The sequence below is a fragment of the Paenibacillus sp. Leaf72 genome (assembly GCF_001422685.1).
Classification (GTDB): Bacteria; Bacillota; Bacilli; order Paenibacillales; family Paenibacillaceae; genus Pristimantibacillus.
On the sequence record NZ_LMLV01000031.1, the window covers coordinates 1 to 455,654 of the forward strand.

Sequence of the window (455,654 nt, forward strand, 5' to 3'; positions counted from 1 at the left end):
GCTTGTATTGAAGCCTTTCACAGTATCCTAAAACGTGAATTGATTTACTGTAATCCCAAATTTAAGACCAAGCAAGAAGCCTATGAGCAGTTGTATCGGTATCTGGAATTCTTTTATAACCGCAAACGCTCAAACAGCACAATTGGTTATATGTCACCCTTGCGTTTCGAACAGCTTTATTACGAAAAAATAGCATAATGGGCGTGTCCACTCTATTGACAGAAGAGCANCAAACAGCACAATTGGTTATATGTCACCCTTGCGTTTCGAACAGCTTTATTACGAAAAAATAGCATAATGGGCGTGTCCACTCTATTGACAGAAGAGCAGGAAAGCCGCTATTGCCCTATAATCTAGTCAAAATGGCTTTTGGCAGCGCATTAGCGGCTCCTGAGTCCGTAGAATGTGCCAAACCCGTGATTTGGTAGGAATAGCGGCTGCTGTGTCCACCAAGTCTATCATTGTGCAGGGAGTAACCCCTGAAACTCGCTTGAAATGTCCAATTTTTGGGTGATTTAATGACGTATTTTTATGGTATTATGTGGATGGTGTTTGTGGTATATTGGGAATAGTTCCGTTTTTTCCACCGTAAGTGGGCATGCCCCTAGGCATATTCCGCCCCCTCTAGAGCGTCTTTTTGCCTTCACGCAGCTAAGCATATCACTCCAAGGTCCGATAGTATCTCTTGTAAAATGAAATGGGTTTCAAAATTTTTGCACGCTTATTAAGTGCGGAACGACTAGTATCAGCAATTTTTAGAGCGATTTCATTTAAACATCGGCATTTATTCGCCAAAATTAGAACGTGATGACAGCATCAGCGACAAATAAAAGTTACATGATTTGTAACTTAAATCTAAATATGTACATAAAAATAAATATTGTAAAAAAACATAGAATTATGGTATAACTTTATTAACGGCGCTATTGGTTGCATCGACGACCGCATCTTCGTTAAGCAGCATTCCTCAAGAGATATAGTCGTCCACTCCTTTAGCGACACATTCAACTATGAATGATCTTCTCTCAACCCACCCACACCTATTGTTTTCCTTTCTAACGCACATTCATCCAGATGAGTTTGTACTATTGAAGCCTGCTGTTTTAAGCTGCACTGCCTATGTCATTTCCATTTGAGGAGTGAGTGCCGAGCAATGTCTATCCCTAGACAATGAAAGCGCTTTATATTTTGACGGCTATTTATGCTGCCTCTGGAATGACATGCAATCTTTTATCCAATAAAGGAGCTGAAACAATGGAAAACGTACAGCTATCGATTGAAAATCAAATTAAAAACATGATTGTTACTAAGTTTGGACTGGATATCTCCCCGGAAGAAATCAACGATGATGATCCGCTTTTTGATGTTAATGAACAGGGAGAAGGGCTAGACCTGGATTCCGTTGATGCTTTGGAGCTTGCGGTTGGACTGAAGGAGCTTTTTGGCGTTAAGCCGCAAAGCAGCGATATGTCCGTTTTCAAAAGCGTTCGTTCCATAGCGAATATTATCCGCAGCACGATCGGGGATTAATCGATGAGCAGACCGCAAGCCGTAGTAACCGGAATTGGCATCATTGCGCCAGGCGGCTCTAACAGAGAAGCCTTCTTCCAGTCGATTGTGAATGGTGCCAGCGGGCTTCGGGCTCATGAAAAGCTGAAAAAGCTTGGCGTTAGTGGCGAGGTCGCTGGCAGCGTTGACGAGCTGTATCGAGAGATGGAAGAGGATGAGCGGGCCGTTCAAATGACGTATGCCGCACTTGATGAAGCTTTGGCAGACAGCGGGCTGACGAAGGAGGACATCAGCAAGCTGGAAACTAGAGCGGGCTTGTCCCTTTCAGAATCTGTGCCCGGCCATATTAAAACGATGAGATACATTCAAAATAACCGGGAGCAGAAGTGGAATGATCCCGATGGACTGATCGAAATTCCATCTTTGCTCTCACATATTGTTTCGTATATAGATATAAGGGGCCAAGCCTACACAACGATGTCGGCCTGCGCCGCTGGAACTGCGGGAGCAGGAATAGCTCTTGACGCCATTCGCAACGGAATAGCGGATTTAATGGTCGTTGTTGGGGCAGAGCCCTTATCGGACAACTATATTGCCGGGTTTCACAGTCTCCAGTCCATGAGCCTGGGTGGCTGTGTGCCGTTTGATAAGAACAGGGATGGCATGTCACTGGGAGAAGGAGCGGCGGTCTTTATTTTGGAAACGCTTGATGGAGCGAAGGCAAGAGGAGCCCATATTTACGGCGAGCTGCTGGGATACGGCTTAAGCAATGATGCCTATCATATTACAAGTCCCGATCCCGAAGGGGAAGGGGCTGTGCGGACGATGCTGATGGCTCTGGAGGATGCCGGTTTAGAGCCAGGTGACATTGATTATGTTAATGCCCATGGAACAGCGACGGAGCTGAATGACTTAATGGAAATGCGAGCGCTGTCCAAAGTTTTTGGAACCGAGGAGAAGCAGTCCCAGGTTATGATATCTTCAACGAAGGCGGTTACCGGACATTGTTTGGGAGCTGCGGGAAGCGTTGAGCTGGCGGCAACCTTGCTCGCTATAGATCGCGGCATTGTGCCTCCAACTGCATTTCTGAAGGAGCAGCCTGAACCTTTTCAGGAACTCCAGATTGTTAAAGGGAACTATGAGGAACGGTCGATCCAATATGCGATGTCCAACTCATACGCTTTCTTCGGCCATTCTGCAAGTATAGTTGTTGGAAAGGTCTAAGCATCTATCGGCTTGAATTTTCCTTATACACACCACATGCTGGGAGCTGTCATGGATGGAAACCATTGATATTGCAAAAGGCTTGCCTCATCGCTACCCGTTTGTGATGGTAGACCGAATTACCGAGGCCCTTTATATGAAGCGCTCCAAAGGCTACAAAAACATAAGCTATAACGAGCCTTGGACAGTTGGACATTTCCCGGATGAACCTATTTATCCAGGCGTTCTCATGATTGAGACGATGGCGCAGGTCGGCGGATTTATTTTTTACAACGGGGAGAGCGGGGCAGCCCACAAATTTTATTTAAGTGCAGTTAACCAAATCAAGTTTCTACAGCCAGTTGTGCCAGGCGATACATTTGCGGTAGAAGCAGAGTTAGTCGAGTCTTTCCATACCTTTCACCAGATCAAATGTACGGCTTCAGTCGGAGATAAAGTTGTCGCCTCCGGGATGCTGACCTTAAGCTATTCCGATTAAAACAAGCGGTGTTTAGCTGCTTGGAGCATAATTTCATAAATTTGGGAGAATCCATATGCATAAAATATTTGTTACGGCTGTAGGAGCGATAAGCTGTGCAGGGTCCGGTGCAGATGAATATTGGGAAGGCATAAACGCACAGGCGGGAATCAGGCCGGATGAGCTTAAGCTGCCCGTGGATATTCCACAAAATATTGAAAACCGGGTCGCTAGACGGATGGATCGGTTTTCCCGGTTGACCATGAGCGCTTCGAAACAAGTGCTGGATGAAGCTTTGATCGAGCAGGAGCAACTGGATCATAACCGAATTGGTACTGTTTTTACAACGGGATACGGTCCATTGGTATCTAACCTGGCCCTCAGCAATCAAATTTTGTCAGGTGGCGTCGATATGGTTAGTCCGACCGTATTCGCTAGTACGGTATACAACTCGGGAATCGGACATGTTTGCTTGAGTTTAAAGCTAAAGGGCGCGAGCACCGTGTTAACGGGCAGCAATGCGATTGCCTATGCCTCTGATCTGCTCAAAAGCGGCAAGGCGGATGCGATATTATGCGGCGGAGTAGAGGAATATTGCCAAGAGCTGCTTGACTCCTTTCAACAGCAGGATTATACAACTAAGGATGAAAACTATTTGTGCCAGCCTCTGGACGGGAATAGAAGCGGTACGAGAATGACCGAGGGTGCCGCTGCATTGCTGCTTGAGACCGAGAGCGTCTTGGTTCGCAGTCCAGAACGCATCGTGTGCGAGGTTATTGGATATGCAAGTTTAATCGGCAGCGGATACCTAGGTAAAGACCGTGCCGATGCAGATTTTAAGCAATTCGCTCGTGTGATGGATATGGCGCTCAAGCATGCCTCGATTTCTCCGAGCGTTATTGATGGCATTTTGCTGGCTGCCGGAGGCGGACGTTATACTGACAGGGCAGAAGCCAAAGCCATTCATGAAGTTTTTGGGCAGCGTGCCGCTTCCATACCGGTTTCTTCGATTAAGGGAGCAACGGGTGAAACGCTTGGCGCCTCGTTTATGCTGAATGTTGCAGCAGGGGCTCTTGCCATTGCCAAAGGGAGCATGCCTTTAACCGCAGGCTGCACCGAGCCGGATGCCGCTTTAGAGCTGGATATCGTCCATCATGAGCCACGTTTAGGCGATTACGAATATTTATTAGTAAATGGATATGATGTCAACGGATGCTTGCACAGCGTCATCCTTGGAACGGTCCGGAGGTGAGCCATTGAAATTTGCCGATAAAGTCGTCTTTATTACCGGAGGAGCAAGAGGAATCGGATACGCCATCGTACAAGCTTTTGCTAGCGAAGGGGCTACCGTTCTCTTTACCTATAAAAGCAGTGAGGACGAAGCTGCGGAGCTGGAAGCTTCCTTGCAGGAAAATGGGGGCAAGGCGAAGGCGTTTGAGCTAGACGTGTCCGATCATATGAATACGCTTGCTGTAATCGAGGAGGCTGTTCAGGAGTTTGGGAAAATTGATGTGCTGGTCAACAATGCCGGCGTAACGGAAGATGGTTTTCTGATGCTGATGGAGGAAGCCTCTTGGGATAAGGTCATTAATACAAATTTGAAGGGAGCCTACAATTGCTGCAAAGCAGTGCTGCCTTCGATGATCAGCAAGAGGCGCGGAGTCATCGTGAATATTTCCTCCGTTTCCGCATTGGCGGGTGCCTCAAGTCAGACGAATTATAGCGCGTCCAAGGCGGGCCTTATTGGCTTGACTCGATCACTATCAAGAGAAGTTTCTGGAAAAAACATCCGTGTGAACGCCATTGCACCAGGATACATCGTTACGGATATGCTCGGGAAAGTTCCCGATCGCGTGCGCCGTCATTTTGTCGATAAAATTGCCTGCGGCCGGTTAGGCGAGGCTGATGAAATTGCAAAGGTAGCCTTATTTCTAGCTTCTGACGATGCAAGCTACATATATGGACAGACGATTATTGTCGATGGAGGAATGATTTAAGGCAGCCTTGTAAGTGAAAATGAACGATTTTAGGGAGGTTAAATGATGAGTGGAGAAGTAAAAGTAGCGGATTTTAATGCGAGGTTTAATGAAATTTTGCAAAAAAATATTGAGCTGTTGACTATTGATGAGAGTGTATTGCAATCAGATTTAGAAACAGTGGGCCTAAACTCGATTTCCTTTGTTAAATTAATCGTCGCATTGGAAAATGAATTTGATGTCGAGTTTGAAAATGAAATTTTAATTATCGACCATTTTGCTACCTTGGGCCACTTTAAGGACGGCGTACAAAAGCTAGTAGAAGGGCAAGATCATTAATTTTCTCCGCTCGCGGGGCTCTGTGCGGCGATATTACCCTATAGTGGAGGGCAATTATGCAAATAGCAAGTCGTAACTCTGCTTTCGTCTCGATGCGCCGGTTGTTTGTTTTTCTTAAGCCCTATCGGTTTTGGATAGCGCTCAAGCTGATAAGCACGATCATCATAGCGGCAAATGATATTTTGCTCATCTACATTATTAACCTTTTATTTTCGTCCACCCAGACGGGTGATATGGATGGTGTGATGCAGGCTGTAAAATTAATCCTCCTTTTTATAGTGACAGGCATCATTGTGAATTTTTTCAGCGTTTATTCATCGGGACGCTACAGCGCCTTTGTAACCCGAGATTTGAAAAATAAAGTTAGCGAGCATATTAATAAACTCCCTATTTCGTATATGGAAGCTCGCCACTCGGGTGACTTTAGCTCCAGAATGACGAACAGCATCAATCAAATTGAAGGATATATTTACAATGATTTTGCCGCTCTTATTTTTCATATTGTCAGGGTCGTTGCCTGTATAGCGGCTATGTTTTATATGAATTGGCAGCTTACGCTGTTTTGCTTCGGCATGTTGCTGTTTATGACCTTTTTGAGTGAAAAAATCAGCCGCCCGTTAAATCAATATGCGGCAGATGTGCAGCAAAGCATGGCTCAGATGAGCACAGTTGTTCAAGATACAATTGGCGGGATCTATATGATCAAGTCTTACAATCTGGTACAGGTTGTGTATCAAAAGTGCCAGCTGCTGCTTGACAAGCTGCTTGAACATTTTTTGAAAATCGAGAAACGCGTTGCTGCTATTGGGGCACTCAGTGTATTTGTCCGAACGGCTCCGCTGGTTGTGTTCTTTCTGTTCGGTGGATATTTGGTTAGCCAAGGACAGCTTTTAATAGGCGCTTTAATCGCGTTTGTGCAGTTCATCAATTATCTCGTGTCCGGGATGGGAGAAATTCCAAATCAGATTAGCCGATTCAAAATAACAGCTGGCGTTGTCGATCATCTGTTTGAATTGCTCGATGCTGAAACAGAACGGATGGATGGCAAGCAGCCGGAAAACCTCTCGTCGTCAGCTCCTGCGCTTGAATTTGAACAGGTTACTTTTTCCTATGACGAACATTCGAAGGTGCTTGACGAGGTCAGCTTTACATTGCCGCAAGGTAAAACGGTCGCCCTAGTTGGGCCAAGCGGTTCAGGCAAATCGACCATCTTTAAACTTATCACCGGCTTTTATGATTATAAGGGTGGACAAATCAAGCTGTACAACGAGCCGCTCACTGATTGGAAGCTATCATCCGCAAGGGCGCTCATTTCACATGTTTCGCAGGATACATTCCTTTTTCCAGGCTCCATCGCTGAAAATATTGCGTGCACGGATGACGGCTACAGCATGGAAGACGTAGAAAGCGCAGCTAAGCTTGCTAATATCCATGAATTTATACGGGTACTTCCACAAGGGTACGATACGCTTGTCGGTGAACGGGGAGTAAAGCTATCAGGCGGACAAAAGCAGCGGATAGCGATTGCCAGGGCCATATTAAAGGATGCTCCCATTTTGCTGCTGGATGAGGCGACTTCGGCACTTGATTCCGAATCTGAACAGCTTGTTCAACAATCCATTAACCGGATTATGCGAAACAAAACGGTTTTGGTCGTCGCACATCGCTTGTCTACGGTCATGAATGCAGACCACATTTTTGTACTGAACGAGGGGCGAATTGAAGAAAGCGGCACACATGAAGAGCTGCTTGCCAAAAACGGCACTTATTATCGTCTATACAACAATCAGGCAAGCAATCGTGGAGACCAGCCGTACGGGCTTGGTCAAGAGGGGGCGTAGTTGCTTGGAAAAAAGCAATAAACAACAAATCGCGAGACTTGCCCGATTGCTTGGTCGGCGTAAACTATCTTTTATTCTCAGTTTTCTGGGTTTCGGTCTCATGAGCTCAAGCGTATCGATTATTACAGCCATGCTGGTCTCTACTTTTCTCGATGCGATAACGGAGAAGAATATGGATGCGGTTATGACGCTTAGCATCCAGTTCATGCTCATCGTCGTTGCTATGTGCATCCTAACGCCACTTTTCCAATATTGGTACGGTAAAACGGTCAAGACGATCATGAACAGCATGCGGCTTCGCGTCTTTCATCATATGGAGAAGCTTCCTGTTACTTATTACGAGAACAGCCATAGCGGTGACAGCCTGTCCAGAATTACAAATGATTTGCAGACAATGGAAAATGCCTTCTCTGGAGAAGCACTTACGCTTCTTTCCTTAATGGCTACCGGGACAATATCAGCCGTTATTATGTTTTATCTGGACTGGAGATTCGCTGTTGCCATGATTTTTTTAGGACTGCTGTCTACGTATGTGAATGCAAGATACGCAAAGCCGTTTAGAACGATCAGCACCGAAATTCAGGAGCAGTCCGGTGTTCAGCTTGAGCGGTTAACGAATCTCGTTGCTGGCACGCAGGTGAGCAGAACGTTTCAGATGGTCGATGGGATGAATCGCAAGTACAAGGAGACGACGACTCGGCTTGCCGACTTGTTTTTAATGCGAGCGAAAAAAAGCGCCTATTTAACAAGCACCAATTATTTTCTGCTTTGGATCAATAATGGCGGTGCCTTTATTATTGGAGCCTTTATGCTGATTAACGGCCAGCTGACAATCGGCAGCTTGCTGGGGGTTATTTTACTGCTGGAGAACGTAACGAATCTCTTCCGCAATTTAGGTGTTTTCTGGGCCAATTTGCAATCCTCGCTGGCGGGGGCTGACCGGGTATTTGACCTGCTGGATGTGGCAGAAGAACCTGGGCGATACGCAGCTGTCTCGAAGGAAGCTGCTGTCGCAAGCTCAAACGAAGACAATATGCTGAATTTCAAAAACGTATCGTTTGCCTACCACAAAGACGAAAATGTGCTAAACCGCTTGAATCTTCAGGTGGACAAAGGACAGCTTGTCGCGCTTGTAGGGCCCAGCGGGGGCGGCAAAAGCACCATAATGAAGCTGCTGCTCGGCTTTTATCCGTTCTCGGAAGGCGATATTCAAATTGCGGGCAAAAGCTTTGCAGATTATTCGCTTGAGGAGCTTAGGAATAAGATGGCCTACGTTTCCCAGGACCCGTATCTGTTCGAAGGAACGATTGAGCAAAATATCCGCTACGGAAAAATGGACGCCACGACTGACGAGGTTATAGAGGCAGCGCGTGCAGCATTTGCCCATGATTTTATTACGGAACAGGCAGATGGCTACAACACTGTGGTTGGTGAAAGAGGCGTGAGGCTGTCCGGTGGTCAAAAGCAGCGAATAGCCATTGCCCGAGCCATATTGAAAAATGCCCCTATTTTGCTGCTTGACGAGGCAACATCGGCACTGGACAGCGATTCAGAGCTAGCGGTCCAGCAAGGAATCGAGCGGCTGATGGAAGGGAAAACGACGATTGCCATCGCCCACCGGCTGTCCACCATTGAGCAAGCGGACACGATTGTAGTCGTTGACCGTGGAAGGATTATGGAGCAGGGCAAGCATGACGAGCTCCTGGCAGCTGGAGGCGCATACAGCCGCCTGCATCACACGCAGAAGCGAACCCAGGAGTGGATTCCACAGGAACTTCAGCAAGAAGCTTGAGTGCTAGGAGCTGGCGCCAACGTGGCCGCTCACAAAATGTTGAAGAAATAAGGAAGGTGAAATAATGAGGATACTTGGCATTAGCGGGGGGATCGATTTCCCTCATGAGGACGGGTTTATAACGACCATATTGAATTCAGAGGTTCATGATGCTTCAGCCGTATTAATTGAAAATGGGCAAGTTGTTGCCGCCTATGAGGAAGAGCGTCTGAATCGGATTAAGCACACAGGGAAGATGCCTATTTTATCAATTCGCCGTTGTCTGGAGCTGGGTGGAATACGTTTGGACGATGTGGACAAAATCGTCTATTTCTACTCGGAAACCCAGTTTAAATACGAGATGACAACCCACCGACATGAGTATCGGCAATTTCCTTACAGCGATCCGCAGGCGTGGGTGGTCGAGCGACTAAAGCAATTTTTTGATACGGATTTTAAAAAAGAGAATGTGGTGTTTGAAAATCACCACTACTGCCATGCTGCAAGCGCCTATTATATGTCTGGGTTTGAAGAAGCGCTCATCGTTACAATAGATGGTGCTTCATTGGAAGGAAATGCTGGAATTGTGCTTGATGCTGATGGAGATTCGCTCAAACCGCTCGGCCATATTTCCAACGATGACAGCTTAGGTTCTTTTTATACGCAGATTATCGAATTTCTCGGCTATAAGACTCATGATGAATATAAAGTAATGGGACTCGCTCCATATGGAGATCCTTCCAAATTCAGAAGGCTGTTCAAGAAAGCCTTCACTTTGCTTCCTGAAGGAAAATTCCAGCTTAATAGAAGCTTCTATTATGTGCTTATGGATTCAATGTCAAGCCCGCGGATGAAGGGGGAGTTGTTTACACAGGAGCACAAGGACATCGCGGCTGCTCTACAGGAAGCGCTCGAAAACGTCGTCATGCATATGCTTGTCCATTATCAGCAGGCGACTGGGCGCAAGAAGCTGTGCATGGCTGGCGGCGTAGCGCACAACTGTACGTTAAATGGGAAAATTTTGTACTCTGGCTTATTCGACGAGGTGTTTGTACAGCCTGCCGCCCATGATGCGGGCAATGCGCTGGGAGGAGCACTGTTGCAGTCCCGCAAGCTGGCTCCTAGCACACAGACAGAAACGCTGCGGCATCTCTACTGGGGAAGCGCCATTCAGAGCAATGACAGCGTTCTCGAAATTTTGCAGCAGTGGGAGCGATTCATTACATATCGCAAAGTGGATCGTGTTGTCGAAGTTGCGGCTAAGCTTATTGCGGAGGGAGCGGTTATCGGTTGGGTGCAGGGACGCTCGGAGTTTGGCCCCCGGGCGCTAGGCAACCGGAGCATCTTGGCTGATCCGCGTCCAGCGGAAAACAAAAGCATTATTAATGCAATGGTGAAAAAACGGGAGGGCTACCGGCCGTTTGCCCCTTCCATATTGGAAGAGTATGCAGACGATTATTATGTGCTGCCACAGACGAAAGCCCCCTACTCCTACATGAATTTCGTGCTCAAGACGAGGGAGGACAAGCAGGAGCTACTTGGCGCGGTTACTCACGTTGACGGCACGGCGCGCATCCAAACGGTATCTCGTGAAACGAACGAGAAGTACTGGCACTTAATTGATGAATTCCGCAAGCTGACGGGTGTGCCGGTGCTGCTGAATACATCGTTTAACAACAATGCGGAACCGATTGTCGATTCGGAAGAGGATGCGATTGTCAGCTTCCTGACAACCAACATTAACACATTGATTATCGGAGACTACGTCATCGATAAAAAAACGGTCGGCAAGGAAGAGTTTTTGAAGTTTGTGCCAAAGCGTCCATTCAGCTCAGAACTGAAGCAGTCGGTCGGCTATACAGCAGAAGGAAACAAGGAAACCGCTTACGAAATACGCCTCCACTTTGGGGATAAATATAAGACAGCTTTATCGGAAGAGATGTACGATCTGCTAGAGCAATCTGACGGGGAGAAGACGCTGGCAGAGCTGATTGAGCTTGCTGGATGCGGCGGGAAGTCGGAAGAGGATATCGTAGACGAAGTGATCGAATTATGGTCTTTGCGGCTGATTCATTTACGGCCATTTGAAACCGTTGCTCTGGCTACCGTTTAAAGGCTGCATTAAAAAGCGGGGAAGGCAAACCAAGTAAAGTGAATAGGTAGGAGGATGAATATGCTCGTATTAGGTCTTAATGGCGGCATAGAATTGCCGCATGAGGATTTGAAGGTGTTTGGAAACGGCGGAATTGCACACGACTCGGCTGCTGTTCTTATTAAAGACGGGGTGGTGATTGCCGCCTCAGAGGAAGAAAGGCTGAATCGAGTGAAGCATACCGGCAAGGCGCCGCTGCAGACGATCTATTTATGCTTGAAGCGGCTAGGCATTACGTTTGCGGATATTGACAAAGTAGTCATTACGACGAGAGAGCAGGAAACCGACCTGCTTGTGCGGGATGATTTTTTCTATCGTGATTCTCTGCATAAAAATACGAGAGAGCTGCTGGTAGATTTCTTTTACCAGATTGACGGAACGAAATACGATTCGAATAATATCGTTTTTGTTGACCACCACATCTGCCATGCAGCCAGCGCACATTTCATGTCAGGCTTTGATCGAAGTCTAACGGTTACGATTGATGGAGAATCGCAGGAGGGCTATGCCGGCTATATTATAAGCTCCGAAGGTACGAGCTTCAAAATCCTTGACCGCATCACCAATGCCAACAGCTTAGGCTCCTTCTATATTTCGGTTATCCGCATGCTGGGCTATCACCAGCACGATGAATATAAAGTAATGGGACTCGCGCCGTATGGCGATCCAAGCAAATTCAGACGGATGCTCAGAAAAGCGTATGTCCTGCTTCCCGAAGGCAAGTTCAAAATCAATTTGGCCTGGTCTACTGCGCTTTTCGATTTTATGACGCCAAGAAAGAAGGGAGGGCCAATCACTCAGGAGCATATGGATTTGGCCGCCTCCCTGCAGGAGGCGCTCGAAACGATTGTCATGCATATGCTGACGCATTATCAGCAGGCAACCGGACATACGAAGCTTGCCATGGCAGGCGGTGTAGCGCATAACTGTTCGATGAATGGAAAAGTATTATATGCTGGGCTTTTCGAAGAGGTTTTTGTACAGCCTGCTGCACATGATGCGGGCAATGCGCTGGGCGGCGCCTTGTTCGTATCCAATAAATTTGCGCCTGACAAGCCGCTGGAGAAGCTGAAGCATCTCTATTGGGGAAGCGAAATTCAAGGCAATGAGGGCTTGGAGCACATTTTAAAACGGTGGGAACGTTTCGTCAGCTTCCGCAAGGTGGACAATATCGCTGAAGAGACAGCCAAGCGAATAGCGGAAGGGGCCGTCTTCGGCTGGGTTCAAGGTCGTGCCGAATTTGGTCCGCGCGCGCTAGGAAACCGCAGCATTCTTGCTGATCCAAGGCCAGCGGAGAACAAGAGCATTATTAACGAGATGGTGAAAAAGCGTGAGGGATATCGGCCGTTTGCGCCATCTATTTTAGAAGAGCATGTGGGCGACTACTACGAGATGCCGCAGACGAAAGCGCCTTATTCATATATGAATTTCGTACTGATGACGAAAGAGGATAAGCAGCCGCTGCTTGGAGCGGTTACCCATGTGGATGGCACGGCACGCATTCAAACCGTTTCCAAGGAAACGAATGAACGGTATTGGGAGCTCATTAATGAATTCCGCAAGCTGACCGGGGTGCCGATTTTGCTGAACACGTCGTTCAATAACAATGTAGAGCCAATCGTAGACTCGGAGGAGGATGCCATCGCAAGCTTCCTGACGACGAATATCCACTACTTGGCTATCGGCGATTATATGGTAGACAAGAAGGAAGTAGATAAGGCCGATTATTTGCATATGGTACCGACGAGGCTGGTCAATTCCGAATTAAAAAAATCGATCGGCTATTCCGCTGACGGGACGAAACGCACGCTTCATGAAGTCCGACTTCATTTTGGCGATAAGTACAAAAAAGCGATACCGGAGGAAATATTCCTTATGCTCGAGCATTCAGACGGTCAAAAATCGCTGGACGAGCTTGCCGATGAGCTGGGCGGCACCACGCTGACGAAACCGGAAATAGCAGAGCATTTTATTGAGCTTTGGTCGCTCCGTCTCGTTCATCTTAGACCATCCGAGCGCGTAGCAGCCCTCTCGGCTAAGCTGTAAGGCAGCAGGATGAAGAAGCTGAAGCTGCTTGCCTTTCCTTTTGCCGGTGCCTCATCTATGTACTATTACAAGTGGAAAAAACATATTTCTGACCAAATCGATTTCGTGCCTGTGAAGCTTGCAGGCAGGGGCGCCCGGCCAAGAGATCCTTTGTACAACACCTTTGATGAGGCGATTGAAGACGTGTATAAGCAAATCGACAGCATTATTGACGATGGGCCTTATGCTTTTTTTGGCCACAGCATGGGAAGCATGCTGGCCTTTGAATTATCGCATAAGCTGAGGGAGCAGCAACGCCATGACCCTGCGATGATATTCGTATCAGGCAGATGGGCTCCTCATATTCAGAGACCGGATTTGGTCAATCCAAGCACGCCAGATGAGCAGCTGAAAGAGCGTCTGCTGGAGCTTGGAGGAACATCTCCGGAGCTGTTTGAAAACCCGCTGCTTGCGGATGCTTTTATTCCGATATTGCGAGCCGATTTTTATGCAATGGAGTCCTATGTTTATGACAGCAGCAGAGAGCCGTTGTCCACAGCTATTGATGCGATGACAGGCGTGAAAGACTGGGATGTCAATAAGCGGGATTTTGCTGAATGGGGCAAGCACACGACGGGTGAATTTTCAATTCATAAATTTATGGGCGGACATTTTTATATTAATGACAGCTTTGATACGGTCATTCAACATATTAATCGCACATTGCTTAGCAGTGTGCATGAAGCGAGAGCATAAAGCCTTGCGCTGAACCTATAAAACGAATGGGGGTGAGCCAGCGGTTATGGACAAGCACCGGCTCATGCATCATATTTTCGCAGCAAACCGTGAAATGGTTGACCGGGGAATCACATTTATCAACGAGGCAGACGAGGAGGAGTTTGTCTCCTACCGCCAGCTGTACGAGCGTTCATTATGTCTCCTTCATGATTTGCGTCATTACGGGGTACAAGCGGGACACGAGCTGTTATTGCAAATACAGGATAATCGGCTGTTTCTTGAAGTTTTCTGGGCTTGCATACTGGGGCGGATTATCGCCGTCCCGGTAACCGTAGCGACCAATGACGAAACGAAGCTGAAGGTTTGTAAGGTGTGGGGCAAATTAAGCAACCCGCATTTTATGGGCAGTGAAGCGACGATGAAGGGTATGACTTCATTCGCAGAGGAAAGCCAAAAATTTGCTCCTAGCGTGGACGCCATAAAAGGTAGATTTATAGACATAGCATCCTTAAAAGGAGAGAGCAGTGCAGATCTGATGGAGGCTGAGCCGGATGATATCGCCTTTATACAGTTCTCTTCTGGATCGACGGGAGACCCGAAGGGCGTTGTGCTGACCCATAGCAACGTAATGGCCAACGTCGCTGCCATGCAGAAAATATGGCATATAGATGCTGGAGAACGGGTTTTAAGCTGGATGCCGCTTACACATGACATGGGATTAATTGCGATGCATCTATTGCATGCCTATACACAATCCTCGCAGTTTATTATGCGGACGAAGCTGTTTATTCTTAACCCGCTGCTCTGGATAGAGAAGGCGAATAAGCACCGCGTTAATCGGCTGTACAGCCCTAATTTCGGCTATAAATATTTTTTGGCCTTTTATGATCAAGAGCATGACTACGGCTGGGATTTATCTGGCCTTTCCTGCCTCTGCAACGGCGCCGAGCCCATTTCAACGGAAATTAGCGAGCGTTTTATGGAGCAGCTGGCCAAATATAATCTCCCGCAGACGGCCATGAGGCCGGCATACGGGCTTGCAGAGGGAACGGTTGGCGTGTGCTTTACCCCGCAAAATGAGCCGTTCAAGTATGTGGCTGTAGACCGGAGATTTCTCCGGATTGGAGAGACCGTTCGTTTGCTTAAGCGAGGTGAACCGGGCAGCCTGCTTTATGTGGACGTAGGCGGTCCGATTGAAAGCTGTGAAATCATGATTGCTGATGAGCAGGGCAGCCCGCTTCCGATGTCCACAGTCGGTTACATTTTCATTAAAGGGCCGAGCGTCACCAGAGGGTATTACAACGAACCAGAAGCTGCTGAAAGGCAGGCAGACGAGTGGCTGAATACAGCGGATATTGGATTTATGCAGAATGGGCGGCTAATCGTTGTCGGAAGGGCAAAGGACATATTGTTCGTCAACGGGCAAAATGTTTTCTCCCACGACATTGAGAGAGTAGCAGAGGAAGTTGACGGGGTCGAGCTCTGGAATGTGGCAGCCTGTGGAACGGGTGGAACGACTAAGGATACGGAGGAAGCGTGCCTGTTCCTACTCTACAGAGGTAAAAATCTGGAGGCGTTCTGCGAGCTTGCGAGCCGAGTTAAGCAGCATATTCACCGGAAGATGGGCCTATTTATCGACCATGTTATCCCTGTGAAATCGATACCTAAAACAACGAGTGGAAAAATCCAGCGCTATAAGCTGGGCGAGCAATATGCAAGCGGGCAGTTCGATTTCATCATTCATGATATGGAGAGCATCAAGAGCAAGCAGGCTGCCTTCGAAAATACAGAGCAGATGCTGCTGAGGCTCTGCCAGGACTTGCTCGGGCGGGAGCTCGGTATTCACGACCATTTTAATGAGAGCGGAGGCAATTCGCTGATTCTCACCCAGCTTTCCGATGAGCTGGAAAAATGGCATGGCTGCAGCGTATCCGTTCCTGACCTGTACAAATATCCGACGATTGCTAAGCTGACCGCGTTCATCGACCGCGGCGGCAGTCTAAGCCTGCCATCCGTCAGTATGGATGAAGCCTACTTTAACAAAGAGGGCAGCCAGGTCGTTTCAGCCTTTGAGGCTGAACTGGATAACGAAACATGCAGGGTGCTTCAAGCCATAGCCGATGAGGCAAGGACGGACCTCAAGCATATCCTGTTGTCCGGTTTTCTCTATTTGCTAAAGCTGGCATCCGGTGAGGAAACTATTCATGTTCAAGTGGCGGCTGATGAAAATCAGTTCCGCTCGCTGACTATCGATTTTGCAGAGGTGGATTCCTTTGAGAGGCTGATTGAGCTCGCTGCAACGAAGCTGGAAGCCCGCAACGGCAATGGTGATGACAATGGGGACGGCGATGAATCCGTCTATGCCGCTAAGGATTTGGATCGCATTCAGCAAAGTGAGGAGCTTCGGATTTTGCCGCTCTTCGTTATTCATGCTGATGGCTCATCCACCCAAGGCCAATGGCTCGAAGTGTTTGATCTTGTGATCGAGCTTGCAGAATACGATGAGCAAGTTGAGGTGCTGTGCGGCTTTAACTCGCGAAAACTGAAGGAGCACAAAATAAAGGAGCTTTTTACCCAATACATGCTGTTGCTCGCTGACATCGTGGAAAATAGCGATAAGGTTTCGGTCTAGCGAACCGCTGAAGAACAGGGGGATGAAGTTGAAGACGAAATCGCCGGATTTGACGCAATTGCGTCTAAGAAGCCAGGACGAACTGCCAACGGCAGCTATAAAGGAAGTGAGCAACCATGACATTGCCATCATCGGCATTTATACGCGTTTTCCAAATGCTCGCAATACAGAGGCGTTCTGGCAAAATATTAAAAATGGGGTAAGCTGCGTAACGAAATTTCCGGAAAAGCGCCGGGAGGATGCTGATCGGTTTGTCCGATTTTCGGGTAAATCGGAAATACCCTACTCCAACGGCGCCTATCTCGAGGATATCGACGCATTTGACTATTCTTTCTTCAACATTCCGCCCAAAGAAGCGCTATTGATGAATCCTCGCCAGCGTGTGTTTCTGGAAGCAGCATGGAATGTGTTCGAAGATGCAGGATATGGGCCGCAGCAGCTGGCAGGCAGCAATATCGGGGTGTATGCCGGACATATCGGAGACGTTGAAAGCTATGTATACCGGGAGATGATTGAAGCCGTTGTTCCCTCTCTGATATCGGCAGCGATGCCGGGAAATTTGTCTTCCATCATTCCGAGCCGGATTTCCTATTTGCTTAACCTTAAAGGGCCAAGCATGACCGTGGACACAGCGTGCTCCTCCTCGCTTATTGCTGTCGATCTGGCTTGCCAGGCGCTTCGCAAGGGAGACTGTGAAATGGCGCTTGCTGGCGCAGTCCGCATTAACCTGCTTCCGCAAAACAAAAATCATGCGAAGCTGGGTATCGAGTCTACGGACGATGAAACCCGCGCCTTTGACGACGGAGCCGACGGATCGGGAATGGGGGAAGGCGCAGCCGTTGTTCTGCTTAAGCCCCTTAGCAAAGCTAAGCGGGACGGCGATTCCATCTATTGTGTCATTAAGGGCAGCGCGGTGAATCAGGATGGCGCTTCCATGGGAATTACGGCTCCAAATCCGTCCGCTCAAACAGCCGTTCTAAATAAGGCTTGGAAGGAAGCGGGCATTGATCCAGCAACGCTTGCCTATATCGAAACACACGGTACGGGGACAAAGCTGGGTGACCCGATTGAGATCGAAGGAATAAGCAAAGCATTCGCAAAATATACGGACAAAAAACAGTTTTGCGCCATCGGGTCCGTGAAGACGAATATCGGCCATCTGTATGATTGTGCAGGAATTGCGGGGCTCATTAAAGCCGCGCTGGCGCTAAAGCACCAGCTGCTTCCGCCAAGCATTCACTTTAAGACGCCGAATAAACAAATTCCGTTTATTGATTCGCCAGTATACATAAACACGTCGCAGAAGCCATGGGCTCAAGGAGAGGCGCCAAGGCGCTGCGGTGTCAGCTCATTCGGCTTGTCCGGTACCAATTGCCATGTCGTGCTGGAAGAATATATCGCTCAGCCCGCGAACGCTGATCAGGTGGCTGGCGCGCCAGAGCAGCCTTATATCATTCCGCTATCGGCAAAAAGCGGGGAAGCGCTGCATACGCTGCTTCTGCATATGGACGAATATTTTGATGGGGAACATCGGGCCAGCCTTAAGGATATTAGCTATACGCTGGCAGCAGGACGCGATCACCATCCGATTCGTTTAGCTATTGTCGCTTCAAATATTGCGGATCTGAAAGGGAAGCTAAAGCAGCTAATCGCACAGCAGCAGCATTTATCCGGATTGGATGCTTCCTGGTTCTCTTACGGCACAGCGAAGCCGGCAGGTGATCATACTCCTTTCGTACAGCTAGCCGAGCAGCTTGTCAAACAGTTGAAAACCGCTGCCGAACTTGAGCTTCCAGAGCTGCTTCATCAAATCGCTGAGCTGTATACGGCTGGGGCAGCCATTGGATGGTCCGCGATGTACAGGGGAAGCCGGGCGAAAAGGGCGCATATACCCGTTTACCCGTTTGAGCGGAAGCGCAGCTGGCTGCAAATCCCCGAACGTGCGCCTGCTGAACGCGCAAACGCACTCTATTACACGATGAAGTGGATGGAGGAGGCGGCGGATCAACTTACCCGCGCTATGCGGGGAGAAACGGTCATTATTTTGGGCGAATGGCAGCAGCTTACCCAGCAGCTAGAGGAGGAAGGCGTTCATTGCATACAGGTTAAACGGGGGACACACTATCAGGTGGTTAGCCCGCAATCCTACATGATCAGCGAGAACGAGGAAGATTACGACAAACTGACGGAAGCACTTAAACATGTGAAGTTTACGAAAATACTGCATCTGCTTTGCTGCAACGGACCAGATGGGATGATGTCGGCGGAGCAGCTAAGTGAAAGACAAAGCTTAGGTGTGTACAGCTTGTTCCACTTGACTAAAGCACTCCTGAATGCCGGCGTTGGGCATAATCATGAAATCATTATCGCAGCCGACTATGTAAACCGGGTTACCGGTGAGGAAACGTGCTTGAAGCCAGAAAACTCGCCACTATTCGGCTTGGGTAAAGTCATTGGCATTGAATACCCGCATATTACTTGCAAAGCGATAGATATGGATGCCTTGACAACTGCCCGCGATGTTATTTCGGAGCTGGGCCGCAACAAAACGACTTATCAAATCGCCTATCGGGATGGCAAGCGTTTTGCAGAAATAATGGAAGAGACCGATGTTGAGCAATTGCCTGATGATCCCGTTTCCATTAAGGAGGAAGGCGTTTACGTCATTACAGGCGGCGCCGGCAACCTCGGACTGCTTACGGCCAAGCATTTGGCGTCCAAAGGAAAAATAAATGTGGCGCTGTTAAACCGCTCCCCGCTGCCGAAGCAGGAGTACTGGCCCACGTATTTGGAGCAGGATGGCGGATCACGGCTGCATGACACCATTAAGAAGCTGCATGAAATAGCTGCCACTGGAGCACAGGTGGAGTGCATCTCGCTTAACGTCACCTCCTTGGATGAAATGAGCGCCACCATGGAGAGGCTGCGGCAAACCTATGGAAAAATAAACGGCGTCATTCATGCGGCGGGCGTAGCGGGCAGAGGCTTTCTCATCCGCAAGGACACAGCCGTATTCGAGGAAGTGCTGAACCCGAAAGTGATGGGCACCTGGGTTTTAGATAAAGTAACGGAGCAGGATGACCTCGACTTCTTTGTATTATTTTCGTCAGGCGTGGCGCTTGTTGGCGAAATGGGTCAAGGCGATTATACAGCTGCAAACTGCTATCTTGATGCTTTTGCTGATTATAGAAGAAAGCTCGGCAAGCCCGCTCTTTCCATCAACTGGGTCGTATGGGATGGGGCGCGAATGGGAGAAGGAACGAGTGAAACGATCGACAGCATTTTCAAAACGCTGCCCGCAACGTTAGCGCTCCAAGGCTTCGATAAAGTCATCAGCAAGGCTATCACCCGTGTATTAATTGGGGAAGTGAACACGTCTAACCCGAGCGGTTTGGAACTGTTCAGCAAAGATGTATTCCATTTGCCAGAAAAGCTGCGAGCTATCATGTTTAGTGACAGCAGCAGTGAGCAGGCTGTTCAAAGCAAGCCGCTGCCCATGCAGGAAGTGAAGGTGAAGCTGTTAGGCAGCAAAAACGGCTCCTACTCCGAAGTGGAGCAGACGCTGGCGGGCTTGTACCGCGAAGTACTCGGATACGAGGAGCTGAGCATCAACGATACTTTCTTTGAACTTGGTGGAGATTCCGTGCAGCTGCACCGGCTGCATAAGCTTGTAGATCAGCGGTACACGGGACAAACCTCAATAGCTGATTTGTTTGCATACGCTTCAATAGCCAAGCTGGCGTCATTTTTGACTAAGGAAGATAACAAAGCAGTGAACAAAGTAGTCAAGCGCAATACCTCTGCTGCAGATGTTCCTGCCGCGCATGATGATGATATCGCGATAATCGGAATGTCCGCGCTGTTTCCAGGAGCGGATACGGTTGACCAATATTGGACGAACATCAGCAATGCCGTAGATTGCACGGGGCCTATCCCGCAAGAGCGGCGCTCATACGCAGACGATTATCTGGCAGCTATAGGGCAAGCTCCAGATGGACATCCCGGCTATATGGACTGCGCTTATGTGGAAGGTATCGACGAGTTTGATTACCGATTTTTCCGAATATCGCCTAAGGAAGCTAATTTGACGGACCCGTGCCAGAGGGTGTTTATGCAGAAGGCCTGGCATGCCATTGAGGATGCGGGGTATGGGGGAGATAAGCTGCGTGGCAGCCGAACCGGCATTTATGTCGGATTTGCCAACATTATTCGCGATTCGTATCAGAAGATGCTCACCGATGTGGACCCCGTCATGATGTCGGAAGCCATTGTCGGCAACGTATCAGCGATGCTTCCAAGCCGCATTTCCCATTTGCTGGATTTGAAGGGGCCAACCATGGTCGTGGATACCGCCTGCTCCTCCTCCTTAGTTGCTGTTCATCTGGCGAGCAATGCGATCCGGGGCGGCGACTGCGACATGGCGATAGTTGGCGGTGTCAAGCTGTTTCTCATTCCGCTCGACCATGAGCATAACAAAATCGGCATTGAATCTACGGATGGAAAAACACGCGCCTTCGACGCCTACGCCGATGGCTCAGGCAGCGGCGAAGGGACAGCGGCCATTATTCTCAAGCCGCTCAGCAAAGCCAAGGCAGATGGTGACCATATCCATGCCGTTATTAAAGGGAGCGCCATCAATCAGGACGGCGCATCGATGGGCATAACCGCGCCAAATCCAGCTGCACAGACGGACGTTATTACGCGGGCGTGGGAGAAGGCGGGCATTCATCCGGAGTCGATTGCCTTTTTCGAAGCGCATGGCACAGGGACTGCGCTTGGCGATCCAATCGAATTCAGCGGGCTGAAGCAGGCAATCGAGACTTATACGGACAAAAAGCAGTTTTGTGCAATCGGTTCGGTTAAATCAAACATCGGCCATCTGAATGAAGGGGCTGGAATGGCATCCATTATAAAAGCTGTCATGGCGCTCAAGCATCGCGAAATACCGCCGACCCTGTACTTCCAAACGCCGAATCCTAAAATCGATCTGCAGGATTCACCTCTGTTCATCAACGCCCAATCAAGAAAATGGGAAAATGATGAGCAGCCGATGAGAGGCGCGATCAGCTCCTTTGGCCTAAGCGGCACGAACTGCCACATGATTATTGAGGAGTACAGACCGGAAGCCGCTGCACCGGAAGAGGCAGATGAGCCGAAAGCTTCGGTTCAATTATTGACCTTGTCCGCAGCTAGCAGAGGATCGCTTATAAGGTTGGCAGGGCAGTATGCCGGTCGCTTTGTGGATGGCAACGTCGGGTCACTTGCTGATATTTGCTATACGGCGAATACGGGAAGAGGACATTATTCCCACCGCCTCGCCCTGATCGTCGCTGATGCGGCTGACCTGTCTAGAAAGCTGAAGCTTTTGGCCGAGCAGGAAACCTTTAGCTCGCTTCCGAAGGAGGGTGTTTATTACGGCGAATACCGGGCGGTAAGCGACGAGCGCAGCATTCGGAACCCAGGCGACATTACAGAGGCGAGAAAAAGCGAGCTCAGTCGAGAAGGAGAACAAGCCGTCTTGGCATTGGAAAATGCGCCAGCACTGGACCATACCGAAGCGTTACAGCAGCTATGCGAGCTTTATGTACAGGGTGCAGATATCCCGTGGGAACAGCTCTATGCGGAACAGACCCACGCCAAAGTTCAACTGCCAGTTTATCCGTTTGAGAGGACGAAATGCTGGGCGGAATTTCCTAAGTTTGCGAAGCAAGCTGTGCTCAAGGCAGCTTCCGCTGACGCTTCTGCTGAAGATATGAAAAAACGGCCAGCCGCCTTTACGATGAGCTGGAAACAGCAGGCGCGGTTAGCCGTTTCTGCGGCAGAGCCTGCTGCTGGTGTGACGGTGATCGTCAAGGACAGCGAAGGCTTTGCTGACCGTTTGGCCAGCGCGTTAAGAGACCAGGGCAGGCAGGTGCTGTTAGCGGAGATTCCTGATTTGTCCGCTACAGAAGAGATGGGTGAGATTGAAGCAAAATGGCTGGACCGTTATAGTCAGCTATTGCAGGAGGAAGCGGAGCAAGGCATTGCTCAAATCATTCATTGCGGCAGCCTGGCGGGGAGCGTCATTTCCAGCATAGATGAGCTGAAAGCAAGCCAGCAAAGAGGCGCTATGAGCTTGTTCCTGCTGATGAAGGCATGGGCAGCCTGCGGCTTCGAGCACGATACGGAAGTCATTGTACTGACTGAAAATGCCTGCCGCATTACGGGGGAAGAACGTCAGCTCCGACCGGAAAATGCACCGCTGCTTGGGCTAGCCAAAGCCCTTTCCAAAGAGCATGCGAATATACGCTGCCGCAGTATCGACATGGACGGAGAGGTGCAGCTGGAGGAGATTTTATCTGAATTATCGATAAATTCAGACGCCAGACTTGTAGCTTTTCGAAACGGCATTCGCTATGTCGAGTTGTTTGAGCCATGCAGCAGCCTGAATGAGTCCAGCAGCGAAGAGCTAACCGTTCAAGCCGGAGGCGTCTATTTGATAACGGGCGGTACAGGCGGAATTGGCCTTGAAACGGCAAAATGGCTAAGCCGCAAAGGCCGCATAAAACTGGTGTTAATCAATCGTTCTGAACTGCCTGATCGGCCGACATGGGATAGCATATTGCTGAACAATGAGGATCGTAAGCTATGTGAGAAAATCGCGAGCATTCGGGAGATCGAAGCTGGCGGCTCAGAAGTGATTTTGTACCGATGTGATGTATCCCAATACGATGAAACCGCAGCCATGCTGGAACACATCCGGCTAACGCATGGGGAAATCAAAGGAATTGTACACGGCGCAGGAATTGCCCGCACCGAGTCCATAATGGAGAAAAGCTTGGATACATTTGAGCAAGTCATTCGTGCCAAAATCTACGGCACATGGCTGCTGGATCAGCTGACTTTGCAAGATCAACTTGATTTTTTCCTTATGTATTCCTCTATTGCAACGATGTTCGAGACTGGCTATCAAAGCGACTATCTTGCGGCAAACGCCTACCTCGATGCCTATAGTATGGCGCCATCAAGCGATGGAAGAAGAAGATTGACGATCAATTGGACGACATGGCAAGGCAAGGGGATGGCTTCCGATCACAATTTTCAGGCGGATACCATTTTCAAGACGATACAGGCTGCCCGTGCGATGGAGCTGCTGGATGCTGTATGGCAAACACGACAAAGCAACGTACTGATCGGGGAGCTGAATTTGGAGAGCAGAATGGCGTTATGGCTGCATAATTATGCAATTCAATTGTCAGATGACATTACGGCAAGCCTGGATGCGTTGAACGAACGTTTGGCGCAAACGCCGGAAAGATCATCCAAATCTGCCGGATACGCAGCGGTTAAGCTGATTGGAAGCGAGCATGATGCGTTCAGCGAGACCGAGCGGCAGGTCGCTCAAACTTGCAAAGGGGTGCTCGGATTTTCCGAGATCGACATCCACGAAAGCTTTTTCGAAATGGGTGCTGACTCGCTAATGATTCGGCAGATTTATCAGAAGCTTTCACAGCTTTACACCGAGGAGGTTGTCATTACTGATATGTTTGAGTATCCGACGGTTCATAAGCTGGCTAAGCATATCGAACGGCGACAAGCAGGGGTGGTCGCAGCAGCTGCTCCAGTAAGCAATCGGACGGCACTGCAGGATGACGAATTAAACCGGATGTTTGACGAGCTTGATAATGGGGATCTCGATCTTGAACAGGTGCTCTCCAAGCTTGGCTCCAAAGAGAGGTGAGAATATGGATAAGGCGTACAAATATTTGGTACAGGGTGTTCAGGACAAAAAGATAGACAGGCAGGTAGCCATTGATTTAATTAAGCTGCTGGAAACAGAAGCCGTAACGGATGCGGGTGATATCGCCATTATCGGCATGGCTGCCAAACTCCCGTCTGCGAGTACGATAGAGGAATTTTGGGACGTGGTCGAGAGCGGTGTTGATTGCATTACCGGCTTTCCAGATACGCGCAGCGGCGATATTAGCCGCTACCTTCGATTCAAGGGGGTGCCCGAGGAGGAAATCCGTTATAACAAAAGCGCTTATTTGCCAGAAATCGATAAATTTGATTATAAGTTTTTTAAGCTTTCCCCACGTGAAGCAAGCTTGATGGACCCGTGCCAGAGAATGTTTCTGGAAACAAGCTGGCAGGCCGTTGAGGATGCGGGCTACGGAGGAAGCAGGCTGGAGGGCTCGAAGACAGGCGTGTTTGTCGGATATGCCAGCAATTATAGGGACATGTACGCCAAAATGATTGAGGACATTGATCCGACTGCTCTTTCGATAGGTTTGGTTGGAAACTTGAACGCCGTCATCTCGGGCAGAATTTCTTATTTGCTCGATTTGAAGGGGACTAGCATGGTCATTGATACAGCTTGCTCCTCATCGCTTGTCGCAATAGATTCGGCCTGCCAGGCGCTGCGCAGCCGCACTTGCGAAATGGCCATTGCCGGCGGCATCAACATTAATACGGTGCCGCTCAGCAAAGATTATATGCAAACGGGCATAGAATCGACCGACGGGGTGTCAAGAACGTTCGACAACCATTCGAACGGTTCTGGGGTAGGGGAAGGCATTGGCGCAATCGTTCTCAAGCCGCTGAAAGATGCCTTAAGAGATAAGGATGTCATCTATGCGGTCATTAAAGGGAGCGCCACCAATCAGGATGGCAGGTCCGCAGGACTTACCGCGCCAAACCCGCAAGCGCAGACGGACGTTATTTTGCAGGCGTGGGAAAATGCTGGAATTGACCCTGAAACGATTGCTTACATTGAGACTCACGGCACGGGCACCAATTTGGGTGATCCGATTGAAATTCAAGGTATACATTCGGCTTTCCGCAAGCATACGAGCAAAAAGCAGTTTTGCGCGGTCAGCTCCGTGAAAACGAATATCGGTCATTTAAGCGAGGCTGCTGGCATCGTAAGCGTCATAAAAGCTGTGATGGCTTTGCGGACGAAGCAGCTGCCGCCTTCGATTCATTTTAATCATCCGAACCGGTCAATACCGTTTGAAGACTCGCCGGTGTATGTAAGCGCAAAGCTGCGTGCTTGGGAAACGGATGTAGCGCCGCGCAGATGCGGTGTAAGCGCCTTCGGCATTAGTGGAACGAATTGCCATGTCGTGTTGGAGGAGGCTCCAGCTCAAGCAGCTTCTGTACAGGAATCGGGGGCACCTCATCTGTTTACGTTATCTGCCAAGTCAGAACAGGTACTGCTTGAATTAATTCATCTTTACTCGGAATTTTTGGCGCATAATAGCCAGCTGAATTTAGAGGAAGTTTGCTATACCGCGAATTCGGGCAGAGGCCATTACTCGCATCGGTTAGCGCTGCTTCCGACAAGCGTAGCGGATTTGCGGGACAAGCTGGTCAGCGCTCGTCTTGATGAAGCCGAAGGCGCAGTATATTACGGGGTTCACCGGCTCATCGATTCCGCGAAGGAAGCGCTTGAAGCAAACGATCTGCCTGCAAAGGAGCAAGAACGGTTAAGCGCAGAAGCGGCGGTGTTGATAGCTGCATACTGGGCTGAGCCGGATGCGTCCAGCAGCTTAATCGAGCAAGTAGCACAGCTGTATGTCAAAGGCGCAGATGTGGATTGGGAAATGCTAGCTGGAGAAGTGAAGCCCTCCAAGACCTCGCTTCCTGCTTACCCTTTCGAGCGGAGCAGATGCTGGATGGATGCGCCGCTGCAGCAGCCAGTACAAGCCTTAGCGGAAGAAGCAGAGCGTGGTCTATTCTACGGGTTTAATTGGAGAGCAGAAGCGCTGTCAGAGGACGCGGACCACTCACCAATGGCCGATGTGCTCCTTATCGAGGACGAAGCCCGTTCCCCATTCGTGCAGTCGATGATCGACAAGCTGCGGGCACAAGGGCGGAATGTCATCGTTGCTTCCCTTGGGCATCGCTTCAAGCGGCATGACGATTGCCGCTATACGCTTGCGAGCCGTGAGGACGATTATGACAAGCTCATGGTTGACTTGGTTGGGCGTCCCGTTACCCATATTTTGCATATGAGCGGACTTTCCAAAAGTGCTGCTCCCGAAACGCTGGAAGAGCTGGAGCAAACCCAGCAGTACGGGATATACAGTCTGCTCTATTTAACAAGGTCCATCATGAGGCATGACCCGAGGTCCAAACGGCATATGCTGCTGTTTACGAAGCTGCTGCATGCCGCAACGGGGCGGGAAGCTGAATTAAGCCCAGAATGGGCAACGCTCGTTGGGTTAGGGAAGGTTATTCCACAGGAGTTTGCGCAAATCGTATGCAAAGCGATTGATGTTGATGATTCCACGCCAGTGGATGCCATATGGCTGGAATTGGAGCATTTTACGAAGCAATATCACGTGGCTTATCGAGAAGGCTGCCGGCATACGGAGGAGTACGGCCCGATTGATCCGCTCAAGCTTGAAGAAGCTGAAACAGCCATTCACGATACTGGCGTATACCTCATAACAGGTGGCACCGGAGGCATTGGGCTTGAAAACGCCAAGTATTTGGCTTCCAAGGCGAATGTAAATGTGGCCCTTGTGAACCGTTCCCAGCTTCCTCCGAAGGAGGAGTGGGCAGCCGTTGTTGCAGGCGGCGAGGACGAGGATACGATTCGTAAAATACAAAAGCTTCAAGAAATTGAAGCGATGGGCGGCCGTATTACGCTTCATAGTGCGGACATAGCGGACTATGCAGTAATGGCGGCGCTAATCGGCGGGCTGAGAGAGAAGTTTGGACGAATAAATGGCGTCATTCATGGCGCTGGCATAGCTGGTGCGGGTTATTTGTTCAAGAAGGATTTAAACATTTTCAAAAACGTGCTGGAGCCGAAAGTGGCGGGAACCTGGATATTGGACAGGCTTACCCGGCAAGACCAGCTCGACTTTTTCATTATGCACTCCTCTGGCGTTTCGATGGTTGGAGAGGCTGGACAAGGCGACTACGTGTCTGGAAACGCTTATTTGGACGCATTTGCTGCCTACAGGAGAAAGCAGGAGCGCCATGCGCTGGCGTTAAACTGGGTTTCCTGGAAGGAGGCGGGCATGTCCGTCCGCTTCGGCATCAACGTCGATTCCTTCTATAAGGCGCTGCCTACCGTGCAAGCGATTGAAAGCATGGATACGGCGCTGCAGCGGAATATGACGAGGGTGCTCATCGGAGAAATGAACGAAAGTCCGGAATATTTGTCCTTGCTTTTGGCGTTTCCATTTCACTTAACCGAAGAGCTGAATGATCGGGTCAGCGGGTTGTTGAACGGAAATACCGAGCAGGAAGGGCATAAAATCATCTCCAATGGAAATTATGATGCCGCCATGCTCGACCAAGGCAGACTCATTATTTTACCGAAAGGCAGCAGCCCTGTGAACAACAGCACAAAACCTTCGAAAGCCGCGCTTCGGGGCAAGCAGGGAGATGGCTATAATGCGGTCGAGCAGGAGGTAGCCAACATTTTCAGCACCATTCTTGGCTATCCGGAAATTGACATTCATGATACTTTGTTCGAGCTCGGCGGGGACTCGCTGCTGCTGATGAGAATTCATAAATTGATTGACACGGAGTATCCGGGCAAGGTGACGATTACCGACATGTTTGAGTTTCCTTCCGTCCAGCGGCTAGCGCAGCATATTAACAAAGAGGAGCAGGAGCAGCAGCTGGTTGCTGCAGCCAAGGACGTTCGCCAGGAAGCAAGAGACATATTCGGGAAGCTTGCAGAGGGCAATATGAGTCTGGAAGAAGCCATTCACGTGATTGAAGATCTGTAGGAAAAGGGGAAAATCGTGCAGAACAATATTTTTACATTTATCGTGAATCAGACGACAAGCGGCAACATCGACAAGGAAACGGCTGTCGAGATGATTGCCATGCTGAAGCAGGGTGGAGCGAAGGTAGAGGATGACATCGCCATTATCGGCATGTCTGCGAGACTTCCAGGAGCCCGTGATATCCATGAATACTGGAGCAATATTGAAAATGGGATCGACACCGTCAAGCAAATTCCGCAAAACCGGAGAAATGACACCGACGATTATATCAAATTTAAGCAGCTTGACAAAGATAAAATCATTTATCCCGAATATGGCTATTTGGAGGATATTGACGGCTTTGACTATGAGTTTTTCCGCATGTCGCCAAGGGAAGCGAGCTTGACCGACCCGCATCAGCGTATTTTTCTGGAGCAGGCGTGGAAGGCGATTGAGGATGCCGGCTACGGTGGCGATAAACTGACAGGCAGCAAAACCGGCGTTTATCTCGGCTATACGCAAAGCCCGAAGGATCTGTATTGCAAAATGATTATGGATATCGACCCGACGCTGATACCGATTGCAACGGTGGGCAATATGCAGGCGATGGCGGCAACCCGCATTTCCTATTTGTTAAATTTGAAAGGGCCTGCGCTTGTTGTAGATACAGCCTGCTCGTCTGCTTTAGTAGCCATAGAGCTTGCTTGCCAAGCGATTAAGCAAGGACAATGCGACCAGGCTATCGCTGGCGGAATTAAGCTGAATATTATTCCAGTCGATGACGAGAACATTCGCATTGGCATTGAGTCGGGCGATTGGAGAACCCGGGCGTTCGACGATACGGCCGACGGCTCCGGCGTCGGCGAAGGGGCAGGAGCGTTGCTGCTCAAGCCTTTGAAGAAGGCGCTTAAAGACGGCGATCATATTTATGCCGTCATTAAAGGCAATGCAGCCAATCATGACGGCCAGACCGCAGGCATTACTGTGCCGAATCCGGCATCGCAAACCTCGGTCATCCAGCAGGCGTGGGAGGAGGCGAACATCGACCCGGAGACGCTTGACTATATTGAAGCACATGGAACTGGCACGATTCTCGGTGATCCGATTGAAATTAGGGGCATTGAAGGCGCCTTTAAAAAATATACGAACAAGAAACAGTTTTGCGCAATCAGCTCTGTCAAGACGAATATCGGACATTTAAGCGAGGCGGCAGGCATCGCGAGCATTGTCAAAATGGCGCTGTCGCTGAAATATAAAAAGCTGCCGCCAACGATTTATTTTCAAAAGCCCCATTCTTCAATCGCTTTCACGGATTCTCCTTTGTATGTCAATACGAAGCTTCGTGATTGGGAAACGGACGGGCACCCAAGAAGGGGCGGAGTGAGCGGTTTTGGCATGAGCGGCACCAACTGCCATCTCGTGTTGGAGGAAGCGCCGGAGCAAGTGGCTACAGAGCTTGCATCTGCGGGGCCAGAGGTGTTTACGCTTTCGGCGAGAAGCAGTAAAGCGCTGCGGGAGATGCTGCAGCTTTACAATGAATATTTGCAGCAAAGTGGAGGGAACTCTTCGCTTTCCGATATATGCTACACGGCCAATACGGGCCGCAGTACGTATGCTTACCGCCTGGCGCTAATGGCTGCTGATTTGGACGATTTGCAGGTTAAAATCCGTGCTTGCCTGGAAGCCGATCTGGAGTCTTTCACGGCCCCTTGGGCCTGCTATGGAGTTCACCGGGTAGCACGTGCCAACGCAACGCCGAAACTAGGCGAAATCGATGAGCAGGAGAAGCGCCGACTTGGCAGCGAGGCAGACCAGCATTTAGAGAGCTGGATTGCGTCTGGAAAATCCGATGAGCATACGCTGCATTTGCTTTGCTCCGCTTATGCAAGCGGCGGCGATGTGAGCTGGAGCGGGCTCTATGAAGGAGAACGGAGGCAGCGCGTCAGCCTGCCGACCTATGCCCTGCAAAATTCGCGATGCTGGCTGGAGTTTCCCGAGCTGGAGACGTCAGCAGAAGCACAGGAGGATGGCTTCTACTTCGCGCCGGTATGGACGCCAGAGGAGCGTTCGTCCCAAACCGGAGCAGATTTGGCTGGCGCTGTCCTGCTCCTTGGCGGAAGAAGCGATAGCCATAAGCAAATCGCTGAAGGCTTGGAGGCAGCATGTGCGCGGGAGCAAAGGGCTATTATTAATGTCTCGCTAGGCGAGGAATACATCCAGCACCATTCCGGTTCTTATACAATTCGCAACACGCAGGACGATTATATTAGACTTTTTGAAAATATTGGTGCCGAAACGCTCACGCAAATCGTCCATATGCTCAGTTTGGATACTATCGCTCCAATCGACCGCGTAGAGCAGCTGGATGAGAGCCAAAAACACGGCTTATACAGTCTTTTCTATCTATATAAGGCTTGGCTTCATACGAACGGAAAGCAGCCGCTTGACGTTGTTCTTCTAACAGACAATGCCCAAGAGGTGAGCGGTGTTGAAACGCTCATTCGCCCGGAACACGCAACCGCGATTGGCTTCGGCAAGGTTGTGACGAAGGAGCATCCGCCGTTCAATGTCCGAAGCATTGATATGGATCAGGATACGGATGCGGTGCAGCTTAATGAGGAGATTATGTATGGCGCAGGATCATCGCCATATGGGGTCGCTTTCCGCGCAAATGGCCGTTACGTGGAGCAATTTGCCCAAATGGAGCTCGATCGCATCGCGGATGAGCCTGTAACGATTAAGGAGCAGGGCGTTTACATCATAACGGGAGGAACAGGAGGAATCGGTCTTGAGGTGGCAAAGTCGCTAGCTGCAAGTGCCTCTTCCATTAATCTGATCCTCGTGAACCGGTCGGCGATGCCTGAGCGGGAACGCTGGGATGCGATTGTCCAGACCGGGACGGATCTGCTTTTAATCAGCAAAATTAACGCCATTCGCGAGTTGGAAGCAGCTGGAGCACAGGTCAAGCTGTATCAGGCAAACATTTCTGATGAGCCGGAGCTTAGAGCAATGCTTTCGGATGTTCGCAGCGTGTATGGAAAAATTGACGGTATCGTTCACAGCGCGGGCGTGGCTATCGACCAGCTGCTGAAGGACAAGCAGGCAAACGTTATACGCGACGTACTGCTGCCTAAAGTAAACGGAACGTGGCTTCTGAACAAATGTACGGAGGATGATCAGCTTGATTTCTTCGCCATGTTCTCATCCGTCGCTACCATATATTACGGTTCGACCCAAAGCGATTATGTGGCAGCTAACGCTTATATGGACTCATTCACTCATTATCGGAGCAAGCAGGGCAAGAAGACGCTGACGATTAACTGGACGACGTGGAAGGAAACCGGCATGGCGAAAAATAGCGGAGTGGCGGTGAGCACCATCTTCCAGACGCTGCCAACGGCCAGCGGCATTGAAGGGTTTACCGCATTGCTGAACAAGCAAAGCCGCCGAGCGTTAATCGGCAGCTTCAACTATGACCGGCTGGGCATTTTATTGCTGGAAAAAGCTACGGTCAGGCTGTCAGAGCCGCTGCAGCGCAGACTCGACTATCATAAGCAGCAGCTTGCCAGCGCTGGCTCCACTTCCAATAAGGCTGCGAAGCCGAAGGGAGCGGCAAAGAGCGGTGAAGTACAACTGACTGGCCGTGACGGGGCAGCCTACAACGAAACCGAAAAAACGATTGCTGCGGTTTGCCAAAATGCGCTCGGCTATGCCGAGATCGACATTAACGACAATTTCTTTGAGCTTGGAGCCGACTCCATATTGCTGATGCGCATCCATGCGGAGCTGGATAAACGCTACACCGGCTTGTTATCGGTTGCGGACATGTTCGAGCATTCGACGATTTCCAAGCTGGCGGAATATATCGTAGAGCAGGATACGGAGAGCAGCATGCCTCAGCAGACGATCGCTGCGCGTGAAGCTTTGTCAACGGACAGCGATATTGCAGTAATCGGCATGTCATTCCAGTTCCCGAAGGCGAGCACGAACGAGGAATTTTGGGGAGCGCTGCAGGCTGGCGTTGATAACGGCAGCGGCTATCCGGATGTTAGAAGAAAGGATATGGAAAAATACGTTGCCTTCAAAGGTTGGCCGCTCAATGCGGTCGATTACGAGATGGGCAGTTATTTGGACGAAATCGACAAGTTCGACTATCGCTTTTTCCGAATGTCTCCGAAGGAAGCGAGCACGACCGATCCGAACCATCGCTTATTTTTGCAGACAGCATGGCATGCCATCGAAGATGCCGGCTACGGAGGCAAAAAGATTTATGGCACGAAAACGGGGGTTTACCTCGGATTTGCGTCCAATATGGTCTATTTCCACCGCATTATTAGCGAGGTCGAGCCGCAGTCGGAAGGCGCTTCGCTAGTTGGCAATACGGCTTCGGTAGCGACAGGCAGAGTTTCATATCTGTTCGATTTGAAGGGCCCGAGCGTCGTTGTTGATACGGCTTGTTCTTCCTCCTTGACCTCCGTGCATTTGGCTTGCAAATCAATACGCATGGGCGACTGCGAAATGGCGATTGCCGGCGGGGTACGGCTGAACATGATGCCTATTTTCCGCAAGGGCTCGCCAAGAGGCATCGGCATGGAGTCGACAGACGGCAAAACAAGGGCGTTTGATGAGCTCTCCGAAGGGACGGGAACAGGCGAAGGGGTTGGGGCGATACTGCTCAAGCCGCTGCAGAAGGCGATACAGGACAGGGATAATATTTACGCTGTCATCAAGGGAAGCGCATCGAACCAAGATGGAAGCTCCGCTGGCTTGACTGCGCCGAACCCGGCTGCTCAGGAGGAAGTTATTATTCAGGCATGGGAAGATGCCGCGATTGATCCTGAAACGGTTACGTACATTGAAACGCACGGAACGGGCACCCAGTTGGGAGACCCGATCGAAATTCAGGGTATCCAGCGCGCTTTTAAACGGTATACCCAGAAGAAACAATTTTGCGCGGTCGGATCTTCAAAAACGAATTTAACGCATTTATCAGAGGCTGCGGGCATCGCGGGCGTCATTAAAGCGGTTTTGACGCTGAAAAACAAAGAGCTGCCGCCAAATCTGTATTTTAACCGTCCGAACCGAAAAATCGACTTTATGAACTCGCCTGTGTATGTCAATGCAACCCGCAAATTGTGGGAGCCGGAAGGCCATCCGCGAAGATGCGGTGTAAGCGGCTTTGGCATGAGTGGAACGAACTGCCATGTCGTTATGGAAGAGTATTTGGGCGCTGAAACCTCGCATCTGCAAGGCGAAGAGGAGCTTAGTCAACGTCCGCAGCTGTTCACGCTCTCCGCACTGACGGATACCGCTCTTCGGCGCCTCGTCAGCCAATACAAATCGCAGCGTTTTGGCGACGGTTCAGCGGCTGCCTTCCGCAACGCCTGCTATACCGCAAACACGGGACGCGGCCACTACGCACACAGGCTGGTTCTTATCGTAAACGACGCGGAGGATTTCAACCGGAAGCTTGCGGAAGTGGACGAATACGGTTTCGAAAACGTACAACAGCCTTGGTTGTTCTACGGCTTCCATAAAATCGTCTCGGAAACGAAAGCGAAAAAATCCGACGGCGAAATTACAGAAAGCCAGCGAATAAGCATGACGAAGCAGTTCGGACAATTGGTTGACGGTTATGTAGATGGGGAACGCACTGATGCCAGCAGCCTGCCGAACATTTGCGAGCTTTACGTACAAGGGGTGGAAACCGATTGGGAACCTTTCTACTTCGGTGAAGAGCTGCATCGAATCAGCCTCCCAACCTATCCGTTCGAAAGAGAGCGCTGCTGGGTTGAGATTCCCGAATATGAGCAGGCCGTGACAGAAGTAACGGCTGGCGGCTTGTATTACGGGGGGCAGTGGGTAAGACAGGAGCAGCTGATGGCAGAGCAGACAAGCCAGGCCGGACCAGTTCTTATCTTTATGGATGAGAAGGGCTTGGGACAATCGCTTGCTGCTGAGTGGAACCGGAGAGGAACCAAGACCGTTCAAGTTTATTTGCGAAAGCAATATGCCAAGCTCGATGACGGCAGCTATCACGTAAGCGGTACAGTGGACGATTATGTGTTGCTGCTGAAAGATAACAAGGGCACAACGTGGAGCAAAATCATCCATCTGTTCAGCATCGTGCCGGAAGGCATGGCGGTTGACTGGAACAGCTTTAATGAAACGCAGTATAGAGGCGTCTACAGCCTGTTTTATTTGTCCAAAGCGGTAGCCCAAGTAGGATTAAGCGCTGTAACCGATACGGTTATCATTTCTGATTATGTCGATGTTGTAAGCGGACGTGAAACCCGGGTCAATCCGTGGAATGCACCGCTCCTGGCACTCGGAAAATCCGCAAGGCAAGAGCTGCCGAGCATGCTGTGCCGCGCTATTGATATCGATGAAGCAACGAGTTTGGATACGATTATACGCGAAATAGGGGCAGCACCGTCGTATTATATGGTCGCTTTTCGCGACAATGAGCGCTATGCCGAAATTTTCAAGGAATACCGCGTGCAAGAGGCAAATGAGCAGCCGATCGAGGTCAAGGAAGAAGGGATCTATCTCATTACAGGCGGGACAGGCGGCATGGGCATTGAGACAGCCAAATATTTGGCGGCGAGAAAGAAAGTCAATATTGCGCTCATTAACCGTACGCCTTTGCCAGACAAGGCAACATGGGATGATATGATCGACCGCAACAGCAGAACCGACCGCAAGGCTATCCAGAGAATAAAAGCGGTACGTGAGATTGAAGCAATGGGTGCACATGTCGAATGCTACAGTCTCGATATCGCTAATATGCAGCAAATGGAAGAGTTGGTCGGCGGGCTACGCGCACGTTATGGACGCATTAATGGCATTGTCCATGGCGCCGGTGTTGGCGGTGATGGCTTCCTTTATTTGAAGGAAGAGCAGGTGTTCAACGAGGTCGTCCATCCGAAGGTGTTCGGAACGTGGATTCTCGACAAGCTGACCGAGCAGGATCGGCCTGATTTCTTCCTCATGTTCTCCTCCATGAGCTCGCGTTTCGCAGTGCCGGGGCAAGGGGATTACTGTGCAGCTAATACGTTTTTGGATGCATTTGCAAAATACAAAACGTTGAACCAGCAAAAAGCGCTGTCCATCAACTGGGTTGCGTGGAAGGAAACCGGTATGGCGGTGGAGTTCGGCGTCAATGCAGACGGCGCCTTCAAGGCACTTCCTACAGCAGTGGCTATGCGCGGTTTGGACGAAGCTTTGAACCGGAGCGTATCGAACGTTTTAATTGGGGAGCTCAACTACGGCTCGGATCTGCTGTGGGAGCTTGGTCTCGTTCCGCAGCTGCTGGATTCGCCGATTGATGCTGCCATAACGGGGTCCCAGAAACGGTGGGAGGCAAGGCAGCTGGCTTCGCAAAGACGCTTCGAGGGCGAAATCAAGCTTACTGGAAAAGACGGCGATTACACCGATCTGGAAACGAAGCTGGCGGAAATCTATTGCCAGGTTCTTGGCTTTAATGAAATCGACATGGACGATAATTTCTTCGAGCTTGGCGGCGACTCGATTTTGCTTGGCAGAGTTCACGCTTCTCTGGAAAAGCATTATCCGGGCAAGGTCAGATTGCTGGATTTGTTTGAATACACTTCCGTCAGCAAGCTGCAGCAGTATATGCGGGAGGATGAAGAGGAGCAGGATGCAGCAGGCACAGAAGCTCTGGAACATCTTGCGTACGACCGCGAGATGTCGCAAGTATTGCAGCAGGTAAGTGCAGGAGCAAGCCTGGAGGAAGATACGAAGCGGCTAATGGAGGAACTGGGCAATGGCACACTATCCATTGAACAAGCGATTGACCAGCTGACGAAAACCGGCCAGAACAGCAGCGATACAAGGAAAAAGTAATTGGCGCAGCAACTTTGGACGCCCGGAGGGTAAAAGGCTATGGATAAGCTTTACCACTATATTCTCAAGAGAGCTACCGAAGGAAAAATCGAAAAAGAAGATGCCATCCGCATGGTCACGCTGCTTAGGCAGGCGCAGGCAGTGCAAGAGGAGAGCCGCAAGGAGGACATCGCCATTATCGGGATGGCCTCCCATATTGCGGGCACTGACTCCTCAGAGGAGTTCTGGCGGCAAATCGCCTCCGGCGTTGATTTAGTAGGAGCTTTTCCGAAAGAGAGAAGTGCTGACATTGACGGCTACCTGACCAATATGCTGGATGAAATGGGCTGGGAATTAAAATATTCGCCGGGCGCGTACATGCACGATATAGCTTCCTTCGACTACAGCTTTTTCCGCATTACGCCCAATGAGGCCGCTCTGATGGATCCTTCCCAGCGCATCTTTTTGCAAACGGCCTGGGAAGCGATTGAGGACGCTGGCTATGGCGGGAATAAGCTTGTTGGAAGCCATACAGGCGTATACGTCGGCTATTCCAGCAGCTCGAGCTATCATTCCATGATACTGGAAACCGAGCCGGAATCAGCAGCAACGGCATTAACAGGCAACATTGCCGCCATGCTTCCGACGAGAATTTCCTACATGCTTGATTTGAAGGGGCCGACGCTCATTTTGGATACAGCCTGCTCCTCCTCGTCGGTTGCGATTCATCTAGCCAGCAAAGCTATTCATAACGGCGATTGCAAAATGGCGATTGCAGGCGGCATCAGGCTTAATCTTCTGCCGATCGACAACTCAGGCCTGAAGCTGGGAGTTGAAGCGGTGGACGGACGAACGCGAACGTTTGACGCAGAGGCCGAGGGTGCTGGCTGGGGAGAGGGCAGTGCTGCTGTTTTGCTAAAACCGCTTAGCCAGGCCGTAAAGGATGGGGACCGGATATATGCTGTTATAAAAGGGAGTGCCATTAACCAGGACGGCACTTCCATCGGTATAACCGCTCCCAATTCGGCTGCCCAGGCTGAGGTGCTGCTTAAGGCGTGGCAGGACGCAGGCATTGATCCAGAGACGTTGTCTTACATTGAGGTGCATGGAACAGCAACAAGGCTTGGCGATCCGCTCGAAATAGAAGGGTTGTACAGGGCGTTCCGAAAGCATACGAACCGCAAGCAATTTTGCGCAGTCAGCACCGTTAAGACGAACGTGGGCCACTTGTACGAATGTGCCGGCATTGCCGGTGTTATCAAAGCCGCTATGTCGTTAAAGCATCGCAAAATACCGGCTACGGCCCATTTCAACCGCCCTAATGCAACGATTGGCTTTAGCGATTCGCCAGTCTATGTCAACACCCAATTGCGGGAGTGGGAGGCTGGGGAGCATCCACGCAGAGCGGGCATCAGCGCCTTCGGCCTGAGTGGGACCAATTGCCATATCGTTCTGGAGGAGTATGCTCCACCGCAGCAGTCGGAGCACGCAGACGATGTATACGCCGGGCTGCCTCATATCCTTGCGATATCGGCAAAAAGCATCGCGCCGCTGCTTGGAATCATATCTGGCTACGAGCAGTACTTAAACCGGGAAGCACAAATCCCGCTGCGGGATTTATGCTATACGGCTAACACCGGGAGGGGGCATTATGCGCACCGCATTGCCATCATTTTCGAGGATGCCGCCGACCTAATGCGCAAAGTCGCTCTGTTAGCAGACCATTCTCTTGATGAAACCATTCACGATGATATCCGCTTCGGCAGGCATAAGGTCGTCTCCGGCAATAAGCAGGTACTGGGTGAAAATGAAATTAAAAAGCCGGAGCATGCGGAGCTGACCCGCACCGCTTCCGAGAAGGTCCGGCAATTTATCGGCACCGGAAAAAAGGACAAGCAGCTGCTTCATGACATTGGCAGCCTGTATGTCCGCGGCGCGGATGTCAATTGGGAGGAGCTGTATCAAGGCGAAGGCCGCTGCAAAACGTATGCGCCAACCTACGCCTTTGAGAAGCAGCGCTGCTGGCTTGATCTTAATATGCCGCAGCGGGACGACAAGGATGGTGCTGAAGCTACGCTGCACTACGCCATGCAGTGGCGCAAGTGCAGCAGAAGCCCCGAACCATCCGGCATTGACGGAGCAGCCGTCGTATTTATGGATCGGGCGGGAGTCGGACAGACCATTGCTGCATCCTTGCGGGAAAGCGGCAGGCTCGTTATCGAGGTGAAGCTTGCAGAGGATGATGGGCCCTTTGGCTGCACAGCAAATTCTAACGAAGGCTACCAGATAGACGGTTCCAAGGCAAGCTATCTTCAGCTTATGCAAGCATTGAAGGATGTGCCGTTTGGCCAAATCATTCATCTATTGGCGCTGGACGCACATGACGTCAGCGATTCGCTGGAGACGCTTAAGCGGCGGCAGGCAAGCGGTGCCTACAGTCTGTTTTATTTGACAAAAGCGCTGGTGCAGGCGGAAATTCAGCAGCCGCTTGCGCTGCATATCCTCACTAGAAATGCTGTAGAAGCTACCGGCGCAGAGAAGCTGCTTATACCCGATCATGCTCCTGTTTACGGCATGGGCAAGGTTATGGCCAAGGAGCTCTCAAATGTGTCATGCAAATATATGGATATAGAGGAATCGGTTCCGCTCGGACAGATAATCGGAGAGCTTCAGGCCAATGACGTGTATGGTGTCGCGCTTCGAAACGGTGACAGATATACCGAAATATTTGCTGAGCTGCGAGACGTTCAGTTAGAAACCAGCCGCCGCTTGGAATTGCAGGAGCAAGGGATATACCTGATTACAGGCGGCTTAGGCGGCATTGGGCTGGAAGTGGCAAAGTGGTTTGCAGCTCAGAGCAAGGTCAATTTGGCTTTGATTAGCCGCACTCCGCTGCCGCCGAGCTCGGAATGGCAAGCTGTTTTAGAAGGCAGCGAGGCTTCAGACAAGCTTAGAAAGCGGCTTCGCATAGTGAAGGAGCTGGAGAGGCTTGGTGCGACGGTAGAATGCATCAGTGCCGATGCAGCCGACTATAGCGCTATGGAGAAGGTTATTGCTGATTTGAAAAGCAAGTATGGACAAATACGGGGCATCGTGCACGGTGCGGGCGTCTCGAATGACGGGCCGCTTGCTGACAGAGGCGATGATATGTTCAATGCCATCTACGCTCCGAAGGTGTATGGCACATGGGTGCTAGATGCGCTTACGAAAGACCAGAAACTTGATTTCTTTATTATGTTCTCGTCAGTCGCGACCATATTCAGTGCCTTCGGGCAAGGGGATTATGCGGCAGCCAACGCCTATTTGGATGCTTATGCTCCTTATCGGCAAAGAAGAGGCGGGCGTACGCTTACTGTGAACTGGACGACGTGGAAAGAGACTGGGATGGCCTTTGATGGCGGGCACGTATTCGATACGATTTTCAGGACGCTGCCGACTGAGCTAGCGCTTGAAGGCTTCGCTTCTTTGCTGCAAAGCGGTGCAAGTAGAGCGCTAATAGGACAAATCCACTACGATGGCGCAGGTGCTATGCTGCTTGAACGCTCCGGTGTATCTTGCTCCGATTCGATTCGGAAGCGGATTGCGGCGAAGAAAGACAGCAAGCGGAAGCAAAGCGACGGCAATGTGCAGAAGAAGGAACGCAGCGCGGAAGGCGTTGTCATGCTTGGCCGGGAGGCCGGCAGCTACTCTGAGCTGGAGCAGAAGCTTGCCTTATGCTGCAAGCTTGTCCTCGGCTATGAGGAGATCGACATCTATGACAATTTCTTTGAAATGGGTGCAGATTCACTCGTATTAATGAAGCTCCAGGGCGAGATTGAGACGCATACGTTCGAAATGGTGACGATCAGCGATCTATTCGAATATTCGACTGTCGTTCAATTGGCGGAGCATCTGCAAAAGCAATCCGCCAGTCGGGACCCCATCCGCTCGAGCCAGTATCCGCCTATGCAGAATGCAGCTATTAAGCCGTACTATCCAGCATCCCATGCCCAGAAACGCATGTTCCTTGGCTTTAAACGGGAGCCGCAGCTGACAAGCGCCAATCAGTTCAGAGTTTCGGTGCTGAACATCCGGGTGGAGCCCGAGCGGATGGAGCTGGCTGTGCGCCGCATGATTGATAGGCATGAGGTGCTGCGAACAGCTGTTACGAGCATGGATGGGGAAATTGTCCAAGTCATCAGGGAACAAGTCCCATTCGAGATGGGGTACTGGGAGGCAGATGAAGCTGAGGCGAAAGACATTATTAATCGGTTCAAGCAGCCGTTTAATTTGAATGAACCGCCGTTTTTCCGGCTTTGCCTCGTGAAGGTCGAGGAGGAAAAATATTATCTGCTTTACGATGCCCACCACATTATTACAGATGGCGTATCCATGGAAATTTTCATGCGGGAGCTTGTTCAGCTGTACAAAGGTGAATCTCCGCCGGCCCTGCCGTACCAATACAAGGATTATGTGGAATGGCAGTTCTCCTTCATGCAGACGGAGCAAATGAAGCGCCAGCAGCTTTTCTGGGAAGAGACGTTTACGGGCGAAATCCCTGTGCTGCGGCTGCCGACAGATCAGCCAAGGCCCGAGCATTTTGTTTTTGAGGGCGGTATCGTCATGAGCTTGGTTGACCGTGAGCTGACGGAAAAGCTGAAACAGCAGTCAAGCGTATCTGGAGCGACGATGTATATGCTGCTGCTTGCCGCTTATGCCGTGCTGCTGTCCAAGTATTCCGCGCAAGACGACCTGGTCATCGGATCACCGGTTACGGGACGGCCAAAGCGGGAAATGGACAAAATTCTCGGCATGTTCATCAATATGCTGGCGATGCGGCTTGCTCCCCGTAAGGAACTGACCTTCTTAAGCTGTTTGGAACATATAAAAGCAAGCGCAGTGCAGGCTTTCGACAATCAGGATTACCCGCTTGACGAGCTGATCCATCATTTGAATGTAAAGCGAAGCGCAAACCGCCACCCGCTGTTCGATACGGTGTTTATTTATCAAAATGTTCCTGTTGATGAAAGGGCGATTGGCCATTCTATCGATGAAGTTTATAATCTGACCGATTATGAACTGACGCTGGAGGCTATGGAGCAGGGCGGGATGCTTCGCCTGAGGCTGGAGTACAACATGCGGCTGTATGATCGACAGACAGCGGAGCGAATGCTGAAGGATTACTTGAGCATTCTTGAGGCTATCGCGAAGCAGCCCGATATCCTTCTGCAGAACATTGAACTGGCCAGCGGTAGAACCGAGGAGCCGTTATATGAGGATGATGAGGAAATCTCCTTTAATTTTTAGGCGGCCATCCCCATCAACCATGTAGAAAAGAAGGGAGGGAATGGATATGGATTCCTATTCGGAAAATATGCTGTTGACGAGCGGCAAATGGCAGGAGGAGAGAGAGTATTGGCTTAGCAAGCTTGATCCTTCCGCTGAGCCGAATGCTTTTGAGGGCGACCTCAAGGATGCTGGCTTGCGCCCGGGAGCGGTCGATTTGGTCAAAGGCCCGATTCCGCCTGAATTGACCGAACGGCTGCTGCCCTTATGCAGGTACTCCCAGCAAGGCTTGTATGCGTTTTTGCTTTCAGGTGTACTCTATTTGCTTCATCGATATACGGGGGAACGGATCGTGACCACTGGCATGCCATCCGGACAACAAACGGTAGAAAACACTGCCCCCAACCGGCTGATCGCCCTGCAGGTGCATGTCGATGAAGCATTGCCGTTCAAAGAATATATACAGCAAGTTAGCCAAACGGTGCAGGAGGCAAGGAAGTACAAGCACATTCCCTTCCAAGCTATTATCAGACTGCTTAAGCACAATCCCAAAGCAGCAGTCCCTGCCTTCAAAACGGTCGTTGCCCTGAATACGCTGCATGCTCCTTTATACATGCAGGACTCGAAAGCTGCGGTTACCTTTTATTTCATTATGGAGGGCGATCGCCTGCAGCTGGAGCTGCTCTATGAACGTTCCATGTATTCGCAGCGATATATGGAACGGATGTTTGATCATTTTGTCGGTTTTCTGGAAGAGGTGATTCAGCAAACGGATATTCCGCTGAACCAGATACGCTTGCTTTCACAGGGGGAAATAGAGTCGCTTGAGCGGTTAAATCCGGCGGCTATACGTTATCCAAAGGATAAAACGGTACATGAGCTGTTTGACAGCCAAGCGATGAATACTGCGGATTGGACCGCGCTGCGTTTTGGCAGGATGGAGCTTACTTACGGGGAGCTTAAGGATCGTTCGGACCGGCTCGCTTGCCTGCTTCGCAGCAAGGGCATTGGAAGGCACCGAGTTGCCGCTGTCATGACGAATCGGTCTTTGGAAATGATGATCGCGATTTTGGCGGTGTTGAAGGCTGGGGGCGCCTATTTGCCTATTGATCCGGCTTATCCGCCGGACCGGATTAGGCATATGCTGGCCGATAGCGGCGCAGGCGTCCTGCTTACACAGGATGGATTGATCAGCCATGTTGATTTTCAGGGGGAAACCGTCAATCTCGACGACAATCGGGTATATGGAGAGCTCGATCCTCTGCTTTCAAATGTGAATGACCCGGAGGATGCCGCTTATTTAATCTATACGTCCGGCTCTACTGGCCTGCCGAAAGGGGTGCTGGTTCCGCACAGGGCAGTCGTTAATTTTATAACGGGCATTACAGGCCGAATCCCTGCCTTCACAGAAGGAAAAACCATTGCTGCCGTTACGACGCTCTGCTTCGATATTTTCGTGCTGGAGACACTCCTGCCGCTGACGCAGGGACTAATTGTTGTTATTGCGGGCGAGGAGGAGCAGCATAATCCGGCCATGCTCCAGCGGTGGCTTGCGCACAATCGGATCGAGCTGCTGCAGGCGACGCCTTCCCGGATTCAACTGCTGCTGAACGATAATTCGGCAGAAGCAGGCTTGGAGCAGATAACGACGCTTATGGTAGGCGGGGAAGCCTTCCCCGATGAGCTGCTTCACCAGCTTCGGGAACGGTGCGGCGGGGCAAGCATTTACAATATGTACGGCCCAACAGAGACTACGGTTTGGTCCTCTGTCAAGGATGTGACGAATGCGAGCGGCATAACGCTTGGGGCACCTATCGCCAATACGCAAATGTATATTGTCGACCCGCTTCTGCGTCTGCTGCCGGAAGGCGTGGCTGGAGAGCTTTGTATCGCCGGAGACGGCGTCGCGATGGGCTACTGGAAGCGGGAGGAGCTGACGGCTGACAAATTCGTACCATGTCCTTATGGAAACGGTGGGAAGATGTACCGGACAGGCGATCTGGCACGAAGGCTGCCCGGCGGGGATATTGAATTTCTGGGGCGCATGGATCATCAAGTGAAAATTAGAGGGTTTAGAGTCGAGCTTGGCGAGATCGAATCTGCCCTATTAAGCCTAGAGCAGATTAAAGCGGCTGTGTGCATTGCACAGGAGGATGGTGAAGGAAGCCACATTCTTTGCGCCTACTATGTTTCCACGGCGGCTCTGTTGGCGGAAGGCATAAGAAGCGCAATAGCTTCCCGGCTGCCTGATTATATGCTGCCCTCATTCTATATTCCGCTGAGGGAGCTTCCGTATACACCAAACGGGAAAATAGACCGAAAGCAGCTGCCCAGCCCTTATGAAAGGGTCAGCGGACTATCCATCGGCGAGCCGCCAGCAGATGAGCAGGAGGAGAAGCTGCTCCGCATTTGGAAGGCTGTGCTGGAGGTAGAGACGATTGGCGTAACCGACGACTTCTTTAATGTCGGCGGCCATTCGCTAAAAGCGTTGAAGCTGGAGGTCGAGCTGGAGAAAGCGGGATTTTCCTTCGAAAGCGAGGAGATTTACCGCTACCCGACGATTAGGGGCTTTCTGCGGCGGATGAATGGCGAAGGAGCAGGAGCAGCAATCTTTTCGCCAAAAAGCCGAGCGGCATTTGAATCTGAATCATTTGCTAGTGCGGCATTGCTGACGCTCAAGCATGATGAACGGATCCAACCGTTTAACGATTTATTTTACAAGGAGTGCTTCTATCACTCGCTGTTTCCCATTCTGTCCTACTACCAGCAAAGCCTGCTGCCGATTCTCGCCAATGATACGGTTATCTATCGATATGATGAGGATACGGTTCACTTTCAGGTAGATTACGCAGCGGCAAGGCCAATAGAGCAGCTTTTGCTAGGATTAGGCATTCGGACGGAAACGAGAACGGTCGGACATTCCGTAATCGAGGAGCTCAAGCGAGCTGTCCTCAGCAATAAGCCGGTTATTGTACGAATTGACTGCTACTACGCCTCAAACCGGGCTGAAACGTACAAAAAGCAGCATTGGCCGCATTCATGGCTCGTATTCGGCTTTGATGACAGCAGGCAGATGTTCGGCGTCATAGAGCATGACCATATTGAAAGGCTGACCTATGAGAAAAGATGGGTGAGCTACGAGGATGCGCTGCAGGGGCATCTTGGCTTTATGGACCATTTTGGAAGCGAAATACCTGTTTATTATGAATTTTCAGCTATTCATTCCGATGATGTAGTGCCTCAAACAGATAGCTTAGTAGAAACGACTGCTTCCGCCGCGGCACATCGCCAGCAGCTTCTAGACAGCAGCATGCAGTCGCTGTACAGCTTTCTGGAGAAGGTTAAACAAGCGCTGCGGGATGGGCAACTGATCAAAGATTATGGCGAAAGCTTGCTTGATACGCTTAATCAAATTGTAAATGCCAAGCTCGTAGACCTATATCGCTATGAGAAATTAGCCGGTGGGTATATGGAGCTGCAAGGCGCGGTTGAAGAGAGCCTGGAAGCTTGGAAGCAAATTCGGGCTCTAGTGGCAAAAGCGGTGTTTACCGCCAAATTAAGCGCCAAATCTGCCGTTATGCTGAACCAGCAGCTGGATTCGGCACTCGCGCTGGAACGCGAATACGCGGCAAAGCTTGTGGGCATGCATCCCCAGACGTTTGAGCTGGAAGGTACCCAATCGACTTACTAGACAACATTTTGCTAGCCAGCAGGAAGGCTGTCTTGCTATCTTGCTGGCCGGCTAGCTGGCTAGGGAGCAGACCTATTAAAATCCAATGAAGAAAGAAGTGAAGATCGCTGTGAAAATCGGGGTAATCGGAGCAGGTGTAATGGGAAGAGGGGTTGCCCAAGCGCTCGCCCAATCAGGCTTATCGGTGGTACTTGTAGACATTGAGCAAGCGAAGCTTGAACAGGCCAGGGAGGAAATTGCCACCCAACTGCGATTCCGTGGGCTGTTCGGCTCCTCGGGAAACTTGGAGCCTTCAGAGCAAATTATGGACCGCATTGTGTTTACGACGGAGCATCATAATCTCAGCGACGTCAGCTTTGTCATCGAGAACGCTACGGAAAATTGGGACGTCAAGCGCAGCATTTACGAGCTTATTGATGGCATCTGCCAGCAAGATTGCATTTTTATGATTAACACGTCCTGCATCTCCATTACAAAGCTGGCCGCTGTGACCACACGTGCGCCGCAGGTCATCGGAACTCATTTTATGAATCCGGTGCCAACCAAAAAAACGGTCGAGGTCATTCGCGGTTTTCATACCTCTGAGGAATGTATCCGAGCGGTCGATGGGCTTATGGGCAGCATGGGCAAGGAAATGATCGTCGTTAACGACTATCCGGGCTTTGTATCCAATCGTATTTCCCATTTGTTTATGAATGAAGCTGCTTATGTCGTGCAGGATCAGGTGGCGTCCGCGGAGGAAGTCGATGAAATTTTTAAAAAATGCTACGGACATGCGATGGGGCCGCTCGAAACGGCTGACTTGATCGGTCTGGACACGGTCGTGCATTCCTTGAATGTCCTTTATGAAAGCTATCAGGACTCGAAGTTCCGCTGCTGTCCGCTGCTTAGGAAAATGGTCGACGCGGGGCTGCATGGCCGCAAGAGCGGTCAAGGGTTTTATACGTACTAATGCGTAATCATGCATGCTAATGCCTGTTAATGACTGCTAATGATTGGATTTCGTACTAGATTAACCCGAATCGGGATGAGGAGAGTGCCAATAATGGAAGAAATGAAAGTTAAAATCAAGAAGTTTTTATCGCGGTTTTTCCGCAAGCATGAGCTTGGGGACGATGAGGATATTTTCGCATTAGGATTTGTCAATTCCCTGTTCGCGATGCAGCTGGTTATGTTTCTGGAGAAGGAATTTGCGCTTACTATCGATAGCCGTGACATGGATTTGGACAACTTCCGCACCATTAACCGGATGGTCAGTCTGATTCAAGAGAAAGCAGCGGTTGATCAGCAGTCTTCGCAAGTATCGGGAGGTTAAGGATGAAAATTGAACTGACTCCAGAACAGGAAAATTGGCAAAATGAGTTCAGCGCGTTTGTTGATAGCGAGATGGCGCCGCTAGCTGATCTCAATGACAGCGAGGAGCGTATTCATCCAGATATGCTTAGGAAAATGGCAGAGGCTGGCTATCTGGGATCGATGCTGCCCAAAAAATACGGCGGTATGGAGCTGGACAACGTCACGCTAGGCATTCTTAACGAAGAGGCGGGTCGCGGCTGCTCGTCCGCAAGAAGCTTGTTGACCGTTCACGGAATGGTATCCCTTGCTATATTGCGCTGGGGAACAGAGCAGCAGCAGAGCAACTGGCTGCCGAAGCTTGCAACCGGCAGCACATTGGCAGCATTTGGCCTAACGGAGCCAAACGCCGGCAGCGATGCCAAGAGTATTGAGACAACGGCCGAGTTAGACGGGGACGAATACGTATTGAATGGCCGCAAAAAATGGATTACGATCGCGCAAATTGCCGATCTGTTTCTCATCTTCGCCAAAGTGGGCGGCCAGCCAGCGGCATTCCTCGTTGAGCGGGAGCGAATCGGAGTATCGGTATTGCCCATGTCCGGCCTGCTCGGTGCAAGGGGATCTATGATTGCCGAAGTCGTGCTTTCCGACTGCCGAATTCCGCAAGAAAATTTGCTTGGCAAGCTCGGCATGGGACTGACTCATATCGCGCTGCCTTGTCTCGATTACGGCAGGTACACTATAGCGTGCGGTTGTGTCGGTTTGGCGCAGGCCTGTCTGGAGGCTTCTCTAGAATACGGAAGCACTAGAGTCCAATTTGGACGGCCGCTCCGGGACAATCAATTGATTCAGAAGATGATTGCAGAAATGGCCGTACAGGTGAAGGCGGCTAGAATGCTTTGTTATAAAGTCGGATATTTACGCGATAGCGGCGATCCCGACAGCATTATGGAAACGTGGACGGCCAAATATTTTGCTTCGACTATGCTGGGCAAAATCACCAGCGATACGGTGCAAATTCATGGTGCTAACGGCTGCCATAGCGGCTATCCGGTTGAACGCTATTTCCGCGATGCCAAAATTAATGAAATCATCGAGGGAACGTCGCAGATGCATGAAATGCTGATTGCAGAGCAGCAGTTCGTGACCAGCCGCCGAGCAGGGCGGACAATGGCTCAAACAGCCAATTCATAAGGAGATGAATGCCTGTGGCGTACAATGTTGAGGAGAAGAAGGATACGGCCAAGCGTAAAATCAAATGTGTCGTGTGGGATTTGGATCATACGATTTGGAACGGTATTTTAATGGAGGATACAACCGTTGAGCTGCGAAGCGATATTGTCAACGTCATCAAAACGCTGGATGAGCGAGGCATCCTGCAGTCCATTGCCAGCCGCAATGAGCATGAAGTGGCGACGGAGAAATTGAGAGAGCTCGGGATTGATCATTATTTCATCTACCCTCAAATCAGCTGGAACCGCAAATCTTCTTCGATTAAGACGATCGTCGAATCGATTAATATCGGGATGGATACGATTGCGTTTATCGATGATCAGCCGTTTGAGCGGGAGGAGGTCAGCTTCAACCATCCAGACGTCCTGTGCATAGATGCTGCGGAGACAGAAGGGCTGCTTGAAAGGCCGGAATTTAATCCAACCTTTGTTACTGAGGACTCCCGGAACCGCAGAAGCCTTTACATGAGCGATATCGTACGCAATGAAGTTGAAGCCAGCTTCGATGGCTCACAGGAGGAGTTTCTCGCTTCGCTAAGTATGGTATTTACGGTTTCCTCGGTTGAGGGAGACGATTTGAAGCGGGCGGAGGAGCTGACGGTAAGAACTCATCAGCTGAATGCAACGGGCTACACGTATTCCTATGAGGAATTGGATGCATTCCGCCATTCACCGAACCATAAGCTGTTTATTTCCGAATTGGAGGATAAATACGGCACGTACGGCAAGATCGGCTTAACGCTGCTTGAATGCAAGGATAATATTTGGACGCTGAAGCTGCTGTTAATGTCATGCCGTGTCATGTCCAGAGGCGTAGGCAGCGTCATGCTTCAATACATCGCCAGGATGGCGCATGATGCGGGAGCGGTATTGCGCGCTGAGTTCGTGCCTACTGACCGTAATCGCATGATGCTGCTTACGTATAAATTTGCTGGATTTAAGGAAGTGGAGGAGAGGGACGGACTGCTCATTTTCGAGCATGATGCTGCCCATCTGCAAAGCGCTCCAGACTATCTCACCTTAATCAGCCGTGTTGAATGAATGGATGAATAAACAAAACAGGTTCACGATGAACATCGGCTAGAGGGTATAGCTGAAGCAGGATAGCAGGTTAAGTGGTCGTGCGTGCCTGTTTACGGAAAAAATACGGCTAATATGATATTGGAGGAAGTAATAATGGAAAAAATGGCGTTTCTGTTCCCGGGTCAAGGCTCTCATTTTGTCGGCATGTCGAAAGGTCTTTATGACCAATATACGATCGTGAAGCAAACGTTCGAGGAAGCTAACGATGTGCTTGGCTATGATTTGGCTAAGCTTTGCTTTGAAGGCTCGCTTGCAGAGCTGTCCAAAGCAAAAAATGCCCAGCCTGCCATTCTCGTATCAAGCGTAGCCAGCTTCCGCGTTTATATGCAGGAGATTGGTATTGTTCCGCAATTTCTTGCCGGGCACAGCCTTGGCGAATATGCGGCGTTTACTTGCGCGGGAGCGATTCGTTTTTCCGATGCGGTGAAGCTGCTGCACGAACGGGGAAAAATGACCGACGAGGTTGCGTCAAGCGATGTTGGAGCCATGTCCATTATTGATGGCGTTGAGCGAAAGCTGGTTGTGGATGAGTGCAAAGCGATGGAGCAGGAGGGCCGTCAGGTTTGGGTGTCCTGCTATAATACGCCGAATCAAACCGCGATTTCCGGGGAAAGCGATGCGGTTATGGAACTAGAGGATAGGCTCGCGAATCATGGCGGGCTGGCAACGCCGCTGCTTGCGAGTGCACCGTTCCACTGCAGCTTCATGCAGCCGATGGCTGACCAATTATTGGACAAATTGTCCGGGCTGGAGTACGGTTTTTTCAAATATCCGGTCATTACGAACCGCAATGCCGAGCCGATGGCACATTCGGAGAAAGTAGCGCAAAATCTTGCGCTGCATTTAACTAGCCCGGTACAATGGGAACGTACGATGCAATATTTTAAACATAAAGGCGTTACACTTACGGTTGAAATGGGACCTAAAAATGTATTAACCAATATGGTGAAGGCGAACGTGGATGGAATTGAAGCACTCTGCTATGGCACGAAGGAGGATCGCAAAAAAATCGAGCAAATTTTAGCCGCTTATCCGGGTCTAAGAAAGCATATCCCGACGATTATTACGCGAAGCCTGGCTGTCGCAGTAGCTACCCTTAACCAAAACTGGGATAATGAGGAGTACCAGGAGAAGGTTGTGAAGTCGTACCGCAAAATTCAGGAGATCCAGGATCGTCTTGAGGAGACAGGGGAGAAGCCAGCTTTGGAACAAATGAGAACAGCGCTCGATTTGCTGAAAATCATTTTGGATACGAAGAAGGTTTCGGTAGAAGAGCAGACACGCTGGTTCCATCAAATTATTGACGAGACGGGCATGTATTATGAATTAAACGACTATCTTGCTCCTTCACGTCTAGCAGAAAAAATTTCCCGATAGGAGTTTATCCATGATTGAGGTTTATATGCTGCGGCTGGATGAGAGGAAAGCTGCGGCGCTTTACCCCGTTATGCTGAAATACGTTTCAGAAAGCAAGCGGGAAGCTGTCCGCCGCTTTCGCCGGCCGATTGACGCTTATCGATCGCTGACGGGTGAGATTTTGGCCCGTCTTGCGATTTGCAAGCGGTGGCAGCTGTCGAATAATGAGCTTTCTTTCTGCAAAAATGAGTTTGGCAAGCCGCTGCTAGATAACGCTACCATTGACTGCGAGTTTAATGTGTCACATTCCGGAGACTGGGTAGTCTGCGCCTTCGGCGACTGCCCGGTCGGAATTGATGTTGAGCTCATGAAGCCGCAAGACTTGTCGATTGCAGAGCGGTTCTTCGCTCCGGTTGAATATGAGATGCTGATGAGTTTGGCTGGAAGCCGCCAGCTCACGTATTTTTACCAGCTGTGGACGTTAAAGGAAAGCTATATCAAGGCAGTAGGCAAAGGAATGTCGATTCCGCTTGACTCCTTCTCTTTCTTAATCAAGGAGGACGGTGAAGTGGCGGCAAGCCTTGAAGCAGGGGCGTCTGCCGCTTATTTTATGCAAACCTTTGCAGATGATGATCATGCGCTGGCACTATGCACCTTCCAGCAGACGGAGCCCATCTTTAAAGAACTGGATTATGAGGAGCTGGAAAGCCTGCTTTCCATGCTCCAATAATCATTAACAGCTAGCTGCATAAAGGAATATAACCTTGCTTGGAGGAGATAGAGCTGATGCTGATGAAAGACCGTACCATTGTCGTATCAGGCGTTGCTAATGAGAAAAGTTTAGCGTGGGGAGTTGCTAAATCGCTTCATCGAGAAGGAGCAAGGCTTGTGTTTACTTACCGAAAGGATAAGTCTTTGCGTAAACTGACGAAGCTGCTTCAGGAGCACGGAATAGAGGCGGCAGCTGTTGTTCCATGCGATATACTGAATGATGCGAGCATTGAAGAGGCATTCAGCACCATTGGAGAACAGGTCGGGACGATTCATGGTCTCGTGCATTCTATCGCCTATGCGGATCAACTTCAAGGAGAATATATCGACACGACGAGAGAAGGCTACCTGCTGGCGCAAAACGCCAGCAGCTTTTCATTAGTGGCAATGGCTAAGCAGGCCCGCGGCCTAATGAAAGAGGGAGGCGCCATTGTGACGCAAACCTACATAGGATCTGGTCGTGTCGTGAAAAATTATAATGTCATGGGCGTTGCGAAGGCCGCGCTCGAAGCGAGCGTGCGCTACTTGGCTGAGGATTTAGGCAAGCATGGCATTCGTGTAAATGCCGTCTCGGCTGGACCGGTGCTCACATCGGCAGCTTCAGCGATTGCTGATTTTCAAGATAAGCTGACGGCCATGGAGCAGCAGGCGCCGCTTCGGCGCAATATTGACCAGAATGAAATAGGAGATGCGGCGATGTTTTTGCTAAGCGTCCTATCAAGAGGGGTTACAGGTGAAGTTCTCCATGTCGATGCAGGCTGCCATATTTTTTAGGGCAGCAGTCTGAAAGGGCCATTACACAGCGGATGGAGGCAGGTCATGTCAAGAAAAGCGCTTTACCTTCAGGAACCGGAAGTTAGCACGTACACCCCATACGGAATCTTGTTTTCCATCATAAGCGAACCGTTATGGCGGTGGGTATTCAATAACTTTATTCAAATCAGATATGCTTATTTATGGGAAATGTTCGCTTTTGACAATCACCATATCCTGCTCAAAATCTGTCCTGGCCTATCCTATAATCAGCTTCCTCAGGAAATAGTCATTGCCAAATGGGGAAAATCATTAAAGGATGTCATTATCGAGTCGATAGATCTTGGCTATTATGTACATATTTTCGTAGACCGGTATTATATATCCTTGACAGATTCGTACAAAAATGGTCATCATATGCATGAGCTATTAATTTACGGATATGATTTGGACAAGGATATGGCGCTTGTCGCAGACAACTTTGTGGAGCAGTTTATAAAGGCGGAATGCCCTTTTTCGGAGTTGGAGGAGGGTTATTGGTGTGCGTCCGATAAATACGATTTCTATACAGAAATTCGCTTTTTGAAGCGCAACACGGACTTTGAATGCCATATTAATATGGAACAAATTGCTGCTGGCATGCAAAATTATTTATACTCCAAACCTACGTTTGATTTGGTGGTGGAGCAGCCGTTCGAATTCGGATTTCAAGCGCTGCAGCGGCTTCTTACAGATCCACAGAATATGGATACCTCATCAGCTGAATATAGAAGATTTGACCTGCGTGCGTATCACCTGCTGTATGAGCACAAACTTTTAATGGAAAAGCGCCTTGCCTATTTAATGGATCATGGGCATATGCTATACGACCAGCGATTGCTAGACACTAGCGTGGATTTAAAGCAGCGGTACTTGTCCATGCGAAATTTAGTGATTAAATACAGATTTAAAGAGGACGAGAAGCTGTCCTGCAGCATCTACGCTAAGCTGCAGGACAATCTGGGGCGGGAGGAAGCCTTTATTTTAAGCTGTTTGGAGAAGATGAAAGCTTAGGCTATACCCCTATCAAAAAATGCTCAAGGCATCGACCTTGGCGTTTCCCGCGTATTATTGGCGCTGATTTCTCTGGTATCATAACCGAATGCGGATCGCAGGTGAAGAACTTCAAAGTAGGAGACGAGGTGCGAGCAGGGGAGTGTCATACCTGTCATTGAGCATGTTTTTCCACTTGCTCAAATAGCTGATGCTCATATACTGATTGAAGCTCATAAGGTACGAGGAAAAATTGTAATTAATAATGGAGACTAGCAAACCTCGTAGATTCAGGTCATACTATTTTTGAGGAGCATAGTCTCAAACCGATTTTTATGAATAAGGAGACCTATACAATGAAATATGAATTACAACATACATTTTGGCTTAATGAACCGAAAAAGTATGCCGTCGAACCTTATAAGGTTACAATTACAACGGAGCCGGGAACCGATTTTTGGCAGCGAACCTATTACGGTTTTCAAAATGATTCCGCCCCCGCTTTATTGCTGAAAACAGTCGAGCCTTACTTTTCATTTGTTGTGAAGACGGAGTTTAACAGTAAACATCGTTATGACCAGTGCGGCGTTATCCTTTATCAGAACAGCGAAAACTGGTTTAAAGCGTCTATTGAATTTGAAAATGATGAATATCAACGGTTAGGAAGTGTCGTTACCAACCATGGGTTTTCGGATTGGGCGACAACGGACATCCCGGCAAATGTAAAGACGATGTACTACCGATTAAGCCGTCGTGAAAGTGATTATTGTATTGAAAATTCCTATGACGGAATCACTTATAAACAAATGCGTATCTTTCATATGTTCGAAGGCGGAGCAGAAATTCAATTTGGCGTATATGCCTGCAGTCCGGAGCAATCTTCTTTTGAGGCTGTTTTTAGCGAGCTTGAAATGACAGAATGCATGTGGAAGACGCATCAATAAAAGGGATAAAATTGCGGTACTTACTTGAAAAATGCCCCGAAATCCATAAGGATTCCGGGGCATTTTTGATGATTCGGACAAGCTTTTTTCAGTGCTCGTTTATATCAATTTGCGGGATAAGCTGGTTACCAACAAGACAACAGAAAGTCCAGCTGTTATAAGCCCAATGGTGTGCAGTCCGCTTGATGTAATCGCACCGCCGAAGGTAAGTCCCAGCAAGCTGGTGGATAAGATGCTCCCGATTGAACGAAATGTGACATATAAGCCGGAAGCAGCTCCGGTCTCTTGCGCTGGAGTTACAACGTATAAAGCAGTTTGCAGCCCCATATTGTTGAACCCATTAGGAATGCCAAGCATTGCATTAATCAGAACAATTATAAGGATAGAGCTGTTATCGCCCAAAAGCAGCAGAAGCAACGTACTGAGTACAAGAAGACCATTGCCAGCGATAATCGTTGTACGGTAGCCGAAACGCTTGTTGCACTTGACTGCCACGGAAGTCATGATTATACCTAGTCCAGCTAATGGCAGCATTAGCAAGCCGGTGGTTTTCGGATCAAAGCCTTTCACTTGACTGAGCCATAGCGGGATACAGAAGAATAGGGAATAGAATACAATATTCACTCCAATATACTGAAAATACACAGACCGCAATCGGCGGTTGGAAGTGAGCATCTGTAAGTTAAGAAACGGATTGGCTGCCCGCTTCTCCCATATCACAAGTGCAAGCATGGATATGATTGCGCAGCCAAGAAGCCACCATGACATTCCTTTTGACAAGGACAACAGAAACAACATTAGAGTAGTAAGCATGATCATAAAGAGAGTGATTCCCGGAATATCGATACGTGACCAAATGTTTGGTGTGGAGGCCGGGAAGGCATCTTCGCTGCTTGCTGCTTGCCGGTCTTGGTCTTTGGGCAGCCATAGTCGAGCAATAAATAATGTAGCCAATGCAATGGGAATGTTGATCCAGAAAATAGACGGCCAACCGACAGAACCGACAAGAATGCCTCCAAGTGTAGGGCCGAATGCAGCCATGACGTTAGCCATAATGGAGACAAGGGCTAACGCCGAGGAAATCCGGTCTGGATGATCCTGCTCATTGTGCTTTGCTGCGGTCGAGCGTAGCATGGACATGCCAGCAGGGAAAGCAACGGCACTGCCAAGTGCTTGCATCATTCTCAGCGCCAATAGCATGCCGAAATTTGATATCCATATTGCCAGCAGGCTGCTGATTACAACGAGTATAAGTCCACTCATGAAAATTTTTTTGGCTCCAAACAGATCGGATAGCTTGCCTGCAAGGGAGGGACCGACAGCTCCGGCTAAGTAAAAACCGGAAAGCAGCCAGGTGACCGTCGCCAAATTGACCTGAAACGCATTGCCAATCTGCAAAAGAGCAACGGCAATCATCGATGAATTAAGCGGATTGAGAAGTACGCCAAGCGCGACAACCCATGTAACCTTGCGGAGCATCTTATCTGGATTTTCAGTTGATCGTGAAGTGGGAAAAGCTAATTGCTGTGCCATGGGCGACCTCCAAAGTGCATTAGAATATTCCCAGTATAAATCAATATATTCATTATTAAAAATATATAAATTATTATATAATCATAATTAATTTTATATGAGTGAAAGGAGGGATGAGTGTGGATTTGATGCATCTCAAATATTTTCAAACCGTTGCCCGCACAGAACATATGACAAAAGCGGCTAATCATTTAAATATGGCCCAGCCGGCACTCAGTATGATCATATCACGATTGGAGGATGATTTAGGTGTTGCTTTATTTGATCGGGTAGGCAGGAAAATTCGCCTCAATGAACAGGGCACGGCCTATTTAAAGAGAGTCAACATCGCCTTGGCCAGCTTGGAAGAGGGAAGAAGAGAAGTTACGGCGTTAGCTCATCGGGAGCAAAATAGAATTTCCCTTGCTGTTACTACGCTAAATCGGTTATCTAACGTGCTTTCTCCTTATTTAGCTCAATATCCAGACGCTAATTTTAGAATTACCCAGGCATCAACAGAGCAGGATAAAATGCTGCTGCTGGAACGCAATGAGATTGATTTTTTTCTCACAACCGAATTAATTAGCCGTGATGATATTAAACATGTTCCGCTAATTACGGAGAAGATCATGATTGCGGTGCCGCAAACGCATCGATTGGCAGGTGCTGTACGGATTTCACTCCATGAAGTAGCCCAGGAAGATTTTATTTCCCTCAAACAGGGATATTCCTTTAGAGAATTAATGGATGCCTGTTGCAAGGAAGCGGGTTTCATTCCTCGCACGATATGTGAAGGCGATGAACCAGCAGCCATTGCCAGTCTCATTCGTTCAGGATTAGGGATTGCCTTCCAGCCGGCAGGCTCTCGTGAAGAGTATTCCGACCTAACCTACATTGAAATTGAAAAACCATCATGCCAATTAACCTTTTATTTGGCATGGATGAAGGATCGGTACTTATCGCTTGCAGCGATAAACTTTCGTGAATATATCATTCAACATTTTAAAACCATGGCTTCTCAATGAGAGATACGAAGCAAGCTGAAAATCATGAAGCATTGTAGGTGGCGGCATACCGCCATATAACGAGATACCAGTGATATCAATGGCTGTACAGGCAATCAAACCTGTGCAGCCATTTTTTTAATCGAAAAAATGATGCATAAAAGAAGATAAGTGATTGAAAATACTTAATATATGATGTAAAACGCCTTATATAGTTGTTTGCGAGTGAACGCTCATCAGCAGGAATTTAGGGGGGATTGGCATGTTTCAAGAGGAGCGGTTAAACGCTATTATTGAGCATTTAAATCAGCATCAGCGAATCGATATTAAAGATATTTGTCAGCAATTCAATGTGTCACGCGATACCGCTCGCAGAGATTTATTAAAGATGGAGGAGTCTGGTCTCATCATCCGTACACATGGTGGAGCTATGCTGCCAGCAAAAGAAAAAGCGATTTATGAATATAAAGAGCGTCTGGTCAGAGAATCGGATGAGAAACGTGAGATCGGACATTTTGCTGCTTGCTGCATTAAACGGTTTTGCTTTTGGAATGACTCAAACGGTTATAGGGACGTTTCTGTTGGAATCATCTAATAATGGGGCTGTGATGATGAGTCGGCTAGAGGTTGCGTTTGGATTCGGAGCTTTGCTTAAGCCCGTCATGTCGGGCTTATTAATAGCCAACGTTTCCTGGATATGGTCATTTGCTATCGTTATTGTGTTCGCCATAATAAACCTCATTCTTTGGAGCAAGAAGCCTGACAGCCCTAAATCACAGCAAACCCCAGCCCTACATGCTGAAGCACTCGATCAAACGGGCAAATAGCGATTTGCTATTTTAAAATATGCCTTTTTAATTTGCTTCGTATTTTTGTATGTCGGCATTGAAACCAGCTTAGTTAATTTTCTGCCGTCCATATTCGTTCAGCAATATCATTTGGATACTTCAGCAGCCACGCTTTCGGTTACCTTTTTTTGGATCGCCATGGTTGTTGGGCGAATTTTTTCCGGAGCAATTGCCGAGAAGTTCAACTATAACAGGTTTCTGGTCACTAGCACTTTAGGTGTCATTTTATTTCTTGTTGGTATGGCTCTAGTCAAAAATACGATCCTTGCGTTTATTATTGTTTTAATGCTTGGGCTATGTTTGTCTGGTATTTTTGCAGTCGTACTCGTCTTTGCCTTGCTGATGCTTGTTTTTTTACATCAAAATCGAAAAAGACATTCTTATTTGGAAATAAAAGAGTCCGATCTTGTCTGATGATAAGATTCGACTCTTTTTATTTTTCACCGATCAAATGTTGTGAAACCTCCATATTTCAGAGGCTGAAATAGCTATAAGTAGTCATTTTAAAAATTCGATGATTCGTTATGATAGCAGTTGAAACGGAATGAGGAGGAGGAGTGAAATGATTAGAAGGCTCAGATACGGTGCAGTGATAGGCGTCATTATAGGAGCTTTGATTGTGTCGGCATGTGGCCAATCAACCACTGGATTCAACACGAAGAACAACAATATTGAAGGAGAAAGGGTTCAAAATAGCGATGCAGAGACCCTCTACATGAAAAAATGCGTGACTTGTCATGGCACGGACTTGCAGGGCAGGGCGGGTCCGAACCTGCAAAGCGTTGGCAGCACATTAACGCAGGAAGAGATTGCTCGGATTGTCACGGACGGCCGAAAAGGTATGCCGAAGTTCGGAACAAAACTATCCGAAGCGGAAATTCAAAGCATTTCTAAATGGTTGTCGGAGCACAAATAATCAGCTCGGGTGAGTCCGGAAAAATTTCATTTAAAAGGCGGTCATTTTATTGAAGATCAATAAAAGAGCCAGATTTCACATAATGCAGCAGCAACGGTAGAAGAACAACCGTATGATGGGAGTAATTGGGGCTCCGTTTTCCAATGACTCGAATGAGCCTTTTGTAACTCTGTTTTCTTTCCCCACTTGGGTGATACAATCACTTTATACATCTGAATGCAAAAGAATCCAGGGGGAGCTTATGAATAAACGTAAAAAACGATTGTTGGATACAGCACTTGTGCTATTTGAGGAATATGGTGTAGCAAATACTTCGATTCAAATGATTTTGGACCAATCAGGCGTATCCAAAGGCACCTTTTACAAATTTTTCGGTTCCAAGGACGATTGTATCCTGGCGATTTTGGAACAACGTACACAGGAAGATATGATACTTCGAAAAGATCTGGAATCCTTGAGCTATGCCTCGGATTTCGACTTGCTCGTGGATCAACTTGTGGTTCCGATTACGATCCCGGAAAAGCAGCGTGTTCTTGAATTATTTTGGACAGGCTTATATTCAGGGGAGTTGGATTTGCAGCATCTGACTCGAATCCAGTTGGACTGGCTATCGGGACGGCTGACCCAAATATATGGAGAAGAATTAAAAGCCTATACCTTTGAAGGAGCCATTTTTTGTTTAGGCATGATCCATCAAATTTCCAATACATGGCGGAACTTCCGCCTCGAACAGCCGGATTGGAAAAATCTCGTACCCAAGTTGTTGAATTATGTCGAAATTTTGTTGAGAGCCATGCTAGAGAGGCATGAACATATGATTGATTCTGACAACCTTGCATTGATCAACCCCTTGTCCAAACCAATCGTGCTGGATAAAGCCAGCCTAGTGGCTGAGCTTCAAACGTTCAGTCATTCCATTCATCAAGTGGAAGCAACCACCAAAGCTCAAGAACTTACAAAAGGACTTCTGTCGTTGGTTATAGATGCTGAGCTCAATATATCGATGTTGGAAGTAGTATTAAAAGCCTTTCAAATCGAATTTGAGTCCAGCGTCTATCAGAATGAAGCTAGAAAGATTGCCAATGAATGCTGGTGGTATATAGAGCAAAACAGACCACATTCGAAATGAGCTAAACGGATTAAACACAAAATTGAACTAGTCGTATAAAATAGATGCCTAAATACAGAGAATTCCCAAATAGTTCTTACGAATTATTCCAATAAAATGAACGAGTGGTATAATTATTATGTGATGTATTGAAGTGCTAAACAAGGCGTCTGAAAAATGGAATAATGAGTATGCTCTAGTTTGTGAATTTATGTAATTAATCTGGAGGTGGCATCTTTATGTACAAAGAAGTGATTGCGGTTCATGAAATTTCGCGGTTTCAGTCAAGATCGGAAGAATTTTTTCCACTCGAATGGTATCGGAAAATGCTGTCCGAACACCCTGTATATTATCATGAAGGCACTGACACTTGGAATGTCTTCAGGTATGACGATGTCAAGATGGTACTGAGCAAGCATGAGTATTTCTCAAGCGAAGGGTCTAGAACTACGGTTTTAGTTGGAGCGAAGAACAAGGAGGGGACGCCTCCGGATAAACTGAATGTTTCAAGCATAGACCCTCCGCGCCATCTCAAGAGCCGCTCCTTGTTATCCGCAGCTTTTACACCCCGCAGCTTAAAAAACTGGGAGCCTCGCATTAACAACATCGCAAAGCGGCTGGTAGAGGACATTGAACCAAATACGACGATTGATATCGTTCAGGCACTGGCAACTCCGCTGCCCGCAATGGTTATGGCTGATTTGCTGGGCATTCCTCTTACGGACAGCACCCTTTTTAAAGGATGGGTAGACATTTTGTTCCAGCCGGCCGGCGAGGAGAACGCAGAAGAGATTGAATTGAAAAAACAGGCAGCCGCACAGGAATATTATCAATTTTTATACCCTATGGTCGTTCATAAGCGGACACATCCTGGCGATGATATTATTTCGGATCTATTGAATGTAGAGGTAGACGGGGAAAGATTCACCGAAGACGAAGTGGTACGGACATCGATGCTTTTGCTCGGAGCAGGGATAGAAACTACGAGCCATACGATTTCCAGCATGTTCTATTCTTTTTTGCATGAAGGAAAATCGTTGTATGAGCAATTAAGAAAAGATCCGAATCTGGCTCCTCAAGCTGTTGAGGAAATGCTGCGTTATCGATTCCACTGCTCCAAACGACATCGTACGGTTAAGCAGGATAACAATCTATTAGGGGTCGATTTGAAAAAAGGCGACGTTGTCATCTCGTGGATGAGCGCGGCGAATATGGACGAGCGCATGTTTGAAAATCCGTTTGAGCTCAATATTCATCGTGCCAATAACAAAAAGCATTTAACCTTTGGCAATGGCCCTCACTTTTGTCTAGGTGCGCCTTTGGCAAGGATGGAGCTGAACATTGCCTTGAAGGCATTTGTGGAGAAGGTTTCTGGTATTGAAGCTGTTGAATCCTTTGACCTGGAGCATCACCTTACAACTTCCGCTGTAGGACAGTCGTTAACCCATTTGCCGATGAAGATCCTCTAAAGATAAAAGAGACCCAGCCAGGAACATGGCTGAGTCTCTTTTGTCTTTTTTAAAAAAAGGCTGTCGAATGGTTTGTGATTTACACATTAGGCTCCCGTTCTGCAAACTCTTGTAACATCCCTTTTATTTGTGCGACCAATACAGCGGGCGCTTTCTTTGGTGAACCTGTGTCAAATGGAGGTTGAGGATCGTATTCTAAGATCAACTGTACGGCTTTGCCTGTATCCTCTCCCAATTCCCATGCTATTAATTGGAGCGCCATATCGATACCAGAGGAAACACCAGCTGCAGTAACCATTTTACCCTGACGAACGACTCTCTCATCTGTAGGTATGGCTCCAAGGGATTGGAGCAGATCGAAGGAGCCCCAATGAGTGGTGGCTACGATTCCATTTAGCAAGCCTGCTGCACTCAATATCAATGAGCCGTTGCAAACCGACGTAGTCCATTTCGTAGTTTCATGTATTTGGCGAATCCAATTTAACGTTTCTTCATCATTCATTGGCGTTTTATAATTTGGCGGACTACAGCCTGGAACAACAAGAATATCAGCTGAGGTAACTTCAGAAAAGCTGTAATCGGCATGCAAATACCCCATATTCGAGTCCAGTTTGATTAAACCTTTTCTCTTAGCGACAAACTTCACTTCACATTTCAGTGTAGCGGCGAACACATCGTAAGGACCAATTGCATCTAATGCTGTGATCCCATCAAAAAGCATAATTGCGATTTTCATGATGATCGATGATCTCTCCTTTAATCTGGTATTTTATTTTCACAAAATGATTTTAACATACCTATACGGGGTATAGGTATGTAGAAGTGTGTATATTGTGAGAACCTTTCTAAGGCTGTCATCGAATTGAAAGCAGCCATCCCCTAAGGAACGGCTGCCTTTTCCAAGCTTATGGGAAGGATCGCGCAAAGTTCTCAAGCCATCTAGCTGCTTTAAACGGCCCCACTTGCGGTATCTGCAAGAGCAGAAAACAAATATTGTTTACTTTCACCCGCGATTTTACGCACATGGTTTAAATCGACGTGAAGCAGCTGTCCGTGGCGTTTTACTGGACGTCCGGACACAAATACGGAATCAACGTTTGAGGGATTCGCAAATTGTACGACAGCTCCAACGGGATCGGAAGCGGGAAACATATTCAAATCTGTCATTCGAACCATAATGAGATCGGCTTCTTTTCCAGGCGTTAAGCTGCCGATTTTATGGTCTAATTTCAAAGCTTTAGCTCCAGCAATCGTTGCAAAATTTAATACTTGCTGTGCCTTTAAACTCAACTCGCCCGGCATGTTTTTGGATGCTAAAATATTCTGATTGGTTCTTGCCCGCTCCGCCTGCAGCATAAATTTCATTTGCGCAAACATGTCCCCGCTGGTTGAAGTCACGACATCTACACCGAGGGTAGGTGTTCCGCCATTCTCCATAAACACCCCAGTGGCTGGATACCCATGCCCCATCATCATTTCCACCTCAGGCGTAATCGATATCGACGCTCCTGAATCTGCAAGCATTTTGTACTCGTCATAACCCATTGTATTCGCATGCACCATATTCAAATCGGGACCAAGGAGGCCAGCCTTATATAGCTTTTCAATGGAGCGGTCATCTGGACCCCAGCTGCCAAAACCGACATGCATGGAACAGATCGCATCCAGTTCTCTTGCAAGCCTTATTTCCTGAACCGTTGCATCCCAGTGGCTGAATTCTGGTCCTCTAATCGCTAATCCCATCGTTAATAATTGATTGTCGGAAGAAAAATGCTGTTTTTTGATACGGTACACGTCATCTGAAACGATTTTTTGGCTAGCACGGTCCCAATATTCGGTTTCGCCGGATGCTCCATATGCGAATACGGCGCGGATTCCGGCATTTTGCAAACCTTGAACGAACCCGTCTGCATGCTCAGGGGAATAAATCATCGACCAATCCAAAAGGGTAGTTACACCGGCATTCAGCGCATCCAACGCTCCCAGCAAATTAGCCGCATAACTATCGACTGGCCGCAATTTGCTGCCAAGCCCTCCGTAATAAATATTTTGCAAATAGGTAGGCAGCGACCAATCCGTACCTATGGTTCGGACTAAAGATTCCCAAACATGACGATGGGTATCGACGAAGCCGGGCATGACGATCATATCCGTTGCATCGACAATTTCGCAATCTATTGCATCGAGCTCTTCTTTTATTGCTACAATGAGCGAATCTTCTATTAGAATATCCGCTTTCTTGAAATCTCCTAAAGACTTGTCCATCGTTAACACGAAGCCGTTTTTAATTAAGTAACGTTCACTCAACTTTGCCATCTCCTTTGATAAATGAATGGGCATTACAAAAGTGATGATAAAAACGAATGCTCAAGGGCGACTAATCAACAAAATAATGCAAGGTTCACAATATATACATTACATAATTTAGCACAATTTGTAAACCGAACACGGCGGAGTCCACTTATAAATCAGATTATGGAACCGCCGTGCTGCGCTATAATGGCCGTTTGCGTGCTTCCGACGGGGTTATACCCTTGTATTGCTTGTACAGCTTTGTAAAATAATTCGGATTGTCGCAGCCTACCGCTGCTGCAATTTCAGCAATGGTGGATGTCGTTTGCAGCAGCAGCCTCTGCGCCTCGTTGACGCGGCAAACGTTGACATACTCGACGAAGGTGCGTCCAGTCAGCTTTTTGAACTGTTTGCAGAAATGGAATGGATTCAGATTAACCTGCCGTGCCGCTGCTTCTACCGTTATTTTGGTTTGAAAATCGGATTCCAACCGTTTGATCAGCTGCTTGAAGCGGTCACGGTTAGCGAGGTGAGAGGCGGCTGGGCCTCTGCCATTGCTTGGCGGCTGGCTGTCGTAACGGCGGGCAAGCAGCGTTAGCGCGCTATACAGCTTTGCTTTGACGAGCAGTTGATAGCCTGACTGCTTACCGTCAAACTCTCCCACTAGTTCATCCAGAAGCTTTATGATAGTTTCGGCATGCTGCTCATGCTCCAGCGGTTTGACGGGAAATCTTAGCGTCCCCTCCAGGTAAGGGGCAACAAGCTGCGCATGCACGGGATCATGAACCCATTCATTGAACAATGAGGCATTAAAGACGATACAATCGTAACGAATATCGCCTTCACTCAGCGCATAGCCAACATGCAGGCCGCCTCCAGGAATAACGACTAGCTCTTCCGGCGATATCTCATAAGGTCTGCTGTCGATATGCAGCAGCGCATGGCCTTCTCTCATCAGAATAATCTCGAAATGCTCATGCCAGTGCAAATACAGCATGCTGTCACCAGGTTTAATTCCAAGCACCTGGTTATGAAATAATTGAATGGGATACCCCTTATGCTCTAGTCGCGTATTTTCCCACAGCTCTTTAGGATATGTCATAGTAAATTCACCACCACAAGATTAGACTACTTTTGCTCAAGATTGTGTAGAGTCATCTCGTAATTCTCTCGTTATAATGAAGGTGCTAAGCATACTATAAGCCAATATTGGAGTGATATTCAAGGATGAGTGAACAAATGCGAATAGGTACGTTGGTAGGCGGCGGGAATGCCGATAGGATTATACCGCAAATCGTGGGACATGGTTTTGAATCTTTTAATTTAACGTTCTGGCAAACGACGGGCCAAACCGATTTGCCGGAGTTGGCCAAACGTGTAAGCGCTCTATCCGATGAGCATGGGTTTGTGGTGTCGGCGCTTAGCGTATTTGGCAATCCGCTTACGGGAGCGGGCGACAATGCGGATACTTTAGCCAGTTGGGAGCGCTTAATCGACCATGCATCACTTTTTGGCGCTAATATTGTATCTGGATTTACTGGCCGATTGACGGATCAGCCGATTGATGAATCCATCCCGCGTTTTAAGGAAGTATTCGGGGAGCTAACGAGGCGTGCGGCGGACAAAGGCGTGCGGATCGCGTTCGAAAACTGCGATATGGGGGGCACGTGGAAGCAGGGAGACTGGAATATCGCGCATAACCCGGCAGCGTGGGAGCTTATGTTCAACGCGGTGCCAGAGGATAATATTGGCCTGGAGTGGGAGCCTTGCCACCAGATGGTTAGCCTGATTGATCCGATCCCGCAGCTCCGCAAATGGGCAAGAAAAGTATTCCATGTTCATGGCAAAGATGCAACAATCGCTTGGGATATTGTGAAGGAGCACGGTGTGCATGGTCCTCAGCCATTTGTGTGGCACCGGACGCCGGGGTTTGGTGACAGCAACTGGAGCGATATTATAACGATTTTGCGTCAAAATGGCTATAAAGGCACGATTGACATCGAGGGCTGGCATGATCCTGTGTACAAGGACGAGCTGGAAATGACGGGTCAGGTTCACGCATTAAATTATTTGAAGCGCTGCCGCGGTGGCGATTTTATTCCAAATCCAAGCGTATAAATACTAGCTGAAGAGAAGCGGGAGGAATAGCATAATGACAGCAAAATATCAGGTAGTCGTCGCGGGCTGTGGCGGAATGGCTAACAAATGGGTGGACTATGCACAAGGCAGGAAGGATACGGAAATCGTCGGACTGGTCGATATAAAACAGGAATTTGCCCAAGCGATGGCTGAGCGTAAAGGATTGAGCTGTCCGACCTTTACCAGCTTGCAGACTGCGCTTGCGGAGACGGGGGCGAACCTTGTTTTTGATATTACCATCCCGTCCAGCCACTATTCGATCGGCACTACAGCGCTGGAGCAGGGCTGTCACGTATTTGGCGAGAAGCCTTTGGCAGAAACGATGGAAGAATGCTTGTCTATTGTGAAGCTGGCACAGCGTACGGGCCGTACGCATGCCGTTATGCAAAATCGCCGTTACGATGGGCGCATTCGGGCTTTGCGCAAGCTGATGTCGGAGGGCCATATCGGGCGAACCGGCTTTATCGGTGCGGATTTTTTTATTGGCGCACACTTTGGCGGATTCCGTGATGCGATGAGCAGTCCGCTGCTGCTCGATATGGCGATTCATACGTTCGACCAGGCACGGTATTTATCGGGAGCGAATCCGGTATCGGTCTACTGCCACGAATTTAATCCTCCGGGCTCCTGGTATGAAGGGAATGCGGCAGCACTCTGTATTTTTGAAATGTCCGACGGCTCGGTTTTTAATTATCGCGGCTCATGGTGTGCGGAAGGGTCTATTACCTCATGGGAAGCCCAGTGGCGTATTACAGGAGAATATGGGACAGCCATTTGGGATGGAATCGGTGAACCTTATGCCGAGGTTGTTGCTCCAGGCGATCAATCGGACAAATTCATTCGCGATTATGTGCGTGTAGATGGCGGACTTGTGCAGATGAATAATGAGTTCCACGAAGGCTGTCTGGACGAAATGTTCGCAGCGCTTGATGAAGGGCGCAAGCCGGAAACCGACAGCAGCGACAATATTTACAGCATGGCCATGGTGCTTGCATCGCTGGAGAGTGCACGACTTGGGCAAAAGGTACTTATTGCTGATATGATGAAATAGTGCTTGCTAATATGTGAGCGAATGTTGACAGGATTAGTGTCTTCATTTTCAGGTCGATAACCGGTTTCCATCCTTTGGAGACCGGTTTTGTTCGTTGCAGGGATGAAGAGATTTAGCAAAATTGACCAGAAAAAACGCACATGGTACAATATATACTGAACGTTCAGTCAGTATAATGTCGAAATTTGTTTCAGCCATGTGTAACGAATTTAGGAGGTGAGTGCTCTTATGAATAGAAATCAAGAAATGACTATCATCGAATATGAACCCCGATATGCAGCCTCCATCGCCGCAATGTGGAATACAAGCAATGAGAGTTGGGGTGGAGACAACTCGCTCCAGACGGAGGAAAGCATTCTTAAAGAACATCATAACAGTACCTTTCTTCATGTATTTTTGGCGATAGCTGGTGGGGAGGTTGTGGGATATTGCAGCTTCTCCCATTACAAGGAAGATGCTGGTGCCCTGTACATCCCTTTACTAAATGTCCGGCCCGATTATCATGGACACAAAGTCGGCAAGCGACTTATTTTGCGCGCGATTGAGGAAACCTTGAAGCTTGGCTGGCCTAGACTCGACCTCTATACATGGCCAGGCAATACGAAAGCTGTCCCTGCCTATAAGAAGAGCGGGTTTTTCTGGGAGAAACGGGATGACACCACACATCTAATGAACTTGATTCCATCCGTATTGCAGACCGGTGCTGTACAGGCTTATTTTGAAGAAATCAACTGGTACACGGATAGCATACGCGAAATTGCGGTCAGTCCCGATGGACGTCAGGAACAAGGTTTTGATTATTTTACTTATGAGTGGAGAAAAGGCAATTTACATCTGAGGATGGAATATGAGCGGACAGGACGCGGATTAAGACTAATTGAAACGAATGACTACCTCATTAAGGCAACGATTCCTGATCACCATAAACTGCCTTTTGGTGCTAGCTATCCGATCGTATATGAAGCCGTCAATAAAAGCGGGAAGGCTCTAGCTTTGGAAATCAAGAGCGTCGGCAATGCTGCCATTAGCTTTGAGCTGCATGAATCCAGAGTGGTTGAGTCACAGGAACGGATAGAAGGCAGCTTTTTTGTCCATGCCACTCAAGAGGATCAGAACTTATTTCAGACCCATCCGGTTGTTGAAGCCGAGCTGCTTATTAATGGTTTGCCAGCTGCCTTCAAAATTGGCATTGAGCCAAAATTTCCAGCGAAGCTAAAGCTTCAAGCACCAGTTGGGCCCATTTATGCGGGTAAACCTATTGCGCTTGATTTGACGATGGAAAATGAGTACGAGACAGAGGCTGAGTTTGCTTTCGAGCTGGCCGATGATGCGGTTCTTTCCTTCAGCCAGCCCTCCGTCCGTATCAAGGTACCAGCTAAAGGCCGGAGGACCATTACCATTGACGCTCGATTGCTGACCTATGGCATTTGGCATCATCATCTGGCTATTCACAAGGTGGTCGGCACTGGCGAATTACTCGTATCGCAGCAGGAGGTCAGTCTTGTGTTTCCGGGAATACATGCTGCTTTCGGAGGCGAAACCGATCAGGATTGGGTAATCTTTAACGGACAATACTCCGCTCGCCTAAGCAAATCAAGCAACACACTTTCCATTTACGAGGGAACTCATAGCACCATAAATCTTTATTATCCTAAGTTTGGGTTGCCTTATAGCAGCGCATTTGAGAAAAATCGTGTATCTCAAGTAACTTGCCGTCATGACGAAGCTATGGTGCTTGAAGCCCATTATGATTTGACTTCCGCAAACCTGCTGCTAACGCTAGTCGTCAAATTGTACAGCAATGGTATAATTACCCGTCATCATGTTGTACAGAACAAGGCGGCAGCAGTTCGAGAGGAACCCCTATTTTTGAAAGAAGGTTTTACCTTCAACCTTGAAGACAGCGTTATTCCATATGAAGGCCGGTATGTGGATTTAAGCAAAGGGCCAGACGCCTCCAATTCCGATTATTGGGAGAAAAATCGGTTTACGGAAAACTGGATTTTTGCTCATAACGGGGCATCGTCACGGGGAATTACCTGGCCTGAACAATTGGAGATCGTATCAGAGGGCTGGTATTATGGCATTGAGCATGCTTTGGGCGTTATTCCCGCGGGAGGTATGGCACAGACTGAGCCTATCCGCATTGCTTTAGGAACGTGGAGAAATTGGCGTGATTTCCGTTCTTTTGCCCTGAACAGGGGAACTTCACAGGAGCTGGAGACTACCGAGCAGCTGGAGACGATTGTGAATCAGGGAAATCCTTTTTTGCAAGGATCGCTGGAGATCCGGATTGCGGAGCGGAAAAATGCCTTTTTGGAAGGTGAAATTGAGATCTCATCTGCACTAGACAGCATAGATACGGCAAAACACCTCATATCCAGCGAACAGAAGCTCACCGAACTCGTAACGCCGCTTGCTTGGAAATCCAGCCTTGAGGCGGATATTCTAACCATGCGTCTCGACATGGAATCCTATAGGACAGGAAGAAGTCGCCTTGTTTTTCCAGTATCGGATCACCTAATAACACAACAAACGGAACAGACGGAATATGGCGAGGTACTTACTGCGGGCAATGGGGTTATGCAAATTCAGGCAAGCAGCAGCTTTGCCCCGGCCCTATTTTCATTAAAGCATCACGGCGTGGAATGGCTCGATTCTTCCTTTCCTCATCCAGGGCCTAAGTCTTGGTGGAATCCTTGGATCGGCGGCATTGCAGCAGAAGTATCTGGCATGTCCGCAGCGAGCTTCATGGAAGAGCCGCGTGAGACAGCCTTTGCAGCGATTACAGATAATTTGGGAAACAGCTGGTCGGGTATCCGAATGAGTGTGACGATCAGCAACCATGCAAAATTCAGAGGACTTGTGCTCCATCACTATTTCTTAATGCTGCCAGGGGTACCTGTACTTGCAACTGTCATTCGGGTGGAGCAAAATACAGGTGCGCCTTTGCATCCGCTACCCCTTTCCAGTTCGACCTTCTATCGGGCCAGCAGCGATATTAAGGATAGCAGGGGGCATGTTAAAAATAGCAATGGTGAAAATATTACCTATAAGGCTGGCAGGGTTCAGTATAGCGCCAGCAGCCCAAACGGGATTTTCCAGTATAGTTCCCGTGAGCGGAAGCAGCGGCTGACCTTCATGGCCCACCCAGAGCTTGATTCAAGCGAGCTTCATATGAATACCCATGTAGCGGCATCCGTAGCAACAGAAAAACTATTTTTGCAAGACGGGAAGCAGCAGTTCGCCAAGCCCCAGTTCTATATCGTTTCTGATCTGTTTGCCCCAGAGGAAGCTTATCAGGATTTGCTCAACATTCGTTTTGACCAGTTGACTTAAGAAAGGATACTTTGATGAAAATTATAGATGCACATGTCCATTTTTCCAATATTGCAGCTTTTAAAGAGACCGCACAAACGTTGGCCGCTATTGATTACACAGCAAGCGGTTTGCTGGAGGAGTTCAGAAACGCTGGTGTTATCGCTGGTGTAGGGATGGGCGTTACGGAAACGGTTGAAGGGGCCTTCCCGGATTCGGCAGCCCTTAATCCCATGCTGCTTGATTTAAGCGGCCAGCTTCCTGACAATCTATTCACTTGTGTCGGTATTAATCCATTAACCCTGCATCTGGATGGTCAGCTCGAAGCGCTGGAACAATCGTTGCGCTCGAAACATGTCGTTGGTATTAAGCTGTATGCGGGATATTACCATTACAATGTCGGTGATGAAATTTATGACCCGGTGTACAGGCTCGCTTCCGCGTACCAGCTGCCCATCGTCATTCATGGAGGACTGACTTATTCGGATAAAGGCTTACTGAAATATTCGCATCCGCTGTCGATGGAAGAAACCTTTTTGAAGCACCGTGAGCTTACCTTTATGCTTTGTCATCTCGGTGATCCTTGGGTCATGGAAACAGCCGCATTGCTGGAAAAAAATCCGAATCTCTACGCAGATCTGTCGGGCTGGATAGTAGGCGATGCCGCAAAGGTGGAACGGTTGTTAATGGAGCAAACCTATACGGATCATTTCCGACGTGCCATTGTGTTTGCCGAAAAATACGATCGGCTTGTGTTCGGTACCGATTGGCCGCTTGTTCAGCTGGATGCTTATATCCGATTTGTGAAGCATCTGATTCCACAGGCTCACTGGGAGGATGTTTTTTATAACAATGCGCTGCGGGTATTTCCGAAGCTGAAGCAGCTGATTGGAGATAATTAAGATAGAGTAGAGTCGTTTGTGCAGAGAAAGTCGCCAATAGGGCGACTTTTTTTATTTTAATGAAAGACAAACAACTTTTCATCTTCTGCCAACCCTTTCACTGCTTGTTTTTCCATGAAATATGGAAGTCAAGGCATTCCGAAAAGCTCTTGACATGGAGTTAACTCCAAATGCGATAATATCGAATAGCAGAGGGGGAAGCAAGCAATCGAGTTTTAACCTAGCAGCTTTAGTATTGTAACCGCTTTCGAACTTAGAAGGATTGGATGGGGAAAATGGACGATTATCAATTGCGTATCGAGAAGGCAAAAGAGGCAATAGAAGGGGCGGAATATATTTTGTTAGGCGGCGGAGCGGGCGTCTCGGCTGCTGCTGGTATAACCTACAGCGGAAAAAGATTTACAGATAATTTCGGCCCATTTATTCGCAAATTCGATTTAACAGATATGTATTCTTCCGGTTTTTACCCGTTTCCTACACAGGAGGACAGATGGGGGTATTGGGCAAAACGTATTCGCCTTAATCGTTTTGAGACGGGGCCGACAAAGCTTTACCAGGACATATACCGCTTGGTTAAGGACAAACAATATTTCGTTCTCACCACTACGCTCGACAGCCAATTTGAGCTTGCAGGTTTTTCGCCCGACAAAGTATTTGAAACTCATGGCAATTACAGATACTTGCAATGTGCAGTCGGCTGCCATGACCGGCTCTACAATAATGAATTACTAATCAGAGATATGGTCGAGAACACAGTGGATTGCAAAATCCCTCATGAGCTTGTGCCTAAATGCCCTGTCTGCGGCGACGAAATGGCTCCAAACATCAGAATCAACAAATGTTTTGTGCAGGATGAGAAGTTTTATGAATTAGAAGCGTTATACAAAAACTTCGTGCTCGAATCCATCGGCAAGGAGCGGCTGTTTATAGGCTTGGGTGTAAAGGATGAACCTTTAGTTTTATTGAAAAAAGGCGATCCAGATCATTTTGAAAAAAAAGTAGGCACTATCATTTCATTTAACGAGGACATTCAAGAGATTGTGCCAGCCTTATCAAAGTGACAAAAGTTGAAAAATGAGAAACTACCGCTAACAAGCAGCCTGAATTCGAAAACCTCGAATCCAGGCTTTTTTTATGCCAATCCTAACGTATTAACATTTCTCAAACATTTCATAAGCAACTTATAAACAAATGTTCGATACGATAGGTACACCAAATGAAGGGCGATTATGCAAGGAGTGATAGAGATTTTGAGCGAGATCATTAAAAATGAAAATAACTTCGTAGGCTATGAATACAAGGATATAACGGTAAAGCGCGCCAAGGAATCCCTTTATGCAGATGGCTATGCCCATTTTGGCTGGATGCTGGAAGGAACCGCGACTCCAATCCAAAGCGTCGGTGCTGTAACGATGAAGTATAAGCGGGACCGCAACATTCGCAATAAAGCTGAACTGACCCGTTTGCAGCGACAATTTGAAGCCTGTGTAAAGGATATCGAGAGACTGGAACGTTCTATAACGAGGGCTGCTTCTACAACTGCTTATGTTGTCGGTGTAGCCGGAACGGGGTTCATGGCTGGCTCGGCGTTTGCCTATGTTGCAGGCATGCTGCCGCTCACGGTTATTTTGGCCCTCATCGGTATCACAGGGTGGATCATTCCGTATTATGGCTACAGCAGCATTCGCAAGAAAAAAACGGACAAAGTTGCTCCGTTCATTGATCAAAAATATGACGAAATTTATGAGGTGTGCCAGAAAGGAAATAACTTGCTGGCCAAGTAAAGGAATGACGATCCGAAGGGAGGCTATAAATTTAGGAGATGCTAGCTCATTATCTCAGAAATGCTCAGGATCGAACTGCCATCGTAAACACCGCATCACTTGTCCTTAATATTTTTATTGGCATTGGCAAGCTAGTCCTTGGCCTTTATCTCCTTTCCGGCTGGTTCATTACGAATGCCTTGTATTATTTGATCCTTTGCGCCGCCAAAGGACAGGCCCTTCACATGTATGCCGTGGCCAAAAAGATCGAATCTCCTGAGCAAAAGTATGACTTGGAATTCAGCGTGTATAAACGCAGCGGCTTTTTTCTCTGCCTGCTAGGTGTCTCCTATATGCTGGTCTGTTTGCGCATGTATCTGGCTAGAGACGTCTTTATCTTCGACGGTTTTATTGTTTATCTGGTAGCGACCATCGCCTTTACGAAGCTGGCAGTAGCCATCTATGGGAATATCGTTTACCGGCAACTCAAAAATCCCATTATTTCGACGCTGAAGATGTTTAATTTTATTGATGCAATGGTATCCATTGTTGTCACTCAAACGACTTTGCTTACGATGCAAGCTTCACCTTATGCCATAAGCGTCAGCGCTTTGTTTGGGATGGCATGCAGTGCTTTGTTTTTTCTCATAGGCATTTATATGCTGTACAAAAAGAAGAAGGAGTCTTTGACAGAGGAAGAGGGTGTGGACCCATCTATGTAATTGGTTTGATTGTGCTTAACATTTGTTTAATCATTATAAAAATTATCAGACACTATCAACCGGGGGAAGAAGACAAATGAAAAACAGCTTTTTGAGAAGCAACACTGAAAAGGTCAACCCAATTATCGCCTGCATTTTATGGCTTGCTTTGTTATCCTTCTGTTTCTTTCTTGCTAGCGGCCAAGTTAAAGTTGAAGTGGTTTTCTCGCTGTTTTTGGAGCTGGTCGTTGCGACGGTACTAATGTCTAGAAAAAAATACCCGATTCAAACGATGGTTACTTTGATGATTGCCATATTAACCTGCACAACCGCCTATATCGAATCGGCTGGTGCGGGCATGCTCATTATGGTTGTGCTTTGTGTCGTTTCGCTTTATTTGAATAGAGTGCTGCTATTCGGATTCGGAGGCTTGTACAATATATCCTATATTGTCATTTATTACTCCAAACACGAGCAATTCGATACAACCTTTTATATGACGATCGGTTTCATCGAACTGACGATTGTAGCGTTATATTTTGTCTGTAAACGCGGAAACGATCTCATTCATGTAAGCCGGCATAAAGAAGCTGAAGCCCGGGAGCTGTTGGACGAGCGGGATAATATGGTCGGTGTCGTTCACGAGAACACTTCCTCGTTAAATGCCGATATTGCCAACTGTAATCACGATATTGGCGTATTAAAGAAGATGAGCAATACGATAACGTCCAGCATACAGGAAGTGACGGCGGGAATTCGAGATCAGTCTGAAAGCATGGCTCATATAAGCGAAATGATGAACCATGCGGATGGGAAGATGTCGGAAATCAATCAGCTGTCCCACAATCTCGCCGACCTCTCAGGCAGCAACGGAAGGGCCGTTCGCCAAAGCTCGGCGCGAATCGTTCAAATGGGCAAACAAATGAATATCATCAACTCGGCCGTATCGGATTCATTAACTACCGTTCAGGAATTAAACAAAAGCGTGGATGAAGTGAACACTTTCCTGTTAGCCATTAAGCAAATTTCCGATCAGACCAGCATTCTCGCTTTAAATGCTAATATTGAAGCCGCCAGGGCGGGGGACGCGGGAGCGGGATTTGCGGTCGTGGCGAATGAAGTTCAGAAGCTGGCTCAGGAATGCTTAAATTCGGTTACACAAATCAACACGATTATTCATAATATTAAAAGCAAAACGCAGCTTGTGGTTGAAAAGGCTAGCAACGGCAGCGTGGCAGCTAAAGAAGGGGAGGCGCTCACCGAGCAAGTGCTTGAAAGCTTTGACAGCATCAGGTCTACTTTTCAACAGATGGATCAATACATAGCCCAGGAATTGGACATGACGGATCAAATGAGTGTAATCTTTTCTCAAGTGCGGACGCAGGTTGATCATATCTCGGGTATTTCTCAAAAGCATGCAGCAGCAACCGAAGGGGTACTGACCACGACACAAGAGCAGGAGAAAAATATCGATGTCATCTACAATTTTATCGGCAATATTAACAACTCCAGCATTCGGCTGCAGGACCTGATTGAGAAAAGCTCTAAATAAAATTTTAAATAATAGAATGGAGTGTTTAACAATGGATGGACAGCAAATGGATCATAAGCAACAACTGGAAATGGTGCGAAGATTTCGCGAAAATGTGGTGGGTACGGGAGCTGCGCTCCAGCCAAGCGCAAGCTTTGCTGTACAAAGGCAAGAGGGCATCATCCCTACCAGAGCTGGGGATACCCGTGTCCTAGTGTATACACCGGAATCTGCTTTGTCTGATTCTCTACCTGTATACATCAATATGCACGGGGGCGGCTTTATTTTGGGAAAGGCAGAAATGGATGATCCTTGGTGTCGATTGATTGCCCATCGGGCTGGCTGTGTCGTCATTAATGTCGATTATCGGCTCGCTCCTGAACATAGGTTCCCGACTGCCGTTCATGAATGTTATGACGTTGCGAAGTGGGTTCACGAGCATCCAGAGTCATTTTCAATCAACTCAGCGCTCATGGCGATCGGAGGACACAGTGCAGGTGGCAATCTGGCTGCCGCTGTATGCTTGTTAAATCAACAGAGTGGGAGCGAGCTTCCGATTGTATTGCAAATTATTGATTATGCGCCATTGGATTTGGCAATGGATCCTGCTTTAAAACCAAGCTTTGAGGAAGCGATCCCAGCGGAAATGGCAAAAATGTTTAACTCCATGTATTTGGCTTCCGCAGACGATGCCCATAGTCCGCTAGCTTCGCCTGTTTATGCGGAAGCCCTTCAAGGACTGCCCGAAGCATTGGTTATTACCGCTGGGAAAGATTCGTTGGCTGAAGAAGGCAGCGCCTATGCTGAAAAGTTGAAACAAAAGGGTGTGAAGGTGCTGCATAAACAATATGAGGGAGCAGCGCACGGATTTACCCATTATGGTGATCTAGCCGTCGCAGAAGATGCCTGGCACCTGATGAGTGACAAACTGAAAGAAGCTTTCTCAAAAGGAGAACAAGGATAGGAAAGTATGAATAGTTCATCGTTTAATTTTCATTCATAGCAATAATCCCCCAGCCTTTGTCTGGGGGATTATTGCGTTTAAGATAGGCATTACGGGTGTCTGCCTGCGGCAAATCGAACTATGAAAGATTCATATCCAGCAGCTTTTCTACTTGCTCTTCCATGACACGTGGGGGATAGGGCATTCCATTTAGAAACCACCATTCCACAATTCCTACGTAAGCTGGTGCAAAAAATTGTACCGTTACATCTTCATTGATTTCACGATTTTTCCCCTCCGTCATTTCCCAGCTGCGCTTAATATCCTCTATGACAAATTCTAGGAAGCGGCTGCGAAAGAAGGGAGCTCCTTTGCTTGCCAACATGGCTGAAAAAACAAATAATGACATTCAAAATATTCGAACCAGCTCATGCCCCATCTTTGGAAGCTGATTCAACCTCCGCTTCGCACAGTATTCTTCCCTAGCCGTTTCAATCGCAGGTCCCACAATGCCATTATTATTTTCCGGTATAAATCGCAAGAAAGTCATGCTGCTGGTCCTCGGGATTTTTGTTGTTTGTAATATAGTATCCCTATTTGCGCCAACCTTCACCGTTGCACTAATCGCCCGTATTATTCCAGGCTTTTTCCATCCCATTTATTGTTCCTTGTCTTTGACAGCAGCTGCTAGCTCCGTAAGCAAGGAAGAGGCTCCAAAAGCTATTTCTAAAGTGATGCTTGGCGTGACCGCAGGAATGGTACTTGGTGTGCCCATCACAAATTTTATAGCTAATGAAACTTCCATAGAAATGGCGATGGTCTTTTTTGCTGTCGTAAATGCTGTGGCCTTCATCGCAACATGGCTATTTATACCATCTATGCATGTTACGGAAAAACTTTCATACGGAGCCCAGTTAAGAGTATTAAAAAAACCGATTATTTGGCTAGCTATTGCTGCTGTTGTACTTTTAGGCTCAGCAGGGGCTAGTGTTAGCAGTTACATTGCAGAGTACCTTGAAACCATTACTCATATTTCGGGGAAAATGTTAAGCTTGACGTTATTTTTATATGGCTTGGCCAGTTTGCTGGGCAACTTAATCGGAGGGAGGCTGCTCTCTAAAAATCCAATGAGAACAGTCGTGACTTACCCCATCGTATTAGGATTGTTTTTATCAGGGATGGGTACACGATACATCGTGTTAGGAGGAATTATATTTTTGGTATTTAGTTTGTTAGCTATTTTACTGAGAATGTACATGTATCGTCCGACCAAACAGCACTCTAGATAAGAAGTGCAGGCATGCAGCTAACGCGAGGACTTTTGTTGAAGCTGCGCCTGCCTGTAAAAAGGGATGCCTCCGGCCCTCAGCATAATGGGGGCCTTTTCTTACACATTTCGCTCAAGCAACGTCCCCAGTTGCTCTGCCAAGACATGATGGGGGACAGGCTTGTCATTCGTAAACCACCATTCCACAACCCCTACGTAAGCAGAGGCAATAAACCTGACTAGAAGATCTTCATTTAACTTCTCATTCTTCCCTTTGGTTACCTCAACCTCATTCGTTAATTCTTCGATAAACAAGTCGAGAAACCGGCCGCGAAAGTAGGGGGCGCCTTTACTCGCCAGCATCATGGAAAAAAAGGAATAATGAAGCTCAAAGTATTCCGTCCACATCAAAGTGGCTTCGGTAAATTCCAATTCGGCTGCGGATTTACACATTTCTCTTAAGACGTTGATGTGTTCTTCGATAAGCTTGTCCAGCAGATCAAATTTATCCAAATAATGAAGATAGATCGTTCCGCGGCTCACATTCGCCCTATCGGAAAGATCCTGGATCGTAATATCATCAAAATTTTTCTCCGACATCAAATCAATAACCGCTTTTTTTAACGCTTCCTGGGTTTTGAGTATTCTCCGATCCACTTTAGCCAACTGGGAATCACCAATCTTTCTTTAATAATTGACAATGATGATGCAACTGTTCATTACTTAACAAATCCAGCTCATTTAGCAATTGCAGATGTTCGGTGTCTGTTTATAATTATAGACGTGAGTACATTAATGAATCAAGGAATAGTAGAAATTCAATGTTTTTGATGTCCGAAAAACGCATCGGGGATTATACGTAAAAAACGGGGGGAAAGAACAATGGAACGTCTATGGACGAAATCGTTTACGCTCATGACGATAGGAAACCTATTTTTGTTTAATGCCTTTTATATGCTGTATCCGACGATGCCGCTATTCATCACACAGATGGGAGGCAGCGAATCGCAGGTCGGGCTGGCGATGGGCGCGTTTATGCTGTCCGCCGTTATTTTTCGCCCCATCGTCGGCGGGATGCTGGACCGATTCGGCAGGCGCCCGTTTCTCATTTGGGGGCTTATTCTGTTCATCCTGGCAATGTATATGTATAACTGGGTTGGAGGAATTGTTGTGCTGATGGGGCTCAGAATTTTGCATGGTATGAGCTGGGCCGTTTCTACAACCGCCTCAATGACAGCGATTACAGACATGATTCCAGCGGGCCGCCGCGGCGAAGGAATGGGATGGTTCAGCACATCCATGACCTTGGCTATGGCAGTCGGTCCGATGTTCGGGCTCTGGGTGACAGAGAACCAGTCGTACAGCGCTTTGTTTTTAATCGCCGTCGTCCTCTCTGCGATAGCGCTGCTCCTGACGTTAGGAGCAAAAATGCCCTTCCAGCCCAAAACGGGCGTAAGAAAAATAGAATTGTTCGAAAAATCGGTTTTGCCGATTGCGGCATCCGTCTTTTTTCTGTTTATCGCGTATGGGGGCATTACAACATTTGTTCCGCTGTTCGCTAAGTCGATTCAGGTCAATTCCGGCGCATTCTTTCTGGCCTTTGCTGCATCACTGGCACTCAGTCGTCCCATTTCGGGAAAACTTTCGGATCGATACGGAGAGATTTCTGTTATCGTACCAGCCCTTGTCATTACGATTGGCGCCTTGATTGTGCTCAGCATGTCGACCGGCTTAGTCGGTGTGCTTGTTGCGGCGATTTTATATGGCATCGGGTTTGGCTCCGCGCAGCCGGCCCTTCAAGCGGCAACGATACGTCTGGCCCATCCAGAGCGAATCGGAGTTGCCAACGCCTCGATATCGACCGCTAATGATCTTGGCATCGGGCTCGGTGCGATCGTGCTAGGCTGGGTTTCCCAGTACATGAGCTATCAGGCGTTATTCACGGTCAGCGCTTTGTCCGTTGCAATTTCCTTGCTGCTGTTCACTTTATTTGTAAAACGTTTGTTGAAAAATAATGAATAAATGGAGGAACAATCAAATGGAATATGTGAAACTCGAAAATACGGGCTTGGAAGTATCCCGAATTTGTCTGGGCTGTATGGGCTTCGGAGTAGCCGTGCAAGGAGGGCATCAATGGATTATTAATGAAGCAGACAGTCGTCCCGTTATTAAAAAAGCACTAGAGCTTGGTATCAATTTTTTTGATACAGCTAATGTATATTCAGCCGGATCAAGTGAGGCGGTTATTGGACCTGCTTTAAAGGAATATGCAAATCGGGATGAAATCGTGCCGGCTACTAAGTTGAATGGGCGCACGCAGGTCCAAACGGTGCCGGACTTTCTCGAAAGGCCATTATGAGCGAGATTGATAAAAGCCTGAAACTCTTCAGAAAGAACCTGTAACCTCACCTATTGTTGGTGCTACAAAAATATCGCATATTGAGGATGCTGCAGCTGCTCTTTCCATAAAGCTGACACCTGAAGAAATAGCCCAGAAAGATGATCTTGAAAAGAATAAGCGGATCAATGGCTGGACGCCCATTATCTTGTGAATACATATGCCGAACCTTTTAGACAATAAAGGAAAAATCGATACCACAGAAACGCGGTGATGCGTTAAACTGAATGCTTATAAAGATGGCTGTCGAGACCTTCTCGACAGCCTGATGCCGCCTAAATGGCGGCTTTTTTGTTTTAAAATTTTCATAGCGTTACGTATCAAGGAAGATAAATCTGCGCAGGATTATTTCGTTCTAGTCTATCCAAGTTTCGTCTCCTCCCATAGACTTTCATTCTCTTCATATTAATAGGACCCCTCTCCCAAAAACTTTTTGTCGAATGAAAATATAAAAAAATGTAAAAAACGTAACTATTTGATGAACGGATTGTTTATAGATTAGGAATGGAATAAAACAAACATAAAATGGATAAAGGCATACCTATGGAAACATAGGGACGCAAAGCCATGGCCTAAAGCATCAGACGATGCTACGGTTGACAGGTTGCTGGAAAATGGGAGCAGACTGTCCAAAATCCGGGCAGTTTTTTATTTATCAAAACAAGTTATTGGGGGTAATTTGATGAAACGTTTTTATTATCCATTAACACATGCGCAAAAACGAATTTGGTATACCGAGCAGTTTTACCTCGGAACGAGTATTGCCAATTTGAGCGGTTTTCTCAAGCTTAGATCGCATGAGGGAATGGATTGCAGCAGGAAGGGAACAAAACCGTTGTCCAGCAAAATGGCAAACCAGCCGATTCAGTAGTCAAGCTGGAGGTGATTATGCCGGTAGCTGTAGCTATTAACGTATCACGAACGGTAGGCTGGTTTACCTCCCAATATCCGGTTGTGCTCGACATGAGCTATACGGACGATTTAGCCTATCAAATAAAACGGGTGAAAGAAGATTTGCGCCATATTCCCAATAAGGGAATCGGTTATGGCCTGCTGCGATATTTGGCAGCTGATGAGCATAAAGCAGGGCTCACCTTCTCATTCAAACCGGAAATCAGCTTCAACTATTTGGGGCAATTCGACAGCGAGGTGCAAACAGACTTGCTTTCACCATCCGTATACGATATGGGCGCGCAAACAAGCCCGGAATCTGAAGCGCTGTATGCGCTCAGCTTAAGCGGTATGGTAAGAGGCGAACGCCTCGTTGTGTCTTGCGCCTACAATAAAAAGCAATATTTGCGAGCTACGATAGATCAGCTGATGGATCGCTTCCACCATCATTTGCTTGTATTAATTCAGCATTGTACAGCCAAGACAGACAGAGATTTCACACCTAGCGACTTTACGGCGAGCGAATTGCAGCTCGAAGAGGTCGGAGATATTTTTGACATGCTGGCAGAGAAGTTTGGCTAAGAGAATGAATTAGCGCGCAGTTTAACTTGCTGCGGAATGGATAGAAGGAGGCCAAGCACAGGTGAACGGGATTACTTTTCAGAAGGAGCAAGTACAAGATATATATTTTTTATCGCCTATGCAGGAGGGCATGCTGTTTCACACGCTTCTGCACCCCGGACAGAGCTATTATATGGAACAGCTGGCCATTTCGGTGAAAGGCTCTTTTCGCAAAGAGTTGCTGGAACAAAGCATGAACGTGTTGATGGATCGGTACGATATTTTTCGTACCGTATTCCTGCACGAGAAAATCAACCGGCCGGTTCAAGTTGTATTCAAGCAGCGAGCGTTCCGCGTTCAGGAAATTGATCTATGTGATCAGCCGCGTGAGGAGCAGCAGCGACAGCTTGCTGCCTTCAAGCAGCAGGATAAAATGCTGGTATTTGATCTGTCCAAAGATATTTTAATGCGGACGACCGTTTTTAAGACAGCTGAGGACACGTATGAATGGATATGGAGCTATCACCACATCATGCTGGACGGCTGGTGCTTTGGTATTATTGTAAAGGAGCTGTTTCAGATATACAGCGCCTTGCTGAATCATAAGCCATACGAGCTGCCCGTCTCGAAACCATATAAGGAATATATCAACTGGCTTGGCAAGCAGGATAAGGAGGCTTCGCTTGTCTTTTGGTCGAGCTATTTAGCTGAATTTGAAGGGCAGGAGTCTTTCGCCGAGCAGCGCAGCAGACGCCATAAGGAAGGCTATTCGTCAGGCGAGCTTCATTTTAAGCTTGGAGAGGAAGACAGTGAGGCTTTCTCTAGATTGGCAAGAGAGCAGCAGGTTACGTTAAGCACGGCGATTCAAGCCGTTTGGGCTATACTGCTTAGCCGTTATCAGCGCAGCAGCGATGTGTTGTTTGGAGCAGTTGTATCGGGTCGTCCCGCTGAGATTAGCGGTGTGGAGAGTATGGTGGGCCTGTTTATCAACGTAATCCCAACCCGTGTCCAGATCGTACCGGATATGACCTTCAAGCAATTAGTATCGGAAATGCAGAGACTTTCAGTGCAAACCGAAGCGCATCAATACGTGCCGCTCTATGATATCCAGAGCCGAATAGGCCAGCAGACGTTAATTGATCATATTGTTGTGTTCGAGAATTATCCGCTTCAAGAGGCCGGCAAACAAAGTGACGAGCAGAGTCTGGGATTTACGATGGGTGACATTCATATTTTCGAAAAAAGCAATTATGATCTTAATCTTCTCGCTGGGCCTGGCAAAGAGATGGTGATGAAGCTAGCATACAATGCCAATGTGTATGAAAGCTCCTTCATTAAACGCTTGAAGGCGCAGCTCATCTACATGATCCGCCAGCTCGTGAGGGAGTTCAATAAGCCGCTTGGTGAGCTTGAAATTGTGCCGGAGGAAGAAGCGCATCGCTTATTCGCTTTTAACCGTCTGGATGGCCGGGACGGGGAAATGGCAGCAGCAAGCAATATGACGCTTGCTCAGCGATTCGAATGGCAGGTGGAGAATACGCCGGAACATCTTGCCCTTTCTGCTCCAGATGGATTATTTACTTATGCTGAGCTGAACGCTCGTGCAAATAAGCTCGCTTACGTGCTTCGCGGCAGAGGAGTTAACGACGGGACTATCGTTGGTCTGCTCGTTCACCGCTCATCAGATATGATTGCAGCTATTTTAGCCGTTCTTAAGGCTGGGGCGGCGTATGTCCCAATCGATCCTGCGTACCCAGAGCAGCGAATCAGCTACATGCTGGAGGATAGCGGAGCGAAGCTGCTGCTCACGCAGTATTCGTTGACAAGCGTTATCGAGAAAGTAGAGTATCAAGGAACCCTTCTGTACCTCGATGATCCAGAGCTGTATAAGGAAGCTGCCGCCAGCAATTTAGACACTGGGGAAGCGCCAATAGACACATTAGCGACGACTCCCGGAGGCTTGGACAGGCTTGCTTATGTGATGTACACTTCTGGTACGACTGGCCAGCCTAAGGGGGCGCTGATCACACATGCCAATATTTCGCGGATTGCGATTAATACGAACTATATTGAAATAACTAAGAATGACAACGTGCTGTCGTTGTCCAATTATGCTTTTGACGGCTTCACCTTTGACTTATTCGGCGCATTGTTAATTGGGGCTGCACTGGTGCTTGCTCCAAGCAATACGATTATGCATGCTGGCAAGCTTGTACAGTTCATTAAAGAAGAGAAAATTACGGTCATGTTCGTCACGACGGCGCTGTTCAATCTGCTCGTAGATGAGGAGGATTCGTGGATGAAGAGCATCCGCAAGGTGCTGTTCGGCGGAGAACGCTCATCGGTGAATCATGTACGCAAAGCGCTGCATAGCATGGGACCGGATAAAATCATTCATGTATATGGCCCAACGGAAAGTACGGTGTTTGCGACCTTCTATCCGGTTCATGCGCTTTCGGAGGATATGGCTTCCATCCCCATTGGCAAGCCGCTTAATCAGACTTCAGCTTATATTGTAAATGAGACGGATCAGCTTCAGCCGATTGAAGCGGTCGGGGAGCTTATCCTGGGCGGTGAGGGGCTGGCGCTAGGGTATTTGAATCGGACAGCTTTAACCGCAGAGAAATTTGCTCCAAATCCGTTTGTACAAGGAGAGCGTATTTACCGCAGTGGTGATTTGGCAAGGTGGCTGCCCGATGGGAATATCGAGTTTATAGGACGCGTCGACGATCAAGTGAAAATTCGCGGCCATCGTATTGAGCTAGGTGAGATCGAGAAACAGATTGTAAAACTTGAGCAGGTTAAAGAAGCGCTCCTGTCTGTTGCATGTCGTGCTTCGGGCGAGGCATCGCTTTGCGCTTATGTTGTATTGAAGCCTCAAATGGAGTTAAGCAAGAATCAGCTTCGCAATTATTTGCTAAGCATGTTGCCAAACTATATGGTTCCGCCAGCCTTTGTTTTTCTTGATCGACTGCCGTTGACCGCCAATGGAAAAGTGGATCGGCGAAGCTTGCCTGCAATGACGGAGTTCATGAATGAATCCGAACACTACGCACCTCCTCGCAATGATACCGAGGCCAGGCTCGCTGTAGTATGGTGTCAGGTACTCGGGGTAGCACGAGTCGGTATTCATGATGATTTTTTTGCTCTAGGGGGTCATTCGCTGAAAGCGATGACGCTTTGTTCTATCATGCTAAAGGAATTTCAGATCGACATCCCCATAAAATTATTGTTTGAGACGCCGACAATTGCTGAAATTGCAGCTTATTTGCAGGAATGGGTCGAAAGTGGGCAAACGGTGTCTAGGGCTTCAGCGCATCTGACGCTGCTTAACCCTAAGGGTGGCCCCCATTTATTTGCTTTCCCTCCGGTGCTTGGGTATGGCATAGTGTTCAAGGAGCTTGCGGACCAGCTGCCTAATTATCGCGTTCACGCTTTTGATTTTATTGAAGAGGAGGATCGCATCACTCATTATGCCAGCCAAATGCAGAGCATTCAGCCGCATGGCTCCTTCATCTTAATCGGTTATTCTGCTGGATGCGCTCTAGCATTCGAAGTTGCCAAACAATTGGAACGGGGCGGCAGGCAGGTAGAAGTTCTAATCATGATTGATTCTTATTGGAAAAATAACGTGAGTGATTTGAAGGGCCGTACAGTGGAAGGTGACGTTGCAGAGCTTATGGAAGCCAATAAGCAAAATATTGCGCTGCAAATAGACGCAGTTCGTGAAGGAATCGTTCGCAAAACAGCGGCCTATTATAAATATTACGTAGAGTGGATTGCGGAGGGGCAAGTTCATACTTCTATTCATCTGATTCAATCCGAAACCGCATTTACACTTTCGTCCGAGCTCTCTTCCTGGAAAAGGGCTGCGGGAACGGGAGAATATGTGGAGCATCAAGGCTTTGGAAAGCATGGGGAAATGCTGCAAGGGGGCTTCGCCAGACTGAATGCTCAAACCATCCGCTTTCTATTAAAAAGGAGGCCTGTGAAAAAATGAATCCATTGCTCAAAACGTTTTGCACGGGAACTGGAAAAATTCCACTTATCTGTTTTCCATTCGCGGGAGGATATTCTGCTGCATTCTGGCCGTTGCACCATTTTGTTCAAAATGATTGCCAGCTGCTCGCGGTTGAACCTCCTGGACATGGAACGAACAGCATGACCTTGATTCCAAATTTGGAGGGATTGGTGGAGCTGTATGCGAGGGAGCTTGCTGCGTATTTTCAACAGCCATTCGTCCTGTTTGGACACAGCATGGGTGGAATGGTTGTATACCGTTTGGCACAGAAGCTGGAGCAGCAAGGAATAGTCGCTAAAGCGGTCATTATTTCAGCTATTCAGCCGCCACAAAGCAAGCGTGAGCGAACAGCGCATCTTGATGATGACGCCTTTCTCGATCACGTCATTCCCATAGGCGGCATACCCGAGGAGCTAATAAAGCAGCGGGAAATGCTCGACTTTTTCCTGCCCTCTTTCCGGGCGGACTTTCAGGCACTCGAAACCTTTGAACATAGCGATCACACGCTGCTTCAGGCGCCTATGCACGTGTTTTACGGTGCTGAAGACTATAAATGCGCGGAGGAAGCTGACGGATGGAGGAAATGGGCCTATAATGTCCGGCTGCATCGCTTTGAAGGAGGACATATGTTTCTGCTGTCAGAGCCGGAGAAGGTGGCCGCGAGCATCCGAAGCATTATTGAAGCAGCCAATAAAGAAGAAACTCACTATATCTAGAAAAAGAAAGGTGATTTAAATTGCTATTATTCAAAAATAGATTGTCAAAAGCTGCTATGGGAATAATGATTATTGCCAGTTTATTATTTTCGACTACCACCTATGCGGCACCGACCATAAGCAAAGGCATTGCGCTTACGGCACCACCACCTTCAACATTATCATTGAAGGGTTTTATGAATCCAAGTCATATTTACTTGCTTGATGGAACAAACCGCATTACTAAGGTGAATAATCAAGCTGTGACGCTCTCAGGTTATACATATGGCTATTATCACCTTGATAGCCTCGGAATTACATTCTATTTGGAGAGATGGACGGGGAATGAATGGGTGACCCACGGAACAGGCGTGAACAGAAGCGATTTGAATAAAGATACTTTTAGCAGTTCTGTGACGATGAGCGCAGATAGCGGTTACTACTATCGTGTACGTACCATCCATTGGGTCATTGAAAACGGCAACTATGAGCAGGGCCAAGTTATAAGCGAACATATTCTTGTGTCATAAAAAAAATAAAACAGGGGCCGGCTGTGCGGAGCCCCTGTTTTATTTTTGGTTCATCGATTCAGCAAATGCGATTAAATCAGCTTTGGAGAGATTGCCAACGATATGAATATAGAGATTAGCTAACATGAATTCCAGCTTTTTTGTTTCATTCGGCATGCTGGTTAAATAACCTTTACCGCGCAGAAGTGGAATGATCTCTACGGTGGAGCTAGCTGCACTTGCAAGCGAGCCGACTACGGAGCCCGACTCCAATTGCTGCAAATTTACTCTAAGCAGCTTTGCTTCTTCATTTTTAAATACATAAAGCACTTCATTGGACTTAGCATCGTTTGGCTGTACGGAAATATCTATCCGGCTTAATTGATAGCCCTCTGGCAGTTGAGGAAAGGAGGGCGGTGTAAAGGTAAGCTTATTATTGACCTCATCCTCCATGACCGATATCGTATGAGACTCTTGCCCTGAAAGGGGATGAATAGATGATTCATTGTTGCTTTTGTCATGCGAGGTATCCCGTTCTTCAGGAGGGATAGTCTTCGCTCCTTTATCGCTTTTATCCTGATTTCCGAAGAAGAACGAAATCATTTGGCCAGGCAGCTCGACGATCGATTGATATATAGGGCTAAAGGCCTTGGTCTTTGCTGAAGTCCCGAACAGGAAGGATCCAATCATAATGGATGCCGTTATTAGGGCGACATAGGATAGAGCTCGATTTCGACGCTTTCTGCGGTTAAGTGCTTTTAATTTTTTTTGCGTTATTTGCCATGAGTTGTGATGGGTAGAATGAAAGGCTGGCGGCATTTGCTGGATAGCCTTCTCGAAGGCCTTCTCAAATAACGGATCATTTTCTTCGTCCTCCATTAGCAGCACCTCGTTTCTTATCCCATTTGTCTTTCAGTGCTTTACGAGCCCGGTACAGCTTCTGGCGGATAATATCCTCTGTCGAGTTTAAATGTTCAGCTATTTCCCGGTAAGAGAACTGTCGCTTCCACTTAAGCTCAATTAAGAGACGGTATTCCGGTTTCATTTCCAGCATGCACGTTATTAATTCCTCTTCCAGCAGCTTCGCCTCGACCTCGCACTCCACCGTCGCAGAATAAGGGGACTGCATAGCACCCGTCTCAATAAAAACACTTTCCAGCTCTACTTCGTTACGAATTTTTTTGTGTTTTCGCAAATAATTTAGCGTTTTATTTTTCACTAAAACTCTGATCCATGCTATTAACTGCCTTTCATCCTGAACTTGTGGCGTATGGGAGATGGATTTATAAAAGACCTCCTGAATAATATCCTCCGCCGCGCTGTGATCCTTGACCATATACATGATTGGCCCGTAAGTTAAATGATAAAAATCTTTGAAAACCTCTTCTTGGATCGTTGACCCTAGTTTACTAAAATCGGGAGAAAGCAGCAATAATAGCTTGCTTGTCAAGTAAACACCTCATTTTTATGCGTAGGAAAAGCCTTAGATTGACGAAAACCAATAGACGATATTCCTGTAATATGTATTACATACAAATCATTTTCAATTATGAATCGGAAATTTCGTTCCGTTATATTCCAATTTTGTTTTTTCGTATTCGATATAGAACCGCTATCAAGGACGAACTTTTTTTATTTAGTATAATTCTTTTATTTGGATATAGCACCGCAAACAGTTCCCGTATTTTCCGCAAATCTGTTGCGTGATATAACTTAAAAAAATGTTGCATTCAAATGAATGGGCTTGATTGGGTAGGTGAATATAGCTTTTTAAGAAATACTTATTGAAAAATTCAATCGATGGAGTAATTGACGCTTAGGATCGTTCATGATAATTTATATAAAACACTCTAAAACCAATAAATCCAATGAGATAAAGGGGTTTTTGATATGCCGTCTATTGTGGTTGCTGCTGCTGAAGATGTACGAAGCAAGGATTCCGAGCAATTAATTAAGGAGCTAAGCGAAGAACTAGGATTGTTATATGGCGGTGATGGGACAGCAGGATTCCAGCTATCCGACGTGGAGGCACCGCGATCAGCCTTTATTGTTGCCCGTCTGGATGGGTATCCTGTAGGCTGCGGGGCAATCAGGCCCCTTAATGAAACATCAGTGGAGGTCAAGCGCGTATACACACGTTCAGATTTCCGCCGGAAGGGCGTTGCTCAGGCAATTATGGCTGAAGCGGAGCGTCTTGCGCTAGAATTTGCCTATAGCAATCTGAAGCTGCAGACAGGTCCCAAGCAGCCTGAAGCGGCGGCGCTTTATGAAAGAGTAGGGTACTACCGGATACCCGTTTTTCATGGGGATTGGGATGAGGTGCTCGCGTTTCAAAAAGATCTCGTGCTTAAGCCGGTTAATCTCATATAGCCCCTATATTCGGTTAAATTATGTTGATGCATGGAACGCCTGTCTCCACCTAAAGGAATTGAACCGATATTTCCTTTGTTCACTCAAGCATTTTGGGGAATCATTTGATTCCAATTTTGCAAATGAGCGTGTCAGGAGATTCGGTTCAATGATTGGCAGATGATTAAATAGAAATTTAGGAACTAGGGCATTTTGATAAGTTTACTCTTTTAAAACCGAAGTATTCACAGCGCTTTCCATCTGGTCGTTATAGGCACGGAATAAACCTAGACGCCAGAAGGCCGCTCCTTTCAAATCATAACGCTTGGCAAGACCTAGCTTATCTTTGATGGAAGAGGGCGTTTCACTGCTTAGGCTGATGCCAAGCAGGAGCTTTTGCTTAGGCGCACCAGCATCCAGTGCCAGTTGAATCGCCTCATCTACAAGACTATTAGGTTCGGGTACCTGTGATTTGGTCCCAATCGGATTAAACTGATAAGCCATAATGATAAGATCATCTGCAATGGAAGCGAGAGTCTTATAATCGTAGCCTTTATAGGCGCTATTCAATGGTGGCACTGCTAAAGATAAGGAGATATCCTTAGGCAAGGAATTTTTCAACTGCTTAACGTAATCGTTTAGCAGCTTCTGCTGTTGCAAAGCATCCAGCTTATATCCCAACCCCTCAAAATCAAGAACAATCCCGCCAAAACCGTTCTCCGCAACGGAATCCGTTATGCCCTGTATAGACTTCTGGCGCAAGCTGCTGTCACTCAAAACCTTGGTTAGTTCACCGTTCCCGTCTAAAGCATAAACCATAAGGTACGGTTTGATGTCCTGATTCGCTGCATCCGCCAAAATGGATTGAGGCGTAACGTCACCTGCCGCAGCAGGCAGTCGGTACTCGTCACCTTGCAGGGTAAACTGGCCTTCGCGATCGATGCGGCTCCACCCAAAAGCTACAGAATTCATGGATGAAACCAGATCTCTTTCCTGAAAAGATTGCAGGGCATAGAAGGCTCTCAAATGCATTTCGCGTTGTGGTGATAGAAGGGAAACCGTGCGTGTTGTTTGATTCCAGGCCACAGCGACACCGAATTGGCTGCTGAACGAACTGAGCGGGATAAGCACACGGCCTTCTAGCTGAATCGGCGCTGCAGCCAGCTTCACTTTTTTTCCGTTGACGGTAGCCGTAGTGCTCCCCACTTGAAGAAGTACCTCCGTTATTTCCCCTTTAAGACTGCCTGCCGCTTTGACCGTTTGCGTCTTGCTGTTCCAAGTGATTTGGATTCCAAGAGCCTCTCCAACCGTCCGGAAGGGGACATAAGTAACCCCTTTGTCTATCCGCGGTGCTGCATCAAATGGCAGTAGAACATTATCCAGCGTGACCGATATTGCAGGTGCTGCGTAGACATCACCGATATTTGGAGCAGTACCGATCAAGGATAAGGCAAGAAGGGTGGCGGCAACTGTTTTTCCTGCTTTTTTTATTAACATAACTTGTTTTCCTCCTTCTCATTGGATACTAGTAAAAGTAGAAAAAGTAGAATTTCAATTCATAGAGCATAAATCTAGCATCTGTTAGTATAGCAAAATTTTTATATAGTTCCAATTAAAAGAAGTCATATACATAAAGTAGAGAAGGGTGATATTGAGGGGGATTTCCGAGAACCGCTAAGAAAAAGAGGGTTTAATGCAATTAAGCTGCAGCAACTACACTATTTATCCGATATATTCCAAGAGTGGGTCATGTCAGGTGCGATATACCTGCGAGGCTGCACGCTGCGCGTTAAGGTTATTTCTGGATAATAGAAAGGGAGGATTGGATGAAATGGATAGGAACGTGCCTGTTGCTGGTGGCTGTGCTTATCTCGAGCACCGGGGCTACTGCTGCTGGCAAGCCCGCAACGTCCTTGAGTTATTACCACACGTCAGGCAATCAAATCGTCGATGCCAAGGGCAAACCGGCTAGTTTCAACGGGGTGAACTGGTTTGGATTCGAGACGGGCAATTTTTCACCCCATGGCTTGTGGACGCGATCATTGGACAGCATGCTGGACCAGCTTGCAAAAGAAGGCTACAATTTGCTGCGTATTCCTTATACGAACGAAATGCTGCTTCCTGGTAAAAAACCAAGCGGGATCGACTATGTGAAAAATCCCGACCTAAAGGGTCTGACGCCGCTCCAGCTGCTGGATAAGCTTGTTCAGAAGGCGGAAAAGCGCGGTATGAAAATCATTCTTGACCGTCACCGCCCACAGGCCTCGGAGCAAGCGGAGCGATGGTATACACAAGCGGTACCGGAAAAAACATGGATAAAAGATTGGACGATGCTGGCAAAGCGTTACCTGGCCAACGACACGGTAATCGGCGCCGATTTGCATAATGAGCCGCACGGTTCCGTATGCTGGGGCTGCGGCGATTCAGACAGCGATTGGCGGTTGGCTGCGGAGCGGGCGGGCAATGCGATTCTCGCTGTCAATCCGGACTGGCTGATCATTGTGGAAGGGGTAGACGCGAATGTAAAAGGTCAGAGCGGCTCCTATTGGTGGGGCGGAAATCTGTTGGGGGTTCGCAAATATCCAGTCCGGCTGAAAGTGCCTAACCAGCTCGTTTACTCACCGCACGATTATGGCCCAGGCGTTTCGTCGCAGCCGTGGTTCGCAGATCGGACATTTCCCGCGAATCTGTCTGGCGTATGGGATGCTAATTGGGGCTATATTCATAAGGAAAAAATCGCACCTATACTGCTCGGGGAGTTCGGCGGCCGCAATGTCGATTCAACATCGAAGGAGGGCAAGTGGCAAAATGCTCTTGTCGACTACATCGGGCAGAATGATCTGTATTGGACCTACTGGTGCCTCAATCCGAACAGTGGAGATACCGGCGGACTGCTGTTAGACGATTGGCAGACATGGAACAAGCCTAAGCAGAAAATGCTTGCCAGAATCATGAAGCCTGTGAACGGCGGCAACAAGTCGGCCACTCCGAAACATACAGCAGGCCCGGCGTCCGAATGGCTGCAAGTGGAAGCCTAGCAGATGAAGAGATAAGAATAGCGGTTAATAGGATGGACAGAGGAAGTCACCTGAAGGGTGGCTTTTTTTATTTCAATGATATAAATATTTCCCTAATCTGAGAATAAATTTTGCATCTATTTCATTCCTTTCACGTCATATTAACTATATTTATCCCGATTCTGATGTTAAAAAAATGAGACTAACGATTCATTTATATTCCATTTGGTATAGAGCCAAGTTCGAAGGCTTCTGCGGCCACAGCACGCACGCCTGTCGTATTCGTGCACGGATTGGGAGGTTCGGATAGCAATTTCACTTACATTGAGAGTTATTTGCGCAGTCAGGGCTGGTCCAGTAATGAGTTATTTGCGATTGATCTGTAGTCCCAAATCCACTCCTGCCCCGACATGGCTCACCGGATGCATAACAATCTGATCTGAGCCTAGAGCTTCTGTCCGTTCTAATTCGTCACACATAAATGATACGCTGTGTTCAAATACTTTACTGTTAATCGTATTAGCCAAATTGACCAGGAAAGGGGCATGAACAACGATATGGCTAATGCCTTGTTCCTTCATATGTGCATGGCCCGCTGAAATGTTGTAGGCTGCTATGGGCTTTCTTTTACTATTTTGAGGAGCTCCTGTATATATCAAAAATGTATTAGCACCATAGGATGCAGCCTCTTCACTTGCTCTTAGCAGCATCGTTTTGCCACCCATAGATACATGACTGCCGATTAGCATGCAGAAGGCCTCCGTTTAATAATCTTGCAGAGCAAGTTAAAAGAAGTCTGCCCTTGACTATTTAGCATTATTCGAGGGACTGGATTATCCTGACATTCAACATAAATGGAGTTAAAAAATGTTGTTGACACGACACCAAATGGTGACCTATTATCCAAGTGACACTAAATGGTGTCGAATTAACAATTCTCGCCTCGTGGGCGCTACATCCGAAGAGCCGTATCATTTAAGAAGGTTGTGAAATTATCGGTTGTCCCTTGGTAATAATTTTTAGGAGAGGGTGTTGTGAGCGAGAACAACCCGATGCGGGATGTGTTTGACGCGATTGCAGATCCAACTAGACGCCGACTGATTCAGCTGTTAGCAGAAACAGACGAGGTACCGCTTCATGAGTTAACGGCAAAGTTTCAAATGGGGCGAACAGCCGTATCCAAGCATTTGACAATCCTTAAAGAGGCTGGGCTAGTGCTTGATCGAAAAGTCGGCAGAGAAACACGATTTAGGCTAAACGCCTCTCCACTCAGAGAAATTCAAGATTGGGTAGGTTTCTACAGCAAGTTTTGGAGTACGAATATGTTGCGCTTGAACGAACTATTTGATGAGGAAGAAGAATGAGTTTTACATTAAATTATGGACCCACCCCATTAACACGATCGGAAGGATGTAAAGCATGAGCGAATCTAATCAGGAGTATATCGTAATCTCGGGAGCGAGAGAAAACAATCTCAAGAACGTTTCCTTGCGCATTCCCAAGCGGAAGATCACGATTTTCACCGGGGTATCCGGATCTGGCAAATCATCGATCGTCTTCGATACAATCGCCGCAGAATCCACCCGGTTGCTGAATGAGAACTTCAGCATGTTCGTGCGCAATTTTCTGCCCCGTGTTCCACAGCCGGATACGGACGGAATCGAGAATCTGAGCATGGCTGTAATTGTGGATCAGAAGCGGCTTGGCGGCGGTTCCCATTCCACAATGGGCACGATTACCGATATATCTCCCATTCTTCGTCTACTTTTCTCCCGAGTGGGTCAGCCTTATATTGGACAAGCCAATATGTTCTCATTTAACGATCCGCAAGGCATGTGTCCGGAGTGCAATGGGCTCGGTCGCAGGCTGGGCGTCGACATGAGCAAGGCGGTGGATATGTCAAAGTCGTTGAATGAAGGGGCAATTTTGCTGCCGGGCTATTCGGTGAACGGCTGGGATTGGAACTTGATCATGCAGACGGGGTTCTTCGATGCCGACAAGAAGCTGAGCGATTATTCGGATGAGGAACTGGAGCAGCTGCTGTACGCCAAGGCGGGAAAAGTAGAAATGCAGTTCGCCGGCAAGGCAATGAACATTACACTGGAAGGCATCATTGAGAAGTTCACCAACAAGTACATTAAGCAGGATGTGAAGACGAAGTCCGAGCGTACACAACAGACTGTTGCGCCGTACATCTCCGAGGGCCCCTGCTCCAGCTGCCGCGGCGCGAGGCTTAGTCAGGCTGCACTCAATTGCAGGATCAATGGACTCAATATTGCAGAACTGTCCTCGATGGAGGTCGGACAGCTCATCCGCGTCATACGGGAGATTGACGAACCTGTTGCCGCGCCGGTCATTAAGTCGCTGACAGAGCGGCTGCAGCATCTGGTGGATATCGGACTTGACTACTTGACATTGGACCGTGAGACGGATACTTTGTCCGGTGGCGAGTCGCAGCGCGTAAAGATGGTTAAGCATCTGAGCGGCAGTCTGGTGGACGTCACTTACATTTTTGATGAGCCGAGTGTTGGCTTGCACCCCCGCGATGTGCACCAGTTAAATGAGCTATTGCAAAAGCTCCGCGACAAGGGCAATAGCGTCATCGTCGTCGAGCATGATCCCGATGTAATTAAGCTCGCAGATCATATTGTCGACGTTGGGCCACACGCCGGCAGCCGCGGCGGTAACATCGTATATGAAGGAAGCTTCCAAGGTCTGCTGGAGGCAGGTACATTGACAGGTACCCATATGAAGCGGCCGCTCCAGCTGAAGCATGATTGCAGGCAGCCATCTGGCAAGCTGTCTATCAAGAATGCCATACTGCACAACTTGCGAAACGTGAGTGTAGATATTCCAACCGGCGTACTGACGGTAGTTACAGGTGTCGCCGGTTCGGGCAAAAGCACGCTGATTAATGAAGTGTTCCTCAGCCAGCATCTGGATGCGATCGTCATCGATCAATCGGCGGTAGGCGTGTCAACGCGCTCGAATCCCGCGACCTACACGGGTATTATGGATGATGTGCGCAAGGCGTTTGCTTCCGCTAACAAGGTAAGCCCAGGTTTGTTCAGCTTCAACTCCAAGGGGGCCTGCGAGAACTGCCAAGGGCTCGGTGTTGTATATACAGACCTTGCATTTCTCGACAGCGTAAAGCTGCCGTGCGAAGTATGTGGAGGCAGACGGTTCAAGGAAGAGGTGCTCGCGTACAAGCTGAACGGCAAGTCCATTGCAGAAGTGCTGGAAATGACTGTGGAGCAGGCATTGGATTTTTTCGAGCTAAAAGTCGTTGTACGCAAGCTGCAGGCGATGAGCGATGTGGGGCTGAACTATATAACACTTGGCCAACCGCTCAGCACGCTCTCGGGCGGGGAATGCCAGCGCATCAAGCTGGCAAGCGAGCTGCATAAGCAGGGCAGCATCTACGTACTGGACGAGCCGACGACAGGTCTGCATATGTCAGATATCGGTCTTCTTCTGGAGATTATGAACCGCCTCGTGGATGCCGGCAATACGGTAATCGTCATTGAACACAACCTCGATGTGATCAGCCAAGCGGATTGGATCATCGATATGGGACCGGACGGAGGCAGCAAGGGCGGCCAGGTGGTGTTCGAGGGCACACCTCCGCAGATCATCAATGCGGAGCAGTCGATTACGGGAAAATACTTGATGTAAGGCATGAAATCCACTTTCGTAATGTGTGGAATTCATAATTTCTTAGCGTGACAAGGAAAATATACTAAAGGTTAAATTTTCATATGCTCAACCAGGGCTGCCAGCAAAATCGGCAGCCTTTAGCTTTAGTAACTGATGGTTGATTGGCTTCACTTTTAACGGCATCTACTGCCAGTCTCTAAATTTGAACGGTTGATAATTTGGTCATAAAGTATCTCAATCGGTTATTTGACAAGATTTGTTCAATTACTCCTTAGAGACAAACGTTAATTGTTAGCATTTCTGATGAAAAAACATTGTAAAAATCAATTCTTTACCGATCGTTCTAGATATGTTATACTAATGATGCAAGCAAGGGAAATACAACGGCAAGAAGTGAATAGTAGAAAGAGCACGCAGTTGCATCCCTGTTTGGAATAGCTATTTGAACCTTTTTTAGAATTATCGTTCTTGAATTTTTAAAGGAATATAAACAAGGAGGAGGTTAGTAGTTGAAAACAATTGCGATAATTGGTGCTGGACCTGGTCTTGGTTTCTCATTGGCTAAGACTTTTGGAAGACGCGGATTCCGTATAGCTATGGTTTCCAGAACGCAGGAGAAGTTGGATCATTATGCTGCGGAGCTAAATAGAATGGGGATTGAAGCGCAAGGTTTTGCTGCTGATGTTACAAACAAAATGCAGCTTACCAGGGCTTTTCAACAAATCAAGAATACATTCGGTACCATTGATGTTGTGGAGTTTAGTCCGCATAGCGGAAATGTTCCTGTGACACCTGTTCTTGATACCACTGATGAGAGCGTTCTTCACATTTTTAACAACGTGGTCATCGGAGCCATTAATACGGCAAGACAAATCATTCCAGATATGATTGAACGAGGAGAGGGGACACTTTTATTTACAAGCGATCTCTCCGCTATGAGTCCAAGCCCCATGTTCGGCAGTTCAGGTATCGCCATGTCAGGCTTGCGAAACTATATCCTTAATTTACACGAACGCTTGCTTCCTCTCGGAGTATTTGTTGGTCATTTATCCATTAGTCCTTTGATTAAGAAAGGTACAGGCTTTGATCCAGATCAAGTAGCGGAAGCCTGGTACAACTTGTATGAGCAAAGAAACGCGGTGGAAGAAACTTTTCCTAAGGGTATCATGCACGTTTTATAAATTATTGCACGTATAGAAGGGAATGAGTGAATATGGAATATCGCGTATTAGGCAGTACAGGTCTTAAAGTAAGCAGTTTTGTATTAGGTACAGGCACATTTGGTTTTTGGGGAAACAACACAAAGAAAGAATGTGAACCTATTCTGGATGAAGCTCTGGCTGCAGGAGTCAATCTGATCGATACAGCAGATGTCTACTCAAGTGGTCAAGCAGAAGAAATATTAGGTGAACTCCTAAAAGGCCGCAGGGAGGATATCCTTCTGGCCACTAAAGGTGGTTTTCCCATGGGCAGTGGGCCCAATCAATCAGGAAGTTCAAAATATTGGATCAAACGAGCTGTAGAAGATAGTTTGCGAAGACTTCAAACCGATTATATCGATTTATATCAACTACACGTGCCTGATGTTAACACTGATATTGATGAAACTCTTGATGCGCTTACGGATCTGGTCAGAGAAGGGAAGATACGCTACGTTGGCACGTCCAACTTTCAAGCATGGCAAGTAACAGAAGCTCAGTGGACTAGCGAGCGTAAAAATGTAGCACGATTTGTTTCTGAGCAATCGCCGTACTCTATTTTAAACCGAAGTATTGAATTCGATTTGCTTGCTGCCACAGCAAAATATGGAATAGGTGTTTTGGTTTGGAGCCCGCTTTCAGGTGGTCTATTAACTGGAAAATATAAATTTGGGGAAGCGTCCTCCTCCGATTCAAGAGCGGCCACCTTTGCGGGAAGCCTAAAATCTGTTGTCGACCCTAATCGGGAAGAAAATCGGACGAAATTTGAAGCCATAGCAAAGCTTCAAATACTTGCAGAAGAAGCAGGGTTAACTTTACCGCATCTTGCCATGGCCTTTACACAATCTCATCCTTCCATAACTGCTTCCATCATAGGGGCTAGAACGATCGAACAGCTCCGGGAAACTTTAAAGGGCAGTGACGTTCGATTGAGCAATGATGTACTTGATGCGATAGATGCGATTGTTCCACCAGGAGTGACTCTGGATGCGATGGAAAAAGGCTGGGTTCCTGATTGGTTAGGAGCAGACAAGCGTAGAATCAATGGGGAAAAAAAATAAGATAGCAATTTTTAAAACATAAAATCAAGCTGCTAAATGGGTTCACTTGATCTACAGCTTCATATCTGATGATGTACTACTGATGAGGATTAAACTGTATGTAATGTGTTCATTCTTTACTGATCGTTCTCGATATGTTAAATTATTAACAGGAGGGAATTGACATGTCAAGAAACAAGGAGTTTGATGAGATCGAGGTATTGGATAAGGCGATGCAGCTTTTTTGGAAACAGGGCTACGAGAAAACATCCATGTCCGATTTGGTTGAGCATATGGGAATCCACCGCAGAAGCTTGTATGACACATTTGGCGATAAGCATACGCTCTTTCTAAAGGCGATGGAGCGTTATGAAAGTAAAATAAACTCCTCTCTTGCAGGAGGAGTTAAAAGCTCCAAGACCGCAACGGAAGCACTCCAATTTGCTGTTGACATCTTGATCTATGGGGAAGAGAACGGGCCTTCCGGCTGCTTAATGGTGAATTCGGCGGTTGAGTTGGCAGCGCGTGATGCCGATGTTAATAAAAAGTCTACTGAGGCGTTTACAACAGCAGAGCAAATGCTCAAGGAAATCATTTTTTGGGGGCAGCGAGACGGTGAATTCAGCTCTGAATATGATGCAGGGGCATTGTCAGAATATCTGCATAATGTTGGAGTTGGATTAAGAAGTATGGCAAGAACCTCGATTCCCAGAGAGAAACTTCAACGTATAGCCAGCATATCAATGCAGCTTTTAGAGGAATGATGAAATGAATGTTTGTTGCCACTACTAGAATGATCGTTCTCGTACGTGCAGTCTCTCCATAAAAGGTCTTTTATATGGAGAAGCAACATTCAAATTAATAATCTTATTAAATGCTGAAGAATGGTTAATACTAAAAAAGAGGTGAACTTATAAGATGGGGAAAACTGTACTTATCACGGGAGTATCAGGTGGAATTGGTAAAGAGTTGGCGGATCGTTTCGCCAAGGGTGGATATGATTTGGTGCTGGTGGCGCGTAGTGAAAGTAAGCTTGTGGAACTTAGTAAAGAATACAAAAAAAAATATGACACCTATGCGACGGTCATCGCTAAAGATGTCACGTTACCCGGCGTACCGGAGGGGATTTTCGCGGAGCTGAAGGAGAAGGGGATCGTCGTTGACTATCTTGTCAATAATGCCGGCTTCGGTTTGTACGGGACGTTTTTGGAAACGAACTTGGAACAAGAAATGAATATGATTGATATCAATATAAAGGCTCTGACGATTATGACAAAGCTGTTCTTGCCAGATATGGTCAATCGGGGCCAAGGGGGCGTGATGAACGTGGCTTCATTGGTGTCTTTTTTCCCCGGACCTATGATGTCGATTTATTACGCGACGAAGGCATATGTGCTATCGTTCACCGAGGCTCTTGAAAACGAACTAAGTGGCACGGGCGTGACTGTAACGGCGCTATGTCCGGGACTTACATCTACCGGCTTCGTAGCTCGTTCGGGTATGGGGGAGTCGAAAATGTTCCAGAGCGGCGCTATTATGGAGGCTGGTCAAGTAGCCGAGGAAGGTTATCGAGGCTTCATACGCGGCGATACCATCATCATACCAGGGGCGCGAAACCGATTAATGGCATTCATTCCGCGGTTGCTGCCACGCAAATGGGTGACTCGTATGGTTAGATCCACACAAAACAGAACGGGACACTGATCTGATTTTTTATAAACATGCAAAGCAATGCTAAATCGTCTGCTGACAGCAGGTTTAACAAGCAGGAGATGCGTGCCGCTTAATAAAAAAATACTTTACTGATCGTTCTAAAAATGATATGCTTAGTCCAAGTTAGATCTAACCGTTCTTTTATTACCAAATTAGAATGATCATTCTTCAATATTAAAAATAATGATTCATAAAAGGGAGAGAATCGTATGAAGTACACAGTTATTACAGGAGCAAGTTCAGGAATAGGTTATGAGACAGCATTGGCGTTTGCGGCTAAGGGAAAAAACTTGATTATTGTAGCTAGAAGACTTGACAAATTAGAAGAACTTAAATCAAAAGTTAAGGAAATAAGTTCTGATTTAGACGTTGTTATTGTTACAAGCGACCTGTCGGTCACTGATCAGGCCTATACTCTGTATAACGATTTAAAGGAATATCAAATCGAGACATGGATTAATAATGCAGGGCTTGGTGAAGGCTCCTTTGTTGCTGAACAGAATCTTGAAAAAGTGGAGTCTATGCTGCGTGTTAACATCGAATCCTTGACCATCCTTACAACGCTATATGTGAGAGATTACGCTGATGTAGAAGGTACTCAATTAATTAACGTATCCTCAGCACTTGGCTATGTTATTGCTGTAGGCAGTGTTGCTTATTCTGCATCGAAATATTATGTTAGTTCCTTCACTGAAGGGCTTGCCAAAGAACTGGAACTGAAAGGTGCAAAGTTAAAGGCGAAGGTTTTAGCACCAGCCATCACGGAAACAGAATTTGTGAAAAAATCAATAGATGCTGAAGATTTTGACTACAAAGCCAACATGCCTAAGTATCATACTGCCAAGCAAATGGCGGGCTTCATGGTGGATCTTTATGAGAGCAACGAAGTGGTAGGAATTGTAGATCAGAACTATGATTTCAATTTGAGAGGGCAAATCTATCCGGTCATTTCAGAATTTTAAATCCAGTTGTACATCCGTGCAACTCATTTGAATAGGAGGAATAAAAGTGGAGAAATTATGGAGCAAAACGAAAATCGGTAACATGGAATTGCCCCATCGACTAGCGATGGCACCAATGACACGTAGTCGAGCGCAAGAAGATGGTACACCTGGAGAGTTGGCTGCACTTTATTATGCTCAACGTGCATCCCTGGGACTTCTTATTACGGAAGGTGCACAACCTTCAGATGATGGTCAAGGTTACTTAATGACACCTGGGATCTATACGGAAAAGCATATTGCAGGCTGGAAAAAGGTTACCGATGCCGTGCATGAAGCAGGAGGGTATATTTATATCCAATTAATGCATGCCGGTCGTGTGTCGCATCCTGACAATACACCACATCATCGGCAGCCCGTTGCACCATCTGCAATTGCACCAGGAGTAGAAACGTTTACGGCTACAGGCATGCAGGATATCCCTGTACCACGCGAGTTGAGTAAGGAAGAGATTCAAACGACCATTGCAGATTATCGTAAAGCTGCGGCTGCAGCTATTGCAGCAGGTGCTGACGGTGTTGAAATTCATGGAGCAAATGGTTATCTGATTAACCAATTTATCGGAGAAAATTCGAATATGCGGACGGATGAATATGGCGGCTCTATCGAAAATCGTGCTCGTTTCGCCATTGAAGTAGCAAAAGCGATCGTTGACGAGATTGGGGCCGAGAAAACAGGCTTCCGTATTTCGCCAGGGACCCCTCTTGGCGGGATTCAAGATGGTGAACAGGGACCAGATCTTTATCGTTACCTGACGAAAGAATTAGCAAAATTGAATTTAGCCTACCTTCATATTATGCACCTCGGAAATGATGAATTGCTTCAAAACATTCGTTCCTTATGGACAAATCCGTTGTTAGTGAATCGTGCTGGACGGACACTAGAAAATATCAGCGTTGATATCGATAGTGATCTTGCTGATCTGGCACCTGTTGGGGTATGGTCATTAGCTAATCCGGATTTTGTGGAACGGCTTAAAGCAGGTACTCCATTAAATGAAGCAGATCCTGCAACATTTTATGGTGGTGGAAGCAAGGGGTATACGGATTATCCTACGATGAAAGAATTAGAATCTCAGAAGGGGTAAATATAGTATAGCTTATATGCTAAATATCAAGGTTTCACAAACAGTTTGAAGCTGGAAGTGACTCTCTATTTTTATAACGAAAAAGAGGCAATAACAAAATAGATTTAAACGTAAACGACAATATGGACAGTAGTTTAAACATGGCGTACAACTAAAAAATTGTACGCCATAAATGTATCCGAGAGTCATCCATGTTGTGAGAAAAATGCTTTAGGTCAATGAATATTATATTTGTATAGTTTCTTGGATCAACCTAAAAATCAGTGCTTGATGCATGGATTGCGTTGTACTGCTAGGCTTTTACTGCATTCGGACGTTATAGGCCGATGTAAAACTTGTGGGAACACCAGCTACAGCGGTCAAGTCCAGATGATTCTGGAGTCGTGGGTAGGTCTTACAACAATAGAAATAGGTGGATTTTCGTAATCATATCTTTTGTCAAGCACTGGTTTTTGTGTTTTGATCCATCTGCACCTGAAGCTAGCGATAGCATTCATGAAACGATATTTAGATTAAGGTATTTAGAAAGTGAAAATTATAAGGTGACGAAACACAATGATGGTAACTAAACGGAAGGATGCTGATTAATATGAACACACTCATGAAGGCAGCGCAGATCACCAAGTATTCAAAAAAAATCCATGCCCAAGTCAATGACATTCCAATTCCAAAAATTTCTGACAACGAGGTTTTGGTAAAGGTCAAAGCTGCAGCGGTCAATCCGCTTGAAATGTTGGTTATCACAGGTAGCGTGAAACTGATTCAAGATTATGATTTCCCGTTAACGCTTGGTAATGAATTGGCAGGCGTTATAGAAAGAGTGGGTAAAAATGTAACTAACTTTTACGTAGGGGACGATATCTATACACGTCTCCCACTCAAAAAAATTGGTGCTTTTGCGGAATATGCCGCAATTGATGCTGCCGCAATTTCCCCTATGCCAAAGAACTTATCTTACGTGGAAGCAGCTGCTGCTGCACTGACTGGACTTACAGCGTATCAAGGTCTACATGAAGAACTTGAGGCACAATCTGGTCAATCTGTTTTCATTCCTGGTGGATCGGGCAGCTTTGGTCAAATGGCTGTCCCAATTGCAAAGGCAATGGGTTTAAATGTCATTGTCAGCGGTAACGCGCACGCGCGCGAACGCACTTTGGAAATTGGTGCAGACCAATATTTGGATTACACAAAAGAAAACTATGTAGACTTGTTGTCGAATGTCGATTACGTGATTGATACCTTGGGACCCGAACAATTTGACAATGAATTAAAAATCATTAAACCGGGCGGAAGATTGCTCTCTCTCCGTACAGGACCCAATAAACGTTTCGCACAAGACAATAACTTGCCATGGTGGAAACAAAAGCTATTTTCTCTTGCTGGTGCAAAGTATGACAATAAAGCCAAAAAACACGATGTGGAATACCGTTTTATCTTCGTTCGTTCTGACGGCGCACAGCTAAAAGAGATTACCGAAATCATTGAAAAAAACAATATTGTTCCACCGATTCATCCAACACTATTTACAATAGGCAACGTTAATGAAGCGCTGGAACTAGTCGCAAATGGGCGTCCAAAAGGGAAGGTGATTATTCATTTTTAAGGAAAAGATGATGAAAGCAGTCCAAATATACGGCTACACAAAAAAGCTAGAAGCACACATCAACGATGTGCCCATTCCAAAAATAAACAAACATCAAGTGTTAATCAAAACAAAGGTGGCAGGCGTTGACCCGCATCTTATATTAGCGATCACTGGAAAGGTGCGCGTTTTTGATAAATATGATTTTCCTTTGACACTCGGAAATGAACTTTCAGGTGAAATTGAATCGGTTGGCGAAGCGGTGACAGCATTTAAAAAGGGCGATAGAGTATATGCGCTGATGCCATTAGGTACAATGGGTGCGTTTGCACAATATGTTGTGGCTGATGCAAGTATTGTCGCGAAAATGCCCAAACATCTTACTTTTGAAGAGGGTGCTGCCGTTCCACTAGCGGCTCTGACCGTTGTTCAGGCACTTAATGTACTGAACGTAAAACCGGGGGCAAAACTGTTCATTTCTGGTGGAACAGGCGGATTCGGACAGATCGCCATTCCATTTGCGAGATCAAAAAAGCTTTTTGTAGCTGTCAGTGGTAGTGAATCATCTCGGCATTTAGCGCTATCCATTGGTGCTGACCAATTCATCGACTATCAGAAGCAAAATTATGTTGAGGTGCTGGAAGATTTCGACTACGTGATTGATACCCGTGGTGTAAGTGAGTTCAGGAAAGAATTACGTATTTTAAAACCTGGCGGAAAATTATTATCATTGAATGCTGTGCCAAATACACGTTTTGCAATTCAACATGGCGGATTTTCAACGATGCAGAGAGTCCTTTTTGGTGCAAACGGAATGCCGTTTGATATGGCGGCACATATTCAACGAAAAACTTATGATTTCTTATATGTTCAGCCAAATGGCAATCAACTAAAAAACATCGCCCAGTGGATTGATGAAGCGGGCATAAAACCAACCATTGATTCGATATTTGCGTTTTCGCAAGTGAACGAAGCTATTGCCAAAATCGCAAAAGGGACAGCTCAAGGAAAGATTCTTATGACTATACAAGAGGGAGAAACAACAACATAAAATTGATAAATCTAAATTGATTTTATTCAAGTTTTACCCTTAATTTTGCTGATCATTCACTTAAATGTATAATGAATGCATGAGGTGATGAAAATGGCAAGACATAAAGAATTTGAAGTCAATGAAGTATTAGATAAAGCTATACAACTCTTTTGGATGCAAGGGTACGAGAAAACTTCGATGCAAGAATTAGTCGATTTTATGGGAATTCACAGAAGAAGCATTTATGATACTTTTGGAGATAAGCATGCTTTATTTATAAAGGCACTCCAACGATACGAAGCTATTCAAAACAAAAAATTGAGATTATTGGTTGAAAAGCAAGAACCGGTTAAGGAATTAATTCGACAATTTTTGGAGTCCTCTATAGAGAAAGAAGGAGAACCCCAAGGGTGTTTCATCGTTAATTCGGGTGTGGAACTGGGCTTGTTAGATCCAGAAGTTTCTTCCCTTGTTGAAGATAGCTATTCAAAAACAGAGAAGTTGTTATATAATCTCATTTTTATTAGTCAACAAACAGGTGAAATTGAAGCTCATCTTGACCCGGAAGCCCTTTCTCATTTCTTCATGAATGTTTGGTTAGGATTACGTACGATGGTAAAAACAGCAACTGATAAAGGGAAATTATCGGGTATTATTCATACTTCGCTGAGCATTTTAGGTTGAAAGGGTAAAAATATGATTTTAAAAGTCACTGATCTGACTTAAGTTAAAAAAATTGAAAAATTCTTTACCAATCGTTCTATATATGATGTATTTATAATACAGGGAGATGGAATTTCGAGCAATTATTGGATAAATCGATGAGACTCTTTTTATTCTATGGGGTAGCAGAACGGTGAATTCACCTCTGATTACGAGGGTAATGTATTTTTTTCATTTTATTAGAACGTTTGTTTCTGAATTCTTGAGTCTCCCCCTGGTCCACAGCTATTCAACTAACGGATACGAATAGTTGATGAATGAGCGTTCAACATCCAATTATACGCTTAATATGAGGTGATGAGTATAGCAAATTCAACTTCATGTAAGAGGGATTTTTGCGGAAAATATAGAATGAACGTTCTAGTTTTTATTTATAGTAGCTAACTTGATTATTAAATGGAATTATTCATTATGGAGTATGAGAAATGGTCGTAGATGATGTTTACCAAGATATTGACACTCTAGTCATTGGCGCAGGCCCCGGCGGTTATGTAGCAGCTATTCGTGCTGCCCAGCTTGGACAAAATGTACTTGTTGTAGATAAAGAATACGTAGGTGGCGTTTGCTTGAACGTAGGCTGTATCCCGTCGAAGGCGCTTATTTCCGCGTCACATCAATATGAATCGCACAGCTACGCTTCTGCTTTTGGAATCGAAGTAGGCGAATCCAAGGTTGATTTTAGCAAGGTACAAGAATTTAAGAACAGTGTCGTTAAGAAATTGACAGGCGGCGTTGCTTCTCTATTTAAAGCAAACAAAGTCCAATATTTACAAGGCGAAGTAACGTTCATTAGCGAAAATGAAGCGCGCGTATTTAATGATCAGGAATCGCTGCGTTACCGTTTCAGTAACTGCATCATTGCTACAGGTTCCCGCCCAATCGAGCTGAAGGCTTTCCCTTTCGGCGGCCGTATCGTGTCGTCGAAAGGCGCTTTGTCCTTGCCTGAAATACCGAAGAGCCTCGTCGTTATAGGCGGCGGTTATATAGGTATCGAGCTTGGACAGATGTATTCGAAATTCGGTACAAAAATAACGGTAATCGAAGGCTCCGACGCTATTTTACCGGGTTTTGACAAGGATATGTCATCCATCGTCGCTAAGAAACTGAAAAGCACGAACGTTGATATCATTACAGGCGCACAAGCAAAAGGTGCTGAACAAACTGATAAAGACGTAACTGTAACCTATACAGTTGACGACAAAGAAGAGAAAGTAACGGCTGACTACTTGCTCGTAACGGTTGGACGTCGTCCAAATACCGATAACAAGCTTGGTCTTGACCTTATAAACGTTAAAATGACCGATCGTGGCCTTGTTGAAGTTGATGAGCAATGCCGTACAAACATTCCTCATATTTATGCGATTGGCGATATCATTGCTGGACCTGCGCTTGCGCACAAAGCCATGTACGAAGGACGTGTCGTAGCTGAAGCAATTTCCGGTCAACCAAGCGTTATTGACTACAAATGTGTGCCAGCAGTCTGCTTCTCCGATCCTGAATGCGCGAGCGTAGGCTTGAGTGAGAAGGAAGCCATGGACAAAGGTCTTAACGTTAAGGTCGGCAAATTTCCATTCGCTATTAACGCACGGGCAATGTCGCTTAATGCTAATGAAGGCTTCGTCAAAATCGTATCAGATGCGGATTCCGGTCTTGTATTGGGTGCGCACATCGTCGGTCTTGAAGCTTCTAATATGATTGCTGAGCTTGCTCTTGCTATCGAAATGGGTGCAACTCTTGAAGATATCGCGCTAACGATCCATGCGCATCCTACACTTGGCGAGATCGTGCTTGAAGCAGAGGAAGTAGCACTCGGTTACCCGATCCACACAGCATAAGCCGGAACGGATAGTTGTTTTGAATACAGAAGCTCTGGCGTTATTCTAACAACTCGGTAGGACAGCTGTTTGACTGCAGCTTGACTGATTTAAGCAACAGCACGGTGCTTGACAAAAGTTTTATATAAAACTAAAATGAAGCTCATGAATGAAACATACATTTTATCTTTAGTTGGCCGCATCCATCGTCAGGGTAATCGGTTTATAGAAAGTGAGCTAAGAGAAAGAAATATTAAGGATATTGCGCCATCACATGGTGATATCTTGTTTAGACTGTATCAGCAAGAAAGCCTTACTATGCATGAGCTATCCAAGCTAATTGACCGAGACAAGTCAACGGTAACCGTTTTGGTTGATAAGATGGTGAAGAAAGGATACATCCGCAAAGAGAAGGATCTCAAGGATACTCGTATATATCGGCTTACTCTTACAGAGAAAGGATACGATCTTAGAAAAGTTTTTGAAGAAATATCTGAATCCCTAATAGACAAAATATATAGCAAGTTCGCTATTGAGGAAAAAAATCAAATCATAGAACTTCTTCGAAAGATCGAGTTCTAATTTTTTTTGATGATTTAGTTTTATATAAAACTAAATGCTTGAGTGAATAGGTTTATGAGCACTTTTATGTTAAATATGGGCGCTTAGCATCCCCGTAAAACGTCGCAGCTATTATACGATGACTTTTCGAGGATAGAGGGGGAGTCACATTGGGCGTCAATTTATGGATGCAACTATCTGATTATTTTTTCAATCACTCTAAGGACTATTGGTTCTCTGTAAAATCGCATTTGGAGCTTAGTTTTTGGGCACTACTGCTGTCTGCATTAATTGGGATAACTTGCGGACACCTTTGTGTGAAGCATAAGCAATACGAAAGATGGATGGTAGCTCTGTTTCAAGCTTTGCGAATTGTTCCGAGTTTGGCCGTTCTCCTGCTATTAATCCCGATTATGGGGACAGGGACGGGGCCCGCAATGGTCGCATTAGTTTTATTAGCGACTCCTCCCATTCTTATGAACACAGTTGCAGGACTAGAGAAAGTTCCTCCATTTTTATTGGAAGCAGCTTATGGAGCAGGTATGTCAGATCGGCAAGTATTATGGAAAGTCAAATTCCCTCTAGCCGCACCCATCATTCTTGCCGGAATGAAGACGGCAACGATCGAAATCATTGCAAGTGCCACATTGGCTGTCAAAATCGGCGCGGGCGGACTTGGAGGAATTATTTTCACAGGCTTAGGCCTTAATCGAATGGATTTGCTGTTGGTTGGCGGCACTTCGGTTGCCATGCTGGCGGTTGCAGCTGGATTGTCCCTTGATCTCACGGACAGGTTTTTGTTCAAATATAAATTTGTTAGAAAGTAGGGAATGAGAATGAGGAAGAAAATGAAGCCATTCACTGTTATCCTAACCTTTTTGGTATTGGCACTCATGATAGCGGCGTGCGGAGGCAATAGCGCAAACCCAAGCAACAGCGCAACGATTCGCATTGGAACAAAGGATTTCACGGAAAATTTAATTGTTGGAGAACTGTACGCCTTAGCTTTGGAAGATGCCGGGTTTCAAGTGGAAAGAGTCCCTAGCATTGCAGGTTCTGTGATTCATACCTCGCTCGTGAATCATGAAATTGATATGTATCCTGAATATACGGGCACCGGTTTATTGGCTGTACTAAAGATGGATCTCATTACCGATCCTGATGAAGTTTATAAGACGGTGAAGGAAGAATATAACAAACAATTTCAAATCACCTGGCTCAATTACTCCCAAGCGAGCGACGGGGCGGGACTTGTTATTCGTACAGATGTGTCCAAAAAGCTTGGTATAACCACCATTTCAGATTTGCAAAAGCATGCAGCCGAGCTTCGATTTGCCTCACAAGGAGAAGTGGACCAACGAGAGGATGGCATCCCGGCATTAGAAAGAGTATATGGAAAAATGGATTGGAAATCATCGAAAGTGTATGACAATAGCTTGAAATATACAGTGCTCCGGAATAATGAAGCGGATGTTGCGCCAGCTTATATAACGGAAGGCCAATTAGTGAATAAGGATGAATTTACCTTATTAGAAGACGATAAGCGTGTATGGCCGCCTTATAATTTAGCTCCCGTTATTCAGAACACGGTATTGACCGCTAATCCTAACCTTGCAGAAATAATCAATAAGGTAAGTGCGGCATTAGATACAAATACCATTACAGCGCTCAACGCCAAAGTCGATGTGGATAAAGAGGAATATGAAGACGTTGCCAAAGCCTTTTACGAATCGATTAAATAAGCGGTTTCATGGAGGAGAACATGTCTCTTACAGCAATTGAGTTCAATAAGGTGAGTAAAAAATATTCGCATTCCGGAGATTACGTGGTCGATCATGTGAGTTTGTCGATCCAAGAGGGGGAGTTTGTCACGATTTTAGGCTCTTCAGGATCTGGCAAAACAACCTTATTAAAAATGATAAATCGTCTTTATGAACCGAATGAGGGGACGATAAAGCTATTTGGCGAAGATATTGCAACAGTTGATCCTGTAGTGGCTAGACGTCGTATTGGTTATATCATTCAACAGGTGGGGTTATTTCCACACATGACCATAGCTCAGAATATCGCGGTAGTGCCAAAGCTTTTGAAATGGAATAAAGCTCAAATTCATACTAGAGTAGATGAGTTGTTATCGCTTGTTGGGTTAGAGCCGCAGGAATTTAGAAATCGCTATCCGTCCGAGTTGTCAGGTGGCCAGCAGCAAAGAATCGGATTGGCTCGAGCTTTGGCGACGGATCCCAAGATTATGCTGCTGGATGAGCCCTTTGGCGCAATCGATGCGATCAACCGGTTGAATTTGCAGGATGAGCTTTTGAGAATACATGGTGGGTTAAATAAAACCTTTCTCTTGGTCACGCATGATATCAACGAAGCATTTAAACTCGGAACCAGAGTCATGATCATGAACAAAGGTCGAATATGTCAATTTGATACCCCAAGCAATATTGTAAAAAATCCTGCAGATGATTTCGTATCGTCACTCCTTTATTCTTCGAGAGAGCAAGAACGTTTCTGGGAGGGATTGGCTTGATTGAATATGCCATACGCCATCCTGATAAATGGGTTAAGGCACTGCTGGAACATTTGGAAATGGTAGTAGCTGCTACGATTATTTCAGTTCTACTAGCTGCGATTTTAACGATAGCAGCCATGTCTTCGAAAATCATTTCAAAAATGCTGCTTCATGGATTTTCCGTCATTTACTCCATCCCTAGTCTGGCGCTTTTCGCGATTATGATTCCGGTAACTGGATTGGGAACAGGGACAGCCATTATCGTTCTAATCATATACAACCAATATTTATTATTGCGCAATTTTATTGCGGGTTTAACTGAAATCGATCCGTCTATTATTGAAGCAGCTGCTGGCATCGGAATGAACCCTATACAAGTTCTGTTTCAGGTCAGGCTGCCGTTATCCATAAAAACACTTTTTGCCGGAATCAGACTTGCAGTCGTGTCTACGATCGGCATGGCAACAATCGCGGCATTCATCAACGCAGGCGGATTAGGCAGCATTTTGTTCGATGGACTTCGTACAATGAATGTTAACAAAATGTTGTGGGGCAGCTTATTATCCGCTGGGTTGGCGATCGGTGCTAATGCTTTATTGATTCAAATCGAGAAGAAAATATATAAATTTTAGAGTGAGTATGGAAGGAGCGTTTTATCGATGAAAGCGATCGTTCTAGAAAAAGCGTGTGCACCTCAGGATTTGGTTGTGTGTGAAATTCCCATGCCCGAAGTGCTGCCAGGCTGGGTACGTGTCAAAATAAAAGCATTTGGCATTAACCGTTCGGAGATGTATACAAGGCAAGGCCATTCTCCATCCGTTAAACTGCCACGAGTGATTGGAATTGAATGTGCGGGGGAAATAGATGATCCTTCGGATAGTTCTTATAAAAAAGGGCAGCGTGTTGTGTCTTTGATGGGAGGACTGGGACGTGAATTTGACGGCAGCTATGCTGAATATGCGCTTATCCCGTGTGCTCAAGTTTACCCTATTCAAAATGAGCTGGACTGGGTAGAGCTTGCCGCAAGCCCGGAAATGTATTATACAGCTTATGCTTCGCTATTTGAATGTCTAAGGCTGAGAGAGGGGGAAACATTGCTGATACGTGGAGGAACCAGTTCTGTAGGCTTGGCCGCCTTGCAGCTCGCCAAGTCCACCGGCGCAACTGTTATATCGACCACCCGAGATAAAAATAAAGCAGATTTTTTAAAGCAGTTTGGCGCAGATTATGTACTGCTCGATGATGAATCATTAACCGAAACGCTGTTTGCCATTGCGCCAAAAGGTGCAAATAAAATTTTGGAGCTAGTAGGAACGGCAACATTGAAACATTCGCTGTCGCTCGTGTCAGAGTATGGCATCTTATGCATGTCAGGGATATTAGGGAATGAGTGGGAGATGGAACGTTTTGAACCGTTGGTTCATATACCGACAAGCGTTTATTTTACAGCTTTTACAAGCGAGCTCATTAAAGAAAATTTGCTTGCAGATTTGTTTGCTTTTATCGAGAAGCATAAGATCAAAGCGCCGATTGCCAAAATATTTACGCTCGACCAAATCCATGAGGCACATCTGTTGATGGAAAGTAATCAGGCAAGCGGAAAGATTGTTGTGATCAATCCGTGATTTTCTAAAGAGCAATCCATATCTGGAAGGAACCGAGGAGAGATCGAAATGATGGACAGTTATCGTGCGCGTTTGGACAAAGCGGATACCATTTTATTAGGCGGAGGGGCAGGTTTATCGGCAGCTGCGGGCATCGCATATAGCGGGAAACCATTTACCGACCATTTTGGCCCCTTTATTGAAAAGTATGGCTTCACTGACCTTTACACGTCCAGCTTTTATCCGTTTGCAACAGAGGAAGAGAAATGGGCTTACTGGGCCAAGCACATTAGTTTAAGCCGCTATGAAGCGGGTGCGACCAAGCTTTACCAGGATTTATTTCGATTGGTTCAAAACAAGCCGTATTTTGTCATCACGACCAACGTCGAAAGCCAGTTTGAAAAGGGAGGCTTTCCGCCAGATCGCGTATTTGAGATACAAGGCAATTACAGCTATCTACAGTGTGCTAAAGGCTGCCATAACAAACTTTATTATAATGAACAAATCGTTAAGGATATGATTCAGCAGACCGTTAATTGTCAAATTCCAGCAGAACTCGTATCTAAATGTCCGATCTGCGGCGGAAAGATGGATCCTAATTTAAGAATGAACCGGTATTTTGTGCAGGATGAAAAGTGGCACGATCGGGATACGTCATACAAAAATTTTTTGTTGAATGCTGAAGAAAAGAAGATCGTCTTTTTGGAATTGGGAGTTGGGTTTAATACACCTGGCATCATTCGTTATCCATTTGAAACAATGACTTATCATAATGAGAAGGCTATTTTAATTCGGCTAAACAAAGACCACCCAGAGGGTATGCAGGAAATAAATGCTAAAACAGTCTCATTTACCGAAGATATGCAAGAGGTTGTATTAGCGGTTACGAAATAAAGCACATGTTGAGGGAGATGTAAAAGGGTGCAACTAACATTAATGGAGTATGCTTCTCTCATCCAATTGAACGACCGTTATATACCAGTGCAAAATGATTTCTGTCGTAAAGAGCAAATGGTAAACGATTTATTAGAAACGCTGCTGGAAGAACAACAGCAGGTGCGGAAAACGATGATTCCCTCTAATTATATGGAAAAACGCAATTTACTAAAGGGGCTTCTCACGGTCAGGGAACCGACACCATTAGCAGTGGACTTTTTAAGCAAGCTAGACGCTCTTTTGCAAACCGAATTAAAAGAAAAAGGGACTGTTGATGTGGATCATTTAGATTGCGTTTCAACTTTGGTACCCCGGTGCAGCTTTAGTCAAGCTGATAGATTCAGCTTATGGCAGGGCGACATTACACGGCTAGGTGCAGATGCAATCGTCAATGCAGCGAATCAATATATGTTGGGCTGTTTTCAACCATACCATGCTTGTATCGATAATGCTATTCACACCGCGGCAGGTCCGCAGTTAAGGGAAGACTGCAAAATAATTATGACTTATCAAGGCGAGTCAGAAGCTACAGGTGGAGCAAAAATCACAAAAGGTTATAATTTGCCTGCAAGGTTTGTTTTGCACACAGTAGGTCCAATTGTAACCAAAGGAACGGAATTGATAGAGCAGCAAAAGGCAGATTTAGCTGCTTGTTACCGAGCTTGTTTGGAGCTGGCCAGTGAAATAGAAGATATAAAAACGGTCGCTTTTTGCTCAATCTCGACAGGGGTATTTGGGTTTCCTAAGCCAGAAGCGTCCAGAATAGCTGTCCAGACCGTCAATGAGTGGTTGAATACGCATGCCCACCATTTTGAGAAAATCATCTTTAATGTCTTCAGCGACGACGATTACACGGAATACCTCCATGTTTTTCAATCCTGATCTTATAGAGAGGGATGTAAATTTAAATGCCAATTGAAATGAAAGATATAATTTCCAAGAAAATTTTAAATGAAGCCAAAGGTTATTTAGATATTGGATATACCCATTCCTTGAACCCGTATAGCGGCTGCGCATTTTCATGCAGGTATTGTTACGTAAGAGAAATGCCGATTCAAAAGTTTAAAGATACGCCTTGGGGAGAATGGGTGGAGATCAAAACAAATGCGGCTGAAAATTACCAGAATGAAGTGATCAAGCTGCGTCAAAAAAACAAACCGATTAAGATCTTTATGTCCTCGGCTACTGATCCTTATCAACCAATTGAACGGAAGGCAGCCCTTACAAGGCGGATTTTAGAAGCGATGCTCGAAACGCCACCTGATCTGCTTCAAATCCAGACACGAAGCCCACTCATTACAAGGGATCTTGATTTGATACTTAAATTAAAGAAGACTTGTGATGTCCTGGTATCCATGACGATTGAAACAGATCGAGAGGATATTAAGCAAATTTTTTCGCCGTATGCGCCTGGGATCAAATTGCGCCTAAGAGCTTTAAGAGAAATATATGAATCCGGAATAGCTGCGCAGGCATCCATTTCACCTGTATTGCCGTTTACCCCTGATTTTCCTAAATTGCTGAACGGCATAGTGGATCGTATTTGGATTGATACGCTGAATATAGGGGACGGTTCGATGGGAAAGCGTTCAATGCGGCTAGGAATGCCTGAATTATTTGCAGCATATGGGCTGTCGGATTGGTACCGTGGGGATATCCACGCCAGAGTTGAAAAGTACTTCAAGAAAAGTTTCCCTCATGCGATGATAAATGTTTCGAAAAACGAAGCTTTCCCCAAGCCTTAAAAACAATGGAAGTCTAGAAAGGAGTTTCACCATGTTATTTGAAACTAACAAACATCAGATGCACAGATTTACGGAGTTTATTAATACAGCTAGCGAGAAGCTAGCTGATGAGCTTATTGCACCGGGTGCTATCTTCTTTGTCCCCGGACAGGCCGAGCCGATGCGGGGGCCAGCTGGCTATCTCGCGATCATCGGAATGATGCGAAGTGGCTTCCCTGATATAAAGTGGACGTTGGAGGAGATGGTTGCCGAAGGGGATAAGGTGGCTGTACGTTTCATCATGCGAGGTAAGATGCTGCCGATAAGATGGTAGTGTGAGAGATCGGGCCCTTTCAATAGATGAGGTTTTTGAATTGACTTTAATCGAACGAACGTTTATTATAGGCGCATGAGACATAAAGATGAAAATAAAAGTGAGAGCATTTTTAATGCAGCGATCCACCTGATAAATGAACATGGTTTGTCTGAAACTTCGATGTCCAAGATCGCGAAAAAAGCTGGCGTATCTGCTTCAACGATTTACGTTTATTTTGAAAATAAGGAGGACATGCTGAATAAATTGTATTTGAGTATTAAGAAGAAGATGAGTCTAGAAGTGTTTTATAATTATGATGACTCAATATCTTTACAAGCAGCTTTCGAACATGCGTTGAAAAAGTTTATAAACTTTATTTTAACCAATAAAGAAGAATTTTTATTTATTGAACAATTTTCAAACTCACCTCTTCTTCATAAGTTATCTTTAAAAGAAGGAATAGAGATGTTCGAGCCGATTTTTAGCTTGCTTGAAAAAGGAAAGAGTCAACATGTTTTCAAACAAGTGGATACAGGCCTGCTTCATATGTTTATGTTTAGCCCGTCCATGCAATATGTTAAAGAACATTTTGGTGGTCGAATAGAGTTGAAGCAAGATAGCTTGAATGAATTAATTCAAATGACTTGGGATGCTTTAAAAGCATAATTTAAAACCTTCAGAGGGAGAAACATTCCAGTAGAATGGCTGCCCTCTGATAAAAAGCATTGATTTTAATCGAATGATCGTTTATTATATAGGCAGTCGACTGATAAGAAATGGGAGTATTATTAATCAGCTAAAAATAAACGAATGTTCGATTTATTAATGACACATGGACTTAAAGAAAGGTCGGAATAATTAAATATAATTAGTTCTCAATAAATCAAATGAGAAGAGGAAATGAAATGAATTCAAAATACAATCAATTGTTCGAACCTTTTACATTCAAAAATGGCATTACGATCAAAAACCGCGTCGTTATGGCACCTATGACCACTTGGGCCAGTAATGACGATTACACGATTTCAGATGATGAAGTGAAATATTACAAGAAAAGAGTGAATGGCGTAGGTTTAGTTATCACAGGATGTACACATGTCCAATCGAACGGTATTGGTTTTACGAATGAATTCGCCGCTTATGATGATACTTTTATTCCAAGTTTACGTAAATTGGCGGATGCAGCGAAAAGTGGGGGAGCTCCTGCTATACTTCAAATTTTTCACGCAGGTAATAAAGCACTACCGGTTTTGACTCCAAATGGTGAGGTGGTTAGTTCCAGCGATGTAGAGACTGAAGCCACAGCATTTGCGCCTTCCGTTAAGCCTAGAGCACTTACACACGATGAAATATTGGAAGTGATTCACGCGTTTGGAGAAACAACAAGACGAGCCATTGAAGCAGGGTTTGATGGCGTTGAAATTCATGGTGCGCATGGATTTTTACTTCAGAACTTCTTTTCTCCTTTCTTCAATAGGCGTGAGGATCAATGGGGAGGCTCACTGGAAAATCGCTTGCGTTTCCCCTTAGCAGTCGTTCAAGAAATGAACAAGATGATTAAAAAACATGCAACAAAACCGTTTATTCTCGGCTACAGAATTTCTCCTGACGAATCAGAAGAAGGCGGTCTAAGAATGAAGGATACCTATGCTTTGATTGAGCACCTCATTGAAGAGGGCGTTGATTATGTGCATGCGTCATTGGTTAATGCCATTTCATCAAAGCCAGTTGATAGTCAAGATGAAAAAAACTATCTTGAATTAATGGTTGAACATGTAAACGGCAGAATACCTGTAATGGCTGCTGGCACTATGGTAACTCCGGATAATGTTATAGCAGCATTAGATAAGGGATTATCCTTGGCTGCGATTGGCCACGCGTTAATCATGAATCCAGACTGGGTTGAAAAGCTTCAACAGGGACAAGAGTCTGAGATCCAAACAGCGATAAGAGCGTCGCAGGTGAGTGAGCTTGAGCTTCCGGAAAAACTTTGGAACGTGATTCAAGCTTCAGGCCCATGGTTTAAAATCGCAAAATAAAACTTGCAATATTTATGGACTAATAACCTTACATGGATTGAATCTCGACCGATTGGTAAGAAATAGGTGCCTATCGATTTTCATCGATGCTGATCATTTATTTACTCTTTAAATGGTCACACTCTCTAAGATGAAAACCTCCTCAACTCTCTGGTAGAATAGATACAGTGATTTAATGAGGAGGCGCTTGCAATGGACTTTCAAACCGTTATTTCTGATGAGTATGCGAGACTGAAAGGAAATTCCATCCTATCGTTTTTATTAGATTGCCTTCGCGGCGGTCGTCGCAAACAAATTGAGAGAGAGCTGAGTACCCCCGAATTTCAAACCTATACAAAGCTGATTTTTAGCAATCAATTATCTTTTACTTATATGGTTGTTCAATTTTTATGGCCTCAAATTGTGCGTTCTGCCGTAGACGGAGGAATGTCGGATATGGAGGCTTCAGGTATTTACCGTAATTATATCCTGAAGGCGCAACAGGCCAAATCTGTACAAGCTTTATTAGATTTGCATCAACAAGTTTTCCTTGAGTATGCCGGCAATGTCGCGCTTGCCCAAGAGGATAAAAGCTATTCACCGTTAGTTCGGAAGTGTCATCATTATATTAAAGAACATCTGTACGATTCTCTGACTGTCAGCGAAATCGCGGAGGCGTTGCACTTTAGCCGAAGCCATCTTTCCCATGCATATAAACGAGAGACGGGAGAAACGCTTTCTGATCGCATCCGTAAGGAGAGGATTTCCGCGGCTATGCAGCTTCTCGAACATACTTCGTTGACATTGAATGATATTGGACAAAAGCTCGGCTTCAGCTCACAAAGCCATTTTACCGATATATTCCGGAGAGAAATGAGAATCACACCTCATCAGTACCGTCTCAAGCCTAAATCTCAAACATGATCAAGGCTGAAGCACGTAATAACCAAAAATAAACGTGTAAGTTCAGAAAAGAAATAGACCATCTCCTTGGCGAAGTATGGTCTATTTCTTATTTACACCAATTTGGACCATCTAAAAGTTCACGTACAAATCTGATATAAAAAAGCATCAAGCTTGTAATGTTGCCGCTTCGAAGTTTGTTACAGTAAAGGTGTCATTTTATATGGACACAGGATCTGTTTTTCATAACATTCGGAGGTGTAGCAAGTGAAATTTAAAGATAAAGTTGTTGTGATTACTGGAGCAGCTGCAGGACTTGGAAAACAAAATGCGATCCGCTTTGCCAAAGAAGGGGCAAAACTAGCCATTTGTGATATTCAAGAAGAGAAATTAAAGGAAACGGCAAAGCTGTGTGAGGCAGAAGGCACAGATGTATTAGCAATAGTAACAAACTTAAAAGAACAAGAGCAGATGAAGGAATTTGTGCAGAACATTCAAGAGAAATTTGGCCATGTAGATGTATTAATTAATGGGGCCACTTCTTCGAACTATATGGTGCCTTTTTTAGAGCAAACGATTGAGGATTTAGATCATTCATTAAAAACACAACTATATGCAACATGGACGATGATGCAGCTTTGTTTCCCTTTGATGAAAGAAAATGGTGGATCGATTATCAATTTTATAAGCAGAGCCGTTCAAGGTTTAGATCGATATGCATCTTATACTGCAGCTAAAGGCGCTGTTGGGGCTTTAACTCGTACTATCGCTATTGAATGGGGAAAATATAATATTCGAGTGAACAATGTAAGTCCTATAGCGATAACGGATACGGTAATAAATGACTCTCCGAAAGAACTTTATGATGTCATTATGACGGAAGTGGCGAAATCTAGTCCTTTCAACAGAATTGGAATACCAGAAGACGATGTGGTCCCCGTTATTTTATTTTTAGCCTCAGAAGATAGCAGATGGATTACAGGGCAAGATATCCATGTTGAAGGCGGCGTAGATATTCACTGGTAAATCAATGATCATACATTAATAGTCATAGAAGAATAAAATGAAAGAATTTTGATACAACTAATCATATTAGGAAATCAAAAAAGGACCTGATTAGTTAGATCAGGTTCTTTAATATTGCATATAAACAGACACGATGATACAATCTGAATACGACTCTCAAAAGTTGAATTGACATAGATAACACATCTTATAATTTAATTGTACTATGTCGATGAACTCGTGTCAAATGATTTTTTCTCAATTTAATGGTTAGGAGAGATGTTGAATGAGTTCTTTGGTTCTCGGTTTTCAGGAAATGGATAAAACGCAGCTATTGCTCGTTGGCGGAAAAGGGTTGAATTTAGGGCAATTATCCAAAATAGAAGGAATACAAGTACCGGAAGGATTTTGTGTTACAACAGTGGGATATCAAAAAGTCATCGAACAAAACGAAACGTACCATGCTTTGCTCAATCGACTAACGTTGCTAAAAGTAGAGGATCGAAATCAAATTGGTGAAATCAGCCGAATGATTCGACAGATCATTATGGAAGCAGAAATTCCTGCCAATGTTGTAAAAGCAGTTACTCACTATCTCTCCCAGTTTGGGGATGAACATGCTTATGCAGTGCGTTCTAGTGCGACGGCTGAAGATTTACCACATGCCTCTTTTGCTGGCCAACAAGATACCTATTTAAATATTATCGGCAAAGAAGCAGTCTTGCAGCATATTAGCAAATGTTGGGCTTCCCTCTTTACGGATCGCGCGGTGATCTACCGTATGCAAAATGGATTTGACCACAGCCAAGTTTATTTATCCGTTATTGTTCAAAGGATGGTTTTCCCACAGGCTTCAGGGATTTTATTTACTGCTGATCCGATTACTTCTAACCGAAAGCTGTTATCCATCGATGCCAGTTTTGGACTTGGAGAAGCATTGGTATCTGGCTTGGTATCTCCCGATAGTTATAAAGTACAGGAAGAGGAAATCGTCGATAAGAAGATTGCAACCAAAAAATGGGCTATCTATGGACTAAAAGAAGGCGGAACAGAGACACAGCAGATCGATCCTGATCAGCAAAAGGCGCAAACCCTTACTGAACAACAAATTTTACAACTAGCACGCATAGGAAGAAAGATTGAAGAACATTTCGGCTGCCCACAAGATATCGAATGGTGCTTGGCTCATGATACCTTTTATATTGTTCAGAGCCGGCCAATCACTACTTTATACCCGATCCCTGAAGCGGATGATCAAGAAAATCACGTCTATGTATCTGTCGGCCACCAACAAATGATGACCGACCCTATAAAACCATTGGGACTGTCTTTTTACCTGTTAACGACACGTGCACCTATGCGTAAAGCTGGTGGAAGACTATTTGTTGATATCACACAAACTTTGGCTTCGTCTGACAGAAGAAAGATGATCATAGATGCTCTCGGAAAATCCGAGCCACTCATCAAAGACGCACTTTTGACCATCGTTGCGCGAGAAGGTTTTATAAAAACGTCACCAGATGATGTTGAAAAAATACCTAGTCCCATTAAAAGTAATGAAGGTATAGCGTCTTCGGATTTTCAAGCACAAATCGAAAACGATCCGGCAATCGTATCTGAATTGATTAAGCGTAATCAAACATCGATAGAAGAGTTAAAACAAAACATCCAAACGAAAACAGGATCAGCTTTATTTGATTTTATTCTAGAAGATATCCAGCAATTAAAGAAATTTTTATTTGATCCACAAAGTTCGGCTGTGTTTATGACTGCTATGGATGCTTCTGCATGGATTAATGAAAAAATGAAAGAGTGGTTAGGTGAAAAAAACGTGGCAGATACGCTTTCGCAATCTGTTCCAAACAATATTACTTCGGAAATGGGTCTGGCGCTATTGGATGTCGCAGATGTGATTCGCCCCTTTCCAGAAGTCATTGATTATTTACAGCATGTAAAAGACGATAACTTTTTGTATGAGCTCGTTACGTTTAAAGGTGGACAGGAAACCCTAGACGCTATCTCTGCTTATCTCCATAAATACGGAATGCGCTGTGCCGGAGAAATCGATATGACGAAACCTCGTTGGAGTGAAAAACCAATGACACTTGTCCCGATGATTCTAGGTCACATCAAAAACTTTGAGCCTAATGCGGGCAAACGGAAATTTGAGCAAGGACGACAGGAAGCTTTAGAAAAAGAACGAGAGTTATTAGATCGATTGAAAACATTACCGGATGGCAAGCGAAAAGCCGAAGAGACAAAACGAGTGATTAGTCTAATCCAGAATTTCATCGGGTATCGTGAATATCCAAAATACGGCATGATTAGTCGCTACTTCGTATATAAGCAAGCTTTACTGAAAGAAGCCGAGCAGCTCGTACTAGCAGGCGTTATTCATGAGAAAGAAGATGTATATTATCTCACTTTTGACGAATTTAGCGATGTCGTACGCACAAGTAAACTGGATCACCAGATCATCAGCAAACGAAAGGACGAGTACAACATATATGAAAAACTAACTCCACCACGAGTTATTACGTCTGATGGTGAAATGATTTCGGGTAAATACGAACGAGAAAATCTCCCAGCCGAAGCTTTGGCAGGCTTGCCTGTTTCTTCCGGAGTGATTGAGGGGCGAGCACGTGTCATCTTAAGGATGGAAGATGCGGTTCTAGAAGATGGAGATATATTAGTCACGTCCTTTACTGACCCTGGCTGGACACCTTTGTTTGTATCTATTAAAGGACTAGTCACCGAAGTTGGCGGACTAATGACCCATGGATCCGTTATCGCGCGTGAATATGGCTTGCCAGCAGTTGTTGGGGTAGAAAAGGCTACCAAACTAATAAAAGATGGGCAACGCATTCGCGTGCATGGAACAGAAGGGTATATCGAAATATTGTAATGTTCTGAATCAATGGCACGATGCGACGTTGGCACGGCTTTCAAGGCAATAACGCCAGAAAAGACCGGGTCGCCGAAGACAGAGGGACTCCTCTAAGCGTTGCAATACCGATTTGCCGTTCGGGCAACGGCGGATCCAATGGTATTTCAAAGAGCTTGCCGGACTGCAGCTCCTCTTGGATATAATTCCGAACGACAAAAGCAAGGCCGAATCCGCTGCGAGCGAATTGAACGAGAAGATCCACGCTTCCCAGTTCGAATTCAGGCTCCAGCTTTACTCCATGTAAAGCGGCATAGTCATCCAGGTACCGTCTTGTGCTGCCCCCCGATTCAAGAATCAGGAGAGGATATTGCTTGAGGGCTTCAATGGAAAGCGGGACGTCAGCCGCCAAATCCCGAAATTTGATCCCCCCGACAAGACTGTCCTGGATCGGCGTGCTCTTACGGAACTCAACTTGTTTGTCAGAAGCGGGCAGGCTGACGATGCCAAAGTCGATTTTGCCTTCCTTTAGCAGCGCTAGCGTCTCCGGAGTCGTCCGATTCGTGACTCGAATCCGTACTCCGGGGTGCTGGGCATGGAACTGCTCCAGATGAGGCAATAAGTAGTGTTTGCACAACGTGTCGCTTGCCCCAATCGCGATTTCTCCGCTGTTTAAGTTGTTCATCTCTGCAATGGCCTTCTCTCCGATGTCAACGAAATTGAAAGCCTGCTCCAGGTAGTGAAAAAGCACCTCTCCTTCCTTGGTCAAGGTAGCACCCTTCGGAGTGCGGAAAAACAGCTGCCCACCAAGGGTGCTCTCCAGCTGTTTAATGGTATGACTGACGGCCGGTTGAGTGATATGAAGCTGATCTGCGGCCCGCGATAAGCTCCCTGTTCTAGCAATCCAATAAAAGACACGGTACCACTCCAGATTCACTTGCATATCCATTACCTCTCTTTATACCTAATATAACTAATATCTATTATTCTAATACACTTTACTTCCATTATCATTAGCTCTGTAAGCAAATTAGGATCGGAGGGCAAGGATATGACGATAACAGCAATTGTAGGTGCAAATTGGGGAGACGAGGGCAAGGGAAAAATGACAGATGTGATGGCGGCCGATTCTTCCTATGTGGTGAGATACCAAGGCGGGAGCAATGCGGGGCATACGATTATCAACCCTTTCGGCAAATTTGCGCTGCGGATGCTTCCTTCAGGGGTTTTCTATCCGGATGTCGTAAACGTTATCGGCCCGGGAGTAGCGGTAGATATCGATGTGCTGCTGCAAGAATTGGAATCCTTAACGGTAAGAGGGGTTCCGCGTCCTCAATTACGTATTTCGGAGCGGGCTCAAATTGTATTGCCAGTGCACCGGATGCTCGATGAGCTTGAAGAAAAGCGATTGGGAGCACGCAGCTTCGGTTCGACCAAACGCGGTATTGCTCCTTTCTATGCCGATAAATACGCGAAGCTCGGAATTCAGGTTTCCGAGTTGTTCGTCCAGGCTCATCTTCGTGAACGGTTGGAGCATTTATTAGAGAGCAAGAACATTCTGCTTGAGCATCTTTACGGACAGTCTTCCATTAAGGTGGAGGACTGGTTATCCAAGCTAAGCGAGCAGGCGGAAGCTATAGCACCTTACCTGTGCGACACCACATCGTTGTTGCATAAGGCATATCGAAATGGAGAAGGGATTTTGCTTGAGGGACAGCTTGGGGCGCTGCGGGATCCGGATCACGGCATTTATCCATTCACCACTTCCTCATCTACGCTTGCCGGATATGCTTCGGTCGGTGCAGGGCTTCCGCCGTATTCGATAGAGAAGATAGTTGCGGTTACTAAGGCTTACTCCAGCTGTGTCGGTGCCGGTCCTTTCGTAGCAGAGCTGGAGGGCGAGGAGGCCGAGGAGCTTCGAAGCTGCGGGGGAGATGCCGGCGAATATGGAGTGGTGACAGGCCGGCCGCGAAGGGTCGGATGGTTCGATGCGGTCGCGACGCGTTATGGCTGCAGGATCCAAGGCGCAACCTCCGTCGCCCTTACGAACTTGGATGTTCTAGGTTACTTGGATGAAATTCCGATATGCGTAGGATATGAGACGGAGGGGGAGGTCGCGAACGAGTTCCTCTTCCCACAGAATTTGTCCTCGGCCAAACCTATTTATAAGCGGCTTCCGGGCTGGAAGTGCGATATCTCGCAGGTGGCTAAAATGGAAGATTTACCGGAGGCGGCAAGGGGTTATGTCGAATTCATCGAGTCGGAGATCGGAGTCGCAATCACAACGGTATCTGTTGGTCCTAGTCGGGAGCAGATTATTCTTCGGTGAGCGACGGCAACTAGGGGCTTAAGATTAGGCAAGTGTACTTAATGATAATATTTTAACCTGCTATTAGCTCACACTAAGCAAAAGAAAGGGCATAGTCCGTAATGGACTTGCCCTTCCAACTTCACTGAACCAACTGCCATTGCTGGTTCAGATCGCCGCGGTATAAATTTTGTTGGATTTTCGCTCCATCTGCGGTGGAGGATCCCAGCACTTCGACTGCTTTGTTGCTGTTCACGTTAAGAATGCTCCAGTATCCGTTACTCAGCTTGATCAAGCGAAACTGTTGTGCTGTATTGGAGAGAGCCTGCATAAGCTGAATCGCTTCCCCGTTGTTTTTTGTTCCGTTACGAACATCCATGACTTTATTATCAGATGAGCTCACGCTCCGCAACTCATAATAGTTGTTGTAGGTACCCTGATCCGTAACGACCCAGCGCTGCGCCGTCGTGTTATTGTCCGTCGACTGTTGAAGCTGCAGGGCGTTCTTATTTTGCCCGCCCGGAACCTCGAGCATTTTGCCCGATGCACGGTTCACAAGCTTGTACGTCGCACCATTCGTCACTCCATTCCAGACACCATTCCAAGGATTTAACTGAGCGCGTTCATAATACCATTCAAAAATAAAGCGGGCCATGCCATCGCGGGCTGTATTACCATCATACAGCAAGCCGGCTGTCGGGTCTGCGAACGAGCTTCTCGTGCCGGAATTCAGCAAAAATCCGTTCATATGGACAGCAATGCTCACATTACCTGCCGCTGTGAAGATCGCTTTAGTGTTTTTGCCGAATCCCTCGTTTGACCCGTTAAACAGCTCCCAATAGGAGGAGTCTCCGGGTTGTGTTTTAAACCAGGTTGTTTCTGTAATATTGATTGGATAATTATCAGCGCAAGGCTTAATATTGGTATCCCACTGCTGCTGTAAAAGCGTGTAATTGTCATTAGCACCATAGCCTGGATACCAATGGACCGAATAACCAACATTGTTCAGTGGATCCGTAAGTGGATATGCTGCGCACAATTGATAGTATTGATCCCAGCCGAGCCCCGCTGCCCAGACAACGTTATCTGCTCCTTTACTGCGGATCGTGGAGATCATTGCGTTTTGGAAATTTTTGAGCGAGTTCCAGTGCGCAACGAAATTGGACTGGGAAGGATGTCCGCCCCAAACACCATTAACATCGGATAGTACAGGCTCGTTGATTAGCTCGAACATGACGTTATCCGCGCTCTTAATGCCCGGCTGGTCAGCTAGGTAGCCCCAGATCTGATTGAATTTAGCAAGATTGTCGGGCGTTGTCGCTTGGTTGTTATTCAACGTGTAATCGAGGCCGAGTGTAACATATAAACCTTTGGTCTTGGCATAGTTGATGTAAGGAATGATTACGTTCTGGGTGACGGCCTGCAAACCAGCAAAGTTATAGGTGCCCGCTGCAACGTCTCCCATGTCTTCCCGGTCAATGAATAGACGGACCTGATTCATATACCATCCATGGTTGTTGCCGTATTTGGCGGAAGTGCTCGTAAAGGTATCGGTAATATCCTTCAAATATGCCAGAATAGCTGCATGCCGATTCCCGCCGTTCTGATTCAGATAGTAGTTGCTGTTCTGGTATGTCCAGTAAGCACCGGAAGGCTGATGCCACCCGCTGAGCAATACGGGCTGACCGTTGGTGTTCACCAGCTGATTACCACTAACATGGAGCTTGGACATTGGCATGCCAACCCACGCTTCTACCGGCTTTCCGCTTAGCAACATCGGCGACATCACTAATGCGAGAAGCAGCATAATCTTGACTCCTAAACTAAATTTCTTCTTACTCATTCATTACATCTCCTTTATTTTGTTTGATTTATGCAAATCATGATAGTAATTAGGCAGGGTGGAGAGGGCAATACTTCTTTCTTCGGGGACGTGGTTTAAAATGGAACTAAATGTATGCGTTTACAAAATGAGCTTACTACTAGACAATGGTCGACGGCAACCTGTCGGATTATGGGAGTATGCCCCGCCAATTTCTACTTTGGGGTATGAGAAAGAAGTATGAATTAACAGGTTGTTAGCGCTGAATGGAAGTAATACACTGTTGGCAGTGAAGCACTTTCATTCAGGAAAGGAAGATTATGAACATGGCTAAATATAATTTAATATTGAATACCGCACCGTCAGGATATGACCAATATGGGGATAACATAGCCCGTGGGATAATAGACACGGTTGAATATTTCTCTATGACGGTAGGCACCTCACGCAAAATGATGATTTACACCCCACCGGGATATTCAGATAATCAACGGTATAACGTACTCTATCTATTGCACGGTATTGGCGGGGATGAAACGGAATGGTACCATCACGGCAATCCGCAAGTTATTCTTGATAATTTGTACGCAGCACGCAAGCTTGCGCCTATGATCGTGGTCATGCCAAACGGTCGGGCAATGCCGAATGATCGAGCGGAGGGAAACCTATTCGATCCCGACAAGCTGCAAGCTTTCGAGGACTTTGAATCCGATTTGTTGCATGAGATCATTCCATTTATAGAATCAAACTATTGGGTTCAGATTGAAAGAGAAAATCGTGCTCTTGCCGGTTTATCTATGGGAGGAGGGCAATCACTCAATATTGGGTTAGGGAATCTCGACCATTTTGCATGGATTGGCGGTTTCTCTTCCGCTCCTAATACGAAGGCACCTGAGCGGCTAGTACCGAATCCTGAGGAAACAACCGCAAAACTCAAGCTGCTTTGGCTTTCATGCGGAGTTTTGGATAATCTAAAACATGTCAGCGACCAGACACATGCGTATTTGACCCAGCAGAATGTACCTCACATTTGGTACGAGGAGAGCGGAGGCCATGATTGGCCGGTATGGAAAAATGATTTATATCATTTTTCTCAGCTCATTTTTCAACCATTTCAATGTTGAACTGACAGTCGTCATAAACGAACGATGAGCTGTTTCATAAAATAAAATGTAAGCGCAATTGCATAATCAGGATTACAGTCCGAGCCTTTTGGCGATTCAGCGTATAAAAGAATTTAAAATATAAACAGACATGATGACACCATCATGTCTGTTTATATTCATATGGGCATCATTATAAAACTTAAAATTTATTTTGATAGAGAAAACTTATTTCTTCCTCAACAATAGGGGCAGAATGCGAAGCAACGCTTAGTAACTGTGGACGTAACAATTTCAGCTTCTTACTCGAGCCAATGTAATGACCATTTCGATTCATGTATCGAGATGGTCTTTTTTCATTTTCATATCACCAGAAAACTTCATTGTCCCCATCCCATCGTTAAGTAAAAGTGAAAAATGAAAGAAGAGACTCATCCTCCTCCTACGAGGATTGCATAAAAGTGGAGATTAAGTTAATCGGCAGATTAATTCAATAGTGGACCTATGACCTGCGCTTGTCATAGGTTATAATTGGAAGATTAAGACTCCGGTTTACTTGATAGAGGAGGCAGATATCGGACATACAGGCCATTGTATTGGATTTAGGCGGAACCTTAATAAATGAGGAAGTGTTATTATCTTACAAACGAAAAGAGGCAGAGTGATGGAAAAAGACCCTTTCGCACAACTTAATATTTGGCATCAAGAAGATGAACATGAAAAAATAGTAGATAAAATTATGGAAATTCCCCAATCAGACAGAGATTATAATACGATCAGTTTATTGGCAAGAGCTATGAATAATCTGAAACGTTACGATGAAGCACTTCAACAGCTTTTGACTATTGCAAAACTAGGTGAGGATGACCCTCTTTGGCATTTTCGTGTGGGCTACTCCTACTATTATCTTGAACAATATGAGGAAGCATTAAGAGAATTTGAAATTACAGATAAGCTAGATCCAGGAGATAGATCGACTTTAACATTATTAGATTGGAGCCGAGGTAAAGTCGAACGAAAGTCAGACAAAATGAAACCATCGGAGCTAAGAGTGCAAGACAAAAGTAGTGCATCAATTGAATATTTAAAAGATATGTATATTGATGCATATTTCCCTGATTTTCTTGTGGATAAAGTCAAAGCTGAACTAGTTAAAGTTGTTGAATTTTTGGAACAAGGAAATCAAGATATCGAAGAAATTCAAGCAAAGCTTGATTTCGCAATCCAAGCAATCAATGTTATTGCAGAAGAGTTTGACGAAAATGACAGCGAAATTGAAACCGTTGCGAGAGAATCAATTGCACAAACTGTTGAAGATATTTTAGCCTTTTTTAGTATCGAAATAGATACAGAAGTAGCCATTCAAGAACGTGATTGGTAGGTTAGACGAGGGATTCGAGGGTGGCGGTTAATTTCCAACTTGAATAACACCCTATTCATTTATATTTTGGATAAGGAGGAAAATAGTATATCCATCTATTTTAATATTTCAATGCCTGTTATGGATTTTCTTACTGAGAGCCATCAAGTAATGCTGAGACATGGAGTTAAACTGTATGCTGAAATATTTGTTAACGCACAGGGTGAACGTCAATATTCATCTTTTGAAAGTAAAAAAAACGAATTGTTCTCCAGTTATTTTAATGATTCTGCATATAACTCTTTCTTCTTTTCCTGCTACCCTATACAAGATATAACCCAAATAAACGAATTTGGATATTTTTACGATGAACCAAGCTCCTATTCTATTGAAGTTAAAGGCGGCAGAGAAACCTATAAAAGTCGAGAACTTATACAAATGCGCATGATATCAAAGAATCCTAACAAACAGATCCAATCTTTTTATCGAGCATTTCAAAGAGACTTAAAGAAAATTTCAGGATTGCAAAAGCATACCCAAAAGAATTATTTTTACTTGCCAACGGAAAAAATTATCATTCCTGCTAATCCACAATCACAGAACACAAGAGATAATTGGGAAGACTTTTATCTTTCAAAAATTGAGAGTTTTTAAATAATTGGGGATACAATATGAATACTTTTATTGCGGAACATTGGAATCTTGAAGAACATGAACTGCCCGGCATTAATTGCATCATCTTTCCAAATGGCACTGTAACTATTTTAAATTGTTATAGCACATATAACCCCAACACAAAAGAAAGTGAATTTTTTTGCTCTCCCTTATGTGACACAACCATTGAAAGCATAGCAAAGTATAATGATGATTATTGGACGATCGTTGATGAATGGGTCAGTATTGATTATCAAGATGGGAAAATATATGGCGGTGATGGTCAAATGGGCAATGAAGGATTTATTGCTTGTACGGATGCTGAAGATCATTTGGTATGGGGAATATTTTTTGAAAATTCAAATCCTATAAAGAACTTAGAAATTAAAGATAAAACCCTAATCGCTATTAATGAGCATACTGAATTACAAATTGAAATCAACTTAGAAAACCTCACCCAAATTAAAATGACTTGCTTAAAATCCAATTAATTAAAGTTAGAGGAGAGAATACAAAGATGGATAAGGATCTATTAAAGCAGCTCACTCTTTGGCATAACAAGGACCAGTATGAGAAAATTATTAATAAAATTATGGAAATACCCGAAGCAGACAGGGACTACGACTTAGTTTGCCATTTGGCAAGAGCATTGAATAATCAAGATAATTATCATGAAGCGATCAAATATTTTTTATCTGTGCAAAAGCAAGGCGAGAACGACCCTCTTTGGCATTACCGAATAGGCTATGCTTATTATTACCTTGAACAGTATAAGGAAGCGATAGTTGCTTTTGAACAAGCTGTAGCACTAGACCCTGAAGATGCACATGGCAGGAGGTTTTTAGAAATGAGCCGCAACGCCGCTAGTAGAGCAGGAAATGAAACGATCCATATCGTTAAAGTTGAACAGGATGAGGGTTTGTTAGAAGTTAATGAAAAAATAAACCCATTTGGGCTAGTAGCTCATAATAATGGAAGCATATCCATGATTTTAAGTGTTGGCAAATATAAGCATGAAATTTTTCAAACACGAGCCGATGAAGGATTTGAGGGCAATGGCTATGATTGGGGTTCATTAGCAGCCGTGTTTCTTGAAGAAAAAATGCCTCATTTAGTTGATATTGTGCGATTTGACCCTGAAGCCGATATGTTCGCTGCTTATTCAGACAATAGAGAAGCCATACTTAGTTTTGCAATCGCCTTTAAGGAAGCATGTGAAGATGACTCATTAATAAAAGACCTATTTTCACGAGCTGAATTAGACTGATTGGAAATATCAAGATACAACAGTATCCTCTGTTGCATTGAAATGACATTAGCCGATCTAACTTTCTAGAGGTGATGAGCGTATGGGAACATGGAGTGCTGAGGTTTTTGGTAATGACACCTCGTGTGAGATCAAGGAATATTTCTATGAGCAGTATAATCGGGGTTGTGAAGTTACTCAGATTGTCAGCGAGCTACAAGAGAAATTTACTGATAGCTTAAATAATGCAGATGATAGAAACAATGTATTATTTGCGTTGTCCTACTGCCTTTGGGAAACGAAATCCTTAGAGGATTCGCTGTTAGAGCAAGTCGCTCAGATCATTGAGAGTGGGAGTGACTTAACTGTCTGTGAACAGCTTGGAGCAAATGTACCATTTATTAACCAGCGAAAAAAGTACTTACATACATTCATCGCCAAAATTAGTGTACCCAAAAGTATAGCAAAAAAGAGGGTCAAGCCGCCTACGAAATTTGAAAGTGATTATCACAATGGCAGCTGCCTTACTTTTCAATATCCTAATGGCTTATACGGCGGCATTATCATTATCGACTGCGCCTTTTATCGTAACCGAGGTTCAATGCGCATAGCATTCACCGATATGGAGCAGCACTCTGAACCCGATTATAACGATTTTCTAGCCTCTCGCCTGACCAACTTTAGCTGGGAGGGAGTATGGGGAGAGGCCAACAAGTATGCCGCCTTTGAGGGTAAGACTGCCCGAATTTCTACCTATCCGTTGAGCTATGATCATGCTAAAGAGCGTGTTTCTTATTTTGAGTATAACGATATGTTCTTCACAATTGTGGGCGAGCTCCCTAAATACACACAATGCCTAATATCTACAGTTGGAATTGGGGTCCATTACAACCTTGCTTATCCTGAGTTCGCCATCTCTATGAAAAAGACATCGCTATATTGGAAGCAAAATGAAGACCTATACGGTAAAAAAGTTTCTAAAGAAACGATTACTCAATTAAATAACTTATTAGTCCTCAACAAGTAGCTGTTTACGTATTTTCATATATAAATAAATCACTGAGTCCGGTTTTTGATATCCCTTTTTATTTGGAAAATTAGAATGCCTAAAAAGAAAGCGGAGATGAACATATGTACATAAGCAAATGGTGGGGAGATTTAATTGGCGGTTCCGATGATTCGCTGGCATTAATAGACTATTTGGAACAATTGGACTTAACGGATGTGACGCTCAATCAGATCTTAAAGGACTTGGGTTTCGATATTCTGCTTTCTGAGGGAGACTTGAAAAACGGCGGAAATGTTGGATATGATATGAAACGTGCTAACAGCATCTTTCGGGTAGAGCTTGATATTGCCTGCGGTGCTCTAATCGACCTTTCAGCCATTGTGTTAGAGAGTCTTAAATCAGGCTATGTCGATTTGCATGATTTGGATGAGGCTAGGCAGCCGCGCAAACTTTATATTGATGCCTCCGAAGAAAAAAGAAACCTGCTTCGGGATGAATTGAACAAGTTTTCCCGTAATCCGCTGTCCTACGATTTAGCAGAGCTTGTTCCGCCTGATGATATGAGGGAGCTTGCGGAAAAGGCAAAAATGATTGCAGATGAGCTGTAATAAGTTGGTCTTAGCTTTTGAATATGGGAAGGTTTAGTATTTTCAGACGTTAAGATTACTCAAGGCGTGACCAGCGGTAAAAATAGTATCATCGGAGCACCACGTCTTAAGGGGTACAATGTACCTACTAAGACGTGGTTTTTTGTTTCCATTCAATGAATCAAAAATGAATGTTCCTGTACTGGCTCGGTGTAATTTGTTCCAGCTTTTTGAAGACAGAGCAGAAGTAGTTGGCATCTTCAAAGCCGCTTAGATAAGCAATTTCCTTCACATGCATTTGAGAATGCTGCAGGAGAAGCTCCTTGCTTTTTTTAATCCTTACGGAATGAATATATTGAAAAATACGTATACCGGTTGTTTTTTTGAAAACGGTGCATAAATGCTGCGGCGTAACGTCGATAACCTCGGCCAAGATTTCCAGCGTGAGCGGCTGGCTGAAGTTCTGCTCAATGTAATCGAATAACGGCTTAAGCTTGAAATTGAGGCTGGTGGCGCTATGGTTGGGGAGGACCGATGCATATTGCACAATATCTGTAAGCAGGGAGTACATCACTCCAGAGCATTGGATACCCTTCAATCCGGCGTTCGACTGCCCAATATCAAGGACATTCCTTATTCTGGCCAATAGCGCTTCAGGTCTGGATACATAATATACGCCGGATGCTGAGATGCCAGCAATGCGGTTCAGGAACGATTGCACTTGATGGCCGTCGAAGACGATCCAGTCGACGATCCAGGAGGAGCTTACTGCATAATACTCATGGGGAACTCCCTGAAATAGAAGCATAGCCATTCCTTCCTTCACCCGATAAACCTTGCCTTCGACCATTAATTCCCCTTCTCCTTCAACGCATTGAATCCACTGATATAAATAGCCTTGGGGGCGTATGACATTCTCCTGCAGCCAATGCTGTCCGGCCTGCACAACATAATAAGGCAATTCTCTGTCTAATTCAGTCAGGACTGGAATATATCTTTTCGTCATCAGATCACCTTAATATTTTAATGTTATTCGTAAAATCATTAGATTGTTTCCTTATTATCGGGCTATTACACTAAATAATATAACAGAGTATCACTTGTTACAACGCTGCCAAACGAAATAGCGAAAGGATGACAATAGAATGTACAGAGCCGAAACACTATTGATGAATGGTTGGGAATTTACAAAAAACGAGCCAGCAGACGATAACTTTGAGCCCGTTCATTTGCCCCACGACTGGGCGATAACCGCTCCGATCGATAGACATATGAAGCAGGGCGAACCACAGGGGTTCAGGGATAGATGGGGGATCGGCTGGTACAGAAAAACTTTAGTTTTAGAGGAGAAGAAGGAAGGTCACGTCTATCAGCTGCAATTTGACGGCGTATACGAGAACAGTACGGTATGGGTGAATGGCATTTCTGTAGGAGGCAGGAAATATGGTTATTCCAGATTCACCCTTGATATTACGGATGCCGTCCATGCGGGCGATAATCTGATTCAGGTCAAAGTGGATAATACATCTATGCCAGCGGACAGATGGTATTCGGGAGCAGGTATATACCGGACGGTCAAGCTGTTGACCTTGCAAGAAAAACATTTGAATCCGGAGCATATACAGGTAGTCTCGAAGGTTGAAGGCGACAACGCAGTGGTAAAGATTCATACCGGGGTCGCTGGCTTTGTGAGTGCAAATATGACAAACGGAAGACTATCTTATACGGGAGAGTCTGACAACGGCAGCATTACGATTGATATTCCGTCTCCGAAGCTGTGGAGTCCCGAGCAGCCGCATCTCTACAATGTGGAATTGACTCTGCACGAAGATAAACAGATTTCAGACATTTACAAGCTGCGAATCGGCATTCGGACAATTGAAATGGTTGCAGGCAAAGGGATGTATTTGAACGGTCAAGTGACAAAAATCAAAGGCTTCTGCGTACATCAAGATGCCGGATCTCTCGGTATAGCTGTCACGCCAGAAATTTGGAGAGAGCGATTCCTTAAGTTCAAGGAAATGGGATGCAACGCTGTACGCGTCTCTCATCACATCCCGGCATCGGAGCTGCTGGATCTTTGCGATGAGCTGGGGCTGCTGGTCTATGAGGAGCCATTCGACAAGTGGACGGGCGGGTCTTATCGGAGATACTTTGAGACGGAGTGGCAGCGCGATTTGGAATGTATGGTGCGAAGAGACAGGAATCATCCCTGTATTTTCATGTGGGGCGTCGGCAACGAAGTGGAGAACCAAGGACAGGCTTCCATGCTGAGCATCTTGAGAATGCTTAAGGATCATCTTCTAACGCTTGACGACACAAGGCCTGTCTCCTACGCGATGAATCCGCACTTCAAATACGAGGACAACGTCGATCTCTCCAAAGTGGAGGATATTCAGCAGTTCGTGGACACGGAGAGCGATACGGAAATTTATGATCAGGACGAGAGGATTGAACGAATCCGGCGGATCGCCGAAATTGTCGATGTCATCAGCTGCAACTATCAGGAGCAATGGTATCCCGGCATCCATAAAGTTGCTCCTGACAAGCTGATTCTGGGCACGGAGACGTATCAATTTTTCAGGGGACATCCCGAGCAAATGCAAAATTTCAGTGACGAGGTGCCATGGATGGACGTGGAGAAGCACGATTACGTCATCGGCGGGATGCTCTGGACGGGCATCGACTATTTGGGTGAATCCATGGGATATCCTGCGAAAGGCTGGGCCGGTTCATTATTTTGGACGAACAATGAACGCAAGCCGTTGTCCTATCTATACGAAAGCTACTGGTCGGAAAAGCCAATGGTATATTTTGCTTTACAGGATTACTCCTTGCAGGACGAGGGCGTCAAGCAGCATTGGGATGCTCCGCGATACGCAAGCCATTGGAATTTCCAGCAATTCAACAAAACGGTCATTCCGTATATGATCGCGTCTAACTGCGAGGAAGTGGTGCTAGAGCTTAATGGCAAGCAGTACCATGTAAAGCAACCTTCCTCTTACCCTAGCCGCATGATTACGGGTTACCTTCCTTATTTGCCAGGCACCGTGAAAGTTAGAGGGTTCAATGGCGGACAAGAGGCCTGTAGCTATACGCTGCAAACAGCCGGCCCTACGGTGAGACTGAGCTTCGATGAAGAAACAGTCAAATTGCCAGCCAAGGATGGTTACCATCGTTTGTTAACTGTCCGGGCAATCGACCAAGAGGGGACGCCCGTATTCCGTGAAAGTGCCAAGGTCACCTTCCAAGTTATCGGACCTGCTGAGATTGTGCGAGTGGATAACGGAGACCTGTGCTCCAGCGAGCCCTATGACCGAAATTGGATGCATATGTACCGAGGCTGCGTCAGCACAATTATTCGATTATCGGGAGAAAAGGGCCGTATTGTATTAACGGCTTACGCAGACGGGTTGTATTCTGCCGAGGTTGTCGTTCTAGTCATTTAAGTTCCAACATTCCTTAATGAATAATGCCGCATGATTTTCGTCCGAAATAGATAAGAGAAACAACCCGCTGGGCAGTAAAATCTGCTCCAGCGGGTTTATCGGTGTCTATGGTGGATTTAACTGCTAACTTCAATCGTCTTAAGCGGCCTTTCTGCCGGACCTTCAAGTACTGTGCCTGTTATCGAGAAGCGGGATCCATGGCAAGGACAGTCCCATGTTCGCTCCCCGTCATTCCACTCCACTTCGCAGCCCATATGCGTGCAAGTCGTATCTACGACATGCAGTTTTCCTTCCGTATCGCGGTAAGCGCCTGCTCGGCGGCCATGCACGCTGACTACGGCACCTTCGTCCGAATTCAGCTCATGAGGCTTTCGATGCACCATTTCTACTTTACCGCTGACTAGATGTTTGGCCACGTCCAAATTGTCCACGACGAGATTCTTCAGCGTGCTGAGAGACAGGGAACGGGATGGCGCGAAAAGCTGGGTATACGGATTGTCGTGCTCCTGAACAAGGTCTCGTATGAGAAGAGCAGCTGCGGTGCCTGTTGTCATTCCCCATTTTTTGAAGCCGGAAGCGATGAAGATATTCGGATTGTTCTCCGTAATACGGCCTACATAAGGCAATTTGTCTCCAGTCACTAAATCTTGCGCAGACCAGCGATAAGAAATGCTTTCCGTTCCGAAATTCTCTGCTGCAAACCGCTGCAGCGTTTCATAATGGTTGATCGTACAAATACCTTGTCCCGTTTTATGGTTCTGACCGCCAATAATCAAGAGCGGGGAGCCGTCCAGGTCCGTAGCACTGCGGATGGAACGTTTTGGCTCCTCCGCGCTAAGATACATGCCGCCTGGATAGTTAACCTTACTTTTTACGGCAAGGGCATAGGAACGCTCCGCATGCATTCTGGCGAAAAAAAAGCCATATCCGTCAAAGAAGGGAAAGTGGGAGCAGATGACGACGCGATCGCAAGTGATTTGGTAGCCATTAGCTGTTGAGACAACGGGGTGTTGATCCTGTTGAATATCTGTTGCCGTCGAATGTTCGTAGATCCGGCCACCAGCCTCGACGAACTTGCCGGCAAGCGCGCTCAAATATTGCAAAGGATGGAATTGTGCCTGCTTCTTCATGACGACGGCTGCTATTGCCGGAATGTTCGTCAAAGGAATATGGTCAACATAGTATCCGGTTATACCGAGCCTTTCATAAGCAGCCATTTCGTCTTGAAGCTTCGACAGGTAAGAATCTGTATTTGTATACACGTAGGCATCCTGCTCGGTGAAGCCGCATTCAATCCCATGTTCATTGACCGTATCTCGAATAAATTGAAGCGCGTCTGCATTGGCTTTGTAATAGAGTTCTGCTTTCTCATAACCCTGTTGTTTAATCAGCGCATCGTAGATAATGTCATGCTGAGCGGTTATTTTAGCAGTTGTATGACCGGTTGTCCCACTGAAGAGAGTGCTGGCCTCCAATAGAACGACTCGCAACCCTGCTTTCGCGAGCAAGTATCCTGTCGTTATTCCTGAAATGCCCCCTCCAACCACGACAACATCGGTTTCGATATTCTCCTCCAGCTTAGGGTAGGAAGGAAGACTCTCAGCCGATTTCATCCAAAACGGCTCTGGGTATGTAGGTAGTGCTGGGATATTTGCCATCGTATGTTCCCTCCAAAAATAAAATCCTTTCTTCTTCTTATTCCCTATAGAAGGAAAACTATTCTATTCACATCGCTAGCGTATAATTGGAAAATGTACCGCAATTTTTTATTATTTGGTTATTCGTTGATTCTCAAGGGGATGGTTAACAAGGGAAGGAGCGGAATTCAGGTATATTCGTACGTATATCGAATGGAGAGCAAATTATAATGGATAAGAAAAAATTGGATTTAGCAGCCCTTGCCAGCATCCAGAATATTCGGAGGGGTTTTTGCTTGCCATTCCGTTATTCGCGATATGCTCGACATCGTTCGCGGAAGAACATCGGCAAGAAAAAACAGTCATGAAATGGTTCACGGTCATCGGAATGGCGCTTCCGAGTATGAAACAGGAACGGTGGCTCTACTTCTTATTCGCTATCAAGCCTAAGAAGAACGAATATTATTAAAAGGCTGGTATACGGAAATCGTTTCACAGTCTTTTTTAAGTCTATCGTATTTTGCCTATCAACCTATCATGTGGTACGCTATTCCTAAAATGGATAAAGGTGATTCAGTGACATTTAACTTTTAGAGAATCCGCAGCTCTATTACCAATAGGCTTGAATCAGGGCTTATGAAGTTAATCGATCTCGAATTACTTGTTTAAAGTGAGGAGATTTTATGTACTATTCACTAAAAGAATTGCAAGTTGCTTATGAGTCTGGAGCGAAGTTAAAGTTTCTATTTTTCTGGGGCCATACATCAATGAAAGATGGCACCATAAGTGCCAGCTGTTTAAGCCAGTGGTGGGAAAGCTCATTTAGAGTGGAAGGGGAGCTATACAGCTGCGCCGAGCAGTATATGATGGCTGAAAAGGCACGGCTTTTTTATGACAACGAAATGCTTGAGGCAATAATGATGGCAAAGCACCCGAAAGAAATGAAGAGTTACGGTCGTGCAGTTAAAGGTTTTGATGCAGACATTTGGGAAAGTCGTTGTTATGATATCGTACTTCAAGGAAACCTAGCCAAATTCGGACAAAACCCCGAACTTTTGAATTTTATAAAGGCAAGTAAAAACCGGATTTTTGTAGAAGCTAGTCCAGTGGATCGGATTTGGGGAATTGGACTTTCAAAAGACCATCCTCACGTAAATAATCCTTTGTTTTGGCAAGGTAAGAATTTGCTGGGCTTCGCATTAACCGAGGTTCGTGATCGTTTGAATAACGAAGATTTACAAGGTAGAGTTACGTCTTAGAATCTTGCCTGCGACGGCTATTTATTCGATGTGAAAAATTGAATTTTAAAAAAACGTTAATCTTCTTATTAAGGTTAACGTTTTTTTGTTAGGAAAGAAAGGCTCGAGGAGGGGGAGGCTACCACATCAGGTTGTTCTTGAAACAATTTTAAATTAAATCTAAAATATAGCCAAATAAATACCGAATTCGGGAGAAGGCTGTTACACCACATTTTTGATGCAGGAGGAACGCTGCTCATAACAAAAGGAGCTCAGGCATCCGGAACGAAAGATTTTAACGATTTGCTTTGGGATACAGGCAAGATAGAGTCTGACCAGTCCCAAGCCATCTTGTATGCGGGTCCGTCGTTGAAAACGCTGCAACGCGTTTATTGGAGGGTTAAGGTTTGGGGCAATCACGATGAAGTGTCATTATTTAGTGAATACGCTTTCTTCGAAATGGGGCTGCTGCATACCAGTGACTGGCATGCCCTCTGGATAGAACCGGAAAAGGAAGTGCAAATTGATGTATATAAACCTGCCCCTTATATTCGCAAGGAATTCACTGTAAGGAAGGGCCTTGCCCAGGCCAGAGCTAGTTTTACGGCCAAAGGAATATATCACTTTTATTTGAACGGAATGGAAGGAACGGACCATCTGTTTACTCCTGATCGATGGTGCTTATTGTGTAGAACTGGAACCGGACATGCTCACGCTAAAAAGCTCACCCATTGTGGCCGTTCCTGGTGCATGTACGGCCAAAGCGACCAGTTTCGAAGAGCACGCATTTTACGAAGCTAGTAGCCCACGTAAAATAGGAAATAAATATTATATAATATATTCCTCTGAAAAAAGTCATGAGCTATGTTATGCCGTCAGCGATAGGCCTGATAGCGGATATGCATTTGGAGGTACCATTGTGAGCAATGGCGATGTGGGTAAACATTCTGCGGGGAAAGCGTTAAACTATACCGGAAATACACATGGTGGTATTGTACAAATCAATGGAGAATGGTACGTATTTTATCATAGACAAACGAATGGACACCATTTTTCACGGCAGGGTTGTGCTGAAAGGATTGAGATACTGACGGACGGTAGCATACCACAGGTGGAAATGACCAGTTGCGGCCTTAATGAAGGGCCGTTGACTGGGACAGGGGAATATGAGGCGCGCATAGCATGCAATCTATCTGGACCTGAAGGAACCTATGAATACGGTAAAGAAAAAGACACTACCGGCAACCATCCTTACTTTACTCAAAGCGGAACGGATAGAGAAGAGGAGAGCAATCAGTATATTGCCAACATACGAGATGGTGCATGGGCAGGATACAAATATTTTGTATTCCGGAGTGAAAAAGCAATTACTGTGCGGGTACGTGGAACAGCAAGTGGGATTTTTAAAGTATCTACGATGGTTGGAGGAGAGCAGGTTGCACATATTGAAATTCAACCCGCTGAAAATTGGAGAGAGTATTCGGCACCGCTGCACATTCTACCAGGGGAACATGCGCTGTATTTTCGTTATGAAGGCGACGGTTCGTTCGACTTTGTATCCTTTAGGATAGAATAAAAACAAAAAGAACTTACTAGAGGCGCTTGTTTAAGAGTGCCTCTTCTTCATATAGAAAATTACTTTCTTTTCAATATCCTAGTTCCTTGGTTTTTGAAGGTGGAAATACTAATGCCGTAAATTTTCTTAAAGTGGCTGTAAAATCTGAATGTTGAATAATAGGGAGATACGGGCCAATTTTAACAAGTGGAGAACGGATCGAACAATCTTTAAGGAACAATGTTCTTGTCCTCAGACAAAGTTATACAAACAGTTGTGGGACAAGGGATTCGGTCGATTTGTATACATATGTATAAAATACTATATATAGACACCAGTAAACATTAGTACGCCGTACGTGTCTGATGAAATAAAGTTCTATACTGGCACGGTGGCGTTAAGCTCTAACGGAAAACGATAGCTCCATATACACCTACGAAGAAGCTGCTGGCATTATCGGCAGCTTTATCACGTTAATGGGAACGCAACAATTTCCAAATATTTACGTCTAAATGGTGAAAGAAATTATGCTGATAAGGAAGGCGATCGTGTATGAACTACTCTAATCAAATGCTAGGTGCTATGGTAATACTCATGACAATTACTATGTTGATGTTGTTAGCTGGCTGCAATAACAATAATGTACCTACTGAAGCTATGCCCTCCAATACTGATTCGAGTTCAACACCGACTTCAACGTCACTTGAAACACCTTCTAATTCACCAAGTCCTACACCAAGTCCGACACAAAACGGAGAAACTAAAACTTTTAACCATGGCGGACTTAAACTTGAGGTAGCAAATGTCTACAAAGTTCGAACCGAAAGCATGAACGATGACGGAGGTAATCCAAGGGAATACAGTGTTTTTGTCTGTTATCCCGGTGCAAGTGTTACGGTATTAACCGCCGATATGAGTGATAGTCATTTCTCTGCGGATGGAAAGTCTCATGCAAATTGGGGTGTTCTCTTGGCGTCTGGTGGACGGAATGATATCGTGGATGACATGAATTCATTTGAGGTTACGCCTGATATACTCGGCATTTATAACCTCGAATCGAGCATGTATGTATTGAAATTAGAGATGTACGAAAATGACTGAAAGACCTAACGAATGGCATTGTTTTTAGGTCCATGGAGAAAGGGCCTACAACCGAGAGAAAGTGGGACCAATTTGTTTATGGTGTTCATCCGCTTCCGCGACAATACGCAAGATCATATGAGAAGCCTAATGTTAGGAAGAAGGCAAGGAATAAACTGATGCAAACATGGATTGAAATTTTTACATGAAGATTGCTTTTCCCAAAAAATCTCGAATGGTATTCGTTCATAATGGGTTATCCCTCCAACGTTTTCCAACGGTCATTCAAACACAGTAAAGCAAGTTTCATTGCTTCACTTAAATCCATCATAAAAAACAAATCCTGAAGAACGGGGTAAGTAATTTCTAAAGAATTTCTTAAGACTAGAAAAAAATTAAGGTTGACATTAAATCATTCAGTTCTATAATTTTCATATATCGCAATATACCGATGTGGAAAGATGAGATAATCTTAAACAAGCTTGAAGTGTCGCATGGAAACATTATACTTGATCTTCATGTTCCCCCGACAGCCCTGCTTGGCTCAGGTGGAGAGCAGTTCGCCATTGAAGCGCTAAAACATACATTTTTTCAATTTGGTGAGGTGAGCTCTATTGAACTATTGGTTGATGGAGAACATAAAGAAAGCTTAATGGGACACATCGATTTGGAACGTCCAATGATCAGAAATGAGGATAGAGAACATTGATTTTTAGAATATTCAAACCATTAATCACAGTAATCGTCGTTTGTATACTGGCAATATATGTGTTACCGCTCTCAGTTTCAGCCACGAACCAAGGAACACTTAACTCATCGGGGATGTCTGACATACCGACTGTGGAATCATTGCATCTTAATGTTAAATCCGCCATTCTCATTGAACAAACTACAGGAGATGTTCTATTGTCCATCAATGCCGATCAGGGCTTTGCGCCGGCAAGTATGGTCAAAATGATGACAGAGTACATTGTTGCCAAAAAAGTTAGAACAGGAGAACTATCCTGGGATGACATCGTTACAGTCAGCGATCATGCATCTAAAAGCGTAGGTACCCGTGCATTTCTTGCAGAAGGAGATCAGCATACGGTAAAAGAACTGTACACCGCAATGGCGGTGGGATCCGCGAATGATGCTGCGATTGCTCTTTCTGAGCATGTATCGGGCACAGAACAGAACTTTGTAACACTTATGAATGAGGAAGCCAAACGCATGGAACTGACTAAAACCCATTTTATCAATGCTACCGGACTGAGCCGCGCCGACATGCCAGAAGGCTTTCGCCCTGATGAAATGGGAGAAACGCTGATGTCAGCAAAAGACGTGGCCACATTGGCGAAAAACCTTATTCAAGATGAACCAGATTATGCTGATGTCACATCCATTCCATTTTACAAGATGCGTAAGTCCGATAAAGATCCAATTGTCAATTCAAACCGGATGCTAGAGACTAACAAAGCTATTCCGAGTTATGCTTATGAGGGCTTGGATGGGCTCAAGACAGGATATACCAAAAGCGCAGGCTATTGCTTTACCGGAACTGCAGAGCGCAATGGTATGCGTTTAATCAGTGTTGTCATGGGGACTCCATCGATGGGGAGCCGCTTCGAAGAGACGGCAAAGGTATTAGACTATGGATTCAATCACTTTACAATGAATCAAGTAATTCCTGCTGGGAGTTTAGTCACTGGGATGGAAACATCTCCTGTCAAGGGCGGGAAAGAAAAAAATGTTCAGATAGTAACAAAAGATGATGTTTATTTTATTCTCCCGAAATCAGATGTATCTACACAACCTATTGCTACAGTCAATTTAGTTCCAGGTGGGCTCGCTGCCCCTGTAGTAGCTGGTACAAAAGCTGGAACGGCGACATTTACTTACGTAGTCAAAGGGCAAAGCGTCGTACAATTAAGAACTGTTGATTTAATCACTGAGCGAACAGTGGAGAAAGAAAACTGGTTTATGTTACTTCTTCGGTCAATTGGTGGTTTCTTTAGTGCGGATTAGCAGTGTCAAGATGCTTTGAAAGATTATGAATTGGAGAACGAATAAGATCTTTTAATTTGAACGGAATGATAAACAAAAAAGAAATATACAGCAGAACGATTTCGAGTGGAGACTGATCCCGATACTTGATCAGTTGAATATAAGAAGTCTTGCTAAGTCACTCCATGATTGAAACCATTTTCGAGCAGAAAATAAGCTGCCAAGTTTGAAGAGGGGTTTAAACTCGTCTTCTTTCATAAGTTGTCTCTTACAACCGATGGAATACAGGTAACCACTCCTGATTTTCCATCGGTTGTTCTATTTTTTGTGATGAAATTTTTTGCAGTAAAAAGTTTTTTTAGAATGAAGATTTTTTCTTCGAGTAAAAGGGATGTAAGTTTGACCGCTTTTTCTTGTCCTCCGACAGAACGTTACGGATGGACCGAACGTGGTAAGGCTTTGAGTCTACTTATGTACATATGTATAAAATACGGGTTTTGTGAACATGTCTATGAGTGGTAAAAGAGATTCGGGTTGCACTTTGCAATACGTTTCAAAAATCTCATTGCCTTTAGCGTGCTCCCCTTCATCGACTTGTACTTGGACTTCGTCCATCTGGCTATAGTGAGGTTTACATAAGTCAGGATTCTTTTGGCTGAGCCAGCAGCAAACTTCGAGAAATAGTTGAACCAACCACGTATTACAGGATTCACTAACTTAGCTAATTCCTCTATGGAAACCGATTTATTGCAAGTACGTATGTTACGTATGCGCTCTCGCAATACTTGTCCTGCACTTTTGCTGGCTGCCGGTGAAAAACCATTGAAAAATTCCCCTTGCTTGTTTCTCATATACCGTTTGCGAAACGTGTATCCTAGGAAGGTAAAATCTTCATACTCATGTCCTCCTTGATATCGATCACTTCTACAATATACGATTCTGGTTTTATCCGGGTGTATTTCCAATTTGCAGGTTTTCATTCGACTTTTCAACTCCTCAAGGAGTTGTTCAGCTTCTGCTTTCTTCCAACAGTGTATGACTCCATCGTCAGCATATCGAGCCCATGGATTTCTTGGTTTCTGCCTTTCCATCCACTGATCAAAGGCATAGTGCATATAAAGTTCCTCATCGTTACAGCCTTCAATAAATTCAACGGTCTGATTCGTGTCCTTTCTAAGCTGGTTCCATATTTCGGCTGAATCCTCAATGGCATGAGGGGATGAAAATGTAAATCGTTCTTTTCGATGAAGCATCCACTTAATTTTCTCTGCGTCTAAAAGAAATGGCTGGTCAAACAGTGTATCATCAAATAATCAGGGGTTCAATGAATTTATTGGCCTGAATGCTCCTAAATTTATCAAATTTTTCTCATCCATATCGTCTTCAGGTGTATACAAAATGAGGGTAACATCGTCGTATTCCCCTGCATAAAACGTGTTGGAACGAACATTAATTTCACCTGCAGAGGGATGCTGTATTTTAAAATGGTTATCATCCCGAAAACACTGGACGTCATGGAGTTCCCAAATCGTTTTGAAGTCTTCGTTCACTTCCAAAAGCTTCTTAATAATTTCAATGATGTAGGGATCTTCCGTCCGCCGAGCAAAAGTGTAACGAAAAGCTGCGAGTAGCTTTCGGGCCGAGTCTTCCCAGTCCGCATAACGGCCTCGTACAACGGGGTCGTTGAACATTAACCAGATCAGATTTCCCGAACAGTTTTTCATCTTGTTAGACTGCAATCCAAATACTTCAATGGCTGTCTGATTCCAAACTAACAGATTCCACTGACCGTCAATGGCGTAGGCTGGCAGATGTATATATTGATCAACGATGCGTTGAAGCACAGGGGTGGATATTTGCAGATATGACGCATCTGAAACCGATTCAAGAGGGATCTTGCGATCCGCTATGACATAGAGATGAGCTCTTTCATCACGACTTAACTTTAAAGTACGGGCCAAGCTTTCGATGACACTATCTGATATACGCACGTCTCTCCCTTGTTCAAGGGATGTGTACCAAGACACTGAGATTCCGGACAAAACCGCCACTTCCTCCCGGCGAAGGCCCTTAGTTCTTCTATGAGAATTAGAGTTGTTACTCAGTCCAACTTGTTCTGGTCTTGTCCTGTTGCGACGGTTTTTCAAAAATTCAGCAAGCTCCTTACGCCGCAGTTCGTCATTCAAGAGTCGCATCCCCTTTCCAATGATCTATGCTTAATAAATTGTACCAGAATCTTATAACGAATGCATTTGTTTTATCGGATTTCGTGTGAGTTAAGTTAAGGTAATAGTTTTTATAGTAGCATAAACACCGTACTAGTTGACCCTTAGTTCTCGCGGTATGATGTTCCTGCAATCGAATATAAATCCAACAAAAAAGGAGAATAGAAGCATGAATTTACATGAGCATGGAAATCGGATAAACGATTTCAACAAAATTGTTTTTGAACGTAGGGCGATTAAGAAATACGATACTTCTGTTAAGATTAGCCGCGATGAAATGAAGGATATATTAACCAAGGCGACCAAGGCTCCCTCGTCCTATAATTTGCAGTCATGGCGTTTCCTGGTCATTGAAAGCGAAGAGGCTAAATCCAAATTGCTGCCTTTGGCCATATTCAATGGGCAACAATACAATGAACAACAGATAGTAACTTCATCTGCTGTAATTGCAATTTTTGGTGACCTAGAGCATGTTGCGAGTGCGCCAGAAATTTTCAATGCAGAAGTAAAACAGGGGTCAATGACTGAATCTGTGAAAGAATATATCCTTGAGGCTATCAATATTCATTATAGCAATAGCCCGGATCATTTTCGTAAAGACGTGGCCTTAACCGATGGCGGACTGGTGGCTATGCAGTTAATGCTGGTTGCGCGTTCTTACGGTTATGACACTTGTGCCATGGGTGGGTATGATAAGGAGAACATTGCTGAAATATTTGGATTGGACAAGGAACGTTACGTTTCGGTTATGCTGGTATCCATCGGTAAGGCAGATTCTGATGGCCGCCCTTCAACACGAAAGCCGATTGCCGATGTTGCAGAGTGGAAATAAACGTTGAATGATGTTTTTTAAGCCTTCGTCCCGGGGCCTCTCATAACATGAGTATCCTAGTTTAGCGTGACCAAACGTGTGACCACGCCCTCAAATCATCATTATCCAGATATAGAAAAAGGCCTTCAAACACTCGGAAATCCTTGTGTTTAAACAACTTCATTAACTTAACCTTTTAACATCAATTATTCCGATGAGAGATAATCGTTTTCTAACGATTGTCTCTTTTTTCTCTTAGTATGCTTATAGTTCCTCATGAGATCGTAGCAGTCACTCGCCCAAGTTGGAAATAATGGTTCATGTTTGTTCAGATCAATAAATGGTTTGACGCCTTGATGCTGAAGCAGTTCATAGATAGCCGCTACATCATGAGCGGCATCGAGCATCATCTTGTCCAGCATGATCAAGGTGAAACGTTGCGAAAATTCAACCGAACTGACAACAAAGCTTACGGCGTCGTGGCGCGATGCGGGCTGAAGTCTTGGATAAAACGGCAAATCATGCTTACTGTTTGCAGCAGTAAGCATGTACAGGTCTCCGTTCCATGATCTGCTTCTGCATTTAGCATAGAATGACATTTTTTCATCACAATCTGCATATATCTAAAAAGATTTGGTCAAAAGGTGGAGATCACGATGAGAATCTGGATTGCTCATGAGGGAGAAACCTTAAGAACAATCGCGTACAAAAACGATGTGCAAACAGAAAATCTTATCTCCCTGAATTCGCACATTGCAAATCCCGATCAGAACATAACCGGTAAACCGGTCTACCTTCCTTACTCACCTGCAACGAAAACACCAAAGTACCACTCTCCCTCTTGCCCACCGCCATTGACTCCGCCAATATATTTAAATCATTGGCTTCCCCTTACCTCATTGGAACAAATGGCCGACATCGAATATGATGTCCTCATCGTCGGTACTGGCGCAGGAGGAGGGACTGTCATTTGGCGATTATGCGAACAGAGGCAAAAAAGCAATAAACGGATTGGCGTCATTGAAGCGGAGACCTTTTGCTGCCGACGAATGCGGCCAATATTCCCTCTATGAATAGCGAACGGGTGCAAAGATATTTCCAATATGTATCAAAACCTTTAATGGGTTCACTTCCGGAATTTTCAGGAGCAAGGCGAAATTTGACCCTTGGGGGAAAAACGTTATTCTGGAATGGAATTAGCCCCCGTATGGACCTACATCAATTAGAATATTGGCCTATTCCAATTCAGGAAATGGAAGCTTATTATTCCATCGCCGAACAGGTCATGAGCGTCACGAACAGATATACCGATGGTTCTTCGTTCACTGACATTTTGCGGAATCGACTGCATCAAAACGGGTTTCCCACAGCCACGACTACTCCGATCGCCGCCAACCTGCAGCCAACCGCATATGGGCAGGTTCCTTCCGATGTATTTTTCAGTTCTACCTCCTTTCTGGCTGAAGCGATGAACAACAGACCTTACGATTTGGCTGTCAAGGCCCGGGCGGGTCCAAGTGTTCGAAGAGAATGGGTATGTTACCGGTGTAAAAGCTATATCTCCGGACAAAAAAGCTTATGTTCTTAAAGCAAAGACGGTCGTATTATCGAAAAGCACATTCGAAACCCCACGTCTGTTGCTTCATTCGGGAATCCGGGGGCGAGCCATCGGTCATTATTTAACGAATCACTCTTTTGTTTCAGCTGTTGGATCAATGAACCGCAAGGAGTTTCCTGATGTATTAGGCACGCTGGGTATTTTGATCCCATCATCGCCAGAGAGACCTTATCAAGTACAACTGCACGGTCCGGATGCATATTTTTGGTATCAGCCTTATCAAGAAAAACCGTTGTCGGAGGAATTGGAAATAAATTTTCTATGCAACGGATCAGTTGAACCCCGTTTTGAAAATAAGATCACACTGGACTAAAAAAGACCGCATTGTTCCATTTCCTCATAATTTCAAAGAGTTGCTGGCCATGCACGCTGATACTATGAAAAATAAGCAAGCGGCCTATTTGTTTGAGTCCTCATGGAAGAAAAAGTACACAAACAGGGGAATCCGCAAGATTTTGGGAAAATATTCAAAGGAGGCCAATTTATCTCAAAACCTTTCTCCTCATTACGTCACATTCTATTAACCTCGCGAAAAAAGCAGGGCATAGATGACGCACTTATTCAACCTTATTCCGGGACATGAAAGTAGAAAATCTTTAGAGTATACTCAAAACTGGCAATTACCGATGCTCAAAATGAGTATATTGATTGCGGTTCCAGTTTTTCAAATCGCCATAGTTACGCTATCCTGACCGTCAGCTAAATGAATTAGCTGGCGAAAATCGATTAGACATATGCCTAATCGGTAATCGGACTATAATCTTTTCCATTACGGCAATCGGTACAAGTTCTTGTCCTTGGCTCGGGACACGAACTTGCGATAAAACAAAAAAAGCCGCTAAATTAGTGACTTTCAATGGGAATATGTTCTTGTCCCCCGACATCTACAATACCACATGGCGTGCCATTACAGTGGCACGCCATGTGGTATTTATGTTCTTACTGCTGTGTTACTGCCTTTGAGCTTTCACTTCATCCATCGTAGGATAATCTGTATAACCCTTACTTCCGGTACCAGCATATAAAGTATTACGATCAACTTCATTTAAAGGGAACCCTACTTTGAGACGTTCCACAAAATCTGGATTAGCCAAAGACCATACACCAACGGGTACCAGATCAGCTGTGCCACTATCAATATCTACACTAATATCATCAATAGCACGCCCTGCTCTGTTGACCAATAATGCGTTTGTCCAGTTTGTGCGAATGTCTTGGAGAAGCTTCTCATTTCCAAGATGCATGACATGAAGGTAAGCTAAATCCAATTGAGCTAATTCCTTTACGAGGTGGAGATAAAGTTCAGGACCTTGTTCCCCATCTTGTATTCCTCCAAGAGGTGTTCCTGGCGAAATACGGAAGCCGGTTCTTTCTGCTCCAATTTCTTCGATAATAGCTTTCGCTACTTCGATCGCGAAGCGACTACGATTTTCTATAGAGCCTCCATATTCGTCTGTCCGTGTATTTGAATTCTCTCCAAGAAACTGATTAATCAGATAACCATTCGCTCCATGAATTTCGACGCCATCTGCTCCTGCTTTTATAGCCGCTGCTGCTGCTTTTCGGAAATCAGCAATGGTTGTTTGAATATCCTCTTTACTTAACTCCCGCGGAACCGGGATATCCTGCATTCCTTTAGCGGTGAACATCTCCACACCTGGCGCGATTGCAGATGGAGCAACAGGTTGACGATGATGGGGTGTATTATCTGGATGCGACATGCGGCCCACATGCATTAATTGGATAAATATATAACCATCAGCTTTATGCACTGCATTCGTAATCTTATTCCAACCTTCTATATGCTTTTCAGTATAGATACCAGGTGAATTCAAGTAACCTTGCCCATCATCAGAAGGTTGTGTGCCTTCACTAATGATTAACCCCATAGATGCTCTTTGAGCATAGTAAAGGGAGCTTAGTTCACCTGGTGTACCGTCCTCTTCTGCTCTGCTACGTGTCATTGGTGCCATAGCTAAACGATGAGGCAATTCCATTTTTCCGATTTTTGTTTTAGTCCACAATTTACTCATTTCAAACAACTCCTCTGTAGTTTAAATTAGTTTTTTATTTAGAAAGTTGTGGGTATAACGCTGATACCCCACCTGCAAGTGCACCTTGTAGCTTACGACTAATTTCATCTGCGATAATTTCAAAGCTGCCAGATTCTATACCGTCAATAGCTATTTTCGCGATATCTGCAGGATTGGATTTAGGCATGTCTACGTTGGCAGTCATGTCTGTCTCCATAAAGCCAACATGTAGACCAGCTACTCTTACATTGCGTGGATATAAATTTAATCGTAAATCATTCGTTAATGCCCACTCTGCAGCCTTTGCAGCCGTATACGCGCCTAAAGTTCCCGAACTAAACCATGATAATCCGGAAAGAATATTCAAAATTGATCCTCCCCCGTTTTTCTCTATGATCGGTGCAAATTCCCGAACCATGGACAGTGTACCGAAAAAGTGTGTATTAAATTCCAAACCTATTTTTTCAGAATCACCGTCTAGTAAAGACGCCCCTGTTGATGAGCCTGCATTGTTAATTAGCACGGTAACATCCTGAGCGATCATAGCAGCAGCTGCAACTTCTTGAGGGTTGGTAATATCCAACTTAACTGGTGTAACACCTGGAATATCAATAGTCTCCGGGTTTCTTGCACCTGCATACACTTTCGCCCCTCTTGATAGAAGTTCAAGGGCAAGATGGCGGCCAAATCCCCGGTTTGCTCCAGTAACAAATGCGACTTGTTCAGAAATTATCATTTTTATTGTCTCCTTTGTTCTGTTTTTAAGTGAAATTCCTTATTATTACTGCCCCTTATTTTAGGAAAGTTGGGGGTATAGTGCAGCTACACCACCGGCAAGTCCACCTTGTACTTGACGACTAGCATCATCCGCAATAATTTCAAAATTGTCAGATTCTATACCATCAATCGCTGCTTTTGCAACGTCCAAGGGGTTAACTTTGGGAACTTCTAAGCCCGATGTCATGTCTGTCTCCATATAGCCCACATGTAACCCCGCTACTCGAATATTTTGAGAGTGGAGATTTAAACGTAGGTCGTTCGTCAATGCCCATTCTGCAGCTTTTGCAGCCGTATAAGCGCCCACAGTACCCGAACTGTACCAAGACAATAAGGAAAGAATATTCAGAATCGAACCACCGCCATTTTTAGTTATAAGTGGTGCAAAAGAACGAACCATAGAAAGAGTACCAAAGAAATGCGTGTTAAATTCTAAGTGTATTTGATCTAGATCTCCTTCAAGTAAAGAAGCACCTGTTGACGACCCCGCATTGTTTATTAGAAGTGTTACATCCTGAGCGATCTTAGCAGCTTCAATCACCTCTTGAGGATTAGTAATATCCAGTTTCACGGGGATTACACCTGGGATATCAATAGATTCTGGATTTCTTGCTGCTGCATAAACTTTTGCTCCTCTGGACAGAAGTTCTAGCGTTAGATATCGACCAAGACCTCGGTTGGCACCAGTGACAAATGCGACTTGTTCAGAAATTTTCATTTTTATTACTCCTTTTTATTTTGTAGTATAGTATTCCAATTCCAAAACAACATTTTCTGGATTCTTCTCATTACGAAGATACAATTTCTTATTAGATGGAGGGATATGTTTTATAATACAAGAATGATCATTCTATATTTGGTAAAAAGAAGGGTCTCTTCAAGAAGAAAACTTTGTTGGTTCAATATATTAAAACGATCATTCTAAAAATTATAAACTCTAAAAATTATAAACATTGATACATAAAGGACAATTAACCTATAACTATTTAGTTAAAAGTTTTATAGAGATGTTGGCTGTACGTTGCAGGTTCTCTTTAGGAATGGAAGTTCTCGCCATTGCCCTCAACCCAATACCCACCACATTCAGATGTTCTGCCAGTACTGAGGCATCATAATCTAGGTTTAATTCTCCATTCTCCTGTCCCCACAAAATAATATCCTTGAACAGTTGCTCTGCTAGTGTAAATGATTCAGTGGCCTTTGAATCCACATCTACATCGCGCATAGCTAATTCCACGGCAGAATTCACCATTAAACAACCAGAAGGTGAATCTTCATTCCCATATATCATGTAACTAATAATCAATTGAAGAGCCTCAACAGCCGTCTCAGAGCCTTTAACTACTCCTGCAAGCTCGCTATTTACTTTAGTTCGAAATCGATCCATTGCTTTCAGAAACAACGTATGTTTGTCGCCAAAGGTGTCATACAAACTTCTCCGATGGATACCCATATGCTCAACTAGATCCGTCATTGATGTCTTTTCATAGCCTTGTTCCCAAAAGAGCTTCATTGCCTTATCTAGTACTACATTTTCTTCAAATTCTTTGTAACGTGCCATTCTGGTTCCCTCCTCCCGTATTCAATATAACATATTGAGAACGATCGGTAAAGAATAAAAATGTTATTGCTAATCCATTCAATATCACAAGCAATGAAAACGAACTATAGTCCGTAAAAAATGTATAAGATTAGTTTTTCTTATTACTTTGCTTAAGAATCATTTGACCCCAAGTATGCGTGATAAAATCCGGGGCGAACTTCATTGAAAAGCGCATAACTTTGGTAAAACCTACGTTCACGCGTAGTTTATTTCTCAACATGCCTTTAATACCAACATTAACAAGCTTTGTTAAGGGGAAAGAGATCAATTTATTCATCAATCCTTCATCATAAGTGTCCGTGAGATTGGTTTCAGAAATAACTGGTGGACAAAGCTCCACCACATGAATATTTTTTCCTTTGTAACGGATTTGCTCACGTAATGCATCACTGAACATGTGTATGCCAGCCTTCGTTGCAGAATAAGTCGGTGCGTTGGCTACTGTAATATTAGCAAGTAGTGAAGTAACGTTAACAATCATTGCCTCTCTTTGTTTGGCTAATAGTGGCAACAAAGCCTTGGTCACATATATTGTACCATTCAAGTTTGTGTTGATTTCTGAAATAAGATACTCGTAGGTAATACTTTCATCGAATAAGTCAAACTCGTTTATGATACCAGCATTATTGAAAACAATATCCAGTTTGGAATAATGTTTAGCTAATTCTTTGGCAAGTTGCTCAACGCTTTTAGCATCACTAACATCAGCTACCATCCCAATGATTCCAGGATTGTTCTTTACTGCTTGATCAATGCGTTTTTGTGAGCGCCCTGTGATGATCACTGTGTTTCCCATCTCATGAAAACGTTTTGCAAAAGCAGAGCCAATTCCAGACGTGCCGCCTGTCACCAGTATCGTTCTATTATTCAATTTCATTCTTCATCATCTACTTTCAATATGACTTTCCCTTGACTATGGCCTGTCGCAATTTTAGTAATTGCGGCATTCACTTGATCAAAGGGGTACTCAGAATCAATTACCGGCTTAGATTTTGCTTTTTCAAGATACTGTGTGAAAGCTGCTAATTGCTTGCCACTTGGTTGAACGTATATGAAATCATAACTTTTATTATGCCATTTCGCTAGCCCATCAAAAGGCAACCCCAGTAAACTGAAAAGAATCTTCTTCGCCGTTGACAAGTCTGCGCTTCGTTTAGCGAAACGGGCATTGGGACCAGCATTTAACGACAATAATTTACCACCGGGCTTTAATATTTTAATTTGTTTACTAATTTCACTGGCGCCCCGGGTATCAATAACATAATCATAGCCTCTCAGTATGTGAGTATAATCCTGCGTTTCATAGTCGATAAACTCATCTGCACCGAGTCGATTGGCCAAATCACGCGCTGATCCACTACCACTGACGGTCACAAACAGTCCTTGTGACTTCGCGTAAGGTATGGCAATCTGTCCAAAGCCCCCCGTACCTCCAGAGACAAATAATTTACTGCCTTGTTGAGCATCTAAAATATCTAGTGCTTGGATGATCGTCAAAGCAGACAATGGTACGGCTGCTGCTTCTGTAAAGGAATAATTAGCTGGTATTTTAGCCACAATAGATGCATCTACTGCGACATATTCAGCGAACGCTCCCATTGTATCTAGCGGTGGCATAGTGTACACGAAATCACCTGTTTTGAAATTTTGGACACCGGTACCGACTTCAACCACAACTCCAGCCAACTCGTTGCCTAGAGTCAATGGAAAGTTGTAATGATCGAACAACTTAACTTTTCCTGTAATCGCCAAGACAAGGTGTGGATCAACACCGGCTGCCTTAGTCTTGATCAGAACCTGAGTTGATGTGATTGATGGAACATCGACTGAGTTGATTTCCACTTCAAGTGTTTTGGAATATCTAGAAATTTGTGCAGCTTTCATTAGGTGCTCCCCTTAAAATCGGATAATGACTTTTCCTTTAGGATGACCAGTCGCAACAAGCTTCAGAGCCTCATTAATATCTTCAATGTGGAATTCAGTCGGGTCCACCGCTGGTACAATCCCGTTATCTTCAATAATCTTCGTAATTTTCTTTAATTGTTCGCCATCACTGCGAACAAAAATGAAATGATATTGAATCTTCTTTTTCTTCGCTTTGTGATCATACTTAGCCCCGGCAATGGTGAAGAGCTTTTGTTTCCAACCTGGCAAGCCCATATGCTCGGCGAAACGTTTGTTAGGTCCGGTCCGCAGAGAAAGAAGGCGACCTCCTGCTTTAATAATGGAAAGTTCATGATCAAATTCGCTTGGTCCCAACGTATCCATCACATAATCTACATTACTAAGCTGCTCCCAATAATTCTCAGTCGTGTAATCAATATATTGGTCTGCTCCAGTCGCCATTGTCCGTTCACGCGCTTGCGGATTTCCACTAACGATGACCCTCAGCCCCATGCTTTTGGCGATAGGAATGGCCATTTGGCCAAATGAACCAGAACCCCCGGGAATAAACACGCTTTCGCCAGCTTTGGCAGCCAATTCTTCATGCAAACCTTGATAAGCAGTCAATCCTGTTAATGGCGCAGCAGCACCGGTCACAAAATCGAGATTAGCGGGCAAGTGCCCGATGGCATCCGCATGAATCGCCGCGTATTCCGCAAAGGCACCGATTTTTTGTAGTGGCAGGCGTGAGTAAATTGCATCGCCAACTTTAAATCCCTGGACGTTCTTACCAACCTTTTCTATAACACCTGTCAGCTCGTTACCCAGTACCAACGGGAACTCATAATCCTGGATCAGCTTCACGCTCCCGGTACCAATGAGCAATTCCAAATGATTAACCGCCGCTGCTTTCACCTTGACCAAGACTTCGTTATCACTTATTTCCGGGACTGGAATATCATTGACTTCTACTATGAATTTTTTTGAATATTTGGTAATCTGTGCTGCTTTCATAATTAATAGCCTCCTATGCGCTGAATAATAAGTAACATTTATTTGTTTTTGTAACTTATGTGATAAGCATAATGCCAGAGGTTACAAAAGTCAACAATTGTTACTCATTGTTTTATATGATAAAATACAGGCAGGTGTATAAACGATTATTGGGGATTTATTGAAGAAAGAAGGGTTGGCAGCACAGTGGCTAAAATCACACAAGAGCTCATTATTGAAACAGCGGAGACATTAATTGAACGCACGGAAAAATCCGAAGTGACCCTCTCACAAATTGCGGATGAATTAAGTATCACCCACGCAGCGCTTTATAAACACTTTAAAAATAAGCAAGAGCTCTGGGCAGCCGTGTCGAAGAGCTGGTTCAACCGGATGATTTCAGAACAAATCAAAATAGACATGACTAATATGGCTAATCCACAGGAATTGCTCCACGATTGGCTTTGGGCATTTGCTAACGCAAAAAAACGTGCCTATAAAGAGAATGCCAAAATGTTCGCCTTGAATACGCAATATGTTGACAGCAATCCACTGGTATTACGTGACGTTCTCTGGGATTCCTACCAAATTATTGACGGCTTAATGGACTATCACGATCCCCACTTGGAACGGGCAGAAGCGATTCTCTCCGCGTTTGCGGTGTTTAGCCTCCCGTCCTTCAAAGAATCCTGGAATTTACCAGACTACCAGGACAGGTTTGAACGCATCTGGAGTTTAATCAAACAGGGTCTCTGAATCCAAACCTCTAGTTGGATTCAAAAAAACCGCAAAAGAACTCTCTCTAAAACCAAGAATGTCCAAACCCTTTTTGGAGCTTCGTCGAATTCCAACTTCATCGTGAATCCCTTTTTTTCGTAGAGATATAGCAGTTGGATATACTAATCCGCATTCATCAGGGGTTCACCTAAAAAACAAAAGCAACTTATCCGCAGACAAGTCGTTTTTTAACGTTTTTATTTTAAAATATTACTTTGTAATTATCATTTCATTTCTTACCGCTTCACCTTATAAAACTCATGATACAGCTTCATCAGTGCTCTTTTCTCAATCCGCGACACATAACTCCGCGAGATCCCCAGCTCCTTCGCAATCTCCCGCTGCGTCCGCTCTTCCCCGCCGGTGTCCAAGCCAAACCGCCCACTACAACTTCCTTCTCCCGGTCATCCAGAATGTCGAGATTGCGGTAAATCTTGCTCTTCTCGATCTTCAGATCGACTTCCTTAACAATATCATCTGCATCGGAACCAAGAATATCGATTAGGGTGATCTCGTTACCTTCCTTGTCCGTCCCTATAGGGTCATGCAGGGATACGTCCTTTTTGGTCTTTTTAAGCGATCTCAAATGCATCAAGATTTCATTCTCTATACAACGGCAGCAAAAGTAGCCAGCTTCGTCCCCTTGTTCGGGCGGTAGCTTTCGATGGCCTTGATCAGCCCGATGGTACCAATGGAGATGAGATCCTCCATGTCTTCACCGGTGTTGTCGAATTTCTTGAGGTTATGGACACGGGTGCGATGTCAAACACAATTATATTCACACTCAGCATTTTACAGATCGAACGTATGAAAGAGGGATAGAATCTGTACAGTGTTAAAGGCTGGCTTTCACCTGAAGGAGAGCTTTGGTGTACTCTGCGAGCTGATGCTATATCTTGCCATTGGCGGTCAGGGCCGAATCTTCGTGCTAGAATTTAATCCTAACCAGTCTCGCACAGCCACAAAGGGGGAAAAGAAAAGAAAAAAACAAACAACCGCCTCTCCACACATTAGTGTACAAGAGACGGTTGTTTTGTTCTAAATAGCGTGAAGGCTTACTTACATACTGTAGCTTTGTTATTATTCACCCCAGCCATTATAAACGTTTACTCTACATCATCAGAAGAATTCCGAATTTTATTTCATTCAAATCATAAAAAGGGAATCCAATTGATAGAGAAAACTATCAAATGTCAACATCTTCCATTTCATCTTTATAGAAAAGAAAGTCTACAAGACTCAAAGGATTTTAATAAACTATCTATCCTAGTTGTTAAAACTTCGTATAGTAGACTTACTTTTGAGGAAGTACAGTCATTCATTAGTAAAATGCCTATATATTTTAGTGACCATATAGAAGGGAAAGTAACCATAAAATGGAAACGATTTTCTTCACCGTGCAATCCGTAATGTACACATAAACCCCATTGCTGCGGGCTGCAGCTCAATTCAAAACAATACTTTACCTATCGTTCTCAATATGATAATATGAATTTGCAGACAGGAGGTGGGGCAGCAAAAGGGCGTGAGAATGATCATGGCGAGAAGCAAAGAGTTTGAAATCAACGTGGTATTAGACAAGGCAATGGACTTATTCTGGCGTCAAGGCTACGAAAAAACCTCCATACAGGGGCTTGTCCAGGGCATGGGTATTCACAGAAGAAGCTTTTATGATACGTTCGTAGACAAGCATCAGTTATTTATGGATGTCTTGAACCGATATACTTTGACTTTGAATTCAAATATTACGAATCGCATTCATCGCTCAAATTCTGCCAAAGAGGCTATCCAGCAGTTGTTTGAAATGATAGTCAGTTGTGAAGAGAATCAACCCAAGGGCTGTTTAACGGTAAATTCAGCCGTTGAACTGTCACTGCTCGATCCAGAAGTGGCAGTTTAAATTCATGAGCAGTTTTTTTGCTTCAGAGCAATTGTTGTATGATTTGCAGGTGAGCGTTCAGTTCAGAAAACGGGAGAAATTCCCGAACATTATGATGCTGTGAGCCTTTCCCTCTATCTGCATAATGCTTAGGTGGGATTGCGTGTAATGATTAAAACGACAGAAGACAAAGAAAAGCTGGAAAGCATTATTAATACAACTTTAGCAGTCCTGGGATAAATTTTTTAACATAATTAGAACGATCGTTCTCGATTTAAATCTAAAGCGGCATTAATTTTAGGTATGATGCCAATCCTAAAATCATCAAGGCTAAGTCAAAGGACTGTATAAAATAAATCTTAAAGGAGAATTTAAAAATGACTATAAACATGGACGGCAAAGTTGCTTTTATAACTGGAGGAAATCGTGGCATTGGATTGGAAACGGCACGTCAATTAGGTAAGCTTGGAGCCACTGTCGTTATTGGGTCACGCGATTTGGAGAAAGGGAAGGTTGCTGTGGATACACTTCGTTCGGAGGGAATCCAAGCGGAGAATATCAAATTGGACGTCAATCTAGCCGAAGACCTTCAAGTTGCCTACAATTTTTTTGAACAGCGGTACGGTAAGCTTGATATGTTGATTAATAATGCTGGGATACAGATAGAGATTGAAGATCTTGCACCCATTAATGAAACAAGTACCGTTTCGCCGGTCGTTATGCGTGAAACCTTCGATGCCAATTTCTTCAGCATGGTTGAATTAACTCAGCTACTGCTGCCGTTGATTCGCAAAGCGCCAGCCGGAAGAATTGTTAATGTATCCAGTGCGCTTGGATCGAATACACTCCATTCCGATCCCGCTGCTCAAATTTATGATGTCAAGCTTCTTGCTTACGATGCCTCGAAGGCGGCAATGAATACCTTTACGACCCATCTTGCACATGAGCTGAAGGATACACCAATTAAAGTGAATTCTGCTTACCCTGGTTGGGTGAAGACTCCACTGGGCGGAAAATACGCTGATATGGATCTTGAAGATGGCGGTAAGACAAGCGTAATGCTTGCCACGTTACCTTCGGACGGACCGACAGGCAAGTTCTTTCATATGGACACAGAGCTGCCTTGGTAATACGGTAGTTAATAGAAAAACGTGTTAATACTAAGTTCTTGTCCTTGGCTCGGGACAAGAACTTATACCGATAAAACAAAAAAAACGCTAAAATAGCGACTTTCAATGAGACAATGTTCTTGTCCCTCGACAGATCGATCGACCTCAAAAAATTTGTCTGCGGATTTTGAGCTGGCCATTGTAACCGCATAGAATCGTGTTCAGTGCTGACACTCTTCAGCCTTAAGGTGTAGAGGCTGTTGAGCTATAGTTCTTACTTGCTAAATTGCCTAGACTGGTTAATGAGTCGTTGAAAGCTATTGCGGTCTCCGACTCGTTTCAATCTGGCATCTAAAAGTCCTTTTTTCTATTCGATATATGATAAGGATAATAGATATATTAACCAGGTTAACGGATTGAAAAACCTTTTCTATATCAGTGCTTTTTTTGAGTCGCCGCTAGCGCACACGCTGTCCAACAAGGTGAGGTCAAGTTCCAAACCATGCCGATCCATGTGCCACTATCCGGCAGAGTAGAACTTTCCATCGTCTTCTCTATTTCTCATTTTTTATTTCACTATTGCATTTTTCTTAATAGAATCCAGTTCTTCTTTGCTGTGATAAGCACCTGCGCGTATAACAGCGTCTATCTTATGAAGGTTCTGAACACTCTCTAAGGGATTTTCGTCCAGAAGCACTACATCGCCATTCTTACCTAAGTGCTAAAAAGTAAAGATAGAGGGTATCCTTGGAACGAAAAGAATATTGATGGATATATAGCCACGATAAAAAAGAAAGAAACAGACAGTTTCCAAAAAGGCCTGGAATCTATCTGTCTTTTTAGCAGTTCTAAGGTACTTTACTATTTACAACACTATACTTGTTATAGAAGCTTCACTTGGCTATTTAGTACGAAAAGGTTTTTTGATCTCCGTCTCATAAACAGGGATCAGTTCAGTTCTAAGCAAGCCTACTTATTCTTTCGGGGAATAGAAATTATAGCTGCCAGAGCTGATTTTAATTACCCCATAAGGCTGGCCATTCTCCCATTCAGGATCGAACTCCCTTTCCTGCCCAGCCTCTAATACCTTGGCATTCGCTGAAGCAAGTGGAATCTTAACTTGACCTATGGTGTTAGGAGGCAGACTTACCTGTAATCTCACTCCATCTTGCCCATGCGAGAAATCGACTTGGATGATACCTCTAACGGAATGATAGCTTCCTCGCACAAAACGCACCTTATCAAAATAAATCGGCGCGATCCCAATTTCTTGATAAGCGTCTTTTATCGATGAGATACCAAGCATATGCTTATATAGCCACTCTAAGATGTGGCCCATCATATCATGATTGCGTGACCTAGAATCGTCCGTCCAAAATTCAGGCAAAGCCGTCTCGCCCTGCTCCACAAACCGGATATAACTCGGATGCTCCGGCTGCATCATCATATCGAATACGATATCGTTTCGATTTATTTTGGCTAATGCGCCAAATAAATAACGAAGCCCAATCTCTCCCGAGCGCAGCTGATGGCTGGCTGTCGCCTGAAGCAATGCGACTTCAATATCAGCAAGCTTCTCCTCCGGAACCAAGCTAAAATAAAGCGGCATCGCCTGCATGACCTGGTTCTCTGGATCATATTCGCCGTTCAGCTTGCAATAGGCGTAGCGGTTTTGACCTGGAACTGGTTTAAGCAGACGCTCATTATAAAGCTGTTTAGTTCGCTCCGCCTCGGCAGCATAATACGTATGCTCCTCGTTATATCCCAGCATTAAAGCATATTTTGCCATCAAACGGAAGGCTTCGTAATAGAAGGCGGTTTCCACGTTTTCAACATAATCACCGCCTGTCTGCGGTGCAATGCCCCAATCGCCTAATCCATGTCCAATGAATCCGCCATGAATCTCTCTGGTATGCAAGTAAGCCATATAAGCTTTCATAGCCGGATATGCCTCTTCTATAGCGGTCTTATTCCCGTATGTCTGCAACAGCAGCTCTGGCACGAGGATGATCGCGCTTCCCCATGCGATGGAATCACGGAACCCCTCTTCAAACCTGGAATACTCAGGAGCGATATCAGGAATGAGCCCTTCCTCTGTCTGAGCCTCCATCATGTCGCGCATTATTTTCAGCCAGAGCTCTTCCACCTGCTTAACATACATAATGGAGGGTCCCATCAGACTGGCCGTCTCTACCCAGCCCAGCTTCTCAATCGTCGGACAATCCGAATGTACGCTCTGTAAATTACTCTCGATTGCTTTAATGATAATTTTGGCAAGCTGTGTGATGCGCGGATCATCCGCCTCCAACTCGCCCACATTTTTCGCGGCAGAAGTGACAAAGTAACCTTTGACATCGTGTATGACAGGCTTGGCAGGGTCTCCACCATCACGCGTACAGCCTTCGATTTGCACCCATCTGGCCCCGTAGCAGGAAAAGTCAGGCTTCCATACCTCGATCTCACCCGTGCCGGCAAGGATGTATTCAGAAAAAGTAACAATATCCCAAGGCGTTGCAACCGTATTATCTTTATTTCGCAACTCACCCGGCTTGATCGTCACTTTGCTGCCTGCCGGTCCGCTCACATGGATCTCAAACATGCCGGACATGTTTTGTCCAAGATCGTAGACATATACCTGTTCAAGCGGCTCCTCAATTCCAATGGTGTCATATATTTTTCGCACGGTTATTGGTGGCTGATTTTGGCGAACCAATCTGCCTGATGGAGCTGCCAACACCACTGCCTGCTCCCATTCTGCAGCATCAAACGGAGCCTCATACCAGCCGACCGGGTAACGTCTTGCATCAAAATTTTCAGATCCGTACACATTCGCAAGCATCGTTGCGCTATCTCTAACCTTCCAGCGGTCTGCTTCCGTAAGGATTAGCGCTTTGGAGCCATCCTCGTACTCAATATGCCATTCTCCAATGGCAATCAGGTTCTCTCCGAATGCTTCATACCCTTTTCCTATCGTGTAGAAATGTCTTCCGCCGGCATCTCCCGCATAAAAGCCATTGCCGACCGATAAGCCAATGACATTGGTTCCCATGCAGATATGATCCTTTACATCAAAGCACACATATTGCACGGACTGGTGATAATTCGTCCAGCCAGGGTCCATTTCATGGTTGCCTACTTTGCTGCCATTCATAAACAACTTAAAATGACCCAACCCTGAAACGACAGCATAAGCCCGTTTTACTTTATTTAATATTTGAAATTCATGACGGGCATAGAAAGGCTGCTTTCTTCCGCTGCCGATCCACTTTGCCTTCCATTCCGTTACATGCAAATAGCCTGTCAACAGTAGCTGCTGCTCGCTCCATGCCTGCTTGCCCGCCTGATTCCAAACGGCTACTTTCCAATAGTAAACAGTAAGGCTCTGGAGCGGCTGCCCCGCATAATGTATATTCAACTGCTCGGAGGAGCTCACTTTGCCGCTATCCCAGCATAATTCTGTTTCCGCTAACAAGGCCTCCTCCGATTCAGCAACCACTATACGATAATATGCTTGCTGTTCTCCGTGATCTTTGCTTTCCAGCTGCCAAGCAAATATCGGACAATCCGTATCGATCGCAAGAGGGGAGTCATAGTTTTTAATTTGCAAATGAATAGGCCGAATGATATTCACTCTCCTGATATTTACTTAAGACCATACTTTAATTTTGGCGGTTCCATAAGTCCATAAGGCTTGCCCTGGTACTCGGGCGTATATTCGCCCTCCTCCGGATGAAATGACCACCAATCCATCCAGCTAGGCCGAGGATCAGCAAGGTGGAGCGGCCCAAACAAATTGCGAGGACTGCCCACGACTTTAATGGCTATAGCATTTAAGCCTGGCTTCAGTATGGTATCCAGCTCTATGAACGCTTCGCTTCGCCAAGGAACCGTTTTGCTTGCGGATTCATTCACCTTTACTTCCAGCAAAACAGCCTGGTACTGGCCAATCTCGAGCCTGCATCCTGTGCTATGCTCCGGCGGATGTTCCATCTCGAAGAGGTAATTCATGCTTCCGCAATAATAAGGATAGCCTTGGCTGCGCCAATCTCCATACGTTAGTTTTAATGGTTCATTTATCAGCTCTCGATGCTCATTAACAGCAAAGTCGCCGATGAGGTATCCATTCTCAAGCTCCATATCATTTTGATACGAAATTTGAATGTCTATTGTGTTAATTCCAACAGTCAGTGCAGGCAGCTTAAGCTTCTTCATGCTGACGTCCAAATAATAACCCTCGGCTTTCGCAGGCACTTCCTTTCCGTTAAGAGTAAAGCTGAAGCGTTCCGCATCCTCAAACACAAAAAACACATCGCTGCTCGGCAAATCGTTTACGTTAAAGGTAAACCGTAGCGAAATAGGAGTTCCATTCCCCGAATGCGGCTCATGAATCCAGAAATAGCGCTGTAAATTACCGGAATGAAACACCTGCCGCATCCCCAGACGTTCCCGAATTAGGCGCTGAGCCTTCCAAACCTCCATCGTCTCTGTCCATACCTCTTCTCCAAAACGATACTGGCATTGATCCAATATCAAAGCATTGGGCGCTGTGCGCTGGAAGCCTATAGGCTCCAAATGAAGGTCTGTCTTTCCTGCTGGAAATATCTTTATCTGCCCGGCTTCATCTTCCGGCTTATTCGAAAATAATACAAACAGCTTCGAGTCAGCAGGACCAAATGAAGCTCGAAAGCTGACCCCATGCTCTGTCGCTTCGGTTTCAATCGTTTTAATCTCACCTGTCCAAGCATCCCACTCCTGCAAGTAGCTGCCGCCTTCTAGTATAATTTGAACCTCAGAGCCTCTTTCACGATCATTATTGACGATGAACGCAATCGATTGCCCCTCAAGTGAACGATGCATATGAATAAAGAATGGGGCTTCCGATCCAGGATGCTCTTGAATACGGAGAGAACGCTTTGTCTCATTATCGAGCAGCCTCTCCAGTTCTTTCAAATCGGCTGCTTGCGTAAATCTTTCGTGCAGCAGCAGCGCAGCCAGCTTGTCTGATGTCTTGCCATCAATTAGCGAAGGCTGCTCACCGTAGGAAGCTACTTTACCACCATGACTCATAAACTCAAGCAGCAACTCCAAGGTAGAGGATAATAAATTCGTTAGTGAAGGCAGCACAACATAGCTGTACATGGCCTCTCCCACAACGATGTGGTCCCCCTTCACCTTGCCGAATTCCTTCATGATTAGTTCATCGCCTAGATCATAATCATGGTGAAGCTGGACAAGCCGATTCACGAATAGGTTGAAATCACGGTCATATTTTTGAAGCTCCTGCTCGTTGCCGGCACTGTTTTTCCAATCGGTTATCTTCACGTCATACCCTAGCCTCGTCCACACCGATGTAGAGGGATGAATAACCAATAGATCACGAGTTAGCTTGCCTTCACTCAGCACGGCGCTTAATCTGGCATAATAATCCTCCATGCCGCGGTTGTGCTCCCACCAGTTCGTATGATAATTAAAGGATGGCGGATAATCGCGCTTCCGGCAGCCGCGCAGCGAATACCAGGAAAGATGATGCGTCAGTACATTGACACCCAGCGCAAATTGCCAATCGCCAATCCATCTACGTGTCTCAAAGGTGAGATCCCAACCCGTTACGCCATACGTTTCGGTTATGACTCTCTTTTTCCCAAGTTGATTTGCAACGCTGGATGCCTGTTTCATCGTAAGATGCTCATCCGTTTGCTCGCATAAGGTATCGACACCGGGAATGTCCAAATACCTATAATGCGGCATTACTGCACCACTGTTCAAAGTGGAACCGATTAGACTGCTCTCCGAATGGAAATGTCCAGTGAATTGGATTCCCTGCTCTCTGCACCAAGCGCCAATTTGCTTCGTATACGATTCGCTGAACGTTTCCGTTATCGTGAGCCAGTAATCATGTCTGATCTGCTCCGAGCCCTCTCCCTGAAAAAAAAGATAGGGAAGCAGGCTTCCGATTGGATATCCTCTTCGATGTTCAAACGATTGCTCTATCACTTCACTCCAAGTCATCCAGGTCAGCTCCAAGTCATTTAAACGTTCTGAAAAACCTTTAACCGTGGGCTCATCTGTAAAAATACCAGGAATCGTCTTGCCGAACTCTTTTCCAACAGCTTGGCGATAAGGCTCATAATTGGCCTCAATAAACAATCGGGTCGTTTCGGGATTCATCAAATCTGTATACGTATCGCCATGGCACCAGTCATTTTTGGCAGCAATCCGTTGTTCGAATACAAGATAAACCTCGTTAGCAGCTTCAAGATACTCGCTTGGTTCATCTATGGATAGTTGTACCAGCGAGTAAAGATGATTTCCCTTGATGACGGCTCGGTAAACAAAACGGAGGTTAGCGCCTGGACGATAATCCCGGCATATATGAAGTGTCAGTGCCTTAGCCCGCACTGCGTCACCGCCAAGCCGTGGAACCATCCCTCCTCCCATACCAGAGGAATATCGATCCTCATCATAAAGCCATGCTTTAAGACCGATCTCCTTCGCTTTGGCGACGCACTCTTTTACACGATCCATAAACATTTCACTGAGATAAGGCGTCTCGAGTCCCTCTCGGACGTGCATCATAAATCCGCCCATCCCCTGCGCATGAAACCCCTCAATTTGACGGTCCAATTCCTCCTGCTTCAGCTCATCGTTCCAAGCCCAGAAAGGTACCGATCGGTAATCGATACCCGGATTCTGGAATGATGCTTTCAATTCATCCCGTTTCATCTCGCACCTCTATCGTTACAAAATTGGCTAACCTTTCACGCTTCCCAGAACAAGACCTTTAACAAAATATTTTTGCAGGAAAGGATAAATGCAAAGGACTGGCAGCATGGAAACAAATAGCTGTGCTGCAAGCACCGTCCGATTTGAAATATTGGCGATTAACGAGAGATCGCTTGCATTCATATTCGTTAAATCTCTAGCGACGATGACCGTTCTTAAATACGTTTGCAACGGGTAATTAGAAGGTGAATTCATATAAATCATGCCATCAAACCAAGAATTCCAATGAAAAATGATTGTAAACAATGCGATCGTAGCCAAGGAAGGCTTCGAGATCGGCAAATAGATGCTCCAAAGCGTCCGCCATACACCAGCTCCGTCCATTTGAGCAGATTCTTCCAGCTCAATCGGCTGCGTACGGAAGAAATTGAGCATGAGCACGATATTGAATACATTTACTGCTGAAGGAATAACAAGTGCCCAAATGGAATCCATAAGACCTGTCTCTTTGACAACCATAAAGGTCGGGATTAATCCGCCATTGAAGATCATCGTGATAACAAAATACCAGGAATAAATCGTTCTCGAACGGAATTTCAAGTTTGACTTAGATAATGGATAAGCAGCCAGTACGGTAAGAATGAGGCTAATCGATACGCCTAGAAACAAACGCTCAAAAGAGACAATCACCGTCTGTAGAAAGATATGATTACCAAATATATATTTGTATGAATCGAGGTTAAAGCCAACTGGCCAAATCGTCACCCAACCAGCCGTGACTGCTGAGTTGCTGCTCAGCGACATCGCCGCCATATGAAGGATAGGGAAGAGGCAAGTTAGTGAAAATAGCGTCAAAAAAGCATAATTCGCGTACAAAAATAAAACTCTAGAAGGCGTGCGCCGTTCGATCATCGTGAGAGTACCTCCCTTTCTTTAAAAGATGCGATAGTTGGCAATTCTGTAGGCCAGCAAATAAGAAACACATATAAAGATGAGCGACACGACCGATTTAAATAATCCAACAGCGGTCGCTACGCCATATTGCATTTGCTCCATCCCGATCCGAAACACGTAAGTATCCAGAATGTCCCCGCTGGAATACACTTGCGGACTATATAAATTAAATACCTGATCGAAGCCGGCATTCAAAACATTTCCGAGACTAAGCACGCTTAGCAGCACGATAATTGGCCTCATGCCAGGCAGTGTAATATGCCAGGCTTGCTTCATATGACCTGCCCCGTCAAGGGCTGCTGCTTCATACAACGACTTGTCGATGCTCAATATAGCAGCAAGATAAACAATCGTATCAAAACCTAATTCCTTCCATATATGAGAGGCTACAATAATGAAACGGAACCAGCCCCCTTCACCGAGAAAATAGATAGGCTCCATACCCAGAAATTGAAGGAAGTTATTTATAATGCCACCTGACGGCGAAAGAATATCAATGAGGATGCCTGATAAAATAATCCAAGATAGAAAATAAGGCATATAGACAATCGTTTGAACCGATCTTTTGAATAAGACATTTTTCACTTCATTTAACAATATGGCAAGCGTCAGCGGAAAAATAATGCCTACGATAATTTTCATAAACGAAATCAGTAAAGTATTACCGATTACCTTCATCGTGTCAGGCATCCCAAACACATATTTGAAATTTTTGAGTCCAATCCACTCTGAACCAAACCAGCCGCGAGAAGGAACAAAATCCTGAAACGCGATGGCAATACCCATGATTGGTCCATAGCTGTAAATAAGCACAAGGATGACCGCTGGCAAAAGCATCATATGATAAGCACCAGTGGAAAACCGGCGTTTGCGGATTCCTTTCATTTCCATAATTGCATACACTCCATCCATCTGAATAAAAATAAGGAGGGACTAGAGTTGCCCCTCCGCCTTCATTTATTTCTTAGCTGCGTCCCAATCGTTAACTTCCTTCGTCACATCTTCCAACCCCAGCTTATTTAGCTGCTCAACAAATTTTTCGAAATTGTCTACCGAATCCGAGCCCATAATCACTTTCGTATAGTACTCTACTACTGCTTGTTCAATGGTTTTCAATCGGTTTTTCATCGCATCTGTAGAAGCGCCGTAAAATTCATCCATTTTAAATAAGTTGTTTTCTACGTACTCATTCATCGATTTGAAGGAGCCTGTCTCGCCAAACACCTTTTCAAATTGAGCATTCGCATTGTCACCCGCTTTAAACTTCTCGATATTATCATAGTAGCCTTTTTCTTCTGCATTCAGCTTAGAGGCATCGCCTGTTTTGAACGCTTCAACAATTTTAAGATGCGCCTGCAAGTTCTTCTGCGCTTTCCATGCTTTTGCAACCGCATAGTGGTGGCCGGGAGCAGGCTCAGGTCCCATAAATTTATCGAACTCCGCTTGTGTCGTATCGCCGTAATTCAAGTCCGTCCAGAAATTCAACAGCTTCATAATAGCTTCCGGATGCTCATACCCTTTGCGTACAACAAAATAGTTTTCCACGTTCAGCTTAATTTGCGGATTAGCAGGTTGGTCATCCTTGGAAACAATCGGATGTGCAAGCCAGTTGGCACTCGGAAAATTATCGATTGTTTGCTGCAGTGGGAACATCCCATTCCACATCGCCCCAATATTAATGCCAACACGGCCAGAAGCGGCAAGTTCAGCAGCTTTGCTTGAATCCTTCGCTCCAAAATCCTTTTCAATCAATCCTTCCTTATACAGCTTGTTCAAATAAACGAGTGCGTCCTTCACTTCCGGCTGTGCGCTTCCGTATACAAGCTTGCCATCAGCTCCGCGAACCCAAGCTTTCGGATAAGCATCAAATGCGTTGAAGATACCAAGTGCTTCAGCTACGCCTGGCATCAAGAAATCTCTGTTCAGCATCATGCCCACTGTGTCCTTCTTGCCATTGCCGTCCGGGTCCTGCTCAACAAACGCTTTCATTACTTTATAAAGCTCATCTGTCGTTTTCGGAACCTGCAAGCCTAGCTTATCCAACCAGTCTTGACGGGCCCACAAGAAGGAAGCGCCGTCGATGGCCGAGTTTGTTCCGGGAATTGCAATCAACTTGCCGCCAAAGGTTGCGGATTCCAATGCGGAATTGCCTTCCTCCGTAATAATCTCCTTAGTAAGCGGTGTAGCATATTGATCATAAATATTCGTTAAATCCTCATACATATCGGTCTTGGAAAGCGTTGCCAGCTGCTCTTGGCTTACGGCCAGCAAATCCGGAATATCGCCAGAAGCAATCGCTACGCTTATTTTCTGTTTACCGGCATCAGCACCTTTGGTATACCATAGCGGCTTGATCTCTATGCCAAGCTCATCGCGATAGGCTTTGATCCACTCGCTGTTTTCCCATTTCTCCTCTGTAAAACCGTCGGCAATTGGATCACCAATCATCACGCCAACCGTAAGTTCAACAGGAGGATCGAACTTTGCTGTCGGATCTACGGGCGTATTGTCTACTGCAGCCCCATTACTGCCCCCGTTTGTTGCCTGTCCGTTATTAGCCGTATTGCTGCCATTACCCGTGCACCCTGCTAGAAGAGATACACTTAAAAGTACGACTGCTGCTGTAGAATACACATTCCTATTTTTCTTCATCATGCTTGCTCCCCCTCTGTTTATCGCGAAATGCTTACAAGTTCATCTTACACTTCGCACAAAAAGAAAACGATTTCAAAATTCCGAGATTTCTTGCACTCTACCGACTTCCTAATCGCTGTGAACGCAAAAAAAAGAAGCTGAGCCTCTTATCTCGAGAACGCTTCCAGCTTCTTCCTTACTCACATGTTATAGCTTACCAGATTTCCACTTATTCACTTCTCTTGTTGCGTCATCCAAACCAATTTTGTTCAGCTTGGCGATGAAGGCTTGAAACCCATCGAGGGACTCTACTCCCATTATTGCCTTTGTGTAATATTCTTCTACCAACTGATCCACCGTTAGAAGTCGGGTATTCATGGCATCTGTTGAAGCTCCATAAAATTCATCCATCTTAAATAGATTTCGCTGCTTGTAATCATTCATGACCGCGTAAGAGCCTGTGCTGCCAAATACTTTCTCATATTGGGCTTTGGAATTATCCCCTGCCTGGTACTTGAGAATATTATCGTAATAACCTTTTTCTTCAGCGTTCAAAATGGTATGATTTCCTGTCTGGAATGCCTCCATAATTTTCAAATGGGCTTGGAGGTTTTTCTCTACTTTCCATACCTTTGCCACCGCATAATGATGCCCTGGAGCAGGTAAAGGTCCAAGGAAATGGTCAAATCTTTCTTGGGTTGTATCACCGTAATTAAGCTCCGTCCAGAAATTGATCAATTTCAATAGCGCTTCCGGATGAGCATAGCCGCTGCGTACGACATAATAGTTCTCTACATTGAGCTTGACCTGCGGATTGGCAGGCTGCTCATCCAATGAAACGATCGGATATGCCCGCCAGTCGGAATCCGCATCATTGTCTTTAGTCAACTGCATCGGATACATCCCGTTCCACATGGAGCCAAACATAACGCCAACTTTCCCGCTGGCTACAAGCTCGCCTGCTCTTCCGGAATCCTTTGCGGCAAAATCCGTCTCCATCAGCCCTTCTTCGAACAGCTTGTTTAGAAAGGCAAGCGCAGGCTTTACTTCCGCCTGTACACTCCCATAAACAAGTTTCCCCTTCTCCCCTTCAACCCATATTTTAGGATACGCATCAAACGCATTAAATAGGCCAATCGCCTCAGCCAAACCCGTATTTAAAAAAGAGTTGCTGAGCGCTAGACCCACCGTGTCCTGCTTGCCATTGCCATCCGGGTCCCGCAGTGTAAAAGCACGAATCACATCATAGAGCTCCTCTGTCGTACTAGGCACCTGCAACCCGAGCCGGTCCAGCCAATCTTTGCGAATCCATAGGAAAGAAGCACCGTCAATGGCTGAGTTTAGCCCAGGAATCGCAATAAGCTTTCCATCAAAGGTCGCTGACTCCAAGCCCCGTAGATCATCTGCGCTTATAATCGATTTCGTTAGCGGCGATGCGTATTGCTCGAATATATCCGTTAAATCCGTAAACAAGCTTGTTTTGGATAAGGCAGACAGCTGTTCTTGATTAACGGCAATCACATCGGGTATTTTGCCCGAAGCTATCGCGACGCTGACTTTTTGTCTGGCGGCTTCCATACCTTTGGTATACCATGCCGCTTTCACATTAATTCCCAGCTCCTGTCGGTACGCTTGCAACCAAACACTATTCTCCCACTTCGATTCCGAAAACTCCGACGCAATCACATCGCTTATTCCGACGCCAGTTGTCAGAGTTATGAGAGGAGCAGCTTCATGACCATTCTCGCTTGGGTCCTCACTTTTGTCTATGGTCACTGAGATTCCGCTACAAGCCGATAAACCAATCAACATGATGAGTAGAGTTAGAACCGCACGGGCTAATCTTTTATTCAAATAAACCAATTCCCTTCACCTTTCGTCTGCGCCGTTTGATGTCTGTTTTACCCGCTTGTCCGAAACTCCTGCGGCGTTTGACCTGTTTCCTTCTTGAAGAAGCGGCTGAAATAGCCAGCTGACGTAAAGCCCAGCGACTTGGCTATATCCTGTATAAGCAATTGCGGCTCGGAAAGCAGCTCTTTGGCTCTTTGAATTTTCAGAACGGCAATGTATTCACTAATCGTTATGCCTTTGGCTTGCTTAAATAAACGAGATAAATAATCCGGATTCAAATAAACCAATTCCGCCAAGTGCGTCATGGACAGATCGCCATCCAAATGCATCTCAATGTACGTATGAACCACTCCGAGCACATCGCCGCGCAAGCGGGAGGATTGTGCATTATGATGGCTCTCAAAAACATTAATCATATGTTCAAGCAAAATAATGCCGTCACTTCGCTCAGGAAGTGCTGCTGAATGAAGCAACTTAGAGACATGCGGCCCTGCTAGCGGGTCGCGATCCAGGCCGTATTTGTTTGCAGCCGACAAAAAACGCAGCGCGACTGCAGAATACAGCTCTATATATCTGATTTCATCGATGGCAGGCCAGCTTGAATACATGCTCAGCTCAGCAACGATTGCCTGTACTTCCTCTCGCTTGCCTGTTTCCAAATAGAGATCAAGCGCATTTGCTTTTTTGTGAAAAACATCGATGAAGCCGCGTACTTCCTCATCATTCGATTGAGCATCATACGGCAGATTTTTGTCCGTAACGATAATCTGCTTTTCCGCGTAATATTGGGAGAGCAGCGCTTTCAGAGTAGTGAATTGCCTTGCCACTCCTTCCCAATCGACTGCGTTATCTGTGTACGCAAAAGAAAAGGTACGCCCGGTTGATTTTTCCACCGTTTTTTGAATGGTCTCCAGCGAGCCTTGCAAAAATGTCCTCAATCCCTCGGGATGAGGGGGCGTATTTTCTTGCGCCTGCAGGAACAATACATAATATTCCCGATTATAAACGACATCCATCATATTTACATAGCCTGATAAATACCGAACGCAGACCGAATGAAGCGCGGTCAACATCAGCTCTTTCTCAGAAAACCGCAAGGCACTCGACGCCAGATCCAGCCGCGCAGCCACCATAATAAGCGGCTTATTCGCCATTAGCCTGATTCCGAACAGATCAATCGTTGTTTGAGATAGCTCTTCTAAAGGCTGAAGTCCATCAAGCACATCAGAAAGCATCAAGGAGCGATGATGAACGGCCTGCTGTCGCTGCGTTTCCACAGCCTGCTTGAGCAGGGTTTCAACAGCCATTTGCTCATCAAGCTCCGCCACCGTATTGCGAACTGCCTCAACGATCGCTTCGTCTCCCTCGGATTTCAATATATAATTTTGGGCTCCATTGTTTATGGCGTGGTGCACATAGTCAAATTCGTCAAAGCCCGTTAGGAAAATCAGCTTGCATTCCGGCCAACTTTGCTTTACTCGGTCCCCCAGCTCCAAACCAGTCATTTTCGGCATTTTGATGTCCGACATCAAAATATCGATTCTTTGCTGCGACATCACAGTCAATGCATCAATGGCGCTAGAGGCTTTATAAAGCTCAAGGCGATGCCCTTCAGACTCCAAAAACAATTCATACAAGCCATCGAGCAGCAGCTTTTCATCATCTACGATCAGCATTCGGTACATACGCCATCTCTCCGTCCCACTCAATGATCATTTTAACCTTTAGGCCGCCAAGCTCACTTCTTTCTACCTGCAAACCACTTCCGAGCCCAAAGCTATATCTCAATCTTCTATGCACATTTAATGTTCCCGTAACCTCCGCAGCCTCCTGCTCCTCTGATAGTAATGCCTGCAGCTTCTCCAGCCCTTCCTCGCTAGCTTCCCCGTTGTCTTCAACCACAATGATCGCTTTACCAGCCTGCTCAACAAAAGAAACCCGCAGAAGACCGCCCTCTGTCACATTTTCAAGTCCGTGTACAAATGCATTTTCGACAAGCGGCTGTATGATCAGGCGCGGTACGGATATGGGCTTCAGCCTCTCCGGAATGTCTCCAAAATCGATGGTCACCCGGTCAGAGAAACGTGCTAGCTGTAACATGACATAGTTTCGAGCATGTGCAGCTTCATTCTCTAAAGGGACAGTATCCCTTGTATTACGTGTAATAAACTGAAAATATTTCGCGAGCTGATTTGTAAACTGCACGGCCTCATCCTCTTTTTGCATCTTGATCAACCGAATAATACTGAACAGGCAATTATAGAGAAAATGAGGATTGATTTGCGATTGCAGCTGCTTTAACTCCGCATTCTGCCGATGGATTTGCTGGTTGTACACTTCATCAATCGATATTTGGAGATTAACAAGCATTTCATTAAAGCGTTCGTACAAAAAACCAAACTCATCATCCTTGTGATGCCTAATATTCAGATCAAGGTTCCCTTCCTCTACTCGTTTGAACGCGCGCACGATTTTAACCAATGGTTTGTTTATGACCCGGTTAATATAGAAGAGATAGAGCCCTACCATAATAATGGTGGCAGCAAAAAACAACCAAAACCATTGAATATACGGAATGACAGATCGAAACATGGTTGGCTTGTACAGAAAATGATCCAAAAAAATGCCGCTTTCCTTGTCAACTGAGCGCACATAAATATAATCTTCAGCCTTGTCGGAAAATGAACCCTCCGTCAGTTTCTCCGCATCCACGTTAGAAGCATAACTCTGTTCCATTAATCGAGAAAGCTCTGATTTTTTGACAGATATGATCCTGTCTGAACTGCTGCTGAGGCCAAGCACCATTGCTCCCGTAAAGTCGCGTTCTGCTGCAGCCTTTAGACTCCGCTTCAACTCAGTAGCCCGCAATTCGATTTCCACGACAAGCTCCGGTGTCCCGCTGAGTGAGCTATCAAGCGGAAAAGCGACGATAAGCAGCTTGTTTTTGTACGAGATCACATTATAAGGATTTTTCAGTTTTTCTGCCGGAACCGCGTTTTTCTTGAGCTCACCATACCCGTCTACCGCCGATATTTCCACATGTATCGATGATAAATACAACCGGACGTCAAAGATCAAGTCACTGCTGTTCCGAATGGAGACAAGCTTTGCGCGGAGAAAGTTAATCAATTCAATTTTTCGATACGATTCTAAAATATCATACGCATTAACGAGCTGAACCAAATACATGTCGTTCATCATATCGTATTGCAGGGAATTAAACCGCTTAAACGTGCCATTTAGCTCCCTAATGTAGTTTTCGGACTGCGTTTCAGCCGAATTTACGATATCCTGTCTAAGCATGCCCGTCGCCCAGCTATACAAGATGCCTGCCAAAATATAAATTGGAATGGTGGCAATGATAAAGGCTATGATTAACCGCTTATAAATGGAAAACTGCCATTGTCGATGAGACGGTCTCATAATTAGCCCCCTTGCGCTTATTTTAATTTTTGATTATAGCTTACTCCAACCTATGAAAACAATGCTAAAATTCCGACTTGACTAGCATGATTCCGACTTTATGTATATTACAGAATCCCGAAAGAACGTAGCCCAGTAATCAGCTAATGAGTTTCTCCTCGCTTGTCTTCAAATGCTTCGTGACCGCCTTCACTACATTTCCTCATCCAAATCTTAATTTGACCTTTATCTTGTACGCCTAAATGTTCTACGGTTTTCGATAGCACCAGAATGGCATTCTGTTTCAGTAACTTAGGAAAATGTTTAACTTCTGTCCTTTTTTTGCTTACATAAAAGTGCACCCCTTAGAATTTAATCGGATAAACCAAGGGTTTATTCCAAGGTCTATTCTAAGGAGTGCACTTCACTCAAGGATTTCTTAAAAATCCAAAGCGAGTAGGAGGTATTTTTCCCAGTTCAAGATTTCTTGCAGCTAAAACTGTACAGTCCATACCTTGGAATGAAGTTAAGGCAATCGCAGAGCTTGGATCAGGCACTGGTGCCATAACAACGCACATTAATACACATCTAACTGATTCCGCAAAGTTGTTTTTGTTTGAAAGAGACAAAAAAATGAGGGAGAACCTAAAAGTAAAATACCCGGGCTCCATGTTCCATTCTAATGCATCCTATTTAATAAAAAAAATGAATCAAGAAAGCGTTCATCAGCTTGACTGTATTATTTCTGGATTACCATTTTCTAATTTTTCAAATGGAATCAAGGAAAATATACTACATCAGATTATTAAAGCACTCAGGCCAGGCGGATATTTAGTTGCCTATCATTGCTCTCGTCGAATGAAAAAGAAATTTGCCGAGCAACTGATCCTCGAAAAAAGTGAGTTTGTTCGCTGGAATTTCCCTCCATCATTTGTTTATATTTTTCGAAAGAAATAAGAAGTCAGCTAAACGCAAATTCAACATACTTTCCCTAACAAAAAAAGCCGCTAGTTGGCGGCTTGTAAAATGAAACTACCTAATATTGACTTTCCTAATAATAAAAATAGCGGTAAGCCTTGGATTCCCTCATGAACGAAGCCTAGATGCTCATGTAATGCTGCAGAACCATCATTAAACGCATATACGTGAGCATTGACCTTTACATACGTAATTCCTCAAAGTATTACCCCAGTAAAGATTCCATGGCATCAGATGAATTGATGCGATGTTTATTCAGAAAACGTTAAACAGCCCCACTTTACTCGAAAGTGAGGTTTACCTGTTATTGACTCCTAGATTTAGGCTATTTTGAACAATGAGTCTTACGGGACATAGAACATTATCATTCTAGTCGGGAGGTAATTATTCAGAAATCTTATTGTTCATTATCGGAATAATTATTTATAGGCAGTCCTAAGATAAACTTGAAGTTGCCATCTTTATGATTGAGTTTTAAGGTTCCCCCATGCAATTCAATAATGTTTCTGGCAATGGAAAGACCTAATCCAGCTCCAGTCTGAATACCTTCTGTACTACGAGCTTCGTCAACTTTATAAAAACGTTCAAACAAATTGTTTTCTTGTTCTGGTGTAAGTGGATTCCCTTTATTTTCTATCGCGATAAAAGCGTTTGAAGCGTCTGATTCTATGTTAATGCTAACAGTTCCAGGTTTTAAAGAGTATTTAAGGGCATTCATAAGCAAATTATCAATGGCTCTGGCGATTTTCTCACTATCAAGAAGAGTGAAAATAGGAGGATTCCCGATTTTTTTTGCAACCGTTATTCCATTTTCTTGAGCGATCGGTTCAAACTCAAAAAGCAATTGTTCCAGAAGTTTACACACATTAATTCTTTTAAGATCCAAACGCGTTTCACTCGAAGTAAGCCTAGTGTATTCAAACAAATCGTCGAGCATGCTCTTTAAATGAATGGCTTTATTAAACGTATTTTGAATAAATCGCCGATATTCATCTTTTGATTGAAATAAATCGTTTCGTAACAATTCAATATAGCCAATAATACTAGTAAGAGGCGTTCGCAAATCATGAGAAATGCCGGAGATTAATTCCATTTTAGATCTTTCAACCTCCCTCTCTTTAGCGATCTGCTGTTGTAAACGTTCAGCCATTAAATTGATATTTAGCGCAACCCTTCCGAGCTCGTCTTTTCGAACGACAGGTACCCGGTAATCTAAATCTCCTTCCGAAATAATTTGAAGCCCTTTCTCCAATGTAATAAGATCTGAGACAATTCGCCGTGTCAAAATAAAAAAAGTAGAAACGAAAATTCCTGTAAACATTGGAACAGTAAGGTATGCTAATATTTCGCTTACAGCTACACTAGCAAGATAAGCACAGTACTGCAGAACCGATGTTAGGATAATGGAAATAAAAAAACTAAAAACGGAATTCAATAAAATATTGATCTGAATTTTACTTTTTCTTTTATGTACTTTATTTGTCAATTTTATAGCCAACTCCCCATACCGTCTTAATATATTGAGGTGCTCTTGGAACTATTTCTATTTTCTCCCGCAAGTTGCGAATATGGACCATCACAGTATTATCTGAATAACCATACGGTTCTTTCCACACACTTTCGTAAATTTTTTCCGAGCTGAATACTTGTCCAGGGTAACTTGCGAGCAATTCTAGAATGCCAAACTCCAACGGAGTTAACGAAAGTTCTTTTCCTCTTAACAATACGGAATGTTTGACTTTATCAATGACGAGATCCTTGAGGTGAGTGACAGCTTGGATTTCTTCTTTATTTTTCATTGAACTTCGCCGAAATTGCGCCTTGACCCTTGCAAGTAATTCCAAGGGGTTAAAAGGCTTAATCATATAATCGTCTGCCCCTGTTGTAAGCCCTGTAATCTTATCAATATCTTCCTGCTTAGCCGAAAGCATAATGATGGGAACGTCATAAGACTCCCTTATTTTGAGACAAGTGTGAATGCCATCTAGTTTAGGCATCATAACATCCAAAATGACCAACTGGACTAAGTTTGTTTGGATGACATGTAGCGCTTCTAAGCCGTTTTCCGCTTCAAGAACAAAATACCCTTCATTGCGGAGATAAACATGTATGATATCTCGAATTTCTGAATCATCATCTACAATAAGGACCGTGTTCATTATATATTGCTCCCTTTCTCATGGTTATCTTTTTGCTCTTTACGAAAAGTATAAACGAAAGCAGGCGGGAAATTAAGGGGGACAAAATCGATACTGCCTAAACTGAACTTCTCGGATAAACGATTTTTCAACTGACTCAAATTTATAATAATGGGATGATGAAAAATCTTCCGATAACAAAAAACGTCGCTGTCCACAATAAAGCACTCGAATAGGAAATGAGAATGAATGTTCTGAATTTGACATTACCTAACCCAACAAGCATAGGCATAATATACCTGACCACAGGAAGGAAAAAACCAATGACCATTGCCCAATTTCCGTGTCGCTGCAAGATGGTTTGAGCTTTTTGAAAGTAACGGTTTTTTTCTATTTTTTCTTTAAAATGTTTCCCAAAGACTTTTCCCATGAAATAAGACACGGTTACAGCTATTAACAGTCCAAGCAATATAACTAAATAGGTTACCCAAGGATTTAAGGTACCATTACTACTCAGAAAAGCGCCAGTTAATATTGATATTTCGTTTGGTATTGGGATTCCGAAAGGCCCTAGAGAAAAGGCAACTAAGAAAATAAAATACCCATATTGATCAATTAAATGCATGAATGTCTCGCTGATCATGTTGACCCTCCTCATCTCAAATTCCATAGATGAAGAATACCAGTCAAAACTAAGGAACCTATAAGAATTTTTCTAAAGAAATTCTGAAGAAAGGCTGCTACTAATCAAAAAGCACTTCTAAACAGGTCATTAAACCTGGCTTAGAAGTGCTTTGTCATATGTCACACCGAAGTTTCCATCAATCTGGAACGGAGGATGCGCATCAAATAAATTGGCATAACCCTGCAGGAGCTTGCTTATCTCGTTCAAGTTTTCAGAGAAACCAACGAACGTCTTGTCTTGAATGACAATGGTCGGTAACCAAACTCTTGTCCCGCGACACGAATCAAACGAATCAAACGATATGCCGCGCTAAGACTCCAGCTTCCACATTACAAGCAGGAGTACACGACATTTCGCAAGCGTCGCTGAACGTAAGGCTCCTGATTGTTCAGAAGGTGCTGCGCATACATAACGGTAAGCTTGGAATCCGGGTCAATGATAGCCATGCACCCGGCGGCGCCGCTCCATCCGAATTCGCCGAGCGGGCTCAGTGAGCCGCTTAATGACTGGGATACATGAGTACGGACACCAAGGCCATACCCGTATCCACTCATGTGATCCCATGAATAATCGCCGCGGGTCTGCTCGTTCAGATGGTCCTTGCGCATCAGTTCCACCGAGGCTTGTGACAGAATCCGCACGCCTTCGGGACTCGTGCCGTACCCAGTCAGTGCGTTCAGGAACAGTGAATAATCACTAACTGTGGACAACAATCCGGCGCCACCACTCTCAAATTCGCTACCAACCCGGTACCCGTTTCCATCCATACGTACGGCTTTTTCAAGCTCGTCATTGTACATATACTGCGGAATTAGTCGGGTCCGCTGTTCATCGTTCAGATCGAACGCTGTATCGTTCATGCCAAGTGGTCCGGTGATTTCTTCTCGCAGATACGTACCGAAGCGTCTTCCGCTGACAACCTCCACCAATGCCCCGAGCACATCGTGGCACATGCTGTAGTTCCAATGCGTGCCTGGCTCAAACAAAAGGGGTTCCTTGGCAAGCGCTTTCGCGAAAGCACGTGTTGGTAGTGTTCCGTTGGTGTTATGCACAGCTTCCTTAAAAGATGGAGAACCTATATCATAGGAGAACCCCGCAGTCATCGTAAACAAATCGCGTACCGTAATGAGACGGGTTGCTTTTTCAAGCCTAATTTCCCCGTTCGGCAAAGTTTTCCTTACCGTCATCTCGGCATACTCCGGCAGATAGTCGGAAACCGGATCACTTAGCAGCATATCGCCTCTCTCCACCAGTTGAAGCGCCGCCACGCAGGTCATTATTTTCGTCAAGGAGTAGAGATTGAAGATCGCTCTATCACCGATTGGCGTCTGTTCCTCCAAGTTAGCATAGCCGCTACGGTAACGGAAAACGGTATCATTTTGATACATCACCAGTACCTCTGCCCATGGAACTCGCCAGGAAGTGATACGGTCAACAAATGAAACAAGCGGTTGAAAATCCATTTTTTTCCCCTTCCTTCTATGTAGAATCGTTTATCATTGCGTAATGTGGTCCATGTTCTCTCTCATAATCCACATACTAATAATATACGACCATTCGCATGTAATGACCACCATCAATCGTACATCTCATAGGTAACCTAGGAGATGGTTCTCTATCATTTATCTGATTAGCATCCCTTTGTTAACATAATAATTGTTATTGAATCATAGTTACCCAAATCCATAGTCGACAATTGCATTAAAAAGGGTTAACCATTCGAAATGGCTAACCCTAACCTTTTTGCCCATCCCAATCAAATAGAACATCCGAACGTGCTCATTAACAGGCTCGCTGTACAATGCATGATGCTCCCTGTTTACGAACAACGCCCGGCAAAGCTGTGTAATTGGGAACCCTTCGCTCTACTACTTCAATAGCAGGCGTGCAATACGCTCAAGCTCTTCTTGGACCGAACGCCGATCCATGCGCAACGCACAGATGGCTGGAACAACTTCATGCTTGACGCAGGCTTAAGGGCGTCAGGTCGCTCCATACTTCCTTCACATAAGCTAGGCATTCTTCCTTCGTCCCACTCTTGCCGGCATTGCTCCAGCCTTCTGGATTGCTCAGATGCAATGGCCATATCGCATATTGCTCTTCGCCATTGACGACTACTTTGTAGCTGAATTCTAGTATTTCGTTCTCCATCAAAAGTAACCTCCCCTATTCCACAATTAAATTCTGACGCCCATCTGGCGGTCTGCTATTTGCTGCAACTGATCCTTATCTCGTATAATAACGGCATCCGGCACGGCATCCGGCAAGATTGTCTCCATATGACGCAGCTGCCGATAACGCATGCCAAGCAATCCCCAGATGAACAAGATGGCGCCAATCGAAGTGATCAACAGCCCGATACCCATTCCGCCTCCCGATCCAAACAGCCCGGCAGCTTCTGTACCAGCTGGCAGCGCCGATGCAAGCGGAACGAAAACAGATGCAACAAGCGGTCCTGCAAGGAGGAAGCTAAGCGGACGCATGCTGAAGGCCATAACTTGGTTCGTTGCCAATACGCGGCCTTGCAGCTCAAGCCCTACCTTCGTCTGTATGAGTGCCAGCCAGTGCGTATTGATAAGCGCCAGCGCAAAGCCAAAGCCGAACAAGCCGATGGCTGCCGTTACAAGCGAAGGATAGATCCCGGCAACCGCTATCGATAAACCGGTCAGCATAACGAAACCGACCATTCCGTCCGCCCGGCGGTCGAACCCGCCCCATATCGTCATAAGGATCGAGCCGATAAATAGTCCTGCACCCTCAAACGCGATAACGATGCCTACTTTGTCAGCAGTCATGAACTGCAGCAGAAACGGCGTTGTCAGCACGTTATATAAGCTCATGAAAAAATTGACAACGATAAAAAACACGACCATGGCGACCATGCTCTTCCTTTGAATAATGTACTTCCACCCTCCGACGATTTCCCTGCTCATCGGTTCCTCACGTTTCTTGAACATCAGGTTAGGGAATCGGATCAGTGAAAGGATGACTATAGATAAACTCAGCAGCACTAGATCGATAACAACAATGGTTTGCAGACCGATCAATACAACCAAAGCTCCTCCTAGCGCTGGTGCCATAATCCCGTTCAAGGACATGACAAGCTGTCCTAATCCGTTTGCATGTCCTAAGTACCTTTTCGGCACGAGTTGCGCTGTTGCTGCCTGATAAGCTGGCATCGTGAAAGCGCCTGAAATTGATCCGATACCTGCAGCCACATAGATCGCCCATAGTGACAACGCATCCAGATAGAGCATAGTCGCGAGGAAAATTACCGAGCCTAACGCTAACATTTGTCCCGCCAGCATTACCTTTCGTCTATCATAGCGGTCCACAACCGCACCGGCCACCGGAAGCAGCAGCAGCGTGGGCAAAATCGCATAAAGCGAGATCGTCGCATAATCCGAAATCGACCCGGTATGCTGAAATACCCAGATGCCAAGCGCAAATCCGGTCAGTGACGTGCCAATTGTAGCGATGATTAAGCACAGCGTCACCGTGAGAAAAGATTTCACGCTCGGCTGAATATCCTTCTTCTTTTGCTTGTGCTCCATCGCAAGTTTTGGTACTTGCTGAGGAGCAGAAGCAGTCTGAGAAATAGGGCTCATTGTCGTTCGGCTTTCCCCGTTTTCACGCTCTTCCTCCCATGCACGAATCTGCTGCGACATGATTTTCGCGGCATGGTCCGATTGATGCTTGTGAAAATAATGCCCGGCATGCTCAACAACATGCAATCGCACATCCTCGCTGAAATCATACCACTCCATATAACGCTCCTCGTAGAACTCGGTCATTCGATCAGCGCCACCCACGATGCAAGCTACAGGTGCCTTCAGCTTCGGCTTATTCGGCAATGCGTAGAGCGCCGTGTAATAATCCTCCGCCTCCCGTGCATCATGCCGCAGGTTGCGCAGAACGAACTTCTGCTCTTCCGGAGAGATCTCGTCATCGAAGCCGCCAAAGGCGCGGAGCATGTCGCGTGCGAACTTATCAGACGTCCACTTCTCCCGCGGAAACAAGCGATGCCACCATTCCGTCAGCTTGAATGGCAATCTTGCTCCCGGGAAGGTGCCCGCCATAAAAATCCCGCTTACCTCTACATTTGCTTCCTGCAACAGCAACCCGGTGCGGAGCACCATTGCCCCACCTAAGCAATGGCCGTAGAGATAAACCTCACCCTTGACCTTGCTTTTGATTTCTTGAGCAATCCGAGCCGCCGTTTCCTCATGCGAGGCCAGCAACTGGCTAGTTCGACTGTAATCATGCCCGGGCAGTTCGACCGCATACAGGGCATAGTTGGGAGGCAATCCCTTCGCCATTGGCTGGAACGTAATTGCGCTGCCGCCGCCGTACGGCACGCAGACTAGCGTAATCGCTTTGCCCCCGATATTCGATGCCTTTTTGAATTCGATCAGAAGATCGTCGCTCCGTGTAGCGCCGGATGCGAGATGCTCGGCCAGCTCACGCACCGTCGGATACTGGAAGAGGTCCATTACGCTAAAGGAATTGCCCATCTTGCGTACGACCTTAATCGCCTTGAATGAATCACCGCCAAGGTCGAAAAATTCATCGTTGATGCCGATCTGTTCGAGCCCCAATACTTCCTGCCAAACAGCGGCGATTTCATGCTCTTCCTTGGTCTCCGGCGCAGCAAAGCCATTGTCTCCCGCTCGATTTGCAGCGCTTGGCGCAGGCAGCATTGCACGGTCCAGCTTGCCGTTCGCGTTAAGCGGCAGCCGCTCGATCTCGACAAAGGCCGAAGGCAGCATATAGTCGGGCAAAATGCTTTTTATGTGTTTTCGAATCGCGCTTACATCAAGCTGCGCTCCACGTACAGCCTGCTCCTGAGCGTCTGGTAACAAGCGCTGCTCCGGTACCAAATAGGCAACCAGCCGTTTGTCTCCCGGTTCATCTTCGCGAATAGTCACGACCGCATCGCGTAATCCTCCCATTTGCAGCAGAACATGCTCGATCTCGCCAGTCTCGATCCGATAGCCGCGGATTTTGACCTGTTGGTCCATTCGTCCAATAAACTGAATCATGCCGTTAGGCAAATGGCGAACCAGGTCGCCCGTGCGATACATCCGTTCTCCCGGTCGATCTGTGAACGGATTCGGCACGAATCGCTCGGCCGTCAGATCTGGCCTGCCGTAGTAGCCGCGCGTCACGGCGCTACCGCCGATGTACAACTCGCCGATGACGCCAGCTGGAACCGGCTGCAAATTAGCGTTAAGCACATAGACCGGCGCGTTCGGTATCGGACGTCCAAGCGGAAGCACTGCAAGATGATCTTGCTCGCTTCCACCTACTGGCACCTCATAGGTGAGTACGGAAACGGTTGTCTCCGTAGGACCATAATGATTTTGAATCCGACAGCCCGGACGAAGGCGCCGAATGTCTGCAATTGACCCCCAATGCGAGGCTTCGCCAGCAAGAATCAAGCATTCGCGCGGTATGATGACGCTGGGATTTGCTACGCCGAGCAGCACCTCCATATGGCTTGGAACGATCTTCATAACATCGATCGGATGCGCTTCGCAATAAGCGGCGAAAGCATCGGGATCAGCAGCACGCTCATACGGTATGACATGCAGGGTGCCTCCTGTTCCGAATGCCCCCCAGATCATCGGCGTTCCAAGATCGGCAGCAAGCGTGCTGACGATGGCGAAATGGAGGCCTTCCCGCAGCGCCAAACGCTGCATAATGCCTTCCAAATAGTTGGCATAACTTCGGTGCTCCACCGCCACGCCCTTCGGTTTCCCCGTTGATCCGGACGTGAACAGCACATACATAAGATCGTCCAGCTTTGAGATTACTTCGGGATTATTCGCATCTTCTTGCGCTATCTTATCCCAATCCCGGTCGAGCGAAACCATGCGTATGGGCGCCGACGCTGCCTCCTCGTTTTGCGGCAGCAGATCGGCGAAGGCTTCCTCGGTCACGATGACCGATACCTCAGCCTCCTGCGCAATCATTCGCAAGCGCTCCACCGGCAGCTTAGGATCAAGCGGCACATAGGCACCACCTGCCTTCAAGATGCCGACCAAGCCGACGATGATATCGACAGTGCGCTCCATGTAAAGGCCGACGGTTGTATTAGGTCCGACCTGCATACCACGCAGATGGTGCGCCAAGCGGTTAGCCCGTTCATTCAGCTCAAGATAGGTAAGTGTACGCCCCTCTGAGCATACAGCTGCGGCCATAGGTGTAAGAGCCGATTGACGCTCCACGAGAAGATGCGGCAATTGGAGCTCTGTACCGGTAGACTCGCCAGCATTCCAGTCGACCAGAACCTTCTGCAGCTGTTCGCCCGAGAGAGCTGCAACTGCATATATCGGCAGCGCGGAATTGTCTATTACGCGTTCCAAAATCATGCAGTAATGCTCCGCCATTTGCTGGATTGTCGACTCGCGGAATAGATCTAGGCGATACGTCAATGTAACTTCCATGCCTAACTTTTGATTTTCGAATACCGTCATCGTCAGATCCAGCATCCCGCCTCGCGTACGATCACCCACGAACGGTACAATCTCAAGGTCAGGCAGTTCTCTCAGCGCCTGCCCATGCCGTTCGAACAGAAACATGGTATCAAAAAATAGCGCATGGCCTATAACACGATCTGGATTCATCTCTTCGACGATTCTGTCAAATGGCAAATCCTGATGATCATTCGCCTCCAGCACCGTCTCGCGGACTGCCGAGATAAAGTCGCTGAAGCTGCTGCCCATATCAATCGCGGAGCGAAGCGCGACCGTATTCGCGAAGAAGCCAGCAAGCTTCTCGATTTCCTGCTTGCCTCGATTCGCCATGGGCGTGCCGACAACGATTTCTTGCTTGCCGTTGTAGCTTGCGAGTAGTACCTTGTAAGCGGCTAGCAGCAGGACAAAAGACGTGCAGCCGAGCTGCTTGCTCGCTTCGCGGATACGCTGCGAGAATGATGGATCGAGCGTCAGGCTGAAGAAACCGACTTTGCGCTCAACTTGAATCGAGGGGCGCGGGTAATCCGTCGGCAGATCCAGCGTCGCCGGTGCTGGCATCAGTTTATTTTTCCAGTAGCGCAGCTGTTCTTCGTATTCCGATCCTGTCATCCACTGCCTCTGCCAGACGGCAAAGTCCGGGTATTGAATCGGCAGCTCCGGAAGGGAAAGCGGCTCTTCCAGGGCAAAGGAACGATAAATCGCGGCGAGCTCTTCGTCGAACACGTCGGCTGACCAGCCATCATAGATTAAGTGATGCGTCATCCAGACGAGAACATGCTTTTCGGGATCCAAGCGGAAGAGCATTGCCTTCACAAGCGGCCCGTTCAGGAAATCATACGGTGCCGTCGCTTCCTTCTCCATAAGCTCATAGACCTTGTTTTCATCGGCCAACTCGATAATTGGGAGGTCAATCGTCAGCTCGGGGCGAATGATCTGCACGTAATCGTCGTTCTCATAAGCAACAACAGCGCGCATGATTTCATGACGCTTGATCATTTCGTTCAGCGTGCGATGCAGGGCAGAGACATTCAGCTTGCCGATGAGCTTGTAGCCGTTGGCAAAATTGTACCGCTCCGTCCCCGGCATATATTCTTCGAAAAACATAATTCGCTGTTGCGGAAATGATAGAGGAAACTTGTTAGCCCCTGCTTGCCTAGGCTGCTTTGGGATTACCGACGAAGCTGCGGCAGCCTTTGCCTTATTCTGTTTGGCTTTCAGGGCAAGGAGCGCCCGTCGTTCGGGCGAAAGCTGCTCGATGCGATCAATCGTTTTACTCATAGTGCGCCTCCTTCAAAGGCAGGGGATGACTTCCGAGCTGGCGCTGCACCAGCCACTGCGATAACAGTGAACGCTTGCCTGCTGATAGTGACTGATTGATCTCATCCAGGCGATGATCAGGCGCGGTCACTGCGCTTCGCAAGGACTGCTGGCGCTGCGCTGCAACGTAATCAGCAATAAGCTGATCCGAGGCAATGGCGCAGTCGGGCTTGCCGATTACCGATTCCATGGCCGTGCAGGCCGCTGCCATCGTATCATGCTCCGCAATAACCCTTGCCAACTGGCGGCAGCGCTCTTTCACTGTGCTTGTCTGAATGCCTTTTATGGCATTTGCGATCAGCGCGGGCTCCCACTGAAGCGGCGGCAAATAATCACCTATGCCCAGATGCTTGATCCGCATTCCGTTATCTGGACGATCCGTATCGGCTGCGAGCGCCAGCTGCGGCACAGCGGCGGTCATGGCTCCCGTAATCGTACCGATTCCGCCGTGATGGATGACGCTGCTGATTAGCGGATATACACTGGCGAGCGGCAAAATCTTGTACCAGCGAATATGATCCGGCAGCTCGCCTTGAATGAATTCTTCATGCCTCGTAACAAGTATGGTTCGCTGCCCCAGCAGCTTGACGCCCTCGATTGCCGCTTGGTAGAAATTCGGCTTAATCATTTTCCCTGTCCCGCCCGTAATCAAGAGAGGCGGTTCGCCGGCGCGGATAAAATCTAGCAGGTCGTTTGGCAAAGGCTCATATTCGATCGCATCGGCCAGCGGAAATCCGACGGTATCCACCTTCAGCGCCCATTCTGGTGCTTCCACAGCAGCATCAAAGCTCTCATGCCAGAAACCGATGTTTTTTTTCACGGCGCCCATCCATGATGTCCAGCTTGAGACTGGCGTAAGTCCAAGATCGCTGCGAAAAGTGTTAATAAGTGATATCGCAAAGTCCAGTCCAAGCTCTTCCCAAATATGCAGCTGCGTCACATAGCTGGGCGCGAGTACGCCCGTGACGATTGGCACATGCATCATCTCAGATACGATCATGGCAACGAAGCCGTCACGCTCCTTGCAGATCAGCACGGAGTCCTCCGCTTGGCACAGCTCCGTCAGGATGTCATACTCCTGCTGGAATTTCTCTTTCGAATAATACTTGCGTTGGTAAGCTTCATAGAGGTCGGGCTTGTTCAGCGGATCCTCCATCATGTATAGATCCTTCATGATTTCGGTGTATTCCTCTGGTTTATCGATGCCGCGAAAAGCGATGCCGGACTTCTCGGCCAGCGGCGCAAATACGCCGTGAGTCACCAGGGTTGCCTGGTGTCCACGCCGGCGAAGTGCAGACGCTAACCGCAGAAACGGCAGTACATCTCCGTTCGTCATATGCGTGCTAAGAACGAAATTTGCCACGAATCGTCTCCTCCTGATCATCTACTGACTGTTACTTCAGCAGCGCCTCAATTTCCTCTTCCGACAGGTGCTCCATCTCGCTCAACAGCGCTTCGATCTCGGCATCGTCAGTCTCCGCAAGCAGATTGGCTTCAATAATTGACGCGAGGGCGCGAATCGTCGTTCCTTGTGTGAGCATATCCTTCAGCGATACCTTCACGCCGAAAACATGTCCACACCGGACAAGAATTTGAGTTGCGACGAGCGAATGGCCGCCCAAGTCGATGAAATCGTCGTCAAGCCCGAGCTGATCGAAACTGAAAAAACCTGACCAAATCACGGCAAGCTCCTTCTGGATATAGGTTTCCGGCGGAACATACGCCTGGCCAATCATCAGGCGTGACAGCGTCGGACTCGGCAGGAGCTTGCGGTCCGTCTTGCCGCTAGGGGTAAGTGGGAAGGCCTCCATCTCAACGAAATAAGAAGGGACCATATAGTCTGGCAAATGCTGCTGTAGATGGCTCCTCAGCTCGCTGATCGAGGGAGCGAACTCAGCATTTGGAATGAAATAGGCGGTAATGCGCTGGTCTCCGGGCTGATCCTCGCAGACAACCGTCACAGCTTGATTGACTCCTGGATGCTGTTCAAGCACCGTGCTAATTTCGCCCAGCTCGATACGGAAGCCCCGTACCTTCACCTGATCGTCGTTGCGGCCCAGACATTCCAGGTTTCCGTCCGTAAGCCAGCGCCCGAGATCTCCGGTATGGTACATCCGTGCCCCCGGTTCCTTGCTGTATGGATCGGGCACGAATCGCTCGGCCGTCAGGTCCGGTCTGCCGTAATAACCGCGCGCGAGCCCGATGCCACTGATGAAGAGCTCGCCAATCTCACCAGGTGCGACCGGTTCATAGCGGTCGTTTAATACGTACATAGCATTCTCAGGGATAGCCTTGCCAATTGGAATGACCGAACGGTTCAAGCTGCGATCGCTGGTCCAATTGGTAATGAATACCGCTGCCTCGGTCGGACCATACAAGTTGTGAAGCTGCGCGGACATCGTACGGCAGAACCGTTCGTTCAGCGCGGCAGACAACGGCTCCCCGCATAAGAAAACATGTTTCAGAAAGGGGAGGTCCTGAGCCTGCTCCGCACTCAAGAACGTCTGGAGCATCGTCGGAACGAATTGCACGAACGTAATACATTCGCGCTTGATGACCTCCCACATATATTCGTTGTCAAGGTGGCCTTTGGGCTTGGCCATGACAAGGCATGCTCCGCATATATGCGGCCAGAAAAATTCCCATACCGATACGTCGAAGCTGTATGGAGATTTCTGAAGAAGCTTATCATTTTCCTCCATTTCGAAAGTGTGCTGCAGCCAAAGAACCCGATTGCGAATGGCAGCGTGCGTATTCATTGCCCCCTTCGGCCTTCCCGTCGATCCGGAGGTATAGAACATGTAAGCCAGATGGCTCTCATGCAAGGCAATATTCGGGTTTCCCTCCTCATCTCCATATCCATCCAATGGCTCTGACTCGTCTAAAATCAATACATCACCGTCGAACCCAGCGAACTGTTCCGCAAATTGACGCTGCGTAATGATTCGTCTTACCTTGCTGTCCTGAATCATGTAGGCTAGCCGATCCTTCGGATAATCCGGATCCAGCGGCACGTAAGCGCCCCCTGCCTTTAGGACGCCGTACAGCGCGACGACCAGTTCAATCGAACGCTCCATGCAGATGCCTGCCAGCACGTCAGGACCGATACCGATCGCACGCAAGCGATACGCTAGCCGATTCGCGCGGCGGTTCAACTCGGCGTACGTTACTGACTTCTCCTCAAATCTAACAGCTTCACGACTAGGCGTACGTTCCGACTGCTGCTCGAATAACTGGTGAACCAAGCTTTTTGCTTGCATTCAATCACTCCTCATATGTAGTGACCATCACGATAATGCTAAAACATGTGCATAGAATATCCTACTTGAATATGGTAGAAAGCGCTAATGCTGGGATGACTTCTTTAACACTACTTTAACGCTAAAATGACCCTTTCCGGCAATCTCTCAAACATTAGCAAATTGCAGCGACACAACAAGAAGCCTCCGTGGATGGGAAGGCTTTAGAGGGTTTGTTTTATTTGTAAATATTGCATCTATTTTACAGTTCAGTCATTCCACATCCTCACAAAAACAGATGAACTCCAGATTCAAGAGGTCATCCGTCGGCTTGTTGTGTTCTTATTCTTATTGCTTTAAGTTAAAGAAGAAAAAAGTTTCATATCAAGCAGCCGTTTTATATCTATTAGGTGTCCCTTCACTTTATTCTTATTTTCTTTTTATTTTTTTCGATCTTATTTGTACAAATAAATATTTACTCCACCTTGCATTAGATGTTGACTCATAGAAAAAATACTGCTACTGTTTCAATGCAGACTTCCTCAGTCAGCACATTCCTCTCTTTTTTACTAGGATTAAGCGGATAATTCTCCACTTGTAATAGGGGCTCAGATGAAGGATGGGAAGTGATAAACAGTGAATGAAACAAATGCAATCTACCGTTCAGAGCGCCGTGATGCCGCCGAGAACCGCCAGCGTATTCTGGATGCGGCTAACAAGTTATTTCAGCTCCACGGCGTCGAGCAGGTCAGCATGAACCAGATCGCCGTCGAAGCGCAAATCGGAGCGGGAACCCTGTACCGGCGTTACCGCAACAAAAGTGATCTGTGCATGCATTTAATCAAAGACAACGTGACGGTGTTGTTTGAGGATATTGAGGAATACTTGCAGGAGAATGCCTACCGCCCGCCTTATGACCGATTGCGTGGGCTGCTTGCTGTGTTTATTCAGTTCAGAGAGAAAAATGCGCAGCTGCTTGCCGGTGTCGAGAATTCAGCTAATAATGTGCCGGACCCCAGAACGAAAAGTCCCATCTATGACAAATTTCATAAGCTGCTTCTTGGGCTGATTGAAGAATGGATAGCAGAAACCAACCAACCACAGCCCCTCAGCTTATTCAAAACAGATATGCTTATGAACGCCCTCAGCAGCGATTCGTATCTGTTTCAAAAAAATGTGCGCGGCAACTCGCCCGACCGGATTTTGGAGCAGCTATGCCAGACATTTCTTTAATACATCACATTCATGAGAACAAGCCTAATTCATCGACGGCAATCTGCCGTTTGAATTAGGCTTGTTTTGAATGAAGCATGTTTTGTAGTCTTTTCCCTAAAAAACGACTGGCAGGGCAGCTAAACTCTGTGAGCTCAGCGCGAAATGCCAGGAGATGTCTTCCCGAGGAATGCTGAGCCGCAGGTTGGGCATCCGTCTCAGCAGCGTTTGAAATGCAATGTCTCCCTCTACACGAGCTAGTGGCGCGCCCAAGCAGGAATGGATGCCATGACCGAAAGCAAGATGGCGATTAATCGTACGAGTTATATCCAGTTCTTCTGCTTGTGCGAACGGGCATTCATCCCGGTTTGCAGATTTCAATAAAGGGATCAGCATATCTCCCTTTTTAATCTGCTGACCAGCAAGTACAATATCTTGCGTTGCAAAGCGAGGTCCCGACATGGTAGCTGGTCCATTGAAACGAAGCAGCTCTTCGAAGGCGGACGGAGCCAGACTAAGATCAGCTTTGAGCTTCTCCAGCTGCTCCGGATGATCTAACAGCATCAATGTTCCTGTGGCAATGAGATTTGAGGTCGTCTCATGGCCGGCAAAGATCAATAGGGTAATCATGGAGATCAACTCTGGCTGACTCAGCTTGTCCCCCTCTTCTTCGATGGCGATTAACTGGCTGATCAAGTCATCAGCTGGATGCTTGCGTTTGTCAGCAACAAGCTCCGCCGTGTATTCACCGAAAGCACGCAAATGTTCCTCTACTCCCGGTGCGCGCACACCAAGACCCAAACCATGTGAAATCGCTTTAGACCAGTCATGGATCTGCGAGCGGTCTGCTTCAGGTACCCCAAGCATATCGGATATTACGTGAATGGGTAAAGGATAGGCATAATCTTTGACAAGGTCCATCTCACCGCGAGCTTGCACCTTATCCAGCAATTCATCCGCAATCTTCTGCACACGCGGTCGAAGGCTTTCCATGTATTTGGGCGTGAAGGCTTTGGAGACCAGCCTGCGTAACCGCCGATGATCAGGATCATCGACAGATAGCATGGATTTTCCGGTGAAAAAGGTATCTGGAGCGGATGCATCTGCGTTTTCCATAAAGGCTTTTTTAAATTCGTTGCTGCCACCGATCGTTTCTGGGTCTACAGTGAAGTGGGCATGATCCTTAAGTACCTGAGACACTTCTTCCATTCGCGTGACCAACCATTGCTGGCGATCTGTGCCACCCATAGGCACAGTAATAGGAATAACAGCTCCCGTTTCACGCAGCTGCGCGAAAATCGGAAATGGGTTTTCAGGACTGTCACTACTAAACAGGCTAAGCGCTGCTTTTTCACATACACTATTATCGGAATAATTCATCTTAAACCATCCTTTCGCTACTGCCTTTTATTTTAATGAAAATGGGTTATATAAATGGAGACTTACGTTATCCTGCTCCCCTCCTTTTATTGAGATTAAGTGGATAGTTTTCCACATAATCTCTTCTTAAGATTAAACGGAGAACTCTCCTCTTGTCAACTTTAACCAAATACAAGCGTTTTCCCCCTACCCCTTGCTGCTCCCATACGGCTAAACAAAATAAGCAGCCTGAATTCGATTGTTCGAATCCAGGCTGCCCTGCTGCGCACTGATTACTTTTCAACTTTTAATTGGACTGTAAAGGTTGTGCCCTCTCCAGGTTCGCTCTTAACCGAAATGACACCGCCTATCAATTCAATTACGCGGAGCGAAAGAGCAAGACCGAGGCCATTCCCCTCCGCATGATGGGAAGGATCGCCTTGATAAAATTTATCAAAAATATGCTTCATCGTTTCCTCGTCCATCCCACAGCCTGTGTCTGATACCATGACCGTGATCGCATGTTCATCCGAAATTTGCTTTAGGGTGATCGTTCCCCCGGGAGATGTGAATTTTAAAGCATTGGAGAAAAGATTATGCCACACGATCTCCAACATACTTTCTTCAGCGCGAATGATGGCACGATCCTCTATATCGACCATAAATGCGATCTTTTTTTCTTCCCATGCATTTTCAAAGTATAGCGCGCAATCGCATAGCTGCCTGCACAGATCGTAGGGCTCGGCAACAGGCACAATCTCCTGATTTTCCAATTTGTTCAGCTTAAGGATGTTGACGACGAGTGTTGCTAGCTTATTGGTAGAAGAAATAATGGTAGCGGTATAATCCTTTCGCAGCTCCGGCAGCAAATCATCCTGCTGTAGTGCCGTAGCGTAACCGTGAATGACGGACAACGGTGTCTTGATTTCATGGGATACATTGGAAATAAAGTCGTTTTTCAGCGTTTCAATGCTGTTCAGTTCCTCCACCATCTTGTTGAAATCCTCGAACATCACATCCACATAGTTCTTCTTATCCGCTCTGTGTATAGGCTCGAGATAGACCGAAAAGTCTCCTTCTGATACCTGCTTGGCCGCCTCGCTGAGTTTTCGCATGGGCTTGTCAAAGGATTTGTACTTCTGCCTTGCGGTAACCAGGCAAAAAATAAGACTAACGATAATCCAATAGCCCGAGATTCCGAAAATGTATGGCCACGGCACGTGTTCTATTGGCCGATAAGCATCATAGATTAGCGCTTGTCCCGCAGTCAGCGTAGACAACACTAAATAAGTGACCACAAATTCTTTCCATGAAAAAAGCGGTGACTTCATTCTCGCATCTGGTTTCTGTTTCTTATTCATTGCAGCACTGCCTTGTAGCCTAGCCCATGCACGGTCATAATTTTGAAACCTTCACAGCAGGAAAACTTGTCCCGAAGCTTGACAATATATACGTCCACAGCGCGCAGGCTGGTTTGACTTTCAATGCCCCAGAACTCGTCCATAAGCTGGGCACGCGAAAAGGTATGTTTGGGATAGGAAAGCATTTTGTACAGGATGTTGAATTCTCGAACCGTCACGGGTACTTCCTTGCCATCTACTGTAGCGGTCATATCGTCTGCGTCCATCAGCAGGCTTCCTACCCTCAGTTTTTTTTCATGGGCAATATTCGCTCTTCGAAGCAGGGCACCCACCCGCAGAACCAGTTCATCCAAATCAATCGGTTTAACCATGTAATCGTCAATGCCGGCAAAAAAACCTTTTTGTTTGGAGGATATATCATCACGGGCAGTAACAAAAAGAATGGGAATGGTCTTATTGATCCCCCTTATTGTCTCTGCAAATTCAAAACCGTCGATCTCCGGCATCATAACATCGGAAATGAGAAGATCATAGATATGGTTATACATTAAATCATAAGCTTCACGTGGGTTCAGACAACCTTTAGCGTTGTAACCATTTTTGGACAAATAGGCGCAAAAAATTTGGTTAAGCTTTGTATCGTCCTCCACTACAAGTATATTGATCATAAAAACATCCTTTCTGACGCATTAGTATCATCATAATAGATAGTTGTTAAAAAATTGTTTAAGCTAAGCCGCGATATCAAGTAACATGAGGCCTGAATCGTTCTTATTTTCACGATTAATATCTCATAAACATTATTTTAACAACTTTGAAACATTATTATTGCATGATTAGGACATCCAATCGATCATTGGAATCTGTTGTAAGTATTTAGTCTATCCGATTACGACTTAACAGATGCGAAAAAGCGGTTGAGCGATTAACATTCATGAGGAGTGAAGTTACATGATGAAGGCAGCGATCTATTCTGGCAAAAATGACATTCGAGTTGAAGAAAAAGCGATTCCTGTTGTAGGCCCAAAGGATGTTCTCGTAAGAAATCTGCGTGGCGGCATATGCGGTACAGATATTAATATTGTCAAAGTCGGTGCAGGCAATATGGGGATTACTCTTGGTTCGGAATTTGGACATGAAATGGTCGGCGATGTTGTGGAAATAGGGTCCGAAGTTTCTTCCCAGATTGAAATGGGAATGCGTGTAGGCATTAATCCGATTACAGCCAAAAAAGTCGGGAGGCGCAAATCGCTGGAGTGTTCCGGATTTTCACAGTATGTCTTAATAGAAGAAGCTGAACTTAACTATAACTTATATGAAATAGATAAAAGTGTTCCAGTGGAGGTAGCTTCACTGATCGAGCCGATGAGCGTCGGACGACATGGTGCTTTCAGCGCAAACCCGCAGCCTGAAGATCGGATTGTCGTTATGGGTGGAGGTCCTATCGGTCTTCTCGCAGCTGCCAGCTTGATTGCTGAAGGTATGAAGCACGTGTGTGTGGCCGACATTGACGAATGGCGATTGTCCAAAGCCGCTGGATTAGGGGCATTGACCGTCAATACGGCTGAAACGACACTTGAGGAGGGATTGGCTGGACATTTTGGCACCGTGAACGTATATGGTGTTGAAGTACCCAACGTAGACGTATTTATAGATGCGGCGGGTGCTCCCGTTTTGTTTGAAGCCATCATGAAAATCGTGAAGCCTAAAGCCAGAATTTCAATTATTGCAGTTTATAAAACCGATGTGCCGATTAGCTTGCAGCAGGTCATGTCCAAAGAAGTACAGCTTAAAGGCTCCAGCGGGTATACACATGAGGATTTTTCCAAGGTGGTCCAGCATCTTTCAAGCTTTAAAAATGAGCTGTCCACCCTTATTACGCAGGTTTATAAGCTTGATGATATTCAGGAAGCCTTTACTAAAGCCATTGAAGCTAAAGGTACGGTTAAAGTGGTTGTCGATTTAACATAAAATCTATCATGTAATCACTGAAGCTTTTCCTTTGAGAAGCCAGTGTAAATACAAGACAAGCTCTTGTCCTTTATTGGGACAAGAGCTTGTCTTATTCAAGGAACGTATCTCACCCCCTGCTCCAGTTAGGAAAGTTCCAATCCTGCCATTTGAAACTGTGAGAACGATCGGATTTAAAAAAACGTTCGAATATACGCTTCTGATCCTGTAGAGAAATGCCAATGCACACGTCGGATATGCGAGCGATTACATTTTTGACATCTTGTTTGATTCTGACTTTACTAAAGCGCCATCCATCTCGAATACTCGACCTTTGTTCTACAGTTTTTTTACAAAAAGCAAAGTCGGCATTATAGATTCATTGACTGGATATGCTCTTTTGTCTCTGCCGTTCCTAGATGCCCTATTGTATTGTATATTTCTTTGAGATAGTAATCATATCCGTCATTCTCGAGATCGTGATGATATGGAATTCCTGGAATGGAGTTTCTTAACAAACTTTCGTTATCGAAATTTTCCATTTCTTCAAACAAATACAACAACTGTTGCAATTCCTCCGACGTTGCTTCGATTTCGAATTCGTATGAGGCATCTCCTTGCCTAGTCATTATAGTTTTGGATTGAACTGAAACATAATATTTTTGCTTCTCCATGCGCGTGCCCTCCTCTTATGACTCCTTCAGGAATATCCATATCATTGCAAGCACGATCGTTATCACAGGGGCGATTACATATATCATGAAGATTGGATTCGCGATGATCGGATGCTTGACCGTTGTTAAACTTACATCCTTGTCTAGGGTCGTATTTTTCACTTGCAGCTTTCGGGAAACCATGATTGATCCGAACACCCCGTAAACACAAGCCACTATTCCTAAAATCGCTAACAAAATATACAATTTGCTAGTCCCCTTTCCTAAAATCTTTGCCACCTTATTTTGTTTCCTTAGATATTTTTTATTCATTTTATGTTAGACAACAAAATTTTGATTTTTTGTCGGCTAAATCGAGTTATTGATACCGATGCTTTCCAAATGAGAGTCCTGCTTTTAAAAAAAGCCCTTGCCCCAGCTAGGGACAAGAGCTTAAGACATTGAGTGAATTCTCCTGCAACTGCGGCTTGGACAATCCGAATTATGTGTAGTGCGACGATGACCCCTCGGATTTACTTAAATCACTTCTCCGCTGAGCACTTTATTTACTTGTTCCATCGTTACAGTGGCAGGATTGTGCCCATTTAACATTCCGTAAGACTGGAATTAGTCTGCTTCATCATAAATTTGAAGATGGTAAGACTTGAGCTGATCATTCATAAACCTCAAGCCGGTAGCCAAGTCCGCGCACCGTCTCGATGCGAAATTCCGGTGTAGTCCCGAACCGTTCGCGCAGACGCTTAATATGTACGTCTATTGTTCGATCATCCCCAGCGTAATTGATCCCCCAAATTTGATCGATCAACTGCTCGCGCGTATACACTTGCCCGGGAGTTCCAGCAAGCTTATACAGCAATTCGAACTCCTTGAGCGGCAAAGTGAGCGACTCGCTCCCTCTCATCACCTTATAGGACTGCCGATCAAGAATGACGTTGCCGAACTGGATCGTCTGCGTAGAGCCAATCCGGTATCGTTTCAGCAATGCCCTAACCCGTGCCGTCAACTCCAACGGATCGAATGGTTTCGTCAAATAATCGTCCGTCCCTAGCTCGAACCCCTTCACTTTCTCCCATGTTTCGCCTCGTGCGGTCAGCATAAGCAGCGGCAGATCAGGATTGGCTCTTCTGAGCTCCTTGCATAACGTCCAGCCATCCATAATCGGCATCATAATATCGAGTACAACAAGATCGACATGCGTCGAAGCGTAGACGTCCAGAGCTTCCTTGCCGTCCGCAGCTTCAACTGTTGCGAATCCGTCGTTGCGTAGAAATAAACAGACAAGTTCGCGAATGTTCGCATCGTCGTCAGCAACCAGTATTGTAAGCATTCGGTCCCTCTTTTCCTATTTTCCATCTCTTATTGAAGTAACCATTATACTACAACTAAATGGGGATTGTCCTATTCTTCCTGCATCATGATGCTAGGAAATTGACGATATTTTTGAGGCATAGCTTGAGTAACAAGAAGGCTCGCGATACAGTACAAATGCCAAAAAGAAGATGGCCCGAACCAGGGCGATCTCCTTTATTTGTCTAGCGCTTAGCCAAAGCCAATATTTCTTCTGCAACAAGCTCCGGCTGGTATTGATGAATGTAGTGCTCGGTGTCTTTAACAACGATTTGCTTCGGCTGCAAGGACCAGGATGTAAACGCTGCTTGGGTTTTGGTCCACAGCTCTTCGCTCGCCCCTAAATAATCAGCCGTCAATATTGTAAGCGGAAAAGGAAACGGCTGTTTCGCATCCAATACGACCTTTGCATTAGCCTGTGAACGCAGCAGCTCGTCCTCTATATTGGCATTTTCAAGCTTAAGCAACGATGCTGTATGATCAATCTTCTTTAAGTCATCGGACACAAACTTCAATCCGTTGCGAGCAGCAAGCGAGCTTTCGATAACGCTGTCGGATTGAAATAGTAATCGAATCACACCCGTTTTGATCAGGAGCTTACTGAGGGTGCTACTTACTGGCTTTTCAGAATCGTTGTAATAATATTCCGGACTTCCGCCATCCAGCATCACAATTCCTTGAACTTCGTCTGGGTATTTCTGTGCATATCGAATGGTTTCCAGCGATCCCAACGAATGTGCCACAAGCAGATAAGGCGGCTTTTGACCAGATGTCTCCAGCAATTCGTGAATTTCATCCGTTATCGTATCGATATCACGCTTCTTATCTGTTGTATCACTATAGCCATAGCCAAATCTGTCGTAAACGGCGAATTTCACATGAGGTGCGAGCCTCTCATATAGTGGAGAAAAATCTACATAGGGATTGGCGGTGCCCCAGCCGGAGGCAAACACAACGGTTACATCCCCTTGGCCGCCCGTATATACATGCATATTTTCCCCATGCACCTTGTAAAGCTTACCGCTAGGTGTGTAAGATTTCAAATCATTTCGGATGCTTGCTTGTTCATATACGGCTCCTGCTCCCAATAGCACAACGATAGCAAGCAAACCAAAAGCTACTGTCTTCCCTAACCGTCTAACCCATTTTCTCATCTGTCCCACTCCCCTTATCGTAGTCACATTATAGCGGTTCAATCTTATGTAAGAGAAAACTCTATCTTAATTCCAGCTTAATTGTTTATTCTGCTAACCTGCCATACGATCCAACTAGCTATTCTTCTTCAAAAAATAAGCTGTGGCCGCCGCAGAATCATGCTCTGCAGCGGCCACAGCCTGGTTACCTACATTTATTTTTTAGTGATACACCGTTGTTTCCCCATGTCGCTGACTGTCATCTGGCTGCAGCGACATAGCAGCAGCATTTTCTTTGTCTCTAAACTTATGTTTATACTGTTCAAAATCCCATTGTTCTAAAAACTTCTCCGCCGCCACTTGACCTGACAATAATAACGATTGCCTATCGTTTTGCGTTAAATCAAACTTTGTCGTCGTTACCGTTCCGGTTGGTATAAAAATCGATCGCTCTTCCGAATGTTCATCCACATGCCGCTGATCATGAGCCTGCAGCATCGTTTTAAATATAGCTTTGAGCATCGACACTGGACCATTAATGTTCTGGGATTGCGCATAAGTGCGTTTTTCCGATAAACGAAAACCAAAAGTTGGCCACCGCGGAATTCCTTGCACATCAAACAGCCAAATTGGATAGTTACTGAGCATGCCGCCATCAAGCATGTAATAGGGCTTCTTATTAATTGCGGTTTGCCACAAGTACGGCTGAAAAAAGAAAGGAAGCGTAGTACTCATTCTTACAGCCGCCGCTATCGGAAAAGCAGCAGCTGATAAACCATAGTGGGGCAAATCATTAGGAAACACAACGATTTTTCCATTGCTTATGTTTGATGCAAGGATGGACAGCTTCCCTTCGGGAAGATCTCCGAACGTTTCAATTCCCTTTCTCTTTAACCACTCCGTCATAATCTGCTCCAAAATATGGTTGCTATAAATACCGGATTTCACCATCAAAGGAATCGTCTTGTTCAAAATGGGCAAGTTGTTCATTCCTGTACGCCCGAGTAATTTTACGTAATCTAGAGACTGCATCAGTTGTTTAATTTCGGAACTCGTGTAATCACAGGCTAATAAAGCCGCGACTATCGCTCCAGCTGAAGTTCCCGCCAGCTTGTTCCACGTATAGCCCTTAGCCTCCATAGCTTCAATTGCGCCTACAAAAGCGATGCCCTTCACGCCACCGCCTTCAAAAACAGCATCGGCCTTCATTTTCAGCAATCTCCTCCTGTGCATATTTCTGCTTATAGGAGTATTTTGCTTCTTCGCATTTTGTTTTATGCCTGAAATTATGAATCCTTATGATGGTCCAAAATAAGCTGGCCAACCCGGTTCAGCAGCTCCAGTCGGCCTATGGCCGTATAGGAATAGTTATAGTTATCGACATTCGAAATTTTATAGATGTTGCCTTTTTGGACCGCTGTTATATTGTTCCATACGTTGCTGTCCTCCATTTTATTTTCATCATTTTCCATTAAAAGCATATGATCTGGATTGATCGCGGACAAGCCCTTCAAGCTGATTTGCTTGCCGCCCCAATCCTCGGGATCAGGTATGCCCTTCGTACGTTTCAAGCCTAGATCTTTGTAGATAAGCTCCGCCGATCCCGTAGTAGAGTAAACAACGATGTTGTTCGGATACGTTTCAACCATCCCGAAGGATTCATCCTTGATGACCGGCGCTAGCTTTTCTTTCCATTCCGTTGCTGCTGCATCATAACCGGCTATCCATTGCTTCATTTTTTCCTCTTCATTAAATAGCTCGGCCAAGAAGCTGAACCGCTCTCTCCATTCATAATAGGCATGCGGAATAATAATGGTAGGAGCAATCTGGCTAAGCTGCTCATACATTTCCGTATTAAACGTGGCTCCCAAAATAATCAAATCCGGATCTGCGGCTGTGACCAGCTCAATATTGATAGGCTCTGCATACCAGTCCAGATTAATCGTATCCTTGCTCATCCGGTCTTTAATGGTCGGCGACAGCTCGCTTTGATTGCCGTAATCTGCATTTGCAGTAGCAATAGGTTCTATGCCAAGCAGCAGCAGCTCCTCGGTTGCTCCAGAAAGATCAGCAATGCGCTGAGGCTTGAGCGGAATAACAACCTCTTCTCCATTCGGGTTTTTCACCGTTTTCGTTGTTTTTGCCGCTTCGTTGCTTGCCGTCGTTTCAGGCTGGCTAGTCGCCCCCGTCCCATTCGCTGGCTAGCTGCCACAGCCCGCCAATATGATCATACAACTTAACACCAACATCACAACTGCCTTTTTCATCGTTGTTTCTCCTCTCAAAATGTATAAGCTAGATTTTTAGCCAGCTGTCTTAGCTCAGGTTTTAACCTGCCAGCCCTCGACCTGCTGCTGCAAATGCCATAAACGGGAGTAAATACCTTGTCCGCCCAGCAGCTGGTCATGTGTTCCTTCCTCGACCAAACGCCCTTGATCGAGCACGATAATGTTATCTGCGTTTTGAATCGTCTTTAAGCGATGGGCGATCAATATCACCGTTTTATCCGCTACCAGCGCATTAATTGCTAGCTGGACAGCCGCTTCATTTTCAGGATCAAGAGAAGCGGTAGCCTCATCGAGTAAAATAATAGAAGCGTTCTTCAGTAGCGCGCGTGCAATCGATATCCGCTGTTTTTCACCGCCTGACAGCGTTGATCCGCCTTCCCCAACTGGCGTGTTGTAGCCTTGCGGCAGTCTGGAAATAAAATCATGACAGCATGCACGCTTTGCTGCTGCTTCAATCTCCGCTTGACTGGCATTCATTTTTCCAATCCGAATATTGTTTCCGATCGTATCTTGAAACAAATAAACATCCTGAAAGACGATAGAAATGTGCTGCAGCAGTTTTTCAGGAGCAATCGAGCGGATTGATTGCTCGCCGATGCGAATCGTCCCCGCCTGAATGTCCCAAAATCTCGCGATTAGACGAGTAATGGTGCTTTTCCCGCTCCCCGATGCCCCAACAAGCGCCGTAATCGTCTTTGGCTTAATCGTAAAGGATACGCCGCTGAGCACAGGCGTCTTCGCCTCATACCCGAAGGTCACCTGGTCAAAAATAATGCTGGGATGAGCCTCCGCAATATTTGCGCTCCCCTCCAGCGTCTGCTCCTGCTGCACATCCATAATGCGCTGGGCACTGTAGGCGGAATAACGCATTTCTCCGTAATTCATCAGCACAATCGTCAAAGGCTCAAAGATTTTCGTTCCGACGAGCAGAAACAGCAGAAAGACAGGCAAAGACAAGCTGCCGCCGACAAGCAAATAACTGCCGGTCCAAATCATTAGCGTCATTCCCGATCGGGCAAGCAGCATCGCCCCCATAATCATCGGTCCCATAATCGCTTCCAGCCGGATTGATGCTTGTTTTAGTCGGTCAAACGAAAGGCGCAGCCGCTCAAAGCGTTCGCCGCCCAAATGATGAGCTTTAATTTCACGAATGCCCGTCAAATATTCCTGAAGACGGCTGGCCGCCTCATTTTTAGCTTGCACGTGGTTTTCGCTCAGCCGTGCTTGAAGCCTATCCGTCAGCCACAATAACAGCGCGCCAAGCGGAACGGCGATAAACATCGCCAGCGCCATTCGATAGTCCAGCCATATAAGACTGGTTAGCGCCATAATGGGCAGCACGACAGCGCTGATGAGCTGCGGCACATTGTGAGAAATCGTATGCTCCACCTGTCCATAATCACTCAAAATAAGATTCGTCAAGTCCCCAGGATCACGTTTGCCAAAAAAAACGAGCGATAGATGGCGAATATGCTCTGCCAGCTTTAATCGCCCTGATGCAGCGAGGCTGTAGGCCGCCCGGTACGTTTTATCGTAAAGGGAAGCGTAAGCTGCATATTCCACAAGCAGCCAAGCGAACAGTACTATGCACACGACCCACATGCGGTTCGTATTCAGGCCAAGCTCTGGCTGCGCAAACGACATGTAAATCGTATTAAAAAGATCTACAAGCAGCGCGGCAGGAATGATTTTCGCGATGCCATCCAAAATAGCAGCAATAGCAGACGGCCATAAGCTTTTAGGCGAACCGCCGGAAATGTTATAAAAGTAGTTTCTCACAGCTGAGGCTCCCCTCCTCTAACGCCCAGTTTCCATGAAGCCGCGCTTTGATGGGCCAGCCACATTTGCTCATACAGCCCCTGTTTCTTGAGCAGCTGTTCATGGGTGCCTTGTTCGACAATTTTGCCTTGCTGGACGACTAGAATCTGCTGAGCCGAACGGATGGTGGAGAGGCGATGGGCGATAATGATGACCGTTTTGCCTTTCACCAGTTGGGCGATGCCCTGCTGGATGTTGTATTCATTTTCAGCATCGGCATAGGCTGTTGCTTCATCGAGTACGAGTATCGGGGCGCGCTTAAGCAAGGCTCGGGCAATCGCAATGCGCTGAGCCTCACCGCCGGATAAATACGTACCGCCTTGTCCAATTTTGGTAGCGTAGCCTTGATCCAGCTTCTCGATAAATTCATGGCAGCAGGCCGTTTTTGCAGCTGCTTGCACTTCATCCCTGGTGGCCGCCTTGTTGCCCATCCGAATATTTTCCTCAATCGTATCGTAAAAGAGGTGTACATCCTGAAAAACGAAGGATACGAGCTCCATCAGCTTGTCTGTTCCAATATCGCGAATGGGAATACCGCCAATCGAAATGGTGCCCTCCTGCACCTCCCAAAATCGCAGCAGCAAGCTCGCAATGGTTGATTTCCCTCCGCCTGATGGACCCACTAGGGCAGTGAGCTCGCCAGCATGCGCTACAAAATTTACATTTTGCAGGACTGGCTTAAAATCTTTGCTTTCCGTCTGCTCATAAGCGAAGGACACGTCTTGAAAGGCAATATCGTAATGATGAGGCATTTGGGGCGACGCCGGCTCTAGAGCGAGCTTCTCGGCAAATACAGCCTCAATCCGCTTATGTCCCTCGACAATTTCACGCAGCCCGCTTCCTAGATGCATTAGCTTCAGCAGCGGTGCCGATAGGCTTGGCGTAACGATGAGGAACAAAATAAACGTAATGGCGAAGGACTGGCTGCCTGCTTGACCGCTGAACAGCAATAGGCCGATCGGCACGACGAATGTAAACAGCGAAATAATGATGACAAAAAAGAGGCTGTACGACGTCTTGCAGATATCTGTAATTTTCAAAGAAACATCGCGGTATTTCATAAAGGCTTGCTTGAACGTCAGAAATGAATTTGCGGTGATGCCGAACACTTTGACTGCGGGCATTCCCCGCACATATTCAATCCCCGTTGCATTCATCTCTTCAATCGCATACTGAAATTCACGGTACGCCTCTTTGCCAGCCTCACTGCCGAACAATCTGGTTTGCAGCCACACGCCTGCGGCAATTGGGAGCAGTAATACGAGTGCCATTCGGTAATCCAGCCAAAACAAATAACCGATTAACACGATTGGAATGACGATTGCGCTAATGAGATCGGGCAGCTGATGGGCAATAAACTTTTCAATCTTTTCCACGCTAACCTCAATAATCTTCTTGAGCTCTCCCGTTGCCGTTTTCGTATGGTATCCCATCGGCACTTTCGCCACATGCTCTGCAAGCCGCACCCGAAGCTCATAAAGAATGTTGAAAGCGGCAATATGTGAGCACAATCCCCCTACATACATTGCTGCAAGCATGGCAAGCAAGGAGACAAAAGCGACGATTCCCCAATGGATGAGCAGCTCTTTGTTCATATTGGCCGGCTGCTGCGCATGAATGAGCAGCTCCTGGACGATTTTATATACCGCAATAAACGGTACAATTTGCAGTAGGCTCGAAAGGGTCGAGAATATGCTGGCTGTTACTAACAGCCCTTTCCGCTCGCCGGCAATTTGAACTAAACCGGATATTTCAGATTTCGTCTTCATTTCACTCCGTCCCAACATAATTGATATTAAAAATCATTCTCATACATAAAGCGCGATGTATAAGCTAATATCGCATATATTGGGTTTGGGCTGATACCCAAATCGGGAGTAAAAGGTTCCATAAGCGGATTTTTAGCGGCGGTTTCCTTTTAGCGGATAGAATTTGAAATATTCAGAGGGGTTGATCCCGTATTTTCGTTTGAATTGTTCTGAAAAATGACTTGCTTTGCTAAAGCCGACGGCTGCCGCCGCCGCGGTAATATTCAGCTTCCCTTCCTCAAGCAAGCGATAGGCTTCGTCTAATCTTCGATTAATAATATAAGCATGGACAGGCAGGCCGAACAGCAGCTTGAAGCCTTTTTTGAGCTTAAATTCATTCAAGCAAACGAGCTTGCTCAATGCTTCCAAGCTAGGAGGCGTTACTAATTGCGCATCGACGATTTGTTTGGCACGGTGCAGGCTGTCAACATCGGTGCGGGATAGTCCTGACAAGCTTGGCTGTGGTTGCTTCTGCAAAATCGCTTTATTGAAATAAACGGCAAGCAGCTCAAGCACCTTCCCGCTTAAATAAAGCTGTTTAATCGCTCCCTGATAATTGCAGTGGAAAATATGTTGCGTAATTCGCTTCATCTCCGGCGTCATCGAGGAATGATGAAAAGGCTCGCGATTTTCTGTCAATATGGATGAAATTTTATGCAGCGGCAGCTGCTGTAAAGCGCCAATCTCCGTTAGGCGATCCAGCTTGAGAGTTACCCCACGAATATGCTGATTGACGTTAAACTGGCAGCTGCTGCTTGTGGGAAGATGTCCGAAGGCTGAAACCTCCCCGTGCTCCAGCTGATATTCTTTTCCAAGCTCTTCTACATTCCATTGAAGCCTTTCCCCAAGACAAAAGCTTAGTTTTAAGCTGTTGTTCCGCTCCAGGCTTTGCAAGGAAGTAGCCTTATGGAATGAGGCGTCACATATGACAAGCTCCATGGACGAATGAATCTGATTGAGCTGCCAGTAACCGCGTCCAAGCTGTTCCGGCATATGTATCCTCTGTTCTGAGGAGCTGGAACGATACAGCTGGTTCAAATTATCCGCTAAAGTGCAGTTTCGATTAACCGTATTGGCAATTTCATACCATCTTTCTGCTGCTGATTCCATTCATCGGGCCCCTCTCCCACGGCTGGTGTCGAAATTCTATAGATGTTCTTTAATCTAAGGCAGGAATATGATCGATCCAATGCACAAATTTTTGCAAATAAGCCTGCAAATATTCCTTCGTCTTCTCATCCGTTAGGCGATGCTGCTCCGCATCTACTTTCGTGTGAACTTGTGAAATAAGCAGCTTCTGAAAAGGAAGCACCTGCGCCTGGACGGACTCTAGGATATGTCGGGTTTGTAGCTGGGCATGAACGGTACCCATGCCGCCCGGCGTTGCGCCAATGAGGCCAAATGGTTTTCTGCGCAGCACGGAGCCGCGAGATGGCCTGGACGCCCAGTCAATTGCATTTTTGAGCACGCCCGGAATGCCGGAATTGTACTCTGGCGATACAATTATAACGCCATCCACTGCTTGAATAGCCGCCTTAAACGCCTGTACCGCCTCTGGTCCGTCTCCCGCCTCCAAATCTTCATTAAACAAAGGAAGCTCCTTAAGCTCAATCCACTTAAATACGATAGAAGCATCCAACTCGCTCAGCGTTTGCGCCACCATTCGATTATATGAATTTTTTCGCAAGCTTCCTACGATCAGTCCAATTGTTTTTGCCATTTTAATAAGCCCCTTTCATCGTTACGCTTGATTCCATTATTAGCTTAAGTACCATTTTACTTGCTTTCCATAAAATTGCCTAGCTATTGCTTTCAAATTACGCCCTGCTTTGATCGAATAATATAGCCAATTTTAGCCACAATAACTATGTGATCCGTACGAAAATGACAAGCTTTAGCAAAAGGAGCTGCAGAAAAATGCTCAAGAGCAAGGTAAACACGACGCGCGACCTTTATAATGAGCTAGTGACCGAGCTTGGCAACAGCTCAGATTTATCAACGAGAAACTGCTTAATCGGCGAGGAGCGTATTTCTGCCTCCGTCATTTGGATTGATGGACTCGTTAGCAAGCAAAATTTAAATGCCGATGTCATTTCGCCACTTATTTCAGGAACCCAGCAGCTTAAGCTTCTTCATCAAAGCGAGCCTCCTCATGAGCTCCTTTGCAGCTATATACTGACAGCGAATCATGTGAAAATGGTCAATACCTCTGATGAATGCGTGCCTTTGCTTGTTAGCGGCTGGACGATTATTTTAGTAGAGGACAGCGAAGGAGCCATTGCTGTCAATACGCAAGGTCTTGAAACCCGCAGCATTGATGAACCAGCTTCGTCCAGTGTCATCCGCGGGCCGCGAGATGGCTTCGTAGAATCTTTAAGCGTTAACATTTCGCTCATTCGCAGGCGTATTCGCGACAAGGCTTTTCGTGTGGAGACGCTGACGGTTGGCAATCTGTCGCATACCAAAATAGCGATGGTCTATATCCATGACCGGGCAGACAAGGAAACCGTTGACGAAATACGCAAACGGCTGCAGTCGATCGATATCGATGCGGTATTGGAGTCCCACTATATTGAAGAAATTATTAAAGACAGCCCGACCTCCTTTTTCCCGACGGTATACAGTACCGAGCGGCCTGATGATGTGGCTGGCATTATATTGGATGGGCGTGTAGCTATTGTGGTCGACGGCACTCCATTTGTGCTCGCCCTGCCTTGTACGCTGTTTCATTTGCTCAAGACGACCGAGGATTTATATTTGGCTTACCCTGTGGCTACTTTCATTCGGTGGATTCGTTATGCCGGTTTTTTCATTACGCTGCTGCTGCCCTCTACCTATGTCGGCATTTTGACTTACCACCCGGAAATGGTTCCCCCACAGCTGCTAAGCAGCATATTGTCTGCACGAGATGGTGTTCCTTTCCCCGTCTTGATGGAGGCGCTGATTATGGAAGTCATTTTTGAGGGGCTGCGCGAGGCCAGCATTCGAATGCCGCGGTCTATCGGATCTGCCATCAGTATTGTTGGAGCGCTCGTTATTGGCGAATCCGCAGTACAAGCAGGTATAATCTCTTCCCCATCGGTCATGATTGTTGCCGGCACAGCGATTGCCTCGTTCACGATACCTTCGATTTCTCTGTCGGGAACGATTCGCATGCTGCGGTTTTTCATGCTGCTGCTCGCTTCGCTATTAGGGCTTTACGGCATTATTATTGGGCTATTTATGCTGGGAGTTCAGCTTGCCTCCATTCAATCGGTGGGTTTGCCCTATTTATCGCCATTCGCTCCGTTTAAGAAAAAAGAAGCCGAGAAAGCTATATTTCGTGTTCCTTGGTTTACACTTCGCAATAAACGTTAAAATTGAAGTCCAAGCTGAAACGGCTGCCCTCCGTCCTTTGGCGGCGCCGCGCGTTTCAATCCGAGAAATAGAGAGAAAGGATGGAAAAATCATATCCTTTCCTATATTTTAAAAAAGGGGGACTACTATGTGTTTCTCCACCTTAGTAAATATGCCTGTTTCCTTAGTATGCTGCTGCTGCTTAGCGGCTGCTGGAGCCAAATCAATTTTGATCAATTGACCGTTGTTTCAGCCATTGGTTTGGATGTAAATAAACAGGGGCAGCTCCAGGTTACCGTCCAGCTCGTGAATCCGACACTTCCCGTTGCCGCTGGTGGAGGCGGACAGCAGCGCAGAGCGATTGCCACATATTCGGCAAGCGGGTTAACAGTTGAAGATGCACTTGAGACGATTCGCAAGCAGGCGAAGAAAAGCCTCTTTTTCTCCCAGACGAAGGTTCTTCTCATTGGAGAACGTTTAGCCAGACAAGGCTTGGATCATAAGATGGATTTCTTCTGGCGGGAGCCGAATCAGAATTTCAACTGCTGGGTGATGGTTTCACGGCGTCCTGTCAAGGAAGTGCTGACTGATTCCAAAGAGCTGCAAGCTGTAGCCGCCGACGAATGGAAAGCTTATTTTAAAAATAAAACCTACAAGCCGACAAGCGGCGGCATCCAGCTTTATCAATTTTTGCCTAGACTGGAGCAGTCAAGCTTTCAAGTAGCAGTGCCTGGATTGCTTCAGGTTGACAATTCAGGCTCTAAGGATATCGTGATGGAAATTACGGACCTTGCTGTCTTTCGCAATAATCTGATGGTAGGCTGGCTGAACAGCGAGGAAACGCAGGTTGTAAGCTGGTTGACCCAGCTATCCGCGCAGGGCTTGTTCCAAATGACTACCGAGGATAAGAAATCAATCATGTTTGATTTGAAGAACATCCATATTGCTATGAAGCCAACATTTGAAAACGGACAGTTGCAAATGAACGTACGTATGAAGTCCAAAGCTTCCATTAAGACGTCCACCGATACGCTGGATTTGACGGATAAGAAGACGACAGACTTAATCAAATCAGAGCTGAGCAACGCGATTACGGCATCCATAGAGAAAACCCTGTATAAGCTCTTTCGCTCCTACAAGAGCGACGCTGTCGGTTTTGGAGAAACGATCCATCGCAAAGCCCCAAAAAGCTGGGAAACGCTGAAAGATGGCTGGAACGAGGAGCTTGCTAATATTAAGGTGCAGAGCAGCATTTCGATTGAGATTGTAAAATCCGGCTTGCTAATTGACAGCAATATAAAAAAGGATGATGCACAGTGAAAAAGAGTCTAATTTCATCGGGTGAATTCTTTTTCATCATTTTTGTATCGATTACCTCGCTCACGTTTTTCTCGGTTCCGAGCCTGCTGATCGCTAAGGTTAAGCAGGATTTGTGGCTGTCGATGGCTTTGGGCGCTTTAATCGATATTTATGTTGCTATTCTGCTTTATCGGCTGGGCAGATTGTACGCTGGCCAATCGTTAATTCAATATACACGCTCCATTTTAGGAAAAGCGGGCAAGGTTGTCGGCCTCATTTTCCTGCTGTTTTTTCTCGGAGTGATGGTTACGGCGATGTGGATTTATTGTGATTTTTTGTCTCGGACGCTTATGCCTGAGACGCCTCGCCTGGTCTTCTCGATCTCGATGACGATATGTGCCGGGCTGGCTGCCATAAAAGGTGTGGAGGCGATTGCAAGACTGAGCCAAATTATTGGCGTCATTATTTTGTTAACCTCCATTGTTTTATTTACCAGCTCCATTCCTTATATCCAGCTGCACTATCTGCTCCCGCCCTTTGAGTACGGCATTTTTCCCGCCATAAAAGGTGCCATCTATCCCGGCAGCTGGTTTGGCATTTGCATAATGATGGGGATGCTGATGCCGCATATCAAACAACAAAAGAGCATTTTAAAAATGAAGGTTTACGCCGTTGTGCTTGGCACTTCGATCATGACAATTTATTTATTGTACAGCATAGTGGTGATGGGACCCGTGATGGCAGCGCATTTTGAAAATCCAATCTATATCCTGTCGAGAATTACTCAGTTTATTATTTTCGAGAGGATCGAGGTGCTGCTGCTGCTCATCTTCATTTCCGGATCGTTCATTACCATCTCAACCTTGTATTACGCGATTACGGAAGGAACTGCGCAGTGGCTTGGGTTGAAGTCACATAAACCATGGGTATATGTATTCGGTGCCGTACTTGTGTTGAGCCCTATGTTTCCGTACAGCAATGAAGGCAGCATGGTTGATCGTTATTTAAGCTATTGGTTTCCGCTCGTATCGCTCATTATTGAAGGAGGCTTAATGACGTTCATTTTTATTTGGGCTATGATTAAAAATAGGGCGAGCCGCTCCTCTTCTTGAGCGATTCACCCTTAAGTCAAACATGATCCAATGTTATACATGAATGGAGCTTGTAGAGTGCCTAATGATCAGCTCGGGCTCCAAAACAATGCGCTCTGCTTTTGCGGCAGCTGATTTGTCCTGCAACGTTTCTACCAGCAAATCAACAACCTTTTTCCCCATCGCTTCAATAGGCTGGGCAATCGTCGTTAGCGGCGGGTCACTGACCGAGGCTAAAATCGTATTATCAAAGCCGATAACCGATACATCACGTGGAATACGAAGCTTAAGCTCCTTCGCTGCTTGCAGCGCGCCGATGGCGAGCAGCTCATTACAACAGAACAATGCGGTTGGCCGCTCCGTGAGCTTCAGCAGTTCCAGCGCTTTGCGCTTGCCGTCCTCCAGCGTATAGTCGCAAAACTTGACGGAAGCATCGGACCAGGGCAGCCCCGCTGCTTCGACGACACTTCTAAATCCGCTAACCCGCTCGCGGCTGCTGCTGACCTTCATATGTTCGGCAAGCACCGCGACCCGGTGATGCCCTTCCTCAAGCAAATGCCGAGCGCCAAGCGCTCCTCCTTTAAAATCCTCCACGATGACCGTATGCACGGCCAGGGCAGGCATGTCCCGCGCAATGAGCGCTACAGCGATGGACTGTGTCAGCAGCGGCTTAATAATATCTTCGTTATCGATTCCGGTACCGATAATGATGCCGTCCACGCTTTTTTGCCGCAGCAGCGACAAATAACGCTCTACCCGCTCGTCTTTATTGTCCGTGCTGCATATGACGAGGCTGTAGCCTAATCGGCGGCTCTGATCCTCAACGGCGCGGGCAATTTCGGCGAAAAAGGGGTTGGATATGTCTGGAACGAGCAGGCCAAGTGTATACGTCCGCTTCCCGGTAAGCGCGGAAGCGATTACACTAGGCTGGTAGTTAAGCCGCTCCATAATGCGCATCACTTCATTTCGCCGCTCTTCGCTGATTTTCCCTTTGCCGTTAATGACTTGGGAGACCGTCGCAATGGAGACGCCCGCTTCTCTGGCGATATCATAAATAGTAGCTTTCATAAACGACCTCCGTTACTTTTGAACTGGTAGACTTATTATGTATCACAGCATGTTATCTTGCAATGAAATTGGTGTAATTGGCTTAAAATGATAGAAACCAGCCTCCGCAAAACGAAAGCTGGTTTCTACTATTAGTTGTTGCCCTTGTAAAACGGCGCTGCTTTCTAGGCTTTAGCCGTATCTTCAGCAGGCTTCGTCATAATCCAGGCATGGTCCGGATCATTATGAAATTTCCAAATGCGGGTAGGTCCAGCCATCACGTTTAAATAATACACCTCATAGCCAGGAGGCGCACTTACAGGGTGGTAGCCGCGCGGCACGAGAACCGCTTCCCCATTGCGAATGACAAGCGTCTCGTCAAGCGAACGGTCATCCGTATACACACGTTGAATGGCGAAGCCCTGCTCAGGCTCTACGCGAAAATAATACGTTTCCTCCAGCAGCGATTCGTCCGGCAGCGCATCCCGGTCATGCTTATGCGGCGGGTAGCTGGACCAGTGTCCGCTTGGCGTAAACACTTCAACGACAAGCAGGCTGTCCGCCGGCGCTGTTTCTGGCAAAATATTATGGATTTGCCGCTCCAAATTGCCATATCCGCGCTGCTCTACACCTACAGCATCCGGGGCAATCAGTCTCGCTTGATGCTGGCCTTGGCCAGGAGCAGAGCAAATGGCGATATCCAGCGCAGTTACGGCTTCAATTTGATAAAAATCATCATTGGGCACGTAAACCGAATATGGCGGAATTTTCTCAAATACGCTCATCCGCTGGCCGATATTGCTCCACTCTTCTTTCTGAGTGCGCACATCCGCGCGTCCGCTCAGCAGCACGAGGCATACTTCATTTTCAGCCGTATTCTGCTTAAGCTGCTCGCCCGGCTCCAGATGGACGATGCGAAAACCAACATACTCCCATCCTGCGCTTTGCGGCGTTATGTTCATGAGCTCGCCCTGCTCGCCCGGAGCAGCGCTTGGTTTTACGATTAAATCAGACACTTGCGCACACAACCTTTCTTGTATCCGTCTACTTACGTAAGCTCGTGCAGCTCGCTTAGCTTCACTGGCCGTCTAAGCTTTACTGACAGCTTCGCCGCTCTTGCAATCCGCTCGGCTTGCAGCGCATCGTGACCATCGACCTTTACCTTCTTATCCAGCAGCAGCGCTTCGATAAACAACTGGGTTTCCTCTACATAAGCAGCATTGTAACGTTCAAGGAAGAAGTGCAGCGGCTTATCCCGCACAATGCCCTCGGCTGTGCTAATTTCCGCTGTATTCGGGTGATCATTCGTTGCGGCGGCACTGCCCTTGGAGCCGAATACCTCGACACGCTGATCGTAGCCATATACGGCTTGACGGCTGTTGTCGATTACGCCAAGCGCCCCGTTTTGAAAGCGCAGCGTCACAATCGCAGTATCGAGATCATCGCATTCCGCGAATACAGGATCAATGAGAACATTGCCTTGCGCGAAAACTTCCTCAACCTCGCTGCCTGCCAAAAATCTGGCCATATCAAAATCATGAATCATCATATCCATGAAAATACCGCCGGACACCTTGATGTAATCTTTATGAGGCGGGTTCGGATCGCGCGACGTAATTTTTATAATATGCGTCTCGCCAATCGTTCCCTGTTCCACATGCTCGCGAATCCGTTTAAAGTTGTGGTCAAAGCGGCGGTTAAAGCCGATTTGCAGCTTTACGCCCGCTTTCTGTACCGCTTCGACTGCTTCCTCTGTTTGTGAAAGCGTCATGCTGACCGGTTTCTCGCAAAAAATATGCTTGCCTGCTTCCGCAGCTTGTTTAATAAGCGGCACATGTGTATCTGTTGAAGAGCAAATGAAAATGGCGTCAATTGCTGGGTCTGCGATAAGCGCAGCGCTGTCTTTCGTAACGGTAGCGATGCCGCGTTCAGCAGCCCATGCTTCCAGCTCCGCGTTTGCGAACAAATCGCTGATTGCGGCAATTTCCACCTGCGGGAGCCGCAGCAAGTTGTCGGCATGGATTTTTCCGATGCGGCCTGCGCCGATAATGCCGATTTTAATTTTTTGTACCATTTTGATTGGTCTCCTTTATGCGATTATCCGTTTTTCAATAAGCTACCTATCAGGCTACCAACGAGCGGTCACCATTTTTTTGCGCGTATAAAATTCGACGCCATCTGTGCCGTTGGCATGCAGATCGCCGTAGAATGATTTTTTCCAGCCAGAGAAAGGGAAGAACGCCATTGGCGCTGGTACGCCAAGGTTGACGCCGAGCATGCCCGCTTCAATCGTTTCGCGGAATGTACGGACGTTGCTGCCATCCTTCGTGAACAGGCAGGCGCCATTTGCAAAATCCGACGCATTAGCAAGCTCAATCGCTTCTTCCAGCGTCGCAACCCGTGCAATCGCCAGTACCGGAGCGAAAATCTCATCTTTCCAGATCGTCATTTCCTTCTGTACGCCGTCAAACAAGGTCGGGCCGACAAAATAGCCCTTCGCATCTGCCGCAGCCGCAGCATCTTTGCGTCCGTCGCGCAGCAGCTTTGCGCCTTCCTGCTCGCCGATTTCAATATAGCGAAGCGTCCGCTCTTTATGTGGTCCACGAATGACCGGACCGAGGAAAATACCTTCCCCCAAACCGTTGCCAATCGTTAGCGAATCCGCTGTTTGCAGAAGCTTGGCTACGAGTTTGTCAGCCACGTCACCGACAGCGACGACAACCGCACAAGCCATGCAGCGCTCGCCTGCCGAGCCGAAGGCAGCGTTCGTAATTTCTTTAACCGTCAGATCAAGGTCGGCATCCGGCATAACGATGGAATGGTTTTTCGCGCCAGCGAGCGCTTGAACGCGTTTGCCTTCCGCCGTTCCTGTGCGATAGACATACTCCGCTACCGGCTGCGAGCCAACGAAGGAAATGCCTTTTACATCGGGATGCTTCAGCAAGCCGTTAACGACATCATGCGCACCATGAACGATGTTCAGCACGCCAGCCGGAAGACCCGCTTCCTGGAAAAGCTCAGCAAGACGATTCGCAAGCAGCGGCGTCCGCTCCGATGGCTTGAGCACGAACGTATTGCCGCAGGCGATCGCAAGCGGGAACATCCAGCATGGCACCATCATAGGGAAGTTAAACGGTGTAATACCGCCGATTACGCCAATCGGATAGCGGTACATGCCAGATTCTAGTCCAGTCGCAATGTCAGGAAGCTGCTTGCCCATCATCAAATTAGGCGCACCCGCCGCAAATTCGACGCATTCAATGCCGCGCAGCACTTCGCCATAAGCTTCGGCGTAGCTTTTGCCGTTTTCTTTCGTTACAAGCTGTGCCAGCTCTTCCCAGTGATCAACGAGCAGCTGCTGGTATTTGAACAATACGCGTGCCCGTTTCGGTACAGGTGTGCGGCTCCATGAAGTGAATGCTTCCTTCGAATTGGCTACAGCCTGCTCCACATCTTCCTTCGAAGATAGCGGCACATAAGCCAGCACCTCTTCCGTTGCCGGATTGTAAACGGCTTCTGTCTGCTGTGATACGGAGGCTACCCATTTTCCACCAATCCAATTGCTTAATGTTGCTGTCATATCCACTCAATCCTCTCTGTTTTAAAATTAAATGATGATTTCGCCGCGGTTGCAGCGGTCAATATAGTCTTGAACCTGCTCGGCGGACGGCATAGCGTCAGAGCAGCTGTGGCTGGAAATGACGATACATGCAGCGGCGCTGCCGAACTCCATGCTTTTCTCAATCGACCAGCCCTGCATGCTGCCGTACAAAAAGCCTGCCGCATACGAATCGCCTGCTCCGAACGTTTTAATGACTTTGGCAGGGAAGCTTTTGGCCCGGTGCGAAGCGCCATCCTTCGTGTAAGCAATGGAGCCGTCCTTGCCATGCTTGATTATGACAATTTGTGCGGCATAATTAAACCATTTCGCTGCGGTCACATGGTCATCACGCTCCGGATTAGGCTCGAATGTTTCCATATTGTCAAATTCTTCTCTAGTACCCATAATAATATCGCATTTTTCAGCAGCCAGGTTGTAATAGATCGCCGTTTCCTCCGGCGAGTTCCACGTATATGGACGGTAGTCAAGATCAAAGGCAATAACGACGCCATGCTTGCGGGCATAATCGATGGCCAGGAACACCGCTTCGCGTGAAGGGTTTTGCGCCAGCGCCGTACCCGAGATAAGGAGCATTTTAGACTGGGCAATCAGCTCTTCGCTAACCTCCTGCGGCTTAAGCAACAGGTCAGCGACGTTGTCGCGGTACATTAAGATGCTGCATTCCGACGGACTTTTAATTTCGGTAAAAGCAAGCCCTGTCACTGCACCGCTGTCATCCGTAACGACGCCCGAGGTGGCAATTTGATTATTTTCCAAATACGTCGTAATAAAACGGCCCATTTGGTCATCGGCAACCTTGCCGATAAACGATGTTTTCATCCCGAGACGGGACATGCCAATCGCAATATTCGCCGGAGAGCCTCCAACGTATTTGGTAAACGTCATGGTCTCTTCCATCGGGCGATTAACTTCATTCGCGTTCAGATCGATGCACAAGCGGCCAATGGCCGTAAAATCCAGCGGCTTCGCTGCGTCATAAGTGATATAAGCCATTCGAGGGCCCACCTCCTAAAGTTATTTAATGTTATGAAATACTTAATTAGATTTATTTAAAATATAAGCATGTATAAGTTTCACACGTATCATCTGCTTATATTTCACCTTCGAAACGGTAGCTTAGCCGCCAAAGGACGGTGACAGCCGTTTCACCTTAACGAAGTTAAGTAACCAATCGCTTTCTTCGCATATTCATAGGGATTATGAGTCGCAGGGTCCTGTTCGCCTTCAAGCATCGCCCAGCCGTTATAGCCGCGAGCCGTGAGCTCCTGAATAACTGGCGCAAAATCAAGGCAGCCGTCACCCGGCACCGTAAATACGCCTTTGCGAATACAAGTGACGAAATCGGCCTGCTCTGAGCGGGCTTCATCGAGTACTGACTGGCGAATATCTTTCAAATGAATATATGCGATGCGGTCATAATGTTTATTCAGCACATCCAGCGGCTTCGCTCCGCCATAATAAGCATGACCTGTATCAAACAACAGGTGCACATAGGCCGGGTCCGTCAGCTCCATCAGCTTGTCGATTTCCTCCGGCTGCTCAACTACGGTTCCGCCATGATGATGGTAAGCCAGCTTTAAGCCGTATTCAGCCGCTATTTTTCCGGCAGCGTTAAGGCCTGTCGCCAGCGACTGCCAGCCCGCTTCATCCAGCCGCAGCACTTCCGTCTCATTCGGCGTACGCCGCGGATCAAAATGCAGCGAGCCGCCAACCTCAGCCGTGCTAATGACCTTGCTCCCCATGCTTTGCAAAAACTCGGCATGCTTTCGGTAGCCCTCAAGCTCAGCCTCGCGGTAAGCGGGATCAGAGAACAGCACCGATTTCCACTGGGACACGAGCTGAATGCCTCGCTTGCCCAATTCCTCGCGCAATACGGCAGTGTCGGCCGGATATTTGCGCCCCATTTCCGTTCCGGTCAGCCCCAGCCGCTGAATATCATCCAAAATCTGCTCATAGGTCGTATCCGCCCCATGCTCCCGTACATCCTCGCCAACCCAGTTAATCGGGTGAATGCCGAGTGAAAATGTAAATGGCTTCATCGCTTACCCCAGCTCCTTATTCAAAAATAGGATCAACCTGTTACAGCTGCTTTGCCTTGCTGAGCTTTGCCTGCATCGCTTCATGCGCCTTGAGAACTTTGTCGCTCTCTGATACAGCAGGAACGCCAACATGCCACCAGGATTCATAGCCGCCGGAGTTCGTGCCCGGTAATACGCTAATTTCGATCAGCGTCGTGCGCTCTTCCTGTTTCGCCTGAAGCAAAGCCTCACGCAGCTCCTCCGCATTGGTTGCTTTGTATGCACTGGCCCCAAGACTGCGGGCATGGGCAGCAAAATCAATCGGCAGCGGCTGTCCGGTATATCTGCCTGTGCTCGCTTCGCGGTAGCGGAACTCATTGCCGAAGCCATCACTGCCATGCTCGCGCTGCAAGTTATGAATACACTGGAACCCATGATTGTCAAAAAGCAATATCGTAAACTTGCGCTGTTCCTGCAAGCTCGTCACCAGCTCGGAATGCAGCATCAAGTAGCTGCCATCGCCAACCATCGCATACACCTCGCGCTGCGGCTCGGCGAGTGCTGCTCCGAAAGCGCCGCTAACTTCGTAGCCCATGCAGGAAAAACCATATTCCATATGATATGTTTTCGGCTCGGTCGAACGCCATAAGCGGTGCAAATCGCCGGGCAGGCTTCCGGCAGCGCCAACGACGACGGAAGACGAATCAATCGTTTCATTAATAACGCCGAGCGCGCGGGTTTGGGAGAAGCCGCCTTCATGCTCTTCCTTATAAAGACGATCAACCTCTGCATCCCAAGCCGCTTTGCGCTGCGCCACTTCCGCATCGGTGTAGCTGCTCTTGTAATTCGCTGCTTGCAGCGCACTTTGCAGCGCTTGCAAACCAGTGCGGGCATCGGCAATTACCGCTTCACCGCCCAGCTTCGCTGCGTCAGCGCCATTTAAGTTAATGTTGATAAACTGCACATCCGGGTTCGCGTATGCGGACTTGGAGGCGGTTGTAAAATCCGAGTAGCGCGTGCCGACGCCAATAACCAGATCAGCCTGTTTGGCCCATTCATTCGCTGCCAGCGCGCCGGTGACGCCAATGGCTCCTGCATACAGCGGATGGCGCCAATCGAATGCGCTTTTTCCGGCCTGCGTTTCCGTAACCGGAATGCCGAAAGCTTCGGCGAAGGCTTGCAGCTCGGAGGTCGCAGACGCATACAAGACGCCGCCTCCTGCTACGATAAGCGGATGCTTGCTCGCTGCAATGCGCTCTGCTGCACGGGCTACCGCATCTTTCGTCGGTTCGCGGCGGTCAACATAATGCACGCGTTTTGCAAAGAAGCTTTCTGGATAGTCATAAGCCTCCGCCTGCACATCCTGCGGCAGCGCGAGCGTAACCGCTCCAGTCTCTGCCGGATCTGTGAGCACGCGCATCGCTTGCAGCGCTGCGGTAATCAGCTGCTCTGGACGAACGATGCGGTCCCAGTAACGGCTGACGGCCTTGAAGGAATCCGTAGCCGAAAGGGTATAGTCGCTGCTTACCTCAAGCTGTTGCAGCACCGGGTCCGGCTGGCGCGAAGCGAAGTTATCGCCGGGCAGCAGCAGCACCGGAATGCGATTAACGGTCGCTGTTGCCGCAGCCGTTACCATGTTCAGGGCACCTGGGCCTATCGAGGTCGTGCAGGCATAAATCTGCTTGCGGTTACGCTGCTTGGCGAAGGCTGCTGCTGTATGCACCATGCCCTGCTCGTTTTTGCCTTGAATAAAGGTCAGGCTGCCTGCGCTTCTTTCCAGCGCCTCTCCCATGCCGGTCACATTGCCATGACCGAAGATGCCGAATACCCCTTCAACGAACTTCGTTTCCTCGCCATCTACCGAAATGTATTGCTGATCCAGAAACCGCAGCAGCGCTTGCGCCATCGTCAGTCGAATCGTCGTCATGCCCATTTCCTCCTATCGCAAATGTATGATTTTATCCTTTTCACCACAGTTATAATAAGTTTGCTTCTGCTCGTTCTATGCTTTGGATTAAGCGCTTAACTCACCAGAGGAATGGCGCCTAATGTTTTAGATTAAGCGCTTCTCCCATAGGCTACTACAACATAGAGCCGCTGACAAGTTTTTTCTTTTGGCCTTGCTTTTACCACATCTTATTTTGCGTTATCGTCGTTTGTTTGCGTTTGCAAATGCCGCTTCAGCTTGGCAACTTCTGTGCCGGCAAGCATCATAATGCCAATGCCGTGATTGTCGTTGACAACCGTCCGCAAATCCTGATCATAATAATCCGCTGTGAAAGCGTAGCGCGAGCCGCTGCATACGCCATGCACATTGCCCTGCCGGTCAATGGCGTAACGCGTCAAGCCATCCCATGCACGGAACGCAGCATTCGTGATAGCGGCTGGCTGCTTCACCCAGCCGAAGCGAACGCCCCGAGCGAAGCCATAAGCAAACATTGCCGTGCAGGACGCCTCCAAATAAGTATCTGGACGATTGACTACCTGATGCCATAAGCCGCGATCTGATTGACGAGCGGCATAGCCTTCGCATAGCTCATTAAAGAAGTCCAGCAGTTCATCGCGCAGCTCATGAGCCGCAGGCAAAGCTTCCAGCACTTCTGTCAGTGAAAAAATCGTCCAGCCATTGCCCCGCCCCCAAGGGATGCCTGTCGCCCTGTCATATTTAAAATCATACACATGGGACATTAGCTTCTCACCGGGCATAAACAAATAGTTTTTGAAGCGCAAAAATTGCTTCGCCGCTTCATCCAGCGCCTCCCGATTGCCCGTTAAGCGAGCATAGCGGCACAGAAATGGCGTACTCATGTACAAATCATCGGCCCACATCGTATTGGCAGCATACTCGCCCTCGCAGGTGCGATAAAATGCGCCATCGGGCTTGCGCTCCAGCTTATTTAGCATAAAATCAGCGATGCGCTCGGCAATTGGCTCTACGCTTGCAGTAGCGAGCCCTTGTCTAGACTCCAGCATAGCCGAGCCGAATGAGCCGCAATTATCGAGCATTTTCATCATGACGAGCTGCTGATTAATGGCTGGGAACCCATATTGCTCACGATCCCAGAAGGAATAGTCGTACATTTCCGTACATGCCTCAACATGCTGAGTCGCATAGCTGACGATATCTGGACGATCCAGAAAACGACCGGTTTGCAGCAAGCCGTATATCGTGACGCCAAGCGGATAATCCCACCGCGCATAATTGGATACCGTACCGACTGTCCATTTATTGCTTAGCATGGCATTTTCGTAATAAGGACGTACCCAAGTGTTCGGTTGGTCGAGCTGCCAGTAGGTGTGCAACATCTGTCCCTGCTGAACAGGCTGCGATGCCTTGTTTAGAGCATATAGGCAATCCGTGCGAACAAGCTGCTCCCATGTAGGGTTAGCCGCCCCAGCTTCAAACGGCCCGACATATAGCCATTGTCCTGCTCCCGAACCATGCACTTGCTGCGGCAGGCTCATTGTGACAGCGCTGCCATCATTGGCGTTAGCCGCCGTCAGCTCAAAGCCCCAAGACTGCTGGCCGCACACGCTGCGAGCTACGAAATGATGCTTGCCAGCTTCCAGCAAAAGCTCAATGCGAAACGATCCTGCCGCTGTGCTTTCACCTACCTGTTTTCCTTCAAGCCACAAGGTAAGCTCGCCAGAGGACTCGCCTTCAAGCACGACTGCTTGTTTCCCAGGCAGCGGCTGATACAATGTCGTCCACGCATAGGCAGCTTTGCCATGCTGCTCTCCGAAAATCCGCTCCAGCTGGCCAAGGCTGCGCTCCTCCTCTGTCCAATCGATAACCGGCAGCCAGTCCAGACCCGGCTCCTGCTGCTGTGATCCCATTAAATCCGGCTGCGCCACTTCTACCCGCTTGCCGGCCTCAAGGGCTGAATCAACCGGCTGCGAGAAAATCCATCCCGACTGCCCATAACGCTCCTCGAATGGTGCACGAACATTCATGATCCTTACTTTGGCCTCGTCGGAGCCGATTTGACAGCCGAAGCCCGCTGGCGTGCAAGTCATCGACAGCCATAAGCTGTTCCAGCCCTTTGCAAATACTAGACTCAGCTTAACCGTTGCATCCGGGCTAATTTCCTCTATTACATTCGAACGAAAAACTAGCTCGCCATTGAAATACAGTCTCACAGGACCAAGGCAGCGTACATTAATATCCAAGCTGCGCTCCTCATCGCTCCATACGAGCCCTGCTCCATAGCTCAGCTGCCCAGGTTTTGCCTCAGGAAACCGTGAAGCAAGATCCAGCTCATACAGTCCCTCTGCATTTTGCAAAACGCCATTTTTGTTGAAAGCGCGGAAAATAAATCCTGCCTGCGGATTCGCACCCACATAACGGTCGGCCAGCAGCTTCAAAATAGCGGTATCTTTGTCGCCAAAACGATGCTGTGCACTTTCCTCTGCTTGAAAATAAATCGACATCGAATGATCACAAATCCTTTCCATGGCGTAGCTTGCTATCCGTTAATCTATTTTATGAAAAAGCGATTAGGTATAGCGCTTAACTTGGTGAAAATGAACCGCGCTTGCAATCGCCAATGAACGGGCAATTTACATGACGCGGTATTGAAATTTAAACCTTATGCAGCCATTATAGCTGAAAGCGCTTCATTCTGTCATCTCTTTTTTTAAAAAAAACGCCGCTATTTTTTGCTCAGGCTATTTATTCATTCGCTTGAACAATAAAATCGACCATTGAACGGGCCGTCACGCGGCTATCCTGCTCTGTTCCGCCCGTGCTTGCACCTGCGTTGAAATCTCCCAGTTCATGCGGTATAAACGTGACCGTTTTCACCGTGCCTGGCAGCAAATCAAAGAAATTATCACTGAAGCGGCCTTCACGCTCACATGTCAGCCAGACGCCTTTGGCCAGCGTATTCGTCTCCAGCGTCCACTGTGCAACGCCGTTGTGCTCGGACTCTGTTATTTTGAGCTCGGCCTGTGCCAGCGTAATGTCCTTCATTGCCTCAAAATAATGCAGCTCGCTTGCCAGAGTGTGGCCATCTGCTTCATCCAGCAGCTCTGCCAGCAATACGCTTGCCGCGGTGTCGGCAGCTCCAAGCAGCTCGGAGCGCTGAAGCGTCAGCACATTAGCCGCAGTATTTGCTGTTACGCGGACAGGAGTACTTTGCTCGCCCAGCAGCTCACCGCTAAAGCTGTACAGGCGCAGGCGCAGCTGGCCTCGTACGGGAACAAGCTGATCGGATACGATGTGGAAGCTGATTTCCCCTGTTTCCTTGCGATCGTCTACCGACAGCAGGCAGTCTGCGAAGCTTCGTGCTGCATAATATTGCAGCGCCTTCCAGCGACCGTAATAATCCATGCCCGCCCAGGAGGCTACAGGCCAGCAATCATTCATCTGCCAATACAAGGAGCCCATGCAATACGGCTTGCGGCGGCGATGTGCTTCAATAGCCGTTTTCATCGCCTCTGCCTGCAATATTTGGCTCATATACAAAAACGAAGGGAAATCCTTCGGCTCGGACATATACATCTCCATATATTGCTTAATGAGTCGGTTGCCGGCGCCATTTTTCTGATGGGCGAGCATGACTGTGGATTCCAGCTCCATATCCGCCTCTTCCGCATAGCTGCGCACCGATTTGTATTCCGGGAACGACTGGAAGCCATATTCGCTCATGAAGCGCCCGACGTAGCGATTATAGTTTTCGAATGGCTCTACATTATGCCAGACGCCCCAATAATGAATATCTCCGCTAATCGAGGAAGAATCCGAGTGCTGCGTAAGGTCGCCGGTCAAATCAACCATTGGCGAGGAAGGCCAATAATCGATTCCTACCGTCAAGGACGCTACAGCTTCTGGCAAAATGCGATGGAAAATCGCCTCATAGTCTGCCCATAGTTTCGTTTGCTGCTCCTGCGTGTACGATTTTTTCCAGCCCCAGCCGCCATCTGGAATATAATGCGACCATGCGGTATCGATTTCATTATTGCCGCACCATAGGGCGATCGACGGATGATTGCGCAGACGCCTAATGTTATCTTCAGCTTCCAGCTGCACGCTGCGCAGAAACGCTTCGTCACCCGGATACATGCTGCATGCAAACATGAAATCCTGCCACACGAGGAGGCCATATTGATCACACAACTCATAGAAGGCTTTTTCCTCGTAAAAGCCCCCGCCCCAGACACGAAGCATGTTCATATTTGATTGTACGGCGCTTACGATTTCATGTTTATAACGGTCGTAGCCGACTCTCGTCGTAAAGCTGTCATTTGGAATATGATTCGCGCCTTTGGCGAAAACCTGAACCCCATTCAGCTCCATATAAAAGGAAGTGCCGACATCGCCCTGCTGCCTAACGAGCCGGATTGTGCGAAGTCCCGTCGTTACCTTTTGCGAATCATATCGAACTTCGTTATTGCTATGCCAGCATTCGATCTGGAACGTGTACAGTTCCGGCTCGCCCAGACCTCTGCACCACCATAGGCGCGGATTTTCAACTTCAAACGGAATTTCAATCGTCTGTTTGCCTGCAGCTAAAGAAGCAGAATGCCCGCTGAACATGCCATTATCGGATGCTGCCAGCTTCAGCAGGACATCGCATTCGCGCTCAGCCTCCAGTTCAATGACGGCTGTAAGCTTCGCTAGCTCTGCCCGCACCTCATCCTGACGGATGTATACATCGGTAATCCGGACATAGGACCAGCCCTCCAAATATACGGGACGCCAAATACCGCTCGTTACGAAACGCGGGCCCCAGTCCCAGCCGTAGTGGTAGGGGGCTTTACGGGCAAATACGCTAATCTTCTTATCGTCAAGTCCGCCTACTTCGGATTGATCATTTGGTGCCGGCAGCGCATAACCAAGCTGAGCCAGCTTCGGCAAATCTTCTTTAATCGGCGAGCGGAACAAAATACGCAGCTCATTGTCGCCAGCTGTCAACCTGTCCGTAACATCAACTCTCCACGTACGAAACATATTATCTGCCGCCAGTACATGTGAACCATTCAAATACACATCCGCATATGTATCGAGGCCCTCGAACACGAGCTCCTGCTTCGCCCCAGCAAGCTGCTCCGGTGAAGGCTGAAAGCTCGATACGTATTCCCAGTCTTTTTTGTCCACCCACTGCGCGTCCTTCTCATTCGTTCCGTAAAAAGGATTTGTCAGCCGGCCATTTTGAATTAAATCCGTATGTACATAGCCTGGCACGGCAGCAGGCAGCCATTCTCCCTGCTCTTGTTCCTTAAATCTCCAATTCCCAATCGTCCATTGCTCTTTCATCGTATCCTCCTGAAAATGAAAAAAGTCAGCTAAACACATGAAACCTTACTCCGGGGACTGAGCCGCCGAAGCAAGGTTGCCATGCATTTTACCGCTAATTTAACACTAATAAATATATTGTTTATGACTTGTGTTGCTCTATTAAGATAAATCAGCTAGTGGAAGCTGCTATACTTAGTAGCCCAAAGCTGTTTTAGCTTCTTTCCATTTCGCATTCAGCTTGTCGAAAGCTGCTTGCAGATCGTCAGCAACCAGATACTCTTGTACATAGTTGCCAGTACCGATGCCGATTTGCGCTTTATTGGCAATTTCATTGAATTTTGGATCTGTAGCTTCGCTTTCCAGCAGTGTTGGGTTAGTTGCTTGGAACTCAGCCAATTGAGCAATTGTCGACTGTGCCGACTTGTCGATTGGCATGAATCCGGATTGCTCTACATAACCGGACTCTTTCACGAAGAAGTTGACCCAAGCTGTCGCAAGCTCTTTGTTTTTGCTGTCTTTGCTTACGCCAACCAAATAATCCGAACCAAGCGGTGCATTGTATTTGCCGCTATTGTCGTATGGAAGCGGGAAGAAGCCAATGTCGTCTGACGATGCGCCAGCGCCTACGATTTGTGGAATGACCCAGTTGCCAAGGAAGTACATAGCCGCTTTACCCGATGCAACCTCGCCTTTCGACATTTCCCAGTTGTTTGTCGACAGATCTTTTTCAACCCAGCCTTTTTCAATGAAAGTACGGCCGATATTGGCAAGAATACCCCAAGCGTTGTCCACTTTGAATGGTGCTTCATCTGTTACGAGCTTGGATACAAACTGCGGATCGCCCGCAACGTACCATGCAGAGCCGTCACCCCAGTTGCCCATTGGCCATTGTGCGCCATAGTTCATATAAAGTGGAATGATGCCTGCAGCTTTCAGCTTTTCCGCATCCGCATACAGCTCATCAAGCGTAGCTGGAACTTTATCGATGCCTGCTGCTGCAAAAGCTTTTTTGTTATACACGATCCCTTGCGTATTTACGCCGGTCGACAATCCATAACGTTTGCCATCGAACAGCGACAGGTCAGCGAAAAAAGTATTGGTGAAAAAATCATCCGGCAGCGGTTCAAAATATTTCGGATATTCCGAAACGGCAAGTCCAGCCGGAAGCATCAATACGTCGCCTGCTTCGCCCGTTGTTAGGCGAACTTGGATGTCTGTCGCATAGTTCGTCAAGCCTTCAAACTCAATTTCAGCTTTCGGATATTTTTCTTTAAAAGCTGCTGCGTATTTATCTAGCGTCCCATCGTTGAGAAAATCGGTACGATGCGTCAAAACTTTAATTTTGCCGCTCAGCTCGCTAGCTGCGCTTGCTTCCGGGCTTGCCGCGGAATCACTAGGGCTTGCCGAAGCAGAGGCTGCTGGAGCGCTTTCTGCCGGCGTATTATTGCCGCCGCAGGCAGCGAGAATGGAAGTCATCAATAAAATTGCGGAAGATAAAGCCAAGCTTTTTTTCATTTTGTTTCCCCCTGAGTCATATTTGGTATCGCTTACATCGTAATCATATACGCTATGAAAGCAAAATAATATGACGCTGTTTTGTTTTTATTGTCATGAATTATGCTAACAGCGTCATCGTTTGTTAGTTTGCTTAGCTGCGGCGCAGAAAAGCGTATTCCGCCTGCTCCATCAATTGGAGATTGCGGCTGATCAGCTCCGTGCGCTGCTCGACGCTTGCCCGGGACCGCAGATGATCCGGCGGCGTTTGCTTCACATAATCGACAAGCTGGTCGATACTCGTTGCAGCCACATGTACTCTTGTATCGGAGGAAGCATAATAAATGTACACTTCGCCGCCCGGAAGCTGGACAGCGCCATTACAAAATACGACATTGGATACATCGCCTATCCGTTCAATTCCCTCCGGGGCAAGCAAATGACCACCTGGTGCGTACGTAACTTTGCTCGGATCATTCAAATCCGTCATGAACGCATACAGGACGTAACGAAGTCCTGCCGCTGTATTGCGCACACCGTGAGCAATATGGAGCCAACCTTCAGCCGTTTTTAGCGGCGCTGGACCCTGTCCATTTTTCACTTCTTTAATCGTGTGGTAAAGCTTGCTGTCGACGATTGTTTCTTCGGCGATGACAGCTGGGTTCATGCTCTCTGACAAGCCCCAGCCGATGCCCCCGCCTGCGCCTGTGTTAATAAAGCCGTCCTGAGGGCGCGTATAAAAAGCATATTTGCCGTCGACAAATTCAGGATGCAGCACGACATTTCGCTGCTGTGGCGACGGAGAAGCAAGATCCGGCAGACGCTCCCAGGTGCGCAAATCCTTCGTGCGGGCAATGCCGCCTTGCGCAACCGCGCTTGACGTATCGCCAGCTGGCGCTTCCGGATCTTTGCGCTCGGTGCAGAACAACCCGTAAATCCAGCCGTCCTCATGCTTCACAAGCCGCATATCATACACGTTTATATCCGGATCTTCCGTTTCCGGCAGCAGTACGGGATAATCCCAGAAGCGGAAGCCTTCTGCCGGAGAGTCGCTTTCAGCAACTGCGAAAAAGGATTTGCGATCAGCACCCTCTACCCGAACCATCAAATAAAACTTCCCACCCAGCTCAATGGCTCCCGGATTGAAAGCGGCATTTACACCAATCCGCTCCATTAAATATGGATTAGTCTCCGGGTCCAAATCATAACGCCAGTACAGAGGCGTGTGCTCATTCGTAATAACGGGATGCTCGAATCTTGCAAATACACCATTGGACTGCTGAACTTGTTTATTAGGCGCATGAAGCAGCTGCTCATGCCGATCCGATATTGCTTTAAGCTGTTCCAACCATTGATTCATAAGGGCCTCCTTATTATTCATGTCTTATTTATGTCTGCTTTATTTTTGCGCATTAATTATTAATGCCATTAATCTTAATTCGTTCCAAGCGTTCGATAGCTTCAAAGCAAGCCCGGCTGTTATGGTACGGACATTTCCATGGATCGATTTTTGGATAGCTTGTGTCTGCCACACCTTCACGGGATACTTGCCAGTGCCATTCGCCTGTTTCCTTATCGGATACGCAAGCTGCAATGAACTGCCAGCTGCCCCAAGCGGCATTCAAATACCGCTCCTCCTGCGTCAGCTCATAAGCATTCAGAAACCCAACCATCGCTTCCGCCTGCGGCCACCAATCCTTCGCTGCATCCAGATGTCCGTCTCCGTCGGCTTCATTATAAACGCCGCCATCCACATCTACGCCCTCGGCAAGCGTCACGTGCGCCATTTGAATAGCAGCTTCCCGCACGCGTTCCTCAAGCGCTTTATCGCCCAGCACTTCAGCCGCCTCCCACAGCAGCCAGCTTCCTTCAATATCGTGGCCATACGAGACATGGCGGGATTTGGAGTTCCATGCATCATCAAAAAACAGCTTAAAGTGATGACTTTGCGGATCAATGATGTAATCCAAATGCAGCTCTATGAGCGTCTTCAGCTTGTCGCGAAGCCCTTCCGACTTCCATACCCGATACAAATTCGTATAAGCTTCCAGAACGTGCAAATGCGTGTTCATCGATTTCCGCTCATTGAGATCCTTGCCGCTGAGGCTCAAATCATCCGTTTCCTGCCAGTTTTGCGCCAGCGCTTCAATATAGCCCAGATGAACCGGATCAAAGGCATGCTTCTCCAGCAATCTGTAAATTTCCTCTGCCCACGGCAGCACGTCCTGCTTGCCAGTAGCCCGTACATATTCCGCTAGCGCATAAATAACGAAGGCCTGCCCATATACTTGCTTTTTCGTCTGAACCGGCTGCCCGTCCTTATCGACCATCCAATACAAACCGCCATACTCCTGATCGTGAAAATGTTCCCGCAGCGCACCCAAAGCCCGCTCTGCCAATTCCAAATAAGGCGCTTCCTTATAAATGCGGTACGCTGACGAGAATGACCACAAAATCCGTGCATTGAGCACGAGGCCCTTATCTGCATTTTCCGAAATGGACCCGTCGCTTGCCATATGTCCAATAAATCCGCCGTTCTTCTCATCTACCGCATGCTTCATCCAGAAGCCAAGAATTTGCTCGCGCACTTCCTCCGTCAGCGATTTTTGCCACTCTACAAAATCCAGCATGTTTTGCGTTCCTGTTACGTTGCTCATTTTTCTTTCGCCTCCCTAGCTTACTGGCTGTCCTTGTCCCTTGGCATAGTAAGCGCGGATGACCGCTGCCGAACGTTTGCCATACATGCAATAATCATCGTTGCGGGCAGCATCTTTCGCATCGTAAAGCTGAGCTGGCCAATCCCACAGCATGTAGCCGAGCATCCAATCGCGCTGGGCACAAGCAGCAAACATCGCTTCATAATAACGCTCCTGCTCGATTTCAGACGGCGCGCCTGGCAGCGACCAGTCATTCGGCTTTGCAGCCGAGCCATCACGGCTCGGACAGCCCGCTTCCATGAAGAAAAACGGCTTATTCCACTTCGCAATGCCCGCCTCTATACGATCAAGCTGCTCCTCGAATTGATCAATCGGATAATAGCCGCTGGACGAAATAATATCGACGGCATCCCACCAGCCCACTCGCTCTTCCTGATATTTATCGCAGTTATAAGTAATAGGTCCGCTGTATAGCGTCCGTACCAAGGCAATTAAATCGCGCCATTCCTGCTCGCGTTTGTCCGTCTGGACCATTTCACAGCCGATGCAAAACATTTCGCAGCCCTCTTCCTCGGCTATCGCTGCATAATAGGCAATGAATTTTCCGTAGGAAGCGAACCATTCCCCCCATCTCGGCTCCCCTGGCGTATCCTGGTCGAAGAAGCCGATATGTGCCCGCCAAGTGCCATTTCCAACATTGACTACTGGCTTGAGGCATACTTTAATGCCGTGCCTTTTCGCCTCGCGAATCGCCCAGCGTATTTCCTCATCACTAACCGTCGGCTCGCTCCAATATGGAATTTCCGTCGATTGCGGCGTATCTTGAACTGCTGCGAACGCAATCGCCGTCCAGTTAACGTTCAGCTTGGCCATTTCAGCGATGGAAGCCGCCGCCGCAGGCCCCGCCCACGTACCACGAACTCCCGTCCAGCCCCATGTCATTCCAAAAACCTGCTCATTCCACTGCTGCAAGTGTGCTTCCCCCTTCAATTCGCTAACCTTGTATTGGATCGCCCTGTTATTTGACCGCACCGCTCGTTACCCCGGCGAAAATAAACTTTTGCATCGAGAGGAAAATCGCTACCGTCGGAATGAAAATTATTAAAATGCCCGCGGATATCACGTTCAGCTGAGCGGCATTCGGCCCGACAAAGGCATAAATAGCCGTCGATACAACCTTTAGCTTCTGGCTTGGCATATACAGATAAGGCGTGTAAAAGTCATTGTAAATCGAGATCGTCTTCAAAATAACGAGCGTCGCTGTTGCTGGCCCGAGCAGCGGGAAAATAATCGAGCGATAAATTTTAAACAGTGAAGCGCCTTCCATCATTGCGCTTTCGTCCAAATCTTTCGGAATACTGTTGACGAATTGCAAATAGATGACGATTTGCAGCACGTCGGCTCCCAAATAAAGAATGATTGGCGCACCCATCGTGTTGTAAAGCGAGAAATACTTAATGACGCTAAATGTAGCAACCTGCGTCGTAACCATAGGAATGACTTGGGCCACGAGGTACATGCCCATAATTCCCTTTTTCAGCTTAAAATCAAATCTTCCCAGCGCGTACGCCACCATCGTGCCGAACATAATGTTGCCCGCTACAGCGATGACCAAAATGATCGCAATATTGCGGAAGCCAAGCCCGAGCTTGCCGATGTCGAACACCTTTTGAAAATTATCAAAATTCAAGAAGTTTGCTGGCAAAGCAAGGCCGGATTGATAATACTCGACCTGTGTCTTAAACGCCCCGGTTACAATGGAGTACAGTGGGAATAAGACGACGAACAGCGCAAGAACCAGCGTCACATATTTGAAAATTGTAAATAACGGTGAACCTTCTCTACTCTGCCCCATCCTCTATTCCCCTCCTTTGAACAAAAATTTGCGCTGAATAACGATAAAGAGCAGAACCATCAATAGCAGCACAACCGCCATCGCCGAGGCAAGGCCGAAGTTTTGATATTTAAATGCCGTATCCACCGTCTTAATGACGAAGGTTGACGTATCGTTCGCACCTAGCAGCATGACATAAGGAATATCGAATGCTTCAAGCGCTCCTGTCAGCGTTAAAATAAGCATGAGCTCCAGCACTTTGCGAATGCTTGGCAGCGTGATGAACCTGAACTTCTGCCAGCCCGATGCGCCATCGATCGAACCTGCTTCATACAAATCGTCTGGAATCGACTGCAAGGCGCCGATGAAAATAACCATGTTCAGCCCCATATACTTCCACATGGAGATGAAGGCAAGCGAGAAGTTGACCAAATGCTTATCGCCCAGCCAGCTTTGCTGCCATGATTCAAGTCCAATGGCCCCAAGGAGCGTGTTTAGCGAGCCGTATTCCACATGGTAAACGTTTTTGAACATAATGACCGTTGCTACGCTGTGCAGCACATAGGGCAGAAACAAAATGACCCGAAACCCATTGCGTCCCCTCAGCTTGCCAGTCAATATGACGGCAAAATACAAGGAAAAGACAACTTGTATTAAACCACCGATGAAATAATAAGCATTGTTTTTAAGTGCTCCGAATACTTCGGGCTTGGTGAAAATCTCCTTGTAGTTGTCGAGGCCAATAAAATTCATATCCCAGCCAAGACCGCTCCAATCCGTCAAGCTGTAATACAGCAAAGATACGGCCGGGTAATACGAGAAGGTCAGCGACAGTAGGACGGGAATTGTCAAAAACCCGAACAAAATTAAATATCGCTGCGTTTTGTAAGAGAACTGATGCATAAGGCCACCCTCGCTTTCTTTTAATGAACACCATTGTTAGCGTTTTCATCATTATAGGAGATGCCGGGCCCGATTATAATGGTCTTTGTTATGTTTTATTGTCTTCAATTTGGATAACGGGAACCTAACTTTCTTCACCTAACTTTATCGCGATATTCCTTCGGTGTTAGGCCGGTCATTTTTTTGAACACTTTAGTGAAATAAGCCGGATCGGCATACCCTACCCGCTCACCGACCATATACGTTTTCAGCCCCTGCTCCTGCCGCAGTAGCTGCTTTGCTGCCTCAATCCGTACAGAAATCATGTAGTCGGTAATCGTCTCGCCCGTCTCCGTCTTGAACAGCTTGCTTAAATAGCTTGGCGTCAAATATACAATATCCGCAAGGCGCTGCAGCTCAAGCTCCTCGGTAAAATGCTGCTGGATATACGATTTAACTTTATCTATAGCTCTATTATCCGATCGCGCGCTGCCTAGCAAGGCGCTAATTTCCTCCATGCCCGTCCGCATACTTTGGGCGAAAGCTTCCCAATTTTCGCTAGCTTCCGGGTCGATCGGCATATTCACCTGCCCATATGCAAGCTGAACGCTGCGTTTTTTCAGCTCCTCGGCAATGAGTGCTCTAATGCCAAAGCATGCCTCCTGCAGCTCCTTCCAGCAAATGCGCTGGGCGGCAGCCTCCTGCAGCCAGCTGTCAAATGCAGTCTGCGCCAAGGCGAAATCATTCATTTGCAGTGCCGGCAGCAGCTCCTTGCCCACAATATGCGTCAAACGCAGCAAATGATCAACAGGTGCAACACGGCTAACAGCGCCGGAGCACCAGCGCGGCTCCGTATTATACCAAGCATGCTGATAGGCGGAAAAAGCTTCGCTATAAGCATTTGTCAGCCAGCTGCTGCCGCGAAAAATGCTGCTAAAGCCTACTTTTGCACGCGTAAAGGCTGGCATTCGCTGAAGCAGTATAACAGCGAGCTCCCTGACGGTCTCGGCATGGTCGGAATCGTGAATGGCGATGAGGATAATCCGTCTGCCGCCTTCACCAGTAATAATCATTCGCTCACGCAGCCAGTCAGCCATAAACCGCTCCAACCGAACTTCGTCCAGCTCAGGGGAAGTCGTTAATAGCAGCACCGCGTAGTGATGGAGAAACAAGGGCAGCTGATCAAGCGTTCCGCACACATCCTCCACGACATAGGAAGGGAGCTGCTTCTCATCCGCGTAAAGCAGCAGGCTGATTAAATCGCCCGACTCCAGGCGGCTGCGGCTGCGCTCCTGCTTCACCTTGCTGTTCACCTTGGCGAGCAGGCGAATGAGCTCATCCAGGTTTACTGGCTTCAACAAATAATCCTCTGCTCCCTGCCGCAGCGATTCTCTGGCAAATTCGAAATCATTAAATCCGCTCAGCACAGCAAATTTAATATTTTTACCTAGCTTCTTTACTTTGGCAATGAGCTGGAGCCCTGTCATCTGCGGCATTTTTATATCCGTCAGCACAAAATCGGGATTAAGATGATCCAGTTGGTCAAGCAGCTCCTGCCCGCTGCCAAATGCGCCAATAATTCGGTATTCCTCGCCTGCCTGCTCAATGAGCTTGCATAATCCCAGCCTAATTCGTTCCTCGTCGTCTACAACAACTATATTCATCGTTGCCACTCCTTCCTTTTCGCTGCGCTTTTCATTCCTGTTCCAGCGGCATCCGAATCGTTACCCGTGTTCCCTTCCCCTGCTCGCTGTCGATCGTTAAGCCATAGCTGACGCCAAAACGCAGCTTCAGGCGCTCATGCACATTGCGCAGTCCAATGCCTCTTCCGTTTGGCTCTAGCGGCTCGGCAGCAGACAAGGCATTGCGTACCCGAAGCAGCTGTGCTTCCTCCATCCCGCAGCCATCATCGGCAACGGTAAACCACTGCTCTCTGCCGACGATTCCCCAGTCAATGCGAATGAGCATCGTTTCCCGTGAATCCTCATACGCATGGTTGACGGCATTTTCCACAATGGGCTGGAACAGCAGCTTCATAACCCTTATGCCCCAGGCTGCTTCTCCCTCCGGAAGCTCCAGTTGAAACCGATCGCCGAAGCGGTCGTTAATCAGCCGCATATACATGCGCAAATGCTCAAATTCCTGGCTGGCCGTCACCGTTTCATCTCCTGCATGAATGCTGTACCTGAGCTGCTGTCCAAGAAGCTGGACCATCTCAGCTGCCTCAGGATCATCGTTCAGCACAGCGGTCATCCGAATCGACTCCAGCGTATTGTATATAAAATGAGGATTAATCTGGCGCTGCAAGCTCTCCAGCTCGATCTGGTTTTTACGCTGCTCCATGCGGTAAATGTTTTCAATCAGCAGCTGGATTCTCACCATCATGCGGTTAAAGGCATTGCCAAGCATGCCGACTTCATCGCGGCGGCGCACCGGAAAGGCGACATCGAGATTGCCCGCCTGTACCTGCTTCATCAGCTTCACCATTTCGCGCATCGGCTTCGTCAGCGCAAAAATCAGCACAATCGAAATGAGCAGAGCCAGCGTCATAATGGCGATTGCTGCCGCTGCCGTGTAATTACGCGTCTGAATCGCTTCGGCCTCCACCTGCTCCTTCGGAATGAGAATAAGAGTGAGCCAGCCGGATTCCTCGGATTTACGATAAATGACGAGCTGCTCCTTGCCATTTTTATCGACGATGTAGCTGCCGTTTTGTCCTTCTGCCTGCTGGAGCAGCGCATCGCCGGATAAATTTTCAGCAAGAAAGGCTTGCTCGCTGTCATAAATAACGGTACCCGCCTCATCCAATATGAGCGTTGTGCCTTTCGTCGTCTCATCCAGATCATTCACAACGTTCTCAATGACTTCAATGCTGGCATCGACCGCAATTATGCCGACGGAGTGGTAGGTGCTGTCAATAATATTGCGTACGATCGTGAATACATACCGCTTGCGATTCGTATCGCCGCTTACCTCCTGCGTGCTGATCAGCACAGGCTTGCCATTTGCAGCAGCAGCGGTTTCATGCCAGCGATTATAAAACTCAGGCAGATTGGCGCGGGCGCCCCCGCTCTTCATGACATAATAGGGATTGCCGTACGCATCAAATAAATAGACGCTGCTGGCGCCTTCCTTAATATTGTTCATAAAATAAATGCTGCTTTCGATTTTGCGCTGGATTTGCAGCTTCATTTGTATATTTTTTCCGTCATGCAGATTAGGGTTGCCTCCTGTTTCGGCTTCCACCTGCGAATAATAATGATTAGAGAGCTTAAGCCCCTCCTGAATTTCGCCGAGATAGGAAGGTATAATCGAAATTTTTTTCATATCCTTCGTATAGTCGTCGAGCTTGCTGACCATTTTGTCGGAAATTTCCGCTGCATAGGTAACTGTATTTTTCTCAATCGTATTCGTATAACGCAGCGAAGAAATATAAGTAAGCCCGCCAACCGGAATAATGATCAGCAGTACGAACACGATAAACAGCTTTGCTTCCATGCGGGTTGCCGGAAAGAAAGTCCAGCGCCGCAGCCCAAATTTCGAGTCTCCCATCGCATTCGCCCCTTAGCTTTGCGTCATGGAGCTGGAAGTCGATTCACGCATGACGAAATCGCCCGACAGCAAAATTTTCTCTTGCGGGCTGCTCGGGTGCTTCAGCCGGCGCAGCAGCATTTCCACAGCACGGCGGCCGAAAGCCTCCTTCTGCACATCGACGGTGCTGAGCGTAGGCTTTGACCAAGCCGCATCCTCAATATTGTCAAAGCCGACAACGGAGCATTCGCCAGGAACGGCAACATGTAGCTTAGCCAGCACCGTCATGATGCAGATGGCAATGGAATCATTGGCGCAAATGAAGGCGGTCGGCAGCGCTGCTTCCTGGACCATTTTTTTCACAATCAGCTCCAGTGCCTCTGTCATTTCTGATCGGTTATTTCCCTCGAACGTCAACAGCTCAGACTCCTGCTCTTGCACAAGCCCATGCTCCTCCAGCATGGAGCTATACCCGAGAAAACGGTCAAGAAAGCTGCGCGAATAGTGAGTGTTGCCGACAAATTGCAGCTTGCGGTGACCGCAGCCGATTAAATAATTGGTCACTCTGCGCATGCACTCCATATTGTTCATAAAGAGCGTATCCGACGGAATCAGCGGGTCTTCATGATCCACCAGCACGAAAGGAATGCCCAGACTTCTAATTTCAAGCAGCATTTGCGAGGTGATTTGGCCAACGCCAATAATGCCGCAAATGCTGCTCGGGTTAATGAACTGCGAGAAATGATTTTTGAACTGCTCCGTAATCATCATCGTGCCAATTTCCCGCTCCTCCAGCTCCATCGTAATGCCATCCAAAATTTTGCCCCAGAAAAAAGAGTCCCGCGTCTGGTATCTCACGTTAGGCACAAGCAAAATGACTGTATCGCGTGTTTGACGCTCGCTTGCTTTGTCGCCGCTTAAGCTGGCGGAAGGAGCTTTGAGCTTCTGTCCGGAAAAATAGCCGAGCTGCGTGGCAACGCTGACTATTTTCTCGCGCGTCTCCGCACTAACGCCCGGCTTTCCTGAAAGCGCTTTAGAAACAGCGAATTTTGAAACATTTAAATAGTCAGCAATTTGCTGCATCGTCACCTTGTTAGCCATAGCTGCACATCCTTTAGTTAAAATAGAGATATCGGTTAGTTTTGTTAGGTTTCGTTAATCATTTATAAGCTAACATTAGCATACGAACGACTTCCTGAAAAGCTTGTTTGCAAAATAAAAAAGACCCGCTTCAGCAGCGGATCTTTCAGCAGATCAAAATGATAAATTAGGCCTCTCTAACAGCACTCTATTATATATAGAAGAAACACGTCGCACACTGTTCAAATGGCAAGCCTAAATGCTAGCAGCATTTAACGCCGTCCATTCTGTGCTATCCCCATTTATTAAAACATCGCGCGGTTGCTGCTGTTCAGCTTTTGCTCAATCGACTGCTTGCTTTGTTGGGTAAACAGCAATCGCCCTTTTTTTACGACGAATAGCTTCTCTTCTTTCAGCATTTTCATAATTCGATTGACACTGCGCACCGCTACGCCAAGCTGCCGCGCCATTTCCTCACGAGTGGCAAAGAGCTCAAACACGGGCTTTTTCTGAAAATCAGCATGGCCCAATGCCTCGTAAAAATAGGCCAGCAGCTTATGCTCCATTGAATAAAAGCTGTTTTCAAGCGTCTTTCTCCCCTGCTGGAAAAGCTTATTCGCTAGCTGATCGTTCAATCGGTGCAGAAAAGCGGGACTGTTGATGACCCACTTTTTGAAGCGCTGCTTATCGAGGGCAAGCAGCGTAGACTCGCGTGTCGTCTCGACCTGATTAATAAACGGCATATCTAGGCTAATCTCAATATCGCCAATAACGTCACCTGGCATCAGCATGGCGAGCCGGAACATTTTTCCGTCAGATAGCTTTCGTTCTACGGCAAGCTCGCCGGAAATCAAAATATACACATAGACCATGTCGCTGGCTTGATCACATACTGTCTCGCCCGGATGAAAGCGGCGCACTTCCCAGCAGTTCTGCACCTGCTTCGGAAGCTCCTCAAACATCTCCTTCAGCCAGCCATGTCCCTGAATGATCCGTTCAATGGAATCTGTATCTGTACGCAATTCTGTACGCAATATGGCACCTTCTCTGCTGTCGCTCATCCTCAGTTTCTTAAATGTAAACCTATTTTACCCTTTTAAAAAGGACATATGTCCTTTTTGGCAAAGTTTTTTCAGCCGTCACTTGCTCTCATACTGAATGCTGAGGCCTGCATGGCAAAAAGACAGCAAAAAAGCCGCGAATCATCGCGGCAATCAAGGCTTTTCAAACTTTTAGACGGAGCTGGAAGCGTTCATGCTGGTGATCCTCGCAGATTTACAGTGATTAATACTAGTTCAGTGCGTTCAAAATGCGGTCGCATAAATCCATTGTGCCAATGTTGTCCCGACCACTCGAATTCGGCGTCAAATTTTGCTTGCAGCAGGCGATGAAATGGGCCATTTCACCGACAAAGCCGCGCGCGTATAGGTCGCCAAAGCAGCCGGACATCGTGGAAATCGACGGCGTCAGCACCGTTGTTTCCTCGGACAGCGTCTGGTACGACGAGGAGCCAGACATAAGCGACTTGTGAATCGACAGCTTTTTGGAATCTTCGGCTACGACATGGCCGTTGTCGAAGGTAACCAGCACGCTTTCACTTTCGCTCGACCAAGCGGTCATGCCTGCAAAATAAACGCTGCCGGAAATACCGTTGTCGAATTTCAAAGAAAACGACTGGGATATATTTTCGCCCAAATTGTTGTTAAACCCTGCAACTTGCGCCACTTCGCCAAACAAGCCGCGCATGAGATCAACGAGATGGATGGCAGCAAGCTTTAGGAATTGCTCCTCGTTTTTGCTAAAGCCTGTACTATCGCAGGCAAAACGAATTTGGAACGAGCGCGCTGCTCCGAGCTCGCCAGACTCAATCAGCTCTTGAAGCTTCAGATAGATCGGGGCATAACGTTTCATAAAGCCGACCATCAGCACGACGCCAGCCTTCTCAGCTGCTTCCGCAATGGCTGCCGCTTCTTCGGCAGTCCAGCCTAGCGGCTTGTCGACGAATACATGTTTACCCGCTCTAATGCAGTCCATAACGATTTCCGTTTGATCGCCAGGCTGGGCTACAACAATAACGCCATCGCACTCTTCATTTTGCAGCATTTGCTTGTAGTCATCATACGGTGTGCCGCTGCTGCCGAAGCGTGTAAGCGCGGCTTGCGAACGCTCCAGGCTTCGGGTGGATACTGCTGCAATTTCAGCTCCTGCTTCTACTGCGGATGGAAAAATATTCGTCGAGGCATGAAAGCCTGCACCGATAAAACAAAGTTTTGCTTGGCTCATCATTTATCTCTCCTGTTCATCATATCGACAACGACATTAGCACATTTCCATACTCTGATACAAGCAAGCGGAAAAAATAAATTATTTTCTGCACGATATTGACTTAAAAATGAGATTTCAGTATGATTGCTCCTTAGAACGAGTGTAATGGCGTATGTATACGAGGAAGGATGATTTATAAATGTTAGATTTAGGGTTATTAATAATCCGTTTAGTTATTGGACTCCTTATGATTGGCCATGGCTGCAAGAAGCTGTTCGGCTGGTTCGGCGGCGAAGGGATTCAAGGAGCAGCTGGTTTTTTTGAGGCGATTGGCCTCCGTCCTGGCGCAATGATGGTCGTATGCGCTGGACTTGCCGAGCTGATCGGCGGAGTATTATTTGCTTCCGGTCTATCGGTTGTGGCGGGTGCAGTGCTGCTGATTTTGACGATGATTGTTGCCATCGTCAAAGTACATGGCAGCAAAGGACTCTGGTCGGTTAACGGCGGGTTTGAGTACAATTTAGTGATGATGGCATCGCTGCTTGGTGTCGCCCTTGCTGGCGGAGGCGCCTATTCATTTATGTAAAGATGAAAATCGACATTAAAATTTAACATTGTCGTTTAATAAAGTGAATTAATAGGGATTTTGTCGTTAAAGATATAAAAGAGGGACAAGTGGACACATAAAAGTCACAGCCGCCTGTTACATTATTAACCTGCAAGTAAAAAAAGGATTTCATTCATCAAGGGGCTGATTGACATGAATAAAAACTGGCTGCCCTCCCTCTGTACATTATTGAATTTGGGAGCCGGGACATTGTCTTTACTTTTTACGATAAAAGCCGAGTATAAGCTTGCTTTCGCCATGGTTATGACGGCAGCTTTATGGGATGTACTTGATGGACTGCTTGCCAGATGGCTTCATTGTGCAAGCGACTTCGGCAAACAGCTGGATTCGCTGGCTGATCTGGTCTCCTTTGGAATCGCGCCTGTATTTCTGGTCCTGCTGTACAAGCTCGACGGTTCATTGTGGCTAGGGCCGATTGCCGCTGTATTATTTCTAGCTTGCGGCGCGCTGCGTCTGGCAAGATTCAATATAAAAGGCCAAGTGAAAGGTTTTGTTGGTTTGCCGATTACAGCCGCCGGGGTTATTTTGGCGCTTGCTCCTTTTTTAAATAGTCAAATGAAGCCTGCTGCTGCTCTCGCCTTAATGGGTCTGCTTTCTGTCTTAATGGTCAGCCGAATTCCATTTCCCGCCTTCAAAAAAGACTACGCAAGGAAGTGAGCCGGTTATGACTTTTGCCATAGAAATGATTTCTCAGTACGGGTATTACGCCGTCTTCGGGCTGCTTGCTCTCGGCATTATCGGGCTTCCGGTTCCAGACGAATTATTAATGTTATTTATCGGATATTTATGTTCGATTATGGTGTTAAATTATTCCATTTCCTTGCTGGTTAGTTTCACGGGAGCTATAACGGGCATGCTTTTAAGCTACACGCTGGGCAAAACATTTGGACAGCCTTTAATCGACAAGCATGGCAAGTGGGTCGGACTCACAACCAAACGTTTTGAAAAGGTAAAGGGCTGGTTTGCCCGCTTTGGCATATGGACGCTGTTTTTCGGCTATTTCATTCCGGGTGTTAGGAGCATGACCAGCTACATTTCCGGCATTACTTCAATGCCTTTCCGCAAGTATTTGCTCATTACGAGTCTCGGCTCACTTACATGGGTGCTTATTTTTGTTACGATCGGCTACTTTCTAGGCGCCAGCATTAAATTTTAAATCAAAACATAAATGTAAAATCAAAACGATTAAGCCCCATCAGAAGAACACTCTCTTCTGACGGGGCTTTTGGTTGTATTTCAGGCCAAGTAAATCTTCCCATTACCTCTTCATTATAGCGGATTCAGATGCTTTTTAAGTGTCCTTCTCCATCAGGGAAAAATAACGGTTGACCTTCACGCGCCGTCAACGTGTACGATAAATTTGTCAGGAGGTGAGCATATGGAATACACCATTCAGAAGCTAGGCTATTTGGCTGGCGTTAGTACGAGAACGCTGCGTTATTATGATGAAATCGGCCTATTGAAGCCGGCACGCATCAACTCTTCAGGGTATCGGATTTATGGACTGAGCGAGGTAGAGCTGCTCCAGCAAATTTTATTTTACAAGGAGCTTGGCGTCACCTTGGAGGAAATTAAAGCGATTATTACGTCGCCTAATTTCGACGTTCATGCGGCACTGCTGGAGCATCGCAGCAAGCTGCTTGAGCGCAGGCAGCAGCTCGATCAGCTCATTGCCAATCTCGACCAAACATTATTGCAGAAGGAAGGGAAACAAACGATGAACGATAAAGAAAAGTTCGCAGGCTTCAAGCAGCAGCTGCTGGATGACAATGAGGCCAAGTATGGCGAAGAAATCAGGGCCAAATATGGGGAAGCAGCCGTCAACCGCTCAAACGATGCTATTAAAAATATGACAGAAGCGCAGCACGCTGAAGTGGAAAAGCTCGGCGAGGATGTGCTGACGACGCTGGCGGCAGCCTTCCTGACAGGTGATCCTGCGGGCGAGCTGGCACAGAAAGCAGCTGACTTGCACAAGCAATGGCTGAGCTTCTACTGGGGCAGCTATTCGAAGGAAGCGCATGCTGGCGTTGCCCAAATGTACGTTGACGATGAGCGCTTCACTGCCTATTATGATGAGAAGCAGCCCGGTTCTGCTGCATTTTTACGCGATGCGGTGCTCGTTTACACAAGGCAGCCCTCTTAATCCAATGAAAAAGGACGGCACACCAAGCTTTATAGCCTGGATGCCGTCCTTTAGCTCTTTCCTGCTTTTTAGCTTATCGCCAGTAGAAAGTCCGGCAGCACAAGTCCGCTATACGCTCTCGTTAGCGTTCAGCTCTTTAGCTGCAACTTGCCGGGAAAGCAGCTCCACTAGCTGTGCGATGGACATCCCCTGCTGCTCATTCACGCCGCGCCTGCGAACCGAAACCGTCCCTTCGCTCGCCTCCTGGTCCCCGATTACGAGCGTATAAGGCACCTTCGCCAGCTGCGCCTCCCGAATTTTGTAGCCAAGCTTTTCGCTGCGAGCATCGACTTGCACACGAAGGCCTGCTTTCAGAAGCTGTTGTTTGACTTGCAGGGCATAATCCAAATGCACGCTTGAAACAGGAAGCAGCTTCACCTGTACGGGTGCGAGCCACAGCGGGAATGCGCCGCTGAAATGCTCTGTCAATATGCCCATAAACCGATCAATGGAGCCATATACGGCACGATGGATGACGACAGGTCGGTGCTTTCCTCCATCCTCGCCGATATAAGTCAAATCAAACTTTTCAGGCATTTGAAAATCAAGCTGGATTGTTCCACATTGCCAGCTGCGGCCAAGCGCATCGCGAATATGGAAGTCGATTTTCGGCCCATAAAAGGCGCCGTCTCCTGCATTGAGCATATAAGGGACATTTTGCTGGACCAGCACATTTTTGAGCGCTTCCTCCGCTTGATCCCATAATTGTGCCGAGCCCATGGAATCGGCTGGCCTAGTGGACAGCTCCACCCGATAAGTAAAGCCAAAGATCGAATAAATATCGTCAATGAGCGCCATTACTTTAGCGATTTCCTCCTCGATCTGATCGGGCCGGACGAATAAATGCGCATCATCCTGACAAAACGTCCGCACCCGCATCATGCCATTGAGCGCCCCGGAAAATTCATGGCGATGCACCTGTCCATACTCGGCAAGGCGGATCGGCAAATCTCGGTAAGAACGGAGCTCATTTTTGAATATGAGCATATGTCCCGGACAATTCATCGGTTTGAGGGCGAAAACCGCGTCATCAACATTTGTAAAATACATATTGTCTTTGTAATGCTCCCAATGACCGGACTGCTCCCATAACCGATTGTTCAGCATCAGCGGTGTACGAACCTCATCATAGGCCCGTTCGCGATGAATGCCGCGCTCCAGTTCCTCCAGCTCATTACGTATAATCATGCCATTCGGCAAATAAAACGGCATGCCAGGCGCTTCCTCCGAAAACATGAATAGCCCTAGCTCCTTGCCCAGCTTGCGGTGATCGCGCTTTTTCGCTTCTTCGAGCATATGGAGATGCTCCTCCAGCTGCTTGTTTTTCGGAAACGCTGTGCCATAAATGCGCTGCAGCACTTGGTTATTGGAATCACCACGCCAGTAGGCTCCCGCTGTGTGCAGCAGCTTGAACGCCTTAATCCAGCCAGTTGCTGGCAAATGCGGCCCGCGGCATAAATCGATAAATTCACCCTGTTCATAAAGGGAAATAACGGCATTTTCCGGCAAAGCTTGAATCAGCTCGACTTTTAGCGGCTCCTCTAGCTGCTCAAATAGCTGCAGCGCTTCCTCCCGGCTGACAACACGGCGAACGATCGGCAGATTTTGCTCTGCAATTCGGGCCATCTCCTGCTCAATGACGGCGAGCTGTTCATTCGGCAGCGGGCTTGCAATGGCAATATCATAATAAAAACCGTCGCTGATGACAGGCCCAATTCCGAGCTGAACCTCTTGCTTGCCATACAGCCGCTTCAACGCCTGCGCCAAAAGATGCGCTGTGCTGTGCCGATAAATTTCCAGCCCCTCCGGACTGTCCAAAATAATAATTTCCACGTCGCTGTCTGCCTCTATGGAATAGCTTAAATCAACAGCTTCCCCATTGATTTTCCCAGCGACGGCTTTTTTTCGCAGCCCCGGACTGATTGATTCAGCGAGCTGTTCCATTGTTGTCCCAACTGGGCACCTTCTAATTGCGCCATCCGGCAGCTTGATTTGTATGTGATTTTGATTTTCGCTTTGATTTTTCATCGCTTGAGCCTCCACTTCTGCCTATTTATGAACGCAAAAAAAACGCCTCTATCCCGGAAAGGGACGAGTGCGTTCGGCTCGTGGTTCCACCCTTATTCGACCTTATCGCCAGCTTGCCACAGCCCTTGCTGCAGCGCCCCGGATAAAAGGCCCTTATTGGTATCCGTTATCGCAGATAAAGCGGTGAAGCTTACTTTCGCACAAGGGAGCGGGTTCAGCAGCACGGCTGCAAAGGGGTAAAACCATATCCGGTATCCGAAGAAGCTTGCAGCAATCGCTTCTCTCTCTGGGCGGCCCGAAATTGGAATCATGTCTTTGGTCAATGCCAGTTATGAAGATGTAGGTATTATATTACGACTGCTGGTTTAAAAAAGTCAAGTAGAAAAATGTTTTTCGGAGGCTGGCTGGCCTGCAGCCGCTTTATTTTTCACGGAAAGCAGTGTAATTCCCATAATGAGCACAATCGCGGCAACCGCGATAAAAGGCAGATGTTTATCCACCTGATATAAGGTCGTGCTTAGTATCGGCGCGATCACAGCGGACACTCCTTGAACCGATGCAACCATGCCTGCGACGCCGCCTTGCTGCTCTGGTGAAACGGAAAGCGAAGCGCCCGCCATAAAGCCCGGCATCATCAATCCCGCACCAATTCCGAATATAAAGAAAGCCGTATAAAAACCAATTAAGCTCATAGCAAAAAGAAAAATAGCCATGCTGACGAGCAAAAGCAAAGCGCCAGCAAGAATGAGCGGCTTTGGCTGCCATTTTGTATTTTTCATTTGCAGCCCTTGGGTAATAATCATCGCGACTCCGCTAAATATGAGGCCAAGCGATACCACGCGTGCGGTTTCCTGCGTCGTCAAAGCGAGCTGATCCTGAAAATAAAAGCCGCCAATGACTTGCAAAGTGACGATGCTCAGCATCGTGGCAAGTCCAGCAAACAAATACAGACGAAGCCCTTTGGCGAACGGATTAACTTTGGGCGGCTTCTCTCGAATGACCGGTTTTTGAGCGGGAATTAACAAGAGGACGACAACAAAGGCAATAAGCGGCAGCGCAGCACCGATATATAACGGCCATAGCAGCCCAATCAGGACAAAAACACCCGCAATTGCCGGTCCGAGCACCAGTCCCAGCCCATTGGCAGCCCCGATTAAGGCCATGCCGGCCGAACGCCCCTTTTCATCGGTCACATCCGCCATATAAGCTTGTGCCGACGAAGGTACGGCTGGAATGAATAGTCCAACCATCGCACGCGCTGCGATCAGCAGCACAACCAGCAGCGTTCCATTTATCATTTTCGACAGCCCAGCATACATGATGACCGTGAACAAAATGTAGCTGACAAACATGCCTATAAAACCGATTAAAATGACCGGCTTCCGCCCTAACGAATCGCTTCTTCGCCCCCATACCGGAGCCATCACGGCCATGGCAATGGAACCTAAGGAAATAATTAAGCCCGAGTGTGTTTCGCTTAGTCCCAATTCGCGGATAAGCGGCGGCATGACAGGAGCTATAATCATCAATCCAACCATGGCAACAAAAACGCTAAAAAATATACTGAGTCTAATTCGTACCATTTTCACCACTTCTCCTTTCGCAGCTGTTGTTTTGGCGCTGCTCTGCTTAAAGCGTAACCCAATGCGAAAATAGCGGCTACCTTAAAACGGATTCTAAATACCGCTAAACGGATTATTATTTAATCGTGCAATCCATTTACATTATGATATATATGGAAATTAATTTATGAAAAGAAATAAAAAAAGACGTTTGCAGCGTTGGCAGTCTGAGCATAAACAATCTCAGTCCAACGGTTGCAATCGCCTTTTTGGGTGGAAATTATAGTTTATCAACCTGCAATAAAGAGATTTTTTTCGTTGTAAAGGTATCCTGCAGACTGGTTTCACTAATGACGTTTAGCTGCAGCAGGCTGGATACCTTTGCTGGGTCCACTTTGGAAACGAGGCGCCAGGCATCGGGCTCGGGAAGTGCTGCAAGCAGTTTCGCCTCATCGTATTCCCGCCTCTCCTGTGCGACAATTTTTACTTTATAGCGCCCTACAGTCAGCTCCCCTGCTTCCTGCTCTGCACAATAAGCTAAAATTTCCGTTCGCAGGCCAGCCAGCTCCTGCTCCAGTTCCTTTTGCTTCTGCTTAAGCTGGTAATATTTCTTCACCTTCTCGTTCAATTCATCACGCTCCTTCTACTCCCTATTTATATGCATTAGACACGCCGCTCCATGTCTTGCATAATCTGCTTTTAAACAGCTTTGCCTCATGATTCTGGAGCTAATTGGCAAAGATAGGTTTGACAGATGCTGTCATCGAGGCATATTATTTATATATGAGCACTTATTCATACATTGATAGGAAAGAGGGCTGAATCATGGTTGAGTATCGTGTTAAAGGTCTGACCTGCGGCCATTGCGCCCATACGATGGAGACGGAAATTCAAAAATTGACGTTTGGCGAAGATGCCAAGCTCAGCTATAATTCGGGCAAGCTGCTTGTCAATGCGCAAATTTCGATGCAGAAGGTTGAACAAATTTTGAAGTCGGAAGGCGCTTATTTAGAGAAGCTTTCTGCTCCCGCTGCCGTTAAAGGATCGGGATCGGCCCATAGCGCTGATTCTCATGCTCATTCGGCTCATGACCACGCTTGCCATGACGGTCATTGCCATGAGGAAGCTGCTCATTCGCATGGCGACAGCCATGCTCACGACGACCATGGACATGATCATAGCCATGGAGGCGGAAACTCCCATATGCTGAAGCTGCTGCTTGCTTCCGGCGTACTCTATGGCGGAGCGCTGCTGCTGGAGCAGGCGCTAAGCGCACCACTGTTAATCGCTTTATACTTGGCAGCCATTGCCATCAGCGGTTATACGACCTTTTGGCGCGGACTGCGCAATTTGTTCAAGTTAAAATTCAACATTGATACGCTAATGACCATTGCGCTTGTTGGCGCCATCGCCATCGGCGAGTGGAAGGAAGCGACGCTCGTCGCCGTATTGTTCGGCGTCAATGAATGGCTGGAAGGCTACGGCATGGAGAAGGCGCGGCGTTCAATGGAGACGCTGCTGCAGGTAGCGCCAAAGGAAGCGACCAAGCTGATAGATGGAAAGGAATTGGTTATTCCCATTACCTCGCTGAAGGCGCAAGACATCGTCCGCGTCAAGCCGGGCGAGAAAATCCCATCGGACGGTGCTGTTACGGAGGGGAAAAGCTCGGTCAACGAAGCTGCCCTTACTGGCGAGTCGCTTCCGGTCGACAAAGCAGCTGGGGATACCGTATTTGGCGGCAGCATTAACAATGAAGGCGTACTGATCATTCGAATTGATAAAGCCTATGAGGATTCCTCGCTAGCAAAGATTTTGCATTTGGTTGAGGAAGCCCAGGAAACAAAGACGCCAACCGAGCTGTTTATTAATAAATTCGCCAAATATTATACGCCGCTTATTATGGCCATTGCTTTGCTTGTGGCTCTGCTTCCTCCTCTGCTGCTGCAAGGGGATTGGACAAAATGGCTTTATCAAGGCCTTTCTGTGCTAATTGTTGGCTGCCCATGCGCCCTTATTCTCTCTTCGCCCATTGCCATCGTTTCGGGTATTACGCGCAATGCCCGAAACGGCATTTTAATTAAAGGCGGCGTATATTTGGAGCAGCTTGGTAAAATCGATACGATTGCCGTTGATAAAACAGGCACCTTAACCAAAGGTGAGCCGCATGTCGTACAGGTGGAAGTTTATGAGGATGCACTTTTCTATAAGGTTGCCGGCGCGATGGAGCGCTCCTCCTCCCATCCGCTCGCTAAAGCGGTTATGAAGACTGTGCAAGAGAGCGGAGTCAGCTTGCCAGAGCCAGAGGAAATGATCAATGTAGCCGGCCGTGGAATGGAAGCTGTCATTGATGGAGAGCGCTACTGGCTCGGCAATGAGAAAAGCATCGCGCATTTAAGTTTTCCTGATCAGGTGCGCCACACGATCGAGCAGATGAAAGCGTCTGGACTCACGCTCGTCATTGTTGCAAATGCCAATCGAGTGCTTGGCGTGTTCGGAATCGCTGACGAAATTCGCGAGGAAAGCCGTGCGGTCATTGCTGCGCTTCATCAGCAGGGCATTAAACGTACGGTCATGCTGACGGGCGATCACCAAAAAACGGCCGATAAGGTAGCTTCGGCTGTCGGGGTATCTACTTTCTACGCAGGGTTGCTCCCTGAGGATAAAGTAGCGCGCATTAAAGAGCTTGGGGAAAGCGGCAAAGTCGCTATGATCGGTGACGGCATCAATGATGCTCCCGCTCTTGCCTCTGCCCAGCTTGGCATTGCCATGGGCAAGGGCACAGACAGCGCTATTGAAACAGCGGACATTGTGCTCATGCAGGATCATTTGGGCAAGCTGCCCGAGGCTATATCCGTTGCCAAGCAGGTAAACCGGGTGATTCGCTTCAACATTGCGGTTTCACTCGGGCTTAAGGTGCTTGCGCTGCTGCTGACCATACCAGGCTGGCTCACGCTGTGGATTGCCATTTTATCCGATATGGGCGCCACTATTTTCGTCACCTTGGTCAGCTTGACTATTCTCATCCCGCTGCGCAAAGCTCATGCGGTAAAATTAAGCAGCAGCAAGCCGCTGAAATAGAGACAAATTTTCGTTGTTGATTGGCTGGCCATTTTTAAAAAGGCAGAGGAACGGGCGCGCAAGGCCCTCTCCTCTGCCTTTTCTCTTTTTTCTCTCCTATTTCGTTATGAATATAGAAAAACAACGAAATTATCCAACGCCAAACATAACTTATAGATAACATATTGAGTTAACTAATTGGTTATTCTCTTAAATAAATTTAATATTTCATAAAAACTCTTGTCAAAATCAACTTTTAAATGTTAGTATACATTACATTAACTGAATAACGGTTTTACAGTTTACTAGGGTTCCGCCAATTTGGGTCAGGTCCGAGAGTAAACCGCTGCCGCTACCTTAATGCGTCAGTGACACGGAGGGATAAAAACCCGGGAGATTATTTCATAAATAATCTCCCGGGTTTTTATTTTTATTAGGGAGGTGCCTGTGCTTCAGTCTTTTAGAACGATTGGATAAGCAAGCCGATAACGAACACTTGGAGGAATCACCCATGACAAAAAAGCATATGTTTACAACGCTGTCACTTCTCTTCTCCGTAATGCTCCTCATTGCTGGATGCGGAAGCAATAACACACCTAGCCAATCCCCCGCTCTTACAGCTTCCCCATCCGGCGCACAAACCGCGGGTAACAACAGCGAAGGCGGCTCCAAAACGATTCGTTTCGGCTATAGTCCCTGGATCGGCTCTGCAGGGGCGATCATCGCCCAAGCCAAAAACCTTTTTGCGGAGAAAGGCGTTAACGTCGAATTTGTAAAAATGGAAGGCAGCACAAAGGATGCCTTTATGTCAGGCAAACTGGATGTAGTCGTGCAGTCGCTCGATGCTGTCGTGCAGATGAAATCGAAGGAAAAGGCTGATGACCCGATCCAAATTATTGCGGTCGTCGACAAATCCAAAGGTGCAGACGGCATTATTGCCAGTCAGTCCGTTATTTCTTTGGCCGAGCTTAAAGGCAAAAGCGTAGCCGTATCCATTGGCTCTCTCGCCCACTTTCTGCTGCTCCACGCCTTGGATACGGTTGGATTGCAAGAATCGGATGTCAAAATTGTAAATATGGACAACAACCTTGCCGGCTCGACCTTCATGTCCGGACAAGTTGACGCAGCGGTAACATGGGAGCCCTACCTATCTCAGGCGGTAGAAAAAAATGGACATCTGCTCTACTCCACAGCTGATGCACCTGATCTCATTGTCGATACTCTCGTAACCAAGAAAAGCATCATTGACCAATATCCAAATGAGCTGAGAAAAATGGCGGAAGCCTTTGATGAAGGCCTTGCGTTGTTCAACAATGGAGACGAAGGCAAGCAGCTTGTTGGCGATGAGCTTGGCATGGACCTCGAGGCTGTTAAAGGTACAGCTGCAACACTCGATTTGGCTACACTTACGGATTCCCAAAAAATGCTCATGGAGGATCAGGCAGCTTGGGAGAAGCAAATGGCTGAATTTGTACAATTTTTTATCGAGCAAAAAATATTGACCGAGTCGTTTGACACAAGCAGCGCCATTAATCCTTTCCTGTTTAAATAAACAGCTAGCTATGTAAAATATCGATGCGAATGGACGCGGCTGGGCCACTTCTGCGTGCTATCCGTTCGCATAAACAGGAGGAACAACATTGATGGACACCTTATCCAACCTTTTTAAAATCCGTGGGGAGATGAGCCGTAAAGCTTATTTGGCTACTGTTGTCGGTACCTTCGCCGCCGTGTTTGTGGTGTGGAGTTTATTAAGCTACTCTCAGCTGGTCGATCCGACCTTTCTGCCAACGCCTGGCACAGTCGGCAAAACCTTTTGGAGCAGCGTCCAGAGCGCTGATTTCTGGAGCTACGTCGGCATTAGCTCCTACCGGGTGCTCATGGGGTATTTGTTCACCTGCCTTCTTGCTATTCCACTCGGCATTTTGGCAGGTACGTTTAAATTTGCTGAAGCTGTGCTTGTACCGCTTACCGAATTCATTCGTTATATGCCCGCCACTGCCTTTATTCCACTCATTATTGTTTGGATTGGGCTTGGGGAGCCCGCAAAAATTATGGTCATTTTCGTAGGCTGCTTCTTTCAAATGCTGCTGATGGTTGCCGACAATGCCCGCGCAGTATCCAATGATTTGCTGCAGGCCTCCTATACGCTTGGCGCCAATAAGCTGCAGGTGCTTCGCAAGGTGCTCCTCCCTGCACTGCTGCCGGAGCTTATGAATACGATGCGCCTTATAATGGGATGGGCATGGTCTTACCTCATCGCATCCGAACTATTTGCCGCCAGCTCCGGGCTAGGATTCATGATTATTAGAGCGCAGCGCTATTTGCAGACGGATATGATTTTCATGGGCATACTCGTTATCGGCATGCTCGGACTCATCATTGATCGTTTGTTTGCTTTACTCAACAAGAAGCTATTTCCATGGGCAGAAGGAGGTCGCTAAGATGAATATTTTCCCCTCGCAAACGGAGCCGCATACAGCCAGCGCAAGCCAAGCAGCCAGATCCAGCAAAATTATCATCGACAGCCTGTCCAAAACCTACACAACCAAATCCGGCAGCTTTACTGCGCTGGATCAAGTTTCAGCACATATTTTAGAAAATGAATTCGTGACGCTCGTTGGCCCGTCCGGCTGTGGCAAGTCAACGATGCTCCGGGTGCTTGCGGGCCTTGAGGAAGCAAGCTCCGGCAGCGCCTCCATAGCGGGCAGGCGAATAACCGGGCCTGGCGCAGACCGCGGCGTTGTTTTCCAATCCTATACGCTGTTTCCTTGGCTCACCGTACGCGACAATATTGAATTTGGCTTGGAGCTGAAAGGAACTCCCAAGCTGCAGCGGCGCGAAGTGTCGGATAAATATTTGGAGCTGGTCGGCTTGACGAAATTTGCTGATGCTTATCCGAAGCAGCTGTCGGGTGGAATGAAGCAGCGCGTCGCCATCGCCAGAGCATTAGCCAATTCTCCGGAAATGCTGCTGATGGATGAGCCTTTTGCCGCTCTGGACGCCCAGACACGCAGCGATATGCAGGAGCTGCTCATGAACATTCAAAAGCATGAGCACGCCACTATTTTGTTTATTACGCATGATATTGATGAGGCCATCTTTCTATCTGAGCGACTATATGTGATGAAAAGCCGCCCAGGGCGCATCGTCCGCGAAATTGAAATTCCGGCTGCTATGCGCCAAAATAAAGCGCTCCGAGATTCAGAGCCCTTCATTCAATTAAAACGGGAAATTGTAGATTTACTTCATGCCTGACCGTGAAAAAAAGGAGGATCTTTAATGACATCAATTAAACGCTTCTATGTCCTGCTAGTAGGATATGAAATGGTGCCCAAGTCGTTGTCGCTGCGAGGCGGCGATAGCCGCATTATGATTGCAGAGCCGATATGCTGTTATTTGGTTGATACCGATACAGGATGGATTTTAATGGATACAGGCTTAGATGAATCGAGGCTCCGCGATCCCGAGCTCGCGAAGCAATTTTATATGAGCCGCGGCTGGAGCGCCCTTCCTGTCGTCCGTCCCACCCACTCGCTTCTGGATCAGTTGAACGCCATTGGTGTTCAGCCAGCCGATGTTACCCGCGTGTTTCTTTCTCATATGGAAGCCGATCATACTGGTTATTTGAAGCTTTTCCGGCATGCCAAAGTGTACGTTCAACGCGCAGAGTATATTTTCGCCACGGAGACGCCGCCCTTCTTGGGCAATATTACGGAGGATTATGACTTTCCAGATATCGATTGGCAGCTTCTCGATGGCGACGCCGAGCTGGTGCCTGGCCTGCAAATCATTTCAACACCCGGACATACGCCGGGCCATCAATCTGCTGTCGCAACGCTGCCAAGCGGGACAAGGCTCGTGCTCACGTTCGATGCTGGCGATTTCCTCGAAAACTTTGAGCAGGAACAGCTGCCGGGCTCAGCAAGCGGTGGCGACGAGGCGGCGCTCGCCTCCATCCGCAGGCTGAATGAGCTGGCCAAACAGTCTGGGAGCATGCTTTTTCCCTTTCATGATCCCGTCTTTATTCAAGGTGTTAAGCTCGCCCCACTCTATTATGAATAGAGGAATATAGCTCATTCGTGTTAATAAAAATGATTAGCCCGCTTTACTTCCTCCACAATAGCCGTTATGCCCTCATCGATTTGCCCTTCACTGGCCCGGGAGATGCTGATTCGCAAAAACTTCTCCCGCTCCAGATACCCTAGCAAATAAAAGCCTTTCCCGTCGACAGTCCGAATATGCTTTGCTGATAGCCGTTCCATGAGTTGTTCCATATTGACGGTAATAGGCAGTTTATATTGGGTGTAGATGCCCGAACTCACTCCAGAAGCTTGAATAAGCCCTGCTCCATTATGCCGATCGAGCGCTTCGTTCAGCAACAGCATTCGCGAGGTGTACAGGCTGCTTATGGCGCGCTTATGGCGTTCATACATCCCATTTTTAATATAAATGTCCAATGCCGCTTGGGAGAGGAATGACGTATCGCCGTATTTTTTATGGCGGTAAAACGTTTCAATGAGCTGTTCCGGCAATACAGCAGCCCCAAGGCGCAAGCCGGGAAAAATGATTTTCGAGAAGCTTTTCAAATAAACGACATGCTCCGTCAAATCATAGCTATAAATCGGATCAAACCCCCGTTCCACCCCTAGATCTGCCATATAGTCGTCCTCGACAATGTACACATCGTATTTTTTCGCCAAGGCAGCAATTGCTTTCCGTTCCTCGGTTGTGTAGGAGGTCCCCAGCGGATTATGATAACGCGACATCGTGTAAAAAAATTTAATATCCTCGTCGCGAAATAACCGCTCCAGCTCCTGCAAGCTGATCCCAGACGTGGTGCGGGCAATGACCGCTGTCGGCAGCTGCTCGATTTCCAGAAATCGCAAATAAAGATTATAAGTCGGCTGTTCGACGAGAATGGTTTGCTTGCCGTTTGGGAAAGGCATTTTCGCCAATATTTCCAGCGCCTGCTGAGCGCCTGACGTCACGAAAATCCGCTCGGTTTTCGCAAACACCTGATCATTAGCCAAATGGCGAACGAGCGTTTCGCGAAGCTCGGCCATTCCTTGAGGATCGCCATACGTAAACAAATGATATTTGTACGTATCAATGGCTTTGTTCAAGCAATGCTGAAAATCCAAATACGGAAACACAAACAAATCCGGCGATGCCGATGAAAAATCGATGCCCTCTCTTTGAATGTCGAATTCATTTTTCCCGCTTCCGCCGCCATCCTTGTCCACCACATAATAGCCGCTCTGCGGGATAGAATAAATCGCATGGCGCTTCTCCAGCTCTGCATACGCACGGGTAATCGTATTTGTGCTGCATCCGTACTGCTCCGCAGCTTTGCGAACAGACAGCAGCTTGCTGCCTGGACGGTAATGCCCGTCGCGAATTTTCCCTTCCATGTCGGATAAAATCGCAAAATACTTTTTCATACTGCCCCTCCCTGCTCCTGTTACTGCTCTAGCTGTCTTCCTTCTCCCATGATTATACCGCATATCTCCCAACTGTATTGATACAGTTCGCGAAATCAGCTATCGTGCGGCACTGCCGAATGGTTTATCTTTAAATTAACAGATGAGCCGTTCGCGAACACGACCTCGCTTAACCTTAGGAAGGAAGTCATACCTATGAAAGATAAAAGTATTAAGCTCGCCTATATATTCGCTGTATTAAATGCCGTCATTATCGGATTCTCCTTTTTATTCGCCAAGCTGTCGCTCGGAAGCGCCCAGCCGCTAGACACGCTCACGTTCCGGTTTGCATTTTCGTTTCTCATCATGACAATCCCTGTAGCACTGGGCATGATTAAGCTGAATTATCGCGGCAAGCCCCTTTTTAAAGCGCTGCTGCTCGCAGCGATGTATCCGCTCGGCTTTTTCACCCTTCAGGCTTTTGGCCTGCTGCATGCAAGTTCCGCTGAAGGCGGCATTTTATATGCCTTTACGCCCGTTGTGACGATGATCATCGCCTCCATCTTTCTGAAAGAAAGGACGTCCTTGCTGCAAAAGCTATCGATTTTCCTCTCGGTATTTGGCGTTGTGTTCATTTTCATGATGAAGGGCAGCAGCATCGACTTATCCAATATGCTTGGCATTTCCCTGCTGTTTCTGACCTGCTTCGCGTTTGCCGGCTATAGCGTGCTTGCACGCTCGCTTTCCAAGCATTTTAGCCCAGCTGAACTTACGTATTTAATGCTTGGAATTGGTTTTGGCGTGTTTCTCTCTATATCATTGGTGCAGCACACGACTGCAGGGACGATGGACAGCTTCCTTACGCCGCTGCGCAGCGGATCATTCCTGCTATCCATCTTCTATTTGGGCGTTATTTCCTCGCTCATCACTTCTCTGACGTCCAATTACATTTTGGGACGGATCGAAGCTTCGAAAATGAGCGTGTTTACCAATTTATCGACGATCGTATCTATGGCGGGCGGTGCCCTTTTCCTCGGGGAAGAGCTGACGATGTATCATGTCATCGGTTCGCTGTTCATTATTGCGGGGGTTGTCGGCACTAATCTGCTGGGCAGCAAGCGTAAACGGCTGTCGCCGCCAGAGGGCGGCGAAGCGACCGTTTCGAGGGTGTAATATAAGGCGATTATAAGGGTGAAACTTATACATTCTTATATTAAAAAATCCGCCAGAGCGGCTGTGCTAGTGCCTCAAGCCTAAATAAGGCAAAAACAAGCTGCTTGGCGAATCTGTATAAATAATTCATGGCATTAACTAATTAGTTTATAACGTTAAATAATAATGCTTATACTCTGCATCTTGTGTATAGCCATTGCGTTCATACAGCCGCTGAGCCTGCACATTCATAACAGCGGTAGACAGCTCAATGCCTTTCGCTTGCAGCAGGCTGGCATAGCTTCTTGCCTGGTCCAGCAGCAATTGGGCTACGCCTTGCTTTCTGTGGGATTCCAAAACGTATAGATCGTTTAAAATATAGGAACGCTGCATTGATATCGAGGAGAATACAGGATACAACTGGGTAAAGCCGGCTGCCTCCCCACTCCCGGAATGCTTGGCCATAAAGATGACCGAATCCCGCTGCTCAAAGCGATTGAATAAAAAGCGGCGCGCTCCCTGCACATCCGGGGCTTGTCCATAAAACATACGGTACAAATCAAATAACATAGCCGCTTCATCCAACTGCTCTATCCCTGCTTGCTCAACAACATAAGTATTTTCCATTTTTCAGCCTCCTGTCTGAGTAGTATATCAAATCTCTATGCAGGAGAAAACAAGCGTAAACGGCTTTCGCCGACCTTTGGCGGCAAAGCTACCGTTTCGAGGGTGGAATATAGAGAAAGAATAGAAAAATTATATACTTTCCTATATTTTAAATGAAAAATAGCCGGCATGCCGCGAATTTCTCGCTGCACACCGGCTATTTTCTTAAAAACCGCTCAAGCCTTGGCTGCTTAGATTGTTTTTCACAAGCTGGGCGAGCTTCTGGGCACCTGCGTAGTTTGGATGCAGCGAATCGCCACTCATGTATAGGTTCAAAGTCGCTGCAGGGCCAATGGAGGTGAAATAGGCCGAGCTCAGCACATTGAGATCAACGAGCGTCACATTTTCCTCGGCAGCCAGCGCCATTGTCGCGGCTCTGTACCATCTTCCCGTTGAGCTGTGAACATTGCTCGCATTAAAATCAGTAGCGCGGCCTTGCGGCGTGGAAAGGACAACGGTCGCTCCCTTCGCCTTGACCTGAGTAACCATATCGCGCATAATTTCCTTGAACTGAGCTTCGGTCGTTTCATTTTTCGCATTCGTATCGTTTATGCCGAACTGGAGAATGAAATAATCGCCCGGTTTAATATATTTTAAAATCGCTTCCAGCTGTCCATCATCCCGGAACCCTCGCGCGAATTGCCCGCCTGTCGCCATATTCCGCACCTTGAACGTGCTGCCGTTTACATATTGCTCCAGCATTTGCCCCCAGCCGCCCTGTACGCTGCTTGCCAGTGGATAGTAATTCGCGACCGTGGAGTCGCCGCCAATATAAATCGTCCGGTTCGTTACCGGATTGTTCGAGATTTTCGTAATTTCCAGCGAGCTAAGCGTAAAAACAGTACCCGCCTTGCCTTCCGTTACCAAAATATTAAGCTGACCATCGGTAATTGGAATTTGAAAAGAGTCCGTCGCATTATTGCCTGTCATATTCATAATTTGATAAACGCCTTCTGCGGCCACACTCGCTCTCGACGTATTGCCGAGCATAACCTTCACTTCGTACAGGCCGTTCGACAAATCTACATTAAATGTATTTGTACTCTTCGTACCGAATGTCAGGAATCGTACTGCATCACTGCCTACACCCGTACCGGAAGCGCTTACATTTTGCATATTGGCTGGTGTGTTGAAGCCATAACCGGTCGAAGCCGAATAGCCGAGCGTAGCGGAGACGCCAATGTAGCCAGAGGCCACACCGCCATTGCCGAAATCAAATTTATAATTGTCCGCTGCGCTAGCCTGCTCCCCCTGCCCCAAGCTTATCCCCCCAAGCAGCAAAGTAAATGCCAAGCACATTAAAAAAGCTTTTGACCAGCGTTTCTTTGTCACTTCAATTCCTCCTTTTTAATAGGTTGTCCTATACAGATGCGACGATATGGAAGCGCATTCAAAAAGGACCTTATAGGAACTTTACCATAAATATCCTTCATTTTCTACATGGTTACAAAAAATAGAATATTTTCTTATCTCCATATGACAAATAGCCCCCGCTATTACGAGTCTAGTTTTTTCCCAGACCTAAGCCCTGTAAAATTGACATCTTGTAGAACTGGAATGGCAACTAACTTGGCAAGTTCTGCGTTTTGCTGGTGATCCTATATTTAAACACAAAATAAAATAGAGCATCCGGAAGAGCTTCCGAATGCTCCATCCAACCTAATAAATGGGTTGCGTGTTTATTAGCTTTTGGGCAAGTATTTACCCATTTTCTTGTTCTAATTCCTTAATCGCCGTATATACAGCCTGCTTAATCTCTTCGGGTTCATTGTACAAATCTTCTGGAAACTGCACAGAGGCAATGCTTCCTGGCTTAACGACAATGTCCTGAAGCTTCACTTCAAATTTAAAGCCATCAACGAAATCTATAGCGTCACGATCACGATAACAATACTTTCCGGAAACATCTTCTTCGTCAACGATCAGTACCGCATTTTCAGTCAGCTTCAATGCTTTTCCCCCATTCCATTCGCTTTACACATTAGTATAAAAGAATTTGGAGAACAATGACAACTCAGCAAGCCTCATTTCAGTAGGCCTTATGCCTTATGACTTTAGCGTCGTATCAATCGGTTTCAACCGTGCTTCGATTGCTTCGCGGCGCGGTTCCAGAAACGGAGGAAGCGCAAGCGATTCACCAAGCGTCTCGAAAGGCTCGTCGGTTACAAAGCCTGGACCGTCTGTAGCCAATTCGAACAAAATGCCATTCGGTTCGCGGAAATATAACGAACGGAAGTAGTAGCGCTCCACAAAGCCGGAGTTTTGCAAGCCCGCCTTATTCAGCACGTCGATCCACGCCATTAGTTCTTCCTTATCCTCTATGCGGAAGGCAACATGGTGAACACCGCCTTTGCCAAGGCCAGCAACGGATAAATCGCTGCGCGGCTCTACCTGTATTTCAGAGCCAGAGCCACCCTCATGAGCCTGCATAATAATAATATCGTCCTGTCCTTCGACGAGAGCAGGAACGCGGCCTGTTTCTTCAAAGCCCAGCAGCTTAAGTGCGTCAACAGTTGAATCAGGCTTGCGGACGGTCAGTTTTACAGGACCAAGACCGGTAATTCCGTATTCTACCGGCACAGGGCTTCGATCCCAAGGTGTTCCGGCTGCAACCCCGCTGTTCGTTTCATCCGAGACAAGAGCAAGCTGCTGCCCTTCTGGATCTTCAAAAAAGATGACGCTGCGACCGGCAAATGGCGTAATTTCCGAATGTTTAACCTCGTGCTGGTCAAAACGCTCAAGCCAATATTCCAGCGCCTTGTCGCTTGCTACACGCAGCGATGTACCGGAGATGCTGCTAACGCCTAGACGATTGCTGCCAATGCCGGGGAAATCAAAAAACGTCAATTCCGTACCCGGATTGCCTCTCTCATCGCCATAAAAGAGATGGTAAGCCGAGGTATCGTCCTGATTTACCGTCTTCTTAATCAGTCTCATGCCAAGCACTTGCGTGTAGAAGCTATAGTTTAAGGATACGCTGCCTGTCATGGCAGATAGATGGTGGATTCCTTTTACGTTCATTATAAACACCCTTTCGAGTTATATTGTAACTTTATAATTGTAAGTATATAACCTTTCGGTTAGAAAAGCAAGTCTTCCCCGCTGCCCATGCCCGCTTGCTAATAAACACGTCAAAAAGCCGGAGCAGCACGTTCGCATGCTCCGGCTTTCCGTCCTCCTTATGCATTTTGCATTCAGGACTTTCCCGATTTGTTCGCCAGCCCGATGATCATGATGACAAGCACGAGTAATTGAATGAGTAGCTCAGCGCTCATTTTCATACCTCCATTGCTGTTCAAAATGCTCCTTCGTTCCGGCTTCTCCTCTGCAAGTGACTTGAAACTTCGCTCCCACTTTATATGTATGCGGCAGCTGTGGTCAATATGACCCTGCTTTCAGAAAGTGGTTACCTTAAGTATTCCAATAATGGATCAAGCATCCTATTACACGGATTTTTCATTAGATTTTTAATGAAAATTTATTTTATTGCAAAATTAGTATTAATATTATTGCATGCTTTGACGATATAGTCCTTAAGTAACAAATTCACAAATTTACCAATTCAATAGAGGTGACTGAATGAAACTCAAAATGAAATTAATGTTAATGTTTGCGATAACAGTCCTTTTTGCTGCCACCCCATTAGTTGCGGTGGGGCTTTATCAAATTGAGAAGCAGGCTGCCCGCGGGGTAGATGCCAAGCTCGATGGAGCAATGGCTTCCGCTGCCAACCAACTTGACAGCTGGCTGAGCAGCAATGCAAAAGTAGTAGAAACGCTCGGTTTTGCAATTCAGGAAGGCATTCCCGAAGGCGAACTCACTGAAAATTATTTTTCAATTATGAATCTCGGTACGAACAAAGAAAACATGTCTGACTTTTACTTTGGCAGCGAATCGGACGGAACATTCATGAATGGCGCTGTTTGGTCGCCGAATACTGGCTACGACTCTCGCCAGCGTCCATGGTATATAGAGGCCAAACAAGCGAACAAGCTCATCTTTACTGATCCGTATCAGGATACGATGACCAAACAATTCGCCGTATCGATTGCTATGCCGGTAAGCGGCAAAAATGGCGGCATCCAAGGCATCGTTGCAGGCGACCTGCTGCTTTCGACTATTACGGAAACGGTAGAAAAAATTAATTTGGATGATCTTGGCTATGCTTTTCTGCTGGATAAGAAGGGCATGATTTTAGCACATCCTGATGAACAGCAGGTCAATACATCTGCTGCGGAAAATGCGGAGCTGAAGCCGTTTCTTGCAGGCATGCAAGCTAATGAAATGGGCCAGCAAACCTTCAGCTTTGAAGGTGAAACCTATTTGCTTTACTACAACCAAATACCTAGTACCGGCTGGATTGTAGGCTCCGTCATTTCAGAAAAGGTTGCTTTTGCCGATTATTACAAGCTTCGTAATCAATATATTGTCATTATTTTTGCTACATTGCTTATCGTCTTGGCGGCATCTTACTTTATAGCCACGCGCTTCGTCAAACCGCTGCAAAGGCTGCGGGCAACGTCCCAGCAAATGTCGGAAGGCGATTTTACCGGGAGGGTGACTTTAAAAGGCAAGGATGAATTTGCTGAGCTGGGCACAGCCTTTAATCACATGTCAGATAAATTAGGTGTCCTGCTCAAGCAGGTTGCCGAGTCTGCGAGCCAAGTTCACAGCGTCTCCATTGAAATGGACGAGCATACGAATAATACGCGCAGGATATCTGAGCAAATTGCCTTGGCAACGGAAGAGCTGGCGAAAGGCTCAAGCTCGCAGGCCGATTCCGTCTATGCAGGCTCCGAGCGGCTGTCTGAAATGAGCGAATCTGCCCGCGGCATCAGCCACAGTGTGGAACAATCCGTCGCGATGATAAATGAAGCAGGAAGCGCAATGAATGCAGGCCTGCAGGCCGTGGATCATCAGGTGAAGCTTGCAGCAGACAACCGCCAGTCGATTGATCGCGTTGGCAAGTCTATCGCCCTGCTTGTAGATAAATCGCAAAAAATTGAAGTTATTGTCGGTATTATTCGCGGCATCGCCTCCCAAACGAATTTACTTGCCTTAAATGCGGCTATTGAAGCAGCGCGGGCTGGCGAGAACGGACGAGGGTTTGCAGTCGTGGCAGACGAGGTCAGGAAGCTTGCTGAGCAGTCTACTGGCTCCGCTGGCGACATCATTGTGCTGCTGGATGAAATTCAGGCGGCTAGCCGTCAGAGTGTAAGCGAGGTGTCGCATGCGGAAGGTTTTGTGGAGCAACAAGTAGCAGCGGTAAATGAGACGCGGGATTCGTTCGAGCGAATTCAACAATCCATTGACGGTATTGGCAGCCAAATTCGAGCCGTCTCTGTCTCGACGATGGAGCTGGACGATAATGCCGGCAAAATTTCGGAGGTCATAGCCAGTGTAGCTGCCATGTCGCAGCAAAGCGCAGCTTCGACGGAAGAAGTTGCTTCCTCGACGCAGGAGCAGTTTGAATTTATTTCGAGCATTTCTGAGCGATCAAATGAGTTGACCCAGCATGCCAATGCACTCTTTGAAGAAGTGAAAAAGTTTAAAATTTAGCTAGGGCGTGTATGCAAACGTAAGCAAGCCAGATCGTGATCAAATTTAGCGTCAAACGTTTGGCCTCTGCTAGTGAATATACCCTGAACAAAGATAGATTTGGCGGACACAGCAGCCGCTATTTCAACAGAATCATGAGTTAAGGCACGGGCTGCGGACTCAGGAGCCACTATTGTGCTGTAAATGACCATTTTGATGGGATAATGAGGGGGATAACGGCATTCCTGTCCGCTTACAGCCTGAAACCGGGCCAAAATCCAGAATAGCGGAACCTCAGTCCGCCAAAAAAGGGGGAGCGGCCCCAAGTAGCTGTGTGGTCTAAGCAATCGTGTTTTCAGTAACAATCGCATGTTTTGGTTCTCAAGTCTAATTTTTGAGTCATCAGATGAGTTTGGCATCGGTTCTCCAGCAGCGAATAAGCTTAGAGCAAGGAGTTGCAGGCTGACTCCGGTTTGAATACACACCCTAGTCCACAATAAAAAACGCTAAGCCTCTATCTTTCGATGGCTTAGCATTTTTATTTTCAGATTGACCATTTCCTGTTTGAGCCTTAATACGTCGCGCCTTGCAAAAACTTCACTCGCTCGCCCATTGGCGGAATTTCATTGCCATCCACGATAATTTCTACGACGATAGGTCCACTTTTGCCTTCAGCAAACCACTGCTGCACGTGCTCGGCTTGAAGCTGCTCCGTGGATTCGACTTGCACATGGCGGATGCCAAGCGACTGTGCGACTGCTGCAATGCTGACGCGCTGCTGCGAGAAATCGCTGAGACAACGCTCGTATTGCAGCATATGACCATGGTATACCATGCCCAGTCGAGCATTGTTAATGACTACGAAAACGATTGGCAAACCGTATTCTTTCGCCGTCATTACTTCAAGGCCATGCATGAAAAAGCAGCCGTCCCCCGTTATGCAAAGCACGGGACGATCAGGCTCTGCAAGCTTCGCACCTAGCGAGCCCGCTATGCCTGAACCCATACCGCCAAAATTAATATTAATATCGAATTGCTGCTGCTCACGAATAAGCAAATTTTGAATCGAATAGGTCATGAATTCGCCGATATCGATGTAAAAGCGGGTTTGCTCCGGAGCGTTTGCCCCAAGCAGACGGATCGCTGTACGTGTATTCCACGTCTCCATCGCCGAAGCATCCGCCGCCGCCTCTAACCGTGCAAGATGCAGCTGCTCCAGCAGCATTTTTCTCTCTGCGGTCAAACCGCTTCCGGCGTGGGCAAGCCCTGCGCTCAGTTCGCGCAATACATCTGCAATTTCACCATGCAGCGCAATGTCCGCTTCATAGCAGCGTCCAAGCTCCCGCTCATCATAATCAACATGAATAAGCTGCTTGCCTGCGGCCAGCCGTGCTTCCCAATTGCAGGTTGCAAGCTCGCCGAGGCTTGACCCCAGCACCAGAAGAAGCTTATGGCCATCGCTGTTTAGAAATTCAACCGCTTTATCATTGCCGGCCAGTCCGTACACACCAAGCGATTGCGGATGGTTCTCAGGGAACGCTCCTTTGCCCCGCGGCGTCGTGGCGACCATCCAGCCTGCCCGCTCCGCAAATTGGAGCACTTCCGCCGGGGCGCTTTTCGCTCCATGTCCGAGCAAGATTGCTCCCCGCTCGCCAACTTGCAGCACGGCTTGCAAGGCCGCGTTGATGAGCACTTTATTTACCGGTTCCATCTGCTCTTGTATTAATGGCAGCTGAGGCAGTACCATTTCGCCTATATCAGCCATTTGCAGGTCGATAGGGATTGACAGGTGCACGGGTCCCGGAACCCCGCTAATCGCCGTCCAATACGCCTCGGCAATAGCCGCTGGCAGCTCCTCCGCATTCGTTACCATTCGGCTGAGCTTTGTGACAGGCGCAAAAATCGGATCAGCTCCGAGCTCCTGTGCGCCTCCTTTGCCCAGCTTCGTCGATGGTACCGAGCCAGTGAGGAAGATGACGGGCAGCTTCTCTTTCCATGCGCTCGCTGCTGGTGTCACCAAATTAGTCGCTCCCGGGCCGCTGGAGCCCACGCAAACTGCCGGGATGCCGGTGATTCGCGTATAAGCTGCCGCCATATAGCCCGAGCTTGTCTCATGCTTGGCGACTACCGCCTGCAGCTCTGGCAAATCATATAAACAATCGTAAAGGGCATTAATCGAACCCGCAGGAATGCCAAATATATATTTAACCCCCTGCTTGATCAAAAAGCGCAGACCCGCTTCGATAGCACGCATTATCTCCGCCCCCTTTTTGGCAGCATAAACGTAAATATGGAGCCTGCTCCTTCATTACTTTCAAACCAGATTTGACCGCCATGCAGTTCGATCAGCTGCTTGGAGATAGCAAGCCCCAGCCCCGTGCCATTAATTTGATTGTTAACCTGGTAAAATTTCGTGAAAATATTTTTTTGCTTCTCAAGCGGTATGCCGATGCCATTGTCGCATACTTCCAGCTTCAAATGTTCATCGTCAGAAGAAGCACGGATCGTAATTTGGCCTTGCTGCGGCGTAAATTTCACCGAATTGGACAACAAATTCAGCAATATTTGCAAAATGCGTTCCCGATCGGCCTGAATAATCATGTCGGCCGTCTCTTCGATTTCTATTTCCAGGTTGATTTTCTTCTTATTGACCAGCGACTGGACGATCCGTGCAGCCTCATGAATTAAATCATTGAAATCGGCAACCTTGTAGCTGAGCTCAAATTTCCCATTTTCCATCTTGGCAAAATCAAGCAGCTCGTTTACCTGATTTAATAAACGTTCAATGGATCTGCCCGCCGTATCAAGCAAATCATGCTGCGCATCGTTTAATTGACCAAGCAGCCCTTTGCCCAAAATATCGACGGTGCCCTTGATTGCAGTGATTGGCGTTCTCAATTCATGCGACAGCGTTGCAATGAAATCATTTTTTAGTTCGTTTAAGTATTCGAGTTCCTTGACAAGCCCCTCCAGCTTGAAGTTCGCCTGCTGCAGCTCCATCGAGCGCTCGCTCACCGCCTGATCCAAATGCTCGGTATGCAGAGCATTAGACAAAGCCGTTGCCGTTACATCAGCAATGGAATGGCAAAACTCTATTTTGCCTTCCTCATATGCTGTAGGTTTATGAATTGACGGAATAGCAATAATGCCGAATACGCTGCCCTTGGCAACAAGCGGAATCGCGAGCAAGCTTTTAATACCAAACATTTCACACGCTTTATGATTAGGACGCTCGTCCGCAAAAACATCCGGAATGAAAATCGCCTTCTTGTGCATAATTACTTCGTAAAACAGCTTGTCGCTGTCGATGTTCAGCTTGATTACATCACGATGCTTCCCGCGCCAGTCCTCCTCCTTCACATTCAGAGAAGAGAGATGGAAAGGCTCGACTGTCCGATCCTTCTCATTGAACAGATGAATGGCAACATCATCGGAGCCGCTGGCACGCTGCATATAATAAAAGCAGGTTTTCAAAACTTCGCGCACGGACAGCGATTTGGACAGCGACTTCGTTGCATCAAGCAGCAATTGCTGCTTCTCCAGCAGCTCCTGCGACTGCTCGAACATTTGCAAATTGCGGATCGCCACGCTGGCCATATTGACGAACGCTTCCGTTACATCCATTTGCTCCTGCGTTAAATTCATAGGCTTGCCAAAGTCATGAACGAACACAAGGCCGAATATTTTATCATCGACAATAACCGGAATCCCGAGAATCGACTTGATGCTCAGCAGATTTTTTTTCGTATCGTCAATGCGATTGTCTTTGCTCGTATCGGGAATGTAGCCAATCGTACGATTCTCCATAATATCGTGAACGAAAGCGTCCTTCAATGGATCAATGATTAGCTCTGTTATATCGACAGGCATTTTATTGCCTTTATAGCCCTTGTACGTTCCATCCGGCTGCTTGAGAAAAAAGCCAACAAGGTCGGCCTGGGTAATCTCGCTCGCTATTGCATCAACAAACACTTGTAAAATTTCGGACTGCTCATATTGCGAGTTAATAATCTTGGTCATATGAAAAAGCTTCTTGAAGCTCTTTAATTCCATCACTTCACATCATCCATTCATCGTAGATTACTTCACCGTTATTTGGTGCCTGCCGCCTCGTTTTGAGCCTAACAATGCAGAGTCCGCTTGCGATATCATCTGATGAAGGGTGCTAGAGTCTAAGCTGTATGACACTCCGATGCTAACGGAAACTTGAATCTGCTTTTGAGAAGGATGGCCGACCTGTATTTGATCAACAGCCGCAATAATGGCTTCCGCCGCCTCGAGCGCTGCCCCGCTATCCTGCAATATAACGAGAAACTCATCTCCCCCATAGCGGAAAGTCACATGCACATAAGGAGACATCACCTGGTACAGGATGTTTCCAATGTCGCGAAGCGTCTGGTCGCCGATCATATGGCCGAAGGTGTCGTTAATCGTTTTAAAATTATCCATGTCGATCATCAGAACGGACTCATAATGCTTATCTCCGTCTTTAATTTGCTGAGCGACCACTTCCAAATATGTACGATTGTAAAGCCCCGTTAGTGCGTCCACATAAGCCAGCTCTGCAAGCTGCTCATTATCCTTCTTCAAATTGAACAGCTTCATTTTTTGCTGCAAGGCAATCGACACCTTCATCTCCAGCAAATCGAGATCATAAGGCTTGGTTAAATAATCGAATGCGCCCAGCTGAAGGCCTTCCAGCATCGCCTTCTTCTGCACATTGGCAGACAGAAAAATGATCGGCACATCAAAATCATCTTTGTCCAGCCAGCGTTTATAAACCTCAAATCCCGACAAATCCGGCATCATAACATCCAGTAAAATCAAGTCCGGCGCAACAGCGTCAATCATTTCCACCGCCTGCCTGCCGTTCTCGGCTACATAAATGTCATAATTCAGCGATGTCAAGAAAACACGGAGTATATGGATGTTGTGAGGCTCATCGTCGACAATAAAAATCCTCTTGCGCATATATGTCCCCAACCTTCTTCACTATAAAATCACTCATCCCAAACCAATCTGTCCATAATCATATGATCATCAAGCATTTGCAGAAATGCCTGCACAAGCCGCCCGTCAAACTGCTTGCCTACGTTGATTTCCAGCTGCCTGCGAACCTCGAAGACAGGCAGGGAGTGCCTGTACACTCTCGTGGAAGTCATGGCGTCGAAGGCGTCTGCCAGACTGACAATCCGCACAAGCAAAGGAATATCATCCCCGCTGAGTCCGTCCGGATAGCCACTGCCATCAATACGCTCATGATGCCAGCGTACGACAGGCAATATTTTCTGAACATCAGGCAAATCCTTGAGCAGCTCGTAACCGATTGCAGGATGCTGTTTGATGACCGAAAATTCGTCATCCGTCAGTCGATCAGGCTTGAGCAGTATCGAATCCGGTATGGCAATTTTACCAATGTCATGCAGCAGTGCCGAGATTTTGAGCTGCTCCAGCTGCTCAGCATCAACCCCTACTTTGGCGCCCAACAAAGATGCGTAGAAGGCCACATTATAACAGTGATTAAGCGTAAAGCCATCCTTCATCCGCAATGTGTTGACCAAATTTTCGTAGGATTGCTGCTTCAACACCTGTTTGCGAAAATAAATTTTCTCGATTAACTGTTCCATTTGCATTGTAACCATCTGGCAGATGTGAAGCTGCTCGTCTGTCAACTGAACTGGGGAACGGAAGCACAATAAAATTGCGCCATAGACAGAACGGTTTAGGTGAAAGGTATATAGCGATTGGAAAGTTGTCATGGACAGGAGTTTAATCGCAGGTTTGGCGCTGCTCATCGTTATACAGAGGTGCATGCCCGAGGACATGTCTGAAAATAAATCGGTGTCTATCGCCATTTGCTGCAGCAGCTTCAGATCCGTTTGATTGATTTTGAAAGAATATGGTATAAGCTTATTTCGCCCATTATCGTGCGGCAGCAATAAACAAATATGCTGGCAACCGATCAATGTCTCCAGGTATTGCCCTAACAACCCAATAGAATCCAAGATCGAATCAGAGTTTATCACACTTTTGAAAAATACTGAATTTTGCATTCATTTACCTCGGATTCTTATTCGTCATGTCTCAAATACTGGTTAAGTAAGTTTCCACACGATTTGGAGAAATCCTCTTCTTTTGGATAGATTTCCAAAAAATACTTCTTCGTTCTCTATTGGGAGTTGGATGAATCATAGAAATAACATAGCATATCTCGGTTTAATCGTACTAGTGCTTAAGACACCGTTTTTCAAAAAATTTTACTAAAAGTGCACGGCATATAAGAAAAAGTCTGGCTCCCCGAGTGCGGGGCACCAGACTGCATGTACAAATGAGACATTTATCGCATTTACCTCTATTAACGCAGCTTGCGATCCAGTAGAAATGGGCCAAATGGTACAAAGGCAGCAGCAACTGCCAAAAAAGAATGAAAGAAGGATAATTGCTTGACGAAAAAAGCGTTGGCAATGCCGATTAGATAGATGACAAACAGCCAGCCATGCAGCATCCCTGTAATTGCAACCGCTTCGTCAATGCCTGCACCGTACTTTAGCGGCATGGCAATAAAGAGCAGCACCAAAAACGAAATCCCTTCCGTTATGCCGAACAGGCGCAGCCGTCCGATCGCTGTTTTCATCGTATGGGTTGACATCTGTGTTACCTCCTGGCGAAATGATCTTCAGACACATCCTAATCATACCAGCAAGGCGGGAGAAATACGCATTCATACTTTGAACAAGTTGTGAATCTACTCCCTGCGCTCCTCGCGAAGAGGCTTCGCATCAAGCGGAATCGGCTGCTTGCCGGTATCGATGAAATATGCCTGAAAGGAGCCCGTATAACGAAAAATCGTACCCAGCAGCGGATTGTCCACCTGCACCGAAATTCGAAATTTCTCCTGCTCATCATCATACCACTCCGTTACATTGGCTTCGCCAGTAAACAGGCGCGGAAAACGAAACTGCAGAAATCGCTCATAGAAGCGCTGCTCGCCTGAACGGATGCGAATGCCTCCTCCCGGTACGGCAGAAATATCGAGGTCTACAGCGAGATGCTGTTTCGTTCCTAAATAATCGACAATTTTATTGTTTTTTCGACTATAAATCATCGTAGCGTCGAATCTTCGTATTTTTTGCGGAAATTTGAAGGTTCTGTTCCATGTTACCGTTTCCCGGCCGAATCGGTCTGCATAGGCATAATTCCCAATCGTGAACGGAATCTGTCTGCCTCCCTGCGGAAACATAATATGGCGCGAGCTGCCAATATAAAGCGGGATGGCTACCCGCTTGCTGTACCAAATTTCCTCCATGACGCCTTCGCCAATCGAAGCAATGCCTTCCGTGCTGCTGAAGCCAAACCGCTCTTGAATGCGGGGATGCAGCTTTGCAAAGTCCGCTCCTAACACTTGCTCATAAATCGAAGCCATCGTAAATGTCCCCCTTCTATTATTTAGCTTTTGCCTTAGGTTTGCGTAAGCAGCGCGACGCATTGGGCAGATCCTTGCATGTCCTCCACGCTACAAAGCATAGGCCAATCATCGGAATCGTTATGGTTGCCGGATTATAGGAGGCTTGCAGCAGTTCTGGACTGTTCGCCAGAGCAACGGCCGGCAAGAGCAGAAGCAGGACCAGCTGCAAGCAATAAAGGATCGGAAAACGATGAAATACAACGAAAATAATGGCCAGCGCCGCTTCACCGAGCCCAAGAAGGACGAGCGCCTGCTGCTCCCAGCCTGAAAATAGCCCCGAGGCGTGTATTTGTGCAAGCTCTCCCGTCTCCGGGTAAAGCAGCTTGGGCACAATGCCCTGATAAAGCCATAGAACAGCGAGCAGCGCCAGGCTCACATAATGAATGAGTGCGCGCTGAATCGTTGCCGCAGGCGGAATGTGCTGCTCCAGCCATATTTTGAGCACATCGAAGCTCCAGGCGGTTGCCCAGCCGAATAACGGGCGAAATAGGAGGCGATCAAACATTTGACCGGCAGCTCCAAAGCGCGTTTGATAATCGTAGCGGGTGAGAAAAATGACGTCGTCTCCTTGCTCGGTATATTGCCAGTAGCCTCTTCCCTTGCTAATCAGCGACAGCTTCTGCTCCGAGCTGAAGGAAAGGGTAGACAGGCGGGATTGATTTTCTTCTTTTTCTATCCACCTTGCCCGAGTCGCTCCTGTGCCCGCTATCGCAAGTCCAAAGCCGATGCGTGTTTGATAATGAAATTTCTGCATTTCTTCTTCCGTATGGCGGGGCAAATATAAAATTTCTGTAAAGCGCATATCCCACTGTACATGATTGCTCGGAATTTGCGTGTAGTTCCAAAGCGTATCCAGATCGGTATGAATGGTCGTTTCGACATAGATCGACTTATCTCTTCGCTTATTTGACATAGGGAGCTGCCTCCTCTCTTTCTTCTATTAAAAGGAATCGCTGATCTGCATTTTGAAGCAAGCAATGCTCCACTTCTCCAAACCAACCATAGCGCTTAGCCGCAATCCAATCGTAAACAACGTTTCTCAGTAAAGCAGGAAGGATTATTAGGCCATATAACAGTGGCCAAAGTCCCTTTAATTGCCGCAAGACGCGCAGTGCTGCTTCCGATTTTGTGTAGCAGCAGCCATCCTCGATCATGATGAAGGTGTCCAAGTCGCTCGGAGGCAGCAAATACGCTTCCAGCACATATTGCCCTGCTGGCGATTGCAGCGCAGCGAAGCGAAAGTAGGCTTCCGGATCACGTGCAATAACGAATTGCGAGATTTTGCTGCACAGCTGGCATTGTCCGTCAACGAGCAGCAGCGCTCGTCCTGGTTGTTTTTTTCTAGGCGCCTGCATCATGCCCCCTCCGTTCTTACTTCATTGTAGTAGTAAAAGCGAAGTTTGCTCAGTGCTAACTTTTGTAGCGGGCATACGAAAAAGGGTACTACAAATCGTAGTACCCTCCCCTCGTTTATGCGGTTATTCTTTGTATTCCTCCATGCCGGCGGTCAGCCCTTTGCGCCGTACCTTCTCCACCGCTTCCTTGCGGCTGCGGACGCCAAGCTTCTTGAGCATTTTGTTCACTTGATTTTTCAGCGTGCTCTCCGCCTTATACAGCTTCTGCTCGATTTGCGTCTGCGTATAGCCCTGCTCAATCAGCTCGAATACTTCCCGTTCGGCAGACGTTAAATCCTTTAATTGCTCCTCACGCTTTAACCTGGCAAATTCCTTAAGCAGCGCCTCCATCGGTGCAGGATGATGATAAGCGCTGCGAATCGCTTCCGGCAGTTGGCGAAAATTTGTTTTTTCAATATAATTAATCGCTCCAGCCGTGAACGCCTGGGTCATCACTTCCTCCTCGCTCATTGAGGTTAGCATGATGATTTTGGCGGCGTGAATGCGATGCATTTCTACGGCCGTATAGATTCCATTTTGCTGATGGTCAGCTAATTGAATATCAAGCAATGCGACATCAAACGACAAGGTTCGAGCCAGGCTAAGCGCTTCTTCCGCCGTAGAAGCCGCCCCTACTATGAGCAAATCCGCCTCCTTGTTCAAGAAGAGCGTCATCGCCTTCACCCAATCGGGATCATCCTCTACAAGCAGCACCCGTATATGGCTCATCGAATTCCCTCCTTGATTTCCATCACTTTGCGGGCAGGAACATGCAGCAGCACTTCTGTTCCTTCATTAAGAATGCTGGACAGCTCGATCGTCCATCCGCTTTGGTGTACGACATTATACACATAAGCGAGCCCCAGTCCAAAGTTGCGGCTGCGGTTTTTCGTACTATAAAAAGGCTCCAGCGCTTGCTTCAGCTGTTCCTCATTCATTCCAGTGCCTGTGTCGCTCACGAGGAGTCGCACCGCCTTTTTGTGCGAGCTCAGCGTCACGGTTATTTCTCCAGCTATTCCTTCGGAAATCGCTTCAATCGCATTTTGCACCAGATTATTCATGGCTTCCAGCAGGTGAAGCGGATCGCACAGCACGGTTGGCCTACATAACGAATGCAGCTTGAGCCGAATGGGCCTTCCTTCCACCTGCTGCTGCTGCAAGCAGCGCTCGACCAGCTCATCCAAACGGACAGGCTGCTCGCGCAGCACAATGCTTCTAGTCTGGCTGTGAATGCTCGTCACCATCGCAAGCATATGGCTTGAAGCCGTTTCAATGATGCGCAGCTGCTCCGCTGCCTCAGGCGATTGGGCTGATAGCTCGCTTTTTAAATTTTCTGTGCTGATCGCGATTTTCCCGATTTCGTTCTTAATCGTATGGTTAAGTATCGTCGTCCCGGAACTGACCGCCTTGCGAGTGCTTTCCCACTGATCGCGTTCAAACCGCAGCTTGACGCCAAGCACGCCATAAGCAAATGTACATAACACAGCTACAGTAAGCGAATAAAAGATGAAGAGCGAAATGTAACGGAAATAATCAAATGCAGGCGAAATGACGTTCGCTACATTAATAAGAACAAGCACCGCCAGCAGCGTCGGCACCATAATAAGGGCAATTATAAAGCGATTGCGCTTCCGGCGGCTATTTTCCTCGCTCCATAGCGAGACGAGCAGCAAATAGCAGGAGGCTAAATAATAAGGCGCTGTCCAGGCTAGCAATATAGGGTAATCCAGCTCCAGCCTTGGAGTAATCGGCGTGAACAGCAGCATGCCGACTACAGGAAGCAGCAGCAGTCCTTTAAGCAGCAGGCGCATCTTCTCGTTCGCCACTTTATCGGAATAAACGATGCTGAATACCAGTACGCCGTAAGGCGTGAATGTGTGATTCATCATTTGAACGAGATGCGCTAACGTATTCATTTCTGCTGCGGCAAGCGTATCTGCCAGCCCGCCTATGGACGCAAATCCGAGAAAAAAAGCGGCCCAGCGATTCGACTCGCTCCTCGGATTTGTCAGCAGCAGCAGTAAAGCAGCGGCAAGCAGCGCTGCAAAATAATAAAGCATACGGTATCCTTCCCCAAAAAAGCGTGTGATCGCTTTATTTTACCATAATTCATCGATTAAGGTCCTATTTTCAAACCTGCGTTGACGCTTTTGAAACACTTGGCCTTGCCCTATTCCCGAGTTTTACCGTAAAGACGGCAATAACAAAGCTGAACGCGCTTATGCTGTAAACAAGGGGCAGCGTCAAGGCTGCCATTAATACGCCGGATAGCGACATTCCGATGACCATCATGCCGGTAAACATGGGCGTAATCGTTCCTCCTACCCGGCCGATGAAGGCTGCATCGGTATTTTGAAGAATAATGGTGTTAATGCCCACCTGAATAAGCGGAACACAGAAGCCGCCGACCATAAGAGAAGCGAGCGTTAGCGGAATGCTCTCCGACCATCCGGTGCCCAGCGTAGCCAGTGCACTTGCCGACAAGCCGAATAGGAGCAGCTTGCGCGGACTTGCCTTTTTCCCGATCGACATAACCACACCTCCGCCAACTAGCATCGCCGCCCCGCTAACCACTAATAAATACTGTAAAAACGACTTATCCTGTCCTAGATTATCGATAGCAATAAACAAAGCCAGCGGCTGGGTAAGTCCAGAAGCGAGGCCGGTTGCTGCAAACGTGAGTCCCAGAGAGCGCAGGGCATGCTGGCCCCATACATAATGAAGTCCCGCCGTAAGCTCTTGCCTGAAGCTCGCTGCCTGCTGTGTACCCTCTGATTGTGCATCGCGCGGCAGAAGCATCAATATGACTGCTGAGCCGCAAAACAGCGCCGCTGCAGCCGTAATCGCCACCTCAATGCCATAGTGCTGATATACAAATGTACCGAGCAGTGGTCCTATAACCATAAATACAGCCATTATGGTCTGATACATGCCCATCATAGCTTGCAGCTGATCTTGTGGTACATGCTGCTTGAACAGCTTCATGCCTGATGGCTGGGAAAATTGCGACAGCACGGCCGAAACTAGCGTCGTCAGCAGCAGTCCTTGCCATGAGCCGCTAAGCAATGCGATCCATACGCCGAGGACGGAAAAAGCGGACAAGAAATCGCAGCCGATCATCGTCCGTTTAGGCTTCCAGCGGTCTGCAAACGTGCCGCCAATGATGGCAAAGACAAAAATCGGCGCAAACTCTGCCACCGAAATAAGCGATACGGCTGAGGGATCGTTGTTCGTGACTTCCGTCACATACAGCAAGATCGCAAAGTTCCTAATCCAAATACCCAATTGGAGCAAAACTCTGGACAGGATGATCGTACGGAAAAATCGATTACTAAACATTTTTGCAACTCCTCTAGATTTTTATTAGACAAAATTAAGTTTTGTTTGTCTATTAATTAGACATGATATTATTTAGTTTGGTTTTAGTCAATAACTTTGTTTTAGCTGGTTATCGTCACCCCGTCAAATTTGCCCGCTAAATGCAAAAAAACTGCCGCTGTGACCTGTTCGGTCATAGCGGCAGTTTGCCGTTGTGTGGCTATATGATTGGCAAAAAGCAATAGCTTGCGTTAGTCCTCGATGGGGTCCCGCCAACATTTTAACGAAAATATACGCTAAGCCTTCGGATCTGACTGGCTTAGCGTTTTTTCTTACTCTAAGCCCAATAGTCCGGGCGGCATAACCCAAACCAACCGGTCATTCAACTTCCTGTTGTTTCAGCGGTCGTAATGAATTGAGAGACGTACTCTGCCTGAAATTGAATTTGTATTCGCCTAAGAAATTGATGTGCTCCCATCCGAGTGGAGAAATGTGGTTTAGTAGTTCTTCCTGAAGCTTTCCTTGCTTTTTGCGGTGTTCTGTTGCTTGCTGGAGATAGACGGTATTCCAAACGCTAATTGCATTGATGATAATGTTCAACGCACTTGCCCTTTGGAGTTGGTCTTGAAGCGCCCGTTCTCGTAGCTCTCCATGTTTGCCGAAAAAGATCGCTCTGGCAAGAGCGTTCATGGCTTCCCCTTTGTTCAACCCCCGGTGGATTCTTCGACGTAGTGCCTCACTTGAAAGGTGATCCAGGATGAATATTGTTTTTTCGATTCGGCCCATTTCGCGGAGCGTGGTAGCCAAACTATTTTGTCTTGCGTAGGAACCGATTTTCCCCATAATGAGTGATGCCGAAACGGTTCCTTCCTGGATGGAGTGAGCCAGCCGGAGAACAACGTCGTAGTTCTCCTGAATGATCCTTGTTTGGATCTGTCCGCGCAGCAATTTCTCCAATTTGGGGAAATCAGAAGGTTTACCGATAGAGTAGAGCTTGGAATCAGCCAAGTCACGTAAACGCGGCGCAAAGCGAAAACCAAGTAAATGCGTTAAACCAAAGACCTGGTCGGTGTAACCGCCTGTATCTGTATAATGCTCCTCGATGGCCAAATCCGTTTCATGGTGGAGCAAACCGTCGATGACATGTACGGCATCCCGCGCGTTCGTATTGATGACTTTCGTGTAAAACGTGGAAAATTGATCGCTTACGAATCGATAAATCGTAGCTCCTTTTCCGGTCCCATAGTGGGGGTTGGCGTCTGCATGAAGCGCCGAAACACCGATCTGGACACGCATTCCATCAGATGAAGAGGTAGTCCGTAGAGAGAAAGACTGAAATTCCGGGATTCATCGGGAGAATCTTTCTCCAATCGGTCGATGTGCAATTTCCCATTCTCCAAATTAACGCCATCCAGCTCGTCGATATGATCCGAAACCCAGTTTAATCTTTGAAGAAGTGATTCAGTCCGTTCTTCAAGATATTCCTTTGCGGACAAACTAACGGCAATCTTTGTAGCGTTAGGATTGATGCTATTCCAATCCGCTTTCGGTACAAGGTACTCCTCGAAGTCCTTATGCTAACGGCTTCCGACAATGGATACGTCCCCGGAACGAACGTAATTCCGCAGCTCTGTCAGGACAGCCATTTCGTAATAATGCCGGTTGATCGTTCCGTCATCGTCGTAAACGTGCTTTTGCCAGCGGTTGGATACGAAGTTCAGCGGTGCGCCTTCCGGAACCTTTCGCTTTCCGGTTTCATTCATATCCCGGTTGATATCGACCGCCTTCATTAGCGGCTCTTCCGACTTGGTTGACCTAAACGCCAACGATTTTAGCAGCGTTGGCGTGTATTTCCGGAGCGCATAGAATTTCTTTTCCAGCAAGTCCAAATAGTCGTAATCTACGGGCCGCGCCAGCCGTTTAGCTTCTTCTACAGATGCGACGATCTGCTCCCACGGCATAACGGCATCAAGCGCAACGAACGGATCAATACCATCACTTCGAGCCTTAATAAGAGCGGCTCCAAGATCGGCAAAATGAACAACCTTTTCGTTGATCGATTTACCGTTTTGTTTTTGAAGTTCCTCTTGGGCTTTTCTCCCTTTGGAAAGCAGTATCATGATTTGCCGGTCATGAATCTCGAAAGACAAGTCTGTCAAATCCTGAATCAATTCCAATAGGTACGCTACTAAAATTGCGTACTTTTTCGGATCATTAAAGCGGCGGAAGGAATGGGGTTCGTAACGCGTACCAATTTTAGAAAGCTGCCGCAGCCGGTTCGGATGGATGCCTTTCGTATCGACTTGCAGCTGCAAATCCCGTATGTATTCAAGCTTTTCAATAACCTTCAAAAAGGAATCCGGAGAGCTGGCACCTGGGATTTCCCTTAACCATGCCAAGTATGTTTTGCTGCTTTCCGGCATGGTGGTTAAGACGCGATCCAGCTTAACAATTTGTAATTCTGTCAATGAACTGCTGAGCATCCTGAATATTTTTTCTTCTGCCCGTTTGCGAGTTTGCCAAACTGCTCTTTCAATCGTGGCCATTGAGGGTAGAATGATTTTACGTTTACGTAAATCTTCGAGTGCGAGCTGAATCAGGTGTAGGGGATTACCGTTTGCCATGGTATGGCTAAAAAGATGCTTGCACAAAGAACGATACTCGCTCGATGACGTAAAGCACGTTCGGTTAATCGATCACCGGTTTTCTCCGATGGAAACAGATAATGACTGTCCGGAGTGAGTTCTGCAGATATTTTTCTAAAGCAGTTCTACACGTAGCGTTCAAAGAAACTTCTCGCTGTTTATTCCTTTTTCCGGAGCGGACCGTAAGCTGGCCGCTGCGTTTACCGATTTGAATATCTCCTGGAGCCAGGTCACACACTTCCATTGTCCGTAAGCCGGTGTGAAACATCACGATTAGAATCGTCTGATCCCGTAAAGAACCTCAGTATTCAGCCGCAGCGATCAGTGCAGCTTCTTCTTTGTCTGCTTTGTCTTCATCTGTCTAGGGCTTACCTTTTCCTCCGGGACCAATTTGACTGGCTTCGAAGGGTCGCGGCGAATTTTGGATTCCTGCGTGGCCCACTCGAAAAAACGTTTCAGGGTTATAAGCCGCCGGTTAATGGTCGTCGGTTTCAATTCCATTATTTTTTGTGCAGCTTCCCGGTATCGTGTTAATGTTGGAGTAGCCACATCTTCAATTTGAAATATGACCTCTTCCTCTTGGTGGTCGGCTGTCTCAAACTAGCCAATAAAATGCTTCAAGTCGCTTGCGTACTCTTTCAATGTTTTGGGATTCAAATCTTCGTGGGTGGTGAGAGCGTGAATAAAGTCCTGAATCGTCTGCTCGCCCTGTTCCGAAATCCCGGTCGCCTCTCTCATTAGCAAAGCCTCCAAATCTTGACTTACATTAGCGGACATCAACTATAGGCTCTGAAAACATCAAATGACCGCTAATCTTAATTAGCGGTCATTAATTAGTTTCTAAATTTTTTTCAACTTCATATGTTGCAACTAGTTTAAACTGAGAGATTAGGCATTATTTATGGCTCTTTTAAAAAGTCTGATTCCGGTACTACTTTCGTTTACGCCTGGTTCGTATCGTCGATCAGTTGGGTATGTTCTATTTTCATGAATTTATATAACGGCAATGATTTCAAAGCCGTTTTTAATTCGTCAACGCTGTCAGCAATACAAAGGGACCAATGCTCATCCCTTGTGTGGGAGAGATAAAACGTGTTGATCAGCCCCTGTTCCACTAATTCGGCAAATCGTGTTTGTTCCGCAGGTAACAGTTCAGCAATTTCTTCCTTTGATGCTGCTGGATCAATTTTGACATGAACGAGAAAACGCATGTTGTATCCCTCCTAAGCATTACTTTACTACTTGAAAATTCTATTGAAACAATTGCGGGTATAGGGAAGGTACTCCTCCGGCAAGGCCTTGTTGTAAATTCCGGCTCGTATCATCAGCAATAATCTCGTATAGATCAGCTTCGATTCCATCAATCGCGATCTTGGCGATTTCCTTTGGACTAGCCTTAGGTGCTTCGATACCAGCTGTCAGATCCGTGTCCATGAACGCTACGTGCAATCCGGCAACCTTAATGTTTTTAGGGGCTAACTCCAAGCGTAATGCATTTGTTGCTCCCCATTGAGCAGATTTTGCTGCTGAATACGCGCCTGAATCACCGGTATTGAACCAAGATAATGCAGATAGGATATTCAGGATCGAGCCTCCTCCATTTTTTTCAATAACGGGTGCAAAAGCACGAACCATTGAAATTGTGCCGAAAACATTGGTGTTGAATTCAACATGAATATCTTCCAGTTCACCTGCGAAAAGGGAAGCACCCGTTGCGGTACCAGCATTGTTGATCAGAAGGGTTGCATCCCCAGCTACCTCGGCCGCTGCCATGACGGATTTCGGATCAGTAATATCGAGCTGCAGCGGAATAGCACCTGGCAGATCGACTGATGCTGGGTTTCTTGCTCCAGCGTATACTTTGGCTCCTCTTGCTAGAAGCTCAAGAGCCAATTGTTTACCTAAACCACGATTTGAACCACTGACAATAGCAACTTGTTTTGAAATATTCATTTTTTATTTCTCCTTTGTTTTTAGAATTATCGTTCTTAAATTTTTGTGCACGCCTTCATTGTATACATCTGCGTGCTTTACCATACAAGTAAATTACTGACCAGACAGCATATCGTTAACTTGGTTTACAAGAACGCTCTCGTTCGGGCCCGGATTGTTACGATACATTTTCGCTGACTCCACCAGAACTTCATTCGTATCTGTACCAAGTACCTTCATCGTTTCTTCAATGAATGCTGTAAGTGGCATCGCATTGGGATCGTAATTGATCATTTGTGTTTGAACCAATGGCGGCGCAATCTCCAGTACTTTCACCGATGTGTCTTTCAGAATGTAGCGCTGGGTGAGTGTATAGGAATGAAGCGCTGCTTTTGTCGCAGAATATACAGCCCCCTGCGTCACGGGTACGAATCCGAGTATTGAAGTCGTATTGATGATATAAGCTTCTTTTTTGGATTTCAAATGTTCCTGCAATGCAGCCGCCATACGGATTGGACCAAGCAGGTTGGTGGTGACTGTTTGAACCAGTATATCTTCGTCAACCAACCCCGACGGATCTTCAGGCGTATACATACCGGCGTTGTTAAACAATACATTAAGATCTGGGTATTCCTTCATTAAGTGCTGGGCAACTGAGTTTACGCTTGCGGGGTCTTGTATATTCAGCTCCACTGCAGACATGCCAGGGTTCGCTTGAATGGTCTCCTCTAGACGCTCTTTACTCCGTCCTGAGATAATAACTTTGTTTCCAAGTTTGTGAAATGCCTCTGCTAGCCCTCGTCCAATTCCTGAACCGCCGCCTGTGATAAAAATCGTGTTGCCTGTTAATTTCATTTTCTTATCCTCCTTAGTTTATAACTATAGTATCTATTGCTTTCTCGTTTAAATGAACCAGGGTTTTGCTTCTGCCCATCGTTTTGAGAACAATGATTCTAGTTATCCCAAAAAAATATTTATAAAGCCTATGGCCTACTCTCAGAAATCATATTCTCTGAACTTTGTTTTCCTCTCATTCTGAAATTACTATAGCATAATGAGAACGTTCGGTAAAGATTTTTTTCACTCCTCATATTATTCCCTGAACCTTAATTTCTTTTAGCTAACCAGTCGACTGCTCCTTCCATAGAATCAAAGTTTTTAGTTGCATAACTTCCCTTAAGCTCAGAATCAAGTCGTTTTAAAATGGATCTAGCTACTGCCTTTTCTGGCGTAATCAAAGCCATATATTTCAACCCAGCTTCTTCTGCTTTTGGAAACCAGACTTCAGAGAACCATTGCTGATCCGCTCCTGTAATTGCTGAGAATTTTAATGTATTTGCAATAGATTTAATAGATTTTTTAGCGACCAATAACTCTAAACTTTTGTTCTGATACACTAGATTTATAAATATATAAAATCCTATATCGTTATTCCCGTCGAATATGGTGAACAAAACAAATTAGATGTACCTTAACAGACCCTATTGATCCATTGTCTAGTGATCTAGATCAACATCTACATGTTCTGTACGTGCTCTTATTTGACCCGTCATTATTTTCCGAGGTAAAAACCGAGGTAGAGATGTAATGAACCGATGAATTGCACCTGGGATGATGAGTGTCTTGCCACGCAAGAAATCGCGATACGCCTCATCTGCCACCATTCCGACTTCCATCACACCGCTTTGGTACAATTTGGATGATCCTACATCTGAACGGTCTACGAAACCAGTTGCCGTTGGGCCGGGGCATAAAACCGTGACAGTCACACCCGTTCCAGTCAGTTCATTCTCAAGCGCTTCTGTGAATGAAAGAACATATGCCTTCGTAGCGAAGTATACTGCCATTAATGGCCCCGGGTAAAAAGCTGCTACCGAAGCCACATTCATTACGCCCCCTTGGCGCCGCTTAACCATGTCCGGTAAGAACAACTTCGTCATAATCGTTAAAGCTTTGATATTGACATCAATCATATTCATTTCTTGTTCCAAATCTGTTTCCAAGAATGACCCATACAAGCCAAAGCCCGCATTATTGACCAGATAGTCGACATTGATTCCTTCCTTTTTAAGATCGGCAGAAATTTCTTCGGCCACACCAGGCAACGATACATCCTTTGCAAATACCTTAACGTGAACACCGTATCTTTCCCTATATCCTTTTGCCAATTCTATTAGCTTAGCCTCGCTTCTTGCCACGAGAACCATGTTGTTACCATCTTTAGCAAAACGATCTGCTAACTCTTTTCCAATTCCACCTGAAGCGCCAGTAATAAGTACAGTTTTTTTTATCTTAAATCCACCTTTTATTGTAAGTGTGTGAATTGATCACAATTTAGTAAAATTTATTTCCACCGAAGGTCCTGGTTACGTCGAACCATTCCCTTTGTTTGCGGCGCTTGTTACAAGTGCTATTCATTTGCTCCTCATTGATGCCATTTTTAGAACTAACATTCTAAAGAGGAGAATGTACTGTGCTTCGATGGTTCAACAGGGAGGTTAACTTCTTTAAAGGGACAACCAAGCTACATGGGAATGAACATTCTAGTAAGTGTAAAAAAAGATTATCCTTGCAAAAGTTTCGTTGATACATTCACAATTCTCTTTAATTTTCTTTTATCAATCGATGTTCTTGCCATTGCTCTTATACCGACAGATATATTATGCAGGTATTCTGCCATTTCTTTGGCATCGTGATCAGAGGAGAACTCTCCATCCCGCTGTCCCCAAAGAATAATCTGCTCGAACATCTGCTCTCCCACTGTGAATGATTCAATAGACCTTGTATCCACGTCCGTATCACGTGCGGCCAGTTCTACCGCCGAATTCACGATTAAGCAACCAGATGGCATACCCTCTGATTCGCTGATCATAAAACCAAAAACTTTATGCAGAGCTTCCACTGCAGTCTTGGACGTTTTGACTTCTGCGAGCAATGTGGCGTTAACTTTGCCGCAGTAACGATCCATAGTCTGCAGAAACAGCGAATGTTTATCGTCAAATGTATCATATAAACTTCTGCGGTGAATGCCCATATGCTCAACAAGGTCACTCATCGATGTCTTCTCGTAACCTTGTTCCCAGAATATCTTCATTGCTTTATCCAATACTTCGTTCACTTCAAACTCTTTACTTCTAGCCATATAAATTCCCTCCCAAAATTATAGTAACATATCGGGAACGATCAGTAAACAATATATATTCGATAATCGTGTATGTAATCCATCGATGGATTTGGTGAAGTTGTATGACCACTCGCCGAGATCAGGCGGTATTTGCAAATATTGCAGCCTTTATTCCGGAGTTAGCAGTTCCCTTACTCTCGCGTACATCACCTCCTTGAATTGGTGGGGGCTATTTGACGCTTACTTTTTTAGCTTAGAGTAAGAAAAAACGCTAAGCCGGTCATATCCGAAGGCTTAGCGTATATTTTCGTTAAAATGTTGGCGGGACCCCTCGATTATTGTCCGCGCAGCGAGACACGGAAACGATAGTCTCGATTCGCTGGAAGCGTATATTCCTGATGAACCCGTGCTCCCCAGCTGTCGTCTCCACCCACGCCCATTTGACGGTAATTGACGCGAACGACGGTTTTATCGCTCACTGGCAGCTTGTAAGGATGATCATGCCCTTCCAGCTCATCGGCTGTATAAGGCAGCACATTCAACTCGAAGCGCGGCTCTCCTTGAAGCGAAATGCCGCTTCCGTTTGCATCGGTTACAGCTGCGAAGCGCACTTCGGTTTTGTTGCCGCACTCCTGCGGACGGATGTAAGGCATAAGCTGATCCTTCACCTTGCCGCCATAACGGCCAAGACGCGCGCTTGTTTGACGGTCCCAATACGATTCATGAGGGCCATTGCCATACCAGGCAATAGAATCAAACGTTTCATTCATTGTGAAAAGCAGGCCGATTTCTGGTATTTCAGGAAGTCCTTCACCTGGCTGCAGCAGCAGCTCAGCTTCAACCAGTCCATCGCCATATATCGTATATGCCAGCTCGCAGCGTGTTTCAGCTGCAGCGCTTAAACGGTATTGCGATCTTACTTTAACGCGGTCTCCAAGTGCTTCCCAGCTGAAGCGGATCAATTGACGCTCCTTCGAAGCAGCCTGCCAAGGCGCACAGCGCTCGACATGTCCATTTCCGCGGTCATTATCCGTGTACGCACGCCAGAAATTCGGGACAATCGGCGAAGACAGCAGCTCAGAGCCGCCGATTTGGTAGGACTCCAGCTCGCCGCTCGCCTGATTGAAGCGAATGTCAAAGCCTTCTCCCGTTAACACAAGAACGCCATTAGATACAGCTTCAACCGCTATTGCACCATACTGCGGCGATGCAATCTCTACAGCAACTGGCGATACAGGCAGTGCAGGCGCAATAAATTGACCGAAGGCCACCTCATGTCCTTGCTCCGCCCATGGCGTAGCTTCCTTAAGCACAGCTCTTACCGTAAGCGTAATTTCTTCATTCAGACCTGCTTCTGTTGGCATCTGGAACGGAATGGCCAGCTCGGCAGAGTCACCCGCTGCGATATCTACGGTCAGCACGCCTTTTTGCATAATAATGCCGTTGCTGTTCAGCTTCCAGTGCAGCTCATACGCATCCAGCGATACGAACAGATTTTTATTGTCGACACGCACCGTTCCAGATTCCCAGTTCGGGCTATGAATTTTGATGTTTTGGTAGCAGGCCTTCACTTCATGCAGCTTAGGGGAAACGGTACGATCAGCAAAAATCAAACCATTGCCGCAGAAGTTGCCATCGTTCGGGCTATCGCCATAATCGCCGCCGTAGGCCATGTACGTAATGCCATCCGGTGTTTGCGTGCGAATAGCCTGATCGATCCAATCCCAGATGAAAGCGCCTTGAAGGATCGGATATTTGTCGAACAGCTCCCAGTATTTATGCAAGCCGCCGCATGAATTGCCCATTGCATGGCTGTATTCGCAAATAATAAACGGCTTTTGCGGATTATTTTTGGCATAGGCTTCTACACCTTCTGGACTTGTGTACATATGGCTCTCAATATCCGAAGCCGCTTCGCTTTCGCGACAATGGAAAACGCCCTCGTAATGCACAATGCGGGACGGATCTGTCTTACGGAAATAGTCGGCCATTTTCAGGAAATTATCCCCGCCAAACGATTCATTGCCAAGCGACCAAATAACGATTGATGGATGGTTTTTATCGCGTTCGAGCATGGAGCGGCTGCGGTCCAGTACATTTGCCGTCCATTCCGGGAAGTTTCCAGGTACGGCGTCTCCAACCTCTTTTTGCCCATATGTCCATGAGCCATGCGTTTCAAGATTGACTTCGTCAATGACATAAAGCCCATATTCATCGCACAGATCATACCACAGCGGATGGTTCGGATAATGCGAAGTACGCACGGCATTGACATTATGCGATTTCATTAGCTTAATATCGGTAACCATATCCTCGTAGCTGAGCGCACGTCCAGTGTCGCAGGAAAACTCATGGCGATTGACACCTTTAAAAAGAATGCGCTGACCGTTAATTTGCATCAAGCCGTCTTTAATTTCAAACGTGCGGAAACCGACTTTGCAGCTTACGGCTTCTGTCAGCTTGCCCGCTGCATCTTTCAGCGACAGCACAAGCGTATATAAATGCGGCTCCTCAGCACTCCATTTGAGCGGCTGCGCAACCTTTGTGTTCAGCGCTAATGCTGCAACGGTTTCGCCCTTCTCCTGACGAATCGCCGCGCCGCTTAGCGGCTGCTGCCAAACCGGCTCGCCGGAGGCATCATACAGCATCGCTTCTACAGCTGTTTGCTGCTCAGAGGCTTCCTCCTCGAAACGTACCTTTACCTCTACCGTCAGCTCGCCATCTTCATAATTTGTATCCAGTGCTGCCTTAGCGAAGAAGTCATAAATATGGACCTGAGGCGCCGTATACAAATACACCTCACGGAAAATACCGCTCATCCGCCAAAAGTCTTGATCCTCCAACCAGCTTGCGTCACACCAGCGGTATACTTCCACCGCCAGCTTGTTTTCGCCTTCTTGCAAATAAGGCGTCAAATCAAAATCCGCCGGCGTAAATGTATCCTCGCTATAGCCGACAAGATCACCGTTTACCCAAACGTAGAAGGCAGATTCCACACCTTGGAAGCTGATAAACACAGGCTGACCATCCCAGCCTTCAGGAACGGTAAAAGTCGTCGCATAGGAGCCGACCGGATTATATTTAACTGGAGCGAAAGGCGGCTTAATATCCTCCTTGCCCACCCATGGGTAAGTCACATTCGTATATTGCGGGTAATCATACCCTTGAAGCTGCCAGTGGCTCGGCACAGGAATCGAAGCCCAACTGCTGCAGTCATAATCCAATTTATAAAAATCCGCGATGCGTGCTTCCGCATTTTCCGCAAAGGAAAACTTCCAATCGCCATTGAGCGAAACATAACGCTCGGAGCCTGTGCGCTCGCCTTGAAGCGCTTCCTCTACGCTTGTATAGGAAATACGGGTTGCATGTGCATCCAACCGATTAAGCTCAAAAATGGTAGGGTTGTTATTCCACTCTGGATATCCGTTAGCTGGAGCCTGATACGTAAATTTGCTCTTCGACACTTAAGGCACCTCTTTCAACTCAGTATAAGTTTAGTTATAATATTCACATTATAAAAGCTAGAAAAGTAAAGATCATTAAACTATTTTCGTATTTTACTTAAAGATTTGAATATTAGCAACTAAGAAGGGATGCTGCCCGTGAATGAAATTATTTATACGACGCTGACGACGACGGATTATCAGCTGCCCGTCTATGTAACCGGTGTGGGACATTGGGACCATCAGGAGGGTATTCGTCGCCCGGAGGGCTTTCCCGATTACCAATGGACGCAGGTCGTCTCAGGCGAAGGCGAGCTTATTATCGAGCAAGAGCGGTATCTCGTCAAGCAGGGAGACGGCTTCCTTCTCCCTCCAAGACTTACCCACAGCTATTATGCGGTCAAAGAGCCTTGGGAAGCCTATTGGTTTACGTATGACGGGCCGCTCGCCGAATCGCTGAACCAGCTGGCAGGCCTGACCCGCCCTGGCATTTATACGATTAACGACTCGCGCCCTGTATTAGAGATGATGAGCGATATGCTGCGCCTTATGCGGGAGAAGGAACCAGGCCTTGGCATGCTCGGCTCCAAGCAAATTTATAGCGTGCTGCTTGGGCTGCGCCAGCAGCTTGCCGAAGGCAGTCTTGCCACGCAGCAAATGAATGAGCGGCTTCATCCTGTGCTGCGTTATATCGAGGCGAACCTGCATCGCCCGATTACATTGCCCGAGCTGGCGGAGCTGCTTCATGTAACGCCGCAGCATCTATGCCTGCTTTTCAAAAAGACGTTCAAGCTTCGTCCAATAGAATATGTCAACAAAGAGCGTATCAATAAAGGCAAGGAACTGCTCATTCGCGGCGGCGGCATGAAGCTGTATGAAATCGCCCGCCTAGTAGGGTTTGAAAATCCGACGTATTTTAATACCTTGTTCAAAGCTTATGTAGGCTGTACGCCTGGAGAGTTTAAGCAAATGCATGGATTCAAATAAGGATAGAGTAAGTAAAGGAGCACAAACGATGCTTAAACCAATCATTTATTATGCGGCAGCCTTCCTCCTTGCGATGGCGCTCGGCTTTAGCTCGCGATATTTTGCCAGCCAGCTGCCGTCCTTCGTCGTCGCCCATTTTGGCGATATTTTATGGGCCAGCATGGTTTACTTCGGCTTCCGCATGCTGCAGGTCAGGCGTCCCCTACTCCTTTCGCTTGCTTGCAGCGCTGCCTTCAGCTACGGCATTGAATTCAGCCAGCTATATCAGGCCGACTGGATTAGAAATGTGCGCCATACGACGCTCGGAGGACTTGTGCTAGGACAAGGCTTCAGCGGTATTGATTTAGTCAGATACAGCATTGGCCTGCTGCTTTCCTATGCTATTGATTACTTTGCGTGTAAACGGGTCAAAGCCAAACAAAAAATCGGCTCTGCCCCATAAAAAAGGCTGCATAGCTCTTAATCAGAGCCATGCAGCACAGTATTCGCGTCCATATGTATGCGGGAATACGCCGCATTCGTCATTTTCAGCCAATGGGCGCTCCGCCCAGCGAGGTATTGGCTCTCGCTTCTTTTTCCAGCCATGCCCTCCAGCTCGTAAGCGGCAATTCGACCCCATAACTGTGTGCCGCATCCGGTTACATATGGCAGCTTCATAAAAAATCCATTATCTTCAAGCAGCGCTTGCAGCAGCTTCTTCCGCTCCAGCAGCGGCTTGCTGCGCAAGTCTACTCCGTCATAATAAAGCAAATCAAACACATAATAGCGAACAGGCCATTTTATCGCACCTTCGCGAATGCGTGCTTCCTTCGTCATCTTATATCGGTCAATGAGCGGAGCAAATTCTAGTCGCCGCGTGTCTGGGTTCATATAAGCAAGCTCTCCATCAAGCACGACGTCCACGGGCCGGGACAGCGGCAGCTTGAGCAACTCTGGATATTGCCGAGTAACCTCATACCCATGCTTTGTGAACAAACGCGCCTTCCTATTAATAAAAGAAAGCAGCAAGCGCTGCCCATCAATGAGCGGCTCAAATAAAAATTGCTCGTTATCAAAAGGCTGATTACATGCCGTCATCAGCATCGGTCGCTTAAACATGCCGATTCCCCCTTGCCGTCCTATCATTTTAGCATGGAACGGTTCAGCTGAACGGCGGTAAATTCAGGATAAATTAGTGAATAATCGGATACATTCCTCCACATAATAGCAATAAGCCAGCGCTTGGAAGCCATTTTTCTTTAAAATATAGGAAAGGATTCCTAACGTTATCCTTTCTCTATATTTCTCGGAATGAAACGCGCTGCRCCGCCAAAGGRCGGCGAAAGCCGTTTCACCTTGAAATATAGGAAAGCATATGATTTTCCCATCCTTTCTCTATATTTCTCGGAATGAAACGCGCTGCGCCGCCAAAGGAYGGCGAAAGCCGTTTCACCTTGTCCAAGGAAAGCTTGGTTTCTTATAAAAATGCTGCCGCTCATTACTTGAGGAGGTCACCCTTATGCCTAGAGGTTCGAATCAGCTGGTTGTACCACAGGCGCGTGCAGCGCTTGAGCAAATGAAGTTTGAGGTTGCGCAGGAGCTTGGCATTCAATTGCCGCAGGATGGTTATTATGGACATATGACCACGCGTGACATGGGCTCCATCGGAGGATCCATTACCCGCCGTCTTATTCAAATTGCGGAGCAGCAGCTCTCCGGACGCTGATTGCACAAAAGAGCCGGGCCAAGTGAACGATAAGCAAGCTTTTTACAAGCTTTTCGTTCTCTTGCTCGGCTCTTCTTCTTATTCTTTCAGCTATTTCAGCTTTTTCAGCTATCGGAGCTTCATAAACCGCTCCCAGCCTTCAGCTGCATTGCTTTCTGCCCACTCCAGATGCGTTTGGTCGCTATATTTTCGGAAAGCGCATTCAATTAATAAAATGAGATCCAAATATAAATCATATAAACTGCGTCTTATTTGCTCCTCAGCCGTCAGCGCTCCACGACCGTAGCCCTGTAAAAACGTCTCCGACAAGTTAAAATGGCTAAAATAATGCTCCATCAGCGGATCGCCCCACATCGCCCGTTCAAAGTCAATAATGCCGCAAATTTGCTTATCCTTAATAAAAATATTACCATCCCACAAATCCCAGTGCAGCAGCTTTGGTTTAGTTACCGCATCCAGATAAGGCAAGCGCTCCTTTACCTCCTGTTCAATGACCAAGCGCTCTGCCGGAAGTGTAACGCCCGCATCCGTTGCGTCATCAAGCACGCCATGCAGCATCGCCCAAAAAGCATCCGTCCAACTAGCAAAAGCCTCGTTAAGCGGATAATAACCGAACTTTTCCCCGCTGATTTCGTTAATATAGGCATTGTACTCGCCCAACTGAAGCTCAATTTGCTCGCGCTCTTCTTGGGTAAAGCTTTCCTTCACTTTGTTATAAGCCTCTCCTTCCAGCCACTGCATAATAAAATAATCAGTCGGTACAAGCGACCGTGATTGGTCATAAGCGTATACTTCGGGAACTGGAATGCGGTGATCCTGAGACACGAGCCTCATAACCTCTACCTCGGTTTTCATCATCTCTTGCTCATAGCGCATGAGCGCCCCAACCGCCGTAGGAGCTACCTTTACAACCGCCTGGAAGCCGTCCACAAGCGTCAGTTGATACGCCGTATTGGCCCAGCCATCGGTAAGCTCGCGCGAATGCGCAAGCTCCCTGCCGAAATGATGCTGGGCAATCTGTCCCAACTGCTGCGTGTCCAGCTTTAGCTTGATTTCGTTGTCCATGAATATCCCTCACTTATGTAGGATAATAACAATACTGCCGTGTTTATAATCGCATCTGCATGCGTCCGTTCCATGGCATGCGAAGCATGCACACCCGGCCCAATTAGCGCAGCCCGAATATTGCTGCCTCCTCTCAGCGCAGCCGATGCGTCCGAGCCATATTGCGGATAAATATCGACCGCATAGGAAATGCCTGAAGCCTTTGCCAGCTCGATCAGCTTCGAGGTCATCGCATAATCATATGGGCCAGAGGAATCTTTGGCACAAATGGATACATCCCGCTCGCTTGCGGATAAATCATCGCCTAAAGCGCCCATATCAATCGCGATCAGCTCTGTCACATCCGGCGGCATATAGGCGTTGCCATGTCCTACCTCTTCATACGTGGAAAATATCAGCTTAAGCGTGCGCTCCGGACGCTTCCCTTCCCGTCCAAACCACTCCAGCAGCCCGAACAAGGCAGCGACACTAGCTTTATCATCCAAATGCCGTGATTTTACCCAGCCATTGTCCATTATTTTTGTGCGCGGGTCCCATGAAATAATATCGCCGACCTCGATGCCAAGCCGTTTCGTCTCCTCTTTAGACGTCGTATCCGCATCCAGGCGTATTTCCATGTTTTCCTCGCTGCGCTTCCAGTCCCGTGCCTCTGGATACACATGGACAGACGTTTTCGTCGACAGCACGGTTCCTTCATACTGGCGGCCATCGCGCGTATGAACGAGGCAATATTCGCCTTCCACTGTATGCATGGCATAACCGCCAATGGGCGTAAAGCGCAGCATGCCACTTGGCTTAATCGCTCGCACCATCGCGCCAAGCGTATCCACATGGGCGGTTAACGCAAGCGTGCCCGCTGTACAATTTCCTGTTCCCGGAATCGTAATGATTCCATTGCCTTTCGGTGTCAGCTCCAGCTCAAAGCCATGCTTGCGAGCTTCCTCCTCCAGCAGCCTCATAATCGCCATGCAGTAGCCGCTAGGGCTTGGCGTTTGAAGCAAGCGATTCAAAAATTCCAGTATGTATTCCCGGTTCAATTGTATTTGCAATGGGCTCATCAATGCCATTCTCCTCTTCCTATCCATTTCTGTTTATAGCCACTAGTATAGGCATTAACGGCTACAGTTGAATAGTGAAATTTTTTATAAACTCTAGCTATGCCAGTTTCTCCATATTCATCATCTTAATCGACAAAGAGGTCAGCAATTGAATACAATACAGCTCGGCCGCTTATCTTCACGCGATCACCAGCAAGCTTGCAGTACAAGGTGCCTCCCCTTTTAGAAACCTGTCTTGCCGTCATTTCCTGCTTGCTCAGACGCTCAGCCCAATATGGGATAAAATTGCAATGGGCTGATCCACATACAGGATCTTCATCCACTTTTAATTTTGGAAAAAAGCACCGGGATACGAAATCGTACTGCTCACTTTTAGCAGTAACCAGCACACCGAGTCCTACTGGCAGCGCGGCGAGTTTAGTGAAATCCGGGTTCAGGCTTCTGACATCAGACTCCGATTCCAGCACAAACATTAAATCGCGATCAAGATACGTTTCTACGGGCATCATTCCGAGCGCTTCAACCATCTGCTGTGTGAGCGTATGGGGCTTGGGCATTTTGTTCGGGAAATCCAATTCGTACAGCTCTCCGTCCCTTACAACGATTAAGTCGCCGCTGAGTGTTGTGAAACGAATACGCATAAGAGCTGTATCATAAAAGTTCGCAAGCACATAAGCTGCTGCCAGCGTTGCATGGCCACACAAATCAATTTCCCCGCCTGGTGTGAACCACCTTAAATGGTAACCATCATCCGCAATCTTTACCGCAAACGCCGTTTCGGACAAATTGTTCTCGATAGCAATCTTCTGCATGAGCTCATCCGGCAGCCACGCATCCATAATGCAAACACCAGCTGGATTCCCTTCAAAAAGGTGATTGGCAAACGCATCAATGACATAATATTTCATATTCATCAACCTTCCTTCATTTATGCTCCATATATGAGCATTGTATCAAGAGCTCTTGTATGGCTTCAAATGAATAATTGTATGACGTACAATTATTTGATGTATGGTGAAGCTCTCCATTCATTGACTCATCCGAAAAAGGGATATAGACTTAAATATCAACTTATCATGTCAGGGGCATTATAATTCATGAAGCAGCAAATACGCATTCTCCTTATTTGGCTAGGCATTGCTGGCTCCACTGGGCTACTCACGGGAGCTGCTTCTGCGCTGCTGCTGGCGCTTTTGGATGCAGCAACGTATCAGCGGCTGGCGCATCCATGGCTGCTCTGGCTTCTTCCACTAGGTGGAGCTTTGGTCAGCTATCTGTATATGAAGCTAGGCGGAGATGCTGGCAAAGGGAATAACCTTGTGCTGGAGCAGCTGCATGCAGAAGATGGCGGAGTGCCGCTGCGCATGGCACCGCTCGTTCTTTTCGGTACGATGATCACCCATCTATTCGGTGGTTCAGCCGGACGTGAAGGGACAGCCGTGCAAATGGGCGGCAGTATGGCTAGCTATATCGGATGCCTTTGTCGGCTCGGTGGGCTAGAGCGAAAGATGCTGCTTATCTGCGGTATAAGCGGCGGCTTCGGTTCCGTCTTCGGCACCCCGCTTGCTGGCGCCATATTCAGCTTAGAGCTGCTCGCAATAGGCCTCGTCCCCTACTGGCTGCTGCTGCCCGCTTTGGCGGCCGGCTTTACTGGACACGCCGTCGCCCTTGGGTTAGGCACGCATCATAGCCATTATGCCATCGGCAGCCTGCCAGGCTTCAATATAAAGCTGCTGCTCGCTATTGTGCTCGCTTCGGTATTGTTCGGTTTAACGGCGCGGCTATTCGTCGTACTTACACATAAGCTCAAAGCGGTATTCAACCATTATATCCCGAATCCAGCTTTCAAAAGCTTCATCGGTGGTCTGCTTATCATTTTGCTCGTCTACGCCGTAGGGACGCGAGATTATGTTGGCCTTGGGCTCCCACTAATGGAACAAGCCTTTCAAGAAGCATTATCTCCATTCGCTTTTCTATTGAAAATCCTGTTCACCGCCGTTACGCTTGGCGCTGGATTTCAGGGCGGCGAAGTAACGCCGCTGTTCGTCATCGGTTCTGCACTAGGCAGTGCGCTTGGCGGCCTGCTGTCTGTATCTGTGCCCCTGCTTGCGGGCATTGGCTTCGTTGCTGTATTTGGCAGTTCCACCAATACCCCGCTCGCCGCTGCCATAATGGGCATGGAGCTATTTGGCATCAAGGCCTTTCCTTATTTGCTGCTGGGCTGCATCATCAGCTACCTTTTCTCCGGGCATACGGGCATATACTGGTCTCGTCGCACGCATAAGCTTAAGCTTCGGTTTTCATTTTTTAAATTCTCTTCATGACTGTTCTATTCCCATATTGCGCAAACTTCTATATGTTCCTTCGTTCTTTCATACCGATGTCTACACCGATGTATAAGTCGGAGTAGGCATCGGTATATTTTTGTTCATTATCCACAGAAGCCTCTCCACGACTTACTCCTTCAGCGAAAAATATTTCTTTTCAAACAAAGTATCTCACTTGAAATACTACCTTGACAGTCACAGTAGTGTGTCGTATTATAAAAATGCGGAGGTGATTACATGAGCGAGAGCAAAATTACATCCGACCTGCTGCGCGGACATACCGATACGATGATTTTACGGCTCCTATCCGAAGCTGACCGCTATGGGTACGAAATTGTCAAACTGATCGCAGAGCGCTCGGGCGGCGAGTATGAATTAAAGGAAGCCACGATGTACTCCAGCGTCCGGCGGCTTGAAACAGACGGCGATATCGAGTGGTATTGGGGCGATGAATCTCAGGGAGGACGGCGCAAGTATTTTCGGATTACCGACAAGGGCAAGGAGACTTACGCCCGCAACAAAAGCAATTGGGAGTATTCGAAGCGCGTGCTAGAAAATTTATTATAAAGGAGATTTGATGAGATGAATCAGAAATTGACGAACTATTTGAACGGTGTATTTACGCCCTACGATGGGGTAAAAAGCGTCAGCGAATTAAAGGCGGACCTGCACTCCGATTTGCAGGAGCGGTATTCCGAACTCAAAACCGAGGGCAAAGATGATGCAACCGCGTTTCATATGACCATTGAGAGCATCGGCGACATCGAACAAACTATACTGGAGGTCGCTAACCTCTCCCGCTCGCTGGAACGGCAAGTGGTGACGAATTTTAGTGCGAGTTATCTGCCCAAGAGCGATCTTGCGGGCGTTAACGCGCATAAAGGAAAATTTGCTGCGAGTGCGTTACGTGGTACCGACTTTACGGGTGCTGACTTGACGGGCAGCACATTTGCGAGCAGCGATGTGGGTGAAGCTATTTTTGACCATGCCAATCTCACTGACTGCAACCTCTCTGCCATTGACCTTAAGGATTCAAGCTTCCACAAGTCCATCCTTGTACGTACCAACATCAGCAAGTCGGGTCTGGACGGAGCAAAATTCATTGATGTGAAGCTAACTGACGTCCAGTTAACGATGACCGACCTTAGAAAAACAATCTTTGAAAGATGTACCTTTAACGGAGTGGACTTCAAATATTCGGATTTGCGAGGGGTGCGATTTGACGAGCAGACCTTCATAGGCGTCAAGTTTGACAAGTCGGCGCTGAATGAGGTTTCGTTTAAAGGAGCGATACTCAAAAATGTTTCGTTCCTTTCTGGCTTTTCTTTGTCCAAGAAATATTACCGTGCGATCAAAACCATCTGCTTTGAAGGCGCGACGATGGATAAGCTGACCTATGCTGCCCTTAAAGGCATGGATGCTGATTTGTCTAAAGTTACGGTTATATAAGGAGGGAAAAATATGCAGCACAAGTCGATTCAAGTGATTGGCCTGCAAAAGTCCTACAAGCAGCTGCAAGTCCTAAAGGGCGTAGATTTCGAGGTGGAAAAGGGCAGTATTTTCGCCCTGCTCGGCTCCAACGGGGCGGGCAAAACAACCGTTGTCAAAATTCTCACCACGCTGCTCAAAAAAGACAGCGGAACCGCCTACGTAAACGGATTCGATGTTGCTACAGAACCCGACCATGTGCGGCAGGCGATCAGTCTGACCGGGCAATTTGCCGCCGTGGACGAAATTTTAACCGGACGAGAAAATCTTATTATGATTGCCAAGCTGCGATACCTCAAAAATCCGCGCCAGGTTGCGGACGATTTGCTTAAACGCTTCGTCCTGACAGACGCCGCTGACCGAAAGGTGTCTACTTATTCGGGCGGTATGCGCCGCAGGCTCGACATCGCCCTCAGCCTTGTGGGAAAACCACAGATTATTTTCCTCGACGAGCCGACCACTGGACTTGATCCCGAGTCGCGTATCGAGGTTTGGAAGATTGTCAAGGAGCTTGCCGACGGTGGCACGACGGTACTCCTGACCACGCAGTATTTGGAAGAAGCTGAGCAGCTTGCCGACCGAATTGCCATTTTGCACGAGGGTAGAATTATTGCCAACGGCACGCTTTCGGAGCTGAAAACGCTGTTTCCATCGACAAAGGTGGAATATGTTGAAAAACAGCCGACATTAGAGGAGATATTCCTCGCAATCGTCGGCAACAAGGAGGGAAAATAAATGGAGACGGTAAAGAAGCACTTTGTCAGCGATCTGAGCGTTATGCTTGGACGTTCCATGCGCCATATTTTCCGCAGTATGGACACCATTATCTCGGTTACCATCATGCCGATCGCTTTGTTGTTGCTGTTCGTCTATGTCTTCGGCGGTGCAATTGAAACCGGAACGGATAACTATGTGAATTACTTGTTGCCTGGCATCCTACTCATTGCTATTGCTAGCGGTATATCCTACACGGCTTTCCGCCTTTTTACCGATGTGCAACGCGGCATATTCGAGCGGTTTCACTCTATGCCCATTTCACGTTCCACCTTATTGTGGGGACATGTGCTGACCTCGCTGGTATCCAACGCCCTATCGATTGTCGTCATCATACTTGTAGCGCTCGTTATGGGCTTTCGTTCGTCCGCGGGGCCACTGTCATGGCTTGCAGTAGTTGGCATACTTGCTCTGTTTACGTTGGCATTAACTTGGGTCGCGGCAATTGCAGGGCTATCAGCAAAGTCGGTGGACGGCGCAAGCGCCTTTTCCTACCCGATTATCTTCCTGCCGTTTATCAGCTCGGCATTTGTACCTACCGAGTCGATGCCTGCGGTCGTTCGTGCCTTTGCCGAAAAACAACCGGTGACCTCGATAGTGGAAGCCATCCGTGCACTACTGTCAGGGCAGCCGGTGGGCAATGATATATGGATCGCTCTTGCGTGGTGCGTCGGGATTTTGCTCATAGCCTATTTCTTTGCAATGAGGGTGTACAATAAGCGGGTATGAAAAAGGAGCGACTAAATTCATCCCTTCCCCTGAAAAACTCTTTCTGTTCATTCATACTTCTACAAATATTGGAAGGATTCTGCCTTTAGCTTAATAACAGCAGGAGCAGCTGCCGCTGTGGCAAACTGCTCCTGGATCGCTGAACTAACGTTCGCCTTTAGCATAACAAGGCTTCCTTTTAAATAGCATGGGTTAAAACGATTCTTCCCCATATTCATTCCAATAATGCTTTAAATGCTTTTGTAGCGCAGTATCATGCTCAGCATTATCATCGTTCACATCTTGTTCGGCAGACCCAATGGCCATGGCCAAAGGTCCGCTGAGTCCCCTTGAACCTCCACTCATGCCAAGCTCAGGTAGCCACTCCGCTTGGGAATACCAGCGTTCTGCATAATCCTTGGTGCCGCCTGCATTTTTAACGATATATAGTCTATGCAGGATGTCAGCATCGTCCCGATAGCCATAGTAAAAATAGCCTTTTTCCTCAAGAGCATCCGTAATATTGATTTTTTCCCCATTGACACTTGCAATGAGCTGTTCCGCGGACTCTTTGACTACCCAATCGCCGTCGTTTTCGCCACCCATGGAGTCTATATGATCTTCGGCAATTTCATAATGAAGGGATGTTCCATTAGCAAAGACAACAGTCTGTCCCCTACCTTTGAAAATCGTCTGATACTTATTTGCGGTAGCATTTGTATAGGCTTGGGCTTGTTCGCTTGTTAATGGTTCAGCTTCTTTTAAAACCGAACAAGCAGAAAGGGTGACTACTAATGTTGATAATGTCGTTATTTTAAATACTTTTTTTATCATGGCTCACATTCCCCTATCTAGTGATTAAAACTAACTTCTTATTATAATCGAATTGCATTATATTTCTTATGATTTTTTGAAATCCAGTCTAATGATTTTTTTTGCATCTACATCATGTGCAATTGAAAGTAATGGATCAAAGGCTGATATGTAATTGGATTGACTTACAAAGCTGTCAGCTTGATTTTTTTGAATCGTGCAAGAAACAACTTCTACTTGATTTCTGTTCTGATTGATTAGGGAAACAAATGAAGCATCTCCAACATACTCAATAATTAAATTTGCGATTAATAAATCTGTTTTTGGTAATGTAAATGTAGGATCACAAATATCACAATGCACTAGCTCAAGCGTATTCCCCATATAAGAATATCTTTTTTGACAAGCATTCAAGTAATCTTTGTTTATGTCAAAACCATATATTTTTTTAGTAGAATGTAAATCAATCACGTCTAGTCCATTTCCCCCAGCAACTCCAAGGATACCAACGATTTCGTGCCCATAACTTTCAAACTGCTCTTTTGTGATTTGATTTAAAGTTTGTAATTGAAATACAGCATCAGAACTTCATGTGGTTTTCATATATATCCAGTTTAATTTCTTGCCATGGATTGTTCAAAATTTCAGCTCCAAGTCGTTTTATTTTGGGGCTATGTCTAGCCTAAACGCCACCGTTCAATTCCTCAATAGTAATAATTATAACTAATAAATTCAATGCATGGATAGTCATTTTTGATTATAAGTATGTTGCTCATTCGTTTAATAATCCCCTAGTCTATGGATGAACGTGGAAAAAACCGGTCTCCTTCAATCAAGGATTCCGGTTTTTCTGTTTTACGTTTATCACGCTCACGTTCGCATGCGCCGTACAAGCTCCATCGTGCTGCATTCGACCCGTATCTTATGCCCCAGCTCCGAAGCGCTTGCGATAGCCGCATTTCCGGCATAGCTCCTCGACCGCTTCCCTGCGGGAGAAACCTTCGACCAGCTTAATCGCCCGATCATCCTCAATAATGTCCGAGAACGATTTATCATTAATGTTCCCTAGATCAATGACGCCTTCGCCGTCGAGGCAGCATGGAACGACCGTTCCATCGACCAAAATGCCTGCCTGATTGCGCAGCCCGTAGCAGAAGCCTTTGCCGTCATCCTCTTCCGCCTTCAAATCCGGCCATTCAAATTCATGATCCTGATTCAAGTAAATACGATCAGCAATTTTCAGTCCTTTACCGGGAGCAACCCGCTCCTCAATGAAGTAATCCAGCCCAAATTGCTGTTCAATCATCGCCAATACGTCGCGATTGCGCTGGCGCTCCGCATTCGTCGCATTGTCGGTATGCAAATTCCAAAGGCGCAGCGAAATGATCATATTTGTCCGCTCAACCGCCTCACGTGCAAAATCCAATACGCTTCGAACATAACCTTCCTTATTCGTCGAGCCAATGTGTCCGTCAAAGCTATGCAAAGAGAAATTCATTTGGCGCAGCGCAGGCTTTGTCAAAATTTTCTCTTTCACTTTATGAAGCAGCGTCCCGTTTGACGTCAAATTGACTTTGAAGCCGTGCTTTTGGCTCAGATCCAGCAGCTCGTCAATTTTCGGATGCAGCAGCGGCTCGCCTTTGAGATGAAAATAAATATAGTCCGTAAACGGTTTAATCTGCTCCAGCCGCTTCTCAAAATCCTCGACCTGGATAAAGCCTTTCGCCCGCTGTGTCTGGGGACAGAAGGTACAGGCCAGATTGCAGATGCTCGTAATTTCCACATAAAACTTTTTAAACCTCTTCATTGCGCGTTGCTCCATTCTGCTCCATAGTCCTTCCTGCTATTATAGCATGCTCTCCGCTTGCGCGACCATTATGCTATAAAAGCCGCTACTCTCAATGAAAGGACCGCCAAAAAGCGCCTTCTGTTGCAATAATGGTGCTTATTTGGGCATACGGAATGCGGAACGTCGGGAACCCGGCAGCAAACGGTGCAATATCATAAGGGTTAAAATAAAGATGCAGCGCATCCTCCGTCACATAAAAAGGCTGATCCGGCTTAATGCCCATATACGTGTCCGGGAACACATAGCTGTACTGAGGATCCGTCTTAATTTGCTCGCCAACGATATCACTAAGCACCTTTACATAGTTGCTGCCTGGCTGGAACAGATCCTTCAGCTCGTACATCGACCCGTCGATGACATTGATATGGCTGTAAATCATCGTCGGCATCCCATGAGCAGCACCGAACGGGAAATTGTAGCCGTTCAACTGCAAAACGAGCAGGTTTTTGTGGAACCAGGCGACGTCAAAATCGCCATCATACGAATACTCCAGCTGCACATTCGCCGGGACCCTCTTGACCTGCGACAGCTCCTCCAGCTTGCGGTTCACCTGCTGCTGTGCCGCTTGGTTGACCATACCCTCAACGCTTGGATAATACACCAAATAATCGACGTTCGGCTTATATTTATGTTCCTTGACACGCAGTGGAACCCGCAGCGGAATGATCGTGTTGCTTTGCCAAATAAGGCGACCGCTGCGCGTATAATAGGACTCCCGGTTATCGACTATCGCCTGCACAACGCCATCCATAATCGTTAATACGCCTCTTCCGGACAGGCGTGGATACCCCTGTGCAGGCTGCCCTTTTGTATTTATAAAATAGGTCTGTTTCCCGTCCGTAACGGAAGCCAGCCCATATTTATAATCCGCCACATCCGTGAAAAAATAGTCCGTCAGCAGTTTGCCGTCTTGATCGGCAATCGCATACAGCGAGCCGATATACGGCTGATCCGCATTTCTCGCCTTGCCCAGCGCCAGCCGCTGCTCGCCCAGCTGGCGAATATCATTATAGGCCGGCTGCACAACATAGCCGCCCCGCTTGTCAATGACGCCGTACAGCGCGCGAAAATCCTCCGCTGTATTCACAATCGCACGTCCATCCTGAAACGGCATGGCCGCTGTAAACGCCGGATAAATGACCGATTGGCCGCGCTCATTAATGTACCCGTATTTGCCGTTTTGCTCCGGCTGATAGGAAAGCAGCCCCTCTCCGAGCTGGCCTACATCATAAAACGGATATTCCGCAAGCTTGCGTCCACTTCGATCAATTAACGCAAAGGCCTGATCATGCAGCTTTACGACTGCTTTTCCTTTGGTAAAATCGCCAGCGCTTTCGAACTGTGCCGGAATAACCTCCGTCCCTTTACGGTCCAAATACCCATATTTGGAGCTGCTGTCTGCTTCATTCATGACGTAGAACATCGCCCGTTCATCTGCAAACGCAGAGATGTATGAATAGGCTTTAGTCGTCAGCACATTTCCCCGCTCATCGATGATTTTAAAGCCTGCGCTATCAATGATGACCGCACGTCCTTCCGTGAACGGGCCGATAAAATCATAAATCGGCCGTATACGGAAAGCGCCTGACATGTCAATTAGGCCGCTATTGTTGCCTAATTGAACAACTGCTAGCCCATTCGGCTGAAAAGCATCTGCACTGCTGAATTGCGGCGCTATGACGAAGCTGCCTTTTGCATCAATATAGCCCCATTTTGTCCCGCTCGTCGTCTTTACTGCTGCGGGAAGAAGTACCACTCTGCGCTCATTTTCCCTATCTTCCGCATCAAAGCCGTCAATATCGGCAGTTATACCTGCTGCTGGCCGTGCTGCCTCTATGCCCATCTCCCCTCGGCTGCTAGCCAATATGGCATGCTTTAATTGCTTCAGCACCTCAAGCGATGGATAAGGCTGGGGGAAGCTAAGCGCCTTGTGGACAGAGGCAAGCGCCGCCTGCAGCTGGCACGCTTTAAACTGCGCATCTGCCAGATGGAACCAATAAAAACCATAATCCGGATGCTCCGCTACCATTCGTTCGTAATAGTCGACAACTTTGCAAAAGTAATAGGGATACACATCTGGCGCTGGAACAAGCATCCCTTTCGACCAGCGCATGACGTGGACATCATAAGCTTCCCCCGTGTCATGTGCCCATAGCGCCAGCTCAGCTTGACCATCCCTTCCGTTCGGTCCTGGCATATCCTCCACATCCAAATAGCTGAAATTGATGCCATCCGGCAGCACGGGACAAAGCTTGAAATTGCTGTAGGCATACACAGACAGCGTGGACCATATCGCCCCAACCTGCCAGCCAATGATTAAATTACAGCATAAGCAGTTGGTTACAGGCGCGGCAGTCATCACTGTTACGCCGTACCCCATTCCTTTCACACAAGCGGCTACAACCCAGCCAAACTGACAATGCTGCAAAATCATAACAAAATATTCGTTATGCAAACGATACACCGCTGCTACTTCGGGGCAACCGTCCCCATTTAAATCTGCCACTACAACTGCGTAATGTGGCGACGGGCAACAAATTTCAGCAAGCTCCGCACCAATCGGCAAATGAGCGGCAGCCAATCGCACCCACTGCATGTCATCCGCGTTCATTTTCATCACACCCCACCCGTATACGACTGGAATTTATCCTTAACAAACTAAACATATGCAGGAAAAAAGAGAATATGATAGGAGGTTAAGAGAGGCTCCCTCGAAAAAGGTGACATATTATTTTTTATGTAAACAAAATACGCTTATTCGTTTTTCTTAAATTAAGTAAATGAACTCCTTACAAAAAAATAAAGCCGGTACATTCTCCTATCAGGAGCAACCGGCTTTATTTTTTTCTAAACTAGCCATTCGTTCGATTTAATGTAATAAGATAATTGTATTTGCTTGCATGTTTCATCTCGTCTAAAATAATGCCAAAAACCGTGTCTTTATATACACCCACGGGCAAGCCGAACCAAATGTTGCGGTATTTTTCAACCGCAGCGAGCTCTCCTAATAAAGCCTCCTCTATTCCAGCAAGGTAGGAGCTCACCGGCTGATGGGCTTCATTGCTGACTCCGGTAATTTCCTGGCCAGTAAGTTGTCTATAAATCCCGCGAAACATTTGGTTGTGCCCACGCTCATCATTGCGAATGGACATAATGATCCCTGCCTGCTCGGCATTTGGCGCAAGCCTAATTAGCTCATCATAAAACAACTCGTCATTTCGTTCTCCTTGTACAGCTTCTTTGATTAACGTTAGCGCATGCTGTGGGGTTGTTGCCCATACTGGCATAAAAACCGTGTTTCTCCATTGATGGTTAACCCAATTCATCTATTAGCCTCCACAAATAAGGATCATTATTTAGATCAGCATATGAGTGTGCAGCCCATTTGTTTACAGTGGACTAATTGTCAGCATAATCCTCCAGATTATCTGCATAAAGCTTTGCCATTGCCTTTACCTCTTGAAGCAGCTTCTGGCGCAGCTCTGGCGGCTCTAGAGCTTCAACAGCTGAGCCGAATTTAAGCAAAATTTCGCATGCGGATTCCAGGGTATTAAACAGCACATCCGCCTCTAGCTCACCCTGACAAACAGCACCTGCTTTCGTAAGCGTTACATACCATTGCTGGCGAAATCGAGATAGGTCTGCTTCCTTCATGCGGATTTTCGCCGGATAACGCGGCAGCGCAGACTTGAACTCCGCAATGGATTGCTGCCAGTAGGAGGCTAAGTCGAACCGTTCTGGCCGATCGAACGTCTCCCCTTGCACAGCAGCTTCTTGCAGCCGAGAAATGCGATACGTGCGCATTCCTCCTTCCGTGTCCGCTACAAGGTACCAAGCATTATTTTTTGCCACGAGCCCGAGTGGCTGAACTAGCCGCTCAGCCTGCTCCGCTCCGCGAGAATATACAATGAGCAGCTGACGCTCCAGCCAAATCGCTTCTTGAATAAGCGGGAGCAGCGGAACCTGCTCGCTTGCTTCCCGCCAGCCTGCGCCGTCAATATGAATGCGCTGCCGCACCTTTTCCGCTTCCTCCTGATACATCGACGGAAAGGCGGCAATCAGCTTCTGAAAAGCAGCTTCAAAGTTATCGCTGATTCCTAGAGCTCCGACAATGCCAGTCGGCTGAGACAGAAGCAGCGACTGGATTTCTTCCTTCTTCATCCCGGTCAAATTCGTCCGGTAGCCTTCGGCAAGCATCCAGCCGCCATTCGTCCCCCGCTCGGCCACGATAGGAATGCCTGCAGCGCTTAACGCCTCCATGTCGCGGTGGATCGTCCTCCCTGATACTTCAAGCTTGTCCGCAAGCTCCTGCGACGTCATTCTGCCGCGATTTTGCAGCAGCAGCAATATTGCAATCAATCGATCTGCCCGCAGTTGATTTCCCTCCTGATGTTTATGTCTTTTCGCTGTCGCCCGCTTCCGAGCTTGCATCCGTTCCAATAGTAGCCGCATAGTTTCCCCAATGCGGGCGGCTGCCATCTTCATCGTCAAACCTATATTGTTCCGAAAGCCCCCAAGTGCTCAGCGCTTTCCCTGTTTTGAGGTGTACTTCTGGATCAGCTGCGAGCGCAGCAACTGCTCCGCCAATGTAGGCAGGTGTTTCAGACATGAGAAAATGCGGCTCCTGCGCGGCTGCATCCCGCCAATTCTCCTTCGTCACGCCAAAATGGTCCAGCATCGCTTCCGAACGCAGAAAACCTGGCGTTAATGCTACAGCCGTTACTCCAAAAGGGCGCAAATCCTCCGCCATCGCTTTAGCCAAATGGATAACCGACGTTTTTGCCAAGCTATAATACAAATTGCCCCGATACTCGTTGTCTACTCCATCTGTAATTTCAATTATAAGCCCTTGTTTTCTTGCGGTCATAAGCGGCGCTCCATAATAACTTGTAATCATATGAGAAAAAACAGCACGCTGTTGCATAAGCAGGCCATCCTCCAGCGAATGCTCCCAAAACGGCTTGCCCCACTCAGTTAATGGATCACCGCCCCACACATCATTCACAAGCAGGTCTAGCTGTCCATTCTGCTCAGCTTTAACCCGCTCGAACAATGCCCGAACCTCCGACTCCACCGTATGGTCTACGCGCACAGCAATGCCTATACCCCCAGCTGCGGCAACGAGCTCCGCCGTTTCGTCAATGGTCTCCTGCCTGTTCATATTCGACAAGCCGCCTCGCACACTGCGCCCTGTACAATAGACGGTTGCCCCCGCTTTCCCCAAACCAATTGCAATTCCTCTGCCCGCTCCTCTTGTCGCTCCCGCTACAACAGCAACTTTTCCGGCTAATGGTTTCATTACCAGCCACGCTCCCTTTTCATTGCTTCTTCTAATCTCTCCCATTATATCGTTCGCTAGATGACAACTACTGTCATATATCTCAAACGATTTGGGCTGCAAGCTTAGAAATCAAAGGGCAAAACAAAATCGCTAATGAAGCCTGCGAGCCGCTTCCCCCCGCACCACCATTAGCGATTGCCTTACGTTATTTTACAGACGGCAAACACCCTTCGCACAGGTCGGTGCCGTCGGACATTCACAGTGATGACGAAGCTCATCCAGCTTGAGGATAATAATTTCGCCACGGACGACCTTGATTACCTCTTCATCCTTAAGCGCGGCAAGCATCCGATTGACACTTTCACGCGTCGCTCCAATCAGCTCAGCAAGCTCATTGTTAGTCAGCCGAATATCGAGATGCAGCCCTTCTGGACGCAGCACCCCATACATATTGCTTAGCCGGATCAGCGTCGAAGCGAGCGCCCCGAGTTTGCCGAACTGCGTCAAATCACGCAGCTTTGATTGGCTAATTTGCTGCATGATTCCTAGCCACTTGGCGAAACTGACCGCCATGCTCCCATTTGTATTTAGCAGCAGCTCCAATTCGTCTGAAGCGATAAGCCCAACAACCACTTCTTCTGTGGCCTCTGCGCTCATGCCATGCAAAAGCTCACCTTCACCGCCATATTCACCGAGAAAGTCGCCATGCCCGGCAAAAGACAGCGTCAAGCTTTTGCCATCCGCCATCATTCGGGTCAGCTTAATTCTTCCTGAAACAATCAAATAATGGTAGCTCGCTGCATCGCCTTCCCAAAATAAATGATTGCCCGACTCATAACGGTGCATGCTCATCCGCTCGGTTAAACGTTCCAAATCAGCTGGGGTGAAAAAGGCCGCAATGCCTTCTCCTTGTGCAATGGCAGGGCGAGCAAAGCTGCCTCGTTCGTTGGAGCTATTTGCGCTCATCTGGCTCATCCCCCTCCCGTTTTGTACATCATACCAATATATGACGTCTTTGTGCATACAAAAGAGGAATAAAATTGTTAAAATCCGTAATTATCACGCAAAAAAAGCTGCATCGCAGCCATCAGCGGTTCGTGGAGAACCTTGACTTGTACGATGCAGCCTTCATTTATTTAATTGTGCCCGGGCTCAGTGTCATCTTGCCGAGGGCTTCAACCCGGTGCTTTCGCCGTCATTTTTGTGATGAACAAGACGTTGATACCATTTGCGCAACAGTGGCAGCACGTAGTAGTCAAGACCATATTTGCCAGCATTTGCGCCACCTACGATGATGAAAACACCCAGCAGCACCATCCATGGGTTAACCGATATTGTTCCAGCGAACATGAACATAAAGTTCATCAGAAGTCCGAAAAATACTGCTGTAGTCGTAAGTGCACCAACGATGAGACCTAAACCTACTAAAAATTCGCCAAGCGGGATTAAAAAATTGAACAGCTTTGCATTAGGCAGTGCGAAATGCTCAATGAATGCGGTATACGTCGGGTAGACGGGGAGCCCTGTCGCCTTGTCAGCCACCGGGTTCTGAACAGCATTATTCAAAAATCCTGCCGTATCAAAGCCCCCGCCTGTCAGCTTGCCCCAGCCCGATTCCAGCCAGTGGTACCCGACATATAGTCTAAGCAGTAAAAGCACACCTGCTGCAATTCGATTTTCTCTCAGCCATTTGTATAACATGACCACTCACTCCTTATGTGTTTATGTGTTGTTTGTTTCTGTCTTTATCATAAGGGATCGTAGAACATTAATATGTGATTTTTTTCACAATAGACAAAAAGATTGGCTGATTTCGTCTATTTGTGTCGTATATTTGAACGCATGCACGCAGCTGTTCGACCATTGCGCTGCGCCACCTTTAATCTAGAGTCTGATATTGCTTATTATGTAAGTGGCGCAGAGCAACTGGCTGAAATAAAGAGATAACCTTCTAGCCAGCTGTCGGCTTAAATGGATTGTCTCCGCCGTTCCGGCTTTTGCCAGCGATACGTTGAAACCTCGTTTTCATGTAGGGCAGCAGGTAATAATCCAGCCCGAACTTGCCAGCATTAGCTCCTCCGATTAGAATAATGCCGCCCAGCAGCACCATCCAAGGATTCGTGGATATAGAGCCTGCTAATAAAAACATGAAATTCATGAGCAATCCGAACAAAACAGCCGTCGTGGTGAAAGCTCCTAAAATAAGGCCCAGCCCTACGAGAAATTCACCAATGGGAATGATGAGATTAAATAGATCAGCGTTGGGCAAAGCAAAATGCTCCAAAAAACCCGTGTATACCGGATAAACAAGCAAGCCCGTCGCTTTATCCGTGATCGGATTTTCGACGGCATTCGCCATAAAGCCCGCCGAGCTAAAACCTTCTCCAGTCAGCTTGCCCCAGCCAGCCGAAAGCCACTTCACCCCAATATACAAGCGAAGTAATACAAAAATAGCTGCCGCCATTCGGCTCTTCTTCATCCATGTTAGTACCATCATGATTAACCTCCTTTCGTCTAATTTTGTCGAACAATTTCATTATATAGGAAATTATGAATAATGTAAGTATTTTTATTAAATACTAAATAAGTTGAGCTTTATTTACTCTTAAGTAAATTTGAGGATATTATCTTAAGTTACCGTAATTTTAATTATGTAAACTTATTTAATGAAAAAAAGCAGGCTATGCGCTGCTCGCTTTCTAATGACATCCCTTTCATAAAAAAACGCTGCATCAGAGATGCAACGCTTCCTTTCCCCTGCTAGACTGAACGGCTAGGCTTTTCTGCTGCCAACCTTCATTTTGCCCGCAATATTATTCATCGCATTTTGCAGCTGTTTATTGTCTATATGCGTATAAATTTGCGTTGTCGCTATACTCGCATGGCCCATAAGCTCCTGCAGTGTACGAATGTCCGTACCGCTGCGAATTTGCAGCGTAGCAAAGGAATGCCGCAGCTTATGGCTGGAAATTTTTTTGCCCGCAAGCTCTGGCAGCCTTTCCTTCATCAGCCCAATCGTCTCATCCGCGACGGTCTGAATCATGCGGATGGACAGCCGCCTGCCGAATTGCGAGACGAACATGGCCTGCTCCTTCAATTGCCCCGGCGCCTTTCGCGTCTCCATCGCCCGGCGCAGCACCTCCTGAAGCGGTGCCGGCAGCGGAACGACCCGCCATTTCCGTCCTTTTCCGAGAATATGAAGCGAGCCGTCGGAATGAAAATGCTGCAAGTTCAGACGATGAACCTCGCCTACCCGCAGTCCCGCATAACACATGAGCAGCATAATCGCGAGATTTCGCTCGTAATATTTTCCACCAATCGCAGAAACAAGCTGCTCCAGCTCCTCCTCCTCCAGGTAGACAGGAATGCGTCCCTTCTCTTGCTTTGACTTGGCAATAAGCGCAGCCGGATTAACGCTGAGAGCCTCAAGCTCGATCAGCGCTTTATAAAAGGAACGCAAGGAGGATAGCTTGCGGTTGCGCGCTTCATCCCCTGCCCCTTTTTCACGGCAAGCCGACATAAATCGCACCATATCCAATTTCCCCACCTGATCCAGCGCCTTCGGATGTACCATATGTAAAAAATGCTGAGTGTCACTCAAATAGGCACGCTGGGTCGCCGCCGTCATCCCTTTGTTTTTCATCCAGATGGAGAACAGCTCCAGCTCCTGCGTATACGTATCGATAATTTCATGCTGCCACATGCTGCTTGCTACCTCCAGCTCCTCAAATTCTAACTTTTCCAGCTAAAATTTGATATATTCCTTATCATAGCTGAAAAATATAATGCGCGTAAAGGGAAACTGCGTGAAATATGTATTTCACGCAGTTTTTTCAGCTCTAAAATAGGCTCCAAATGCCGCTTAATCCGGCACTAACGCGTAATTTTAGCCCCATATTCGGTAATTTCCATGTCGATGCTGACTGTAATCGGAATATCAGGAAACAGCTCTTCCCATCGGTCTTTTATTTTCTCCCACTTGCGCGGATGCTGAATACTGAACTGCTTGCCGAAGCCAAGCACATCCGTTCCATATTGCTTCTGCAGCTTTTTCAGAGCCATATTGGTCAGTCTCCGTACTTCCTTCTGGCTGCCTACTTCCGCCTGTTTTTTAAATGCAGGATCAATCGGTTCATTATTGTTCAACCATTCTTCGATCAGCCGTCCCTTCGACTTAATGCTCACATGGAAGGAAATTTGATCACCTGCTACTTTGGCGTCAATTTTGCTTTTCATGCTTTTCACCTCATAGACAATCGGCTGATGGTTGTCCTCATGATAGCTTTTGACCAAGCCACCCACTCCTTTTCCAGTCAGCCATACGCAGCCAATCGTTTCTTCTTCATTTAGTAGCCCTTGCAATTTTTGCGTTTTGCCTTTAATAACGGCCCCGCCGGAAAATTTGACCTCTCCATCTGCGGCAATGACATTTTGCAGCAAATAGCTTTGCTCACCATATATTTTTCCCTCCAGCTTCGATAACGTCATCGGCTCTAAAATTTTTAAGGAGCGGTAACGGTTGTCCACTAGTCCCGAAAGCCGAAAGGACGGAATAATAGAGTTGTCTTTCGCAATCAATGTGCTGCGTGCGCTCCCTTTGCTAATCAGAACGAGACAACTCGGCCGAATTTCATTGTCACGCAGGAAAAAATCGAGCAGCTCATTCATGCTGTATTTCCGCGAAAGCTTCTCATTAATAACAATGACCTTCATATGTTGGCCAATGACTGGACGTTCCATTCGCGCCGAAAACTCGCGAATGAGCTGAAACATGGAATCCCCGGTTTCGGAAATATTAAAATATGGCTTCGCTGAGACTGGCGCCTGTCCGCCACTATGCTGGCTTTCAGATTGCACATTAATAATCTGCAGGGTATAACTTAGAAGCTTGCGCTTGCGATAGTCGTCTCCTTCCTTACGAAATGTTTTTTCCAGTTTCGTTTCACTCGCCGGATCCAGGCTCATGCCGACATAGATGCTTTGATCCTCGATCTCATCCTTGCTCCAGCAGCCCGTCTGCAAGGGCAGAACGACCGCACATAAAACGATAAAGAGCGAGCGCTTGGCTTTATGTCTAATTCGCATGCTTGCTCGCCCTCCATTTCGTCACAATCAATAAAACAATCGGAATAACCCCGAACAAATACAATGCCACTTTTCCAATCCAGTCCCCAAGCGTAAACACATCGTCTAATTTTTTCGGGACAGCAACGAAAATATAAACGAATGGGAGCAGACCATACAGACAGGTTTTTATTTTGCGCTTGTATAGCTGGGAAATGCCCAACGCTGAAAAATAAAAGGCGGTTGTGAAGCTGGAGAAAATTTGCATAATCCAAATAATCAACAGCAAAAATTCGAATCTTTCAAAAATCAAGCCCGACAATTCGAAGCTTCTGGCCATATCAAGTGTAGGCCAGTTTTTCGTTAAGGTGCCATCAACGGACAATGCCCCAATGACCATAAAGACGGTCACAATATAAATAACGAGCGGAATGGCTATCCCTGCGGTCACCGCTTTAATGTTTTTTTGGGGATTTTTCATATAGGCTGTCAAGAAGATAATGACCTCAAAGCCTGTAAAGGCGAGCGAGGTCGTCTGAATCCCTTTTAGAACGGGCCAGATGCCTTGCCCCAATAGCGGACGCAAATTATTTAAATCAAATATAGTAAACCCCATTAACGTTACCAGTAAGTAGATGAAAATCGTCAGTGGCAAAATCAGCTCAAACAGCCGGGCAATGGCACCGAGTCCGCCCAGCATCAAATACAGCCCCACCCACAAAAATACGGAAGTAATCGCCCATTGCGGTGTTCCCTCTAATAATATAAAGCTGGAAACCTCGGCTAAAGAACGCACTTGAAAAGCGGCAGTCGCGGCAAAATATAAGATCATCACTGGACCTAGCAAATGCCCCAGCCACGAACCTATAATTTTTCGACTGTATTCATAAAAGGTTTGACCGGGATAGGCTTGCGATAAAAGCGCCATAATGACCCCCACCACAATGGCTACAAGCCCGCCCAATAAGACCGATATCCAAGCGTCCGGCGTGCCAACCTTTTCCGCTGATACCCGGGGAAGCGATAATATGCCAGAGCCCAGCATGAAGTTAGAAATCATAACCGCGACCTGGATGGTCGTGAGTTTTTCCTGGGGAAGGCCGCCTATAGCCTGTTGGTTCCCGCTCATTGGCTCACCTTTTTCTAGTAGAATCCTGCGGATAAAGCAGCTTTGGCCTCCGCTTCATCATCCGCAGCGGCGCGCGCATAAGAAAATCCTTCCATTCCCCTAACCGGTATGGAGCTGCCGGGCTGGCATAAGGGACGCCAAAGCTTTGCAGCCTCGAAATATGGGCGCCCAACAGCAGGGCATACAAGATAACGCCATACATGCCGAAGGCGGCTGCACAAAACATCGCGGGAAAGCGCAGCATACGTATAGAAATGCCGGCACTATATTGCGGTATCGAAAACGAGCAGATCGCGGTCAATGCCACGACGATGACGAGAATCGGGCTGACAATTCCCGCCTGAACAGCCGCTTCCCCAATAATGAGACCGCCTACGATTCCCATCGCCGGACCAATCGGTTTCGGCAGACGAAGGCCCGCTTCCCGCAAAATTTCAATCGCAATTTCCATCATTAATGCTTCTACCAAAGAAGAAAAAGGTACACCTACTCTCGTAGCAATGATGGAAATGACCAGTTTAGTTGGAATTAAGCCAGGGTGAAAGGAGATGAAGGAAATATAAGTAGCCGGAACAAACAAGGCCATTATTGCGGCGAAAAAGCGCATAATCCTTAGCAGCGTGCCGGCAAGCCAGCGCTCATAATAATCCTCTGGCGACTGCAGCAGCATGCTGAAGGTTACAGGTGCGATTAGAGCAAATGGCGTACCATCAAGCAAAATGGCCACCTTCCCTTCCATTAGAGCTGCCGTCACTCTATCTGGCCTTTCCGTGTTTTGAATTTGCGGAAAGGGGCTTAAATAGTTATCCTCAATTAGCTGCTCAATATAGCCCGACTCCAGCACGTTGTCGATGCGGATTTTAGATACCCGCCGGCGCACCTCCTCCACTAGATCAGGATCCGCGATTCCTTTCATATAGCCGATATACAGATCCTTCTTCGCCCGCTCGCCAACCTGGAGCTTTAGCAAACACAAGTCCTTATTTTCACCCTGTTTGCGCAGCAAAGCGATATTGTCGGATAAATTTTCATTAAATCCCGCTCTTGGCCCGCGAACCAATGCTTCCGAAATAGGCTCTTCAATGCTGCGGCTTTTGCCCGCGAGCGCGTAGATTAATGTAATTTCTTTTATCCCATCAATTATTAAGGCCGTATAACCTGTAAGCACTTTGGAAAGCATCTCTTCCTGCGTTTCCACTTCCATAATTTCGCTTGTAGATAACAGGGTATTTTGAATAAGCTCCTTCGAAATCGGTCGATCATCAAACGAATAGGACATTAACGCTTGTAACACATGAAAATCAATTTGCTCCCTGTCCGTCAGCCCATCACAATACACAATTGCCGCTTTGATCTCTGTCTGCCCCAGTTCAAATTGCCGTATGCTGACATCTCCGTATTCCTTTATCTGTTCTCTTATAACCTCTAAACGGCTTTCAATGCTGTTTTCCCTATTCATGACTCAATTCCTTTCCGACTCAGCCCATTTGAATACGACCGAGAGTATGACCGGAACGATTAGCACGGCCAGTGCCTGAAGGAAGACGGGGTATTCCGGTATATAGGCTAGAAATGTCTTCACTTTGCACCGCCATCCCTTTGTTTTGCGCTTGATTGAATAAAGTGTATGTTTTCCTGATTTCCCTGTTTTTAACCACTAACTTTGAAAAACAAGGTGAAACGGCTGGCGCCGTCCTCTGTTATTTCAAAAAAAAGGCACCTGCAGTCTGCTCACTTTTTTCAAAGTGTCTCGACTATAGGTGCCTAATGAGTAAGGCTAGCTTTATTTTATTGTCGCTTGCTAATCTAGCTTCACTCGTACGTTTGCAACTCTAGCTTATTTTCCAGAAGCACGCTGCTTAGAGCGGACGAGGCCGAAATAAGCAACCATCCCGAGCATGCTGGCGGTAAAAATAATGACGCCCATCGGGACAGCTGTTTCCTCTCCGGCAATGCCAACGAGCGGAGCCGCTACAGCACCAAGCACAAAAGGCAGCAAGCCAAGCAAAGCCGAGGCACTGCCGGCAATATGGGCTTGGTTTTCCATAGCCAGCGAAAACGAAGCGGTAGCGGTAATACCGATTGAGCATACAAAGAAAAATAAAGGAACGACTAGCGACCACAGCGGCCCCTCCACAAGCACCGCAATCAGCAATGAAACGCTGGATGCCGCGGAGAGCAGCAGCCCGAGTAGCAAAAATTGCTGCTCCGTCCATTTATGGCTGAGGCGCCCGACGATCTGCGAGCCCAAAATAAGGCTGAGGCCGTTGGTGCCGAACAAAAAGGCAAATACTTGCGGCGAGGTGCCGTAAATATGCTGATAAATAAACGGTGTGCCTGAGACATAAGCGAAAATACCGCCGATCATCAGACCTTGCGTCAACGCATAACCGGTGAACTCGCGATCTTTAAGCAACTGCCCGAAATTACGCAGCAGCTCGCCGAAATTGCTCGAAATTCGCTTTTCGCGTGGCAGTGTTTCCTCCAGCTGCCACGTTGCAATAAGCGCCAGAGCAAGGCCTATCGCCCCGAGTACGATAAACACGCCGATCCAAGTGGTGAAGGATATAATTCCGCTTCCCGCAACAGGTGCCAGTAAAGGCATAACATTGTTAACCAGCATAATAAGTGCAAAATATTTGGTCAGCTCATGTCCGCTATATAGATCACGGACAATAGCCCTTGAAATAACGATGCCTGCTGAGGCCGCAAAGCCTTGTATAAAACGGGCAACGATAAACAAAGTAATATTCGGTGCCAGCGCACAGGCCAGCGAAGCAATTAAATAAACGACCAAGGACAGCAGCAGCGGCTTGCGCCGGCCATGAACGTCACTCATCGGTCCCATGACGAGCTGCCCGAGGCCAAGGCCGATTAAACAGGCGGTTAAGCTCAATTGCACAAGTGAAGCCTTCGTACCGAAATCCTCGGCTATTTGTGGAAACGAAGGCAAATACATATCAATCGTCAGCGGGCCCAGAGCCGAGAAAGAACCGAGCAGCAAGGCCAGCCTGAGCCGGTTACGATTCTGATTCATTTTCATTTGAAGCTTAATTCCTCTCTGGTGTCGTATGAAAATAAACTTGTTATGAATTTATACCATTATAGAGCCAGCAGCTTAACCCCTTTGGGCATTATGGCGCTAATACGCTCTTTAACAGCAGGCTGGCGCATTTCCTCGCCAAAAATGACTACCGTTCCTTCATCGCTGCTCGTGCGAATCAAACGTCCCATGCCTTGTCTTAACCTCAGCAGCATATAAGGCATATCCACTTCCTCGAAAGGCAGCTGGGCATCGGCGCGTCTTGCAGCAAACACCGGATCATTCGGCGGGAATGGCAGCGACCATACAATGACCTGCGATAAAGAAGGCCCCGGTATGTCCAGTCCCTCCCACAGCGTCACCGCGCACAGCACGCTGGACTCATCGGCTTGGAATGCCCCAATCAAATGGCTAATCTCCGACGTTCCTTCATAAAGGAAACGTCTTTGCTGTGCAAGCGGCTCATCATTCATCGCCTGCTTGAAGCGCGCAAGCTCCTCACGAGAAGGGAACAAAATGAGCGTGCCGCCCTTCGCTTCCCCAAGCAGCTTTACCGTTGCCTGCATTTGGTTCGCGAATTCATCCAAAGCTTCCGACTCGGATGCAAGCACCCGCATTTTATGCTCATAATCATAAGGCGAAGCAACGGAGAACGACTCAGCCTGCTTAATGCCCAGGCTGTCCATCGTATATTCGAAGGAGCCGTCTACCGACAGCGTAGCCGATGAGAAGACGATTGGCATTTTGCGAGAGAACACATGCTCCTCCAGCACTTCCTTCACCATCTTAGGCATAATGACAAGAGAAATGCCCGACTTGTCCTCCATCACCCAGCTAATCGGCTTTTCGGGTTTGCGGAACAGCGAAAGGGCATATTGAATCATCTCCAAATGCTCCTCGACGATTTTGAGCTGATATTCATCAAGCGTGAACAAGCCGCTTTCGAACACAAGCTCCTCCTCAATGAGATCAAGCAGCTGATGCAGCCGGTTTACTTCCTGTATAAGCGTGTTGTCCCACAGCAGCTCGCGGCGATCTGATGCTGCGACAGCACGGCTGCTTTGCTGGATACGCTCAAAAAGCTGCTCGCTTTGCACAATTGCATCCTCAATGGCCAGCGCCAGCGATTCGCGGATTTCCCCTTCCAGCAATCGCGTAATAATGCTCTCAAATACCGCATGGTTGAGCTTATACGTTAGCGCCTGCTGCGCCGCCGTTTCGAGCAAATGCCCTTCGTCGAATACAACTGAGCTATGCTCCGGCAGCAAGGGAAGTTGTCCCTCGCGTTTGCGTGCTTCATAGGTCCATACATGCTCCATATAAAAGTCATGCGAGCAAATAATTAAATCCGTTGATTTGCGGTAATGATCGCGTGACAGCGTTTGTCCGCAGCGATGTCTGCGGCTGCATACCATGCAGTCCTGAAAGACGTCCCAACCGACATGGTCCCAAACTTCATCGCTGAGCTCCGGATAATCCCGGCGGTTGCCATAAGGATAAAAGCTTTGCATCGTTTCTGGCTTATGAACAAAATCCGGCAAGCTGCGATAAATGTCGTCAAAATGCTCTGCGCCCTCTAATTGAGCGTCGCCCCTTGCATCATCCAGCTTGTTCAAGCAGACATACTGATCAGGCGATCTTCCCAATCTGCTGTCGATGGTCAGTCCTAAATGGCGGGACAGCTTGGCAATATCGCCTTCCGGCTTTACCAGCTGCTCGATGAGCGATTCATCAGCGCAGGCAATAATAGCCGGCTTGCGAGTATAACGCGCGTAGCTAATGGCATAAAGCAAATAAACGAAAGTTTTGCCTGTGCCGACGCCTGCCTCAGCGAAAATCGTCTGCTTGTCCGCATAAGCTCGTTCCAGCTGAAACGCCATATAAATTTGCTCATCTCGCAGCTCAAGCCCGGCTTCGGGAAGCTTCTCGTAAAAAACATCCGCGATCCAGTCGCTTGCCTGCTGCATATAAGGCTGCGACGGGTCAAAATCAAACGGATAATGGTGTTGTGTCATGCTTAGCAGCGCCTCCAAATAGACGCCCGAACGGCTGCGCTAAAATCACGCAGCCGTTCGGGCGGTTTTTTTTTCAAATTGAAATTAAAAGTCAGATTTCGGTTTTCTAGGCTGCGGCTTTGGCTTGTTCTGCACGGCTGGCAAATGCTTCATGCTTCGTAGCATCGGTCCTTTGCATATCGGGCAGGTTTGCTCTGCCGAGGCGAATTCATCTCTTACCCACGCTTTGCATTCGGGGTTTTTACATTTCAAAATTTTGGTAGGTAATAATTTCGGTTTCGTAATGTCTTCGCTCGTAGCCAATATATTTTACATCCCTTTCATTTACACGTTCAGGCAATCTGACATAATATATCACTTCTTGGCCGCATACGTCAAGGCTCCCAAACCCGCCAGCCCCCTCTAGCTGGCTAGGAAACGTTACAGCTTCCCTTTGTATTTTCCAGTATTGGTAATCGTTACTTTCACATCGATTTGGCCCAATGTTTTTTGGTTTAGTAGAAGCTGTTTGCTATTACGCAGCTGATGCCACAGCTTGGGTTCACTGCGATAGAGCTCGGCAAATAAATTTAATAGATCGGTTTGAGTGACAAGGCCTTTCTCATAGGTGGCCATCATTTCATCGCGAATCGCCTTCGCTGCAAGAACCTCCATCTCTTTCACCGAAACATCTTTAATCATTTCCTCCACATAGGCTCTCGCCTTAATTTCAATCTTAAACTGCAATGGCTTGCTGTTCTTAACATACCGTATCCGGTAATTCGGTTTAATAATGACGAGTGTAGCGGTCGGAGCTTCTCGATTGGCAATTAGCAGAACGGAGCGCTTATTTCCTTTTTGCACCCATCTTCTTCCGAGCAATTCTGTTTCAGAAAACCAGCTTAAATTCTCGTTTTGCCGAATGAAAAAGGCGCCCGTAATTTTAAACATCGGCATTTTCCGGGCATTCTCCCTCCATACCTCCTTCGTTATGCCAATCGTAGGAATGATGGCGGTATTGCCCGGCTCATTAAATTCGGCAATAAATTTGAAGCCATATTGGGGATCAATGTTGGAGCGCTGGGCATGGGTATCCTCGGGTGTATCCAGAATGGTATCCAAGACAGGCAAATTCAAAATCGATTTTTGCTTAAAATATCTACGATCGGCGTCTTTGTTGAATAGAGCAATATATTGTAACGAACTTCGCGGTAACGATTGATTGCTTCGTAGCTTTGCCGAACAATCGCTTGTGATTTTAGAAGCTCCTCATCTACCACAACCGCTTTGACATGTCCCCAGAACAATCTAATCTGCGAAGTTTCGGACAGCGAGGACAACGATTCCGTCACCGTCTTTCCTGTGCCGCGGCCGATCCATACCGGTATGTTTTTCCCTATTTCATTTTTATCGGATTTGGCTACATTTAAGAAGTTAAGCACCTGCGCGTAAGATATAAAAACCCCATCCTTATAATCCAGACCGATAGCTGTGACATAAGCCATGTTTTGAATCGGCTTTGAATCAAAGCAGCCTGGACTCAGCAGCAGCAAACTAGCGATCAGGCTCCATTTTATCCATACTTTCATGCTAATCTTCCCCTTGCTTGTCCGAATCAACCGTATGCAATGTTTCCGGCCTTTGTTTCTGCTTTACCCAGGGCAGCCGAAGCGCAGCCGTAAGAAGCTCCCTCATTATAGGAGGAGAAAACGGCGACAGGTACGGGACCCCGAAAGAGCTGAGCCGTCCCATATATCCGATAAGCACGACAATCCCTAATATGAATCCGTACATTCCCAATAGGGAAGCAGCTACAAACAACAGAAAACGGATGACGCTTACCGTCGTACTTAACGATTGATTGACAAGTGTCGCTCCAGCAACTGCCGTAATCGCCCCCACAACGACGACGCTTGGTGACACAAAGCCGGCCCGAATAGCAGAATCGCCAATAATTAATCCGCCAAGCCTTTACGCGGGACTTGATCCGGTGCTGGACAGCTAAAAGCATAATCATTTCTACAAATCCGCCACCGACATAGATCATGCCTTGAATCGCGGGCTGCCAGCCATTTTCTAGGACAGGCTGCAAAAGACGATAATCTTTCTCCGGCGTATTAGCTATGGCTACAAAGTAACCCAGCAAAATGACTACGGGAAGCATAATCCCTGCAGCAATCGCTATCATGCGAATGCCGGATATTGCAAAATAGCAGCATACTAGACAGAGGGTGATAATTAAAGCCGATCTTGGCGTGCTGGGCATATAATTGGTGGTCGCCTATCGGACCGTATCAATTAAGGTAAATCCCCCGATGAAAAGCAATTGCAGACCGAGCGGAATGATCATCAGCCAAGCGATGACCGGATTCGTTTTGGATGCCAGCCAAGGGTGCAGCTTCTGTTGACCCGATCTCTTCATAAATAGCACCAGCAATATGCACCATGGAAGAAACAATACGCCTGTTAATAAGACGGAAATCCATGCATCCCTGCCGGAAGCATCCAAAATTAAAGGATTCACAACGACATGATTCGTTAAGCCAACGGTCATCATGAGAATCATGCATATTTGCAGGAAGCTTACTTTATGAAGTACCTTAACCATTTCAAATCCCACCCAAAGCGTTTATTTAAACGATAATAGCGCTTATAGGTTTCCTTATTGATCCAATTTTATACAGAAAAAAAGGAATACCGCCTTCAAGGCGGTATTCCCATATAAATTTATTAACGTTTAACCGGAACCAAAATCTCGGTCTCCCCCGTATCGAAGCCAACAATCACTTGGGCTGCCATCGAAATAAACAAGCCATTTTCCACTACGCCAGGAATAGCATTCAGCTGTTCATGCAGCTCCGAAGGCGAGGCAATCGTTCCGAAACGGCAGTCAGCAATATAGTTGCCGTTATCCGTTACAAAGGTTCCGTCTGCCGATGCCCGCAGCTCGGCGGTGCAGCCAAGCTCTCTCAGCTTTTGCAGCGTCAAATTAGAGGCGAAGGGCACAACTTCCACCGGAAGCGGAAAATGTCCAAGCTGGCTTACTTTTTTGGACTCATCCACGATTACGACAAAGGTTTTGCTGTGAGCAGCAAGAATTTTTTCCCGCAATAGCGCACCGCCACCGCCTTTAATCAAATGAAGCTCGCCGTCTACTTCATCCGCACCGTCAATCGTTAAATCAATCGCCGTAATTTCAGCGAGCGGAACTAACGGAATGCCGTATTCAGCCGCTAAATCCTCCGACTGCTTGGAGCTGGCAACGGCTTTAATGTCCAGTCCTTCGAGCTTCATTCTTTGTGCCAGCTTCAAAATCGCCCAATACGCTGTCGTTCCTGTTCCAAGCCCAACAAGCATGCCATCTTGCACAAGCTGGACGGCTTTCTCTGCTGCCAATTGCTTGACGTTCAAACGTTTCCCTCCGCTCTCTGCGTACCGTTTTAAAGTTACAAGCCTAATATGTGATAGCCTGCATCGACATGCAGCACTTCGCCAGTTATTCCGCGTGACAGATGGCTAAGAAGGAATAGCGTCGCATCGCCGACTTCTTCCTGATCAATATTGCGCCGCAGCGGCGCACGTTCTTCGATCGTCTGCATAATGTCATTGAAGCCGGAAACGCCTTTTGCCGATAGGGTTTTAATCGGGCCAGCAGAAACCGCATTAACACGAATATTATATTTGCCAAGATCCTCCGCCAAATATCGTACGCTTGCTTCAAGCGCTGCCTTGGCAACGCCCATAACATTATAATTTTTCACGACGCGCTCTGCGCCAATATAGGATTGGGTAACGATGCTGCCGCCCTCGGACATGACACCCTTCGCCTGTTTGGCAATCGCCACAAGGGAAAAAGCGCTGGAATTTTGCGCGAGCAGATAGCCTTCACGCGACGTTTCCAGGTACTCGCCCTTAAGCTCGTCTTTATCCGAAAAAGCAAGGGAATGCACGATTCCATCAATGCTTCCCGCCTGCTCTTTAATATGGGCAAAAGCTGCGCTTATGCTTTCATCATCCAATACGTCGCAAGGTACCGTCAGCAGTGGCGTAATGCCTGTCTGCTCCAGCAAGCCCTTCAGCTTCTCGAAAGAGCGTTCCTTTCTGTATGTAAAAATAAGCTGAGCCCCTTCCCGATGCAGCGACTTGGCAATTCCCCAAGCAATGCTGCGCTCATTCGCGACGCCCATGACTACGATTTTTTTGTTGTTCATCATTCCAGACAAAATAATCCCTCCATTAACTAAATCCATAAACCTTTTGCCATTATAGCACAAAACAAGGTGAAACGGCTGTCGCCGTCCATAGGCGGCGTGGCGCGTTTCAGTCCGAGAAATATAGAGAAAGGATAACGTTTGGATATCCTTTCCTATATTTCAAGGTGAAACGGCTGGCGCCTTCCTTTGGCGGCGCAGCGCGTTTCAGTCCGAGAAATATAGAGAAAGGATGACGTTTGAATATCCTTTCCTATATTTCAAGGTGAAACGGCTATCGCCGTCCATAGGCGGCGCGGCGCGTTTCAGTCCGAGAAATGCTATAATAAACGTTAGCATCTTATTCATAGAAGGATGATTTATTGTAATGACAGAGCAGGAGCGCATGAATTGCATGAAATGCCGCCATTATTATGTAACTTGGGACCCCGGCGCGCCAAGAGGCTGCAGGGCGTTCGGCTTTAAATCGCAGGCGATGCCAAGCCAAGTTGTGCTAGCTTCCTCCGGGAAGCCTTGCCTGAACTTTGAAGCGAAGGGCAAAGGATAAGGCAGCAGACCGTCAAAGAACGGTTTGCTGCCTTATTTTTTTAGAATTTAGAATTTGGCTTCCTACCTTCTCTTCTTTAGCTAGACAAGAGACAGATTTACATAGAGGGCAGCCTGCTCCATGTGCTGCGCGTATAGCAAAGGCGCATGCCAGCGCGCTCCATATTCCGCTGGCTGCTAGAGCAATAGGCGGCTTGTCCTACTATGAGGCTGCAGCCCGCTTGGACAGCAGCACGCAAGCGCGCTGCAATTAAAGCCGCTTGAACACCTCGCATGCGATATTCTGGCAAAGTAGCGGCAAATGTAAGGGATGCGATATGTTCATGGATATGCACGACGCCGACCCCAACAGCGATATGATCGATCTCAGCAGCATAAAACTGCCAGCCTTCCCGGCTGAACAGCATGCGATTATTGTCGGCAATGTGATTTTTTCCTGATATCGGCAGCCCGCTGCCCAGCGCATGCAGCTCTGCGTAAAGCTCAACCTCATGCTCACTCAGCCTGCGTACGTCAATACCCGTCAGATGCTGCTCCAACTTCCCGTCGGTTTTTTCAGCAATGCTTCCTGCCATACTCGCATGAAAGCCCGTCTGATAAAACCCTTGCTTGGCCAGCGCCAGCAGCGTCTCCCCATCTGTACGCGAAGGCACAATTTCAAATTGTGGGCTCCCGCCCTGCTCTTTATACCACTTTAGCACTTCATCCAGCTGCGCTGCACCTGCACGGCCAAAGCCTTTAACCGTATTAAATTGCGGCCATGGCATTGCTCGGCTGGCAATAGCCACTGCTGGGCCGAAGCGTTGCAGTGCTATTCCCATCGGGTTATGCTCCCGTTCCTGAATGGCCTTCATTCGATCCAGCATATAGACAAGCTCGGAGTTCTCAACGTGCTCCACAAGCTCGGGGGTAGTCATCCATATATTCAACAAGTGAAGCCTCCTTATAATTGGGACAATGGAATATCCTTAATGGCTTTAACGATCCAATCGGCACGGGAAAGATCCTGATCGCCTGAATGAATATTAATATAGCCGATGCAGCGCATGCCCGCCTCTTTCGCTGCGATGACCCCGTTGCGGGAATCCTCCAAAACGACGCAATCCGCTGGCAATACGCCAAGCTGACGAGCTGCCTCCAAATATACATCGGGAGCTGGCTTGCCGCTCGGCACCTCTTCTCCGCTAACGATACTTGCAAAATAATCGGTAATATCGAACTTGCGCAGCACTTCTTCAATAAAAATCCACGGGGAGGAAGACGCTAAAGCGATTGGCAGGTTCCGTTGCTTGAGCTCGGCAAGAAGGGACAAAATACCCGCAATTGGCGCAAAATCACGAGCGCGAAGCTCCTATATTTTTCGCCGTAGCTGGTACGAAATGATCTCCTCCACTGTATGCTCCATGCCATATTCCACGCGAATAAGGCGCCACATGGCCGGATTGGTCATGCCTACGTATTTTTCCAGGTCGTCCTGCGACACCTTGAAGCCCAGATGCTCCATCGTCTCCATATCAACCTCAAAATGCAACGGTTCACTATCAATAATGACGCCATCCATGTCAAAAATAAATGCTTTCATCGCACTCTCCCCATTCCGACTTTATATTTGTTTACATAACTATATTTATGTAACTATTCAATTAAATTCAGACTATTCAGAAAATACGTCTCTAACATCCTAAGTTATGAAGCAAGTGAATTTGCGAAATGTGCGGAAACTCGATTCGTCCTATTGAAGCGACTACCACTTCTGCCGGATAAAATTGCGCCTGCCTGCCGCCTGAGAAATACCATTCCCGGGCTTGCTTCACCACAATAAACAGCCCATGCTCATCGCCGACAGGAGTTAGTCCCTCGCTATCCTCACGCCAATTGGGTATGCCTAAAGCGTTCAGCTCCCGAACGGCAGGGATGACCTCAGCGGTAATAATGCCGAGCTCACTAATTTCGATGCAATCCGAGAGGGCAAACGGATGCTCGGTACTATTTTTCAATTGATGCCTGGCAATAAATTCGATAATATTTCCAGCGGGATCGGTGAAATAAACGGCCCCTGCATCCCATGATGTGAAAAACACTTCGTCTCTGCCCTGCTCCTCAATGAGCGCCACTTTCCCCTTTAGCCAGCTTTTTGCCTCCGCAAGCTTGTTTTCCGGTATATTGATTGCAAAATGATAGAAGGGGTCGGTATGGTCCGTTGTCCCCCGGAAAGTGAGCTGTGTGCTGCCAATTGCTGCCGTGAAGGACTGCTCGTTTCGGTCCAGCACCGGGAAACCAAGCTGCTCCTTATAAAAGGAATACAGGGCCTCCAGCCTGCTTGTCCATAAAGTGATTTGTTCAAATTTCATCGTGCCTGTTCCTCCCCACAGCAAGGCAATACTGCCTGCACCCTCGCAAATATTTTGAAAGTCTATTTTACCATACTGACTAGCCTTTAGCTTCAGCGCTGCAAGGGAATGACGACCGTAATGGTCGTGCCTTCGCCGGGTTTAGAGCGCACACGGAGCTCAGCCTGCTCGCCATACAGCAACGCCAGACGCGAAATGACGTTGCTCATTCCGATTCCTGCACCTTCCTTGCTCCGTGCGTCCGCCGCCTGCTGCGGGCTCATGCCTTTGCCATTGTCGCTGACCTCGAACAACAATCGGTCCTCCACCATCCGGCCGCTAATGTTCACAAGACCGCCCTGCTCGCCCGGTTCACCGGATTCAAAGCCATGAATCATCGCATTTTCCACGAGCGGCTGGAGAAAAAGCTTCGGAACGAGGCTATCCTCTGGCACGCCCTCTAAATCATAGGCCACTTTAAAAATGCCATCAAAGCGATTTTCCATAATATGCGTGTAGCTTTGCAGCCAATTTAAATCGTCGCGCAGCCGTACCATTTCCTGCTTGTTTTTCACCGTGTATTGCAGCATGGACGACAAGCTGACGATCATTCGGCTAATGGCGGGCTCATCCCGATCAATCGCCATCCAGTTAATAATATTAAGCGTATTGTACAAAAAATGCGGGTTCAGCTGGAGATTAAGCGCCATAATTTCCGTTTCCTTCTCCCGCAGCCGGCTTTCGTAGTTTTCTTGAATCAGCTCGCGTATTTTATCATTCATCACATTAAATTTCTTCGTTAAAATGCGGAATTCCAGCTGCGGCTGGTCAGGAATTTTCGCTGTGAAATCGCCTGCTCCGGTCATTTGAATGGCAACCAGCATTTTTTTGATCGGCTGGGTCAGGCGCCCTGCGATAAAGGAGGCAATAACGATTGAAATAATGAGCAGTGCCACGCCTGATAATATATCCATATAGCGAATGGCTGGCAAATTGCCAAGCAGCTGCTTGTACGGCGTCACATTAACCGTCACCCAGCCTGTAACCTGAGAAGTATCGTAGCTGATCAGTACATCCTCCCCGTTTTCCTTAACGAGCGAAGTGCCGAATGGCTGCCGAAACTCTGTCTTGTACCATTGATTGTGGTCAGCTGTACCGAGCTTGCTTAGCTCGGGATGCGTTACGATCTTTCCATCCTTGGAGACGATATAAAAATAGGAGCCTTGAACCGCGGACAAGCTCTGCTGCACACTGCGCTGATAAAAGGATTCATTGAAATTAAGCAGCAGCACCGGTCGCTCGACATGCTCTGGCCAATTGTAAATGGCACCGTCAATAATCGGGGAGCTGTTGAGCAGGCGGGCGCAGGAAAACACCATCCGGAACTTGGCATCCATGTCATATAGCGCCTCCTGTTGGAAAGCGCGGGTTAAATCATAGGTGGGTACCCAAATTAGGCTGCCTCTGCTGGCCATCACTTCCTTATAAATGGCCGACTTGCGGAAGCCCTGCGGATCCGCCGAGACGAACGGGGAGGAGGACGTATACATGCCGCTGCCTGATCCAAAGCTGAAATAGCTCGTCACAAGCTGAGCGGTATACAAATCCTGATCATGTCCAAAATATTTATTCAAAATAACCGTTGCCTGCCGGTCCATCTGGACCAACTCGTAATCATTTTGCGGCTTAGGGCGGTTGAACAGCCGGTATAAGTCCGGGTCAGAGATGAGTGAAACGGTGCGCTCTTCAATGTTGCTGAACACAATATCGCCGATTTCATTGTTTTTTTTCACAATTTCCAGCATGCTGTCGCGCGCATTCGTGACAATAATGTCAGAGCTTGCACTGTAATGCAGGATGCCGTTTAGCACAGATGGAAGCGTAATCAACAGCACAAAAAACAAAATGAGCCTCGTTCTGAACTTCATATCCCGTACACGCTCGCGAATTTTCCGCAAAATGCTCCCTGCTTCCTCCGGCTTCTGACCTCGGGTCAGGAGCGCTTCATATGACGGGCTATCGACCGATATTCCTCTGGCGTCAGTCCAAATTCCTTTTTGAATACGCGATTAAAATATTTCACATCATGATAGCCAAGGCTTCCAGCTACCTGATAAATTTTATCGTTGCTTTCCTCTAGCAGCTGTCTCGCTTTCGTGAGCCGAACCTGCGTAACATATTGGCTGAAATTGATGTTTAGCTTGCTTTTGAAGTATTGGGAGAAATAGCTGGCATTAAAATGAAAAACGGCCGCAACCGACTCCAGTGACAAATCTTCCATGTAATGCTCGTCAATATATGCGATACACTTGTAAATCAACTGCTCCTTATGATCCCGCTTGGCTTCGGCATGAGCAGTTGCCAGCAAGCCAAGCTGTTCTGAAATGACGGTTTGGAGAGCGCTCAGGCTGGCAGCTTCGCCTAATGCCTGTTCCATACGTCCCCTCCACTCCTCCAGCGTCTGATGCTTTGGCATCGTTAAGTTTTCGGACAACCGTACAAGCAGCTTCTGGACGCAAAGCGTCAGCCGCTCTGGCTGCGGAAGCCCGCTGCCTGCTTCCCCAAGGAGCTTGTGCAGCAGCTCGCCTGCGATAAGCCTAAACTGCCCTTGCTCCTGTTCATGAACAACGGCCTCATGCAGCAAGGCCTCGTGCCGGGCATCCAGTTTAAGCGCAAGCTCAGCACTCACGTTCGTCTGCCGGGCATGGAATACGGTCTGTTCCTCCACATAGAAGCTTTCCGATAAAGCTAACCCTGCTTCTGCATACATCTGCGAAGCGGAAACTAGCATATCCTCCGCGTGACTGCTCACGCCAAGCGTAATTTGATAGGAGCTGGGAACCGCCTGCTGCATTTTCTGCTGCAGCGCTTGCAGCTGCTCCGCGCTGATTGAAGCATTCGTTACTGTAATCAGCCTGCCATGACTGCCCCCCTCCCCTTCATACAGCGGAATGCTGCTGGTTGAGCTACCCGATGCTTGCAGGCAAGCTTCCAATTGCTGCTGGACTCGGGGAAGAAGCATATCCTCCGGCTCCCACGCTGCCTTGCTGCGCAGCCGAATTTCGGTTAACAGCAAAATGCCGGGGCCGCCGAAGCCAAGCCATTCTTCCAGCTCTTTGCTCTCTGCTTTGGATAACGCTTGATTATGCAGCCATTCCTTCATTACACGGCTGCGATACAATGGCGCAATTGTGTTCAGCTTAACCTCAAGCCGGCTATTCGCCAGCTGTGCCTCCTGCTCGGTTCGAAGGCTTCGCTCGGCCTTCTCCAGCACAAGCGCGAATTTTTCCTGATCGACAGGCTTTAATAAATAATCAAAGGTGCCGAGCCCTATCGCTTTTTGGGCATAGTCGAAATAGTCATAGCCGCTCAAATAAATAAATTTCTGCGGCTGATTCGCCGGGGGAAGCTGCTCCAGAAATTCGAGACCGTTCATCAGAGGCATTTGGATATCGGAAATGATCAGCTGAAATGGCTGCTCTTGGCATTTTGATAGCGCTTCCTTTCCATTGCGCGCTATAGAAATCGCATATTGAGGGCGGAGCTTTTGCAGCATTTTGGATAGCCCCGCCAAATGGCCCGGTTCATCATCCACAAGCAAAATGTTGTACATGGACAGCGCTCCTGTTCGTTTCATTTTGGGCACAAGAATACCTTTATCGTACTTCTGTCTGATTTCCGATTGCAAGCGGAGATTTTGTAGAAAAATGTCTGTTTTTGCGGAGGAAAAGCAGCTCCATGCCCTTCATTGCAGAAGGTCACACCCTATCCTAACCTACACTTAACTAGACTTGGTGGACACCGGAACACTTTCCGCCGCAGTTTCGGAAATGACCCCGATTTACTCCCTGCACAAAACACGAAAATAAACTTGGCGGACACAGCAGCCGCTATTTCAACAAAATCAAGGGAATGGAGCAGGCTGCGGACTCAGGAGCAGCTAATGGGCTGTCAATCGCCATTTTGACGGGAAAATGAGGGCAATAGCGGATCTCCTGTCCGCATGCAGCCTAAAATAGGATAAAAAGCCAGAATAGCGGAACCTCAGTCCTGCAAAAAAAGTAGCGAGCATCCAAGCCGTATGGCCTCAGCCACAGTAGTCTTTGCAACATTGCTCTTAGCCGTAATCGCCTGCTGCGGTTCCTTAACTCTTGAATCGTCAGATGAGATTGGCCTCGAATAAGCGCTAAGCAAAGCGCAGCAGGCCGACTCTTGTTTGCATACACACCCTAAATAGACGCACTCTCAACGAGGCGTCTATTTGCCCATCTCATCTATCTAGCTCTTTGTTAGAGTTGCAGGCAGCTTTACGGCATGCAGCGTCCCGCCAGAGCGAACATAGATCATATCGCCTGACTTCAGCGTCGGATCAAATTCGCCCGAGCCGGTCTTCACGCTGAAAACGGGCTTTGTAGTTGCGAAATTATACGCATCCAGCGTTCCGTCTGCGCGAGCGACAAACAGGCCGTTGGCAAATAAGTCCGTCTGCACGGGACTAATACCGCTCGGGAAATGGATTTCTTGTCCGCTCGTCGTCTTTAGAGCGAGAATGGAATTATCGCGGAAGCTCTGATAGAGCAGTTTGCCGCCATAAATGCTATAGAGCGGTTGATATTCTTTCGGATTAGGCGCATTCCACTTCTGAACGGCTTTACCGTTAGGGGTATAGGAGGCGAAATTATATTTGGCAACCGCTTTTCCCTGATAAATATAAAGGTCATTGCCATTCAGAAATGCAGAGCCATTAGCACCGCCGAATTCAATTTGTCCAGGCACTTCAGGCTCTACCATCCAGTTGTAAACTCGCTCGCCTTTCTTCTTCCCAGTCAACAAGTCCAGAACTGCGATATGCAAGCTTCTATTGATGGAATCGTCATCTCCCCTCATGAACGTGTCCATGACCGAATAAACCAGCCCGTCCTTGACCAAAAGCGGGGAAAATTGGGCAAATGACGTCCAAAGCTTTTTGCCTGTTGCCTGATCGTAGGCATTAATCTGATTAGAAGTAAGAGCGCCTTGAACCAAATAACTGCGAAGCACAACACCTTTGCTTACGATAATATCATTTGATCCTGATGAGTATTGGTTCTCCTTCTCCGTTATTTTCCATTTCAACTTGCCCGTTGCCCGTTCTAATGCAAAAAGAGTTAAATTTTGCGTCACATAAATCGTATCTCCGACCGGAATGATCTGATCCGCTTTATCGGCACGAATTGCTGTCGTCCACTGCTTGCTGCCATTTTTGGCAACAGCAATAACTGCGCCATCTGTTGTAAGCCCATACAAGCTGCCTTGATTATAGGCTAGCACAGGCCTCAGTCCAGAACCATATTTCCACAGCTTTCGCCCACTTGTGCCGTCATAAGCAGCAAGCTGCCCCCCATCCACAAGGGCGAAAAGGCGTCCTTCCTCTGCAAGCGCCGCCGTTATAGCTCTACCATCCTGATCAAATTTCGCAAGCGGCAAGCTCCATACTGGTTTGACAGCTGGAGCAGAGGCTACTCCATACATAGGGGTGGTGCTGCTAATGACAGGCTTCTCAGCAAAAACAACCGTTCCTCCCTGCAAGCCGCAGGCGAGAATGGAGGAAGTGACACTAACCGCGATGATCCTTTTCATTTGTTGCGAAAGATTGATAAGCATCTAGCACCGTCCCATTCTTTCCATTTTTAAATAGGATAAACACTTTTTCAACATAAATGACCGGATTACCCCATAAACATGCAAGGGCAATCCGGCTATTGTTTAAACGCCATCACCAGCTATTCAACACTCTCTGCCAATTCGTTATCCTTAGCAAAATGGCATCATATCCATATTATAGGCCAATCAGGGTGGCGATTCTACTTATTTTTATGAAAGTCGCTTCTTTTTACCATATGAATCTAAGCTTCAGCACGATCTAATCGCAGTGGCAAAGAAACGGTAAATTCAGTCCCTTCTCCCAGCTTGCTCTGCACGGCTATTGAGCCGCGATGGAGCTCCATAATTTTATGGGCAATGGACAGCCCGAGGCCGCTGCCTCCTACGGCACGGACACGTGATTTATCCGCTTTATAAAAACGTTCGAAAATACGCGTGTAATCCTGCTCGTCAATTCCCGGCCCCGTATCTGCGATGCAGACGACCGCATGCTCCTCGGTACGCGAGAGGGAAATCGTTATTTTCCCGCTTTCAGGCGTAAACTTAATGCCATTATGAATAAGGTTCAGCCAAACTTGGCTCATCAGGTCCTCGTCCGCGCTGATCTCCAGCTCGTCTGCTTCCACGCTCATCTCGATCTTCTTCTCCTCCCACTGCGGCTCACAAGCGAGAATAAGCGATACAAGCTGCTTATCCAGCCGATAAGTGGTCGGATGGAACGGTTGCCTCTCCGAATCCAGAACGGCCAGCTTCAGCAGATTATCGCTAAGCTTCGATAAACGGAAGCACTCCGTTTCGATAATGGTCAAATACCGCTGCCGCTGCTCTACATCCAGCTTGTCATTCTTCAGCGCCTTGGCAAAACCGCTGATCGATGTAAGCGGCGAGCCGATTTCATGCGATACGTTCGAGATGAACTCCTGCCGAAGCTCCTCCATCTCCTTCAAATTTGCTGCCATGCTATTGATGCTGTCAACAAGCTGCACATAGGGATGCCGCTGCTGTTCATTGTTTCTGCCGAACTCCCACTCCAGATTGACGCGAAAGTCGCCTTGTGAAATACGTTTTAACGCTTCAAGCATATCGTCCAGAAAGTAATGCTCTCTCCGCCGAAAAAACTTGCCTACAATGGCGATGCCCACCCCAAAGATACAAAAACCGATCACCGCATTTATGAGCAAACTTAGCAAGTCATGCGGGGCCCATGCCACTGCCGAAAAAACGGACTTTGTTATATAAAAAGAAATGATCCAGCAGGCGAGCAATGCCGACAGGGCAATCGTAAAATTCATCGCCAGATGGAGGAGGCTCGGCTTCTGGTTCACGACTGCACCTCCAGCCGGTAGCCTAGTCCCCGGATCGTGCTGATGCGAAAGCCATGCTGCTCCTCTGGAAACCGCTCCCTCAGCCGTTTTATATGCACATCGACGGTTCTTTCATCGCCCTCATAATCGAAGCCCCAAATCTGCTCAATCAGTTGATCGCGCGTGAACGTCTTGCGGGGATAGCTGGCGAGCTTAAACAGCAGCTCGAACTCTTTAAGCGGCAAGGTCAAATCTTGTTCACCTACGCGGCACTCGAACGTATCGCGGCGCAGCGTCACATTGCCTATTATGACCGCTTGTGAGGATTGAATCCGGTAGCGCCTGAATAAAGACTTCACGCGGGCGACAAGCACGGATGGATCAAATGGCTTCACCAAATAGTCATCTGTTCCTAGCGTAAAGCCCTTTACGATCTGAGACGGTTCGCCTTTGGCCGTCAGCATCAGCAGCGGCAGGTCCGTCTGCTCCCGCAGCTTGCGGCACAGCTCCCATCCGTCCATGCCTGGCATCATAATATCAAGGATCACCATATCCGCCTTTACCTCGGCAAGCATCCGCAGCGCATCCAGGCCATCAACGGCATGAGCGACCTCAAAGCCTTCCTGCCGCAAAAAATGACCAATTAATTCTCGGATATGCGGATCATCATCAACGACTAATATTCGGGTCATCCCGTTCACCGCCTTTATCCTATTTTATCAACCTTTCACGAATTCCGTAAACCTGAACGCCTTAACCTCTATGTCCGGCGCATATAGGCACTTACCGTTAGTGGAGCAAAGATCGCGACAATGACGGCTGCGCCGACTAGCGAAAATACAAAATCTGCGCCAATTGCACCGTTGTTGGCAAGCTCCCGTACGGCACTAACCAAATGGGAAACCGGATTGAAGCTGGAAAACCACTGGAGCCAGCCTGGCATGGTGTCAACCGGCACAAAGGCGTTGGACACAAAGGTGAGCGGAAACAACACAATCATCGAGATCCCCTGAACGCTGGATGCTGTACGGGAAATGACGCCAAAAAAAGCAAAAATCCAGCTAATCGCCCAAGCACATACGATGACAAGAAGGGCCGCAATAACGACGTAGCCTAAGCCGCCTTCAGGTTGATACCCCAAAATATAGCCCATGGAAAAGGTTAATGCAGTCGCAATCGTATAGCGAACCGTATCCGCCAGCAGAGCTCCCGCAAGTGGAGCAATTCGGGCAATCGGAAGGGACTTGAAGCGGTCAAATACGCCTTTATCCATATCCTCCCGCAGCTGAACACCCGTGACAATCGACGTCGTAATTACGGTTTGCACCAAAATACCAGGAATGATAACCGGCAAATAATCAACGACATTTCCTGAGATGGCACCGCCAAAAATATAAGCAAACATCAATGTGAAAATAATGGGCTGAAGCGTCACGTCAAATAATTGCTCCGGTGTGCGCCGAATTTTTAATAATCCCCTGTAGGCCATCGTGAGCGAATTTCGAATCGACTGTCCCAAGCTTGTATGTTTCTTCAACTGGCGAGTATGACGTGTTTGGATCGACGCGCTTTTCATACGGCTGTCCCCTCTTTTTTATTTGATTGATCGGATAGCGATGAAAGGCTATCTTTCACGCCATGGCCTGTAATGGTTAAAAATACCTCGTCAAGTGTAGGCTTCTGTACGCTCATCTCCGCCAAATAAATGCCCGCCTCCCTAAGAGCTACAAGCAGGTCGGTAACTTTGTCGACATCCGCCAGCGGTGCCGTAATTTTTGCATTTTCCGCTGATACAACAGACTCGACCCTAAACACTTGTTCCACAATTTGGCGAGTGGCCGCGATGTCCTGCGGATTTTGGATTTTTAGCTGCAGCGAGGAGGTGCCGACTGATGTTTTCAGCTCATCGACCGTCCCTTCTGCTACGACCTGGCCGCGATCAATGACCGCAATTCGGTCAGCCAACTGGTCAGCCTCATCCAGGTATTGCGTTGTTAACAGCACTGTCGAACCGGTTTTCACCAGCCGGCGGATCGTATCCCACATTTGCGTACGTGTACGCGGATCAAGTCCTGTCGTCGGTTCATCGAGAAAAATAAGCGGCGGCTGTGCAATGAGACTGGCTGCCAAATCCAGCCGACGCCGCATGCCCCCGGAAAAATGCTTCAATGGACGTTTTGCTGCTTCCGTCAGCCCGAATTCCTCCAACAGCTCCTCCGTCCTATGGCGCGCCTCTGCCCGCCCAAGCCCTAGCAGCCGGGAAAAGATGACCAAATTTTCCGTAGCGCTGAGCGCTTCGTCGACGGATGCGTATTGACCTGTCACCCCGATCAATTGCCGCACGATTTGCGGGTCCTTCGCTGCATCGTACCCGAAAATGCGTGCCGAGCCAGCATCGGGGCGCAATAGTGTAGCCAGCATTCTGATGGTCGTTGTTTTGCCTGCTCCATTAGGGCCAAGCACACCATAAATGGTTCCGGCCCGCACGTTCAAATCTACGCTATCCACTGCGCGGTTATTGCCGAATGTCTTCACAAGCCCACGTGCTTCAACCGCCCACTCCCCGCTATTTTTCCATAGCTCTTCTTTGTATCGATCATTTACTGTCATTAGTAGTGCCTCCCTGTAACGGTTTATAGATGGATGTTAATCCTCGTTTATGAACTGAATGTGAACCAAATAACATGAAGGGCACGGAATGGCAAAAAAAAGCCGACCCGGCAACCGGATCGGCCTTTCCCTGTTATTTTTTTAGTGCAGTGTTCGTTTATTGGAGTTCATCCTTCGTCCTAAGCATTCGTTAACGGAAAAAGCATAATGGATAGCTTCATCGGCTGCGGCTTTATTAAATAAGCATCGAGCGTCGGCGCGTAGCCGCAGCTATGATTGCCGAGGCCGCTTTGCTTGGCGTCGATTTTGACGATTGTTTCTGGCAGCCTGGTTAGCTTATGCACGTGGCTGGTGCGCGACATATCCTCCGTGGAATAATGGTGGACGCTAATGTTAAACAGCTCGCTGCCCGTAATACCGATTCCAGCACCTTGCCCATCCCTAAGCTTCGCCCAGCGCACATCGCACTTATTGCCGTTTTCCTGGGGCTTCACATAGGGGACAAATTGCTCCGCTACCGTACCGCTGTAAATTCCAAGCTTGCCGCTTTCTTTGCGGTCAGCGTAACATTCATGAGGGCCTCTGCCATACCAGCTAAACTGGTCATAGCCGTCACGGAGGCGCAGCTCAAGGCCAAAACGCGGCAGCGGCGGCAGCTCGCTTCCAAGCGGTTCAAGCGTGGTCTCCACGCCTATGGAGCCGTCAGCATTCATTTGGTGGACCATCCTGCTGCGGAAAGCTGCTGGCTCGCCTTTTGCCCCAATAATTGCGTCAGCTGTTGCTATAACGCTGCCATTGTTGCCAGCAGTTATTGAAAATCGGCGCAGTTGCCACTGGAGCCGGTCATAACCAGCTTTCACCCATTCTTTCGCCAAATGGACATCGTTGTCAAGCGGGGCGCGCCATAGCTGCAGCTGTGGGCCTGCAAGCAGCAGCTCATCGCCATGATAAAGCCAATTGCTAATTGTGCCTGTCATTTGATCGATGTCTACTTGCAACCCGTTCCCGCTTATGCGGTATACAAGCTTGCCGTCTTCCCGCTGCAAATTTTGATACTGAGGATGCATGTGCATGGGAATCCCTTCGGAAGCATCGGCTGCCACTAGACGGACCGTACTAGAAAACTCAGCATTAGCGTTATACGCTGTAGCCTTTTCCTGCGGGGACCAACCCGCCTCCTCAAACAGCAAATCGGCCCAAGCTGTCTCATGGCCAGCGTCACACCACAAGCTGCTATTACGCTCTGTAAAGCAGATATGCAGCGCATATTCGCCCTTTTCCTTCAATTGCTCCGAAGGCAGAGGAATGATTAGCGTCTCTTCTCCGCCCGGCAGCGTATGCAAGCGTGCAAGCTCGCCTTGCGCAATCGCCGTACCGCTGCGCAGCAGCTGCCAATGCCCTTTCAAATGCTCCAGCGACAAAAAACTGTAGCGATTACTAAGGTGAACCCGGCCAAGCTGGACGGGATCCGGCTTTATTTTCACCGGCTGAATGATCTTCTTGTATTCCAGCAGGGACGCTTTAACGCTTCTGTCTGGAAACAGCAGCCCATCCATGCAAAATGGTCCGCTGTGCGGGGCATCGCCAAAGTCGCCGCCATAGGCGTAAAACGCTGGTTCGCCGTCGTTTTGCTGTAAAATGCCCATATCTGACCATTCCCAAATAAGGCCGCCCAGCAGTCGTGGATATTCGTACACCGCATCCCAATATTCCTGCAAATTGCCCGTGGAATTGCCCATGGCATGACCGAACTCGACCATGAGATAAGGGCGTTCATCCGGCTTCCTGCCTTCTTCTATGAGCATGTCGACCGAAGGGTACATGGAGCTGACGATGTCAACGACTGCGGCTTCATAAGCCCGCTCGTAGTGAATCGGCCTTGTCGGATCGACGCTGCGTATCCACTCCGCCATTGCATCATGATTTTCACCGTAGCCTGACTCATTGCCAAGCGACCATACGATGATAGAAGGATGATTTTTATCGCGTCCAACCATTTTCTGCGCACGATGTAAATACGCCTCCCGCCAGTCGGGATGTTTGCTTAAATAAGATTCATTGTCCATAAAATGAAACCCATGCGTCTCCAAATCCGCTTCGTTTATAACGTACAAGCCGAATTGGTCGCATAAATCGAGCCAGCGCGAATCGTTCGGATAATGGGACAGCCGGACCGTGTTAATGTTATGCTGCTTCATCAGCGTTATATCCTGCAGCATCGCTTCAGGCGTCGTTACATACCCTAATTGCGGGTGGAATTCGTTGCGGTTGACGCCTTGGATAACGATAGATTGTCCATTTATGAGCAGCTTGCCTTTTTCAATTCGAATATCCCTAAAGCCAACCGAAAGCCGCTTTACCTCCGCTACCTCTCCATCCGCCCCATATATCGTCAATAACAGCGCATACAAATAAGGCGTTTCTGCTGTCCATAGCTGGGGCCCCGAAATAGGAATCTCGGCGGAAATCGTTCTGAGCTCTTTAAGCGAATCGGACGTTGGATAGCTGCCTGTACCCCGTGCATCAGAATGGCAAGAAGGGTCTGGATTGCTCGCATTAAACGATTGCTCTGCAACGGTTTCTCCGTCCGCATCTAATAAGGCGACGCTTAAACGGAAGCCTTCTCCATCTGTATAATCGGTCAAGTTGGCGGATTCCGCCGCACTTCTCAAGAGACTGCTTTGAGCGAGCGTCATTTGCAAGCTCAAGCTCGCCTCCCGATAGGCAGTATCGGGGACAAAAACAGTTCGCACCAGAACATCTTCAATCGTGACAGCGGCCTGTGCCGTTAAATAAACATCGCGAAATATGCCGCTTAGCCGCCACTTGTCCTGCGACTCCAAATAGCTTCCCTCGCACCATTGGTAGACGCGAACCGCAAGCAAATTACAACCGGGACGGATGAGGCAGGAAATATCAAACTCTGACATATGGTGGCTTCCCTGACTGTATCCGACCAGCTCTCCATTCAGCCATACATGGAAGGCGGAATCAACTCCGCCAAATACGAGGCGAATTTGGCGCTTTTCCCAATGCTCTGGAACTGTAAAGCTGGTACGATAGCAGCCTGTAGCATTGAGCAGTGGAATATGTGGAGGGTCAAGCGGAAAAGGATAAGGACAGCTGCTGTAATGGGGCTGTCCGTACCCGTGCATTTGCCAATTGGAGGGAACGGGAATTTTATCCCAACCCGTATCATCGCATGCATCCAAATGGCTGCCCTCTGGACCATGCAGCGGCGATTCGAAGTAGCGGAAACGCCAATTCCCGCTAAGCAGCTTGTAATAGGGCGATTCTTCTCGGTCGCCACGCAGCGCCGCTGCCGGATTGTCAAATGGAATCAGCTCGCTGCGTGGAGGCAATGAACCGCGCTCCAGCACGTTTAAGTTGCAATAATCTGGCAGTTGCTCGTTTTCATTCGTCATATGCTGTCCTCCCTTGCTTCATCCGGGTGAAAAAATCCCGTTCGCCGATTTGTCCACCCTTCAGCACCAGCTCCAGCCCATCCAGCGCAGACTCCTCCGAGAAAGCGCGGCATAGTGGCGCTCCCGGCGTTAGTGCAGCCACGCATTCCAGTGCATAAATGCCCAAGCCGCGCGTTACATAACCAGACGTATCCCCGCCAGCGATGACGATGCGTGTAAGCTGCTCGTCGATGATCAGCTCACGTGCCAGCGCTCCAAGCAAAGCGCCTAATAGGCGGCTGCTTTGCTCAGGCCCATAGCCCTGCGCGGCAAGCGTTTCCCGGAAACGCGGAATGCCTGGATCGTCCACACCTTCTGCTGAATAAAGCAGCAGGCTGCGCCCATCTGCCAGCTTTTCCCGAGCTTCTTTCAGCAGCCGCTGCCTCGCAGCCGCGCCTTTCTTCCCGTCCAGCAGCTCCTCTGCCGGAACGCGAATGCCTGCAAAGCCTGCTGCCAGCGCTGCCTTGATTTGCTGCTCCGTAACTGGCGAGCAGCTTCCCGACACTACGAGCAGACGCTCAACTTCTGCTGCAGAAGCAGCGCTAATTTCTGGCTGCTCCTGCAGCAGACCAAGCTTGCGCCAGCAGGCCCCAAGCGCATACTCCACACCAGAAGAGCCAATGGCAAACAAGCCGTCACGCTGCTGGGCTTCCGCCCAAATCAGCTGTCCAGCCGCTGCCAGTCTAGCTTCGTCGAGCACATCAAACAGCACGAGATCAGGCTGCTCGCGCTCTACTAGTTTAGCGAGCCGTTCGCCCACTTCGAACATGTCTCCCTCCAGCGCCAAAATATCCATTAGCGCCGTCTTTAAATCCGTCTGCTGGGCCAAATGCTGGCGCAAATCCGCTTCCGCCATCGGCGTAATCGGATGGCGCGACATCGTCGGATGGCGGTCAAGCCGATACGTCTCGCCGCCTGCCGCTGCAAAATGGTTGCCGAACAACGTATAGCGGCCTAAATAAGGAACCCCCGCCAGTATCGGAATATAGCCAGAACCGAACACGGAGCGGCCAATTTCCGCTGCTTTGCCGATGCTGCCAACTTCAGCGGAGGAATCGAATGTCGAGCATATTTTGTAATGCGTAATGGCAGCCCCTATTTTTCGCAGCTGCTCTAGTACCGGACGCAGCTCACGCTCCGCCTCATCTGGCGTCAGCGAGCGTCCAATGCCCGCTACTCCAATGGCTTCTAAATCTGCAAATTTGCTAGCAAGCAGCTGCTCGCTTGGCGGCTCCAGAAATAACGCTGCCCGCAGACCTGCTCGGAACAGTGCTTCCAGCACATCGGTAGAACCGGTGAAATCGTCGCCATAGTAGCTGAGCAGGCGCTGCGATGCCGGGAGCCGATCACCGGAGCTACCCGAGCTTGCCTCCTTCTGGCGTTGCCCAGTGTCCCCCTTAGTGCCTATGCTGAGTGGCATCTTTCCGCCGCTGTCGCTGCCGCTAGTGTCACAATCGTTTGGCTTATGCGTTAATCCCGCTCTGTCCATCACCGCTCAGCCCTTTCCGTATTTTGCTATAGCCTGCTGCAGCTCCGGATGCCGACTTGCATACTCAGCGAGCGGAATGCCTTGAACGGCAGCTTCCCAGCCCTGCTTCATGCTTGCAAAGCCAGCCGCCGCCCCGCCCGGATGGGCCAAAATGCCGCCTCCGGCCAAATGCATCACATCTACCGTCCCTGTTGCTTCATAAGTAGCCGGAGCAGTCCCTGCCCATTGTGCCGAGGAAACGACTGGCATCGTCCCATAACCGCCATACATAGGCTTCAAACAAGCGCGGATGGAGCTGACAACCGAGCTGTTGCTTTCATAAAATTTGCTGTCTAAACCGTTCACATGCAGATGGTCGGCTCCTGCCAGACGGCACAGCTTCTGATAAGCTGGAAAAGCGAAGCCCAGCATCGGACAGCGTGTCATCATGCCCCACTGATTGCGATGGCCGTGAATCGGCACCTCGCTGTATTTGCTCAAGTGAGCAAGCCCCGCCAATCCGACGCTCATTATGCTGACCATGACACAGTTGCCGCCTGCCTTGACGACTAGCTCATGCCCACGCTCCATCTCATCGATATCACCGGTAATGTTGAAGGCGTACATGATTTTTTTGCCCGTTGCGTCAGCCGCCCGGTTGATGGCATCCATGACCGCACTGACCCGCTGTGCAAGAGGCGCGTAAGTTCCATTAGCATTCAGCTCATCATCCTTTATAAAATCAAGCCCAGCAGCCGAAACGTCCATAATCATCTGCTGGAGGTCAGCCATAGGAAGCCCGATGCTCGGCTTGACAATCGTCCCTATAATCGGACGGTCATACACGCCGGTTAGCTCCCGAGTACCCGTGATGCCAAATTTCGGGCCGGGGTACCTTGCTGCGAACGCTTCCGGCAGCTCCAAATCGACCAGCCTCAGTCCGGACAATTCCTGCAGCTCGAACAAATTGCCGGCAATTGCAGACATTAAATTCGGAATGGACGGCCCAAAATTGTGCAGCGGAAAGGAAATCGTTACCTCTCCGCGCCGATAAAGACCGTCATGACCCAGCGGCGTTTTGGAGCCCGGCAGCGTCGGAGCGGACACAGGCGGAAGCTCGACAATTTGTTCAATCCGCGCCCCGTGCCGCTCTTTCAGCTGATCCGTTTCGCCTGGAACCGCTGTAAAGGTGCCCGTCGATTGCTCGCCGGCAATCACCTCGGCAGCTCGCTCCAGCGCATAGGGTGTCTCTATTAAATAGACGGCCGTTACTCTCTCTTTTTCCACGCTATTTCCCTCCCGCTAAATCTGCCTTTGTCCCTTGCTGTAGCTGTTCATGCTAAAATCATTGCGGCTAAAGCAGTCCTCGCTCTGCCAGCATCTCCTTAATTTGCTGGGCAGCAAGCCGCGGGCTGGATAACACCGGCTTGCCTGTCGCCTCCCGTATGGCTCCCTCCATCCGAGCCATTGATCCTTGGGCCAGTACGATGACATCCGCTTGATCGCTGACCGCAAGCGCCGTCTCCAGCAAAATGCGGTCATGCTCCGCCGGGTTTCCTCCTACCAGCGCATCGAAGGCTCCGACAGCGAGCCCATTCAAGATGGTGACCTCTTTGCCAATGGCTTCCGCCTGCTTCGCCAAAAAGCGCATCGTCGGTTCCAGAGTTGAAGGCAGCGTGGCCAGCACCGCAATCGCGTCGTATTCGGCCGCCGCCTTGGCGGTCATCGCCTCATCAATTTTAACGAGCGGAATGCCAAGCTGTCCCCGCGCAGCATCAGCCACTTCGCCAACTGAGGAGCAGGTATTCAAAATAATATCCGCCCCCAGCTCCTCCCCATGCTGAAAATATTGCGTCAGCCGCTTACTCACTCCCGCCGGAATATGTCCCGCCTTGACGACATCGCCGATCAGGCTGTCATCAATAATGTTGACCAGCCGCACGCCCGGCAGCACCTCCTGAAACACAGCCTTCAGCGGATCAGCAAGCCCTTGTCCGGTGTAAACCGCAACTACCGTTGTCATACTCCCAGCCTCCCATTCGAACAATTATTGAACCTGTACTTTAACCTGCTCTATAGAATTGACAGACTAGCAAACTGGCTGAGCTACCAGACCAATTCGTTCTCCACTCGCCGTATGCTGGCTTCGCGCATCGGTGCTTTATCATATACCTCTCTGCCGCTGTAGAATGGATGATGCTCCCCTTCCGGCGAAATGCCAATGACATCATCGCCCTGCCACTGGGTTATGAACGTTTGTCCGATTGCAGTTTCAACCGTCTGGCGGCGCGAAAGCGGGAACGTAATCGTAATCATTTCTCCAGCGGATGCTGCGCCAAGCAGCAAGAAGCATTCATTCACCCAGCGGCTCGGCTCACTGCCTTTGCCCTGCTCCGTGCTGCCGCCCAGCTCGCGGGTAAAGGCTACCTTCGCGAAGCCTGCCCACTCGGGAATGCGCACCTGCAGGCGCGGAATGTCGCGGTGGATATGCAGCACCAGCTTGCCTTCATGCGGCAAATAGCTGTCGACATCGAGCCACGCCGAGCTGCGGTTAAGCAGGAAGTTTACGCTGACGGTACCTTTTTTCTCAGTAACGGTGTTGCTCCAGCCCATGAACAGCCCGCGCGTGCCCGAGCCGAGGCAGCAAATTTGCAAATCATTCGTATGTCCCCGCCCATGGTTGACGTTGCAGCAAAAATCATTCGGCGCCGAGTACCCGGCAAAAGCGCCCCGTGTCCGCTTTGCAATATTTTCATGCGTAATAAGTCCAGGAATGTTGCCGGATCGGTCTTCCGTTTCCTTCACCCAGTCCATATCGAGCAGCTGCGACTCGGTAAGGTGATTGCGAATATAACGCTCGGTCACGCCCCAGTAGCGGGTATAGCCGCTTTGCGCGAGCGTAATGCCCGTGGCGATTAGATCGACCAGCGAGCATGTTTCATGCTCGTAGGCCTGCTCCTTCATGTCGCCCGGCGTCCAGCCGAAAGCGGTACACTGTGTAACCGCCCAAGCGTAGCTTTTTTCCACAAAGCTGAGCAGCGCCGCATCCCCTGTGAATACGCCAAACCGCGCCAACGCATCGAGCGTGCCGAGCCTCGTATGGAAATGTCCGCTGCGGTAAGCGAGCGCATCGTTAAAGCTGCCGTCTGCGTTAAACACGCCGCTGCGCTGCACGATGAGCGCGGTGAAAAACTGGCATAGCTCAAACGCATCCGCATTGCCTGTGAGCTCATGGTATTTCAGCAGCGGCATAACGAGCCGTCCGCAGAAGGCAGCCGGATCTGGCGCAAGACGAAGCATGATACCATTGGACGAAGGCCAGCCGCCTTCCTTATACTCCGACGCCGGATAAAACCACACATCGCGCTCCTTAATCGCAATCCGTTTAAGCGCCGCAACATGGTTATCTGCCGCCTCCTTCACCAACGGATCACCCGTCTCCATAAACCAGCTCGTAAGCGATAAAATGACCGCACGCTGGTCGATCAGATTCGCATTCGGCTCCCAGTTGAAATTCGGGTTCGTCTGGCGATAGCTAAGACCATCTTCCTTGAAAAAAGAGAGCAGATTCGCACGGTATTTCTCCTCCGTCTCCTTGCCGAACGTCTCACCCGACATATGGCGGGCCAAAATCATCCCGTCCACCATTCGACCATGAGATGAGCCATAGTCCCAGTCCCCATGTGTCAGATTGGCTGGCTCCTTCATCAGGTTTGCAGCAAAAAAAGGAATATCGTTATAGTCGCGGTCTGCCATTCCAACTATCGCATTCATCGCATGTCCGGCTCTGTCCGCAAGGGTCAGCGTATCTGGTATTTGTCTCGTTTGCATCGCAAGTCTCTCCCCTATCATTTATTGCGGCGTTTTTCCAGCTGCGCCGCGGTATTCGCCAATCGTTTGCCCGGTTTTCTTTTTGAAAATTTGACTGAAATAACGGTAGTCGTCATAACCGACAAGCTCCGCTATTTCATAGTTTTTATATTGCGGATAACGCATCAGCTCGGTCGCCTTCGCAATCCGGTATTCAGTTAAATAATCGATAAAATTGCTGCCCGTCGTTTTTTTAAACAAACGGGCTACATAATCGGCATTCAAAAAGCGGCTTTCCGCGATTTGCGGCAGGCTAAGCGGCTGGTCATAATGTAGCTCAATCAGCTTTTGGATTTCACGGACCAGCTGCTCGCCATGCCGCCCTTGGCTGCTGCCGCGCCGGGCAGCAACAGCGGGCAATATTTGCTCCTCGAACAGCCGCTTAACCGATACATGGTCTTTGCGCAGCCGGATCAGCTCCATGTAGGCGAGCGCGCTTTTCCCGCTCAGCTGCTCCAGGCTTGTGTCGGCCGCTTGAAGCTGCCGCTCCAGTGCATGCACCAGCATGGAGGCGCTGCGCCGCAGCCCATCCACCGTCCGCGACGGGGCTGCAAGCGCTGTGAAAAAACGGTTGAATTCCGCCTTCATCTGCTCCACGTTGCCAAGCTGCAGCTGCACGAGAAACGCTTGCTCCAGCTCCGCCGGATAAAAATCGGCATTTGCAGCACCTATAGGCAAATGCTGCTGTTGCTGTTGTTTACTCGGCTTCTCCTCCGGCTCAAATGCACACTCCACGAATCCCATGATCGCTATTTCTCCCAGCTGCCTCCCATCCAGACGCTGCTGGAGCTTGCTGTAGACAGCTGGAAGCTGACTCGCAAGACAAGGCTTGCTCCCCGCGATCATGCTGTAGCTTGTGCCCGTCTCCTCATGCAGCATGCTTTGAAGCAAAATCGCAAGCCGCTGTATCTCCACAGGCTCGAAGCGGCTGCCGAACAAGCAAATGGCTATTTCGCCGAGGTTGACAGGGGAGGCGGCTGCAACAAACGACCAACCTCCTTCAAAATAAAAGGGCTGGCTTTGCTGCAGCGACCGTTCTATTTTCCCAGCTGCCTCTTGAATGCCGGCCTGCTCTGTATAATAGTCCGGCTGAGCGAGCAGCAGCAGCACTTTATTGCCTGAGCCCTCTCCTGGAAGCTCAGGCAAACACTCCGCCCTTACAGCTGTACTTGTCTGTGCAATCCCTGCCGCCTGGGACTGAGCATGCGCTTGGTTCTGACTCTGTGCAGCCTGTTCGCTGCGCAGCAAAACGTCCAGCAGCCAGTTTCTCCGGCTGTCCCGGTGCTGCTGCTCTTGCCGCCTATCTCGTTCATCCAGCACCGTCAGCGCCTTGCCGAGCACCGTAATCAGCTCCTCCCGCTTAAGCGGCTTGAGCAAATAATCAAACGCCTTATGGCGGATGGCCTCCTTCGTATATTCGAAATCCGAATAGCCGCTGACGACGATCGTCACAACGTCCGGCAGTGATTCGGCCAGCAGGCCAAGAAGCTCCTTGCCGTCGAAGCCGGGCATACGCATATCAAGAAACAGCAGGTCGGGCTTATGCAGCAGCGCCAGCTCGTAGCCCTCTTCGCCGTCAACCGCTTCACAGGCAAGCTCAAGGCCCAGCTCCTCCCATGGAATCATTTGAATAAGTCCCCGCCGTATCCAGCGTTCATCGTCCACAACCATGACCTTGCGCATAACCCTCGCCCCCTTGGCTGTCGCCCTCTTTTATTCACTTAGCCTTTCACAGAGCCTGCCGTCAGACCGTCAATAATGTAGCGCTGCAGGAACAAATAAATGATCAGCACCGGTGTAATGACAACGATCATAAAGGCAAATACAACGCCCCAGTTCGTGCTGTACAGCGTAACGAAATTGAATACTTGCAGCACAATCGTCCATTTGGTGCTGTCCGTGACCAAATAAAATGGTCCGAAAAAGTCATTCCATACCGATACAATGACGACGATCGAGACGGTAACCAGCACCGTGCTGATGAGCGGCAAAATGATTTTAAAATATAGCCGGAAGTAACCGCAGCCTTCCAAAATCGCCGCCTCATCCAGCTCGCGCGGCACCGATTTAATAAACCCAACGAGCAGAAAGACGGCAAACGGCAGCAGCACCGCTGTATAGTACATAATGATGCTTAAGTAGCTTCCTTTGATGTGCAGTATATCCATTAGCCGAATCGTCGGGATGATAGATACCGGGACAATCAGTCCCATAATGAAGGCAAGATAGACGCCTTGCAAAAACTTCCCGCCGCGCCGCTGGATGACGAATGCAGCCATCGAAGCGAAAAAATTGACACTGACGACGACGAGCGCCGACAGCAGGAAGCTATTTTTGAAACCACGCAGTAGATTATCCTGATTAAATACCTCTTTATAATTGCTGAACACCCAGTTGCTTGGCAGCGACAGCCCGAACAGCGCCGACTCCCGAATATCCTTAAACGAGTTAATGAATATCATAAAAAATGGAATGAGAATGAGCATAGCGAGGCAGATCGCAAGCAGCTCTAGCAGCAAAGGCGAATATTTTCGGCTTCTCACATCTCCACCTCCCTCTTCTTCATCGCCAGCAATACCGGAATGCCGACAAGCGTCACCAATACGAACAACAGCATGTTGATCGCCGTCGCATAGCCCATTTCACCTGAGCTGAACGTATTGCGGATGTATGTGTAAAATACTTCTGTCGTATAGCCCGGACCGCCTTCGGTCAGCACCATTACGATTTCGAACACCTTCATCGAGCCAATCATCGCCAGCAGCACGTTAACCGTGAACGCCGGAGCGAGCAGCGGAAAAACAACATGCTTGAACCGCGTCCAATAGTTCGCGCCATCAATGGATGCGCTCTCCGTCAAATCCTTCGGAATGAACTGCAAGCCCGCTAAATACACGACCATCGAAAAGCCAGCTACCCGCCAAATATCGGTCATAATGACGGTGAACAGTGCGAAGCGCGGATCATTCAGCCAATCCTGAACCATAAAATCCATGCCCAGCAGCCCGAAAAACTGGTTGACGATGCCATGCTCCGGATGATAAATCGCCCGGAAAATGTAACCGATGACGAGCGGAGCGATAACATACGGCATAAAAAAGATCATCCGAAGCAGATTGCGCAGCTTCAGCTTTTCATTCAACAATAGCGCCAAGGCGAGGCCAACTGCATTTTGCAGCAGCGTAACGGCGGCGGCGAAAATAAGGGTGTTAATAAAAGCCTGCTTCAGGCGCGGCTCGTTAAACAACTCCTTGTAATTTTCAAGTCCAATAAACTTAATCGCATCGGCGTTAATATTCCAGTCGGTAAAGCTGTAATAGATACCGATAATGGTTGGCGTAATGAAAAACAATAAAAATACGATGACTGCCGGAAATGAAAAATATAACGGATATTTGCTTCTCTCCATAGGGCCTGCCCTCCTGCTCCTGTCCTGTTTGGCCGGGATGGCGGGGCGAAGCCTCGATCGCCTTGATCGTCTTGATGGCCTCGCCCGCAGCACCTGTCCCGTCCGGTAATTAACAGCTTCGGCTTGCCCTGCTGCCGTCTCTGTCCTTTATTTTTTGCTCAGCTCATTTATTCAAAGCCTTCAAGACGCTTCGAGTTGCCGTCCTTCACATAGTTCGCATCCATCTCTTTAATCGCGGTGTCCACGTCGCCTGTGATGTGGAAGTTTTGCAGAATTTTGCCCAAGTCCAGAAACGATGCCGTCAGGCGGTTCTGAACATTGACCTTCGATTTGCCTTGATCAATATAGTCTTTAACCGTCTGCTGCATCGGATACAGCTCGCTCGTTGCATCCTTGAACACCGGAATGCCCGGCTGGCTTTGGTAGAAAATATTGACGCTTTCTTTCGAAATCATAAATTTAACCAATTCTTTGGCTGCCTCCAGATTTTTCGCTTTCGACGGCACCATCAGCTGGTTCGGAGGCGTAATCATAGCTGTACCCGTATCTGTTGCAGTCGGGAATGGGAAGAAGCCGATTTTATTCGTTACAAAATCTTTGCCAAACTTCTTCTCCAGCTGCGGCAAAATGCCGTCCAGCATAAAGGCCATCGCTACCTTGCCTTCGCCCAGCTCGTTTTGCAGCTCATCGAATGTGCCGGAAAGCGTATTTTTTTGGAACAAGCCGAGATCCTTAATTTCCTTCGATTTTACAAAAAGGTCCTTCAGCGCCGCGATGTCCGACAGCTTCAGCTGATTGACGTTCAGCTTCTGCACGCCTTCGTCGCCAATTTCCTGATCTACCTGGCTTACCCAGCCGGTCAAATAAAACACTTGCGTCGGCCAGCCATCTTTTACCCCTTCATAAAACGGCGTTACGCCATCGCCCTTCAGCTTTTTAGCGATTTCAATTAAATTCGCGTAATTTGTTGGAGCGGCAACGCCCGCTTTTTCAAATACATCCTTATTGTAAAAGACGCCCATCATGCCGGTTTTGCCGAATGGCACGCCATAGGCTTTGCCAGCCGTATCCTTTTGGAAGTCTACAATCGTATCGATGACATTGTCCCAAACGCCAGCCTCGCCGGACCATTCGTACAGCGTCTCATCCGCTCTGAGCTTTACATATTGCTTCGTGCCCGGCTGCATGAGGAATACGTCAGGGAAATCGCCCGTCGAGAAGCGGGTTTTCAGCATATTGTCATAGTCGCCGCCCGGCAGCGCCTGCACCTCGACTTTATTGCCTGTCTTCGCTTCAAACTCTTTGAAGATAAGATTGTAAGGCGTGACATCCTCCGTATTCGGAATCAGAAAGGTCAGCGTAACGGGCTTCGCAGACGGCTGCGTGGACGCTTCAGCTGAGCTGCCTGCTGTTGCTGTTCCCTCCGGGGTATTCGTGCTGCCGTTGCTGCTGCCGCAAGCCGTTAGTGAAAATGCTCCCAGCATCAGCGCCATTGTGAGGTAAACCGCTTTCATCTTTCTCATGATAAGACACCCTCTCCTTCATAATTACCTGCACCTTTATTATATTGAAAGCGCTTCCCTGTCTTCTGTACACGATTTTGACTTCTAATGTTGAAAATTCCGACTTTTATGAATGCGCTTCCACCTGTTCGGGAATAAGGAGCTTAATTTCCGTGCCTGCACCTTTACGGCTGTTCATATGAAATTCAAAGCGGTCGCCATAACGAATTCGATAACGGGAATAAACATTTTGCACCCCGATGCCGCTGCGCGTATCTGAGGACAATCCTTCGCTTTGTTGCAGCGGAGGCTTCAAGCTGCTTCTGATATCGGCCAAATGCTTGTCGGATATGCCTACGCCGTCGTCTTTTACGGTGAGCGTAATGCTGCCGCCCTCTCTGCTGACGATTATAGCAATTGTACCTTTGCCGCGCTTGCGCTCTATACCGTGAAATACGGCATTTTCAACGAGCGGCTGGAGCGTCATTTTGAGCATTGGAAAGCTGTATAGGTCGTCATCAATTTGCTGTTCAAAGGAAATTTTGTCTTCAAAGCGAATGCGCTGAATGTTCATATAGGCTTCAATTTGGACAAGCTCCTCCTGCAGCGTGACGATTTCATCTTTGTTTTTCGTATTGTAGCGAAAAATATCAGCGAGCGACTGCGCCATTTCACTAATTTCCTGCACTTGGTAATAGTCGGACATCGCCCGGATGCTGTCGAGCGTATTGTACAGAAAATGCGGATTGATCTGCGAATAAAGCATGGCGAGCTGCGCCTCCTGCAGCTTAATCTGATTCACATACCGCGTCTCAATCAAATTTTGCAGCTCATCCTGCATCGCATTAAAGTTCATCCCGATTCTGCCGATTTCATCATTGCGCCGCACCTCGACGCGCACCGAAAAATCGCCGCGTTTAATGCGGTTAACCGTCTTGTACAAGTCCAGAATCGGCTTCGTAATCCGCTGCCCGAACAGTATCGAAATAATCAGCGTAATCGCAAAGGCAATGAAAGCGGTAACAATAACAGTCGTCTTAATGATGTCTAATGCGCCAAAAATATCATGCTTCGGCACGATAAGCACGGCCTTCCAGTTTGAATAAGCGGAATTCGTATAAGACACTAGCCGCTCTTCTCCATCCAGGCTGAGCCAAAACTTGCCCTGGCTTCCACTAATGCGGCTTGTCAGTTCCTTGCCTCCGGCATAACGCTGCGCGTCGCCCGACGCATAAACAAGCCGATTTCCTTCATCAAGAATAACGATGCTGCTGTTTGGCGAAAGCCCGTCGTTGCGGCCAATGCTGTTGAACAGCTCGGCCCGATATTCAGCGCGCACTAAAATAAACTGCTCGGGATTGGAAAAATCGCGAATCATAATGGAGGAAAAATACGCCGTTTCTCCATCTACTGTCCGGTCTGCCGCGGGGATGAAGCCGCTGTAAAATACTTCGCCATCCTTCGCCACCGTCTGACGGAACCATTCCGATCCGCGCACCTTCGCCGGGTTATGCTGTCCGCTTTCGTCCGAGGAGCTAAGCAGCTCGCCGTTGCTATAATAAATTTGAAAACGCAAAAAATCACGGATTGGCGTTACATTAAAGCTTTTCAAATACAAATCGCCGATTTTTTGCCGGAACAAGAAACGTTCGCGATCGCTAAGCTCGGTGTAACGATTAACGCCGTCAATATAGCTTTGCTCATTGTAGGAGGCCAGCAGCAAATTGCGCTTGCTGTGAAAGTCATTGTCCATATTTTTTTCAATTTGCTGGACGAGCAGCAGGCTGGCAGCCTCCGCTTGGCTTGCCATCGTTTTGTAGGAAATATAGAAGGAGACCGAACCGACCAGCGTGATACACACCAAAATAATAATAAAGTAGCTCAGCAACAGCTCATTGCGCAGCCGAATAACAATTCCCCCTCTAGCCCATCATGTATTATTGTTATTATAACGAATCGGACGAGCCGAACCTATACCAAAAAGTGTCTAGCTTAAAAAGCCCAAAGCCGCTTCTCTGATGAGAGACGGCTTTGGGCGAATTCATTTGCTCCTTTTCATTAGCAGACTTCGCTAGACTTTGACCTGACTGACGAAGCAGTAGGAGCCAGAGCCGATTTCCAGCACCGTTTGGCTGCCAAAGGCTTCAATCAGCTTAACATGATGGCTGCCAGAAGAACTAGTTGGGAATTGCTCCGTTGAATGGTCCTCAAGCGTACCAACAGATGCTCCATCAATCGTATGGACCGTCCCAGGAATGTATACCGATGCCGTCGTATTAGCGGGAATGATTACGTTAAGTTGGAACTCGCCGGATTTATCGATTTGCCAGTCTACTTCGATTTTTCCATATAACGAAGCAAAATGGGATTTCACAAAAGAAAGGCCGCCGCCCGGCTGGGGACGGATAATCGCATGACGGAAGGCAGGTGCTCCCTTGTCTGCTTCAATGCCTGCCATATAGCGGAACATCCACTCGCCAACAGAGCCTAGCGAATAATGATTGAATGAATTCATCTGCGGCGTCTGGAAGCCATTTTCCTCCGTCCAGCCATCCCAGCGCTCCCAAATGGTCGTCGCTCCATGCTTGATGGAATACATCCACGATGGAAAAGCTTCCTGCGTCAGCAGTTGGTAGGCTACGTCAAGACGGCCGTTATCCGACAGCGCGGGCAGCAAATAACCAACGCCAAGGAAGCCCGTCGTCAAGCGGTTGCCGCGGCTGGCAATATCCGCTGTGAGATGGTCTACTGCCTTTAACCGCAGCTCCTCTGTCAGCAGGCCAAATTGCAGCGCAAGCACATATACCGTCTGCGTCTCCCCATGGATGCGGCCCTCCTCCGTTACAAAAGCACGGCGGAATGCTGCGGCAATGCCCTGAAACAACTGCTCCAGCCGGCTAACATCGTCCTCCTTGCCCAGTACGCCGGCAATTAAGCCAAGCACCTTCGTGCTGTAGGCAAAATAAGCGGTTGCCAGCACCTCGTTTGGCGTATCCGCATCAATGGACAGCCAGTCGCCATAGTTGGCATAGTTCGGCCTCACAAGCTCATCGGTCGTTGCGTGCAAGTAATCGACCCATCTGCTCATCGCCTCATAATGCGTTTCCAGAATGCGCACATCTCCATACATTAAATACAGCGTCCAGGGGATAATGACGCCCGCATCGCCCCAGCCCGCGTTATCTGGCGCATACCAGTTCAGGCGCGTGCTCCAGTTTTTATAGCGAATCCAGCCTGCATCCGGCGCCACATCGGTGAAAGCGCCCGATGGCTGCTGGCAATCAATCATATCCCACATAAATTTATTGAAAAACCTTGCCACGTCCATATTGTACGAGGCAGTACGCGCAAATATTTGCGCATCCCCCGTCCAGCCAAGCCGCTCATCCCGCTGCGGACAATCGGTCGGTACCGACAAAAAGTTGCCGCGCTGCCCCCATGCAATGTTGGAAAACAGCTGATTAACCATCGCATTCGACGTTTCCAAATGTCCAGTTTCCGGCGTTTCGGAGTAAACGACCTTGCCCACAATCGTATCCAGAGTGGCTTCGCCGGGAAAACCAATCAGCTCCACATAACGAAAGCCATGGAATGTAAAATGCGGCTCATAGCATTCCAGCCCTTCGCCTTTAAGCGTATAATGCTCCTGCTGAACAGCAACGCGCAAATTTTCCAAATACAGCGAGCCATCAGGACTGAGCATTTCCGCATGGCTGATCGTGACCGTTGTGCCGCTCTCTCCGCTAACGCGAAGCTCCGTCCAGCCGACCATATTTTGCCCCATATCAAAAATATAGCTGCCGCTTGCTGTTCGCTCCATCCGAATCGGCCTAATCGTCTTCATCACCTTAATCGGCGGTTCGTTAGACGCCACCAGCATCCCGTTATAGCCAGGACGGACATCCGGCTCCTCCCACAGGCTGTCATCAAAGCCCGCTTCCGACCAGCCCGCCATTTCAAGCCGTGCATCATAAGCTTCGCCCATAATAAAATCGGAATATAAAATAGGACCTTTGCTCACCTTCCACGTATGATCGGTTGCGATGCTTTGCTTCGTGCCGTCCTCATACTCCACATTAACCTGCATCACAAAAAACGGGCGTTCCCCATAAACCTTTTCACCTAGAAAACCGACCGTGCCTGCATACCAGCCCTCTCCAATAATGACGCCAAAGGCATTGTCGCCTTCTTGCAGCAGCGGCGTAATATCGTAAGCCTGCACCTGCGAGCGGACATTGTAATCGGTAAAGCCGGGGGCAAAATAATCCCCCACCCGCTGCCCGTTAACATACAGCTCGAACAAGCCGAGCGCGGTCGCATAAGCCGTAGCGCGGCGCACCTTTCCGCCTAAGGCGAATGGCTTGCGCAAATGTGGCGAAGGCTGTCTGCCTGCTGCCCCCTCATCATGCTTGCGGCCAATCCATTTCCCCCGGTACGCTGCCCGGTGCAGCAAGCCTGTCGTCCAGAAGGCTGGCTCGCTCCATGCCGATACGCGCCCGTAATTATCCCACACTCGCACCTTCCAGAAGCATTCGGCTTCCGCCTCAAGCGGGCTGCCGCCATATTCCACCTGAATCGACTCGCTCGATTCTGTTTTTCCACTATCCCAGCGATCGCCTTCATCTGCGGCCAGCCGTTCTTTGGAAGAAGCGACCAGCACTTGATACGCCGTTTGGCGGACGGAGCGCTCCTCCGAGCGCAGCTTCCAGAACAAGCGCGGCTTAGCCGCTTCAATACCGAGCGGATTCGTCATATACTCCGTTTTGCAATCTTCAATGGTTAATGCCATTAAATTTCAGCCTCCCGCAATTCGTTATGAACTAAACGATCATGCAAAAAATCAACGATATGCTGCACCCGCATTTGACCATCTCCATGCTTGGCCACGCCGAGCTTCATTTGGAGCAGGCAGCCTGGATTGCTCGTGAGCAAATAATGCGCCTTTGTCGCATTGGCATGCTCCATTTTGTGCGCCAGCAGCCCGCCTGCCATTTCCGGCTGAACAATATTGTAGGTGCCCGCCGAGCCGCAGCAGCGGTCAGCCTCGAACATTTCTACAAACTCAGCGCCGCTTACTTCTCGCAGCAGCCTCCGGGGAGCATCGGCAGAGCGCATCACATTGCGCAAATGGCAGGAATCCTGATACGTTATCCGAATCGGCTGCCCCTTCGCCTGGGCGGTAGCAAGCTTGCCGGAGCGGATAAGCAAATCGCTAATATCCACCACACGCTTCGCCAGCCACACCGCACCTTCCCTCCACTGCTCATCCTCATGCAGCAAATGATCGTATTCCGTTAAGATAGCGCCGCAGCCGCCCGCGTTGGATACGATATAATCCACACCAGCATCCTGAAAAGCAGCAATGTTCTTCCTCGCTAGTGACCGGGCGTCCTCCGTCTCCCCGCTATGTGCGTGAAGCGCTCCGCAGCAAGCCTGTGTATCCGGTATGATGACCTCAAAGCCAGCTTCCGTCAGCAGCTCCACCGTCTTGATGTTCGTTTCCGTGAACAGCATATCCATGAGGCAGCCGCGAAACATGCCTACTGTAGCTATTTTCATCCCTTTGGCCGGATGGTGGCTGCCGATTTTCTGGACGATGCCTTTGCTTGAGGCATCCGGCAGCACCTCCTCCATCTCGCTCAAATGCGCCGGCAGCAGCTTCATAACGCCAGAGCTTCTGGCCAGCTTGCGAAGCCCAGATTGCTGATACAGCTGCATAGCTCCGCCGAGCAGACGCACCCGCTTCTGATGCGGGAAAAGCTGCTTGAACACCACCTGCCGCAGCGGCTTCACCCACCACCGCTGGCCTTCCGTATGCTCTTCAATCGCCTCCCTTGTCTGCTCAATGAGCTGGCCATATTTCACATCTGCCGGACAAGCAGGCTCACAGGCACGACAGCCGAGACAATGGCTCATCTGCTCCTCAAAGGACTGATCGGGCATCATTAAACCATCGGTAACCGCTTTCATCAATGCGATGCGGCCGCGCGGCGATTCCGCTTCAATGCCCGTTTCACGAAACGTTGGGCAAGCAGGCAGACAGAAGCCGCAGCGCATGCAATTCGTCAATTGATCCTCATCGAGCCGCAGCTTGAGCTTTCCCGCAAGCTGAAGCTGCGGGGAGCGCGGCGTACTGCATGCTGGTTCCGTTTTAACCATGCTGAAGCACCACCCTCTTGCGCGACTGTTTGGCAAATATTTTGCCGGGATTGAGCAGCTGATGCGGGTCGAACGCCTGTTTAACGGCTTTCATCACTTCGATGCCTGCGGAGCCGACCTTCCATTCAAGATAAGGGGATTTCACAAGGCCGACGCCGTGCTCGCCCGTTATCGTTCCGCCGAGCCGTATAGCTGCCTCGAAAATTTCCTCAAACGCCGCCTCGACGCGGTGAATCTCTTCCTGATCCCGTGCATCAGTCGTTGCTGTAGGATGAAGATTGCCATCGCCGGCGTGGCCAAAGGTACAAATGGTCACCTGATGCTTTTGGGCAATCCGATTAATTTCCAGCACCATTTCGGCAATTTTGGAGCGCGGCACCGTCGCATCCTCAAGAATCGTCGTTGGCCTTAATCGTGCCAATGCGGTAAAAGCACTACGCCGTGCCGTCAGCAGCTTGAGTGCTTCCTCCGCACTTTCAGCGACGCTGACGCTATGCGCCTGCTCGCTGCGGCAAATTTCTTCAATCCGTGCGATATCCCGCTCTACCATTTCGGGTTCTCCGTCCTGCTCAATGAGCAGAATCGCCTCCATATCAAGCGGCAATCCGAGCTTGGCAAAGTCGTCGACTACCCGCACCGTCGCATTATCGAGAAATTCGAGCGTTGAAGGAATGATGCGATTTTCAATAATTTTGGAAACGGTTCGCGCCGCGCCATACAAATCCTTGTACATCGCCAGCATCGTCTTCTTGAACTTCGGCGGCGGCACAAGCTTCAGCGTCGCTTCGGTAATAATCGCCAGCGTTCCTTCCGAGCCAACGAGCAGCTTGGTCAAATCGTAACCGGCTACGTCCTTCATCAGCTTGCCGCCGGTACGAATAATTTCGCCGCTTGCCAGCACCGCCTCAAGGCCAAGGACGTAATCTTTGGTCGTGCCATATTTCAGCCCGCGCAGCCCGCCGGAGCATTCGGCGATATTGCCGCCAATCGTCGAAATCGCCATGCTGCTCGGATCGGGCGGATAAAACAAGCCGAGCGACTCCACATGGGCGATAAAAGCTTTCGTAATCATCCCCGGCTGCACGACGGCTACCAAATTTTCAAGATCGACCTCCAAAATGCGATTCATTCGGTGCATGACCATTACGATGCCACCCTCTACAGGGACCGTACCGCCGCATAAGTTCGTCCCCGAGCCACGGCCGATAACGGGAATGCGATGCGTATTGAGCACTTTCATAATTGCGCTCACCTGCTCCGTATTCCCGGGATAGATAACGCCGTCTGGCAGCGCTTGAAGCATCGGAGTCCCATCATAAGAATGGGTCACTAGCGACTGCGGATCATCTTTATAATAGTCGCTTCCCACTATAGCGAGCAGTTGTTGTCGGATCGTTTGCTGAAGCATATTGATGTCCCCTTCCCTAAAATAAAGCTGCCATCCCTTAATTAATTAATTAATTAATCAGGTCATCTGATGACTTTAAATTAAAAAAAGTATACAATAAAATAGATAAAAGCGAAAGCGCTATTTTTAAGCACGGCAGTTCGTTGTTTGAAGGGAGTTATTATGGACATTAGCCCAAACCGGCCGCTCAAAAGCTATGAGTGGGTCATGAACGATATTAAACGAAAAATGGACGACGGCTCGCTCGCCCCTGGCGACCGCCTCTCCTCTGTTGCCGACCTTGCCGCCTCCTATGGCGTTGGGCAATCTACAATCCGCGAGGCATTAAGCGCGCTGCGGGCCATGGGCAGGCTGAACATTCGCCAAGGCAGCGGCACGTTTGTCACAGCTCCTCCAGAGCCAGCTTCCCTATCGGCTCCAAGCTTTCTCTATGACGAAGCGTGGATGGACCGTGCGGAGACGCTGCGCCATATTTTGGAGGTGCGCAAGGTGCTGGAAACTGGCTGTGCTGCTCTGGCTGCCCGCAATCGGACCGAAGCCGATCTTGAAGCGCTGGCCTCCATTTTGCAGAGCATGCATGAACGCCTTGGCGATGAAGCCTTCAGCGAACAGGCCGATATCCGCTTCCATCAGGAGCTTGCGAAGGCGACCCATAACCCCGTGCTGCTGGAGATGATGGAATCCTTGTCCACCAAGCTGCACGAAAGCATGAAGGATACGCGGGCTTTGTGGTTTTATGCAGAGCGCTCAACAGCGGAGCGCTTGCAAGGCGAGCATCAGGCCATCTATGCCGCCATTGCTGCACAGCAGCCAACAGACGCATCCCTGCTTATGGAAGCGCATATTTCCAAGGTGGAGTCCGTGCTGCTCGGCAAGCTGGCCAGCAGCTAAATGCACCAAGCAAAAACGACTTCGTCGTCCTTCTGGGACGACCGAAGAGCTTTGTCGGAGAAATATAAGCCCATTTATACGTGTAAAACTTATAAATTCTTATATTTCAAGGTGAAACGGCTGTCGCCGTCCTTTGGCGGTGCGGCGCGTTTCAGTCCGAGAAATATAAGCGGAGTATAAGGGGGAAACTTATACTTTCTTATATTTGCAGCAAAGGGAAGGCGCCTGCTCGAACAAGCAGGCGCCTTCCCTTTTTATTTTTCATGGACCTCTTCGTTTTCCTACGTCCTTCTTCCCCTGCTACCCCTTTATTCCCGTCATGGCAATGCCTTCAATAAAATGCCGCTGCGCCACGAGAAAGACGATCAGCGAAGGAATAACAATAACGGACGTTGCCGCCATCATCAGATGCCACTGCGCCGAATAGGAGCCTTGGAACAGCGTTAGCCCCTGCATGAGCGTGTAATTGCTCTCTGAGGTAATGAAAGCCAGCGGTCCTAAATAATCGTTCCAGTTAGCCAAAAATGTAAGCAAACCAACCACAATCATCGCCTGCTTGCCAATCGGCAAAATGATTTGCAGATAGATGCGGAAATGCCCGGCTCCGTCCACCTTAGCGGCTTCATCCAGCTCCGTCGGAATACCTAAGAAAAACTGGCGCAGCAGAAAAATGTTGAATATGCCGCCTCCAAACCACGCAGGTGCAATGAGCGGTACGAACGTATCGGTCAAATGCAGCGCATTCCAGAACACATATTGCGGAATCATGACGACGAAAAACGGAATCATTAACCCCGTTAATATAAATCCAAACACTTTGTCGCGGCCCTTCCAGTGAATGCGCGAGAAGCTGTAAGCGCAGACCGAGCTGGAAAATAGCACGCCCAGCATCGCCGATGCCGTAATGATGGTACTATTGAGAAAAAATCGTCCGAACGGATAGGCGCCAAGCGCCTGCTCGAAATTTTCCCAGCTTAAATCGTCCGGCAGCAGCTTCGGCGGCATTTGATACAGATCGCCCATATTAATGAGCGAGGTGCGCAGCATCCAAAAGATCGGAAACAGGAAAAACAGGCTTCCGGCAATAAGCAGCGCGTAAATAACGATTCGATTGCCCAATGATTGCTTTTTCATCTGCGTTCCTCCTTGCCCTCATAGTAGACCAAAGACTTGGAGAAGTAGAAAATCGCTGCGGTGAACAGCATAATGACGAGAAACAGCAAGACAGATATCGCACTGGCGCTGCCCATTCGTGAAGATTTGAAGCCTTCGTTGAACAAATACAGCACATAGAGCAAGCTCGCATTGTTAGGCCCGCCCTGCGTCATAACGGCTGGCTGCACAAACGTCTGAAACCCATTAATGAACGCAATGACCGTATTGAAAAAAATAATCGACGAGCTCATCGGAATGGTAATATAAATCAGCTTATGCAGCCGATTGCCTCCGTCCAGCTCAATGGCCTCATACAGATGGGCAGGAATGCCCTGCAAGCCTGCAAGAAAAATGACAATCGTATTGCCCAGCGTCCAGAAGCTGAACAAAATAAGTGTCGGCACCACGGAGGTCGTATCGCCGAGCCATCTGGAGGCCCGCAAATGCAGCGCATCCAGCGCATAATTGACGATCCCAAAATCCGGCTGCAGCAGCCACATCCAAACCATCGAGGACGCTGCAAGCGGAATAATAACGGGCAAATAAAAGACGCCGCGAAAAAAGCTTTTGCCCGCAACCTGCTGATTCAGCAGTATCGCTAAAAAAAACGATAAAATAATGCCCAGCGGCACGCTCAGTCCAACATAATAAACCGTTGCTTTCACGGCCGGGTAGAAAAAGGGATCTGCCCCGCTGAACAAGCTGGCATAATTGTCAAAGCCGATCCATTTCGGCACAGTGCCGACGCTGTAGGAAGTAAAGCCCAAATAGAAGGTTGCCGCAATCGGCACAATGACGAAAATGACGTAGCCCAGCAGCACTGGAGAAGCGAAGAGCAGGCCGAAGCCCAGCTCTCCGAATTTCCGTTTTTGCCCAGCTCCGCGCTCCGCCTTTAATTCACGCTCATGAACGCTTGCCAGTGGTTTCATAACAGCTCTCTCCAAACTCGTATTATCGTTTATTCGCTCACATCATAGCGGCCCTGGATTTCCGGCTGCACCTTGGCTTCGACTTCCTTCATCGCTTCTGCCGCTGTTTTGCGGCCTAGCCATACTTCATCCATGCCGGAGAAGGTAATGGCATTCACCTTCGAGAAATTTTTAATATAATAAGAGCCGGTCGGAACGCCGTTATTCAACAGATTGTTCATCATCGCATCCTTGAAGCCCGCTGGATGCGCCGGGTTATTTTCTGCCCATTTCGCCACAAGCTCTGGATCGGTGTACCATTTCGTCATTGTTGGCATCCAAAGGCCGCCCTTGTAGAGGTCAATCGAGCCTTCCGGATTTTCCAGGAATTTCGTCAGCAGCCATGCTTCCTCCAAATGCTTCGTCGATTGGTAAATGACCGATGCCCCGCTAATGCCCATTGGCACGCTGCGCTTCATTTTTGGCAGGACGCCAATATCGTAGTTTACTCCAGCCGCCCCGAGATCGAGATTGATCCACTGTCCATGCATCGACATCGCAACCAGCTTCGATTGCAGCGCTACCGCCTGCGAAGGAATCGACTTCATTTGTACCGGAGATGGCGCAACATGGTGCACATTTATTAAGTCCGCTAGACGCTGAATCGCTTCCGTCGCCTCCGGCTGGCTAAAGCCGAATTTGCCATCCTTTGTAATCCATTCGCCTTCATTGTTAATCACCGTTGCATGTACAGGGCCATGCCAGGTTTCAAAGGAAACGCCGTATTGGCGGATGTTTTTCGGATCAAAATCCGCTTCTGAGGCATTTTTGCCGTTTTTGTCAATCGTCAGCTTTTTGGCAACGTCGACAAACTCATCCCAAGTCCAAGCTTCCTCCGGCTTCGATGGCGGATACGCGGCATTCGCCTGATCAAACAAATCCTTGTTGTAAAATAAACCGAACGTCTCGCCCGCTGTGCTAATGCCGTAAGCAAAATCCTCGGAAGATTTGAACCAAATATAGTCGAGGAAATCCTCGCGCTTTAGCTCCTCGTCATTATCCAGCAGCTCAAACAGATTGACGAATTTCCCTTCCTTCTGCCAAGGATCAGCAAGCTCCCCGTGCATATAACCGAGATCCGGGGAATCGTTGCCTGCAACCATCGCCGTAATTTTCGCATCATAGTCAGCTTCCGGAATATGAATGGCGTTGACTTTAATCCACGGGTATTTTTCCGTAAAGGTTTTGGTCGCCTGCTCCATCGCCGATTTCTCCTGCGGGCTTCCCCAAAACGTAAACTTGAGCGTTACAGGCTCTTTCTCCTCTGGCGTCGCTGTCGCCTCGCCTTTCGGCGATTCCGCGGGCTGCTGGCTGCTGGCTCCTTCACTTGCTGGCGTGTTTCCCCCGTTGCCTGCTCCGCTGCATCCTGCCACAACGAGTGTTAGCGATAATAGCAATGCTGTGAATGCTGATCTTCCTTTGAATCGTGCGATCATATAAAGCCTCCCTTTGCTATTGCAATCTCTTTGTACAGCTCTATCATATTGAATGCGGTTACATTTTAAAATTCGAATATATTTATAATGGTGGACTTTTTATAGCGCTTGCCAAAAACTTGCAAAATAATGGGGCTCACATTAAAATAATGACTGTGGTCATTTATTGACTGTAGTCATTACTAGTGAAAGTGGTGTTCGTATATGGTGTTGAGACAGCAAAGGAAACAGGAGCTTAAAGAACTTATTTTTAGGCATGCCGTGCAGTTATTTCGGGAAAAAGGCTTTGCAAACGTCACCATTGATGAGATTACGCAAAGCTGCGGCGTTGCTAAAGGAACGTTTTATAACTATTTTCCACGCAAGGAAGCCATCCTCCTTGACTTGGGCCAGATGCAGTTGGAAGTGACGGAAGAAAACCTTGAGCGATACGCATTAATTAATGGCATTAAAGAAAAGCTGCTAACGTTATTTCGCGACTTGTTTCAAAAATATGCCGTAAACGCTGGGCTCGCGAAGCTCACCATAACGGAAATACTGCGCTCTCCCCTGCTCATGCAAGAAGAATTTAATGTCATTAATAAATTTGAGAAGCTGCTGAATGGCCTTCTGAATGAGGCACAGCGGCAAAAACAATTGCCAAGCTATCTCGCTAGCGCAGACGTCGCAGCCGTGCTCGCAGGCTTGTATTTTCACGCCCTATTAGCCTGGGCAGCGTCAGTTGAGGAGGCATGGCAAATGCAGACAGGCTTTGAGCGCCGTTTCGAAGTGATTTGGGAAGGCTTGAAAATGAGAGGTGAATTCGCATGATGCTGTGGCTTTCCTTAAGCGGGTTCATTTTGCTGCTGCTGGGCGGTATTCATGTTTATTGGGCTTTTGGCGGCAAATGGGGCGCCAGCGCTGCATTGCCTACGAAGGCGGGATCGCAGCAAACTCTATTTGTGCCGGGAGCAGCAGGTACGATGATCGTAGCCTGCCTGCTGTTTTGCGCGGCGATGCTCTTGCTCATGCAAGGAAGGCTGCTCCCCGTTTTCTTAGGCGCGGCCTTCATCAAATGGAGCTGCTGGGCATGTGCAGCCGCCTTTATGCTGCGGACGATTGGCGATTTCAACTATGTCGGCCTTTTCCGCAAAGTCCGCACCACCCGCTTTGCCAAATTCGACCTGTATTTGTTTACGCCGCTTTGCCTGCTGCTGTCAGCCGCCTTTTTTGCCGCTGCATCCTTGGCACCTTAACAAAATTAATATAGTGAACCAGATTCAGATGAATTTAGCATCACACCTATTTACTCTGCTACCAGCAATGTCACCCCTCATGAATGTGAATTTACGTACCGAATGGCAGCTTCATGCGCTTCGTTTCAGCGCTGGCTTTCTGCACAAAGACAGACTTGTTGGACACAGCAGCCGCTATTTTAACAAAATCACGGGTTATGGCTAGTAAACCGGACTCAGGAGCCGCTATTGCGCCGTCCGTCGCCATTTTGACGGGAGAATCATGGCAATAACGGCTTTCCTGTCCGCGTACAGCCTGAAATCGGATCAAAAGCCAGAATAGCGAAACCTCAGTCCGCCAAAATCATGGAAGGAGCGGCCGAAAACTGCGTCAAAAAAGCTTCACGGCTTCCTTTAAACACATTGATATCGACGTACATGTCAATACCTGCCACATGTCCGCGGTTATGATATTGCCAGAACTGCCAGCCTCGCTCTCCAAGTTTCGGATGCTTGACAATATCGCGAATCCATATTTCATAGGGAGCAAATACGGTTACATCTTCTACATAAGTATGATAAGTATCATACGTCACATACAAAATAGGCTTTTTGCCATAATGCGCCTCCATGCCGTCCGCCAGCGCCTTCAGCTCCTTATGTACGCCCGCTTGGTCATGGTCCAGGCTGATTTCCAGATCGATGACGGGCGGCAGGCTGTCCTGCTCATTTGGAACAGTTTGTATAAAATGGGCCGCCTGCTCCTCCCCCGTACTTTTCGTTGTGAAAAAATGATACGCTCCCGTCAGAAAGCGCTGCTCCCTCGCTCCTTGCCAATTTGCCTGGAACCACTCATCGGTATAATCCCTGCCTTCCGTCGCTTTCACAAACATGAATTCATATTTCCCCGCCGCTTTTATTTGCTGCCAGTTTATTTCACCTTGATAATGCGAGACATCCAGCCCCTTCACCTCATAGGCATTCGCAAATATGGAATTATGCCAAATGATCCCTTTATACTCTAAAACGCCCAGCAGCACGAGCAAGGCTAGTCCGCCAATGACTATATTTCGCCATTTCTTATTACGTTCCATGGATATGCCCCTTTCGATCATTATGAATATTATACCAATTCAGCAAAGTGAAGCCTACAAAAAAACTCGCCCTGCCTCCCATGTTTGGGAAGCTGGCGAGTTTTTGCAGCAGTGTGCTGGATATGAAGCTATTAAATGGCAAAAATATGATTGCCAATCTGTAAGAGCTGTTCCCTCGTCCAAATCCAAGATGACGTTGCAGTCTTCGGGTTAAAATAATACAGTGCGCCATTCGACGGATCATTTCCGGCAATAGCCTCGACAGCAGCCTTGTAAGCTGTGGAATCTGGCTGCAGTCTATACTGTCCATCATCAACCGCTGTAAATGCGCCTGGCTGCTCGATGACGCCTTTAATCGTATCAGGGAACTGCGAGGAAGCCAACCGATTCATTACGACAGCACCTACAGCGACCTGCCCCTTGAACGGCTCGCCACGCGATTCGGCAAATATAATGCGAGCCAGCAAATTCAGCTCATGCTCGCTGACGGATACTTTTTTCAGCGTCTTCCAGGTTTGCTTGCCCGTAATGCCGTCGGCTTGGAGGCCGTAATCTTTTTGAAAGCGTTTCACGGCATCTTCCGTCATTTTACCGTAGAAGTCCGTTACCTCGGCATTCATAAAATACCCTAAAATCTTTAATCGATACTGAACGTCGGGAACATCTTCCCCTTTGCTGCCATAGCTAAGTGTAGCTGGAGCCGCGGCTCCAACGATTTGAAGCGGCAAGCTGACGACCAAAAAAATCGCAAATATATATGCTAAGCAATTGCGAAATATTCGATTATTTTTCATAATTCTAATATTCCTCCTCTGTAAAACAAGTACAAAAACTTATTTTTCAAAAATATTTTTTATTTTTTCAGCACTCGCATGAGTTTAACATAGTATTTAAACGAAAGTAACCTTAATTGCATAATTACATGAATTTACTAATGCTTGAACAAGCAGACAAGCATATGCTGTGGGCTAGCGCGCTATACGGGAGTTTTCTCCAGGGAACTGATATAATGAGGGTCAGATGATTGGCAGAGGTGAAATAGGATGAACATTATAAAAGTGAAGGATCGGCAGGAGCTGGACAAACGGGTTCCATCTATGCCTTGGTATATTGAGAAATTTATTAATTACAAGCTGCCCGACCTCTCTCCTTCGTCGCTGCTTGAGTATGTAAGGGATTATGAGCTTTTTTTGAATTGGCTCGTTACGGAAGGGCTTTCTGAGGCGGCGGTCATCAAGGACGTTCAGCTAAGCGAGCTGGAGCAGTTGCATATGGACAGCATTGACAGCTTCCGCATGTTTCTCGCCACCCATCCGAGCCATAATAATCGTAAAACGACGATTACTCGCAAGCTGTCCTCCCTGCGCTCGCTATTTCATTATTTGAGCCAAATCGCTGAGGATGAGCAGTTTTATCCGCTGTTGAAGCGTAATGTCATGGCGAAGGTCGCTATTAAGCGTACAAGCAAGCCTAAGGATACGGCGGCGAAGCTCGAAGGCAAGCTGCTGCAGGAGGAGGAGATTGGGGAGTTTCTTGCTTATATTGCCAGCGGCTACGAAAGCGATCTTGCCGGCAACAAGCAGGCGCTGTATTCCTATGAGCTGAACAAAATACGGGATACGTGCATTATCAGCTTTATTTTGCATTCCGGCCTGCGCGTATCCGAGCTCATTAATCTCAACGTCGACGACATTGATATGAAAAAAAAGCTCGCGCATGTTTACCGCAAGGGTAAAAACGACGATTCGTTTAAAACCCCGGTCTATTTTCGCCAAGAAGCGGTGGATGACCTTCAAGTATACCTGCAAATGCGCGACACGCATTATAAAGCGCCAAAGCGGGAAAAAGCGCTGTTCCTTGCCATTGCGAATGGTAAAAAAGAAGGCTCGCGCATGACGAAACGGGCCGTGCAGGCGATGGTGATGAAATATGCGAAGCGTTTCGGCAAGCCCTACTTATCCGTACATAAGCTGCGCCATTCGTTCGCAACCGACTATTATTTGCGCAATGACCTGTACAAAACGCAAGAGCAGCTTGGGCATGCATCGCCCGAGACGACGCAAATTTACGCCCATTTGACCGATAAGACGATGGCGGAAGCGATTGATCGAGAATAATTCCGGAGTTTTGGCGAAGCCAACTAGAAAAATCAACCAGCAAATGCAAGCCAAGTAAAGTCAAATAGCCTTCTTGGCTGCAGCTGAAGCTCAGCTCATGCAAGAAGGCTGTTCGCGTTGCTCTAATTTCTTGCTCAAAAATCTTTGGACAACTCCAAATCTGTAGCGGAAATGCCCTCTTCCACCGCAAACTCAAAATCCTCAATGTCGTAAATTTGCACAGGGATCTCAGCTTGAATCAGCTTATCCTGAAACTCAAACTGGTCGGACAGCAGCGGCAAATTAAATTTCAGTGCAGTCAGCAGCAGCTCCGTTTCGATCGGATCGAATGCTTCGCCGTATTGTGCGCTGTCCACAGCATGTACAATTGTAAACTGTATTCGCTCGTTCAGCAGCAGCGGCGAGCTTTCCCGCCACGGCACCTGCATCGTGCGTTCGATTTTTTTACGATTGAGCGGATCTTCGAAAAAAGCAATCAGCTCGCCGATTTTATTTTTGACATGAGCATCATCATCTGGATCCTCCATAACGGGATCTGATCCGTCTCTCATATCATATAGCTCCAAAATGGATGAATAAGGAACAACATAATCAATGGCGCTGCTTGGAACGAGAAGGTGACCATAAGTAGCCACCATTACTGCTTCTATTACAAACCGTCGCGGCATGTTTGACCTCCTTCTATAAAACAACGTTTCCACATTATTATACAATAATCCAACTGGTGTACAAGATAGCCATTCGCCAAATTTGCATTAATTCCACGCGTCGCAGTACAATGGTTGGGAAATCATTATCGGAGGTACATACATGATTAGAGAAGAAGCTATCATTATTGGCGCGGGTCCATGCGGCCTTGCCGCGGCAATTGAGCTGCAGCGCATCGGAATCCGCCCCCTTATTATAGAGAAAAGCCATCTGGTCCATTCGATTTCGCAGTATCCGACCTATATGCATTTTTTCAGCACGCCGGAGCTGCTTGAAATTGGCGGCATTCCTTTCACGACGCCGAATGACAAGCCTTCACGGCTTGAAGCGATGAATTATTATCGCACAGCGGCGCTGCGCCATGAGCTGCGGATTAATCCCTATGAGACGGTAACGCGCGTCGTTCGTGAAAATGGCCGTTTTACGCTCTCCAGCACGAATCGCTTTGGCGAACCTCTGACCTATTCCAGCCGCTATGTTATTATTGCCACAGGTTATTTTGACCATCCGAATTATTTGGGCATACCTGGAGAAGAGCTGGAGAAGGTGACGCATTTTTTCCGCGAGGCCCATCCGTATACCGGCATGGAGGTTGCAATTATTGGGGGCAGCAATTCCGCTATAGATGCAGCGCTTGAGCTCGAACGCATCGGGGCGAAGGTAACTGTCATTTATCGGGGTGAGCACTACTCTTCAAGTATTAAGCCTTGGGTGAAGCCCGGCTTTGAAAGCAAAGTCGCCAAGGGACAAATTGCCATGCGCTTCTGCTCTCGCGTTACGAGCATCGATGACCGCAGCGTCACGCTTGAAGATCCAGAGGGCAAGCATACGATTGCGAATGATTTTGTGCTTGCGCTGACAGGCTTTCATCCGGATCGGGATTTCCTGACGGATACGGGCGTCGTGATGGCGGAGGAAGGGTATCCATTTTTCGACGAAGCTACGATGGAGACGAATGTGCCGAACTTGTTTCTCGCTGGTGTTGTTGCTTCACGTCATGAAGCGAATGAAATATTTATTGAAACCGGACGCTTCCACGGTAGAAAAATTGCTTCGCATATCGCTCAAAGCACCACAGCCGAAGATTAAAACGGATTGTGATGGCAACTTTTAGAGGCTGCCCATGCCCGGAGAGCGCAATATGATGCGCTTGCACCCGGTCATGGGCAGCCTCTTTTTTAAATTCTGTCATTAAGTGGTTATCCCCGCTCGCTCCATGATTCGCCCAATAATTCGCTATTGATGCTTATAGCCGCCATTGATCCCATAGAAGCCGCCGTAACGACCTGATATTTTGGGGAGGCAGCATCTCCGGCACTATAAATGCCCGGCACAGCCGTCTTGCCAACATCATCGACAACAACAGCGCCAGCTTCCGTCATTTCACAGCCCAAAGCCTGCGGCAGGTCCGATCCGATCACTAGCTTCGGCACAAAGAAAATGCCTCCGCAAGCAATCATTGAACCGTCCTCCAGCACGACTTGGTGAACGTTGCCATTTTCTGCTTCAATCCGCTGAATTTTCGAGGCATATACGGGCACATCATGTCGCCTTAACTCCTCACGCTGCTCATTGGTCATTTCGTCAGGGCCATCGGTGCAAATCGTATATTGGCTTGTCCAGCCTGCTATCGTTTTGGCAAAGTGCAGCGCACTGTCTCCATTGGCTATTATGACAAGCTTTCTATCCCTCATCTCCCAGCCATCACAATATGGGCATACAAAAGCGCTTTTTCCATATACGTCGGTTAAGCCTTCAATAGCAAGCGGAATATCTTTCATCCCTACGGCAAAAAGCAGCTTTTTGGCCCCAAAGGTTAATCCTTTGGCAGTCGAAATTATAAATTCCCCATCGCTTCCCGTTACTGCTACTGCTGTGTCATTTTCAAATTGAACGGATGGGTAGACACTGATCTGCTCGCGCGCAATTTGACGCAGCTCGCTAGGCTTAATGCCGTCTCTCGTCAGGAAACCATGCGATTCCTGCGTCACCCGATTGCGCGGACGCTCTTCATCAATAACGATAACCTTTTTCCTCGCTCTGCCTAATACAAGTGCCGCACTCATTCCTGCTGGCCCTCCACCGATAATCGCAACATCCATCAATTGTTTCATATTAACCACCTTCCGAGAGTTTTAATATTTTTAATTGTGCAACAAAAATTCATTCTAAATACTCGTCGTTCTTATTGCGCCACGATTATTTAGAGTTTAGAGAAATATGACACTGTTTTGTTTAGAGTAGCCCTCTAAATAAATCTATTGTAGACACTTAATATCTACTATTGAGCGCAATATCATTATAGACACAGTGAATCTGTAATTCAAGCTTTATTTTTTGACGGCAGCTGTTCTTTCAAAAACCCGATTTTGGAAATAAAGTCTTTCGTATAAATGCTAATCTAAAAATTAGCCCCGCTATGATCATGTTCTTCTTTCTATTCTGAAGATACAAATTGAAGATACAAATAGGTGTCTTCGTCCATTCTACCCTGATCACTAGTATGATCCATCCATTGCTTATTAATTTGTCATCTTTTCTCATTCTCGGGGCATCGCAGAATCTTCATTTGACCTTTCGACCAGGAGCGCGAGGCATACGCCTAGTCATTGTTAAATATCGTCGATAGAAAATTATGGATATTTTTATTTTAAATTGATATAATGGCAAATAAAGTATGTGTGATTGTCTGATGATGTGGACTGGCTACCTTGTCTATCAAAGGAGGTGAACCTGTGAAAAGTTTAATTCTTAATTCCAGTTTCATACCAATTGGGGAGGGTTATTTTCTCCTTCACCACCCCTGACTGAATGCTGCACAGCAGCATGCACTAACGGTAACGGTTTGTTGTTCTATGCATTTAGCTTTAACCATTATAAAGATTATAGGAGTGTGTCAAATGAGCAAACAAATTTTCCCCAGATTTTTTCGTGTTTTTATGGCTTCCTTTTTGCTATTAGTATTTGCTCTACCAGCGACGGCTTCCGCCGGCTATCTTGGCGATAAGCTCACTATAGGTGGCAGCTTTGCAAAGGGCGACTATCTCACCTCCCAAGATGGTAGGTTTTCAGCCATTTGGCAAAATGACGGAAATTTTGTCATCTATCAGAATGGTGCTTCTATTTGGAGTAGTGGTACCAGTAAAAGTGGGGCCATTTCGTTCATATTTGAACCAATTGGGAAACCGGTAATGTACACATATGGCGGAAGTTTTCAACAGGTATACCAATATGGCTTTAATCGTTTTGGATTCAACCATGCTACAGGTAAATTCGAGTATTATACGGGTTGGGGGTTTGATACGGTTTGGGTGATTGATACTTCTAAACGTCAATCCGTTTGGTTTGCCGATACCGCCTCTTGGATTTCAGCCCATCACGGAAGCGGGCTGCCAGCTAACACAACTGGAGACACGCTGATCATGCAAAGTGATGGAAATTTAGTTCTCTATAACACAACCATGACCAATAGCCATTATCCTAATAGCTGGATTCCTGTCTGGGCTTCGAATACGGGTGGGCGATAAAATTAGATTGAGAGCCGCATAATGCGCGGCTCTTTTTATTTATCCAAGTAACCTAATCATTTATCTGCTTTATGAAAAAAGCTCAACCCGTAATAATCGGCGTATGAGCATTCCGATTTCTACCTTTGGAGAAAATTACATTTAAAGGCTTGCCGTTACTTGTGACAAATTATTCATCACCGTCTGTAACGGCAAGTTATGAAGAAAGACCATCAACTAAGGATGGTCTTTCTTTGAACGAAAATGTAAATACCAGTGGATTAATGTGTCTGTTAATATAATGATTTAGTCAATTATCGGATACAATCCTTCATCTAGGCTCAAATATAAGGTCTGAATCTGAGTCTGGGTCTGAATCTTGGCGTGTTACTCTGACGCTCCAACAATCATATGAATGCATACTTTTTAGCATGGTCTGCTTCTGCAGCGGTGAGAGCGACAAGTATGTAGGGCAGAATTTAAATGATCGGTATTTATTAAAGTATTGAATAACAGTATTAGTCTCTTCAGTTGTAATAATGCCTAGTTCTCGTCTTCTTTTAGCATCACGTTTCGCAAATAAAGAATCAACCCATGCTTGATATTTATCCTCATTATTAGGATTATCAAAATACTTATTGATTGCCCATAGTATAAGGAGAGCTGCACCGCATAAAACAAGCAGAGTCGAAATACTAGACATGAGTCAGGCACCAAAACCTTAGGCGAGAGAGAAGCCTAGAACAGGACATAACATAGATTAATAAAAGAATTATTATAATAAGCCATATCATAATATCTGCCTCCTACGGAAGTAAAATTGAAACGCAAAGTCAATCTTATTACATGTACAGGTTGATTGGCAATATACGAGTTAATACAACCTCTGTTTACCTTTTATCTAGCACTTTGCTAAGGATGAAATCCTTCCTTATCTAATGTTACTAGCAAAAAAAACTTGCCGGTACTTGTGTTACACCCCCATTCAAAACAGCCTGACCGGACCATTCTCCGACCAGGCTGTTTTGAACTATTTACCGCGTTTCTGCTGGCGCGCATACAAGGCGTTTACCGCTTCTTCATGCGGCTCCTCCTCCTTATAGCGCGCCTCCTCATAAAGCTTGATTAGCTGCTTTTGTTCTGCTTCGCTATAGCTATCCTCAGTCTTCGCAGCCACCTGCCATTTGACGAGCTCCTCTGACGTTTCCCTAGGTGTCAAATGAGGCTGATACACATAACCTTTGCTTATGCTGCGCTTTACCCAGCGGCTGTACAAATAGCGGATTCGCTCCCTCGTTCCCCCGAGTTCCTCCCATTTAACAGCCTGCTCGGCTTTATTGCGCTTTCTGCGCAGCCGCCAGCCATCCTGCCATTTGCTTAAGGTCATTAAACTTTCGACCTCATCGGTATAGCCCTGCTCGCCTCCCAGCCTTTCAGCGGAGCGCTCCGCCATTTTGGCAAGAAAGGCTTTGGAGAGCCGATACACAACTCGCATAAGCCAAAATAAAACTAGTCCAATCGCAGCAATAACGATGATGATAATGACGACTTTCAATAGGTTTTCTACCCAAACGAGCCAAGGGGCAGGATCTTTTTGCTCCACAGGCGGCAATACGGGCTCAGGCAATGCTTCCGGCTGCGGTTGAGCAGGCGTATCTGCTTCGCCGCCCGTTATTAATGACAGTATCAGCTGAACGAGAGAGCGCACAGCCCATTCAATCCCCTGCGTAATTTGCCTGATAAAGCCAATCGCAATGATAGGAAGCAGCAGCAGAGCAAGCATCCATCTATTTTGACGTTTGAAGGCTTCTACAGATGCTGATATTGGCTGCTGCTGCCCCCTCTGATCGGTCTCGCGCTGCATTAGCCGCTCATTTATCATGAAAAAATAAACGATCAGCGCTATGATCCCGCCTACGGTCATCCAAATCGTATATTGCTGCAGCGGCTTGAGCCAAAATTGAGCCAATTGCAGCGCCAAATAGCCGACAATGCCTATTATCATCGTACTTCCTGTAAATATGGATGACCAGCTGTGCAGCCGTTCATTCATTCCGCGATAAGCAGCGATACTGCCGAAAATAGCGAGCGCTGGCCACCAAGCTTCCCAGCTTGCTCCTGATGCTATTGCAATTGTGCCACATAAAGCAAGCCATCCATCAGAGAGCAAAATACCAATCAGCAAAGCAAGGAATAGACGAGTAGCCCGGTTGCTGTGAAGCAGCTTCGCTGAAATGGACAGCAGCAGCGAACCAGCGCCGTAGCACAATGGCAAGCTGAGCAGCCAAAATAAAAGGAGGCTGCCTGAAAGCGCATAAGCACCGAAAGGCAAAACGAAAGGCAGAAAAAACAGCAGCTCCAGCAAGCCTTTCCCTACAGCTATGCCTGCGATTTTTCCAATAGGCGATTTGTTCATGATGCTCCACCTGCCTGCTGCTGGTCGCTAGCTAGCCCTTCCAACAGCCAAATCGAAACGGAATTGCCGCCAAAACGCAGCTGCTGGGCAGCAAGCTCCAGCGTTTCATTCCAATACGCGGAAATAATGAGCACATCGCAGCCGCTTACACCGCGCTCGCTCTCCCTTTGCAGCAGATCGCTAAACAGCTCCGTCCGGGTTAGCGACAACTTGGCGAGCAGCTCCAATATCGCCAGCCACTGGTCATGTCCGCTGCGGGGCAGCAGCATGGCACTTTCAAGCTCGCCTTGCAGCGGCATATTGGCAGCGAAGCCGACTTCCATGCCGCTGGCCGTGACGGCCTCCGCTGCTCCTGCTGCCCATTCAATGCCCCGTTCGATTAATGCTTCATCCGTAATCGTACGCCACATGCCCTCATGATCTTCAACGTTCAAATAAATCATCAGCTTCCGGTCAGCTGTATAATCATATTGATGAACCTGCAGCTTGCCTGCCCGAGCAGTCGCTTTCCAATTGACCGCCTTGAAGGAATCGCTAGGACGATAATCTCTTGCGCCTACGACAACGAAAGGATCTTCCACAATCCAGCGCCGCACCGACGTCTCGCCCTGCCAGCTATGAGAGGGCAACTCGTCCACCTTCACCTGTGCGGGGAGCGGATATACAAGCAGCTCGCCTTCTATCATCATTTGCTTCATATCATGATGAATGCCAAGCAAATCGCCGCCGGTCAGAGCAACGGAGCGAAGCTTGTATACCCCGCGCCTGGCGCTGACGAACGAATGCGTGCGAGTAATTTTCGTATAAGGCATAAGGCTGAAGAAGCTTTTATGATTCTGGTAATGCTCCCCGCTGCTCACCGCAAGATTATCCTGCGAGCGAAAGATGAGCTGGGAAGACAATTGGGATTCGACGCGCAGCCAAGGAACAGGCAGCCATTTGCCATTTGACAATTGCTCTACTAGTTCCATACGATCCCCACTAAAGCAGGTTTTTTGACTAAAGCGCCTGGAATAGCTAATGTTCCGCAAGGCAAACCTACGAAATACATTAGCTTGTAGCATAACTATAATGATTGCAGCGATAATAAAAGAAACGACGAGCATCGTCTATTTACTAGCCTATTTAGCGAGAAGCCCTGCCTCGGCAGGAACCTCGGTTCGCCTAATAATATCTTCGATAATTTTCTCTGCGCTGCCTTGTGTACGCTGCAGTCCACGAAGCGCGAGACGATGGGCCAGCACGGGCTGCGCCATCGCTTTTACATCATCCGGCGTTACAAAATCTCTTCCCCGCAAAATCGCCTGCACCTGCGAGGCTCTCAGCAGCGCCTGGCTGCCGCGAGGGCTGACGCCCGTCTGCACCTCTTCCCTGCTCCGCGTCTGCTCTACTAGCTTCAGCATATAAAGCAGCACATCATCCGATACGCGTACGGAGGTGTATAGCTTCTGGGCTTCAGCAATTTCGTCTGCTCCAGCAATTGGTGCAAGCTGCTCCAGCGGGTCTCCCTCTTTAAAGCGCTTCAAAATTTGCAGCGCCTCATCCGTTGTGGGGTAGCCCATTTTAACCTTGAATAAAAAACGGTCCAGCTGCGCTTCCGGCAGCGGAAACGTTCCTTGATGCTCGACCGGATTTTGCGTCGCCATAACCATGAACGGCCGCGAAAGCGGCATCGTCTCGCCCTCGAGGCTTATTTGCCGCTCCTCCATACATTCGAGCAGGCTGGATTGGGTACGTGGCGTTGCACGGTTAATTTCGTCAGCCAGCAGCATATTCGTAAACAAAGGACCGGGCCTGAACTCAAAATCCCCCTGCTTCTGATTGTAAAAATGGATGCCCGTCAAATCTGACGGCATTAAATCCGGCGTAAATTGCACACGCCGGAAGGTCAGGCTGAGCGACTTCGCCAGCGATTTGGCAAGCAGCGTTTTTCCCGTCCCGGGTACATCCTCCAGCAGCACATGACCGCCGGTAATTAACGCGATAAACAATAGATCGGCTATATGCTCTTTCCCTACGATAACGCGGCCAATATTGCTTCTCAGCTGTTCAGATAATGCAGCAATGGATTGGTAAGACATGCTAGCAGCTCCTTTTTTCTCACTATAAATAGGATGTTTTATTGACTCCAGCCACAGCGCTCGCGCTGCACACGCTGCAGCTGCGACCAGCGAACGAGCCGGATGCCCTCGGCCTGCAGCGTCTGCACAATCTCGCGGTCGCGGAACAGCTGGAACTCGAGCCCGCGCTTCTCAGGCTGCCCATGGAAGGATAGCAGCTCATCGGTTACGAGCGAAGGATGAATAATAAGCTCTGTCAAACCCGGCGGCAAGCTGCGCAGCTGCTGTTTCATCGCCTCTTTGAACGACGCATACGTTTCCCCAGCTTGCAGCTGAAATGGCAAACTGACTAAGTAATCCAATATGATGACGCCTTTGGAATCCGCCAGCATTCCGAGCTGCTCCGCCTGCTCAGCAAGCTCTGGAGAGGCTGTTTGCGCGCGATCACCAAGCAAATGACGCGGAAGGCGAAAAGGCAAGCCATATTTGGCGCATACGTCGAATACAATAGGTAAAAAATGCTTGCCTGTCGCCAGCCCATACAAGCTGCCCATATGATTGTCGGCGTGGCTCGGCTTCATCCCTAATTGCAGGGCAAGCTCTATTTGGGCAACCATTTCTCGCTCTACCTGCTCGGAGTCGGCGTGCAGCTCGAATGTTCGGCTGTCTTTCGGGAAATATCCGCCCTCTACGAGCAAGGAAGGAACATCCTCCGGCTTGCTTATGGGGCCCCAGCGATAATTGTCCCACTCGCTTGTAAAAGTGAAATGAATGCCTACATCATGCTCCTGATGCAGAGCGCTCCACTTCGCCGCTTCCCGCGCTGCGCGGCACGGCATCATAATCGTTGCCGAGCTTACTGCGCGCTCTTCCAACAGCTGCTCCACCGCTTTATTGACTGAACCACATAAGCCATAATCATCTGCATTAACAATGAGCAGTCTTTCATCGCTGCTGTATCCTAATGCTGCTGCAACACTCATGAGCCCAACTCCTCCAAATTATAGTGGTTAATGACTACAATGGTTGTTCAACCCCAGCAAGATGCTTCAGAAATAGCGCTTTCAAACGCGGTTCATTGCTGCCTGTCCAGTTCACGATTTTTGCCGCTTGGATCACAATTTTCTGCAATACCGCCGCTTCGTCAAGCTGCTCCCGCCAGCGCGTCATAAAATGCAGCGTTACATCAAGCATCCGCAGCTTAAGCAGCAGCGTTATCGCATTTGCTTCCGCCTCCGTCAGCCGTAATTCCGACCCAAAGCCTTCACAAAACAAGGCGATTCGCTCCAGCCGCCCTTCATCAGCCCCATCAATCAAATCCACGATAACGACAGCGAGCTCCATCGCCCTTACATCGACTGTGCAAAATTCAAAATCCAGCAATCCGACTACAGCATCCCCACGTGCAACGGAATTGCTGAAATTCAAATCGCCATGAATCCATTGGCGGGGAAGCTCAGCTATGTTTTTCAACTCGTTTTGTAAACGCTCTCGCTCCTGCTGCAAGCAAGCTATCTGCTCCTCAAATTCCGGCAGCAGCCCAGCTTCATTAGCAATTTGTCGCATAGCTGGAATGCCTATGGCTTCATAAGATTGCTCCAGCTTGTAATACGGATCATAAATAGGCTCGCCATGAGGCTTAATGGCGCTTAATCCCTTGCATAAAGCAGCCGTAGCGATGCCAAGCCCCTTAATGTGGGAAATATTTTCGGCGGAAGGCCGCTTGCCTTCAATGAAATGGCATAGTGTGGCCAGCTTGCCGCCTGGCGCCTCCGTTACGGTCTGCCCTGCGCGATTCGCTACAGGCATCGGAACGTCAAAAAGGCGCGCGTCTTGCTCCAGCAGCCCAAATAACACCTCATGCTCCAGCAAAACCGTCGACTTATTTTGATGATTGTTGTAAATGCGCAGCACGTAGCGGTCATTTCCCGCCTGCACGATCCGCGTTGTATTGTTCATGCCGCTGTCTCCGGCTGCTATTTCCCATCGTTCGCCGAGCTCATATTGGTCTAAAAACGTTGAAAAATCATGCTGATTCAATAGTTATGTCCTCCCCTAAGCTACCAGTTGCTGCCTTTATTATACTTGCTGGGAGCAGAAGTTGGCAAAAAAGCGGAAATCAGCCGCGGGCATTCGCTATTTCCCCGTTACTGAACCGCCCTTTTACAGGCAAGCTTCGACACATTTTGTATCAGCCTAATGCGGACTTTTCGCGTTCTTGCGCCTTCATTTTGCCATATCTAGTTTCCCCTGATTTTGCTCCCTCCATCTGTTGTAGCTGGGAAGGATATCCTATGTTTTAAGCTTTATTAGGCAATCGTTAGCCTGCTGTCGAAATCATTTTAAACATGTTGGATTGTGCGCTTCCCCGGGAAATAGACGGCTCATTTCCACCTTTCTATTTCCCGCGATTCCCCCTCATTCCGTTAGCTTGAATTTTCGCTCAATTCTAATAATTTCCCCGTGAGGTTTATTCAGGCGGCTTTGCAGCGTCTCCAGATGACGTCTCCGGTATCGAAAATCCAGCACTGCGGATACAAGCAGCACCACACCCGCACCCAGAATACCTTCCTTGCCAAGCACGCTGGCCGCTAGTACAACACTGAGCAGCAGCCAGACCAGTGCTGACATATTCACCGTGCGGCTCCACCTTCCGAGATGCCAAGGCGCATCCATGAGCAGCTTGTGCTTCTTCCCTGAGCGCAGCGCTAACGCAATCGGGATTGCATACGCCGTGTAAAGGCAAATTAGTGTGAAGCTAGGGACAGCAGCTGTGAGCAGGCGCTCTGTAAGGAGCACACAAGAGGCTGCAAGGATAATGAAAAACAATGCGGCTGCTAGCCAGACGCATTTCCTGGGAGATTGAGTTGCAGGGTGAACGCCTGCCAGCTGCTTGCTGAAAGGCAGAGCCTTATCGCGCGTCAGGCTGTACAATAATCGGGAGCAAGCGATCAGCACGCTGCTGCTGCTTGAGTAGAGAAGCACGACTAGGAGCAGGGTCACCAGCGGTGAACGGCTGATAGCTTCCAGCAAACTGCCTGCAAACCACTCGCTCCCGCCAGTCGGTATGCCTCCATTTGAGAAGCCAGGCCACACAAGTGTCAGCACAGCCAGCAGCACAAAGCCGATAATAAACGTGTAAGCCGTCGACAAATAGATCGCCCATGGCACGCGAATGCGGGGATCGGACGTCTCCTCGGCACCTTGGGCAGCGCTGTCCATGCCGAGAAACAGCTTTTGCAGCAGCAGAAAGCCCGCAATCATCCCTAAGGCGGATTGGCCTTTCCCCTCCCCACTAAGGGCAGGAAGCGTAAATAACAGCTCAGGTGCAAAAGCACCCGGCCAATACAGCGCCATTAAAATGACGATTGCAGCGATTGCAGCGACAAGCTGCAGCCATAGTCCACTTCTCAGCAGAACAGCCAGCAGACGGACACCACGACTGTGCAAAGCAGCTTGCGTAACCACCATTGCCAAGGCAATGATTGCTTTCGTCCATATTGAAGGCATGTAACCGAGCCAGCCTGCAAGCATTCCATCCAGCAAGGAGGCGCACAGCAGATTGGTCAGCAGCAGAAGCCCCATATAGCCAGCCATGTGAAACCAGCCCGCATGCCAGCCCCATACACGTCCTCCTAATGCCGAGGACCAATGATAGACGCCCCCGGCGGTCGGAATAGCCGAGGACAATTCGGCCAGCGATGCACTTACCATTAAGGCAAACAACGCGGCAAGCGGAATGCCTATACCGACGACAATTGGCCCGCCCTGCTGCAGGGCAGGCGCCAGAAACAACAAAGCTGCTGCACACAGCCCCATCGTGTTGAAGGAAAGCCCAAATGAAGCTGCCGCTCCAAATTTGCGTCTGAGCTGCTGGGCAAGGCCAAACAAATTCAAATCATGCTTATCCTGCTGCATTTGAATATAGGTGGCATAAGCCGTCATGCTCTGATGGCTCGACGATTTGATACTTTGCTGCGCCTTGACAGCTCCGGCTAATGCAGCAGCACATACAGCGAAAAATAAAGCCAGCCCGATTACGAGCGCAATCATTCCACCACCCCCATCATTAAGCAGTATATGTGAGGGTGGAAGGGCTCATGCCAGCAAACAAACGAAATATATCACGACATTAATATTTTATGACATTAACTATAGGGCGGAAGCAGGCACACTAAACTAGCTAAACTAGCGCGAGTACCCGATTCAGCAATTGGTCGGTGTCAAACGGTTTTTCTATCCACTCGGTAATGCCCAGCTCAGCCGCTGCCTCTATTTTTTCAGGCTCCCCGTACGCGGTAATAAGCAATACTTTAACATTCGCATCGCTTTTGCGAATCGCGCAGAGCACGTCCAATCCGTCCATATCAGGCAGCATAAAATCCAGCAAAATGCAGTCCGCTCCATATCGCTCGAATTGCTCAAGCGCGTTCAGCCCATCTGCAGCTTCATAGACGGTAAATCCCGCCTTCTGAAACAGCTCTGCCAGCATGAGGCGAATGAGCGGCTGGTCGTCAACAATAAGCAGCTTTTTCCCCTCAGCTAGCTTTGCTGCATCCGCGCTGCCCGCCAAAGCTTGGTGCGCCTGTTTGCTGCGACCGTCCTCCAGCTTGCTGGGAACGTTTTTTTTCACTGGGCTGACCTGCAAGCTTGAAGACTGTCGCCGAATGGGGGGCGCCGAAAAGCGCGGCCCCTTGTCCTTTTTCACATACTGCAAATAAACAACGAAAGCGATCGTCGTGACAAATACAGCGCATAATAAAATGATATAAATCATGCTGTCTTCTCTCCTGCTGCAAAGTTGCACATATCAATAATTGACGACCATTGGTCCGAGCGGGCCATTTTCATTAATCATATCCTCAATGTCATAGACGGAGATGGGGAAATACGGAAAACCAAATGCATAAGGCGTCAGCTCATACAGGGCAAAATAAAGCACCAGCGTCCGGTCCGCCACATAATAGTCCTGATCCGGCCTTATCGCTTTGAACGGCGACAGCGTGCTAATATCTCGCGACCTGATTTGAGCGGTGACCAGCGCGGACAGCTTGACGATATAATTGCTGCCAGGCTTAAACAGCTCAGCAAGCGCGTAAGAACGTCCCGTAGTCAGCTTGAAGGTAAGCGACTGCTGCAGTGTCAGTCCATGCGCTCCACCCGTATAGGCGTAGTTGAACAAAGACAGGCTGAGCACATCCTTCTGGTTGTTTTTGAGCTCAAAATATCCTTGCATCTCCGCATGCGGGTCTTCAAGCGTGCCTTGCTCAGCTATGAGATGCTGCGCTGCTGAGTGAATGATCCCATTGATTTGACTATCTGCTGCCTCATTGGATCCCCCGCTAATATGAGGCAGCCACAGCTCGGCCTTTGGAAACGTACTGCGGACAGACTGAACGATTACAGGAGATTGAAACGCCATATCGGGCTACACCTGCCTATTCGCTAGAATGCTCCATTGTATGCAGATTACGCCTCATCTCATGCCACTCAATTCCTCCATGTGTGGAAGAAGCCTTGCCTACGTATGTAAATTTCGCCTGTTCATAAAAAGAAATCAAATGCGGCTCGCACATTAAAATAATCGCATTCAGCCTCTCATTTTCGCATGCTTGGATCAGCTTGTCCAGCAGTTTTGCAGCAATTCCCCTACGCCTGAAAGCCGGATCTACCGCAATAGTCAGTATGCAAAAGTTGTCTCCCGCGTATTCGCCTTGATGGCTTCCCTTCATCTCGTCACCGCAGCTTTCCTGCTCCGTCCGAATTCCATTGGCTATGCCAAGCAACTTGCCGTCATCCGACCAAGCGGACCAGAAATACGAGGGATATTCCTGAAAACGGTACTGGAATCCCGCTTCCGTCGCCGCGGCCTCAGGAGAGTAGCAGCGCTGCTCAAGCTCCAGCGCCTGTGAAAGCTCATGCTGCTGAATCAATCTCAGCTTCACTTCGTTCATAGCTGCATTTTCTCCCGTTCGGTTAAGCGCCTGCCTCTAATGTCTAGAACAAGCTTGCCATTATTGAGACCAATAATGCGGTCCGCAAACCGTTCAGCATAATCGCCTTGATGCAGCACGGCAATAACCGTAACTCGCTGCTCCGTGCAAAGCCGTTTTAAATCGGCGAGCACCTGATCGGCCGTATGCGGGTCAAGTCCGGATACCGGCTCGTCCGCCAAAATGATTTTTGCGCCGTGCACGAGCGCGCGGGCAACAGCGATACGCTGGCGCTCTCCCCCACTCATCTTCTCCGCCTTCAGATGTGCTTTATCGATAAGGCCCAACTTCTCTATCGTATCCATAGCGCCCATATAATCGTCGCTGCGCACCATGCCGGTCCATCGCCGCCAAGCGGGTGTTTGGGTCACCGATCCGATAATCACATTTTTGAGCCCCGTCTTGCTTGGATACAGTACAGGCTTCTCTTCTAAATAAGCTACCTCGCGGCGAACTTTAAATCTGCCGGTCAGCCCTTGCTTCAAAACATCCGTTCCATTCAGCTTGTAGCTTCCCCGCGTCCATTTTTCCTGCAGCGCCAAGCATTTAAGCAGCATCGACTTCCCGCTTCCGCTCGCTCCCTTAATGGCGATAAACTCGCCATCCTCCACATCCAAATGTATATCGTCGAGCACTTTCGGCCCGCCTGGAATAACCTTCGTCAAATTCGAAATTCTTATCATTTTTCGCGCCCCTTTGTTTCACGCATCATATTTTCAGCATTTTGTATAATTCGATTCGGGTCGCTTCTAGGTGCAATATTTAGAGCGATAAAACCGCTTCGTTCTAATATATTGTACATTGAAAGTCGCTCAGGGGATTTATGCAAAATGCTCTTTTATATAAATCTAGTTTACGGGAAACAAAAAACAGTTTCCACACGAACAAATGTTTGGTATAATGAAAACAGCAAGCGGAAACGGCTGAAGCCCTCCTCTGGTGGCAAAGCTACCGTTTCGCGATGAAATATAAGAGTTTATATGTGTACAACTTATAAATTCTTATATTTGAACAAAAGTTCTGATTGACTATTTATTAAACATCCAATAAGGGAGGCAGGATCACCATGATGAAGAGCACTTGTGAAAATTTTCGTTTCGTTGAGAAAAGTTGGCCACGTCGAGATTTGACATTTAAATTTTATTCAAACGGAGAATTGACGATTATTGATAACAGCTCTGAGGAGGTGATCTCTCCGAATGACCTGCGGGGCGACAGCCTGGATTTCTATATCCGCCGCCGCATTGCCTTTATCAAGACAACGCTGCTTGTGTCGCAGCTTAAATATGCATGATTTTTCTGAAAATGACCAGCTAATCTAATTTTCATCCTTATTTTTCCTAATTCAGTGTTGCCGAAACGGGTTTGCTGCGTTGACGTAAGGCTCCTGATACTGTAGATTGATTTCATACACAGTCTATTTTGCGCTAAAGGAGCCGTGCTTTCTATGAAGCAGCACATTATGTTTGACCTCGACGATACATTAATTCATTGTAATAAATATTTCTATTTGGTCATTAGTCAATTTGTTGATGCGATGACCACCTGGTTTGCCGGATATGAAGAAGTAACCGCGGACGCTGTACGAGATAAACAAACAGAGATCGACATTGCTGGAATTGCCGTGCTTGGTTTTAAGAGCGAGCATTTTCCTCAATCTTTCGTTGACAGCTATGTTTATTTCTCCGATGTAACCGGAAGGAAGCGCTCCGCTGTAGAACAAGATTTTCTATGGAAGCTTGGGCTCAGCGTGTATGAGCATGATACAGAGCCTTATCCGAATATGGAGGAGACGCTGTATTCTTTAGCTAATCAAGGTCATGAGCTGCATTTGTACACAGGGGGCGAGCAGCTCATTCAATCCCGCAAAATTAATCAATTAAATTTAAGCAAATATTTTAATAACCGAATCTATATTCGCCAACACAAAACGAATGAAGCGCTGGAGGACATTTTAGCTGAAACATCGCTGGATCGCGCACGCACATGGATGATTGGCAATTCTATTCGGACGGATGTTGTTCCCGCCTTGACTGCAGGCATCCATGCCATTCATATGCGCAAGGATACCGAATGGCAATATAATGTTGTCAATATTGAAGTTCAGCCTAAAGGTGCCTTTTTCACTTTGAATGATTTAGTGGAAGTGCCGGAAGCCATCTACGGTTATATCAACCGCTAGATGAACAAACACAATATTTAACTAGAATAAGCCGCCAAACCAGCATACTCGTTGGTTTGGCGGCTTATTTTGTTGCGATTTTCGTTAGCGCTTATTCACATCATTCACATCGAACAACCTCAAGCAGGTTATGGCGGCCTGCTAACTAGTCGGCAGGCCGAATCGTTAGCGTCCCTTTGTCACGGTCGGTCAATACAAGTCTGCCCTTCATGCTGCTTCCATCGGACTGCTTAAAGGCGAGCTGGCTCGTTGCCCCCTTCTCCAGCAGCGAATGGAGCATCGGCAGCGTAATCTTCTTCCCCTGCTGTTCCTTCCAAATCACAAAAGAACAGCCCTCGCGAAAGCTGCTGCAGCCGTAACCGCGCTTGCCTTCAATCACACTGCCGTTGCAGCCCTTCCTCGGACAGGTAGCGAGCGGCCCTCTTGGAGCCGCAGACGCTGCTGCTTGCTTGGGCGGCTTCACTGCTTCGCTACCCTCAGCTGACCGTGCGGAGCTTCTGCTCTTGCCAACTCCGGCAGGCGACTTCCCCCCTGCTTTCGCTTCTGACGAGCGTGAGCTGCTTGTACGGCTGCCGCTTTTCGTCGAGCCTGCTGCCTTCTTCCCTTTCGCAGATGTGTCCTCGAACGTTCCAGGTGCGGCAGGACGCTGCTGACGAACCTTATCGACGATGACGGCTGCGAATTGCTTAACTTGCGCAATAAAACGATCATCCGAAGCTTCGCCTTTAGAAATTTGGTGCAGACGCTGCTCCCAGCGTCCCGTCATTTCGGGCGAAGCGAGCAGCTCAACACCGGCGTTGCGGATGAGCTCAATCGCAGCGAGTCCTTTCGACGTAATATCCAGCTTCTTTCCTGCTAGCTGGATATAGCCGACATGCTTCAGCCGCTCGATCGTCGCTGCCCGTGTCGCCGGCGTGCCAAGACCGGTATCCTTCATCGCTTCCCGCAGCTCATCATCCTCCATCGACTTCCCTGCGCCTTCCATCGCTTTGAGCAGCGTTCCTTCTGTGAAGGACTTGGGCGGCTGCGTCATTTTTTCCATCGCCTCAACGCTGCTGCAATGAACCGGCCTATTCGGGTCGAGCTTAAAGGGCTGATCGGTTACCATTTCCTCGTCATCGGCTTCCTTATCATCCTTGTTTTTGCCGCGCTTAGCAGGCTTGGCTGCTGTGGAATCCTGCTGTGGCAGCACCACTTTCCAGCCGGGCTCAAGCTGTTCCTTCGCTTTCGTGCGGAAGGTTTCGCCTTCGACGACCGTTAGCACCGTGTGGTTTTTATATACGGCGGGCGGGTAATAGTGCGACAGAAAACGTCTGACAATCATATCATAGACGTTTTGCTCCTCCTGGCTGAGGCCAGAAGCACGCTTCGGTGTAGGCATAATGGCATGGTGATCCTCAACTTTGGACGGATTGCAAACCGCTTTGTTCCCTTTGTGAACACGAGAGCGGTCTGCTCCTTTCGCAAGCTCGCCATAGCCGCTAGTGCCTTGAAGCATCGTTAATACATTGCCCATGACCGGAATGTTCTCCTCCGTTACATAGTTGGAGTTCGTCCGCGGGTACGTAATTACCTTATGCTTCTCGTAGAGCGCTTGGGCAATATCCAGCGTCTTCTTAGCCGAATAGCCGTGCTTGCCATTCGCTTCGCGCTGCAATAGCGTCAGGTCATAAAGCCTGAACGGATACTCCTTGCTTTCCGCTACCTGGTAATCTTCTACCTTCGCAGGCTTATTTGCTGTTTTCGCTGCCAATGCCTCAGCCTTTGCTTTATCGGTTAGACGCTCCCCCTGCCAAATGCCAGAATACCCAAATCCAGACTGGTCAAATGCCGCTTTAACGACAAAATAAGTCTCCGACTGAAAAGCCGTAATTTCCTTATGACGATCATATAGCAGCGCCAAAACTGGCGTTTGCACACGACCGACAGAAAGCAAGGCTTTATGGCGAATCGTAAAAGCTCGCGAAGCATTCATCCCGATCAACCAATCGGCTTCACTGCGGGCACGAGCCGCTTTCGTCAGCGGTTCATATTCATCATCACTGCGCAGCGTATCAAAACCGCGGCGAATCGTCTCCGCCGTCAAGTCCGAAATCCATAACCGGTCCGTAGGCTGCGCCAGCTTTAAATATTGCCTGATGAGGTGAAAAATAAGCTGGCCTTCGCGCCCGGCATCGCATGCGTTAACAAGTCTGCCACAGCGCTTCGCAAGCTCGCCAATCGTCTTAAGCTGATCCTTCGTCCGCGGATTCGGCCATAGCTTGAACACCTGCGGAATGATCGGCAAGTCCTGATCATTCCACCGTTTGTAGCGTGCATCGTATTGGTCAGGCTCGGCGAGTGACACCAAATGCCCAATCGCCCATGTAATAATATAGCGGTCGCCTTCCAAATACGTCCGGCGATTAGCTGCCTTTGGTTCAAGCACGGCAGCAATCGTCCTGCCCATATCCGGTTTCTCCGCAATAATTAATGTCTTCAACAAATCGCCTCTTTACTTCTTGCTTGTTGTTTCCACATATTGCTTCATAGAAGCAAAAATCGACCGAACACCATTCGACCAGTTAGGGTCTTCCGCATATTTACGGTTAATCCATGTGAATGGGTCCATGCCTTCAGGTCGTCCCTTGCTTAAATTCACAATCGTTCGCGACGCAATTTCAGCGGAATCGCTAATCGTCGTATTATATTCTTTCCAGCTATGAAACACATTGAAGGGATTATTCGCAATTTCCTTCGCCTGTTTGTTCGTGGTTGGTACAAAAGCCTGCTCCTGCCCAGTTATAGCAAATAGCAAGAGCGGATGAATATCAAATGATTTCGCTTGGGCAATAATCGCATCTAAATAAGGCTGCCTGGCAAGTATCGACGATTTGCCTTTCAAATACTGAGTCAGCCTCTTCTTATCAATTTCTACATACCGCAGCTCTTGCGGCAAGCCATCCAGCTCGACGATCTTCACTGGTTCAATGGGAGCAAGAAGGACCGGCTCCGGCTGTGCCCCTCTTAACGCACGCGTCAGAGACTCTCCATACAGCAGCGAGACGCTCACAAGCAGCAAGCTGAGAAATCCGTACACGATAGCTTGATTGCGCCGTTTGCGAGGAACTGGCGCGTTCTGAGGCACTGCCAGCGGCAATGGCAGAGGTATGACATCCGCCAAGCCGGAGGCGCCAGCCGCCCCGGCTGCAAGCGGCTCTTTGGCCAGCTGCTCATCGCCGGCTGGCTGCAGCTCATTTTTCAACTGAAGCCAGCTCTCGTTCACCGACAAACTTGCATTTGGCAAAGAATCTGCGCTCGTGTCCATTCGCTCGGCAGAACTGCGCAGCTTGTCCATCGCCAGTCGATAGCGCTCGATCTCGACAAAGCTTTGCAGCTGCTTCTCTACCCATTGATGCATCGGCTGCTCAATATCCTGCTCGCGGTCATCCAGCAATAATAAGCAAGCTGCAAAAATATCATCTGCACGTACAGGGCGCTTCTGCTCCAGCACCGCAGTGCGAATAAGCTGCGCCGTCACCTGGCGCTTAATCGACTCGTCAAACGACGGAAGCTGCTTATGTATAATGCGGTTCACCGCATCGGCAATCATTTCGGTTTTCTTCTCCTGCGGCAGCGCTCCATATTTATGCTGGACATATTTTCGAATATTGCTGACATCTGCCGGGGATAACACATAAGCTTCTTCAGCATGCATGACGAATCGCTCCTTTACGTCATCTCACACTGATTTTACCACAACTTTCCTTATATTGGGGAGGGGAGCTGCCTAATTCTCAGCTGATTTTGCTCCTGCAAAATAAAAGCCGTAATTTGCTCCTTCTCAAATGCAGTAAATTGATATTCACAGTCACAGTCTTCGTCCTGCGGCACAATTTGGGCAATTCTGCCCTCTGGTGTACAAATGACCAGTCCACTAAAATCAATGAGATCATCAGGCGCGGGCGTTGCCTCCGACAGCTCAAACAACAGCTCAATATCTACCCATTGATCATTGCGCCGCTCCATGTTCGCCACGATTTTCTCAAATTTTAGTTCCGTTACTGTATCCAGTCCATATTTAATCATATATCGCTTCATTTCCCTCCTATCGACAAGAAAAGCGCCCTAGGGCGCTTCTCATAAGCTGCTATTCAATTCATCATACCATTAATTTAGGGAAGCAAGGAAGATCCCATCAGGAACTTATCCACTTCACGAGCCGCTTCGCGACCTTCGTTAATCGCCCATACAACCAAGCTTTGACCACGACGCATATCGCCAGCTGCGAATATTTTCTCAGCATTCGTCGTATATTTGCCATAAGGCGCCTTCACATTCGTACGACGGTCCTGCTCTAGGCCAAAAGCATCAATCAGCGTGTTTTCTGGGCCTTCAAAACCAACCGCGATAAACACGAGATCAGCCGGCCATACTTGCTCGGAGCCTTCGATTTCTGTATAAATTCGGCGTCCCGTTTCCGGATCAACTGTACGCTCGATTTGTACGGTGTGAAGCTCGGTAAGCTTGCCATTCTCGCCAACAAATTTTTTCGTCAGAACCGAGAAGGCACGCGGGTCTTCTCCGAACAGCGCTTTTGCCTCTTCATGCGCATAATCCAGCGTGTAGACGTTCGGGAACTGCGGCCAAGGGTTGTTTACGCTATCGCGTACTAATGGAGCCTTAGCGTGCGTACCGAATTGCGTAACCGATTTACAGCCATGACGAAGCGCTGTTGCCACGCAGTCCGTCCCCGTGTCGCCACCGCCGATAACAATGACATTTTTGTCTTTCGCAGAAATGTAGTTGCCATCCTCCAGATTGGAATCCAGATAGCTCTTAATCGTGCCGTTCAAATAATCCATCGCCATATGAACGCCTTCGAGCTCATGTCCTTCAATATCTACCGGGCGCGCTTTCGTAGCGCCGCCGCACAATACGATTGCATCGAACTGGCCTTGCAGCTCATCAGCCGATACATCTTTACCGATCTCTGTGTTAACAACGAAGTCTATGCCTTCCTCCGCCATCAAGTCTACACGACGCTGAACAACCTTCTTGTCAAGCTTGACTGTAGGAATACCATAAGTGAGAAGTCCGCCGATGCGGTCCGCGCGCTCGTACACCGTTACAAGATGTCCCGCTTTGTTAAGCTGCGCTGCGCAAGCAAGGCCCGCTGGGCCCGAACCGACAACCGCTACACGTTTGCCTGTGCGCATCTTCGGAGGCTGTGGAACAACCCAGCCTTCATCAAAGCCACGGTCAATAATCGCTTGCTCGATCGTCTTAATCGTAACCGCATCACCAATCAAGCCAACCGTACAGGAGCCCTCACATGGAGCTGGGCAAATCCGCCCTGTAAATTCTGGGAAATTATTCGTTTTGTGCAAACGATCCAGCGCCTCACGCCATAAACCGCGGTAAATCAAATTGTTCCATTCTGGAATGAGGTTGTTAATCGGACAACCTGACGTTGAGCCAGCAAGCTCCATCCCAGAATGACAGTAAGGTGTTCCACAGTCCATGCAGCGCGCACCTTGCGTACGAAGCTGTTCATCGGACAAATGCTTATGAAATTCTTCCCAATCTTTAATCCGCTCAATCGGATCGCGATCGGCTGGGAGTTCTCGTTGATATTCCATAAAACCAGTAGGTGTAGACATGATCGCTTTTCCTCCATCCGTTATTCCCGTCAACCGTTGTAAGGCTTCTCTAAACAAACTATATCGGGAACTCAGCAATTATTCAATAACAAACATTTTCAATTTTTCGCGAGGCATTTTACAAAATCCTAACACTCTTACCCTGCCATCGTTAATGGATTATCCGTACAATCATTTGCACTTTATAACATAATGTTCGTACGTTCTATGCAGAAGAGCACAAAAAAATGAGCTTAAGATGTCATATTTGTCCTTGTACCCCCGCGAAAAACCGATTCAACGGTTTATACGTTTAAAAGTTTGCCATGTAAAATCATGCAAATTGCGTTCATCCTTGCGATGAGGAATAGCTTCCACTAGCTCCCAATCGGCTTCATTGAACATAGGAAAAAAAGCGTCGCCACCCACTACTTCCACATCAACAGCTGTCAGGTAAAGCTTGTCTGCAATCGGCAGAAACTGCGTATAAATTTCCGTTCCGCCAATAACCATAAGCTCTTCCTCGCCGAAACGCGACAAAGCCTCCTCGATGGAATGAACGGCCTCACAGCCCTCTGAGGCAAAATCAGACTGCCTAGTTAAGACGACGTTATGGCGGTCCTTCAGCGGCTTAGGCAGCGATTCAAACGTCTTACGGCCCATTAAAACGGTTTTGCCAAGCGTGTGCTTCGTGAACAGCGCCATCTCCGCTGGAAGCCGCCACGGCAGCTTATTGCCGATCCCAATCGTTCTGTTGCGGTCCATCGCTGCTATTAATGTAATCGACATCGTTTGTCCATCCCTTCTATACAGCTACAGGCGCTTTGATTGCAGGATGAGGCTGGTAGTTTTCCAGTACAATATCATCCACTTCTACATCAAACAAGGAGCTCACATCTGGATTAATCCGTACTTGCGGAAGCGCGCGAGGTTCGCGGGCAAGCTGCGTCTTAATCTGCTCCATATGATTGGAATAAATATGCGCGTCCCCAAGCGTATGCACAAATTGTCCAGGCTGCAAGCCACATTCATGGGCAATAAGCAACGTAAGCAAGGCATAGCTGGCAATATTAAAAGGAATTCCGAGAAATATATCTCCACTGCGCTGGTACAGCTGGCAAGAAAGCTTGCCTTCTGATACGTAAAATTGAAACATCGTATGACAAGGCGGTAGAGCCATATTTCTAGGAACGTCCTCTGGATTCCATGCGGAGACAATCATTCTCCGGGAATCGGGATTCGTCTTAATCGTATGAATAACATCCTTCAATTGATCAATGGATTCGCCTTGCGAGGTTCTCCAGTCGCGCCATTGCTTTCCATATACATTGCCGAGCTCGCCGTACTTTTCTGCAAAAGCGTCATCCTGCAAAATTTGCTGCTTGAACAGCTCCATTTGCTCCAAATAAAGCACATTAAAAGCTTCATCGCTTTGCGAACGCAGGCCAAAGCCGGTCATGTCTGGACCTGTATAATCAGAGCTCTCTATCCACTTCTTAAAGGCCCATTCATTCCATATATTATTGTTGTGCTGGAGCAGGTACCGAATATTCGTATCGCCTTTAATAAACCATAACAGCTCGCTGACAACCAGCTTAAACGGTACACGCTTCGTCGTAATAAGCGGAAAGCCTTCGTTTAAGTCGAAACGCATCTGGTAGCCAAACGTGGAAATCGTGCCCGTTCCGGTACGATCCTCCTTGACCGTGCCGCGTTCCAGAACGCTGCGCAGCAGCTGCAAGTATTCGTTCTCACTAGTATGAACACTCATTCCCTTACAACTCCTATTTTGGACATATAGATTTGTATTATATCATTATAGTCAATCATTTAAAATAGTTGCCTCTGCTGATTCCGTATAAATTCTCATCAAAGCACATAATTATTAATTTTTTATAAAAAAAGGCCCGCAGGCTTCAGCAGCCGCGGGACCTCTTCAATAGCCGCCGCAAATGCGGCGACTGTATTTAGTGAATCATAACAATCAATTACTTAAGAACCGTGTGGATCGGGTGGCCAAGCGCTACTTCTGCAGCGTCAAGCACGATCTCACCCAGTGTTGGATGCGCATGGATCGTAAGGGCGATATCTTCAAGCGTAGCGCCCATTTCGATTGCAAGACCAAGCTCAGCAATCATATTGGAAGCTTCCATACCGACGATATGCGCGCCAAGTACAAGACCGCTGTCTGCATCCGCAACGAGCTTCACGAAGCCTTCATTCGCATTAAGCGACATCGCGCGTCCGTTGATAGCAAATGGGAATTTGCCCACTTTTACATTATGTCCTTTGTCTTTTGCATCCTTCTCCGTGTAGCCAACGCTTGCGCATTCTGGATCAGAGAAGCAGACAGCAGGAACACATTTATAATCAATCACGCTAGGCAGGCCGGAAATAACTTCTGCCGCAACGCGTCCTTCATACATTGCTTTGTGAGCAAGTGCAGGACCAGCAATAATATCGCCGATTGCATAAACGTTTTTGTTGCTAGTACGGCATTGATCATCAACCTCGATCAGACCGCGCTCGCCAACTTTAATGTTAGCCAGTTCAAGACCAAGATCGCCATCTGTGTTAGGGCGACGGCCAACTGTAACAAGCAAGTAGTCTGCTGTTACTTTTTCTTCTTTATCGCCGACTTTGTAAGTCAACGTTACATCGTTATCCGTTTGCTCAGCACTTTGTGCAAGCGCGCCCGTTACGATATCGACTTTTGTACCTTTAAGCTTCTTAACGACAAGAGAAGACATGTCTTTGTCGAAGCCAGGCAGAATGCTGTCTCCGCCCTCGATAACCGTTACTTTCGTACCGAATTTCGAGAACATTTGACCAAGCTCGATACCGATATAGCCGCCACCGATAACGATAACGCTTTTCGGCAGCTCAGGCAGCGACAAAGCTCCTGTAGAGGAGATAATACGCTTGCCATAAGGGAAAGCTTTCAGTTCGATTGGACGGGAGCCTGTAGCAATAATACAGTTTTTGAAACGGTAGCGCGGAGCTTCCTGATCGTTGAACACACGCGCTTCGTTTTCATTGATGAACATCACTTCACCATTGAAAAACTGTACTTTGTTCGCTTTAAGCAAAGAGCCAACACCGCCAGTCAATTTTTTGACAATGCCGCTTTTGAACTCCTGTACTTTGCTCCAGTCAACTTTTACATCGCTAGCTGTAATACCGAATACATCAGCGTGGCTGATGGACTCATATTGATGGGAAGCGGAAATCAGAGCTTTGGATGGGATACAACCCACGTTCAAACAAACGCCGCCTACATATTCCTTATCTACACAAAGCACGCTTTGTCCCAATTGCGCAGCGCGGATTGCCGCTACGTAACCACCAGGACCTGCACCAATGACTAAAGTATCGATATCTAATGAAGCATCTCCAACAACCATCGTTTATACCTCCATAATGAACAGTTCTGGGTTGCCCAGCAGCTGTTTAATGTAGTTCATAAAGTTTTGAGCGGTTGCGCCATCGATTAGACGGTGGTCGAAGCTCAGTGACAGAGCCATTACAGGAGCAGCTACGATCTCGCCGTTGCGTACGATTGCTTTTTCGGAAATACGTCCAGTACCGAGGATTGCAACTTCAGGGAAGTTGATAACCGGTGTAAAGAACATACCGCCTGCCGAACCAATATTGGAAATAGTAATCGTGCTGCCTTTCAGCTCGTTAGCCGAAAGCTTGCCATCGCGTCCACGAACAGCCAGATCACGAATCGAGTCAGCCACTTTCCAAATGTTTTTGCGATCCGCATCTTCAATAACAGGAACGATCAAGCCGTTGTCTGTATCTGTTGCGATACCGATGTTGTAATATTTGCGCAAAACGATTTCTTGATTAGCTTCGTCAAGCGTCGCATTCATAATTGGGAATTCACGGGCAGCAGCTACGAGCGCCTTCACGATGAATGGCAAGTACGTAAGCTTAGCACCTTTTTTCTCTGCATAAGGCTTGTATTTTGCACGAAGTGCCACAAGCTCAGTAACGTCCACTTCATCCATGATCGTTACATGCGGAGCTGTATAAACGGATTTGGACATAGCGCCCGCAATAATTTTGCGAATGCCTTTAAATGGCAAGCGCTCTTCCGGACGGTAAGCTGTACCAGCAGCAACTGGAGCTGCTTTCGCTTCGCCAGCACCTTTTGCAGTTGCGTTGTCTTGCTGCTCAGCCGGAGCCGCTGCTTGATCGGCTGCTGCAGAAGCAGAACCGTCAAAGCCAGTAACATCTTCACGCGTAATACGGCCGTTTTTGCCAGTGCCGCTTACTTGCGTCAAATCAACATTTTGCTCGCGAGCGAACTTGCGAACGCTTGGTGTAGCAAGCACAGAAGCATTTGTAGCTTTAGGAGCTTCTTTAGCTGTTTCTGCTGCTGGAGCATCTTTAGCCGCTTCTGGAGCTGGGGCCGGAGCCGCCTCTTCCTTCTTAGGCTCTTCAGCTGCCGGAGCTGCTTGCTCAGGCACTTCGCCTTCCGCATCAATCAAAGCGACTACTTCGCCTACGTGGCAAACTTGGCCGTCTTTAACTAAAACTTCAAGCACTGTTCCGTTAACCGGACATGGCACTTCAACAATTGCCTTGTCGTTTTGCACTTCCATAATAATGTCATCATCTGTTACTTTGTCGCCGGCTTTAATGTGCACTTTAATAATCTCGCCTTCGTGCAAGCCTTCGCCAAGCTCAGGGAAACGATATTCGAATTTAGCCACCGCGTGTATCCTCCTTTAGAAATCAAGTACTTTTTGGACAGCTGCAGAAATGCGGGCTACCGTTGGAAGCCATGCATCCTCAACTTGCGCAAACGGATAAACGGTATCCGGACCTGCAACCCGAAGCACTGGAGCTTCCAGGTGCAGAATTGCTTTTTCATTAATTTGAGCGATTACTTCAGCGGCAACGCCGGAAGTTTTTTGCGCTTCTTGAACGACAATTGCACGGTTCGTTTTTTGGATCGAAGCTACAATAGTATCGATATCGAGAGGCACAAGGGAACGAAGGTCGATAACCTCAGCCTTGATTCCTTTTTTCTCAAGCTCGTCAGCTGCTTTGACAGCCGTGTGAACCATCAAGCCGTAAGCAATGATTGTAACGTCGCTGCCTTCACGAACGACATTGGCTTTGCCGATTTCAACCGTATATTCGCCTTCTGGCACTTCTGTACGGAAAGCATGGTAAAGGTTCAAATGCTCCATGAAAAATACAGGGTCATTATCGCGAATAGCCGAAATAAGAAGACCTTTTGCATCGTAAGGATTGGATGGAATAACAACTTTGATACCTGGCGTCTGTACTGCAAGACCTTCCAGGGAATCCGTGTGCAGCTCAGCTGCTTTCACGCCGCCGCCGAAAGGCGTACGGAATACGATTGGCGAGTTGTAGCGTCCGCCGGAACGGTAACGCATACGAGCCGCTTGAATGAACATTTGGTCCATCGCTTCATAGATGAAACCTACGAATTGAATTTCGGCAATTGGGCGGAAGCCTTGAATCCCCATACCCACTGCCAAACCGCCGATAGCGGACTCGGCAAGCGGCGTATCAAATACGCGGTCTTCGCCAAATTCAGCTTGAAGGCCTTCAGTCGCACGGAACACGCCGCCGACTTTACCAACATCCTCGCCAAAAAGTAGTACATTCGGATCCCGTTTAAGTTCAACGCGCATTGCGTCACGGATCGCTTCTTTCATATTCATTTGAGCCATGATCTATAGTTCCTCCTTCGTTAAAGGCTATTATTTGAAATCAGCTTTTTGCTCTTCGAGGTGCTGCGGCGTTGTTTCAAACATCGAGTCAATCAAGCCTTCAACCGTCATTTTTTCAACAGCTTCTGCTTTCTTGATTTGCTCGTTAACAGTCGCTTTCGCTTCTTCCTTCACGCGAGTCGTATCCTCTTCTGACCAGAGACCTTTGCTTTCCAAATATTTGCCGAAACGAATGAGTGGATCTTTAGGAGCCCATTCCGCTTCCTCATCTTTGGTGCGATATTTTGTCGTATCATCCGCCATGGAATGCGCACGATAACGGTAAGTAAGAAGCTCGATCAGCGTAGCGCCTTCGCCGTTGCGGCCGCGCTCAGCAGCATCTCTAACTGCTTTAATTACAGCAAGCACGTCCATGCCATCAACCTGCACGCCTTTGATACCAGCAGCAAGCGCTTTGTGGGCAACAGAATGTGCAGCTGTTTGTTTAGCATAAGGTGTTGTAATCGCATAGCCATTGTTTTGTACAACATAAATAACCGGAAGCTTGAACGCGCCTGCGAAGTTCATGCCTTCGTAGAAATCACCTTCGGAAGAACCGCCGTCGCCTGTGTACGTAATTGCTACGCGTTTTTCATTCTTTTTCTTAAATGCCATCGCAACACCAGTAGCGTGCAAAATTTGCGCGCCGATGATGATTTGCGGCATTAGAACGTGAACATCTTCAGGGATTTGACCACCATGCTGATGTCCTCTGGAATATAGGAACGCTTGGTACATTGGAAGACCATGCCATACGAGCTGCGGAATATCGCGATAGCCCGGACAGATGAAGTCATCTTTATTCAAAGCGTATTCGCTACCAATCATGGCTGCTTCTTGACCGGATACTGGAGCGTAGAAGCCCAGACGGCCTTGACGGCCCAAATTCACGGCACGATCATCCCAAGTGCGGGTAAATACCATACGGTACATAATTTCTTTTAATTGGTCGTCCGTAAGCTCCGGCATTTCATCCGGGTTAACAACTTCACCATCAAGCGACAAGACGGACAATGGTGTAACTGGCTCCGTTTGAACTTCATATGGCAGTTTGCTAAGCACTTTGCTCATTGTGAACGCTCACCTCAATCATTAATATTTGAATATTACAGTACTCTGTTATAGAATTATTATAAACCTGTTTAACAAAAATGGTCAAAGCAAAAAGCAAAAAATCCGCTGTATTTTCAACGCTTATGCCCTTTTTGTTAAGAAATTGTATATGTAACAGCTGCCACAAAGTTATATAACAGCATAATACAATGTTGAAACAGTGGAGCTTGTACAGCCTTTCCGTCTGCTGCCGATCCCGCATCACTATGGCATCTCTCTATTGTTTACCCACAAGCTCCCATTCCATTCAACCAACGGAGGAAGAAATGATGACAGATGAACGTTATTTGAAACGCACCGTCCTCAGGGAAACGGTTGCAAGCAACTATTTGCAAGATGGGCAGCGCTCGCTTCGCGTCTATTTGCCGCCCGGCTACAATGAGCTGCTGAGCTACCCCGTCGTCTACTGCCAAGACGGAGAAGACTTTTTCAACTTCGGCCGGATCGCGACAACGGCGAACCGCATTATTTTGGATGAAGGCGTAGAGCCCTTCATTATTGTTGGCGTAGATGTGAATAAAACATTTCGCACAGCAGAATATGCTCCTGACGGAGACCGCCATGAGGCTTATGTCCGCTTTTTCGGCGAGGAGCTGCTTCCCTTTATAGAAGCAAAATATCCGGTCCGGCGTGAGGCCGAGCATCGCGTACTTGCCGGCGATTCGCTTGGCGGCACCATCTCCTTTCATCTTGCGCTGGCCTATCCGCAGTTGTTCAACCGTGTACTTTCCTTATCAGGCGCCTACTTCGAGCGCTCGCTAGAAATTATGGCTGCACAGAATGACCTTTCCTGGCTGGAGCTGTACATGATTGTCGGCCTGCAGGAAACGGCATATGAAACAACAGATAGAGGCGTGTATAATTTTGTTGAATTAAACCGTGAAGCCAAAAAGCTGCTCGAAGAAAGACAAGCTCCCTTTTATTATGCGGAAAAAGAAGGCCAACATCAATGGGGCTTTTGGCAGAAAGAGCTGCCGGAAGCATTAATGTATTTTATAGAGCGCCAATAAGCGCAGCAGCCTTGCCTAACAAATGAGACAAAGCCTTGATTTCCCCCGCCCAAGGAGGAAGCCAAGGCTTTGTTTGTTTATTTTGAGCCATCCTATCAAATACATGCTAGCTTAGCTTGGTTACTTAAGCTTCACATGGTCCAGCAGCCGCTCGCAGCCTGCATCCACCAATTCAAATACATAATCGAATTGTCCCGTATAATAAGGATCTGGCACATCCGCTACGCCGCGCTCGGGCAGCAGGCTCATAAAGGTCAGCACTTCCGCATTCCCCACACGCGTTCCGAGAATTTCACGCACATCGCGCTCGTTTTTCGTATCCATACAGACAATATAGTCAAAATCCGCATCATCCTGCTGCGTGAACTGACGTGCCTTCATCCCTGTATAGGATATGCCATTCGTGTCAAGCTCTTTGCGTGTGCCCTCATGCGGCGGATGGCCGATATGCCAATCTCCCGTACCCGCCGAATCTACAATAATTTGCTCTGACAGCCCCGCCTGCTCCACCTTGCTGCGAAAAACAGCCTCCGCCATCGGTGAACGGCAAATATTTCCAAGACAAACAAACAACACTTTTTGCTTCATTTAGGCCTCTCCTTTCTCCTGAACAATTTTCTCCCGCAGCGAGCGGCGCGGCAGCTTCCATTTGTAATATACCGACAGCATCCTGAACACGATAATAAGCACGAACAGGAACAACAAATCGAGTGTTGAATGAAACCAGCCCTTGCCAATAACCAAGCCGCCAATCATCGCCCAAACGGCATAAATTTCATCCCGCAGCACAAGCGGCTTGCGCCCTGCCAGTACATCGCGAATGATGCCTCCGCCGATGCCTGTCAGCATAGCCGCTACCATCACCGCGCTGATCGGGTGGTTCATTTGCGTCGCATACAACGCGCCCTGAATCGCAAAGGCTGATAAACCGATCGCATCGAAAAAAGCTTCGCTTTTGCGCCACGTATAAATCCATTTAACCGGCAGCAAAAAAGCAATCGTCATCGCGATGAGCGCGATTTTCAGCAAGCTCCCCTGGCTCCAAAGCGAGGTAACCGGAACGCCGATCAGCAAATTCCTTATTACCCCCCCGCCAAACGCCGTAACCAGGCCCAGCACAAAAACGCCAAGTATGTCGTATTCCTCCTCCATTGCCACAACCGCGCCGCTGACGGCAAAGGCAATGGTGCCGATGATGCTGAATACGCCAAAAATCTCCAAATCCAACGTGTACGCCCCCGCTTCCGTTCTCCCGTCCGATGTCATCTATCAGACGGTATGTCCTTTCCCATTTTAGCCTCGCCGCTTTCGTAAAGCAACGACATATTTCGCCAAATCTCTGCCGATTTTCTGTCTGCTGCTGGTGTTCCTGCTCAAAGTAGCTGTATACTAGCAAAAGCGACAAGCTACAAGGTGAAACGGCTGTCGCCGTCCTTTGGCGGCAAAGCTACAAAAGTGATAAAGAAAGAAGGAAGCGATTATGCCACAACGAATAGTCATTTGCTCAGGCGGCGAGCTTGGAACTTGGGCACTGCCTCATCTGAAGCAGGATGCCTTCCGCATTGGCGCAGACCGCGGCGCACTATTTTTGGTGGAGCAGGGATATTCCCCACAGCTCGCAATCGGCGATTTTGATTCGGTCACTGACGAGCAGCTGGAGCAAATACGTTCCGCCAGCACGGAGCTCATCACCTGTGATCCGATTTATAAAGACTATACGGATACAGAAATGGCTTTGCGTTATGCGCTGGAGCAAAATCCAGATGAAATTATTTTACTGGGTGCTTTAGGCACCCGCTTTGACCATTCGTTATCGAATGTACAGCTGCTGGTGCTCGCCGAACAGCGGGGTATCCCCGCCTGTATTATCGACCAACATAACTGTATTACTGTTACTTCCTCTAAACGAATAATACAGAAAGGGCTGTATGCGAATGTTTCCCTGCTGCCCTTGTCTTCTGCTGTTTCCGGCATTACGTTAACTGGCTTTCAGTATCCTCTGCATAAAGCAAACTTGCAAATTGGCCAATCCCTTGGCATTAGCAATATACTGACGGAGACGGAAGGCAGCATTACGATTGATACTGGGCTGCTGCTCATTATTCAAAGCCGCGATTAAACATTAAACATTAAACATTAAACATTAAACAATGAGGAACTAAAAGCACGAACATTATTCAAAAGCCTCTGGCTCCATCTCGATGACCAGCCCTTCCACATGCTTGCGGCTCAGCTGTTTGCGAAGCTTGCGATTCTCCTTGGAATCGAAGACGATGCTCATATCATAATCTTCCCCAGGATAAAGCTCCTCCCTGCTGATCGACAGCTTGAGCCGCTTTCGGTTAAAGGCCAGCTTGCGGCCCTGCACCTGAACAATGACTTCTCCACGGGCATCAGCCGGACGAAAAACGATACCCAGGCGCTTGAGCGGATAAATCCATACCGCATCGCCCGCTTGAAAGGGCTGCAAGGCGCTTTTACCGGCGCCCTCTTGTTTTTTGCTGCTATTTTTGACATCAATCTCCGTATGAGCTTCGCTACTATCTTCGGCATGCACGGTTGCAGCATCTGGGTTTAACATTGTTACCTGCTGGCGGTTAACTGCGAGCTGCTCCGCACGCTGCATAACCCGCTCCGGTAAACCGTAACGGCGGGCAATGGCGAAGGCTTGGCTTTCGCCTGCCTCCCCAATGATCAATTGATACAGCGGAAGCAGCGTCTGCGGATCAAAAGCCATCCGCGCGTTCATGCAGCCCCTCGTACGGGAAGCATATTGCTTAATCTCATTAAAATGTGTCGTTGCCGCTGTTAAAGCTCTCTTCTGGTGAAGCTCCTCCAGCACGGCAATAGATAGCGCTATGCCTTCTCCGGGATCGGTGCCTGCCGCCAGCTCATCCAGCAGCAGCAAGGAGCGCGGTTCGGCAGATTCCAGCATTTCTCTGAGCACCCGGATATGCGAGGAGAAGGTGCTCAAAGATTGCTCCAAGCTTTGCCCATCTCCTAAATCGGCAATAATCGTGCGGAAAATGCCGAATCGGCTCCCTTCCTTTGCTGGAACAAGCAGTCCTGACTGAGCGAGCAGTGCAAGCAGGCCGATTGTTTTTAGTGTTGCTGTTTTCCCGCCAGTATTGGGCCCTGTTATAATGAGCTGACTCCAGCTCGTACCAAGCTCCACATCAAGTGGAACTGCCGACGGGCCAAGCAATGGATGACGAGCCTGCGATAAAGAGATGAGAGGTTCATCGGTTAATTGAAACGATTTCCCATCGTAGGAACGCGAAAGCTTGCCGCGCGCCATAATGAAATCGAAGGAGGCCATCGCCTCTAAATTAAGTCTTAGCTCAGCTTCGTGCGCATCAGCCAGATCGGATAAACCCGATAAAATAACGGTGCGTTCGCGTTCCTCCTCCGCCTCCCACTGCCGCAGCTCGACCTGCAAATCGGCTACATCAACCGGTTCTACGAATAAGGTTTGCCCACTGGCCGATTCATCCCACACCGTACCCGGTACCTGCTTGCGCAGCTCGCGCTTTACTGCAATAACAAGCCGGCCGCTCCGCTTGCTCACTATCGGCTCCTGCAAGGCTGCTTTGTATTTAGAAAGCGAAGCTTCCATTTTACGACTGATTTTGTCCTCGACAGCGTAGCGATGCCTCCTAATTTCCGCGAGCGAAGCGCTTGCCTGATCGGTGAGGCTTCCGTAGCGAATACAGCGGCTCAGCTCTTCGCGCAGCTGCGGGCAATCATGCATGGAATCTGCATAGCTGGCAATGATCGGGGCAATTGCCCGTTTGCTCGCCATGTATCTGCGCATTTGCATGACAGAAGCGAGCCATGTCTGCAATTGCTCCAGCTCCTGCTCAACATAAATGCGTCCTTTGCCAAGCAGTGCCAGAAAAGGATCAATCCCCTCCATAGCGGATAAGGGAACGCTTGCCCCCGCTGCCAGCAAGGCGGAAGCTTCCTCTGTCTCCAACAGCCATGCTTGAATCTGTCTCATTTCTATACTGGGCAGATGGCGTTCCGCTAATATTTTCCCTGCTGGAGAAACCGTATAGCCGATCAATTGTTCCTTCAATTTGTCATATTCCAAACGCTTTAGCGTAGCTTCGTGCATCATTTTCAATCGCTCCTCATTAAATTCGGTTGTATTTCCCATTTCGTTGGCGTGAATGATTCGAAATCAACCGTTTGGCGCACCTATAAAAGCCTATTTACCAAAAAAAACAGGAACAGAACGCATGAGCGTCCCATTCCTGTTTTAAACGGCTGCTGTACCTAACCAAGCATTAATCATGCCTAATGTAACCGCCACACAAATACGGTTGTCATTAGCGCGAATAACGCAAAAAAACCGTGCTGCAAGAGCACGGTGGTCAGGCCGCTGCCGAATAGCATTCAGGCGGAGTCCACATGTTCTTAACTCTTGGTATCAGAGCGCTGATGAAGATACATTCATAGAAACCTGCCTCAACTGCACAAAGCAGCCGGCAAGCCTCCATTCGCCTTCAAGCGCGATCTGATCTATCCAATTTATGAGTTAAGAACACCTGTCAACATAAAATAAACCCCTTCCTGAACCATCCAGCCAACAAAATATATCTTCAACTTACTTCAAAAACAAGCTCCTTGTCAACCCTATCGGCGTTTGCAAGAAACTTCATGCTGCTTATGCTACATTGGTCTAGGCCTAGCTATACTGTCACTTCAAGTGCTGCCCTTGCAAATTGCACAGAGGTTGGAAGCCCATAATCGCTATTCAGATCAATGTCATGAGACATATGGGTAAATATCGTATGATTCGGCTGCCAAAGTTGAAGCAGCTCAAGCGCTTCCGTTACATCATAAACAGAGCGGGTTTCATAGGCGAAGGGCTCTTTATAAAAGCTTGTTCCGAGCACAAGCAGATTAAGACCATAAAGCGGCTGCTGCTGTTCGTCCGATAGTCCAATCGCGTCTGAGCAATAAGCCCAGGAGCGTTTCTCGACCGCATGATCAAAACGAAAAGCATACGCATAGCCATTTTTGCCATGATTGATACGCCAGCTCGTTATATCCCAATTGCCCATTCGCAGATTACCGCCGTCTATGGCATGAAAATCGATTTGCCGCTGCAGCCAAGGAAAACGCGCATTAATTTCGCCAATCACCTCAGCCGCTGCAAAAGCCTCGCCCTTGACGTTCAGCCAGCGGCAAGCGTCGGCCCATTCCACAAGACCGCCAATATGGTCAAAATGGGCATGTGTAATTAAAATCCGCCTGACGAACCTGAGTCCAGCCGCTTCCATTTGCCTTCCCCAATCAGGACCGCAGTCAATACAAACCGGATCATCAGCTCCACCTGCAGGCTCTGCACCCAATCCATCAAGCTGTACGAGTGAACGCAAACGGCGATTAATGCCCGTGCTTCTCGCCTCTTCACATACAGCGCAGCTGCAATAAACACGCGGAACGCCCATCGAATCGCCTGTTCCACGAAAGGTAATACGCATTATAGCGGCAGCAGCGCGACCTGCTCCTGCTGTCGCAACTGATTGATCATATCCAGCCAAGCTTGCGGCTTGTTAGGCAGCGCCTCATAATAGCCTTCAAGGAAAGTTACGATGAGCGAAGCCGGCAAAAATGCCATATTTTCATCCGCAGGCAGGAAGCTGAGCTGAAGTCCTGTTACCGCTTGACCCTCATGATCCCAAGAAGGATGCACATATGGGAAATCCAATCGGTTATACCCAATATGCGACAATACTTCGCGGCGCACAAATGGATTCATGGGCGTTACGCCGCCAAATGCATGCTGCTCCTTCGTTTCATAGGGGTTATAAATTTCCGCGAACATTCCGATTGATTCTGTACCGGATTGTTCAGCCAGACGCGCCAAATCCTTTTCTCTAGCACGCAGCAGGAAGCGGCCAATGCCCTTGCCCGCTTGTCCGATAATAGTGAAGTCAGTCATCGCTACGCGCAGCTCAGGATAATAACGATATTCGGTGGAGCCTACTACTTTGCCATCTTCTACCGCAACATAAACATGGATGCCAGCATCCTCAAGCGGTTCTCTCCACAGCTCATAAGCCAGCACTTCCTCCGGCGGAAAAATCGTTTGAAGCAGCTTATGCAGCTCAGCAAAATAAGGGTCATCAATGGAGGTAATTCGATGGTACAGCATAAAATATCCCCTCTCCTTATGTATCGGTTGTTATTTAATCGGCAGCAAAAAATGGATTGCGCCATTCCATCAGTGCGGCATAGCCACAGGACTGCTCATCTTCCAAATAATTTGCCGCTATGCCTGTCGGCGTACGGCCGCAGCGGAGCAGGAATGAAAGAACAGGGTCGCTGTATTTTCCAGCTACGACCCCGCTAACGTAACTTTCCGGTGTTATTTCTTCTGCATAGCGATAATAGCCGGGCATCCGCCCGCCGCCAAGCAGCCTTACAAGCTGCAGGTGCACGACCGTCTCATACATCGTCTGCATTAGCCATTTTCCAATGCCCGACTTTCGGTACTCTGGAATTACACAAATATCTACCACATAAAGCGTATCGCCGCTGCGGTTATGATTGCGAATAAAACCGTTATCCGTAATCGCTTCCCAGCTGTGCGAATGTCCGTAATCGTCCATATGAATGATAAGGCCTGTCATCGAGCCGATAAGCCTGCCACCAACTTCAGCGCAAAGCGCTCCTTCGGGAAACCGGGAAACGTGCTCGGCAAGCTGCTCCTTGCTCCACCATAATTCCGCAGGAAACGGTGGCGGGAAGCTTTCGCACTGCACATCGATTAGCCCTTCAAAATCCAACTCCGTGTATCGTCTTATTACTGCCTCTACCGGTACGCCCTCATGATATACATATAATTGCTTACGAATAATGCCACATCCCTTCTGCCAGGGAAAGCTTTAATACCAATCGGTATAAAGATCGGTGCGACGGTCCCGCCATGTCGTAACGGAGCCTGCGGTACGCACATCTTCCAGCAACTTCAAATCAAGATCAGCTACAACGAGCATATCATCATTAATGATTCCTTCTGCCAAAATGCCGCCCGGCGGAAAGGGGATATCGTTTGGCGACAAAATCGCCGCCTGCCCAAAGTTGGCCCGCATCAAATCGACCTTCCGCAGCGAGCCCACTGTACCAGTCGTGACCACATATACTTGATTTTCTATCGTCCGTGCATGAGCGCTATATCGAACGCGATAAAAGCCATGGCGATCATCCGTACAGGATGGGCAAAAAATGACGTCCGCCCCTTTTGCCCTCGCCATCCGCACGATTTCCGGAAATTCGATATCATAGCAGGTTAACATGGCAATCGTGCCATATGGGGTTTGGAACACTTCCAGCCCTTCTCCCGGCGACATCGCCCAATCGCTCACTTCCGTTGGCGTCAAATGGATTTTCGACTGACGGTCGATCTTACCATCCGGATGAAACAAATGCGCAACATTGCGAAGCTTGCCGCCTTCCACTTCTACGACATGGGTTCCTGCTACAATGTGCATATTGTATTCCGCCGCCAGCTTGGTGAACAGTTCTTCATAGGCAGCTGTAAAACTCGGGAGTTTGTCAAAAGCCAATGGCGTGCCGCTGCTGTCGCTGATGGACAACAACTGCGTTGTAAAAAACTCAGGAAATAACAGAAACTGTGTGCCGTATTCTGAGGCATTGCGCACATAATGCGCGACCTGCTCGGCGAATTGCTCAAATGAGCTGATGTCGGCCAATTTGTATTGAACGGCCGCTACTCTATATTTCAAAACCGACCCTCCTACCGTTACTTTCGTTGTTTAAATTGCAATGTAATCGTCGTGCCAATATCCTGCTGGCTGAATACATCTACCTTGCCATCATGCAAATCAACAATTCGTTTGGCAATGGAAAGACCTAGTCCAGCCCCGCCAGTCGCACGGCTTCTAGCACCGTCGACCCGATAAAAACGTTCAAACAAATGCGGCAGGTCACTCTCTGGAATGCCTACGCCTCTATCCTTTACCTCAATCTTGACGATTGTTTTCACTTGGCTAACCGAAACATCAATCGAATCCTTACTATACTTTATGGCATTGTCAAGCAAAATGACGAACAGTTGTTTAATTTTTTCTTTATCGCCATACATTCTGATGATTTTCGAGCTTGTTTTAATCCGAATCGGACGATGAAACGTCGTCTGCAGCATGCCTGCCAGCTCATCGATAGCCTGAACGACATCGAACTGCTCCTGCTTCAGCCAATCCTCTTGCTCAGCTTCAGCAAGCGTAAGCATGGACTTGGTCAAATTTTGCATCCGCTTCGCTTCTCGGTCAATCGCTTCAATCGCTTCATCTCGCACTGCGGCATCGTCGCGTCCCCAGCGCTTAAGCATATTGGCGTAGCTGGAAATGACCGTCAGCGGCGTTTTGAGCTCATGAGATGCGTCTGCCACGAACTGCTTCTGCTTCTCGAACGTACGATCGAGCCGCTCAATCATCTGATTGAAAGCTCGGATCAGCTGCTGCAGCTCCGCGGATTCCTCGTGGCTGGTCGTCTCAATAACCCGCAGCTTCCCGCTTCGGTCGATTTCTCGCATCGTCGTGACCATTTGCTGGATGGGCGCTGTCAGTCTGGACGTAAACCAATACGTACCAAATATCGCGAACAAAATCGCACCCGCACTTGTTACCGTGAGAGCGGCCACTAAAATTTGCAAATAATTGTCCAGCTCGTTAAGTACTCTGTTAATTTCCAGCATGCCGACGATTTCGGTCCCATCGTATAGGGGAACGCGCATATACAAAATACGTTCGCCGCCCTTCGAAATCATTCCGGTATCATGCTGGCTGTCGAAAGCTGCTGGAAGCCCCAGCAGCACAGGGTCCGAGCCTGTAATATTGACGACCTTGCTATCTGGCTGCACAATGCGAATCATTTCATTCACATTATAATATTCACTAAGCAAATCCGAATTGTTAAGCCCTTTGCCGCTTTGGATTTGCGGATTTTCCAGCATGAGATTGACTTTGTTCGCGATGACGCGCTCTTCGCTTTCTGTCGTAATTTTAATGACATAAAAATAAACGAAAATGTTAAACAAAATCAATATAAAAATGAGCCAGAAAATCGTGAAGAGCGTAAATCGTTTACGCAGCGTCATGCGTCAGGCTCCTTGACCATATAACCAACACCCCGAACGGTATGAATAAGCTTGTGGCGGTAGCCCTTGTCCAGCTTTTGCCGCAAGTAACGGATATACACATCGACCAGATTCGTCTCGCCGATAAAATCATATCCCCATACTTCGGAGAGAATATCCTCACGGGATTTCTCTTCATTTTTGTTCTCAACCAAATAAACGAGCAATTCAAATTCTCGCGGCGTCAGCTCGATTATAATATCTTTGCGGAAAACTTTGCGCGTACGCAATTCAATCGTCAAATCGCCTACCTTAATCATATCCGAGCCTTCGGATTCACGCGGATTTTGCTGGAATATGCGCAAAATATTGCGAACGCGCGCCAGCAGCTCCTCCATCGCAAACGGCTTCGTAATATAATCGTTAGCTCCATGCTCAAAGCCGCTTACTTTATCGGGAACGGTATCTCTAGCTGTGAGCAAAATGACTGGAACTGCATTGCCCGCCTGTCTCAGACGGCGCAGCACCTCAATACCGTTAAGCTCCGGCAGCATGACATCAAGCAGCACAAGCTCCCACTCCCCTGACGAAGCCATTTCATAGCCTGTCCGTCCGTCCAAAGCCGTGCCTACTGTATAACCTTCATGCTCAAGCTCAAGCTGTAAAATGCGGGATATGCCTGCTTCATCTTCTACTACCAGGACACGTTCTTTCATCTTAAGCGTTCACCTACCTTAGCAAATAGTCTGCATGGACCCGTTTTGTACTCATCATAAAGGAATATTCAATTGAAATGCAAGCAAGCCGGACTACTGCCGCTTGCAGTCCGGCTTGCTTGTTTTCTTCAAGCGTTATTACGATCAAGGTGAAACGGCCGAAAGCCGTCCTCTGGCGGCGCGGCACGCTTCAGTCCGAGAAATATAGAGAAAGTATGGCGAAATCATATCCTTTCCTATATTTCAGGCTGCAACCCGATTAATTTTGGGTTTGCATGGACCAGCTTTCGACATCCCAAGTTTTCGTAACCCAATCCTCGTAAAAATCAGGTTCGTGGGATACGAGAACGACGGTGCCTTTGAATACGCTAAGCGCGCGCTTCAACTCGGCTTTTGCAATGACATCCAAATGGTTCGTTGGCTCATCGAACAAAATCCAGTTGCTTTCGCGCAGCATTAGCTTGCAAAGGCGAACCTTCGCCTGCTCGCCACCGCTCAATTGGTTGAGCGCCCGCGTAATATGCTCATTTTTCAAGCCGCAACGGGCAAGAGCTCCACGAACTTCACTTTGCGTCATATGCGAAAATTCATTCCATACATCATCCAGCGGCGTCATCGTAGGCGCCTTGGCTTCCTGTTCGAAATAGGCCGGATGCAAATAATCCCCGCGATAAACTTTACCGTCTAGCGCCGGAACAACGCCAAGAATCGTTTTGAGCAGCGTTGATTTGCCCACACCATTGCAGCCTACGATGGCAATTTTGTCACCGCGCTCAATGAGCATGTTCATCTTAGGCAGCAGCGGCTTATTATAGCCAATGGACAAACCGTCCGCCTCGAATACCGTTTTACCGCTAGTACGGGCCTCTTTAAAACCAAAGGTCGGCTTAGCCGCTTCCTCCGGCTTGTCAATACGATCGATCCGGTCAAGCTGCTTCTCACGGCTCTTCGCCCGTCCAGAAGTCGAAGCACGCGCTTTATTTCGCGAAATAAAGTCTTCCTGCTTCTTGATAAAATCCTTCTGCTTCTCGTAGGCATCAATATGCTGGGCTTTGTTCATATCTGCCATCTCAAGGAATTTCTCATAGTTGGCAGAATAACGCGTCAGCTTGGCAAACTCCAGATGGTAAATGATATCTACCACTTGGTTCATAAAGCCCGTATCATGGGAAATCAGGACGAACGCATAAGGGTACGACTTCAGATAGTTCGTGAGCCAATTAATATGCTCTTCATCCAAATAGTTCGTAGGCTCATCGAGCAATAAGACGGTCGGCTTCTCTAGAAGCAGCTTGGCAAGCAAAACTTTCGTCCGCTGTCCGCCGCTCAAAGCCGTTACGTCGCGTTCAAGCCCAACCGCATTCAGTCCTAGCCCATTCGCCATCTCATCGACCTTGACATCGATTAAATAGAAATCGCCAATTTCCAGCTCTTCCTGAATTTCGCCCATCCGCTCGAGCAGCTGCTCCAGCGTATCCGGATCGGCATCGCCCATTTGCAGCGCAATATCATTCAGCTCCTGCTCCAGCAGCAGCATCGGTGAAAATGCATCCTTCAGCACATCGCGAATCGTCTTGCCTGGCGTTAATTTCGTGTGCTGATCTAGATAGCCATAGCGCACGCGTGGTGTCCATTCTACTTTGCCTTCATCCTTCAGCAGCTTTCCGGTCAAAATGTTCATCATTGTCGATTTTCCCGTTCCGTTAGCGCCTACAAGGCCAACATGCTCGCCAGCCAACAGGCGGAACGATACGTTTTTGAACAAAACGCGGTCGCCAAACGTATGGGATAGTTGCTCTACTGTTAATAAACTCATTTCTACTTAGCTCCATTCATGCACTTGTTTATCGCGAGGATTTGCTCCATTCCTGTGTTGGGTGTATGACAAACAAAGCCTCATCGTATGAAAACGCCCGCAACACCTAGCCTATTCGGTCTTCGTGTCGGTACGCAATACTTGTCGTTTTTAAGCTTATATATGTTTATGCCCGACCTATTGTACCACAAGAGCTGCGCTATTGTGTAAAAATCAATGCGGATTTTGTCTCTTGAAGGGTACTGTCTAGCATCTTCGGCATCCTCATTTCCCTTTCCCCTTATTCAGCATTCGGCTAATTAACACAAGCAGCGGATCAAATGACTGCTTTACAGGCATGCAAAGCCGTTTGTCCTCCGTCACCCATTTGCCGCTCCAAAGCACTTTAAGCCATTCAGCTGCTGGCAGCATAGGCAGCGCTGCTAGTGGCCGCTCCGGCAGTAATTGCAGCCATTGCTCCCGCTCCACGAAGCGGTTATCCTTATTCGCCAGCCATACGAGACGACCTTCCTGAGCATTCAGCTTCTGCTGAAGCGTTTGAAGGCGGCGCAGCTGTGGCTGCTGCCATTTTGCCGGAAAAGGATCGGCGACTATACAGACCAGCTGGCACCGAGTTAACCACTCGCCTGCTGCCGGCTCATTGAAGCTGGAAACATCGACAATTTTCACATCATAATGCCGCTGATGCAAATAAAGCTCCCATTTTTCCAAGTCGAACGTTTCTTGCTCTATTTGGGCAGGTTTTTGGGCAAGCCATTGAATAACGCCTTCCTGCCAAGTCCAATAATGATGGAAGACCTGCCTTCCACTCGCATATTGGGAGGGCAGGAGCGCATGCCATTCCGGCCGATTACTTGGAAATTCAGCTGCAAGACAGCTCAATCCCCCTTGACCAAGCAACTTGGCTAATGTAATAGCTGCAAAGGTTGCCCCCGCTCCGGGTGACAATGGCCATACGCCAATCGTTATTCCATTTGCCGCGCTAATGTGACCTTGCCTGCCTGGGAAGCCCGATGACAGACGGACATGATCGCCACTCAGTTGAACGATAGCCAGCAGTTCGCGCTCTACTTGCTCCATATTTGCGATGCGCTCCTCAAGCCGATAGGCGAGCATCCGGCTAAGCACATGAGCCAGCATGGCAGAGCCCTCTGTCTTCATTCGCCCCTTCCACTTGAAATGAGGCTCTAGGCGTGGAACAACGGGTACGGGCTCATAGTACTCGCCCCCGCTCGCCAAATAATAGAGCAGTGCGCCAAGCCCATATACATCGGTTCGGGGATCGCTTCGGCCGCTGCCCTGGTACTGTTCGGGAGCGGCAAAGCCCGGCGTTCCAAGCTTTGCGGTATCTTGTCCGCCATTTGCCTTAACCTGCCTTGCAATGCCAAAATCAATCAGGCGCAAATGTCCGCTCCCATCCTCTATCATGACATTAGACGGTTTTAAATCCCGGTGAACCATTTGCGGCGTTTGACGGTGCAGATAGTTAAGTGCCGAACACAACTGAAGTCCAAGCTGGGTCACCTCTAACAGTGTTATTTGGAGCTGTCGTTTTTGAAACTGTGCTGCAAGCGTTTCTCCATGAATGAAGTCCATCACAACTGCATAGACAGATTGTTTATGTATCGGAAACGCATCCACTATATGAGGGAGATTCGGATGATTTAACCGCACCAGCATGGCTGCCTCTGCGTTAAACGAATGAGTCCCGCCCGCCTCCTCCTCTATAGATATAGGCGTAATTTTAATGGCCCGCAGCTTGCCTTGCAGCTTTCGATCTTCCACCGCATATACGATGCCCATTCCACCCTTGCCGAGCACTGAGATAATTGCATAGCGATCCGCTATTATTGAACCCGTCTCCCAAAGCGGGAGTTCAACCTCCGCTCCGCTTCCTCCCATTCATCCCACCCTTTCCGTATGAATGCAAAAAATCCCGGCTGGACAGACGAATGGCGTTCGTCTTACAGCCGGGATGCTTTCCCTAAGTTTTAACGCCTATTATAACATGCAAACATAAAAAAATGAATGACTATTTGAGCATTATTCACTAAGCAAATATTACGATCTTCCTGCATATCCCGCATTAAGCTCCTGAATAATCTGATCGCCGCCAAGCAGCTTCCACCGCTGTACTTCCTTGTTGAAGCCTTGCTCGTCAAGCAAGCCAAGAATGAAGGAATTAGTCGCGTTTTGAATAATAATATTCAGTTCGCCGCCACGCTCGTTAGCAGTAGGAGAATCAAGCGAGGCTGCAGGGTTAATAACGAGAAAGCTGCGATTTTCCTCTGTCAAACGGTCGCTTTTTTCCCTAAGCGGATCACCCTGAGGCCGAATAGCAAGCGCCCTTACCCCCATCAGCGAAATAAGCGGCCGCACCTCCTGCTCCCATCGCTCGCTTTCATTGGAGAGCAGCTCAACCATATCCCCATTCTCCAGCTTGTAGTGAATGCCTTCAACGCCATAATTCAGCATATAAATAAGCTCTGGATCAGCAAGCCGATTAAAAAAGGCAAGAATACGCAGCAGCTCAGCCTCGCTTTTCACCTGCGATTTTGGGAATACGAATATGCCGTTATGCCCCGCCTGTGACCATACATGCGGCTTGCCGTCAGGCCCGTTGATCCGGTTCAGCAAATCAAGCTCAGCCTTCGGGTTGCGCTGAATGAGCGCCTTATATAAATTTCGGGCATCATCCATATTGCCGATATAAACGCCCGCACGCCCCTCCGTAAATTCCTCCCATTGCTGCTGTTTGCTAGTGACTGCGAACTGCTCATTCATCAATTTTTCCTCATACAGCTTCCGCATAAATTTCATCGTATCCTTGTATGCGCTGAACATAAATGCCGGCTGCAGACTTCCCTCCATCCAGCCCCACTCATTTGGCGCGCCAAAATACGAGGCCAGCGTTTGAAAAGCGCCAAACTTCAAATCGTTGCGATCCGTTAGGCCATAGGTATCATTTATGCCATTGCCATCAGGATCATTTTTCGTGAATGCCTCCATTACTTTATATAGGCTTTCCAGATCCGTCGGCGTCTCCAGATGCAGCTTGTCGAGCCAGTCCTTGCGGTAAATAATGCCTTGCCGGGACAAGTCTCGCTCACGATAAATGCCATATATTTTGTTATCGATTGATGTATTTTGCAAAATGGTTTTGTCCATCGCGTTCAGATTTGAAAATTGCGATAAATAGGGGCCGATTTCCCAAAAAGTCCCGGCACGAACCGCACTCAAAAAAGCAGAATTGCGAATGTCCTGAATCGTGACGATTTTTGTCAACGCATCTGAGGCTAGCGCAATATTCAGCTTGTCCTCCTTCATCGCATCAGGAACCCATATAATGGACAGCTTCGTGTTGGTCGCTTCCTCAATATGGCCCAGCACGACATCAGACGGGGGGCTCGTTGTGTACTGAACGGCCGTCCAAGTTAAAGCAAGCGGCGCTTCCATGGTCAGGGCGCTCCCGCTCTCATCGAGCAGTTGGCAGGATGCCATAAGCAAAGCTGCTCCGAATGCTAACGCCGTTAAAACCGATTTCGCGCAGCGATGAATCTGTCTCTTCACAAAATTCATAGGCAACATGACCCACTTTCTGGTATAATACCCTAGTAATTATAGTTTGCGAAGCCGTGCAGCGAGTGGCTCGCAATAGTTTTGGAGGAGATATGATGGCAGCCCCACCTAATCGGTATTTTTTGCGCATTTTGCTGTTCGGCTTTCTAATCAGTTCGTTGCCAGTCATTATTGTTGGACTATTCTCCTACATGAAATCCTCCGACACCATTCAACAGAATGTAAACGCATCCAAACTGTTACAGCTGGAGCAGATGCAAATGAATGTGGAACAGGTCATGCGCACCGTAGACCATTCCATGACATATTTCGTCAATTCATCTTTTTTGAAGTCAGCCATTTTGGAACCGCTTAATGTGGAACAATTTCAATTATTTAACCAAATCAAGCAAGAAGTCAACCATTTACAGACATTTGATACAGGAATTGAAAATATTATTTTGTTAAGCACTCTTGAAAATTGGTATATTGACAACTCCGGCTTATACCGGCTGAGTGATTTGGACAAAAAAGACAGGCTGCTTCAATATAAGGAGCTTCCTTTCGATTCGCAATGGATTACGGAGCCTGTCAGCAATACCGTGCTGCTAGGGCAATCTTCCAGTCGTTGTACATACGGCATCAGCCTCGTAAAGAAGCTGCCGCTGACGGCTTCAACCAAAAATGGGCTTGCGGTATCGACGATCCCTTCCTGTTATTTGAACGAGCTGCTTTCCTTTGACAAAAATAGCGAGGCCGTACTCGTATTTAATGATAGAGGCGAGCTGCTGTTTGGGCAAAATGAAGAGCTGCTGCCGTCTGATGGCTTATTTGCCGCGCTTTATCAGGATATTGCCGAATCGGACTTAGCCTTTGCCCAATTTGATACGCAGCTCGAAGGGACAGACTATACGGTATCTTACCGCAAGTCTGATTATAATGGCTGGACGTACGCTTCCATTACATCGCTCCATGCGTTGTCAAAGCAATCCCGTGCCATTGGCTGGTTTACTGTAATTATTTGCCTAACGCTGCTTGCCATAACGCTGCTAGTGACGTGGTTCGGCTCCCAACGCTTGTACAAGCCGATTGAACAGCTGTTTGTGAGCGTCTTCCAGCTGTTTCCGTCCAAGCATGATAAACCAAGCCGCGACGGCTTCGTCTATATTGCGGATCAAATCCGGCATGTTATTCGCGAGAAAAGCGAGCTGGAAAGCACGATGAACAATCAGATTGACAGCTTGCGCACGTTGTTTATGATGGAGCTCTACCAAGGAAAAAGCAACAGTCGGAGCATTGAAGAACGGCTTAAGACGCTGGCTTTCCCTACGTCATTTAAAGGATATGCTGTTATGACGCTGCGCATTGATTTTTTTGAAGGGACGAGCTATTCGAAGGGCGATACGGATTTGCTGCTGTTCGCCGTGAATAATATTGTGGAGGAATTGGTTGATGCGAGCGACAGGCTGGCGCCTATCGTCTACGAGCAGTCGCAAAATACACTGCTGCTGAACCGTGAGCATAATCAGGATGCCTTTTTTGCCCAATTGGTTCCACTTGCTGAGCAAATTGCGCACACCGTAAAAGAAGTGCTGAATCTGTCCGTCAGCTTCGGCTTTAGCGGTTACCATGACAAGCTGAAATCAGCGGGTACTGCCCTCGAGGAAAGTATGGAGGCTTATAAGCATTTAAAGCGGTTTGGCGACTCGTCGGCGATGTTTTATCGGGATCTGCCGCAGAAGCTGAGCTTCAACACCTCTTATCCGGTACGGCTGCAGACCGAACTGAATGATGCTATTAAGCTTGGAGATCGGGCCAAAAGCGACGAAGCGCTGGCGGAGCTGTTCGAAGCGGTGTTTAAGCAGCAACTGAGCGCCCATGATTTTGAGCTGACGACTGCCCGGCTGTTAATTGATTTGATTCATCTGTCCCAGTCGCTTGGCATTCACGAGATGGAGCTTGGCGACCATTCTTCCTTGTTTGAATATTTGTTCCAGCCGCACTCTCCGAAGGAAGTTCGCAACTGGTTTCTTCAAAACATTGTGGAACCGATTATCGTATCCGTTGAGGAGCGAACCAATTCACAGTATAAAAATATTTCCGAAGAGATCATTCATTTGATTCACCAGCAGTATGACCAGGAGCTTACACTGGAAGCCATCGCGGCCAGCATGCATTACAATGCGAACTATGTGAGCAGCGTATTCCGCAAGGAAACAGGTACTTCCTTCAGTGAATATTTGGCGGCTCACCGTCATCGCATTGCGCTTGGCCTCCTTCAGGATACAAACATATCGGTCAAGGAAATTTCTGAACGGCTGCAATATACGAATCCGCAAAATTTCATTCGCTCCTTCCGCAAGTTCGAAGGAACAACTCCCGGCAAATACCGGGAGCTGCATCAGCCGGGGTGACTACTTTCTGCTTCCCGGCCTAAGTGCCTATTCCTTTTGTGCTTGAGCAGACTGCAAACCGAGTATGCCATCCAATTCTACACAAGCGAGTACGAAAGCACCTACACCGTGCAAATCGTTCTCGCTTGTTGGCCGTGTCACATAGTTGTCATAATCTCCCGCCGATGTTCCGATGCAGATGCCAGTTACAATTAGCCCCGCCTCATCAGAACGCAGCGTGCGGAGCAGACCTTCATAGCCTTTTGCTGCAATCTCTGAGTAAGCCTTCGGAATGCAGCCATGCTTGATCGCTTTCGCTATCGTATATAGGAAGAGGCTTGTGCACGAGGTTTCCAGCCAATTGTCCTCACGCTCGCCTTTATTGACAATCTGATACCACAATCCGCTTTTTTCATCCTGGAACTCGGCGAGCGCTTCAACAAGCGCTGCAACCTCCAGCTCGATGACAGCTCTGCTTTGATGAGAAGCTGGTACTACATCGAGAAAGTCGACAAGCGCCATCCCATACCAGCCGAGTGACCGGCCCCAAAACTCGGGTGCGCATCCCGTCATCGGGTTAGCCCATGGCATGCTTCGCGTCTCATCCCACGCATGATACAGCAATCCTGTACGTGTATCCTTCATATGCCGATTCATTAATCGCTCCTGCTTGAGCGCCATATCCAGTAGCTCCGGCTTGTCATATTTCGCACCATAAATCATTGCAAATACGCCGCCCATATAGAGGCCATCCAGCCACATTTGATAAGGATATTTATCCTTATGCCAGAAGCCTCCCTCCGACGTCTGATTGAGCGTTCCGAACAGTCCGAGCAGGCGATCTGCCGCCAGCCGATACCGTGGATCATCAAACTGCTCGTCCAGCGTAAACAAAATCAGCCCTGCCATTATCGCATCCAGCTCGCCGCGTTCAAAAGCTAGATTCCCATATGGATCGATCAAGGCATCCGCGTAGCTTTTAATATAAAGCAAATATCGCTCGTCGCCATTTTGCTCCCATACCTTGAGCATCCCATACAAAAACACACCTTGATGGTAATGCCAGCGGTTTGCTGGAGGCAAGTCATGCGCTTGGGGAAATCTCGCCATTAAGGAATCGCAGGCGGCAACGCCCCATTCCAGCGCTAACGCATCGCGTACACGCATCGTTTCAGCTAAAGTGGATAGACTCATTTGACTTCAACCTCTCTTCATATAGGATACAAGGATGACAAACTGTGAACCCCCGAAGGGAAGTGTCTGCAGGCAGACTACCCCTTCACCGAGCCCAGTAAAGCGCCTTTATCAAAATACTTTTGCAAAAATGGATATACGAGCAGTACCGGAACGGTCGCTACCACGATGACGGCCATTTTGATCGTCTGATCTGGAGGCGTAACGAAATCACCCGAGAAGCCCGAAGAATCCGCCGTCAAGCCGCTTGCCAAAATAACAATTTGCCGCAGCAATACTTGAATCGGCCATTTTTCAGCACTATCAATGTACAAAATCGCCGGCAAATACGTATTCCAATACGTCACGGCATAAAAGAGGGAAATCGTTGCAATTGCCGGCATGGAGAGCGGAATGACAATGCGGAATAAAATGCCCCAATCTGTGCAGCCATCGATTTTTGCCGACTCCTCAAGACCATCCGGCAAATTTTGAAAGAAGCTGCGCAAAATAATCAGGTTAAACGCATTAATCGCCGTTGGCACAATTAGCGCTGCATAACTGTCGATCATGCCTAGCGACTTCACGACGATGAAGGTCGGAATCATCCCGCCGCTGAACAGCATCGTAAACACAATCATAAACATCAGCTGCTTGCGACCAACCAGATCACGTCTTGACAAGCCATAGGCCATCAATGATGTAAGTATCATGCTGAACAGCGTACCAAAACCAGTAACTCCAATCGAAACCAGCATACTGCGAAAAATGGTATTGGTTGAGAAAATATAGGTGTACGCATCCCAACTAATTTTCGTTGGAAACAGGACGAATCGCTTTTGCGCCAGCTCATCAACCGTCGTTAGCGATCCGGCAATAATATGCAGGAAAGGAAGAATCGTCACTAACGCAACTAAAAATAATATTACATAGACAGCGCCATCAAATAGGCGGCCGCCAATCGTTTTGTCATGCACCATAATAGCCTTTCCTCCTCAAGATGTTGCTTCGGCGGCAAACGTGGAGCTTAATAAACGCCCTCTTCGCCGAATTTTTTGGCCAGCCAGTTCGCAGACATTACCAATACCAAACCGACGAAGGATTTGAAGAAGCCTACCGCGGTGCTATAGCTGAACTGCCCCTGTTTAAGCCCTGCTGTATACACATACGTATCAAAGATTTCCGCCACATTCCGGTTCATTGCGTTAAGCAGCAAATACACATGCTCAAATCCTAGCTCCAGCACGTCGCCAATTTTCAAAATGAGCAGGATTACAATAACGCTGCGGATCGACGGCAATGTAATATGCCAAATTTGGCGGAAACGGTTGGCACCGTCCATCCGCGATGCCTCGTACAGCTGCGGATCGATGGCCGCGATGGCCGCCAGGTACACAATCGTTCCCCAGCCTGCTTCACGCCAGATGACCTGCACAATGTACATGGGCCGGAACCATTCATCGCTTAGCAGAAAGTTGATTTTCTGCATGCCCATCGCATCAAGGCCCTCATTGATCATCCCGCCATCCATCGTGACCATGACGAAGGAAATCGATACGATGATAACCCAGGACATAAAATGCGGAATGTACACAATCGTTTGTACAAAACGCTTGAAGGCTTGCAGCCTTACTTCATTTAACAAAATCGCGAGTATGATAGGGACGGGAAAAAAGAAAATTAAATTCATCAGAAACAAGATGATCGTATTGCGAAAAATCGTCCAAAACATCGGCTCGGTAAACAAGCGCTGATAATGCTTGAAGCCTACCCAATCACTTCCGAGAATACCGTCGTATGGACGGTATTCCTGGAAGGAGATCACAAGCCCCCACATGGGGAAATATTTGAATAAGACAAAATACAGCAGTCCCGGCAAAATCATGAGATAGATGGCTTTGTTTTTCATTATGCGCCGGCGAAGGTCATGCTTCTTCATGTCCGGCTTAACGGCTGCTACTGCCGAAGCTGAGTTGCTGCTCATGTGAAACATCCTTTCGGTTCCCTGTTTTTACAGGAGTTCTATTCCTACTGCCCTATTGCGATTTAGCCAAAGATTCATTGTATTCCGTGATGATGCTCTCGCCGCCGCCTTTTTTCCAACGCTCGATTTCACCATCAAATCCTGCCGCGTCCAGATTGCCCAAAATATAGCGGTATGTCGCATCGTTAATAATTTGCTGAAGCTCTACGCCCTTCAAGCCAAATGTTTTGGAATCAAGCGCTGCTGTTGGATCGTTAATCAGCATGCTGTTGTTTTCGATAATAAGTTCTTCAGCTTTTGCTTTAGCTGGAAGCTTATTGTAGGCACGCAGCATATCAATCGTGCTTTCGCCGCCCACTTGCAAAATTTCATATGGCTTTTGCTCGCGGTCTGTCATCTTCGTATCTTCGATTTTTTGGACTAAGCCGCCTTCAACAATAGTGTAATGCTTGTCTGGAACTCCCCATTTCACAAGGTTAGCCAGCTCTGGCTCCATCAGCTTGTCAAAGAAAGCCAGGATGCTTTTCAGCTCTTCTTCCGATTTAACGGACGATTTCGGGAACAATACTAGGTTTCCATAACCTGGAATCGACCAAATGCCCGCATTGCCGTCCGGTCCGCTAATGTGGTTCGCTACATCGTAAAGGGCATTTGGATTAATTTCGACGGTTTTTTGATGCAAGCTTTGCACATCCGCCATCGAGCCAATGTACATGCCCGCTTTTCCTGTGATGACCAGATTTTGCTGATCTTCCTTGCTCGTAACCGGGAAATCTTTATTGATTAGGCCTTCGTCATACAGCTTCTTGAAGAAATCCATCGTTTCTTTATACTGCGGGAACATAAATTCCGGCTGCAGCTTGCCATCTGCCAAGCCCCAGTTGTTCGGTGTGCCAAAATATGAGGCGACCGTCTTAAATGCGCCATACACCAAATCGCTGCGGTCGGTCAGACCCATCGTGTCGGCCTTGCCGTTGCCGTCCGGATCGCCTTCCTTAAACTGCTTCAGCATATTGTAAAGCTCATCTGTCGTTTTTGGTGCAGCGAGCCCTAGCTTATCCGCCCAGTCTTTGCGGAAAATAATGCCTTGGCGCGATAGCGGACGCTCTTGATAGATGGCATACGTTTTGCCGTCTACCGCTGTATTTTTCACAACCAGCTCATCGAGCTTGCTTAAATTCGGGTAGTCCTTAATGAATGGGCCAATTTCCCAAAATTGATTGTTGCGAATGGCGTCGCGGAATAAAATGTAGGTCGTCTGATTTTTCATGTATACGGCCTGAGGCAAGGAACCGGTTGCAAATGACGAGTTTAGTTTTTCTTCATAGCTGCCGTCTGGCACCCAGTTAATCGTCAAATCCGTGTTCGTTTTTTCCTCTAGCATTTTCTCAATGGCATCCGTAGGAACCTCCGGTGTATGCAAGTTTGTCATTATTGTCAGTTTAAAAGGAGCTTGTGTTTCGCTCGTAGGTGCGCCTCCTTGATTGGTGCCTGAAGTTGCGCTTCCCTCGTTCACGCCTGAGCCTGATGCACAGCCTGCCAAAATGCAGCCTGCTAATGTCGTTGTACATAAGACGCGAAATGTTGTTGCCGCTTGTTTCTTTCTCATGCTTTGACCTCCCGAATTTGGAATTCATTTAGGTGCGCTTGTTACCCTTTTATCGTAAACTCCGCTGGGGCGGTTTGCCTATAATCACCACGCCATATGTTGTGGCGCAATCCCTTGTGGCGCAAGGGTTACAGCCAAATGTGAGCTAAGGATTATAGCGGTTATACCCCCAATCCGGTCCTTTTCCCGCCAAAAAAAGCGCAGCAAAAAAGCATGCAGGGTGTTGCTCATTCGCTCTCTGCATGCTTTCTAAAAATATAAGAAAGTATATAATTTTTCTATCCTCACTCTATATTTCTCGAAATGAAACGCGCCGCGCCGCCAGAGGACGGCGACAGCCGTTTCACCTTGAATGGTTTTAGTTTCAAGTTGAGCTGGGGGCTGGAATCGGTGTTGGAATCACGCTCGATCCCGAATCTTCCACCGGCGCCCCCTCCACTATTGGAATTTCAGTTGCTGAAGGAGCAGTCGACGCCTGCTCTGCTGATGGCTCCGACGCAATCGGTGCCGCCAGGCTAGGTGAAGGCGGAGTCACAATAGGGGTTGTTGTTGGAGTCGGAACAGGCTTGCTCCACGGATTCGCCACGCTTTTAGCTATCCATCTGCTCCCTTGCCCGCTTATTTGGATCTCATACCAGCTTCCTTTTTCCCTCGTCACCTTATAGACACCTGATTTTACGCTGCTAGCTGTTTCTCGGTTCAGAACCGGATAACGATAAGATGTCGCTGGCGAGGTCAGCTCAATGGTGGCAGACGCTTTTTTTGCTTTTTCTGTCAGCATCGCTTGCTCGTAAGCCGTCGTCCCAATAAGCCACATCGTGTCCTTGTGCTGCTTCCAGATCCGATCCCAGTAGCTAAGCGGTACATTCGTCTCCCCTACAGCAGGAGCTATTTCTGGCGTAAGGGCCGGTTTGCCGAACTCGGTAATAAACCAATCGGTAAAACCGCCCCCCGAAGGATTAGCTTCTGGAGCTACCGCCCGATAGCCCGTCATGGCTGCGTAAGCTTGGACAAATGCCCGGTCTCTTGGCAAATTAGATGCTTTCGTCTTAAAATTCCAAAATATGATTTCACCGGACGAGTGATAGGATATTGCGATTTCCGGCTTTATTTGTTTGGTGAAATTGTACATAAGCTGGGCTTCTTTCGCTTCCAGCGGCTTTTTGCCTTTATAATTTTTATAGGAAGGCGCATATTCGGCTTGGCGTATCGTGTCCCAATCGGCGGGATACTGCCTGTTCAAATCGACACCTTTGCCATTAGCTTTCCAGCGCTTGAAATCCCGGCTATTTTTGTTCATTTTGATTAATTCGGCATGATTTTGCTGCGGAAAAGCAGCTAGCCCTTTTTGTTGGAGGGTTACGCCATCGGGATTAACCATAGGCACAATGTGAAACGTGATGTGATCGAATAAATCAGCCGTATTAAGCTGCTTCCACACTCCCTGCTTAGCTGCGCTTGCAGCCATCGTTTCCGCCATATTCATGACCGTAATGGTCGTCATCCATTCCCTTGCATGATGGGATGCATTCAGCAATACATTAACAGGCCCATTGCCAATTTCCATTACCCACAGCTCGCGCCCATATTCACTTTTTCCGAGGCTCCGATAACGGATCAGCTCAGGATAAGCTTCATCGAGCTTCTTTATATCACGCGTCATTATTTCATAGCTGTAGAGCTGTTTTGGATTTATAATCGCTTGCTTGGAGCCCCCTCCACTCGCTGCAACTAGAGTAGGCAGCACAATCGCCAAAATAAGCAGCCATAATAACGTCCTTTTTCTCAAAAACAAATGCATGTAAACAAGCCCCTTGTCTGTATTCGATAGATTTCAACAACATCCATGAAATTTCGACAAAAATACTATATTTACCTGCTAGAAATACAAAATAATATAGTAATGGATATACCGTTTAGATGCCAGAAGCTCCCATTTATCCGTCTTAAGGCGGAGTACACTTTCGTTCTAGGGAGCCTTTTTTCACATTGGAATGTCCTGTAAAATTTCCATTGAATACAACGCTGCTTAAAAAGTGAAAAAGGATAGGTGAAAAGGATGACAGCCAATCAACCTGCTTCAGCATTATCGCTGTTAAGCAATCGATTTGTACAAGCAATATTGATGTCCACTTTATTTTTGCAAATCGGCATCTGGGTACGAAATATCGCGGTTCTGCTTTATGTAAAAAAAATGACTAATGATGATGCATTCGCCGTATCGCTCATATCCGTTGCGGAGTTCGCGCCAATCTTCGTATTTTCGTTTATTGGCGGGACGTTCGCCGACCGCTGGAGGCCGAAGAAGACGATGGTGTGGTGCGACCTGTTAAGCGCCGTATCCATTTTGGCCGTATTATTCGCCATGGAAAATGGAACTTGGCATGCCGTCTTTTTTGCCACCTTAATTTCAGCTATTTTGTCGCAATTTTCTCAGCCTGCTGGCATGAAGCTGTTCAAGCTGCATGTACCCGAACATCTAGTCCAGACGGGTATGTCGCTTTATCAGACACTGTTCGCCGTCTTTATGATATTCGGCCCCGTCGTTGGTACGTTTGTTTACCAAAGCTATGGCATCGAGACGGCCATTGGCGTAATGGGCGCAGCCTTTCTGTTATCTGCTGTTTCGCTAGCTTTCCTGCCTCGTGATCGAGATGATGCTGGAGAGCAGCAGCAGCAATCCCGCGTGCTAGAAGACATTAAAGCGGGCTTTCGCTACGTATGGTCCAGTAAAATACTGCGTACACTTGGCGGCGGCTTCATTGCTGCTGGGCTTGGTCTTGGCTTAATTCAGCCAATGGGTATCTTCCTTATTACAGAGCGGCTTGGGAAACCGGAGGATTATTTGCAGTGGTTTCTATTAGTAAATGGGATAGCCATGATTATCGGCGGCGTGCTTGCGATGAGCTTCTCCAGTAAACTATCGCCGCAGAAGCTAATAGCGCTTGGCATGACAATCGATAGTATCGCGATGATCGGAATGGGATTTTCGAAGGATTATTGGTTCACGCTTAGCCTTCAATTTATAAGCGGTTTAGCTTTACCTTGCATCCAAATCGGAATTAACACTTTAATTTTGCAAAACACGAAGGAATCGTTTATCGGTCGCGTAAATGGCATCTTAACACCTATGTTCATGGGCTCGATGGTCGTCACGATGATGTTGTCGGGCTTGATGAAAAATGCGATTTCACTCGTGCCTATGTACATCATTGCAGGTTTATTTTTCCTACTAGGTGTAGCTATACTCCTTCCACTGTTTAAGTTGCAGAGCGGCATTGCTCCTGCAGCAGAGAAGGCTTTGACTGAGTAAATAAGCATGCAGTAAAAAACGCCTCCCCACCTTAAGTGGAGAAGCGTTTTTACTGCATTTTTTTGTCCAGCTATCGCACAGGCTGTCTCCTACGAAAACTCGCGTTTTTTCGATTGCAGCACCGCAGCCAGGAAAGCGAGTGTTAGCCCCTGGCCCCAGCCTTGAATCCGTTTGTAGGATACTCCTTTATAGCCTTCCGCATCATTCATAACAGCCGTTCCTGCCGAAACGCCTTGTACAGCGCCATCTTCGGTAATTTGCTCCAAAATGCCGTCGATCGACTTCTGGATATATTTATTGTACAGCGACCCGAAAGTGAACAAGCCTGCTGCGATGCCTGCCGAACCGGAAGTTTCCTCATAGGAAGTGGGATCGGTCACAATCGTATGCCAGAGTCCCTTCTCTGATTGCAGGCGCACCAGCGTAGCGGCCTGATCGCGCAGCGACCCTTCAATAATCATAAAGGATGGGTGCTGTACGGCAATGAGCGGGAGCGCTTTGGCCATCGTAAGCGCAGCCCAGCCATTGCCGCGTGCCCAGAAAATGCTCGACATATGGTTTTGCGCAATATTATCCCAGCCATGATAATACAAGTTGCTGACAGGGTCTTGCAATACACGCTCATGACCATGGTATTGCAGCAAGCCGTCCTCCAAATAGTCTTCCCGTCCCAGAAGCTCGCCCATGCGAATGAGGAAGTAACCCGCCATCATCATCGTATCGACCCAAGCCTGCTCAGGGAAATTGTACGTTTCAGAATTAACCGTATGCTGGAAAATTCCTTCGGCAAACCGTACCGCATCGTTTTGCAAATAATCTGCCATTTTGATCGCAATATCTAAATACTTGCGGTCATCGGTTGCCTTATATAACGTAATGAGAGCGTGACCAATCGATACGCCGTTAACCGACAGCTTAGGAAGATCATCCTCAAGCTTCTCGTCCACCCATTCTTTAAGCAGCGTTAAGTATTTTTCATTCCCCGTTGCCTCATAAGCTTCGCATACACCGAAAAATGCAACGCCGCCGGGCCAATCCCAGCCAAAATCCATGCGGAATGTACGGTCTACGACTTTATCGATTACTTCGCGTAAATGTTGTTCATCAAATTGCAGTTGTGGCATTTCACTCGTCTCCTCATTATTCATCGTCACTATTTCAACCCGCTTGTGCTTATTCCTTCAACAATATAGCGCTGGAATAAGAAGAATACGCCTAAAACCGGAATCAAGCTTACGATCGACATTGCGAACATGGCACCCCAGTTGGATACACTTTCGCTATCGAGGAACATTTTCAAACCGAGCGACACGGTATAAGAGCTTGGTTTATTCAGATAAAGCAACGGTCCCATCAAATCTTCCCAACGCCAGTAGAAGGAGAAAATCGAAGCTGTTGCCAGCGCCGGAATAATGAGCGGCAGGATAATGCGTAAAAACAATCCGAACTTCCCAACTCCGTCAATCGTAGCCGCTTCATCCATCTCTCTTGGAATGGTCCGAATAAATTGAACCATCAGGAAGATGAAGAACGGAACACCAAAGTATTGAGGTACAACAATCGGTGAAATCGTACCGATCCAGCCCAGCTTGGAAAACATAATGTATTGCGGAACGAGTACAACGTCATGCGGCAGCATCAGCGTAACCATCATCACCGCGAACCAGATCGCTCTGCCCTTAAACTGCAGACGAGCGAAACCGAAGGCGATAAAAGCGGATGATAATACGGCACCGATCGTCGAGAAAATAACGATTTTCAGCGAGTTTGTAATAAAACCCATAAATGATTGCCCAGAGGACCCAATCCAACCTGTAACGTAGTTGCTCCAAATCCATGGATCAGGAATGAGCGAGCTGGAAGTTGTGAAAATAAGATTACTAGGCTTAAAAGAGCTCATGAGCAGCCAAATAACGGGATACACCATAACGATCGCCAGCAGGCCAACGAAAATGTGATAAATCGGCCACTTAAATTTTTTCAATATCATGTTTAGCGGCCTCCTTCCGATTCATAGTGAACCCATAGCTTGGATGTTGCGAATACGACTGCTGTCAAAATACCAACGATGATGAGCATGACCCATGCCATTGCAGAAGCATAACCCATATCGAAGAATACGAAGGCTTGACGGAACAGATACAAGGAGTACAGCAGCGTGCCATCTAGCGGACCGCCCTCACCTTTGGAAATAATGTAGGCCGGAACGAAGGTCATGAATGCACTAATTAATTGCATAATCAGATTGAACAAAATAATCGGCGTCAGCATTGGCAAGGTGATGCGGAAAAACTTTGTAAAGAAGCCCGCACCGTCAACACCGGATGCTTCGTACAATTCATTCGGGATATTTTTCAGTCCCGCCAGGAAAATCAACATCGAGGAACCAAACTGCCATACCGATAACGTGACGAGCATGAACAATGCGGCATTTGGATCACCGAACCAGCGTACGCTGTCTACGCCTAACGAATTAAGCATCACATTGATAATCCCTTGATCGCCAAACAGGTTCCGCCACATAATCGATACTGCGACGCTTCCTCCAATAATGGAAGGCAAGTAATACACCGTTCTATATAACCCGACAGCTTTCGAGGTTGTATTCAAGATCATAGCGACGAATAAAGCGAAAATCAGCCGCAGTGGAACACCCAGAAACACGTAAAGCATCGTAACCTTAAGCGATTGCAAATAGCGGTCATCCGAAGTAAACATGGACGTATAATTTTCAAGCCCTATCCAGCTGGGCGATGACAGCAAATCATAATCCGTAAAGGAGAAATAAAGGGACGCGGCTGCAGGTATGAGGGTGAAAATTAGAAAGCCAATGACAAACGGTGATATAAACGTGTATCCAACGAGATTGTTACGGAAGGACAATGATTTCATCGTTACCAGCTCCTGCTCCTAGTGAAGTCTATTAAGTCGGTTTAAGGGAAGGGCGATGGGCCATCTTATAAGCGCCATCGCCCGCTTTTCCAACTTTTATTTATTTTTCTTCAATACGTTTTCTGCTTCACTTCTAAATTTCTTAGCAGCATCTTCTGCCGAAATTTGTCCGTAGTTCAGTTGCTCTGTCAAGCTTTTCAGCGATGCAAATACTTCGATAGCACCGATTGGATCAACTGGATCCATTGGGGAGCTGTTTTCTTCCGACCAAGCTACATAATCAAATACTTGAACTTGCTCTGGGGACAATAGCGGTTTAAGCTCTTCTTTAATAACGCTGGATACTGGAACGCCACGCTCGCCAAGAATCAGCTTGTTTGCTTCTGTATCGTTAACGAAGAAGTTGATAAATTTCGCTGCTTCTTCTTTCGCTTTCGAGTTTTTCGAAATTGAGAAGAACATGCTTGGCTTCAGGTACAGACCTTCTTTAGCGCCTGGGTTTAACGCTGGAGCAAATTTCATTGGACGGTTAACCGCTTGCTGAAGGGCAACAAACTGGTTGGACCACTGCCATACGCCGATTTGCGTGCCTTTCACCGTCATATCATCTTCAACACCCTTAATTTGAGCGAGTGTATCTGGAGTTGGCGCTGCGCCGGATTTCACAAGATCAGCCAGTTTGCCAAAGAAATCTACGAACAATTGGTCATCTTCATAGCCAAGTCCATTGCCTGCCTCATTGTAAAGCTTCTTGCCTACTGTACGGAGGTAGTAGCCGAAGAATACTTCTGCGCGCATGCCGCTGTCGATATAAATGCCGTTCTCTTTCGCTTTAGCCGCGATGGACAGATAATCATCCCACGACCAATTTTCCGGGATGCTGTCTACGCCAGCTTTAGCTAGCGTTGCTGGATCGTAATGGAAGCCGAGAGAGTTGACGCCAAGGTTCATCCCGAACACGCCATCGCCCAATTTACCACCGTTTAAAGCATTTTCAGAAATGTTGGTTACATCAATTTCTTTGCCGAAGTATGGAGTCAGGTCTGCCAGTTGGCCTTTGCCTGCATACTGTGCATAGTAGCCGGTATCAATTTGCATAATGTCCGGAAGCTCATTAGCTGCTGCTTGCGGAGCGATTTTTTTCCAATAGTCATCATAGTTTGCATATTCAACTTCAATCGTTACATTTGGATTTTTCGTTTTGTAAAGGTCAATGACTTTTTTCGTGTATTCGTGGCGCGTTTCAGAACCCCACCATGCCATGCGAAGCGTTATCGGCTTGTCGCCGCCACCGCTATTCGTTCCTGCATTAGTGCCTGTTTCCGAATTCGTTCCTGCGTTGCTGCCACAAGCGGTAGCCAGCATGAGTGCGGACGCCATGAGGGCGAGAACAACTTTTTTAGCTTGCTTCTTCATTTCGTATTCCCCCTTATTTCTTCTTAGTGATTATTTATGTTGCTTACAAATCAAAGTATAGCGTTTTGTATGCGTTTTCTTAATAAAGAAAACCGCTTTTTTTGTTAAAAAAACAGAGATCACTATACGTTTATAGTGATCTCTTGTAGTCGGATGGCGTATAGCCGGTATGTTTTTTAAAAACTTGGCTGAAATATTGCGGGTTGTCTCCGAAGCCAAAACGCTCCGCAAGCTCGAAAACTTTAACGTCCTCCGTCCGCATAATTTCCTCCATCGCCTTCTCTACACGCAGCTTCATGACGTAGGCTGAGAAGCGCTCACCCGTTTCTTTCTTGAACAGCTTGCCTAAATAATCCGCATTCATATATAAAATTTCATTCGCTACCCAGTTGAGCGACAATGCCGGATCAGCGAGATTGGATGCGATAACTTCGATCATTTTTTTTATAACCGTCGATTGCTTGCTGGCAAATGAATCAAAATTCGCCTCGCATATGTCTTTAGCTGCTTGTCTCACGAAAGCTTCAATAGCCTTCAGCGTCTCCAGCTCATCAAGCCGTGCCAGCATTTGCAAATAATCGTTTAACCGATCCGGTGCGCTTTGCCGGGAGATGGTAACAAAGAGCGGGATGACATATGATTTTGTCAGCACCGTATCCATGCGCTGATCGGCAAGCAATTGGAAAAAACGGGCCAGTTCCTCGCTCGCGGCTTCCCAGTTCCCCGCTTTCAGCTCCATGCCAAGCTGCTCCTCGTCATAATCGAAGCTCGAAGGCAGCACAGCTGCTGCGGTAGAAAGATCCTGAGGCGTAATAATCGCGCCCTCTCCTACATGAAAGCGGAAGTTCAGGCATTCAAGCGTCTCGCGGTACATTTTGCGTGCATCCGTAATTTCTCCAGCACCGCTGACGGCAATCGTCGTTTCAAGCTTATAAAAATCAGTGAAGGTGCACTTCATGCCTGACAGCCGGGAGAACAGCTGCTCCTCCTGCTCTGTTTCCTGAATAAGCAGCAGGACGTGCCGACCGATCGTTGTACTGAGCAGCACAATTTCCTCGCCAAGCTTTTCTTCGGCAATGTTTGTCAGGGCAAAAATATGCTCGTATTCAAACATCCCTTCCACCTGCATCAAGATGAGCCTGATTGGCAATGTGTCATGCGTAATATGAAACATCCGGCGATACGTATCCCAATCGCGCTTGCCATACGTTTTATTCGTAACGAGCTCTTTAAGAAATTGCGCTTTCGCATGGGGCAGCACCCTGGTCAGCTCGCTTTGAATCGTTTGAACGAATTGATGCTGCGTGCGCTGCGTCTGGAGATCTTCGATAACCTCGATGAGCGCCTCCGTAATCTTCGTCTCATTACAAGGCTTAAGCAAATAATGTTTGACTCCATAAGCCATCGCGGTGCGCGCGTAATCAAATTCACTAAACCCAGAAAGCAAAATGAATGCCATTTGCGGATACAGCTCTTTTACCCGCTCTACAAGCTGAAGTCCGTCCATGCCTGGCATCTTGATATCTGAAATAATAATGTCAGGCTGTTGTTCTTCAATAAAAGTCAACGCTTCCAAACCATTTCGGGCAGTGCCGATCAACTCTGCGCCAGAGCTTGTCCATGGAACAATTTGTGAAATGCCTTCCAAAATAATACGTTCGTCGTCTACCAACAGCACTTTGAACAAACTAATCCTTCCTTTCATAAGGCAGCTTCAGGCTGACCGCTGCCCCTTCATTCGGCTGGCTGCTCACATGAAGGCCATATTCCTCGCCATACAGCAGCTTAATGCGCTCATCAATATTTCGCAGCCCAAGCCCTGTTCCTTTCGTCTTCACCTCGCCGCTTAACAGCTTATCCGCATAAGCCTGCTCCATGCCGGGACCATTATCCCGCACAACGATATACAGGTACCCTTCCTCTATATAAGCCTGAATGCTAATGGTACAGCTGTCAATCATTTCTTCCAATCCATAATGGATGGCATTTTCAATCAGCGGCTGCAGCGCCAGCTTTGGCAAACCGCAGCTGAGCAGCTCCTCTGGAACATCAAGCTTGAAGTCGAGGCGCTCCTCAAAGCGGAACGTTTGAATCGTAATGTAATGATTGACGATTTCCAGTTCCTTGCGCAGCGGAATAATCGACTCCTTCAAGTTGATCGATGTGCGAAGCAAGGAGCCGAGCGCTTCCACCATTTGCGAAATTTGCAGCTGATTGCTCATTTTGGCGCTCCAGTTAATCGAATCAAGTGTATTGTACAAAAAATGCGGATTAATGTTCGCCTGGAGCGCCTTGAACTGCGTATCCTTAATCGCAAGCTGCTTGACATAGTTTTCATGAATCAGCTCATTGATACGCTCAACCATAATGCGGAAGTTTCGCTGCATTTGGCCTACCTCATCCATCGCAAGCGCCCGCTCCGCTGGGTCCTCAACATAATCGAAATACCCTAATTGAATGCGCTTCATATTGGCATTAAGCCGTTCAATCGGTTTAGTAATCCCATTAGCGACCCGCAGCGCAAATATGCCTGAAATAATAAACAGCAAGCCAAAAGCGGCAATAACGAAATTTTTGACCCAAACTAAATTGCGAAAAATATCATCAAACGAGATGATCGTATAATAATACCAATTCATGCGGCTGGAAGCGACGTAGGTGACAAAAAAAGAATTGCCTTCCCGCTCCATAATGCGGTATCCGCTTGACCCATCTGTCAAACTTAAGAGCTCTTCGACAGAAAAAATAGCCTTGTCTGGATAAATTAATTCTGCACCTCTGGCAATCATCATATTAGCTCCGCTGCTGTCAAGGCCAGCCGACAAGTCATGGAACAGCTTGACCGCATCTACGCGCACGACAATGGTGCCTAAATAATCCATATCCAAATTTTTATAGCTGCGAATTTCACGGGCTGCCGATAGCGAGCTGTCGCCTTCGCCAGGCGCTACCCACGTATTGCCCCCTTCATTTCGCTTCGTTTCCAGCTTGAGCCGCTCCAGTCTGGAACTGGATAAATTTATCGTGCGCACGCCGGTTGCATAAGCCTTATCATGCACATCATATAGCTGAACGGAATGAATATATTTATCCAAGCCGCCCAAATTAACGACGCGGTCCTGTATATTCATTTGAAGCACATAGTTATCGTATTCCGTTCCACCGCTCTTAATAGTCCGCAAATATTCCTGTACTTTGGTGTCTGTTGCAATCGTATAGGACAACTGCTCGATTTTTCGAAGCTCATTCTCAATGCTTACAGCAGAGAGACTTAACGCTTTGGCAGATTGCTCATAGATTTTCTGATCGTAGATGTCGAAGGCATATTGCTGAAGAACGCCGCCAAGTACCGCAACGGTTAATAGGACGGCGGAGAGGAGAAGGAACAGCTTATGTTTAATACGCAAATTCGCATAAAGCGCTCTCATATTACGCAAAGGAACTGCCCCCTTATCGACAATAAGCGCCCCGGTTGGAGCGCTCATCACGAATTGCTTCTATAACTAAGCCTTGCGATATTTTAAATATAATGTAATTTCATCGCGATTGTGGAACAACTGCTTGGCCCTCTCAATCGTAAAAGCGGAGCTGAGCCGCTCTGACACATCTCGAATCGTTTGCAGCGGCTTGCGGTGCATGAGCTTAATGGTAATAATCGCTGTAGCTTCACGCGCTAAGGACTGCTGCAGGTCAAGCACGAGCCTGCTCATTTGCATCGGGCTCCAGCTCATATCACAGACGAGCAAATCATAAGCTTCTGCGGGCAGCTTCACATCCGACGCATTACGCTTATGGTAGGTTAATGCAGGATGGCCATTTAACGAAGGATGCAGCTCGCCAGGATCGACGGCCGTCACTCGGAGACCTCGTTCCAGCAGCAGCGACGTCCAGCCTCCCGGTGCCGCACCAATGTCCAGCGCCTGCTGGAAAGTTTCATAGTGCAGACCAAACTCCCGTTCCGCCTCCAGCAGCTTAAACTTCGCCCGGGAAATTTGCCCTTCCTCCCGTTGAAAACGCACAGCGCCGCCCGGCCAATCGGATAACATCTCCACTGGTGTGCCGCAGCCGACATAAAGCTGGCTTGCAGCAGCATAAATCGCAATAATCATATCCGGCGATTGTCTCGCAGATTCGGCTCCGATTTCCTCAAGCACCGCATCCAGCACCGCTTTCGTATCTGCCGCAGAATACGGATAGACGGTAACCTTCGCCTTGCGCAAATGAATCGATACCTGCTTGTCCACAAAAGAAAGCTGTGCATTCCGCACCACTCTGGACAGCTCTTCCAAATCATCCGCATCGCCGCTTGCCTCAATGACGCGGTCAACCGGCTGCAAATGCCTTAAAAAAATCGGCAGCTGCCGCTGAACCGCTTCCAAGGTTTCTTCCCTTGAAAGCGGACTTTCAAACAAAAACACTTCTCCAGCTGCAAGCTGCGTCACTTTCAGCTGTCCTAATAAACGCCTCAGCTCTTCTACCGCATAGGCAGCATATCCTTGATTAGCCGTACCAATCCACCGGCTCATAACGCCACCTCCCTAACATCACACAAACCTTTACAATGAAGCAATTTCCTCCAGCAGCGAGAACGGCATCGGCCCATTATGCACTATCGTTTCCTTCGGTGCATTGGCGTACAGCATTTGATACATTTGTACCCGTCCTGCTGCGCTGGAAGTGTGCAGGAAAACCTGCTTTGGATAACGTCCGGTGCTCACCATATGGCGAACAACCTCCGCACCCGTATCCTGGTTCCAGCCTAAATCATAATCAAGCGATAAAATATCAATTTCTTCCGTATCAATCATTTGTTTGCATTGCTCAGCTGTCAAAGCCAGCACAAATCCCTTTGGGCAATGCCTGTAATCGTCTAAAAAAAGATGTATCATGAACGATTCCCCCGTTCGCGACTTTTAGCTTTCCACTTGCTCCGGCTGGCAGGAAGGACAGACAAATGCCTTGCGCGCAGCAGTGCCAACGACTTCAATCTGGGAGCCGCAAGTACCGCATGCTTCCCCTGCACGCTCGTAGACACGGCGCTGTGTATAGTAGCCGCCTGTCAGCTTGTCGTCCATCGTAAGGGGCTGCTCCATGCTGCCTCCCTTAGCCGCCGCATCCTTCAGCACCACATGCATCGCCTCATATAGACGCTGCCATGCGTCTTCTTGAATAAGCGGAATTTTGATATCCGGACGCACAGCGGCAGCAAATGCAATTTCATCGGCATAAAAGGAACCGATTCCGCTAATTACTTGCTGATCAGCCAATGCGGCCTTTAAAGCACCGCGTTTTTTACGGAACAGCTGAACAAACTTTTCAAGCGTCAGCCTTTTATCTAAAGGATCAGGCCCTAGCTCTGCCAGTACCTGCTGCGTTTCTTTAACCGATAAAAGATGAACGAAGCCCTGGCGCATTCCTGCAACATAAAGGCTGCCCTTTTCCAAATGAATGACGATTTGCGCCTCGCTCTGCGGGCGTTCCTCGCCTTGCCCATAAAACAGGGACGCTCCAGCATGAAGCTGCGCAAGCAAACGTTTGCCATTGTCTAGATGCAGAAGCAAATGCTTGCCACGACGCTCCACAAACCAGATCGTTCTATTCGTTAGCGCTTCGTCAAACTGCTCAGCGGAAACATTTAGAAACTTCTCTTGCAGCACTTGTGTGCCTGTAATTCGGTCTCCTGCGAGCCGTTCTGTTAATAATACGCGATAATTTTCGATTTCCGGCAATTCCGGCATTGCTGTTCGCTTCCTTCCTGTCTGTACGCTATCCCTATGTCAGCTGTTTGCAGTTTCCGTAATATAAGAGATCAGCTCATCTAAATTTCTACATATTTTATCCGGTTCGCAGCCTGCGCGTTCCGAATAGTGCTTATAATTTTGCTCCGTTGTAAGTCCTGTCAAAACGAGCAGCGTCCCACAGCCCGAAGCGCGGCCAGCTGCAATATCCGTAGCCAGATTGTCACCGATTACCCATGTGTCCGAAGCCGGAAGGCCGAGCTGCTTTAAGGAATAATCCATCAAAATCGATGAAGGCTTGCCAATGACAATCGGCTCCTTGCCCCCTGCTGCTTGCAGCATCGCTCCAATTGAACCAGCCCCCGGCATTAAACCGCCTTCCGATGGAAGCAGCAAATCAGGGTTCGTTAAAATAAACGGAGCTCCGCCATGAATATAGCGAACCGCAAGCGAAAGCCTCGAATAGCTAAGCTCACGGTCGATACCTTGAATAACAAAATCCGGCTGTTCTTCCGTTAGCCGCAAGCCGGCTTCTTCAATAGCTGCGCGCAAGCCAGCCTCTCCAATAACAAAAACAGAAGCCCCCGGCTTTACAGAAGCCACATATTCAGCAGCAGCCTGCGCTGATGTGCACACATCCTGCTCCTCCGCCGGAATATCCATCCTGTTCAATCGCTCCGCTACATCCCCCGGCGTAGCCGAAGAGTTGTTGGTAACAAACCGATAAGGAAGATTTAGCTCCTTAAGCTTGCGCAGCAAAGCATCTGCACCTTCAATTCTTCTCGTTCCATGATAAAGCGTGCCATCGAGATCGATGAGCAGGCCCCGCATTTCAGGCAAATTATGTCCCATGATTCCCCAGCTTCCTTCCTATCTTGCCCTGCAAGCGCAATGACCGCTTGCGAAGCTCTGCAAGCTCCGCCCGCTGCTTGGCAGTTTGACGCCCCCGAAGCGGATGGCTAAGCGCCATCTGCAGCGCTTCGTCCGCATATAATAAAGCCGAATCATAATCTTTCAGCTTATGTTCGTAATACATAGCGAGCTCGATAAAGGCGCTGTCATCGCTTGCCCCAAATTTGTGAGGCAACATTACAGCCTTCTGCCACAATAACACAGCTCGCCGCCAATTTCCAGCCTTCTTGTCACGTGCCGCGAGCAGCAGCAATGCATTAAGCGTCATACCCGGAAGCTGTTCTGCCACCGCAAATAATCGTTCCGCCTTCTCCGCCTGTCCCATCTTCTCCAGCCACAGCCCTGTTCGCACGATTTCCTCCGGCTCTTCCGGCATCGGCAGCGGGCCGCAGCCCGCTTCGCCATTTAACAAATGCCCAAATCGGATCGCTAAGCTCGCAAGAGAAAGCATGTCGATTTCATTATGGCGGAATACGCCTTCCAGCGGCTCCGGATTTTGATCAGCTAAATATTGAAAATACAGCTGCGGGGCAAGCGAGCCCGGGACATCATCCACACGCTCAATGCCAAGCCGCTCTTCCTCCACATGGCTTAGCCTGCATGAAGCAAGCGTATTGCGCCAAACGCTGCGTGCAGGATGCAGAAAATCCAGATGCAGCGGCGCCCAAACTTTGCTGCCGAAGCCATTCAATATAAATCGGTTCAGCATAACGGGCCAATCAAACGTTCGTCCATTATACGTTACCAGATACGCATAAGCCGTCAGCTTTTCCTTCAAATAAGCCAGCATCGCCCGTTCCTCTGCCGGATGGCGAATTAGCGCCTGCTCTACAATAAACTGCTGCCCTTGCCAATAGGCAATGCCCACCATAAACGGCACATTTCCTGTCCCGACTCCAAGACCGGTCGTCTCCAAATCCAGAATGAGCAAATGCTCTGCGCCAATTTGCTCCCCGTGAAAAGCGGATAGCCCTTTGCTGGCTTCCTCAAGCTCCGAGAGCCGGTGAATGCCATGCTGATGGGCCGCAGGATATTTCACTTCACGCAGCAAAAAAGTTCCTACCTCATTCTTTTGCAGCTTGACGCCCATGGCGAGCCAGCTATCTGGAAGCTGCTCCGCGCCCGCTTCTATTTCTAATTCTACTTCTGCTTCTGTCTCTGTGACTTCTTTATTACCTTCTAAAGAGGCTTCTAGAGAGACTTCTAAATCAGGCACTTTAGAAGTCTGCTGCCCTGCACTTTCTATCGCTTCGCCTGTGCTGCTTGCTGATCCAGCTGCGCTGCTGCGCAGACGATTCATTCGCTCTCGCAAACTGCTCATGTATTTCCCTCCGCTTCCTCCAGAAGCTTAAGCGCCTGCTCCTTGCCGAGCAGTCCGACCTCTTCAATCGGCCCCACACAGGCTGGGCATCCGCTCAAGCAAGTACAGCCGCGAATAAGCGACTTTGCCTGACGGATCAGTTCATCATGCACCTCAAACAGTCTTTCGCTCAGTCCAATGCCGCCCGGGTACCGGTCATAAAAATAAATCGTCGGCTTCTGTGTATGCACAGCCTTCACCTGCGGCACGACGCGAATATCATAGGGATCGCACATCAGATAGAGCGGTGCAATATGAACCAATACATTCGCAATGCCCAGCAGTGCGTATTGCATCTCATTTTTGCTTTTGCGCGCAGCAGCCTCTTCGCTGAACGAGAACCAATAGCCGCTCGTATGCAGCTCCTCCTCCGGCAAATGAATCGGGCCAGAGCCAATATTTTCATGGCTGCGCAGCCGAATTTTTTTGAAAATCGTCGCCTTGGCATTCAGCGCCAGCTCTCCATACTGCCTCGTCAGCTCGCCCGATTCGCGCTCCTTGTCTACATAAAGCACCTTCAGCTCCACTGCGAGATTCGCATCGGTGTAATAATCGACATCGACTTTGCGCACATAAGCTTTCTTCTCAGCATAATCCAGCTTCTCGACCTGATACTGCACGCCCTCGTGGATATATATCGCTTCTTCGTGAATAAGCGTTGGGGCACTGAAGCGATCAACTTCGCCGAGTACACGGCTGCCCTCCGTCATATCAATGATGACGAAGTTTTCCTGCGCTGCAGAACGCAGCGAAATGTTATGGGCGGGAAACGATTGCTCCATCCAATACCAGCGGCTGCCCGCACGGTGAAGCACCTTTTCCTCCGTTAAAAACTCCATCATATCCGCAAGCGATTCCTCGCCAAACTTCTCACCCTCTTCAAAAGGAAGCTCGTATGCCGCACATTTCACATGATCAATGAGCACGAGCAAATTATCAGGATGGATAAGCGCGCGCTCTGGCGGGCGATTGAAGAAAAAGTCAGGATTCTGAATCATATATTGATCCAAAGGATTGCTGCTTGCCACTAAAAAAGTAACCGCGCTGCCCTGCCGGCGCCCCGCACGACCCGATTGCTGCCAGGTGCTGGCTACTGTGCCCGGATAACCGTTCAGCACGCAAGCTTGAAGCTGGCCAATGTCAATGCCGAGCTCCAGCGCATTTGTGCTGACGACGCCGCGAATTTCGCCGCTGCGCAGGCCGCGCTCAATTTCCCGCCGCAGCTTGGGCAAATACCCGCCGCGGTAGCCGCGAATCGTCTTCGCATCGAGCTTGTCCTTAATGATATCCTGCAAATAGGTCAACAGCAGCTCCACGCGCACCCGGCTGCGGGCGAACACAATCGTCTGAACGCCTTGCCGCAGCAGCAAGCCTGCCAGCTTCCTCGTCTCCAGCACGCTGCTGCGGCGAATGCCGAGCTGCCTGTTCACAACAGGCGGATTATAAAAAATAAAATGCTTTTCGCCCGTTGGCGCGCCATTATTATCAACGAGCCGCACAGGCTCGCCTATTAGCTTTGCTGCATGCTCGGCAGGATTATCAATGGTCGCTGATGCACAAATAAATTGCGGATTAGACCCATAAAACCGGCAAATTCTTTTGAGCCTGCGGATAACATTGGCAACGTGACTACCGAACACGCCTCTGTAAGCGTGAAGCTCATCGATCACGATATATTTAATATTTTCAAACAGCTTAACCCATTTCGTATGATGCGGCAAAATCGCCGAATGCAGCATGTCCGGATTCGTTACGACGATATGTCCAGCGTTGCGGATCACTTGCCTCACAGTCGGAGGGGTATCCCCGTCGTATGTATTCGTCTTGAGGTCGACGTCCATCAGGTCGGCAAGCGTCTGAAGCTCAGCCACCTGATCCTGCGCCAGCGCCTTCGTCGGAAACAAATACAGCGCCCGGCCTTCCTCATCCTCTAATAAAGACTGGAGCACCGGCAGGTTGTAGCATAAGGTTTTGCCAGAGGCAGTCGGGGTGACCGCTACAACGCTATGGCCTTCTCGAACGAACCGATAGGCCGTTTCCTGATGCGTATATAGTTCATTAATTCCCTTTGAGCGCAGCGCTTCCGCAAGCTTAGGATGCAGATCCGCAGGCAAGGCTGCGGTACAGGCCTCGCGAGGCGGAATGGTCCGCCAGTGGGTAATATTGTCCGTTATGTCCTGATCGTGCTTCAGCAGCTCCAGCCACTCCTCGAGTCCCGAGGTCTTTCCCGTCCAGCGGTTCATGACTGTTTCTCTCCTTGTATCCTGACTTTTCTAGTACACTCGTTTCTTTCATTTTACAAGAATACATGTTCGGCCTGCAATTTTATTTTTTGGGTATCCGTTTATTGACAGCTTAAGGCGTAGCCATTACAATGTGATTATATTAGATTGTTAGATAATTATCTAAATATCGAAAGGAGGTCATCCCTCATTGTCGATTAACCAGGCGTTTAAAGCGTTATCCGATCCTACAAGACGCACCATACTTGATTTGTTAAGAGAACAGGACTTGACAGCGGGGGAAATTGCTGACCATTTTCACATGACCAAGCCGAGCATTTCCCATCATTTAAGCTTGCTGAAGCAGGCTGAGCTAGTATCGGACGAGCGCAAAGGGCAGCATATTTACTACTCGCTGAATACGACCGTCTTTCAGGATTTACTCAAATGGATTGCTTCGTTTCAATGAACATCAACCGATTTATGACCTGACTTGGAAAGGAACGATGAATGATGAAAAAGAATTTTTGGACTTGGCTCATTATCGCACTATCATTTATTGCCGGGTTAATCTTCTACTCTTCTCTGCCTGCCACTATGCCCGTACATTGGAATGCGTTTGGCGAGCCTGACCGTTATGCCGGCAAAATGTTTGCTTTATTTTTCATCCCGGCTTTGATGGTGCTGCTTACTCTGATGTTTAAATATTTACCGAAAATCGATCCCAAAATGGCTGCAAGCTCCAGCACGATTAAAAGCACCAATATTATCAATCAAGTGCTGATGCTTGGCCTAGCCACCATTCAAGGCTTTATCATCGCATATGGCTATGGCGTCGAGCTTGATATTCAGATGGTCGTCATCCCGTTTATCGGCATTTTGTTCATTACGATCGGGAACTATTTGCCACGTATGAAGCCCAATCGCTTCATCGGCATCAAAACACCGATAACGCTGAATAACGAGCATGTATGGCGCAAAACACATCAGCTTTCGGCCAAAATATTTTTCTGGGGCGGCTTTCTCATTATAGTGACGGTGTTCCTGCCAGGCATGGTGCAGCTGATCAGCTTTCTGACGTTGATTGTGCTCGTCTCCATCCTATCGGTCATCTCGACTGTATTTGTTGACAAAAAAATATAGCGCTCTTGGAGGAGCGCTATACGTGCTTTTTCTCAAAATATTTCACTAAACGTGGGGAGGCTCCCACGTTTTTTTATTCCAACCTAGTCGGTGATTCAGTACCTTCATATCCGCATCGAGCGTCACAGCTACCCCAAACGGCATTTGCTGCTTATTCCAAAAACGCACATCGCTCCAGGTCACTTCGTAACCATCGAGCTTTTCCTGCACATTCACATGAACCCGCTCGGAAAATGACAATAGAGCTTTCACGCCTTCCTCGTTCATCGCCGCACGCACAACTGGAACCAATTCCGCGTCATCCAGCTTGCTCACTGTCGTCTCTATCTTAACCAATCCTCCGGCAACCGTGCCCGCTGCATAATGGTCGCCGCAGTCTGCTGTAAACTGCCAGCTGTAGCCTAGCAGTGACGGTACGAGCGTTATGCCCGTACGGAGGCCGAAGCTTTCTCGCAGCAGCCGTTTCACCTTACGGCTTACTCGCAGCCTCCATCCGATATAGAGAGCCGTCATTGCGTAAATGATGGCAAACATCGGGCCTGGCTCGGCTAAGCCTGATGCCCAAAGGATACAGCCTGATGCATGCAAAACAAACAAATACGGATCAAATAAGCATAACGTATCTAAATGCAGCCATTTCTGCGTTACAGGTCTGGCGCATTGCACGCCAAAGGAATTGAACAAGTCCAGCAAAACATGAAAACAGACCGCAACGAACATCCAGCCTACGACCTGCCAGGCAAGCTCTGGCACACCATAAAGCCATGCAATCGGCAAGCCCAGCAGTGACCAAATGGCAGGCGCAGGCAGTGAATGCGTAATGCCGCGATGATGGCGCACATAGGCCGCTTGCCCTTTAAAGCGCATCACCGTATCAAAATCCGGCGCATGGCTGCCGAGCAGCGTTGCTGTCCATACGGCAAGCATCGCGGCTGGCTGCGCAGCGAGCGCAGGGTCGAGCATCGCGAGTCCCCCAAGTGTTGCGCCGAACAATAAATGGCTTGCTGTATCCATCACGTATCAGCCTCCCGATGTGTATACTGCTGTTCACAGCCATCATACGGGGGGAATGTCAACGCATTATTTTCAGCATATGTTGATTTCGTAAGGGGTACCTGATGACTAGCACTCGCTTCGCCTTGCTATTTTGGCATGGAACAGATCATAGGCCGCTTCGGATTGCGGAAAAATACGCTGGGCCTCTTCCTTCAGCATCGGCATATCCTCAAGTAGAAAACGCGAGCTGAAATGCGTCATAATCAGCTGCTGCACACCTGCATCCTTAGCGGCCTGCGCCGCTTCAATCGTCGTCGAATGGCCATATTCATGCGCTTTCTCTTCCTGTCCAGCAGCAAACGTCGCTTCGTGAACGAGCAAATCTGCATTTTCGGCTAGCCGGGCCATGTTGGCACATGGGCTTGTATCGCCAGCAATTGCAATGATTCTTCCTTTTAATGGAGCTCCAGCTACTTCAGCAGCACGCACCGTCGTGCCATCTGGCAGCTGCACATCCTCGCCCTGCTTGAGCTTGCCATATAGCGGCCCTGACGGAACACTCAGCGCTTTCAAACGCTCTGTATTAAGCTTGCCCGGACAATCTCGCTCCAGCAAGCGGTAGCCATAACAGGGCAGGCGATGATCCAATGACCACGCTTCCACAACGAATCGCTCATCCTCATGAATAACGCCATCCCCTTGGATCTCGGTTATGATCAGCTCATAGTCAATATGGGTTCCGCTCAGCCGCAGCGCGGTTCGCACCATCTCTTCAATGCCTACAGGACCAAACAAATGGAGCGGACCTTTGCCGCCGGAATAAGATCTTGTGCTAAGCAGACCTGGAATCCCAAAGGTATGATCACCATGCAGATGCGTAATGAATAGTGCATTCAGCTTGCCCATTTTCAGCGGGGATCGCATCATTTGATGCTGAGTGCCTTCGCCTGCATCGAACATCCATAGCCCGCCATCCGGCTCTGGCAGCCGCAGCGCAATCGACGTTACATTGCGTTCTTTCGACGGCCGTCCCGCACCTGTTCCAAGAAACCAAATTTCCATGCACCTACCGCCTCCTGTTCAAAAATAGGATAAAGCCTCCGCCAATCGTTAAAAACGATTTTGCGGAGGCTCTCCCTGCTATTCATGATGCTATTTATGCACCTAGCGTTCAACCTTCTCAACGTTAAAATATTGCGCTTCCGGATGGGAAAACACCATCGCAGATACCGATGCTTCCGGCTCCATCATGAAACCTTCCGTCAACTCAACGCCTATATCCTCCGGCTTCATCAGCTCGAACAATGGACCTTGATCTTCCAGATCCGGACAGGCTGGATAGCCGAACGATACGCGAATCCCTTGATAACGTGCGCCGTGGCGCTGCTTCATCGTCATCGTATGCGGATCCGGGTAGCCCCAAATATCCCGCATCATATGGTGGACGCGCTCAGCAAGTCCTTCCGCCACTTCAAGCGCCACCGATTGCAGCGCGTGCGAACGCAAGTAATCGCCTTGATCCTTCCATTGCCCCGCCAAATCGCGAATGCCTTCGCCAGCCGTTACAACGAGGAAGCCGACATAATCCATAATGCCGCTATCTACAGGCTTCAGGAAATCCGCCAAACAAAGGAATGGCTCTACCTGCTGGCGCGGGAAGGTGAAACGTTTGATTTCCTTCGTCTGATCGTTAGCGTCGTAAATAATAATATCGTTTCCTGAGGATTGCGCCGGGAAGAAGCGGTACATGCCGTTAGCCTTCAAAATCCCGTTCGTCGTTCCTTCATGCAAAATGCCGTCAACCGTTTCTTTGAGATGAACCGCCTTCTCGTTCTTTTCCTTCAGCAGGTTTTCCACGTTGCCCTTCAGTCCTAGATGATGACCGAGCAGCATCTGCATATTGATATAAGGAATAATATGCGGCAGCGGAACATCGCGCAAAATGTGGCGATCCAAATCAGGCGGAATGTACACTGGCGCGTCTACTGAAATTTTTGAACGCTCGATTCGGGTAAGCTTAGGCAGCTCTTTGCTTTGAACCTCTTCTTCGCCGCCCGATGCTTTGTATTCCGCCATCTCATCTTCCATCCGTTGACGGTGGTCTTTATCCATCAGCTTATTGGCAATATCAAGCCCGTCCATTGCATCCTTCGCATACAGCACCAAGCCGTCATACTCGGGACCAATCCGTGTCTTTGTAAATTTCCGGGTCAACGCCGCACCACCGACCAGAATTGGCGCGTCAATGCCTGCGCTGCGCATATCCTGCGCTGTAATGACCATCTGCTGCGCCGATTTGACAAGCAAGCCCGACAGGCCAATCGCATCCGCCTTCTCATTGCGGTAAGCTTCTATAAGCTTCTCAGGCGGTACTTTAATGCCGAGATTAATAATCTTGTAACCGTTGTTGGACAAAATAATTTCAACGAGGTTTTTGCCGATGTCATGCACATCGCCTTTTACCGTCGCCAATATAATTTTCCCTTTTACGGACGATTCATCCTTCTCCATAAACTGCTCCAAATGAGCAACCGAAGCTTTCATGACCTCTGCGCTTTGCAGTACCTCCGCCACAATGAGCTCATTATTATTAAACAGTCTGCCTACCTCTTCCATCCCCCGCATGAGCGGTCCATTGATGACCTCCAGCGCCGTATATTTGGCAAGCGCCAAATCCAGATCAGGAATTAGTCCTTCCTTCGTACCTTCTACGACATAAGAACCGAGTCTTTCCTCCAGCGTCAGGTTGGAGATTTTCTCTTTCTTGACCACTTTCTTCTCGCGGAAGGCGGCAACGAAAGCAGCCAGCGTCTCGTCTGTCGTATTAAAAATCAATTCCTCCGCCAGTCTGCGCTCCTCTTCAGGAATCGAAGCGTAACGCTCCAGCTTCTCGGTGTTCACAATCGCATAATCAAGTCCCGCTTTTGTACAATGGTACAAATAAACCGAGTTCAATACTTCGCGACCCGCATCCGGCAAGCCGAAGGAAATGTTGCTCAGGCCTAGAATCGTTTTGGCAAGCGGATATTTTTCTTTGATTAGTTTAATACCCTCAATCGTCTCCACTGCGGAGCCAATATATTGCGGGTCACCAGAGCCAACCGGGAACATATTCGGGTCAAAAATAATATCCTCCGGGTTCATGCCATACTTATCAACAAGCAAACGGTAGGAACGCTCTGCCACTTCGAGCTTCGCTTCACGGCTAACCGCCTGACCACGCTCATCAATTAGTATCATGACGACAGCTGCGCCATATTGATGGATAAGCGGAAGAATCTTTTCAAACTTGGCCTCGCCATCCTCCAGGTTAATGGAGTTAATGATCGCTTTTCCTTGCGAATATTTAAGGCCCAGCTCAATAATATGATCGTACGTCGAATCAAGCATGAGCGGCACTTTAATTTTCTTGACAACTTGCGGCAAAAAATGATGAACGGCGTACGCTTCATCAATATCCGTATCCTGCAAGTTAATGTCAATGACATGGGCTCCGCCTTTTACTTGCGCTCTGGCAATTTCCGAAGCTTCGTCAAACTTCTCTTCTTTGATCAGACGCTTGAACTTCCGCGAGCCGGAAATGTTCGTGCGCTCCCCTATCATAATTGGGCGGTTTTCCGGCTCAATATAGACGGTATCAATGCCGGATACTGCTGCAGGATGCTCGCCATATTTGGTACGCGGCGGATATTTCGCCATCGTCTCGACAAGAGCGCGGATATGGTCCGGCGTCGTACCGCAGCAGCCGCCAGCAATGTTAAGCCAGCCCTGCTCGGCAAAAGCAGACATTTTTTTCGCTAGCGATTCTGGCGACTCATGATAATTACCGTTCTCATCCGGTAAGCCCGCGTTCGGATAACAGCTTACTGCCGAATTGGCAATTTCACTAAGCGTACGAATATGGTCACGCATAAACTCAGGACCAGTCGCACAGTTTAGCCCCATGGATATTGGCTTCAAATGCTCCAGCGAAATATAAAACGATTCAATGCTTTGGCCCGCAAGCGTCGTTCCCATAGGCTCAATCGTTCCCGAAATCATGATCGGAAGCTCACGACCCATCGTCTCAAACGCATTGCGAATGCCGATGCTTCCCGCTTTTACATTAAGTGTATCCTGGGAGGTTTCAAGAAGCAGCGCATCTACATCTGCTTCCATGAGCGCAATGACCTGCTCGTAGTAGCTGTCCACAAGCTCTTCAAAAGTAACCCCGCCTGTTACAGAAAGCGTCTTCGTCGTCGGACCAAGCGCTCCTGCCACATAACGCGGATGCTCAGGCGTCGAATATTTATCCGCCGCTTCACGGGCAATTTTCGCCGCAGCCAGGTTGATTTCGCGCGCCTTTTCCGGTATATCGTATTCAGCCAGCACGACGCTAGTTGCTCCGAACGTATTCGTTTCCAAAATGTCCGTGCCTGCCTCTAAATATTGTTCATGTATAGTACGGATGACATCAGGACGCGTCAACACGAGTATTTCATTACAGCCGTCCATATCCTCACCGCCAAAATCATCCTCGGTAAGATCGGCTTGCTGAATCATCGTTCCCATTGCGCCGTCCAAAATCAATATCCGCTTTTGCATCATTTCTTGTATGGTTGGTTTCGACAATTATGTGCACCCTTCCTGTGAAAATCACTAAAGTTCAGTTTAACAGAATCGACGCAATGTGAAAAGCAATTGCAATCGACAATCGCTTGTTTTTGCATTATAATCATTATATATTTAATATAACATTTAATTTCAATAGGAAAAGAGGGAATTGTGATGGCTGAGATTAGAATTCGCAATACTGAGGAAAGAATATCTGGCGAGCAGAACGTTCGCGCGTTTTTAGAAAGCCAAGAAGTGCTTTATGAACACTGGGATGCTAGCAAGTTGCCAGGCCATCTGCAAGATAAATTTGTATTATCCGATGAAGAGAAAGCGGAAATTCTCGCTACTTACGATGTAGAAATTCGCGAGCTTGCCCAGCGTCGCGGTTACAAAACATGGGATATCGTTGCCCTTTCAGATGCTACCCCAGGTCTTGATGATATTTTAAAACGTTTTGAGCAAGTGCATACGCACACAGAAGATGAAGTGCGGGCGATTACAGCTGGACGCGGAATCTTTATTATTAAAGGCAGCGAAGAAGTCGGTTATTTCGACGTTGAGCTGGAAGCGGGAGACGTTATTTCGGTTCCAGAAACAATTCCTCACTTCTTCACATTGATGGATAACCGTCAAATCGTTGCTGTTCGCCTGTTTATTGAAACGGAGGGCTGGATTGCCCACCCGTTCGAAGACCCTGCTTTCACTAAAGCTTGATCGTTCCTTCATTGAATTGCGTCATTATACAGAGAAGCCCCTTGAGCCATGTCCAATGGACCAAGGGGCTTCTTCTTATGCTTTTGCAGCAGTAATGGCGCGAGTATGCGCGACTATCCTAGCAGCGGCAGCAATTCCTCTAAATGCTTAATTTCATATGTAGGCACAATTTCATCCGACCGAACAGCGTCATGGCGATTAATCCATACCGAATCCATACCAATGGTATTTGCACCTAAAATATCCGTAGTCAGTTTGTCCCCAACCATTATACCCTGTTCCGGTTCAATACCAAGGCGCTCCAGCGCATGGCGGAAAATCGAAGCGGCCGGCTTGCCTTCACCGAAAGCGCCCGAAATAATGATGTGGTCAAAATAAGGCGCAAGCTGTGGAACGCCTGTAAGCTTCTCCTGCTGCAAATCCGGTGAGCCGTTCGTTAGCAGCAGCAGCTTATACTTGCCTTTTAGCGCATCTAGCAATCGAAACGTTTCATCATATACAATCGGGCGCGCTCTGCGCTCTGCCGGAAACTGCTCGGCCAGTATGGCGCCAAGCTCTGGATTGTCTACGCCCAGCGCTTTTAGCCCTTTCGTCCATGCTTCACGACGATAAGCGGGTGCAAGCTGCTCCAGCTTTCTGAACTCCTCCTGCTCTCCCTCACGGAAGTTAGCCCATAGGCCTTCAAAAGGATTAATTCCGATCATTTTCGTGAAAGGGAACGTTTCATACGATTCATATAAGCTGCGAGCTTCCTTGCGAACAGCTTCCTCCAGCTCTACCGCATCTACGCCCGCTGCTTCCGCACCTGCTTGACAGGTCGCATCAAATGCTTCTTTTACACTACGGTCATCCCATAGCAGTGTGTCATCCAAATCAAATAATACCGCTAGCTTTGCCATTGTTCACTGACGCTCCTGGTCGTTTTATTTTTGTTCGTATGTTATGCCGTTATCTTTGGCAAATTGCTCTAATCTTGCGCTGATTTCATCCGTTGGATAACGATGAAATACTCGCGAAAAAGCCCACGTCGATCCTTTTTGCGGTTCAATCGTCACATAGCCAGGCTGTACGCGAATCGTCTTGATCGCTTCTGCACCTAGACGCTTGTCGCCAGTCATCTTGCGTGTTTGAACATAGTTTTTACCGATTGTAATATACGGGCGCCGCAGGAAAAATACAATTGCCAGAAATACATAGCAGCCAATTGTCACACCTAGCAAGGTATCGAATTTAAATTGCGGGTCCATTTGGGCAAGTATAACGTACATGGCAATAAACAGCAGGAGTAAAATCGGCGCAATATAGCTGCGGCCAACAAAACGATCTGATTGGGGTCCAGCTGGTTTAAAGCTTGGGCCGCCTTGTTTTTTGCGATTTTTGTTAATTTGGTTCGTATTTCGGCGCACCTTGCGCTCCCATGTACGTGACAAATTCGTTCCTCCTTATTATGGCTGCAGCACAAAATCACGCTTAATAAATCAAGTCAGACAAGTGATGCAGGCTGACACCGTATATCTCCAGGTTTCACAGTAATTCGTTAAAACGGACGTTTGAATTTTGCAATAAAACGATTCGGATAGTCTTCGGCAAGCGCGCTGACCTCATCCAGACGGTTCCATATTTCTTCAGGCATCGTCCAGCCGACAGCTCCCATATTATCCTCATATTGCGCAATCGTACTAGCACCAAAGATTGGGGACGTAATGCCTTCCCTTTGCAGCAGCCAATTCAGTGAAACTTGAGCAGGTGTTTTATCAAGTTCCTTGGCAGCTGCTAATACAGCATCCAAAACAGCAAAGTTTTGCTCATTTGCCCGGTTTGCCCAAGCACTTTCGCCTACTTTGCTTGTCAATCTGCCCTCTGTCGGCTCTGTGCGATCATACCTGCCGGTCAGAAAACCGCCACCAAGCGGAGCCCATGGAATAACGCCAACGTTTTCTTCTAGGCAAAGCGACATCATTTCGCGATCCATCTGGCGACTAACGAGGCTATATTGAGGCTGCAGCGAAACAAAGCGTACATACCTATTAGCATCGCTCCATGCCAAAGATTTCATAAGCTGCCATGCAAAAAAGTTAGAACAGCCGATGTAACGCACCTTGCCTGATGTGACAAGATCATCGAGCGTCCGCAGCGTCTCTTCAATCGGCGTAGCATGATCCCATACATGAACCTGATACAAGTCAATGTAATCGGTTTGCAGTCGCTTGAGGCTCGCTTCCACGCCGTCCATAATATGCTTGCGGGACAGCCCTACTCCATTAATATCAGGAGATGTTGTCATTCTAACCTTTGTAGCAACAACCATCTCAGAACGACGGCCTTTAATCGCTTTTCCGACGATCTCTTCAGAGCGTCCGCTTACATAAACGTTCGCCGTATCGAGAAAATTGCCGCCGCGCTCCACAAAACGATTGATCATCTCAAGCGAATCCTGCTCATTCGTTGTATTGCCAAATGTCATCGTTCCAAGACAAAGTTCAGAAACAGCTAGTCCACTACGTCCAAGCAGTTGGTATTTCATAAAATGATGACCGCCTCTCCCATTAAAATAATTAATGCTGTGGCTTCTCGTCTCCCGCTTCACTCTCTTCATCTTCTACGAATTTAATCGTATCAAGCTGTTGGCGAAAATTGCTTTTAAACTGCTCCATATATTTACTGCGCAGCTCAGCCCGTTCCGTCAGTTCCTCGGGCGTCAAACCGACTGTTTTATTTTTACGGGATAATTCATTAATTCTGGCAATAAGCTCTTCCATTGATTGCTCACCTCACTTGCTGTACTTTTCCCAAACTCTTTCTACTTTGACATTACCAATACGCTGTTGTCAAGGTGAAACGGCTGTCGCCGTCCTTTGGCGGCGCAGCGCGTTTCAGTCCGAGAAATATAGAGAATGGATGAGAAAATCATATCCTTTCCTATATTTCAAGAAAATGGGGCTATAATTAAATACAGAATAGATCGTACAACGATAATGCTATCATTGTTCCGATCTATTCTGTATTTAGGTCGAGTATTCACGCTTCAAAAGTTACGAAGAACAGCTACATGATTTCCGTCATGCAAACAGCTTGCGTATAGTATAGAGGCATGCTTCTTAATGAAGCTATGGAGAAGGAATGACCAGCTTCTGCCCAGGCCATATATCTGGCGACGACAGCTGGTTGCGTTCCCGTATTTGATAAACGGACCAGCGTATATCATCAGAACTGTCCGAGTATTTACGTGCAAGCTCCCATAATGTATCGCCTTGCGCAACCACTACCGTCTGTTCTCCAGCAGACGCTGGCGCAACATGATTCACTGAAGCTTCTGTGCGCACCAATAAAAAACCAGAAAACAATACGATAAACAGAGTCAGACACACCGCCAACTTCAAAGCATAGTTGCTAAATCCAGCCATGCTGATTTGCCATTTCATCTTTGCCGCCTTAACAGGCGCTTTCTCTGAGAAAATAGATTGATAGGATTCTGGATAAATGATCATTGCCCTCACTCCCAAACGTTTGTTCTGTTTCGATATTAACACGAACATTTGTTTGTGGTCAACAGACAATGCGAACTTTTGTTTTTAGGAACTTATGTTTGTACGAACGGCGGTTCCATGTTATAATTTGAGAAATAAATACTCATATTGCACTTCGAATGAAGTGCATGGATCAAAGTTTCAATCAAAATTCATGTCGCACTCATCATGGAGTGCGTGAACTGGAGTGATCGTGTTGTCCAAAGCTTCCAATCGCCAGCAGTCGATTCTGGAATTTATAAAGAACGAAGTTCGCGAGAAGGGTTATCCGCCTTCCGTACGTGAAATTGGAGAAGCAGTTGGACTTGCTTCAAGCTCGACTGTACACGGTCATCTGGACCGTCTGGAGAAGAAAGGGCTTATCCGCCGCGATCCAACTAAACCTCGCGCTATCGAGATTTTGGATCAGGAAGATGTCGACGGGATTATCCGTCCTGCTGTTACCCATGTACCGATCGTCGGTAAAGTTACTGCCGGTGTGCCGATTACCGCTACTGAGAATATTGAAGAATATTTCCCCATCTCTTCCCATTACGTAGGAGATGATGATGTATTCATTCTTAATGTCATTGGCGAGAGCATGATTGAAGCCGGCATACATAACGGCGACTACGTTATTGTACGCCAGCAGCAGACCGCTACTAACGGTGATATTGTGGTCGCCATGACTGAGCACGATGAAGCAACAGTCAAAACCTTTTACCGCGAGAAGGATCATATCCGTCTCCAACCGGAAAATGTAACCATGGAACCTATCCGCCTGAAGAACGTTACGATTTTAGGCAAAGTCATCGGCTTGTTCCGGGATTTTCATTAATCGTTGAAATTTCATACCCTTCATACTTGAATAAAGCTGCATCCTTGACCGCACTAGAAACGGGTTGGATGCAGCTTTTTAATTTAGGCAGAGGATTTTTTCAGCTCTCGGTCTTCCTACTCAGACTGCCTCGGTATGACGACATTTAGGAAAGCTTGAACAACCCAAAAACTCTCCACGCGCACTTTTACGACGAACTAATGGCTGGCCACATTTTGCACATGCTACTTCTGTCCTTATTTGCTTCGTAATCATTTTCTCAGTATTGTTTTGTTCTGTGTCGGTATGTGGTGTTGGAATTGATCTATTGGCATTGATCTTCAAAATCATTTCAATGAGCTCTGCTCGATCAATAAGCCGAACTGTATTTGATTTTGCTAGGGTGATTGCAGCTTCTGTATATCCACTGTTGGAAATGACCCATGCCTCATTTGCCGAATAATGTGCGATAGAAGCCTGTGCTTCTTGAACAGCCTTAATCCCGACATTTTTACTATAACGTTTAGCTTGAACGACCACCCTTTGCGCGCCTTTTGCTATAACAAGATCTGCCCCGAAATCTCCTGCTGCCTGCGTCACCGTTACCTTATAGCCATGAGCCTCTAAAAGATGTCCAAGATACTTCTCGAACTGTCGGCCCTCCATCTTATCTATTTCTGCGATACCGGAACGCTTAAGGCGTTCATTACGTTTGCGAGCAATTGATATCGCTACAATTGCATACAACATCATAACCGCACCAAATGCAACACCCGCAAAAATAAAAGAATTTGTAAGCTTATAGGCACCAAAACCAGCACCCAGCATAAGTAGCAGCACAAATGCTTGTACCGGGTCCAATTCCTCTTTCTTCCTTCTACGTTTTGCCATATTTAGATCCCCTTTGTTCAACATAATATACCTTATATCGGCATATATAATAGGAATTTGTACCTAATAATGAAAAATACATAAAAGTTATCAGTCTACTCACTTTACTTAACTTTGTTTCATCACAATCAGTAGTATCGATTTTCACAATAACTAACACCATATAAAAAGGCTAACACATAGCACTACTGATATCTTCATCAGTAATACTCGTGTCAGCCCTCTCCAAATTTACAGTCGGTTACCGGTATGTATGCTATTGTTTCATCATTCATTTGATGTCATGGATCTGATCGAACCCAGCGAGGAAGAGCTCAACATCCCGTAATCAACAGTATAGCGGAGTGAAACTAATTTCAATTCGCTGGACTGTGAGACGAAAATGAATGCGGCTTTATCTCCCCGCTGCCTGGAACTCGATCATTCCTGCTTTAATATCTTTCTGTCTCTATAATGATATTTGTTTCCCTCTGTTTTACATTTTTAATATAACACAGGATACTAATACGTTTTGTCGTTTTTTGTCGAAATATTTAATCGTTCGATACTAGTATCGATTTTTATTGACATAATAATGAAAATGTGTATTAAAAAAGAGCTAACCCATTTCTGGATTCAGCCCTTTTTTAGTAAGTGTTCCACTAAAGGTAGTTTTCCTTTAGCTACGTTTGCTGTATAACCACCTTCGAAATGCGCAGTTATTGCGTAAAATGTTTTAGTAACCTCTCGAATATGCTCTACGTTCACTAGGTTGTTAACATCCAGCGCAACAAATCCCAATGGCAAAAATATTTGTTTGCATGCTTCAAGTGTCGTTATGAATGTAAAAAGGCCCTTAGTGGTATGGAATCTCGGAATGTGATAGTTTTTTTTGGGTTGGAATATATCTACAAAAAAAACTTCACCTAATTTGAATGTATCAAACTGATCTCCATCGATTTCCCCATCATAAATTCGTTGTCCTAGAATCTCAGTCATTAGATCCATATGATATCCACTCTACTTACGAAGTTCTTTTGGGATAGGTTGAGCCCCAATGAACCCTTTTCGATTTCCACTTGCGACGGAACGCTCAGCGTCTTTTTGCAGTTTTTCTGCAATTTTACGCGCTAGTTTTTGCATCATATTCAGCACCTCCGTCCCTTTGATGAATGGATACCAATACCATCTGAGCGAAAAAAACTAAAGTAACTACATCTGATTGAAAAAATATATTTGACAAAATGAGCAACAAAGGTAAGTTCCTTTCACTGCCCCTACTCCAGCAAATCAATAACGTTAAACTCAACAATATCAATATTATCATGACTGTACCACTTAAGACAATATGTGGAATTATAGATAAAAGGCAAGTTGAGACAATCACACACGTTGTTAAGGACTTAAAATGAAAGCCTCCAGTAAACTTCCTCAGAGTCCAAAAAGCCACTAGACCAATTAAAGTCTGTATAAATGATTCAGTTGCAATCCCAATAATCAATGTAACAGCGATTATAGTTGCAGAACAAATCCGATTACCCAAAGAATAGGCCATCACTTCTACAGATACGCTGCCCTCAGGATCTAACCTTTTTATGAAAAGCGCCATTCTTTGTGATATAAACTCTATCATCCTCTGATTCTCTCCTTCTAGAGAGGAAATATAGGGTGCCAAGTATCAATAATACTAGGGGGTAAGCGTACAAGGCTGCGTCGTAATGAACGGTCAAAAATAAAGATGTCGTGATTATGGCTACAGCAGCTAATGTAGATATTGCAAGCATTCCGTTCGTTCCGGTAAATAGTTTTTCCTTGCGGCTTAAATCATGCGGAGGAATGACGATAAAAGTAAATCCGTAATTAAATACTGTAATCAGCCATCCGACCGCCAACGAAGCAGCGTCTGTGAAAAATTGAATCGCAATAACCCCGTTCCCTCCTGTATTCTGAGCAACAACATCGCTAACACCTAACGCTGTCACGGCAAAATAGATCGGAAACTGAATACATACATAGGCGGCATAACCTACCGCTACCATCAAACCAGAATAAACAAGTCTAATTTTAAGTGAATACCGAAAAAACGCTGCGAAGATTAAAAATTGCCCAAATATATCTATGTATGGTGATAACCCAACCACAACCCGGACTGCATATGACCAACCGGCCACCCCAATGCAAATAAAAAGGACATTCCATTTATATGCTGCAAGTGGCTGCCTATACGATTTAATCATCAATACAACCATCGCAATTGCATCCAATATGCTAAAAAGCAAATAACTCGCTGTCTCCATTTATAGCGCCACCATCTTTTATTTTAAATTTTGGTTTTCAAATTTATTACTTTCATCATTGCATGATCGCAACTCTGTTGGCAAGACAGAATTTTAATACCTGACGGAAATACACGATCATAAAGAACCTCCACATAAAAAACAATCCATATTATGATTTTTATAACCAACTGATTGTTACGAATATCTTTCCAAAAACAGTGCAACCTTAAATAAAAAAGGGAGCGTGAAATTATTATGCATACCGTCTGGAAAGGCGCTATTAGTTTCGGGTTGGTGCACGTGCCGATCAAAATGCACTCTGCAACGGAAGACAAGGATATATCATTTCGCAGTCTCCATAAAGAGTGCGGCATGCCGATTAATTACGCTAAGACATGCCGTCATTGCAATAAGGAGATTAGTCCGGAAGAGATCGTTAAGGGATTTGAGTATGAAAAAGGTAAGTATGTAATTGTCAAAGAAGAAGAGCTTGAAGCTATCAAGCCTGATTCCGCCAAAACTATTCAGATTCTTGATTTTGTAGACTTGGCCGAAATTGACCCGGTCTATTATCAAAAAGCCTATTACCTTTCCCCTGACATGGCAGGTGCTGGCGCATATAACTTGTTGCTTGAAGCCATAAAACAAACTGGAAAAATCGGCATAGCCAAAATATCTATTCGCAGTAAAAGCAGCCTAGCAGCTGTCAGAGTAGTGGGAAATTGCTTATGTTTGGAAACGATGTTTTTTCCAGACGAGATTAGGGCCATATCCCAGGTTCCTAACATACCTGTGCAAACAACGATTAATGATAAAGAGCTCGATATGGCTAAGATGCTGGTAGAACAGCTCAGCGAACCGTTTGATCCTGCCAAATATACGGACGATTACCGTATCGCATTAACTGAATTGATTCAACAAAAAATAGCAGGACAGAGTGTTGATATTGTATCTGCACCAACAGCTGAAGGAAGGACCAATGTCATTGATCTTATGGCCGCGCTACAAGCAAGCTTGGATGCTACAAAATCCGCCGCCATGCCTCCAAGTGCTCCCTCAACTAAGAAAAAGAGAACAGCCAAAGCAAAGGGTAACGTATCATGACCATGCAGCTCCCTTCTGTCCCTATGGCTCCAATAACCTCTTCCAATATTCCCCAAGGACCCGAATGGGGTTATCAAATTAAATGGGACGGCGTGCGCACTTTGGTCCGCTTAGATGGTTTAGGGAGGGTTGAACTATTCGGACGAAGGCTGGAGCCGCGTAATCATACTTTCCCGGAAATAGTGGCATTATTAGAGCCGATCCGCGTTGGCCCTTGTATCTTGGATGGAGAAATCGCCTATTTCGATGGAGTGCGTCCAAATTTTCAAAGGGCCAAGTTAGGGGTGCGAAAACGCACCCCCGATGATGGCCTTATATTTGTAATGTTTGATATGATCAATTCGAATGGCGAGGACATTCGCAAACTCCCTTATAAAGAACGTTTTGAGAAACTGAAAGCCTCATTTCCAGAGAAAACGCCTCGACTCTTTGTAACCGATTTGCATTCCGATGGACAAGCACTTTGGAATTGGCTCAATGAACGTGAATGGGAAGGAATTATCTCGAAAAGATTAGATAGCCCTTACATGGAGGGAAAAAAACATCAATATTGGTTTAAAAAACGCAAAGAAGTACGGATAGTCGCTGACGTCGTCGGCTTAAAACTGCGGGATGGACTTGTTTCAAGCCTTGTCCTGCGATATGAAAATCGTTACATCGGGCACGTTTCGGGCTTGGATCAAGCATCCAAGCAAGTACTTCATCAGTTTATGGTAGATCATCCTGGTGAGTGCCCTTTTAAAGAGCTAACTCCTGGCATGGTAAAATCTGATGTTGTGTGGCTTTCAGTCCCCTTCCCAGCTCGTGTTACAGCTCTGGAATTTACTGATTCCGGACTACTTCGCCAGCCTAAACTACTCGGATTTGGGGACAAATAATAATCAAATATTAGAAGGGTACTTAAGCAAATAGCTCAAGTACCCTCTATTATGACTCATATTATTCACTCGACTCAATAATCCATTAATCTATAATTAGCTTAGATATTACATTTGGAGTTACCACATTCACCATTACAGGTGGCACGATCTTTTTTTAAATAAGGGATGCCCTTATCAATAATTCTAAATGTTCTTCATTTAAATTAAAGCTTATGCTCATTTCATATTCCTTCATTAATATTCTCTCCTGTGTGTAGTTTCATCAAGAATCTTCTATATATAAAGTAACGACTAGTAGAATCTCCTTAAAACTATATTTATAATTTGATCCATAGGCAAACGAAAGGAGACGAATCCTGTGGCATCCCTTGAATTGGGGGATAGCCGGCTGCCCGAACACTTAAAGCGCATGAAGATGACACAAGCCGAATTTGCACGGGCACTGGAAGTGGATCGTCAGTTTATCCAACAGATACTCAAGAAAGAAAGACGATTCTCTTTTATCCATCCCCCCCTTTCGCTAACCCTCCATCTAGCAAGAAAGCCGACACAAAGTACGCTTCTTATCAGCGTCATTGTGTCGGCCCGGTCCGGCTTCTTACCATAAAGTCACCAACTTTTTTATTTAGTGCTTTTTGAGATTTTACTCTTGTCTATATCATCAGACAGCACGAGTTGTCGCAAATTTTTATTAAACACCATTGTGGTGATCTGATACCTGAATGCCCATCCCTCTACAGTCGTCTTCATTGCCGTAATTTGCAGACCTTCATGTAACGTATTGAGAAAAGGATTAAAGTCCCCTGTCATTACATTCACAATCCTTTTTAAATATTTGTCCATTCGATTTTCAGACTTTGTAAAGTCTAATAAATCATATTCCAAATTCGTGAAATCCTGTTCAAAGACAAGGACTGCTGAATCTGTATCAAGCCGAAAAGTTGTTCGTATTGCTCCTCTACCAGACCATTTCTTTTTGAACTCAGCAAACTTTAATGCGGCGTTTTTTTCAAATTCTGCTATCTCCATGACCTGCATCCCCCTGATGTAATAGGCTTATACCTGTATTATCAGGGACTTACTGGAAGAAGTAAATATAAATTGGCGATCGTGAATTATGTCGCACTATGTCGAATGAGTCTTGACAAATTAAGAACGTTAATTTACCGCACAAAAATAGCCCTTTTCCTGTAGGAAGGGCTACATTAGTTGAATTTCCGGATTGTACTTCAGCATAAATTCGACAAAATCTTTGACTCTATGGTATGCTACGCCGCATTTTTTAGATTGTTTATTAACAATCCTTTCAAAGTAAGCATCTCCTGTTTTAGGATTCAGCAATATTACCTTATCTTGATTAATCATTTCTGAACGATCGAGCACAAGGAAATTGTACCCGCTGCTGTTAAGCGCCGTTTCCCAGTATACAAGAGTACCCATAGTATAGTAAACATCCGTCAGAGTGTGTATGATTATGCGCTTCTTTTCCGATAAGGATTTAATAATTATAATGTCCTGTACCTTAACAGAAACTAGACCTAATGTGCCTAACTCGTCCTTGGAGACGGTCAACGTATCGATCGTGTATAAGTGCATGGATGTTCACCACTATTTCAACAATTCTTCTGGGGTTTCTGGCTGATTGACATAGAGGAAGCTTGCTGTTCTTACTGAAAAAACAGCCGCGCCGTCCAATAATGAAGCCAATTTATATACTAGATTTTTTAGCATGGGTACTCACCACCTTTGCCAGAATTAAAGTCAAACACTGCACAAGCAGAGTTAATGCAATTATAGACGATTCTATCAATAGATTGCTACATACAATTAAGGCAGATAAAAGCTTAAGTAGTGGGTAATAACGCTTTGGAATACGAGACTGTTTTTCTATGTCTGTTGGTGAAAACATCAATACAATCAATAGATTTAAGAGATTGATTATCACCAACATTTTTCCCGGAAAGTTAGGCGTGAAAGACAATGCCGTCGCCACTCCTACGGATACTATGACACACATAGTGCCCGATTTTAGGTGTACGCCTCCGGATACCTGCCTAAGTATCGCAAATGATATCAACGCTGCTACAACGCCGCTTGTCCGCCCAGTGAAAAATGATATGAGCAGCGCACCTGTAATTATAAATAAAGCGTTTAAGATAAACGACAAAGCGTATTGCAAGCGAGCTTCCGATGCTGGATGCTCCGGAACGACTGATTTAATGCTTATTGCTAGTCTTCTCGAAATAGTTTCCACCATGGGGCTTAACCTCCTTGAGGTACGAATATACAAAGAAAAATAATGCTGCTAGGAAATAGTAAATAATATTTAACAACTCGCTCCGCTGGTGGAGTATAAAACCGAATCCGAGCAAGATCACAATGATAAAACCTCCGACCACTCTCTGTTCATGAGGAAAACGCATCTTTTCTGAGATGCTCTCCATAAAGCCAATTCGCATACGGTTTAGTCCCCAGGCAATAGAAAGGTTAACCCCGGCTGTGATGACCTGTAGCAAGTACCCTATATATGGATGCACTTTAATCTCTGCTAATGAGAAAAAAGGTATGGTATTAACAATAGCACCTTGGATAGAGGCGAAAATAAAATACCCCAAACCAGTAATAATTAATGCTGCAAAAAAAGGTATCTTGATAACGACCGATAGAAATATTACGAACACAAAAATATTGATAACTGGCACGATACTTTCGAGCGAAAGTTCTTCCCTCAAAAAAAAGCTTTGCAAACTCATTAACGTTACAACAAGTAGTGCTGGATAAAAGCTTGCTGCATCGTATCGGTAAATCTTGAGCATTAAGTAAAGAATGCCGAAACCCTCAACAATGGAGAAAAGCATAAATAAAATGAATTCCAACAAATTTTATCGCCTCCCTTTACGGCCCTAGTATCTTCTATGGTGTGAGTGGCTTGGGTACGTCTACTACCGCTATATCTTTTAAACTCATCATTACATGGGGACATGCTGAATGCAATACGGATTTTCATGATAAATGAATTTCTTTCTAGTAAATGATATATCATTTCGCAGCTTACACAAGGATTGTGGTATGCCGATAAATTACTCAAAACATGCCGACATTGTAATAAAGAGATTGGCCCTAACGAAATCTTGAAGGGTTTTGAATACGAAGCTGGGAAATTTGTAATTGTCAAAGAGGAAGACTTGAAGCAATCAAGCCGGACTCTGCTAAGACGATTCAGATTTTGGAATGCGACAAAGCATTCTACGCCTCCTAAGTCGCCCGCAACAAAGAAAAAACGGGCAGCCAAGGCTAAAGGACTGCATCATGATGCAACTTCCCGACGTGACCATGGCCCCTATCACATCGCCTGACATCCCTACAGGACCGAAATGACCGCTTCCCAGAGATAGTTGATTTACTCAGGCCATTGCGAATTGGCGCTTGCGTGCTGGACGGTGAAATTATGTATTTTGACGGGACTCGCCCAAACTTTCAGCGCGTCTTAATTGGTGTAAATCGCAAGAAATTTGACGACTCCCTTATGTTCGTAATGTTCGACATGCTTTACGACAAAGGAGAGGATATCCGCTCCTTACCCTTTAAGGAGCGCTTTGCCCGACTTAAGGAAAAATTTCCTGAGCGAAATCCCCGTGTTTTTGTGACCGATCTGGTTTATGACGGTCCGGCACTTTGAGACTGGGTAAAGGAACGTGAATGGGAAGGAATAATTTCAAAGCGACTAGATAGTCCTTATGTTGAAGCAAAGCAGCATACACACTGGTATAAAAAACGCAAAGAGGTCCGTATTGTCGCGGACGTGGTAGGTATCAAGCTTAAGGTTGGTTACGTTTCCAGCTTGGTGCTGCGGTCAGGCTCTCCGTTTCTTCTTCAGCCCAGCGTTCAAAGCGTGCATGAGGTGGATTATCCTTAATCGCTTGAAAGCTATGTTTTGCTTTTCTTCAGCACTTCCCTGAGGCTGGGTACTGAAGGTATAAAAAAAAGACCCAAATGTGATTTGGGTTGACGAAGGAAGGTTGAGTTGTCTTAATATTAAATTATGTAATCATAAATGAAAGAGTGTTGGATTTTGTGGTATAAAACTACCCTACCATAAGCCCGAATTTAAGGAAATAGTTTCTAGTCTATCCAATTGAAGGTCATTAGTCCATACCTAAAAAAACGACTCACGTACACTGAACCATCTTTATATGGAGGTGTAGTTATTGAGTTGTCCTGATATAAAAAAACGGTGTAAAAAGAAAACCATAGTGGTGTGCCATCCAAAAGAGAAAAAAATGAAACGACGTCAGCGAGTAATTAAAAAGATTGTTTGTAAAAATTGTCCACCGCCTGAAGGACAGCAATTACTTCAAGGACTTGCGGCTGCAATTGCAGAAGTTGGGCCTCAAGGACTTGCAGGAGCACTCGGACCCCAAGGTTTAGCAGGGCTTGTAGGAGCAATTGGCGCACTTGGACCCGAAGGACTTGCAGGAGCACTTGGACCCCAAGGAGCAGCAGGGATTGTAGGAGCGATTGGCGCACTTGGACCTCAAGGACTTGCAGGAGCACTTGGAACCCAAGGAGCAGCAGGGATTGTAGGAGCGATTGGCGCACTTGGACCTCAAGGACTTGCAGGAGCACTTGGACCCCAAGGACTGGCAGGACTGGCAGGAGCGATTGGCGCAGCTGGACTGGCAGGACCAGCAGGTCCTGCAGGAGCAGTGGGTCCAGCAGGTCCAGCTGGAGCAACGGGAGCAGTGGGTCCAGCTGGACCTTCTGGTGGCGTATTAGGCTTTGCAGATTTTTTTGCCTTGATGCCTCCTAATAATGCAGCAACTGTTGCTCCCAACACGGATGTAAGTTTTCCGCAAGATGGTCCAGTTAGTGGGACTGCAATTACCCGTATAAATGCGAGCTCATTTAACTTGTCTGCAATTGGCACATATCAGGTTTTGTTTCAGGTAAATGTAAACGAAGCGGGTCAACTGATTTTAACACTAAATGGCGCTGATCTGGCCTATACGGTGGTCGGGCGTGCAACAGGAACTTCTCAAATAGTAGGAATGGCACTTGTGCAAACAACGGTCATTAATTCAATACTCACAGTTCGAAATCCTGCTGGCAATTCCACGGCACTCACGATCACTCCATTAGCTGGAGGAACAAGGCCAGATTCCGCACACCTTGTTATTATGCAGATCGCATAGAGGGGGAAATACAATTTTTTTTCAATAAAATTCCAAATGTCAAATTGAGGCCGCCCTCAATACTTCTGCAGTACAATTATTGGTACGGGGACGTTGTGCTCCTAGCTATATAAAGGCAGTTGGAAAAGTTTAATGTGTAGATGATTATACTAATGGGCAGTAGAGATTGTGGTATAACACTACTCAACCATAAAGCCCAATATACTAAAAATAGTTTATAGTCTAGCCAATAGTCGGCTATTAGTCCCTGCCTGAAATAAACGACTCATATACACTTATTAGGGAGGTGCCGTTGTTGAGTTGTCCGGTTAGAAAAAAACGGTGTAAAAAGAAAACAGTAATTGTGTGCCATCCAAAAGAAAAAAAAAAGAAACGTCGTCTTCAAGTTATTAAAAAAAAAATTATAAAAAAAGCAGTACGGGTGTGTCCCCCGCTAGAAGGACAGCAATTACTTCAAGGACTGGCAGGAGCAATTGCAGAAGCCGGACCTGAAGGACTTGTAGGAGCACTTGGACCCCAAGGACTGGCAGGACTGGCAGGAGCAATTGGGGCAATTGGACCCCAAGGAATTGCGGGCGCACTTGGCCCCCAAGGAGTAGCAGAATTACTTGTAGGTGCAATTGGCGCACTTGGACCTCAAGGACTGGCAGGAGCACTTGGACCTCAAGGACTGGCAGGACTTGCGGGAGTAATTGGCGCTGCTGGACTAGCAGGACCAAAGGGTGAAACGGGTCAAATAGGACCTACAGGACCTACAGGGCCTACAGGACCTACAGGACTTACAGGGCCTCAAGGAGAAGAAGGACCAGCAGGACCAGCAGGATCGCAATCAATCAATCGCATTTATGTAGCCAATTTCAACAGTAACGATGTCTCTGTGATTGATGGCGCAACCAATGCTGTGATCGCTACCATTCCAGTTGGGGTTAATCCAGCGGGAGTTGATGTCGATCGATTAACGGGACGTATTTATGTAGCAAACAGAGCCAGCGACAACGTATCCGTTATTGATGGAGAAAGTAACACTGTGATTGCTACTATACCAGCTGGGGATGAAGCAGGAGATGTAGGGGTCAATATAGCTACTAATGCTATTTATACGGCAAATTTTAATTCATTGGACTTAACTGAAGATGTTACGGTAATTAGCGGATTGACCAATACGGTTATAGATACCATTATTATTCCGGGTCTCAATTTATTAACGGGGATAGGTGCCAATCCATCAACTAATCTGATTTATGCAGCTAATTTTAATTCGGATACCGTTTCTGTAATTGATGGAGAAACCAATACTGTGATTACTACTATTCCAGTGCAAGTTAATCCATTCAGAATTGGGGTCAATCCAGATACTAACCGTATTTATGTTTCAAATTTCACCAGTAACACTGTCTCTGTAATTAATGGATTAACCAATACAGTGATTGCTACTGTTCCGGTTGGGACTACTCCAGCCGAAGTAGGCGTTAATACGTTTACGAATGCCATCTACGTAGCAAATCGAGATACTAATAATGTTTCTGTGATTGATGGACTAACCAATACAGTGATTGCTACTATTCCGGTCGGAACTAATCCAAATGGAGTAGGGGTCAATCCATTAACCAATCGTATTTATGTGTCAAATCAGGATGATAATACCGTTTCAGTGATTGATGGAGACACTAATACAGTGATTGCTACCGTTCCGGTTGGAGCTCGCCCATTCGCAATTGGGGTATATACGTAGAGCCCATTTGAGAACGGATAATGTAGGCATTCAAACTTGGTCATGATCTTACACGGAGAGGTGATTCATATGATAGAAGTTCAAAAGACAGAAGAGTTAATTGAACAGTTGTCAAACATGAACAAAGAGAATTCTTTATGCCAAGTCTTACTTCCCGGTAAAGGGACATTCAAGATTGTACTGCAAGAGGAAGATGAACGTTCCTCCACTTCATCAGAAATTCAATCAATGACGAATGAAACGGAGAATAAAGGGCGAGTCATGTCGGTATCTGAATTAAGAAGGAATCCATTCCTCTAAGGAATCGAATTTTAATAACTGGAATTTATAAATTGCGGAACCCCATCACCGTGGACACGTGAGGTTTGCGAAGCTAACGGAGTCTTTAGTTTGTTGACAACAGCGGCAGGTTAAGACTTTACTTTTCAAGTCTTAGCCCGCTGTTTTTTTGATTTATGGTCAATGCTTTGGAATGCTTCTTCTAAAGAATACGAACAACGGCAGCACCTATTAAGATGACTAAACATACAGCAGTGTATCGTTTCCACGGGCGATTCGATCCATGTACAGAGTTCCCCACTCGAAAAATCCGATTTCATCTTCATCTGTTGAATTTAATCAGTTGTCGGAGCAAATTGTAATAGCCCACCATCGTCAAAGGCGATTACTATTTAGAGTTAAGTGTTATCTCATCTATTAATGAATCATGAACATTTCTGACATTTCCGACATGCCTGGAAACAGGGTATTTCATCATTAACTCAGCTGGATAAGGATTAAGGAAGCTTAAAACATCTTCAGTTGCTTCTATATCTTGATCGATCCAATTGTGAGCAGCTGAACCAGTTAATATTACTGGCATGCGGTTATGGACATCGGCAACCAGTTGATTTGGTGTAGTCGTAATAATTGTGCAGCTCTGCACTACTTCACCATCTGGATTTTGCCAAGTATCATATAGGCCTGCAAAAGCGAATACTCCTTTTGAAGTCAATTGAAAGCGAAATGGTTGTTTACCTCCCTCTTCTTGACGCCACTCGTAAAATCCATCACTAGGTATCAAAATTCTGTTGCGTTTCAATAAGTGCCGAAAAGCAGGCTTCTTTTCTATGCCTTCTGAACGGGCATTTATTGTTTTATATGCCATCTTAGCGTCTTTGCTCCAGAACGGTATAAGCCCCCATTTAAATCCTTCCATAATACGCTGACCATCTTTATTAAATATTCCCGGAACCAATTGTGTTGGAGCTACATTGTAACGCTTCAAATATTTATAATTCGTTTTCCCCACTGAAAAAACTTCAACTACCTCTTCGATATTGGAAGTTATCGTATAGCGTCCGCACATCGTTCATCCCTCCTCCACTCAGGATTTCCTTTCATGATGAACTTAATCATTTTATTTTTCAATAGGTATCACTTCAATTTGATCCGCAACGAATTCATTTTTGGCGCTGTCGAATTTATATGTAATATTGAAATCACACACATATGTGGTAGATATACCAACAGATCCCGAGAGGTTCAATTTTATTTTTTGATTCTCCAATGTATAAATAAATACACCGCCAAAAGCCAGATCCTCTTGCTTATAATCTGGTGCTGGATCAAAATCATAGTTGAATTTATATTCTTTCCCTTGTGTTTTAACTGTAATGCCTAATGTACCATCACCATTTTTTACAACATGCGAATCAATTTGGTCGGCGACAATGTCCTCATAATTCTGGACTTTAATTTCGGAGAAGTCCTCGGCATTAACTACATGAATATCATAGTTATTTAATCCTGTCCCTTTTCCAGTCTGAATAATAATTACGGCTTCTTCCTTCCCGTCACCCGTAAGATCCGTATAGGTTACCTGCGGGTTTGTTCCCGTATCACCGGGGAATTTCCAATCAAAGTCTTTTTCATTACCGTTAATATCTAGTTTTATCCCATCGGTCGTTGCATAAAGTTTTACTTTTTCATCAGTATTTTGTTCCGGCTGTGTGGTTACTTGTTTACTTGTAGACTCGCCCGTCTCCTGAGTAACCGTCGCAGACTCTGATCCACATCCTGTAAGCAAAACGGCACCCAATAACATCACTACACCTAGCTCTTTTTTCAATCCTACTCTCCCCTTTCAACTACCTATAAAAATTATATCTGAGCAAAAGAACGGATGAATGACAAAAAATTAACAAATTCAGTAAGTTTGAAGATATAGAACCCCTCCGGGCTCTTCCATTCCATACTTCCCTCCTATTCCACATATCGCCAAGATGCGAATTTTGCAGTAGAATGATGTCATATATTCCAAGGGGGAAAATGGATATGAGAGAGAAAAAGTCGATTCATAAGAAATGGTGGTTCTGGGCGATTGTCGTCATTATTGTAGCCGGTGCTGTTAATGGTGGTAGAGGAAATGAAGCTACGACCACGGAAGCTGCAGCAAGCGTTGAGCCTGCCCCAACAACTGCGCCAGAACCAACATATAAAGAAGCAAAGCTGCCTGAATTTAAAATTACTGAAGAGCGTTTGGATAAATCAGGCATATGGTACGTGACAATGAGTACGTCGAGCAAAGATGAACGAGAGTTACAAAAGCTTGTCCGAAACACCGCTATTCTTGCTGCTGCAAAGTCACAGGTTGTTGAATCTGTATTTGTATATGTGGATGCACCAGGTAGTGAACCAACCCGCATAGCTACTGGAAAGATGGCTTTTACCAGCAAAGGCGAAGTACAGATGGCTCTGAAAAAGGGTGAAGTTGAGTTTAAGTTGATCGAAACCGCTCCCAGCAAATCGGGTTCAAAAGAACCGACAGCGGAAGATTGGCAAGCTAGTTTTAAAAAAACCTTACTGAATGAAGCTTTTAGCTATATTGAATTGACTGAACAAGAAACTATATCGTCTGAAAGACTGGAATCGGCTGTTGGAGTATTGAAAATGTATAGCAAAAAATTGACAGGAGAAGACAAACAGAAATACGTGGAATTAGCGAAGCTTGTTGAGCAAGATAAACTGGATGATGTGAAGGCAGCGTATAAAGCGCTAGGAGGAGAATAACGCATGGGGTCTCTATTATCATCCCGTTTACGATCTCCCTATTGCTCTCTGGATGCGCAATTACAACGGCATGCACATCGCTACAATAGCTTCCAGCGCCGCTGATGCAACTACAGAGTCTACTCCTACAGCGAACAGCGAGCCATAGTCAACGAAGAAAACTATCATTGTAATTTTAAGGGGAAGAAACATATGGATGTATGGTTTGAAAGATGGAAAAACAAAATAGTATCTAATGTATATTTTAAAATTTTCATTGTAATAACAAGCTCTATTGGAGTTATCTTAATGCTTAGCGAAGGTTATCAATTAATAAGTAAAGCATTTGAACCAAGCAAAGAAGCTCTAGTAAATAATCTACTTGGTGTAAACAAAAACTACCAACTTTTTTCAGATGCATTAGGCAGCTCAGATTACAAAGAAATAATAACTTACCACGAAGCAGAAATAAATAAAGAATCAAAAATAAGTATTTATCATCATGACTTAGATAAGTCTATTGTTAGTTTGATTACAGATGAGAACAATATAGTTATCGGATATACTATCGTATTGAAAAACAAAAACAATAAGATTAAGCTTCCACCTATTATGAGAGAAATCAGTGGACTAAGTTACTTAAATGACACTACTAGCATAAATAATTATATGCCACAGCCATATGATATTAATCTATTTTTAACGCTTCAAGATACGGTTTATACAGAATTACATGGTACTGGAAGTTATGCAGACTATAACTATTATTTATTAGGATTTTCTCAAGTCGGTTACATACCAAAGATTGAGAGTCTGTAAAATATTCTGTGTAAACTCTCAAACCCTATTACAATAGAAGAAAGGCTGGTTTGAGAGGATGGCACCGATGGCGAGATTCAATAAGGAACAAGTGAAGGCATTT

The 455,654-nt window shown here is 47.4% G+C and carries 378 protein-coding genes, 10 pseudogenes and 2 riboswitches; of the genes and pseudogenes, 154 read left to right on the forward strand and 234 right to left on the reverse strand.

Annotation, left to right across the window (positions count from 1 at the left end; translation table 11 throughout):
* From ASF12_RS23495 to ASF12_RS23625, 29 genes and pseudogenes are all read left to right on the forward strand, one after another.
* The coding region (locus ASF12_RS23495) for an IS3 family transposase (RefSeq protein ID WP_155973409.1) at positions 1 to 198 on the forward strand (198 nt) is incomplete at its 5' end.
* Between the two features lie 1,056 nt (positions 199 to 1,254).
* Positions 1,255 to 1,530 carry an acyl carrier protein gene (locus ASF12_RS23500; RefSeq protein ID WP_056040811.1) on the forward strand — a complete coding sequence of 92 codons (276 nt, stop codon included), beginning with the start codon at positions 1,255 to 1,257 and terminating at the stop codon, positions 1,528 to 1,530.
* Positions 1,531 to 1,533: 3 nt separating this feature from the next.
* Positions 1,534 to 2,733 carry a beta-ketoacyl-[acyl-carrier-protein] synthase family protein gene (locus tag ASF12_RS23505; protein WP_056040164.1) on the forward strand — a complete coding sequence of 400 codons (1,200 nt, stop codon included), beginning with the start codon at positions 1,534 to 1,536 and terminating at the stop codon, positions 2,731 to 2,733.
* Positions 2,734 to 2,788: 55 nt separating this feature from the next.
* Positions 2,789 to 3,211 carry a 3-hydroxyacyl-ACP dehydratase FabZ gene (gene fabZ / locus ASF12_RS23510; RefSeq protein ID WP_056040166.1) on the forward strand — a complete coding sequence of 141 codons (423 nt, stop codon included), beginning with the start codon at positions 2,789 to 2,791 and terminating at the stop codon, positions 3,209 to 3,211.
* Positions 3,212 to 3,266: 55 nt separating this feature from the next.
* Positions 3,267 to 4,442: a beta-ketoacyl-[acyl-carrier-protein] synthase family protein gene (locus ASF12_RS23515; RefSeq protein ID WP_056040168.1), complete on the forward strand. Its 1,176-nt coding sequence runs from the start codon at positions 3,267 to 3,269 to the stop codon at positions 4,440 to 4,442.
* Between the two features lie 4 nt (positions 4,443 to 4,446).
* The gene (fabG, locus tag ASF12_RS23520) at positions 4,447 to 5,187 is read left to right on the forward strand and encodes a 3-oxoacyl-[acyl-carrier-protein] reductase (RefSeq protein WP_200931664.1); all 741 of its coding nucleotides are present in this window, start codon (positions 4,447 to 4,449) and stop codon (positions 5,185 to 5,187) included.
* 42 nt (positions 5,188 to 5,229) lie between these two features.
* A complete protein-coding gene (locus ASF12_RS23525; RefSeq protein WP_081418995.1) occupies positions 5,230 to 5,505 on the forward strand; it encodes a phosphopantetheine-binding protein in 276 nt (91 codons plus the stop codon).
* A gap of 56 nt (positions 5,506 to 5,561) precedes the next feature.
* Positions 5,562 to 7,346, forward strand: a complete 1,785-nt coding sequence (locus tag ASF12_RS23530; RefSeq protein WP_056040172.1) for an ABC transporter ATP-binding protein — start codon at positions 5,562 to 5,564, stop codon at positions 7,344 to 7,346.
* A gap of 4 nt (positions 7,347 to 7,350) precedes the next feature.
* Positions 7,351 to 9,138, forward strand: coding sequence for an ABC transporter ATP-binding protein (locus tag ASF12_RS23535; protein ID WP_056040174.1), 1,788 nt, complete (start codon positions 7,351 to 7,353; stop codon positions 9,136 to 9,138).
* A gap of 64 nt (positions 9,139 to 9,202) precedes the next feature.
* Entirely contained in the window at positions 9,203 to 11,230 is a 2,028-nt protein-coding gene (locus tag ASF12_RS23540; protein WP_056040175.1) for a carbamoyltransferase family protein, read from the forward strand.
* A gap of 60 nt (positions 11,231 to 11,290) precedes the next feature.
* Positions 11,291 to 13,315 (forward strand): carbamoyltransferase family protein, encoded by a 2,025-nt coding sequence (locus tag ASF12_RS23545; protein ID WP_056040177.1) that lies wholly within the window; start codon positions 11,291 to 11,293, stop codon positions 13,313 to 13,315.
* 9 nt (positions 13,316 to 13,324) lie between these two features.
* Positions 13,325 to 14,050 carry a thioesterase II family protein gene (locus ASF12_RS23550; RefSeq protein ID WP_056040179.1) on the forward strand — a complete coding sequence of 242 codons (726 nt, stop codon included), beginning with the start codon at positions 13,325 to 13,327 and terminating at the stop codon, positions 14,048 to 14,050.
* A 46-nt stretch (positions 14,051 to 14,096) separates the two neighbouring features.
* The gene (locus tag ASF12_RS23555; protein WP_056040182.1) at positions 14,097 to 16,664 is read left to right on the forward strand and encodes a non-ribosomal peptide synthetase; all 2,568 of its coding nucleotides are present in this window, start codon (positions 14,097 to 14,099) and stop codon (positions 16,662 to 16,664) included.
* 28 nt (positions 16,665 to 16,692) lie between these two features.
* Positions 16,693 to 24,384: an SDR family NAD(P)-dependent oxidoreductase gene (locus tag ASF12_RS23560; RefSeq protein WP_056040184.1), complete on the forward strand. Its 7,692-nt coding sequence runs from the start codon at positions 16,693 to 16,695 to the stop codon at positions 24,382 to 24,384.
* Between the two features lie 4 nt (positions 24,385 to 24,388).
* Entirely contained in the window at positions 24,389 to 28,396 is a 4,008-nt protein-coding gene (locus ASF12_RS23565) for a type I polyketide synthase (RefSeq protein WP_056040185.1), read from the forward strand.
* A gap of 15 nt (positions 28,397 to 28,411) precedes the next feature.
* A complete protein-coding gene (locus tag ASF12_RS23570; protein ID WP_056040188.1) occupies positions 28,412 to 36,241 on the forward strand; it encodes an SDR family NAD(P)-dependent oxidoreductase in 7,830 nt (2,609 codons plus the stop codon).
* 39 nt (positions 36,242 to 36,280) lie between these two features.
* Positions 36,281 to 41,506, forward strand: coding sequence for an SDR family NAD(P)-dependent oxidoreductase (locus ASF12_RS23575; RefSeq protein WP_056040190.1), 5,226 nt, complete (start codon positions 36,281 to 36,283; stop codon positions 41,504 to 41,506).
* Positions 41,507 to 41,552: 46 nt separating this feature from the next.
* Positions 41,553 to 45,176, forward strand: a complete 3,624-nt coding sequence (locus ASF12_RS23580; RefSeq protein WP_056040192.1) for a non-ribosomal peptide synthetase — start codon at positions 41,553 to 41,555, stop codon at positions 45,174 to 45,176.
* 85 nt (positions 45,177 to 45,261) lie between these two features.
* The gene (locus ASF12_RS23585; RefSeq protein ID WP_056040194.1) at positions 45,262 to 46,128 is read left to right on the forward strand and encodes a 3-hydroxyacyl-CoA dehydrogenase family protein; all 867 of its coding nucleotides are present in this window, start codon (positions 45,262 to 45,264) and stop codon (positions 46,126 to 46,128) included.
* A 93-nt stretch (positions 46,129 to 46,221) separates the two neighbouring features.
* Positions 46,222 to 46,491 carry an acyl carrier protein gene (locus tag ASF12_RS23590; RefSeq protein ID WP_046230893.1) on the forward strand — a complete coding sequence of 90 codons (270 nt, stop codon included), beginning with the start codon at positions 46,222 to 46,224 and terminating at the stop codon, positions 46,489 to 46,491.
* A gap of 2 nt (positions 46,492 to 46,493) precedes the next feature.
* Entirely contained in the window at positions 46,494 to 47,666 is a 1,173-nt protein-coding gene (locus ASF12_RS23595; protein ID WP_056040196.1) for an acyl-CoA dehydrogenase family protein, read from the forward strand.
* Positions 47,667 to 47,680: 14 nt separating this feature from the next.
* On the forward strand, positions 47,681 to 48,745 hold the full coding sequence (locus ASF12_RS23600; protein ID WP_235533259.1) for an HAD-IIIC family phosphatase: 1,065 nt from the start codon (positions 47,681 to 47,683) through the stop codon (positions 48,743 to 48,745).
* Positions 48,746 to 48,880: 135 nt separating this feature from the next.
* A complete protein-coding gene (gene fabD / locus ASF12_RS23605) occupies positions 48,881 to 50,164 on the forward strand; it encodes an ACP S-malonyltransferase (protein WP_056040200.1) in 1,284 nt (427 codons plus the stop codon).
* 10 nt (positions 50,165 to 50,174) lie between these two features.
* Positions 50,175 to 50,873, forward strand: coding sequence for a 4'-phosphopantetheinyl transferase family protein (locus ASF12_RS23610; RefSeq protein WP_056040202.1), 699 nt, complete (start codon positions 50,175 to 50,177; stop codon positions 50,871 to 50,873).
* A 56-nt stretch (positions 50,874 to 50,929) separates the two neighbouring features.
* A complete protein-coding gene (locus tag ASF12_RS23615) occupies positions 50,930 to 51,688 on the forward strand; it encodes an SDR family oxidoreductase (protein ID WP_056040204.1) in 759 nt (252 codons plus the stop codon).
* A 45-nt stretch (positions 51,689 to 51,733) separates the two neighbouring features.
* Entirely contained in the window at positions 51,734 to 52,720 is a 987-nt protein-coding gene (locus ASF12_RS23620) for a hypothetical protein (RefSeq protein WP_056040206.1), read from the forward strand.
* An 11-nt stretch (positions 52,721 to 52,731) separates the two neighbouring features.
* The gene (locus ASF12_RS36660; protein WP_442952555.1) at positions 52,732 to 52,881 is read left to right on the forward strand and encodes an alcohol dehydrogenase catalytic domain-containing protein; all 150 of its coding nucleotides are present in this window, start codon (positions 52,732 to 52,734) and stop codon (positions 52,879 to 52,881) included.
* Positions 52,862 to 52,975 (forward strand): annotated as a pseudogene (locus tag ASF12_RS33945) (zinc-binding dehydrogenase); the annotation flags it as partial. The gene ASF12_RS36660 and the pseudogene ASF12_RS33945, both read left to right, overlap by 20 nt.
* Positions 52,976 to 53,055: 80 nt before the next feature.
* Positions 53,056 to 53,643 carry a DUF1349 domain-containing protein gene (locus tag ASF12_RS23625; RefSeq protein WP_056040207.1) on the forward strand — a complete coding sequence of 196 codons (588 nt, stop codon included), beginning with the start codon at positions 53,056 to 53,058 and terminating at the stop codon, positions 53,641 to 53,643.
* A gap of 99 nt (positions 53,644 to 53,742) precedes the next feature.
* Here the strand turns inward: ASF12_RS23625 and ASF12_RS23630 are convergent, their stop codons facing one another.
* Positions 53,743 to 55,176: an MFS transporter gene (locus tag ASF12_RS23630; RefSeq protein WP_056040209.1), complete on the reverse strand. Its 1,434-nt coding sequence runs from the start codon at positions 55,174 to 55,176 to the stop codon at positions 53,743 to 53,745.
* 128 nt (positions 55,177 to 55,304) lie between these two features.
* On the opposite strand from ASF12_RS23630, the gene ASF12_RS23635 reads away from it, so the two are divergent.
* The 6 genes and pseudogenes from ASF12_RS23635 to ASF12_RS23665 all read left to right on the forward strand — a co-directional run bounded on the left by ASF12_RS23635 (position 55,305) and on the right by ASF12_RS23665 (position 60,500).
* Positions 55,305 to 56,180 carry a LysR family transcriptional regulator gene (locus ASF12_RS23635; protein ID WP_327204943.1) on the forward strand — a complete coding sequence of 292 codons (876 nt, stop codon included), beginning with the start codon at positions 55,305 to 55,307 and terminating at the stop codon, positions 56,178 to 56,180.
* A 241-nt stretch (positions 56,181 to 56,421) separates the two neighbouring features.
* Complete coding sequence (locus tag ASF12_RS23640) at positions 56,422 to 56,754, forward strand: DeoR family transcriptional regulator (RefSeq protein ID WP_081419002.1); 333 nt, start codon at positions 56,422 to 56,424, stop codon at positions 56,752 to 56,754.
* A pseudogene (locus tag ASF12_RS35880) lies at positions 56,711 to 57,421 on the forward strand (MFS transporter). The gene ASF12_RS23640 and the pseudogene ASF12_RS35880 overlap by 44 nt, the downstream one beginning before the upstream one ends.
* A 148-nt stretch (positions 57,422 to 57,569) precedes the next feature.
* Positions 57,570 to 57,923, forward strand: a complete 354-nt coding sequence (locus ASF12_RS23655; RefSeq protein ID WP_056040216.1) for a c-type cytochrome — start codon at positions 57,570 to 57,572, stop codon at positions 57,921 to 57,923.
* A 241-nt stretch (positions 57,924 to 58,164) separates the two neighbouring features.
* Positions 58,165 to 59,052 (forward strand): TetR/AcrR family transcriptional regulator, encoded by an 888-nt coding sequence (locus ASF12_RS23660; RefSeq protein WP_056040218.1) that lies wholly within the window; start codon positions 58,165 to 58,167, stop codon positions 59,050 to 59,052.
* A gap of 218 nt (positions 59,053 to 59,270) precedes the next feature.
* Positions 59,271 to 60,500, forward strand: a complete 1,230-nt coding sequence (locus ASF12_RS23665; RefSeq protein WP_056040219.1) for a cytochrome P450 — start codon at positions 59,271 to 59,273, stop codon at positions 60,498 to 60,500.
* A gap of 79 nt (positions 60,501 to 60,579) precedes the next feature.
* Here the strand turns inward: ASF12_RS23665 and ASF12_RS23670 are convergent, their stop codons facing one another.
* The 3 genes from ASF12_RS23670 to ASF12_RS23680 all read right to left on the reverse strand — a co-directional run bounded on the left by ASF12_RS23670 (position 60,580) and on the right by ASF12_RS23680 (position 63,894).
* The gene (locus ASF12_RS23670; RefSeq protein ID WP_056040222.1) at positions 60,580 to 61,236 is read right to left on the reverse strand and encodes a DJ-1/PfpI family protein; all 657 of its coding nucleotides are present in this window, start codon (positions 61,234 to 61,236) and stop codon (positions 60,580 to 60,582) included.
* Positions 61,237 to 61,448: 212 nt separating this feature from the next.
* Positions 61,449 to 62,807, reverse strand: a complete 1,359-nt coding sequence (locus ASF12_RS23675) for an amidohydrolase family protein (protein WP_155973411.1) — start codon at positions 62,805 to 62,807, stop codon at positions 61,449 to 61,451.
* 187 nt (positions 62,808 to 62,994) lie between these two features.
* The gene (locus ASF12_RS23680) at positions 62,995 to 63,894 is read right to left on the reverse strand and encodes a helix-turn-helix transcriptional regulator (RefSeq protein ID WP_056040227.1); all 900 of its coding nucleotides are present in this window, start codon (positions 63,892 to 63,894) and stop codon (positions 62,995 to 62,997) included.
* A 125-nt stretch (positions 63,895 to 64,019) separates the two neighbouring features.
* Between ASF12_RS23680 and ASF12_RS23685 the strand changes: the two genes are divergently transcribed.
* The 9 genes from ASF12_RS23685 (at position 64,020) to ASF12_RS23725 (ending at position 75,161) form a co-directional block, all read left to right on the forward strand.
* On the forward strand, positions 64,020 to 64,910 hold the full coding sequence (locus tag ASF12_RS23685; protein WP_056040229.1) for a sugar phosphate isomerase/epimerase family protein: 891 nt from the start codon (positions 64,020 to 64,022) through the stop codon (positions 64,908 to 64,910).
* 34 nt (positions 64,911 to 64,944) lie between these two features.
* Positions 64,945 to 65,982: a Gfo/Idh/MocA family protein gene (locus ASF12_RS23690; protein WP_056040231.1), complete on the forward strand. Its 1,038-nt coding sequence runs from the start codon at positions 64,945 to 64,947 to the stop codon at positions 65,980 to 65,982.
* Positions 65,983 to 66,210: 228 nt separating this feature from the next.
* Positions 66,211 to 69,321, forward strand: a complete 3,111-nt coding sequence (locus tag ASF12_RS23695; RefSeq protein WP_056040233.1) for a GNAT family N-acetyltransferase — start codon at positions 66,211 to 66,213, stop codon at positions 69,319 to 69,321.
* A gap of 14 nt (positions 69,322 to 69,335) precedes the next feature.
* Positions 69,336 to 70,202, forward strand: a complete 867-nt coding sequence (locus ASF12_RS23700; RefSeq protein ID WP_056040234.1) for an amidohydrolase family protein — start codon at positions 69,336 to 69,338, stop codon at positions 70,200 to 70,202.
* A gap of 266 nt (positions 70,203 to 70,468) precedes the next feature.
* Positions 70,469 to 71,263: a Sir2 family NAD-dependent protein deacetylase gene (locus ASF12_RS23705; protein WP_056040236.1), complete on the forward strand. Its 795-nt coding sequence runs from the start codon at positions 70,469 to 70,471 to the stop codon at positions 71,261 to 71,263.
* Positions 71,264 to 71,452: 189 nt separating this feature from the next.
* The gene (locus ASF12_RS23710) at positions 71,453 to 71,986 is read left to right on the forward strand and encodes a hypothetical protein (protein WP_056040815.1); all 534 of its coding nucleotides are present in this window, start codon (positions 71,453 to 71,455) and stop codon (positions 71,984 to 71,986) included.
* 38 nt (positions 71,987 to 72,024) lie between these two features.
* Complete coding sequence (locus ASF12_RS23715) at positions 72,025 to 72,687, forward strand: hypothetical protein (RefSeq protein ID WP_056040238.1); 663 nt, start codon at positions 72,025 to 72,027, stop codon at positions 72,685 to 72,687.
* 76 nt (positions 72,688 to 72,763) lie between these two features.
* The gene (locus tag ASF12_RS23720) at positions 72,764 to 74,218 is read left to right on the forward strand and encodes a methyl-accepting chemotaxis protein (protein ID WP_056040240.1); all 1,455 of its coding nucleotides are present in this window, start codon (positions 72,764 to 72,766) and stop codon (positions 74,216 to 74,218) included.
* A gap of 46 nt (positions 74,219 to 74,264) precedes the next feature.
* On the forward strand, positions 74,265 to 75,161 hold the full coding sequence (locus tag ASF12_RS23725; protein ID WP_056040817.1) for an alpha/beta hydrolase: 897 nt from the start codon (positions 74,265 to 74,267) through the stop codon (positions 75,159 to 75,161).
* Between the two features lie 118 nt (positions 75,162 to 75,279).
* Here the strand turns inward: ASF12_RS23725 and ASF12_RS23730 are convergent, their stop codons facing one another.
* Positions 75,280 to 75,549 (reverse strand): TetR-like C-terminal domain-containing protein, encoded by a 270-nt coding sequence (locus ASF12_RS23730; RefSeq protein ID WP_056040242.1) that lies wholly within the window; start codon positions 75,547 to 75,549, stop codon positions 75,280 to 75,282.
* 82 nt (positions 75,550 to 75,631) lie between these two features.
* On the opposite strand from ASF12_RS23730, the pseudogene ASF12_RS23740 reads away from it, so the two are divergent.
* Positions 75,632 to 76,429, forward strand: a pseudogene (locus ASF12_RS23740) (MFS transporter); the annotation flags it as partial.
* A 98-nt stretch (positions 76,430 to 76,527) separates the two neighbouring features.
* Here ASF12_RS23740 and ASF12_RS23745 read toward each other — a convergent pair.
* Positions 76,528 to 77,073 carry a TetR/AcrR family transcriptional regulator gene (locus ASF12_RS23745; protein WP_056040247.1) on the reverse strand — a complete coding sequence of 182 codons (546 nt, stop codon included), beginning with the start codon at positions 77,071 to 77,073 and terminating at the stop codon, positions 76,528 to 76,530.
* A 216-nt stretch (positions 77,074 to 77,289) separates the two neighbouring features.
* Between ASF12_RS23745 and ASF12_RS23750 the strand changes: the two genes are divergently transcribed.
* From ASF12_RS23750 to ASF12_RS23775, 6 genes and pseudogenes are all read left to right on the forward strand, one after another.
* Positions 77,290 to 78,429, forward strand: a complete 1,140-nt coding sequence (locus tag ASF12_RS23750) for an MFS transporter (RefSeq protein ID WP_056040249.1) — start codon at positions 77,290 to 77,292, stop codon at positions 78,427 to 78,429.
* Between the two features lie 16 nt (positions 78,430 to 78,445).
* Positions 78,446 to 78,789: pseudogene (locus tag ASF12_RS23755) on the forward strand (aldo/keto reductase); the annotation flags it as partial.
* A 540-nt stretch (positions 78,790 to 79,329) separates the two neighbouring features.
* Positions 79,330 to 79,417: riboswitch (cyclic di-GMP riboswitch) on the forward strand.
* Between the two features lie 294 nt (positions 79,418 to 79,711).
* Positions 79,712 to 80,278: pseudogene (locus tag ASF12_RS23760) on the forward strand (condensation domain-containing protein); the annotation flags it as partial.
* Between the two features lie 61 nt (positions 80,279 to 80,339).
* Complete coding sequence (locus tag ASF12_RS23765) at positions 80,340 to 84,257, forward strand: non-ribosomal peptide synthetase (RefSeq protein WP_268795459.1); 3,918 nt, start codon at positions 80,340 to 80,342, stop codon at positions 84,255 to 84,257.
* Positions 84,254 to 84,994, forward strand: coding sequence for a thioesterase II family protein (locus ASF12_RS23770; protein ID WP_056040252.1), 741 nt, complete (start codon positions 84,254 to 84,256; stop codon positions 84,992 to 84,994). Before ASF12_RS23765 ends, ASF12_RS23770 begins: the two co-directional genes overlap by 4 nt.
* Before the next feature lie 20 nt (positions 84,995 to 85,014).
* Positions 85,015 to 85,503, forward strand: coding sequence for a hypothetical protein (locus tag ASF12_RS23775; protein WP_155973413.1), 489 nt, complete (start codon positions 85,015 to 85,017; stop codon positions 85,501 to 85,503).
* Positions 85,504 to 85,542: 39 nt separating this feature from the next.
* Here the strand turns inward: ASF12_RS23775 and ASF12_RS23780 are convergent, their stop codons facing one another.
* Together ASF12_RS23780 and ASF12_RS23785 are read right to left on the reverse strand one after the other, a co-directional pair.
* Positions 85,543 to 86,361, reverse strand: coding sequence for a DUF4367 domain-containing protein (locus tag ASF12_RS23780; RefSeq protein WP_056040257.1), 819 nt, complete (start codon positions 86,359 to 86,361; stop codon positions 85,543 to 85,545).
* Entirely contained in the window at positions 86,342 to 86,932 is a 591-nt protein-coding gene (locus tag ASF12_RS23785) for an RNA polymerase sigma factor (protein ID WP_056040259.1), read from the reverse strand. The genes ASF12_RS23780 and ASF12_RS23785 overlap by 20 nt, the downstream gene beginning before the upstream one ends.
* Before the next feature lie 440 nt (positions 86,933 to 87,372).
* Between ASF12_RS23785 and ASF12_RS23790 the strand changes: the two genes are divergently transcribed.
* Positions 87,373 to 87,852 (forward strand): GNAT family N-acetyltransferase, encoded by a 480-nt coding sequence (locus ASF12_RS23790; protein WP_056040261.1) that lies wholly within the window; start codon positions 87,373 to 87,375, stop codon positions 87,850 to 87,852.
* Between the two features lie 201 nt (positions 87,853 to 88,053).
* Here the strand turns inward: ASF12_RS23790 and ASF12_RS23795 are convergent, their stop codons facing one another.
* The gene (locus tag ASF12_RS23795; protein ID WP_056040263.1) at positions 88,054 to 89,328 is read right to left on the reverse strand and encodes a stalk domain-containing protein; all 1,275 of its coding nucleotides are present in this window, start codon (positions 89,326 to 89,328) and stop codon (positions 88,054 to 88,056) included.
* 329 nt (positions 89,329 to 89,657) lie between these two features.
* Here ASF12_RS23795 and ASF12_RS23800 point away from each other — a divergent pair, with 329 nt between their 5' ends.
* The gene (locus ASF12_RS23800) at positions 89,658 to 90,869 is read left to right on the forward strand and encodes a glycoside hydrolase family 5 protein (protein WP_063892640.1); all 1,212 of its coding nucleotides are present in this window, start codon (positions 89,658 to 89,660) and stop codon (positions 90,867 to 90,869) included.
* A gap of 263 nt (positions 90,870 to 91,132) precedes the next feature.
* A complete protein-coding gene (locus ASF12_RS35885) occupies positions 91,133 to 91,234 on the forward strand; it encodes a hypothetical protein (RefSeq protein ID WP_327204939.1) in 102 nt (33 codons plus the stop codon).
* Here ASF12_RS35885 and ASF12_RS23805 read toward each other — a convergent pair.
* Positions 91,229 to 91,597: pseudogene (locus ASF12_RS23805) on the reverse strand (TIM barrel protein); the annotation flags it as partial. The gene ASF12_RS35885 and the pseudogene ASF12_RS23805 sit on opposite strands and share 6 nt — an antisense overlap.
* Before the next feature lie 285 nt (positions 91,598 to 91,882).
* Between ASF12_RS23805 and ASF12_RS23810 the strand changes: the two are divergent.
* The 27 genes from ASF12_RS23810 (at position 91,883) to ppsA (ending at position 120,184) form a co-directional block, all read left to right on the forward strand.
* Entirely contained in the window at positions 91,883 to 92,212 is a 330-nt protein-coding gene (locus ASF12_RS23810) for an ArsR/SmtB family transcription factor (protein WP_056040267.1), read from the forward strand.
* 55 nt (positions 92,213 to 92,267) lie between these two features.
* Positions 92,268 to 94,523, forward strand: a complete 2,256-nt coding sequence (locus ASF12_RS23815) for an ATP-binding cassette domain-containing protein (protein ID WP_056040269.1) — start codon at positions 92,268 to 92,270, stop codon at positions 94,521 to 94,523.
* 491 nt (positions 94,524 to 95,014) lie between these two features.
* Entirely contained in the window at positions 95,015 to 95,686 is a 672-nt protein-coding gene (locus ASF12_RS23820) for an SDR family NAD(P)-dependent oxidoreductase (protein WP_056040271.1), read from the forward strand.
* Between the two features lie 32 nt (positions 95,687 to 95,718).
* Positions 95,719 to 96,765: an aldo/keto reductase gene (locus ASF12_RS23825; RefSeq protein ID WP_056040272.1), complete on the forward strand. Its 1,047-nt coding sequence runs from the start codon at positions 95,719 to 95,721 to the stop codon at positions 96,763 to 96,765.
* Between the two features lie 164 nt (positions 96,766 to 96,929).
* Positions 96,930 to 97,508, forward strand: a complete 579-nt coding sequence (locus tag ASF12_RS23830; protein ID WP_056040274.1) for a TetR/AcrR family transcriptional regulator — start codon at positions 96,930 to 96,932, stop codon at positions 97,506 to 97,508.
* A gap of 154 nt (positions 97,509 to 97,662) precedes the next feature.
* Positions 97,663 to 98,448: an SDR family NAD(P)-dependent oxidoreductase gene (locus tag ASF12_RS23835; protein ID WP_056040275.1), complete on the forward strand. Its 786-nt coding sequence runs from the start codon at positions 97,663 to 97,665 to the stop codon at positions 98,446 to 98,448.
* Between the two features lie 218 nt (positions 98,449 to 98,666).
* A complete protein-coding gene (locus tag ASF12_RS23840; RefSeq protein ID WP_056040277.1) occupies positions 98,667 to 99,419 on the forward strand; it encodes an SDR family NAD(P)-dependent oxidoreductase in 753 nt (250 codons plus the stop codon).
* Between the two features lie 46 nt (positions 99,420 to 99,465).
* On the forward strand, positions 99,466 to 100,545 hold the full coding sequence (locus ASF12_RS23845) for an alkene reductase (RefSeq protein WP_056040279.1): 1,080 nt from the start codon (positions 99,466 to 99,468) through the stop codon (positions 100,543 to 100,545).
* A gap of 589 nt (positions 100,546 to 101,134) precedes the next feature.
* On the forward strand, positions 101,135 to 102,148 hold the full coding sequence (locus tag ASF12_RS23850) for an NADP-dependent oxidoreductase (RefSeq protein WP_056040280.1): 1,014 nt from the start codon (positions 101,135 to 101,137) through the stop codon (positions 102,146 to 102,148).
* Positions 102,149 to 102,155: 7 nt separating this feature from the next.
* The gene (locus tag ASF12_RS23855; protein ID WP_235533261.1) at positions 102,156 to 103,178 is read left to right on the forward strand and encodes an NADP-dependent oxidoreductase; all 1,023 of its coding nucleotides are present in this window, start codon (positions 102,156 to 102,158) and stop codon (positions 103,176 to 103,178) included.
* Between the two features lie 93 nt (positions 103,179 to 103,271).
* The gene (locus tag ASF12_RS23860; protein ID WP_056040282.1) at positions 103,272 to 103,844 is read left to right on the forward strand and encodes a TetR/AcrR family transcriptional regulator; all 573 of its coding nucleotides are present in this window, start codon (positions 103,272 to 103,274) and stop codon (positions 103,842 to 103,844) included.
* A 464-nt stretch (positions 103,845 to 104,308) separates the two neighbouring features.
* Positions 104,309 to 105,718 carry a dihydrolipoyl dehydrogenase gene (gene lpdA / locus ASF12_RS23865; RefSeq protein WP_056040283.1) on the forward strand — a complete coding sequence of 470 codons (1,410 nt, stop codon included), beginning with the start codon at positions 104,309 to 104,311 and terminating at the stop codon, positions 105,716 to 105,718.
* 108 nt (positions 105,719 to 105,826) lie between these two features.
* Positions 105,827 to 106,279: a MarR family winged helix-turn-helix transcriptional regulator gene (locus ASF12_RS23870; protein WP_235533262.1), complete on the forward strand. Its 453-nt coding sequence runs from the start codon at positions 105,827 to 105,829 to the stop codon at positions 106,277 to 106,279.
* A 149-nt stretch (positions 106,280 to 106,428) separates the two neighbouring features.
* Positions 106,429 to 107,085 (forward strand): ABC transporter permease, encoded by a 657-nt coding sequence (locus ASF12_RS23875; RefSeq protein WP_162241931.1) that lies wholly within the window; start codon positions 106,429 to 106,431, stop codon positions 107,083 to 107,085.
* A gap of 9 nt (positions 107,086 to 107,094) precedes the next feature.
* A complete protein-coding gene (locus ASF12_RS23880; protein ID WP_056040285.1) occupies positions 107,095 to 108,000 on the forward strand; it encodes a glycine betaine ABC transporter substrate-binding protein in 906 nt (301 codons plus the stop codon).
* 20 nt (positions 108,001 to 108,020) lie between these two features.
* Positions 108,021 to 108,791 (forward strand): ABC transporter ATP-binding protein, encoded by a 771-nt coding sequence (locus ASF12_RS23885; protein WP_056040286.1) that lies wholly within the window; start codon positions 108,021 to 108,023, stop codon positions 108,789 to 108,791.
* Positions 108,788 to 109,405, forward strand: coding sequence for an ABC transporter permease (locus tag ASF12_RS23890; protein ID WP_056040288.1), 618 nt, complete (start codon positions 108,788 to 108,790; stop codon positions 109,403 to 109,405). The genes ASF12_RS23885 and ASF12_RS23890 overlap by 4 nt, the downstream gene beginning before the upstream one ends.
* A gap of 27 nt (positions 109,406 to 109,432) precedes the next feature.
* Entirely contained in the window at positions 109,433 to 110,398 is a 966-nt protein-coding gene (locus tag ASF12_RS23895) for a zinc-binding alcohol dehydrogenase family protein (protein WP_056040290.1), read from the forward strand.
* Positions 110,399 to 110,446: 48 nt separating this feature from the next.
* Entirely contained in the window at positions 110,447 to 111,271 is an 825-nt protein-coding gene (locus ASF12_RS23900) for a Sir2 family NAD-dependent protein deacetylase (protein ID WP_056040291.1), read from the forward strand.
* Between the two features lie 27 nt (positions 111,272 to 111,298).
* Positions 111,299 to 112,195, forward strand: coding sequence for a protein-ADP-ribose hydrolase (locus ASF12_RS23905; protein ID WP_056040293.1), 897 nt, complete (start codon positions 111,299 to 111,301; stop codon positions 112,193 to 112,195).
* A gap of 26 nt (positions 112,196 to 112,221) precedes the next feature.
* The gene (locus tag ASF12_RS23910) at positions 112,222 to 113,058 is read left to right on the forward strand and encodes an SPL family radical SAM protein (protein ID WP_056040295.1); all 837 of its coding nucleotides are present in this window, start codon (positions 112,222 to 112,224) and stop codon (positions 113,056 to 113,058) included.
* Positions 113,059 to 113,089: 31 nt separating this feature from the next.
* Entirely contained in the window at positions 113,090 to 113,371 is a 282-nt protein-coding gene (locus tag ASF12_RS23915) for an ester cyclase (RefSeq protein WP_081419005.1), read from the forward strand.
* A 75-nt stretch (positions 113,372 to 113,446) separates the two neighbouring features.
* The gene (locus ASF12_RS23920; RefSeq protein WP_056040297.1) at positions 113,447 to 114,019 is read left to right on the forward strand and encodes a TetR/AcrR family transcriptional regulator; all 573 of its coding nucleotides are present in this window, start codon (positions 113,447 to 113,449) and stop codon (positions 114,017 to 114,019) included.
* A 239-nt stretch (positions 114,020 to 114,258) separates the two neighbouring features.
* The gene (locus tag ASF12_RS23925) at positions 114,259 to 115,392 is read left to right on the forward strand and encodes an NADH-dependent flavin oxidoreductase (RefSeq protein WP_056040298.1); all 1,134 of its coding nucleotides are present in this window, start codon (positions 114,259 to 114,261) and stop codon (positions 115,390 to 115,392) included.
* 192 nt (positions 115,393 to 115,584) lie between these two features.
* The gene (locus ASF12_RS23930; RefSeq protein ID WP_056040300.1) at positions 115,585 to 116,295 is read left to right on the forward strand and encodes a helix-turn-helix transcriptional regulator; all 711 of its coding nucleotides are present in this window, start codon (positions 115,585 to 115,587) and stop codon (positions 116,293 to 116,295) included.
* A gap of 246 nt (positions 116,296 to 116,541) precedes the next feature.
* Positions 116,542 to 117,300 carry an SDR family NAD(P)-dependent oxidoreductase gene (locus tag ASF12_RS23935; RefSeq protein WP_056040303.1) on the forward strand — a complete coding sequence of 253 codons (759 nt, stop codon included), beginning with the start codon at positions 116,542 to 116,544 and terminating at the stop codon, positions 117,298 to 117,300.
* 265 nt (positions 117,301 to 117,565) lie between these two features.
* A complete protein-coding gene (gene ppsA / locus ASF12_RS23940) occupies positions 117,566 to 120,184 on the forward strand; it encodes a phosphoenolpyruvate synthase (RefSeq protein WP_056040304.1) in 2,619 nt (872 codons plus the stop codon).
* Between the two features lie 40 nt (positions 120,185 to 120,224).
* Here the strand turns inward: ppsA and ASF12_RS23945 are convergent, their stop codons facing one another.
* The gene (locus ASF12_RS23945; RefSeq protein WP_056040306.1) at positions 120,225 to 121,106 is read right to left on the reverse strand and encodes a LysR family transcriptional regulator; all 882 of its coding nucleotides are present in this window, start codon (positions 121,104 to 121,106) and stop codon (positions 120,225 to 120,227) included.
* Positions 121,107 to 121,214: 108 nt separating this feature from the next.
* Here ASF12_RS23945 and ASF12_RS23950 point away from each other — a divergent pair, with 108 nt between their 5' ends.
* The gene (locus tag ASF12_RS23950; RefSeq protein ID WP_056040307.1) at positions 121,215 to 122,492 is read left to right on the forward strand and encodes an adenylosuccinate synthase; all 1,278 of its coding nucleotides are present in this window, start codon (positions 121,215 to 121,217) and stop codon (positions 122,490 to 122,492) included.
* 121 nt (positions 122,493 to 122,613) lie between these two features.
* Here the strand turns inward: ASF12_RS23950 and ASF12_RS23955 are convergent, their stop codons facing one another.
* Positions 122,614 to 124,314: an RICIN domain-containing protein gene (locus ASF12_RS23955; protein WP_056040309.1), complete on the reverse strand. Its 1,701-nt coding sequence runs from the start codon at positions 124,312 to 124,314 to the stop codon at positions 122,614 to 122,616.
* Between the two features lie 305 nt (positions 124,315 to 124,619).
* Between ASF12_RS23955 and ASF12_RS23960 the strand changes: the two genes are divergently transcribed.
* From ASF12_RS23960 to ASF12_RS23990, 7 genes are all read left to right on the forward strand, one after another.
* Positions 124,620 to 125,417 (forward strand): alpha/beta hydrolase, encoded by a 798-nt coding sequence (locus tag ASF12_RS23960; protein ID WP_200931665.1) that lies wholly within the window; start codon positions 124,620 to 124,622, stop codon positions 125,415 to 125,417.
* Positions 125,418 to 126,060: 643 nt separating this feature from the next.
* Positions 126,061 to 126,777 (forward strand): DUF5713 family protein, encoded by a 717-nt coding sequence (locus ASF12_RS36665; RefSeq protein ID WP_442952552.1) that lies wholly within the window; start codon positions 126,061 to 126,063, stop codon positions 126,775 to 126,777.
* Positions 126,778 to 126,816: 39 nt separating this feature from the next.
* Positions 126,817 to 127,410 carry a hypothetical protein gene (locus ASF12_RS23970; RefSeq protein WP_155973414.1) on the forward strand — a complete coding sequence of 198 codons (594 nt, stop codon included), beginning with the start codon at positions 126,817 to 126,819 and terminating at the stop codon, positions 127,408 to 127,410.
* A 17-nt stretch (positions 127,411 to 127,427) separates the two neighbouring features.
* Positions 127,428 to 127,901 carry a hypothetical protein gene (locus ASF12_RS23975; protein WP_081419006.1) on the forward strand — a complete coding sequence of 158 codons (474 nt, stop codon included), beginning with the start codon at positions 127,428 to 127,430 and terminating at the stop codon, positions 127,899 to 127,901.
* A gap of 26 nt (positions 127,902 to 127,927) precedes the next feature.
* Complete coding sequence (locus ASF12_RS33970; RefSeq protein ID WP_081419007.1) at positions 127,928 to 128,677, forward strand: Imm51 family immunity protein; 750 nt, start codon at positions 127,928 to 127,930, stop codon at positions 128,675 to 128,677.
* Between the two features lie 82 nt (positions 128,678 to 128,759).
* Complete coding sequence (locus tag ASF12_RS23985; protein WP_056040314.1) at positions 128,760 to 129,683, forward strand: hypothetical protein; 924 nt, start codon at positions 128,760 to 128,762, stop codon at positions 129,681 to 129,683.
* Positions 129,684 to 129,787: 104 nt separating this feature from the next.
* Positions 129,788 to 130,273, forward strand: coding sequence for an imm68 putative immunity domain-containing protein (locus tag ASF12_RS23990; RefSeq protein WP_056040316.1), 486 nt, complete (start codon positions 129,788 to 129,790; stop codon positions 130,271 to 130,273).
* 160 nt (positions 130,274 to 130,433) lie between these two features.
* Here the strand turns inward: ASF12_RS23990 and ASF12_RS23995 are convergent, their stop codons facing one another.
* Positions 130,434 to 131,258: an AraC family transcriptional regulator gene (locus ASF12_RS23995; protein WP_056040317.1), complete on the reverse strand. Its 825-nt coding sequence runs from the start codon at positions 131,256 to 131,258 to the stop codon at positions 130,434 to 130,436.
* A gap of 139 nt (positions 131,259 to 131,397) precedes the next feature.
* Here ASF12_RS23995 and ASF12_RS24000 point away from each other — a divergent pair, with 139 nt between their 5' ends.
* Positions 131,398 to 133,701 (forward strand): glycoside hydrolase family 2 TIM barrel-domain containing protein, encoded by a 2,304-nt coding sequence (locus ASF12_RS24000; RefSeq protein ID WP_056040320.1) that lies wholly within the window; start codon positions 131,398 to 131,400, stop codon positions 133,699 to 133,701.
* Positions 133,702 to 133,817: 116 nt separating this feature from the next.
* On the opposite strand, the gene ASF12_RS24005 is transcribed toward ASF12_RS24000, so the two are convergent.
* Positions 133,818 to 135,359 carry an FAD-dependent oxidoreductase gene (locus ASF12_RS24005; protein WP_056040321.1) on the reverse strand — a complete coding sequence of 514 codons (1,542 nt, stop codon included), beginning with the start codon at positions 135,357 to 135,359 and terminating at the stop codon, positions 133,818 to 133,820.
* 240 nt (positions 135,360 to 135,599) lie between these two features.
* Here ASF12_RS24005 and ASF12_RS34700 point away from each other — a divergent pair, with 240 nt between their 5' ends.
* From ASF12_RS34700 to ASF12_RS24035, 7 genes are all read left to right on the forward strand, one after another.
* Positions 135,600 to 135,788, forward strand: coding sequence for a hypothetical protein (locus tag ASF12_RS34700; RefSeq protein WP_155973416.1), 189 nt, complete (start codon positions 135,600 to 135,602; stop codon positions 135,786 to 135,788).
* 233 nt (positions 135,789 to 136,021) lie between these two features.
* Positions 136,022 to 136,597, forward strand: coding sequence for an NADAR family protein (locus tag ASF12_RS24010; protein ID WP_056040323.1), 576 nt, complete (start codon positions 136,022 to 136,024; stop codon positions 136,595 to 136,597).
* A gap of 282 nt (positions 136,598 to 136,879) precedes the next feature.
* On the forward strand, positions 136,880 to 137,377 hold the full coding sequence (locus ASF12_RS35100) for a glycoside hydrolase family 78 protein (protein ID WP_056040325.1): 498 nt from the start codon (positions 136,880 to 136,882) through the stop codon (positions 137,375 to 137,377).
* Positions 137,283 to 138,152: a carbohydrate-binding protein gene (locus tag ASF12_RS24020; protein WP_081419009.1), complete on the forward strand. Its 870-nt coding sequence runs from the start codon at positions 137,283 to 137,285 to the stop codon at positions 138,150 to 138,152. The genes ASF12_RS35100 and ASF12_RS24020 overlap by 95 nt, the downstream gene beginning before the upstream one ends.
* Before the next feature lie 531 nt (positions 138,153 to 138,683).
* Positions 138,684 to 139,232: a hypothetical protein gene (locus tag ASF12_RS24025; RefSeq protein WP_056040335.1), complete on the forward strand. Its 549-nt coding sequence runs from the start codon at positions 138,684 to 138,686 to the stop codon at positions 139,230 to 139,232.
* Positions 139,233 to 139,662: 430 nt separating this feature from the next.
* Positions 139,663 to 139,920, forward strand: coding sequence for a GerMN domain-containing protein (locus tag ASF12_RS24030; RefSeq protein ID WP_056040337.1), 258 nt, complete (start codon positions 139,663 to 139,665; stop codon positions 139,918 to 139,920).
* Complete coding sequence (locus ASF12_RS24035; RefSeq protein WP_056040340.1) at positions 139,917 to 141,218, forward strand: D-alanyl-D-alanine carboxypeptidase family protein; 1,302 nt, start codon at positions 139,917 to 139,919, stop codon at positions 141,216 to 141,218. The genes ASF12_RS24030 and ASF12_RS24035 overlap by 4 nt, the downstream gene beginning before the upstream one ends.
* 488 nt (positions 141,219 to 141,706) lie before the next feature.
* Here ASF12_RS24035 and ASF12_RS24040 read toward each other — a convergent pair whose 3' ends face one another.
* Together ASF12_RS24040 and ASF12_RS24045 are read right to left on the reverse strand one after the other, a co-directional pair.
* On the reverse strand, positions 141,707 to 142,450 hold the full coding sequence (locus ASF12_RS24040; RefSeq protein WP_056040341.1) for a group II intron maturase-specific domain-containing protein: 744 nt from the start codon (positions 142,448 to 142,450) through the stop codon (positions 141,707 to 141,709).
* Between the two features lie 60 nt (positions 142,451 to 142,510).
* Entirely contained in the window at positions 142,511 to 143,383 is an 873-nt protein-coding gene (locus ASF12_RS24045; protein WP_056040343.1) for a helix-turn-helix transcriptional regulator, read from the reverse strand.
* A 208-nt stretch (positions 143,384 to 143,591) separates the two neighbouring features.
* Here ASF12_RS24045 and ASF12_RS24050 point away from each other — a divergent pair, with 208 nt between their 5' ends.
* Positions 143,592 to 144,254, forward strand: a complete 663-nt coding sequence (locus ASF12_RS24050; RefSeq protein WP_056040346.1) for a nitroreductase family protein — start codon at positions 143,592 to 143,594, stop codon at positions 144,252 to 144,254.
* Between the two features lie 185 nt (positions 144,255 to 144,439).
* Here ASF12_RS24050 and ASF12_RS35290 read toward each other — a convergent pair whose 3' ends face one another.
* Positions 144,440 to 144,781, reverse strand: coding sequence for a hypothetical protein (locus ASF12_RS35290; protein WP_056040347.1), 342 nt, complete (start codon positions 144,779 to 144,781; stop codon positions 144,440 to 144,442).
* A 108-nt stretch (positions 144,782 to 144,889) separates the two neighbouring features.
* On the opposite strand from ASF12_RS35290, the gene ASF12_RS24060 reads away from it, so the two are divergent.
* Together ASF12_RS24060 and ASF12_RS24065 are read left to right on the forward strand one after the other, a co-directional pair.
* Complete coding sequence (locus tag ASF12_RS24060; RefSeq protein WP_056040349.1) at positions 144,890 to 145,306, forward strand: LysM peptidoglycan-binding domain-containing protein; 417 nt, start codon at positions 144,890 to 144,892, stop codon at positions 145,304 to 145,306.
* A 444-nt stretch (positions 145,307 to 145,750) separates the two neighbouring features.
* Complete coding sequence (locus tag ASF12_RS24065) at positions 145,751 to 146,164, forward strand: GMC family oxidoreductase N-terminal domain-containing protein (protein WP_056040351.1); 414 nt, start codon at positions 145,751 to 145,753, stop codon at positions 146,162 to 146,164.
* A gap of 637 nt (positions 146,165 to 146,801) precedes the next feature.
* Here ASF12_RS24065 and ASF12_RS24075 read toward each other — a convergent pair.
* The 7 genes from ASF12_RS24075 to ASF12_RS24105 all read right to left on the reverse strand — a co-directional run bounded on the left by ASF12_RS24075 (position 146,802) and on the right by ASF12_RS24105 (position 153,162).
* Entirely contained in the window at positions 146,802 to 147,884 is a 1,083-nt protein-coding gene (locus ASF12_RS24075; RefSeq protein WP_046230975.1) for an alkene reductase, read from the reverse strand.
* 34 nt (positions 147,885 to 147,918) lie between these two features.
* Positions 147,919 to 148,620: an SDR family oxidoreductase gene (locus tag ASF12_RS24080; RefSeq protein WP_056040353.1), complete on the reverse strand. Its 702-nt coding sequence runs from the start codon at positions 148,618 to 148,620 to the stop codon at positions 147,919 to 147,921.
* Positions 148,621 to 148,680: 60 nt separating this feature from the next.
* The gene (locus ASF12_RS24085; RefSeq protein WP_056040355.1) at positions 148,681 to 149,379 is read right to left on the reverse strand and encodes an SDR family oxidoreductase; all 699 of its coding nucleotides are present in this window, start codon (positions 149,377 to 149,379) and stop codon (positions 148,681 to 148,683) included.
* Positions 149,380 to 149,643: 264 nt separating this feature from the next.
* Positions 149,644 to 150,222: a TetR/AcrR family transcriptional regulator gene (locus tag ASF12_RS24090; RefSeq protein ID WP_056040356.1), complete on the reverse strand. Its 579-nt coding sequence runs from the start codon at positions 150,220 to 150,222 to the stop codon at positions 149,644 to 149,646.
* A gap of 130 nt (positions 150,223 to 150,352) precedes the next feature.
* On the reverse strand, positions 150,353 to 151,141 hold the full coding sequence (locus ASF12_RS24095; protein ID WP_056040358.1) for an SDR family oxidoreductase: 789 nt from the start codon (positions 151,139 to 151,141) through the stop codon (positions 150,353 to 150,355).
* Positions 151,138 to 152,148 carry an NADP-dependent oxidoreductase gene (locus tag ASF12_RS24100; RefSeq protein ID WP_056040360.1) on the reverse strand — a complete coding sequence of 337 codons (1,011 nt, stop codon included), beginning with the start codon at positions 152,146 to 152,148 and terminating at the stop codon, positions 151,138 to 151,140. The genes ASF12_RS24095 and ASF12_RS24100 overlap by 4 nt, the downstream gene beginning before the upstream one ends.
* 12 nt (positions 152,149 to 152,160) lie before the next feature.
* Positions 152,161 to 153,162 (reverse strand): NADP-dependent oxidoreductase, encoded by a 1,002-nt coding sequence (locus ASF12_RS24105; RefSeq protein ID WP_046230981.1) that lies wholly within the window; start codon positions 153,160 to 153,162, stop codon positions 152,161 to 152,163.
* A 186-nt stretch (positions 153,163 to 153,348) separates the two neighbouring features.
* Here ASF12_RS24105 and ASF12_RS24110 point away from each other — a divergent pair, with 186 nt between their 5' ends.
* Positions 153,349 to 153,897 carry a TetR/AcrR family transcriptional regulator gene (locus ASF12_RS24110; RefSeq protein ID WP_056040362.1) on the forward strand — a complete coding sequence of 183 codons (549 nt, stop codon included), beginning with the start codon at positions 153,349 to 153,351 and terminating at the stop codon, positions 153,895 to 153,897.
* A 257-nt stretch (positions 153,898 to 154,154) separates the two neighbouring features.
* On the opposite strand, the pseudogene sigK reads toward ASF12_RS24110, so the two are convergent.
* Positions 154,155 to 154,665, reverse strand: a pseudogene (gene sigK / locus ASF12_RS24115) (RNA polymerase sporulation sigma factor SigK); the annotation flags it as partial.
* Positions 154,666 to 155,455: 790 nt separating this feature from the next.
* On the opposite strand from sigK, the gene ASF12_RS36370 reads away from it, so the two are divergent.
* Positions 155,456 to 155,818 (forward strand): TetR/AcrR family transcriptional regulator, encoded by a 363-nt coding sequence (locus tag ASF12_RS36370; RefSeq protein WP_327204940.1) that lies wholly within the window; start codon positions 155,456 to 155,458, stop codon positions 155,816 to 155,818.
* A gap of 356 nt (positions 155,819 to 156,174) precedes the next feature.
* Entirely contained in the window at positions 156,175 to 156,927 is a 753-nt protein-coding gene (locus tag ASF12_RS24130; protein WP_200931666.1) for an SDR family oxidoreductase, read from the forward strand.
* 952 nt (positions 156,928 to 157,879) lie between these two features.
* Here ASF12_RS24130 and ASF12_RS24135 read toward each other — a convergent pair.
* The 8 genes from ASF12_RS24135 to ASF12_RS24170 all read right to left on the reverse strand — a co-directional run bounded on the left by ASF12_RS24135 (position 157,880) and on the right by ASF12_RS24170 (position 172,491).
* Complete coding sequence (locus ASF12_RS24135) at positions 157,880 to 160,537, reverse strand: alpha-L-rhamnosidase (RefSeq protein ID WP_056040366.1); 2,658 nt, start codon at positions 160,535 to 160,537, stop codon at positions 157,880 to 157,882.
* Positions 160,538 to 160,548: 11 nt separating this feature from the next.
* Complete coding sequence (locus tag ASF12_RS24140) at positions 160,549 to 163,629, reverse strand: glycosyl hydrolase (protein ID WP_056040369.1); 3,081 nt, start codon at positions 163,627 to 163,629, stop codon at positions 160,549 to 160,551.
* Positions 163,630 to 163,656: 27 nt separating this feature from the next.
* Positions 163,657 to 164,541 carry a carbohydrate ABC transporter permease gene (locus ASF12_RS24145; RefSeq protein WP_056040371.1) on the reverse strand — a complete coding sequence of 295 codons (885 nt, stop codon included), beginning with the start codon at positions 164,539 to 164,541 and terminating at the stop codon, positions 163,657 to 163,659.
* Between the two features lie 21 nt (positions 164,542 to 164,562).
* Entirely contained in the window at positions 164,563 to 165,468 is a 906-nt protein-coding gene (locus ASF12_RS24150; RefSeq protein WP_155973452.1) for an ABC transporter permease subunit, read from the reverse strand.
* Positions 165,469 to 165,540: 72 nt separating this feature from the next.
* Positions 165,541 to 167,238, reverse strand: coding sequence for an extracellular solute-binding protein (locus tag ASF12_RS24155; protein ID WP_056040373.1), 1,698 nt, complete (start codon positions 167,236 to 167,238; stop codon positions 165,541 to 165,543).
* A 186-nt stretch (positions 167,239 to 167,424) separates the two neighbouring features.
* Positions 167,425 to 168,855, reverse strand: coding sequence for an extracellular solute-binding protein (locus ASF12_RS24160; protein WP_056040375.1), 1,431 nt, complete (start codon positions 168,853 to 168,855; stop codon positions 167,425 to 167,427).
* A 263-nt stretch (positions 168,856 to 169,118) separates the two neighbouring features.
* Positions 169,119 to 170,753 (reverse strand): response regulator transcription factor, encoded by a 1,635-nt coding sequence (locus ASF12_RS24165; RefSeq protein ID WP_056040377.1) that lies wholly within the window; start codon positions 170,751 to 170,753, stop codon positions 169,119 to 169,121.
* Positions 170,728 to 172,491: a sensor histidine kinase gene (locus tag ASF12_RS24170; RefSeq protein WP_056040380.1), complete on the reverse strand. Its 1,764-nt coding sequence runs from the start codon at positions 172,489 to 172,491 to the stop codon at positions 170,728 to 170,730. The genes ASF12_RS24165 and ASF12_RS24170 overlap by 26 nt, the downstream gene beginning before the upstream one ends.
* A gap of 396 nt (positions 172,492 to 172,887) precedes the next feature.
* Between ASF12_RS24170 and ASF12_RS24175 the strand changes: the two genes are divergently transcribed.
* Positions 172,888 to 173,427 carry a class I SAM-dependent methyltransferase gene (locus ASF12_RS24175; protein ID WP_056040382.1) on the forward strand — a complete coding sequence of 180 codons (540 nt, stop codon included), beginning with the start codon at positions 172,888 to 172,890 and terminating at the stop codon, positions 173,425 to 173,427.
* Positions 173,428 to 173,845: 418 nt separating this feature from the next.
* Here the strand turns inward: ASF12_RS24175 and ASF12_RS24180 are convergent, their stop codons facing one another.
* From ASF12_RS24180 to ASF12_RS24215, 9 genes are all read right to left on the reverse strand, one after another.
* Positions 173,846 to 174,934, reverse strand: coding sequence for a sensor histidine kinase (locus ASF12_RS24180; protein WP_155973422.1), 1,089 nt, complete (start codon positions 174,932 to 174,934; stop codon positions 173,846 to 173,848).
* The gene (locus ASF12_RS24185; protein WP_056040384.1) at positions 174,924 to 175,607 is read right to left on the reverse strand and encodes a response regulator transcription factor; all 684 of its coding nucleotides are present in this window, start codon (positions 175,605 to 175,607) and stop codon (positions 174,924 to 174,926) included. Before ASF12_RS24185 ends, ASF12_RS24180 begins: the two co-directional genes overlap by 11 nt.
* A 142-nt stretch (positions 175,608 to 175,749) precedes the next feature.
* Positions 175,750 to 176,229 carry a DedA family protein gene (locus tag ASF12_RS24190; RefSeq protein ID WP_056040386.1) on the reverse strand — a complete coding sequence of 160 codons (480 nt, stop codon included), beginning with the start codon at positions 176,227 to 176,229 and terminating at the stop codon, positions 175,750 to 175,752.
* A gap of 129 nt (positions 176,230 to 176,358) precedes the next feature.
* Entirely contained in the window at positions 176,359 to 176,478 is a 120-nt protein-coding gene (locus ASF12_RS36670) for a glycosyl hydrolase family 95 catalytic domain-containing protein (RefSeq protein WP_442952553.1), read from the reverse strand.
* A 122-nt stretch (positions 176,479 to 176,600) separates the two neighbouring features.
* Positions 176,601 to 177,734, reverse strand: a complete 1,134-nt coding sequence (locus tag ASF12_RS24195) for a serine hydrolase domain-containing protein (protein WP_056040387.1) — start codon at positions 177,732 to 177,734, stop codon at positions 176,601 to 176,603.
* Positions 177,735 to 178,227: 493 nt separating this feature from the next.
* Positions 178,228 to 178,422 (reverse strand): MbtH family protein, encoded by a 195-nt coding sequence (locus ASF12_RS24200; RefSeq protein ID WP_056040389.1) that lies wholly within the window; start codon positions 178,420 to 178,422, stop codon positions 178,228 to 178,230.
* A 26-nt stretch (positions 178,423 to 178,448) separates the two neighbouring features.
* Complete coding sequence (locus ASF12_RS24205; protein WP_056040391.1) at positions 178,449 to 184,028, reverse strand: non-ribosomal peptide synthetase/MFS transporter; 5,580 nt, start codon at positions 184,026 to 184,028, stop codon at positions 178,449 to 178,451.
* A complete protein-coding gene (locus ASF12_RS24210) occupies positions 184,021 to 185,430 on the reverse strand; it encodes a glycosyltransferase (protein ID WP_056040393.1) in 1,410 nt (469 codons plus the stop codon). Before ASF12_RS24210 ends, ASF12_RS24205 begins: the two co-directional genes overlap by 8 nt.
* Before the next feature lie 31 nt (positions 185,431 to 185,461).
* Entirely contained in the window at positions 185,462 to 187,327 is a 1,866-nt protein-coding gene (locus ASF12_RS24215; protein WP_056040396.1) for a non-ribosomal peptide synthetase, read from the reverse strand.
* A gap of 615 nt (positions 187,328 to 187,942) precedes the next feature.
* Here ASF12_RS24215 and ASF12_RS24220 point away from each other — a divergent pair.
* On the forward strand, positions 187,943 to 188,539 hold the full coding sequence (locus ASF12_RS24220) for a TetR/AcrR family transcriptional regulator (protein WP_056040398.1): 597 nt from the start codon (positions 187,943 to 187,945) through the stop codon (positions 188,537 to 188,539).
* Positions 188,540 to 188,635: 96 nt separating this feature from the next.
* Here ASF12_RS24220 and ASF12_RS24225 read toward each other — a convergent pair whose 3' ends face one another.
* From ASF12_RS24225 to ASF12_RS24235, 3 genes are all read right to left on the reverse strand, one after another.
* Positions 188,636 to 189,898, reverse strand: a complete 1,263-nt coding sequence (locus tag ASF12_RS24225) for a cytochrome P450 family protein (RefSeq protein ID WP_056040400.1) — start codon at positions 189,896 to 189,898, stop codon at positions 188,636 to 188,638.
* Positions 189,899 to 190,170: 272 nt separating this feature from the next.
* On the reverse strand, positions 190,171 to 191,238 hold the full coding sequence (locus ASF12_RS24230) for a sensor histidine kinase (protein ID WP_056040402.1): 1,068 nt from the start codon (positions 191,236 to 191,238) through the stop codon (positions 190,171 to 190,173).
* A complete protein-coding gene (locus ASF12_RS24235; RefSeq protein ID WP_056040404.1) occupies positions 191,235 to 191,906 on the reverse strand; it encodes a response regulator transcription factor in 672 nt (223 codons plus the stop codon). Before ASF12_RS24235 ends, ASF12_RS24230 begins: the two co-directional genes overlap by 4 nt.
* Before the next feature lie 283 nt (positions 191,907 to 192,189).
* Here ASF12_RS24235 and ASF12_RS24240 point away from each other — a divergent pair, with 283 nt between their 5' ends.
* Complete coding sequence (locus tag ASF12_RS24240; RefSeq protein ID WP_235533264.1) at positions 192,190 to 193,209, forward strand: zinc-dependent alcohol dehydrogenase; 1,020 nt, start codon at positions 192,190 to 192,192, stop codon at positions 193,207 to 193,209.
* Between the two features lie 350 nt (positions 193,210 to 193,559).
* Here ASF12_RS24240 and ASF12_RS24245 read toward each other — a convergent pair whose 3' ends face one another.
* The 10 genes from ASF12_RS24245 to ASF12_RS24290 all read right to left on the reverse strand — a co-directional run bounded on the left by ASF12_RS24245 (position 193,560) and on the right by ASF12_RS24290 (position 203,976).
* Positions 193,560 to 193,862, reverse strand: coding sequence for a hypothetical protein (locus ASF12_RS24245; protein ID WP_056040405.1), 303 nt, complete (start codon positions 193,860 to 193,862; stop codon positions 193,560 to 193,562).
* A 15-nt stretch (positions 193,863 to 193,877) separates the two neighbouring features.
* A complete protein-coding gene (locus ASF12_RS24250; RefSeq protein ID WP_155973424.1) occupies positions 193,878 to 194,108 on the reverse strand; it encodes a hypothetical protein in 231 nt (76 codons plus the stop codon).
* A 406-nt stretch (positions 194,109 to 194,514) separates the two neighbouring features.
* Positions 194,515 to 195,189, reverse strand: coding sequence for a response regulator transcription factor (locus ASF12_RS24255; RefSeq protein ID WP_056040410.1), 675 nt, complete (start codon positions 195,187 to 195,189; stop codon positions 194,515 to 194,517).
* A 205-nt stretch (positions 195,190 to 195,394) separates the two neighbouring features.
* The gene (locus tag ASF12_RS24260; RefSeq protein ID WP_056040412.1) at positions 195,395 to 196,363 is read right to left on the reverse strand and encodes an alpha/beta fold hydrolase; all 969 of its coding nucleotides are present in this window, start codon (positions 196,361 to 196,363) and stop codon (positions 195,395 to 195,397) included.
* Positions 196,364 to 196,564: 201 nt separating this feature from the next.
* Positions 196,565 to 197,551 (reverse strand): patatin-like phospholipase family protein, encoded by a 987-nt coding sequence (locus ASF12_RS24265; RefSeq protein ID WP_056040413.1) that lies wholly within the window; start codon positions 197,549 to 197,551, stop codon positions 196,565 to 196,567.
* 77 nt (positions 197,552 to 197,628) lie between these two features.
* Positions 197,629 to 198,468, reverse strand: a complete 840-nt coding sequence (locus ASF12_RS24270; RefSeq protein WP_235533265.1) for an ABC transporter substrate-binding protein — start codon at positions 198,466 to 198,468, stop codon at positions 197,629 to 197,631.
* Between the two features lie 195 nt (positions 198,469 to 198,663).
* Positions 198,664 to 200,409, reverse strand: coding sequence for an ABC transporter ATP-binding protein (locus tag ASF12_RS24275; RefSeq protein ID WP_056040415.1), 1,746 nt, complete (start codon positions 200,407 to 200,409; stop codon positions 198,664 to 198,666).
* Entirely contained in the window at positions 200,406 to 202,217 is a 1,812-nt protein-coding gene (locus ASF12_RS24280; protein WP_056040416.1) for an ABC transporter ATP-binding protein, read from the reverse strand. Before ASF12_RS24280 ends, ASF12_RS24275 begins: the two co-directional genes overlap by 4 nt.
* 132 nt (positions 202,218 to 202,349) lie before the next feature.
* Entirely contained in the window at positions 202,350 to 203,366 is a 1,017-nt protein-coding gene (locus ASF12_RS35890; protein ID WP_056040418.1) for a helix-turn-helix domain-containing protein, read from the reverse strand.
* Positions 203,367 to 203,415: 49 nt separating this feature from the next.
* Positions 203,416 to 203,976, reverse strand: coding sequence for an NADPH-dependent FMN reductase (locus ASF12_RS24290; RefSeq protein WP_056040420.1), 561 nt, complete (start codon positions 203,974 to 203,976; stop codon positions 203,416 to 203,418).
* A 197-nt stretch (positions 203,977 to 204,173) separates the two neighbouring features.
* Here ASF12_RS24290 and ASF12_RS24295 point away from each other — a divergent pair, with 197 nt between their 5' ends.
* The 3 genes from ASF12_RS24295 (at position 204,174) to ASF12_RS24305 (ending at position 208,003) form a co-directional block, all read left to right on the forward strand.
* Positions 204,174 to 205,613, forward strand: coding sequence for a spore germination protein (locus tag ASF12_RS24295; RefSeq protein WP_056040421.1), 1,440 nt, complete (start codon positions 204,174 to 204,176; stop codon positions 205,611 to 205,613).
* A 129-nt stretch (positions 205,614 to 205,742) separates the two neighbouring features.
* Positions 205,743 to 206,912, forward strand: coding sequence for a Ger(x)C family spore germination protein (locus ASF12_RS24300; protein WP_056040423.1), 1,170 nt, complete (start codon positions 205,743 to 205,745; stop codon positions 206,910 to 206,912).
* A complete protein-coding gene (locus tag ASF12_RS24305) occupies positions 206,909 to 208,003 on the forward strand; it encodes a GerAB/ArcD/ProY family transporter (protein WP_056040425.1) in 1,095 nt (364 codons plus the stop codon). Before ASF12_RS24300 ends, ASF12_RS24305 begins: the two co-directional genes overlap by 4 nt.
* Positions 208,004 to 208,036: 33 nt before the next feature.
* Here ASF12_RS24305 and ASF12_RS24310 read toward each other — a convergent pair whose 3' ends face one another.
* The 20 genes from ASF12_RS24310 to ASF12_RS24405 form a co-directional block, all read right to left on the reverse strand.
* On the reverse strand, positions 208,037 to 209,050 hold the full coding sequence (locus ASF12_RS24310) for a LacI family DNA-binding transcriptional regulator (protein ID WP_056040427.1): 1,014 nt from the start codon (positions 209,048 to 209,050) through the stop codon (positions 208,037 to 208,039).
* Positions 209,051 to 209,214: 164 nt separating this feature from the next.
* Positions 209,215 to 210,045 carry a 5-deoxy-glucuronate isomerase gene (iolB, locus tag ASF12_RS24315; protein ID WP_056040429.1) on the reverse strand — a complete coding sequence of 277 codons (831 nt, stop codon included), beginning with the start codon at positions 210,043 to 210,045 and terminating at the stop codon, positions 209,215 to 209,217.
* Positions 210,046 to 210,077: 32 nt separating this feature from the next.
* Positions 210,078 to 211,103 (reverse strand): inositol 2-dehydrogenase, encoded by a 1,026-nt coding sequence (gene iolG, locus ASF12_RS24320; protein ID WP_056040431.1) that lies wholly within the window; start codon positions 211,101 to 211,103, stop codon positions 210,078 to 210,080.
* A gap of 54 nt (positions 211,104 to 211,157) precedes the next feature.
* Positions 211,158 to 212,609, reverse strand: coding sequence for a CoA-acylating methylmalonate-semialdehyde dehydrogenase (locus ASF12_RS24325; protein ID WP_056040433.1), 1,452 nt, complete (start codon positions 212,607 to 212,609; stop codon positions 211,158 to 211,160).
* Between the two features lie 27 nt (positions 212,610 to 212,636).
* Positions 212,637 to 213,644, reverse strand: a complete 1,008-nt coding sequence (iolC, locus tag ASF12_RS24330) for a 5-dehydro-2-deoxygluconokinase (protein WP_056040435.1) — start codon at positions 213,642 to 213,644, stop codon at positions 212,637 to 212,639.
* Positions 213,645 to 213,796: 152 nt separating this feature from the next.
* Positions 213,797 to 214,690, reverse strand: a complete 894-nt coding sequence (gene iolE / locus ASF12_RS24335) for a myo-inosose-2 dehydratase (protein ID WP_056040437.1) — start codon at positions 214,688 to 214,690, stop codon at positions 213,797 to 213,799.
* Positions 214,691 to 214,730: 40 nt separating this feature from the next.
* Positions 214,731 to 216,596, reverse strand: a complete 1,866-nt coding sequence (gene iolD, locus ASF12_RS24340; protein ID WP_056040439.1) for a 3D-(3,5/4)-trihydroxycyclohexane-1,2-dione acylhydrolase (decyclizing) — start codon at positions 216,594 to 216,596, stop codon at positions 214,731 to 214,733.
* Positions 216,597 to 216,805: 209 nt separating this feature from the next.
* Positions 216,806 to 219,124: a glycoside hydrolase family 88/105 protein gene (locus ASF12_RS24345; protein ID WP_235533266.1), complete on the reverse strand. Its 2,319-nt coding sequence runs from the start codon at positions 219,122 to 219,124 to the stop codon at positions 216,806 to 216,808.
* Between the two features lie 217 nt (positions 219,125 to 219,341).
* Positions 219,342 to 221,927 (reverse strand): beta-mannosidase, encoded by a 2,586-nt coding sequence (locus ASF12_RS24350; RefSeq protein WP_056040443.1) that lies wholly within the window; start codon positions 221,925 to 221,927, stop codon positions 219,342 to 219,344.
* 174 nt (positions 221,928 to 222,101) lie between these two features.
* Complete coding sequence (locus ASF12_RS24355; protein ID WP_056040445.1) at positions 222,102 to 223,424, reverse strand: ABC transporter substrate-binding protein; 1,323 nt, start codon at positions 223,422 to 223,424, stop codon at positions 222,102 to 222,104.
* A gap of 133 nt (positions 223,425 to 223,557) precedes the next feature.
* Positions 223,558 to 224,763, reverse strand: coding sequence for a glycoside hydrolase family 130 protein (locus ASF12_RS24360; protein ID WP_056040447.1), 1,206 nt, complete (start codon positions 224,761 to 224,763; stop codon positions 223,558 to 223,560).
* A 52-nt stretch (positions 224,764 to 224,815) separates the two neighbouring features.
* Complete coding sequence (locus ASF12_RS24365; RefSeq protein WP_081419014.1) at positions 224,816 to 226,060, reverse strand: AGE family epimerase/isomerase; 1,245 nt, start codon at positions 226,058 to 226,060, stop codon at positions 224,816 to 224,818.
* 15 nt (positions 226,061 to 226,075) lie between these two features.
* The gene (locus tag ASF12_RS24370; RefSeq protein WP_056040841.1) at positions 226,076 to 227,002 is read right to left on the reverse strand and encodes a glycoside hydrolase family 113; all 927 of its coding nucleotides are present in this window, start codon (positions 227,000 to 227,002) and stop codon (positions 226,076 to 226,078) included.
* Positions 227,003 to 227,078: 76 nt separating this feature from the next.
* Positions 227,079 to 227,915 carry a carbohydrate ABC transporter permease gene (locus ASF12_RS24375; protein ID WP_056040449.1) on the reverse strand — a complete coding sequence of 279 codons (837 nt, stop codon included), beginning with the start codon at positions 227,913 to 227,915 and terminating at the stop codon, positions 227,079 to 227,081.
* A gap of 3 nt (positions 227,916 to 227,918) precedes the next feature.
* The gene (locus ASF12_RS24380) at positions 227,919 to 228,797 is read right to left on the reverse strand and encodes a carbohydrate ABC transporter permease (RefSeq protein ID WP_056040451.1); all 879 of its coding nucleotides are present in this window, start codon (positions 228,795 to 228,797) and stop codon (positions 227,919 to 227,921) included.
* Between the two features lie 134 nt (positions 228,798 to 228,931).
* Positions 228,932 to 230,440: a response regulator transcription factor gene (locus ASF12_RS24385; RefSeq protein ID WP_056040454.1), complete on the reverse strand. Its 1,509-nt coding sequence runs from the start codon at positions 230,438 to 230,440 to the stop codon at positions 228,932 to 228,934.
* 31 nt (positions 230,441 to 230,471) lie between these two features.
* Positions 230,472 to 232,328, reverse strand: a complete 1,857-nt coding sequence (locus tag ASF12_RS24390; protein ID WP_056040456.1) for a sensor histidine kinase — start codon at positions 232,326 to 232,328, stop codon at positions 230,472 to 230,474.
* Between the two features lie 12 nt (positions 232,329 to 232,340).
* Positions 232,341 to 233,408 (reverse strand): LacI family DNA-binding transcriptional regulator, encoded by a 1,068-nt coding sequence (locus ASF12_RS24395; protein WP_056040458.1) that lies wholly within the window; start codon positions 233,406 to 233,408, stop codon positions 232,341 to 232,343.
* Positions 233,409 to 233,692: 284 nt separating this feature from the next.
* Entirely contained in the window at positions 233,693 to 234,421 is a 729-nt protein-coding gene (locus ASF12_RS24400) for a Crp/Fnr family transcriptional regulator (RefSeq protein WP_056040460.1), read from the reverse strand.
* A gap of 256 nt (positions 234,422 to 234,677) precedes the next feature.
* Complete coding sequence (locus ASF12_RS24405; RefSeq protein ID WP_056040461.1) at positions 234,678 to 235,670, reverse strand: Gfo/Idh/MocA family protein; 993 nt, start codon at positions 235,668 to 235,670, stop codon at positions 234,678 to 234,680.
* A 181-nt stretch (positions 235,671 to 235,851) separates the two neighbouring features.
* On the opposite strand from ASF12_RS24405, the gene ASF12_RS24410 reads away from it, so the two are divergent.
* The 4 genes from ASF12_RS24410 to ASF12_RS24425 all read left to right on the forward strand — a co-directional run bounded on the left by ASF12_RS24410 (position 235,852) and on the right by ASF12_RS24425 (position 238,423).
* A complete protein-coding gene (locus tag ASF12_RS24410) occupies positions 235,852 to 236,238 on the forward strand; it encodes a DoxX family protein (protein WP_056040464.1) in 387 nt (128 codons plus the stop codon).
* A 174-nt stretch (positions 236,239 to 236,412) separates the two neighbouring features.
* A complete protein-coding gene (gene pssA, locus ASF12_RS24415; RefSeq protein WP_056040466.1) occupies positions 236,413 to 236,937 on the forward strand; it encodes a CDP-diacylglycerol--serine O-phosphatidyltransferase in 525 nt (174 codons plus the stop codon).
* A gap of 7 nt (positions 236,938 to 236,944) precedes the next feature.
* A complete protein-coding gene (locus ASF12_RS24420; RefSeq protein ID WP_056040469.1) occupies positions 236,945 to 237,436 on the forward strand; it encodes a DedA family protein in 492 nt (163 codons plus the stop codon).
* A gap of 222 nt (positions 237,437 to 237,658) precedes the next feature.
* The gene (locus ASF12_RS24425) at positions 237,659 to 238,423 is read left to right on the forward strand and encodes a MerR family transcriptional regulator (protein WP_056040471.1); all 765 of its coding nucleotides are present in this window, start codon (positions 237,659 to 237,661) and stop codon (positions 238,421 to 238,423) included.
* A 108-nt stretch (positions 238,424 to 238,531) separates the two neighbouring features.
* On the opposite strand, the gene thrS is transcribed toward ASF12_RS24425, so the two are convergent.
* The 4 genes from thrS to ASF12_RS24445 form a co-directional block, all read right to left on the reverse strand.
* The gene (gene thrS / locus ASF12_RS24430; protein ID WP_056040472.1) at positions 238,532 to 240,490 is read right to left on the reverse strand and encodes a threonine--tRNA ligase; all 1,959 of its coding nucleotides are present in this window, start codon (positions 240,488 to 240,490) and stop codon (positions 238,532 to 238,534) included.
* Between the two features lie 92 nt (positions 240,491 to 240,582).
* The gene (locus ASF12_RS24435; RefSeq protein ID WP_155973426.1) at positions 240,583 to 240,801 is read right to left on the reverse strand and encodes a hypothetical protein; all 219 of its coding nucleotides are present in this window, start codon (positions 240,799 to 240,801) and stop codon (positions 240,583 to 240,585) included.
* A 63-nt stretch (positions 240,802 to 240,864) separates the two neighbouring features.
* Positions 240,865 to 242,073 (reverse strand): MFS transporter, encoded by a 1,209-nt coding sequence (locus tag ASF12_RS24440; RefSeq protein WP_056040477.1) that lies wholly within the window; start codon positions 242,071 to 242,073, stop codon positions 240,865 to 240,867.
* 259 nt (positions 242,074 to 242,332) lie between these two features.
* A complete protein-coding gene (locus tag ASF12_RS24445; protein WP_056040479.1) occupies positions 242,333 to 242,680 on the reverse strand; it encodes a hypothetical protein in 348 nt (115 codons plus the stop codon).
* A 197-nt stretch (positions 242,681 to 242,877) separates the two neighbouring features.
* Between ASF12_RS24445 and ASF12_RS24450 the strand changes: the two genes are divergently transcribed.
* The 5 genes from ASF12_RS24450 to ASF12_RS24470 all read left to right on the forward strand — a co-directional run bounded on the left by ASF12_RS24450 (position 242,878) and on the right by ASF12_RS24470 (position 249,174).
* On the forward strand, positions 242,878 to 245,130 hold the full coding sequence (locus ASF12_RS24450) for a heavy metal translocating P-type ATPase (RefSeq protein WP_056040481.1): 2,253 nt from the start codon (positions 242,878 to 242,880) through the stop codon (positions 245,128 to 245,130).
* Between the two features lie 273 nt (positions 245,131 to 245,403).
* Positions 245,404 to 245,507, forward strand: a riboswitch (guanidine-I (ykkC/yxkD leader).
* A gap of 113 nt (positions 245,508 to 245,620) precedes the next feature.
* Positions 245,621 to 246,661, forward strand: coding sequence for an ABC transporter substrate-binding protein (locus ASF12_RS24455; protein ID WP_056040482.1), 1,041 nt, complete (start codon positions 245,621 to 245,623; stop codon positions 246,659 to 246,661).
* Between the two features lie 91 nt (positions 246,662 to 246,752).
* Positions 246,753 to 247,553 (forward strand): ABC transporter permease, encoded by an 801-nt coding sequence (locus tag ASF12_RS24460; RefSeq protein WP_056040484.1) that lies wholly within the window; start codon positions 246,753 to 246,755, stop codon positions 247,551 to 247,553.
* 1 nt (position 247,554) lies between these two features.
* The gene (locus ASF12_RS24465; RefSeq protein WP_056040486.1) at positions 247,555 to 248,367 is read left to right on the forward strand and encodes an ABC transporter ATP-binding protein; all 813 of its coding nucleotides are present in this window, start codon (positions 247,555 to 247,557) and stop codon (positions 248,365 to 248,367) included.
* 24 nt (positions 248,368 to 248,391) lie between these two features.
* Positions 248,392 to 249,174 carry an N-acyl homoserine lactonase family protein gene (locus ASF12_RS24470; protein WP_056040488.1) on the forward strand — a complete coding sequence of 261 codons (783 nt, stop codon included), beginning with the start codon at positions 248,392 to 248,394 and terminating at the stop codon, positions 249,172 to 249,174.
* Positions 249,175 to 249,194: 20 nt separating this feature from the next.
* On the opposite strand, the gene ASF12_RS24475 is transcribed toward ASF12_RS24470, so the two are convergent.
* A complete protein-coding gene (locus ASF12_RS24475) occupies positions 249,195 to 250,553 on the reverse strand; it encodes an aminotransferase-like domain-containing protein (protein WP_056040490.1) in 1,359 nt (452 codons plus the stop codon).
* A 195-nt stretch (positions 250,554 to 250,748) separates the two neighbouring features.
* Between ASF12_RS24475 and ASF12_RS24480 the strand changes: the two genes are divergently transcribed.
* Positions 250,749 to 251,705, forward strand: a complete 957-nt coding sequence (locus ASF12_RS24480; protein WP_056040493.1) for a DMT family transporter — start codon at positions 250,749 to 250,751, stop codon at positions 251,703 to 251,705.
* 147 nt (positions 251,706 to 251,852) lie between these two features.
* Here the strand turns inward: ASF12_RS24480 and ASF12_RS24485 are convergent, their stop codons facing one another.
* The 4 genes from ASF12_RS24485 to ASF12_RS24500 form a co-directional block, all read right to left on the reverse strand.
* Positions 251,853 to 252,311, reverse strand: coding sequence for a GNAT family N-acetyltransferase (locus tag ASF12_RS24485; protein ID WP_056040494.1), 459 nt, complete (start codon positions 252,309 to 252,311; stop codon positions 251,853 to 251,855).
* A 204-nt stretch (positions 252,312 to 252,515) separates the two neighbouring features.
* A complete protein-coding gene (locus ASF12_RS24490) occupies positions 252,516 to 253,649 on the reverse strand; it encodes a rhamnogalacturonan acetylesterase (protein WP_056040843.1) in 1,134 nt (377 codons plus the stop codon).
* A gap of 402 nt (positions 253,650 to 254,051) precedes the next feature.
* Positions 254,052 to 254,300, reverse strand: a complete 249-nt coding sequence (locus tag ASF12_RS24495) for a hypothetical protein (protein ID WP_056040496.1) — start codon at positions 254,298 to 254,300, stop codon at positions 254,052 to 254,054.
* A gap of 96 nt (positions 254,301 to 254,396) precedes the next feature.
* A complete protein-coding gene (locus tag ASF12_RS24500; protein WP_056040498.1) occupies positions 254,397 to 255,371 on the reverse strand; it encodes a ring-cleaving dioxygenase in 975 nt (324 codons plus the stop codon).
* A 558-nt stretch (positions 255,372 to 255,929) separates the two neighbouring features.
* On the opposite strand from ASF12_RS24500, the gene ASF12_RS24505 reads away from it, so the two are divergent.
* Positions 255,930 to 257,909 carry a methyl-accepting chemotaxis protein gene (locus ASF12_RS24505; protein WP_056040501.1) on the forward strand — a complete coding sequence of 660 codons (1,980 nt, stop codon included), beginning with the start codon at positions 255,930 to 255,932 and terminating at the stop codon, positions 257,907 to 257,909.
* Between the two features lie 550 nt (positions 257,910 to 258,459).
* On the opposite strand, the gene ASF12_RS24515 is transcribed toward ASF12_RS24505, so the two are convergent.
* The 22 genes and pseudogenes from ASF12_RS24515 to ASF12_RS24610 form a co-directional block, all read right to left on the reverse strand.
* The gene (locus ASF12_RS24515) at positions 258,460 to 260,142 is read right to left on the reverse strand and encodes a thiamine pyrophosphate-binding protein (protein ID WP_056040504.1); all 1,683 of its coding nucleotides are present in this window, start codon (positions 260,140 to 260,142) and stop codon (positions 258,460 to 258,462) included.
* A complete protein-coding gene (locus ASF12_RS24520; protein WP_162241932.1) occupies positions 260,142 to 261,908 on the reverse strand; it encodes a sensor histidine kinase in 1,767 nt (588 codons plus the stop codon). The genes ASF12_RS24515 and ASF12_RS24520 overlap by 1 nt, the downstream gene beginning before the upstream one ends.
* Before the next feature lie 60 nt (positions 261,909 to 261,968).
* Positions 261,969 to 262,859, reverse strand: coding sequence for a GGDEF domain-containing response regulator (locus ASF12_RS24525; protein WP_056040508.1), 891 nt, complete (start codon positions 262,857 to 262,859; stop codon positions 261,969 to 261,971).
* Between the two features lie 29 nt (positions 262,860 to 262,888).
* Entirely contained in the window at positions 262,889 to 263,878 is a 990-nt protein-coding gene (locus tag ASF12_RS24530; RefSeq protein ID WP_162241933.1) for an HD-GYP domain-containing protein, read from the reverse strand.
* A gap of 365 nt (positions 263,879 to 264,243) precedes the next feature.
* The gene (locus ASF12_RS24535) at positions 264,244 to 264,537 is read right to left on the reverse strand and encodes a DUF3817 domain-containing protein (protein WP_056040512.1); all 294 of its coding nucleotides are present in this window, start codon (positions 264,535 to 264,537) and stop codon (positions 264,244 to 264,246) included.
* A gap of 96 nt (positions 264,538 to 264,633) precedes the next feature.
* Entirely contained in the window at positions 264,634 to 265,311 is a 678-nt protein-coding gene (locus ASF12_RS24540) for a DUF4166 domain-containing protein (protein WP_056040514.1), read from the reverse strand.
* A 19-nt stretch (positions 265,312 to 265,330) separates the two neighbouring features.
* On the reverse strand, positions 265,331 to 266,266 hold the full coding sequence (locus tag ASF12_RS24545) for a DoxX-like family protein (protein WP_056040516.1): 936 nt from the start codon (positions 266,264 to 266,266) through the stop codon (positions 265,331 to 265,333).
* Positions 266,256 to 266,711, reverse strand: coding sequence for a thiol-disulfide oxidoreductase DCC family protein (locus tag ASF12_RS24550; protein WP_063892642.1), 456 nt, complete (start codon positions 266,709 to 266,711; stop codon positions 266,256 to 266,258). The genes ASF12_RS24545 and ASF12_RS24550 overlap by 11 nt, the downstream gene beginning before the upstream one ends.
* 120 nt (positions 266,712 to 266,831) lie before the next feature.
* Positions 266,832 to 267,476, reverse strand: a complete 645-nt coding sequence (locus tag ASF12_RS24555) for a response regulator transcription factor (protein ID WP_056040520.1) — start codon at positions 267,474 to 267,476, stop codon at positions 266,832 to 266,834.
* Positions 267,473 to 268,807 (reverse strand): sensor histidine kinase, encoded by a 1,335-nt coding sequence (locus tag ASF12_RS24560; protein WP_056040522.1) that lies wholly within the window; start codon positions 268,805 to 268,807, stop codon positions 267,473 to 267,475. Before ASF12_RS24560 ends, ASF12_RS24555 begins: the two co-directional genes overlap by 4 nt.
* A gap of 70 nt (positions 268,808 to 268,877) precedes the next feature.
* On the reverse strand, positions 268,878 to 270,086 hold the full coding sequence (locus ASF12_RS24565; RefSeq protein WP_056040524.1) for an MFS transporter: 1,209 nt from the start codon (positions 270,084 to 270,086) through the stop codon (positions 268,878 to 268,880).
* A 357-nt stretch (positions 270,087 to 270,443) separates the two neighbouring features.
* Positions 270,444 to 272,728: pseudogene (locus tag ASF12_RS35300) on the reverse strand (Tn3 family transposase); the annotation flags it as partial.
* A 25-nt stretch (positions 272,729 to 272,753) separates the two neighbouring features.
* Positions 272,754 to 272,978: a tyrosine-type recombinase/integrase gene (locus tag ASF12_RS35305; protein WP_327204944.1), complete on the reverse strand. Its 225-nt coding sequence runs from the start codon at positions 272,976 to 272,978 to the stop codon at positions 272,754 to 272,756.
* A 53-nt stretch (positions 272,979 to 273,031) separates the two neighbouring features.
* The gene (locus ASF12_RS35310; protein WP_200931668.1) at positions 273,032 to 273,259 is read right to left on the reverse strand and encodes a site-specific integrase; all 228 of its coding nucleotides are present in this window, start codon (positions 273,257 to 273,259) and stop codon (positions 273,032 to 273,034) included.
* A 51-nt stretch (positions 273,260 to 273,310) separates the two neighbouring features.
* On the reverse strand, positions 273,311 to 273,448 hold the full coding sequence (locus ASF12_RS35315) for a hypothetical protein (RefSeq protein ID WP_200931669.1): 138 nt from the start codon (positions 273,446 to 273,448) through the stop codon (positions 273,311 to 273,313).
* 203 nt (positions 273,449 to 273,651) lie between these two features.
* A complete protein-coding gene (locus tag ASF12_RS24580) occupies positions 273,652 to 273,921 on the reverse strand; it encodes a muconolactone Delta-isomerase family protein (RefSeq protein WP_056040526.1) in 270 nt (89 codons plus the stop codon).
* Between the two features lie 40 nt (positions 273,922 to 273,961).
* A complete protein-coding gene (locus ASF12_RS24585; protein ID WP_056040528.1) occupies positions 273,962 to 274,663 on the reverse strand; it encodes an SDR family oxidoreductase in 702 nt (233 codons plus the stop codon).
* 93 nt (positions 274,664 to 274,756) lie between these two features.
* Positions 274,757 to 275,497, reverse strand: coding sequence for an SDR family oxidoreductase (locus tag ASF12_RS24590; protein ID WP_056040530.1), 741 nt, complete (start codon positions 275,495 to 275,497; stop codon positions 274,757 to 274,759).
* Between the two features lie 251 nt (positions 275,498 to 275,748).
* The gene (locus ASF12_RS24595; protein ID WP_155973430.1) at positions 275,749 to 276,012 is read right to left on the reverse strand and encodes a hypothetical protein; all 264 of its coding nucleotides are present in this window, start codon (positions 276,010 to 276,012) and stop codon (positions 275,749 to 275,751) included.
* A 126-nt stretch (positions 276,013 to 276,138) separates the two neighbouring features.
* The gene (locus ASF12_RS24600; protein WP_056040535.1) at positions 276,139 to 276,933 is read right to left on the reverse strand and encodes an SDR family NAD(P)-dependent oxidoreductase; all 795 of its coding nucleotides are present in this window, start codon (positions 276,931 to 276,933) and stop codon (positions 276,139 to 276,141) included.
* 272 nt (positions 276,934 to 277,205) lie between these two features.
* Positions 277,206 to 277,784, reverse strand: coding sequence for a TetR/AcrR family transcriptional regulator (locus ASF12_RS24605; protein WP_056040538.1), 579 nt, complete (start codon positions 277,782 to 277,784; stop codon positions 277,206 to 277,208).
* A 317-nt stretch (positions 277,785 to 278,101) separates the two neighbouring features.
* The gene (locus tag ASF12_RS24610) at positions 278,102 to 281,230 is read right to left on the reverse strand and encodes a glycoside hydrolase family 2 TIM barrel-domain containing protein (protein ID WP_056040540.1); all 3,129 of its coding nucleotides are present in this window, start codon (positions 281,228 to 281,230) and stop codon (positions 278,102 to 278,104) included.
* A 138-nt stretch (positions 281,231 to 281,368) separates the two neighbouring features.
* Between ASF12_RS24610 and ASF12_RS24615 the strand changes: the two genes are divergently transcribed.
* Positions 281,369 to 282,196, forward strand: a complete 828-nt coding sequence (locus ASF12_RS24615; protein ID WP_056040543.1) for an AraC family transcriptional regulator — start codon at positions 281,369 to 281,371, stop codon at positions 282,194 to 282,196.
* 28 nt (positions 282,197 to 282,224) lie between these two features.
* Positions 282,225 to 282,638 (forward strand): ribosomal maturation YjgA family protein, encoded by a 414-nt coding sequence (locus ASF12_RS24620; protein WP_155973432.1) that lies wholly within the window; start codon positions 282,225 to 282,227, stop codon positions 282,636 to 282,638.
* A gap of 17 nt (positions 282,639 to 282,655) precedes the next feature.
* Here ASF12_RS24620 and ASF12_RS24625 read toward each other — a convergent pair whose 3' ends face one another.
* Positions 282,656 to 283,294: an ATP-dependent DNA ligase gene (locus ASF12_RS24625; RefSeq protein WP_056040547.1), complete on the reverse strand. Its 639-nt coding sequence runs from the start codon at positions 283,292 to 283,294 to the stop codon at positions 282,656 to 282,658.
* A 400-nt stretch (positions 283,295 to 283,694) separates the two neighbouring features.
* On the opposite strand from ASF12_RS24625, the gene ASF12_RS24635 reads away from it, so the two are divergent.
* Positions 283,695 to 283,901 carry an alpha/beta-type small acid-soluble spore protein gene (locus ASF12_RS24635; protein WP_056040551.1) on the forward strand — a complete coding sequence of 69 codons (207 nt, stop codon included), beginning with the start codon at positions 283,695 to 283,697 and terminating at the stop codon, positions 283,899 to 283,901.
* A 108-nt stretch (positions 283,902 to 284,009) separates the two neighbouring features.
* Here the strand turns inward: ASF12_RS24635 and ASF12_RS24640 are convergent, their stop codons facing one another.
* The 3 genes from ASF12_RS24640 to ASF12_RS24650 all read right to left on the reverse strand — a co-directional run bounded on the left by ASF12_RS24640 (position 284,010) and on the right by ASF12_RS24650 (position 286,932).
* Positions 284,010 to 284,966, reverse strand: coding sequence for a phosphotransferase family protein (locus ASF12_RS24640; protein ID WP_056040553.1), 957 nt, complete (start codon positions 284,964 to 284,966; stop codon positions 284,010 to 284,012).
* The gene (locus ASF12_RS24645) at positions 284,945 to 286,015 is read right to left on the reverse strand and encodes a M42 family metallopeptidase (protein WP_056040845.1); all 1,071 of its coding nucleotides are present in this window, start codon (positions 286,013 to 286,015) and stop codon (positions 284,945 to 284,947) included. Before ASF12_RS24645 ends, ASF12_RS24640 begins: the two co-directional genes overlap by 22 nt.
* Before the next feature lie 134 nt (positions 286,016 to 286,149).
* Complete coding sequence (locus tag ASF12_RS24650; RefSeq protein WP_056040847.1) at positions 286,150 to 286,932, reverse strand: PhzF family phenazine biosynthesis protein; 783 nt, start codon at positions 286,930 to 286,932, stop codon at positions 286,150 to 286,152.
* A 189-nt stretch (positions 286,933 to 287,121) separates the two neighbouring features.
* On the opposite strand from ASF12_RS24650, the gene ASF12_RS24655 reads away from it, so the two are divergent.
* From ASF12_RS24655 to ASF12_RS24675, 5 genes are all read left to right on the forward strand, one after another.
* Positions 287,122 to 288,348 (forward strand): chloride channel protein, encoded by a 1,227-nt coding sequence (locus ASF12_RS24655; RefSeq protein WP_056040555.1) that lies wholly within the window; start codon positions 287,122 to 287,124, stop codon positions 288,346 to 288,348.
* A gap of 240 nt (positions 288,349 to 288,588) precedes the next feature.
* Entirely contained in the window at positions 288,589 to 288,918 is a 330-nt protein-coding gene (locus tag ASF12_RS24660; protein ID WP_056040557.1) for a PadR family transcriptional regulator, read from the forward strand.
* Between the two features lie 15 nt (positions 288,919 to 288,933).
* A complete protein-coding gene (locus tag ASF12_RS24665) occupies positions 288,934 to 289,800 on the forward strand; it encodes a pentapeptide repeat-containing protein (RefSeq protein ID WP_056040558.1) in 867 nt (288 codons plus the stop codon).
* A gap of 12 nt (positions 289,801 to 289,812) precedes the next feature.
* The gene (locus ASF12_RS24670) at positions 289,813 to 290,574 is read left to right on the forward strand and encodes an ABC transporter ATP-binding protein (protein ID WP_056040560.1); all 762 of its coding nucleotides are present in this window, start codon (positions 289,813 to 289,815) and stop codon (positions 290,572 to 290,574) included.
* Entirely contained in the window at positions 290,575 to 291,342 is a 768-nt protein-coding gene (locus ASF12_RS24675) for an ABC transporter permease (protein WP_056040562.1), read from the forward strand.
* Between the two features lie 192 nt (positions 291,343 to 291,534).
* Here the strand turns inward: ASF12_RS24675 and ASF12_RS24680 are convergent, their stop codons facing one another.
* From ASF12_RS24680 to fabI, 23 genes and pseudogenes are all read right to left on the reverse strand, one after another.
* Entirely contained in the window at positions 291,535 to 292,155 is a 621-nt protein-coding gene (locus ASF12_RS24680) for a hypothetical protein (RefSeq protein ID WP_056040564.1), read from the reverse strand.
* Between the two features lie 66 nt (positions 292,156 to 292,221).
* Entirely contained in the window at positions 292,222 to 292,683 is a 462-nt protein-coding gene (locus ASF12_RS33980) for a class I SAM-dependent methyltransferase (protein ID WP_081419019.1), read from the reverse strand.
* Positions 292,684 to 293,056: 373 nt separating this feature from the next.
* A complete protein-coding gene (locus ASF12_RS24690; RefSeq protein ID WP_056040849.1) occupies positions 293,057 to 293,941 on the reverse strand; it encodes a radical SAM/SPASM domain-containing protein in 885 nt (294 codons plus the stop codon).
* A 91-nt stretch (positions 293,942 to 294,032) separates the two neighbouring features.
* On the reverse strand, positions 294,033 to 296,600 hold the full coding sequence (locus ASF12_RS24695) for a WG repeat-containing protein (protein WP_327204941.1): 2,568 nt from the start codon (positions 296,598 to 296,600) through the stop codon (positions 294,033 to 294,035).
* 235 nt (positions 296,601 to 296,835) lie between these two features.
* Positions 296,836 to 297,309 carry a ferritin-like domain-containing protein gene (locus ASF12_RS24700; RefSeq protein ID WP_056040568.1) on the reverse strand — a complete coding sequence of 158 codons (474 nt, stop codon included), beginning with the start codon at positions 297,307 to 297,309 and terminating at the stop codon, positions 296,836 to 296,838.
* A 73-nt stretch (positions 297,310 to 297,382) separates the two neighbouring features.
* On the reverse strand, positions 297,383 to 298,357 hold the full coding sequence (locus ASF12_RS24705; protein ID WP_056040853.1) for a helix-turn-helix transcriptional regulator: 975 nt from the start codon (positions 298,355 to 298,357) through the stop codon (positions 297,383 to 297,385).
* A 19-nt stretch (positions 298,358 to 298,376) separates the two neighbouring features.
* The gene (locus ASF12_RS24710; protein ID WP_056040571.1) at positions 298,377 to 299,282 is read right to left on the reverse strand and encodes an SDR family oxidoreductase; all 906 of its coding nucleotides are present in this window, start codon (positions 299,280 to 299,282) and stop codon (positions 298,377 to 298,379) included.
* A gap of 192 nt (positions 299,283 to 299,474) precedes the next feature.
* A complete protein-coding gene (locus ASF12_RS24715) occupies positions 299,475 to 300,230 on the reverse strand; it encodes a Crp/Fnr family transcriptional regulator (RefSeq protein WP_056040573.1) in 756 nt (251 codons plus the stop codon).
* Positions 300,231 to 300,422: 192 nt separating this feature from the next.
* Entirely contained in the window at positions 300,423 to 300,965 is a 543-nt protein-coding gene (locus ASF12_RS24720; protein WP_056040574.1) for a DoxX family protein, read from the reverse strand.
* A 250-nt stretch (positions 300,966 to 301,215) separates the two neighbouring features.
* On the reverse strand, positions 301,216 to 301,758 hold the full coding sequence (locus ASF12_RS24725) for a DoxX family membrane protein (protein WP_056040577.1): 543 nt from the start codon (positions 301,756 to 301,758) through the stop codon (positions 301,216 to 301,218).
* Between the two features lie 279 nt (positions 301,759 to 302,037).
* Positions 302,038 to 302,967: a tyrosine-type recombinase/integrase gene (locus ASF12_RS24730; protein WP_056040580.1), complete on the reverse strand. Its 930-nt coding sequence runs from the start codon at positions 302,965 to 302,967 to the stop codon at positions 302,038 to 302,040.
* A gap of 170 nt (positions 302,968 to 303,137) precedes the next feature.
* Positions 303,138 to 304,349, reverse strand: coding sequence for a Ger(x)C family spore germination protein (locus ASF12_RS24735; RefSeq protein WP_063892644.1), 1,212 nt, complete (start codon positions 304,347 to 304,349; stop codon positions 303,138 to 303,140).
* Positions 304,339 to 305,457 (reverse strand): spore germination protein, encoded by a 1,119-nt coding sequence (locus ASF12_RS24740; RefSeq protein WP_056040581.1) that lies wholly within the window; start codon positions 305,455 to 305,457, stop codon positions 304,339 to 304,341. Before ASF12_RS24740 ends, ASF12_RS24735 begins: the two co-directional genes overlap by 11 nt.
* 4 nt (positions 305,458 to 305,461) lie before the next feature.
* Positions 305,462 to 306,916: a spore germination protein gene (locus tag ASF12_RS24745; protein ID WP_081419021.1), complete on the reverse strand. Its 1,455-nt coding sequence runs from the start codon at positions 306,914 to 306,916 to the stop codon at positions 305,462 to 305,464.
* A 378-nt stretch (positions 306,917 to 307,294) separates the two neighbouring features.
* A complete protein-coding gene (locus ASF12_RS24750) occupies positions 307,295 to 308,500 on the reverse strand; it encodes a Bcr/CflA family multidrug efflux MFS transporter (RefSeq protein WP_056040582.1) in 1,206 nt (401 codons plus the stop codon).
* Between the two features lie 59 nt (positions 308,501 to 308,559).
* Positions 308,560 to 310,515: an ATP-dependent DNA helicase gene (locus ASF12_RS24755; protein ID WP_056040584.1), complete on the reverse strand. Its 1,956-nt coding sequence runs from the start codon at positions 310,513 to 310,515 to the stop codon at positions 308,560 to 308,562.
* Between the two features lie 84 nt (positions 310,516 to 310,599).
* Complete coding sequence (locus ASF12_RS24760; protein ID WP_056040585.1) at positions 310,600 to 310,818, reverse strand: cold-inducible protein YdjO-related protein; 219 nt, start codon at positions 310,816 to 310,818, stop codon at positions 310,600 to 310,602.
* Positions 310,819 to 310,935: 117 nt separating this feature from the next.
* Complete coding sequence (locus ASF12_RS33985) at positions 310,936 to 311,631, reverse strand: Ger(x)C family spore germination C-terminal domain-containing protein (protein WP_056040587.1); 696 nt, start codon at positions 311,629 to 311,631, stop codon at positions 310,936 to 310,938.
* Positions 311,628 to 312,083, reverse strand: coding sequence for a Ger(x)C family spore germination protein (locus ASF12_RS33990; RefSeq protein ID WP_056040589.1), 456 nt, complete (start codon positions 312,081 to 312,083; stop codon positions 311,628 to 311,630). Before ASF12_RS33990 ends, ASF12_RS33985 begins: the two co-directional genes overlap by 4 nt.
* A 1-nt stretch (position 312,084) precedes the next feature.
* A complete protein-coding gene (locus ASF12_RS35120) occupies positions 312,085 to 312,450 on the reverse strand; it encodes a spore germination protein (protein ID WP_081419022.1) in 366 nt (121 codons plus the stop codon).
* Positions 312,451 to 312,511: 61 nt separating this feature from the next.
* Positions 312,512 to 313,102 (reverse strand): annotated as a pseudogene (locus tag ASF12_RS35895) (GerAB/ArcD/ProY family transporter); the annotation flags it as partial.
* A gap of 122 nt (positions 313,103 to 313,224) precedes the next feature.
* Positions 313,225 to 313,905, reverse strand: a complete 681-nt coding sequence (gene rpiA / locus ASF12_RS24785) for a ribose-5-phosphate isomerase RpiA (RefSeq protein WP_056040593.1) — start codon at positions 313,903 to 313,905, stop codon at positions 313,225 to 313,227.
* 35 nt (positions 313,906 to 313,940) lie between these two features.
* Positions 313,941 to 314,717 carry an enoyl-ACP reductase FabI gene (gene fabI / locus ASF12_RS24790; RefSeq protein ID WP_056040594.1) on the reverse strand — a complete coding sequence of 259 codons (777 nt, stop codon included), beginning with the start codon at positions 314,715 to 314,717 and terminating at the stop codon, positions 313,941 to 313,943.
* A 355-nt stretch (positions 314,718 to 315,072) separates the two neighbouring features.
* Between fabI and ASF12_RS24795 the strand changes: the two genes are divergently transcribed.
* Positions 315,073 to 315,252 carry a hypothetical protein gene (locus ASF12_RS24795; RefSeq protein WP_056040595.1) on the forward strand — a complete coding sequence of 60 codons (180 nt, stop codon included), beginning with the start codon at positions 315,073 to 315,075 and terminating at the stop codon, positions 315,250 to 315,252.
* A gap of 97 nt (positions 315,253 to 315,349) precedes the next feature.
* Here the strand turns inward: ASF12_RS24795 and ASF12_RS24800 are convergent, their stop codons facing one another.
* From ASF12_RS24800 to ASF12_RS24910, 23 genes and pseudogenes are all read right to left on the reverse strand, one after another.
* Positions 315,350 to 316,180 carry a hypothetical protein gene (locus ASF12_RS24800; RefSeq protein ID WP_056040596.1) on the reverse strand — a complete coding sequence of 277 codons (831 nt, stop codon included), beginning with the start codon at positions 316,178 to 316,180 and terminating at the stop codon, positions 315,350 to 315,352.
* 14 nt (positions 316,181 to 316,194) lie between these two features.
* Positions 316,195 to 316,833 (reverse strand): annotated as a pseudogene (locus ASF12_RS24805) (HAD family hydrolase).
* A gap of 91 nt (positions 316,834 to 316,924) precedes the next feature.
* Complete coding sequence (locus ASF12_RS24810) at positions 316,925 to 317,602, reverse strand: VOC family protein (RefSeq protein ID WP_056040598.1); 678 nt, start codon at positions 317,600 to 317,602, stop codon at positions 316,925 to 316,927.
* Between the two features lie 92 nt (positions 317,603 to 317,694).
* Positions 317,695 to 319,539 (reverse strand): cache domain-containing sensor histidine kinase, encoded by a 1,845-nt coding sequence (locus ASF12_RS24815; protein WP_056040599.1) that lies wholly within the window; start codon positions 319,537 to 319,539, stop codon positions 317,695 to 317,697.
* 35 nt (positions 319,540 to 319,574) lie between these two features.
* Positions 319,575 to 321,194 carry a response regulator gene (locus ASF12_RS24820; protein WP_056040601.1) on the reverse strand — a complete coding sequence of 540 codons (1,620 nt, stop codon included), beginning with the start codon at positions 321,192 to 321,194 and terminating at the stop codon, positions 319,575 to 319,577.
* A 665-nt stretch (positions 321,195 to 321,859) separates the two neighbouring features.
* The gene (locus ASF12_RS24825) at positions 321,860 to 323,224 is read right to left on the reverse strand and encodes an outer membrane protein assembly factor BamB family protein (RefSeq protein WP_056040603.1); all 1,365 of its coding nucleotides are present in this window, start codon (positions 323,222 to 323,224) and stop codon (positions 321,860 to 321,862) included.
* Between the two features lie 242 nt (positions 323,225 to 323,466).
* Positions 323,467 to 324,549: a sensor histidine kinase gene (locus tag ASF12_RS24830; RefSeq protein WP_442952554.1), complete on the reverse strand. Its 1,083-nt coding sequence runs from the start codon at positions 324,547 to 324,549 to the stop codon at positions 323,467 to 323,469.
* Positions 324,546 to 325,220 carry a response regulator transcription factor gene (locus ASF12_RS24835; RefSeq protein ID WP_056040606.1) on the reverse strand — a complete coding sequence of 225 codons (675 nt, stop codon included), beginning with the start codon at positions 325,218 to 325,220 and terminating at the stop codon, positions 324,546 to 324,548. Before ASF12_RS24835 ends, ASF12_RS24830 begins: the two co-directional genes overlap by 4 nt.
* 68 nt (positions 325,221 to 325,288) lie before the next feature.
* Positions 325,289 to 326,104 (reverse strand): ABC transporter permease, encoded by an 816-nt coding sequence (locus ASF12_RS24840; RefSeq protein ID WP_056040608.1) that lies wholly within the window; start codon positions 326,102 to 326,104, stop codon positions 325,289 to 325,291.
* On the reverse strand, positions 326,101 to 327,138 hold the full coding sequence (locus tag ASF12_RS24845) for an ATP-binding cassette domain-containing protein (RefSeq protein ID WP_056040610.1): 1,038 nt from the start codon (positions 327,136 to 327,138) through the stop codon (positions 326,101 to 326,103). The genes ASF12_RS24840 and ASF12_RS24845 overlap by 4 nt, the downstream gene beginning before the upstream one ends.
* Positions 327,139 to 327,317: 179 nt before the next feature.
* Positions 327,318 to 330,563, reverse strand: coding sequence for a glycoside hydrolase family 2 TIM barrel-domain containing protein (locus ASF12_RS24850; RefSeq protein ID WP_063892645.1), 3,246 nt, complete (start codon positions 330,561 to 330,563; stop codon positions 327,318 to 327,320).
* Entirely contained in the window at positions 330,553 to 332,091 is a 1,539-nt protein-coding gene (locus ASF12_RS24855; protein ID WP_235533277.1) for a four-carbon acid sugar kinase family protein, read from the reverse strand. The genes ASF12_RS24850 and ASF12_RS24855 overlap by 11 nt, the downstream gene beginning before the upstream one ends.
* Positions 332,092 to 332,097: 6 nt before the next feature.
* The gene (locus ASF12_RS24860; RefSeq protein WP_056040612.1) at positions 332,098 to 333,357 is read right to left on the reverse strand and encodes a ribulose-bisphosphate carboxylase large subunit family protein; all 1,260 of its coding nucleotides are present in this window, start codon (positions 333,355 to 333,357) and stop codon (positions 332,098 to 332,100) included.
* A gap of 67 nt (positions 333,358 to 333,424) precedes the next feature.
* The gene (locus ASF12_RS24865; RefSeq protein WP_056040614.1) at positions 333,425 to 334,093 is read right to left on the reverse strand and encodes an aspartate/glutamate racemase family protein; all 669 of its coding nucleotides are present in this window, start codon (positions 334,091 to 334,093) and stop codon (positions 333,425 to 333,427) included.
* A gap of 83 nt (positions 334,094 to 334,176) precedes the next feature.
* Positions 334,177 to 335,901: a hypothetical protein gene (locus ASF12_RS24870; RefSeq protein ID WP_056040616.1), complete on the reverse strand. Its 1,725-nt coding sequence runs from the start codon at positions 335,899 to 335,901 to the stop codon at positions 334,177 to 334,179.
* Positions 335,902 to 335,922: 21 nt separating this feature from the next.
* A complete protein-coding gene (locus ASF12_RS24875) occupies positions 335,923 to 337,623 on the reverse strand; it encodes a response regulator transcription factor (RefSeq protein ID WP_056040618.1) in 1,701 nt (566 codons plus the stop codon).
* Positions 337,624 to 337,661: 38 nt separating this feature from the next.
* The gene (locus tag ASF12_RS24880) at positions 337,662 to 338,483 is read right to left on the reverse strand and encodes a carbohydrate ABC transporter permease (RefSeq protein ID WP_056040620.1); all 822 of its coding nucleotides are present in this window, start codon (positions 338,481 to 338,483) and stop codon (positions 337,662 to 337,664) included.
* A complete protein-coding gene (locus ASF12_RS24885; RefSeq protein ID WP_056040622.1) occupies positions 338,480 to 339,349 on the reverse strand; it encodes a carbohydrate ABC transporter permease in 870 nt (289 codons plus the stop codon). The genes ASF12_RS24880 and ASF12_RS24885 overlap by 4 nt, the downstream gene beginning before the upstream one ends.
* Positions 339,350 to 339,516: 167 nt before the next feature.
* Complete coding sequence (locus ASF12_RS24890) at positions 339,517 to 340,872, reverse strand: ABC transporter substrate-binding protein (RefSeq protein WP_056040624.1); 1,356 nt, start codon at positions 340,870 to 340,872, stop codon at positions 339,517 to 339,519.
* Between the two features lie 106 nt (positions 340,873 to 340,978).
* Complete coding sequence (locus ASF12_RS24895; RefSeq protein WP_056040626.1) at positions 340,979 to 342,739, reverse strand: sensor histidine kinase; 1,761 nt, start codon at positions 342,737 to 342,739, stop codon at positions 340,979 to 340,981.
* Positions 342,740 to 342,922: 183 nt separating this feature from the next.
* A complete protein-coding gene (locus ASF12_RS24900) occupies positions 342,923 to 345,640 on the reverse strand; it encodes a glycoside hydrolase family 78 protein (RefSeq protein ID WP_056040630.1) in 2,718 nt (905 codons plus the stop codon).
* Positions 345,640 to 347,010 (reverse strand): (Fe-S)-binding protein, encoded by a 1,371-nt coding sequence (locus ASF12_RS24905; protein ID WP_056040632.1) that lies wholly within the window; start codon positions 347,008 to 347,010, stop codon positions 345,640 to 345,642. Before ASF12_RS24905 ends, ASF12_RS24900 begins: the two co-directional genes overlap by 1 nt.
* On the reverse strand, positions 347,003 to 348,418 hold the full coding sequence (locus ASF12_RS24910; protein ID WP_056040634.1) for an FAD-linked oxidase C-terminal domain-containing protein: 1,416 nt from the start codon (positions 348,416 to 348,418) through the stop codon (positions 347,003 to 347,005). Before ASF12_RS24910 ends, ASF12_RS24905 begins: the two co-directional genes overlap by 8 nt.
* Positions 348,419 to 348,580: 162 nt before the next feature.
* On the opposite strand from ASF12_RS24910, the gene ASF12_RS24915 reads away from it, so the two are divergent.
* A complete protein-coding gene (locus tag ASF12_RS24915) occupies positions 348,581 to 349,309 on the forward strand; it encodes a FadR/GntR family transcriptional regulator (RefSeq protein ID WP_056040636.1) in 729 nt (242 codons plus the stop codon).
* A 300-nt stretch (positions 349,310 to 349,609) separates the two neighbouring features.
* On the opposite strand, the gene ASF12_RS24920 is transcribed toward ASF12_RS24915, so the two are convergent.
* From ASF12_RS24920 to ASF12_RS24930, 3 genes are read right to left on the reverse strand one after another with little or no spacing between them, the layout of a single operon-like run.
* Positions 349,610 to 350,443: a carbohydrate ABC transporter permease gene (locus ASF12_RS24920; protein WP_056040638.1), complete on the reverse strand. Its 834-nt coding sequence runs from the start codon at positions 350,441 to 350,443 to the stop codon at positions 349,610 to 349,612.
* Positions 350,440 to 351,393 (reverse strand): carbohydrate ABC transporter permease, encoded by a 954-nt coding sequence (locus tag ASF12_RS24925; protein ID WP_081419024.1) that lies wholly within the window; start codon positions 351,391 to 351,393, stop codon positions 350,440 to 350,442. Before ASF12_RS24925 ends, ASF12_RS24920 begins: the two co-directional genes overlap by 4 nt.
* Before the next feature lie 29 nt (positions 351,394 to 351,422).
* Entirely contained in the window at positions 351,423 to 352,868 is a 1,446-nt protein-coding gene (locus ASF12_RS24930; protein ID WP_056040640.1) for an ABC transporter substrate-binding protein, read from the reverse strand.
* A 204-nt stretch (positions 352,869 to 353,072) separates the two neighbouring features.
* On the opposite strand from ASF12_RS24930, the gene ASF12_RS24935 reads away from it, so the two are divergent.
* Both ASF12_RS24935 and ASF12_RS24940 read left to right on the forward strand, forming a co-directional pair.
* Positions 353,073 to 353,678 carry a TetR/AcrR family transcriptional regulator gene (locus tag ASF12_RS24935; RefSeq protein ID WP_056040642.1) on the forward strand — a complete coding sequence of 202 codons (606 nt, stop codon included), beginning with the start codon at positions 353,073 to 353,075 and terminating at the stop codon, positions 353,676 to 353,678.
* A complete protein-coding gene (locus tag ASF12_RS24940; protein WP_056040644.1) occupies positions 353,675 to 354,103 on the forward strand; it encodes a DUF3995 domain-containing protein in 429 nt (142 codons plus the stop codon). Before ASF12_RS24935 ends, ASF12_RS24940 begins: the two co-directional genes overlap by 4 nt.
* 91 nt (positions 354,104 to 354,194) lie before the next feature.
* Here the strand turns inward: ASF12_RS24940 and ASF12_RS34720 are convergent, their stop codons facing one another.
* From ASF12_RS34720 to ASF12_RS24950, 3 genes are all read right to left on the reverse strand, one after another.
* Positions 354,195 to 354,413 carry a hypothetical protein gene (locus ASF12_RS34720; protein ID WP_155973436.1) on the reverse strand — a complete coding sequence of 73 codons (219 nt, stop codon included), beginning with the start codon at positions 354,411 to 354,413 and terminating at the stop codon, positions 354,195 to 354,197.
* A 19-nt stretch (positions 354,414 to 354,432) separates the two neighbouring features.
* Positions 354,433 to 355,176: a GH25 family lysozyme gene (locus ASF12_RS24945; RefSeq protein WP_056040645.1), complete on the reverse strand. Its 744-nt coding sequence runs from the start codon at positions 355,174 to 355,176 to the stop codon at positions 354,433 to 354,435.
* 131 nt (positions 355,177 to 355,307) lie between these two features.
* A complete protein-coding gene (locus ASF12_RS24950) occupies positions 355,308 to 355,970 on the reverse strand; it encodes a cell wall hydrolase (protein ID WP_056040647.1) in 663 nt (220 codons plus the stop codon).
* Positions 355,971 to 356,219: 249 nt separating this feature from the next.
* Here ASF12_RS24950 and xerS point away from each other — a divergent pair, with 249 nt between their 5' ends.
* Positions 356,220 to 357,293 (forward strand): tyrosine recombinase XerS, encoded by a 1,074-nt coding sequence (gene xerS, locus ASF12_RS24955; protein WP_056040649.1) that lies wholly within the window; start codon positions 356,220 to 356,222, stop codon positions 357,291 to 357,293.
* Positions 357,294 to 357,427: 134 nt separating this feature from the next.
* On the opposite strand, the gene ASF12_RS24960 is transcribed toward xerS, so the two are convergent.
* Entirely contained in the window at positions 357,428 to 357,961 is a 534-nt protein-coding gene (locus ASF12_RS24960) for a hypothetical protein (RefSeq protein ID WP_056040651.1), read from the reverse strand.
* A gap of 142 nt (positions 357,962 to 358,103) precedes the next feature.
* Between ASF12_RS24960 and ASF12_RS24965 the strand changes: the two genes are divergently transcribed.
* Positions 358,104 to 359,090: a YpdA family putative bacillithiol disulfide reductase gene (locus tag ASF12_RS24965; protein WP_056040653.1), complete on the forward strand. Its 987-nt coding sequence runs from the start codon at positions 358,104 to 358,106 to the stop codon at positions 359,088 to 359,090.
* A 110-nt stretch (positions 359,091 to 359,200) separates the two neighbouring features.
* Here ASF12_RS24965 and ASF12_RS24970 read toward each other — a convergent pair whose 3' ends face one another.
* Positions 359,201 to 360,115, reverse strand: a complete 915-nt coding sequence (locus ASF12_RS24970) for an NAD(P)/FAD-dependent oxidoreductase (protein WP_056040654.1) — start codon at positions 360,113 to 360,115, stop codon at positions 359,201 to 359,203.
* Positions 360,116 to 360,901: 786 nt separating this feature from the next.
* Between ASF12_RS24970 and ASF12_RS24975 the strand changes: the two genes are divergently transcribed.
* A complete protein-coding gene (locus ASF12_RS24975) occupies positions 360,902 to 361,528 on the forward strand; it encodes a hypothetical protein (protein WP_056040656.1) in 627 nt (208 codons plus the stop codon).
* Positions 361,529 to 361,838: 310 nt separating this feature from the next.
* Here the strand turns inward: ASF12_RS24975 and ASF12_RS34725 are convergent, their stop codons facing one another.
* The 11 genes from ASF12_RS34725 to ASF12_RS25025 all read right to left on the reverse strand — a co-directional run bounded on the left by ASF12_RS34725 (position 361,839) and on the right by ASF12_RS25025 (position 372,659).
* Positions 361,839 to 362,210, reverse strand: a complete 372-nt coding sequence (locus tag ASF12_RS34725) for a hypothetical protein (protein WP_155973438.1) — start codon at positions 362,208 to 362,210, stop codon at positions 361,839 to 361,841.
* A gap of 327 nt (positions 362,211 to 362,537) precedes the next feature.
* Entirely contained in the window at positions 362,538 to 363,923 is a 1,386-nt protein-coding gene (locus ASF12_RS24980; protein ID WP_056040658.1) for a DUF4129 domain-containing protein, read from the reverse strand.
* A complete protein-coding gene (locus ASF12_RS24985) occupies positions 363,920 to 364,894 on the reverse strand; it encodes a DUF58 domain-containing protein (protein ID WP_056040661.1) in 975 nt (324 codons plus the stop codon). Before ASF12_RS24985 ends, ASF12_RS24980 begins: the two co-directional genes overlap by 4 nt.
* Positions 364,895 to 365,044: 150 nt before the next feature.
* Positions 365,045 to 366,004: an AAA family ATPase gene (locus ASF12_RS24990; protein WP_056040663.1), complete on the reverse strand. Its 960-nt coding sequence runs from the start codon at positions 366,002 to 366,004 to the stop codon at positions 365,045 to 365,047.
* Between the two features lie 38 nt (positions 366,005 to 366,042).
* On the reverse strand, positions 366,043 to 366,966 hold the full coding sequence (locus tag ASF12_RS24995) for a polysaccharide deacetylase family protein (RefSeq protein ID WP_056040665.1): 924 nt from the start codon (positions 366,964 to 366,966) through the stop codon (positions 366,043 to 366,045).
* 34 nt (positions 366,967 to 367,000) lie between these two features.
* Positions 367,001 to 368,023 (reverse strand): phosphotransferase, encoded by a 1,023-nt coding sequence (locus ASF12_RS25000; protein ID WP_056040667.1) that lies wholly within the window; start codon positions 368,021 to 368,023, stop codon positions 367,001 to 367,003.
* 378 nt (positions 368,024 to 368,401) lie between these two features.
* A complete protein-coding gene (locus tag ASF12_RS25005) occupies positions 368,402 to 370,036 on the reverse strand; it encodes an amino acid permease (RefSeq protein ID WP_056040669.1) in 1,635 nt (544 codons plus the stop codon).
* Positions 370,037 to 370,166: 130 nt separating this feature from the next.
* Positions 370,167 to 370,760: a response regulator gene (locus ASF12_RS34000; protein ID WP_081419026.1), complete on the reverse strand. Its 594-nt coding sequence runs from the start codon at positions 370,758 to 370,760 to the stop codon at positions 370,167 to 370,169.
* Positions 370,761 to 370,793: 33 nt separating this feature from the next.
* The gene (locus ASF12_RS25015) at positions 370,794 to 371,405 is read right to left on the reverse strand and encodes a DUF3298 and DUF4163 domain-containing protein (RefSeq protein WP_056040671.1); all 612 of its coding nucleotides are present in this window, start codon (positions 371,403 to 371,405) and stop codon (positions 370,794 to 370,796) included.
* 16 nt (positions 371,406 to 371,421) lie between these two features.
* Positions 371,422 to 371,937 carry a GNAT family N-acetyltransferase gene (locus ASF12_RS25020; protein ID WP_056040673.1) on the reverse strand — a complete coding sequence of 172 codons (516 nt, stop codon included), beginning with the start codon at positions 371,935 to 371,937 and terminating at the stop codon, positions 371,422 to 371,424.
* The gene (locus ASF12_RS25025) at positions 371,934 to 372,659 is read right to left on the reverse strand and encodes a phosphonate ABC transporter ATP-binding protein (RefSeq protein WP_056040674.1); all 726 of its coding nucleotides are present in this window, start codon (positions 372,657 to 372,659) and stop codon (positions 371,934 to 371,936) included. Before ASF12_RS25025 ends, ASF12_RS25020 begins: the two co-directional genes overlap by 4 nt.
* A 383-nt stretch (positions 372,660 to 373,042) precedes the next feature.
* Here ASF12_RS25025 and ASF12_RS25030 point away from each other — a divergent pair, with 383 nt between their 5' ends.
* Together ASF12_RS25030 and ASF12_RS25035 are read left to right on the forward strand one after the other, a co-directional pair.
* The gene (locus tag ASF12_RS25030; protein WP_235533269.1) at positions 373,043 to 373,270 is read left to right on the forward strand and encodes a hypothetical protein; all 228 of its coding nucleotides are present in this window, start codon (positions 373,043 to 373,045) and stop codon (positions 373,268 to 373,270) included.
* Positions 373,271 to 373,423: 153 nt separating this feature from the next.
* Positions 373,424 to 374,158 carry an HAD family hydrolase gene (locus tag ASF12_RS25035; protein ID WP_056040676.1) on the forward strand — a complete coding sequence of 245 codons (735 nt, stop codon included), beginning with the start codon at positions 373,424 to 373,426 and terminating at the stop codon, positions 374,156 to 374,158.
* A gap of 145 nt (positions 374,159 to 374,303) precedes the next feature.
* Here ASF12_RS25035 and ASF12_RS25040 read toward each other — a convergent pair whose 3' ends face one another.
* The 10 genes from ASF12_RS25040 to pdhA form a co-directional block, all read right to left on the reverse strand.
* Positions 374,304 to 376,640 (reverse strand): type IA DNA topoisomerase, encoded by a 2,337-nt coding sequence (locus ASF12_RS25040; RefSeq protein ID WP_056040678.1) that lies wholly within the window; start codon positions 376,638 to 376,640, stop codon positions 374,304 to 374,306.
* Between the two features lie 12 nt (positions 376,641 to 376,652).
* Complete coding sequence (locus ASF12_RS25045) at positions 376,653 to 377,855, reverse strand: glucosaminidase domain-containing protein (protein ID WP_056040680.1); 1,203 nt, start codon at positions 377,853 to 377,855, stop codon at positions 376,653 to 376,655.
* A 50-nt stretch (positions 377,856 to 377,905) separates the two neighbouring features.
* Positions 377,906 to 378,238 (reverse strand): hypothetical protein, encoded by a 333-nt coding sequence (locus ASF12_RS25050; protein WP_235533270.1) that lies wholly within the window; start codon positions 378,236 to 378,238, stop codon positions 377,906 to 377,908.
* A 74-nt stretch (positions 378,239 to 378,312) separates the two neighbouring features.
* Complete coding sequence (locus ASF12_RS25055) at positions 378,313 to 379,800, reverse strand: glutamate synthase subunit beta (RefSeq protein WP_056040684.1); 1,488 nt, start codon at positions 379,798 to 379,800, stop codon at positions 378,313 to 378,315.
* A gap of 276 nt (positions 379,801 to 380,076) precedes the next feature.
* Positions 380,077 to 380,568, reverse strand: coding sequence for a dihydrofolate reductase (locus ASF12_RS25060; protein WP_056040686.1), 492 nt, complete (start codon positions 380,566 to 380,568; stop codon positions 380,077 to 380,079).
* A gap of 16 nt (positions 380,569 to 380,584) precedes the next feature.
* A complete protein-coding gene (locus tag ASF12_RS25065) occupies positions 380,585 to 381,550 on the reverse strand; it encodes a thymidylate synthase (protein ID WP_056040688.1) in 966 nt (321 codons plus the stop codon).
* A 217-nt stretch (positions 381,551 to 381,767) separates the two neighbouring features.
* Complete coding sequence (gene lpdA, locus ASF12_RS25070; RefSeq protein WP_056040690.1) at positions 381,768 to 383,183, reverse strand: dihydrolipoyl dehydrogenase; 1,416 nt, start codon at positions 383,181 to 383,183, stop codon at positions 381,768 to 381,770.
* A gap of 3 nt (positions 383,184 to 383,186) precedes the next feature.
* Positions 383,187 to 384,503: a dihydrolipoamide acetyltransferase family protein gene (locus ASF12_RS25075; protein WP_056040692.1), complete on the reverse strand. Its 1,317-nt coding sequence runs from the start codon at positions 384,501 to 384,503 to the stop codon at positions 383,187 to 383,189.
* A 15-nt stretch (positions 384,504 to 384,518) separates the two neighbouring features.
* Positions 384,519 to 385,496: an alpha-ketoacid dehydrogenase subunit beta gene (locus ASF12_RS25080; protein ID WP_056040694.1), complete on the reverse strand. Its 978-nt coding sequence runs from the start codon at positions 385,494 to 385,496 to the stop codon at positions 384,519 to 384,521.
* Between the two features lie 30 nt (positions 385,497 to 385,526).
* Positions 385,527 to 386,606, reverse strand: a complete 1,080-nt coding sequence (gene pdhA / locus ASF12_RS25085) for a pyruvate dehydrogenase (acetyl-transferring) E1 component subunit alpha (protein WP_056040696.1) — start codon at positions 386,604 to 386,606, stop codon at positions 385,527 to 385,529.
* A 311-nt stretch (positions 386,607 to 386,917) separates the two neighbouring features.
* Between pdhA and ASF12_RS25095 the strand changes: the two genes are divergently transcribed.
* The gene (locus tag ASF12_RS25095) at positions 386,918 to 387,658 is read left to right on the forward strand and encodes an alpha/beta hydrolase (protein WP_056040700.1); all 741 of its coding nucleotides are present in this window, start codon (positions 386,918 to 386,920) and stop codon (positions 387,656 to 387,658) included.
* 120 nt (positions 387,659 to 387,778) lie between these two features.
* Here the strand turns inward: ASF12_RS25095 and ASF12_RS25100 are convergent, their stop codons facing one another.
* Positions 387,779 to 388,246: a low molecular weight protein-tyrosine-phosphatase gene (locus ASF12_RS25100; RefSeq protein WP_056040702.1), complete on the reverse strand. Its 468-nt coding sequence runs from the start codon at positions 388,244 to 388,246 to the stop codon at positions 387,779 to 387,781.
* Positions 388,247 to 388,879 carry a trimeric intracellular cation channel family protein gene (locus ASF12_RS25105; RefSeq protein ID WP_056040868.1) on the reverse strand — a complete coding sequence of 211 codons (633 nt, stop codon included), beginning with the start codon at positions 388,877 to 388,879 and terminating at the stop codon, positions 388,247 to 388,249.
* 256 nt (positions 388,880 to 389,135) lie between these two features.
* Here ASF12_RS25105 and ASF12_RS25110 point away from each other — a divergent pair, with 256 nt between their 5' ends.
* On the forward strand, positions 389,136 to 389,777 hold the full coding sequence (locus tag ASF12_RS25110; protein ID WP_200931678.1) for a thiamine diphosphokinase: 642 nt from the start codon (positions 389,136 to 389,138) through the stop codon (positions 389,775 to 389,777).
* A 54-nt stretch (positions 389,778 to 389,831) separates the two neighbouring features.
* Here the strand turns inward: ASF12_RS25110 and ASF12_RS25115 are convergent, their stop codons facing one another.
* The 10 genes from ASF12_RS25115 to ASF12_RS25160 form a co-directional block, all read right to left on the reverse strand.
* Positions 389,832 to 391,775 carry an endonuclease MutS2 gene (locus ASF12_RS25115; RefSeq protein ID WP_056040869.1) on the reverse strand — a complete coding sequence of 648 codons (1,944 nt, stop codon included), beginning with the start codon at positions 391,773 to 391,775 and terminating at the stop codon, positions 389,832 to 389,834.
* Between the two features lie 577 nt (positions 391,776 to 392,352).
* The gene (locus ASF12_RS25120; protein WP_155973460.1) at positions 392,353 to 393,153 is read right to left on the reverse strand and encodes an MBL fold metallo-hydrolase; all 801 of its coding nucleotides are present in this window, start codon (positions 393,151 to 393,153) and stop codon (positions 392,353 to 392,355) included.
* The gene (locus ASF12_RS25125; protein ID WP_056040709.1) at positions 393,150 to 393,824 is read right to left on the reverse strand and encodes a GNAT family N-acetyltransferase; all 675 of its coding nucleotides are present in this window, start codon (positions 393,822 to 393,824) and stop codon (positions 393,150 to 393,152) included. The genes ASF12_RS25120 and ASF12_RS25125 overlap by 4 nt, the downstream gene beginning before the upstream one ends.
* Positions 393,825 to 393,858: 34 nt before the next feature.
* A complete protein-coding gene (locus ASF12_RS25130) occupies positions 393,859 to 394,530 on the reverse strand; it encodes a GNAT family N-acetyltransferase (RefSeq protein ID WP_056040711.1) in 672 nt (223 codons plus the stop codon).
* Between the two features lie 27 nt (positions 394,531 to 394,557).
* Complete coding sequence (locus ASF12_RS25135) at positions 394,558 to 395,418, reverse strand: carbon-nitrogen hydrolase family protein (RefSeq protein WP_056040713.1); 861 nt, start codon at positions 395,416 to 395,418, stop codon at positions 394,558 to 394,560.
* Positions 395,419 to 395,435: 17 nt separating this feature from the next.
* Positions 395,436 to 396,791, reverse strand: a complete 1,356-nt coding sequence (locus ASF12_RS25140; RefSeq protein ID WP_056040715.1) for a HAMP domain-containing sensor histidine kinase — start codon at positions 396,789 to 396,791, stop codon at positions 395,436 to 395,438.
* Positions 396,788 to 397,486, reverse strand: a complete 699-nt coding sequence (locus tag ASF12_RS25145; protein ID WP_046232574.1) for a response regulator transcription factor — start codon at positions 397,484 to 397,486, stop codon at positions 396,788 to 396,790. Before ASF12_RS25145 ends, ASF12_RS25140 begins: the two co-directional genes overlap by 4 nt.
* A gap of 259 nt (positions 397,487 to 397,745) precedes the next feature.
* Positions 397,746 to 399,302, reverse strand: a complete 1,557-nt coding sequence (locus ASF12_RS25150; RefSeq protein WP_056040717.1) for an ABC-F family ATP-binding cassette domain-containing protein — start codon at positions 399,300 to 399,302, stop codon at positions 397,746 to 397,748.
* Positions 399,303 to 399,566: 264 nt separating this feature from the next.
* On the reverse strand, positions 399,567 to 401,204 hold the full coding sequence (locus ASF12_RS25155) for a serine/threonine protein kinase (protein ID WP_056040719.1): 1,638 nt from the start codon (positions 401,202 to 401,204) through the stop codon (positions 399,567 to 399,569).
* 159 nt (positions 401,205 to 401,363) lie between these two features.
* Positions 401,364 to 402,803: an extracellular solute-binding protein gene (locus ASF12_RS25160; RefSeq protein ID WP_081419040.1), complete on the reverse strand. Its 1,440-nt coding sequence runs from the start codon at positions 402,801 to 402,803 to the stop codon at positions 401,364 to 401,366.
* A gap of 170 nt (positions 402,804 to 402,973) precedes the next feature.
* Between ASF12_RS25160 and ASF12_RS25165 the strand changes: the two genes are divergently transcribed.
* Positions 402,974 to 405,274 carry a helix-turn-helix domain-containing protein gene (locus tag ASF12_RS25165; protein WP_081419027.1) on the forward strand — a complete coding sequence of 767 codons (2,301 nt, stop codon included), beginning with the start codon at positions 402,974 to 402,976 and terminating at the stop codon, positions 405,272 to 405,274.
* A 27-nt stretch (positions 405,275 to 405,301) separates the two neighbouring features.
* Here the strand turns inward: ASF12_RS25165 and ASF12_RS25170 are convergent, their stop codons facing one another.
* From ASF12_RS25170 to ASF12_RS25190, 5 genes are all read right to left on the reverse strand, one after another.
* Complete coding sequence (locus tag ASF12_RS25170) at positions 405,302 to 406,447, reverse strand: glycoside hydrolase family 88/105 protein (RefSeq protein ID WP_056040723.1); 1,146 nt, start codon at positions 406,445 to 406,447, stop codon at positions 405,302 to 405,304.
* 77 nt (positions 406,448 to 406,524) lie between these two features.
* Positions 406,525 to 407,406 (reverse strand): carbohydrate ABC transporter permease, encoded by an 882-nt coding sequence (locus ASF12_RS25175; protein ID WP_056040726.1) that lies wholly within the window; start codon positions 407,404 to 407,406, stop codon positions 406,525 to 406,527.
* Between the two features lie 47 nt (positions 407,407 to 407,453).
* Positions 407,454 to 408,365, reverse strand: a complete 912-nt coding sequence (locus ASF12_RS25180; RefSeq protein WP_235533279.1) for an ABC transporter permease — start codon at positions 408,363 to 408,365, stop codon at positions 407,454 to 407,456.
* 97 nt (positions 408,366 to 408,462) lie between these two features.
* On the reverse strand, positions 408,463 to 410,019 hold the full coding sequence (locus ASF12_RS25185) for an extracellular solute-binding protein (protein ID WP_056040730.1): 1,557 nt from the start codon (positions 410,017 to 410,019) through the stop codon (positions 408,463 to 408,465).
* A gap of 364 nt (positions 410,020 to 410,383) precedes the next feature.
* The gene (locus tag ASF12_RS25190; protein WP_056040732.1) at positions 410,384 to 411,820 is read right to left on the reverse strand and encodes a M14 family metallopeptidase; all 1,437 of its coding nucleotides are present in this window, start codon (positions 411,818 to 411,820) and stop codon (positions 410,384 to 410,386) included.
* A 258-nt stretch (positions 411,821 to 412,078) separates the two neighbouring features.
* Here ASF12_RS25190 and ASF12_RS25195 point away from each other — a divergent pair, with 258 nt between their 5' ends.
* Positions 412,079 to 413,332 (forward strand): MFS transporter, encoded by a 1,254-nt coding sequence (locus ASF12_RS25195; RefSeq protein ID WP_056040734.1) that lies wholly within the window; start codon positions 412,079 to 412,081, stop codon positions 413,330 to 413,332.
* 89 nt (positions 413,333 to 413,421) lie between these two features.
* Here ASF12_RS25195 and ASF12_RS25200 read toward each other — a convergent pair whose 3' ends face one another.
* From ASF12_RS25200 to ASF12_RS25255, 12 genes are all read right to left on the reverse strand, one after another.
* On the reverse strand, positions 413,422 to 414,456 hold the full coding sequence (locus tag ASF12_RS25200; protein WP_056040736.1) for a glycoside hydrolase family 88/105 protein: 1,035 nt from the start codon (positions 414,454 to 414,456) through the stop codon (positions 413,422 to 413,424).
* A 29-nt stretch (positions 414,457 to 414,485) separates the two neighbouring features.
* Positions 414,486 to 415,322, reverse strand: coding sequence for a carbohydrate ABC transporter permease (locus ASF12_RS25205; protein ID WP_056040738.1), 837 nt, complete (start codon positions 415,320 to 415,322; stop codon positions 414,486 to 414,488).
* Positions 415,323 to 415,324: 2 nt separating this feature from the next.
* Entirely contained in the window at positions 415,325 to 416,224 is a 900-nt protein-coding gene (locus ASF12_RS25210; protein ID WP_056040740.1) for a carbohydrate ABC transporter permease, read from the reverse strand.
* Positions 416,225 to 416,320: 96 nt separating this feature from the next.
* The gene (locus ASF12_RS25215; protein WP_056040743.1) at positions 416,321 to 417,640 is read right to left on the reverse strand and encodes an ABC transporter substrate-binding protein; all 1,320 of its coding nucleotides are present in this window, start codon (positions 417,638 to 417,640) and stop codon (positions 416,321 to 416,323) included.
* Between the two features lie 130 nt (positions 417,641 to 417,770).
* A complete protein-coding gene (locus ASF12_RS25220; RefSeq protein WP_327204946.1) occupies positions 417,771 to 419,318 on the reverse strand; it encodes a response regulator transcription factor in 1,548 nt (515 codons plus the stop codon).
* A gap of 10 nt (positions 419,319 to 419,328) precedes the next feature.
* Positions 419,329 to 421,068: a cache domain-containing sensor histidine kinase gene (locus ASF12_RS25225; protein ID WP_056040871.1), complete on the reverse strand. Its 1,740-nt coding sequence runs from the start codon at positions 421,066 to 421,068 to the stop codon at positions 419,329 to 419,331.
* A gap of 75 nt (positions 421,069 to 421,143) precedes the next feature.
* A complete protein-coding gene (locus ASF12_RS25230) occupies positions 421,144 to 422,166 on the reverse strand; it encodes an SAM-dependent methyltransferase (protein WP_056040746.1) in 1,023 nt (340 codons plus the stop codon).
* Between the two features lie 30 nt (positions 422,167 to 422,196).
* The gene (locus tag ASF12_RS25235) at positions 422,197 to 422,529 is read right to left on the reverse strand and encodes a cyclic-phosphate processing receiver domain-containing protein (RefSeq protein ID WP_056040748.1); all 333 of its coding nucleotides are present in this window, start codon (positions 422,527 to 422,529) and stop codon (positions 422,197 to 422,199) included.
* A 24-nt stretch (positions 422,530 to 422,553) separates the two neighbouring features.
* Complete coding sequence (locus ASF12_RS25240; RefSeq protein ID WP_056040750.1) at positions 422,554 to 423,378, reverse strand: Fpg/Nei family DNA glycosylase; 825 nt, start codon at positions 423,376 to 423,378, stop codon at positions 422,554 to 422,556.
* Between the two features lie 39 nt (positions 423,379 to 423,417).
* Positions 423,418 to 424,230, reverse strand: a complete 813-nt coding sequence (locus tag ASF12_RS25245) for a TIGR01457 family HAD-type hydrolase (protein ID WP_200931671.1) — start codon at positions 424,228 to 424,230, stop codon at positions 423,418 to 423,420.
* Positions 424,220 to 425,611, reverse strand: coding sequence for a ribonuclease H-like domain-containing protein (locus ASF12_RS25250; RefSeq protein ID WP_056040752.1), 1,392 nt, complete (start codon positions 425,609 to 425,611; stop codon positions 424,220 to 424,222). The genes ASF12_RS25245 and ASF12_RS25250 overlap by 11 nt, the downstream gene beginning before the upstream one ends.
* On the reverse strand, positions 425,608 to 427,893 hold the full coding sequence (locus ASF12_RS25255) for a DEAD/DEAH box helicase (protein ID WP_056040754.1): 2,286 nt from the start codon (positions 427,891 to 427,893) through the stop codon (positions 425,608 to 425,610). Before ASF12_RS25255 ends, ASF12_RS25250 begins: the two co-directional genes overlap by 4 nt.
* 190 nt (positions 427,894 to 428,083) lie before the next feature.
* Between ASF12_RS25255 and ASF12_RS25260 the strand changes: the two genes are divergently transcribed.
* A complete protein-coding gene (locus ASF12_RS25260) occupies positions 428,084 to 428,341 on the forward strand; it encodes an autorepressor SdpR family transcription factor (protein WP_056040756.1) in 258 nt (85 codons plus the stop codon).
* Positions 428,342 to 428,382: 41 nt separating this feature from the next.
* Entirely contained in the window at positions 428,383 to 429,015 is a 633-nt protein-coding gene (locus ASF12_RS25265) for an SdpI family protein (RefSeq protein ID WP_056040757.1), read from the forward strand.
* A gap of 45 nt (positions 429,016 to 429,060) precedes the next feature.
* Here the strand turns inward: ASF12_RS25265 and ASF12_RS25270 are convergent, their stop codons facing one another.
* The 3 genes from ASF12_RS25270 to metH form a co-directional block, all read right to left on the reverse strand.
* Positions 429,061 to 430,029 (reverse strand): metal-dependent hydrolase, encoded by a 969-nt coding sequence (locus ASF12_RS25270; protein ID WP_056040759.1) that lies wholly within the window; start codon positions 430,027 to 430,029, stop codon positions 429,061 to 429,063.
* A gap of 108 nt (positions 430,030 to 430,137) precedes the next feature.
* On the reverse strand, positions 430,138 to 431,073 hold the full coding sequence (rnz, locus tag ASF12_RS25275) for a ribonuclease Z (protein WP_056040762.1): 936 nt from the start codon (positions 431,071 to 431,073) through the stop codon (positions 430,138 to 430,140).
* A gap of 102 nt (positions 431,074 to 431,175) precedes the next feature.
* On the reverse strand, positions 431,176 to 434,598 hold the full coding sequence (gene metH / locus ASF12_RS25280) for a methionine synthase (RefSeq protein ID WP_442952556.1): 3,423 nt from the start codon (positions 434,596 to 434,598) through the stop codon (positions 431,176 to 431,178).
* Positions 434,599 to 434,778: 180 nt separating this feature from the next.
* Between metH and ASF12_RS25285 the strand changes: the two genes are divergently transcribed.
* The gene (locus ASF12_RS25285) at positions 434,779 to 435,321 is read left to right on the forward strand and encodes a 1,2-dihydroxy-3-keto-5-methylthiopentene dioxygenase (protein ID WP_056040766.1); all 543 of its coding nucleotides are present in this window, start codon (positions 434,779 to 434,781) and stop codon (positions 435,319 to 435,321) included.
* A gap of 113 nt (positions 435,322 to 435,434) precedes the next feature.
* On the opposite strand, the gene ASF12_RS25290 is transcribed toward ASF12_RS25285, so the two are convergent.
* From ASF12_RS25290 to ASF12_RS25310, 5 genes are all read right to left on the reverse strand, one after another.
* Positions 435,435 to 436,220 (reverse strand): HAD family hydrolase, encoded by a 786-nt coding sequence (locus tag ASF12_RS25290; RefSeq protein WP_056040767.1) that lies wholly within the window; start codon positions 436,218 to 436,220, stop codon positions 435,435 to 435,437.
* A 24-nt stretch (positions 436,221 to 436,244) separates the two neighbouring features.
* Positions 436,245 to 436,751, reverse strand: coding sequence for a hypothetical protein (locus ASF12_RS25295; RefSeq protein WP_056040770.1), 507 nt, complete (start codon positions 436,749 to 436,751; stop codon positions 436,245 to 436,247).
* A gap of 107 nt (positions 436,752 to 436,858) precedes the next feature.
* Complete coding sequence (locus tag ASF12_RS25300) at positions 436,859 to 437,845, reverse strand: aldo/keto reductase (protein ID WP_056040772.1); 987 nt, start codon at positions 437,843 to 437,845, stop codon at positions 436,859 to 436,861.
* 31 nt (positions 437,846 to 437,876) lie between these two features.
* Entirely contained in the window at positions 437,877 to 438,080 is a 204-nt protein-coding gene (locus ASF12_RS25305) for a DUF896 domain-containing protein (RefSeq protein WP_056040774.1), read from the reverse strand.
* Between the two features lie 348 nt (positions 438,081 to 438,428).
* The gene (locus tag ASF12_RS25310) at positions 438,429 to 438,809 is read right to left on the reverse strand and encodes a LysM peptidoglycan-binding domain-containing protein (protein WP_056040776.1); all 381 of its coding nucleotides are present in this window, start codon (positions 438,807 to 438,809) and stop codon (positions 438,429 to 438,431) included.
* A gap of 235 nt (positions 438,810 to 439,044) precedes the next feature.
* Between ASF12_RS25310 and lexA the strand changes: the two genes are divergently transcribed.
* A complete protein-coding gene (gene lexA / locus ASF12_RS25315) occupies positions 439,045 to 439,665 on the forward strand; it encodes a transcriptional repressor LexA (RefSeq protein WP_046232543.1) in 621 nt (206 codons plus the stop codon).
* A 120-nt stretch (positions 439,666 to 439,785) separates the two neighbouring features.
* Here lexA and ASF12_RS25320 read toward each other — a convergent pair whose 3' ends face one another.
* The 5 genes from ASF12_RS25320 to ASF12_RS25330 form a co-directional block, all read right to left on the reverse strand.
* Positions 439,786 to 440,535: a restriction endonuclease gene (locus ASF12_RS25320; RefSeq protein WP_056040778.1), complete on the reverse strand. Its 750-nt coding sequence runs from the start codon at positions 440,533 to 440,535 to the stop codon at positions 439,786 to 439,788.
* A gap of 615 nt (positions 440,536 to 441,150) precedes the next feature.
* Positions 441,151 to 441,522 carry a LytTR family transcriptional regulator DNA-binding domain-containing protein gene (locus ASF12_RS25325; RefSeq protein WP_056040780.1) on the reverse strand — a complete coding sequence of 124 codons (372 nt, stop codon included), beginning with the start codon at positions 441,520 to 441,522 and terminating at the stop codon, positions 441,151 to 441,153.
* Between the two features lie 12 nt (positions 441,523 to 441,534).
* Positions 441,535 to 441,660, reverse strand: a complete 126-nt coding sequence (locus ASF12_RS36210; RefSeq protein ID WP_268795460.1) for a hypothetical protein — start codon at positions 441,658 to 441,660, stop codon at positions 441,535 to 441,537.
* Entirely contained in the window at positions 441,638 to 442,147 is a 510-nt protein-coding gene (locus tag ASF12_RS36675; protein ID WP_081419030.1) for an accessory gene regulator B family protein, read from the reverse strand. Before ASF12_RS36675 ends, ASF12_RS36210 begins: the two co-directional genes overlap by 23 nt.
* Positions 442,092 to 442,811, reverse strand: coding sequence for a hypothetical protein (locus tag ASF12_RS25330; protein ID WP_056040782.1), 720 nt, complete (start codon positions 442,809 to 442,811; stop codon positions 442,092 to 442,094). The genes ASF12_RS36675 and ASF12_RS25330 overlap by 56 nt, the downstream gene beginning before the upstream one ends.
* A gap of 237 nt (positions 442,812 to 443,048) precedes the next feature.
* Between ASF12_RS25330 and ku the strand changes: the two genes are divergently transcribed.
* The 3 genes from ku to ASF12_RS25345 all read left to right on the forward strand — a co-directional run bounded on the left by ku (position 443,049) and on the right by ASF12_RS25345 (position 445,385).
* A complete protein-coding gene (gene ku, locus ASF12_RS25335) occupies positions 443,049 to 443,897 on the forward strand; it encodes a non-homologous end joining protein Ku (protein ID WP_056040784.1) in 849 nt (282 codons plus the stop codon).
* Entirely contained in the window at positions 443,894 to 444,775 is an 882-nt protein-coding gene (locus tag ASF12_RS25340; RefSeq protein WP_056040786.1) for an ATP-dependent DNA ligase, read from the forward strand. The genes ku and ASF12_RS25340 overlap by 4 nt, the downstream gene beginning before the upstream one ends.
* A 361-nt stretch (positions 444,776 to 445,136) precedes the next feature.
* The gene (locus ASF12_RS25345; RefSeq protein WP_056040788.1) at positions 445,137 to 445,385 is read left to right on the forward strand and encodes a helix-turn-helix domain-containing protein; all 249 of its coding nucleotides are present in this window, start codon (positions 445,137 to 445,139) and stop codon (positions 445,383 to 445,385) included.
* A gap of 14 nt (positions 445,386 to 445,399) precedes the next feature.
* Here the strand turns inward: ASF12_RS25345 and ASF12_RS25350 are convergent, their stop codons facing one another.
* The 5 genes from ASF12_RS25350 to ASF12_RS25365 form a co-directional block, all read right to left on the reverse strand.
* Positions 445,400 to 445,807, reverse strand: a complete 408-nt coding sequence (locus ASF12_RS25350) for a hypothetical protein (RefSeq protein WP_056040790.1) — start codon at positions 445,805 to 445,807, stop codon at positions 445,400 to 445,402.
* A 171-nt stretch (positions 445,808 to 445,978) separates the two neighbouring features.
* Entirely contained in the window at positions 445,979 to 446,374 is a 396-nt protein-coding gene (locus ASF12_RS36680; protein ID WP_056040792.1) for a LytTR family transcriptional regulator DNA-binding domain-containing protein, read from the reverse strand.
* A gap of 12 nt (positions 446,375 to 446,386) precedes the next feature.
* Positions 446,387 to 446,509 carry a cyclic lactone autoinducer peptide gene (locus ASF12_RS36215; protein WP_081419031.1) on the reverse strand — a complete coding sequence of 41 codons (123 nt, stop codon included), beginning with the start codon at positions 446,507 to 446,509 and terminating at the stop codon, positions 446,387 to 446,389.
* A complete protein-coding gene (locus ASF12_RS25360) occupies positions 446,487 to 447,035 on the reverse strand; it encodes an accessory gene regulator ArgB-like protein (protein ID WP_056040794.1) in 549 nt (182 codons plus the stop codon). The genes ASF12_RS36215 and ASF12_RS25360 overlap by 23 nt, the downstream gene beginning before the upstream one ends.
* Positions 446,995 to 447,657 (reverse strand): hypothetical protein, encoded by a 663-nt coding sequence (locus tag ASF12_RS25365; RefSeq protein ID WP_056040796.1) that lies wholly within the window; start codon positions 447,655 to 447,657, stop codon positions 446,995 to 446,997. The genes ASF12_RS25360 and ASF12_RS25365 overlap by 41 nt, the downstream gene beginning before the upstream one ends.
* 473 nt (positions 447,658 to 448,130) lie before the next feature.
* Here ASF12_RS25365 and ASF12_RS25370 point away from each other — a divergent pair, with 473 nt between their 5' ends.
* From ASF12_RS25370 to ASF12_RS25385, 4 genes are all read left to right on the forward strand, one after another.
* A complete protein-coding gene (locus tag ASF12_RS25370) occupies positions 448,131 to 448,457 on the forward strand; it encodes an ATP-dependent DNA ligase (RefSeq protein ID WP_081419032.1) in 327 nt (108 codons plus the stop codon).
* Between the two features lie 601 nt (positions 448,458 to 449,058).
* The gene (locus ASF12_RS34015) at positions 449,059 to 449,970 is read left to right on the forward strand and encodes a collagen-like protein (RefSeq protein WP_327204942.1); all 912 of its coding nucleotides are present in this window, start codon (positions 449,059 to 449,061) and stop codon (positions 449,968 to 449,970) included.
* Positions 449,971 to 450,265: 295 nt separating this feature from the next.
* Positions 450,266 to 451,702, forward strand: coding sequence for a YVTN family beta-propeller repeat-containing protein (locus ASF12_RS25380; RefSeq protein ID WP_200931672.1), 1,437 nt, complete (start codon positions 450,266 to 450,268; stop codon positions 451,700 to 451,702).
* A gap of 69 nt (positions 451,703 to 451,771) precedes the next feature.
* Positions 451,772 to 452,002: a hypothetical protein gene (locus ASF12_RS25385; protein ID WP_056040802.1), complete on the forward strand. Its 231-nt coding sequence runs from the start codon at positions 451,772 to 451,774 to the stop codon at positions 452,000 to 452,002.
* Between the two features lie 367 nt (positions 452,003 to 452,369).
* Here the strand turns inward: ASF12_RS25385 and ASF12_RS25390 are convergent, their stop codons facing one another.
* On the reverse strand, positions 452,370 to 453,050 hold the full coding sequence (locus tag ASF12_RS25390) for an SOS response-associated peptidase (RefSeq protein ID WP_056040804.1): 681 nt from the start codon (positions 453,048 to 453,050) through the stop codon (positions 452,370 to 452,372).
* A gap of 51 nt (positions 453,051 to 453,101) precedes the next feature.
* A complete protein-coding gene (locus ASF12_RS25395) occupies positions 453,102 to 453,812 on the reverse strand; it encodes a hypothetical protein (protein WP_056040806.1) in 711 nt (236 codons plus the stop codon).
* A gap of 206 nt (positions 453,813 to 454,018) precedes the next feature.
* On the opposite strand from ASF12_RS25395, the gene ASF12_RS25400 reads away from it, so the two are divergent.
* Together ASF12_RS25400 and ASF12_RS25405 are read left to right on the forward strand one after the other, a co-directional pair.
* A complete protein-coding gene (locus ASF12_RS25400; RefSeq protein ID WP_056040808.1) occupies positions 454,019 to 454,753 on the forward strand; it encodes a hypothetical protein in 735 nt (244 codons plus the stop codon).
* A 192-nt stretch (positions 454,754 to 454,945) separates the two neighbouring features.
* The gene (locus tag ASF12_RS25405) at positions 454,946 to 455,551 is read left to right on the forward strand and encodes a hypothetical protein (protein WP_056040810.1); all 606 of its coding nucleotides are present in this window, start codon (positions 454,946 to 454,948) and stop codon (positions 455,549 to 455,551) included.
* The last annotated feature ends 103 nt before the right edge of the window (positions 455,552 to 455,654 follow it).

Excerpts from the sequence above, each read along its gene's own strand:
- ASF12_RS23500 (WP_056040811.1), top strand. The coding sequence starts at position 1,255 with ATGGAAAACGTACAGCTATCGATTGAAAATCAAATTAAAAACATGATT.
- ASF12_RS23505 (WP_056040164.1), top strand. The coding sequence starts at position 1,534 with ATGAGCAGACCGCAAGCCGTAGTAACCGGAATTGGCATCATTGCGCCA.
- fabZ (WP_056040166.1), top strand. The coding sequence starts at position 2,789 with ATGGAAACCATTGATATTGCAAAAGGCTTGCCTCATCGCTACCCGTTT.
- ASF12_RS23515 (WP_056040168.1), top strand. The coding sequence starts at position 3,267 with ATGCATAAAATATTTGTTACGGCTGTAGGAGCGATAAGCTGTGCAGGG.
- ASF12_RS23525 (WP_081418995.1), top strand. The coding sequence starts at position 5,230 with ATGATGAGTGGAGAAGTAAAAGTAGCGGATTTTAATGCGAGGTTTAAT.
- ASF12_RS23530 (WP_056040172.1), top strand. The coding sequence starts at position 5,562 with ATGCAAATAGCAAGTCGTAACTCTGCTTTCGTCTCGATGCGCCGGTTG.
- ASF12_RS23540 (WP_056040175.1), top strand. The coding sequence starts at position 9,203 with ATGAGGATACTTGGCATTAGCGGGGGGATCGATTTCCCTCATGAGGAC.
- ASF12_RS23545 (WP_056040177.1), top strand. The coding sequence starts at position 11,291 with ATGCTCGTATTAGGTCTTAATGGCGGCATAGAATTGCCGCATGAGGAT.
- ASF12_RS23550 (WP_056040179.1), top strand. The coding sequence starts at position 13,325 with ATGAAGAAGCTGAAGCTGCTTGCCTTTCCTTTTGCCGGTGCCTCATCT.
- ASF12_RS23555 (WP_056040182.1), top strand. The coding sequence starts at position 14,097 with ATGGACAAGCACCGGCTCATGCATCATATTTTCGCAGCAAACCGTGAA.
- ASF12_RS23565 (WP_056040185.1), top strand. The coding sequence starts at position 24,389 with ATGGATAAGGCGTACAAATATTTGGTACAGGGTGTTCAGGACAAAAAG.
- ASF12_RS23575 (WP_056040190.1), top strand. The coding sequence starts at position 36,281 with ATGGATAAGCTTTACCACTATATTCTCAAGAGAGCTACCGAAGGAAAA.
- ASF12_RS23580 (WP_056040192.1), top strand. The coding sequence starts at position 41,553 with ATGGATTCCTATTCGGAAAATATGCTGTTGACGAGCGGCAAATGGCAG.
- ASF12_RS23585 (WP_056040194.1), top strand. The coding sequence starts at position 45,262 with ATGAAGAAAGAAGTGAAGATCGCTGTGAAAATCGGGGTAATCGGAGCA.
- ASF12_RS23590 (WP_046230893.1), top strand. The coding sequence starts at position 46,222 with ATGGAAGAAATGAAAGTTAAAATCAAGAAGTTTTTATCGCGGTTTTTC.
- ASF12_RS23595 (WP_056040196.1), top strand. The coding sequence starts at position 46,494 with ATGAAAATTGAACTGACTCCAGAACAGGAAAATTGGCAAAATGAGTTC.
- fabD (WP_056040200.1), top strand. The coding sequence starts at position 48,881 with ATGGAAAAAATGGCGTTTCTGTTCCCGGGTCAAGGCTCTCATTTTGTC.
- ASF12_RS23610 (WP_056040202.1), top strand. The coding sequence starts at position 50,175 with ATGATTGAGGTTTATATGCTGCGGCTGGATGAGAGGAAAGCTGCGGCG.
- ASF12_RS23615 (WP_056040204.1), top strand. The coding sequence starts at position 50,930 with ATGCTGATGAAAGACCGTACCATTGTCGTATCAGGCGTTGCTAATGAG.
- ASF12_RS23620 (WP_056040206.1), top strand. The coding sequence starts at position 51,734 with ATGTCAAGAAAAGCGCTTTACCTTCAGGAACCGGAAGTTAGCACGTAC.
- ASF12_RS23625 (WP_056040207.1), top strand. The coding sequence starts at position 53,056 with ATGAAATATGAATTACAACATACATTTTGGCTTAATGAACCGAAAAAG.
- ASF12_RS23630 (WP_056040209.1), bottom strand. The coding sequence starts at position 55,176 with ATGGCACAGCAATTAGCTTTTCCCACTTCACGATCAACTGAAAATCCA.
- ASF12_RS23635 (WP_327204943.1), top strand. The coding sequence starts at position 55,305 with ATGCATCTCAAATATTTTCAAACCGTTGCCCGCACAGAACATATGACA.
- ASF12_RS23640 (WP_081419002.1), top strand. The coding sequence starts at position 56,422 with ATGTTTCAAGAGGAGCGGTTAAACGCTATTATTGAGCATTTAAATCAG.
- ASF12_RS23655 (WP_056040216.1), top strand. The coding sequence starts at position 57,570 with ATGATTAGAAGGCTCAGATACGGTGCAGTGATAGGCGTCATTATAGGA.
- ASF12_RS23660 (WP_056040218.1), top strand. The coding sequence starts at position 58,165 with ATGAATAAACGTAAAAAACGATTGTTGGATACAGCACTTGTGCTATTT.
- ASF12_RS23665 (WP_056040219.1), top strand. The coding sequence starts at position 59,271 with ATGTACAAAGAAGTGATTGCGGTTCATGAAATTTCGCGGTTTCAGTCA.
- ASF12_RS23670 (WP_056040222.1), bottom strand. The coding sequence starts at position 61,236 with ATGAAAATCGCAATTATGCTTTTTGATGGGATCACAGCATTAGATGCA.
- ASF12_RS23680 (WP_056040227.1), bottom strand. The coding sequence starts at position 63,894 with ATGACATATCCTAAAGAGCTGTGGGAAAATACGCGACTAGAGCATAAG.
- ASF12_RS23685 (WP_056040229.1), top strand. The coding sequence starts at position 64,020 with ATGAGTGAACAAATGCGAATAGGTACGTTGGTAGGCGGCGGGAATGCC.
- ASF12_RS23690 (WP_056040231.1), top strand. The coding sequence starts at position 64,945 with ATGACAGCAAAATATCAGGTAGTCGTCGCGGGCTGTGGCGGAATGGCT.
- ASF12_RS23695 (WP_056040233.1), top strand. The coding sequence starts at position 66,211 with ATGAATAGAAATCAAGAAATGACTATCATCGAATATGAACCCCGATAT.
- ASF12_RS23700 (WP_056040234.1), top strand. The coding sequence starts at position 69,336 with ATGAAAATTATAGATGCACATGTCCATTTTTCCAATATTGCAGCTTTT.
- ASF12_RS23705 (WP_056040236.1), top strand. The coding sequence starts at position 70,469 with ATGGGGAAAATGGACGATTATCAATTGCGTATCGAGAAGGCAAAAGAG.
- ASF12_RS23715 (WP_056040238.1), top strand. The coding sequence starts at position 72,025 with ATGCTAGCTCATTATCTCAGAAATGCTCAGGATCGAACTGCCATCGTA.
- ASF12_RS23720 (WP_056040240.1), top strand. The coding sequence starts at position 72,764 with ATGAAAAACAGCTTTTTGAGAAGCAACACTGAAAAGGTCAACCCAATT.
- ASF12_RS23725 (WP_056040817.1), top strand. The coding sequence starts at position 74,265 with ATGGATCATAAGCAACAACTGGAAATGGTGCGAAGATTTCGCGAAAAT.
- ASF12_RS23730 (WP_056040242.1), bottom strand. The coding sequence starts at position 75,549 with ATGTCATTATTTGTTTTTTCAGCCATGTTGGCAAGCAAAGGAGCTCCC.
- ASF12_RS23750 (WP_056040249.1), top strand. The coding sequence starts at position 77,290 with ATGGAACGTCTATGGACGAAATCGTTTACGCTCATGACGATAGGAAAC.
- ASF12_RS23770 (WP_056040252.1), top strand. The coding sequence starts at position 84,254 with ATGAATCCATTGCTCAAAACGTTTTGCACGGGAACTGGAAAAATTCCA.
- ASF12_RS23780 (WP_056040257.1), bottom strand. The coding sequence starts at position 86,361 with ATGGAGGACGAAGAAAATGATCCGTTATTTGAGAAGGCCTTCGAGAAG.
- ASF12_RS23790 (WP_056040261.1), top strand. The coding sequence starts at position 87,373 with ATGCCGTCTATTGTGGTTGCTGCTGCTGAAGATGTACGAAGCAAGGAT.
- ASF12_RS23795 (WP_056040263.1), bottom strand. The coding sequence starts at position 89,328 with ATGTTAATAAAAAAAGCAGGAAAAACAGTTGCCGCCACCCTTCTTGCC.
- ASF12_RS23800 (WP_063892640.1), top strand. The coding sequence starts at position 89,658 with ATGAAATGGATAGGAACGTGCCTGTTGCTGGTGGCTGTGCTTATCTCG.
- ASF12_RS23815 (WP_056040269.1), top strand. The coding sequence starts at position 92,268 with ATGAGCGAATCTAATCAGGAGTATATCGTAATCTCGGGAGCGAGAGAA.
- ASF12_RS23825 (WP_056040272.1), top strand. The coding sequence starts at position 95,719 with ATGGAATATCGCGTATTAGGCAGTACAGGTCTTAAAGTAAGCAGTTTT.
- ASF12_RS23830 (WP_056040274.1), top strand. The coding sequence starts at position 96,930 with ATGTCAAGAAACAAGGAGTTTGATGAGATCGAGGTATTGGATAAGGCG.
- ASF12_RS23835 (WP_056040275.1), top strand. The coding sequence starts at position 97,663 with ATGGGGAAAACTGTACTTATCACGGGAGTATCAGGTGGAATTGGTAAA.
- ASF12_RS23840 (WP_056040277.1), top strand. The coding sequence starts at position 98,667 with ATGAAGTACACAGTTATTACAGGAGCAAGTTCAGGAATAGGTTATGAG.
- ASF12_RS23850 (WP_056040280.1), top strand. The coding sequence starts at position 101,135 with ATGAACACACTCATGAAGGCAGCGCAGATCACCAAGTATTCAAAAAAA.
- ASF12_RS23855 (WP_235533261.1), top strand. The coding sequence starts at position 102,156 with ATGATGAAAGCAGTCCAAATATACGGCTACACAAAAAAGCTAGAAGCA.
- ASF12_RS23860 (WP_056040282.1), top strand. The coding sequence starts at position 103,272 with ATGGCAAGACATAAAGAATTTGAAGTCAATGAAGTATTAGATAAAGCT.
- lpdA (WP_056040283.1), top strand. The coding sequence starts at position 104,309 with ATGGTCGTAGATGATGTTTACCAAGATATTGACACTCTAGTCATTGGC.
- ASF12_RS23880 (WP_056040285.1), top strand. The coding sequence starts at position 107,095 with ATGAGGAAGAAAATGAAGCCATTCACTGTTATCCTAACCTTTTTGGTA.
- ASF12_RS23885 (WP_056040286.1), top strand. The coding sequence starts at position 108,021 with ATGTCTCTTACAGCAATTGAGTTCAATAAGGTGAGTAAAAAATATTCG.
- ASF12_RS23895 (WP_056040290.1), top strand. The coding sequence starts at position 109,433 with ATGAAAGCGATCGTTCTAGAAAAAGCGTGTGCACCTCAGGATTTGGTT.
- ASF12_RS23900 (WP_056040291.1), top strand. The coding sequence starts at position 110,447 with ATGATGGACAGTTATCGTGCGCGTTTGGACAAAGCGGATACCATTTTA.
- ASF12_RS23910 (WP_056040295.1), top strand. The coding sequence starts at position 112,222 with ATGCCAATTGAAATGAAAGATATAATTTCCAAGAAAATTTTAAATGAA.
- ASF12_RS23915 (WP_081419005.1), top strand. The coding sequence starts at position 113,090 with ATGTTATTTGAAACTAACAAACATCAGATGCACAGATTTACGGAGTTT.
- ASF12_RS23920 (WP_056040297.1), top strand. The coding sequence starts at position 113,447 with ATGAGACATAAAGATGAAAATAAAAGTGAGAGCATTTTTAATGCAGCG.
- ASF12_RS23925 (WP_056040298.1), top strand. The coding sequence starts at position 114,259 with ATGAATTCAAAATACAATCAATTGTTCGAACCTTTTACATTCAAAAAT.
- ASF12_RS23930 (WP_056040300.1), top strand. The coding sequence starts at position 115,585 with ATGGACTTTCAAACCGTTATTTCTGATGAGTATGCGAGACTGAAAGGA.
- ppsA (WP_056040304.1), top strand. The coding sequence starts at position 117,566 with ATGAGTTCTTTGGTTCTCGGTTTTCAGGAAATGGATAAAACGCAGCTA.
- ASF12_RS23945 (WP_056040306.1), bottom strand. The coding sequence starts at position 121,106 with ATGCAAGTGAATCTGGAGTGGTACCGTGTCTTTTATTGGATTGCTAGA.
- ASF12_RS23950 (WP_056040307.1), top strand. The coding sequence starts at position 121,215 with ATGACGATAACAGCAATTGTAGGTGCAAATTGGGGAGACGAGGGCAAG.
- ASF12_RS23955 (WP_056040309.1), bottom strand. The coding sequence starts at position 124,314 with ATGAGTAAGAAGAAATTTAGTTTAGGAGTCAAGATTATGCTGCTTCTC.
- ASF12_RS23960 (WP_200931665.1), top strand. The coding sequence starts at position 124,620 with ATGGCTAAATATAATTTAATATTGAATACCGCACCGTCAGGATATGAC.
- ASF12_RS36665 (WP_442952552.1), top strand. The coding sequence starts at position 126,061 with ATGGAAAAAGACCCTTTCGCACAACTTAATATTTGGCATCAAGAAGAT.
- ASF12_RS23975 (WP_081419006.1), top strand. The coding sequence starts at position 127,428 with ATGAATACTTTTATTGCGGAACATTGGAATCTTGAAGAACATGAACTG.
- ASF12_RS33970 (WP_081419007.1), top strand. The coding sequence starts at position 127,928 with ATGGATAAGGATCTATTAAAGCAGCTCACTCTTTGGCATAACAAGGAC.
- ASF12_RS23985 (WP_056040314.1), top strand. The coding sequence starts at position 128,760 with ATGGGAACATGGAGTGCTGAGGTTTTTGGTAATGACACCTCGTGTGAG.
- ASF12_RS23990 (WP_056040316.1), top strand. The coding sequence starts at position 129,788 with ATGTACATAAGCAAATGGTGGGGAGATTTAATTGGCGGTTCCGATGAT.
- ASF12_RS23995 (WP_056040317.1), bottom strand. The coding sequence starts at position 131,258 with ATGACGAAAAGATATATTCCAGTCCTGACTGAATTAGACAGAGAATTG.
- ASF12_RS24000 (WP_056040320.1), top strand. The coding sequence starts at position 131,398 with ATGTACAGAGCCGAAACACTATTGATGAATGGTTGGGAATTTACAAAA.
- ASF12_RS24005 (WP_056040321.1), bottom strand. The coding sequence starts at position 135,359 with ATGGCAAATATCCCAGCACTACCTACATACCCAGAGCCGTTTTGGATG.
- ASF12_RS24010 (WP_056040323.1), top strand. The coding sequence starts at position 136,022 with ATGTACTATTCACTAAAAGAATTGCAAGTTGCTTATGAGTCTGGAGCG.
- ASF12_RS24020 (WP_081419009.1), top strand. The coding sequence starts at position 137,283 with ATGCTCACGCTAAAAAGCTCACCCATTGTGGCCGTTCCTGGTGCATGT.
- ASF12_RS24025 (WP_056040335.1), top strand. The coding sequence starts at position 138,684 with ATGAACTACTCTAATCAAATGCTAGGTGCTATGGTAATACTCATGACA.
- ASF12_RS24030 (WP_056040337.1), top strand. The coding sequence starts at position 139,663 with ATGTGGAAAGATGAGATAATCTTAAACAAGCTTGAAGTGTCGCATGGA.
- ASF12_RS24040 (WP_056040341.1), bottom strand. The coding sequence starts at position 142,450 with ATGCTTCATCGAAAAGAACGATTTACATTTTCATCCCCTCATGCCATT.
- ASF12_RS24050 (WP_056040346.1), top strand. The coding sequence starts at position 143,592 with ATGAATTTACATGAGCATGGAAATCGGATAAACGATTTCAACAAAATT.
- ASF12_RS35290 (WP_056040347.1), bottom strand. The coding sequence starts at position 144,781 with ATGCTTACTGCTGCAAACAGTAAGCATGATTTGCCGTTTTATCCAAGA.
- ASF12_RS24060 (WP_056040349.1), top strand. The coding sequence starts at position 144,890 with ATGAGAATCTGGATTGCTCATGAGGGAGAAACCTTAAGAACAATCGCG.
- ASF12_RS24075 (WP_046230975.1), bottom strand. The coding sequence starts at position 147,884 with ATGAGTAAATTGTGGACTAAAACAAAAATCGGAAAAATGGAATTGCCT.
- ASF12_RS24080 (WP_056040353.1), bottom strand. The coding sequence starts at position 148,620 with ATGATAATTTCTGAACAAGTCGCATTTGTTACTGGAGCAAACCGGGGA.
- ASF12_RS24085 (WP_056040355.1), bottom strand. The coding sequence starts at position 149,379 with ATGAAAATTTCTGAACAAGTCGCATTTGTCACTGGTGCCAACCGAGGT.
- ASF12_RS24090 (WP_056040356.1), bottom strand. The coding sequence starts at position 150,222 with ATGGCACGTTACAAAGAATTTGAAGAAAATGTAGTACTAGATAAGGCA.
- ASF12_RS24095 (WP_056040358.1), bottom strand. The coding sequence starts at position 151,141 with ATGAAATTGAATAATAGAACGATACTGGTGACAGGCGGCACGTCTGGA.
- ASF12_RS24100 (WP_056040360.1), bottom strand. The coding sequence starts at position 152,148 with ATGAAAGCTGCACAAATTTCTAGATATTCCAAAACACTTGAAGTGGAA.
- ASF12_RS24105 (WP_046230981.1), bottom strand. The coding sequence starts at position 153,162 with ATGAAAGCAGCACAGATTACCAAATATTCAAAAAAATTCATAGTAGAA.
- ASF12_RS36370 (WP_327204940.1), top strand. The coding sequence starts at position 155,456 with ATGGCGAGAAGCAAAGAGTTTGAAATCAACGTGGTATTAGACAAGGCA.
- ASF12_RS24130 (WP_200931666.1), top strand. The coding sequence starts at position 156,175 with ATGACTATAAACATGGACGGCAAAGTTGCTTTTATAACTGGAGGAAAT.
- ASF12_RS24140 (WP_056040369.1), bottom strand. The coding sequence starts at position 163,629 with ATGAAACGGGATGAATTGAAAGCATCATTCCAGAATCCGGGTATCGAT.
- ASF12_RS24145 (WP_056040371.1), bottom strand. The coding sequence starts at position 164,541 with ATGATCGAACGGCGCACGCCTTCTAGAGTTTTATTTTTGTACGCGAAT.
- ASF12_RS24150 (WP_155973452.1), bottom strand. The coding sequence starts at position 165,468 with ATGAAAGGAATCCGCAAACGCCGGTTTTCCACTGGTGCTTATCATATG.
- ASF12_RS24155 (WP_056040373.1), bottom strand. The coding sequence starts at position 167,238 with ATGATGAAGAAAAATAGGAATGTGTATTCTACAGCAGCAGTCGTACTT.
- ASF12_RS24165 (WP_056040377.1), bottom strand. The coding sequence starts at position 170,753 with ATGTACCGAATGCTGATCGTAGATGATGAAAAGCTGCTGCTCGATGGC.
- ASF12_RS24170 (WP_056040380.1), bottom strand. The coding sequence starts at position 172,491 with ATGAGACCGTCTCATCGACAATGGCAGTTTTCCATTTATAAGCGGTTA.
- ASF12_RS24185 (WP_056040384.1), bottom strand. The coding sequence starts at position 175,607 with ATGAACACGGTCCTTATTGTAGATGATGATTCAGAAATTCGAGATATC.
- ASF12_RS24190 (WP_056040386.1), bottom strand. The coding sequence starts at position 176,229 with ATGATCAGCGAGACATTCATGCATTTAATTGATCAATATGGGTATTTT.
- ASF12_RS24195 (WP_056040387.1), bottom strand. The coding sequence starts at position 177,734 with ATGGATTTTCAACCGCTTGTTTCATTTGTTGACCGTATCACTTCCTGG.
- ASF12_RS24200 (WP_056040389.1), bottom strand. The coding sequence starts at position 178,422 with ATGGAGAACGAAATACTAGAATTCAGCTACAAAGTAGTCGTCAATGGC.
- ASF12_RS24205 (WP_056040391.1), bottom strand. The coding sequence starts at position 184,028 with ATGAGTAAAACGATTGATCGCATCGAGCAGCTTTCGCCCGAACGACGG.
- ASF12_RS24215 (WP_056040396.1), bottom strand. The coding sequence starts at position 187,327 with ATGCAAGCAAAAAGCTTGGTTCACCAGTTATTCGAGCAGCAGTCGGAA.
- ASF12_RS24225 (WP_056040400.1), bottom strand. The coding sequence starts at position 189,898 with ATGAATTATTCCGATAATAGTGTATGTGAAAAAGCAGCGCTTAGCCTG.
- ASF12_RS24230 (WP_056040402.1), bottom strand. The coding sequence starts at position 191,238 with ATGAATAAGAAACAGAAACCAGATGCGAGAATGAAGTCACCGCTTTTT.
- ASF12_RS24235 (WP_056040404.1), bottom strand. The coding sequence starts at position 191,906 with ATGATCAATATACTTGTAGTGGAGGACGATACAAAGCTTAACCAAATT.
- ASF12_RS24240 (WP_235533264.1), top strand. The coding sequence starts at position 192,190 with ATGATGAAGGCAGCGATCTATTCTGGCAAAAATGACATTCGAGTTGAA.
- ASF12_RS24245 (WP_056040405.1), bottom strand. The coding sequence starts at position 193,862 with ATGGAGAAGCAAAAATATTATGTTTCAGTTCAATCCAAAACTATAATG.
- ASF12_RS24255 (WP_056040410.1), bottom strand. The coding sequence starts at position 195,189 with ATGCTTACAATACTGGTTGCTGACGACGATGCGAACATTCGCGAACTT.
- ASF12_RS24260 (WP_056040412.1), bottom strand. The coding sequence starts at position 196,363 with ATGAGAAAATGGGTTAGACGGTTAGGGAAGACAGTAGCTTTTGGTTTG.
- ASF12_RS24265 (WP_056040413.1), bottom strand. The coding sequence starts at position 197,551 with ATGAAGGCCGATGCTGTTTTTGAAGGCGGTGGCGTGAAGGGCATCGCT.
- ASF12_RS24280 (WP_056040416.1), bottom strand. The coding sequence starts at position 202,217 with ATGAAGACGAAATCTGAAATATCCGGTTTAGTTCAAATTGCCGGCGAG.
- ASF12_RS35890 (WP_056040418.1), bottom strand. The coding sequence starts at position 203,366 with ATGGAATCAGCAGCAGAAAGATGGTATGAAATTGCCAATACGGTTAAT.
- ASF12_RS24290 (WP_056040420.1), bottom strand. The coding sequence starts at position 203,976 with ATGGCAAAAACAATTGGACTGATCGTAGGAAGCTTGCGAAAAAATTCA.
- ASF12_RS24295 (WP_056040421.1), top strand. The coding sequence starts at position 204,174 with ATGCTCAAGAGCAAGGTAAACACGACGCGCGACCTTTATAATGAGCTA.
- ASF12_RS24310 (WP_056040427.1), bottom strand. The coding sequence starts at position 209,050 with ATGAAAGCTACTATTTATGATATCGCCAGAGAAGCGGGCGTCTCCATT.
- iolG (WP_056040431.1), bottom strand. The coding sequence starts at position 211,103 with ATGGTACAAAAAATTAAAATCGGCATTATCGGCGCAGGCCGCATCGGA.
- ASF12_RS24325 (WP_056040433.1), bottom strand. The coding sequence starts at position 212,609 with ATGACAGCAACATTAAGCAATTGGATTGGTGGAAAATGGGTAGCCTCC.
- iolC (WP_056040435.1), bottom strand. The coding sequence starts at position 213,644 with ATGGCTTATATCACTTATGACGCAGCGAAGCCGCTGGATTTTACGGCC.
- iolE (WP_056040437.1), bottom strand. The coding sequence starts at position 214,690 with ATGAAGCCATTTACATTTTCACTCGGCATTCACCCGATTAACTGGGTT.
- iolD (WP_056040439.1), bottom strand. The coding sequence starts at position 216,596 with ATGACGACGATTCGACTGACGATGGCGCAAGCGCTGCTGCGGTTTCTG.
- ASF12_RS24345 (WP_235533266.1), bottom strand. The coding sequence starts at position 219,124 with ATGGAAAGGATTTGTGATCATTCGATGTCGATTTATTTTCAAGCAGAG.
- ASF12_RS24350 (WP_056040443.1), bottom strand. The coding sequence starts at position 221,927 with ATGAAAGAGCAATGGACGATTGGGAATTGGAGATTTAAGGAACAAGAG.
- ASF12_RS24355 (WP_056040445.1), bottom strand. The coding sequence starts at position 223,424 with ATGAAAAAAAGCTTGGCTTTATCTTCCGCAATTTTATTGATGACTTCC.
- ASF12_RS24360 (WP_056040447.1), bottom strand. The coding sequence starts at position 224,763 with ATGAATCAATGGTTGGAACAGCTTAAAGCAATATCGGATCGGCATGAG.
- ASF12_RS24365 (WP_081419014.1), bottom strand. The coding sequence starts at position 226,060 with ATGAGCAACGTAACAGGAACGCAAAACATGCTGGATTTTGTAGAGTGG.
- ASF12_RS24370 (WP_056040841.1), bottom strand. The coding sequence starts at position 227,002 with ATGACATGGGGCTGGACGGGAGTTCGTGGTACGTGGGCGGGGCCTGCG.
- ASF12_RS24375 (WP_056040449.1), bottom strand. The coding sequence starts at position 227,915 with ATGGGGCAGAGTAGAGAAGGTTCACCGTTATTTACAATTTTCAAATAT.
- ASF12_RS24380 (WP_056040451.1), bottom strand. The coding sequence starts at position 228,797 with ATGCATCAGTTCTCTTACAAAACGCAGCGATATTTAATTTTGTTCGGG.
- ASF12_RS24385 (WP_056040454.1), bottom strand. The coding sequence starts at position 230,440 with ATGAATATAGTTGTTGTAGACGACGAGGAACGAATTAGGCTGGGATTA.
- ASF12_RS24390 (WP_056040456.1), bottom strand. The coding sequence starts at position 232,328 with ATGGGAGACTCGAAATTTGGGCTGCGGCGCTGGACTTTCTTTCCGGCA.
- ASF12_RS24395 (WP_056040458.1), bottom strand. The coding sequence starts at position 233,408 with ATGGCTAACAAGGTGACGATGCAGCAAATTGCTGACTATTTAAATGTT.
- ASF12_RS24405 (WP_056040461.1), bottom strand. The coding sequence starts at position 235,670 with ATGAGCCAAGCAAAACTTTGTTTTATCGGTGCAGGCTTTCATGCCTCG.
- ASF12_RS24410 (WP_056040464.1), top strand. The coding sequence starts at position 235,852 with ATGTTAGATTTAGGGTTATTAATAATCCGTTTAGTTATTGGACTCCTT.
- pssA (WP_056040466.1), top strand. The coding sequence starts at position 236,413 with ATGAATAAAAACTGGCTGCCCTCCCTCTGTACATTATTGAATTTGGGA.
- ASF12_RS24420 (WP_056040469.1), top strand. The coding sequence starts at position 236,945 with ATGACTTTTGCCATAGAAATGATTTCTCAGTACGGGTATTACGCCGTC.
- ASF12_RS24425 (WP_056040471.1), top strand. The coding sequence starts at position 237,659 with ATGGAATACACCATTCAGAAGCTAGGCTATTTGGCTGGCGTTAGTACG.
- thrS (WP_056040472.1), bottom strand. The coding sequence starts at position 240,490 with ATGAAAAATCAAAGCGAAAATCAAAATCACATACAAATCAAGCTGCCG.
- ASF12_RS24435 (WP_155973426.1), bottom strand. The coding sequence starts at position 240,801 with ATGATTCCAATTTCGGGCCGCCCAGAGAGAGAAGCGATTGCTGCAAGC.
- ASF12_RS24440 (WP_056040477.1), bottom strand. The coding sequence starts at position 242,073 with ATGGTACGAATTAGACTCAGTATATTTTTTAGCGTTTTTGTTGCCATG.
- ASF12_RS24450 (WP_056040481.1), top strand. The coding sequence starts at position 242,878 with ATGGTTGAGTATCGTGTTAAAGGTCTGACCTGCGGCCATTGCGCCCAT.
- ASF12_RS24455 (WP_056040482.1), top strand. The coding sequence starts at position 245,621 with ATGACAAAAAAGCATATGTTTACAACGCTGTCACTTCTCTTCTCCGTA.
- ASF12_RS24460 (WP_056040484.1), top strand. The coding sequence starts at position 246,753 with ATGGACACCTTATCCAACCTTTTTAAAATCCGTGGGGAGATGAGCCGT.
- ASF12_RS24465 (WP_056040486.1), top strand. The coding sequence starts at position 247,555 with ATGAATATTTTCCCCTCGCAAACGGAGCCGCATACAGCCAGCGCAAGC.
- ASF12_RS24470 (WP_056040488.1), top strand. The coding sequence starts at position 248,392 with ATGACATCAATTAAACGCTTCTATGTCCTGCTAGTAGGATATGAAATG.
- ASF12_RS24475 (WP_056040490.1), bottom strand. The coding sequence starts at position 250,553 with ATGAAAAAGTATTTTGCGATTTTATCCGACATGGAAGGGAAAATTCGC.
- ASF12_RS24480 (WP_056040493.1), top strand. The coding sequence starts at position 250,749 with ATGAAAGATAAAAGTATTAAGCTCGCCTATATATTCGCTGTATTAAAT.
- ASF12_RS24485 (WP_056040494.1), bottom strand. The coding sequence starts at position 252,311 with ATGGAAAATACTTATGTTGTTGAGCAAGCAGGGATAGAGCAGTTGGAT.
- ASF12_RS24490 (WP_056040843.1), bottom strand. The coding sequence starts at position 253,649 with ATGTGCTTGGCATTTACTTTGCTGCTTGGGGGGATAAGCTTGGGGCAG.
- ASF12_RS24500 (WP_056040498.1), bottom strand. The coding sequence starts at position 255,371 with ATGAACGTAAAAGGAATCCACCATCTATCTGCCATGACAGGCAGCGTA.
- ASF12_RS24505 (WP_056040501.1), top strand. The coding sequence starts at position 255,930 with ATGAAACTCAAAATGAAATTAATGTTAATGTTTGCGATAACAGTCCTT.
- ASF12_RS24515 (WP_056040504.1), bottom strand. The coding sequence starts at position 260,142 with ATGCGTGCTATCGAAGCGGGTCTGCGCTTTTTGATCAAGCAGGGGGTT.
- ASF12_RS24520 (WP_162241932.1), bottom strand. The coding sequence starts at position 261,908 with ATGACCAAGATTATTAACTCGCAATATGAGCAGTCCGAAATTTTACAA.
- ASF12_RS24525 (WP_056040508.1), bottom strand. The coding sequence starts at position 262,859 with ATGCGCAAGAGGATTTTTATTGTCGACGATGAGCCTCACAACATCCAT.
- ASF12_RS24535 (WP_056040512.1), bottom strand. The coding sequence starts at position 264,537 with ATGTCAACCCATACGATGAAAACAGCGATCGGACGGCTGCGCCTGTTC.
- ASF12_RS24540 (WP_056040514.1), bottom strand. The coding sequence starts at position 265,311 with ATGGCTTCGATTTATGAGCAAGTGTTAGGAGCGGACTTTGCAAAGCTG.
- ASF12_RS24545 (WP_056040516.1), bottom strand. The coding sequence starts at position 266,266 with ATGTCAAATAAGCGAAGAGATAAGTCGATCTATGTCGAAACGACCATT.
- ASF12_RS24550 (WP_063892642.1), bottom strand. The coding sequence starts at position 266,711 with ATGATGCAGGCGCCTAGAAAAAAACAACCAGGACGAGCGCTGCTGCTC.
- ASF12_RS24555 (WP_056040520.1), bottom strand. The coding sequence starts at position 267,476 with ATGAGCCATATACGGGTGCTGCTTGTAGAGGATGATCCCGATTGGGTG.
- ASF12_RS24560 (WP_056040522.1), bottom strand. The coding sequence starts at position 268,807 with ATGCTTTATTATTTTGCAGCGCTGCTTGCCGCTGCTTTACTGCTGCTG.
- ASF12_RS24565 (WP_056040524.1), bottom strand. The coding sequence starts at position 270,086 with ATGTTTAGTAATCGATTTTTCCGTACGATCATCCTGTCCAGAGTTTTG.
- ASF12_RS35305 (WP_327204944.1), bottom strand. The coding sequence starts at position 272,978 with ATGTTTCACACCGGCTTACGGACAATGGAAGTGTGTGACCTGGCTCCA.
- ASF12_RS35315 (WP_200931669.1), bottom strand. The coding sequence starts at position 273,448 with ATGAGAGAGGCGACCGGGATTTCGGAACAGGGCGAGCAGACGATTCAG.
- ASF12_RS24580 (WP_056040526.1), bottom strand. The coding sequence starts at position 273,921 with ATGCGTTTTCTCGTTCATGTCAAAATTGATCCAGCAGCATCAAAGGAA.
- ASF12_RS24585 (WP_056040528.1), bottom strand. The coding sequence starts at position 274,663 with ATGAATATTTCAAAACAAGTTGCTATTGTCAGTGGTTCAAATCGTGGT.
- ASF12_RS24590 (WP_056040530.1), bottom strand. The coding sequence starts at position 275,497 with ATGAAATTAACAGGCAACACGATTTTTATCACAGGCGGCGGTTCAGGA.
- ASF12_RS24605 (WP_056040538.1), bottom strand. The coding sequence starts at position 277,784 with ATGGCTAGAAGTAAAGAGTTTGAAGTGAACGAAGTATTGGATAAAGCA.
- ASF12_RS24620 (WP_155973432.1), top strand. The coding sequence starts at position 282,225 with ATGCTTAAACCAATCATTTATTATGCGGCAGCCTTCCTCCTTGCGATG.
- ASF12_RS24625 (WP_056040547.1), bottom strand. The coding sequence starts at position 283,294 with ATGTTTAAGCGACCGATGCTGATGACGGCATGTAATCAGCCTTTTGAT.
- ASF12_RS24635 (WP_056040551.1), top strand. The coding sequence starts at position 283,695 with ATGCCTAGAGGTTCGAATCAGCTGGTTGTACCACAGGCGCGTGCAGCG.
- ASF12_RS24640 (WP_056040553.1), bottom strand. The coding sequence starts at position 284,966 with ATGGACAACGAAATCAAGCTAAAGCTGGACACGCAGCAGTTGGGACAG.
- ASF12_RS24650 (WP_056040847.1), bottom strand. The coding sequence starts at position 286,932 with ATGAAATATTATGTCATTGATGCGTTTGCCAATCACCTTTTTGAAGGG.
- ASF12_RS24655 (WP_056040555.1), top strand. The coding sequence starts at position 287,122 with ATGAAGCAGCAAATACGCATTCTCCTTATTTGGCTAGGCATTGCTGGC.
- ASF12_RS24660 (WP_056040557.1), top strand. The coding sequence starts at position 288,589 with ATGAGCGAGAGCAAAATTACATCCGACCTGCTGCGCGGACATACCGAT.
- ASF12_RS24665 (WP_056040558.1), top strand. The coding sequence starts at position 288,934 with ATGAATCAGAAATTGACGAACTATTTGAACGGTGTATTTACGCCCTAC.
- ASF12_RS24670 (WP_056040560.1), top strand. The coding sequence starts at position 289,813 with ATGCAGCACAAGTCGATTCAAGTGATTGGCCTGCAAAAGTCCTACAAG.
- ASF12_RS24675 (WP_056040562.1), top strand. The coding sequence starts at position 290,575 with ATGGAGACGGTAAAGAAGCACTTTGTCAGCGATCTGAGCGTTATGCTT.
- ASF12_RS24680 (WP_056040564.1), bottom strand. The coding sequence starts at position 292,155 with ATGATAAAAAAAGTATTTAAAATAACGACATTATCAACATTAGTAGTC.
- ASF12_RS24690 (WP_056040849.1), bottom strand. The coding sequence starts at position 293,941 with ATGAAGAGGTTTAAAAAGTTTTATGTGGAAATTACGAGCATCTGCAAT.
- ASF12_RS24695 (WP_327204941.1), bottom strand. The coding sequence starts at position 296,600 with ATGAAAATGAACGCGGATGACATGCAGTGGGTGCGATTGGCTGCCGCT.
- ASF12_RS24700 (WP_056040568.1), bottom strand. The coding sequence starts at position 297,309 with ATGAATTGGGTTAACCATCAATGGAGAAACACGGTTTTTATGCCAGTA.
- ASF12_RS24710 (WP_056040571.1), bottom strand. The coding sequence starts at position 299,282 with ATGAAACCATTAGCCGGAAAAGTTGCTGTTGTAGCGGGAGCGACAAGA.
- ASF12_RS24715 (WP_056040573.1), bottom strand. The coding sequence starts at position 300,230 with ATGAGCGCAAATAGCTCCAACGAACGAGGCAGCTTTGCTCGCCCTGCC.
- ASF12_RS24720 (WP_056040574.1), bottom strand. The coding sequence starts at position 300,965 with ATGTTATACAAATGGCTGAGAGAAAATCGAATTGCAGCAGGTGTGCTT.
- ASF12_RS24725 (WP_056040577.1), bottom strand. The coding sequence starts at position 301,758 with ATGGTACTAACATGGATGAAGAAGAGCCGAATGGCGGCAGCTATTTTT.
- ASF12_RS24730 (WP_056040580.1), bottom strand. The coding sequence starts at position 302,967 with ATGTGGCAGCATGAAATTATCGATACGTATACGCAGGAGCTGGAGCTG.
- ASF12_RS24735 (WP_063892644.1), bottom strand. The coding sequence starts at position 304,349 with ATGCGAATTAGACATAAAGCCAAGCGCTCGCTCTTTATCGTTTTATGT.
- ASF12_RS24740 (WP_056040581.1), bottom strand. The coding sequence starts at position 305,457 with ATGAGCGGGAACCAACAGGCTATAGGCGGCCTTCCCCAGGAAAAACTC.
- ASF12_RS24745 (WP_081419021.1), bottom strand. The coding sequence starts at position 306,916 with ATGAATAGGGAAAACAGCATTGAAAGCCGTTTAGAGGTTATAAGAGAA.
- ASF12_RS24750 (WP_056040582.1), bottom strand. The coding sequence starts at position 308,500 with ATGAAAATGAATCAGAATCGTAACCGGCTCAGGCTGGCCTTGCTGCTC.
- ASF12_RS24755 (WP_056040584.1), bottom strand. The coding sequence starts at position 310,515 with ATGACACAACACCATTATCCGTTTGATTTTGACCCGTCGCAGCCTTAT.
- ASF12_RS33990 (WP_056040589.1), bottom strand. The coding sequence starts at position 312,083 with ATGAAAGTATGGATAAAATGGAGCCTGATCGCTAGTTTGCTGCTGCTG.
- ASF12_RS24795 (WP_056040595.1), top strand. The coding sequence starts at position 315,073 with ATGACAGAGCAGGAGCGCATGAATTGCATGAAATGCCGCCATTATTAT.
- ASF12_RS24810 (WP_056040598.1), bottom strand. The coding sequence starts at position 317,602 with ATGAAATTTGAACAAATCACTTTATGGACAAGCAGGCTGGAGGCCCTG.
- ASF12_RS24820 (WP_056040601.1), bottom strand. The coding sequence starts at position 321,194 with ATGTACAACATTTTGCTTGTGGATGATGAACCGGGCCATTTGGCGGGG.
- ASF12_RS24825 (WP_056040603.1), bottom strand. The coding sequence starts at position 323,224 with ATGCTTATCAATCTTTCGCAACAAATGAAAAGGATCATCGCGGTTAGT.
- ASF12_RS24835 (WP_056040606.1), bottom strand. The coding sequence starts at position 325,220 with ATGACCCGAATATTAGTCGTTGATGATGATCCGCATATCCGAGAATTA.
- ASF12_RS24840 (WP_056040608.1), bottom strand. The coding sequence starts at position 326,104 with ATGAAAAGCGCGTCGATCCAAACACGTCATACTCGCCAGTTGAAGAAA.
- ASF12_RS24845 (WP_056040610.1), bottom strand. The coding sequence starts at position 327,138 with ATGACAGTAAATGATCGATACAAAGAAGAGCTATGGAAAAATAGCGGG.
- ASF12_RS24850 (WP_063892645.1), bottom strand. The coding sequence starts at position 330,563 with ATGACGAATGAAAACGAGCAACTGCCAGATTATTGCAACTTAAACGTG.
- ASF12_RS24855 (WP_235533277.1), bottom strand. The coding sequence starts at position 332,091 with ATGGACAGAGCGGGATTAACGCATAAGCCAAACGATTGTGACACTAGC.
- ASF12_RS24865 (WP_056040614.1), bottom strand. The coding sequence starts at position 334,093 with ATGACAACGGTAGTTGCGGTTTACACCGGACAAGGGCTTGCTGATCCG.
- ASF12_RS24870 (WP_056040616.1), bottom strand. The coding sequence starts at position 335,901 with ATGCAAACGAGACAAATACCAGATACGCTGACCCTTGCGGACAGAGCC.
- ASF12_RS24875 (WP_056040618.1), bottom strand. The coding sequence starts at position 337,623 with ATGCGCAAGGTCATGGTTGTGGACGATGAACGCTGGATACGGCGGGGA.
- ASF12_RS24885 (WP_056040622.1), bottom strand. The coding sequence starts at position 339,349 with ATGGAGAGAAGCAAATATCCGTTATATTTTTCATTTCCGGCAGTCATC.
- ASF12_RS24890 (WP_056040624.1), bottom strand. The coding sequence starts at position 340,872 with ATGAGAAAGATGAAAGCGGTTTACCTCACAATGGCGCTGATGCTGGGA.
- ASF12_RS24900 (WP_056040630.1), bottom strand. The coding sequence starts at position 345,640 with ATGGCATTAACCATTGAAGATTGCAAAACGGAGTATATGACGAATCCG.
- ASF12_RS24905 (WP_056040632.1), bottom strand. The coding sequence starts at position 347,010 with ATGGTTAAAACGGAACCAGCATGCAGTACGCCGCGCTCCCCGCAGCTT.
- ASF12_RS24910 (WP_056040634.1), bottom strand. The coding sequence starts at position 348,418 with ATGCTTCAGCAAACGATCCGACAACAACTGCTCGCTATAGTGGGAAGC.
- ASF12_RS24915 (WP_056040636.1), top strand. The coding sequence starts at position 348,581 with ATGGACATTAGCCCAAACCGGCCGCTCAAAAGCTATGAGTGGGTCATG.
- ASF12_RS24920 (WP_056040638.1), bottom strand. The coding sequence starts at position 350,443 with ATGAAAAAGCAATCATTGGGCAATCGAATCGTTATTTACGCGCTGCTT.
- ASF12_RS24925 (WP_081419024.1), bottom strand. The coding sequence starts at position 351,393 with ATGAAACCACTGGCAAGCGTTCATGAGCGTGAATTAAAGGCGGAGCGC.
- ASF12_RS24930 (WP_056040640.1), bottom strand. The coding sequence starts at position 352,868 with ATGATCGCACGATTCAAAGGAAGATCAGCATTCACAGCATTGCTATTA.
- ASF12_RS24935 (WP_056040642.1), top strand. The coding sequence starts at position 353,073 with ATGGTGTTGAGACAGCAAAGGAAACAGGAGCTTAAAGAACTTATTTTT.
- ASF12_RS24940 (WP_056040644.1), top strand. The coding sequence starts at position 353,675 with ATGATGCTGTGGCTTTCCTTAAGCGGGTTCATTTTGCTGCTGCTGGGC.
- ASF12_RS24945 (WP_056040645.1), bottom strand. The coding sequence starts at position 355,176 with ATGGAACGTAATAAGAAATGGCGAAATATAGTCATTGGCGGACTAGCC.
- ASF12_RS24950 (WP_056040647.1), bottom strand. The coding sequence starts at position 355,970 with ATGAAAAATAATCGAATATTTCGCAATTGCTTAGCATATATATTTGCG.
- xerS (WP_056040649.1), top strand. The coding sequence starts at position 356,220 with ATGAACATTATAAAAGTGAAGGATCGGCAGGAGCTGGACAAACGGGTT.
- ASF12_RS24960 (WP_056040651.1), bottom strand. The coding sequence starts at position 357,961 with ATGCCGCGACGGTTTGTAATAGAAGCAGTAATGGTGGCTACTTATGGT.
- ASF12_RS24965 (WP_056040653.1), top strand. The coding sequence starts at position 358,104 with ATGATTAGAGAAGAAGCTATCATTATTGGCGCGGGTCCATGCGGCCTT.
- ASF12_RS24970 (WP_056040654.1), bottom strand. The coding sequence starts at position 360,115 with ATGAAACAATTGATGGATGTTGCGATTATCGGTGGAGGGCCAGCAGGA.
- ASF12_RS24975 (WP_056040656.1), top strand. The coding sequence starts at position 360,902 with ATGAGCAAACAAATTTTCCCCAGATTTTTTCGTGTTTTTATGGCTTCC.
- ASF12_RS34725 (WP_155973438.1), bottom strand. The coding sequence starts at position 362,210 with ATGTCTAGTATTTCGACTCTGCTTGTTTTATGCGGTGCAGCTCTCCTT.
- ASF12_RS24980 (WP_056040658.1), bottom strand. The coding sequence starts at position 363,923 with ATGAACAAATCGCCTATTGGAAAAATCGCAGGCATAGCTGTAGGGAAA.
- ASF12_RS24985 (WP_056040661.1), bottom strand. The coding sequence starts at position 364,894 with ATGGAACTAGTAGAGCAATTGTCAAATGGCAAATGGCTGCCTGTTCCT.
- ASF12_RS24990 (WP_056040663.1), bottom strand. The coding sequence starts at position 366,004 with ATGTCTTACCAATCCATTGCTGCATTATCTGAACAGCTGAGAAGCAAT.
- ASF12_RS24995 (WP_056040665.1), bottom strand. The coding sequence starts at position 366,966 with ATGAGTGTTGCAGCAGCATTAGGATACAGCAGCGATGAAAGACTGCTC.
- ASF12_RS25005 (WP_056040669.1), bottom strand. The coding sequence starts at position 370,036 with ATGATTGCGCTCGTAATCGGGCTGGCTTTATTTTTCGCTGTATGTGCT.
- ASF12_RS34000 (WP_081419026.1), bottom strand. The coding sequence starts at position 370,760 with ATGATTTATATCATTTTATTATGCGCTGTATTTGTCACGACGATCGCT.
- ASF12_RS25015 (WP_056040671.1), bottom strand. The coding sequence starts at position 371,405 with ATGGCGTTTCAATCTCCTGTAATCGTTCAGTCTGTCCGCAGTACGTTT.
- ASF12_RS25020 (WP_056040673.1), bottom strand. The coding sequence starts at position 371,937 with ATGAACGAAGTGAAGCTGAGATTGATTCAGCAGCATGAGCTTTCACAG.
- ASF12_RS25025 (WP_056040674.1), bottom strand. The coding sequence starts at position 372,659 with ATGATAAGAATTTCGAATTTGACGAAGGTTATTCCAGGCGGGCCGAAA.
- ASF12_RS25030 (WP_235533269.1), top strand. The coding sequence starts at position 373,043 with ATGATGAAGAGCACTTGTGAAAATTTTCGTTTCGTTGAGAAAAGTTGG.
- ASF12_RS25035 (WP_056040676.1), top strand. The coding sequence starts at position 373,424 with ATGAAGCAGCACATTATGTTTGACCTCGACGATACATTAATTCATTGT.
- ASF12_RS25045 (WP_056040680.1), bottom strand. The coding sequence starts at position 377,855 with ATGCATGCTGAAGAAGCTTATGTGTTATCCCCGGCAGATGTCAGCAAT.
- ASF12_RS25050 (WP_235533270.1), bottom strand. The coding sequence starts at position 378,238 with ATGAAGCGATATATGATTAAATATGGACTGGATACAGTAACGGAACTA.
- ASF12_RS25055 (WP_056040684.1), bottom strand. The coding sequence starts at position 379,800 with ATGTCTACACCTACTGGTTTTATGGAATATCAACGAGAACTCCCAGCC.
- ASF12_RS25060 (WP_056040686.1), bottom strand. The coding sequence starts at position 380,568 with ATGTCGATTACATTAATAGCAGCGATGGACCGCAACAGAACGATTGGG.
- ASF12_RS25065 (WP_056040688.1), bottom strand. The coding sequence starts at position 381,550 with ATGAGTGTTCATACTAGTGAGAACGAATACTTGCAGCTGCTGCGCAGC.
- lpdA (WP_056040690.1), bottom strand. The coding sequence starts at position 383,183 with ATGGTTGTTGGAGATGCTTCATTAGATATCGATACTTTAGTCATTGGT.
- ASF12_RS25080 (WP_056040694.1), bottom strand. The coding sequence starts at position 385,496 with ATGGCTCAAATGAATATGAAAGAAGCGATCCGTGACGCAATGCGCGTT.
- pdhA (WP_056040696.1), bottom strand. The coding sequence starts at position 386,606 with ATGAGCAAAGTGCTTAGCAAACTGCCATATGAAGTTCAAACGGAGCCA.
- ASF12_RS25095 (WP_056040700.1), top strand. The coding sequence starts at position 386,918 with ATGACAGATGAACGTTATTTGAAACGCACCGTCCTCAGGGAAACGGTT.
- ASF12_RS25100 (WP_056040702.1), bottom strand. The coding sequence starts at position 388,246 with ATGAAGCAAAAAGTGTTGTTTGTTTGTCTTGGAAATATTTGCCGTTCA.
- ASF12_RS25115 (WP_056040869.1), bottom strand. The coding sequence starts at position 391,775 with ATGCACGAAGCTACGCTAAAGCGTTTGGAATATGACAAATTGAAGGAA.
- ASF12_RS25125 (WP_056040709.1), bottom strand. The coding sequence starts at position 393,824 with ATGCTGTACCATCGAATTACCTCCATTGATGACCCTTATTTTGCTGAG.
- ASF12_RS25140 (WP_056040715.1), bottom strand. The coding sequence starts at position 396,791 with ATGACGCTGCGTAAACGATTTACGCTCTTCACGATTTTCTGGCTCATT.
- ASF12_RS25145 (WP_046232574.1), bottom strand. The coding sequence starts at position 397,486 with ATGAAAGAACGTGTCCTGGTAGTAGAAGATGAAGCAGGCATATCCCGC.
- ASF12_RS25150 (WP_056040717.1), bottom strand. The coding sequence starts at position 399,302 with ATGAGTTTATTAACAGTAGAGCAACTATCCCATACGTTTGGCGACCGC.
- ASF12_RS25155 (WP_056040719.1), bottom strand. The coding sequence starts at position 401,204 with ATGGGAGGAAGCGGAGCGGAGGTTGAACTCCCGCTTTGGGAGACGGGT.
- ASF12_RS25160 (WP_081419040.1), bottom strand. The coding sequence starts at position 402,803 with ATGGCATCCTGCCAACTGCTCGATGAGAGCGGGAGCGCCCTGACCATG.
- ASF12_RS25165 (WP_081419027.1), top strand. The coding sequence starts at position 402,974 with ATGATGGCAGCCCCACCTAATCGGTATTTTTTGCGCATTTTGCTGTTC.
- ASF12_RS25170 (WP_056040723.1), bottom strand. The coding sequence starts at position 406,447 with ATGAGTCTATCCACTTTAGCTGAAACGATGCGTGTACGCGATGCGTTA.
- ASF12_RS25175 (WP_056040726.1), bottom strand. The coding sequence starts at position 407,406 with ATGGTGCATGACAAAACGATTGGCGGCCGCCTATTTGATGGCGCTGTC.
- ASF12_RS25180 (WP_235533279.1), bottom strand. The coding sequence starts at position 408,365 with ATGAAGAAGCATGACCTTCGCCGGCGCATAATGAAAAACAAAGCCATC.
- ASF12_RS25185 (WP_056040730.1), bottom strand. The coding sequence starts at position 410,019 with ATGAGAAAGAAACAAGCGGCAACAACATTTCGCGTCTTATGTACAACG.
- ASF12_RS25190 (WP_056040732.1), bottom strand. The coding sequence starts at position 411,820 with ATGCATTTGTTTTTGAGAAAAAGGACGTTATTATGGCTGCTTATTTTG.
- ASF12_RS25195 (WP_056040734.1), top strand. The coding sequence starts at position 412,079 with ATGACAGCCAATCAACCTGCTTCAGCATTATCGCTGTTAAGCAATCGA.
- ASF12_RS25200 (WP_056040736.1), bottom strand. The coding sequence starts at position 414,456 with ATGCCACAACTGCAATTTGATGAACAACATTTACGCGAAGTAATCGAT.
- ASF12_RS25205 (WP_056040738.1), bottom strand. The coding sequence starts at position 415,322 with ATGATATTGAAAAAATTTAAGTGGCCGATTTATCACATTTTCGTTGGC.
- ASF12_RS25210 (WP_056040740.1), bottom strand. The coding sequence starts at position 416,224 with ATGAAATCATTGTCCTTCCGTAACAATCTCGTTGGATACACGTTTATA.
- ASF12_RS25215 (WP_056040743.1), bottom strand. The coding sequence starts at position 417,640 with ATGAAGAAGCAAGCTAAAAAAGTTGTTCTCGCCCTCATGGCGTCCGCA.
- ASF12_RS25225 (WP_056040871.1), bottom strand. The coding sequence starts at position 421,068 with ATGAGAGCGCTTTATGCGAATTTGCGTATTAAACATAAGCTGTTCCTT.
- ASF12_RS25230 (WP_056040746.1), bottom strand. The coding sequence starts at position 422,166 with ATGAGCCGGTGGATTGGTACGGCTAATCAAGGATATGCTGCCTATGCG.
- ASF12_RS25235 (WP_056040748.1), bottom strand. The coding sequence starts at position 422,529 with ATGATACATCTTTTTTTAGACGATTACAGGCATTGCCCAAAGGGATTT.
- ASF12_RS25240 (WP_056040750.1), bottom strand. The coding sequence starts at position 423,378 with ATGCCGGAATTGCCGGAAATCGAAAATTATCGCGTATTATTAACAGAA.
- ASF12_RS25245 (WP_200931671.1), bottom strand. The coding sequence starts at position 424,230 with ATGGGACATAATTTGCCTGAAATGCGGGGCCTGCTCATCGATCTCGAT.
- ASF12_RS25250 (WP_056040752.1), bottom strand. The coding sequence starts at position 425,611 with ATGAGCAGTTTGCGAGAGCGAATGAATCGTCTGCGCAGCAGCGCAGCT.
- ASF12_RS25255 (WP_056040754.1), bottom strand. The coding sequence starts at position 427,893 with ATGAACCGCTGGACGGGAAAGACCTCGGGACTCGAGGAGTGGCTGGAG.
- ASF12_RS25265 (WP_056040757.1), top strand. The coding sequence starts at position 428,383 with ATGATGAAAAAGAATTTTTGGACTTGGCTCATTATCGCACTATCATTT.
- ASF12_RS25270 (WP_056040759.1), bottom strand. The coding sequence starts at position 430,029 with ATGGATACAGCAAGCCATTTATTGTTCGGCGCAACACTTGGGGGACTC.
- rnz (WP_056040762.1), bottom strand. The coding sequence starts at position 431,073 with ATGGAAATTTGGTTTCTTGGAACAGGTGCGGGACGGCCGTCGAAAGAA.
- metH (WP_442952556.1), bottom strand. The coding sequence starts at position 434,598 with ATGATGCAAAAGCGGATATTGATTTTGGACGGCGCAATGGGAACGATG.
- ASF12_RS25285 (WP_056040766.1), top strand. The coding sequence starts at position 434,779 with ATGGCTGAGATTAGAATTCGCAATACTGAGGAAAGAATATCTGGCGAG.
- ASF12_RS25290 (WP_056040767.1), bottom strand. The coding sequence starts at position 436,220 with ATGGCAAAGCTAGCGGTATTATTTGATTTGGATGACACACTGCTATGG.
- ASF12_RS25300 (WP_056040772.1), bottom strand. The coding sequence starts at position 437,845 with ATGAAATACCAACTGCTTGGACGTAGTGGACTAGCTGTTTCTGAACTT.
- ASF12_RS25305 (WP_056040774.1), bottom strand. The coding sequence starts at position 438,080 with ATGGAAGAGCTTATTGCCAGAATTAATGAATTATCCCGTAAAAATAAA.
- ASF12_RS25310 (WP_056040776.1), bottom strand. The coding sequence starts at position 438,809 with ATGATCATTTATCCAGAATCCTATCAATCTATTTTCTCAGAGAAAGCG.
- ASF12_RS25320 (WP_056040778.1), bottom strand. The coding sequence starts at position 440,535 with ATGGCAAAACGTAGAAGGAAGAAAGAGGAATTGGACCCGGTACAAGCA.
- ASF12_RS25325 (WP_056040780.1), bottom strand. The coding sequence starts at position 441,522 with ATGGATCTAATGACTGAGATTCTAGGACAACGAATTTATGATGGGGAA.
- ASF12_RS36210 (WP_268795460.1), bottom strand. The coding sequence starts at position 441,660 with ATGATGCAAAAACTAGCGCGTAAAATTGCAGAAAAACTGCAAAAAGAC.
- ASF12_RS36675 (WP_081419030.1), bottom strand. The coding sequence starts at position 442,147 with ATGATAGAGTTTATATCACAAAGAATGGCGCTTTTCATAAAAAGGTTA.
- ASF12_RS25330 (WP_056040782.1), bottom strand. The coding sequence starts at position 442,811 with ATGGAGACAGCGAGTTATTTGCTTTTTAGCATATTGGATGCAATTGCG.
- ku (WP_056040784.1), top strand. The coding sequence starts at position 443,049 with ATGCATACCGTCTGGAAAGGCGCTATTAGTTTCGGGTTGGTGCACGTG.
- ASF12_RS25340 (WP_056040786.1), top strand. The coding sequence starts at position 443,894 with ATGACCATGCAGCTCCCTTCTGTCCCTATGGCTCCAATAACCTCTTCC.
- ASF12_RS25350 (WP_056040790.1), bottom strand. The coding sequence starts at position 445,807 with ATGGAGATAGCAGAATTTGAAAAAAACGCCGCATTAAAGTTTGCTGAG.
- ASF12_RS36680 (WP_056040792.1), bottom strand. The coding sequence starts at position 446,374 with ATGCACTTATACACGATCGATACGTTGACCGTCTCCAAGGACGAGTTA.
- ASF12_RS36215 (WP_081419031.1), bottom strand. The coding sequence starts at position 446,509 with ATGCTAAAAAATCTAGTATATAAATTGGCTTCATTATTGGACGGCGCG.
- ASF12_RS25360 (WP_056040794.1), bottom strand. The coding sequence starts at position 447,035 with ATGGTGGAAACTATTTCGAGAAGACTAGCAATAAGCATTAAATCAGTC.
- ASF12_RS34015 (WP_327204942.1), top strand. The coding sequence starts at position 449,059 with ATGAAACGACGTCAGCGAGTAATTAAAAAGATTGTTTGTAAAAATTGT.
- ASF12_RS25385 (WP_056040802.1), top strand. The coding sequence starts at position 451,772 with ATGATAGAAGTTCAAAAGACAGAAGAGTTAATTGAACAGTTGTCAAAC.
- ASF12_RS25390 (WP_056040804.1), bottom strand. The coding sequence starts at position 453,050 with ATGTGCGGACGCTATACGATAACTTCCAATATCGAAGAGGTAGTTGAA.
- ASF12_RS25400 (WP_056040808.1), top strand. The coding sequence starts at position 454,019 with ATGAGAGAGAAAAAGTCGATTCATAAGAAATGGTGGTTCTGGGCGATT.
- ASF12_RS25405 (WP_056040810.1), top strand. The coding sequence starts at position 454,946 with ATGGATGTATGGTTTGAAAGATGGAAAAACAAAATAGTATCTAATGTA.